Annotated in this window: 313 protein-coding genes, 8 tRNA genes, 3 rRNA genes, 1 other RNA gene, 4 pseudogenes, 5 riboswitches and 1 other annotated feature (2 of these 335 cut by a window edge); of the genes and pseudogenes, 218 read left to right on the top strand and 111 right to left on the bottom strand. The window is 36.5% G+C overall.

The genetic code is table 11. The annotated features are described in order from the left end of the window. The 5 genes from recR to tadA form a co-directional block, all read right to left on the bottom strand. Positions 1-167 carry the 5' portion of a recombination mediator RecR gene (gene recR, locus NSS71_RS19630; protein ID WP_016205308.1) on the bottom strand. It extends 430 nt beyond the left edge of the window, so the window shows 167 of its 597 coding nt (coding positions 1-167); its start codon is at positions 165-167; the stop codon falls past the left edge of the window. An 11-nt stretch (positions 168-178) separates the two neighbouring features. Continuing rightward, positions 179-499, bottom strand: coding sequence for a YbaB/EbfC family nucleoid-associated protein (locus NSS71_RS19625; protein ID WP_047944843.1), 321 nt, complete (start codon positions 497-499; stop codon positions 179-181). Positions 500-577: 78 nt separating this feature from the next. Continuing rightward, complete coding sequence (gene dnaX, locus NSS71_RS19620; protein WP_047944844.1) at positions 578-2,284, bottom strand: DNA polymerase III subunit gamma/tau; 1,707 nt, start codon at positions 2,282-2,284, stop codon at positions 578-580. Positions 2,285-2,492: 208 nt separating this feature from the next. Beyond that, an RNA gene (gene ffs, locus NSS71_RS19615) (signal recognition particle sRNA large type) lies at positions 2,493-2,757 on the bottom strand. A gap of 85 nt (positions 2,758-2,842) precedes the next feature. Next, positions 2,843-3,355 carry a tRNA adenosine(34) deaminase TadA gene (tadA, locus tag NSS71_RS19610; RefSeq protein ID WP_047944845.1) on the bottom strand — a complete coding sequence of 171 codons (513 nt, stop codon included), beginning with the start codon at positions 3,353-3,355 and terminating at the stop codon, positions 2,843-2,845. Positions 3,356-3,526: 171 nt separating this feature from the next. Between tadA and NSS71_RS19605 the strand changes: the two genes are divergently transcribed. Both NSS71_RS19605 and NSS71_RS19600 read left to right on the top strand, forming a co-directional pair. After that, a complete protein-coding gene (locus NSS71_RS19605; protein WP_047944847.1) occupies positions 3,527-4,090 on the top strand; it encodes an isochorismatase family cysteine hydrolase in 564 nt (187 codons plus the stop codon). Between the two features lie 34 nt (positions 4,091-4,124). Next, complete coding sequence (locus NSS71_RS19600) at positions 4,125-5,411, top strand: glycoside hydrolase family 18 protein (protein WP_341151952.1); 1,287 nt, start codon at positions 4,125-4,127, stop codon at positions 5,409-5,411. A gap of 127 nt (positions 5,412-5,538) precedes the next feature. Here NSS71_RS19600 and NSS71_RS19595 read toward each other — a convergent pair whose 3' ends face one another. From NSS71_RS19595 to NSS71_RS19575, 5 genes are read right to left on the bottom strand one after another with little or no spacing between them, the layout of a single operon-like run. Next, a complete protein-coding gene (locus NSS71_RS19595) occupies positions 5,539-6,546 on the bottom strand; it encodes a ThiF family adenylyltransferase (protein ID WP_047944851.1) in 1,008 nt (335 codons plus the stop codon). After that, complete coding sequence (locus tag NSS71_RS19590) at positions 6,543-7,310, bottom strand: thiazole synthase (RefSeq protein WP_095323158.1); 768 nt, start codon at positions 7,308-7,310, stop codon at positions 6,543-6,545. Before NSS71_RS19590 ends, NSS71_RS19595 begins: the two co-directional genes overlap by 4 nt. Positions 7,311-7,312: 2 nt before the next feature. Further along, positions 7,313-7,516: a sulfur carrier protein ThiS gene (gene thiS, locus NSS71_RS19585; RefSeq protein ID WP_047944857.1), complete on the bottom strand. Its 204-nt coding sequence runs from the start codon at positions 7,514-7,516 to the stop codon at positions 7,313-7,315. Between the two features lie 15 nt (positions 7,517-7,531). Beyond that, a complete protein-coding gene (gene thiO / locus NSS71_RS19580) occupies positions 7,532-8,638 on the bottom strand; it encodes a glycine oxidase ThiO (RefSeq protein WP_061801292.1) in 1,107 nt (368 codons plus the stop codon). Continuing rightward, a complete protein-coding gene (locus tag NSS71_RS19575; protein WP_341116890.1) occupies positions 8,619-9,233 on the bottom strand; it encodes a thiamine phosphate synthase in 615 nt (204 codons plus the stop codon). Before NSS71_RS19575 ends, thiO begins: the two co-directional genes overlap by 20 nt. A 133-nt stretch (positions 9,234-9,366) precedes the next feature. Next, a riboswitch (TPP riboswitch) is annotated at positions 9,367-9,476 on the bottom strand. 293 nt (positions 9,477-9,769) lie between these two features. On the opposite strand from NSS71_RS19575, the gene NSS71_RS19570 reads away from it, so the two are divergent. Beyond that, positions 9,770-10,429, top strand: coding sequence for a deoxynucleoside kinase (locus NSS71_RS19570; protein ID WP_341151951.1), 660 nt, complete (start codon positions 9,770-9,772; stop codon positions 10,427-10,429). Beyond that, positions 10,407-11,078: a deoxynucleoside kinase gene (locus tag NSS71_RS19565; RefSeq protein WP_061801295.1), complete on the top strand. Its 672-nt coding sequence runs from the start codon at positions 10,407-10,409 to the stop codon at positions 11,076-11,078. The genes NSS71_RS19570 and NSS71_RS19565 overlap by 23 nt, the downstream gene beginning before the upstream one ends. 216 nt (positions 11,079-11,294) lie before the next feature. Here the strand turns inward: NSS71_RS19565 and NSS71_RS19560 are convergent. The 6 genes from NSS71_RS19560 to guaB form a co-directional block, all read right to left on the bottom strand. Further along, positions 11,295-11,387: transfer RNA gene (locus NSS71_RS19560), tRNA-Ser, on the bottom strand. 153 nt (positions 11,388-11,540) lie between these two features. Beyond that, positions 11,541-12,821 (bottom strand): serine--tRNA ligase, encoded by a 1,281-nt coding sequence (serS, locus tag NSS71_RS19555; protein WP_061801296.1) that lies wholly within the window; start codon positions 12,819-12,821, stop codon positions 11,541-11,543. A 94-nt stretch (positions 12,822-12,915) separates the two neighbouring features. After that, positions 12,916-13,141: a binding site (T-box leader), on the bottom strand. 51 nt (positions 13,142-13,192) lie between these two features. Beyond that, positions 13,193-13,798: a pyridoxal 5'-phosphate synthase glutaminase subunit PdxT gene (pdxT, locus tag NSS71_RS19550; RefSeq protein ID WP_341151950.1), complete on the bottom strand. Its 606-nt coding sequence runs from the start codon at positions 13,796-13,798 to the stop codon at positions 13,193-13,195. A gap of 1 nt (position 13,799) precedes the next feature. After that, positions 13,800-14,681 carry a pyridoxal 5'-phosphate synthase lyase subunit PdxS gene (pdxS, locus tag NSS71_RS19545; protein ID WP_047944867.1) on the bottom strand — a complete coding sequence of 294 codons (882 nt, stop codon included), beginning with the start codon at positions 14,679-14,681 and terminating at the stop codon, positions 13,800-13,802. Between the two features lie 170 nt (positions 14,682-14,851). Further along, positions 14,852-16,183, bottom strand: coding sequence for a D-alanyl-D-alanine carboxypeptidase family protein (locus NSS71_RS19540; protein ID WP_047944869.1), 1,332 nt, complete (start codon positions 16,181-16,183; stop codon positions 14,852-14,854). A 174-nt stretch (positions 16,184-16,357) separates the two neighbouring features. Beyond that, positions 16,358-17,824 (bottom strand): IMP dehydrogenase, encoded by a 1,467-nt coding sequence (gene guaB / locus NSS71_RS19535; RefSeq protein ID WP_047944872.1) that lies wholly within the window; start codon positions 17,822-17,824, stop codon positions 16,358-16,360. Positions 17,825-17,937: 113 nt separating this feature from the next. Between guaB and NSS71_RS19530 the strand changes: the two genes are divergently transcribed. Next, complete coding sequence (locus tag NSS71_RS19530) at positions 17,938-18,900, top strand: YaaC family protein (protein WP_251689701.1); 963 nt, start codon at positions 17,938-17,940, stop codon at positions 18,898-18,900. 98 nt (positions 18,901-18,998) lie between these two features. Here the strand turns inward: NSS71_RS19530 and rrf are convergent. From rrf to dnaA, 13 genes are all read right to left on the bottom strand, one after another. Then, positions 18,999-19,115, bottom strand: a 5S ribosomal RNA gene (gene rrf, locus NSS71_RS19525). 129 nt (positions 19,116-19,244) lie between these two features. Next, a 23S ribosomal RNA gene (locus NSS71_RS19520) occupies positions 19,245-22,180 on the bottom strand. 261 nt (positions 22,181-22,441) lie between these two features. Beyond that, positions 22,442-22,517 (bottom strand) — tRNA-Ala (locus NSS71_RS19515). A 28-nt stretch (positions 22,518-22,545) separates the two neighbouring features. Further along, positions 22,546-22,622, bottom strand: a tRNA-Ile gene (locus NSS71_RS19510). 123 nt (positions 22,623-22,745) lie between these two features. After that, positions 22,746-24,293: ribosomal RNA gene (locus NSS71_RS19505) — 16S ribosomal RNA — on the bottom strand. Together the 16S, 23S and 5S rRNA genes with 2 tRNA genes alongside form the textbook arrangement of a ribosomal RNA operon. Before the next feature lie 331 nt (positions 24,294-24,624). Beyond that, the gene (locus NSS71_RS19500) at positions 24,625-25,704 is read right to left on the bottom strand and encodes an HD-GYP domain-containing protein (protein ID WP_341151949.1); all 1,080 of its coding nucleotides are present in this window, start codon (positions 25,702-25,704) and stop codon (positions 24,625-24,627) included. A 177-nt stretch (positions 25,705-25,881) separates the two neighbouring features. Further along, positions 25,882-28,386 (bottom strand): DNA gyrase subunit A, encoded by a 2,505-nt coding sequence (gene gyrA, locus NSS71_RS19495; protein ID WP_061797270.1) that lies wholly within the window; start codon positions 28,384-28,386, stop codon positions 25,882-25,884. A 165-nt stretch (positions 28,387-28,551) separates the two neighbouring features. Beyond that, positions 28,552-30,483 carry a DNA topoisomerase (ATP-hydrolyzing) subunit B gene (gene gyrB / locus NSS71_RS19490; protein WP_047944611.1) on the bottom strand — a complete coding sequence of 644 codons (1,932 nt, stop codon included), beginning with the start codon at positions 30,481-30,483 and terminating at the stop codon, positions 28,552-28,554. 60 nt (positions 30,484-30,543) lie between these two features. After that, the gene (gene remB, locus NSS71_RS19485) at positions 30,544-30,789 is read right to left on the bottom strand and encodes an extracellular matrix regulator RemB (RefSeq protein ID WP_047944610.1); all 246 of its coding nucleotides are present in this window, start codon (positions 30,787-30,789) and stop codon (positions 30,544-30,546) included. A 15-nt stretch (positions 30,790-30,804) separates the two neighbouring features. Beyond that, on the bottom strand, positions 30,805-31,923 hold the full coding sequence (gene recF / locus NSS71_RS19480; RefSeq protein ID WP_341151948.1) for a DNA replication/repair protein RecF: 1,119 nt from the start codon (positions 31,921-31,923) through the stop codon (positions 30,805-30,807). 14 nt (positions 31,924-31,937) lie between these two features. Then, positions 31,938-32,150, bottom strand: coding sequence for a S4 domain-containing protein YaaA (yaaA, locus tag NSS71_RS19475; RefSeq protein ID WP_047944608.1), 213 nt, complete (start codon positions 32,148-32,150; stop codon positions 31,938-31,940). A 217-nt stretch (positions 32,151-32,367) separates the two neighbouring features. Continuing rightward, positions 32,368-33,501, bottom strand: a complete 1,134-nt coding sequence (gene dnaN / locus NSS71_RS19470) for a DNA polymerase III subunit beta (RefSeq protein WP_047944607.1) — start codon at positions 33,499-33,501, stop codon at positions 32,368-32,370. A gap of 199 nt (positions 33,502-33,700) precedes the next feature. Continuing rightward, positions 33,701-35,041 (bottom strand): chromosomal replication initiator protein DnaA, encoded by a 1,341-nt coding sequence (gene dnaA, locus NSS71_RS19465; RefSeq protein WP_047944606.1) that lies wholly within the window; start codon positions 35,039-35,041, stop codon positions 33,701-33,703. Positions 35,042-36,061: 1,020 nt separating this feature from the next. Between dnaA and rpmH the strand changes: the two genes are divergently transcribed. From rpmH to NSS71_RS19415, 10 genes are all read left to right on the top strand, one after another. Beyond that, entirely contained in the window at positions 36,062-36,196 is a 135-nt protein-coding gene (rpmH, locus tag NSS71_RS19460; protein ID WP_016201470.1) for a 50S ribosomal protein L34, read from the top strand. A gap of 178 nt (positions 36,197-36,374) precedes the next feature. Continuing rightward, positions 36,375-36,722 (top strand): ribonuclease P protein component, encoded by a 348-nt coding sequence (gene rnpA, locus NSS71_RS19455; RefSeq protein WP_095321871.1) that lies wholly within the window; start codon positions 36,375-36,377, stop codon positions 36,720-36,722. Between the two features lie 139 nt (positions 36,723-36,861). After that, positions 36,862-37,596, top strand: a complete 735-nt coding sequence (spoIIIJ, locus tag NSS71_RS19450; protein ID WP_369988879.1) for a YidC family membrane integrase SpoIIIJ — start codon at positions 36,862-36,864, stop codon at positions 37,594-37,596. After that, positions 37,593-38,222, top strand: a complete 630-nt coding sequence (jag, locus tag NSS71_RS19445; protein WP_047944603.1) for an RNA-binding cell elongation regulator Jag/EloR — start codon at positions 37,593-37,595, stop codon at positions 38,220-38,222. Before spoIIIJ ends, jag begins: the two co-directional genes overlap by 4 nt. Before the next feature lie 431 nt (positions 38,223-38,653). Next, entirely contained in the window at positions 38,654-40,039 is a 1,386-nt protein-coding gene (gene mnmE, locus NSS71_RS19440) for a tRNA uridine-5-carboxymethylaminomethyl(34) synthesis GTPase MnmE (protein ID WP_047944601.1), read from the top strand. A 73-nt stretch (positions 40,040-40,112) separates the two neighbouring features. Further along, positions 40,113-41,993, top strand: a complete 1,881-nt coding sequence (gene mnmG / locus NSS71_RS19435; protein WP_095258366.1) for a tRNA uridine-5-carboxymethylaminomethyl(34) synthesis enzyme MnmG — start codon at positions 40,113-40,115, stop codon at positions 41,991-41,993. A gap of 24 nt (positions 41,994-42,017) precedes the next feature. Further along, positions 42,018-42,737, top strand: coding sequence for a 16S rRNA (guanine(527)-N(7))-methyltransferase RsmG (rsmG, locus tag NSS71_RS19430; RefSeq protein ID WP_095258365.1), 720 nt, complete (start codon positions 42,018-42,020; stop codon positions 42,735-42,737). A gap of 371 nt (positions 42,738-43,108) precedes the next feature. Beyond that, positions 43,109-43,999: a nucleoid occlusion protein gene (gene noc / locus NSS71_RS19425; protein WP_061797261.1), complete on the top strand. Its 891-nt coding sequence runs from the start codon at positions 43,109-43,111 to the stop codon at positions 43,997-43,999. A 562-nt stretch (positions 44,000-44,561) separates the two neighbouring features. After that, a complete protein-coding gene (locus NSS71_RS19420) occupies positions 44,562-45,323 on the top strand; it encodes a ParA family protein (protein WP_047944597.1) in 762 nt (253 codons plus the stop codon). After that, a complete protein-coding gene (locus tag NSS71_RS19415; protein WP_061797255.1) occupies positions 45,316-46,173 on the top strand; it encodes a ParB/RepB/Spo0J family partition protein in 858 nt (285 codons plus the stop codon). The genes NSS71_RS19420 and NSS71_RS19415 overlap by 8 nt, the downstream gene beginning before the upstream one ends. Positions 46,174-46,261: 88 nt before the next feature. Here NSS71_RS19415 and yyaC read toward each other — a convergent pair whose 3' ends face one another. Further along, positions 46,262-46,879 carry a spore protease YyaC gene (gene yyaC, locus NSS71_RS19410; protein ID WP_047944595.1) on the bottom strand — a complete coding sequence of 206 codons (618 nt, stop codon included), beginning with the start codon at positions 46,877-46,879 and terminating at the stop codon, positions 46,262-46,264. A gap of 462 nt (positions 46,880-47,341) precedes the next feature. Here yyaC and NSS71_RS19405 point away from each other — a divergent pair, with 462 nt between their 5' ends. The 23 genes from NSS71_RS19405 to rlmH all read left to right on the top strand — a co-directional run bounded on the left by NSS71_RS19405 (position 47,342) and on the right by rlmH (position 67,736). Then, positions 47,342-48,193 carry a mechanosensitive ion channel family protein gene (locus NSS71_RS19405; protein WP_047944594.1) on the top strand — a complete coding sequence of 284 codons (852 nt, stop codon included), beginning with the start codon at positions 47,342-47,344 and terminating at the stop codon, positions 48,191-48,193. Positions 48,194-48,213: 20 nt separating this feature from the next. Then, the gene (locus NSS71_RS19400; protein ID WP_047944593.1) at positions 48,214-48,414 is read left to right on the top strand and encodes a DUF951 domain-containing protein; all 201 of its coding nucleotides are present in this window, start codon (positions 48,214-48,216) and stop codon (positions 48,412-48,414) included. A 183-nt stretch (positions 48,415-48,597) separates the two neighbouring features. Then, entirely contained in the window at positions 48,598-49,698 is a 1,101-nt protein-coding gene (ychF, locus tag NSS71_RS19395) for a redox-regulated ATPase YchF (RefSeq protein WP_061797253.1), read from the top strand. A 166-nt stretch (positions 49,699-49,864) separates the two neighbouring features. Further along, the gene (locus NSS71_RS19390; RefSeq protein WP_341151947.1) at positions 49,865-51,016 is read left to right on the top strand and encodes a glycosyltransferase family 4 protein; all 1,152 of its coding nucleotides are present in this window, start codon (positions 49,865-49,867) and stop codon (positions 51,014-51,016) included. Between the two features lie 165 nt (positions 51,017-51,181). After that, positions 51,182-51,472 (top strand): 30S ribosomal protein S6, encoded by a 291-nt coding sequence (rpsF, locus tag NSS71_RS19385; protein ID WP_047944590.1) that lies wholly within the window; start codon positions 51,182-51,184, stop codon positions 51,470-51,472. A gap of 56 nt (positions 51,473-51,528) precedes the next feature. Further along, positions 51,529-52,047 carry a single-stranded DNA-binding protein gene (gene ssb / locus NSS71_RS19380; RefSeq protein WP_047944589.1) on the top strand — a complete coding sequence of 173 codons (519 nt, stop codon included), beginning with the start codon at positions 51,529-51,531 and terminating at the stop codon, positions 52,045-52,047. Between the two features lie 41 nt (positions 52,048-52,088). Continuing rightward, on the top strand, positions 52,089-52,325 hold the full coding sequence (rpsR, locus tag NSS71_RS19375; RefSeq protein ID WP_047944615.1) for a 30S ribosomal protein S18: 237 nt from the start codon (positions 52,089-52,091) through the stop codon (positions 52,323-52,325). 371 nt (positions 52,326-52,696) lie between these two features. Beyond that, the gene (locus NSS71_RS19370; RefSeq protein WP_047944588.1) at positions 52,697-54,670 is read left to right on the top strand and encodes a DHH family phosphoesterase; all 1,974 of its coding nucleotides are present in this window, start codon (positions 52,697-52,699) and stop codon (positions 54,668-54,670) included. Then, positions 54,667-55,116 (top strand): 50S ribosomal protein L9, encoded by a 450-nt coding sequence (gene rplI / locus NSS71_RS19365; RefSeq protein WP_047944587.1) that lies wholly within the window; start codon positions 54,667-54,669, stop codon positions 55,114-55,116. The genes NSS71_RS19370 and rplI overlap by 4 nt, the downstream gene beginning before the upstream one ends. 249 nt (positions 55,117-55,365) lie before the next feature. Next, complete coding sequence (gene dnaB, locus NSS71_RS19360) at positions 55,366-56,730, top strand: replicative DNA helicase (protein ID WP_047944586.1); 1,365 nt, start codon at positions 55,366-55,368, stop codon at positions 56,728-56,730. A 255-nt stretch (positions 56,731-56,985) separates the two neighbouring features. Next, positions 56,986-58,278 (top strand): adenylosuccinate synthase, encoded by a 1,293-nt coding sequence (locus tag NSS71_RS19355; RefSeq protein ID WP_047944584.1) that lies wholly within the window; start codon positions 56,986-56,988, stop codon positions 58,276-58,278. 276 nt (positions 58,279-58,554) lie between these two features. Next, positions 58,555-58,630, top strand: a tRNA-Lys gene (locus tag NSS71_RS19350). An 18-nt stretch (positions 58,631-58,648) separates the two neighbouring features. Then, positions 58,649-58,720 (top strand) — tRNA-Glu (locus tag NSS71_RS19345). A gap of 34 nt (positions 58,721-58,754) precedes the next feature. Beyond that, a tRNA-Asp gene (locus NSS71_RS19340) sits at positions 58,755-58,831 on the top strand. A 112-nt stretch (positions 58,832-58,943) separates the two neighbouring features. Next, positions 58,944-59,016 (top strand) — tRNA-Phe (locus NSS71_RS19335). An 850-nt stretch (positions 59,017-59,866) separates the two neighbouring features. Next, entirely contained in the window at positions 59,867-60,577 is a 711-nt protein-coding gene (gene yycF / locus NSS71_RS19330; protein WP_047941026.1) for a response regulator YycF, read from the top strand. A gap of 8 nt (positions 60,578-60,585) precedes the next feature. Then, the gene (gene walK / locus NSS71_RS19325; protein WP_047941025.1) at positions 60,586-62,415 is read left to right on the top strand and encodes a cell wall metabolism sensor histidine kinase WalK; all 1,830 of its coding nucleotides are present in this window, start codon (positions 60,586-60,588) and stop codon (positions 62,413-62,415) included. Beyond that, entirely contained in the window at positions 62,412-63,725 is a 1,314-nt protein-coding gene (locus tag NSS71_RS19320) for a YycH family regulatory protein (protein ID WP_341151946.1), read from the top strand. Before walK ends, NSS71_RS19320 begins: the two co-directional genes overlap by 4 nt. Next, positions 63,712-64,512, top strand: a complete 801-nt coding sequence (locus NSS71_RS19315) for a two-component system regulatory protein YycI (RefSeq protein WP_061797248.1) — start codon at positions 63,712-63,714, stop codon at positions 64,510-64,512. The genes NSS71_RS19320 and NSS71_RS19315 overlap by 14 nt, the downstream gene beginning before the upstream one ends. Before the next feature lie 6 nt (positions 64,513-64,518). Further along, positions 64,519-65,307: an MBL fold metallo-hydrolase gene (locus NSS71_RS19310; protein WP_047941022.1), complete on the top strand. Its 789-nt coding sequence runs from the start codon at positions 64,519-64,521 to the stop codon at positions 65,305-65,307. A 188-nt stretch (positions 65,308-65,495) separates the two neighbouring features. Beyond that, positions 65,496-66,707, top strand: coding sequence for a S1C family serine protease (locus tag NSS71_RS19305; protein WP_251687766.1), 1,212 nt, complete (start codon positions 65,496-65,498; stop codon positions 66,705-66,707). 307 nt (positions 66,708-67,014) lie between these two features. Further along, positions 67,015-67,176 carry a CxxH/CxxC protein gene (locus tag NSS71_RS19300; RefSeq protein ID WP_016201499.1) on the top strand — a complete coding sequence of 54 codons (162 nt, stop codon included), beginning with the start codon at positions 67,015-67,017 and terminating at the stop codon, positions 67,174-67,176. A gap of 80 nt (positions 67,177-67,256) precedes the next feature. Beyond that, positions 67,257-67,736, top strand: coding sequence for a 23S rRNA (pseudouridine(1915)-N(3))-methyltransferase RlmH (gene rlmH / locus NSS71_RS19295; protein ID WP_095321884.1), 480 nt, complete (start codon positions 67,257-67,259; stop codon positions 67,734-67,736). Between the two features lie 603 nt (positions 67,737-68,339). Here rlmH and NSS71_RS19290 read toward each other — a convergent pair. The 5 genes and pseudogenes from NSS71_RS19290 to NSS71_RS19270 all read right to left on the bottom strand — a co-directional run. Then, positions 68,340-68,855: pseudogene (locus NSS71_RS19290) on the bottom strand (recombinase family protein); the annotation flags it as partial. Between the two features lie 63 nt (positions 68,856-68,918). After that, positions 68,919-69,392 (bottom strand): recombinase family protein, encoded by a 474-nt coding sequence (locus NSS71_RS19285; RefSeq protein WP_341151945.1) that lies wholly within the window; start codon positions 69,390-69,392, stop codon positions 68,919-68,921. Between the two features lie 66 nt (positions 69,393-69,458). After that, positions 69,459-69,740 (bottom strand): hypothetical protein, encoded by a 282-nt coding sequence (locus NSS71_RS19280; RefSeq protein WP_341151944.1) that lies wholly within the window; start codon positions 69,738-69,740, stop codon positions 69,459-69,461. Positions 69,741-69,748: 8 nt separating this feature from the next. Continuing rightward, positions 69,749-70,930, bottom strand: a complete 1,182-nt coding sequence (locus tag NSS71_RS19275) for a recombinase family protein (RefSeq protein WP_341151943.1) — start codon at positions 70,928-70,930, stop codon at positions 69,749-69,751. Then, positions 70,931-71,104 (bottom strand): hypothetical protein, encoded by a 174-nt coding sequence (locus NSS71_RS19270; protein ID WP_341151942.1) that lies wholly within the window; start codon positions 71,102-71,104, stop codon positions 70,931-70,933. 547 nt (positions 71,105-71,651) lie between these two features. Here NSS71_RS19270 and NSS71_RS19265 point away from each other — a divergent pair. From NSS71_RS19265 to NSS71_RS19220, 10 genes are all read left to right on the top strand, one after another. Further along, complete coding sequence (locus NSS71_RS19265) at positions 71,652-72,641, top strand: phage/plasmid replication domain-containing protein (protein ID WP_341151941.1); 990 nt, start codon at positions 71,652-71,654, stop codon at positions 72,639-72,641. 283 nt (positions 72,642-72,924) lie between these two features. Next, on the top strand, positions 72,925-74,319 hold the full coding sequence (locus NSS71_RS19260; protein ID WP_341151940.1) for a DUF2971 domain-containing protein: 1,395 nt from the start codon (positions 72,925-72,927) through the stop codon (positions 74,317-74,319). A 201-nt stretch (positions 74,320-74,520) separates the two neighbouring features. Further along, on the top strand, positions 74,521-74,820 hold the full coding sequence (locus NSS71_RS19255) for a helix-turn-helix domain-containing protein (RefSeq protein ID WP_341151939.1): 300 nt from the start codon (positions 74,521-74,523) through the stop codon (positions 74,818-74,820). Between the two features lie 518 nt (positions 74,821-75,338). Then, complete coding sequence (locus NSS71_RS19250; RefSeq protein ID WP_341151938.1) at positions 75,339-76,469, top strand: hypothetical protein; 1,131 nt, start codon at positions 75,339-75,341, stop codon at positions 76,467-76,469. A 134-nt stretch (positions 76,470-76,603) separates the two neighbouring features. Continuing rightward, entirely contained in the window at positions 76,604-77,200 is a 597-nt protein-coding gene (locus tag NSS71_RS19245; protein WP_341151937.1) for a restriction endonuclease subunit S, read from the top strand. Continuing rightward, positions 77,197-78,726 (top strand): type I restriction-modification system subunit M, encoded by a 1,530-nt coding sequence (locus NSS71_RS19240; RefSeq protein WP_341151936.1) that lies wholly within the window; start codon positions 77,197-77,199, stop codon positions 78,724-78,726. The genes NSS71_RS19245 and NSS71_RS19240 overlap by 4 nt, the downstream gene beginning before the upstream one ends. Positions 78,727-78,805: 79 nt before the next feature. Further along, positions 78,806-79,810 (top strand): virulence RhuM family protein, encoded by a 1,005-nt coding sequence (locus NSS71_RS19235; RefSeq protein WP_341151935.1) that lies wholly within the window; start codon positions 78,806-78,808, stop codon positions 79,808-79,810. 22 nt (positions 79,811-79,832) lie between these two features. After that, complete coding sequence (locus NSS71_RS19230) at positions 79,833-80,996, top strand: restriction endonuclease subunit S (RefSeq protein ID WP_341151934.1); 1,164 nt, start codon at positions 79,833-79,835, stop codon at positions 80,994-80,996. Between the two features lie 46 nt (positions 80,997-81,042). Further along, positions 81,043-84,150 (top strand): type I restriction endonuclease subunit R, encoded by a 3,108-nt coding sequence (locus NSS71_RS19225; RefSeq protein WP_341151933.1) that lies wholly within the window; start codon positions 81,043-81,045, stop codon positions 84,148-84,150. A gap of 14 nt (positions 84,151-84,164) precedes the next feature. Further along, entirely contained in the window at positions 84,165-84,890 is a 726-nt protein-coding gene (locus NSS71_RS19220; protein WP_341151932.1) for a YgjP family zinc-dependent metalloprotease, read from the top strand. A gap of 139 nt (positions 84,891-85,029) precedes the next feature. On the opposite strand, the gene NSS71_RS19215 is transcribed toward NSS71_RS19220, so the two are convergent. Next, positions 85,030-85,524: a hypothetical protein gene (locus tag NSS71_RS19215; protein WP_341151931.1), complete on the bottom strand. Its 495-nt coding sequence runs from the start codon at positions 85,522-85,524 to the stop codon at positions 85,030-85,032. Between the two features lie 95 nt (positions 85,525-85,619). Between NSS71_RS19215 and NSS71_RS19210 the strand changes: the two genes are divergently transcribed. From NSS71_RS19210 to NSS71_RS19195, 3 genes and pseudogenes are all read left to right on the top strand, one after another. Beyond that, complete coding sequence (locus NSS71_RS19210; RefSeq protein WP_341151930.1) at positions 85,620-86,204, top strand: SLATT domain-containing protein; 585 nt, start codon at positions 85,620-85,622, stop codon at positions 86,202-86,204. A 9-nt stretch (positions 86,205-86,213) separates the two neighbouring features. Beyond that, positions 86,214-87,565 (top strand): annotated as a pseudogene (locus tag NSS71_RS19205) (nucleotide-binding domain-containing protein). Between the two features lie 104 nt (positions 87,566-87,669). Beyond that, entirely contained in the window at positions 87,670-88,656 is a 987-nt protein-coding gene (locus NSS71_RS19195; protein ID WP_341151927.1) for an integrase, read from the top strand. A 171-nt stretch (positions 88,657-88,827) separates the two neighbouring features. Here NSS71_RS19195 and NSS71_RS19190 read toward each other — a convergent pair whose 3' ends face one another. Together NSS71_RS19190 and NSS71_RS19185 are read right to left on the bottom strand one after the other, a co-directional pair. Continuing rightward, positions 88,828-89,292 carry a phage tail protein gene (locus tag NSS71_RS19190; protein ID WP_095321897.1) on the bottom strand — a complete coding sequence of 155 codons (465 nt, stop codon included), beginning with the start codon at positions 89,290-89,292 and terminating at the stop codon, positions 88,828-88,830. A 21-nt stretch (positions 89,293-89,313) separates the two neighbouring features. Next, positions 89,314-89,793 (bottom strand): GyrI-like domain-containing protein, encoded by a 480-nt coding sequence (locus NSS71_RS19185; RefSeq protein ID WP_095321899.1) that lies wholly within the window; start codon positions 89,791-89,793, stop codon positions 89,314-89,316. A 109-nt stretch (positions 89,794-89,902) separates the two neighbouring features. Here NSS71_RS19185 and NSS71_RS19180 point away from each other — a divergent pair, with 109 nt between their 5' ends. After that, positions 89,903-90,865, top strand: coding sequence for a helix-turn-helix transcriptional regulator (locus tag NSS71_RS19180; RefSeq protein WP_341151926.1), 963 nt, complete (start codon positions 89,903-89,905; stop codon positions 90,863-90,865). 126 nt (positions 90,866-90,991) lie between these two features. Here NSS71_RS19180 and NSS71_RS19175 read toward each other — a convergent pair whose 3' ends face one another. The 4 genes from NSS71_RS19175 to NSS71_RS19160 form a co-directional block, all read right to left on the bottom strand. Next, a complete protein-coding gene (locus NSS71_RS19175; RefSeq protein WP_341151925.1) occupies positions 90,992-92,194 on the bottom strand; it encodes an AGE family epimerase/isomerase in 1,203 nt (400 codons plus the stop codon). 123 nt (positions 92,195-92,317) lie between these two features. Beyond that, entirely contained in the window at positions 92,318-93,196 is an 879-nt protein-coding gene (locus tag NSS71_RS19170) for an SDR family oxidoreductase (RefSeq protein WP_445668939.1), read from the bottom strand. A 397-nt stretch (positions 93,197-93,593) separates the two neighbouring features. Beyond that, positions 93,594-94,697 (bottom strand): hypothetical protein, encoded by a 1,104-nt coding sequence (locus NSS71_RS19165; RefSeq protein WP_095258343.1) that lies wholly within the window; start codon positions 94,695-94,697, stop codon positions 93,594-93,596. Between the two features lie 274 nt (positions 94,698-94,971). Next, positions 94,972-95,400: a VOC family protein gene (locus NSS71_RS19160; RefSeq protein ID WP_095258331.1), complete on the bottom strand. Its 429-nt coding sequence runs from the start codon at positions 95,398-95,400 to the stop codon at positions 94,972-94,974. Positions 95,401-95,493: 93 nt separating this feature from the next. On the opposite strand from NSS71_RS19160, the gene NSS71_RS19155 reads away from it, so the two are divergent. The 3 genes from NSS71_RS19155 (at position 95,494) to NSS71_RS19145 (ending at position 97,793) form a co-directional block, all read left to right on the top strand. Further along, the gene (locus NSS71_RS19155) at positions 95,494-96,141 is read left to right on the top strand and encodes an RNA polymerase sigma factor (protein WP_095258330.1); all 648 of its coding nucleotides are present in this window, start codon (positions 95,494-95,496) and stop codon (positions 96,139-96,141) included. A 105-nt stretch (positions 96,142-96,246) separates the two neighbouring features. Continuing rightward, the gene (locus NSS71_RS19150) at positions 96,247-96,726 is read left to right on the top strand and encodes a hypothetical protein (protein ID WP_341151924.1); all 480 of its coding nucleotides are present in this window, start codon (positions 96,247-96,249) and stop codon (positions 96,724-96,726) included. 110 nt (positions 96,727-96,836) lie between these two features. Beyond that, a complete protein-coding gene (locus NSS71_RS19145; RefSeq protein ID WP_341133341.1) occupies positions 96,837-97,793 on the top strand; it encodes a TRM11 family SAM-dependent methyltransferase in 957 nt (318 codons plus the stop codon). 257 nt (positions 97,794-98,050) lie between these two features. Here the strand turns inward: NSS71_RS19145 and NSS71_RS19140 are convergent, their stop codons facing one another. Continuing rightward, the gene (locus NSS71_RS19140; protein ID WP_373694329.1) at positions 98,051-99,013 is read right to left on the bottom strand and encodes a DMT family transporter; all 963 of its coding nucleotides are present in this window, start codon (positions 99,011-99,013) and stop codon (positions 98,051-98,053) included. A gap of 96 nt (positions 99,014-99,109) precedes the next feature. On the opposite strand from NSS71_RS19140, the gene pdxR reads away from it, so the two are divergent. Further along, a complete protein-coding gene (gene pdxR, locus NSS71_RS19135; protein ID WP_061797167.1) occupies positions 99,110-100,543 on the top strand; it encodes a MocR-like pyridoxine biosynthesis transcription factor PdxR in 1,434 nt (477 codons plus the stop codon). Positions 100,544-101,063: 520 nt separating this feature from the next. Here the strand turns inward: pdxR and NSS71_RS19130 are convergent. Continuing rightward, a complete protein-coding gene (locus NSS71_RS19130; RefSeq protein WP_061797162.1) occupies positions 101,064-101,789 on the bottom strand; it encodes a hypothetical protein in 726 nt (241 codons plus the stop codon). Between the two features lie 599 nt (positions 101,790-102,388). On the opposite strand from NSS71_RS19130, the gene NSS71_RS19125 reads away from it, so the two are divergent. From NSS71_RS19125 to NSS71_RS19095, 7 genes are all read left to right on the top strand, one after another. Continuing rightward, positions 102,389-103,171 (top strand): transporter substrate-binding domain-containing protein, encoded by a 783-nt coding sequence (locus tag NSS71_RS19125; protein ID WP_047940993.1) that lies wholly within the window; start codon positions 102,389-102,391, stop codon positions 103,169-103,171. A 31-nt stretch (positions 103,172-103,202) separates the two neighbouring features. Next, the gene (locus NSS71_RS19120) at positions 103,203-103,868 is read left to right on the top strand and encodes an amino acid ABC transporter permease (RefSeq protein ID WP_047940992.1); all 666 of its coding nucleotides are present in this window, start codon (positions 103,203-103,205) and stop codon (positions 103,866-103,868) included. Between the two features lie 26 nt (positions 103,869-103,894). Then, positions 103,895-104,623, top strand: a complete 729-nt coding sequence (locus NSS71_RS19115) for an amino acid ABC transporter ATP-binding protein (protein WP_061797312.1) — start codon at positions 103,895-103,897, stop codon at positions 104,621-104,623. 253 nt (positions 104,624-104,876) lie between these two features. Beyond that, positions 104,877-105,659: an isocitrate lyase/PEP mutase family protein gene (locus tag NSS71_RS19110; protein ID WP_341151923.1), complete on the top strand. Its 783-nt coding sequence runs from the start codon at positions 104,877-104,879 to the stop codon at positions 105,657-105,659. A gap of 16 nt (positions 105,660-105,675) precedes the next feature. After that, a complete protein-coding gene (locus NSS71_RS19105) occupies positions 105,676-106,248 on the top strand; it encodes a bifunctional transcriptional activator/DNA repair enzyme AdaA (protein ID WP_047941053.1) in 573 nt (190 codons plus the stop codon). Beyond that, the gene (locus NSS71_RS19100) at positions 106,235-107,152 is read left to right on the top strand and encodes a DNA-3-methyladenine glycosylase family protein (RefSeq protein WP_251687790.1); all 918 of its coding nucleotides are present in this window, start codon (positions 106,235-106,237) and stop codon (positions 107,150-107,152) included. The genes NSS71_RS19105 and NSS71_RS19100 overlap by 14 nt, the downstream gene beginning before the upstream one ends. Next, complete coding sequence (locus NSS71_RS19095; RefSeq protein WP_095320374.1) at positions 107,136-107,618, top strand: methylated-DNA--[protein]-cysteine S-methyltransferase; 483 nt, start codon at positions 107,136-107,138, stop codon at positions 107,616-107,618. Before NSS71_RS19100 ends, NSS71_RS19095 begins: the two co-directional genes overlap by 17 nt. A 337-nt stretch (positions 107,619-107,955) precedes the next feature. Here NSS71_RS19095 and NSS71_RS19090 read toward each other — a convergent pair whose 3' ends face one another. Next, the gene (locus NSS71_RS19090; RefSeq protein WP_061797150.1) at positions 107,956-108,330 is read right to left on the bottom strand and encodes a MerR family transcriptional regulator; all 375 of its coding nucleotides are present in this window, start codon (positions 108,328-108,330) and stop codon (positions 107,956-107,958) included. Positions 108,331-108,487: 157 nt separating this feature from the next. On the opposite strand from NSS71_RS19090, the gene NSS71_RS19085 reads away from it, so the two are divergent. From NSS71_RS19085 to NSS71_RS19035, 11 genes are all read left to right on the top strand, one after another. Further along, entirely contained in the window at positions 108,488-109,234 is a 747-nt protein-coding gene (locus NSS71_RS19085; protein WP_251687792.1) for an SDR family oxidoreductase, read from the top strand. Positions 109,235-109,789: 555 nt separating this feature from the next. Further along, positions 109,790-111,532 (top strand): sensor histidine kinase, encoded by a 1,743-nt coding sequence (locus tag NSS71_RS19080; RefSeq protein WP_251687794.1) that lies wholly within the window; start codon positions 109,790-109,792, stop codon positions 111,530-111,532. A 77-nt stretch (positions 111,533-111,609) separates the two neighbouring features. Beyond that, on the top strand, positions 111,610-112,281 hold the full coding sequence (locus NSS71_RS19075) for a response regulator transcription factor (RefSeq protein WP_047940984.1): 672 nt from the start codon (positions 111,610-111,612) through the stop codon (positions 112,279-112,281). Positions 112,282-112,298: 17 nt separating this feature from the next. After that, positions 112,299-112,445, top strand: a complete 147-nt coding sequence (locus NSS71_RS19070) for a teichoic acid D-Ala incorporation-associated protein DltX (RefSeq protein WP_082138248.1) — start codon at positions 112,299-112,301, stop codon at positions 112,443-112,445. A 17-nt stretch (positions 112,446-112,462) separates the two neighbouring features. Continuing rightward, positions 112,463-113,965, top strand: a complete 1,503-nt coding sequence (gene dltA, locus NSS71_RS19065) for a D-alanine--poly(phosphoribitol) ligase subunit DltA (protein ID WP_172885209.1) — start codon at positions 112,463-112,465, stop codon at positions 113,963-113,965. Then, the gene (gene dltB / locus NSS71_RS19060) at positions 113,962-115,119 is read left to right on the top strand and encodes a D-alanyl-lipoteichoic acid biosynthesis protein DltB (RefSeq protein ID WP_047940982.1); all 1,158 of its coding nucleotides are present in this window, start codon (positions 113,962-113,964) and stop codon (positions 115,117-115,119) included. The genes dltA and dltB overlap by 4 nt, the downstream gene beginning before the upstream one ends. 15 nt (positions 115,120-115,134) lie before the next feature. Beyond that, positions 115,135-115,371 (top strand): D-alanine--poly(phosphoribitol) ligase subunit DltC, encoded by a 237-nt coding sequence (dltC, locus tag NSS71_RS19055; RefSeq protein WP_047940981.1) that lies wholly within the window; start codon positions 115,135-115,137, stop codon positions 115,369-115,371. After that, positions 115,371-116,531 (top strand): D-alanyl-lipoteichoic acid biosynthesis protein DltD, encoded by a 1,161-nt coding sequence (gene dltD / locus NSS71_RS19050; protein WP_061797140.1) that lies wholly within the window; start codon positions 115,371-115,373, stop codon positions 116,529-116,531. Before dltC ends, dltD begins: the two co-directional genes overlap by 1 nt. A gap of 201 nt (positions 116,532-116,732) precedes the next feature. Further along, complete coding sequence (locus tag NSS71_RS19045; RefSeq protein WP_061797138.1) at positions 116,733-118,181, top strand: DEAD/DEAH box helicase; 1,449 nt, start codon at positions 116,733-116,735, stop codon at positions 118,179-118,181. Positions 118,182-118,603: 422 nt separating this feature from the next. Next, positions 118,604-120,109 (top strand): sodium-dependent transporter, encoded by a 1,506-nt coding sequence (locus NSS71_RS19040; RefSeq protein WP_061797137.1) that lies wholly within the window; start codon positions 118,604-118,606, stop codon positions 120,107-120,109. Between the two features lies 1 nt (position 120,110). Beyond that, positions 120,111-120,218 carry a methionine/alanine import family NSS transporter small subunit gene (locus NSS71_RS19035; protein WP_123258587.1) on the top strand — a complete coding sequence of 36 codons (108 nt, stop codon included), beginning with the start codon at positions 120,111-120,113 and terminating at the stop codon, positions 120,216-120,218. A gap of 81 nt (positions 120,219-120,299) precedes the next feature. Here the strand turns inward: NSS71_RS19035 and NSS71_RS19030 are convergent, their stop codons facing one another. After that, complete coding sequence (locus tag NSS71_RS19030) at positions 120,300-121,472, bottom strand: MFS transporter (protein WP_061797135.1); 1,173 nt, start codon at positions 121,470-121,472, stop codon at positions 120,300-120,302. Positions 121,473-121,555: 83 nt separating this feature from the next. On the opposite strand from NSS71_RS19030, the gene yeiL reads away from it, so the two are divergent. The 16 genes from yeiL to NSS71_RS18950 all read left to right on the top strand — a co-directional run bounded on the left by yeiL (position 121,556) and on the right by NSS71_RS18950 (position 135,675). Continuing rightward, complete coding sequence (gene yeiL / locus NSS71_RS19025) at positions 121,556-122,227, top strand: transcriptional regulator YeiL (RefSeq protein WP_047940976.1); 672 nt, start codon at positions 121,556-121,558, stop codon at positions 122,225-122,227. A 126-nt stretch (positions 122,228-122,353) separates the two neighbouring features. Next, a riboswitch (Lysine riboswitch) is annotated at positions 122,354-122,535 on the top strand. 108 nt (positions 122,536-122,643) lie between these two features. After that, on the top strand, positions 122,644-123,480 hold the full coding sequence (locus NSS71_RS19020; protein WP_047940975.1) for a transporter substrate-binding domain-containing protein: 837 nt from the start codon (positions 122,644-122,646) through the stop codon (positions 123,478-123,480). A gap of 64 nt (positions 123,481-123,544) precedes the next feature. Beyond that, the gene (locus NSS71_RS19015) at positions 123,545-124,291 is read left to right on the top strand and encodes an amino acid ABC transporter permease (protein ID WP_047940974.1); all 747 of its coding nucleotides are present in this window, start codon (positions 123,545-123,547) and stop codon (positions 124,289-124,291) included. A gap of 18 nt (positions 124,292-124,309) precedes the next feature. Beyond that, positions 124,310-125,062 (top strand): amino acid ABC transporter ATP-binding protein, encoded by a 753-nt coding sequence (locus tag NSS71_RS19010; RefSeq protein ID WP_047940973.1) that lies wholly within the window; start codon positions 124,310-124,312, stop codon positions 125,060-125,062. Positions 125,063-125,524: 462 nt separating this feature from the next. Next, a complete protein-coding gene (locus NSS71_RS19005) occupies positions 125,525-126,796 on the top strand; it encodes a globin-coupled sensor protein (RefSeq protein ID WP_053215592.1) in 1,272 nt (423 codons plus the stop codon). Positions 126,797-127,037: 241 nt separating this feature from the next. Further along, positions 127,038-127,535 (top strand): LURP-one-related/scramblase family protein, encoded by a 498-nt coding sequence (locus NSS71_RS19000; protein WP_047940972.1) that lies wholly within the window; start codon positions 127,038-127,040, stop codon positions 127,533-127,535. 84 nt (positions 127,536-127,619) lie between these two features. Beyond that, positions 127,620-127,961 carry a zinc ribbon domain-containing protein YjdM gene (locus NSS71_RS18995; RefSeq protein WP_061797133.1) on the top strand — a complete coding sequence of 114 codons (342 nt, stop codon included), beginning with the start codon at positions 127,620-127,622 and terminating at the stop codon, positions 127,959-127,961. 270 nt (positions 127,962-128,231) lie between these two features. Beyond that, positions 128,232-129,242 carry an ATP-binding cassette domain-containing protein gene (locus NSS71_RS18990; RefSeq protein ID WP_095321926.1) on the top strand — a complete coding sequence of 337 codons (1,011 nt, stop codon included), beginning with the start codon at positions 128,232-128,234 and terminating at the stop codon, positions 129,240-129,242. Then, complete coding sequence (locus NSS71_RS18985; protein ID WP_095321928.1) at positions 129,239-130,054, top strand: ABC transporter permease; 816 nt, start codon at positions 129,239-129,241, stop codon at positions 130,052-130,054. Before NSS71_RS18990 ends, NSS71_RS18985 begins: the two co-directional genes overlap by 4 nt. A 100-nt stretch (positions 130,055-130,154) precedes the next feature. Further along, positions 130,155-130,832: a response regulator transcription factor gene (locus tag NSS71_RS18980; protein WP_047940969.1), complete on the top strand. Its 678-nt coding sequence runs from the start codon at positions 130,155-130,157 to the stop codon at positions 130,830-130,832. Further along, positions 130,832-131,929 (top strand): sensor histidine kinase, encoded by a 1,098-nt coding sequence (locus NSS71_RS18975; protein ID WP_095321930.1) that lies wholly within the window; start codon positions 130,832-130,834, stop codon positions 131,927-131,929. Before NSS71_RS18980 ends, NSS71_RS18975 begins: the two co-directional genes overlap by 1 nt. Before the next feature lie 51 nt (positions 131,930-131,980). After that, complete coding sequence (locus NSS71_RS18970; protein ID WP_047940968.1) at positions 131,981-132,283, top strand: DUF3219 family protein; 303 nt, start codon at positions 131,981-131,983, stop codon at positions 132,281-132,283. Between the two features lie 92 nt (positions 132,284-132,375). Continuing rightward, positions 132,376-133,371 carry an LLM class flavin-dependent oxidoreductase gene (locus NSS71_RS18965; RefSeq protein WP_047940967.1) on the top strand — a complete coding sequence of 332 codons (996 nt, stop codon included), beginning with the start codon at positions 132,376-132,378 and terminating at the stop codon, positions 133,369-133,371. A 37-nt stretch (positions 133,372-133,408) separates the two neighbouring features. Then, positions 133,409-134,389 carry an LLM class flavin-dependent oxidoreductase gene (locus tag NSS71_RS18960; RefSeq protein WP_341151922.1) on the top strand — a complete coding sequence of 327 codons (981 nt, stop codon included), beginning with the start codon at positions 133,409-133,411 and terminating at the stop codon, positions 134,387-134,389. 226 nt (positions 134,390-134,615) lie between these two features. Then, the gene (locus NSS71_RS18955) at positions 134,616-134,891 is read left to right on the top strand and encodes a CD3324 family protein (RefSeq protein ID WP_061797124.1); all 276 of its coding nucleotides are present in this window, start codon (positions 134,616-134,618) and stop codon (positions 134,889-134,891) included. 127 nt (positions 134,892-135,018) lie between these two features. Further along, on the top strand, positions 135,019-135,675 hold the full coding sequence (locus tag NSS71_RS18950) for a FusB/FusC family EF-G-binding protein (RefSeq protein ID WP_095320389.1): 657 nt from the start codon (positions 135,019-135,021) through the stop codon (positions 135,673-135,675). A 17-nt stretch (positions 135,676-135,692) separates the two neighbouring features. On the opposite strand, the gene NSS71_RS18945 is transcribed toward NSS71_RS18950, so the two are convergent. Continuing rightward, positions 135,693-137,147 (bottom strand): aminotransferase-like domain-containing protein, encoded by a 1,455-nt coding sequence (locus tag NSS71_RS18945; protein ID WP_095258309.1) that lies wholly within the window; start codon positions 137,145-137,147, stop codon positions 135,693-135,695. Between the two features lie 125 nt (positions 137,148-137,272). On the opposite strand from NSS71_RS18945, the gene NSS71_RS18940 reads away from it, so the two are divergent. The 11 genes from NSS71_RS18940 (at position 137,273) to NSS71_RS18890 (ending at position 149,781) form a co-directional block, all read left to right on the top strand. Then, positions 137,273-137,890: a LysE/ArgO family amino acid transporter gene (locus NSS71_RS18940; RefSeq protein ID WP_061797121.1), complete on the top strand. Its 618-nt coding sequence runs from the start codon at positions 137,273-137,275 to the stop codon at positions 137,888-137,890. A gap of 95 nt (positions 137,891-137,985) precedes the next feature. Continuing rightward, positions 137,986-138,735, top strand: coding sequence for an ATP-binding cassette domain-containing protein (locus tag NSS71_RS18935; RefSeq protein ID WP_144580534.1), 750 nt, complete (start codon positions 137,986-137,988; stop codon positions 138,733-138,735). Further along, positions 138,728-139,390, top strand: a complete 663-nt coding sequence (locus NSS71_RS18930; protein WP_047940960.1) for a methionine ABC transporter permease — start codon at positions 138,728-138,730, stop codon at positions 139,388-139,390. Before NSS71_RS18935 ends, NSS71_RS18930 begins: the two co-directional genes overlap by 8 nt. A 16-nt stretch (positions 139,391-139,406) precedes the next feature. Continuing rightward, positions 139,407-140,234, top strand: coding sequence for a MetQ/NlpA family ABC transporter substrate-binding protein (locus tag NSS71_RS18925; protein ID WP_061797119.1), 828 nt, complete (start codon positions 139,407-139,409; stop codon positions 140,232-140,234). A 237-nt stretch (positions 140,235-140,471) separates the two neighbouring features. Next, complete coding sequence (locus NSS71_RS18920) at positions 140,472-142,034, top strand: malate:quinone oxidoreductase (protein ID WP_341151921.1); 1,563 nt, start codon at positions 140,472-140,474, stop codon at positions 142,032-142,034. Between the two features lie 371 nt (positions 142,035-142,405). Continuing rightward, a complete protein-coding gene (gene xynB / locus NSS71_RS18915; protein ID WP_341151920.1) occupies positions 142,406-144,010 on the top strand; it encodes a xylan 1,4-beta-xylosidase in 1,605 nt (534 codons plus the stop codon). Positions 144,011-144,233: 223 nt separating this feature from the next. Then, positions 144,234-144,548, top strand: coding sequence for a PTS sugar transporter subunit IIB (locus NSS71_RS18910; RefSeq protein ID WP_061797114.1), 315 nt, complete (start codon positions 144,234-144,236; stop codon positions 144,546-144,548). Between the two features lie 55 nt (positions 144,549-144,603). Beyond that, complete coding sequence (gene celB, locus NSS71_RS18905) at positions 144,604-145,881, top strand: PTS cellobiose transporter subunit IIC (protein WP_047940956.1); 1,278 nt, start codon at positions 144,604-144,606, stop codon at positions 145,879-145,881. A gap of 104 nt (positions 145,882-145,985) precedes the next feature. Further along, positions 145,986-146,300, top strand: a complete 315-nt coding sequence (locus tag NSS71_RS18900; RefSeq protein WP_047940955.1) for a PTS lactose/cellobiose transporter subunit IIA — start codon at positions 145,986-145,988, stop codon at positions 146,298-146,300. Positions 146,301-146,318: 18 nt separating this feature from the next. Next, positions 146,319-147,710 carry a glycoside hydrolase family 1 protein gene (locus tag NSS71_RS18895; protein WP_095258307.1) on the top strand — a complete coding sequence of 464 codons (1,392 nt, stop codon included), beginning with the start codon at positions 146,319-146,321 and terminating at the stop codon, positions 147,708-147,710. Between the two features lie 136 nt (positions 147,711-147,846). After that, positions 147,847-149,781 carry a BglG family transcription antiterminator gene (locus NSS71_RS18890; protein WP_095258306.1) on the top strand — a complete coding sequence of 645 codons (1,935 nt, stop codon included), beginning with the start codon at positions 147,847-147,849 and terminating at the stop codon, positions 149,779-149,781. A gap of 64 nt (positions 149,782-149,845) precedes the next feature. On the opposite strand, the gene NSS71_RS18885 is transcribed toward NSS71_RS18890, so the two are convergent. Beyond that, positions 149,846-151,507 carry a peptide ABC transporter substrate-binding protein gene (locus NSS71_RS18885; protein WP_047940952.1) on the bottom strand — a complete coding sequence of 554 codons (1,662 nt, stop codon included), beginning with the start codon at positions 151,505-151,507 and terminating at the stop codon, positions 149,846-149,848. A gap of 372 nt (positions 151,508-151,879) precedes the next feature. Here NSS71_RS18885 and NSS71_RS18880 point away from each other — a divergent pair, with 372 nt between their 5' ends. Together NSS71_RS18880 and NSS71_RS18875 are read left to right on the top strand one after the other, a co-directional pair. Continuing rightward, positions 151,880-152,329 (top strand): GNAT family N-acetyltransferase, encoded by a 450-nt coding sequence (locus tag NSS71_RS18880; protein WP_047940951.1) that lies wholly within the window; start codon positions 151,880-151,882, stop codon positions 152,327-152,329. Positions 152,330-152,529: 200 nt separating this feature from the next. Then, positions 152,530-152,706 carry a hypothetical protein gene (locus tag NSS71_RS18875; RefSeq protein ID WP_176474012.1) on the top strand — a complete coding sequence of 59 codons (177 nt, stop codon included), beginning with the start codon at positions 152,530-152,532 and terminating at the stop codon, positions 152,704-152,706. Positions 152,707-152,751: 45 nt separating this feature from the next. Here the strand turns inward: NSS71_RS18875 and ahpF are convergent, their stop codons facing one another. Continuing rightward, positions 152,752-154,281: an alkyl hydroperoxide reductase subunit F gene (ahpF, locus tag NSS71_RS18870; RefSeq protein ID WP_047940950.1), complete on the bottom strand. Its 1,530-nt coding sequence runs from the start codon at positions 154,279-154,281 to the stop codon at positions 152,752-152,754. A gap of 14 nt (positions 154,282-154,295) precedes the next feature. Next, positions 154,296-154,859, bottom strand: coding sequence for an alkyl hydroperoxide reductase subunit C (gene ahpC, locus NSS71_RS18865; protein ID WP_047940949.1), 564 nt, complete (start codon positions 154,857-154,859; stop codon positions 154,296-154,298). 613 nt (positions 154,860-155,472) lie between these two features. Here ahpC and NSS71_RS18860 point away from each other — a divergent pair. Then, positions 155,473-156,747, top strand: a complete 1,275-nt coding sequence (locus tag NSS71_RS18860) for a phospholipase D-like domain-containing protein (protein WP_341151919.1) — start codon at positions 155,473-155,475, stop codon at positions 156,745-156,747. A 61-nt stretch (positions 156,748-156,808) separates the two neighbouring features. On the opposite strand, the gene NSS71_RS18855 is transcribed toward NSS71_RS18860, so the two are convergent. From NSS71_RS18855 to NSS71_RS18835, 5 genes are all read right to left on the bottom strand, one after another. Further along, positions 156,809-157,621 carry an ABC transporter permease gene (locus tag NSS71_RS18855; protein WP_095321943.1) on the bottom strand — a complete coding sequence of 271 codons (813 nt, stop codon included), beginning with the start codon at positions 157,619-157,621 and terminating at the stop codon, positions 156,809-156,811. Then, on the bottom strand, positions 157,618-158,595 hold the full coding sequence (locus tag NSS71_RS18850) for an ABC transporter ATP-binding protein (protein ID WP_047940946.1): 978 nt from the start codon (positions 158,593-158,595) through the stop codon (positions 157,618-157,620). Before NSS71_RS18850 ends, NSS71_RS18855 begins: the two co-directional genes overlap by 4 nt. A gap of 12 nt (positions 158,596-158,607) precedes the next feature. After that, on the bottom strand, positions 158,608-159,417 hold the full coding sequence (locus NSS71_RS18845) for an ABC transporter permease (protein ID WP_095321944.1): 810 nt from the start codon (positions 159,415-159,417) through the stop codon (positions 158,608-158,610). Positions 159,418-159,447: 30 nt separating this feature from the next. After that, positions 159,448-160,443 (bottom strand): ArsR/SmtB family transcription factor, encoded by a 996-nt coding sequence (locus NSS71_RS18840; RefSeq protein WP_095321946.1) that lies wholly within the window; start codon positions 160,441-160,443, stop codon positions 159,448-159,450. Between the two features lie 335 nt (positions 160,444-160,778). Further along, the gene (locus NSS71_RS18835) at positions 160,779-161,087 is read right to left on the bottom strand and encodes a hypothetical protein (protein WP_095321948.1); all 309 of its coding nucleotides are present in this window, start codon (positions 161,085-161,087) and stop codon (positions 160,779-160,781) included. A gap of 660 nt (positions 161,088-161,747) precedes the next feature. On the opposite strand from NSS71_RS18835, the gene NSS71_RS18830 reads away from it, so the two are divergent. After that, positions 161,748-161,818, top strand: a tRNA-Cys gene (locus tag NSS71_RS18830). Between the two features lie 352 nt (positions 161,819-162,170). Here the strand turns inward: NSS71_RS18830 and NSS71_RS18825 are convergent. Beyond that, positions 162,171-162,998, bottom strand: a complete 828-nt coding sequence (locus NSS71_RS18825; RefSeq protein ID WP_095321951.1) for an ADP-ribosylglycohydrolase family protein — start codon at positions 162,996-162,998, stop codon at positions 162,171-162,173. A gap of 266 nt (positions 162,999-163,264) precedes the next feature. Between NSS71_RS18825 and NSS71_RS18820 the strand changes: the two genes are divergently transcribed. Next, positions 163,265-163,723 (top strand): VOC family protein, encoded by a 459-nt coding sequence (locus tag NSS71_RS18820; protein ID WP_095321953.1) that lies wholly within the window; start codon positions 163,265-163,267, stop codon positions 163,721-163,723. A gap of 574 nt (positions 163,724-164,297) precedes the next feature. Here NSS71_RS18820 and NSS71_RS18815 read toward each other — a convergent pair. The 3 genes from NSS71_RS18815 to NSS71_RS18805 form a co-directional block, all read right to left on the bottom strand. Continuing rightward, entirely contained in the window at positions 164,298-164,513 is a 216-nt protein-coding gene (locus tag NSS71_RS18815; protein ID WP_095321955.1) for a hypothetical protein, read from the bottom strand. A 128-nt stretch (positions 164,514-164,641) separates the two neighbouring features. Continuing rightward, positions 164,642-164,977 (bottom strand): type II toxin-antitoxin system PemK/MazF family toxin, encoded by a 336-nt coding sequence (locus NSS71_RS18810; protein ID WP_061797077.1) that lies wholly within the window; start codon positions 164,975-164,977, stop codon positions 164,642-164,644. Further along, positions 164,974-165,213: an AbrB/MazE/SpoVT family DNA-binding domain-containing protein gene (locus tag NSS71_RS18805; RefSeq protein ID WP_061797075.1), complete on the bottom strand. Its 240-nt coding sequence runs from the start codon at positions 165,211-165,213 to the stop codon at positions 164,974-164,976. Before NSS71_RS18805 ends, NSS71_RS18810 begins: the two co-directional genes overlap by 4 nt. A gap of 572 nt (positions 165,214-165,785) precedes the next feature. Between NSS71_RS18805 and NSS71_RS18800 the strand changes: the two genes are divergently transcribed. From NSS71_RS18800 to NSS71_RS18760, 9 genes are all read left to right on the top strand, one after another. Continuing rightward, positions 165,786-166,253 (top strand): hypothetical protein, encoded by a 468-nt coding sequence (locus NSS71_RS18800; protein ID WP_235844443.1) that lies wholly within the window; start codon positions 165,786-165,788, stop codon positions 166,251-166,253. A 96-nt stretch (positions 166,254-166,349) separates the two neighbouring features. Next, on the top strand, positions 166,350-167,384 hold the full coding sequence (locus NSS71_RS18795; RefSeq protein ID WP_061797073.1) for a polysaccharide pyruvyl transferase family protein: 1,035 nt from the start codon (positions 166,350-166,352) through the stop codon (positions 167,382-167,384). Between the two features lie 242 nt (positions 167,385-167,626). Next, positions 167,627-168,874: a sugar ABC transporter substrate-binding protein gene (locus tag NSS71_RS18790; protein ID WP_061797071.1), complete on the top strand. Its 1,248-nt coding sequence runs from the start codon at positions 167,627-167,629 to the stop codon at positions 168,872-168,874. A gap of 214 nt (positions 168,875-169,088) precedes the next feature. Continuing rightward, the gene (locus NSS71_RS18785) at positions 169,089-169,919 is read left to right on the top strand and encodes a carbohydrate ABC transporter permease (protein WP_369988880.1); all 831 of its coding nucleotides are present in this window, start codon (positions 169,089-169,091) and stop codon (positions 169,917-169,919) included. Positions 169,920-169,931: 12 nt separating this feature from the next. Further along, positions 169,932-170,762: a carbohydrate ABC transporter permease gene (locus NSS71_RS18780; protein WP_061797067.1), complete on the top strand. Its 831-nt coding sequence runs from the start codon at positions 169,932-169,934 to the stop codon at positions 170,760-170,762. An 11-nt stretch (positions 170,763-170,773) separates the two neighbouring features. Continuing rightward, entirely contained in the window at positions 170,774-172,933 is a 2,160-nt protein-coding gene (gene bglX, locus NSS71_RS18775; RefSeq protein ID WP_251687816.1) for a beta-glucosidase BglX, read from the top strand. 10 nt (positions 172,934-172,943) lie between these two features. Beyond that, positions 172,944-176,258: a GH36-type glycosyl hydrolase domain-containing protein gene (locus NSS71_RS18770; protein WP_341151918.1), complete on the top strand. Its 3,315-nt coding sequence runs from the start codon at positions 172,944-172,946 to the stop codon at positions 176,256-176,258. An 18-nt stretch (positions 176,259-176,276) separates the two neighbouring features. After that, on the top strand, positions 176,277-177,248 hold the full coding sequence (locus NSS71_RS18765) for a LacI family DNA-binding transcriptional regulator (RefSeq protein WP_047940934.1): 972 nt from the start codon (positions 176,277-176,279) through the stop codon (positions 177,246-177,248). Positions 177,249-177,258: 10 nt separating this feature from the next. Next, on the top strand, positions 177,259-178,017 hold the full coding sequence (locus NSS71_RS18760; RefSeq protein ID WP_095321959.1) for an alpha/beta hydrolase: 759 nt from the start codon (positions 177,259-177,261) through the stop codon (positions 178,015-178,017). A 71-nt stretch (positions 178,018-178,088) separates the two neighbouring features. Here the strand turns inward: NSS71_RS18760 and NSS71_RS18755 are convergent, their stop codons facing one another. Further along, the gene (locus NSS71_RS18755) at positions 178,089-178,727 is read right to left on the bottom strand and encodes a copper homeostasis protein CutC (RefSeq protein ID WP_047940932.1); all 639 of its coding nucleotides are present in this window, start codon (positions 178,725-178,727) and stop codon (positions 178,089-178,091) included. Between the two features lie 303 nt (positions 178,728-179,030). Between NSS71_RS18755 and NSS71_RS18750 the strand changes: the two genes are divergently transcribed. Then, positions 179,031-180,308 (top strand): histidine--tRNA ligase, encoded by a 1,278-nt coding sequence (locus NSS71_RS18750; protein WP_095321960.1) that lies wholly within the window; start codon positions 179,031-179,033, stop codon positions 180,306-180,308. 311 nt (positions 180,309-180,619) lie between these two features. Further along, positions 180,620-181,177 (top strand): tyrosine-type recombinase/integrase, encoded by a 558-nt coding sequence (locus tag NSS71_RS18745; RefSeq protein ID WP_095321962.1) that lies wholly within the window; start codon positions 180,620-180,622, stop codon positions 181,175-181,177. Positions 181,178-181,214: 37 nt separating this feature from the next. On the opposite strand, the gene NSS71_RS18740 is transcribed toward NSS71_RS18745, so the two are convergent. Further along, a complete protein-coding gene (locus tag NSS71_RS18740; RefSeq protein WP_047940928.1) occupies positions 181,215-181,907 on the bottom strand; it encodes a universal stress protein in 693 nt (230 codons plus the stop codon). A 231-nt stretch (positions 181,908-182,138) separates the two neighbouring features. On the opposite strand from NSS71_RS18740, the gene NSS71_RS18735 reads away from it, so the two are divergent. From NSS71_RS18735 to queF, 8 genes are all read left to right on the top strand, one after another. Beyond that, on the top strand, positions 182,139-184,556 hold the full coding sequence (locus NSS71_RS18735) for a Na+/H+ antiporter subunit A (protein ID WP_341151917.1): 2,418 nt from the start codon (positions 182,139-182,141) through the stop codon (positions 184,554-184,556). Then, the gene (locus NSS71_RS18730; RefSeq protein ID WP_047940926.1) at positions 184,540-184,965 is read left to right on the top strand and encodes a Na(+)/H(+) antiporter subunit B; all 426 of its coding nucleotides are present in this window, start codon (positions 184,540-184,542) and stop codon (positions 184,963-184,965) included. The genes NSS71_RS18735 and NSS71_RS18730 overlap by 17 nt, the downstream gene beginning before the upstream one ends. Further along, positions 184,965-185,303, top strand: coding sequence for a Na(+)/H(+) antiporter subunit C (locus tag NSS71_RS18725; protein WP_047940925.1), 339 nt, complete (start codon positions 184,965-184,967; stop codon positions 185,301-185,303). Before NSS71_RS18730 ends, NSS71_RS18725 begins: the two co-directional genes overlap by 1 nt. Next, positions 185,296-186,777, top strand: a complete 1,482-nt coding sequence (locus NSS71_RS18720; RefSeq protein ID WP_047940924.1) for a Na+/H+ antiporter subunit D — start codon at positions 185,296-185,298, stop codon at positions 186,775-186,777. The genes NSS71_RS18725 and NSS71_RS18720 overlap by 8 nt, the downstream gene beginning before the upstream one ends. A gap of 40 nt (positions 186,778-186,817) precedes the next feature. Beyond that, positions 186,818-187,300 carry a Na+/H+ antiporter subunit E gene (locus tag NSS71_RS18715; RefSeq protein ID WP_047940923.1) on the top strand — a complete coding sequence of 161 codons (483 nt, stop codon included), beginning with the start codon at positions 186,818-186,820 and terminating at the stop codon, positions 187,298-187,300. Continuing rightward, on the top strand, positions 187,293-187,577 hold the full coding sequence (locus NSS71_RS18710; protein ID WP_047940922.1) for a Na(+)/H(+) antiporter subunit F1: 285 nt from the start codon (positions 187,293-187,295) through the stop codon (positions 187,575-187,577). The genes NSS71_RS18715 and NSS71_RS18710 overlap by 8 nt, the downstream gene beginning before the upstream one ends. Continuing rightward, on the top strand, positions 187,555-187,935 hold the full coding sequence (gene mnhG, locus NSS71_RS18705; RefSeq protein WP_047940921.1) for a monovalent cation/H(+) antiporter subunit G: 381 nt from the start codon (positions 187,555-187,557) through the stop codon (positions 187,933-187,935). The genes NSS71_RS18710 and mnhG overlap by 23 nt, the downstream gene beginning before the upstream one ends. A gap of 89 nt (positions 187,936-188,024) precedes the next feature. Continuing rightward, positions 188,025-188,071: riboswitch (PreQ1 riboswitch) on the top strand. A 125-nt stretch (positions 188,072-188,196) separates the two neighbouring features. Beyond that, complete coding sequence (gene queF / locus NSS71_RS18700; RefSeq protein WP_047940920.1) at positions 188,197-188,697, top strand: preQ(1) synthase; 501 nt, start codon at positions 188,197-188,199, stop codon at positions 188,695-188,697. A gap of 65 nt (positions 188,698-188,762) precedes the next feature. Here queF and NSS71_RS18695 read toward each other — a convergent pair whose 3' ends face one another. Beyond that, complete coding sequence (locus NSS71_RS18695; RefSeq protein WP_095258297.1) at positions 188,763-189,680, bottom strand: aldo/keto reductase; 918 nt, start codon at positions 189,678-189,680, stop codon at positions 188,763-188,765. 329 nt (positions 189,681-190,009) lie between these two features. On the opposite strand from NSS71_RS18695, the gene amyS reads away from it, so the two are divergent. Further along, positions 190,010-191,554 carry an alpha-amylase gene (gene amyS / locus NSS71_RS18690; RefSeq protein WP_047940918.1) on the top strand — a complete coding sequence of 515 codons (1,545 nt, stop codon included), beginning with the start codon at positions 190,010-190,012 and terminating at the stop codon, positions 191,552-191,554. A 58-nt stretch (positions 191,555-191,612) separates the two neighbouring features. Here the strand turns inward: amyS and acsA are convergent, their stop codons facing one another. Together acsA and NSS71_RS18680 are read right to left on the bottom strand one after the other, a co-directional pair. Then, complete coding sequence (acsA, locus tag NSS71_RS18685) at positions 191,613-193,331, bottom strand: acetate--CoA ligase (protein ID WP_251687824.1); 1,719 nt, start codon at positions 193,329-193,331, stop codon at positions 191,613-191,615. A gap of 156 nt (positions 193,332-193,487) precedes the next feature. Continuing rightward, positions 193,488-193,850: a DUF3899 domain-containing protein gene (locus tag NSS71_RS18680; protein ID WP_095321964.1), complete on the bottom strand. Its 363-nt coding sequence runs from the start codon at positions 193,848-193,850 to the stop codon at positions 193,488-193,490. Positions 193,851-194,348: 498 nt separating this feature from the next. On the opposite strand from NSS71_RS18680, the gene NSS71_RS18675 reads away from it, so the two are divergent. The 8 genes from NSS71_RS18675 (at position 194,349) to NSS71_RS18640 (ending at position 207,047) form a co-directional block, all read left to right on the top strand. Further along, positions 194,349-196,019, top strand: coding sequence for a peptide ABC transporter substrate-binding protein (locus NSS71_RS18675; RefSeq protein WP_341151916.1), 1,671 nt, complete (start codon positions 194,349-194,351; stop codon positions 196,017-196,019). 154 nt (positions 196,020-196,173) lie between these two features. Further along, the gene (gene opp3b, locus NSS71_RS18670) at positions 196,174-197,103 is read left to right on the top strand and encodes an oligopeptide ABC transporter permease (protein WP_047940914.1); all 930 of its coding nucleotides are present in this window, start codon (positions 196,174-196,176) and stop codon (positions 197,101-197,103) included. 1 nt (position 197,104) lies between these two features. Next, positions 197,105-198,259, top strand: a complete 1,155-nt coding sequence (gene opp3C / locus NSS71_RS18665; RefSeq protein WP_047940913.1) for an oligopeptide ABC transporter permease — start codon at positions 197,105-197,107, stop codon at positions 198,257-198,259. A gap of 18 nt (positions 198,260-198,277) precedes the next feature. After that, positions 198,278-199,333: an ABC transporter ATP-binding protein gene (locus tag NSS71_RS18660; protein WP_095320404.1), complete on the top strand. Its 1,056-nt coding sequence runs from the start codon at positions 198,278-198,280 to the stop codon at positions 199,331-199,333. After that, a complete protein-coding gene (locus NSS71_RS18655; protein WP_061797050.1) occupies positions 199,330-200,271 on the top strand; it encodes an ABC transporter ATP-binding protein in 942 nt (313 codons plus the stop codon). The genes NSS71_RS18660 and NSS71_RS18655 overlap by 4 nt, the downstream gene beginning before the upstream one ends. Positions 200,272-200,612: 341 nt before the next feature. After that, on the top strand, positions 200,613-203,099 hold the full coding sequence (locus tag NSS71_RS18650; RefSeq protein WP_341151915.1) for a DEAD/DEAH box helicase: 2,487 nt from the start codon (positions 200,613-200,615) through the stop codon (positions 203,097-203,099). A 294-nt stretch (positions 203,100-203,393) separates the two neighbouring features. Further along, positions 203,394-206,177 (top strand): ATP-binding protein, encoded by a 2,784-nt coding sequence (locus tag NSS71_RS18645; RefSeq protein ID WP_341151914.1) that lies wholly within the window; start codon positions 203,394-203,396, stop codon positions 206,175-206,177. Between the two features lie 12 nt (positions 206,178-206,189). Continuing rightward, complete coding sequence (locus tag NSS71_RS18640) at positions 206,190-207,047, top strand: CheR family methyltransferase (RefSeq protein ID WP_047940909.1); 858 nt, start codon at positions 206,190-206,192, stop codon at positions 207,045-207,047. Between the two features lie 102 nt (positions 207,048-207,149). On the opposite strand, the gene NSS71_RS18635 is transcribed toward NSS71_RS18640, so the two are convergent. The 5 genes from NSS71_RS18635 to NSS71_RS18615 all read right to left on the bottom strand — a co-directional run bounded on the left by NSS71_RS18635 (position 207,150) and on the right by NSS71_RS18615 (position 212,018). Beyond that, positions 207,150-208,295 carry a fused response regulator/phosphatase gene (locus NSS71_RS18635; protein WP_047940908.1) on the bottom strand — a complete coding sequence of 382 codons (1,146 nt, stop codon included), beginning with the start codon at positions 208,293-208,295 and terminating at the stop codon, positions 207,150-207,152. A gap of 211 nt (positions 208,296-208,506) precedes the next feature. Next, positions 208,507-209,349 (bottom strand): hypothetical protein, encoded by an 843-nt coding sequence (locus NSS71_RS18630; RefSeq protein WP_095321967.1) that lies wholly within the window; start codon positions 209,347-209,349, stop codon positions 208,507-208,509. A gap of 317 nt (positions 209,350-209,666) precedes the next feature. Beyond that, positions 209,667-210,650 (bottom strand): GMP reductase, encoded by a 984-nt coding sequence (gene guaC, locus NSS71_RS18625; protein WP_095258290.1) that lies wholly within the window; start codon positions 210,648-210,650, stop codon positions 209,667-209,669. Between the two features lie 270 nt (positions 210,651-210,920). Then, positions 210,921-211,571 (bottom strand): SIMPL domain-containing protein, encoded by a 651-nt coding sequence (locus NSS71_RS18620; RefSeq protein ID WP_095321968.1) that lies wholly within the window; start codon positions 211,569-211,571, stop codon positions 210,921-210,923. Between the two features lie 288 nt (positions 211,572-211,859). Next, complete coding sequence (locus NSS71_RS18615; RefSeq protein ID WP_156485388.1) at positions 211,860-212,018, bottom strand: hypothetical protein; 159 nt, start codon at positions 212,016-212,018, stop codon at positions 211,860-211,862. A gap of 80 nt (positions 212,019-212,098) precedes the next feature. Here NSS71_RS18615 and NSS71_RS18610 point away from each other — a divergent pair, with 80 nt between their 5' ends. Then, positions 212,099-212,530, top strand: a complete 432-nt coding sequence (locus tag NSS71_RS18610; protein WP_095258288.1) for an NAD(P)H-dependent oxidoreductase — start codon at positions 212,099-212,101, stop codon at positions 212,528-212,530. Here the strand turns inward: NSS71_RS18610 and NSS71_RS18605 are convergent. From NSS71_RS18605 to NSS71_RS18590, 4 genes are all read right to left on the bottom strand, one after another. After that, the gene (locus NSS71_RS18605; RefSeq protein ID WP_141231653.1) at positions 212,414-214,420 is read right to left on the bottom strand and encodes a catalase; all 2,007 of its coding nucleotides are present in this window, start codon (positions 214,418-214,420) and stop codon (positions 212,414-212,416) included. The genes NSS71_RS18610 and NSS71_RS18605 overlap by 117 nt on opposite strands. A 129-nt stretch (positions 214,421-214,549) precedes the next feature. Then, positions 214,550-215,989 (bottom strand): NAD(P)-binding domain-containing protein, encoded by a 1,440-nt coding sequence (locus NSS71_RS18600; RefSeq protein WP_095321969.1) that lies wholly within the window; start codon positions 215,987-215,989, stop codon positions 214,550-214,552. 226 nt (positions 215,990-216,215) lie between these two features. Beyond that, positions 216,216-216,668 (bottom strand): hypothetical protein, encoded by a 453-nt coding sequence (locus NSS71_RS18595; protein WP_047940902.1) that lies wholly within the window; start codon positions 216,666-216,668, stop codon positions 216,216-216,218. Further along, on the bottom strand, positions 216,665-217,423 hold the full coding sequence (locus tag NSS71_RS18590; protein ID WP_047940901.1) for a hypothetical protein: 759 nt from the start codon (positions 217,421-217,423) through the stop codon (positions 216,665-216,667). Before NSS71_RS18590 ends, NSS71_RS18595 begins: the two co-directional genes overlap by 4 nt. A 459-nt stretch (positions 217,424-217,882) precedes the next feature. On the opposite strand from NSS71_RS18590, the gene NSS71_RS18585 reads away from it, so the two are divergent. Together NSS71_RS18585 and NSS71_RS18580 are read left to right on the top strand one after the other, a co-directional pair. Beyond that, positions 217,883-218,326: a hypothetical protein gene (locus NSS71_RS18585; protein WP_095258286.1), complete on the top strand. Its 444-nt coding sequence runs from the start codon at positions 217,883-217,885 to the stop codon at positions 218,324-218,326. Then, entirely contained in the window at positions 218,314-218,601 is a 288-nt protein-coding gene (locus NSS71_RS18580) for a YxcD family protein (protein ID WP_047940899.1), read from the top strand. The genes NSS71_RS18585 and NSS71_RS18580 overlap by 13 nt, the downstream gene beginning before the upstream one ends. A 62-nt stretch (positions 218,602-218,663) precedes the next feature. Here NSS71_RS18580 and NSS71_RS18575 read toward each other — a convergent pair whose 3' ends face one another. Continuing rightward, complete coding sequence (locus NSS71_RS18575; RefSeq protein ID WP_341151913.1) at positions 218,664-219,701, bottom strand: PTS transporter subunit IIC; 1,038 nt, start codon at positions 219,699-219,701, stop codon at positions 218,664-218,666. A gap of 280 nt (positions 219,702-219,981) precedes the next feature. Continuing rightward, complete coding sequence (locus NSS71_RS18570; protein ID WP_047940897.1) at positions 219,982-221,442, bottom strand: sugar porter family MFS transporter; 1,461 nt, start codon at positions 221,440-221,442, stop codon at positions 219,982-219,984. 573 nt (positions 221,443-222,015) lie between these two features. Between NSS71_RS18570 and NSS71_RS18565 the strand changes: the two genes are divergently transcribed. Continuing rightward, positions 222,016-222,207, top strand: coding sequence for a hypothetical protein (locus NSS71_RS18565; RefSeq protein WP_341151912.1), 192 nt, complete (start codon positions 222,016-222,018; stop codon positions 222,205-222,207). Here NSS71_RS18565 and NSS71_RS18560 read toward each other — a convergent pair. The 8 genes and pseudogenes from NSS71_RS18560 to NSS71_RS18525 form a co-directional block, all read right to left on the bottom strand. Continuing rightward, the gene (locus NSS71_RS18560) at positions 222,204-223,973 is read right to left on the bottom strand and encodes an ABC transporter ATP-binding protein (protein ID WP_341151911.1); all 1,770 of its coding nucleotides are present in this window, start codon (positions 223,971-223,973) and stop codon (positions 222,204-222,206) included. The genes NSS71_RS18565 and NSS71_RS18560 overlap by 4 nt on opposite strands. 23 nt (positions 223,974-223,996) lie before the next feature. Further along, a complete protein-coding gene (locus NSS71_RS18555; RefSeq protein ID WP_061797031.1) occupies positions 223,997-224,836 on the bottom strand; it encodes a sugar phosphate isomerase/epimerase family protein in 840 nt (279 codons plus the stop codon). 16 nt (positions 224,837-224,852) lie between these two features. Then, the gene (locus tag NSS71_RS18550) at positions 224,853-225,536 is read right to left on the bottom strand and encodes a rhamnogalacturonan acetylesterase (protein WP_341151910.1); all 684 of its coding nucleotides are present in this window, start codon (positions 225,534-225,536) and stop codon (positions 224,853-224,855) included. Positions 225,537-225,573: 37 nt separating this feature from the next. Continuing rightward, a complete protein-coding gene (locus tag NSS71_RS18545) occupies positions 225,574-226,311 on the bottom strand; it encodes an alpha/beta hydrolase (RefSeq protein WP_172866661.1) in 738 nt (245 codons plus the stop codon). After that, positions 226,292-227,707: a glucuronate isomerase gene (gene uxaC / locus NSS71_RS18540; RefSeq protein WP_341151909.1), complete on the bottom strand. Its 1,416-nt coding sequence runs from the start codon at positions 227,705-227,707 to the stop codon at positions 226,292-226,294. Before uxaC ends, NSS71_RS18545 begins: the two co-directional genes overlap by 20 nt. Positions 227,708-227,901: 194 nt before the next feature. Continuing rightward, a pseudogene (locus tag NSS71_RS18535) lies at positions 227,902-229,380 on the bottom strand (UxaA family hydrolase); the annotation flags it as partial. Between the two features lie 36 nt (positions 229,381-229,416). Continuing rightward, positions 229,417-230,835: pseudogene (locus NSS71_RS18530) on the bottom strand (tagaturonate reductase); the annotation flags it as partial. 20 nt (positions 230,836-230,855) lie between these two features. Further along, positions 230,856-231,863 carry a LacI family DNA-binding transcriptional regulator gene (locus NSS71_RS18525; RefSeq protein ID WP_047940891.1) on the bottom strand — a complete coding sequence of 336 codons (1,008 nt, stop codon included), beginning with the start codon at positions 231,861-231,863 and terminating at the stop codon, positions 230,856-230,858. A gap of 265 nt (positions 231,864-232,128) precedes the next feature. Here NSS71_RS18525 and NSS71_RS18520 point away from each other — a divergent pair, with 265 nt between their 5' ends. Further along, a complete protein-coding gene (locus NSS71_RS18520; protein WP_047940890.1) occupies positions 232,129-234,342 on the top strand; it encodes a helix-turn-helix transcriptional regulator in 2,214 nt (737 codons plus the stop codon). Between the two features lie 234 nt (positions 234,343-234,576). On the opposite strand, the gene NSS71_RS18515 is transcribed toward NSS71_RS18520, so the two are convergent. Beyond that, positions 234,577-235,464 (bottom strand): carbohydrate ABC transporter permease, encoded by an 888-nt coding sequence (locus tag NSS71_RS18515; protein WP_047940889.1) that lies wholly within the window; start codon positions 235,462-235,464, stop codon positions 234,577-234,579. Between the two features lie 570 nt (positions 235,465-236,034). Here NSS71_RS18515 and NSS71_RS18510 point away from each other — a divergent pair. From NSS71_RS18510 to NSS71_RS18470, 9 genes are all read left to right on the top strand, one after another. Further along, positions 236,035-236,964 carry an ABC transporter permease gene (locus tag NSS71_RS18510; protein WP_213084020.1) on the top strand — a complete coding sequence of 310 codons (930 nt, stop codon included), beginning with the start codon at positions 236,035-236,037 and terminating at the stop codon, positions 236,962-236,964. Positions 236,965-236,988: 24 nt separating this feature from the next. Next, positions 236,989-237,636: a YesL family protein gene (locus NSS71_RS18505; RefSeq protein ID WP_341151908.1), complete on the top strand. Its 648-nt coding sequence runs from the start codon at positions 236,989-236,991 to the stop codon at positions 237,634-237,636. Positions 237,637-237,771: 135 nt separating this feature from the next. Then, positions 237,772-239,268, top strand: coding sequence for an extracellular solute-binding protein (locus NSS71_RS18500; RefSeq protein ID WP_341151907.1), 1,497 nt, complete (start codon positions 237,772-237,774; stop codon positions 239,266-239,268). Between the two features lie 141 nt (positions 239,269-239,409). Beyond that, positions 239,410-240,531 (top strand): glycoside hydrolase family 88/105 protein, encoded by a 1,122-nt coding sequence (locus NSS71_RS18495; RefSeq protein ID WP_172885254.1) that lies wholly within the window; start codon positions 239,410-239,412, stop codon positions 240,529-240,531. Positions 240,532-240,543: 12 nt separating this feature from the next. Then, positions 240,544-241,875, top strand: coding sequence for a glycoside hydrolase family 28 protein (locus NSS71_RS18490; RefSeq protein ID WP_341151906.1), 1,332 nt, complete (start codon positions 240,544-240,546; stop codon positions 241,873-241,875). Continuing rightward, positions 241,876-242,772: a dienelactone hydrolase family protein gene (locus NSS71_RS18485; protein ID WP_445668938.1), complete on the top strand. Its 897-nt coding sequence runs from the start codon at positions 241,876-241,878 to the stop codon at positions 242,770-242,772. Beyond that, entirely contained in the window at positions 242,685-243,629 is a 945-nt protein-coding gene (locus NSS71_RS18480; protein WP_341151905.1) for a pectinesterase family protein, read from the top strand. Before NSS71_RS18485 ends, NSS71_RS18480 begins: the two co-directional genes overlap by 88 nt. Before the next feature lie 45 nt (positions 243,630-243,674). Beyond that, positions 243,675-244,118 carry a DUF4064 domain-containing protein gene (locus NSS71_RS18475; RefSeq protein ID WP_047940882.1) on the top strand — a complete coding sequence of 148 codons (444 nt, stop codon included), beginning with the start codon at positions 243,675-243,677 and terminating at the stop codon, positions 244,116-244,118. After that, the gene (locus NSS71_RS18470; RefSeq protein WP_341151904.1) at positions 244,099-245,667 is read left to right on the top strand and encodes a glycoside hydrolase family 43 protein; all 1,569 of its coding nucleotides are present in this window, start codon (positions 244,099-244,101) and stop codon (positions 245,665-245,667) included. Before NSS71_RS18475 ends, NSS71_RS18470 begins: the two co-directional genes overlap by 20 nt. Positions 245,668-245,864: 197 nt before the next feature. Here the strand turns inward: NSS71_RS18470 and NSS71_RS18465 are convergent, their stop codons facing one another. The 3 genes from NSS71_RS18465 to NSS71_RS18455 are packed head-to-tail and all read right to left on the bottom strand — an operon-like array spanning position 245,865 to position 248,809. Then, positions 245,865-246,737: a glycine betaine ABC transporter substrate-binding protein gene (locus tag NSS71_RS18465; protein ID WP_095258276.1), complete on the bottom strand. Its 873-nt coding sequence runs from the start codon at positions 246,735-246,737 to the stop codon at positions 245,865-245,867. A 48-nt stretch (positions 246,738-246,785) separates the two neighbouring features. After that, on the bottom strand, positions 246,786-247,616 hold the full coding sequence (locus tag NSS71_RS18460) for an ABC transporter permease (RefSeq protein WP_341151903.1): 831 nt from the start codon (positions 247,614-247,616) through the stop codon (positions 246,786-246,788). Further along, positions 247,613-248,809: a quaternary amine ABC transporter ATP-binding protein gene (locus tag NSS71_RS18455; RefSeq protein WP_061796978.1), complete on the bottom strand. Its 1,197-nt coding sequence runs from the start codon at positions 248,807-248,809 to the stop codon at positions 247,613-247,615. The genes NSS71_RS18460 and NSS71_RS18455 overlap by 4 nt, the downstream gene beginning before the upstream one ends. A gap of 615 nt (positions 248,810-249,424) precedes the next feature. Here NSS71_RS18455 and NSS71_RS18450 point away from each other — a divergent pair. Further along, positions 249,425-250,507 carry an NAD(P)/FAD-dependent oxidoreductase gene (locus NSS71_RS18450; protein ID WP_061796976.1) on the top strand — a complete coding sequence of 361 codons (1,083 nt, stop codon included), beginning with the start codon at positions 249,425-249,427 and terminating at the stop codon, positions 250,505-250,507. 197 nt (positions 250,508-250,704) lie between these two features. Here the strand turns inward: NSS71_RS18450 and NSS71_RS18445 are convergent, their stop codons facing one another. Beyond that, positions 250,705-251,502 carry a hypothetical protein gene (locus NSS71_RS18445; RefSeq protein WP_341151902.1) on the bottom strand — a complete coding sequence of 266 codons (798 nt, stop codon included), beginning with the start codon at positions 251,500-251,502 and terminating at the stop codon, positions 250,705-250,707. Positions 251,503-251,986: 484 nt separating this feature from the next. On the opposite strand from NSS71_RS18445, the gene NSS71_RS18440 reads away from it, so the two are divergent. The 6 genes from NSS71_RS18440 to NSS71_RS18415 all read left to right on the top strand — a co-directional run bounded on the left by NSS71_RS18440 (position 251,987) and on the right by NSS71_RS18415 (position 257,152). Then, positions 251,987-253,159, top strand: a complete 1,173-nt coding sequence (locus NSS71_RS18440) for an ABC transporter substrate-binding protein (protein ID WP_047940875.1) — start codon at positions 251,987-251,989, stop codon at positions 253,157-253,159. A gap of 179 nt (positions 253,160-253,338) precedes the next feature. Then, positions 253,339-254,214, top strand: a complete 876-nt coding sequence (locus NSS71_RS18435) for a branched-chain amino acid ABC transporter permease (protein ID WP_047940874.1) — start codon at positions 253,339-253,341, stop codon at positions 254,212-254,214. Positions 254,215-254,226: 12 nt separating this feature from the next. Next, the gene (locus tag NSS71_RS18430) at positions 254,227-255,162 is read left to right on the top strand and encodes a branched-chain amino acid ABC transporter permease (RefSeq protein WP_047940873.1); all 936 of its coding nucleotides are present in this window, start codon (positions 254,227-254,229) and stop codon (positions 255,160-255,162) included. Beyond that, positions 255,155-255,937: an ABC transporter ATP-binding protein gene (locus NSS71_RS18425; RefSeq protein WP_047940872.1), complete on the top strand. Its 783-nt coding sequence runs from the start codon at positions 255,155-255,157 to the stop codon at positions 255,935-255,937. The genes NSS71_RS18430 and NSS71_RS18425 overlap by 8 nt, the downstream gene beginning before the upstream one ends. Next, on the top strand, positions 255,937-256,644 hold the full coding sequence (locus NSS71_RS18420; protein ID WP_061796971.1) for an ABC transporter ATP-binding protein: 708 nt from the start codon (positions 255,937-255,939) through the stop codon (positions 256,642-256,644). The genes NSS71_RS18425 and NSS71_RS18420 overlap by 1 nt, the downstream gene beginning before the upstream one ends. Positions 256,645-256,825: 181 nt before the next feature. Further along, positions 256,826-257,152, top strand: a complete 327-nt coding sequence (locus NSS71_RS18415) for an MGMT family protein (protein WP_047940870.1) — start codon at positions 256,826-256,828, stop codon at positions 257,150-257,152. 97 nt (positions 257,153-257,249) lie between these two features. Here NSS71_RS18415 and NSS71_RS18410 read toward each other — a convergent pair whose 3' ends face one another. Then, positions 257,250-258,200: an L-lactate dehydrogenase gene (locus NSS71_RS18410; protein WP_061797281.1), complete on the bottom strand. Its 951-nt coding sequence runs from the start codon at positions 258,198-258,200 to the stop codon at positions 257,250-257,252. 363 nt (positions 258,201-258,563) lie between these two features. Next, positions 258,564-258,663: riboswitch (TPP riboswitch) on the top strand. Positions 258,664-258,793: 130 nt separating this feature from the next. On the opposite strand from NSS71_RS18410, the gene tenA reads away from it, so the two are divergent. The 11 genes from tenA (at position 258,794) to pgmB (ending at position 272,056) form a co-directional block, all read left to right on the top strand. Next, a complete protein-coding gene (gene tenA / locus NSS71_RS18405; RefSeq protein ID WP_047941041.1) occupies positions 258,794-259,480 on the top strand; it encodes a thiaminase II in 687 nt (228 codons plus the stop codon). Beyond that, positions 259,477-260,073, top strand: coding sequence for an ECF transporter S component (locus tag NSS71_RS18400; RefSeq protein ID WP_047940868.1), 597 nt, complete (start codon positions 259,477-259,479; stop codon positions 260,071-260,073). Before tenA ends, NSS71_RS18400 begins: the two co-directional genes overlap by 4 nt. Beyond that, positions 260,051-261,664, top strand: coding sequence for an ABC transporter ATP-binding protein (locus tag NSS71_RS18395; protein WP_336044699.1), 1,614 nt, complete (start codon positions 260,051-260,053; stop codon positions 261,662-261,664). The genes NSS71_RS18400 and NSS71_RS18395 overlap by 23 nt, the downstream gene beginning before the upstream one ends. Then, positions 261,630-262,364 carry an energy-coupling factor transporter transmembrane component T family protein gene (locus tag NSS71_RS18390; protein ID WP_095258348.1) on the top strand — a complete coding sequence of 245 codons (735 nt, stop codon included), beginning with the start codon at positions 261,630-261,632 and terminating at the stop codon, positions 262,362-262,364. Before NSS71_RS18395 ends, NSS71_RS18390 begins: the two co-directional genes overlap by 35 nt. A 282-nt stretch (positions 262,365-262,646) precedes the next feature. Next, positions 262,647-264,080 (top strand): PTS system trehalose-specific EIIBC component, encoded by a 1,434-nt coding sequence (gene treP, locus NSS71_RS18385; RefSeq protein WP_095320417.1) that lies wholly within the window; start codon positions 262,647-262,649, stop codon positions 264,078-264,080. A gap of 313 nt (positions 264,081-264,393) precedes the next feature. Continuing rightward, the gene (locus NSS71_RS18380) at positions 264,394-265,653 is read left to right on the top strand and encodes an extracellular solute-binding protein (RefSeq protein WP_061796964.1); all 1,260 of its coding nucleotides are present in this window, start codon (positions 264,394-264,396) and stop codon (positions 265,651-265,653) included. A 231-nt stretch (positions 265,654-265,884) separates the two neighbouring features. After that, positions 265,885-267,186, top strand: coding sequence for a carbohydrate ABC transporter permease (locus tag NSS71_RS18375; protein WP_341151901.1), 1,302 nt, complete (start codon positions 265,885-265,887; stop codon positions 267,184-267,186). 1 nt (position 267,187) lies between these two features. Continuing rightward, positions 267,188-268,024, top strand: coding sequence for a sugar ABC transporter permease (locus NSS71_RS18370; protein WP_061796960.1), 837 nt, complete (start codon positions 267,188-267,190; stop codon positions 268,022-268,024). Between the two features lie 108 nt (positions 268,025-268,132). Beyond that, positions 268,133-269,005: a DUF1189 family protein gene (locus NSS71_RS18365; RefSeq protein ID WP_251687837.1), complete on the top strand. Its 873-nt coding sequence runs from the start codon at positions 268,133-268,135 to the stop codon at positions 269,003-269,005. 12 nt (positions 269,006-269,017) lie between these two features. Beyond that, on the top strand, positions 269,018-271,294 hold the full coding sequence (locus NSS71_RS18360; protein WP_341151900.1) for a glycoside hydrolase family 65 protein: 2,277 nt from the start codon (positions 269,018-269,020) through the stop codon (positions 271,292-271,294). Positions 271,295-271,396: 102 nt separating this feature from the next. Further along, positions 271,397-272,056 (top strand): beta-phosphoglucomutase, encoded by a 660-nt coding sequence (gene pgmB / locus NSS71_RS18355; protein ID WP_047940860.1) that lies wholly within the window; start codon positions 271,397-271,399, stop codon positions 272,054-272,056. A gap of 278 nt (positions 272,057-272,334) precedes the next feature. Here pgmB and NSS71_RS18350 read toward each other — a convergent pair whose 3' ends face one another. Continuing rightward, on the bottom strand, positions 272,335-274,104 hold the full coding sequence (locus NSS71_RS18350; RefSeq protein WP_341151899.1) for a glycoside hydrolase family 13 protein: 1,770 nt from the start codon (positions 274,102-274,104) through the stop codon (positions 272,335-272,337). 276 nt (positions 274,105-274,380) lie between these two features. On the opposite strand from NSS71_RS18350, the gene NSS71_RS18345 reads away from it, so the two are divergent. Next, entirely contained in the window at positions 274,381-275,337 is a 957-nt protein-coding gene (locus NSS71_RS18345) for a LacI family DNA-binding transcriptional regulator (RefSeq protein ID WP_047940858.1), read from the top strand. A gap of 191 nt (positions 275,338-275,528) precedes the next feature. On the opposite strand, the gene hxlB is transcribed toward NSS71_RS18345, so the two are convergent. The 7 genes from hxlB to NSS71_RS18310 all read right to left on the bottom strand — a co-directional run bounded on the left by hxlB (position 275,529) and on the right by NSS71_RS18310 (position 282,568). Next, a complete protein-coding gene (hxlB, locus tag NSS71_RS18340; protein ID WP_341151898.1) occupies positions 275,529-276,077 on the bottom strand; it encodes a 6-phospho-3-hexuloisomerase in 549 nt (182 codons plus the stop codon). Further along, positions 276,070-276,687, bottom strand: a complete 618-nt coding sequence (hxlA, locus tag NSS71_RS18335) for a 3-hexulose-6-phosphate synthase (RefSeq protein ID WP_047940856.1) — start codon at positions 276,685-276,687, stop codon at positions 276,070-276,072. Before hxlA ends, hxlB begins: the two co-directional genes overlap by 8 nt. 137 nt (positions 276,688-276,824) lie before the next feature. Next, positions 276,825-277,829, bottom strand: coding sequence for a LacI family DNA-binding transcriptional regulator (locus tag NSS71_RS18330; RefSeq protein ID WP_047940855.1), 1,005 nt, complete (start codon positions 277,827-277,829; stop codon positions 276,825-276,827). 91 nt (positions 277,830-277,920) lie between these two features. Beyond that, a complete protein-coding gene (locus tag NSS71_RS18325; RefSeq protein WP_047940854.1) occupies positions 277,921-279,201 on the bottom strand; it encodes an MFS transporter in 1,281 nt (426 codons plus the stop codon). Further along, positions 279,198-280,163 carry a sugar kinase gene (locus NSS71_RS18320; protein WP_047940853.1) on the bottom strand — a complete coding sequence of 322 codons (966 nt, stop codon included), beginning with the start codon at positions 280,161-280,163 and terminating at the stop codon, positions 279,198-279,200. Before NSS71_RS18320 ends, NSS71_RS18325 begins: the two co-directional genes overlap by 4 nt. Next, a complete protein-coding gene (locus NSS71_RS18315) occupies positions 280,150-280,935 on the bottom strand; it encodes a hypothetical protein (protein WP_053215589.1) in 786 nt (261 codons plus the stop codon). The genes NSS71_RS18320 and NSS71_RS18315 overlap by 14 nt, the downstream gene beginning before the upstream one ends. A gap of 265 nt (positions 280,936-281,200) precedes the next feature. Then, positions 281,201-282,568 carry an MATE family efflux transporter gene (locus tag NSS71_RS18310; protein ID WP_047940852.1) on the bottom strand — a complete coding sequence of 456 codons (1,368 nt, stop codon included), beginning with the start codon at positions 282,566-282,568 and terminating at the stop codon, positions 281,201-281,203. A 322-nt stretch (positions 282,569-282,890) separates the two neighbouring features. On the opposite strand from NSS71_RS18310, the gene NSS71_RS18305 reads away from it, so the two are divergent. The 20 genes from NSS71_RS18305 (at position 282,891) to NSS71_RS18210 (ending at position 303,551) form a co-directional block, all read left to right on the top strand. Further along, the gene (locus NSS71_RS18305; RefSeq protein WP_047940851.1) at positions 282,891-284,090 is read left to right on the top strand and encodes an MFS transporter; all 1,200 of its coding nucleotides are present in this window, start codon (positions 282,891-282,893) and stop codon (positions 284,088-284,090) included. Between the two features lie 481 nt (positions 284,091-284,571). Further along, on the top strand, positions 284,572-285,591 hold the full coding sequence (locus tag NSS71_RS18300; RefSeq protein WP_047940850.1) for a PTS transporter subunit IIC: 1,020 nt from the start codon (positions 284,572-284,574) through the stop codon (positions 285,589-285,591). Between the two features lie 76 nt (positions 285,592-285,667). After that, a complete protein-coding gene (locus NSS71_RS18295) occupies positions 285,668-287,191 on the top strand; it encodes a PucR family transcriptional regulator (RefSeq protein ID WP_061796949.1) in 1,524 nt (507 codons plus the stop codon). Positions 287,192-287,321: 130 nt separating this feature from the next. Continuing rightward, the gene (locus NSS71_RS18290) at positions 287,322-287,951 is read left to right on the top strand and encodes an aspartate/glutamate racemase family protein (RefSeq protein ID WP_047940848.1); all 630 of its coding nucleotides are present in this window, start codon (positions 287,322-287,324) and stop codon (positions 287,949-287,951) included. Between the two features lie 231 nt (positions 287,952-288,182). Beyond that, positions 288,183-289,808 (top strand): OPT/YSL family transporter, encoded by a 1,626-nt coding sequence (locus NSS71_RS18285; RefSeq protein ID WP_047940847.1) that lies wholly within the window; start codon positions 288,183-288,185, stop codon positions 289,806-289,808. Between the two features lie 11 nt (positions 289,809-289,819). After that, on the top strand, positions 289,820-290,875 hold the full coding sequence (locus NSS71_RS18280; RefSeq protein ID WP_341151897.1) for a DUF917 domain-containing protein: 1,056 nt from the start codon (positions 289,820-289,822) through the stop codon (positions 290,873-290,875). An 18-nt stretch (positions 290,876-290,893) separates the two neighbouring features. After that, complete coding sequence (locus tag NSS71_RS18275; RefSeq protein WP_047940845.1) at positions 290,894-291,844, top strand: DUF1177 domain-containing protein; 951 nt, start codon at positions 290,894-290,896, stop codon at positions 291,842-291,844. A gap of 85 nt (positions 291,845-291,929) precedes the next feature. Continuing rightward, positions 291,930-292,598, top strand: a complete 669-nt coding sequence (locus NSS71_RS18270; RefSeq protein ID WP_047940844.1) for an AroM family protein — start codon at positions 291,930-291,932, stop codon at positions 292,596-292,598. A gap of 13 nt (positions 292,599-292,611) precedes the next feature. Beyond that, entirely contained in the window at positions 292,612-293,559 is a 948-nt protein-coding gene (locus NSS71_RS18265) for an aminopeptidase (RefSeq protein WP_047940843.1), read from the top strand. Between the two features lie 16 nt (positions 293,560-293,575). Continuing rightward, the gene (locus NSS71_RS18260; protein ID WP_053215588.1) at positions 293,576-294,436 is read left to right on the top strand and encodes an NADPH-dependent oxidoreductase; all 861 of its coding nucleotides are present in this window, start codon (positions 293,576-293,578) and stop codon (positions 294,434-294,436) included. 14 nt (positions 294,437-294,450) lie between these two features. After that, complete coding sequence (locus tag NSS71_RS18255) at positions 294,451-294,984, top strand: nitroreductase family protein (protein WP_047940842.1); 534 nt, start codon at positions 294,451-294,453, stop codon at positions 294,982-294,984. Continuing rightward, a complete protein-coding gene (locus NSS71_RS18250) occupies positions 294,965-295,270 on the top strand; it encodes a DUF6092 family protein (protein WP_144544840.1) in 306 nt (101 codons plus the stop codon). The genes NSS71_RS18255 and NSS71_RS18250 overlap by 20 nt, the downstream gene beginning before the upstream one ends. A gap of 422 nt (positions 295,271-295,692) precedes the next feature. Then, the gene (locus tag NSS71_RS18245) at positions 295,693-297,051 is read left to right on the top strand and encodes an FAD-dependent oxidoreductase (RefSeq protein ID WP_047940840.1); all 1,359 of its coding nucleotides are present in this window, start codon (positions 295,693-295,695) and stop codon (positions 297,049-297,051) included. A gap of 105 nt (positions 297,052-297,156) precedes the next feature. After that, positions 297,157-297,765 (top strand): DNA-3-methyladenine glycosylase, encoded by a 609-nt coding sequence (locus tag NSS71_RS18240; RefSeq protein WP_061797278.1) that lies wholly within the window; start codon positions 297,157-297,159, stop codon positions 297,763-297,765. 99 nt (positions 297,766-297,864) lie between these two features. Then, positions 297,865-299,778, top strand: coding sequence for a BglG family transcription antiterminator (locus tag NSS71_RS18235; protein WP_341151896.1), 1,914 nt, complete (start codon positions 297,865-297,867; stop codon positions 299,776-299,778). Between the two features lie 171 nt (positions 299,779-299,949). Continuing rightward, positions 299,950-301,257 carry a PTS sugar transporter subunit IIC gene (locus tag NSS71_RS18230; RefSeq protein ID WP_061796941.1) on the top strand — a complete coding sequence of 436 codons (1,308 nt, stop codon included), beginning with the start codon at positions 299,950-299,952 and terminating at the stop codon, positions 301,255-301,257. A gap of 30 nt (positions 301,258-301,287) precedes the next feature. Further along, positions 301,288-301,413 carry a hypothetical protein gene (locus tag NSS71_RS18225; RefSeq protein ID WP_268874795.1) on the top strand — a complete coding sequence of 42 codons (126 nt, stop codon included), beginning with the start codon at positions 301,288-301,290 and terminating at the stop codon, positions 301,411-301,413. A gap of 12 nt (positions 301,414-301,425) precedes the next feature. After that, complete coding sequence (locus NSS71_RS18220; protein ID WP_047940838.1) at positions 301,426-302,862, top strand: glycoside hydrolase family 1 protein; 1,437 nt, start codon at positions 301,426-301,428, stop codon at positions 302,860-302,862. 15 nt (positions 302,863-302,877) lie between these two features. Then, a complete protein-coding gene (locus tag NSS71_RS18215; protein ID WP_047940837.1) occupies positions 302,878-303,198 on the top strand; it encodes a PTS sugar transporter subunit IIB in 321 nt (106 codons plus the stop codon). 17 nt (positions 303,199-303,215) lie between these two features. Then, positions 303,216-303,551 carry a PTS lactose/cellobiose transporter subunit IIA gene (locus NSS71_RS18210; RefSeq protein WP_235844446.1) on the top strand — a complete coding sequence of 112 codons (336 nt, stop codon included), beginning with the start codon at positions 303,216-303,218 and terminating at the stop codon, positions 303,549-303,551. Between the two features lie 256 nt (positions 303,552-303,807). Here NSS71_RS18210 and NSS71_RS18205 read toward each other — a convergent pair whose 3' ends face one another. Next, a complete protein-coding gene (locus NSS71_RS18205) occupies positions 303,808-304,779 on the bottom strand; it encodes a bile acid:sodium symporter family protein (protein WP_095258261.1) in 972 nt (323 codons plus the stop codon). Between the two features lie 375 nt (positions 304,780-305,154). On the opposite strand from NSS71_RS18205, the gene NSS71_RS18200 reads away from it, so the two are divergent. From NSS71_RS18200 to thiW, 4 genes are all read left to right on the top strand, one after another. Then, positions 305,155-305,922, top strand: coding sequence for an ABC transporter ATP-binding protein (locus tag NSS71_RS18200; RefSeq protein WP_047940835.1), 768 nt, complete (start codon positions 305,155-305,157; stop codon positions 305,920-305,922). A gap of 18 nt (positions 305,923-305,940) precedes the next feature. Continuing rightward, on the top strand, positions 305,941-306,759 hold the full coding sequence (locus NSS71_RS18195) for an ABC transporter permease (protein ID WP_341151895.1): 819 nt from the start codon (positions 305,941-305,943) through the stop codon (positions 306,757-306,759). Positions 306,760-306,921: 162 nt separating this feature from the next. Continuing rightward, positions 306,922-307,944 (top strand): ABC transporter substrate-binding protein, encoded by a 1,023-nt coding sequence (locus NSS71_RS18190; protein WP_095258256.1) that lies wholly within the window; start codon positions 306,922-306,924, stop codon positions 307,942-307,944. A gap of 54 nt (positions 307,945-307,998) precedes the next feature. After that, a riboswitch (TPP riboswitch) is annotated at positions 307,999-308,108 on the top strand. A gap of 159 nt (positions 308,109-308,267) precedes the next feature. After that, positions 308,268-308,765, top strand: coding sequence for an energy coupling factor transporter S component ThiW (thiW, locus tag NSS71_RS18185; RefSeq protein WP_047940833.1), 498 nt, complete (start codon positions 308,268-308,270; stop codon positions 308,763-308,765). 302 nt (positions 308,766-309,067) lie between these two features. On the opposite strand, the gene NSS71_RS18180 is transcribed toward thiW, so the two are convergent. Then, positions 309,068-309,784: a GntR family transcriptional regulator gene (locus tag NSS71_RS18180; protein WP_341151972.1), complete on the bottom strand. Its 717-nt coding sequence runs from the start codon at positions 309,782-309,784 to the stop codon at positions 309,068-309,070. A 252-nt stretch (positions 309,785-310,036) separates the two neighbouring features. Here NSS71_RS18180 and NSS71_RS18175 point away from each other — a divergent pair, with 252 nt between their 5' ends. From NSS71_RS18175 to NSS71_RS18135, 9 genes are all read left to right on the top strand, one after another. Then, a complete protein-coding gene (locus NSS71_RS18175) occupies positions 310,037-310,345 on the top strand; it encodes a PTS sugar transporter subunit IIB (RefSeq protein WP_047940831.1) in 309 nt (102 codons plus the stop codon). A gap of 4 nt (positions 310,346-310,349) precedes the next feature. Beyond that, positions 310,350-311,708, top strand: coding sequence for a PTS sugar transporter subunit IIC (locus NSS71_RS18170; protein WP_047940830.1), 1,359 nt, complete (start codon positions 310,350-310,352; stop codon positions 311,706-311,708). A gap of 19 nt (positions 311,709-311,727) precedes the next feature. Further along, the gene (locus NSS71_RS18165; RefSeq protein WP_341133401.1) at positions 311,728-312,072 is read left to right on the top strand and encodes a PTS lactose/cellobiose transporter subunit IIA; all 345 of its coding nucleotides are present in this window, start codon (positions 311,728-311,730) and stop codon (positions 312,070-312,072) included. Next, complete coding sequence (locus tag NSS71_RS18160; protein ID WP_047940828.1) at positions 312,069-313,406, top strand: 6-phospho-beta-glucosidase; 1,338 nt, start codon at positions 312,069-312,071, stop codon at positions 313,404-313,406. The genes NSS71_RS18165 and NSS71_RS18160 overlap by 4 nt, the downstream gene beginning before the upstream one ends. Before the next feature lie 53 nt (positions 313,407-313,459). Further along, a complete protein-coding gene (gene chbG / locus NSS71_RS18155) occupies positions 313,460-314,155 on the top strand; it encodes a chitin disaccharide deacetylase (protein WP_047940827.1) in 696 nt (231 codons plus the stop codon). A gap of 253 nt (positions 314,156-314,408) precedes the next feature. After that, positions 314,409-315,650: a PucR family transcriptional regulator gene (locus NSS71_RS18150; protein ID WP_047940826.1), complete on the top strand. Its 1,242-nt coding sequence runs from the start codon at positions 314,409-314,411 to the stop codon at positions 315,648-315,650. 162 nt (positions 315,651-315,812) lie between these two features. Then, positions 315,813-316,949 (top strand): alanine dehydrogenase, encoded by a 1,137-nt coding sequence (gene ald / locus NSS71_RS18145; protein WP_047940825.1) that lies wholly within the window; start codon positions 315,813-315,815, stop codon positions 316,947-316,949. 283 nt (positions 316,950-317,232) lie between these two features. After that, positions 317,233-318,174, top strand: a complete 942-nt coding sequence (locus NSS71_RS18140) for an ABC transporter ATP-binding protein (RefSeq protein WP_047941032.1) — start codon at positions 317,233-317,235, stop codon at positions 318,172-318,174. Next, positions 318,171-319,157, top strand: coding sequence for a DUF2705 family protein (locus NSS71_RS18135; protein ID WP_144544754.1), 987 nt, complete (start codon positions 318,171-318,173; stop codon positions 319,155-319,157). The genes NSS71_RS18140 and NSS71_RS18135 overlap by 4 nt, the downstream gene beginning before the upstream one ends. 274 nt (positions 319,158-319,431) lie before the next feature. On the opposite strand, the gene NSS71_RS18130 is transcribed toward NSS71_RS18135, so the two are convergent. Continuing rightward, complete coding sequence (locus NSS71_RS18130; protein ID WP_162837571.1) at positions 319,432-319,569, bottom strand: hypothetical protein; 138 nt, start codon at positions 319,567-319,569, stop codon at positions 319,432-319,434. Between the two features lie 252 nt (positions 319,570-319,821). On the opposite strand from NSS71_RS18130, the gene NSS71_RS18125 reads away from it, so the two are divergent. From NSS71_RS18125 to NSS71_RS18105, 5 genes are all read left to right on the top strand, one after another. After that, positions 319,822-320,148: a MerR family transcriptional regulator gene (locus NSS71_RS18125; protein WP_047940823.1), complete on the top strand. Its 327-nt coding sequence runs from the start codon at positions 319,822-319,824 to the stop codon at positions 320,146-320,148. Positions 320,149-320,435: 287 nt separating this feature from the next. Continuing rightward, on the top strand, positions 320,436-321,200 hold the full coding sequence (locus tag NSS71_RS18120) for a threonine/serine exporter family protein (RefSeq protein WP_047940822.1): 765 nt from the start codon (positions 320,436-320,438) through the stop codon (positions 321,198-321,200). Positions 321,201-321,215: 15 nt separating this feature from the next. Next, entirely contained in the window at positions 321,216-321,674 is a 459-nt protein-coding gene (locus NSS71_RS18115) for a threonine/serine exporter family protein (RefSeq protein ID WP_047940821.1), read from the top strand. Positions 321,675-321,932: 258 nt separating this feature from the next. After that, positions 321,933-323,264 carry a 6-phospho-beta-glucosidase gene (locus NSS71_RS18110; RefSeq protein ID WP_047940820.1) on the top strand — a complete coding sequence of 444 codons (1,332 nt, stop codon included), beginning with the start codon at positions 321,933-321,935 and terminating at the stop codon, positions 323,262-323,264. A 150-nt stretch (positions 323,265-323,414) separates the two neighbouring features. Further along, positions 323,415-324,317 (top strand): NAD(P)/FAD-dependent oxidoreductase, encoded by a 903-nt coding sequence (locus NSS71_RS18105; protein WP_144544756.1) that lies wholly within the window; start codon positions 323,415-323,417, stop codon positions 324,315-324,317. A 55-nt stretch (positions 324,318-324,372) separates the two neighbouring features. Here NSS71_RS18105 and NSS71_RS18100 read toward each other — a convergent pair whose 3' ends face one another. Beyond that, positions 324,373-325,095, bottom strand: a complete 723-nt coding sequence (locus tag NSS71_RS18100; protein WP_061796924.1) for a class I SAM-dependent methyltransferase — start codon at positions 325,093-325,095, stop codon at positions 324,373-324,375. Between the two features lie 155 nt (positions 325,096-325,250). Here NSS71_RS18100 and ybaK point away from each other — a divergent pair, with 155 nt between their 5' ends. After that, entirely contained in the window at positions 325,251-325,727 is a 477-nt protein-coding gene (gene ybaK, locus NSS71_RS18095) for a Cys-tRNA(Pro) deacylase (RefSeq protein ID WP_047940817.1), read from the top strand. A 147-nt stretch (positions 325,728-325,874) separates the two neighbouring features. On the opposite strand, the gene cydC is transcribed toward ybaK, so the two are convergent. Genes cydC through NSS71_RS18075 form a run of 4 tightly spaced genes read right to left on the bottom strand, consistent with a single transcriptional unit; the run spans position 325,875 to position 331,726 of the window. Then, positions 325,875-327,596 (bottom strand): thiol reductant ABC exporter subunit CydC, encoded by a 1,722-nt coding sequence (gene cydC / locus NSS71_RS18090; protein ID WP_341151894.1) that lies wholly within the window; start codon positions 327,594-327,596, stop codon positions 325,875-325,877. A 17-nt stretch (positions 327,597-327,613) separates the two neighbouring features. Beyond that, entirely contained in the window at positions 327,614-329,314 is a 1,701-nt protein-coding gene (cydD, locus tag NSS71_RS18085) for a thiol reductant ABC exporter subunit CydD (protein ID WP_341151893.1), read from the bottom strand. Continuing rightward, complete coding sequence (gene cydB / locus NSS71_RS18080; RefSeq protein ID WP_095322000.1) at positions 329,314-330,330, bottom strand: cytochrome d ubiquinol oxidase subunit II; 1,017 nt, start codon at positions 330,328-330,330, stop codon at positions 329,314-329,316. Before cydB ends, cydD begins: the two co-directional genes overlap by 1 nt. Next, on the bottom strand, positions 330,323-331,726 hold the full coding sequence (locus NSS71_RS18075; protein WP_047940813.1) for a cytochrome ubiquinol oxidase subunit I: 1,404 nt from the start codon (positions 331,724-331,726) through the stop codon (positions 330,323-330,325). Before NSS71_RS18075 ends, cydB begins: the two co-directional genes overlap by 8 nt. Before the next feature lie 636 nt (positions 331,727-332,362). Here NSS71_RS18075 and NSS71_RS18070 point away from each other — a divergent pair. The 3 genes from NSS71_RS18070 (at position 332,363) to NSS71_RS18060 (ending at position 335,083) form a co-directional block, all read left to right on the top strand. Next, on the top strand, positions 332,363-333,217 hold the full coding sequence (locus NSS71_RS18070; RefSeq protein WP_095258245.1) for a Cof-type HAD-IIB family hydrolase: 855 nt from the start codon (positions 332,363-332,365) through the stop codon (positions 333,215-333,217). A gap of 216 nt (positions 333,218-333,433) precedes the next feature. Beyond that, positions 333,434-333,883: an SRPBCC family protein gene (locus NSS71_RS18065; RefSeq protein WP_047940808.1), complete on the top strand. Its 450-nt coding sequence runs from the start codon at positions 333,434-333,436 to the stop codon at positions 333,881-333,883. Between the two features lie 249 nt (positions 333,884-334,132). After that, positions 334,133-335,083, top strand: coding sequence for an alpha/beta hydrolase (locus tag NSS71_RS18060; RefSeq protein WP_061796911.1), 951 nt, complete (start codon positions 334,133-334,135; stop codon positions 335,081-335,083). A gap of 302 nt (positions 335,084-335,385) precedes the next feature. Here the strand turns inward: NSS71_RS18060 and bshB2 are convergent, their stop codons facing one another. From bshB2 to pdxK, 3 genes are all read right to left on the bottom strand, one after another. Beyond that, on the bottom strand, positions 335,386-336,051 hold the full coding sequence (bshB2, locus tag NSS71_RS18055; protein ID WP_047940805.1) for a bacillithiol biosynthesis deacetylase BshB2: 666 nt from the start codon (positions 336,049-336,051) through the stop codon (positions 335,386-335,388). Positions 336,052-336,099: 48 nt separating this feature from the next. Beyond that, positions 336,100-336,447, bottom strand: a complete 348-nt coding sequence (locus NSS71_RS18050) for a YojF family protein (RefSeq protein WP_047940804.1) — start codon at positions 336,445-336,447, stop codon at positions 336,100-336,102. Between the two features lie 107 nt (positions 336,448-336,554). Beyond that, complete coding sequence (gene pdxK, locus NSS71_RS18045; protein WP_047940803.1) at positions 336,555-337,376, bottom strand: pyridoxine/pyridoxal/pyridoxamine kinase; 822 nt, start codon at positions 337,374-337,376, stop codon at positions 336,555-336,557. A gap of 289 nt (positions 337,377-337,665) precedes the next feature. Here pdxK and NSS71_RS18040 point away from each other — a divergent pair, with 289 nt between their 5' ends. The 3 genes from NSS71_RS18040 to NSS71_RS18030 are packed head-to-tail and all read left to right on the top strand — an operon-like array spanning position 337,666 to position 339,397. Continuing rightward, entirely contained in the window at positions 337,666-338,127 is a 462-nt protein-coding gene (locus NSS71_RS18040; protein ID WP_047940802.1) for a molybdenum cofactor biosynthesis protein MoaE, read from the top strand. Continuing rightward, positions 338,124-338,357 (top strand): molybdopterin converting factor subunit 1, encoded by a 234-nt coding sequence (gene moaD / locus NSS71_RS18035; RefSeq protein WP_047940801.1) that lies wholly within the window; start codon positions 338,124-338,126, stop codon positions 338,355-338,357. The genes NSS71_RS18040 and moaD overlap by 4 nt, the downstream gene beginning before the upstream one ends. Positions 338,358-338,374: 17 nt before the next feature. Beyond that, the gene (locus NSS71_RS18030; RefSeq protein ID WP_341151892.1) at positions 338,375-339,397 is read left to right on the top strand and encodes a MoeB/ThiF family adenylyltransferase; all 1,023 of its coding nucleotides are present in this window, start codon (positions 338,375-338,377) and stop codon (positions 339,395-339,397) included. Between the two features lie 34 nt (positions 339,398-339,431). On the opposite strand, the gene NSS71_RS18025 is transcribed toward NSS71_RS18030, so the two are convergent. Further along, on the bottom strand, positions 339,432-339,755 hold the full coding sequence (locus tag NSS71_RS18025; protein ID WP_047940799.1) for a general stress protein: 324 nt from the start codon (positions 339,753-339,755) through the stop codon (positions 339,432-339,434). A 196-nt stretch (positions 339,756-339,951) separates the two neighbouring features. Between NSS71_RS18025 and NSS71_RS18020 the strand changes: the two genes are divergently transcribed. From NSS71_RS18020 to NSS71_RS18000, 5 genes are all read left to right on the top strand, one after another. Then, positions 339,952-340,701: a DUF4230 domain-containing protein gene (locus NSS71_RS18020; protein ID WP_061796906.1), complete on the top strand. Its 750-nt coding sequence runs from the start codon at positions 339,952-339,954 to the stop codon at positions 340,699-340,701. A 13-nt stretch (positions 340,702-340,714) separates the two neighbouring features. Further along, positions 340,715-341,383 carry a uracil-DNA glycosylase gene (locus NSS71_RS18015; protein WP_047940797.1) on the top strand — a complete coding sequence of 223 codons (669 nt, stop codon included), beginning with the start codon at positions 340,715-340,717 and terminating at the stop codon, positions 341,381-341,383. Between the two features lie 107 nt (positions 341,384-341,490). Next, positions 341,491-341,670, top strand: a complete 180-nt coding sequence (locus tag NSS71_RS18010) for a hypothetical protein (protein WP_031540148.1) — start codon at positions 341,491-341,493, stop codon at positions 341,668-341,670. Next, positions 341,667-341,957, top strand: a complete 291-nt coding sequence (locus NSS71_RS18005; RefSeq protein WP_047940796.1) for a YwdI family protein — start codon at positions 341,667-341,669, stop codon at positions 341,955-341,957. The genes NSS71_RS18010 and NSS71_RS18005 overlap by 4 nt, the downstream gene beginning before the upstream one ends. Positions 341,958-342,064: 107 nt before the next feature. After that, positions 342,065-342,436, top strand: coding sequence for a DUF423 domain-containing protein (locus tag NSS71_RS18000; RefSeq protein WP_047940795.1), 372 nt, complete (start codon positions 342,065-342,067; stop codon positions 342,434-342,436). A 151-nt stretch (positions 342,437-342,587) separates the two neighbouring features. Here the strand turns inward: NSS71_RS18000 and gerQ are convergent, their stop codons facing one another. Next, positions 342,588-343,049: a spore coat protein GerQ gene (gene gerQ, locus NSS71_RS17995; protein ID WP_082138241.1), complete on the bottom strand. Its 462-nt coding sequence runs from the start codon at positions 343,047-343,049 to the stop codon at positions 342,588-342,590. A gap of 269 nt (positions 343,050-343,318) precedes the next feature. Then, positions 343,319-344,071, bottom strand: coding sequence for a hydrogen peroxide-dependent heme synthase (gene hemQ, locus NSS71_RS17990; protein ID WP_047940794.1), 753 nt, complete (start codon positions 344,069-344,071; stop codon positions 343,319-343,321). A 348-nt stretch (positions 344,072-344,419) separates the two neighbouring features. On the opposite strand from hemQ, the gene pta reads away from it, so the two are divergent. Then, positions 344,420-344,653, top strand: partial view of a phosphate acetyltransferase gene (pta, locus tag NSS71_RS17985; protein WP_047940793.1) — the start only. Its footprint extends 744 nt past the window's final position; 234 of the gene's 978 nt are visible here — the first part of the coding sequence; the start codon lies at positions 344,420-344,422; the stop codon falls past the right edge of the window.

Here is a 344,653-nt window from a genome sequence, read left to right as displayed (position 1 = left end):
TAAGTTAAGTTCCTTTTCGCATTAACTAGTGCTTTCGCAAAATCCAGCACGGTATCTTCCTTCATATTTAATACAAAAAAAGCCAGTCTAGAGGCCGTTTTAGGCCCAATGCCTGGCAATTTCATAAAGCTGTCAATTAGCTTTGATATAGGTTCAGGATAATGCATAATCTCCCCCCTTAAAACATTCCAGGAAGGTTTAATCCTTTTGTAAACTGACCCATTGTAGAATTTGTTAATTCATCCGCTTTTTTCAAAGCATCATTTGTTGCTGCTAAAACTAAATCTTGCAACATTTCTACATCTTCTGGATCCACAACCTCTTCCTTAATAATCACATCAATAATTTCTTTATGACCAGATACAACAACAGTTACCATTCCGCCGCCTGCTGTTCCTTCAATCTTTTCTTCACCAAGCTGTTCTTGCGCCTCTGCCATTTTCTTTTGCATCTTTTGCATTTGTTTCATCATATTTTGCATATTTCCCATTCCACGCATATATACTACCTCCAATTTATAGTTTCCATTGGTTTTTACATAATAGATTACTTACATATATAACCAATAGGTTCAAAATTAATCCTTCACTTCTAATAATTCTTCACCAAATAATTTTATTGCTTCTGATACAACGGAGTTATCTTGTCGCTCTTCACCGTCTCCTTCTTCAGAAGAATCTAAGTGCTGGGAGCTATTGAGAAATTCTTCTCTAATGTTGAGCCATTGATCTTCAGGGACTCCTAATAAATTATACCTTTTTCCAAGGAGTTGATACAAAGAATTAGTGATTGTCTCTATAAATTTAACATTATCTAATGCCATTTGACAGTGGATTTCATATTTAAATTTAATAATGATGGAATCCGTTGATGCAGCAACTGGTTCTGCTTCATTCAGCAATGCAGCTTGCGATCTCATTTGGTTTTGCACAAGAGTATTCAGCATAGCTCCCCAATTACTCTTTATACTTTGCAATTCTTGCTTTGTTGCATTTTTTAGTGTTTCTGTTATTTTCCCTAAAGGTGCTTGAAATCCTTTTCTATTTGTTCTTGTTTTTTTCTGTGTAGGCTGTGCTTCAGTGACTACTGTAACACCTTTTTGCTTAATATTCGCCAACTCTTCTTCTAAAGAAGTTATCTTACTCAGCAAAGATTGGATTTCTGGGATGTTTACATTGGATTGTCCAGATATGTTTGGTGCTTCCAACTGACATAATTTCACAATGGCTACTTCTAAAAATATTCTCGGATGGTTTGTCCAGCGCATATCTTGCTGTGTTTTATTCAACAAATTTATGAGCTCATAAATTTGTTCATGTGAATGTGTTTCTGCAAGATCTTTAAAATCATCATCCAATAAAACTCTTTCTAAGGATTCCTCTAAATTAGGGGCCGTTTTATAAAGCAGCATATCGCGATAGAAAAAGATGAAATCTTCGATAAATCGATTAGAGTCCTTCCCGGCAAGCAGTAATTCATCTAAGGATTGGAGCCCTCTTACCGTATCTCCATCTAAAATAGCTCTCGACAATGTATTTAAAAAGTTTTGTGAAACAGCACCCGTGACTGTCAAAGCATCTTCAACCGTAACTACTTCATTACTATAAGAAATCGCTTGATCTAGTAAACTTAAAGCATCACGCATTCCACCATCTGCTGCTCTTGCAATCATTTGTAATGCTTTTTCCTCACAAGAGATCGCTGATTCATCCATAATCAATCTCATTCGATTGACAATCGCTTGCGATGTAATTCGTCTAAAATCAAACCGCTGACATCTTGAAATAATGGTTAAAGGAATTTTGTGAGGCTCAGTAGTGGCTAAAATAAAGATTACATGTTTAGGGGGTTCCTCCAATGTTTTTAAAAGCGCATTAAACGCTCCAATTGACAGCATATGAACTTCATCAATAATATATACTTTGTAAGGTACAGAGCTAGGAGCAAATTTCACCTTATCTCTTATATCCCTTATTTCTTCTACTCCATTATTGGAAGCAGCATCTATTTCAATTACATCAGGGATAGTACCATCTGTAATTCCTCTACATGCATCACATTCATTACAAGGTTCACTAATGGGTGCTCTCTCACAGTTAACAGCTTTCGCTAATATTTTTGCCGCACTTGTTTTCCCTGTCCCTCTCGGCCCAGAAAACAAGTAAGCATGAGAGATTTTTTGCTGAAGAAGGGCATTTTGTAATGTCTTTGTTACGTGTTCCTGCCCTACTACATCTATAAACTGTTGAGGACGCCAAACCCGATATAAAGCTTGATAGTTCATAGTACCCTCCATTTTTTATTTTCCTTTTTATTATAGCTTATCCGTTTATATTTTTACATCCATAATAGCATACATAAAGACATGAAAATAGTTATTCTCTTTTTCTAAGAGAACAACTATTTTCAAACAAAAGGAATGCAGCCACTCCCTTTAACTTACAAAAAAACTCATCCACATAGGATGAGTTTTGTATGTATAAATATAACTGCCGTGCACCTTTCATCGACTGGCACCCATAAGCGTTACTTAAGTAGTTAGCTCAGTCCAGGTAACCCTGCGGCACATGGGGGTGTCCACTTAATGCTGCTTCCTTCCGGACCTGACATGGTTCATGGATTCCCATTGCGCAGGACCCGGACGTCAACACCACTTACTTAAGGCAGACCCTACAGGATACCAGCCTCAGAAAGGAATTCAGCCTCGCTAGAGCGGATTGCGAGTACAGGGCACCGCTACCTCCCCGCTTAGCACGACAAAATTGATACCGAAGTATTAGGTGTCCTAAGACACACTCTTAGTATACTGATAATGGACGGAAAAATCAACATAAAGCATTTGTTAATTATTGTAAGCATCCGAATTACTTGTCTTCCGTTCTTTTTTCTTCTTTCTTCGGTTTCTAATCTCCCGAAAAAAAGATGTTAATAACTGTCCACACTCTTCTGCTAATACACCTGTAATTACTTCACTCTGATGGTTAAATCGGTTATCTTGAAGCAAATTCATAAAAGTACCCGCGCATCCTCCCTTTGGATCAGCTGCACCATAAACCACCCTTGGAATTCGTGACAGCAGGATAGCCCCAGAACACATAGCACATGGCTCTAACGTAACATAAAGCGTAACTTCCTCTAGTCTCCATGTTCCCAATGCTGTGCATGCCTTCTCAATAGCAAGCAATTCAGCATGAGCAATGGCAGATTGGTCTGTTTCTCTTAAATTATGTGCTCTAGCAATTACTTCTCCTTTATAAGCAACAACTGCACCAATCGGCACTTCTCCTATTTCTGCAGCCTTCCTTGCTTCCTCTATAGCTATTTTCATAAATAATTGATCTTGATTTACTTCCATAATTACAGCCCACCTATATAAAAACACAAAATTTGTAATGAAAATTCTTCTTTTACTTAAACTAAAAAAATCAATCCTCTTTTCCAACTAACCTATGCTGGAATTTAGTTTATCTTCCATCGCACTAGCTAATTTTTTATTCTACCATCTTACATAGAAAAGGAGAACCATATGAAATCATCTGACACAGCTCTCTTGATTATTGATATGATAAATGACTTTCACTTTGAGCATGGAAATATTTTAGCAGAAAAAGCATTAATAATTGCAGAACATATTCAATTGCTTAAAAAACAATGCAAAAAAGAAAAAATACCGATTATTTATATCAACGACCATTATAATCTATGGCAAGCTGAATTGAATAAAGTAATTGATTATTGTAGTAATGAAAAAAGTGAACCTATTATTGATAAAATCAGACCTGATGATACCGACTATTTTTTAATCAAACCAAGACATTCTGCTTTTTATGGCACGGCTTTATATACACTACTTCACCAATTGCAGGTCAAAAACCTTATTCTTACTGGAATTGCCGGAAATATTTGCGTTTTATTTACTGCTAATGATGCCTATATGCGAGAGTACCCGCTTCTTATTCCAGATAATTGCATTGCTTCTGTTGATAATGAGGATAATCAATATGCTATTCGCATGATGAAGAATGTCATGAATGCGAAAATATTTACATTCAATGAAAATACAATCATTTCTGCTCTTTCTTCCTCATAAACTATAATAATGTATCCTGTCAGGAGGGAAGAATATGCAAATTCACGTTGTCCGTAATAATCAAACATTAACAGGCATTGCAGCTGCATACGGTACTACGGTTAATGATATAGTAGAAGCGAATGATGTACCAAATCCAGACCGATTAGTAATAGGGCAAGCACTCGTTATCCCTATTATCGGCAGCTTTTATTGGGTTCAATCAGGAGATACACTTTGGTCTATTGCTCAACGGTTTCGGCTGAATTATGAACAATTAGCTTCTATCAACTCTATTGCTGTTAACCAACCTTTACAAGTTGGTTTACGTTTATACATCCCCGAGAGGCCGAAAAGACCGGTCGAGTCTAATGCATATGTAGAACCACGTGGTACATATGTCGCACCTAATCTTGAGGCAAGTGCACGAGAAGCAGCTCCTTTTTTAACCTACCTTGCACCATTCAGTTTTCAAGCGTTACGAGATGGCAGTTTAAAAGAACCGCTTCTTAATAATTTCCCTGAAATTGCCCAGAGAAATAATAATGTACTTATGATGGTAATTACGAATCAAGAAAATGATCAATTCAGTGATGAACTCGGACGAATCCTATTAAATGAGGAATCCATTCAAAATAACTTTCTCCATAATATTGTGACTACCGCTAAGAAATATGGATTTCAAGATATCCATTTTGATTTTGAATATTTACGCCCGGAAGATCGGGAAGCCTATAATCGTTTTCTCCGTAGAGCGAAAAATCGTTTTTCCCAAGAGGGTTGGTTAATATCTACTGCTTTAGCTCCAAAAACTAGCGCTGCTCAAAAAGGAAAATGGTATGAAGCACATGATTACAGAGCACACGGAGAAATTGTCGATTTTGTCGTTATCATGACTTATGAATGGGGGTATAGCGGGGGACCCGCTATGGCTGTTTCTCCTATTGGACCCGTTAGAGATGTTTTAGAATATGCCATCACGGAGATGCCTCCCTCTAAAATTACGATGGGGCAAAATTTATATGGTTATGATTGGACCCTTCCCTTTGTCGAAGGAACAGTAGCAAAAGCACTTAGCCCTCAAGCCGCCATTCAACTTGCAGCAGATTATAATGCGGAGATACTATATGATCAAAAAGCACAGGCTCCCTATTTTAAATACACAGACAGTGAAGGCAGACTGCATGAAGTATGGTTTGAGGATGCTCGTTCTATTCAAGCAAAATTTAATTTAATCAAAGAGTTGAATTTAAGAGGCATTAGTTATTGGAAATTAGGTTTAGCCTTTCCCCAAAACTGGCTTTTACTGGCCGATAATTTTCACATAACCAAAAGAACATAGTCAACTTGTTTTCACTTAAAAGAACATGCATGATTCGGCTAAACTCCTGTACACCAAGCAAGACCAATTGGAGTATATTGATTAAAAAAGGAAAGATCTATTTGATAAGATCTTTTCTTTTTTAACTCTATCCAATCAATCGCGAATAAATGGATTTTGCTACACTTATTTCTGATGTTCCATGAATGATCGCACGTCCATCTTTAAAAAGAATTACCCGATAATCATTGTATTGAAAAGACACTAAGTAAGGATTGGTAATTAAGTTTTGGACAAGCGCCTTCCATTGCTTTGAAAGCACATAGAGATCCAACCCCTTTGGCATAGCTGGGCGAATATGAACAGCATCTCTCCCACATAACACCGCTGCCTTTGTTTGATTTTGAAAAGACAAATACGGAAAATCTGCTCTTGTTCCGCATGTAGGACACTCTAATTTTTTTAGCTTTTCAACATTCATTTCCGCATATTCCATTTTCCAAATATCAAAAGAGCGCAATACTGGGAACAGCTTTTCACCGGAAAGAATCTGTATGGCTTGCGATACTTGCATAGCAGCAACCCATTGAACAATAGGACTGATAACCCCTGCGGTATCACAGGTTATTTCCTGGGAAGGGAGCTGTTCAATTAAACAATGAAGACATGGCGCATCCTCCCCAACAACTGGATAGGAAAGCCCATAGCTCCCTACACATGCCCCAAAAAGAAATGGTATTTTCAGCTTAATTGCAGCATCATTTATGACTAATCTTGTTTCAAAATTATCGGTACCATCTATTAGAATAGAAGCACCATCTATAAATTTTTCGATTGTATGACAGTTTATATCCTCCACCACTGCCTCTATAACCGTATGACTGCTAATATCCTTTAATCTCCTCTTTGCTGCAACTGCTTTAGGGAGTTTATCGGCTGCATCCTCTTCCGTATAGAGCTGTTGTCTTTGCAAATTGCTTTCTTCTACGTAATCACGATCGATAATAGTCAGCCTTCCTATTCCTGCTCTTACCAGCATTTCGGAACTAGCTGATCCTAAGGCTCCTGCCCCTAAAATAACGGCATGACTAGCTTCAATATTTCTTTGTCCTTCTTTACCAATAAATAATTCCTGCTTTAAAAAACGACTAGTCAAGATGGAATCATCCCCGTAATCGGACTACTTGCAACACCATAATTCTTCTCTGTGATTCTCCCTGCTTCATATCCCAATCTCCCAGCTTCTATAGCTAATTTCATCGCCTGAGCCATTGTAACTGGATCATATGCATTCGAAACCGCTGTATTTAAAAGTACCCCATCTGCGCCAAGCTCCATTGCATATGCTGCGTCCTTTGGCGAGCCAATTCCCGCATCCACTATAACAGGTACATTACTTTGCTCTATAATAAATTGTAAATTTAGCGGATTGATAATTCCCTTTCCAGACCCAATTGGGGAAGCACCCGGCATAATAGCATGTACACCTAACTGTGCTAACCGTTTAGCCAGCACAACATCATCAGAGGTATAAGGTAACACAATGAATCCCTCTTCTAATAATTGTTCAGATGCTCTCAAAGTTTCTATTGGATCTGGCAGCAGCGACTTATCACAACCGATTACTTCTACTTTAATCATGTCACATAGTCCAGATGCCTTCGCAAGTTTAGCAATTCTTACCGCTTCTTCTGCAGTCTTCGCTCCCGCCGTATTCGGAAGGAGAGTATAACGCTTTAAATCTAGCTGTTCCAAGAAGTTAGGCTGTGATTTTTCAAATATATTCATCCTTCGTACCGCAAAGGTTAGAATCTCACTTTCTGATACTTCTACCGCTTTTTTTTGAATTTCAAATGATGGGTATTTTCCTGTTCCAAGTAATAAACGAGACTGAAAAGTACGATTTGCTATTTTTAACATTTTTATCCTCCTCCAACAAAGTGAATTAATTCTACTCTATCGCTTTCTTTTAATACATGTGTTTGGTACTGTTCTTTTCGCAAAATATCTCGATTTATTTCTACTATGACAATACGATTATTTAATTCAAAAAAGTGTAGGAGATCCTCTACTGTAACAACCTCTTTAGGCAGCTGTTGTTCCTTACCATTCAATTGTATATTCAATTACTACCCTCCCCATTAAACTAAAATAGGACGCTCAACTTTAAAGGCATCTAGCCATTCACTTTTTACAGGCATACCCAACATTAAATCTCTAATCATCTTTCCTGTTATAGGAGCTAAAAGAATCCCATTTCTTTGGTGGCCAGTTGCAAAATACAAGCCTTTCATCTCTGGATGCTCTCCTATAAATGGATAACCATCATATGTTTGTGGTCTTAGACCAGCCCACGCTCTCTTCCACTTCATATTTCCAACTTCTGGTATCATCTCCTTTGCTTTTTGTATAACTTCTTCTATCCCATCTACTGAAGGTTCCTCGCTCCATTCATTCCATTTTTTCGTTGCTCCAATAATAAACTCCTTATTGTTTCTTGGTACAATGTAATATTGATTATGAAATACAGAATACTGCAAGGGAAATCCTTCATTTTCTACAGATACACATTCTCCCTTAACCGGGATAACTTGGTGTGATAATCCTAATTTCTGGAAGAAGTAATTGCTCCATACTCCGCTTGCAATGACTACATTTTCTGCAAAAAAATCACCTTGCAACGTTTTTATTACGTAGTCTATCCCCTTCTTTTTGACTCCTAATACGCGGGTATATTCATAAACCTCTGCTCCGAATAGCTGCGCTCCTTTACTTAAACCGTTACATGCTATCAATGGAGTGATATGTACATCCTCTTTCAAAAATGCTGCTCCAATGATGTTGCCAGAAAGCTGGGGAACCATTTTCTTTGCTAGTTCAGCATCCAGCCATTCCACAGATGATAGAGCCAAAATAGTTTCTAGTTCCCTTTTTTCTTCCTCTGAATAAGCAAGCTTTAATAAACCGCCATTTCTTTTCTCAAAATCAATAGCAGTAAGCTCCCTTATCTCTTCATAAAGCTCCTTATATAGAAGCTGACTACTTCTTGCAAATGGATAAAGCTGCTTAAACTCTTTATATTCAGAGTGAGCACCAAGCATCCCAGCTGCTGCACTTGTTGATTTTCCGCCTATTGTATTTGCTTCTAATACAGCTACCTTCCTGTTTTCTTTTGCTAAATAGTAAGCAATAGAACTACCAATAATTCCCCCACCAACAATAACAACATCAAATTTTTTGGTTTCCACACTCTTCACATCTTTCCCTTATTCGTTGTACTGCCCTTAATGGCTGAGACGCTGAAAATATAGCAGACATAATCGCTACTCCATCTACGCCTAAACTTGCTAATTGACCTACTCGTTCTTCATTTATTCCGCCTATAGCATAGAGAGGAATAGTTAGATCTCTCTTTATGCCAGTGATCGATGACAATGCGATAGGTATCTTTCCTTTTTTACTATCAGTTGGATAGCAATGGCCATATATCACATAATCAGCCCGAACATTTTCTGCTATAATTGCTTCCTGTTGACTATGAACAGATACACCAATAGATAATGTTGGATAAATATTTTTTACTGGTTGAATAGGTAATCCATTGCCTGGTAAATGCACATGTGTTAAAGAGAGCAATGCTGCAACATCTAGGCGGTCATTTATGATTATTTTCCGGGCTGGTATCCCTTCCTTAAGCAGCCTCTCACCAAGTAAATAAATTTCTTTTGGGCTTTTTGCTTTCTCTCTAATTTGCACATAGTCCACATATGGGTGGATTTCTAATAAAATGGAGGAGAGTCTTTCAAAAGAATGTTTATTATCTGTTACAGCCATTATCTTCATTTCATCACCCCCAACTATCAATTTCAGCGTTTTAATATTAAAATTTTTAAAAAAACAACAAAAAACCACTTTCCCCATAATAGAAAAGTGGTTAATAATTACACCTAATGAAAAAAGACCATTAGGCACACATATTTAAAGGTATCCACTTTCCTACGCAGGTACGAACCTGTTCAGGTTTTAAGGGTTTAAAAGTAACTACTTTATTCTCAGCCCTTATCAAGGGATCCCCTAGTGTGATTCAATTATAAACTTTACCCATATAATACCATAGACTGATAATTTCGCAATAAAAATTCTCAATTTTTTATTTTTTAATCATTCATTTAAAAAGTACTCCTAGAATCTAAAAATATTTTTTCAGGAAAAAACAAGCATATGTCCACATTCCCTTCCATGTGTTAAAATGACTCTTGTACTATTTTTATTACCTACTAAAAGAAGCAATCCTTATAAAAGCTGTTGTCCATTGATAGCCATTAATAGGCAGCCTAAAAAAGTTCGCTTCTTAAAATAAAAGAACTGGAGGGACAAGTGTGAATAGTATCCCTTTTATTACAGTAGAAGGACCTATCGGAGTGGGGAAAACTTCTTTAGCTAAATTGCTCTCAGAGTATTTTAAATACGAACTTCTTAAGGAGATTGTAGAGGAAAATCCCTTTCTCGGAAAATTTTATGAAAACATTGATGAATGGAGTTTTCAAACAGAAATGTTTTTCTTATGTAATCGATTTAAGCAATTAAACGATACAAGAGACCATTACTTAAATAAAAACATACCTGTAGTTGCAGATTATCATATATTAAAAAATCTCATTTTCGCAAAAAGATCCCTGCAGGATAGTGATCTAGACAAGTATGTTCGGATATACGACATATTAACAGAAGACCTGCCGATGCCGAATATTATTATTTATTTACATGCAAGTTTAGATACGCTTATGGCAAGAATCAAAAAAAGAGATAGAGACATCGAAAAAAATATTAGTCCTCTTTATCTAGAACAACTAGCTTCTGATTACGATGTTGTCATGAATGACTTCAAAAAGAATAACCCACAGATCCCAGTATTAGATTTCAATGGTGATACATTGGACTTTGTTCAAAACAAACAAGACTTAATAAAAATTATAAACGCAATAAAAGAAACTTTAAATATAGGAGCCTTTAATCATGAATCTACGAACAAAATATAATATTCCGAGTAATTCTGTTATTACAATTGCTGGAACAGTTGGCGTAGGAAAATCTACATTAACAAATGCACTAGCAGATGCCTTGCAATTTAGGACTTCCTTTGAGAAAGTTGACACAAATCCATATCTTGATAAATTTTATCACGACTTTAGTCGCTGGAGTTTTCATCTGCAAGTATATTTTTTAGCAGAACGATTTAAAGAACAAAAGAGAATCTTTGAATATGGCGGCGGATTTATTCAAGATCGTTCCATTTATGAGGATACTGGTATATTCGCAAGAATGCATTATGAAAAAGGAACCATGTCGGAAGTAGATTACGAAACATATACAAGTCTTTTTGAAGCGATGGTTATGACTCCATACTTCCCACATCCGGACCTTTTAATATACCTAGAAGGCTCTCTCGAAGACATTTTACAGCGTATTGATCGAAGAGGCCGAGAAATGGAAAAGCAAACGCCAATTGATTATTGGAAAGAGATGCATGGAAGATATGAGAAATGGATTGATTCTTTCTCCGCATGTCCAGTACTTCGTCTAAATATTAACGAATATGATGCAATTGCTGGCAGCCAATCTATCGAACCTATAATAGAAAAAATAGGTACTATTCTTCAACATAAAAACTATAGCAAAAAAGCGTAAAAGGACTTTCCATGTTTTCCCTTTTACAGCCAGGCGTTCATCAAAAAGTCTGGCTGTAAAGAAAACAAAGGAAAATCCTTTTTTATTTATTCAATCTATGGATGCTACTAGTAATAATTTTTATAAAAAAGCCTTATAAAACATAAAAAACCTGCTACCGTAGTAGCAGGTCACATATATCTCCAAATATTATGCGCAATGTAAAATATAAAATCATGGAGGAGGAAAGGGGATTCGAACCCCTGCGCGGTTTGACCCGCCTGTCGGTTTTCAAGACCGATCCCTTCAGCCGGACTTGGGTATTCCTCCATCAGACAAGTAATAATATATCATCTATTAATTCATAAGTCAACTATATTTTTTATTTTTATTTTTCTAATCAAAAAGTTAGGAAAAATAGCTGACCTCCAAAGGATATACAATCCTTCTAAAGAGGTCAACCCTTTTTAACTGTTTAACCTATTATTCGGGTGCAATTACTTCTCTATTTCTCATATAAGGTCGTAGTACTTCAGGAATTATCACACTACCGTCTGCTTGCTGATAATTCTCTAAAATCGCAGCAACTGTTCTTCCGATAGCAAGGCCAGATCCATTCAATGTATGCACATGCTCCGGTTTTCCTTTTGGCTCTCTACGGAATCGAATATTAGCTCTTCTTGCTTGGAATGCTTCAAAGTTACTGCAAGAAGAAATTTCACGGTACATATTGTAGCTTGGAATCCATACTTCAACATCATATTTCTTTGCCGCTGTAAACCCTAAATCACCTGTACACATGCTCAATACACGATATGGTAAACCTAAAAGCTGTAATACCTTTTCTGCATTTTTGGTTAAGGACTCTAACTCTTCATAAGAATCCTCTGGCTTAACAAACTTAACTAGCTCTACTTTATTAAATTGATGCTGTCTAATTAATCCTCTAGTATCTCTTCCAGCAGATCCTGCTTCTGAACGGAAGTTTGCACTAAATGCAGCATACTTGATTGGTAGCTGATCCCCATCCAGAATTTCATCTCTATGCAAGTTCGTTACTGGTACTTCAGATGTTGGAATTAAGAAATAATCTTCTTTTTCTATTAAGAAAGCATCTTCCTCAAACTTAGGTAATTGGCCAGTTCCTGTTAAGCTAGCTCGATTTACTAAGAATGGTGGGATAATTTCTTTATAGCCATGTTCCTCTGTATGCAAATCAAGCATGAAATTAAATAACGCTCTTTCTAGTTTTGCCCCTAATCCTTTATAAAATACAAAGCGGCTTCCTGTCACCTTCGCTGCTCGTTCAAAATCAAGTAAATCTAAATCTGTTGCAACATCCCAGTGAGGTTTTGGTTCAAAATCAAATTTTCTAATTTCGCCCCATTTTCTAATTTCAACATTATCCTCTTCCGTATCTCCTACTGGAACACTTTCATGAGGGAGATTTGGAATACCGAGCATAATTGTTTGTAATCTTTCTTCTACATCACGGAGCTCATTATCATATTCTTTAATTTTTTCGCCAACTTCTCTCATTTCCACAATAAGAGCTTCTGCATCTTTTTTCTCTCTCTTTAATACAGCAACTTGCTGAGAAACCTCGTTTCGTTTACTTTTTAACTGCTCTGTTTCAACGATTAATTCCCTTCTTCTGACATCTAATGCTTCAAAATTATCAAGCTCTGATAAATCTTCTCCTCGATGCTGTAACTGACTTTTTACAAAATCAAAATTAGCACGAACAAATTTGATATCTAACATTATTATTCCTCCTATGTTTTATTTCTACATGCAATCTACTGTTACAACGCCCTGTGATCTTAATCTTTTTTGCAAATAAAAAACTCCCATCCCCAAAAGGGACGAGAGTTACCCGCGTTGCCACCCTAGTTAAAAGCATAAAACTGCTTTTCACCTTAAAGATCATAACGGTTTTCAGCCGAAAACAATTACTTGCAGCATGTGCGTTCCTTGTTTTTACTCTAGGATGGATTCGCAGGCTTTATTCACCGATTCACACCAACCATCGGCTCTCTTTAAAGAATAAGTAACCTGTTACTATTTCCTATCATAGTAGATTCCATATATTAGTTGCATTTATCTTACTATAATTATTTCCGAAATTCAACAGCTTATGCAAATAAGTGTTGCTTCGCTTCCATCGCCATCTTAATAAAATAGCCAGTTAAGCGATGATCCTCCGTTAACTCAGGATGGAAAGAACATCCTAAGAACTGACCTTCCCGCGCCGCTACAATATGATTATTGTATTTAGCTAAAACCTCGACATTTTCACCAACACTAACAATATGCGGTGCTCGGATAAATATAGCAGTAAAATCCTCCGCGACTCCTGCAATATCTAGGTTGACCTCAAAGCTCTCTCGTTGTCTCCCAAAGGAATTACGCTCCACTTGTACATCCATTACACCAATATGTGGTTTAGCATAGCCTTTAATGGAGTTTGCCAATAAAATTAACCCTGCACATGTCCCAAACATTGGTTTCCCTGACTGGGCAAATGCCTGCAGCGCCTCCATAAATTCATATTTATCAATCAAGCGTCGCATAGTTGTACTTTCTCCACCAGGGATAATAAGACCATCAATGTCATCCAATTGTTCTACTTTCTTTACGACAACTGCCTCTGCATTATTCGCTTCAATTGCATTAACATGTTCTCTAACAGCTCCTTGTAAACCAAGGACCCCTATTTTTATGTTTGCTGTTGCGCTCATCTTACCAACCACGCTCTTGCATACGAGCTTCTGGAGCTAAACTAGAAATTTCAATCCCTTTCATTGCTGTTCCAAGGTTTTTAGAAATTTCCGCAATCAGCTCATAATCTTGATAATGAGTAGTGGCTTCTACTATTGCTCTAGCAAATTTTGCAGGATTATCTGATTTAAAAATACCAGAACCAACAAATACACCATCGGCACCTAATTGCATCATTAAAGCTGCGTCAGCAGGCGTTGCAACACCGCCAGCAGCGAAATTAACAACTGGCAGGCGGCCTAGACTTTTAATTTCTAAAAGAAGCTCATATGGCGCTCCTAATATCTTCGCTTCTGTCATTAATTCATCTTCATTCATATAAACAACTTTACGGACTTGTGCATTTACTTTTCTAATGTGACGGACTGCTTCCACAATATTTCCTGTTCCTGGTTCCCCTTTTGTACGAAGCATAGAAGCACCCTCGCCGATACGTCTTGCTGCTTCTCCAAGGTCACGACAACCACATACAAATGGAACAGTATATTCATTTTTATTTAAATGAAACTCTTCATCTGCCGGAGTTAGAACTTCACTCTCATCAATATAATCCACACCCATAGCTTCAAGCACTCTTGCTTCGACAATATGACCAATACGCGCCTTTGCCATTACAGGGATAGTTACAGCATTCATTACTTCCTCTACTATTGTAGGATCAGCCATTCTAGCAACTCCGCCAGCTGCACGAATATCTGAAGGAACACGTTCAAGAGCCATAACTGCTACTGCTCCTGCTTCCTCTGCAATCTTGGCCTGTTCTGCGTTGATAACATCCATGATTACTCCGCCTTTTTGCATTTCAGCCATACCACGTTTTACTCTATCAGTCCCAGTTTTCATTGTTTGCCCCCTGTAAAGTATCTTTTTCTAGTCTGAATTATTGTAATCTTTCAAATAAAATTATTATTCCTAATGAAAATAAACAATAAAAAAGAGCTTCTGTCAATACAAGAAGCTCTTTTTCTTTCAATTTCCAAAATTATTGTTCTTAGCTATTAAATGGTTTTTAATTAAAACCAACCTTTTACTGTATCAGAAACGCTCCCCCATACATTGGCGAAGAATGAACCAATTCCGCGCATTGCCAGAACAAACCAATTTGCCTTTTCAACTGTTTCGTTTGCTACTAAATCCACTTGTGCCTTCTCTTTTCCATCATTTGTTAAGAATGGCACATCTTTTCCGTCCTTCGTTTGCACTGTTACATAACCAACCTTATCTCCTTTTTTAATTGGAGCTGTTAGTTCACCATCTTTATTTAATTTCTTCTTATCTAGTACAACCTTGGCAACATAGTTTTCTTTCTCATTGTTTTTGATTACTAAGTTAACGGCATCTTTTGTTCCAATGCTTACTTTATCTTCTTTTCCTTTTATAACATCAATTGTTTTATTTTTTGCGTCTACGTAACTTGCTGGAAGTACCTCTTCAGTAGAAAAATTATTAAAAGCATAGTCTAAAACTTTTCTAGCTTCTGCAAAACGAGAATCCTTTGTTTCACTTTTCATAATAACGACAATGTATCGTTGATCACCTTTTTTTGCAGTAGCGGTAACATTAAATTTAGCATAATCAGTAGAACCTGTTTTTAACCCATCTACACCCTCATATCCATAAATTAGAGAAGGAATTAGCCAATTAAAGTTTTTATATTCTCTTCCATCTCTAAACTTTAAGCTCGGCATACCAGATGTTTCTAGTATTTCTGGAAAATCATTGATTAAACGATATGCTAACTTAGCAACAGCCTTAGCAGACATTTTATTTTCATCTTTTTCAGATCCAGCTGGGATATTCCCTAATAAATCACTGTTATTCAAACCAGAAGAGTTAACAAATTTGAAATCCTTTAACCCTAATTCCTCGGCTTTTTTATTCATTACACTAATATAATTTTTCTCTGTACCAGCAATTAATTCTGCCAATGCAACAGTAGCTGCATTTCCTGAGTGGATTGCCATTGCTTCATACAATTCTTTAACTGTATACTCTTCTCCTTCAGTTAACCCTACATTTGATAACTCTGGAGCTCCAGATAATCTGTGAATATAATTATTTATTTTTACCTTTTGATCCCAAGAAATTTTCCCGTTCTTTATCGATTCCAGAACAATATATTCTGTCATCATTTTTGACATGGAGGCAACACCAAGGAGTTCATCTGAATTTTTTTCATATAATATTTCCCCAGTCTTAGCATCTACCAGTATAGCTGCTCCTGTATCTAATCCTAGTTCGTCCTTTTCAGCAGCATTTGCTTGATAGGGTAGAACCGTTGATAGTGTACTTAGGAAAAGTACAGCAATGATGAATGACACCGTCCACTTTTTTACTTGTTTCAATATTAAAACCTCCAAAACTATTTTATCTATTAATCTATCTTTATTTTTAAGTTAATTATTTCCCTTGTACAGTTTAACATAAAAAAAATAAAAAAAATAGACAGTGACATCTTCACTGTCTAAAGTAAATTAAGGAAACTTTCCATAAACTAATATAACTCTAGCCTTCTTTGTTTAAGAAAGAGAATAGTTTGGTGCTTCTTTTGTAATTTGAACATCATGTGGATGACTTTCTCTTAAACCAGCACCTGTCATTTTTACAAATTGTGCATTTTCTCTTAATTCATACAAATCTTTTGTTCCACAATATCCCATACCTGAACGGATACCGCCTACTAATTGGTAAATAGTATCGGAAAGTGGTCCTTTATAAGGAAGTCTGCCCTCAATACCTTCTGGAACAAACTTTTTATTATCTTCTTGGAAATAACGGTCCTTCGATCCCTTTTCCATTGCAGCAACAGAGCCCATTCCTCTATATACTTTAAATCTTCTTCCTTGGAAAATCTCTGTTTCTCCAGGGCTTTCAGAAACACCTGCAAGTAAACTACCTAACATCACCGCATGTCCACCTGCAGCCAAAGCTTTTACAATATCACCAGAGTATTTAATTCCTCCATCTGCAATAATTGATTTACCATGCTTTCTTGCCTCGGTAGCACAGTCATAAACTGCTGTAATTTGAGGTACACCTACACCAGCAACTACACGTGTTGTACAAATGGAACCAGGTCCAATACCTACTTTAACAATGTCTGCCCCGGCTTCAATTAAAGCTTTTGTTCCTTCTGCCGTAGCTACATTACCAGCAATAATAGTTAAATCAGGGTACGCATTTCTAATATCTCTGACACCCTCTAGCACACCTTGTGAGTGGCCATGAGCAGTATCAATGACAACTACATCGACATTAGATTTAACAAGCAGCTCAACTCGTTTTAATGCATCGTTTGTTACCCCAACTGCAGCACCAACTAATAATCTTCCTTGAGAATCTTTTGCTGAATGTGGAAATTCAATTACTTTTTCTATATCTTTAATGGTGATTAATCCCTTTAATACACCCTCTTCATCAATTAAAGGCAATTTTTCAATCTTATATCGTTGTAAGATTTTTTCTGCTTCCTCTAATGTAGTTCCTACAGGAGCCGTTACTAAATTTTCTTTGGTCATAACATCCGAAATTTTAATGGAAAAGTCTTCAATAAAGCGAAGGTCACGGTTAGTAAGAATACCTACTAACTTTTGCTCTTCGTTGTTATTAACAATTGGCACACCAGAGATTCTATATTTACCCATTAGATGCTCTGCATCAAATACTTGGTGTTCAGGAGTTAAAAAGAAAGGATCTGTGATTACACCACTTTCTGAGCGTTTTACTTTGTCTACTTGTTCAGCCTGTTGCTCGATAGACATATTTTTATGAATAATACCTAATCCACCTTGTCTAGCAATAGCAATAGCCATTTCTGCTTCTGTTACAGTATCCATTCCTGCACTAATTAGCGGAATGTTTAAATTTAAATTTTTTGCTAATTGTACTTTTAAGCTTACATCACGAGGCAAAACTTCAGATTTAGCTGGAATTAAAAGAACATCATCAAACGTTAATCCTTCTTTAGCAAATTTACTTTCCCACATTTTAACGCCTCCATATTGTTAAAAATATTATTAGTAGGTTATCAATTGGACAAAATACTGTCAAGGTCAGTTTAATATGTTTAATTTTTCAAAAAATTTAAGGAGGTTTACAAATGTCCAAATTCTACAAAGGCTGGAGCTCTTATAGTTGTTTTTTTTCAGCAGAATACACCCAAAATTTTCTAAAAAAATGTTATCGCAATTTACATATTTCTGATATAGACTCTAAAAGTTATCAGAATTGTTATCCCTTTATGTACTTTTTAGAACACGGCAAATTGTATTATCACCAAGCTATAAATGCTCCAATGAGTATTCAGCCCATTCTCTTATTTTATGGTCTTGTTCATTTAATAAAAGCATGTTTGCTTACGATCGATCCTAATTATCCAAACTCCACCTCTGTTCTTGCCCACGGAGTTTCAACAAGAAAACTAAAAAAACAACAGTATTTATTTTTCCAGGATGAAGTAAAGATTCAAAAAAATGGACTTTTCACTTATATGGCTGAAAAAATGTTTGCCTGCAAAAATTTAGAAGGGGAAAAAGTAAAAATGGGGCATCTTTTAAGTCATATCCCTGAATTATCTAACTTATTTCAAGCATTAGAAGGAAGACCAACCTTTTTTAAAGTACATGATCAAACAGGTAATAAAATTATTATTTCGAATCAAATATTAGATTTATACTATATGAACATAAATCACTTTAAAAATTATTTAGAAAGGAATCATAGTATACAATTAGAGGGAATAGAAGAGAATAAGAACGAGTTGACCATTCGCCTGTTAGAACCGCTCAGCCAAGGTAGTTTTATTAAATGGGATAGTAAAGAAGAATCTTATGCCGTTTCTGCTGATAAAGAAAAAACTTGTTTTTCCAATGAATTATTAAGCCATTATTTAATCCTATATAACTTAAGTATGATTGCACGGTATGAAATTGAATGGTGGAGTGAACTATTAAAGACGATGCCAAATAGAGACTATCCCTTTATTGAGTCTTTTATACAAGTTTCCACAGAAAAAGGTCCTGAATTAATTTATCAATTTTTAGAGAATCTAGCCATAAGCTAAGACTTACCAATTTCTGTCCAAGACATATTTGCCCACTAAAAGGCAATTTTTATTTAAAAAAAACAAGCATCTAACGAATAGATGCTTGTTTCCTTATTGCCTGGCGACGTCCTACTCTCACAGGGGGAGAACCCCCAACTACCATCGGCGCTGAGAAGCTTAACTTCCGTGTTCGGTATGGGAACGGGTGTGACCTTCTCGCTATCGCCACCAGACTTATTTATTTCGAGAATTATTCTCTCAAAACTAAATCATTTAGAAGTATTCCAAGTTGCCAAGTAATCATTTTGTCCAGCTCCAACGCCTATCAAACTTCCGATAAACAGGCGTTTCCGCTTTTCATTTTAGTTAAGTCCTCGATCTATTAGTATCAGTCAGCTCCACATGTCGCCACGCTTCCACCTCTGACCTATCAACCTGATCATCTTTCAGGGATCTTACTAGCTTGCGCTATGGGAAATCTCATCTTGAGGGGGGCTTCATGCTTAGATGCTTTCAGCACTTATCCCTTCCGCACATAGCTACCCAGCGATGCCTTTGGCAAGACAACTGGTACACCAGCGGTGCGTCCATCCCGGTCCTCTCGTACTAAGGACAGCTCCTCTCAAATTTCCTACGCCCACGACGGATAGGGACCGAACTGTCTCACGACGTTCTGAACCCAGCTCGCGTACCGCTTTAATGGGCGAACAGCCCAACCCTTGGGACCGACTACAGCCCCAGGATGCGATGAGCCGACATCGAGGTGCCAAACCTCCCCGTCGATGTGGACTCTTGGGGGAGATAAGCCTGTTATCCCCGGGGTAGCTTTTATCCGTTGAGCGATGGCCCTTCCATGCGGAACCACCGGATCACTAAGCCCGACTTTCGTCCCTGCTCGACTTGTAGGTCTCGCAGTCAAGCTCCCTTGTGCCTTTACACTCTACGAATGATTTCCAACCATTCTGAGGGAACCTTTGGGCGCCTCCGTTACTTTTTAGGAGGCGACCGCCCCAGTCAAACTGCCCACCTGACACTGTCTCCCACCCCGATCAGGGGTGCGGGTTAGAATGTCAATACAGCCAGGGTAGTATCCCACCAATGCCTCCACCGAAGCTGGCGCTCCGGCTTCCAAGGCTCCTACCTATCCTGTACAAGCTGTACCAAAATTCAATATCAGGCTGCAGTAAAGCTCCACGGGGTCTTTCCGTCCTGTCGCGGGTAACCTGCATCTTCACAGGTACTATAATTTCACCGAGTCTCTCGTTGAGACAGTGCCCAGATCGTTACACCTTTCGTGCGGGTCGGAACTTACCCGACAAGGAATTTCGCTACCTTAGGACCGTTATAGTTACGGCCGCCGTTTACTGGGGCTTCAATTCAGAGCTTCGCACTAACGTGCTAACCCCTCCTCTTAACCTTCCAGCACCGGGCAGGTGTCAGCCCCTATACTTCGCCTTGCGGCTTCGCAGAGACCTGTGTTTTTGCTAAACAGTCGCCTGGGCCTATTCACTGCGGCTCTCGCAGGCTTGCACCCGCAAGAGCACCCCTTCTCCCGAAGTTACGGGGTCATTTTGCCGAGTTCCTTAACGAGAGTTCTCTCGCTCACCTTAGGATTCTCTCCTCGCCTACCTGTGTCGGTTTGCGGTACGGGCACCCTAAATCTCGCTAGAGGCTTTTCTTGGCAGTGTGGAATCAGGAACTTCGGTACTATATTTCCCTCGCCGTCACAGCTCCGCTTATGTGGTAATGGGATTTGCCTCATTACCAGCCTAACTGCTTGGACGTGCTAATCCAACAGCACGCTTACCCTATCCTCCTGCGTCCCCCCATTGCTCAAACGATTTAAAGGTGGTACAGGAATATCAACCTGTTGTCCATCGCCTACGCTTTTCAGCCTCGGCTTAGGTCCCGACTAACCCTGAGCGGACGAGCCTTCCTCAGGAAACCTTAGGCATTCGGTGGATGAGATTCTCACTCATCTTTCGCTACTCATACCGGCATTCTCACTTCTAAGCGCTCCACCAGTCCTTACGGTCTAGCTTCAACGCCCTTAGAACGCTCTCCTACCACTGACATCATAGATGTCAATCCACAGCTTCGGTGATACGTTTAGCCCCGGTACATTTTCGGCGCAGAGTCACTCGACCAGTGAGCTATTACGCACTCTTTAAATGGTGGCTGCTTCTAAGCCAACATCCTGGTTGTCTAAGCAACTCCACATCCTTTTCCACTTAACGTATACTTTGGGACCTTAGCTGGTGGTCTGGGCTGTTTCCCTCTTGACCACGGATCTTATCACTCGTAGTCTGACTCCCAAGAATAAGTATTTGGCATTCGGAGTTTGTCTGAATTCGGTAACCCGATGGGGGCCCCTAGTCCAAACAGTGCTCTACCTCCAATACTCTAAATCTTGAGGCTAGCCCTAAAGCTATTTCGGAGAGAACCAGCTATCTCCAAGTTCGATTGGAATTTCTCCGCTACCCACACCTCATCCCCGCACTTTTCAACGTGCGTGGGTTCGGGCCTCCATCCAGTGTTACCTGGACTTCACCCTGGACATGGGTAGATCACCTGGTTTCGGGTCTACAACCACATACTATTTCGCCCTATTCAGACTCGCTTTCGCTGCGGCTCCGTCTCTTCAACTTAACCTCGCATGTAATCGTAACTCGCCGGTTCATTCTACAAAAGGCACGCTATCACCCATAAAAGGGCTCTAACTACTTGTAGGCACACGGTTTCAGGATCTATTTCACTCCCCTTCCGGGGTGCTTTTCACCTTTCCCTCACGGTACTGGTTCACTATCGGTCACTAGGGAGTATTTAGCCTTGGGAGATGGTCCTCCCTGCTTCCGACGGGATTTCTCGTGTCCCGCCGTACTCAGGATACACTCAAGAGGGAACGAAGTTTCGACTACAGGGTTTTTACCTTCTACGACTGACCTTTCCAGATCGATTCGTCTACCCCGTTCCTTTGTAACTCCATATAGAGTGTCCTACAACCCCAAGAGGCAAGCCTCTTGGTTTGGGCTAATCCCGTTTCGCTCGCCGCTACTCAGGGAATCGCGTTTGCTTTCTCTTCCTCCGGGTACTTAGATGTTTCAGTTCCCCGGGTCTGCCTTCAGTACCCTATGTATTCAGGTAAAGATTCTATCCCATTACGGATAGAGGGTTTCCCCATTCGGAAATCTCTGGATCAAAGCTTACTTACAGCTCCCCAAAGCATATCGGTGTTAATCCCGTCCTTCATCGGCTCCTAGTGCCAAGGCATCCACCGTGCGCCCTTTCTAACTTAACTTAGTTTCGACCAAAGATAAGCGGCGTATCTCTTCGTCAGCTTCTTCACTCTGCTCCTCACGTACTGTCGTACGCTCCGGTGCTCGTTCGGTCGCTTCCTTGATCTACTTGCTTCTCTTTGCTCTCCAATCTTTGAAGGAGTATTCGTTTAATACGACTACTTTCAAAGAATTAATTCTCTAAAATAGAGAATCTAAGATGGCGATTACTCGGTTTATCTTGGTTACTTCTATTAAATGATTTAGTTTTCAAAGAACAATTTTGGTGGAGCTTAGCGGGATCGAACCGCTGACCTCCTGCGTGCAAGGCAGGCGCTCTCCCAGCTGAGCTAAAGCCCCAAAAATGGTATATGTTTTTTCAAAAAAATGGTGGGCCTAAATGGACTCGAACCATCGACCTCACGCTTATCAGGCGTGCGCTCTAACCAGCTGAGCTATAGGCCCATTTTATGCTCGATAAAGTAAAAAGGTTCATTCTTTATCTATTTTTTAAGGAATTGCTCCCTCAAAACTGAACAATCAAATCGTCAACAATCTTTGATGGAATGTAAATTCCATTTTCCTTAGAAAGGAGGTGATCCAGCCGCACCTTCCGATACGGCTACCTTGTTACGACTTCACCCCAATCATCTATCCCACCTTAGGCGGCTGGCTCCAAAAGGTTACCCCACCGACTTCGGGTGTTACAAACTCTCGTGGTGTGACGGGCGGTGTGTACAAGGCCCGGGAACGTATTCACCGCGGCATGCTGATCCGCGATTACTAGCGATTCCAGCTTCATGTAGGCGAGTTGCAGCCTACAATCCGAACTGAGAATGGTTTTATGGGATTTGCTCGACCTCGCGGTTTTGCTGCCCTTTGTACCATCCATTGTAGCACGTGTGTAGCCCAGGTCATAAGGGGCATGATGATTTGACGTCATCCCCACCTTCCTCCGGTTTGTCACCGGCAGTCACCTTAGAGTGCCCAACTGAATGCTGGCAACTAAGATCAAGGGTTGCGCTCGTTGCGGGACTTAACCCAACATCTCACGACACGAGCTGACGACAACCATGCACCACCTGTCACTCTGTCCCCCGAAGGGGAACGTCCTATCTCTAGGAGTGTCAGAGGATGTCAAGACCTGGTAAGGTTCTTCGCGTTGCTTCGAATTAAACCACATGCTCCACCGCTTGTGCGGGCCCCCGTCAATTCCTTTGAGTTTCAGCCTTGCGGCCGTACTCCCCAGGCGGAGTGCTTAATGCGTTTGCTGCAGCACTAAAGGGCGGAAACCCTCTAACACTTAGCACTCATCGTTTACGGCGTGGACTACCAGGGTATCTAATCCTGTTTGCTCCCCACGCTTTCGCGCCTCAGCGTCAGTTACAGACCAAAGAGTCGCCTTCGCCACTGGTGTTCCTCCACATCTCTACGCATTTCACCGCTACACGTGGAATTCCACTCTTCTCTTCTGCACTCAAGTCCCCCAGTTTCCAATGACCCTCCACGGTTGAGCCGTGGGCTTTCACATCAGACTTAAAGGACCGCCTGCGCGCGCTTTACGCCCAATAATTCCGGACAACGCTTGCCACCTACGTATTACCGCGGCTGCTGGCACGTAGTTAGCCGTGGCTTTCTGGTTAGGTACCGTCAAGGTACAAGCAGTTACTCTTGTACTTGTTCTTCCCTAACAACAGAGTTTTACGATCCGAAAACCTTCATCACTCACGCGGCGTTGCTCCGTCAGACTTTCGTCCATTGCGGAAGATTCCCTACTGCTGCCTCCCGTAGGAGTCTGGGCCGTGTCTCAGTCCCAGTGTGGCCGATCACCCTCTCAGGTCGGCTACGCATCGTCGCCTTGGTGAGCCGTTACCTCACCAACTAGCTAATGCGCCGCGGGCCCATCTGTAAGTGACAGCGTAAACCGTCTTTCAGCTTTTCCTCATGAGAGGAAAAGGATTATCCGGTATTAGCTCCGGTTTCCCGAAGTTATCCCAGTCTTACAGGCAGGTTGCCCACGTGTTACTCACCCGTCCGCCGCTAACTTTAAAAGCAAGCTTTTAAAGTCCGCTCGACTTGCATGTATTAGGCACGCCGCCAGCGTTCGTCCTGAGCCAGGATCAAACTCTCCAATAAAGAGTTGATTAGCTCATTGCTAAACTCTAGCTTTTTGTTGCTTTTTTTGTTTTACAACATTCGTTATAAAACGATTATTGTTGACGTTTGTTTGTTCAGTTTTCAAAGAGCAATCTCATAAGAGACAACTTTTAAATGATAACATATCTCTAGTAATTTAGTCAATATATTTTTTAAAATCATTTAATGTTCTCTCGCTGACTTGTATTATTATAGCAACGTTTATATTTATATGCAATAGTTTTTTAAAATTTATTTTATAAAAAAAGAATATTTTTATTACAATTGTTTTTTTGTTCTATCCTATTTATTTTCGAGAAGTTACTTTCTATCATTCCTCTAAAATTTCCTCAATAAACAAATGTCTATTTTTTTCTAAATCAAGAATCCTTTCACTTTCCATTATTTTTACCAACGGTCTAGTGGAAGCATTCCCTTCCTTAAATAAAACCTCAGCTTTTTCGCCATTGGATAATCTAATTTTACTCCCAATTGTATATTGAGTAATAGCATTGCTTAATGCTTGTAATATTGTTAAATCAAATTTACCAAAGTGATCCTGCCGCATTTGTTCAATTACTCGAAAAGGAGATTGTTTCTTCCTATACAATCGTTCTGATGTCATAGCATGAAAAGTATCGGCTACTGCAATTATTTTAGCAAATGCATGTATCTTTGTATCTATATTTCCCATTGGATATCCACTTCCATCTATTCTTTCATGATGTTGGTAAATGGCAAGACGTGTCTCTTTCTTCAATAAACTATGCTCAGGAATCATTTCAAAACTATATCTTGTATGTTTTTTAATTTCATCAAACTCTTCCTCTGTTAAAGGCTCGGTTTTGTATAATAACCGTTGATCGATCTTAGCCATTCCTGCGTCACTTAAACAACCTGCTAATGCTACTTGAATCGTATCTCTGTAGCTATAATTCATTTTCCAAGCAATAAATGCGCTAATAATTGCAACTGCAATAGAATGCTGATGTATATATTCCTTTTTATTCGATAAGTGATAAAGAGAGAATATTTCTTTTGGCACACGTTCTGACTCTTCTAACAATGGTAAAATTATATTTCTGATATTGGCTATGTTTACAGGGAATCCTGACTGCCAAGAAATAAATTCTTTTTTGTATAATTGGACTGTATGTAAAAAAAGAGCTATAAAGCCACTTTCCACATCTTTTCTCTCCACTTTATGAAAAGATGAATACGACTGAATAATTTGTGTACCATCTAATTGTGTATTTTCAATTGCTACTTCCTCTACTAAAAAAGCTTTTAATATCTTGATATGCTCCTCGGCTAAAACCGTTTTTGCGGTAATTATTGGTCTATTTGTTCGTATAAAAATGTCTTCTGCTAAAATACTGCCTGGCTTTAACTCTCTAACTTTAACAATCATGGAAACCACCCTTTAAAAAACGGACTTTTTTACTATTTTAATGTATTTTTTTTGAAATGTAACCCATTAATTTCATCCAATACTCCTAAAATCAGCTATATATTTAAAATATATGAATTAATCTCCATAAAAAAGAGATGCCTCTAGGTTTTCCCTTTAAGACATCTCTACACAATATTATTCGTTTGAATCCGCGTCATTCTCTGAAGATGCTTGTTGACCTTCTTCAGTCATTTCTACTTCTTCATCCTCTTTTTCTACCTTCGCAACAGTTGCAACAAATTCATTGTCACTTTCATTTAATTTAATCAGTCGGACACCTTGAGTGCTTCTACCCATTGTAGAGATATCACTTACTGCCATTCTGATTAAAACCCCGCCTGTTGTGATAATCATTACATCTTCTTCCCCGGTAACGACTTTCATCGATACAAGATTTCCATTTTTATCGGTGATGTTGCATGTCTTAATACCTTTTCCGCCTCTACCTTGAACTCTATATTCATCTATCGGTGTTCTTTTTCCGTAACCTTTTTTAGTTACAATCAGTATTTCCGAATTTTCTTCAAGAACTTCCATACCTACTACTTCATCCTCAGATGATAGAGTGATACCTTTTACGCCCGTTGCCGTTCTACCCATAGAACGTACATCTGTTTCTGGGAAACGAATAAGCAATCCGTTTTTCGTACCAATAATAATTTCCTTTGAACCATCTGTTAAACGTACAGAGATCAACTCATCACCTTCTCTTAAGTTAACAGCAATTAGTCCATTATTTCTTATATTGGCAAAAGATGATAACGGAGAGCGTTTAGATATTCCTTCTTTTGTAGTGAAGAATAAATACCAATCATCTACAAATTCTGAGACAGGAATAATTGCATTGACCCACTCATCCTTTTCCACACCTAAAAGGTTAATAATTGGAATACCTTTAGCAGTTCGGCTGAATTCTGGTATCTCATACCCTTTTAATCTGTATACTTTCCCTTTATTCGTAAAGAATAGAATAGTATCATGAGTAGATGTAGAGCTTAACTGTTCAACGAAGTCATCTTCATTCGTACCCATGCCCTGAATTCCTCTGCCTCCACGTCTTTGCGCTCTGTAAGTAGATGCTGGTAGTCTCTTAATATAACCATTATGAGTTAAGGTTATAATGATATTTTCTTCTGGAATCAAATCTTCATCTTCAATGTTTTCAATTCCACCAGCAATAATTTCCGTACGACGTGTATCGTTAAATCGCTCTTTTACCTCTAAAAGCTCTTCGCGAATAATTTCTAAGATTTTTTCTTCATCCGCTAGAATAGCTTTTAATTCAGCAATTAGCTTAACTAATTCTTGATACTCATCTTCAATTTTTTCTCTTTCTAATCCAGTTAATCTTTGTAGACGCATGTCTAGAATAGCTTGAGCTTGTTTTTCCGAAAGATTAAAGTTCGTCATTAATCCTTCACGCGCTATATCTGTGGTTCGTGAACTTCGAATTAAGCTAATTACTTCATCTAAGTGATCTAAAGCAATACGCAGTCCTTCTAGTATATGAGCTCTAGCTTCAGCTTTTCTTAATTCAAATTCTGTTCTTCTGCGAATAATGACTTTTTGATGATCTAGATAATGAGCTAAACATTGTTTTAAGTTAAGTACCTTTGGCTGCCCATCAACCAATGCAAGAAGATTGATACCAAAGCTCGTCTGCATAGCCGTATGCTTATATAGATTATTTAATAAAACATTGGCATTTGCGTCTTTTCGCACTTCAATTACAATGCGCATTCCATTACGATCCGATTCATCTCGCAAATCAGTAATTCCATCAATTTTTTTATCGCGAACTAATTCAGCAATACGCTCTACTAGTCTTGCTTTATTGACTTGATAAGGAATTTCTTTGACAATAATAACTTCCTTACCACTAGGCTTCACTTCAATTTCCACTCGTGCTCTTAATATAATGGAACCTCTGCCAGTCTCATAGGCCTTTCTAATTCCGCTTCTACCTACGATCATTCCGTAAGTTGGAAAATCTGGTCCTGGGATAATTTCCATTAATTCAGGAATGGTAATATCAGCATTCTTACTTACAGCAAGGACTCCGTCTATTACTTCTCCTAATTGATGTGGAGGGATATTTGTAGCCATTCCGACCGCTATCCCACTTGTACCATTTACTAGTAAGTTAGGGAATCGAGAAGGTAATACTACTGGTTCCTTTTCTTCTCCGTCAAAGTTTGGCTTGTAATCAATTGTATCTTTATTAATATCACGTAATAGCTCCATTGCTATTTTTGACATTCTTGCTTCCGTATAACGCATCGCTGCAGCAGAGTCACCATCTACAGATCCAAAGTTACCATGCCCATCAACAAGCATATAGCGATAGTTAAAATCCTGAGCCATACGTACCATTGTTTCATAAACAGCACTATCACCATGTGGATGATACTTCCCGATAACTTCCCCAACAATACGGGCTGATTTCTTAAACGGCTTGTCAGAATGCATTCCAAGATCATGCATCGCATATAAAATACGTCGGTGTACTGGTTTTAATCCATCTCGTACATCTGGAAGAGCACGAGAAACAATAACGCTCATCGCGTAATCTAAAAAGGAATCACGCATTTCTTTACTTATATTTCTATCTTTAATTTGAGAATTTGGCATATCAGCCATTTAAAGGAACCTCCTTAAGAAACAATTAGACCAGCTTCTTCATGATAAAAAGTGTTTTAGAACAAGTATATCTAATCGAATTCCTTATGATTAATAGGAATAACTAACTTCTAAAGAAATACACAAGGTGCCAATCTAATCAGCACCAAATTTCTTTTCCTATCTTTAAACATCTAGGTTTTTAACGTAGGTCGCATTTTCTTCAATAAAGTTTCTGCGTGGCTCTACTTTATCACCCATTAGCATTTCAAATGTTTCATCTGCCTCAATGGCGTCATCTAAACTTACTTGTAAAAGTACGCGGTGTTCAGGATCCATCGTTGTATCCCATAACTGCTCTGCATTCATTTCTCCTAATCCTTTATAACGTTGTATATTCGGTTTAGGGTTGGCTGGTAATGTAGCTAGAACTTCTTGTAATTGTTTATCACTATATGCATATTCTAGCTTTTTCCCTTGTTTTATGCTGTATAGTGGCGGTTGTGCGATATAGATATAACCAGCTTCTACAATCTTTCTCATATAACGGTAGAAGAAGGTTAATAATAATGTTCGAATATGAGCACCATCAACATCGGCATCTGTCATAATAACAATTTTATGATATCTCGCTTTGGATATATCATAATCATCCCCAATTCCTGTTCCTATTGCAGTAATCATGGAACGAACCTCGTTGTTAGATAAAATCCGATCTAGTCTAGCTTTTTCAACATTAAGTATTTTACCTCTTAGCGGCAGAATTGCTTGGAAATGACGATCTCGACCTGATTTTGCAGAACCACCAGCAGAGTCTCCCTCTACTATGAATAGTTCACTAATTTTCGGGTCTCTTGAAGAACAATCCGCCAATTTTCCTGGTAAGCTTGAAACTTCGAGAGCACTTTTACGACGAGTTAATTCTCTTGCTTTTTTTGCAGCAATTCTTGCTCTTAAAGCCATTTGACCTTTGTCTACAATTTTACGAGCTACCGTAGGATTTTCTAAAAGGAATTTCTCAAGATGTTCAGAAAAAACAGTATCTGTAATGGTACGAACTTCTGAATTTCCTAGTTTGGTTTTTGTTTGTCCTTCAAACTGTGGATCTGGATGTTTAACAGAGACGATTGCAACAAGACCTTCTCTTACGTCTTCACCTGAAAGATTCGTATCTGATTCCTTTAATAAACTATTCTTTCTTGCATAATCATTAATTACACGGGTGAGGGCTGTCTTAAATCCGGATTCATGTGTTCCACCTTCATGTGTATTAATATTATTAGCAAATGAATGAATATTACCGGTATATCCGTCATTATACTGGAAAGAGATTTCAACTGTTATCCCGTCTTTTTCTCCTTCAATATAAATTGGTTCTTCAAAAAGGACCTCTTTATTACGGTTTAAATGTTCTACGTATGATTTAATACCACCTTCATAATGGTATTCTTTTCTTTTTTCCATGCCTTCACGTTTATCTTCAATTGTAATACGAATATCACGATTTAAGAAAGCAAGTTCTCTAACACGATTAGCTAATGTTTCATAATCATACTCTAATGTTTCCTTGAAAATTTCACCATCTGGCTTAAAGTGTGTAGTGGTTCCAGTAGTATCTGTTTCACCGATAATTTCTAAATCAGCAGCAGGAACCCCTTTTTGGTATTTTTGATAATAGATATTTCCATCCCGATGTACAAAAACCTCTAATTCTGTCGAAAGTGCGTTTACTACCGAAGCACCTACACCATGAAGTCCACCAGACACCTTATAACCGCCGCCGCCGAACTTTCCTCCGGCATGGAGAACTGTCATGATTACTTCTACAGCAGGTCTTCCCATTTTTTCCTGAATACCAACGGGAATACCACGACCATTATCTTTAACCGTAATACTATTATCTTGTTCGATAATAATATTTATCTCATTACAGAAACCAGCTAATGCTTCATCAATACTGTTATCGACAATTTCCCACACTAAGTGATGCAGACCTCGGCCACTTGTTGATCCGATATACATTCCTGGTCTTTTTCTTACAGCCTCTAGACCTTCTAAAACCTGTATCTGACTCTCATCATAAGATTGTTGTTCAACTGGATTTTGTTCCGTTGACATATCGATCACCTAACTTTCTATTGACATCAAAAAATTTTTTCATTTAATTTTGCATCATCATTAGTACTCTTGAATAGTTAACTGGACTATTCTTTTTTTTAACGTATTAGAAGCAATCGGCGAAAAATAGATAGTATCCTTCGTAATCACAATAGATTTATAAGTGGAACTTTTCCCATTGGTCATTGCTTTTTGCCGTTCTAGAAATTCCTTTGAGATAGGAGATGACTCAACTGTCTGTTTATCTAAAATAGTTAAAATTTCTGAAGTTCGCACAAGAATATTTTCTCCAATATGAACGTACACTTTTTCACCTCAAAGCTATTGAATCTTTTTAATCGTTCCGGATTCAACCTGAAAAGTAGCAGCTTCTTTTAATGTTTGATGGTCAATTCCATCAACATTGGTTGTTGTAACAAATGTTTGCACTTTCCCTTGAATGGTATTTAATAAATGAGATTGCCGGTAGTCATCTAATTCAGAAAGAACATCATCTAGCAGGAGTATCGGATACTCACGAATCTCAGAATAAATTAATTCAATTTCTGCCATCTTTATTGATAATGCAGTCGTTCTTTGCTGTCCTTGTGAACCAAAGGTTTGTACATCTCTACTGTTCACATAAAACATCATATCATCGCGATGAGGTCCGAATAATGTCATCCCTCGATCAATCTCTCGTTTTTTTAAATGCTGGAATTTTTCTTCGTATATACTCTTCATTTTCGACAAATCCTGGTCTTCTGATACATCAACGGAAGGTTTATAGCGAATTTCTAGCGTTTCCAACCCACGAGATATTCCTTTATGAATCGGAACGGCCCATTTTTCCAGCAGATGCAGAAATTCAAAACGCTTTGCGACAATTTTAACTGCCATATCTATAAATTGTTCAGTTAAAATTTCAAGCATTGTATGGTCTGTTTGTTTATTTGTTTGTAATTGTTTTAGGTAGGTATTTCGCTGGTGTAAAATTTTTTGATACTGGCTCATATCATGCAAATATACTGGTGATATTTGCCCTATTTCCATATCAATAAATCTTCTTCTAATTTGCGGGCTGCCTTTTACTAGATTTAAATCTTCAGGTGCGAACATAACTACGTTCATATTACCGATATATTGACTTAGTTTACGCTGCTCTATATGATTAAACTTGGCCTTTTTCCCTTTTTTAGCCACAACTAACTGCATGGGAATTTTCCCATGTGTCTTAACTAATCTACCTTCTATTTTAGCATATTCTTTGTCCCAACGAATAAGTTCTTTATCATTAGAAGTTCGGTGAGATTTAGCCATAGCTAGAACATAGATAGATTCCATCACATTGGTTTTTCCTTGTGCGTTTTCTCCTAAAATTACATTTACTTTATTTTCGAAAGAAATACCCAGTTCCTCATAATTCCGGTAATTTCTCAAAAGCAACTCATCAATATACATTTGGTTTCACCCTTTTATAAAACAGTGTACTTGCCAAATGAAGGAATATTTATTTCGTCACCACTTCTTAATTTTCTTCCTCTGCGCTGATCCTGTTCCCCATTCACAAATACCTCGTATTCTCCTAGGAACCATTTTGCCATTCCACCTGATTGTATTAACTCTGCTACTTTTAGAAATTGACCTAATGTAATATAATCCGTGTCAATTTTAATTTGATTATTCATCTTTTCACTCTCTCAACTTTAATCGTATCTTTCTATTCTACTAAATAATTTATTGATACACAAAGAAAAGTGTAATATTTCTATAAATAAGTCAGAAATAGTCGAAATGAGCTGACTAAAACACACTCATAGCTCACTCATTAATCATTTTGTATATTTATGCAATGTCTCTATAAAAAGAAAATTGGGTGTTCACTAAATAGAACACCCAAAAATTTTAATAGGTTCTAACCGGTAATATAAGCTGCAATGTAGAATCATCATTTGTTGGATGAATAACAAATGGTCGCATCGCTCCAGTAAAGCTGATTTTCACTTCTGATCCTTCAAGAACTTTCAACGCATCCATCATAAATTTAGCACTGAAAGAAATTTTTAATTCTTCCCCACTAACCGATTCGCTTACTAATTCCTCCATTACTTTTCCAATTTCCGGAGTAAAAGAAGAAATTTCTATCACATTATCACTCATAGTTGAAAATTTAACAACATTATTTCGACCTTCACGTGCGAGTAAGGAAGCACGATCAATGGATTGCAAAAATTCTTTAGAATTTACAACAATATCCGTCTTGCTCTCAGTAGGTATTAAGCGATTGGTGTCAGGATAATTCCCTTCTAACAAACGCGAGAAGAATAGAATATGTTTCGTTTTAAATAGAATCTGGTTTTCCGTAACAAAAATTTCAACAGGTTCATCATGATCATCTAGAATTCTATTCAATTCATTTAAGCTTTTTCCTGGAATAACAATATTAAATGATTGTTCTTCCTCTGTTTCTATTTTTGCTTTTCTTAAAGCTAGTCGATGACTATCTGTTGCAATACAGATTAAATCATTGTTTTCTATTTTCCAGTTTACACCTGTCAACACTGGACGTGTTTCTGAGGTGGACACCGCAAAAACAGTTTGTTTAATAATATTTTTTAGTAAATCTGTAGGAACTTTAATAGAATTTTGTTCCGAAATTTGTGGTAAATGCGGGTATTCTTCAGAATCTAGCCCATTTAAATTGAATTCTGATTTACCAGAACGAATGGTTGTTTGTAAATTATCAACCACAATTTCAACTTGGCTGGTAGGGAGTTTTTTTACAATTTCACTAAAAAACTTAGCTTGTAAAACAATAGAACCAGGTTGCTGGATATCAACTATTTCTTGATCTCCTTCTTCTTTAGGAATAAAAGATTCAATGGAAATATCAGAATCACTTCCAGTTAATGTTACTCCTTCTTCACTCGCAACAATTTTTATTCCAGTTAGAATTGGAATTGTTGTTCTACTAGTAATTGCTTTCATTACATCTTGAACACTTTGAACAAGATGGTCTTTTTGGATGATGAATTTCATTAATTAATCCTCCGATTTAAATAAATTTTGAATGTAAGTTCTAAATGCTTATTTTAATAATATATTTTTTAAAAAAATAGTAGTACAAGTAGTAGGCCCTGTTAGTATGTGGATAACTTTATTTAAGCAAGGAAACACAGTCTATCAACATGTGGATAGACTGTGTTTAAAGTAAGGATAGTTATACACATTATTCTATCTAAACTTTTAAGAGTTCATTTATTTCTTTTAATTGTTTTTGAAGTAGAGAGTCCGTTAAAAGCAATTTTGATATTTTTTCATGGGCATGAATAACAGTTGTATGATCACGGCCGCCGAACTCTTCTCCGATTTTTGGTAAAGAGAAATCCGTTAATTCTCTCGATAAGTACATAGCAATTTGTCTTGGGAATGCAATGGATTTAGTTCGTTTTTTGGCTTTGAAATCTTCTAACTTGATATGAAAATGCTCTCCTACTACCTTTTGAATATCATGAATGGTTATTACACGCGGTTTAGAGCTTGGAACTATATCTTTTAATGCTTCAGCTGCTAAATCAGCATTTATATCTTTATTAATTAAAGAAGAATAAGCAACAACACGAATAAGTGCACCTTCTAGCTCACGAATATTAGAATCAATTTGATTTGCAATATAAAGCATTACTTCATTTGGGATGTCTAATCCATCTGCTTTCGCTTTTTTCCTTAAGATAGCAATCCGTGTTTCTAAGTCTGGCGGCGTAATATCTGTAATAAGTCCCCATTCAAAACGAGAACGCAGGCGATCCTCTAGTGTTGGAATTTCCTTTGGAGGACGGTCACTAGAGATAATAATTTGTTTGCTTTCTTCATGTAACGTGTTAAATGTATGGAAAAATTCTTCTTGTGTTGATTCTTTTCCAGCAAGAAATTGAATATCATCTATTAAAAGAACGTCAACATTTCGATATTTATCACGGAATTCAGCACCTTTATTATCACGGATACTATTAATAAATTCGTTTGTGAATTTCTCAGAAGATAAATAAACTACTTTAGCAGATGGATTATGATCAAGAACATAGTGACCAATTGCATGCATTAAGTGAGTTTTTCCAAGCCCAACTCCTCCATAAATAAATAGAGGGTTATATGCTTTTGCAGGTGCTTCGGCAACAGCAAGGGAAGCTGCATGAGCAAAGCGATTTCCAGATCCAATTACAAAAGTGTCGAACGTATATTTGGAATTTAAAATAGTTTGTTCCGTAACTTCTTCATCTTTTTTCTTTTGTTTGGTAGAAATTTGCTGATCAAATTCCTCTTCTTTTTGATTTTGAGGAATAATAAATTTTACAAGAAGTTCCTCTCCTGTAATTTCATAAAGTATTTCAGCAATCAGTTGAGAGTACCGTTCTTCTAACCAATCTCGGGCAAATTCATTAGGTGCTGTTACAACTAGAAGATCTCCTTGCAGGGAATTAGCCTTTGTAGGCTTAAGCCATGTATCAAAACTAGGTTTACTAATCTTTGTTTCGATTGTGCTTAAGGCATTATTCCAGAGATCCGTTATATTCTTCAAGTATCCTCGCCTCCTTTTCTCAGAGTTAATCTTGTTAGCGCTGTTCATCCCAGCAGATGATCTATCTTAAAACGTATAGAAAAAGATGATTTTCAATAGGAATGGTTAAAATTACTCAATTTGTCGTTCCTTAAAAAATATTAAAAACAAAAAAAGAGCTTTAAAGCCTTAAGATAAAATCGCTAAAAATACTTTTGCTAAAAAAGATAAGATCGATTGATGCGATAAGCAGCAATCGTAAAACAAGTGTAAATTTTTTTTGCAAAAGTCGATATTTTTTTCTTTGCTTCCTGTATTAAGTCGTCAAATTCCTGCAAAAGGAATTATCTAATCGTGACTTTGGACAAAAATCTTGCAGCAATATGGATATAAATAGACAAGATAACAGGAAAGTTGTCCTTTTCTAATGTGGAAAAATATATTATAAGGAAGATTAGTGGTATTTCGACAGTATCCACCATCTGTGGAAAACTCTGTTCAGTCACAAAGAATAAGATGTCCACAACTTATCCACAGATTGTGGATAATAGAGTTATGCACAGATTTTATTCAGATGTGAAAACAAAACTATAATAACAAAAATTTATAAGAACTGCAATGCTTTTTAATATCTTATCCACAAGTCAATTAGGTTGTTAGTAATAAATGTCCACAAGCTATTAGTTTGTTGAAAAGTTGTAAATAACTATTGTGGAAAAAATATTACCGTCGAAATTTATCCACAAACGTCGAAAGGATAGTTAAAAATGCTCAAAATTAGATAAAAGAGATTTTTGTTGAAATATCCAAATTGGTAAAAATTATTCGTTAAGAAATAGAAATGTTGGGAAGGATTATGAAGAAGAATAGAAAAATATGTGGTATACTATTGCAATGGCCTAAAAAAGATAGGAACATCACTAAATAAAGTGATCCATAAAATTAGATAAATAAAATGAATAGTTGACAATTAATTGCCTATGTTTATATAATTGTAAGGACTGTCTATAACAGCTATTCCTCAGGGAGGTGTCATATACAATGAAAAGAACTTATCAACCAAATAAACGTAAAAGAAGTAAAGTTCACGGATTCCGTAGCCGCATGAGCAGCTCAAATGGACGTAATGTCTTAGCGCGCCGTCGACGCAAAGGAAGAAAAGTATTATCAGCTTAGGCCACTGAAAAGTCAGTGGTCTTTTTTCAATTAAAAGGAGAAGGGAATGATCTTGCATAAAAGGACAGACCCTTCCTTTTTTTACAATAGATTGGTTTACTTCACGTTAAGATGCCTATCTAATTCTTTCTTTTATTGGGAAATTAGGTAAGTTGGAGGATTGAAGGAGTTATAAACGTTGAAAAAAGAATTTAGAATCAAGAAAAATAAAGAATTTCAGTCTGTTTTTAAAAAAGGGCAATCTTTTGCCAATCGACAGTTTGTTATTTATAAATTGAAAAAAGAAGAACAAGTGCATTTTCGTATTGGCTTATCTGTTAGTAAAAAAATTGGCAATGCCGTAAAAAGAAACCAGATAAAACGCTATGTAAGACAAGCATTTCTTGAATTAGATGACATGTTGGAAAACAAGTATGATTATGTCATAATTGTAAGAAAGCCTGTTTCTGATATGTCTTTTGAAGAAGTAAAAAAGAGTCTTATCCATATTTTGAAAATAGCAAAAGTTCTTTCAAAAAAGAATTAATGGGAAAATCCTATTAAAGCGTTTCCTACCGTTCGTTTATCGGTTACAATACTTATTAAGTAATATTCGAAAATCATGTTACAGGAGGATTTGCAGCTTGAATAAGAAATTTTTATTGATAGTTGGTCTACTTTTTTTAATGACCATTCTAACAGGGTGTACAGAGTTTAATCAACCAATAACTTCTGAAAGTGAAGGGATTTGGAATGAATACATTGTATATCCATTATCTCAATTGATTATTAAAACAGCAGCATTCGCTGGTGGTAGTTATGGTATCTCTATTATTATCGTAACTATTTTAGTTCGACTGGTTATTTTACCGCTTATGATTAAACAAACAAGAAACAGTAAGGCAATGCAGGCAATCCAGCCGCAGATGAAAGAGCTGCAGCAAAAATATAGCTCGAAAGACCAAAAGACACAACAAAAGCTTCAAGAAGAAACAATGAAGTTATTCCAAGAGAATAAAGTAAATCCATTAGCGGGATGCTTCCCTCTAATCGTACAAATGCCTATATTGATTGGATTTTATCATGCTATTTCTCGTACAAGAGAAATTGCTTCCCATGATTTCTTATGGTTCAGTTTAGGACAGCCTGATCCAATCTATTTATTACCGATAATAGCTGGTGTAACAACATTTATTCAAACAAAACTATCAATGGCAGGAGCACCGCCAAATCCTCAAATGCAAATGATGGTTTGGATTATGCCAGTGATGATTTTAGTATTTGCTATTAATTTCCCAGCAGCATTATCTCTTTACTGGGTAGTAGGGAATATCTTTACAATTGTTCAAACGTATTTTATCAAAGGTCCTGAAATTAAAACTGCTGGACAAACTAGCAAAGCAGGAGGAGCGAAGAAGTGAAAGAAGTTACTGCCGTAGGACAAACAGTCGACGCAGCAGTGGAGTCAGCTTTAGCTCAGCTTAAGACAACAAAGAATCAAGTTGAAATCATTGTTGTTGAGGAAGGAAAAAAGGGATTTCTTGGTTTTGGTTCTAGAACAGCAAAGGTAATCGTAAGGAAAAAAGTTAATCCAGTGGAAACGGTAGAGGAATTTCTCAAAGATGTTTGCGAAAAAATGGGCGTTCCTGTTAAGATTCAAATAAAACAAAATGGCAGAAATATATTGTATGAATTATCTGGTGAAAAAATTGCTCTATTAATCGGAAAAAGAGGGCAGACCCTTAATTCTATTCAATATCTAGCACAATTGGTCATTAATAGAGAATCGAAAGAATACTTAAAAGTATTATTAGATGCAGAAGGCTACCGTGAACGAAGAAAACAGGCATTAATTCAGTTAGCGGAGAGAATTGCCTATAAAGCGGTTAAAATAGGCAAAGAGATTCCGCTTGAACCGATGCCTGCTGATGAAAGAAAAACGATCCATACTGCTTTGGTATCTTTCAAAGGAATAAAAACTTATTCTTCGGGGGAAGATGCGAAAAGGCATATAATTATTGCGCCGATTAAGGTGAAAAACAGATAGAAAAAAGAGAATGTCTCTCCAGGAAGAGACATTCTCTTTTTTTTTGTCTTTAAAAGAGGTTAGTAGTTATTTCTAATTATGAATGATTCGTCTTTACAATTTAGTCATTTGATTTGGAGTCAGATTCATGCAAAAGCAGTTTATCGAGTAAAAATGAAAAAAGAACATGGGCAAATAAAATTGAATCTAAGCACCTATAAAAATAATAAGAAGAAATACATAGCTTTTGTAATTTTATTTTTCGTTTTATTGTTATTCACATGTGGATAAGATAAAATGGTAAGTAATGATAAAAGTGAATGTGGATAAGTGGGCGGATTTTTTTTCTTTTTTTACATTTGTGGATATGTTAATCTAATCTATTGTAATCATGTCAAAGGTGAATACAATCATTTAAATAGATATTATTTTTTTGAATTGAGGTGAAAAAGATGGAATTAGATACAATTGCTGCGATATCGACGCCAATGGGTGAGGGAGCGATCGCAATCGTTCGATTAAGTGGACCGGATTCAATAAAAATCGCAGACAAGCTCTTTAAGAGTATAGGAAATAAAAAGTTAAGTGAGGTAGCAACTCATACGATACATTATGGACATATTATGGATCCAGCAACAAATGAGGTTGTGGAAGAAGTAATGGTATCGTTGATGAGAGGACCGAAAACTTTTACAAAAGAGGATGTTGTCGAAATTAATTGTCATGGTGGACTAGCTTCGGTAAATCGTTTATTGCAGTTGACTACTTCTCATGGTGCAAGAATTGCCGAACCGGGTGAATTTACAAAAAGAGCCTTTTTGAATGGAAGAATTGATCTTTCTCAGGCAGAAGCGGTAATGGACTTAATAAGAGCTAAAACAGATCGAGCGATGAATGTGGCACTTGGACAAATGGAAGGAAGATTATCGAAATTAATCAAGCATTTGCGCCAAGAAATTTTAGAGACATTAGCTCAAGTAGAGGTTAATATAGATTATCCCGAGTATGATGATGTGGAAGAGATGACACAGCAAGTGATGTTGGAGAAATCAAAGTATATTAAGACGGAGATAGAAAAACTTCTGCAAACGTCACAACAAGGAAAAATTCTGCGGGAAGGTCTAGCAACCGTTATTGTAGGAAGACCAAATGTAGGGAAATCCTCTTTATTAAATAGCTTAGTGCAAGAAAATAAAGCAATCGTCACAGATATCCCTGGTACAACAAGAGATGTCATTGAAGAATATGTAAATGTGCGCGGAGTCCCTCTTCGTTTGCTGGATACTGCCGGTATTCGAGAAACAGAAGATATTGTAGAGCGAATAGGGGTAGAGAAATCCCGGAAAGTACTACGAGAAGCCGATTTAATTTTGCTTGTCTTAAATTATGCGGATGATTTAACAGAAGAAGATAAGAATATTTTTAAAGCAACAGAAGGTATGGATTTTATTGTAATAGTTAATAAAACAGATTTACCACAAAAGATTGATTTAGAAAAAGTAAAAGAACTTGCCGGTAATCGAAAAGTCATTACAACTTCTTTAGTAGAAGAAAATGGTGTAGATCAATTAGAAGAGGCAATATCTAGCCTATTCTTTGAAGGTGCTATTGAAGCAAGTGATATGACCTATGTTTCTAACTCCAGACATATTTCCTTATTGAATCAAGCATTAAATGCTATTAGTGATGCAATAGTAGGCGCAGAAACTGGAACACCAATCGATATTGTACAAATTGACTTGACAAGAACGTGGGAAATACTTGGTGAGATTATTGGTGAAAGTGTTCATGAAAGCTTAATTAATCAGTTATTTTCTCAATTTTGTTTGGGGAAATAAACGAATAAATATAAATAGTACAGAGCCTCGAAAACAAGCTAAAAGAAAGACTTAGAAAGAAGGAGGCATCATGATGCAGTACGAAGCTGGAAATTATGATGTAATTGTTATTGGTGCAGGCCATGCAGGTTGTGAAGCAGGACTTGCAGCAGCAAGACTGGGCGCCAAAACATTAATGTTAACAATTAATTTAGATATGGTTGCTTTTATGCCATGTAATCCATCTGTGGGAGGACCGGCTAAGGGGATTGTTGTTAGAGAAATTGATGCACTTGGCGGCGAAATGGGTAAAAATATTGATAAAACCTATATTCAGATGAGAATGTTGAATACAGGAAAAGGACCTGCAGTCCGTGCACTAAGAGCTCAGGCAGATAAATATATGTATCAACATGAAATGAAGAAGACATTAGAAAATGAACCAAATCTGACATTAATTCAAGGGATGGTAGAAGAATTAATAGTGGAGGATCAAGTTGCAAAAGGTGTCATTACGAAAACGGGTGCTACGTATCGTGCAAAAACGATTGTCGTAACTACTGGAACATATCTTCGCGGCGAAATTATTTTAGGGGAGCTTAAATATTCAAGCGGTCCGAATAACCAGCAGCCTTCCATTCGATTATCGGAGCATTTACAGGAGCTCGGTTTTGATTTAGTACGTTTTAAAACAGGAACACCTCCTCGTGTAAACAGTCATACTATTGACTATTCTAAAACAGAAATACAGCCAGGGGATGATGTTCCAAGAGCATTTTCTTATGAAACAACGAAATTTATTACAGAACAGCTTCCTTGCTGGTTAACATATACAAATGAAACAACACATCAAATTATTGATGCAAACTTACATCGTTCTCCAATGTATTCAGGGATGATTAAAGGAACTGGACCACGTTATTGTCCATCAATTGAAGATAAGGTGGTGCGATTTAACGATAAACCAAGACATCAAATTTTCTTAGAGCCAGAGGGGAAAAATACTCAAGAAGTTTATGTGCAAGGATTATCCACAAGCTTGCCTGAAGATGTTCAACAGGAAATTCTAAGAACGATACCGGGATTAGAAAATGTACAAATGATGCGTGCTGGATATGCAATTGAGTATGATGCTATTGTGCCAACACAGCTATGGCCAACATTGGAAACAAAGAAAATTAAAAATCTTTATACTGCTGGTCAAATCAATGGAACTTCAGGATACGAAGAGGCAGCAGGCCAAGGATTAATGGCTGGTATAAATGCAGGCTTAAATGCTTTAGAAAAAGAAGAAGTTATTTTAAGTCGTTCTGATGCGTATATTGGCGTTTTAATTGATGATTTAGTTACAAAAGGCACAAATGAACCCTACCGTCTTTTAACTTCTCGAGCAGAATATCGTTTATTACTTCGCCATGATAATGCAGATCTGCGTTTGACGGATATTGGCCATAGAATTGGTCTTATTTCTGAAGAGCGTTACGCGAAATTCTCGGAGAAAAAGCAATTAATTGAAAAAGAAAAGCAACGTTTAAGCGAAGTCATGCTAAAGCCAAATGAACAAGTTCAAAATGTTATTAAAGAACAAGGCGGCAGTGAATTAAAAGATGGCATAAGAGCAGGAGATCTATTAAAGCGACCTGAAATGAATTATAGTCATATTGAAGGACTGGCACCTAGTGATATAGAATTAACGGAAGATATAAAAGAGCAAGTAGAAATTCAAATAAAGTATGAAGGCTATATTGAGAAATCCTTACAGCAAGTAGAAAGACTAAAGAAAATGGAGAATAAAAAAATTCCTGAGAACATTGATTATGATGCTATCTCTAGTCTTGCAACAGAAGCAGTACAGAAACTAAAAAAAGTTCGACCATTGTCCATTGCACAGGCATCAAGAATATCTGGGGTAAATCCAGCAGATATATCCATTTTATTAGTTTATTTAGAACAAGGGAAAATTGCTCGAGTTTAATCTCTGGATAGAAAGGGTTCATGCATGAATACGGAAGAATTTATTCAAATGCTCTCCGATAAAGGAATCACTTTATCGGAAAAGCAAATAAATCAGTTTGAGCTCTACTATGAAACATTAGTAGAGTGGAATGAAAAAATGAATTTAACAGCTATTACGGAAAAATCAGATGTTTATTTGAAGCATTTTTATGATTCCATTACTGCTGGATTTTACTATGAAGGGTTTCATCGTCCTGCACAGCTATGTGATGTGGGAGCTGGGGCTGGCTTTCCAAGTATTCCTTTAAAAATTGTCTTTCCTGATTTAAAGGTAACAATTGTTGACTCTTTGAAGAAAAGAATTCACTTTCTTGAGCATCTAGCGTCCGTCTTAGAGTTAGAAGAGGTTAACTTTATTCATGATCGAGCAGAAACCTTTGGCCAAAATAAGGAGTATCGTGAAACATTTGATATTGTTACGGCCAGAGCTGTAGCAAGACTTTCCGTCTTAAGTGAGCTTTGTCTGCCACTAGTAAAGCTTGGAGGTACTTTCGTTGCTATGAAAGCAGCAAGTGCCAAAGAAGAACTGGCAGCTGGAAAAAAGGCTGTAAACCTATTAGGAGGAAAGGTGAATGAAACACATGCCTTTTTCTTGCCAATGGAAGAAAGCGAAAGAAATATCATCACCATCGCAAAGGAAAAGCCAACACCTAAAAAGTATCCTAGAAAACCAGGAACTCCTAATAAGGAACCAATCGAGTAGGGTAAGCTTAAGCAATTTAACAGGATGAGATGTTAGCTGTCTTAAAGCTAATTCGCGTCTTTCGAAGATACTCTTTTTCCACCCCTCTATAGAGTTAAGTTCGTCAAATGAAAAGGGGTGGAATCCTACTATGAAGACGATAAAAAAAGGCGATTAATTTTAAGCTATTACGAAAGAAAAAAGAGAATGATATAATCATTCATAGGATTAGGACTATATCAATTATCATATCTACTATATAATATACCTATAATTGTCATATTCTATTAAATTTCGAGAAGTTTCTTTCTATAAGTTAGATGACTTTGCAGGGATTAATGTTTCATATAGAGAATAATTAATAGGGAGTTTTGTAAAGGTGGTGCAGGGTGATGAAGCCTTCTTTCTCACGATTTTTTGGACTAGGCGAAAAGGGAGATCCAATAGAAGATGCTAGTCAATTAGGTGCAGATGCTGCTCAAGAGGAGATCGAGAATATGGGAAACAGTGAAGAAGTTAGAAAAATCCCAATTCATCAGATTGTTCCTAACCGTTTTCAACCAAGAACGGTATTTGATGATGAAAAAATTGAAGAATTAGCTCGTACAATCCATACCCATGGTATTATTCAACCAATTGTAATTAGAGAGTATGAGCAAGATAAATTTGAAATCATTGCTGGAGAACGAAGATGGAGAGCAATGAAAAAGCTTGGTTGGGAAGAAGCGCCAGCTATCATAAAAAACTTGAGTGATACAGAAACTGCGTCTGTTGCACTTATTGAAAATCTTCAAAGAGAAGAGCTTTCTCCAATTGAAGAAGCAATTGCATATGGAAAATTATTAGAGCTGCACAATCTTACCCAGGAGGCCCTTGCGCAAAGATTAGGGAAAGGGCAATCGACTGTTGCGAATAAATTAAGACTTCTTAAATTACCAGAAGAAATTCAAGAAGCATTATTGAATAAAGAGATTTCTGAGCGTCATGCTCGTTCGATGATTCCTTTAAAAGAACGCGAAAAACAAATCCAGCTTTTACAAGAAATCATTGAAAGGGGCTTAAACGTAAAGCAAACAGAAGAGCGTGTAGTGAGAATGCTCGAACAGACGAAGCAGAAGCCAAAGCCAAAAAGAAAGGCTTTTAGTAAAGATATGCGGATAGCTGTAAATACAATCCGACAATCATTAAATATGGTTTCTGATAGTGGTATTAATCTGAATGCTGAAGAAGAAGAATTTGAAGATTTTTACCAATTTACGATTAAAATACCGAAAAAGAAATAATAGATTTTTATATAGCATAATTATTTATACTTCCTTGTAATTTTTAAGCTCTGTTAAATTCCGCTTGTATTAAGAATTCCTTTTCGTCATTATATTGATTTAACAGAGCATACTTTTTTGTGAGAATAATAGCTAATTATGCTGATTCTCACTTTTTTATAGGATGATTTTTTCCTCAAAGGACACCACAAATAAAAATTAAAACCTCCATTGCTTATTTACGATGATTATTTTTTAGACCCAATCAAATAGGAAATTCTCCAAAAATGCTTGTATTAATAAGGTTTTCTCACTTGTTTTATTGTAGGAGTTTCTTTTCACTTACCATCATTAATCGAGATTAAAAGAAAAAATAACGATATTTAGAAGTTTTCATGATAAAATAATATACGTGATTACAATAGGTAGGAAATGAGCCATGTTGTAGTCTATTCTGTTTTTTACTAATAAATTGTTTTATAGTTTTAAAGAGCTATAAACAGTTCAATCATTTTATATTAAGTAGCCATCTTGCGTCGATTTATATTTCGTAGCTAGTATGGAATTAAAGGTAGGTGACATCATGGGTAAAATTATTACTGTTGCTAACCAAAAAGGTGGAGTTGGAAAAACAACTACATCAGTCAATCTTGGCTCTTGTTTAGCATATATCGGGAAAAGTGTACTATTAGTAGATATTGATCCACAAGGAAATGCCACTAGTGGTGTAGGTATTGAAAAAGCTGATGTTGATCATTGTATCTATGATGTGTTAGTCGATGATCTAGAAGCAAGTATGGTGATTAAGCAGACAAATGTAGAGAATTTGGATGTTATTCCAGCTACTATTCAGTTAGCTGGGGCGGAAATAGAACTTGTTTCTACTATTTCGAGAGAAGTTAGATTAAAAAGGGCATTAGATGAAGTCAAACATAACTATGACTACGTATTAATAGATTGTCCTCCTTCTTTAGGGTTATTAACGATTAATGCATTAACAGCTTCAGATGCGGTATTAATTCCAGTTCAATGTGAATATTATGCTTTAGAAGGATTAAGTCAATTACTAAATACAGTTCGACTTGTTCAAAAACATTTAAATCATGATTTGGCCATAGAGGGTGTGCTGCTAACGATGTTAGATGCTAGAACAAATCTAGGTTTACAAGTTATTGAAGAGGTTAAAAAGTATTTCCAAGACAAAGTCTATAAAACAATTATTCCAAGAAATATTCGATTATCAGAAGCACCGAGTCATGGGGAACCAATTATCATTTACGATCCAAAATCACGTGGTGCAGAAGTATATTTGGACCTTGCGAAGGAAGTGGTTACTAGTGGCTAAAGGACTTGGAAAAGGATTAGATGCCTTTTTTCCTAAAATAGATGTGGAGAAGGAAGAAAATGTTCAAGAAATAAGTCTAAATGAATTACGTCCGAATCCTTATCAGCCTAGAAAATTCTTTGATGAGGAAGCGATTGAAGAATTGAAGCTTTCTATACTAGAACACGGAATTCTTCAACCGATAATCGTTAGAAAGAGTATTAAAGGCTATGAAATAGTTGTTGGTGAACGTAGATATCGAGCAGCTAAAGAAGCTAAGTTAGAGACAGTTCCAGCAGTTGTCCGTCAATTAACAGAGCAACAAATGATGGAATTAGCAGTACTAGAGAATCTTCAAAGAGAAGATTTATCTCCTATTGAAGAAGGACATGCCTATCAGACTTTAATGAAGAAGTTAAAGCTGACTCAAGAGGAACTTGCAAAGCGTTTAGGGAAAAGCAGACCCCATATTGCCAACCACGTTCGCTTATTGACTCTTCCGAAGGCTGTGCAAAATTATATTTCTGACGGTAAAATATCCATGGGACATGGAAGAACTTTATTAGGTTTGAAAAATAAAGATAAGCTTCCAGCAATAGTTGATAAAATTATTAAAGACGGATTAAACGTGCGTCAGCTGGAACAATTAATTCAGCAACTAAATGAGAATGTTTCACGTGAAACAAAAAAAGAAAAAGCGCCTGTGAAAAATGTCTTTTTAAAAGAGCAAGAATCGTTTCTGCGTGAAAGATTTGGTACTACTGTTCATATTAAACAGAAGAAAAATAAAGGGAAAATTGAAATTGAATTTTTCTCTGAAGATGACTTAGCGCGTATTCTTCAATTATTTGAATTAGAAAATGAAAAGTAAAAAAGCCACCTAAGAAAGGGGAGTTTACCTTGTATGTGAACTAAACCTTTTTTAGGGGGCTTTTATATTAGCAATAAAATAGTAGGGATTAAACAGGTTCTTCCTTCGCTTGATATTCCTGAGCTTCTCTAGTATGCATATAGCGAAGGCTAGTATGATAAATGCCTTTGGAAATGATTTTGGCCATATTTAATACTAAGCTTAATCTAGTATTCTGAAGAACCAAGAATTCCATAAAACCACTAATATTTACTATCCCTGTAATATGAATATTTCCTACAGGAGGAAGCTCTTTATTAACACCACTGCCCGGTTTTACTGGCCCATCACCAATTTGGACGATACCTACACTTTTCATTCTGCCAAGGCAAGCATCAATACCTATAATGTAAGGGTTTTGATGTTTTTTATGCACTTCTCTTAATTTTTCCTCTAAATTAAGAGCGTGAATTGGATCATCTAGTGTTCCGTAAACATGAAAAGGAGAAATATTCTTTTCGCTTAACAAGGTACCAATAAGCGGACCTAATGAATCTCCAGTAGAACGATCAGTTCCAATACAAATAAAGACAATTGGCTGATTGATTGAAACGGATGGCAAATGTTTAGCTAATGAATCTGCTATCTTAAAGGCTGCTAATTGTTCATCATGAGCTATTCTAATGGGAAGTTCATTTTTTTCGAAAAGGCTGGAATATAAGGTCATTGAATCTACTCCTTTTATTTAGGATTCGATAAAATCTATAGAAGAAAGCAATTATTAAGTTGAGTTGATTGATGTTTGGCCAACCATCAAGAATGAAAATCTATCGAACCATTAGTTGTTTTTAAGCATAATTATTGTAGTATTCAGTATATGGAAAAGAGGCATATTCTATACATATCCATCAAAATAAAGGAAAAAAGAGTGAGACAAATAGGAGAAACTTTCATGATAATAAGGGCAAAAGTCCTTTGTTTTAGGAAATATCGTACTACAAAGCAAATAGAAAAACTGTTAAAATAAACTTACCCAATATGATGGCTTTTAAAGAGTAAAATAGAAAAATAGTTAGCATTATTTTTTATTTGATTTAACTTTATAGAAAGTGCTTTATTTATTACCTTGCATGAATAGGGGATAAAAGGAAAATAATCTAGTAGAAGTTTATATTTAGAGGTGTTCTAAATGGATAAGAATATAAAAGAAGGTATAGATAGTCTTATGAATGAGAATTTGTGGAGGGATGTCGGCGTTGGAGCACTAAAACTCGTCCTTATTTTCCTAATAAGCGGAATTATCATCAGGATAGGGAAGGCTGCAGTACGGAATATATTTAAAGTAAGAACACATTCTGCCTTACGAGTATCTGAAAGAAGGGAAGCAACATTAATTAAGCTATTAGAAAACACGATTACTTATGTTGTTTATTTCATAGCTATCATGATGGCATTATCTGTCTTTCATATTGATGTTAAAGCATTATTAGCAGGTGCGGGAATTGTCGGCTTAGCCATTGGTTTTGGAGCACAAAGCCTTGTAAAAGATATTATTACTGGATTTTTTATTATTTTTGAAGACCAGTTTTCTGTTGGAGATCAAGTACGTATAGGAACTTACGAGGGCGTAGTCGAGGAAATTGGATTACGTACAACAAAAATAAAAGGATTTACTGGAGAGGTAAACATTATCCCGAATGGAAGCATTGTGGATGTAACGAATTTCTCCATCAATAATAGTAAAGCGATAGTAGATGTAAGTATTGCTTATCAAGGTGATATTAATCGAGCAGAAAAAGTAATACTGGAACTAATCGAAAAATTACCAGAGCAATATGAAGATATTGTTGGCGTTCCTGAATTATTAGGGGTACAAAATATTCAAGCAGCAGAAGTAACCATTCGTGTTGTAGCGGAAACACTGCCAACGAAGCATCATGCTATCGCAAGGATATTAAGGAAAGAAATAAAAAATGTTTTAGATGAAAATGGAATTGAAAGTCCTGTCCCCAAATTAGTCATGTATTCGCAACCACAGTAATTTATTTTTTAGGAGGTATTATGGAACAGAAAGAATTTGGTCTAAATGATGTCGTTGAGATGAAAAAAGCCCACCCTTGCGGTACAAACCGCTGGAAAATAATACGATTAGGAATGGATATTCGTATTAAATGTGAGGGATGTGGGCATAGTGTTCTTATTCCGCGAAGAGAATTTGCAAGGAAAATGAAAAAGGTTTTAGTAAAGCATGAGCAAGAATAGATAGATTATTTTTCTTAGAAAAGACTGCAAATAATATTTGTAGTCTTTTTATTGATGGGAAAGGGAACACTACTTGTCTTTTTCTCTCGTTAAAACTATAATTGTTAGAGGTTTATAATAATAATGAAATTACTTTCTAGTTTGTACGATAGAGGTAGAAAGTTTATATAAGGGAGTGGCATAATGGCGTTAACTGCTGGAATAGTTGGTTTACCCAATGTTGGTAAGTCTACATTATTTAATGCAATTACACAAGCAGGTGCAGAATCAGCAAACTATCCGTTCTGTACAATTGATCCAAACGTTGGAATTGTAGAAGTACCTGATCATCGTTTAACAAAATTAACAGAATTAGTACAACCGAAAAAAACAGTACCTACTACGTTTGAATTTACAGATATTGCCGGAATTGTAAAAGGGGCAAGTAAAGGAGAAGGGCTTGGTAATAAATTCTTATCTCATATTCGTGAAGTAGATGCAATTTGCCAAGTAGTACGTTGTTTTGCGGATGATAATATTACCCATGTCTCAGGAAAAGTAGATCCTATTTCTGATATAGAAACAATCAATTTAGAGTTAATTCTTGCTGATTTAGAATCGGTAGAAAAAAGAATTGCCCGAGTTGGGAAAATGGCGAAACAAAAAGATAAAGAAGCAGTTGCTGAATTAGAAGTATTAGAACTATTAAAAGCTGCTTTTGAAGAGGAAAAACCAGCAAGAACAGTAGAGTTTACAGAAGAACAAGCAAAAATTGCTAAAGGGCTACATCTTTTAACCATTAAGCCAGTATTATATGTTGCGAATGTAGGCGAAGATGAAATTGCTGATGCAGCAAATAATGAATATGTAAAGAGGGTAAAAGAATTTGCTGCAAATGAAAATGCAGAAGTTATTATTATTTGTGCAAAAATTGAAGAAGAAATTGCAGAGCTTGAAGGGGAAGAAAAAGACATGTTCCTACAAGAGCTTGGCATTGAAGAGTCGGGTTTAGATCAGCTAATTCGTGCGGCATATCATCTTCTTGGGTTAGCAACTTACTTTACTGCTGGTGTACAAGAAGTACGTGCTTGGACATTTGTACAAGGGATGAAAGCACCACAATGTGCTGGAATTATTCATTCTGATTTTGAAAGAGGCTTTATTCGTGCTGAAACCGTTTCTTATGAGGATTTATTAGCGAGCGGCAATATGGTTGCAGCGAAGGAAGCTGGTAAAGTTCGCTTGGAAGGTAAGGAATATGTAGTAAGAGATGGAGATATTATCCACTTCCGTTTCAACGTTTAATACAATAAATATGAAAATCACTCCTGCTAAGGAAACGGCGGGAGTGATTTTTTATATGTAAGAAGATAACTGTACAATCTTTTTACAATTCCTTAAAACTCTCCAAGTATTGGATTGCTAAAATAAAAATAACCTAAAATAGTTTGCTGAAAAGGGAGTGAGGCTTTTGAAAATTGCCATTTTTTCAGACACTTATTTTCCTCAAGTAAATGGTGTTGCTCAGACTTTAAAAAGACTTACTGATCATTTTGACAACAAACAAATAGCTTATCAAGTTTATTCTCCTGAAAATAAAACTTCTACTACATACCCTAATATAAACCAATTTCCAAGTCTTCCATTTTTTCTTTATCCTGAATGCCGAACTGTTATTACGAATCCAAAGAAAATAGAGAATAGCTTAAAAAAATTCCAACCAGACCTTATTCATCTAGCAACACCATATATGATGGGGTTATACGGGTTATTTGCTGCTAAGAAATTAAATATTCCAGTGGTATCTTCCTATCACACCAACTTTGATCAATATCTTAAATACTACCATGCCTCCTTGCTAGAACCATTTTTATGGAAATATTTAAAATGGTTTCATCAATCTACCGAAAGAATATTTGTCCCCAGTAAAGAAACACAAAGAAAGTTAGAATCTTTACATTTTGATGGCTTAAAAGTTTGGGGAAGAGGGATTGATTCTAAGCTTTTTGCGCCTGATCATGATGCTAAAGAACAACTAAGAAAGAAATACCAAATGAAAGAAAAATATATTTTATTGTATGTAGGTAGATTAGCTCCAGAGAAAGATTTAGATACATTAAATAAAATTATTCATTGTCCTTCCGATATCAAAGATTCGGTCCATTGGCTCATTGTTGGAGATGGGCCAAACAAAGAAGCCTGGAGGGAAAAAGAGAGAGTACAAAAAAATATAACAATAACTGGTTATATAAAGGGGGAAGAATTGGCAAGGATATATGCAGGAGCAGATCTTTTTGTTTTCCCTTCCTTTACAGAAACTTTTGGGAATGTTGTATTAGAAGCCATGTCTAGCGGTATTCCTGCTGTCGTTGCAAATGCAGGAGGGGTAAAGGAGTTTGTAATAAATAATGTGAATGGAAAAATATGTGAACAGCAAAATGCTGAGAGCTTTGTTCATGCAATAAGTGAGCTATTGGAAGATGAAACGATGCGATTGAGAATGGGTGTAGAAGCTAGAAATTATGCTCTAACACAATCATGGGATACTATTTTTGATGGGTTAATAAGCGATTACTATGCAGTCATACAATCCAGTCGTAATCTTAATCAAAAGTACGCTTAAAAGAGCTAGTTCTTTTTATATTTATTTAATAAAAATTAAAAGGTTATCGACTCATTTTCCTGCATTGCTATTTATTATGAAGTATGCTATACTTTTACATTGTGAGTAATGTATAGTTGCTCCTTGCCCATTGTGGGCCGTCTAGACCAAAAGGAGGTGAAAGTGATGAAAAAGTACGAAATTATGTACATCATCCGTCCAAATATTGAAGATGAGGCTAAGAAAGCTCTTGTTGAGCGTTTTAACTCTATTCTTACAGATAATGGAGCGGAATTAGCAGAATCTAAAGAGTGGGGTAAACGTCGCCTTGCATATGAAATCAATGATTTCCGCGATGGTTACTATCAATTAGTAAAAGTTAACGCTGCACCAGTAGCGGTTGAAGAATTCTCTCGTTTAGCTAAGATCAACGAAGATATCATTCGCCACATCGTAGTTAAAGATGAAGCAAAATAATAATAGATAAGTGATGTTTCACGTGAAACATTTAAAATGGAAGGGAGTTGAAACTGATGATGAATCGGGTAGTTCTTGTTGGCCGTCTAACGAAGGATCCTGACTTGCGTTATACACCGAGTGGAGTTGCTGTGGCTTCTTTCACACTTGCGGTTAACCGTACTTTTACGAACCAGCAAGGGGAAAGAGAAGCAGACTTCATTAACTGTGTTATTTGGAGAAAACCAGCAGAAAACGTTGCTAACTTCTTGAAAAAAGGGAGTTTAGCAGGTGTTGATGGTCGTATTCAAACTCGTAGCTATGATGGACAAGACGGAAAACGCGTGTATGTAACAGAAGTATTAGCAGAAAGTGTTCAGTTCTTAGAACCTAGAAACAGCTCTGGTAATAATAGAAGTGACAACATGAATTATGGAGCCCCAAGAGAACAAGATAATCCTTTTGGAGGATCAAATAATTATCAGAATCAGCGACCTCAAACAAATAGAAACAATCAAGATTATACAAAAGTGGATGAAGATCCATTTGCAAATAGCGGTCAAATCGATATTTCAGATGATGATCTACCGTTCTAAAAAGTAATTTTGATAATAAAAAGGAGGTTAATCTCATGGCAATGGGTGGACGCAGAGGTGGCCGTGCAAAGCGTCGTAAAGTATGTTACTTTACAGCTAACGGTATCACTCACATCGATTATAAAGATGTAGATTTACTTAAAAAATTCATCTCAGAACGTGGTAAAATTTTACCTCGTCGTGTAACTGGTACAAGCGCTAAATATCAACGTAAATTAACGATTGCTATTAAACGTGCCCGTACTATGGCTTTACTACCATACGTAAGTGGAGAATAATTAGCCTATAAAAAACCCTATTAGACATTTGTTTAATAGGGTTTTTATATTATCTATATGAAAACACTTGCATTGCTAGTTTCTTTTTGTCCTCCATACTCACGTTAGTAACTACATTGAAGAAGTAGATAAATGATAGTAAAATATTAGATAAAAGATGGGAACCCTTTCTTCTGGTAGAATACCCTTTTTCTAACGCCATAATAAGAAATCGATAACGTCGAAAATCTTATTCAGCCATCATGGAGTAAACGGACAGAGATAGACCTTTTTATATTTTAATTTAGTATTATGGGGTATAATAGTATCAGGTTTAATGAATACATAGTAAGGATTATGTGAAAATCTCACGAGCTTTAGGAGGAGAAAAATTGCCTACTTTTTTAGAGAAAGGATCCATACGGTATCCATTAATAAGTTTAATCGGTATTACCACTATCATGCTTGGAATCCTCTCTTTTTATAACTGGTTCTTTTCCTTAATTGGGTTATTTCTTTTTGTTATTCCTTTTTATTTTATTTTGCGAATAGATGATCGTCAGAGAAAGGAAACAGAAGAATATATAACCACTCTTTCCTACCGTGTTAAAAAAGTAGGAGAAGAGGCATTAATGGAAATGCCAATAGGAATCATGCTTATAAATGATGATTATTATATCGAATGGACAAATCCCTTTTTAGCATCTTGTTTTACAGAGGATACACTTGTTGGAAGGTCTTTATATGATGTTTCTCCATCCGTTATCCCATTAATTAAACAAGAGGTAGAAACGGAAATCATTACTCTACATGAAAGAAAGTTCCGAGTCATTCATAAAGTGGAAGAACGACTATTATACTTTTTCGATGTGACAGAACAAACCGAAATTGAAAAGCTGTATGAAGACGAACGTACGGCAATTGCCATTATCTTTCTAGACAATTATGATGACTTAACGCAAGGTATGGATGATCAGACAAGAAGTAGCATTAATAATACAGTCACAGCTATTTTAAATAAATGGGCTACAGATAATGGAGTCTTATTAAAAAGAATTTCCTCTGATCGTTTCATCGCTATTTTTAATGAACATATTCTACAAAGTTTGGAAAAGGGCAAGTTTACAATATTAGATGATGTTCGAGAATTAACTACGAAACAAAATGTACCCTTAACACTTAGTATTGGAGTTGGATCTGGTGTATCTTCCTTGCCTGAGCTGGGAAATATTGCACAATCCAGTCTTGATTTAGCCTTAGGAAGAGGGGGAGATCAAGTTGCGATAAAGCAGCCAAATGGTAAAGTGAAGTTTTTTGGAGGTAAAACAAATCCTGTAGAAAAACGAACTAGGGTTAGAGCACGAGTAATTTCTCATGCTTTGAAGGAATTGGTTCTAGAGAGTGATAAAGTCATTATTATGGGGCATAAGAATCCAGATATGGATGCAATTGGTGCAGCGATAGGGATACATAAAATAGCCCAGATGAACCAAAAGGAAGCATATATAGTCATCAATTTTCAAGAGATAGATACAGCTGTTCGAAGATTGATGGAAGAAATAAAAAAACAAGAGACCTTGTTTACGAAATTTATCACCCCTGATCAAGCATTAGAAATTGCTACAGGCGATACACTACTAGTAGTAGTTGATACCCATAAGCCTTCTTTCGTGATTGAAGAGCATTTATTGAATAAAATAGAAGATGTAGTAGTGATTGACCATCATCGTCGTGGAGAGGAATTTATAGAGAATCCGATTCTTGTCTATATGGAACCATATGCTTCCTCTACAGCCGAACTAGTAACAGAATTACTAGAATATCAGCCGAAAACTGTTAAAATTGAAATGTTAGAAGCAACAGCCCTTTTAGCAGGAATCATTGTGGATACAAAAAGCTTCACTCTTAGAACAGGGGCAAGAACGTTTGATGCTGCTTCCTATTTAAGGGGACAGGGAGCAGACACTGTACTGGTTCAAAAATTCCTAAAAGAGGATATTGAAAACTATGTGAAAAGAGCAAAAATTATTGAAAGTGTTCAATTTTATAAAGAGGGAATTGCAATAGCTATAGCGAAGGAAGAAGAAGCAGTAGATGTTGTTTTAATTGCTCAAACAGCTGATACTCTATTAACAATGGATGGAATTATTGCCTCTTTTGTAATAGCACCTAGAGGGGAAACGATGATTGGAATTAGCGCACGCTCCTTAGGAGACATCAATGTCCAAATTATTATGGAAAGTCTTCATGGTGGTGGACATTTAACCAATGCTGCTACACAGCTATCTAATATGCCGATGGAAGAGGTAGAGGCAAGGCTTAAGTTAGCGATTGATGACTATTTTGAAGGGAGAAGAAAAGAATGAAAGTTATTTTTCTAAAAGATGTAAAAGGAAAAGGGAAAAAAGGGGAAGTTAAAAACGTAGCAGATGGCTATGCACATAACTTTCTTTTAAAACAAGGTTTGGCTGTAGAGGCGAATGCTTCAGCTGTTAGTACACTAAATGCACAGAAGAAAAAAGAAGAGAAAGAAGCTATTGAAGAGCTTAATAGAGCAAAAGAATTAAAAGAAAAGCTAGAAAAAGTAACAGTGGAGCTGCATGCAAAATCAGGTGAAGGCGGTAGATTATTTGGATCAATTACAAGTAAGCAAATTGCTGATGAACTAAATAAAAAGCATCAAATTAAAATTGATAAACGAAAAATTGAATTAAATGATGCTATTCGTTCACTAGGTGTGACAAAGGTTGCAGTGAAGCTTCATCACGAAGTGTCTGCAACATTAAATGTACATGTAAAAGAATTAAGCTAATATTGGAAGTTCCATTTGCCGCTAAACATGTTAAAATAGAATAAGCTTAAGAAAATGTGATACAGGTTGAGCTGGTCACATTTTTTGTTTGACTGTTTTTAATAGAAAATATTTAAAAAAATGAAAAGGGCACAGTGGATACAAAAATATCTTTCAGCAAATGAAAGAATCTTTTTGTATAGATTGTTGCTTTTTTTAACCTAGGCTATGTTTATTATCATATCCTCTCATTTAAGGAGGTTTTATAGATTGAGTGAAATGTTAAATGATCGAATGCCCCCTCAAAATATTGAGGCTGAGCAGGCTGTACTAGGGGCCATATTTCTTGAGCCACAAAGCTTAACACTAGCTTCTGAAATATTAATACCAGAAGACTTTTATCGTGGCGCACATCAAAGAATATATTCAACGATGCTTAAATTAAATGATGAAGGAAAAGCAGTCGATTTAATAACAGTGACGTCTGAATTGGCAGCTACTAATAACTTAGAAGATACAGGTGGAGTTAGTTATTTGAGCGAGCTGGCAGCTTCTGTGCCAACCGCTGCCAATATAGAATATTATGCGAAGATTGTAGAAGAGAAGTCATTGCTGCGCCGATTAATTCGAACAGCAACAAATATTGCCCAAGACGGATATTCCCGCGAGGATGAAGTAGAAGCCCTTCTAAGTGAAGCGGAAAAGAATATTTTAGAAGTAGCACAGCGGAAAAATGCCGGTGCGTTTCATAATATCAAAGATGTTCTCGTGCGAACATACGATAACATTGAAGAGATGCATAATCGTAAAGGCGATATAACAGGTATAGCAACAGGGTTTGCTGAGCTTGATAAAATGACGGCTGGATTCCAGCGCAATGATCTAATTATCGTTGGAGCGAGACCATCCGTTGGTAAAACTGCCTTTGCCTTAAATATTGCTCAGAATGTTGCCGTAAAAACAGGAGAAAATGTAGCAATCTTCAGTTTGGAGATGGGAGCAGAGCAGCTCGTTATGCGTATGCTTTGTGCAGAAGGTAATATAGATGCACAGCGTCTTCGTACAGGGTCATTAACGGACGAGGACTGGGGAAAGCTGACAATGGCAATGGGGAGTCTGTCCAATGCTGGTATTTTCATTGATGATACTCCAGGGGTAAAGATTACCGATATAAGAGCTAAATGTCGCCGCTTAAAGCAGGAGCATGGCTTAGGAATGATATTAATTGATTACCTTCAGCTTATTTTAGGAAGTGGACGAGCAGGCGAAAATAGACAGCAAGAGGTATCGGAAATTTCCCGTTCCTTAAAACAGCTTGCACGTGAGCTTCAAGTGCCAGTAATCGCCTTGTCCCAGCTATCACGCGGGGTAGAGCAAAGACAAGATAAGCGTCCGATGATGTCTGATATCAGGGAATCAGGAAGTATTGAGCAGGATGCCGATATTGTAGCGTTCTTGTACCGTGATGATTACTATGACAAGGAATCAGAAAGCAAGAATATTATAGAGATCATTATTGCGAAACAGCGTAATGGACCAACAGGAACGGTACAATTAGCTTTTGTAAAAGAATATAATAAATTCGTCAATTTAGAACGGCGCTTTGAAGATGGGGCAATGCCGACAGGCGCTTAGGAAAAAAAGATTAGTAGACTGCGAGCTACTAATCTTTTTTTGTGCCTTTTCAGATGGACAGAAGTCTTAATTGGAGTAAATATACTTCAACTTTTATCGTTTTTTATTAATCTCTTTTTTACGAACATAATCTTAAAATATTAAAAAGATTGTTCGTGTTTTATTGACTTTTATCTTGGGGAATTGATAAAATAGGAATGTTGATTAAGGATATAATAAAAAAAGATATAGAAACCTGTGGAGGTGCTCTAGGATATGTCATCAGTAGTGGTGGTAGGAACGCAATGGGGAGACGAAGGAAAAGGTAAAATTACCGATTTCCTATCTGAAAATGCAGAAGTGATTGCACGTTATCAAGGTGGTAACAATGCAGGTCATACAATTAAGTTTAATGGAGAAACATATAAATTACACTTAATTCCATCTGGGATATTTTATAAAGAAAAAATTAGTGTTGTTGGAAACGGAATGGTCGTTGATCCAAAAGCGATCATTGAAGAATTAAAGTATTTACATGACCGTAATATCAATACAGATAATTTAAGAATTAGTAATCGTGCACATGTTATTCTTCCCTATCATCTAAAATTAGATGAGGTTGAGGAAGAAAGCAAAGGTGCTAATAAAATTGGAACAACGAAAAAAGGAATTGGACCAGCTTATATGGATAAAGCAGCGCGTACTGGTATCCGTATTGCTGACTTATTAGATAAAGAAGTATTTGAAGAAAAGCTTGCAAGAAATTTAATTGAAAAAAACCGTTTATTAGAGCGTATTTATGAAACGGAAGGCTTTAAATTAGAAGATATTTTAGATGAGTATTATGAGTATGGACAGCAAATTAAGAAATATGTTTGTGACACTTCTGTTGTATTGAATGATGCATTAGATGAAGGCCGCAGAGTATTGTTTGAAGGTGCTCAAGGGGTAATGCTAGATATCGATCAAGGTACGTATCCGTTTGTTACATCTTCTAATCCAGTGGCTGGAGGGGTAACAATTGGTTCAGGTGTTGGTCCAACGAAAATTAAACATGTAGTTGGTGTATCCAAAGCTTATACATCAAGAGTAGGGGATGGACCTTTCCCAACAGAATTAAATGATGAAATTGGACATCATATTAGAGAAGTTGGCCGTGAATATGGAACAACAACTGGTAGACCACGCCGTGTCGGCTGGTTTGATAGTGTTGTTGTGCGTCATGCACGTCGAGTTAGCGGTATTACTGATCTTTCTCTGAATTCCATTGATGTTTTAACAGGAATTGAAACAGTAAAAATTTGTGTTGCTTATAAATACAAAGGGGAAGTAATGGAAGAGTTCCCAGCAAGCCTTAAAGTACTAGCTGATTGTGAGCCAGTATATGAAGAATTACCAGGCTGGTCAGAGGACATTACTGGATGTAAAACATTAAGTGAGCTTCCTGAAAATGCCCGTCATTATTTAGAAAGAGTTTCACAGTTAACGGGGATCCCATTGTCCATGTTCTCAGTTGGCCCAGATCGTACACAAACAAATGTGATACACAGCCCTTGGAGACAAATCTAAGCATGGTAAGAGGTCGTTCTAAACGTGTTAGAACGACCTTTTCTTTTCTAAATAGATAATAGAAGCAGGCTGGCTTGATTCGTTTACAGAAATGGCATGAGGGTATGATAAGTATACAGTATTCTTTATGTTGGGTATTTAATTTTAGTAACCTTGCGGATGGAAAAATAGTTGCGTAGGAGTTAAAAAATATTTTTGAAAAAACTTTTAAAAAAAGTATTGCTTTTTATTTTAATAATATGCTAATATAAAAAGCGTCGCAAATGACAAAAATACGAGCCATTAGCTCAGTCGGTAGAGCATCTGACTTTTAATCAGAGGGTCGGAGGTTCGAATCCTCCATGGCTCACCATTTCTTGTAATAAATCATGGCCCATTGGTCAAGCGGTTAAGACACCGCCCTTTCACGGCGGTAACACGGGTTCGAATCCCGTATGGGTCATAATATCTTTTTAAAGGTATTAATAGTAAAAAATGGTCCGGTAGTTCAGTTGGTTAGAATGCCTGCCTGTCACGCAGGAGGTCGCGGGTTCGAGTCCCGTCCGGACCGCCATTTTTTCTTCCTATGCATTTGCATATTTAATATATATTTTTTATCTAATACATATTGAAGACAAGTAAAAATTTCGACCTGTGCTGCTAGTAAGCATCTGTCACAATAGTTTGGCTCAGTAGCTCAGTCGGTAGAGCAAAGGACTGAAAATCCTTGTGTCGGCGGTTCGATTCCGTCCTGAGCCACCTTGATTTACCATCACAACGACTGTTCGTTGTTTTTTTTATGCCTAATTATTTCCCCGTAAATAAATGTGAAAGAATCCGCTACTATTACAACCCCCACAGAACATATAAATTTAACAACAATTTTATTACAATATAATAGCAAACCATTTTTCCTTATAAAAGTATGATAAAGTTAATGTATATGTCTTCTTTGTTAGGAACTTTATAAAATAATGAAGTGAATGGAGTAGAAACAGAAGAGAATTATTTAATTTAGAAAAAAGTAAGTAGAGGATGTTATAGACAAAAAAAGGACAAGGGATCCATTCTATCAAAAAGGATATCCTTGCCAAAATTAAGGGAAAATGAAACTCATATATATAGACGATTATCTCGTCTAAAAGGTTTCAATAATTTATCCATCTACCTATGTATTTTTTATTGTAAAATAATGCTCTAACTAATTTTCTGCAGAAAGAAGGCATATAACAGCCTAGTATGTATTGATGATGGATGTATGCTTTTAGTTCCCGTGCATAAGAATAAAAGACTAATAAAGAAAAATAGCAATTCTCTCTTTAAATAGAGAGATTTTTTATTCGGGGATGGAAGGAATGTTCAGTGGGCTAATGAAAAGCTTCACTGTCTTTTTTATTTGGGGCTATTTAGTGGATAGCAGTTATTTGGAGAATTTTATCATCCTGCTACCTATTTTTTGTTTCTCTTGGTAAAGGGAGATGAAAGCGGGATAAACTAATAATAGAAAAAAAGTGATTATATAAATTTAAAATGGTAAAGTAGACATTAGAAGTAAACAATAAAAGAATGAAATAACAATAGATAAACTTGATATAAGGAGAATAGCAGAATGAACAAAAAGATTCTAGTTGTAGATGATGAAAAACCAATTGCGGATATTTTGCAATTTAATTTAAAGAAAGAAGGATTTGAAGTTTATTGTGCTTATGATGGCAACGAGGCGTTAGAGAAGGTAGAAGAGCTTCAGCCGGATTTAGTATTATTAGATATTATGCTGCCACAAAGAGATGGAATGGAAGTATGTCGTGAGGTTAGAAAGAAATATGAGATGCCGATTATTATGTTAACGGCTAAGGACTCTGAGATAGATAAGGTGTTAGGACTGGAATTAGGGGCAGATGATTATGTAACAAAGCCTTTCAGTACGAGAGAGCTGATTGCACGTGTTAAAGCAAATCTTCGTAGACACCAGCAAGTTTCTTCTGCTGCAGAAGAGGAGAAAGAAACAAATGAAATTGAAGTTGGTTCCCTTATTATTCACCCAGATGCTTATATCGTATCGAAAAGGGGAGAAATGATTGAGCTGACTCATCGTGAATTTGAATTGCTTTACTATTTAGCAAAACATATCGGACAAGTTATGACGAGAGAGCACTTGCTTCAAACTGTATGGGGTTACGACTACTATGGAGATGTAAGAACAGTAGACGTAACAGTAAGAAGGTTAAGAGAAAAAATTGAAGATAATCCTAGTCATCCAACTTGGATTGTGACAAGAAGAGGCGTTGGATACTACTTGAGAAATCCTGAGCAGGAGTAAATCTATTAATGAAAAAAGTGAGTTTTTTTCGTTCTATTCATTTGAAGCTTGTGGTAGTAATTGTTTTGCTTATTCTAATTTCTATTCAGATTATTGGAGTCTATTTTGTAAAGACTTTACAGACAACCTTATTGGATAGTTTTAAAGTATCGATTCAAGAGAAAGTAAATATCTTATCGATTTATTTAGAAGAGCAGCTTGTAAAGGAAAGAGTCGTCGAAAATGGGGATTCAAAGTTAGAAGATGATATTAGAAGAATTTTGAGTGATAATAATTCTTCTGATATTAAGGAAATTAGAGTAGTTAATAGTAATGGAATTATAGTCGGAACTTCGGATCCGGAAAATCAAAATTTAGTTGGCCAGAGAATGGTCGACTATTCGGTAAGACGAATTTTATCTAATTCTTCCCAGCCAGATAATCCGATCAAGCAGAAAAATGGCGAGAAAATCTATGAGCTGATTACTCCTATAAAGACGAATGGAGATGAAATAGTCGGAGCCATTTATTTGGTAGGGAAAATCGAGAATGTGTATAAACAAATTGATAAGATTAATCAAATCTTCCAAAAAGGAACCATTATTACATTGGTTGTTACCGCTATTTTGGGAGTTCTGTTAGCAAGAACAATCACCAAGCCAATCTCTGATATGCAAAAGCATGCCTTTGCCTTATCAAAGGGGAATTTCTCTCGAAAGGTAAAAGTGTATGGATTTGATGAAATCGGCCAGCTGGCGATTACTTTTAATAATTTGACCAAGAAGCTTCAAGAGTCACAGGCTACAACAGAAAGTGAAAGAAGAAAACTATCTTCAGTATTAGCCTATATGACAGACGGAGTAATTGCGACAGATAGAAAAGGACGGATTATTCTTATTAATGAGCCAGCTGCAAAAATGCTGGATGTTTCACGTGAAACAGTCCTTTCTGAACCAATTGTTAATCTTCTTGATCTTAATGGAAAGTATACATTTGAGGAACTTCTCGAGGAAAGAGAATCGGTTATTTTGGATTATAGTACACATTATGAACCATATGTGTTACGGGCGAATTTTTCAGTTATCCAAAAAGAAACAGGGTTTGTGAATGGTTTAATTACGGTTCTTCACGATATTACCGAACAAGAAAAGATTGATATGGAAAGAAAAGAGTTTGTGGCGAATGTTTCCCATGAATTGCGTACGCCGCTAACGACAATGCGCAGTTATGTAGAGGCTCTATATGATGGGGCTTGGAAAGATGAAGAATTAGCTCCGAAATTCCTTAATGTCACACAAACGGAAACAGAACGGATGATACGCCTTGTAAATGATTTATTACAGCTTTCTAAATTAGATAGTCGTGATTATCAGTTAAATAAAGAACTTGTTGATTTCATCGTATTTTATAATCGCATTATTGATCGTTTTGAATTGACGAAAGAGCAAAATGTTATTTTTATAAGAAAATTGCCTAAGAAAGCAGCATTTGTGGAAATTGATGAAGATAAATTGACACAGGTTCTTGATAATATAATTTCTAATGCCTTGAAATACTCTCCTGAAGGTGGGAAAATTACTTTTTCTATAAAGGAGCAAGAACAGCAAATTATCGTAAGTGTATCGGATAATGGCGTAGGTATTCCAAAAGAAAATATTGATAAAATATTTGATCGTTTCTACCGTGTTGATAAGGCGAGAACACGTAAGCTTGGCGGAACAGGACTAGGCCTTGCTATTGCGAAAGAAATGGTAGAAGCACATGGGGGAAGAATTTGGGCATCCAGTAAAGAAGGAAAAGGAACAAAAATATCTTTCACCCTACCGTATATTCAATCTGAAGAGGATGATTGGGGATGAAATATGAGAACGTAAAAAGTGGCATTTTAATCTTGCTGGTAGCATTAAGTGTGTTATTATATTATCTCCTTTGGACAGACCAAGGTGGAGAGTTTGATGCAATGGATACTAGTGGTTCTACTATGGAGCAAGAGGCATTAGGGGCTAAAAAGGAAGTCAGTGAAGTAATAAAACCTGATGAAATTTACCAACACATCGATGGGCAGCATTATGGTACAATTTCCAAGGAGGAAGTAGACCATATTCTAAATAGATTGAAAGAATTTGATTATGGGAATTTCCGTAATATATCTTCCACCATTCCTAGTATAGCCACTTTTTTAGAAGAGCAGAATAATAGTCTAGAAATAAGGTTTCCAGGGCAAGTTCCTTTTCGTATTTATAAAGAAATTTTAAGAATTGATCAAGATAATTCCTTTGATTTTGATACGATCTTGTTTTCTTATAAGGATGGAAGTGTTTATTTTCTGTCTAAAGAAACAGAGAAAGTATATGAAGCATCGATAAATACAACCTATATAGAGCAGCTTAATAAATTGAAAGAAAATGTTTATGCGGAAAAGTCAGTGTACTCCACTTATTTTTCTTATAAACCTAATGATCAATATTTAATTTACTTGCCTAATGGAAAGCAGGAAGTAAATAAATATAAATACTTTACAAGACAAATTGAATCTATCCGCTTGAGCAGAGCATTATTTGAAGAGCCAAGTATTGCTCAAAAAGAAATTCTGACAAATTGGGAAGAGTATACGGATGATTCAGGTTTATTACGAATATATAAAGATACCCATATAGTTAGTTTCTTTAAACCTGCAGGCATTTCGAATGAAATGACTCAGAACCATATAATAAATAATAGTATCGAATTGATTAATGAACGTGGCGGCTGGATTAATAACTATCTTTATGTCGGACGAGATGATGATAGAAAGGTTACCTTTCGTTTATACAATACAAATGGGATGCCTGTGTTCAATCTAAATACGGAGTTGTCCGATATTCGATTATACTGGGAAGATAATAAGGCAAAGCGTCTGTTAACGAGTAATTTAATTATTATTAATACAACCACTCCGTTTGATTTTTCGAAAGAGACAATCTCATCAGGAGAGGATGTTCTAAATTATCTTAAAAGCAATAAAAAACTGAAGATGGAAAAACTCCAGAAGATCGTACTGGGATACGATATGCAGGTCGATTCGCAAAGTATCGTTTCTTTACAGCCAACTTGGTTTTACCAATATGATCATAAATGGTATTCCCTATATTCGGAAGGAACAGGGGGCAGCTTAGATGGACTGGAGTAAGATAAAGACGATATTTATCATTGCCTTTTTACTATTAGATGTTTATTTAATTTATGAATATGTAAAAATTAAGGAATACCAGCGGGCCGATGATTTACCAACAGAACCACCAACACACACATTGTCACGGCTAGGAATTGATTACGATAAAGAGAAACTGCCAGTGAATAATGTGAAGGATCAATATTTATCTGCCAAATCGAAGAAATTTACCGATGATGAGATCAAGAAGTTGGAAAAGGGATTATTAAGCGGTCAAGAAATTACGGTAAGAGATAGCATATATCTTCAAGCAGTCCTAGAGAAACCAATCAGTATAGATAAAGAGTTCGATCCCGATGATTTGACTGATTTTCTGCTTAATTCCGTACTTAACGGTGCAGAGTATCGCTTTTGGGAAAAGAAGGGGAACACGATAAAGTACTATCAGCAGCATGCAGGAAAAACATTGTATCGCAATCCTAAAGCGGAGCTTACCTTTAATGTCAATGAAGAAAATAAAATTGTTTCTTATAATCAGACGTATTTAGAAAACATTAAAGAAATGGATAAAGAAGAGGTCATTATGCAGCCGCCTGATGCTATTCTTAACTTATTTAAAAATAATTTCATTGAAAGTGGTTCATATGTAAGTCATATAGAACTAGGGTATTATACACAGCTTGATACTTCGGCACAGCTGCTTGCACCAACTTGGAAAGTAACAGTGAACGAAGAAGATTTTTATGTGAACGCCCTAGATGGACAAGTTATTCAGCCAGAAACAGAGGAAATGAAAGTGGAGTGAGAGAAAATGCGGTTTAGTGTTCTCGCAAGTGGCAGTACAGGAAATGCCATTTTTGTTGAATCAGGAGAACATTCCTTTTTAGTGGATGCCGGATTAAGCGGAAAGCAAATGGAAGGCTTATTTCAAGGCATTGAACGAAAAATGAGTGATCTAACAGGCATATTAGTAACACATGAGCATAGCGACCATATTAAAGGGGTAGGTATTGTTGCAAGAAAGTATAAACTGCCGATCTATGCGAATGAAAAAACATGGAAAGCAATGGATCCACTCATTGGGGAAATTCCAGTCGAGCAGAAATTTCATTTTGATATGGAAACCGTAAAGACATTCGGCAATGTATCCATTGAATCCTTTGGCGTATCTCATGATGCGGCAGAGCCAATGTTTTATGTATTTCATGAAGGGGAGAAAAAGCTCGTTCTTATCACAGATACTGGGTACGTAAGTGATCGAATGAAAGGAATTATTTCCAATGCAGATTCGTATGTATTTGAAAGCAATCATGATGTGCAGATGCTGCGGATGGGAAAATATCCATGGAATATTAAAAGACGTATCTTAAGTGATGTGGGACATGTCTGTAACGAGGATGCTGCGATAGCCATGAGTGAAGTGATTGGAGATCGTACAAAGCATATATACCTTGCGCACTTAAGCTTAGATAATAATATGAAGGATCTAGCAAGGATGTCAGTTGGACAGACATTAGAAAGCCGTGGCGTTGGTTTGGGGGAACAGGTTCATTTATTTGATACCGATCCAAGGATACCGACAAAGCTAATGGCTATATAGCAGGATCGAAAAAAGCGGATAGTTAGATATTCGCTTTTTTTACTAGAGAAATAAAAGTATGGCAGGAAGGCTTTTGGGCATGATAGAGAGAAAACTTCTTGAAGTATTTCGTTTGTTTTTTTAAAAAACAGGAAAAATAATAAGGATATAGGTTAAGGATGATTTTTAGATTATGTCTTTAGAAAGGAATGAAGCTTGTGGAGTATGATTACGGTAATCGGGGAGATGGGCCAAAGAGAGGCTCAAGAAGAGGCTATTTCTTCTCTGGATTTATAGGTGCGGTGATAGGAGCATTACTAGTATTATTATTAAGCCCCCGCTTGACGGACTTAGCGATTTTTCAGAATGGAAATGAAAATGAGCAAATCGTAACTAATTCTGATGGGATAAAAACACAGAATATTTCATTGAACGTGGAAACGGATATTACAAAGGCAGTGGATAAAGCAGCGGACTCAGTTGTCGGAATTACCAATCTGCAGTCCTCTAATTTCTGGGCAGATGAAACAACAGCCCAAGAAGCGGGCACAGGTTCTGGAGTTATATATAAGAAAAGTGGGGGCAAAGCATTTATTGTCACAAATAATCATGTAGTCCAAGGAGCAACGGAACTTGAGGTCACGTTATCAGATGGAAAAAAAATTAACGCTAAGCTAATAGGTGCTGATATTTGGACCGATTTAGCAGTAGTCGAAGTAGCTGCAAAAGAGATAACAAAAGTAGCAGAGTTCGGCAATTCTGATAGCTTAAAGGCAGGTGAACCAGTCATTGCAATTGGGAATCCTCTTGGATTAACGTTTTCTGGTTCTGTCACGCAAGGAATCATATCTGGCTTACAGCGGACCATCCCTGTCGATATAAATGAAGATGGGACACCTGATTGGCAATCAGAAGTTATTCAAACAGATGCAGCGATTAATCCAGGAAATAGTGGTGGTGCACTGGTTAATATCGAAGGACAGCTTATTGGTATTAATAGCATGAAGATTGCTGAATCTGCGGTAGAGGGAATTGGACTTGCGATTCCGATTAACTCAGCGATTCCAATTATTGAGGATTTAGAACAACATGGAGAAGTGCAGCGGCCTTATATGGGGGTAGAACTACAATCTGTTAGTGATATTCCAGGCTATTATCAGCAGGAAGCTTTGAAATTACCGAATGATGTTACAACAGGTGTTGCGATAAAAGATGTATCACCAAATTCTCCAGCACAAAAAGCAGGATTAAAAGAGCTAGATGTTATCGTAGAACTAGATGGGGAAGAAATAATCGATTTAATTGCATTAAGAAAGCATTTATATACGGAGAAGAAAATCGGCGATAAAATGGAAGTGAAATATTATCGAAACGGTAAGCTAGAAACAACAGAGCTTACGTTATCAGAGGAAGAAATGTAGTTAAGGAAGTAGAGCGAAGCCTTATTTAGGTATCGCTCTACTTTTTTTATGTGTATGTATTTTTTGAATGGAGATACTATTGCTGAATAGATGTAATGGAGCGAAAATAGTTTCTGTAAAAAATAATAAAATGCTTGTGGATAAGGTTTTATCGAAAAAGGCTGAGGAATTTCATTAGAGTAGTTGCAGTTTTTAGGTAGAATGATAAGATGGAATGTGGATAACTAATAATAAGGTCAAGAAGAAATATTATCCACAATTATTTATAGAAAAATGAAAACAGCAAGAGGTAAAAGGAGAAGAAGATATGATTTATAGTTGTGCTGAACACGTTGATATAGCAATAGATTCCGTTGTAAATGAGTATGAAACCTTTCCGATTTTAGAACAAATTTCAGAAGAAGAAAAGTTATCAACAACCTGTGAATATTGTAAAAATAATGCCATATATATGGTGGCGAACAAGTGATTCCATACTATATGTGGATTAAAAATGTGGATATGTGGATAAGTATTGTGGATATCTTGTTTGTAAAGTGAGGAAAGCATGTGAATATCTCAATTATTACAGTAGGAAAGTTAAAAGAAAAATATTTAAAGCTTGGAATCGAAGAATATACAAAAAGACTTTCAAGCTATTCTAAAATAGAAATTATAGAAGTGCCAGACGAAAAGGCACCCGAAATCTTAAGCGATGCCGAGATGCTGCAAGTGAAGAAAAAAGAAGGAGAAAGAATCCTTGCCAAAGTTCCAGCTGATGCACACGTTATTGCACTTGCGATAGATGGCAAGCAAAAGTCATCCGAGGAGTTAGCCGACACACTCGATAAGTTAGGTACATATGGGAAGAGCAAAGTGACATTTATTATTGGCGGATCGTTGGGATTAAGCGATGAAGTGTTAAGACGAGCAGATGACAAGTTGTCGTTTAGCAAGATGACATTTCCCCATCAACTGATGAGGTTGATTTTGGTGGAGCAGGTTTATCGGGCTTTTCGGATTATGAGGGGAGAACCGTACCATAAATAGAGGCAAAAAATGATGTAAATAAGGTGGTATTTTGTTGTCGGAAGCGGGTATTGGCTGTGGAAAACCATTTGCATTATCCGTTTCTCGATACAACATGTGGATAAGTGTAAAGGACTTAGAAATATTGACCTCTGAAAAGTCAAAGTCGAGTTCAACTTGATCGACCATTCGTGATTGCCCAATTGGGTGTTTTACTGTAATTTTGTTAAGCAAGAGTTGAAGTAAATGTTTTTGTCTTTCTCTTGATGATTGTTTATAGACTAAAAGGAATTTGTCTAAAAGCTTTTGGATAAGCTCTGGTTGGATTACTTTTGCATCGTTCGAGCTTAATTGCCCAGTGATTTCATTGTGCCTTTGTTCTAACTCTGCTTTTTCTTTAGAGACATGCTGTAATCGTTCTTGCAAGATTGCTATTGGTAAGGTCTTTCGCTCAAATGCTTCCAAGTAACGATTCTGTAGCTCTTGTATTTCAGAAAGGCGATTTTCTACTTGTTTCAATTCATTACTGAGTTGGTTTAAAGATTCTATCGAAGTAGAATTTATAGATTGAAGTGTAGAGAATAACTGTTTTTGGTTGGAAAGGATCTTCTCAATCTTATTAATTACTTCGCATTCTGCTTCATAAGCTTTTATTGAATTTGCTCTACATGCTGATGAACCTTTGTTATGAAAGTTAGAGCAAACATAATAACGATATTTCTTCTTTGTTCCATCCTTTCGTTTATGTGTTGTAATTGCAGGAACCATACCTTGACTACAATCAGGGCAACGTAAAAGACTGCTAAGTAAAAAAGGTTCATTGGATTGCCTTTGTTTAAATGATTTGCTTTTCCGCCTTGCTTGAACCATACTCCATAATTCATCGGAAATAATGGCTTCATGCTGTCCTTCGACAATAATGGGATTAGGGTTTTTACCTCTCCTGCGTTTTGTATCCCAATTTTCTACCTTTAGCCAACTGATTTTACCGTTGTAAGTAATATTATCTAAGATTTGAGCAATACCATTGATGGAGAAAAGGCGATTTCGTTTAGTACGATATCCTGCTTTGTTTAGGTGGTTTGCTATTGCCTTTAAACCTTTACCATTTGCGTATAACTGATAGATTAATTGCACTATCTTTGCCTCTTTTTGATTAATTACAAGTTCTTTTTCAATATTGTCATAACCGAATACAACGCCTCAGTTCCATGAACCTTCTAATGCTCGCTGTTTCATTCCCAATTTAACATTCTCTGCTAATGTGTTACGCTCCATTTCCGCAATGGAAGCCATTAGCTGAACAACTAAACGACCAATTGGACTGCCTGTATCAAAGTTTTCAGAGTAAGAGATGAATTTTACTCCATAATCTTCGAATTTGTCTAATAAAGTGAGAGTATCTAACATATTTCGTGATAGGCGTGAGATCTTCCAAACAAGAACAGCTTGAAATTTATCCTTTTCAACATCTGAAATAAGTTTTTGCATAGCAGGGCGACCGCTAATGTTCTTTCCGCTTATTCCCTCATCTACATATTCCTCTGCAATCTCCCAACCATACAATTGAGTGTATTGACGTAATGTTTGTAGTTGGGCTGATATACTATATCCCTCTGTTGCTTGTTCTTCAGTGCTGACACGACAATAAATAGCAACTCGTTTTATTTCATGCATAAAAATCCTCCCTTCCTTGTAATTTTAATATGAAACACAAAAAAGAGAAGGGATGTTCCCCTTCTCTTAGTTCAATTGATTCAAATATTTTAAATCAAATTTATAGATGATTTCTTTTATAGTTCTATCCTTAGTAGTCTTCCCTGGATTTCCATGAATTTCTTCAATGAGAGAACGAAGCAATTCCTTTTTGTCATCATCTTCAATCATATCGAAAAAGGCTTTTAAATCGTGTAGTGAAGTTGAAATAATATCAGCTAAAAAGGTTTTATTTCTGAGTTTAATGAGGTGCTGTAAATTTTCAATTCGACTTAAAATCGTTTTCTCTTCCTCTTGTAAATCTACCATTTCCTCTTTCAAATCGCTTCTGAAATAATATCTTTCAACTTCCAATTTATAAGTTCTTTTCTCTTTGTTTTTAATTCATCTAACTCGACTTCATACGTCTTTAATTTCATTTCCAATGGCTCTATTTCACTCATGGCGTATGCGTGTAGCATACTGGTTATAGGTTCTATAATGTTGTATTTTTGTAACGCTATAAACACTTGGTTGAATACATGCTCTTCAGCATAATCCTTTTTTACAAGGTTTGAGGAACACGCCTTCCTACCGCTGTTTTTGTTTCTTGAACATTGATAGTATTTGTATTTTGGACTGCTATTTCCTTGTACCATGGCTGAGCCACATTCTGGGCATTTTAGTAAACCCGATAGGGGGAAGCTTCCAGGATGAACTTTCTCTTGTATAAAACTGCTTACTTTCAATATTTCTTGTGTTTTCTTCCATAACTTTAGGTCAACAATGGGGGCATGCTTTCCATCTCTCAGTTCACCACGCCATTTCATTTTTCCAATATAGACGGGATTGCTTAGTATCGTTTTTACGGAAGTAATTGACCAAAAATTATTTTTCTTTGTAGTGACACCCAAAGTGTTTAAGTTAGAAGCGATCTTTTTATAACCCCACTGGTCAATTGCATACTTTTCAAAAATATAATTTACGACCTTTGCTTCTTCAGGGACAATTTTAAGCTTCTTATTCTTCGATGCATATCCATAAATAATGCCTCCATTAAATTCTCCTTCAGAGGCTCTTTTCTCCATACCAGAGTTTGTTCGGAATATGATCATATCTCTTTCTAATTCAGCAACTAATGACATGATTTGATAAAGTATTTTTGCTCTTGGATCTCTTGTATCAATATTGTCAGCTATACAAATAAGATGTTTTTCGGCTTGCGTTAGTCGCTTATAAATATATAAGGATTCTAAATTGTCCCTCGATATACGGTCTGAATCATAAACGACAACGTAATCTATTCCATTTTGTTTATCAAGAACAAATGAGTATAACTCTTTAAACTCAGGTCGATTTTTAAATGATTCAGCCGATTTTGCTCCTTCATCGAAGATGCGAACGAGGGATAAATCATTATTTTTGCAATATTTTTCAATTTCCTCTTTTTGTTTTGCAATAGTATTGTCTAATTGTTTATCGGTACTTACTCGAACATAACCAACAGCACGATAAATCAATCACGCTCCTAATCTGTTTTCCTTAAATTTGTCGTATATAGTAGATTCATATTTGACAATCAGATCGGACAGTAAGTTAAGAAACTTTCGAGCATTATATTTTTCCAGCTCAGGTCCAATCAATAATTGTTCTTCAATTTCTTCATTAAGATTTAAAGTAGGGGATTCTTTCATTGGGGGATCTTCCTTTCGTAGTGGATTTTTGAGGTTATTTAAGGTTAATGACATGAGGAATGAGTCAATAACCTATGTAAAAAAACGAGGGAATATGTTCCGAAAAGAAGCCAGAATGCATCTAAAACAACAAAAAAGACTGCTTTACTTAGATATACAAAAAAACGCAATAAGTAGTTAAGCAAGAGGGCAAAATCCCCCTTGAAACAAATATACCTATTGGATTGTTCATGTATCTAAGTAAAACAGTCTATAATCTATCAAAATATGTTATATAAAAATTTCTATAAACTATAATAAAAAATATTTTGCCTTATGTCAATAGTTAATTGAATGTTGCAACATTTTTTAGAACCAATACCTCGAACCACCTCGAACACAAAACCTATTTATATCAACTTGACTTTTCCTTTATATTGTCAATAGCCCATCTAATTTTGGGGGCAATGAAGGATAAATATAGTGGGGCTGGGAGCAAAAATATAACAATAAACCCTTGATGTATAAAGATTTCCAGCCTCCCAAGGTCAATCTGGAGGTGGTATAAATGATCCATACAATCAAGCTGTATTTCCCCATTGAATACTATGAAGTTATGGACTTGCAAAAAAGGTTTAATATTATTTACACTCAACTGAATGACTACTTTGCTAATTACTACGATGGTAAGTTTAAAGGGGGTACGCTTCAGATTTCAAATAAAGGCAATGGACAGTGGAAGTTATATATGTTCATAGATGCAATTCTCCTTCTTGGTAAGTCTGACATTATGGAGGATAACTATATTTCGTTAGAACAAGAGATAATGAATATTCTTTGGATTCTCTTTAAACATTTTTTGCATTTCAAACATCATATTCTGCAAAGAATTGATTACCGATACGATGTGGTTGTAGAGGAAAAACTCCACAGAGATATACTGCTCCACTTGTATCAGAAGCTTACTAAATCACATAGGTATCAAAAAAAGTATATAGGTAAGCTTGATGCAGAAGGTGTTTTTCAAAAATATGAAACGACTGTTTACCATTCGTCAAAATCGGTACAAGCTGTAGTTTATTCAAAAGAAGAAGAACGATTATTTAAAAAAGAAGAGATACAAGAGTATGAAAAAAACGTACTAAGGTTTGAAGTACGAATTCTACAAGATCATATTAATTATATGGCTCGACAGGACAAAGGGAATTATCGACCGAAGAAATTAAAGGAATATATGAAAGAAGATGTTTATCGAAATTATTTCCGCAAATATATGTCCCCCATTTACCATCCTGGAGAATTTTATAAGATAGAGGAAGCAAGAAAACGTATACGTAACTCCTCCCTCTCTGATTCCAATAAAAATAAACTGATTGAATTTTTAAAACAAGTTTCTTCTCACAGTATAGATACCCCATTAAAATCCATGACAAAAGCCACATTTCGAAACCGTCTGGAAATGTTGAGTCAACTTGGCATCAATCCAATCCCCATTCCAAAAAACTACCCAAAAGCACCAAATACTCTAAGCAATCCCCTCGATAAATTTTTATGGTAAATAAGTTAAGATATTAAAATTTGAATAGAAATACAGTTGATATATGGTTAATAATGGTTATAATAATGATAAGCACGATATTGTGAGTATCGTGTACCATAACTGAACTTGAAGTTCGGTTCGGCAATAAGTAGATCCATGTTAGAACCACTCCGCTTACCAGGCTTCGGGTGGTTCTTTTTATTTAAAAATCAAAACATTTAATTTCAATACAATGGAAGAAATAATAGTTAAAACAATAATAATTGATTAACTTTAAGAAGTGAATGAAAGGCTGATGGTGATGTATAGGTTTAGAACTGTGTCAAACTTAATCGGAGAATTTCAAGAGTTACAAAAACAGCAAATATACTTTGCACACCCTGAACAACTAAATGATCCAATGGAAGGAATGCGTCGATATTTCTGGCAGGGAGACGAAATTGTATGGAGAAATTTGTTAAAACATTATCTTTTATGCTTGGAGCATGTAGTTACAATTGCAAGATTAACTGAAGAAAATGAACAGATAACAAAAGACGACATTCCAATATATAAAAGTTTAGAAAATTTGCCAACAGATTTATATAGGGATCGTATTCAAGAAATCTACGAAGTATTCTTTTCCAATCGTTTTGTTCAATCCTATCTAAGTTTTATCATCAATAATCCATACAAAATTTACTCGGAAGAGCTGTATGTTCACTTAAAATTCTTATTAAGACACGCATTAAATGCTGTTTTTGAAGTAGATGCTAAACATGGATTAATACCAACATCAGAAGATATTAATGATTTAAAAAGTGAAAATGATCAGGCAGATGCTTTCTTTACGATTTGGGGAAAAATGAGTGAGTTACCTGACGGTCAAGAAATGTATGAACATTTAATGAAAGCAGTGCATGAAGTAATGAAAGAGATGGATTTTCAACATATCATTAAATTAAATAGTTCAATTAAAATGCAAAATATATATGTTGAATTTCCACAAATGTATATAGAAGCGATAAAAGCCTTAACTTATCCAGAAGCGTACATAGCTTGCTTTATGGATAATTGTACAAATACTTCTATTTGGGGAACTTATGGGGATAATCATAGGGGAGTTTGTTTAAAGTACAAAATAAAAGACGAAGAAAAACCTACACTAAAATTAAAAACAATTACAGGATTTTCATCATCAGGGAATACATATGGAACAGTAGAATTTCAATTAAAAAAAATGGTTTATTCTAATGAATTTGATGAATTAGACTTCTTTAGAAATATTGGAAGACTACCAGTCGGTCATTTAGAAAGACAATGGTATACAAATGAAAAAGGGGAGCGAAGTATTTGTAGTGAACATTTGTTTTCAAATAAAGAAGAATGGAGGAATAGACACTGGGAGTCCTTCGAAACAGCTTATTTGAAGAAGTTACCTGCTTGGTCACATGAGAGGGAATATCGTATAATCTTGAGTAGTGTTCTTGAAATGTTCAGTGAATCAAAAGATAGACTGCTTGAATACAATTTCGAAGACTTAGAAGCTATTATATTTGGAATTAACACACCAAAAGAAGATAGAATAAAGATTATAGAAATAGTAACTGAGAAGTGTAAAAAAGAAGGTAGAAAACAGTTTGACTTTTACGAAATGGCATATTCAAATATAAAACAGGAAATGGATACGAGAAAAATTCTATCTATAAAATTATGACTTTATCAGGTGGAAAAATATGCGTTAAAAAGAAGTTGGGCGAATTATATTCACTCTACTTCTTTTTAATTTGAGTGTACAAATTCTTAATCTACTACCTAAAATGAAGTTATCAAACCCTTTTCCCAATCTATAATGATAAAGATCTTCTGATCATAAATAAGGATTTCCTGATGGAAAAAGTCAAAGGAGTAGATAGAAATGGGAAAAGGTAGAAAACAATTAAATGATGATTTTGCAAAGTTGCTGAAAAAGCTTCGGTTATCAAAAGGTTATTCATTGCAACAATTAGCAGAACGAAGTAACGTTACGCCTTCCTATTTAAACAGACTTGAGCGTGGTGAACGAAAGACACCTACATTCTCGGTACTTCAACACATTGCAGAAGGACTCGACGTAGACGTAAACGTTCTGGTTGGATTGGATGCAAAGGATACAAATGAACCACTTTCATTGGAAGAAATGTTCTTTACCAATGAAATAGAGTTTGGTGGCAACTAGTTAACTGCAGATCAAAAAGAAGTGTTATTAGACATTTTACAAGAGGCATTAGAGGTAGAATCAACATCAGTTGAACAATTGTTAGATGCCCTGAAGAGAATTGGTGAATTGATTGTTGAATTGAAAGAATTGTGATTCATCAAAAACGGAGCCAATAATGGTTTCCGTTGTACATATGATATATGTATAAGGTATATATAGATTTAATATCGTGGTTATATTCGGTTAGGACAATAACAACAAGAATTATTGTAAAATATATATAAAGTTTATAGATAACATATGCTATTGATACATACTTGATATATTACTACCAAACCTGTTTGACAATTACGAACATTCTCTTTTATAATCTGATAAAAATGAAAGGGTTGGATGGGAAATGAGACGATTACTTATCACCTTCGAAAAGTATATACGAAAAAATTCAGCACTTACCAGAGAAGAAATGGTAGGTGCTTTTTCTTTGTAAAAAATAAATGACAAAAAAATTCGTTGATAATAGAAGGAGTGTAGAAATGAGTAAAAAAGGAAGCAATAAGGAAGCTATTTTCGCCATTTACTTAAAAGACCAATACAAAGGCCGGAAGGAATTATTAGATTTTGAACTATCGAATATCGTGTTAGAACAAAGGCATGCAAATAACAATATTGACTTATCAGCAGTAAGCATTATACGGAAATTGGGCATTTACATGGAGATTCAATTGACTAAAGCCAATAAAAAATATCTGGGTCGAATAAAATCCATGATGATTAGATACCCTGAATCCGTAATTATTTGGGTAGCCCGTTCTTTCGACATATCGTTATTAGAAGATTTAGATGATTGGATGTTAAAACACAATAAGCAGTACATCGACTTTTACGCACTGACTATTTCTGAAGAAGCAATGAAAAAACTGCATAGTTTAAATCAACTGTACAAACTGGATGTTTATAACAAGATGGATGTTCTAAATGACATAAGTAATCTTTTGCATGTGGAATATAAACTGAAAAATTTGCATCCAACCCATTGCGGAGGTGTGGCGATAGAACCTCCAACTTACGATTTCTCCCGACCAGATGATATAAAAAAGGCGCTATTAGAGGTATTGAAAAAGAGAATGCCTTACTTTTTAAACTTTCATTATCGGAAAAAAGCGAACCTCTATGATCATGTGCTTACGATTGGATCTGGTCGAAGTAACATCTCTTATCGCTGTTCAGCAAAAAATGCAAAATCATTGGCATTTGTAGAATTGTATTTCGATTCATCGAGAGAAAAGGAATATGATGAATTTAAGAAGGTGGAGCAAACCATTCGACAAAAAGTACATCCGCATATTTGTTTTGAAAATCGAAGAATCGGTGTTTATTTTCAACCATTGCAAACATATGAAGAAACATTTGAACAAATCGCTGAGATATTTGAGCGATTCATTCAATTCTTTAGTCCATACTTCTATGGCAGAAATGATATAAAGGTTATACGTGAACAGGAAGAAAATAGTACAGAAACCATTCAATCTGCAATTTTAACAAGATTGGATTATTCGTCAAACAGGCTCATTGAAGATTTCATGAAAGAAGAAACTTTCGAAACCGAGGAAAGTTACAGAATACGGCAAGAAGAAGTTGCAGATTACTTTATATATCGTTATTAGAAGAAGAGAACTTTGTGTAAATTACACAAGGTTCTTTTTTTTGATTATTTGTTGATTTAATTTCCATATTGTTATATAGTTTATTTAACATATTTTTAAATATTGTATTTAACAAAAGTGGATGGAGGTGTAACATGTTACTTGGTGATATAGCTGAAATTAAAACAGGAATGGTGTTAACGAGAAAAAAGGCTGAGCTTTCAACAGATGTGAAAGCTACTTATCGACTAATTACATTAAAAAACGTTACTGACAACGGAATATTGAATGATGAGCCGTTTGAAGTGTTTCAAAGTAATGACATGCTAAATCCTTCCCATTTTACAGAAAACGGTGACGTTTTAATAAGATTAAGTTATCCGCATACCGCCATTTATATTAACGAAGCAATGACGGGCTTATTGGTTCCATCATACTTTGCCATTATTACCGTTAATCCAATTAAGTTTTTACCAGAGTATGTAGCCTGGTACTTGAATACTGGTGAGGTTAAAAAGGAGTTAGAACGTTCGCAAGCGGGTTCTCGTATTCCAAGTACAAATAAAACAGCATTAAGTACAATTCCAATAGAAGAAATTCCTCTATCTAAACAACAGGTAATCATTAATCTCTATCATCTACATCAACGGGAAAAAACATTGTATTTACAACTGATTGAGGAAAAGGAAAAGTTGTTCATGGCATTAACAAAGAAAATGATAAAAGGTGAACTAAAGGAGGAATTATCATGAGCGAAAAAGTAACAAAAGACCAAATTAACAGTGTTTTATGGCAAGCGGCCGATACATTTAGAGGAAAAGTCGATTCCAGTACATACAAGGATTATATTCTTACGATGCTGTTTATTAAGTACTTAAGTGATGCTTATAAAGAGCATTTGGAAGAGTATACGAAACGTTATGATGGTGATGAACAACGTATTCAACGTGCGTTATCAAGAGAGCGTTTTGTTTTAGATGAACAGTCTACTTTTGATTACTTGTACAGCAAACGTAATGATGCAGAAATCGGTGAAATTATTAACAAAGCATTAGAACGACTGGAAAACGAAAATACAGGGAAGCTTCGTGGTGTTTTCCGTAACATTGACTTTAACAGTGAAGCCATTCTTGGTAAGGCGAAAGAACGAAATGCGATGCTTCGATCTTTATTAGAAGATTTTAATAAGCTGACGTTAAAACCGTCTGTTGTAGGAAGTGAAGATGTCATTGGTGACGCTTATCAGTATATGATTGAACGTTTCGCTTCTGATGCGGGGAAAAAGGGCGGAGAATTTTACACGCCGTCAATGGCTTCTGAATTGTTAGCACGACTTGTAAAACCACAAGAAAATGACCGTATTTACGATCCAACTTGTGGATCGGGATCACTTCTTATTCGTGTAGCTAATCAAGTACCTAACAAAAAGGTAGCAATTTATGGTCAAGAGCGTAACGGAGCAACTCATTCTTTAGCATTAATGAATATGTATTTGCATGGTATTGATGATGCGAAAATTGAATGGGGAGATACTTTAGCAAATCCACTGCATTTAGAAGAAGGAAAGCTAATGAAGTTCCAAGCGATTGTAGCAAACCCACCATTCTCTCTCGACAAGTGGGCGATGGGCTTTGCAGGTGAAGGAACAAATGACAGCAAGTTTAAAATGGAAGCGAGTTTAGATCCATATCGACGTTTTGAGTGGGGCGTTCCACCATCATCAAAAGGTGATTATGCCTTCGTTCAGCATATGCTCTATTCTTTAGCGGAAAACGGTCGTATGGCAACAATCCTTCCGCATGGTGTTCTTTTCCGAGGAGCAAGTGAAGGCAAAATTCGTCAGCAAATAATAGAAATGAATTTGCTGGATGCGGTGATTGGTTTACCAGAAGGGCTGTTCTATGGAACAGGAATTCCTGCGTGTATTCTTGTGTTTAAGAAGAATCGTACTCGTAAAGATGTTCTTTTCATTGATGCATCTGGAGAAGGGAACTACGAAAAAGGGAAAAATCAAAATCAGTTAAGAGAACAAGACATCGCCAAAATAGTAGACACATATGAAAAACGAGAAACGATTGATAAATACTCATATGTTGCCACTGTAGATGAAATAAAAGAAAACGACTATAACTTAAACATTCCTCGCTACGTAGACACATTTGAAGAAGAAGAGCCTGTTGATATGGATGCTGTGAAAGAGAATATAGCAAACATTAAACAAGAACTACAAGAAGTGGAAGCAGAGATGGAAAAGTATTTAAAGGAGTTAGGGCTTTAATCATAAGGACACGACCATTTTTCCTAAGCGAGAAGAATGGTTGAAAGTCTTTTGAAATAGAAGGAATAGGGGTGGAGAGATGGAAACTAATACAGGCTTTCTAATGTATCAAACTGAAAATGGTGATACAAAAATCCAGGTACGTTTAGAAGGAGAGACAGTCTGGATGACACAAAAGACAATGGCGGAGCTGTTTCAAAAGGGTGTTCCAACTATTAATGAACATATAAAGAATATTTATGCTGAAGGCGAATTAAAAGAGGAAGCAACTATTCGGAAAAACCGAATAGTTCAAGTTGAGGGTTCTCGGGAAGTAGAACGAGAAGTAACTTTTTACAACCTTGAGGTTATTATTGCGGTAGGCTATCGTGTACGTTCGCATCGTGGAACACAATTTCGTCAATGGGCAACAGAGCGATTGAATGAATATATGGTAAAAGGATTTACGATGGATGATGAACGACTAAAAGAAATGCGTAACATTGGTGCAGATTATTTTGATGAATTACTTGAACGTATACGTGATATTCGTGCTTCTGAAAGACGATTTTATCACAAAATTACAGATATTTATGCAACATCCATTGATTACAATCCAAGTACACCAATTGCAAGAGAGTTCTTTGCAACCGTTCAGAATAAGCTACACTTTGCCATTCATGGGCATACAGCTTCCGAATTAATTATGAAGCGAGCAGACGCTTCCAAACCCAATATGGGGTTAACAAGCTGGAAAGGCGACAAAGTACGTAAACAAGATGCCGTTGTTGCAAAAAACTATTTAACACAAGAAGAATTAAGTGATTTAAACCGTATCGTGACAATGTACTTAGACTACGCAGAAACTCAAGCAAAAAGGAAAAAGCCAATGTACATGAAGGACTGGGCAGAAAAGTTAGATGCATTTTTAGAGTTCAATGAGCATGAAATTTTAACTAACGCTGGGAGAATTAGAGCAAAAGTAGCAGAGCAATTTGCAAATGAACAATATGAAGTCTTCCATCAACAGCGATTAGCTGAACCAAAAAGAGATGATTTTGATGAATTTTTGGAGCAAAGGAAGCAGTTGGACAGTGAAAAATAGAAAGGACAATAGGTGAAAATTAATGAAAGCATTAAAGCAACACAAATGGAATGATGGTAACCTTAGTGACATTGCTAACATTACTATGGGACAGTCTCCTCCAGGAAGTTCATATAATGATACCAAGGATGGAATTGGTTTAATCAATGGTCCAACAGAATTTACGAATAAATACCCAGTTGTAAAACAATGGACAACAAAACCTACAAAACTTTGTAAAACTGGAGATATATTATTGTGTGTAAGAGGAAGTTCAACAGGTCGGATGAATATAGCTGATGGTGAATATTGCATTGGTCGAGGAGTAGCTTCTGTTAGAGCTAAAAAAGAAAAAGCCGAAACAAGTTTTATTTATTACACATTGAACTATAAAGTAAATCAGTTGTTACAAAAGACTGCGGGTTCTACTTTCCCAAATTTAAGTAGTAATGAACTAAAGGAAATGATTGTGGGAATTCCACCATTTATAGAACAACAAAAAATCGCCTCCATCCTTTCCACTTGGGACAAGGCAATTGAGCTAAAAGAAAAGCTAATCGAGCAGAAAAAAGAACAGAAAAAAGGGTTAATGCAGAAGTTATTGATGGGTGAAGTGAGATTGCCTGGGTTTAGTGCCAAATGGGAAAAGAAAAAAATCGGGGAACTATTAGAAGAAAGCAAGGTAATTGCAAAAAATCCGCAATTAGATAAAAGGATTACTGTGCGATTAAATTTGAAAGGTGTTTGTAAAAGAGAAACATCTACTGTAGAAATAGAGGGAGCAACTACACAATATATCAGAAAAGAAGGCCAATTTATTTATGGGAAACAGAATCTACATAAAGGGGCATTTGGATTGATTCCAAAAGAGTTAAATGGATTCCAATCTTCATCTGATATACCCTGTTTTGATTTTAAAGAAGGTGTAGATGGTCTCTGGTTCTATTATTATTTTTCAAGAGAAAGCTTCTATACGAACTTAGAAAATATCTCAAGTGGAACAGGTTCTAAACGCATCCAACCTAAGGAATTATACAAGTTAACAATTAAACTCCCATCACTTGAGGAACAACAAAAACAATCAAAAATTTTAGAATGTAGTGATAAAGAAATTTATTTGTTAGAGAAAGAATTAGAGACATACAGAAAACAAAAACAAGGCCTCATGCAACTTCTTCTAACAGGGAAAGTCCGAGTAAAGGTGTAATTTCCTTTGCTCCTTATCCGTTATTCTTACCGATGGAGGTGGAAAAATGTCTATTCCGCTAAGTTATGATGAACGTTACATTAGTCAACAACCTGCTATCGAGGTATTGCAAGGCTTAGGTTATGAGTACATAGAGGCTGAACGAGCTGAGGCAATGCGTGACAATCTCTATAGTGTTTTGCTGAAAACGGTATTGGAAACGAAACTGAAAGAGTTAAACTCCTATCAGTATAAAGGTGTCACGTATAAGTTCAGTGATACAAATATTGAACAAGCGATACGTGATTTGGATGAGCCACTAACAAACGGGCTTGTGAAAGCAAATGAAAGTATTTATGAAACATTGATGTTGGGCAGAACTTACACTGAATTTCTGCCCGATGGTTCGAAGAAGTCGTTCACCATTCAATTTATTGATTGGGAAAATGTTGAGAACAATGTCTTTCATATCGTAGAGGAGTTTTCTGTCGAGCGTGTAGACGGCAGAAGTACGGTTCGCCCAGATATTGTGTTATTTGTAAATGGTATACCCTTTGCAGTTATTGAATGTAAAAAGGCTTCGATTTCAATGGAACAAGGAATCAGTCAAATGATTCGTAATCAGAAAAATAACTACGTTCCTCAACTGTTTAAGTATGTGCAGATGGTCATGGCAACGAATAAAAATGAAACGAAGTATGCAACCTGTGGAACACCGAAGAAATTTTGGTCAGTGTGGAAAGAAGAACATGAAGCATGGTTAGATTATTGGTTAGATCAAACCGTTGCAAAGCGATTGCCAACGATGCAAGACAAAAACATAATTTCCTTGTTTCACCCAGAACGTCTTCTTGAATTGACTTGTTTCTTTACACTGTTTGATAAAGATATAAAAAAGGTGACTCGATATCAGCAATATTTTGCGATTAAAGAGATATTGAAAACAATCCAAGGGCGGGATGAAAACGGTAATCGACAGAGCGGGGTCATCTGGCACACGCAAGGTAGTGGTAAATCGCTCACAATGGTGATGCTTGCCCGTTATATTTTATCAGAGTTAAATGACTACCATCCACAAATTGTTGTTGTTACAGATCGTGTGGAACTGGATAAACAAATTCACAAAACGTTTAATCATACAAGGTTAAAAGCAAGTAGAGCAACATCTGGCAGTCATTTAGTTTCGCTTATTAATGACGGAAATGCTGATATCGTCACGACATTAGTCCATAAGTTCGATACGGCTTCTACGAAACAAAAGCCAATTGAATCAAGGGACATCTTTGTGCTTGTCGATGAGTCGCACCGCACCCAGTATGGGGAATTGCATATTAAAATGAAAAAGGTATTCCCAAATGCATGTTATCTCGGTTTTACAGGAACGCCTTTAATGAAAAAAGAGAAAAGTACGATGATTAAGTTCGGCAAGCTCATCCATAAGTACACGATTGCCGATGGAGTAAAAGATCGGGCGATTGTCCCTTTGCTGTATGAAGGGAAAATGGTCGATCAAACAGTTAACAAAACAGCGATAGATAACCGATTGTCGATGATTACCCGTCATCTGAATGATAAGCAGAAAGACGAAGTAATGAAAAAATGGAGTCATTTCGAAAGAATTGCTTCATCTGATCAACGCATTAGTATGATTGCTTTTGATATTAACGAGCATTTTTATCGAAATTATAAGACGCAAGGTTCCCAGTTTAAAGCGATGCTTGCCACAAATAGTAAGATGGAAGCCATTCGATATTTAGAAGCGTTTGAAGAACTTGGAGATTTAAACTGTGCTGTTGTCATCTCTCCACCCGATCAACGAGAAGGTCATGAATCAATTGATGAAGAATCAAATGATAAAATCCAACGGTTCTGGCAACGAATGATGAATCGTTATTCGACAGCAGAAGACTATGAAGATGCTATAAAAGATGAGTTTATTCATGGCGATGATATTGATTTACTTATAGTAGTCGATAAACTACTAACAGGTTTTGATGCCCCTCGTGCGTCGATTTTATATATTGATAAACCAATGAAGGAACATACCCTATTGCAAGCTATTGCCAGGGTGAATCGTTTATACGAAGGAAAAGATTATGGCTTAATTATTGATTATCGTGGGCTGTTATCTAAGTTAGATGAAGCCTTGGAGATGTATTCAGGAGCAGGCTTAGAAAATTTCGATCCAACAGATTTACAAGGTGCAATCCACGATGTTATTAGTGTAATTGGTTCACTTAGACAGCACCATTCTGACTTAATACAACTCTTCTCTTCTATTAAAAACAAACAAGATGTCGAAGAGTATGAGGTGTTGTTAGAAGACGAAGAAAAACGAGAAGTCTTTTATAACATATTGAGTCAATTTGGTCGTAACCTTGGCATTGCATTGGAATCCGAACGAATCTATAATGCACTACAACCAGAAGAACTTGCCACATACAAAAAGGACTTAAAATTTTTCCAAGAGCTACGGAAAAGTGTAAAATTACGTTATTCCGATACGATTGACCATAAAGAGTATGAGGCAAAAATGCAAAAGCTTATGGATCAATACATCTCTGCTGAGCAAGTCATTCGTATTACGAATCCAGTCGATATTCTAAACGAAAAAGCATTTGAAGAGGAATTGGAGCGTTTAGAATCTAAACGTGCAAAAGCGGATGCAATTAGAACACGTTTAACGAAGAGCGTTCATGCGAAGTGGGATGAAAACCCTTCTTACTATAAGAAATTTTCCGAACGAATCCAAGAAGCAATTCAGGAATATAAGGATAAACGCATTTCAGAAGCGGAATATCTGAACAAGATGAAAGAAATTATGAAAGATTACCGAAATGGTGAGTCAAGAGAAGACTATCCGAGTGTTATTAAAGAAAACCCACACGCTCAAGCTTTTTACGGTGTTACGAAGGATATCTTAACTGAAACAAAGGAAACTCCTGCAAGTTATGGGGAGAATCTTCTGGGAGAGTTAGCCTTGAAGATGGATGAAATTATTAATCAGCACCAAAAGGTTGATTGGCACAACAATCTTCAAATCCATAATCGCATCGCACAAGACTTGGATGATCTTTTATATGATTTCTCTAAAGAACATGGTGTTGAGCTGGATTATGATACGATTGATAAATTAATTGAACAAATAAAAACGGTAGCGATTCGACGTTACTAAGGGTTGTGAACAGCATGGAAAGACATCAAATCCACTATGGTAACAAATGTATTGATTTTATGCTTGAACGTAAAAATGTTAAGAATGTGAATTTAAACATTAAGCCTGATATGACTATTCAAGTATCAGCAAATGATCAAGTACCGATTGATTTTATTTATGAATTTGTGAAAAGCAAAGGTGCTTGGATTGTAAAGAATGTGAAAACCTTCGAAGACGTATTGCCTCATAAACAGAGTGAGCGAGAGTATGTAAACGGGGAGTCTTTTCGCTATTTGGGGAAGCAATACCGCTTGCGTGTCGAAAAAACAGAAGACGAAGAAATGGTTAAGTATTTTCGAGGGTTTATTTACTTATATGTGCAAAACCCACAAAGCTATCAGCGGAAAGAGAAGTTGATGGATGGATGGTATCGGGGAAAAGCTCAGAAAATATTTCAGGAATCACTCGATAAAATGAGCTTGTTAATGCAGAAATATGGCGTAGAAAAACCTTCTTTAGATTTACGCTTGATGAAGGCACGATGGGGTTCAGCGTTAATTGAAAAGAACACCATACTTCTTAATACTGAATTAATTAAAGCTCCAAAACATTGTATTGACTATGTTGTTCTCCATGAACTCATTCACTTTAAATACAATGACCATAGCGATAGCTTCTATAACATGTTGTATACTCTCATGCCTGATTGGGAAAAACGAAAAACTATACTTGATGAAGAGATTGTTCAAGAACTTTAACAACATGAACTAACAACCAGATAAGAAGGAAAGACAGTTTCTAATTGGATTAGAGCTGTCTTTTTTAATGAAAAGGATGTAATTATGGCAGTCCTTTATCAAGTGCTAATAATGGAACTGCCTTGTCTTTTTTACATTATTATTTGTTGGAGTATTTGTCTGTGAAATCAAGAAGAAGTTGGGCAATAATATCTTGGATTTTCAAGTGGGGGAAGTCGTTTTCACAAGTAGAAACAAAGTTTTGATAGAGGTCGTCTGGCATACGGAAGTTTTTACTGGAGATTTTTGAAGTAGATCGGAATATACGCTTGTCAATAATGAAGTCGTCATTGTGTTTATATCTTTCTATTATGCTTTTCAAAAGGGGAAAATTCGTTTTAATATAATCCATTTCGGAATCACTTTGGTTAGATATAGTAGATATCTGTCCTTCATCACGAACAAATTTATAATACTGATTTTCCCGTTTAATATAAACATAATCGTCTTCTTGCATCAGTTTCGTAAAGGTAGAATAGTTCATTTCAAGTGTATCCGCTACTTTTTGCAAATCAAAACCTTCTCTTTTTAACAACTCGTTTACGATGGCTACACGATTTTTGCTATCTGTTGTTTGGAATTTGTCCTTGTTCATCTATACACCTCCTTTGCAATTGTTTTTATATTATAGATGTATGAGTTATTTTAATTTCGTAATTATATAAAGAAATTTTGAAAGGGGGCTTGCAGTTGGAAAAAAATTTGTTTTTACGACAACTTGCAGAGAATGGATATAACGTCATATATGGAGCTAAAAAGCATTTTTCGACCTATGATACAGTTGTAAAAATGCCAGGGAGAATAGCCTTTATTACACTTGCTATTGGTATTTGGCAAATATATAAACCAAGTTTCCCGTATAATACAGAAATTTCCTTACTTTTAATAATCGCAAGCATCATTGCTTTAACCATTAGTCAATACAACAGTGAAAAAGATAGATATAGAGAAGTTGGAAATAGGTTAATACAGATTCATAATGAACTTCGAGAAATCTATTATCAGGCTAAAAGTTCAGAACAAGAGAGCTTTAGCAATGAATCGAACGAAGCAATACGACTGAATGAGTTAATGGGAGAGTTCTACCAAATAAGCATCTCAAAACAGATATTCCTGAGTGACTGGGTTGCTCATTATAAGCTTTTTTTTCAAAGTCAGTATGAATGGATAGATGAGCAAAAAAAATTCACTTGGAAGGACAAAATTCCTATTTCCTTCAGAATAGCAGTAATTGGTTTCATTGCGTTAATCATACTATTAATCATTGTTTTATAGGGGGATTATATGTTAGGAGAAAAGTTTGAGGAATTTGTCGATGGATTACAAATAGAATCAATAGAAGAAGAAACGAAAAGGGTAAAGGAAATTACCAAAAGGTTAAATAAATCATTTCGAGACTTAGATAATGAGGAGATAGAAAACAGTCATATAGTAGGTTCTTTAGGAAGGGATACAGCAATAAAAACATTTAGCGATGTTGACATGCTTTATGTACTACCAAAGGAACTAAAAAAACAATACGACGAATACGAGGGAAATGGTCAATCGAAACTATTGCAGAAGGTTAAACAGGAAATTAAGAAACGTTACCCAAAAACAATAGTTAGAGGCGATGGACAAGTTGTTGTCGTAAGTTTTGAAAGTATAAACAAAACAGTTGAAGTATGTCCATGCTTTGAGAGAACGGATGGGGCATATGATTTTCCCGATTCAAATAATGGGGGGTCTTGGAAGAAAACAGACCCCATGCCAGAAATTGATGAGAGTATAAAAGTTATAGACGAGACGAACTCGAATTATAAATATGTTTGTAATTTAGTTAGAGCTTGGAAGAATAAAAAGGGGTTTAAATTTGGTGGGTTATTAATAGATACATTAGTTTATAATTTCTTCGATGAAAATGATAACTATAAAGATTCGACTTTTGATGATTACCTTTCTTTGTTAAAGGATCTCTTCTATTATTTGAAAACTCGAAATAAGGATCAAAAGTATTGGTTCGCTTTGGGTAGTAATCAAAAGGTTTATAACAAAGGAGGAGCGTTCGTTAATCAAGCCAAAAAGCATATGAAAAAATCAATGATAAGACAGAAGACAGCGAAGATTTATATGATACATTACAGGACATTTTTGGAAAAGTGTTTCCTGTACCTGAAGAAATTCAAGAGAGTAGTGTGATTGAAAAGAGTGCATTATTTGGTAGAAATGTTCGACAAACAGAAGAATTTATTGAACATAAGTTTGATGTTGACATTCGTTATCATCTAAAAATTGACTGTATAGTAAAACAAGATGGATTTAGAAATAAGTTTCTAAGAAACATATTACGTGATAAGTTACCGTTAAAGGCAAATAAGAGCTTAGAATTTTTCATAACTGAAAATGAATTTGAAACATTGTCTAAAGATGATGAAGATAATCTTTATTATGAAGTGTATTGGAAAGTTCTTAATCGTGGAGAGGAAGCAATTAGAAGAGACTGTATAAGAGGACAAATTGTAAGAGACAAGGGTACACACAAGAAATTTGAGTCTACTAACTTTAAAGGCGAACATTACGTAGAATGCTATATTGTTTATAAAAATGTTTGCGTTGCTAAGGATAGGATAAAGGTTCCTATATCGACAATTAATTGATGATTGAGGAATGTGCAATTAATTGTATTTGTGCATTCCTTTAAAAAATGAAATAAAAGATAAACGATAGAAAAGTAACTTTTATGGAAAATAGGGGGTCGCTGATGACTTTAATAGAGAGTTGGAGCAAGGAATATCTCGAAATGGATGCAAGCTATGAAAATCATATTAATAAATTTGTGCATTTTATTAAACAGATAAATAAAGCTGATAAGCCAACAAAAATCAATATTAATGATGTAGAAGATTGTATAGGTTATTACAATGAATTGGGACAAATTAATACGGTAAGTTCTATGGAAAATCATTTAGAAAGCATTAAATCATTTTATAAATTTCTTGTTAGTAAAGCATGGACAACCGATATATTTGTTGAATTGTATGATTATCAGGGCTATAAGAAATATTTAACAGATAAGTTTAACTTAGAGGAAACAAAAGAAAGAGAATTTTTTGATCAGGATGTTATAAAAAAAATTATCAGTTGTTTAGATGATTATTTTGCTTCAAGAATTTTAGCAGACTTATCAGGTCAAAAAAGAAAACGATATATGAGCTATGTTTCATTAATGCTATTCATTAAACTTACCTTAATTGCACCTGCTAAAAGAGCTATTATATGTAATATAAAAAAAGCGGATTTTTCAACAGATTATAGAACACTTACTATAAATGATGTGCAAATAAATATACCAAATGGTTTAAGAAAAGAGATCATCATAAATATTAAATTGACGGAAAAGCTTAAGGATAAAAAAATGGATAATTCTGACCGACTATTTTATTTCTTGAATGAAAGTTCATTCCGACCAGAGGATTTGAATTCATGGTTTTATAATTTATTAAGGGAATTTAATATTATTGATATATCAGAAGATAAATCTACTTATCCTGTTGAAACTATTAGAAACTCTGTAATTGTGGAATTAATTTTAAAAGGATTCGATTTGGCCCTTATCTCTAAAGTGAGTGGAGTTTCTATTTCAACCTTAGAAAATAGATATTACAAGGTTAAATCTTATGAATCTGAGGAGTTAAATAAATTAATAAATGAAGGAATAGCTGGGATTCCATATTATAGCTATATATAAATAATAGAGGCTAACAATATTTTAGTCAAAATGAAAACAGCCTTGGGATAGACCTTCCCAAAGCTTTTTTTTGCCTCTTAAATCACCACGGAGAACCGTACCACAAGTAAATAAGCTAAGCAAAAATAAAAACAGCACCCTCTATTTTTAAGGGGTGCTGCTTTACCAACGTTAATATTCGCCTTTAATAACAAAAAACGAGCCTCGGATTGTTCCAGCTAACTTAGATTTCTGCCTAGCAAACTTAAATTTCCCTTCTAATTCCTTTGGTACTTCCATCCCATCTGAAAGCTTAAAACCAACGGCGCGCTTTTTCGGGTCATCTACTGTATACAGAACGTTAATTGCAAGACCATCCTCATAAAAGACGTAGGTCCATTTGATATTTTCTACTTGAAAGGTTGAAGTTTCTAAAGGCTTAGCTGCAAATTCAATACCACGTTCTTCTTTTAAAATTCGGTTTACATAATCTAGGGTCTCACAGGACTCATTAGCTGGTACAACCGTAAATTCATGCTTATATTTGTTCATAAAGTAACGAGCCTCGTTAGCTCGTAAGCCAGCAAGTGCTTCTGCTATAGGTGAAGATTCTAAACCAATCGTAGACACATTTTTAAAATCAACGATATAGGCCATTTCTATCCCTCCATATCCTTCTTATTTCCTTACAACAGGAATCCACATCTCACCAAGTAATAAGCCGTTTCGCTGTCCCATTTCTACCACTGTATTTGGTCCACCAACATAGGCGAAATTCTTAGCTTCAGGCAAGATTTGACCAAATGCAATGCCAGTAAGCATATTCTGCAATTCATCAGTGCTCTTACTTTCCCCTTTAACTACTAAGTATTCTCCTTTAGGAAATTGAATCATTCTGTCCGCTTCTGGTAATGATTGCTCTGTCATGACCCCGACATAATGCATCATCTTGTTGTTTACTGCTTCGTTTACGATAAAAATATAGTCATTTGTGGCAATGGCTTTTAAGGTGTCAAGCTTTCCTTCTTGTTTGACTGCTTGCCAAAAGTCCGCTTTTTCCTTTGTTATGCCCGCATAGTCTGTGTAATCACTCTTAAGTTCAGTTCCAATCCCTAAAACGATAAAGCTGTCTTTTTCTTCTAGCATATAATCTGCCATATTCAACACTTCCTCTTTAAAAAATTAATCAAATGATTTTTCTTTTCACTTGATAGATATATAATAAACTTAAACCATGTCAAAAAATGATACTGTTTAGGGGGACGGGATGAAAAAGGTTGAACGAATTAATACCATTATGCGGTATATTAACAACCGCGCCAACTTTACAATTTCTGAAATCATGAGAGAATTTAACATCTCTCGTTCGACAGCAATTAGAGACATCAGAGAAATTGAAGCTATGGGGATGCCACTTGTCGCAGAAGTCGGAAGGGACGGGGGATATTTTGTTATGAACAACTCTGTCCTGCCAACTGTTCGTTTTACCGATAATGAGATTAAAGCTCTTTTTATTGCCTTTATGGCCACGAGAAACCAACAACTACCATATTTAAAGAGTCGCCAGTCTTTAGCTGAAAAATTACTAGGACTCATCTCGGAAACCCAGCAAGATGACCTTGTTCTTTTAAATCGCATCTTGCTATTTGAAGGGACCAACCCGAATAATCCTGATCTGCTTGATTTGTCAGATCTTCCTCATCCCATGTTAGAAAAATTAATCCAATTACTTATTATGGATAGATATTTACTAATTAGTATTAGAGAGGAGAAAGTCATAAAGTCCTATCCTGTTTACCTCTTGAACCTTTATCGTGAAAAAAGCCTGTGGCTGATTGAAGGCTTTGATTTAAAGGAAGAGAAGAAACGGATTTTGCCTGTCGACAATCTCACAGATGTAGAACCATGCACTACCAATAATAGATTAAGTAGGAAAAAGATTTTAGAAAAACTAAGTAAGCAGGAGGAAGTAATCAATCTTGTCCTTGAACTTGGTCCAAAGGCAATTGCACAGTATAAGAAATACCATCCGTTAAGAATGTCCATTTCTTATACGAATCCTTACCAAACTACAGCCATTCTAAAGACCTTTATTAATGTTAATCATTCCGAAGAATTAACGGAAATAACAAGTTGGCTATTATTCCTAGGTGAGGATATCAAGGTCAGGGAAATGCCTGTAGAAATCTTGGAAGGTTTACAAAAGAGACTACTCCTATACTGTCCATAATCAATGCTTGTTAGACCCCATTTATATACATTACGTTGAACTGTATTATAAAAAGCATCTTTTAGCCAAACCCACTAAAAGATGCTTTTTAATATCATAATCCAGGCCATTCTTTAGACATCTGGCTTATGGCAGAGCTAGTATGGATTGATAGCAGGCTGAGACGGGGTGGTAATCTGTTTTGGGAGGTGAGGTTTTTACATTGCTATATTTTTCATTCTCCCGGTTAAGCAGTGTATACCAACCACCATGTTCATGATCCATGAAATACTGGGCGGAATAAGTGAATAACTGATTATAATAATCCCAGTATTTTTGATTCTTTGTTTTTGCAGCTAGTAAGGCTGCGGCAGCGATTGCTTCTGACATAACCCAGTAATTTTTATCCGTATCAATGACTTCTAAGCTTGGCGATAGGGCAAAATAAATACCTCCATATTTTACATCCCAACCTTGTTCCCATCCTTTTGCGAACAATTTCTCTGCAGTCTCCTGCATCCAAGGTTCTGATTGATGTCTGTCAAGCCACATTAAGAGTTTACTCCATTCAAATTGATGACCAGGGATAAATCCATATGGGCGGAATTCATCTTTTGTGTTGTTTTTATTGAATTGATAATCAGGCAGCCAGTCCGGTGTATAGTTTTCCCAAATCATTCCACTTGCACGGTCTGCTAATTCTTGGGTAACGCCCTCTGCTAGCTGGTAGGCCTTCTTTAAGTATTTTTCTTCATTTGTTGCTTCATATGCAGTCAGCATGGCTTCACACATATGCATGTTTGGGTTTTGCCCTCTATAAGAGGAAAGAGTGGTCCACGCAGCATCCCATTGGTCTTTGTAATATCCATGTTCCGGATCCCAAAAGTGATTTTCCACCACATTAAAGACGTTTTCCATCACTTCTCTGGCTTCTTTTATGCCAGCTTGGTAGGCGATAGAGGATGCTAATAATGTAAAGGCATGACCATAGGCCATTTTAGCAGCATCTTTTACATCCGTTCCATTCATTTCAGAGTAGTATCCATTATACTGTTTATCTAAATGATGTTCATGCAAAAATTGGATCCCATGTCGTGCGGCTTCTAAACACCAGTCTGGTCCATCTAAAATCGCACCAATACTAAAAATATAAATATACCGGCTAGTCGCTACTAAATGTTTAGTATCTGTGTCATAAATAGTACCATCATCTAAAAACCCATTAATATATCCGCCCTTTTCCTCATCGATACAGGCCGGATAATAAAAATGAAGTGTCTTAAATATATGTTTCTTCAATTCTTCCTTATCCTGATAATGGTCAGACTGGATATAACTTGAACCTTCCATATTGGCAACCCTCCTCCATTAGGTGATACCTTAAATAGATGGCAGCAATCAAGACAGTATTTCCTTTTCATGAAGAAAATACTGCTTGATTTTTTTAGCTGTCCGAATGACTTATTTATCTAATCAAGAAGACATATATTGTCCACCATTCACATGGATGAATTGGCCGGTCATATAGGCAGAACCTTCAGAAGCAAGCAGGATGTATGGTTCTACAAGATCTGCTGGTTGACCAGGACGACCAAGAGGGGTAGAAACGCCAAATGATTCTTGCAGGTCGGTTGTCATGGTTGCTGGAATAAGTGGTGTCCAAATCGGTCCAGGTGCTACACCGTTAACTCGAATTCCTTTTGAGGAGAGTTCTTGCGCAATGGAACGAGTAAAGGATACAATAGCCCCTTTAGTAGATGTGTAATCAATCAACGCTTTATTGCCAACATATGCATTAATAGAAGCGGTATAGATTAAGCTATCACCAACTGATAAATGGGGAATGGCAGCTTTAGTTAAATACACCATTGAAAAAAAGTTTACGTCAAATGTACGTTTCAATTGTTCAGCAGAGATTTCTAGCACACTGTTTTTTACTTCCTGACGTGCTGCGTTATTAACAAGGATATTCAGTTTTCCATGCTGCTGAATAACATCTTCAACTAGTTGATTACAAAATGCTTCATCCGCCACATCTCCAGCATGCAGCGTACATTTTACGCCTTCTTGCTCAATACGCTTTTTCGTATTTTCCGCATCCTCTTGTTCATTTAAGTAGGCGATAGCAATATCCGCGCCTTCCTTTGCATATCCAATCGCTACTGCCTTACCAATTCCGCTGTCTCCTCCAGTAATCAAGGCCACTTTTCCTTTCAATTTTCCAGAACCAACATGGGTTTCTAGCTCATAAATCGGGATAGGGTCCATTTCCTTTTCAATCCCCGGCTGCTCGGATTGTTTTTGAGGAGTGACTCCATTTGATAATATGGTTTGTTCGTCTAATTTACTCAATTGTAACGCCTCCTAAATTATTTATGTGTTATTTAACATTCCACCCTGTCTTGAGACTAAACTCCTTTTTGACATGCAACCGCTTAGTGGATTTTTTTACCTTTTTACCTAGGCGGAGTGTATAGCACCATCTGTCATATCAGGAATACTAGAGAATAAGTGGAATAGTTGATATATACCTTTTATAATTCGAGTGGCTCATATATTAATCGAATAATAGAGTGATGAAGTTTATCATAAATAGTGGCAGATCAAGGGATGAAATGAGAGAAAAGTAGGTTTCCAATTCTATGAGCTCTTGCGCGACTTTGTAGCAGATTATATGAATGAAGAAGAAGAGGGGGATCATAATAAAAAGGGAGTAATGAAACTCCCTTTTTTCACAAACATTAACTCTTTATTGATAATTAATGATCGCAGGGCTTGGATCCAGCTTTAAGACCTCTTCGGGACTTAGCACAGGTTTATCTTTGTTATAAAAGATTTTAAATCCACCGTATTGCACTGCTTCATTGCGCACGAATTTGCGATAGAGTGCCATTTTAGTATTAGAATCGCCCCAACCGTCATAATTTAAGGCTACTTCTACATTCTCGGTTGGCTTGATGGCTTCTTTGTTCGTTAATGCTTCGTCCATAAATTGATGGACAAGGACAATTTTATCGGGCAAATTATTTTCTTTTACCATTTCCGTTAAGTACTGCACTGCTTCTTGTACTTCAGCTCCGTCTACTTGACCAAGATTAACACCTGGAGTTTGTCCTTCTTTTACATGAAATTCCGTATCAATCGCTAGGTGGACATGAGGGAGCTTTAGCCATTTCTCAAGCAATTTCACCTGATTTAGAACGGAATCTGTTCCAAGTTGAACATCTAGCATAAGCAGGGCATCGTTTTCTTCCGCGAGAGTGGAATATTCATCAATTTGCTCTGGTGAAGTTGGATGGTAGTACTTCCCATCCGTCCCTGGATCACGCTGTGCTACGGTAGAAATGAGTTCAATCATTGGTACAGCAGGGCGTGAAGGGTCTGCATCTGAATATGCTTGGGTTTGCTCTTTTAATTTTGCCATTAATTCATCTGGTTCCATTTCTCCCAATATTCCCATTTTGGTAGAGTTTGGATGTCCGTAATACGCTATAAGTCTATGATTCTTTAAGGGACCATCGGTTTGGTCATCAGCACCCTTTACCAAAGTTTCTCCAAGTGGAACCATTCTAGTGCGATCTTCCCCACGGGCTTCTGCACTCGGCATCTTCTCTATTTCCTCTTCAGCTACCTTTTTGTCTAGAGGAGAAGCACCTTCTGTTGGTTCCATTGGTTTGTAGGCTGGCGGAGGATTCTCTTCTTTTATTGCTTTCTTCTCACCAGAAGACTTTTCTTCCTGTGTCTGTTCTTCATCATGTTGTTCACTTTCTTTAATAGTAGGAGTGTTTTTCGAACAAGAGATGAGGAAAACAACAAGGAGTACTCCTGAGAATAGCAAGGCTAGTCTTTTCATGTTGTCACGTCCTTATGTATATTCTTCTATCTATTATTCTAGATGTATTCCCTATATGCAACAAAGTTAACAGGGAATAACTTATTTTTCATAGAATAGGAGCATTTGGTTAATAGATTTACACTGTATTTTCAATGGTTGAACAGTTTGCGCATCCGTTAACCTAAAGGGTACCTTTTTCACAAAAACTTCCCGTTCATATAAATTTATCCTGCTGTAAAAGAAAAAAGAATTACCATTGAAGTAGAATGGATAATTCTTTTTTTATAAATAGTTATTTATTTGTTTTATCTCTTTCTTGCATTTTCCTTACATTATCTGAGTGGAAGGGAGAATTACTCACTTCATTAACGACACTAAATGGGTTACCATCCAAGTCAAAGAAATCAAAGAATTTCATTCCGCCAAAATCATCGATTTCTGTAGTAACGATGCCATTGTTTCTAAATTGTTGATGAGCAGCTTCAATATCATCAACGACAAAATTAAAATAGGAGTTCTTCTGCTCCCCTTTAATAATAAATTCAGTAGGCTGGGGGGATTCTACTTTTACTAAGGCTAATTGTGTTGTCCCAGCTGGTAAATAAAAGCCGGCACCATCCTCCCAACTATCGATTATCTTCACACCAAGAAACTTTACATACCAATCGGTAGATTTCTTCATATCTGTAACGGGAATAAATATACTACCTACTTTAAACATAATTTTCCTCCTTGAAATGAAATTCTTCCTTATAACGAATATAATAGTGGAAAAGTTACACTTATATATAAATTTATATAAAGAGGGGGAAACATGGTTTTTGAAGATATAGAGGTTGTGATTAAAAAACTTTATAAATATTGCTTAAGGTTGTCAGGGTCACCTTGGACAGCCGAGGATCTAGTACAAGAAACAATCCTAAAGGTTTATAAAATAAAAAAAGCAGAGCCGAAAAGGGAGTTTACATTTTCTTACTTATGTACGGTGGCAAAAAATCAGTTTATCGATGAGACAAGGAAATATAAAGAGAGTATTTTATTTAATGAGGATCTTTTCGGAGAGGCCTGCGATTTTATAGATTACGATGGTTTAATAGAAATTTTACTTACTACCTTACCTTTAAAACAGGCTATGCTGGTTACCTTGAAGGATGTATTTAGCTACACTTCAAAAGAAATGGCATCCATGTTAAGAATAAGTAATGAGTCGATTAAAACAGCACTTCATCGGGCTAGAAAGAAACTAAAATTACAAAATAATAATAAAGATATGGAAATTCCTTTTTCTAATCAAGAAATGATTATCGCACTTACTAAAGCAATACGGGAAGTAAAACCGATGCAAATATTTTATCTTTATCGACTATTAGAATCACAAAATTTTAAGGTCAGAAGAAGTTCTATCCATTCTCTATTCTATGTTATAGACCCGGATGGAAATATTTTAGAAATTACATCCTAGTAAGTTGAACTATATTCATACTAACAAAACGTGGTATATTAGTTTTACCCACAATTAGAACGGAGACTAATTATAATAATATTAATAAAAATCCTGGAGGCAAATATGCTATCATTTGAAGAAAAACTAAATATTATCGAGTCGTTCCCTCAATTAGAACGAAAGAATGTTTCTTTAAAACGCGTCAATTTTCATTATGCAGAAAGTGTAAGTGATAAAAAGAACGTCGTGTATCACTTACATCCCAATGGAAACGGATTTGTATATGCAGACAAGCTGAATGAGTATGAGACAGACGAAAAAGGGATGGTCAATATTAGAGATTTTTTAAAAGAAGAATTAATAGAAGTTATTGAAAAATCCATTCAATCATTAGGACCAAATATACAAGAAGAAGAGACGGTGGAGGAAGAAATCGTGGAAGAAGAAACATGGATTGATACGGAAAATAATACGCTCCTCCTTTTTCAAGAAGAAGGGTTTTGGAATATATATGCCGGAGTCAATCTAGAAAATAGTTTTTCCAGTTACGAGGAAGCTTGTGAATACTTAAGGGAAGAAGGCTTTAATAAATCTTCCATTTAAATATGTAGGAAAACAATCAGCCATACTCCATATGTAAGAGTATGGCGTTTTACTATTTTCATGAAAAATGGAACAGCTCAAGGGCTTATCCAAAAAGGAGGAGAAAGGACTTGAGTCAAAATAGGTTGATCCCCAATACCTTCTTATATACCTTTAATTATGCGGAGGAAGAAGAACATTTATGTAAATTAGAAGTTCGTTCTCTATTTCATGCTGACTTACATGCCTTTGTATTAGAGAGCAGAATAGATAGAGACCCAAGCAGGAGTCCTTTTATAAAAGAGAAAATAGCGGTTCTATTTACAGGTGATACGTTAGAAGAGCTAAAACAAAGGGTAGAGGCAATGCCTTCTTTGCCTAGTACTTATAAGGTAATCGGCATCAATTATCGGGACATAGATCCCCTTGATAAAATGGATTTTGATGAAAGGAAAGGGATTGCTAGACAAATTGGATGCTTGATTCCAGGTGCAGCGAGTCTTCATGATCCAGAGATAGTATTCGCTATTACCAAGTTAAAAGGAAAATGGTATTTCGGATACTATTCGGAAAATCAGGGTATGTGGCTTATTCACCAACAAAAGCCTCATAACTACTCAACTGCGCTAACTACCCGAGTGGCTAGAGCGCTAGTGAATATTGCAGTTCCAGAATTAAGAGGAGTGAAGGTGATTGATCCATGCTGTGGCATCGGGACAGTATTGGTAGAGGCTTTATCGATGGGAGTTAATATAACAGGCAGTGATTATAATCCTTTAGTCCTGAAGGGAATTCGGAACAATCTCGACCATTTTGGACTTTCTGGTCCTGTATTTTTAAGGGATATCAGAGACATAACAGAAATGTATGATGTGGCAATTATCGACATGCCATATAATCTTTGCTCCGTTGTTTCCGATGAGGAAAAATTTGCAATGCTGCAAAGCGCCCGTCGCTTTGCTAAAAAAATGGTTATCGTAACGACTGAAGATATAGATGGAATACTGGGTGAAGCAGGTTTTGAAATAGTAGATCGGTGTGAAGTCCCAAAGGGAAAGTTTATACGGCAAATAATCGTTTGCCGCTAAGGCATAGGGATGGAATAGATGAGGATTAACTAATACCAGATGAACTAATATATGATAACAAACAAAACGATTGGATTTATTACCAATCGTTTTATTTGCAAAGTTGTCTTCTTCAACGAAGCCCCCATTACTTTAAGTATATTTCTTAACAGGCTAATTCCTTTTTAATTCAATTATTATGGAAATCTTCCTATTTCTAAAGAGATATATCAATATCAGATTATTTTTATTATCCAAATTCACTTAACTTCCTTTACTTATTTTTGAAATCCCTTTCTTCTCAAATTAAATCTAATTTGTAATTTTTCTAAATTAAGATGAATAAACGATACCCCTGCTAATATTAGTAGTCCCCCTAATAGAGATACCTGTGTTGGTTTTTCACCAAGCCAATACCACCCAATCACAAAAGAAAGTGCTGGAGTTAAATAAAGCGAACTAGTTGCTACAGAGGACCCAACACGTAAAGTTAAGTAAGCTAATATTATATACGGAATAATGGTAGGGAAAATCCCTAAATATATGACGCTTAAAGTGGACGCTAATGAAGAGTTTGTAATTTCTCCTACTAAACCTGGGAGAAGAAAAAGCATACAAATAGTCCCAGCAATAATGGTATAAACAGTAAATTCGAAAAAACCATACTTCTTAATATAATGCGTTTGAAAAACAAAATAAAAACTTTCTGATATTGATGCTATAAGAATAAATAAAATTCCACTGCCAGTTCCAAACCCCCATGTTCCTAAGGAAATCAAAGCTACTCCAAAAAAGCTAATAATAGATCCAATCCATTTTGATATTCCGAATTTTTCCTGGAGAAACCAACCAGCTAAAAAAGCGCAAATAATCGGTGTAGTTGAGACCAGTAAACTGGCAATTCCTGAACTAACTGTCTTTTCTCCTATGTTTAATGCCAAATGGTATACAGTAAAGCCTAAAAATCCAAACAAAAATATAATGGGAATATCTTTAAATTCAGGCAATTTCATTTTGAAAATAATAGCAATTCCTATGAGTAATATAGAACCCACTAACATTCTAAATAGGGCAAGGTGTTCAGGTGTATAAGATTGTAATCCGACCCGAATCCCTGTAAAAGCTGATGCCCAAACAAAAATTATAAGGCAATTTGCCACTACTATCCTAATATTCAATTTATACGGCATATGTTCACATCCTCGATAAAATTTCCAACCAATTCTATTTTTCTTTTCCATAGTATTTAAGATTTGTTAAAATGTCTGCAACCAGTTAAAAAAGAAAAAAACCAACCACTTAAGGGATTAGGAAATTTTATAAGGAGGTAAACGGAATTGGTATTGAAAATTAAAACTCCAAAATATCAACAAATAATCGATTTTATTAAAGAGAAAATATCTAATGGAGAGTGGCCGATCGGAAGTAAAATACCTAGCCAAAGGGTATTAGCAAAAAGATTTGAGGTTAATAGAAGTACAATTATTACTGCTTTGGAAGAGTTAATGGCTGATGGATTAATTGAGGCTAAAATTGGATTAGGCACATACGTAGCGAATAACACATGGACTTTATTGGCTACAAACCCACCACCTGATTGGGATGAACACGTTAAATCTGGATTACTTAGACCAAGTCAATCAACTGTACAGGAAATAAATCTGGCCGAATCTAATGCTGATCTTATCCAACTTAGCAAAGGGGAGTTATCTAAAGATTTATTTCCCTTAGATACAATGAAATCTGTGTTAAGAAGAGTATCTGACCAATTAGAGGCTTTTGGGTATGAAGAACCAAAAGGGTTTCTTCCTTTAAGAGAAGCTTTGAGTGATTATCTTAAAACTATCGGTATTCAGGCTTCCCCTTCTTCCATTTTAATTGTGTCTGGTGCATTACAGGCTCTGCAATTAATTTCAGTGGGGCTACTCCATAGAGGTTCAAGTGTTTTACTGGAACAACCTTCCTATCTTTATTCCCTTCGTGTTTTTCAATCTGCTGGGATGAAGCTTACAGGACTACCAATTGATGAAGATGGACTTATACCTAACTCTATTTCCATCACAAATAAACAACGCAACAGAGCCATTTTGTATTCAATTCCTTGTTTTCATAACCCTACAGGTATCTTAATGCCTGACAAACGACGCCAAGAGCTCCTTAGCATTTGTAAAAAGGAACAGCTTCCTATGATTGAAGACGATATTTATCGAGAATTATGGCTTGATGAAATCCCACCTTCTCCTATTAAGGCAAATGATAAACATGGTCATGTATTGTATTTAGGCAGTCTATCTAAATCGTTAAGCCCTGGTTTAAGGATTGGATGGATTGTTGGGCCAGAACCAGTCATTGAACGATTATCCGATATTAAAATGCAGACAGATTATGGTTCCAGCTCCATATCTCAAAGAGTAGCAGCTGAATGGTTTAAAAGTGGGTTATATGAACAGCACCTTGGCTTGGTACGAGAAGAGTTAAAAAAAAGACGGACAGTCATGTTAGAAACATTAGAATATTATTTAAGCGATATAGCTTCTTGGTATACACCAAAGGGTGGATTCTTTATTTGGTTAAAAATAACTTCAAAAATTTCCATGAAAGAACTTTATGTAAAAGCCTTAGACAGAGGCATATTACTGAACCCTGGAAGTATATATGGTCAAAATTCTAACCGTTATCTTCGCCTTTCTTATAGCTATGCCTCCATCGCTGACTTGAAAAAGGGAATTTACCAGTTAAGCAAAATTTTAAGGGAACTTGTAGATAGTTAGATTGTAAATATTATGCTGTGAAAAAAATGGCTTCTCATTCTAATGGTTACTTTACCTTGGTTATCTATTCCGCTTATAGGCAAATAAACAATTAAGAAATATGTACTTACTGCTCTAACAATGAGTGTATATCTTGTTCTAGAAGGGAAATTTGCAGTAAAGAAAAAATGGTGATGGTTCCCTATAATATAAAACATATTGTCTTGGCCGAACTATCATTAATTAGTGAACCATTCTTTACTGGTTCTATTTGGATTCTCAAATCACATATGGAAATATATACAAGCATATTAGGTTTAGGTAATATTATTTCTCATTACAATTTCTAAGCGTTAATAGAAATAAGTTTATCAGTAATAATTTAGGAATGTCGTTTTATAGATATTCCTATTTTTTTCCTATTAGTAAAAATGTATCCCTTTATTTAACAGACGGATCTTTTTGTTTAAGTAGTATTATTTACAAGCTTTCTTGTTTCTTACTTATGCTTTGGCTATTTAAATACTTCAAAACTTTCTAGCTAAACAAGCAATAACAAGACAGAATAGCTCACCAAACCAAGGAAAAAAGCAACGAAACTGCTCTCTCTTTCTTCTGGTAACTCTTCCTTCAGTACATTTAAAATTATCCCCCCTGCCAAGAATGCTGTGAGCATGGAAATATAAATTTCTTTTAATTCGGTAAATAAGCCAACCAGCCATCCAAATAATATTGCTAATGTTAGTAACCATCTACCAAAATGGTCATATATTTCTTTGTGATCTTTTCTTAAACTGTGATCATTGGTAACAAAATGAACCGCCATTGCTAAGAAGTAGAATAACATTCCCCAGTTGCTTCTATATGTTTCTCTAATCAAAAGATAACCAATTAGCGCGTTATATACAAAAAAAGATGTTATATGAATCCAAAATACACCGGTTTTCGATTTTTTCGTCCCACTTTCTTTTTTTGAGTTTTTAACCATTTTTTCTAGTCCATAGAAAATAGTTAATCCCAGCAGAGCTATCAGATAGGCGTGATTTTCAAATAGGTGAAAAATTCCTTTATCTCCTAATTGCTCTAATACTCTTTGATGTTTGCTTAACTCGGGCATTAGATGGATAAATACATAAGAAACTGCTATACCACCAGCAATTGAGAGAAATCTACTTCTAGGTGAATCTTTGATAAACTTCATTGTTTTAGAAAAGAAGTGAATAAAAATAAATCCAATTACAAAAACAAGACTTAGACTAATCGTCATTTTAATCCCACCAAATTTTTAGGTTATGTACAGTAAATAACCTAAATCTACATAACAAAACCATACTCAGAGATTTTGAACCAGTTATTCTGCTAATTTTAATATAGTAAAACATTGGAATATTGGTAGTAGGCATGGACATCTTTCTCAGAAATATCACATCAATTCCTATTTAACAGCAAACACAAAAAATCCCTTTTGAATAGGAATTGAACAAAATGGATTTTCTTCTGGATTTTGTCTTTTATGTGAACACATTTATTTAAGTGTAAAAATATATTTCTTGTAGCAGGCATCAGAATTAAAACTATTGAAATTTCCTGAATGAAATAAAAATGACATACCAAATAACAAGCAAAATAACACCCCGATTGCACGATGACAATATCTATTGTTAAGAAGCGGTTAGGGTGTTATTTGCTATATTGCAAGCTAGCAAATTATAGTGTTTCTCCACAAAAACAGAACTACCTACTATTGAATCTACCTGATTTTTTTTGTTTTATCAGAAGGATAAAGGGTATATATTTCCATAAGTAATATATCAAGTTAGAAGTAATGGTAAAAAGTAAATGAAAGAAAAAGGATGGATAGCCAACATGTTGTTGAATAAAAAGATACTACTGTTCTTCAGTTTAATCGGGCTCTGCCTTTTATCTGCTTGTGCCGAAAAGGAGAAGCTTGCAGATGGATCTGAACTGATTAATAAAAATCAATTTGTTTTTGCTGCTTCTGGTGAGTTTAAGCCATTTAGTTATATAAATAACGATCTCACCATGTCAGGGTTCGATATTGAAGTTGGCGAAGCACTTGCAAAAGAAATGGGGCTTAAACCAGTTCAGAAGCGAATTAAATTCAAAGGGATTGTAGAAGGGGTGAAAACAGGACGTGCAGATGCAGCCGTTGCCAGTCACACCATTAATCCGCAGCGGAGCAAACATGTTGCCTTCAGTACCCCTTACTACTACTCGGGCCCGCAAATTTTCACCAGACCAGATAGTTCAATTAAGACGGTCAAAGATTTAAAAGGAAAGGAAGTAGCCGTTGCAAAAGGTTCTACATATGCCGATACTGCCTCCAAGTATACGGACAAAATAAAAACATATGACAGTGATATTACGGCTTTACAAGCGTTAAGCAGCGGTCGCCATGATGCAGTAATCACAGATTTTGTAACAGGGAAAAGTGCTGCACAGGAAGGGTTTGAGATTAAAGCCCAGCAGTTAATTGATCGCAGTGAACAAGCGATAGTTCTTCCTCAAGATAATCCAAAACTATTGAAGCGAGTAAACCAAGCCTTGGAAAAACTCCGAGAGGACGGGACACTTACTCGAATTAGTATGAAATATTTTGGAGAGGACATTACCACTAAACCAGAATAAATTTATACCAGAATAGAAAGGAAGTAATACTTTGCCAAGTTTTTCACATTTTTTTAACATACTAGCGGAAACAAAAGGTGTATTCCTAAAAGCTATGCTTTTGACATTAGAGCTGACAGCTGTTTCGATCGTACTCGGAATCGTCATTGGGCTTATCTTTGCCTTATTAAAAATTTCTAAAATCAAAGTGCTGGAGCTTATTTCCGATGCATATGTCTATTTGGTTCGCGGGACACCGCTGATTGTTCAAATATTTATTCTCTATTTCGGAATAAGTGGAATTTTCCTTCTTCCTGATTTTTGGGCTGCTTCCCTTGCGTTAGCATTCCATAATGGAGCTTATATTTCTGAGATTCTTCGTGGAGCAATTCAGGCAGTTGACAAAGGTCAGTTAGAAGCAGGACGTTCTTTGGGAATGACAAAGGCACTGACATTAAGGAGAATTATTCTTCCACAGGCATTTAGACGCGCGCTGCCACCTTTAGGTAATCAATTTATCATTAGTTTAAAAGATTCTTCGCTAGCTGCATTCATCTCCATGAATGAGCTGTTCAATGTAGCAACAACACTAGGATCCAATAATTTTGACGAAATGACCTATTTACTCATTGTAGCTGTCTACTATTTAGTACTAGTAGCACTGTTGACATTTGTAGTAAACCGAATTGAATTAAAATTAGCAGTAAGCGACAGATAGGGGCGAAGAAATTGAACAAGAAAGAAATGATTAGAATAAACCAATTGAATAAATCATTTGGAGACTTACATGTATTGAAAAATATTGATTTGACTGTTTATGAAAGTGATGTCGTTTGTTTAATAGGATCAAGTGGTTCAGGAAAAAGTACCCTCCTTCGCTGTTTGAATTTTTTAGAAAAAAAGGATAACGGCAGCATTATCATTGAAGGGAATGAGGTCAATCCAAGCACCGATAACTTGAACAAAATTAGGGAAAAGGTAGGAATGGTATTTCAAAATTTCAACTTATTTCCACATAAAACCGTACTGGAAAATATTATTGAAGCACCTATCATGGTAAAGGGTGTAGACAAAGATAAAGCTATCTCCAAAGCAAAACAGTTACTGCAAAAAGTAGATTTAGAGGATAAGGCAGATGTTTATCCTAGTAAACTATCAGGTGGGCAAAAGCAGCGGGTAGCCATTGCCAGAGCACTTGCAATGGAACCAGATATTATGCTCTTTGATGAGCCGACATCAGCACTGGATCCCGAGCTAGTGGGAGAGGTATTAACAACGATGAAAGACTTAGCAGAAGAAGGAATGACCATGGTGGTTGTAACCCACGAAATGGGATTTGCTAAAGAAGTAGCAGATAGTATTGTGTATATGCATGATGGAAAAATTATTGAACACGGTACAGCTGAGCAATTTTTTAACAATCCAAAAGAAGAAAGAACACAAGAATTTTTAAAAGCTACGATGCTTAAATAACAAAGAAGTCCTGTCTATACTTTAGGCAGGACTTCTTTGTTATTGTATTTGTAAATTGGATAAATTTCGTAAAATACGCTTGTAAATCTAAAGAAGACAGCCACTCATGATTCATTTTAATAGAGCTAAGAAGAGCATAATATTCCTTCACTTTTCTTTTCCAAAGACAGACCATAAAAGCAAGAATGAGGACGAAATGGTGGTAGATTACTTGTTAAAATAGGTCCAATAAAAGATTTGGAGGACAATAAAAATGAATATGATGAAGGAATTCAAGGAACTACACTTTTCAGATGATTTATTATTTCTTGGAAATGCCTGGGATATTCTTTCAGCTTTAACACTAGAAAAGGCTGGATTTAAAGCAATTGGTACAACTAGTTGGGGAATTGCTAACTCATTAGGATATTCAGATGGAGAATTAATTGATTTTGATCGACACTTAGCTATAATCCAAACGATTACAGAGAATGTAAAAATCCCTGTTTCCGCTGATATTGAAGCTGGATACAGTGAGGATCCTGATAAGATTATTAATAATGTATTAAGGACAGCTGAGATTGGAGTTGCTGGTATCAATATAGAGGATTCATTGAAAAAATCAAATGAATTGAGAGAAATAACGCAACATTGTAAACTAATGGAAAAAATGAGGGCAGCCTTAGATAGAAGTGGTTATAAAGACTTTTATATCAATGCCAGAACGGATACTTACTTAAAGGGGAAAAATCCCTTGCTGGAAACAATGGAACGAGCTCATGCATATGTGGAGAGTGGTGCCAGCGGGATTTTTGTTCCTGGGTTAAGAGAGGAAAAGGAAATTAAAGAAATTACAAAGAATGTTAGCGCTCCACTAAATCTATTATCTTTACCTGGGCTGACGAATTGTAATATGCTTAAAGAATTAGGAGTAAGACGATTTAGTTTTGGAAATGCCCTATCTGATAGTGTAATTGCTTATTTAGAAAAAAAGGCTGGCAAATTATTAGAGCTTAAGGATACGTCCTCTTTGTATGAAAAAGAAGCACTAGGATGAAAGGATAGTGGTTTATATGTCGACTAATCTCAATCTTTCATTTGAAGAGATGTGGGAGAAGATCATCAGTTGTGATCGTAAGTATGATGGGATATTTTTTACCGCAGTAAAAACAACAAAAATATATTGCCGTCCTTCCTGCAGATCAAGGAAGCCTAAAAAGAAAAATGTTGAATTTTACCATGATAGGAATGAAGTTGAAAAAGCTGGGTACCGTCCTTGCAAAAGGTGCCAGCCAGAAGTTGAGCATTCTCCTCATATTGAACTTGTCAGAAATATCATTACCTTCCTAGTCAATCATTATAAACAAAATTTGATATTAAAGGATATAGCAGCCCATGTCGGTTTGAGTCCCTTTTATTTGGAACGATTGTTTAAAAAGGAAACTGCTGAAACTCCACGTGCTTATTTAGAAAAAATACGCATTGATAAAGCGGCCCACCTTCTCAAAAGCACTGCTATGACAAACCTAGAAATTTGTTATGAGGTGGGTTTTCAGAGTTCCTCTAATTTTTACAAAGTATTTAGAAGCATAAAAAACTGTTCTCCTAGTGAATATCGCAAGGGATACCAACATGAATTGGATTGATTATGAATCTTATATAGAGATTTATCCTCCAAAGGAATTTAATTTTGAAGAGTGTTTAGTTTTTTTAGGCAGATCCGATCAGGAAGTGCTTCATCGGATGGAAGAGGGATTTTTATACAAATTGATAAAAGTGAATGAATCGTTGATTTTATGTAAAGTTGGATCAATCAATCATGCCATAAAGGTCGAATTTCCATTGAATCCTGAATCCAATGACATCCACAAAAAAGTGGCGGAGTATATTTGGGAATGGTTTGATTTGGATCAGGATTTGGAGAGCTTTTACCAAGTCGCAGATAAAGATAAGGTGTTAAGGACACTTACCCATAAATATCATGGTTTAAGAATTATGTGCATTCCCGATTTATTTGAGGCGATCGTGTGGGCAATTATGGGTCAGCAAATTAATTTAACATTTGCTTATACTTTAAAGAAACGTTTTGTTGAAAAATATGGAGAAAGCCTGACATTCCAAGAGAAAACCTTTTGGTTATTCCCCTCATTTGAAAAAATTGCGTCCATCCATGTCGATGATTTAAGGGAACTTCAATTTACTACAAGGAAGGCTGAATACATCATTGGCATTGCTAAAGATATGCAAAGCGGCAAATTAACAAAAGAATTATTACTTATGAAACAAGATGATCATCAAGTAAAAAAATCTCTTCTGTTGATAAGAGGGATAGGAGCATGGACGGCAGAGTATGTCATGATGAAATGCCTCCACTACACCTCCTCCTTCCCAGTTTCAGATGTCGGCCTTCATAATGCATTAAAGAATGTACTAGAGCTTAAGAGTAAACCGACTATAGAAAAAACAGAAGAATTAGCAGAAGGTTGGAAAGGCTGGCAGGCATATGCAACTTTTTATCTTTGGAGGTCATTATATGACAAAAATACATAAATTAGATTATGAATCGCCGATTGGAAAGATAGAAATAATTGGTACCCATGAAGCAATTATTTCTATTTTATTTTCTGAAGAAAATGATAAGAGCGTGAATTCATTACAACCAGAAACTCCTTTCGTTTTAGTAGAATGCTATAACCAGCTCGACGAATATTTTAAAGGCAAGCGTCATGAATTTTCCATCCCATACCAATTGGAAGGAACAGATTTTCAAAGCGCGGTATGGAACGCTTTAATAAAAATACCGTATGCTGAAACGGGGTCCTATAAGGATATAGCCATTTCTATCGGGAATGAAAGAGCGATTAGAGCTGTAGGAAGTGCAAATGGAAAAAACAAGTTAAGCATTGTCATTCCTTGTCACAGAGTAATCGGTTCAAATGGGACATTAACTGGCTATGCAGGAGGTCTATGGAGGAAAGAATGGCTTCTTCAACATGAGAGAACGTATCACAAGTAATTAAAATGTTTAATAATAATCCACACCAATCATGATAAAGATTGGTGTGGATTTTGTATTTTTATCATAGAAGAGAGTAATAATAGTTCCTTTTATTACTCAATAAGGTAATGGTTTCAGCTATCTTTTTTACTCCTAATCTTATTTGATGATCTTGTGCTTGTGATATACATAAACGGATGAGATTGTCTTTCTTGTAGTTGGACAAGAACATTCTATCAGTATCATCAATTAATATGTATGGAACCTACTTTCTATATAAGTTGCCCTACGTTGTTTACAGATTGTTAATTAATATAATTTCAAAGAACGGCATATATTTTTTGCCGATTATCTTTTAAGGCATTCTTTTTACTTCTTCTAGTTGAACATCATATAAAGCAATTTTATAATTTATCTTTTCTAAATGTTCTACGGTTTTATTAATATGCTCTTTTACACTTTTTTTGTGTTGAAGCATCATCTCTTTTCTTTCTCTTAATGTTTCATCACCATGATTATATAATTCAGCGTAACTTCTTATTTTTTTCAGTGGCATCCCAGTTTCTTTTAAACTTATGATAAAATCTACCCACTCAACAATTTCATCTGTATAAATTCTATGCCCATTCTTATCTCGTGGTGCTCTTGGTATAATCTTTTCTTTTTCATAATATCTCAATGTAGATTCAGTTAAATTCCTTGTTTTTGCAATTTCATCTATATACTTCATTTTTCCTCCTTTAATTAAAGTTACTTTAATTATGATTTTTATTTAAAATCTTTTGATGGGTTCTAAATATTGATATGAAAGCACTTTTGTTTTAGCTTGCGTTAAACCAAAGTTTAATTGATATACTTAATTTACATCAAACAAGGAGGAATTACAAATGAACAATGTAGAAAATAAAACCGTTATTATTACTGGAGCTTCTAGTGGAATAGGGAAAGCTACAGCTATAAAGTTGGCAAATAATGGAGCGAACGTTGTATTAGCTGCACGTCGTAAAGACTTATTAGAAGAAATTACTACTACTATTAACGAAAACGGTGGCACGGCTGTTTACAAAGTTACTGATGTTACTAATGCTCATCAAATGGAAGAACTTGCATCATTTGCTTCAGAAAAATTCGGAAAAATTGATGTCCTTATTAATAATGCAGGGGTAATGCCTCTATCTGAACTTAAAAATAGAAAAATTCACGAATGGGATTTAATGGTAGATGTAAATATTAAAGGTGTCCTTTATGGTATTTATGCTGTTTTACCTTATATGCGTGAACAAAACAATGGTCATATAATTAATCTATCAAGTATTGCTGGCCATATTGTTTTTCCTGGTAGTGCTGTTTACTGTGCTACAAAATCAGCTGTGAGATCAATAAGTGAAGGATTACGTTTAGAAGAATCTTCAGATAGCAATATTAGATCTACAATTATTTCACCAGGATCTATCCTTACTGAATTATCAAAACATATTACAGATCAAGAACAAAAAAATGCGATAAACCAAATTGAAGAGTCTGTGGGTATTGAGCCAGAAAATATTGCTGAAGCAATTTATTATGCAATTAATCAGCCAGAAGAAGTAGGAGTAAATGAAATATTAGTACGTCCAACAAGGCAACAACTTTGATAGTAAAAGAAAAAAGTAACATTTTATATGGATAGTTAACATATTCATTCCTATAGACAGCAATCATGAAAACAAAGACGGAATTTGTCCATATTTGGGCAAATTCCGTCTTTTACGTTTGGTAAATAACTAGAAGAAGCTTTTACGTATGTTTCCAATTAGCTTATCTCCATCGTTAAAAAGTTTCTAAAATCCCACTATCTCTACCTTACAACCAATCTAGTACTACGCTAGTTTATAGTTCTATAGGTCATTAATGGTCCCCTTTTAGCTTTCCTCCCTAGTCTCTATTGAATAATTACTGTACAAAAAAAGGTGATTTCTGCTGGACAAATAAACTATGTCACTAAAATACAGCATATCGCCATTACTTAATCCAGATTCGTTTAAACTATGATTTCTTCTTTTTAAATAAGAGAGATAGATAAAAAGGGGTTCCCTAACTTGAAAAAAATGGTTACTATATGGAGGATTACATGTGGACACACAAAAAACATATCCATAGCTTAAGTTTAAGTTAGGAATAAACTGCCGTATGAAACAAAGGAGTATAACATGAGAAAACGCAGTATTACTGTCAAGTTATTCGCTGTAACGTCTATATTCTTTTTGGTGTTTTACGCCATGATTATGATATTTCAGTTAGTATTCTTTGACCGTTTTTATCAACATCATAAAACGAAAGAAGCAGCAAGGCACATCCATCAGTTAGCAGAGGGATATGAGCAAAATTCTTGGAGTGAAGCAGAACTGACAAAACAGACCTTGTCCTACATAAAGAAGACAAAAAGTCCGTTGACGATTGTGGACACAGAAGGTTATCAGTTGGTACAAGATCCTTTTAATATCATGTTGGATACAGAGGATGGCGAAATTGTGGAAGTATCGCTTTCGTTACTCATCACAGATTACGGAAAACAAGTACAAGCATTAAATATTGCAAAGGGAGATAAAGTGATTGTGCAAGGGGAAGTAGATGCTCTAGTTCCTTCAGTCATTTATCCATCTATTATTACGAAGGATAGCTCTAGTGTCGGAGAAAGTCAGGCTGAGAATGAAGTGACCATCAAAGGGAAGGTAAAAAGTATTTCGCTGCCTAAGGGGAAAGTGGCAAGTAGAGGGTTAGGAATTCTCTATGATGCACTATTGGAATGGTTTCCTCTTCAAGAGAAGCAGATAAAGCAGCTTTCCGAAGGAGAAAGCCTGCAGCTAGACTGGGTGGAGTCATGGAGTGGAAAACATTATTTAGTATTAATGGAGCCAATTAAGAAAGACGGAGAAATGCAAATTATGTTCTCTGTCACATCTCTTCAGGAAATCAGAGATACCAATGAATCACTCCGAATATTTTATGTATATATCGGGATTGCTGGCTTTATTCTCATTCTTTTATTGTCGTTATTCTTCTCTCGTCTTGTTAGTAGACCATTAATTAAGCTAAATGAAATGGCAAAAAAAATGGTGCATCTAGACTTCACATCGCTGAAGCCGATTAAGCAGAAGGATGAGCTGGGGAGTTTGGCGAACAACATGCTAGTTATGGCGCAAAACTTGGATATTGCATTAAATGGTTTGAAAGAAGCCAACGGAAAGCTGAAGGAAGATATGGAAAAACGACTGCAAATGGAGAAGGAGCAACGTGAATTTTTCGAACATGCTTCCCATGAACTGAAGACCCCTCTTAGTATTGTTAAAAGCTTTGCAGAGGGACTGCAAGATGGAATCAGTCCTGATAAACAAGATCACTATATAGAAGTAATTATTGAGGAATCAGAAAAGATGGAAGTGCTGATTAAGAATATGCTGGATTTGGCTAAGTTGGAGAATGGTGCAATCAAACTACGGAAAACATCTTTCTTGCTTAGTGAAATGATTGAGGATTTGGCAAATAAACTATTTTGCATAGCCAAAGAGAAAAATGTGGTAATTGAAATCATGCCGAAGAATGAACAGCATATTTTGGCAGATTATGAGTGGATGGAACGGGTAATGAAAAATCTTCTTATTAATGCAATCCGCCACAGCGAACCTGACTCTGTCATTAGGATTCGTATCGAATTAGATCAGGAAAATGGCAACAGTGTGTTCCAAATCGAAAATACAGGTGCACAGATACCAGAAGAACAGCTGGATAAAATCTGGAAACGTTTCTATCGGGCTGAATCTTCTCGCAGCCGAATGACGGGTGGGACAGGATTAGGATTGGCCATTGTTCAGCAAATACTTAGCCTGCATGGCTTTCATTATGGAGCAGAAAACATACCAGGCGGTGTGCGTTTCTATATTTACTTTTGTTAATGGTAATAATTTCTTATTAGGACACATGAAAGACATATAACCTTGTTAATATCTTTAAATTGGAAGGAAGATTCACGATGGGGAAGAAAGTATTGCTTGTCGAGGATGAAGTGAGAATTCGAGAAGTCGTAGCTGATTATTTTAAAAAGGACGGCTGGGAAGTATATGAAACGGATAATGGCAGCAGTGCAATAGATTGGTTTGATGCTATATATCCTGATTTAGTTATTCTTGATATTATGATGCCGCAAATGGATGGGTTTGCTGTCACCAAGCAGGTTCGCATGAACTCTGGCGTACCCATTATTCTGCTGACAGCGAAATCCAGTGATGATGATAAAATCCATGGCTTTGAACTTGGAGCTGATGATTATGTTACCAAGCCGTTCAGTCCAAAAGTGTTAGTAGCACGCGCTAATTCTTTAATGAAACGGGCAAAAGAGCATTATCTGCCGACCGGTCATATGATAAGCTTCGGTGAGGCAATTGTTAATACAAAGTCTCATCAGCTTCAGCTTGCAGGCCAACAAGTCGAATTGACGCCAAAGGAATATGAATTATTAGTTTTCTTGCTTCAGCATAAAAATAATGTCCTTTCACGTGAAACAATTTTGAATCATGTATGGGGATTCGACTTCGATGGTGATAGTCGAGTTGTGGATACACATATTAAAAAGCTTAGGGCTAAATTAAGCTTTGAATCCCATCATATCCGGACTGTTATTGGAACAGGCTATAAGTTTGAATAAAAGAAAGGAGAGAGAAGATGAATAAGCTTAAACAGTTGTATAGGCATACTGGCGTCCGGTTTGCTTTACAGACTTGTTTTTATTTTGCCATCCTCATTACCTTATTCTTGATGTATGGCTTCCATACGGCCAATACAGGCAACTATATTTATAATGATTTCTAAATGGAGAAGATAATAAAATGAAACTTTTAACTCGTATTGCGCAGCATGCGGTAAGAAAATCAGAACAGATAGCATATCGTACAGAAGGCCAGATGCTGACTTATGGAATGCTCTGGGATAAATCAAGAAGGCTGGCAAGCTTATTACATGCTATTAAGCTTGAGAGGCAGACGCCAATTGTAGTGTATGGACATATGGGAATAGATATGCCGGTATCGTTTCTCGCTTGTGTTCAGGCCGGCCATCCTTATATACCGGTAGATACGTCGATTCCAATCGAACGGGTACGTCTTATTGTCGAAAAATCCGGTGCTGGAGTGGTAATTAATACGACAACTAGCAAGCTGGATTTTGATGGTGTTATAGTTTTACAAATGCTAGAAATGAATTTGGAACAAATAGAGCATATTGGAGAAGAGTACTGGGTCCAAAGTGATGAGGTTTTTTATATCATTTATACGTCCGGCAGTACTGGAAATCCTAAGGGAGTTCAAATAACTGCAGCGAATCTACAATCCTTTACCGATTGGATGACAGGGGACTTTCCGTTAGGGGAAGGAAAGGTATTCTTGAACCAGGCACCCTTTTCATTCGATTTGTCTGTAATGGACTTTTATCCAGCCTTACAGAGTGGGGGTACCATTCATACGCTGGAGAAAGAAGTAAGCAATAAACCGAAGCTTTTGTTTGAGAACTTAAGTCATTCGTCTATACAAATATGGACCTCGACACCATCCTTTGTGCAAATGTGTTTTCCTAATCCTGATTTTGATCAAAAGATGCTTCCAGAGCTTGAACTATTCCTTTTCTGTGGGGAAGTATTGCCACTTGCTGTAGCCAAGGAGCTGAAGGAGCGTTTCCCAAGAGCGAGAATTTTTAATACCTATGGACCTACAGAAGCAACAGTAGCGGTGACGTCTATTGAAATCACGGAAGAATTGCTTACGAAAGAGAAGGCTCTGCCAGTAGGCTATCCAAAATCGGATATGAGGGTTTTCGTTTTAGATGAATTGGATAATCCGCTCCCAGAAGGAGAAAAAGGTGAACTTATTCTTGCGGGGCCAAGTGTATCAAAAGGATATCTCGGTGAGCCGCAACTGACAGAAAAGGCATTTGGCATGATAAACGGAATGAATGTATATCGTACTGGAGACGCAGGCTTCATTCAAGACGGTGTGGTGTACTGCCAAGGAAGAATGGATTATCAAATCAAGCTGCATGGCTATCGGATGGAACTGGAAGAAATTGAGTTCCACCTGAATCAGTCTGAATATATTAAGAATGCCATTATTATTCCTTATGCACCAAATGAAGAAATTGAATACTTGATTGCGGCAGTTGTTCCAGAGGATCATGATTTTGATAAGGAATTCAAACTGACAGCTGCTATCCGTAAGGATCTTGCTTTGCGCTTGCCAGCATATATGATTCCTCGTAAATTTACGTATCATTCTTCTATTCCCATGACGATAAATGGAAAAGCAGACCGTAAGAAGATGAAGGAAGAGGTACTCGCATGACCCCGTATAGCTCTTTCCTTTTCTTCATAATTCTAGGTATCTTGCTGCTGCCGACGATAATCCTCGGTATAAAGGGCAAGAACCTGCGTTTTTACAATGTATTTGTTTCTATTGTTGTATTGGCCATTATCTTTTCTGGTGGGAATGCAGGCTTTTTCTCGTTAGTAGTTTTCACTATCCTTCAAGTGATATTGGTAAAAGGCTATATTCATTATCGCCAGGAAAAGAATAGTAGTCTCGTATTTTATGTAATAAGCTTTCTATCCATTCTGCCTTTAATTTTATCTAAAGTCTTGCCTATTTTGGCAGTGGATAATTGGGCGAGTTTTCTAGGTATCTCTTATCTGACATTCCGAGCTGTCCAAATTATTATTGAAACAAGAGATGGATTGATTAAAAATCAGCTTTCGATTTATCAGCTTGTTAATTTTATGTTATTTTATCCGACCATTTCATCGGGGCCGATTGACCGTTTCCGTCGATTTGAGAAGGATGAGAATAAGCGTTGGACACCAGAGGAATACAGAGATCTGCTTTATAAAGGGATTAACAAAATCTTCCTTGGTTTTTTGTATAAATTTATAATCGGCTATTGCATTAATGCGTATTTCATCATGAATTTAACTTATATTGCAGATGGTAAGCTTTCTTATCACCTGCTATACATGTACAGCTATAGCCTATACCTATTCTTTGACTTTGCCGGCTATACGGCATTTGCAGTCGGAGTCAGTTATATAATGGGTATCCGGTCACCGGAGAACTTTAATAAGCCATTTATGAGCCGTAATATAAAGGATTTCTGGAATCGATGGCATATGTCTTTGTCATTTTGGTTCCGTGATTATGTGTTTATGCGCTTTGTTTTCTTAATAAAGAAGAAAAAATGGATAAAGAACAATATGCTCGTTTCAAATTTAGGGTATATTCTCCTGTTCCTTTTGATGGGTGTATGGCATGGATTAGAGATTCAATACATCATTTATGGAGCATATCATGCCCTGATGATGAGCGGTTTTAATTTCTTCGAGACTTGGAATAAAAAACATAAACGCTGGCCAACAGGAAAAGCGATGACAGTGGTTTCTATCATTATTACTTTCCATGTCGTTTGTTTCGGTTTTTATCTGTTTTCCGGCAAACCATTTCAATAAAAAGGGGATCTATCTATGAATTTTAAAGAAAAAGTACTACAAGTTATTGCAGAAGTTTGTCAAGATGATGTGGTGAAAGAAGAGCATGATTTGGATTTATTCGATTCAGGATTGATCGATTCATTTGGGACTGTAGAATTACTTGTTAAATTTGAGGAACAACTTGATATCAATGTACCAATTACAGAGTTCGACCGAGATACATGGAATACACCAAATGCTATCGTTGAACGTCTGAATGAGCTGAAATAATGAAGAAGAAATATTTATTTGGACCAATCATTCTTGCATTGGTCCTGTTTGCCGGGGTTGTATTTATACCCACATCATGGCTGGCTAAGCTAGTTCCTGCTGATCGGTTAGAGGAATCTGCAATCAGTTTAGAGCCAAGTATGTTCCAAGGAACATACTTACAAAATGAGATGCTCAAAAGTTCGACCTATGTTCCGATTTATGGCTCTTCGGAGTTGTCACGCTGGGATCCATTTCATCCATCAAATTATTTCGAAATGAATTCCGCCCCATTCACACCTTATTTAATAGGAAAAGGCGGAATGACATCTATTATTCATGATTTAAACTTTGCAACACATGCTGCTCAATTGAAGAACAAGCAAATGGTCATCATAGTATCGCCGCAATGGTTTGTAAAGCATGGGACAGACGAACAGCATTTTGCACCAAATTATTCTGCCCTGCAAGCGTACCAGCTTCCGTTTAATAAGGATGTGGATGAGCAGGTGAAACGAAAATTGATGGAGCGGCTGATGTCATATAATGCGGTCAAGAATGATACGGTACTCTATCAACTTTATGATGCTTATCTAAATGACAAGAAGACAATGTTTAAAATGTTATCCGTTCCTGCAAAGGGGTATATATCCATCCTTAAGAAAAAGGATTTATATTTTACACTTTTGAAAGATAAACCAACCAATCGACATCAGTCAGCTGAAGTGAAGGATAAGACTTGGGAAGAATTACGTGCACAAGCTGATGCCTATGGCAAAAAACGGACACAGCATTCTAAATTTTACATTGATGATAAAGTATATAAGCATAAGAATGATTATATGAAGAGTATGAAAGGAAAGAACAAAGGCCATTCCTATGCTGAATCGCTGGAGTACGATGATTTTCAGCTGATGCTTGATATTCTAAAAAAGGCAGAAGCTGAACCGCTTTTTGTTATCATTCCAGTTAATGGTGCTTATTATGATTACACAGGCTTTCCTAAAAAAGGGCGGCAAGGTTATTACAATCGTATAAAGAAACAGATAAGCGATAACGGCTTTAACTATGCTGATTACTCCGGCCATGAGCACGATCCCTATTTTATGAGGGATACGATTCATATTGGCTGGAAGGGCTGGGTTTATGTAAGTGAGGATATGCAAAGATTCCTTGAATAGCATTAGGACGATTCACGTATGAAGTGGATCGTCTTCTTCTATTTCGACAAAGTGTATTTTGAAATTAAGATGAATGAATGACAATATAGTTCATTTAAGGCCGTCATTTTAAATATTCAAGGAGAATCAAGTGAAAAATAGCGTATAATAGGAGCTTACGGAAATAATAAAAGAATAATCCAAAATAAAAGAGGCTTTGTTATGAGTGGAAAAGGTTTTCATGCATTTAATTTAAGTAATCAAATAGTAAAAGCTCTAGATAGTTTAGAATATAAAAATCCAACAGAGGTTCAAAATAAAGTTATCCCCCTTGTGTTAGAAAAGATTGATCTTGTTGTAAAATCCCAAACTGGAAGTGGTAAGACAGCTTCCTATGGAATTCCTATTTGTGAATTAGTGGAATGGGAAGAGAATAAACCACAAGCGTTAATATTAACACCAACAAGAGAACTTGCTGTTCAAGTCAAAGATGACTTTATTGATATAGGAAGACTGAAGAGGATTAAAGCAACAGCTGTATATGGAAAACAGCCGTTTGCCATCCAAAAAACAGAATTAAAGCAAAAAACACATGTAGTAGTTGGTACTCCAGGTCGCGTATTAGATCATATCGAGAGAGGAACATTGACCTTAGAAAAATTGAACTATCTTGTGATCGATGAAGCGGACGAGATGCTAAACATGGGATTTATTGAACAGGTAGAGGCAATAATCAAGGCTTTACCAAAAAAAAGAGTAACTATGCTGTTTTCAGCAACGTTGCCGGAGGAAGTTAAAGAGCTATCCCAGCGCTATATGAAGACACCTATTGACATTGAAATCAAGGCAAATGGACTGACTACCGATAAAATTGACCATACGCTTATAAGAGTAGAGGAAAAAGAAAAATTCTCTCTTCTTCAAGCTATAACGATTGTAGAGAATCCTGATAGTTGTATTATCTTTTGTCGGACAAAAGATAGGGTGGACATGCTGAGTGATCAATTAACGGACTTAGGATATAACTGTGATCAAATTCATGGCGGGATGGTACAGGAAGATAGACTGGATGTTATGAATGATTTTAAAAGGGGAGAATTCCGCTACTTAATTGCGACAGATGTAGCAGCAAGAGGAATTGATATTGATAATATAACCCATGTGATCAACTATGATATTCCTTTAGAAAAGGAAAGCTATGTTCATCGTACTGGAAGAACTGGACGAGCAGGTAAACAAGGAAGAGCCATTACCTTCATGACACCATTTGAAGAGAAGTTTTTACAGGAGATAGAAGAATATATCGGCTTTAAAATTCCTACAAGGGCTGTTCCTGCAGAGGAGGAAGTTGCCGATAAGCGATCTGACTTTGAGGCAAAAAAGAAGGTTGAGCCGGCGATTAAAAAGGCAAAAAATGAGAAATTAAATAAACATATTATGAAATTATACTTTAATGGCGGTAAAAAAAAGAAGCTTCGAGCAGTGGACTTTGTTGGAACAATTGCAAAAATTGAAGGGGTATCAGCAGAGGATATTGGGATTATTACGATTATGGATACTTTTTCGTATGTAGAGATTTTGAATGATAAAGGACGTGTCGTGCTCGAAAAGATGAAGAATACACCAATTAAGGGTAAATCCTTGAAGGTATATGAAGCAAAGAAGGACTGACAAAGGCTTTAGAACAGTTCGCAGTCAAGATTAATTTTTTTAAAATGGAGCAGACTGAATACGCATAGACTCTTAGGGGAGCTGCGAGATAGTTCGACCCCCCTACCAAGCTCGTCCCATGAAAGCAAAGTGTATTCAGTCTGCGGATGATTACTACTAACTTCTTTCTTAAAATGAATGAAAAACGCGAACAATTGTCCTAATCAAATTTACACAGATTACTAAAGTATTTATACTACTTTTTCTTTTAAAAAGAGGGAAAATATCACACTATAAAAGCCTGGGAAAAATCACCACCTAAATTTCGACAAAAACTTCAAAAAGTAGTTTGACATTCATCTTAATAACCCCTATATTAATAGAATGCAAAAAACTAAACTATCTGAATCTTTTTAAAAAATAGTTTAATTGGAGGTCATCTTATGGAACAACGTCAGCAATGGGGGTCACGCTATGGCTTTATCATGGCGGCTGTAGGCTCTGCAATTGGTTTAGGTAATATTTGGAGGTTTCCAGCGGTTGCTTATGAAAATGGGGGAGGAGCATTTTTCTTACCGTATTTATTTGCGATTATAACAGCAGGTATCCCAATATTAATATTAGAATTCACAATTGGACAAAAATTTCGTGGTTCCGCACCACTTTCTCTATTTCGTTTAAATAAAAAGGCAGAATGGCTGGGGTGGTGGCAGTTGTTAATTGCCTTTGTCATCTGTACGTATTATTCTGTCATTGTCGCATGGGCAATTAAGTTTACTATTTATTCATTTGGGACCCAATGGGGTTCAAATCCGGAAAGTTTCTTTTTCAATGATGTTTTAAAGAGAGCAGATACAGCTGGAACGATTGGCGGTTTAGTTCCTGGTATTGTCATTCCAGTACTTTTTGTATGGGTTGTAGCGTTATTTGTATTGTATCGTGGAGTTTCTAAAGGAATCGAAAAATTAAATAGGATATTCCTTCCTGTTCTTATTGTGATGTTTTTGGTAATCGTTATTCGTGCCTTAACATTAGATGGAGCTGTCCAAGGCTTGAATGCTTTCTTTAAGCCAAACTGGGATATGATTTTGGACGGAAAAGTTTGGATTGCCGCATATGGGCAAATTTTCTTTTCTTTATCGATTGGTTTTGCCATCATGATTACTTATTCTAGCTATCTACCAAAAAAATCAGATATCAATAATAATGCGTTTATTACAGCATTTGCAAATTCTGGATTCGAATTATTAGCGGGGATCGGTGTTTTTGCTGCTCTTGGATTTATGGCTAACCAACAAGGTGTGGAGGTCCAAGATGTAGTCAGCAGTGGAATTGGACTAGCATTTGTGGTTTTCCCAAGCATCATCAATGAATTTCCTAGTATGAACGGATTATTTGGGGTATTATTTTTCCTTTCTCTTGTTTTTGCCGGTTTGACATCCATGATTTCAATCGTGGAAACCTTTATAGCAGGTGTGCAAGAGAAATTTAATGTATCAAGAACAAAAGCAGTATTAACAAGCGGAATTGCTGCAACAGTTATCTCCCTGCTTTTCGCAACAAACGGTGGTTTATATTTACTGGATGTAGTGGACTACTTTATTAATAATTTTGGAATTGTTACGGCAGGATTTGTAGAAGTAATCTTAATTGCATGGTTCTTTAGAGGATTAAACGGATTACAGTCACATACGAATGCTATTTCTGACTTGCGTATTGGTGCATGGTGGAAATTTTGTTTAAGTGTTATAACACCTATTGTTCTAGGCTATATGATGTTTGATAATATTCGCCAAAACTTAAGAGAAAATTATGGAGGATATCCAACAGAACTGATTCTGTCTGCCGGTGTGCTTGTTGTTGTGCTGAGCATTATTATTGGAGTTCTTCTATCTAGAAAAAAATGGAATGCGAATATAGCTCTAGAAAGAAATAAGGAGGTTGCTTGATATGTCAGCTAGTGCAATCACTATGATGATAGTGGGTATGATCATCCTCTGGGGTGGTTTAGCAGCCAGCATCTTTAACGTTGTAAGAGTATCTAAAAAGGCAAAATAATGACTAAAAGGATTGGTCCATCATAGTGGCCAATCCTTTTTAAATAAAGCAATAGTAAAGCTGTTTGGTAAGAAGGGTATATCAATTAGAAATCCAAGCTTGTTTTCGCTGCTCTAGCCTTTGATAAATCAGTGCAACGATCATTGCTGGCAGACTGCAAGCGAGCATACCAAGAAAGGCATATCTTGGTTCTATTTCGTATAAAAAGCCTCCAAGCATGGTGAATACGGCAGTGCTCCAGCTCAGAGCGAGAGCTGAGTATATGCCTTGTGCTTTTGGGATTTGTGCCTGTGGAATATTGTTGATCAAATATTTCATAAAGGCGTAATGTCCCATCGCAAATGAAAAGGCGTGTAAAGCTTGCGTTAGGCAGAAAACAATGACATTAGGAAACGCAAAAATGATTATCCATCGCAGAGAAGAACCAGCTGCTGCTATTGCCAATAACGTACCGACAGAGAATCTACTAAAGTGTTTATCTGCTATGGAAAAAAAGATGATTTCTGCAATGACGGCTATGTTAATGATTACTCCAATGAGATAAATAGGTGCATGTATATCCTGAAGAAAAATATAGCCATAATTATAGTAAGCAGCATGGGCTGCTTGAAGCAAAATGACAATAATAAGTACTAAAATAAAATGTTTGATGCGAAATAGTTGCAGCAAACTTATTTTTTCTGCTGGCTTAACTTGTGGTTTTTTCGCTAAAATTGCAGGTGCATTCATAAAACTAAGACCTACAAAGCTAATAATCCCTAGTAAGAGAGCCCAAAAAATGATCTCATCCCCGAACTTACCTGTAAAAATAGTTAATATGACTCCTACTGAAACAAACCCAATAGATCCCCATTGGCGGCTTCTCCCATAGTGTTTTAATTGTTTATTCTGCACAAGGACACTCGCGGCACTATCTAAAGCTGGCATTAGAGTTGGATAAAATAGATGTAAAATAACCGTTACGATTAATAGACCGGAATAAGAGTTTGTTAGCATATAACCACTAATAGAGACAAGTGTGCCGGCGCCCATTATATTTAATAACGTTTTACTACTAAATTTCTCCGACAAATAAGGAAAGGCAAATAATGTTGACAGCCCTCTAGCGATTAAGCCAAGACTCATAATGAAGCTGGCTTGTGAGACGGAGATTCCCTTTGTATAAATTAACCAGCCAGACCAATAAGGCAGGAATATTCCCCAAGTCATAAAAAAACTAAAAAAACGTGTACTCATCCATCGTTGTGTATTCATTCTTATCCTCCTCATTCATTTGCATGGTATCATAGAAGTAAAGATAAATAATAGGAGATATCTCTTATTTATGGAGGCAGAAGATGCAAATTTACAAAGGAGATAAAAAGCAGCAATTTTTAACAAGGAATTCAATTGCTGATCTATTTTCTTTCCAAGTAGAAGAGTATATAGAAATTCATGAATACCAGCGGGATGAATGGATTATAAAAGAAGGAATGAGACCGGATTATTTATTTTTTGTAATGGAAGGAAAAGCGAAAATATATGTAACACATCAAAATGGAAAGGTATCTTTAATAAATTTCATTAATGCAAATGATTATATTGGCGAAATGGAATTACTGCATGATGTGTATTATACAAAGGGCATACAAGCATCAACTAAAGTTATTTGTTTTGCTCTTCCGTTTTATTATTATCGAACAAAATTGTTGGAGGATGCTAAGTTTTTGCGTGAGCTTACAAGGTTTTTAAGTGAAAAGGCAACAGTAATGGCAGCTAAGTATTCGCAAACCCTTGCTTTTCCCCTTGAAAATAGACTTGCAGACTTTATCTTGCAAACGGCAGACAATGGAATTTATAAGGAGAAACATGTGATTGTTTGTGATTATTTAGGGGTATCCTATCGCCATTTGTTATACATGCTTACAAAATTTTGTGAAAAACAATATTTGCAAAAGAACGGAAGAAATTATCAAATAAAGGATTATCAGTTTTTAAAGAAACTTGCAGAAGCTTTAAAGAATAAATAATCTATAGGAAAGATTTTCTTAAAGAGACAAAGTAATATGGGAAAAACTAGAATTGAAAAACGGGTTGACTAAACTCGACTAAATACGGTACTATTAAAATTAATTGAATAAGACCTCACTTTTTTACAGTGAGGTAGAGGCGCGATATTTAACAGTCTTTAGTGGAGTTTGAGAAGCTATGATGCTAAGGAGAAGGAAATGTCGCCGAAGTTTGTAATATTTCTCCGTATTACATGCTGGGTCTGTAGTTAAGAGCTGCAGGACTGTCTCAATAAACGCCTAGTTTATTGAGTTGTGCTATCTCATTTGGGATAAAGAGAGGACTTTAGGGCTATTACATATACTACGACCTGAGTTGATCTCAGGTCGTTTTTTTTGTTTTAGTAGATTGAAAGAAAAATAGGAGGAGAGACAACATGAGAAACAAATTATTAATGATGATGGTTTTAATGGTCTCAGCCATGCTTTTATTGGCAGGCTGTGGAACAAGCGATAAGCAAGCTTCTGGATCATCAGATGACAATACATTTAGAGTAGGACTGGAAGCGGGATATGCTCCTTTTAACTGGACACAAAACGATGATTCCAATGGGGCTGTTAAAATCAAAGGATCATCAGAATATGCTAGTGGATATGATGTAGAAATTGCTAAAAAAGTGGCTGAAGGTCTCGGAAAAGAATTAGTCATTGTGAAAACAGAATGGGACGGGCTAGTACCAGCGTTAGTTTCAGGGAAAATAGATGCTATTATTGCAGGGATGTCACCAACTGCAGACCGTAAAGAAACTGTTGACTTTTCAGATAGCTATTATAAATCAAATTTAGTAATGGTAGTAAAAAAAGGCAGCAAGTATGAAAAGGCTTCTTCTATTCAGGATTTTAAAGGTGCTAAAGTTACAGCACAGCTAAATACCTTTCACTATTCTGTCATTGACCAAATTGAAGGGGTAGAAAAAAAGACAGCTATGGATAACTTCCCAGCCATGAGGGTTGCTTTAGAGTCTGGTGTTATTGATGGCTACGTATCAGAACGTCCTGAAGCAGTTAGTGCGTCAACTGCAAATGATAAATTTGTAATGGTTGAATTTAAGGAAGGATTTAAAACATCAGAAGAAGACACATCCATTGCTGTAGGGCTGCAAAAGGATAGTGATTTAACAGAGAAGATTAATAAAATCTTAGCAGATATCCCAGAGAAAGAACGTACAAGCTTGATGGATAATGCAATCAAAAATCAACCAGCAGCAGAATAAAAAAGAACAAAACCGGCTGTATATCTTAATACAGGCGGTTTTATACAGTAAGTGAGGAGAAAAAATGAGTCTTGAGTGGATCATTAAAATAATTTCAGAAAACTGGCCGATGTTTCTTCGTGGTGCTGGGTTAACACTTATCATTGCCTTGATAGGGACCATTATTGGAGCTGCTATTGGATTGATTGCGGGGGTTATCCGCACTATTCCAACACCGGAACGCGGCATAAAAAAGTTTATTTTAAAAGTAATTAATATCATCCTGTCTATCTATATTGAATTCTTCCGTGGAACACCAATGATTGTTCAAGCAATGGTTATTTATTATGGTTCTGCGCTAGCATTTGGTATAGACATGAATGTTTTTGCTGCAGCAATCATTGTAGTCTCCATTAATACAGGTGCCTATATGGCAGAAATCGTTCGAGGGGGGATTATTTCTGTTGATAAAGGGCAGTTTGAAGCAGCGCATGCGATTGGAATGAATCATGTGCAGACAATGTGGAACATTGTATTGCCACAGGTCATCCGTAATATTTTACCTGCAACTGGTAACCAATTTGTTATTAATATTAAGGATACCTCTGTATTAAACGTTATTTCTGTTACTGAATTATATTTTGTGACAAAATCAATTTCTGGAAATAATTTTAAGTATTTTGAATCATTCTTCGTAGCGTGTCTAATTTATTTTGTAATGACCTTTATTGTTACGAGAATATTGTTATATATGGAGAGAAAGTTAGAAGGGTCCGATAGCTACACTGTTATCGGAACAGATGCACAACCATTAAGGGGTAAATTAAAATAAGGAAGAAGGTGAATAAGGTTGGACAAAATTATTGATATCAAGCATTTGAATAAATCCTATGGGAAACATGAGGTATTAAGAGATATTGATTTTTCCGTTAATAAAGGTGAAGTGGTTTCGATCATTGGTTCCTCTGGTTCTGGTAAATCAACGCTTCTTCGGTGTATAAATCTATTAGAAAAGCCAAGTGGCGGGGAGATATTCTATCATGGCGAAAATATATTAGATGAAAAACATGATGTTGCGGTCTACCGAAAAAATTTAGGGATGGTATTTCAGCAATTTAACTTATTTAACAATCATAATGTACTGAACAATTGTATAGTAGGCCAAATAAAAGTTTTAAAACGCTCTAAAGAAGAGGCCGAAAAAGTAGCAATGCATTACTTAAATGTTGTGGGAATGGACAAGTATATTAATGCGAAGCCAAAACAATTATCAGGCGGTCAAAAGCAGCGTGTGGCAATCGCAAGAGCCTTATCCATGAATCCTGATGTGATGCTATTTGACGAACCTACATCAGCTCTTGATCCAGAAATGGTAGGAGAAGTACTGAAGGTCATGAAGGAGCTTGCACATTCTGGCTTAACGATGATAGTGGTAACACATGAAATGGAATTTGCAAAAGAAGTATCAAACAGAGTTATCTTCATGGACAAGGGCGTTATTGCGGAAGAAGGAAGTCCGGAACAAATCTTCCACCATCCTGTACAAGAACGTACGCAAGAATTCTTAAAGCGCACCATTGTACAGCCACAAGTCAGCCTATAGTACTTTCATGGAAAGACTTGTTATAGTGGTTCTCTTTTGTAAATTGTAAATCATCTGTTAAAAGAATCGAAAGAAAGCAGTATAATTTTCTAATTTCTTCTATGATGAGAAATAGTTTCCGGTGATTTAGAGAGAAAAATGGTGAAGCATGGCATCAGTAGTGACAAGGTTGATTAGATAACATAACTAGATAAAGAGAAGTCAATGGGCTTCTCTTTTTTTATGGCCATTTATAAATGGAATTATAGTTTCAATGTTATTTTTGTATAATAATTTAATGGTGTTTTTCATATTGGATGAGTCAATTTTATTTTTAAATAAATAGTTAATTATAAATAAGGTTTATAAAAAAATGGAATCTTTAATTATATCAATATACATCAATAAGTCCATTTACCTATATATATAATGGTATAATAGTTATAAATATACATTTTCTAACAAACAAGGAGAGACCTCATTATGCTCTTATTAGGAAAGAAAAAGGAAGAATTATATTTTTCCTCTTTAGGAACCATACAAGTTGATTTTAATTTGCCCAAAGAATTACAAACCCAAATTGAAATGATTGGATTAACAGAGCTAGATGTGAAGCGATTATTTGTTTTGCAGCCAATTATAGAAAGAGAAGCACAGCAACTAGTAGATTCATTTTATGAAACTATTGGGAAGGAACCTTCCTTAATTACAATTATTAATACCTATAGCAATGTTGAAAAACTTGGAAAAACATTATACCACCATATTAAAGAAATATTTTCTGGGAAGGTAAATGAATCTTACGTCATGCAGAGAAAAAGAATTGCCCATGTCCATGTCAAAATCGGATTAGGAACGAAGTGGTATGTTAATGCCTTTCAACAGCTGCTGAATACAATTATAGAAGTTTTCTACAAAGAAATAAAAAATAAAGCGGAATTATTTGAAGCTGTTAGTTCTCTCCAAAAAATCTTTAGTTTAGAACAACAATTGGTATTAGAATCCTATGAATTGAGGGAAGAGTCTCTTCGTAAAGTAAAAGAAGCAGAAAAAGAAAAAATACAGGAAACAATGAAAGAAACCGCTCATGAGTTATCAGCAATTTCGGAAGAAACAAGTGCCTCTTTAAAAGAGCTCATCAGCCAATTTGAAAAAATTCAAATACTCACTAAAGATGGAGGGCAAGCCATTCAAAAGGTAGAAGAATTATCTGAAGACGGAAAAGGGAGAATGAGCCAAGAAAAAGAGTCCGCCAGTTTAATAAGAAATCAGATTCTTGTTCTGCAAGATGAAATCAGGAAAATGAGTATGGTTAGCCAAAGGATTGATAGTATAGTAGACGTAGTAACTTCTATTGCTAATCAAATCAATCTTCTGGCATTAAATGCATCGATTGAATCCGCTCGTGCAGGAGAACAAGGCAAAGGATTTGCAGTTGTAGCAGGGGAAATTAGAAAATTATCGAGTTTAACTAAACAATCTACAGAAGAAATTGGTTCTTTAGTGAAGGATATTTCTCAACAAGTGAAACAAGTGCATATTTCAGTTACCGATTTTAATGAGGATATCGTAAAAAACCAAAAAATCACGGAAGAAACAATCGAGTTTTTTAATCAAATTGTCCATGCGGTTCAGCAATCAAAAGAAAAAACAGAAATAATATTTACCGAGATAAAAAACAGTGATTTAATTGTCAATCAACTTTATCAAGCAACAAATGAAATAACTCATTCAGCTGAAATGTTAGCTAACTAAACAAATAAATGAATTGAATTAGAGAATTATATCAAGAAATTAAAATAAATCATAGGAAAAGATAAACAAGAATTTAACTAGAAGATAACTGGTTGTATGTCGCTGCTTTTATGAGTGAATAAGAAAGGTATTATGTCATAAAGTGTTGAATATAAGGATAACATCTCTTTTATACGAAAGTAGATTTAGCCGATGGCTTTTCGTAGAGAAAAGGATACTATTTTAATTATGGAGGCACTGAATGAAACAACTCTATATGAAGCAAAAGATTTTTAGCCTTAATGAAAAATTTACAGTCAAGGATCAACAGGAAAAAGATGTTTATTATGTGGAAGGAAGCTTTTTTAAAATCCCTAAAACCTTTTCCATAAAGGATGCAAACAATAATGAAATTGCCCTAATTACCAAAAAGGTCTTTAGCTTTTTACCGAAGTTTTATATAGAAATCAATGGGGAAAATGTTTTAACGATTAACAAAGAGTTTTCTTTCTTTAAATCCCGCTATACCATTGATGCTGCTGGCATTGAAGTAAGTGGGAATTGGTGGGATATGGATTTTCGCGTTTTTCAGAATGGGGAAGAAGTCGGCAGGGTAAGCAAAGAGTGGTTTACCTGGGGTGATAGCTATAAAGTGCAAATACTGAAGGAAGAAATGGAAGCGATACTGATTGCTTTGGTTGTTGCAATTGATTGTGTAAAAGCAGACCAAGCTGCTACATCTTCTGCCTCTGTAGATTAATGAAAAGGGAAGCATAGGGGTGCTTCCTTCTTTTTGTTATAATAATATTTTTAAAGACAAATTAACCAGTGGAGGAATAAAATAATGAACACCTTGCCTAATTGTCCAAAATGCGAATCTGAATATACATATGAAGATGGAACTTTTTTAGTTTGTCCGGAATGTGCACATGAGTGGACATTCAATAGTAATATGGAGGCAAATGATGATAGCAAAGTTATCAAAGATGCAAATGGAAATGTTTTGAATGATGGAGATACCGTTACGGTTATCAAGGATCTTAAAGTAAAAGGGAGTTCATCAGTTTTAAAGCAAGGAACAAAGGTAAAAAGTATTCGCTTAGTAGACGGCGATCATGATATTGATTGTAAAATTGCGGGATTTGGAGCAATGAAATTAAAATCGGAATTTGTGAAGAAAGTATAGACTTTTAAGGCCAAGGCAGTCAAAAGACGGTTCTACTAGAGGGCAATTAATATTATTGTCCCCGGTAGAACCGTCTTTTTGCGCTTATTTCAAAAAAGATAAATTTAATATTGCCACTAAAAATAGATAGGATTATTGATAATAGAGATCTATTTTCATTCACAAAAAGACTTCTGTCATTGCTTCGACCTATCTCTTTATTCCAGTTCATATTTAGTTCATATTTATAATTTATTATCACTTCATAAGATGAAAGAGGGAGGATTTACTTTGAATCAAGTGACTAATAATAAAAAGATTATAGATAGTAGAGAACTGGCTGTGGAAGCGGAAGGGCTGGTAAAGGTATTTGGCGATAACCGTGCTGTAGATGGAGTGGATTTACAGGTTCGCACAGGTTCTATTTATGGGGTGCTGGGTCCTAATGGAGCAGGGAAAACAACTACGATTAGAATGCTCGCAACTTTGTTGAAGGCAGATGCAGGTTCTGCAAAGATTTTCGGCTACGATATAGGAAAGGAGCCACAGCAAGTTCGCCAATTAATTGGTGTAACAGGTCAATATGCCTCTGTTGATGAATCCCTAAGCGCGACAGAGAATTTAATCATTTTTTCTCGGTTATTAGGTTTAGGGCGTATCGAATCAAAACGTAAAGCAATGGAATTATTAGAAGAGTTTGGCTTAACAGAAGCAGCAAAACGTCCATTGAAAAATTTTTCAGGAGGAATGCGGAGACGACTGGATTTAGCTGCGAGCCTTATTGCACAGCCGCCACTTATTTTTTTAGACGAACCAACTACTGGACTCGATCCACGAACGCGTAATCAAATGTGGGAGACAATCAGGAAATTAGTAAAAGGGGGATCAACAGTCCTGCTGACAACACAGTACTTGCAAGAGGCAGATGAACTTGCAGATCGAGTTGCGGTCATCGATCATGGAAAAGTGGTCGCAGAAGGTACAGTGAATGAGTTGAAGGGATCTATTGGGACTTCCTCCTTACACTTAAGTATCCAAAACGAACAAAATATGCAGGAAGCTCGCCTGATTGTGGAACGTGTGCTTAACGTTCAATCAGCTGTATCAGCAGAAGGCGGAAAAATTACAGCGCCAATGGCTGATCCAGATAAAGTAACCGATTTGCTTATGACATTAAAGACAGCGGGCATTCCATTGGCTGAATTAAGTGTGCAAAAGCCAACATTAGATGAAGTATTTCTAGCTATTACTGGTTCTAATGCAAATGTAGATAAATCTAGTAAAGGGGAGGGATTAGTATGAGCACTACTACATTAAAACCAACCAGAGAACAAAAAATTTACAGAAACTCCACTTTTCGTCAAGCAGTGCGAAATTCATTAACAATGGCCTATAGAGGTTTGCTTAAGATAAAGCGTACACCTGAACAATTATCAGATGTTACCTTACAGCCGATTCTTTTTACTCTTATGTTTACGTATATTTTTGGCGGAGCTATTTCTGGCAATGTGCAAAACTATTTACCGGTTATTATTCCGGGAATTCTCGTTCAAACTGTTATTACAACATCAGTGGTAACAGGTGTCCAGCTCAGGGAGGACATGGATAAAGGCGTGTTTGACCGCTTTAAGTCTTTGCCGATTGCCAGAATTGCTCCTTTAGCAGGAGCATTGCTTGCTGATACTATTCGCTATACCATTGCCACAACTCTTACGTTTACGATGGGATATATTATGGGTTATCGACCAGATGGTGGTATAGGCTTTGTAATCTTGGCAGGAATTCTTGTTATTGTTTGTTCTTGGGCAATCAGTTGGATCTTTGCTTTCTTGGGTGTTATTTCACGAACTGCTTCGAGTGTACAAGGAATTTCTATGATTGTCTTGTTTCCATTAACATTTCTGTCCAATGCCTTTGTTCCAGCAGACACAATGCCTAATTTCCTTCAGTGGTTTGTAAAAATTAATCCTATCTCTCACTTAGTTACAGCAGTTAGGGATCTAACAAACGCAGGAACAATTGGCTTAGATTTCACAATCTCTCTTATTGGAGCAGCCGTAATAGTAGCTATTTTTGCACCGATTACCGTACGTGCTTATATGAGACGCGCATAAGTTTTTGAAGGATTAAATGGTAGAATAAAGAGAATAATCTATGAAGTAGAACGGCTATGAAATTAGCGGTTCTCCTTATTTTTTTTAAAGGAATGATAATATGGCAAAAATACTAGTCGTAGATGATGATCCACATATTAGAGAATTAATCCGTGTCATTTTAATAAAGGAAGGCTTCTCTATTATGGAGGCAGAAGATGGAGAAGCCGCGATGTCTATACTCGAGCAAGCAAAAATAGATTTAATTATTCTTGATATTATGATGCCGAATATGGATGGCTGGACACTTTGCCGTGAAGTGCGAACCTATTACCCAGAGACAATGCCAATCTTGATGTTGACAGCAAAAGGAGAAACAACACAAAAAGTGAGAGGGTTTGAACTAGGAGCGGACGATTACTTAGTAAAGCCCTTTGCTCCTGCTGAGTTAGTTGCTAGGGTGAAGGTACTTCTCAAGCGCTACCAAATTAATGTTTCCAATCAGATTGAGATAGGAAATGTCGTGATTAATCGAGACACCTATAAAATTTCTATTGGAGTTGCTGAAATTACATTACCTTTAAAGGAATTTGAATTATTATTTAAGCTTGCAACCCATCAAAAGAAAACTTTTTCGCGAGAACAATTAATTGAAGATATATGGGGCTATGATTATGAGGGGGATGAGCGCACCGTTGATGTTCATATAAAACGTCTAAGGCAGCGATTTGCCCAAGAGGACTGTCCCTTTAAAATAACGACAGTTCGCGGTCTTGGTTATCGATTGGAGGTTAAATAGTGAAGTTCTCACAATGGATGAAAAGAATAGCAGGCATTTTTGCAATTATTATTTTTCTAATGGTATGCTGGTCCTTCTCCTATTGGTTAACAGCATGGTTTTATGAAGCAATCCAAGTATCTCCAAGCGAATTCATCAGACAATTAATTAATTCAATTGCCGGATTCTTTCTCTTTGGATGCATAATAGCAGTTATCTCAAAAATTCCGTGGATTAGATCCAAACAGGATAAACACTTATACCCAATCATTCAAGCAATCAAAATGATAGCAGAAGGAAATTTTAATATTGACCTTTCCTATTATAAAAATCAGTTTAGAGAAGGTGACAATGATCATCCTTATTATCAAATAGTAACAAATATTAGTCATATGGCAGAAAAATTAGGAGAAATGGAGGAAATGCGTCAGGAATTTATCTCCAATGTGTCTCATGAAATTCAGTCTCCCTTAACCTCTATTAGTGGGTTTGCTCATGCTTTGAAAAATGATGATTTGAGTCCAAAAGAACGCAATCACTATTTGGACATCATTGAAATGGAAAGCATCCGCTTGTCCAAATTAAGTGAAAACCTATTAAAACTTACCTCTTTAGAATCAGAGCATTTACCTTTGGAGCAAAAAGAGTACCGATTAGATCGACAGCTTCGTCGAATTATTCTTGCCAATGAACCACAATGGACAGAAAAAGAAATAGATATGGATATCTCCCTTGCGCACATAACAATTATGGCAGATGAAGAAATGCTTGATCAAGTGTGGATTAACTTACTTCATAATAGTATAAAATTCACGCCAAAAGGAGGTACTATAACAGTCGAGGCATTTAAATCGGAGAATAAGGTTATTACTGTTAAAATAAGAGATACAGGAATTGGCATGGAACAGGATTCGCTCATGCATATATTTGAACGCTTTTATAAAGCAGATAAATCAAGAAATCGAAATATAGGAGGAAACGGCCTCGGTCTTTCTATTGTCAAAAAAATCATAGACTTGCATAAAGGCGAAATCCAAGTCAAAAGCCAAATAGGAAAAGGAACAGAGATAACAGTAAAAATAGGAAAGCAGAGGGACGGCTCTACGGAGATCAATTAGCCCGACCTCAGTAGAAACTCGTCCTTCATTTTTAAACAAGGAGCGATTAGAATGGTCAATAAGGTTTTCTTAAATGATTTTGCATTAACGGTTTCAAATTTTAAAGAGGAAAAGGTGAAAAGTAAAAAATCAGAGAAGCTGTTAACGGTAGTAAGCTTTGAGTTTAAAGTAAGAGGTGGGGAAGAATACCACGTAGTTACGAAGTTTTTATATGAGAATATATTCGATGTCAGCATTCCTGATAAGTCATTGGAATTTAGAGGGGAAATTAATCAGTATTCCACCTCCTATACCAATTTCTCTGATGAAGACAGTACTAGTGATTTCTCTTTAAAATTAATGGAAGTGGAATAAATTTAGAAGGGGTTTGGCAAAACAGATCACCGTTAAGTGGATAGAGCGATCTGTTTTTTTTGCTTCTATAAACGGAAAGGGCGGTTATCTATATGAAATTAAGTATTTTAGATCAAGCACCTGTATTATCTGGGAAGAGTGCGCAGGAGGCACTTAAAGAATCGATGAAGCTTGCTCAATCTGGTGAAAAATTGGGATACACAAGATATTGGATTGCAGAACACCATGATTTCCCTGGTCTTGCTAGTTCTGCCCCAGAAGTGATGCTTGGGTATATCGGAGCCAATACAGAAAAGATAAGAATTGGGGCAGGAGCCATACTATTGCCACACTATAAACCATATAAAGTAGCAGAAACATTTAATATGCTTGCAACGTTATTTCCCAATCGGATTGATCTAGGAATAGGACGGGCACCTGGTGGATCGGCCGAAGCCTCGATAGCTCTTTCTGGGAACTTTTTAGAAAATGTCCGAAATATGCCTAACTCAATTAAAGATCTTCTCCATTTTTTATATAATAATTATCCAACAGATCAGATGTTTTCAAAAATAACAGCACATCCTCTTCCAGATATACCTCCTGTTCCATGGATCCTTGGAACCAGTGAAAAAAGTGCTATTCAAGCAGCAAGTTATGGGACTGCCTATGCATTTGGCCATTTTATGAGTGACAAAGATGGAATCGAGATTGTCAATACATACAGGAATGCATTTCGACAGAGCAGCGGTCTCCAAAAACCACAAGCTATCATAACTGTATCGGTTATCTGCGCTGAAACCTCCGAACTAGCAGAAGAGCTTGCTTTAAGCTGGTTCCTATCAAAAATCCAAACGGATAAAGGTGAAAAAAATAACCGCATTCCTACTATGGAAGAAGCAAGAAATTATTCGTTTACAAGCGATGAGAAAGAAAGAATACAAGAAATGCGCAAAAAGATGATGATTGGAAACCCAAAAGAAGTGAAACAACAATTGGCTGAGCTGCAAGCTGTCTACAGTGCTGATGAAATCATGATTGTAACCATTACTAATAGCTATGAGAGTCGAAGAAAGTCATATGAGCTAATTGCCAAGGAAGTTTGGTGAAAAAGTTTTTTAGATGAAAAGGAAAGGAGGTATTTAAGTGAAGTTAAGTGTACTTGATCAATCTGTAATAAGTAAGAATGGGAATGCAAGCATGACTCTCGCAAATACCATTAAATTGGCAAAACGAACAGAGGAGCTTGGCTACACTCGTTTTTGGGTTGCGGAGCATCATAACTCAAATGGCATCGCTGGTACCTCCCCAGAGATACTTATTTCCAGTATTGCCGCTCAGACAAACAGAATTCGTGTGGGATCAGGAGGTGTTTTACTGCCCCAATATAGTCCTTTTAAAATTGCAGAAGACTTTAAAGTGTTAGAAGCACTTTATCCGAATCGAATGGATTTAGGAATGGGTCGTTCTCCAGGGGGGTCTACCCTAACCCGCTTGGCCCTTACGGATGGGGTTAGAAAAAGCTTAAATGAATTTCCTCGCCAAGTAACAGCACTTCAAGAATTTCTCATAGGTTCTTCGCCTAATCACGAGGTTCAAGCTTATCCTTCTGTTGAAACGCAGCCGGAAATGTGGATGCTCGGTGTCTCACAGCGAGGAGCTAGATTAGCTGCTGAAAAGGGAACTGCTTTTACTTATGGCCACTTTATAAACCCCATTAGCGGAAGTATTGCCATGCAGCATTATAGAGAGAACTTCCAGCCGTCTAGTTTTCTTGCAAATCCGCAGGCAAATGTATGTGTATTTGTTGTTTGTGCACCTTCCCAAGAAGAAGCCGAAGAAATGGCATTAAGTCAAGATCTATGGCTGTTAGCAATCGAAAAAGGGCAAGATACTTTCCTTCTTTCAAAGGAAGAGGCGGAAAGTATAAGGCTTTCGGAAGAAGACAAAGCAATCATAAGAAAAAATCGCAAACGGGCCATCATTGGAACCCCGGGAAAAGTAAAAGAAGGACTGCTCCAATTAAGTAAAGTCTACCAAACCGATGAAATGATGATTATTACGAACATTTATGATTTTGAAGAAAAAATGCAATCCTATACACTGCTGGCAGAAGCAGTTCTTTGAAATTTTCATGTAAACACTTGATAAAATTAGCTATAATAATGAAAAAAGGGGGTGCTTACAGTTGGAGAATCATATACGATTGTCTGATACTACTTCCACTCATGCAAAGCCTATTATTGGAAAGGCGATACTTTGCATGGGGCGAAACAACTAATTTTATCGCTGACTAATATTTTGGCTTTGCACCTTATTTTAGACAAAAATAAAAATAAGGGAGCGGGCAAATTTGAAGTATACAAACGCAATGAATGTTTTACCTGAAAAGCTTATTTTGGAAATTCAAAAATATGTCCAGGGCGAGACTCTATATATTCCAAAACAAGAAAATGCTCATAAGAAGTGGGGAACTTCAAGTGGGGGAAGATTAATGCTGGATCGCAGAAATAATGCGATAAAAGCAGCTTTTGCAAATGGAAGCACCGTTCAAGCATTGGCGAAGGAATATCATCTCTCCACAGAAACAATTAAAAAAATCGTCTATTCACATAAAAATAAAGAATAGCACTGGTGAGTTTTCATCAGTGTTTTTTTATGTAAAAATCGTTTCTTAGTCATCTTTTCCATTTTAGAAATAGAGTGTCTCTACTAATATAGGAAGAGAGGATAATCCATTAATAGGAGAGAATGATATGACAGAAGCATTTATAAAAAATGAACAATTAAATTTTATCAAAAAGCAAATTTCCAACATTAAAGATAGTATGAATAAAAGTTTACCTAAAACAGTGTTAGCTGCAGTAATGGAGTTAGCTGAGGCAAAAATTTTCGAGCTTTTTCCCCAAGCAACAAGTGATCAGCAAGAGTTATTGGATATTTCCAAATGGAAAACAAAGGATGAATATGAACAATATATAGAGCGACTTGCTAAGTATGTATTGCCGTTTCCAAAAATTACAGAACAGCAGCTAAAAAAATTATTCCCAAAGCAAAAGAAATTAAGATTACCTGATTTCGCAACAATAGACCTTCATCAATTAACCTATTTAAGCTGGACAGATGGAAAGTCTAATAGAAAATTTGTCATTTATGAATTAGATGGGAAATTAGTAGGGGTGGAAGGGAAGATGACGCCGACTAATAAAAAAAATATTTGTTCCTTCTGCAATAGCTTTGGAGAGGTTGCCTATTTTTCAACGATTACCAAAGACAAGAAACCTAAAAATGCAGATTATTACAAGGCTATCGGAAACCTGATTTGTACAGATAGCAGCGAATGCAATAAGAACATGGACAATACCGCTTATTTGCAAGAATTTTTACTGACCGCAGAGGGTCGATTTTACTGAGAACGTCCTCGGTGGAATCATCCCTCTGCTACCCTGTTGATAAGCTGTGCTAAGGTTATTAATCCTTTTTCTAATTCTTCTAATGAGGCATAGGAGTAGGATATTCGCAGATGCCGGTCATCTGCTTTATCGTATACGATGCCTGGATTGATAAGAATTCCTTCTTTAAGAGAAATCTCAAATAGCTTGCGTGAAGAAATCATTGGTTTTAATTTCAGCCAGATGTAGAATCCGCCATTAGGTACTGTCCATTCAGCAATATCTGAGAAATTTTTCTTTAATAGATTATTTGTAAAATCTCTTCGCAGTCTTAGCTCTGCTCTTACTTCTGTTAAGAAATCCTCGTACCATCCGTTTTGCAGCCATCTTTCTACAGCAAATTGAGATAAACTGCTAGAACCATAGTCTGTCTGCATCTTAATATCGGCTAAATGCCCGATAACTGGTTCAGGTCCTACAATCCAACCAATTCGGAGCCCTGGGCTTAATGTTTTGGACATACTTCCGATATAGAGAACGTTTCCTTGTGTATCAAGTGCTTTTAAGGGCTTGGGCGGAGGAGTGTCTAACCATAAATCTCCGTATACATCATCCTCAATGATAGGTATTGCTTCTGTTTGACTAATTGCTATTAACTCCTTTCGTCTCCTTTCAGACATGACAATGCCAGTTGGATTATGAAAGTTAGGAATTGTATACAGCAGCCCGGCTTGATGCTGTCTTTTTAGCCGTCCAATGGTATGACAGGTAATTCCTTCTTCATCGAGCGGCAGGCCTAATAAGTGCATTCCTGCTGATTGGAAGACATGGATGGAACTTAAATAGGATGGTGTTTCATGAAAGATGGCTGCTCCTCGCTTTAAGAGACCAATTGATAGTAATTGAAGTGCTTGGAGCCCGCCTGAAACAATTAAGATCGATTCAGAGGTAGCGACTATTCCCTTCTTTTTTAAATAAGAACTAACCGCTTGTCGCAAAGCTAAACTTCCTTTAGGCTCGGTATATCCAAGTGAAAAGCTTAGATTGTCCTTAAGGTGAAAGATTTCTTCCATCCGTGCTTTAGGTAATAGCTTTGGAGAAAGCTCGCCAGTACCAAGTCTAATAATATTCGGATTTGCTTCGGCTTTATTAATTTTTTGGATAATAGAGATGTTCGGTCGATGAATGCTCGATTTAACATAACTAGTCCAATCAGGAGGTGGAGTGGAGGCAAGTAAACTCCATGTATTATTTATTACCTTTGTTCCACTTCCTACTTTTGTTTCAATTAACCCATCAGCAGCTAATTCTTCAAGTGCTGTAACAATGGTGCTCCGGTTGACTTCGAATTGTTTTGCCAAACTTCTTTGGGAAGGGAGTTTCATACCAATCGTCCATTCTCCATGAATTATTTTCTTTTTCAGATAGGTAGTAATTTGTTGGTGTAAGGAAACGGTTGAATCCTTTTGTGGCTTCCATTCCATTTCTGCCATTAATTGTATACTCCCTTTGCTTTTTCTTTTATTTTAACAAAATGGTTGGGTTTGTAACCATCCAATTGGATGGAGACAGATAGCCTATTCTTCGTTATGCTCAATAAAAGCAAGGGGGAATAAGGATGGAACCAATATTACATGGAATTTTATTAGCATTTGGGTTAATACTACCATTAGGCGTTCAAAATATATTTATATTTAATCAAGGAGCAACGCATAAAAAATTTAGTTATGTGTTACCGGCCATAATTACGGCTAGTATTTGTGATAGTTTACTTATTTATTTAGCAGTTGCAGGTGTTTCAGTAGTAGTTTTTACCTTTGAATGGGTGAAAACAGTGCTTTTTACTGTTGGCTTCTTTTTCTTAGCGTATATGGGATGGTCTATGTGGAAAACAGCAGCCATGGTGGGGAGCAAGCAAGAACAGCTACTCTTTTCTCCACGCCGCCAAATAGCATTTGCTGCTTCTGTTTCTCTATTAAATCCACATGCTATTCTCGACACAATCGGCGTGATTGGCACAAGCTCCTTAGCCTATACTGGAGAGGAGAAAATCTTGTTTACTGCTGCTTGTATAAGTGTATCTTGGATTTGGTTTTGTTTATTGGCAATAGCAGGGAGAAAGATTGGACAAATCACCGGGCGCGGAAAGCTGATTAAACGCATTAACCAAGTATCAGCAGTTATTATTTGGGCGATGGCACTTTATTTAGGTCTAAATCTAATAATCTTAAAATGACATCCCGCTTTGGGCATTCAGAATGACATCTCCTTTATATTTCGCTATAATGAGAGGGCTGTAAGTGCCCTTCAAATGAAAAAGGGGGTTATGTAATGATTCAATTGCGTAATGTTAGTAAACGTTTTGCGGATGATGAAGTCATTAAGTCTATTTCTTTAGCGATACATAAAGGAGAAATTTTCGGAATTATTGGAGCGAGTGGTGCTGGTAAATCCACGTTGCTGCGGTTAATGAATTTATTAGAAGTTCCGGAAGCGGGAGAAGTGCTAGTGGACGGCCGAGAGCTGACCAGTATTAACTATAAAGAACTTCGACAAGCCCGTCAATCAATTGGGATGATATTTCAACATTTCAATCTTGCTGCAAATAAGACCGTTTATGATAATGTGCTAGTGTCTTTAGAATTGGCTAACTATTCAAGAAAGGACAGACGAAATCGAGTAATAGAGTGTCTCCGATTTGTTGGATTGGATAGCTTTATGGATAAATATCCTGCACAATTAAGCGGAGGTCAGAAGCAGCGTGTAGCGATAGCACGCGCAATTGCGAATAATCCGCAAGTATTATTATGTGATGAACCAACCTCTTCCCTTGATCCAAAAACGACAGGGGAAATCTTGCATGTTCTAGAGGACGTTAATAAGCGTCTAGGTGTAACGGTTGTAATCGTCAGTCATGAGATGGAGGTAATCAAAAGCATCTGTAACCGTGTGACAGTTTTGGAAGATGGAGAAATTTATGATACCGTTGCAATCCAGCCAAAAGGAATTCAACAAATAAATAACACCTCCAAAAGGTTAGTAGAACAGCTGAAAAAGGATGGTGAAGTAGACCATGCCTGAGATATTAATTCAATATAGATTGGAAATTTGGCAATCTATTGGGGAGACTTTTATAATGGTAGGCATGTCTATCCTAGCAGCGATTATCATCGGACTGCCAGTCGGAACATTGCTTTTCTTAAGTAGAAAAGGAAAGATGCTCGAAAATCGAATAATTTTTTCTACACTGAACTTAATAGTAAATATTATTCGTTCTTTTCCATTTTTATTATTAGTAGTTTTTCTTATTCCATTTACGAGAATCATCATTGGAACGGCTATGGGTACAGCAGCTGCAACGGTCCCATTATCGATTATTGCCATCGCTCATTATGCTCGTTTAGTGGAGCAATCATTACTAGAAGTGCCAAAAGGCGTAATAGAAGCAGCCATTTCGATGGGAGCATCTGTCAGGGAAGTTATCTTCAAATTTCTTTACGTAGAAGCTCGTTCTGGACTTGTGCTAGGACTAACAACTTCGATTATCAGCTTTATTTCTTATTCAACCATTATGGGAGTTGTTGGCGGCGGCGGTATTGGAGATTTTGCGATTCGTTATGGATATCAACAATTTAAAACAGATTTAATGATTTATATGATTATTATTATGGTCATATTAGTACAGGCTATTCAGTTTACTGGTACAGCAATAGCAAAAGTAATTGATAAAAGATAAATGAGGAGATAAGAAAATGAAAAAAATATTATTTTTAATGATAATAGGCCTATTTCTGTTAGCAGCTTGCGGAAAAGAAAAGGCAGAAACAGATAAAAAGCAAACGAATACCAAGGAAAAAGAAGAAGTAACGCTAAAAGTAGCGTCTTTAATACCACCAATGACGGAAATCCTTGAGTTAGTAAAACCAACATTAGCAGAGGAAGGTATTAACCTTGATGTTAAAGTATTAAGTGATAATGTACAGCCGAATACGGCACTTGCGGCAGGGGAAGTGGATGCAAACTTCTTCCAGCATGTCCCCTACATGGAAGAGTTTAACCGAAGTAATAACGCTGAATTAGTGCCAGTAAAAGCTATTTATTTTGCAAATTATGGTGTTTATTCAAAACAATATGATTCTATGGATGATGTGCCAGAAGGTGCTGTAATCGCAATTGCTAATGATGTATCCAATGTAGACCGTTCTTTGGCATTATTGGCTCAACATGATGTCATTAAGCTAAAAGAGAAAACGGGTCCTTATTACACCAAAGCGGATATTATCGAAAATCCGAAAAACTATAAGTTCGAAGAAGTTGATTTATTAATGCTTGCAAGAATGTATGATGATGCCGATCTAGTCGTGATGACACCAGCTTATGCTTCCCCACTTGGCTTAACACCAAAAAGTGATGCCTTGTTAGTAGAAGGGGTAGAAAATGATTTTGCGATTACATTAGTTGCTCGTAAAGATAATGCAGATTGGGAACCTATTCAAAAGCTAGCGGAAGCAATGACTAGTCCAGAGGTTCGTAAATTTTTAGAGAAAAAATATGACGAAACAGCCATTCCTGCATTTTAAATAAGAGGTTGTCTAAAGACAGTCATATTTCACTGATAAATAGCATATCAATGCCTTATCCTAACTATTTATAAGGATAGGGCTTTCTTTTTGGGGAAATTCTGGCTTTAAAAAAATGAATAATTAGCGTATAATTATAGGTAACTATTTAAAATTTTTTGAAAATAAGTTGGGCTGTAACAAGGTGATGCTTGATCCAGAAAAGATGATAGCTTAAATAATTCCTTGGTTACTTTAATGCATCAAAAAGGGAACGCTTACATTCTTTCTGAAAATAAAAGTATAAGGAAGGTTAAAATGAGCAGACGAGAGACGAAAACAGACGTTATTTTAATTGGTGCCGGGATTATGAGTGCAACTCTAGGAACGCTTTTAAAAGAATTAGACCCAGATTTGAAAATTACAGTGTTTGAAAAATTGGCTAGTGCAGGTGAAGAAAGCTCGAATGAATGGAATAATGCGGGAACAGGTCATGCGGCACTATGCGAATTGAACTACACAGTAGAAAAACCAGATGGCTCTGTAGACATAAGTAAAGCGGTAGAAATTAACGAACAGTTTCAAGTTTCCTTGCAATTTTGGTCTCATCTTGTAAATAATCAAGTATTACATAATCCACAAGATTTTATTAGACCATTGCCACATATGAGTTTAGTGCTAGGGGGAAAAAATGTAGCATTTTTACAGAAACGTTTTGAGGCAATGGTAAGTAATCCGCTATTTAAAGGAATGGAATTTTCAAAGGATCCTGAAAAACTAAAAGAATGGATACCTCTCATTATGCAAGATCGCGAATTAAAAGAGCCGATAGCCGCGACAAAGATTGATTCTGGAACAGATGTGAATTTTGGTGCCTTAACACGCTTGCTGTTTGCTGATTTATTGAAAAAGGGGGTAGAAATTAACTACAAGCACAGTGTAAATGATTTAAAACGAACGAAAGATGGTTTATGGGAAGCAAAGGTACAAAATTTAAATAGTGGCACAATGGAAACACATGCTGCTAAATTCGTCTTTATTGGCGGCGGCGGCGGCGGTTTACATTTACTGCAGAAATCTGGTATTCCTGAAGGTAAACATATGGGTGGGTTCCCAGTCAGTGGTATATTTTTAGTCTGCAAAAATCAAGAAATAATCGAAAAACATCATGCAAAGGTGTATGGTAAAGCAAAGGTCGGAGCACCACCCATGTCCGTTCCCCATTTAGATACACGATTCATCGATAATCAGAAATCATTGCTTTTTGGCCCTTTTGCTGGTTTTTCACCTAAGTTTTTGAAGACAGGCTCCATGTTTGATTTAATTACATCTGTTAAGCCAGATAATTTGTTAACGATGCTGGCAGCTGGTGCAAAAAATATGTCCTTAACAAGTTATTTAATCCAGCAGCTTATGCTTTCAAAAGAAAAGCGAATAGAAGAATTACGTGAATTTATCCCGAATGCCAAAGCGGAGGATTGGGATCTTGTGGTAGCTGGGCAACGTGTCCAAGTAATAAAGGATACAGAAGCTGGCGGAAAAGGGACACTTCAATTTGGAACAGAGGTTGTAAGTGCGGCAGATGGCTCGATAGCAGCATTGCTTGGTGCCTCACCTGGTGCCTCTACTGCTGTTCACGTTATGCTGAAAGTAATCCAGAAATGTTTTACAGAAAAAATGCCAGAATGGCAGCCGAAATTAAAGGAAATGATCCCGTCGTATGGATTATCCCTAAAAGAAAACCCCCAGCTATTGCATGACGTTCATACATTAACAGCAGAAACATTGCGATTGTCTGAAAAAAGCCCTATTCATCATTAATCGAAATTAGATTGTTAATCTATTCAACTTATGAGAGAAAAAATTTTTTTCGAACAAGTAATACAAAATCAGATACATTTATTTAAAAAAACTTTCATCATGGGATGGAAGTTTTTCTTTTGGAGAAACCGATAGAAGCTTCGCTATTCCTATGTTTTTTCTATATGTATAGAAAAATGATTTAAATTTTGCGAAATGATTGACAAGCGCTTTCAAAAAATGGTTAACTTTGTTTATACAACAAACAAACTAACTTTCGGATTACAAATTATTAGCTGGGTAAGTTTGAAAGTTGGAGGGAATTTTGAAAAATTGCAAATTAGAAAAATACTAGTCTATTTAAATCATTATTCATAAGGAGGATTTTTTAAATGAAAATTATCAACCCTGTACTGAAAGGATTTAATCCAGACCCAAGCATTTGCAGAGTCGGTGAAGACTACTATATCGCAGTATCTACCTTTGAGTGGTTTCCAGGAGTACAAATACATCATTCAAAGGATTTGGTGAATTGGGAATTAGTTGCACACCCATTACAAAGAGTTTCTCAACTAGATATGAAAGGAAATCCTAACTCTGGTGGTGTTTGGGCTCCTTGCCTAAGCTATAGCGACGGGAAGTTTTGGCTTATTTATACTGATGTAAAAGTAGTGGATGGCGCTTGGAAAGATTGTCACAATTATTTGGTTACTTCCGAAACGGTAGATGGGGATTGGGGAGAGCCGATTAAATTAAATAGCTCTGGTTTCGATGCTTCCTTGTTTCATGACGCGGATGGCAAGAAATATTTATTAAATATGCTGTGGGATCAGCGTATTGGCCGTCATCCTTTCGGCGGAATTGTTATGCAGGAATACTCTACAAAGCAGAAAAGGCTAATTAATAAGCCGCAAATAATTTTTAAAGGCACGGATATTAAATTAACAGAAGCGCCGCATCTTTATCATATTGGTGAATACTATTATTTATTAACAGCAGAAGGCGGAACGAAATATGAGCATGCTGCAACAATTGCACGCTCCAAAAATATAGAAGGACCTTATGAGGTTCATCCGGATAACCCACTTTTAACTTCCTGGCATGATCCTAGAAATCCATTGCAAAAATGTGGGCATGCTTCTATTGTTCACACCCATACGGATGAATGGTATTTAGCTCATTTAACTGGCCGTCCTATTCATCCAGATGATGATTCTATAATCCAACAAAGGGGATATTGTCCTTTAGGAAGGGAAACAGCGATTCAGAAGCTGGAATGGAGAGATGGCTGGCCATATGTAGTTGGCGGAAAAGAAGGGAGCTTGGAAGTAGAAGCTCCAAAGATTCCAGAAACAAAATTTCCTTCAACTTATCCAGTTGTCGATGAATTTGAGGAAGATAAGCTCAATATCAATTTCCAAACATTGCGCATTCCTTTTACAGAGAAATTAGGTTCTTTATCAGAAAGACCTCATCATTTACGCTTATTTGGCCAAGAATCATTAACATCAACCTTTACACAATCTTTTGTTGCTAGACGTTGGCAAAGCCTTCAATTTGAAGCGGAAACAGCCGTAGCTTTTACGCCAGAGAATATACAGCAGGCTGCAGGTTTAGTAAATTACTATAACACTGAAAACTGGACAGCATGGCAAGTGACATATGATGAAAATCTTGGACGCATCCTTGATTTAACGGTTAATGACAACTTTTCTTTCTCTCAACCATTGAAGGAGAAAATAATTGTTCCAACCGAAATAGAATATATTTACTTAAGAGTCACAGTCGAAAATGAATACTACTACTACTCTTACTCATTTGATAAAGTAGAGTGGAATACACTAGATATAGTATTTGAATCAAAAAAACTATCTGATGACTATATTCGCGGTGGCGGTTTCTTTACTGGAGCATTTGTAGGAATGCAATGTCAAGATACAAGTGGTCAAAATATACCAGCAGACTTTAAATATTTCCGCTATCAAGAAAATGAATAATGGTAAAACCCAGGAAATTAGCTCCTGGGTTTTTATTTTTTTCCTTTTCTAGCACATAATATTCTCTTATATATGCGGAAGTAAAATGAAAGTGCTAACATTTCATTTCCCCCTTTAGACGGAAAAACAATATGTTAAGTTGTAAGAGTTTTCATTGTAAGATAAAAGCGTAGTAATCATCATAAATAATTTCCTTAAAATAAATTACTCGGAGGTCATTAAATTGAAAAGAATATTATTAGCTTGTTCTTCAGGAATGTCTACTAGTCTATTAGTTTCTAAAATGAAAGACGCTGCAAAGGAAAAAGGCATTGAAGCAGAAATTTGGGCTGTTGCTCAAGATAAAGCACAGACAGATATGGAACGTGCAGATGTCCTTTTAATTGGTCCGCAAATGCGCTTTTTAAAAAAGAAACTAGCTACTCAAGCAGAATCAGTTGGAATTCCATTAGATGTTATTGATCCAGTTGCTTATGGACGAATTGATGGATTGGCTGTTTTAAACAAAGCGTTAGAATTAATCGAGAATAACAAGTAATCGTTTATTTCCAAATGAAAGCATTTACTAAAAGAAGGAAGAGAGGAAAAACCTTATGAATAAATTTATGGAGGTTTTGGAAAATATTCTATTGCCAATTGCTGAGAAATTGAACAACAATCGTTATTTAGCAGCATTACGTGATGGATTTATGGTTGCCTTGCCGCTAATCATTTTTGGATCAATTTTTGTTGTAATTGCAAACTTTCCTTTCCTAGATAAGATGATAAGCGAAGATGCTTATGCAGCTTATCAAAATGCATTAGGTCCAGCATCCGCAGCAACGCTAAGTATTATGGGACTCTTTGTCATAATGGGAATTGGATATAAGCTGACACAGCATTATGGTCTTGAAGCAATTTATGGAGCTGTTGTAGGGGTTGCATCATTCCTTATTTTAAACCCACAAGAATTAGGGGAAGTAACTGGGGTTATCCCAACAGTTATTCTTGGCGCACAAGGTATGTTCTTGGGGATTTTCACAGCATTTATTTCCGCAGAGCTATATCGCTTCTTTGTGAAGAAAAATTGGACGATTAAAATGCCGCCAGGTGTACCGGACTCTGTATCTAGATCCTTTAGTGCATTGATTCCCATTACACTAACATTAACATTCTTTTTAATCATTCGTATTCTTTTCAGCTTTACACCATTTGAAACAGTACAAAACTTTATTTATACAATTATTCAAGAGCCATTAACTGCTCTAGGTAGTAGTCTTCCAGCAACAATCGTAGTGGTATTATTAATTCAATTATTCTGGTTCTTCGGTTTACACGGACAAATTATTATGAACTCTGTCCTTGACCCAATCTGGTATGCATTGAATGACCAAAACTTTACTGCTTTCCAAGCAGGAACAGAGCTTCCAAACGTTATCACAAAACAATTTATGGATACGTTCCTAGTAGGTATGGGTGGTACTGGGATGACATTGGGGGTTGTTATTCTTATCTTCTTAATCGGTAAGAGCAGACAAACAAAAGAACTTGGAAAACTAGGTGGACCAGCTGGAATTTTCAACGTAAATGAACCAATTATCTTTGGTTTACCAATCATTATGAACCCATTAGTTCTTATTCCGTGGTTATTAGCGCCAGTAGTAGTAACAATCATTACGTATCTGACAATGTCAGCAGGTATCGTTCCGAAACCAGCAGGTATCATTGTTCCGTGGACAACACCGATTGGTATTAGTGGATTCTTAGCAACTGGTAATGATTGGAGAGGGGCAGCACTGCAAATCTTTAACTTACTTGTTGTGATGGTGATTTGGTGGCCATTCCTAAAAGTTCTAGACAAAAATTATTATGAAACAGAGAAAAAAGGATAAGCAGTCAGCAAGATAGAAATAAGTTTTACATTAAGAGGAAGGGGATTTACCTTAGTTAACCTTAAGTGTAAACCCCCTTTAGTTTTAGAAATGGAGTGACAGGGATGGAAACAGATAACAAAATGACAGAAATAGCTTTTCAAATAATTCTTTTTGCTGGAAATGGACGTTCATGTGCAATGGAAGCAATACAAGAAGCAAAAGAAGGAAACTTTGAAGAAGCGGATCGATTACTAGAAGAATCAAGTTCCGAACTTGGTAAAGCGCATGGTTTTCAAACGAGATTACTCCAAGAGGAAGCGAGCGGAAATGGTGCGGGCGTGAATGTGATTTTAGTTCATTCTCAAGATCATTTGATGACAGCTATTACTGTTCGTGATTTAGCTACTGAAATAATTGAGATTTATCGTAATAAATAATTTTGGAGGTTTCTTAAAATGACTGTTCAATACAAATTTCCTAAAGGTTTTTGGTGGGGAAGTGCCACATCTGCAACACAGATAGAGGGAGCAGCGAATGAAGCAGGAAAAGGAAAAAACATTTGGGACCATTGGTATGAGGCAGAACCAAATCGCTTTTTTAACAATGTAGGGCCAGAAACTACTTCTAATTTCTACTATCAATATAAAGAGGATATTCAATTGATGAAGGAAATTGGGCATAATTCTTTCCGCTTATCTATTTCTTGGTCTAGATTAATTCCAAACGGACGGGGAGAAGTGAACCCAGAAGCTGTAACTTTTTACAATAATGTAATTAATGAGCTACTAGCTAATGGAATCGAACCATTCGTTACCCTGTATCATTTTGATATGCCGCTAGAGATGCAGAAAATCGGTGGCTGGGAAAATCGTGAAGTTGTAGATGCTTACCAAGCCTATGCTTTGCAATCCTTCCAGCTATTCGGTGATCGTGTGAAAAAATGGTTTACGTTCAATGAACCGATTGTTCCGGTAGAAGGTGGATATTTATATGATTTTCATTATCCGAATATCGTAGATTTTAAGAAGGCTGCACAAGTAGCCTATCATACAGTTTTAGCACATGCGAAAGCTGTTCAAGCTTTTCGAGGATGGAATCAAGACAAAGATACAAAAATAGGGATTGTTTTAAATTTAACACCATCCTACCCAAGAAGCCAGAATCCATATGATTTAAAAGCTGCGAATATTTGTGATTTATTCTTTAATAGAAGTTTCTTAGATCCTGCTGTTCTTGGTGAATATCCAGAGGAATTAGTAGAAATATTACGTGAACATGGACAACTACCGAATAGTGAGCAAGGAGATTTAGAACTAATTAAAGAAAATACAGTTGATATTCTCGGTGTCAACTATTATCAGCCCCGCCGAGTAAAGGCAAAAGAGCATTTACCAAATCCTTATAGCCCTTTTATGCCAGAATGGTTCTTTGATCCCTATGAGATGCCAGGCAGAAAAATGAACCCTTATCGCGGCTGGGAAATTTACGAAAAAGGTATTTACGATATCATGGTGAATTTAAAGGAAAACTATGGGAATGTGGAATCCTTTATTTCCGAAAATGGCATGGGAGTACAAGATGAAGAGCGTTTCTTGAAAGATGGTCAAATTCAAGATGATTATCGTATTGAATTTATTGAAGGACATTTACAATGGCTGCATAAGTCTATTGAAGAAGGCTGTAATGTTAAAGGATATCATCTATGGACATTCATGGATAACTGGTCATGGTCCAATGCTTATAAAAATCGCTACGGTTTCATTTCAGTAGATCTAAAAACACAGACAAGAACACCAAAGAAAAGTGCTTACTGGTTTAAAAATGTAGCAGCCAATAATGGATTTTAGGAACAACCGTGAATGTTTCTGATATAATCTTTCTAGATATCAAGATAGGTTCTGATCAAGAGTTAAGATCAGAACCTTTTTGAGTAAAAATGTATATGGATAAAATAGTAAAAAATGAATGGAAGGAGACTTTATTTTGTTAAGCTCCCGAATGAAACAAGTATTAAGTGAATTATTGGCAGCGGATACACCAGTAACAGGTGAATATTTAGCTACTGTTAATCATGTGACAGCGCGAACAACAAGAGAAGATATTAAAAACCTAGATGCTATATTAAATAATCATGGTGCAAAAATAATTTCCGTTATCTCAAAAGGTTACACGTTGGAGATTTGGGATAAAGCTGTATTTCAACAGTATTTACATTCTATATTTGTAGAAAACTCACTTTCTCATACTGGTATCCCTAAAACACCAGAAGACAGAGTAACTTATATTATTATCCGGTTTTTATTAAATGATCAATACCTTAAATTAGATGATCTCGCAGATGAACTGTTTGTCAGTAAGTCTACTATTCAACAAGACATTAAGCATGTGAAAGAAAGCCTCCAAAAGTATGACATTATATTAGAAGCACGACCGAATTATGGACTTAAAGCAATTGGGGATGAAATTAAAGTTCGCTTTTGTTTATCAGAGTATGTACTTGACCGTAAAAAACAAACAATCAGTACAATAGATAGTCCTCATCCTTCTATTTTTAATGAAGAGAAAATGGATAATATCCAAGAAATTATTTTAAGACAAATAAAAAAGTATCAAATTACTTTATCGGATATCGCTATTAATAATTTATTGATTCATATTGTAATCGCCCAAAAGCGGATTGTTAGTGGTCATTATGTAGCAATATTTCATGCCGATTTGGATGAAATTGAACAACAAAGGGAATATCATGTAGCAAATGAAATAGTGAAGGAAGTAGAAGATCTATATCAAATTAAGTTTCCACAGGCGGAGATTGCCTATATTGCCATGCATTTACTTGGAACAAAGTTAGTTACCCAGAAAAAGGGTCATATTGATCATGTAATTGAGGATGATATTCTTCAGCTGGTTCATTTTGTTTTGTCCAAAATAGAAGAAAAATTAGACTTAGGCATTGAAAAGGATGAAGAACTTATCTTTGGAATGAGTATGCATTTAAAGCCTGCAGTTAACCGCATTAAATATGGAATGAATATAAGGAACCCCATGTTGCAAGAAATTAAAAATAACTATCCACTTGCCTATGAGGCAGGGATTATTGCGGGACTGGCCATTAAAGAATACACAGGAATCGAAATGGATGAAAATGAAGTTGGTTATTTAGCGCTTCATATTGGTGCAGCAATGGAAAGAACTAAATTACGTTCAGGTCCAAAACGCTGTTTAGTTGTATGTGCTTCTGGGCTTGGAACCGCCCAGTTAATTTATTATCGTCTTAAATCTTATTTTGGCAGTAATTTAGATGTGGTTGGGACGACAGAATATTATATGCTCGATCAATATAATTTAAATGAAGTTGATTTTATCGTTAGTTCTATTCCGTTTAAGGAGAGCTTTGACATTCCAGTCATTGAGGTAAATGCAATATTGAAGGAAAGTGATTTAAAGGCAATTGAAAAATTTATTCTAAACCAAAGTAATCATCAGCCAATCGAATCCTTTTTTCGCCAAGATCTTATTTTTTTAAAGAAAACATTCCATTCCCAAGAAGAGGTTTTAACCTTTTTACATACACAGTTAATGAAGAAAGGTTTAGTGGGAAAACCATTTTTAGACGCGGTATATGAAAGAGAAAAGGTAGCGCCAACCGCTTATGGGAACTTGGTTGCTATCCCGCATCCGATTACGCCCCAAACAGAAAAAACATTTGTATGTGTATGCACCTTAGAAAAACCTATCGATTGGAATAATAACTCGGTTCAGATTATCTTTTTGCTATGTGTAAAAAAGAACAGTCAAGAGGATTTGCAGGAAATGTATGATGTCCTCGGTAAATTTATTGAGGACCACACAAGTGTTCATAAAATATTAAAGGCAAGTATGTATGAGGAATTTATCCGCATAATGAAGGAAGCATGATGGTTAGAAAGTAAAGAGCGGGGGTTTACCGATATAGGTATACTCCCGCTTTTTAAGTTAATTCTTATTCTCCTACATCTGCCCACTTATATTCATAAGTTGCTCCGAATGGATTTACAAATACATTCTTTACTTTTGGTGAAATCAATTGTGCTCTTGATGCTTGGTAAACAGGTGCAATTGGAGCATCTTCAAATAATAGCTTTTCAGCTTTTAAGAAGTTATCATAACGAGCAACGTTATCAGTTGCAAGTTTAGTTGCTGTATCGCCAACTAATTGATCATATTCTTTATTAGAATAGCCTGTTTTATTGTTTCCTCCATCTGTAATCCACAAATTCATGTATGTGAATGGATCAAGGAAGTCAGGGCCCCATCTAGAAAGTTGCAGCTCATAATCCATGCTAGAATCTAGATCAAGTCGTTGCTCTTTTGGAACTTGTTTAATTTTAACATTCAAGCCTTCTAAGTTTGTAGATAACTGGTTAGCCACATATTCAACTAAAGTTTTTGTTGTTGCATCATCATCTGCTAAAAACTCTAGCGAAACATTATCTGTACCTAATTCTTTTAAGCCTTTTGCCCAGTAATCTTTTGCTGCTTTTAAATCATAAGTAACAAGATCTCCACTAACTTTGCGGAAGTCCTCACCAGTTTCTGGCATTGGAGTAAAGTCAGCTGGGACAAGTCCATTTGCTACGATAGAACCGTTATTTAAGATTTCATTAACTAAAGCATCTTTGTCAAATGCACGGCTAAGAGCTAAACGAATATTTTTGTTTGCTAAAGCTTCTGATTTTGTTTGGTTAAATTTAAGGAAATACACAAATGTGTCTGCTGAAACATTATAATTCTCATCAGTTGAATACTGGTCAACTAAATCAGATGTAAGATCCATGCGATCGACTGTTCCTTTTTCATATAAACCAAGAGCTGTTTGTGGGTCTTTTACTACTTCAAATGTCAATTTATCCATTTTAACGGTGCTTGCATCCCAATAACTATCATTTTTTGCAAGAACCCATGAAGTACCTGTACTATCCCACTCAGTAATGCTATATGGCCCGTTTGCTAATAAGTTCTCTGAACTTGTTGCAAATTTATCTCCTTTTTCTTCCACAAACTTTTGGTTTAATGGCAAGAATGTACCAAAAGTAGTTAATGTCTCAAAATAAGGTGTTGGGTTTTCTAATTCTACAACAAGTGTATAATCACCGTCCGCCTTCACACCTAATTGATCAACAGCTAGTTCCCCAGAACTGATAGCAGCAGCATTTTTAATGACACCGTTCATCATATAAGGACCATATTCCGATTTAGTGTCCGGATTAACAGCGCGTTGCCATGCATACACAAAGTCGTTTGCTGTAACTGGGTCACCATTTGACCATTTAGCATCTTCTCTTAATGTAAACGTCCAAGTTAATCCATCATCACTAACTTTGTGATCAGTTGCAATACCTGGTGATGGCTGTGTATCTTTATCTAAACGGTAAAGCCCTTCCATTGTAGCACCAAGATAAACAAATGAAGATTCATCTGTAGCTAAAGCTGGGTCCATTGACGGAATTGCCTCTGGATTTATAAAGTTAAGGACTTTTTCGTCTGATTTACCGTCCTTATCCTTTGAGTCGGTAGAAACGTCGGTATTATCGCCAGAGCATGCAGCTAATACACTTAGCACAAATGCAAACGTGAGAAGTAATAACCAATTTTTTCGTTTCATGAAGTATTCCCCCTGTTTATGTTGTTTAATTCTGAATATTATCTATCTAGTGAACATTCAAAACTATAAAAATTATTATACCTACTAGTAGATGTGGTTGTAAAGTTATTGTTGAATAATTATTGAAAGATTTAGTATATTTAGACCTATTTTGTCTGAAGGATTTTATTTTATAAGAAAAAGAGATTCAGAATTATGGAACGATAAGGTTAGAAAATAATGAATATTCCTTTCTAAAGATATGTGTTGGGGGATTAAGGAACGATTTGTTGTTCTTCTTGCTGTCTTAATCCGTTACGTGATAGAGTTTGAAGGAGTACTGCCTGCTTTTGGGTAGATTATATATAAGGAAGTTGGAAGGAGAGGAATTGAATGGAATATCGCAAAGCGACTAGGGAAGATATTAATCTGCTAATGGAGCTAAGAAAATTCCAGTTAGTAGATGAGGGAATTACTGCAGATAAAGATATTGATAACGAGCTAGAAGATTTTTTTCAAAGGAAATTAGCAGAAGGTTCCCTTATTCAATGGCTTGTAATGGAGGAGAATGAAATAATTGCAACAGGAGCTATCGTAATATATGAATTCCCACCTACTTATACGAACAAGAGCGGAAAAAAGGCCTACGTAACTAATATGTATACAAAGAATGCTTATCGCGGAAAAGGAATAGCTACCACTCTACTAACAAAATTAGTTGAGGAAGCTAAAAGCTTAGGTATTAAGAAAATATGGTTGGGTGCTTCGAAGCTTGGCAGACCTGTTTATAAGAAGTTCGGCTTTAAGGAAACGGATGAGTGGATGGAGTTGGAGCTAGAATAATAATGCAGGAGTGGTTAGGGTCATCCTTTTTGTGGACAGACCCTCTTTTTTATTTGGTAAAAGTGATGGGGAGTTTATTTGGTCGATGAGGTATAGTGGAATGGCAGCAGATGGGGTAGATATAAGCTCATAATTATGGTATATCAGCCGAAGCAGAGGTGAATTCAGCTAAAGCAGAGGAGGAATCAGCCAAAGCGTAGGTGAAATCAGCTAAAGCAGAAGGGAAATCAGCCAAAGCGGAGGTGAAATCAGCCAAACTGGAGGGAGAATCAGCCAAAGCAGAAGGGAAATCAGCTAAAGCAGAGGTAAAATCAGCTAAAGCCCAAAATACTAGCCAATCTCTCTCACTTCACCCACCAACGCCTACCTCAACATAACTAAAAAAGAGCCTCCGCAAAAGGGAAGCTCTTTCTCAAAATCTATTAATTACGAATCAGATAATCAAATGCACCTAACGAAGCAGTTGCACCAGAACCCATGGAAATAATGATTTGCTTATAAGCGCTGTCTGTACAATCTCCAGCTGCAAATACACCTGGCAGGCTTGTAGCGCCATGCTTATCAACAAGAATTTCACCCATTCTGTTACGCTCCACTGTGCCTTCTAACCAATCTGTATTAGGAACTAGACCAATTTGGACGAACACTCCTGCAAGCTCGATATGTTTTTCTTCACCGGTTTCGCGTTCAACATAAGTAATACCGTTAACTTTATCAGTACCGGTTATTTCTTTTGTTTGAACATTTTTAAGAACTGTAACATTTGGTAGGCTGTTTAAACGTTCTTGTAAAACAGAGTCTGCTTTTAATTCCGACATATATTCAAGAACTGTTACGTGTTTCACAATTCCTGCCAAGTCGATAGCAGCTTCAATTCCTGAGTTACCGCCACCGATTACAGCGACGTCTTTTCCAGTAAATAATGGTCCATCACAGTGTGGACAATATGCTACACCTTTGTTCTTAAACTCTGCTTCTCCCGGTACGCCAACATTGCGCCAGCGAGCACCAGTTGATAGAATAACAGATTTACTTTTCAGAACGGCGCCATTTTCCAATTCGATTTCTATTAAGTCTTTTTTCTCTAAACGCTTAGCACGTTGAAGGTTCATAACGTCAATGTTATATTCTTTTACATGCTCTTCCAGACTTGCTGCAAGCTTTGGACCTTCTGTTTGTTTCACACTAATGAAGTTTTCAATAGCTAACGTATCCATGATTTGGCCACCGAAGCGTTCTGCAACGATACCAGTGCGGATTCCTTTACGTGCAGCGTAGATTGCAGCACTTGCACCAGCTGGACCACCGCCAACTACTAATACATCAAATGGTTCTTTATCAGCAAATTCAGAAGCATCAGCTGTGCTGCCCATTTTTGCTAAAATTTCTTCTAATGACATACGACCGCTGCCAAAAGATTCCCCGTTAAGGAAAACGGTAGGAACTGCCATGATATCTTTGCTTTCTACTTCTTCTTTAAAAGCTGCCCCATCAATCATTGTATGTGTGATACCAGGGTTTAAAAGACTCATCACATTCAACGCTTGTACTACATCCGGACAGTTATGGCAAGTTAAGCTAATGTAAGATTCAAAGTGGAATTCACCTTTGATTGCTTTAATTTGATCGATTACTTTTTGATCGACTTTAGGAGCTCTACCACTTACTTGAAGTAAAGCTAATACTAAAGAAGTGAATTCATGTCCTAGAGGGATACCAGCAAAAGTAATTCCAGTATCTTCGCCAACACGATTTACACTAAAACTTGGTGTTCTTTCTAATTCAGCAGTTTCTACTTTGATATGAGCTGACATAGTAGCTAGTTCATCAACTAGGGCTAGCATGTCACGGGATACTTCATCCGATCCCGTGCTAACCTTAAGAACAACATCGCCTTCCATCATTTGCAGATATTGGTTCAGCTGCCCTTTAATTTCATTATCTAGTAACATATGGAGCCACTCCCTTAAATTTTGCCAACAAGGTCTAGGCTTGGCTTAAGTGTAGTGCTGCCTTCTTGCCATTTAGCTGGGCAAACTTCACCTGGATTGTTGCGAACATATTGTGCAGCTTTAATTTTGTTTACTAGTGTGCTTGCGTCACGGCCGATACCGTCTGCATTGATTTCAACCGCCTGGATTTTACCATCTGGATCGATAATGAAAGTTCCGCGATCTGCCAGACCAGCTTCCTCGTTAAGAATGTCAAAATCACGAGAAATTCTTTGTGTTGGGTCACCGATCATTATGTACTCGATTTTGCCGATTGCCTCTGAATGATCGTGCCATGCTTTGTGAGTGAAATGAGTGTCTGTTGAAACAGAGTAAACTTCTACTCCAAGATCCTTCAATGTTGCATATTCGTTTTGTAAGTCTTCTAATTCAGTTGGACATACGAAAGTAAAATCAGCTGGGTAGAAGCAGAAAATACTCCATTTACCTTTTAAGTTTTCTTCTGTTACTTCAATAAATTCACCGTTATGAAATGCCTGAGCTGTAAATGGTGAAACTTCTTTTCCAATAATTGACATAATAAAATTCCTCCTAATATGAATAATTTATTACTAGTTTGGACAAATAATCCAAACTTATGCAAATAATAATTATTACAATTCAACATTTATTATTATATAAACTTAATTATTTTGTCAAGGATAATCTAAAACTTATTAATACTTATTTTAATTTTTATTAATAATAACTCTTGCGTGAATTTGTGAAAAGCAGACAACATAAGTACTGTATTTGCAGTGTTTTTGTTATCGATCTATTAATTTTCATTTATTAAAGATTATTCTCAATTAAGGGGGGCTCGTTCGCCTATCAATAATATAATCAAGCCTTCTATCAAGCCTTCTATAAAAATAGGAATACCGTTTTCAAAAAATTAAGAAATAAAACTATGTAAAAGAAGAAGAGGCCTTTTTCATAATTAAAGATTTATTGGAGAAACTACTTTGTATCTAACTTAATTGGGTGGGAAACATTATGATACATAAAAGCATAAATATTATTTTGGTTTTGGTTGGATGCTATCTTTTATACCTTATTGTATTCTGTGTTATCGTGCCTTACTTTTACAAGCCTAAGGAAAACTCTTCTTGGAATCCAGCTGTGAACCTCTCGCAGAACGAAGAGAATGTAGTGTCATCTGATAAAGTAGTATTACTTCAAGACAGGGAAGATTCTGGTTTAGCAAGATTGCAGTTAATAAAGAATGCAAAGAAATCTATTGATTTATCTACTTATGCCATTCAAAAAGGTACATATTCTGATTTGTTTTTTGCTTCTCTATTTGAAGCAGCAGATCGTGGGGTAAAAGTACGTATTTTACTGGATGGAATGGTCAATCAATTTAATAAGGATTTACGTTTGTATAGCTATGCTATTTATCAGCATCCGAATATGGAATTAAAGTATTATGAACCCCTACATTTAGGAAAGCCTTGGACTTGGAATAATCGATTTCATGATAAGCTATTTATTATAGATGAAGAACTTGCGTTAGTTGGCGGTAGAAATATAGGAGATAAATATTTTAGTGCACAAGGATCTAAAGGAGCTTCCAATGATCGCGATGTACTTGTGTTTACTGAAAAATTAGAAACAAGTGTGTTAAAGCAGATGAATGTTTATTATCAATATGTTTGGGAACACCCTTTTACAAAAAGTTCCGTAAAGAAACTTTCACAAAGGAAGGAAAAGTTAGGGGAGCGAAAGCGAAAAAGAGCCATCTACTTATTAAAACATGCTAAAGAGGTTTACCCATTGGCGATAGATAAAATGATTAACTGGAAAAAAGATGCATATCCAACGAAAAAAGTTCATTTTCTTTTTAATCCACATCAGCGCTTTAATAAAGATCCTCTTATTTGGAAAGAAATTGTATCACTAAGTGAACAAGCAAAATCCATTTATTTAGAAAGCCCTTATATTGTGCCAACGCAGAAAATGCTGGCATATGTAGATAAAAAGAAAATAGCGGTTGATCATTGGAAGGTCCTAACAAATTCCGTTGCCTCTTCACCGAACTTAGTTGCATTTTCTGGATATTGGGCAAGCAGGAAGGACATTGTTCATTTCGTTGATGAGTTATATGAGTACCAGCCGAAAACGGAATCGCTTCATGGAAAGACGTATATCTTTGATGGGAAAATTAGTTTAATTGGCTCCTATAATCTAGATGCAAGAAGTACTTTTTTAAATACCGAAACAATGGTATTGATTGATAGTGAAGAATTCGCTCACTTTCTTCAAGAGGAATTAAATAAAACGGTAAATGATCAAAGTCTTCAAGTTTTAGAAGATGGGGCTTATAAATCAGATGATAAAGTGAAGGAAACAGAAGCAGGTTTTTGGAAGAAACTGACGGTAAGGGCATTGTCCTTTTTCGTAAAGCTGGTGGACTTTTTAGTGTAGGCTATTTTCTAGAAAATAGCCTCTGTGTTTCACGTGAAACGCAGAGGCATGATTATTATCCTTAATAAAGGACCATATTTCCTGTATTCTTAGCATGGGTTTCTGCCTTTTTTAAAAGCAAGACAGAGGCAGCGGCAAGGATAAGAATAATGGAAAATAAAAGCGAATATTGTCCGACCATTTGCGTAAAACCTTTTCCATTCAGCACAAGATCTCGAAAGATATCTAGTACATAAGTTAGTGGAAAAAGGTAGGCAATTGCTTTCCCCCAGATTGGAAAGGCAAGGATTGGAATACGTACACCAGAGAAGAATTGCATTGGTTCCTCAAAAATGGTAAAAAGGATTCCAGCATCTCGCGAAAAGAGAAAGACAATATTTAAAAATCCCCCCCAAACAATGGCAGATACACTAAGAAGAAATAAGGCAAGTGGGACATTTGCCCAATAAATTTCAGCCGCCTTTCCTGTAACAATAAGCACCAATAGAATGAAGGTAGTGAATAGCCATACGGCTTCAAGCAAATTTCCAGCTGCGCGTGCAAACATGATAGTTAAACGATTTGCAGGTGTAAGAAAGATGAGCTCAAGTGTACCAGCCTGACGCTCGTAGCTCATATTCCAAGCGGATTGAACGAGACTCCAGAAGAAAATATATCCTAAGTACCCAGTTAGTAAAAACATAGTGATTTGGTCAACATCCATATAGGCCGATAGCGGACTAGATTTCGTTAGGTTAAAAGGTTTAAAGGAATAATAAGACGTAATAAACAATAAAGCTGGCCATAAGAGTAAGGAAAAATAGATAAACTTGTTATGAAAATTATGTTTATGACTTTTAGCCATTTCTGCTTGTAAAATAGAAAACAACTTCATGCAGATTTCTCCTTTGCTAAGGTTAGAATCGCATCTTCTAATCTTGGCCGCTTAAGCTCCAGCTTTAGGATTGGAACAGATTCATTCATACAAATATTAATAAGGAAAGAAGTGGGATCATATGGTGCATCGACAAGAATCACTGTGCTCTCTGTCAGCCAATTAAACTGAATGCTGCAATCGACTAATGCTTGTTTGAGTTTATTTTGCACATTTGCTGATAGGGAACTTGTTTCCATCCTCAAATGATAGCTTTTTACAACAGATGAAATAATTTTTTCTGGTGTGCCATCTAAAATAATCGATCCCTTTTCAATAATATAGATGCGATCACAAAGCTCCTCCACTTCTTCGAGGTAATGACTTGTTAATAAGATTCCTTTGTCTTCCTGCTTTGCTAAGTTTTTCACTAATCCTCTCAATTGTTTGGCTACTGGTGCATCCAGGCCAAGCGTTGGTTCATCAAGAAATAAATATTTAGGATCATTAATAAGTCCTCTCGCAATTTGGAGCCTTTGCTTCATCCCTTTAGAATATAGTTCTACTGGAATATCTTTTGCCTCTTTTAATCCAACTTGATCGAGAAGATAGGCGATGCGTTTTTCCAGCTCTAGACCTGATAGTTGATAGAGCTTTCCGAAATATCGAAGGTTTTCGGATCCAGTCAGCCGCCAATATAGCATTCTTTCTCCGCCAGCAATCATATTAATGTGCTTTTTTACTTTCATTGCCTCTTTTACAGCATCAAAACCATCAATCGTTATTTGTCCCTCTGTTGGATTTAGTAAGGTACTGAGCATTTTAATGGTTGTAGTTTTTCCAGCCCCATTTAAACCGAGCAAGCCAACGATTTCTCCTTCTTTAATAGAGATGTTCAAATCTTTAACAGCACAAACAACTTGCTTTTCTGAACGGAAAAAATTCTTTCTTTTTTTCACTGTGTAATACTTACTAATTCCTTTTGCTTCGATCATTTTTCTCACTCCTTATCCAAAATGCTTTTCTAGTACGTATTTCTCCATTTTTTTCATCAAATATGAGCCCATTGGTAAATAAATTAATCCAAGCGCCGCCATTTTTAGTAATGGAGCCAAAAGCTCATGAAGTGGGGTCCCCTCTATCCAGACCATTCGTAAAGCATCAATCCCATAGGTGAGTGGCATGACTTGGCTGACCCACCTTACTCCCTCTGGTAAAAAGTCGCTGGGAAAAGTGATGCTGCAAACAAGTCCCATAAGGACAAATAAAGTGTTCTGCGTGATATATGTATCTCGAAAGTAGAGCATAAACGATCCTAATACTAATGCCATCGAAAAGGTGGAAAGAATCAAAATGGTAAGAACAATTATGACATGAAGCCAGTTTATTCCTTGTAAATGCAAGCCGAATAGAGAGCCAGCTGCAATAATCACAAGGAATTCCAACATAATTCTAATCAACCCTTGCGCTACATAGCCGAGAAAATATCCCTTTCTAGTCGATGGTGTTAGAAGAAGGGATTCTAGGGTCCCTTCTCGCAGTTCTGTGATAAGTGTCCGACTTGTAATCATTAAAAGAGACACTGAAAAGGAATAAAGTAATCCACCTAAAATGCAGTAGGAAAGATAGTCATCTGTCCCCGCATAAGCAGAGAAACTGGATGATAATTCTCCTTTAAAAACAAAAAAATAGGTAAGATAGGCAAAGACAATAATATAAATGGCGCTTAATATATGACCTAGAAAAAAAGACCAAGGAAAAGCTCTTTTCATCACGAGATAATTTCGCCAAAAAGTAGCAGAAATGCTCAACCACATTTATGTATCCTCCTTTTGACCAAGGGAAGGCTAATCAAAAAACTGATTTAAGTCGACCTTCAGTTGGTCTAATTTTTGCAAATTTGTTTCATAAAACACAAAGTGTCCATGTCTTTCCCCTTTTATTAAGCACGCCTTTTCTAAGATTTTTAGATGCTTAGAAATTGTGGCCTTTGCAAGCCCGGTAGATTCAGATAATTGCAGTGTACAAAAGGGATGCCGGGACATTTGTCTTAATAATTGTAATCTCGTTTTGTCCCCTAATGCAGAGAGAGTAGAAAGCAAGTCTATTGGGACTATATCTTGACTAGCTCCCAGCTGATTAGGAAAGGAGACATGCAAATAAACAATGATGGCAGGAACCTCTAAGCCAACTAAGAGATGTGGAGCGATAAAGCTGGATGGGTATATCGTCAATGTTTCTATCTCTTCATAAGCAAAAATCCAGGTGTCTGCTTTATAAAACCGTATCGATTTTTGATCAAGTTTGAAGCGTGGATGGATAGCGTTGATCGCTTCATAGGGATTTGCTGCTATTGCCTTTTTTAATTCATGAACAGATTTAACTAACCACGGCTCCATTCGGTATAATTCGCGCGCAAAATAATTTTGCTGGTAATCATAGAGCAAATCGCAAAGGAGATTCCGATAATAATTAGGTTTTTTTAAAACCTTTTGTTGATTTGTATTTGCGTCTGTAAAATTGCTTTTACCTATCAGGAAAGCAAGAAATTGCTGTTCTGGCAGTAAACGTAATCGTTCAATGGCTTCCTCAACATGCTTCTCTTCCAATAAAAGATAATCATTCAAATCGAGAAAATTAAGCCATTCATTACTAATTTCCCCAAAAAATCGAATCATTTTCCAATGCTTTTTTGATATTTCTTCTTTTGTTTTTTCTGCCCAGTCTAGCCTCGTCAGGTGATGAGCTGGATTGTGTAAAACATGTAAACTTGTTAACAATTCACGAAAGGGGGAGTAAATGACACGTACATGTTTTTTAATCCAAATGTTTACTTTGTCCATGGATCTCTTCCTTTTATTTTGATTCGCTATTTAGCGAATCAAATTGATAATTTTGCAAAATTATTCAGTATTTTATAGAGAGAGGTAGGATTTGTCAATGGGGAATTTTTTTTTATTTTGAAAGGTGGCATTTAGGAAGGGATGAAAAGCACATAGCAGATTAGGGTTATGTGCTTTATGTTTTATATACTGTACGTATTTTCGAATCCCCCAATTATGTCTTTAATGGCAGGAAGGGTTCGGTTTTAACTATTCGTGATAAACCGCTTTCTCGAATTTTTAAAAATATTTGATGATTTTCATCCCAAAACACCTTAACTGTATTAATGTTCTCTTCACGTCCCCCTATCCACTACTTTGGAGTAATAACTGTCACACCACCGATTCCCTTTTTTCTGCAATAGAATAATTGATTTTATTGTTAAATCTCCTTTACCATCATTAAGATAAAACTTCGTATCTACTTCATTTTGAGAATACGGTTCAACATTAAGCAATGAATCTTTTCCAACATACTCCAATGTCTCTTTTACAATTTTTTGTTGGTCAGCATCTAACCAATTAAGGCCAGAATTTGAACTTTCATTAAATGTAATACGATCGAATTCTTCATTCCTTCTCTCATCTTTCCATCTCCTCTTCATAATTTACTTACTCTTTATAAAGAGAATGAAAACTGAAATTATAAACCACCTAAAAATAAAAAAAGGATTTAAGGTGTCTTAAATCCCATACTCAACAATATTATAAAAGCTGCTACTAATAAAGATATTACATTAAAGATTAATAATAATATTCTACTATTGCCTTTAGACAATAATGCAAAAATCAAACCTAATATTCCATAAAAAAGTGTCATTATTAAGCTAATAGAAGGATCGATGTTTAAAGTAACAATGCGATAAACAACTGAATTGTCAAAGAAAAAAACTAGTGAAAGATAAGGTGCTATACATAAAATCATAAATATACTAGATAAAATAATATACAACTTATTGTACTTAAACATAAAGGCCCCCGTCTCCATTACATATAATTTATTTCCATTATATGTTACATTTACACATAACACCAATAACTTAAAAAAACCCCCTATAGAAGGCGCGCTGCAAGAACCATTGTTCTCAAGGGACGCTTTGGAATCGAACCAAAGACTCTAGTTTGTGCTCAACACTGCCTTTCCTTTTGGCTACATCCCTAGTTATATAAGTGAAGGATGAACTAAAATAATAAACAACTTTAAAAATATTTTTTCCTGTTTATTTTTCGCATAGCTTTTTCACTTTATATAATATAAAGAACACGGCGGTATAGCCAAGTGGTAAGGCAAAGGTCTGCAAAACCTTTATCATCGGTTCAAATCCGATTGCCGCCTTTTTGAGGTGATAGTGGATACTAGAAGAAGATATTAAGAAATTCAATAAGGTTAAACTAGATTTGTTACGAATGTCCAATTGTATAGAAACGTGTAAAACAAATAAAGAAAAAGATTCGTATCAGAATATCTGTATTGAATATTCGAAACAGCTACAGACATTAAAAGAAACGATTGAAGAAACATATGGTATTCATTTGTGTTGTTGTCCAACATCCAAAAAATAGTCACAAAAATAATTTTTTATTATATTTTTTAAAATTATATCTCAAATCAGAGACATTTTTGTTTGACTTCTTTGCTGCCAAAAAAGAAGGTATTTATCTTTTTATAAGGGACTGTAAAGCAAAGGTTATTCTAGTTTTTGCTTTAACAGTATGGCCGTGATAAGTTCTTTGTTATGTAATGTGTCAATCCATTCCTTCGGTATAGCGTCATAACCATAAATAATACCCGCTAGTCCACCAGCAATTGCTGCGATAGTGTCTGTATCGCCTCCGAGATTGATTGCTTTTAGCACAGTTTCTTTGTATGAATGTGATTGTAAGACACACCACAGAGCTGCTTCAAGGGTATCGACAACATAACCTGTCGATTTGATTTCGGATTCTGCAAGTTCATGCAATGAATTTAAGCGTGTGAATGGTTCCTCATGTGTTTGATTATTTAGAATATCTTTTAGGTTTTCATTTTTTATTAACCTTCTTACAATGTCCACATAAATAAGACATGCTTTCTTGGATATGTCATGTGCGTGTGTTATAGATGATACCTCTTTGACATTTTTATCATCACAATCAATAAATGCAAGAGGCAGAATACGCATAAGCGAACCATTACCGTTTGATCTAACATCACTTTTACCAATACCGTCCATTAGTGCTTGCTGTGTAGTTAATCCTATATCAAAAGTTTCATTTCTTGCTGTATACTTCGCATGATGCATCCAATCGAGAAAACGATTTCTCATATCTTTGATGTTTATACCATTTTCATGATTAATGGAATCTAATGTAGCAAGCAACATGGATGTATCGTCTGACCATGTGCCAACAGGTTGATTCCATACTCCGCCATTTGTCATAGTCTCACATGCGTATGTTCCCCTTATTTTAAATTCATGGGGGACACCTAGTGCATCACCAGTAATAAATCCATAAACAGCACTTTTTAATAGCATATAAATCAACTCCTTCTTGTCGTTGTCTTTATTGTATCATTTTAAGTGTTTAGGCTTTTTAATTTCGTTTCTATATTTTTATAAAAAAGTATGATTAATTAAAACAAAGTGAGAAATATTTAAAAATAAGGTTGATAGCTTATAATAAAGTTTGATTAGTATTCTATGTTTACAGTTCTTTTTCTTTAACATTAGGACAGTGTTTTTTGAAGGTGGATTAATGCTTTTTTATTAGCTTATTAAACAAAAAGGGGGGAGATTTACATATGATTAAAGGGATTTATGAAGCACATTTACCAGTGAGTAGTATATCTAAATCAACTGAGTTTTATAGCAATTTAGGATTAGAGTTAGCCTATCAGGGAGAAGCAGTAACATTTTTTTGGATTGAAAAAGGAAAGAGTTGGCTTGGTTTATGGGAAACAGATAAGGTAGAGACCCCTTATCACCCTTCACTAAGACACATTGCATTCCATGTAGAATTAGATGATTTACTAAATGCTAAAGAATGGTTGGAAGAAAGAGGTGTAAGTGTTCGGAAGGCCTTTGGTTTTGAACCAGAACAACAACCAATTGTTCTGCCGAATAACCCACAATCCCACGCTGCTCTATATTTTAAAGACCCAGATGGAAATTCTTTAGAGTTTATTACCCCACTGAAAATAGATGAGGAAATTGACTTCAAAATGATGGAGTTTAGAGATTGGAATAAAAATTATAAATAAGTGTTTTTAAAATAACGTTTTTTAATTGTACGTATATGGAGAGAGAAAAGGATTTTTTATGTGTTTGTAAGGAAATGTGCAAGCTTTTCAGAAAGGTATTTATGCTCTCGAATGCGGTCTTTTATCCAGAAAGGTGCGAGCATTTCCGGAAGGTATTTCACGCTTTTTGCACACTGAAAATGATTGTTTAGACAGAAAGGTGCAAGCGTTTCTGGCTGGTATTTCAAACCGGTGTGCATACAATGGAATGGATGTGTGCGTACACAGATAGCGGAAACCTTTCCGGTATCTGTTCGGCGTGTAGCCGACCTACGCGCACGTTTTCCATTCCTTTGTACCGCAGCGGGAACAATGATCACGATAGGGGGTTCGCTTTCCGTGGGGCTCGAGCTGAGCCGCGGTCTGCTTTCGGCCTGCAGGGTCTCAGACTGTCTCGCAGATCCCACAGGAGTCTCACCCCCTCCACTCCAAGCAACGCATGAAAATGCAATTCTACTTCTCCAATATCTTTTTGTCGACAAACTGAGAACCTCTTTAGGTAGAGTTTCTGTCAGTTGTTTATCCATGCTTCTTTTTATTTCCTATCCTTTAATACTTCCGCAACAAGAGTCGGATTTCGATCCGCTTCGGAAATGGCATTATACACATAAGCTTCCTCTCCTAATATTGTTTGTATGTCTTCTTTTGGTAAATTTTCCGTATTGCGATCTACAATGACAACTTGAACATTTTCCGAATCTGTTATTACTTGTTGAACAACTCCGCCTTCTAAGAAAACAACAACATTCATTCTGATTAGCCTCCTTTTGGATTAACATCGAAGGATTTGCTGGTTGTGAGCATAGCGAACGACTTGTTTCTACAAAAAGAAAACCCGTACCGAGATTTCGATACGGGTTAAGAAAACAAGAGAGTTCATTACGGTAAAAAAGTATGGATGAGATCCATACATGATTCCAATACTTCTTCTGGAGCTTCGTCTCGCTTATTGAAATTTCTTGCTCGCCAGTTTACGCTCCTTAATTGGTCTGTTAATATATACCCTGTAATATTTAGTCCAGGAGGCAAGGCTACTTCAAACGGCCAATCTCCGCTTCGCGTGCGAATCGGACAGACGATAGCAAGACCTGTTGCGTAATTAAAAGATTCGGGACTTAAAATAATACAAGGGCGATGACCGGCTTGCTCCACCCCTGATTGCGGATTGAAGTCTAAAAAGCCGATATCCCCCTTTTTAGGAACAGCGTTATTCAAATGTATTCCTTCCCTTCTGGTTTGCCAAAGTCATAATCTAAATGTGGATTGGGTCTCCCTTTTATTTTGGCTAGTAGATCATCTAATGTAGGTTTCGTTTTAGCGGGGCGGATCATGATTCCGTCATCACATAATTGAAGTTCTATTTCGGAACCGTTATCTACCCCAATGTTTTTAGCAAGATGAGTAGGAATGCGGACGGCTAAACTATTTCCCCATTTTTGAAGGGTTGTCATATGTTTTCCTCCTTTTTTGTCATGTGAACTTTTATTCTGGTTTCCTTCTTTGTCGTTGTAAACCATTCTATCATCTCGTTTCTACATTGTATATACATATACATATCCAAATCAGTAGAAAAGAATACGATATTTTGCAGAAATGAGTAAAAAGTCCACATTCCCTTCGTCATTTTCTTGTTTCACATAGATTATCGGTCAGGAGCGTAGCGACTGGCTGGCTTGATTTTGCTCCGTCTATCAAAAAGAAAACCCCTACCATAAAATAATATAGGTTTCTATATTTGCATAGCATACAGATCATTCAAACAATCAGAGCAGGTTCCAGCAGTACAATGACTACACCCCATCGCAGTCATTCGAGCAGCTGTTCGAGAAAGGGGTATTTATCCAGAGACTCTCCCTTCGAAATCAACTATCTGCCAAAAAAATTATATATAAATATTACCAATATCTATCAAATCTCTAATACGGGATTGGTTCCAATGCGGAAGAGGTATCTTACATATAGCCAAATTTTAAAAGATAACTAGTAACTTAAACTGCCCATCTTAAAAGGGGAGAGAAGGGGGATGAAGATGTTTACTCTAAGTGATCTCGACAAATTTGCATGGGCCTTTTTCGTCGTTTTGCCTATTGTTAATTTAGTTCATGCTGCCGGGCATCAACTCTTTGTATGGATATTTGGGTTGAAGGGCGATTTAACGATTGGCAGGGGAAAAAGACTGTTTTCTATAGGGTGTATGCATATTCATGTACTTTATTTTGTAGATGCTGCCTGCCACTATAAAGGGATAGAGAAGAAAAAAAGATGGCAGCAGACATTGATTCATGGGGGAGGTGTATTATTTAACTTATTGTCGATTCTAGTCGTTAATTCTTTAATCATTCAGGATGTTCTACCAAAAAGCTCATTTTTCTATCAGTTTGTTTATTTTTCCTTTTATTTTATTTTTTTTGCCGTGCTTCCTTTTAATTATGGAGAAGATTCTCCGAACGATGGCAAATCAATTCTATTGATATGGAAGCAAAAAAAGTAAAGGAGAAAGTTAATGTTTTCGGAATATTTATAGCTTGTTTTGGGTACATGACAATTAACCCTAGGTTCTATCGAAGTGAGAAGGAGGAATAAAGTTATGTTAAATCAAGCAAGGAAAGAAGAATGGAATATTGTAAAAGGAATTGCTCCTAATGTAGATAAGGAAGCATTATTTAATAATAAGAGAAAAGTATTCCTATTTGGATCGCCAAGTTATACGAATATTGGGGATCAAGCTATTGCCTATGCTGAGGAGAAGTTTATTAAAAATTGTTTTCCTTACTATGAATATATTGAAATTATGGACTATGCAACAGAAGAAGGAATAGAGCTAGTCAAAAAGATTATAAGCGAAGATGATATTGTTTGTTTTACAGGTGGAGGAAATCTCGGAAGTTTATACGTAGATATTGAGGAAGATCGTAGAAAAGTAGTTTCATCCTTTAAAGACTACAAAACAATTGTTTTTCCACAATCCGCCTTTTTTGAGGATACAGAGGAAGGTAGAGAAGAGAAGCGGAAAAGCCAAGAGGCATACAATCAAAATCCTAATCTAACTTTAGTGGCAAGAGAGAATCAAACTTTAGATATTTTAAAAGAAACCTTCCAGGCAAATGTTATTTACACTCCAGATATGGTATTATCTCTGTCTATTGAGCCAAGGGAGCTGGAACGTGATGGTGTTCTATTTGTTCTAAGAGCAGATAAGGAGAAGGTGACAGAAGAAAGCTTTGTTTCCGACTTAATGGAGTTATTTGGAAAAACGGAGTCTGTGGAGCGGACAGATACGGTTTTATCAGAGGTTGATGTGATTGATTATGCGGACCGTGAAAAGTACTTCTTAAAAACGCTTGATAAAATTGGTTCCAAAAAGTTAATCATTACAGATCGGTTGCATGCTATGATCTTTTCTATTATCACTAAGACACCTTGTCTAGTGTTCGGAAATAGCTATGGAAAAGCAAAACATTCTTATAATGATTGGCTGCATGAGTTATCCTTTATTGAATATACTGATAACAAAGATCTAAATGACATACCAGCAATGGTAGAAAGACTGCAAAATGCAGAGCCGAATAAGATTGATGTAATGGAAGATTTCCAAGTACTAAAAGACTTTTTTAAAGGATAAGTTCCAATGAACGTGGGGAGATCTAACGGAGGTAAAAGAGGAAAGAATGTCAATATAAAACATTGATATTACTTAAATCTTTGCACTTTGTTGGGTCTTTTTTATTGTGTTTTGTGAAACGTTTCTACTAATAATATTAAATGCATTAATTAGAAAACGCTTGCAAGTTAATTTTTCGTGATATATACTAACTTATATCGAAACGTTTCTATAAAATTCATCTGAAAATGGAGGAAACAAGAATGAATTTCAAAAAGAAATTTGCATTGCTAGGAACCACAGCATTACTTGCAGTAGGATTAATGGCGGGATGTTCTGAGAGTAAAAATGATGCTAGTGACTCAGAAGTACTAACCGTTTGGGGAATGGGAGATGAAGTGAAGCAGCTCCCTAAAATGGCGGAGGAATTTACGAAAGAAACAGGCATTGAAGTAAAAATTCAAGCAATCCCCTGGGCTAGTGCTCATGATAAATTACTGACAGCCGTAGCTTCGAAGGAAGGACCTGATGTCCTTCAAATGGGCACTACTTGGATGCCGGAGTTTCAAGAAGCTGGTGCATTGGCGGATATGGGGCCATTTATTGATAAAAATGATCATTTAAAGCCAGAAAACTTTTTCGAAGGGTCAGTAGAAACAACCAAGTTTGATGATAAGTATTACGGGATTCCATGGGCGGCAGAAACGAGAGTTTTATTCTATCGTACGGATATTTTAGAATCCGTTGGATATAAAGAGGCGCCTAAAACATGGGCAGAGCTTGAAGACGCCGCGAAGAAATTATCAGAACGAGGAGACAATATGTATGGTTTAAATGTCGATTCGAAAGAACAAACACTTGGTTTCATGTTTGCTCGACAAAATGGTTCTGAATTACTGTCAGATAAGGAAGAAGCGCGATTTAACCAAGCGCCGTTTGTAGAAGCAGTGACGTTTTTAAATGATATGATCCAAAAAGGTTATGCGCCTAAACAGGACTTAGGAATGGATGTTTCGCAAACGTTCTCAGGAGATGCTATTGTACCAATGTTTATTAGTGGTCCGTGGATGGTGAAAACAGTCAATGATACAGTGCCGGATATCGAAGGCAAATGGGCAACTGCCGTTCTTCCTGCTGGAAAAGATAATAATGATTCTAGTCTTGGTGGATCGAATTTAACCATATTTGAACATTCGAAGAAAAAAGATCAAGCGGCACAATTTATTGATTTTATGGTCAGCAAGGAAAACCAATTAAAGTGGTTAGAATTAACAAATGCCATGCCAACAGTAAAAGAAGCGTGGAAGGATGAAAAGCTAGCCGGAGATCCATTATATGAAGTATTTGGAGCACAAATGGAAAATTCTCATCCCATGCCATTGATTCCAGAATTTGAAGAAATCGCTCAAAACTATTTGAAGCATTTTGAGAAAATTTATTTAGGTGGAGCAGATGTACAGACAGAGATGGATGCATTTAATGCAGAATCAGAAAAGGTTTTAAGTAAATAAATGAGCAGAAAGGAGTATCTAAAACATTAGAGGAAGCTATCTGAATAAACCGTTCGATTAGAAAAATATCTTTCTAATCTGAATGTGTTAAAAGGAATCTTTCTCTAAAGAGATGCTCCTTTCTATTTAAAGTAAAGGAAGTGCTTTAAAATTGAGAAACTTTACTAGTAAAAGAGCCCCATATTTATTCATTTCTCCTGCATTGCTCTTACTAATGTTGTTTTCCTTAATTCCTATAGTTGTAGCTTTTTTTATTAGTTTTACAGATATCAGCTTAGTTGGATTAGCGGATTGGTCACAGATCAATTTTGTGGGATTAAGTAATTACAAGGAAATCTTAACAGATCCTGTTTTCCTCAAGTCTATTGGAAATACCTTGTTTTATGTAGTGATTGGTGTGCCTTTAGTTATCGCCTGTTCCTTAGGAATCGCGGTTATGATTAACTTCGGGGAAAATAAAATATTTCAATTTTTTCGGTTGATTTTTTATACGCCGTCGATAACAAATGTGGTCGCCGTAGCAGTGGTTTGGAGTTATCTTTATAACCCGAGCTTTGGATTTTTAAACTATTTACTGTCTCTTATCAATGTTTCTCCAGTACCGTGGCTGCAAGATCCGACAATGGCGAAAGTGTCATTAATTATTCTTGCTTTATGGCGAGCAATTGGTACGAATATGATTATTTTTTTAGCGGCTCTTCAAGGTATACCGAAAGAATATTATGAGGCTGCCTCATTAGATGGCGCTAATCGACGTCAACAATTATTTCAAATTACGATACCAATGCTTAAGTTTGCAACTTTCTTTGTAACGATTACGACGATGATTGGCTGGCTCCAGTTTTTCGAAGAACCGTTTATTATGACCAATGGCGGGCCTTTAGATAGTACTACTTCCGTTGCGTTATTTATTTACCGGAACGGGTTCCAATTTAGTAAGTTTGGTTATGCAGCGGCAGGGTCATTTATTTTATTTATTGCGATTATTATCGTTACCTTGATTCAATTCCGCATTCAGCGTAAGAGTGATGAAGAATCATTATAGGAGGAAATAGCTATGCATACATCTCAAAAGCAAATGAGAACTTCAAAGTGGATTGTTGGAATTATTCTTACTGTTGGCGGATTTTTTATGGTCTTACCATTTATTTGGATGCTGCTTTCTTCCCTGAAAACGGATGCAGAAATTATGCAGTTTCCTCCAACTATTTGGCCGCAGGAGATTACTTTTGCTAATTTTAAAGAATTGTTTTTAGCGTTTAACTTTGCCGTGTATTTAAAAAATACATTAATTATCGTCCTATGCTCATTTGGCGGACTAATTTTGAACGCGATGGCAGGATACGGCTTTGCAAAATATAACTTCAAGGGAAAGAATATTCTCTTTTATTTAGTGCTTGCGACAATGATGATACCTGGGCAAGTCACAATGATTCCAGTCTATTTGATTTTAAACGCAATGGGTTTAACAAATACAATGGCAGGGATTGTTCTTCCGGGTCTAGTGGGGGCTTTCGCCATTTTCCTATTCCGTCAGTTTATGTCTACTATATCGAACGAATTATTAGAAGCTGCTCGATTAGATGGTGCGAGTGAATGGAAAATATTTTGGAAAATAATTATGCCTGTTTCACGCCCGGTTATAGCTGTGCAGGGAATATTGACCTTTATCGGTGCGTGGAATTCCTTCTTATGGCCGCTAATTATGGCGAATGATGAAAAGTATTATACATTATCTGTTGGTCTACAGCTTTTAAAAGGACAATATGCAAGCAATTATGCTCTGCAGATGGCTGGTTCTACCTTTATGATTATTCCAATCATTATTGTATTCATGATATTCCAAAAATACATCCTGCAAGGATTCAATGTATCAGGATTGAAGTAAGGAGCATGTAAATGAGACAAGAAGATTTAGTTAAATTAGTGGATGAAATGACAGTAGAGGAAAAGGTAGATCAGCTTCTACAGCTTTCTGCCGATTTTTATACAAAAAAAAGTGAAGAAATGACAGGACCTTTAACTGATTTAGGGTTAACAGAAGAAAATATCAAACAAGCTGGCTCTACATTAGGTTTATCGGGAGCTGAAGAAGCTATTCGTATCCAAAAGGAATATATGAAAAAGCATCGCTTAGGAATTCCAACCTTAATGATGGCTGACATTATCCATGGATTTCGAACGATTTTCCCCATTCCTTTAGGTTTAGGGAGTTCCTGGAGTTTAGAAGCTGCGGAAAAAATGGCGCGAATTTCTGCATTAGAAGCTAGTGTATCTGGTTTACATGTAACCTTTTCACCGATGGTTGACTTAGTGCGCGACCCTAGATGGGGGAGAGTGATGGAATCAACAGGAGAAGATGCTCATTTAAATAGTGAATTTGCGAAAGCGTTAGTGCACGGCTATCAAGGAGAAGACTTGAAAAGCGATACAGAACGACTAGCGGCCTGTGTAAAGCATTTTGCTGCATATGGTGCTCCAGTAGGAGGAAGAGACTATAATACGGTCGATATGTCTGAACGGCAACTAAGGGAAAGCTATTTACCGAGTTACAAAGCTGCTATTGATGCAGGTGCTAAATTAGTAATGACCTCCTTTAATACAGTGGACGGGATTCCCGCAACTGGGAATGAGTGGCTTTTTAGAAAAATATTAAGGGAACAGTTTGGTTTTGATGGGGTAGTAATATCTGATTGGGGAGCAGTGAAGGAATTGATTGCTCATGGCGTAGCTGGAAATGAAAAAAAGGCTGCGGAGCTTGCCATAAAGGCAGGAGTAGATATTGAGATGATGACCACTTGTTATGCTCACTATTTAAAGGAGTTAGTAGAGGAAGAAGTAGTAGACGAAAAACTTTTAAATGAAGCAGTGCTAAGAATTTTAGAATTGAAAAATGATTTAGGGTTATTTGAAAATCCTCATCGCGGAGCAGATGCGGATCGGGAAAAAGAAGTAATACTGTCACAATCTCATCGAAATGCATCCAGAGAAATAGCAGCAAAATCAATTGTATTGCTAGAAAACAATGGAGTCCTGCCGTTATCTGCCGATCAAAAAGTAGCAGTTGTCGGACCGGGAGCAGATTCACAGGATATTTTAGGAGCTTGGTCATGGCAAGGGAAAATGGATGAAGCTGTGTCGTTACTTGAAGGGATGCAAACGAAATCTGCTAATATTCTCTCAGCAGAAGTACCTTGTGATTACTTTGAACTATCAGAAGACATGATTTCAAGTGCACTAAAAGCAGCGAGTCATGCAGAAGTCGTTGTATTAGCTTTAGGGGAACAAGAATGGATGAGTGGAGAGGCGGCCAGCCGAAGTAATATTTCCTTGCCGAAAGAACAGATAAAGCTTTTTAAGCAATTAAAGGATACAGGTAAACCGATAATCGTTACGCTGTATAATGGCCGACCGTTAGATATTAGTGAGCTAGATGGAGCAGCTGCCATTTTAGAAGCGTGGTTCCCTGGTACAGAAGGTGGAAATGCACTAAGTGACATTTTATATGGAGATGTAAACCCAAGTGGACGTTTAAGCATGAGTTTCCCAGAAAATGTGGGGCAAGTGCCAGTTTACTACAATGGAGATAATACAGGTCGTCCTTATGAAGAGAATCCGGACGAAAAATATGTTTCTAAATACTTGGATGTTTCAAATTATGCACGTTATCCATTTGGCTATGGATTAAGCTACAGCGAAGTTGTTTATAACAATTTGCAAGTAGATAAAGAGACCATATCGGAGAATGAAGCCGTGACAGTTACGGTGGAAGTGGAGAATAGAGGCAACTATCCTGTCACAGAAACGGTCCAGCTTTATATTCGTGATCTAGTCGGAGAAGTGGTGCGTCCTGTTAAGGAATTAAAGGACTTTAAGCAAGTTTATTTAGAAAACGGAGAAAAGCAAGTGGTAACATTTATTATTTCGGAGAAGCAGCTTCGATATACCCACAGAAATATGCAATTCATCAGTGATGATGGCGATTTTGAAGTAATGGTTGGTCCAAATAGCATAGAACTTCAATCAAAATGTTTTAAATTAAAAAAGATAAGAGGATAGGGATGAAGATATGAATACTCAAATAGTTACATTGAATGGGAATAATACGACATTTTCATTTCTTCCTAGCGGGGATATATATGAGATTTGTCATAAGGATATAATGGTTAACCAACTCATAGGGAATTTATTAGATGGCAGTGCTAACCAGATCTATTTGCGTGTGTTTAAAAATGGGACAATTCTTTCAACACCATTACTAGGTATTCAATCGGATAGCAAGCTGGCAGTAGGTGAGCGTGTATTAATTTGGAATGGCACCTTTCAAGGAGTATCCTATGAAGTTAAATTTATATTAACTTTACAGGATGTATGGTTCTGGGAAGTTTCTTTACAAGGGAATCAAACAGTAGACTTATTATATGGACAGGATATTGGCATTGCGGCAAAAGGAGCCGTTCAATCAAATGAAGCGTATGTGTCTCAATATATCGATCATTACATCGATTCACAGCACGGATATACAATTTGCTCCAGACAAAATCAGCCGCAAGAGGGTAAATTTCCGTATCTACAACAAGGATGTTTGCAAAAAACAATTGGATTTAGTACAGATGGATACCAATTCTTTGGAAAGTCCTACAAAGAAACAAATATTCCTGAGGCATTACAGAGAGAAAGCCTTCCAACAGAGGTTTATCAGTATGAAATGGCTTATGCGGCCCTGCAAACAGAGAAACGAAATGTACAAGAGAAGCAATCGTTCGTTTTTTATGGTTCTATCTTGGAAAACCATCCAGCAGCCGTAGAGAAACCTTGTTTTACTACGGAACAAATAGAAAAAATTTGGGTAGAAGCAAGCAAGTTGGAACAGGTTACAAAACCAGTAAATAAAATGACATGTATCGTTAATCAAGTTATCAAAACAGAAAGGTTGACTCCTGAGGAAATAGATGAGTTATTTGGTATTCAACTAGAAAAAGAGATAGTAGATCAAAAACTTTTGTCCTTTTTTACCGATAATCAACGTCATGTTGTATTAAAGGAAAAGGAAGTTCAAATGGAAAGGCCGCATGGTCATATCCTTTTAAGCGGAACTGACTTAGTAGTAGATAAACCGGTAATGGCTACAACGGTCTATATGTATGGAATTTTTAATTCCCAAATTGTTTTAGGGAACACTTCCATGAATAAAATGATGAGCAATAATAGAAATTCACTTAATATAATGAAGAAATCTGGTCAACGGATTTATATAAAAATAAATAATCAGTGGCAGTTATTAGCTATGCCATCTGCATTTGAAATGGGCTTTAATGTTGCTAAATGGTATTACAAGCTTGCGGACGACTTGATTACAGTGACAAATTATACCTCTGTTGAAGAGCATGAGATTAAGCTGAGCATCGAGAGTAAAAAAGGGAAAAAATATGATTTCGTCATTAGTAATCATATTTTAATGAATGATGGAGAGGATTCTGTACCGTTTAAATGGGAACAATCAAATCAAGTCATCACATTTAATGGCACACCAAGTTCAACTGTCGATCAAGGCTATCCAGAGCTAACTTATCATATCCATGTTGAACAACCCTTTACGTTGAAGGATGAAACGGTTTTTGTTTCTCTTAAGAAAGGATCTGACTTCCCGCTAGTCATGTTAGAATTGCTGCAAGAACATACCGTAAACCTTACTATTCAGGGGAATTTGCACAGAGGAAATTATCAGCATCATCAAAAGAGCGAAAGTATAGAGACGGAAAGCTATGAACGTTATCTGGATGGATTATTAAATGGTTTTCAGATGAAGCATGAGAATCCGCTCATCCAAGAAGAAGTAGAGAGAATGAATCTGCTTAGTAGATGGTATTCTCATAATATGCTAGTCCATTATCTGTCTCCGCATGGGTTAGAGCAATATGGCGGGGCTGCATGGGGAACAAGGGACGTTTCACAGGGGCCGGTGGAATATTTCTTTGCTGTTAATCGCCCTGAAATTGTCCGTGAGATTTTGAAAAAAGTATATGCAAACCAATTCGAAAATGATGGGAATTGGCCGCAGTGGTTTATGTTTGATCGCTTTGAAAAGATTAAAGCAGATGAAAGTCATGGCGATGTTATTGTATGGCCGTTAAAGGTAGTTGGAGATTATTTAACATTTACAGGCGATACGAGCATATTAGCGGAGTCTATTCCATTTACAGATCGGGATACATTTGCGAAAACAGAAGAGTCTTATCCGTTAATGGAGCATGTTAAGAAGCAAATCCACTATATAGAGGAAAATTTTCTGCCGAATACGTTTTTATCCTGTTATGGAGATGGAGATTGGGATGATACATTACAGCCATATGATAGCAGGTTAAAGAAAAATATGGCTAGCAGCTGGACAGTAGCGCTTACCTACCAGACAATCCGTAATTTAGCGAGAGCGTTAGAGAGCTATGATAGTCTGTATGCAGCATACCTTTTTGATTTGGCTAAAAATATTAAAGTGGACTTTAACCGTTTTATATTAAGTACAGATACCATTCCAGGATTTGTCTATATGGAGGATTCGGATCATGTGGAATTAATGATACATCCAGATGATAAAAAAACAAATATTCAATACCGATTATTACCCATGACAAGAAGTATGATTGCGGAATTAATCACACCGGAGATGGCCGAACATCATTATCGAATTATAAAAGAAAATTTATATTTTCCGGATGGAGTGCGGTTAATGAATCGGCCTGCATCTTATAAAGGCGGCGTAAGCACTAACTTTAAACGTGCGGAACAGGCTGCTAACTTTGGAAGGGAAATTGGTTTGCAATATGTACACGCCCATATTCGTTTTACGGAAGCAATGGCGAAGTTAGGGAAAGCAGAAGAAACATGGAAAGGATTAAATACGATTAATCCAATTGGTCTTAAAGATCGTGTAGAAAATGCAGCTATTCGGCAGAGTAATGTTTATTTCAGCAGTTCTGATGGCGATTTCAAAACGAGGTATGAAGCACAAGAGAATTTTGGTAAACTTAAAAATAGCGGTATTCCTGTAAAAGGCGGCTGGCGTATATACTCCAGCGGGCCAGGAATTTATATTAATCAGTTAATAAGCAATGTGTTAGGGATTCGCCAAACAGCTGCAGAGGTTATTATTGATCCAGTTCTGCCAGAAAGCTTAAATGGTTTAACTGTAACATTTCAATTATTAGATAAGCCTGTAGAGATTAAGTATATACTCAGGTCTAAAGATAGGAAGGCGATCTTTAATGGAAATGTTCTAGAGAACAGACTAGAAGATAATCTTTATCGGCAGGGTGGAATATGCTTAAATAAGGAAGCAATGAAGAAAGTATTACAACAAGAAAATATATTAGAAGTATACTGCTAATAGGAAGGGGTGAAGGCAATGGTAGGGATTAAAGATATAGCTAAGGCAGCTGGTGTTTCTATTTCTACCGTATCCTATGCACTAAATGGCAGTCCAAAGGTAACGGAAGCCACTCGTGCAAGAATAACTGCTATTGCAAATGAGCTCAATTATATTCCTAATATGGCAGCGAGAACATTGAAAAAGCAGGAAACAAAAATTATAGCTGTCTATCTTGCAGATTATGGCGGGAGTTTCTATGGAGAGCTATTAGAAGGAATTAAACGGGGTCTTGCCTATTACAACTACGATATGATTGTTTGCAGTGGGCAGAAGTCCCATCTGTTTCTTCCGGAAAGAATGGTAGATGGGGGTATTATTCTAGATTGGACCTTTAGCACGGATGAAATTATTCAATTTGCTAATCGAGGCCACTCTTTAGTTGTGCTGGATCGAGAAATTAGTTGTCCAAATGTTAGAAAAGTGTTATTGGATAATAAAGGCGGAGCAACGCTTGCGGTGGAAAAAATAATTTCAAGTAATCTGGGAAAAGTTTATTTGGTAACAGGTCCAGAAAAAGCGTTTGATAGCCGGCAGAGGCTGGAGGCAAGTGAACGCGAATTAGCACGCTATGGCGTAGAATATGAGGTTATTCCCTCTGCATTTACGGAGGAATCGGGTTATGCAGCAGCAGAAATCATTCATTCGAAGATGACATGCTCACCGATTACTATTTTTTCTTTTAATGATGAAATGGCTGTAGGGATTTATAAATATTTTAAAGATAAAGATAGAAAGATAGGCACAGATATTTCTCTTATTGGATTTGATAATATAGAAATTGGCTCTTTTCTTAATCCGTCATTAGCGACAATTTCTTATTCCAAACATCGTTGGGGAATGGTTGCCGCGGAAAAAGTGGTTCAGTTGATAAATAATGAAGAAGTCGAGGATGAATGGATAATTACCAGTTTTGTAGAAGGAAAATCATTTATTTCTAATAAAAAGTAGGGGTGGAAAAATGGCTGTCTCTAAAGTGAATTTTCGTTCTGAAGTTTTAGGAAAAGCAACTTCTATGAATATTTATCTACCTGATAAAGGGAATAGCCCCCTTATTCCTGTTATCTATCTGTTACATGGCTGGTCTGATGATGACGAAGCTTGGTTAACTGCTACATCACTAGAAAGATATGCGTCAGAGTATGAATTTGCGATTGTGATGCCTCAAGTGGATTTAAGTTACTATGCAGATATGGTAAATGGAAATCGCTATTGGACGTTTTTATCGGAAGAATTACCTGCATTAGTGAGAAAGTGGTTTCGTATTTCCGATCAGAAAGAGGCTAGCTTTGTTGCTGGACTATCCATGGGCGGCTATGGAGCAACGAAATTGGCTCTCACTTTTCCCAATCGCTTCAACAGCTTTGCCTCTTTATCAGGAGCAATGGATGCCGTGGAATTGTGGAAGAGGGATAAAGATAGAGACAAAGCATTTGCAGATATTTTTGGATCTATTCAGCAGCTGGCTGGCAGTGAAAATGACTTATTCTATCTTTTGGAGAAGCTAAAAGAAGATAACCAGGTGAAGATGCTGCAAATATGTGGTACAGAAGACTTCCTTTATCAGGATAACTTAAAGTTTAGAGAGAAAGCGCAAAAGAAAATAAGAGATTTTCATTATATTGAAATGCCGGGAGATCATAACTGGGCATTTTGGGATAAAACAATTCAGATTGTATTAAAATGGTTTGATGAGAACTATAAAGAAGCGAATAATTAAAAGAAGGGACTGTCCATTTAGGGATAGTCCCTTTGCTGTTTTCATGAAAGAAGGATGCCTCTTTAGGAAAATTATAAATTCCCCAAAATTCTTGTCCCATGCGCTTCTTTCATTCCTAACTCCGAAGAAAGCAACGGCAGGTTAGCAGATGTTATTCCGCCGCCAGGAATAATAATAATTTTTTCAGCAGCATATTCTATATAACTTTTTAGTGCAGGCAGATTGTTCTCTATTCTGGTTGATAGAGGGCCGCCATGCGTTAAAATACGGTGCACGCCATGGGATGCGAGCCAATCGATTGCTTGCCATTTTAGCTGAGGAGCAATTTCATCAAAGGCCATATGAAAGGTAATCTCCATCCCAGCGGCAGCGTCTATGCATTTCTCCAGCGCTTCTTCATCAATCCAGTTAGCTTTATTCAAGCAGCCGATTACAGCTCCATTTATACCAAGCTCTTTAAAAAGGTGGATATCTTGGCGCATAATATCTATCTCATGCTCGTTATAAATAAAGTTTCCGCCTCTTGGGCGAATGATAGCCATCACCTTTGTATTGGTGTTTCTGCAATAGGAAATCGTTTTTGCCGCAACGCCATAGCTTACTGTTGTTCCTCCAACAGAAAGGTTATCGCATAACTCAATTCGATCTGCCCCTTTTTGGATGGCGCTTGGAACAAGGGTAAAGTTTTCTACACAGACTTCTTTTATCATTATTGTCACCTACCAATCTAATTAAGATAGTATCATATATGGACATAAAGGAACGGTATAATAAGTGGCTATTGTTTTCTCTTTCCTAATATGTTAAAGTATTTGGAAAATAAGAGGTGATGGAAATGGTTAAACGCACACTTAGTATCTTTCTTTCACAATTACATCATCATAAACAGTAGTCTTGCTATTTCGATTTAAAAATCGTACATAGGAAGGCTATTTCTCATGAAACCGCATTTGATTAAGTTTTACTACTTAAATCAAGGGCGGTTTTTTATTTTTAAACAGGAGGCTAAAAAAATGAAGAAGATGAATTATCAAAATGTAAAGGGAACACTCGATTATTTGCCAGAAGAGGAAGGAATTAGAAGAACGATCCGCAGAACGATGGAAGATGTATTCATTCAGTATGGCTGCAAGCCGATAGAGACACCAATCCTAAATTATCAAAGCTTGCTTGCTTCTAAATATGCTGGCGGGGCAGAAATATTAGAAGAAATGTATACACTTTCCGATCGGGGGAAAAGAGAGCTGGCGCTGCGCTATGATTTAACGATCCCTTTTGCGAAGGTTGTTGCAATGAATCCAACATTAAAAATGCCTTTTAAACGCTACGAGATTGGCAAAGTTTTTCGAGATGGACCAATAAAGACCGGCCGTTACCGGGAGTTCACACAATGCGATGTGGATATTGTAGGTGTTCAATCGCAAGTGGCCGAAGCAGAGCTCATGATGATGGCATTAGATGTTTTCAGAAGATTAAAGATGGACGTGACGATTCAATATAATAATCGTAAATTATTAGTTGGATTTCTCCGTCAGTTAAATATTACAGGTCAAATGGTAAACCGTGTGATTTTGATTTTAGATAAAATCGAGAAAATTAGTAAAGAAAAAATAAAAGAAGAACTAAGGGAGGCGGGATTAGACCAAGTGGCGATAGATGCTATAGAATCTTTTTTACAAAAGGACTTGGACGGTATTGTAGAGGAGTATCGACAGTTGGCAGAAAAAGAGGAGATTATCAAACAGGGGTTAGAAGAATGGAATGAATTACAAGCATATTTAAAGCAGCTAGAAATTGAGTCATGTTGTTTGTTTAACCCATTTCTTGCGCGAGGGCTTGAAATTTATACAGGAACGATATATGAAATTTTTTTAACAGATAAAAGCGTAAAGTCAAGCATCGGGAGTGGCGGAAGATATGATAACGCGATAGGAGGCCTAATTGGTTCCCAAGAAACTTATGCAACAGTGGGCATTTCTTTTGGGCTGGATGTCATTTTTGCCGCTCTTTCATTAGAGAATAGCTATTTAGAAGCGGAAAGGCTAGACTACTACATTATTCCAATTGGTCGCCCGATGGAAGCTATATCAGCAGCAAAAGCGCTTCGAGACCACGGTTTTAAAGTGGAATTAGAACTAGGAAAGAAAAAACTGGCAAAAGCTTTAGATAAAGCAAATAAAGAAGGTGTCAAAAAGGTCATTATAATAGGAGAAAACGAGGTAGATGGAAATACGTATAAAGTGAGAGATATGGAAACGGGAGAGGAATGGCTAGAAGCTTTTCAATATTAAGTAGGATGGGGCAGTAGATGGGAGACATTTACTGCCTTTTTATGTTTGTCAGGATTAGAAGCGGTGTCAAAACCCATTTCAAGAAAAAAAGGTAAAAGAAAAAACACATCCATATTCCTTTTCATATAAGTTAAAAAAATTACCTTTCCGGTAGCATAGAAAAGCAAATTCTCTAGAAACTTCATAACAGATTATTTCCACACAAGAGAAGCATACTACAAAAGAAATAATATTTAATAGTAGATATTCGTTGTAATGTTACTTAAATGATGATAACATAAAGTTATGTAACATTATTGGGAGGCAAACCGATGGAATATGTCGATCCTATAAAAGAAATTGAGAATATTAATGCGATTAAAGAAGTATTAAGAAAACAATCTCAAAGAGACTTGCTCCTTTTTGTATTAGGTATTAATACAGGAATAAGAGTTAGTGATTTACTCGCATTAAAAGTTCGGGATGTAAGAGATGCGTCGGGAATTAAGGAGTTTTTGTATCTTCGTGATTCAGATGAAGTGAAGGCATACTATTTAAATAGTAAAGTGCATACTGAATTGGAGAAATATTTGCAAGAACATGAATTTGAAGAAGATGAATTTCTTTTTAAGTCTCAGAAGAATAATCAACCGATTACTCGTCAACAGGCCTATCGGATTATAAACAAAGCGGCAAAATTAGTTGGAATTTCTGGGAAGATTGGAATGCATACCTTGAGAAAAACATTCGGCTACCATGCCTATCGAAAGGGGATTGCTATTTCTTTATTGATGCATGTATACAATCACACTTCCCGTTCGGAAACATTAAAATATATAGGCATTGAAAAGCACGAAAAGAGATTAGTTAAAGTGGACGTTAATCTTTAATAAAAAACTCCACCAAGTTTGGTGGAGTATAAATGGCCTATAGATAATCATCATCGTTACTAGCGTTCGTATCGATGTCAACATTCGTTAATTCGTTAACGATGTCCTCATGTACTTGCACTTGCAATGTTTCTTGATCTTTCATAAATTTGAATACACCATTATTGAAATCCGTACCATGTTCTTTAAAGAAAATCCCTTCATACATTACCTGCTTTGTATGATTAAAAATTAGACGGTATCCATTTTGTTCTTTTACTAAATATGCACGTACACCTTTTTCATATTGACCTTCAGGGTTTTTCAAAAAACGAGCGACCGAAATGATATGAAGATCAACGAATGGGATTTCACGTAATAACGAATTAATAATCGAACCTTTTGCAATCTGCTCCCAACGACTTTGCGCTGTTTGACCGAGAACAATTTGGGTGATGTTTTTTTCTCTAGCTACTTCTGCGATTACCTTAGAGATTGGTCTTGATTCCTTGTCTTTAATGATAAACGCATCCGCACTATGACGTTCAGCTAACTCTTTCCATCTAGAAATATAGTTTGACTTTTCTGCATCCAGCTCATCAAACGGTTTGGAATCCACCGTTAGAATATAGAGTGGACAATCAAGCATATTAGCTAATTTACAGCCTCGTTGTATAAGACGTTCACCGTTAGGACCGTAATAAACGCAGACGAGAATACTTTCATCCATGCGTTCTTTTCCATTTATCATGATTTTTTTCACCTCAGGTATAGATGTGAATGATTTACACCATTAATAATAAACTATGTATGACTATAACGTATGCTACTTTATGAGTCAATGGATTTCTTAAATTATCCAAATGAACAAATATATTTATATTCTTTTACTAATAGTAAGGTTAGACATCGTTTCCATTATAAATACCTTTTTGACTTAAGTTCATCAAAATAGAACCAATTTAAAGGAGGGAAATTAAAAATGACTTGGTTACATTTTATGATATTGTTTCCATTTATGTTTGCCTTAATTGTGCCTTTTATTTATAAAAGGCTGACGCCGCGAATTCATACTGGCTGGTTTGTACTATTTGTGCCATTTCTTATTTTTATCTACCTGTTGACGTACATTCCAAAAGTGGCAAAAGGAGAGGTGTTTACTTCTGCGGTTAAATGGATACCAGCCTACGGTATTAACTTTATAACCTATTTAGATGGGCTTAGCTTAGTTTTTGGATTGCTGATTGCTGGGATAGGAAGTTTAGTCATTTTATATTCTATTTTCTATTTATCAAAGCATCGCGAGGCGTTGCATAACTTCTATGTATATTTATTGTTATTTATGGGAGCGATGCTTGGGCTAGTATTGTCTGATAATTATTATGTTTTGTATGTTTTTTGGGAAATTACGAGTGTGTCGTCCTTTCTGTTAATTGCTTATTGGTATGAAAGGGACCGTTCTAGATATGGCGCACAGAAGGCAATGTTGATTACTGTTTTTGGCGGACTTGCGATGCTGGCGGGTTTGATTATGCTTTCTATTATGGCAGATACAACCAGCATAAGAGAAACGCTGCTTCAACTTGATTTAATTCAAGGCCATGCTTTATTTATACCAGCAATGATTCTCATTTTGCTAGGGGCATTTACGAAGTCTGCCCAATTTCCGTTTAGTATTTGGCTTCCTGATGCCATGGAAGCACCGACTCCAATCAGTGCTTATTTACATTCGGCAACGATGGTTAAAGCAGGAATTTATTTAGTTGCTCGTCTAACTCCTATTTTTGGCGGGACGATGGAATGGTTCTGGATTGTTGTAGGAATAGGCATTTTTACTTTACTATATGGCTCCTTTAATGCCGTGAAGCAGACAGATTTAAAAGCATTATTAGCGTATTCAACCATTAGTCAATTAGGATTGATTATGAGTCTGCTTGGCTTGGGTTCTGCTGCAATGTATAAAGAGTTAGCTGTAGAAGAAGCAGGGCTGTATGCAACAGCGATTTTTGCAGCGATTTTTCACTTAGTAAATCATTCCACCTTTAAGGGCTCTTTATTTATGGTCGTAGGAATAATTGACCATGAAACCGGTACTCGGGATTTGCGGAGACTTGGCGGGCTAATTCACTTAATGCCAGTTTCCTTTACCCTTACTGTAATTGGCGGTTTTTCGATGGCTGGTCTTCCACCATTTAATGGTTTCCTAAGTAAAGAAATGTTCTTTACCGCTGTTGTGCAAGCATCGGAAATGGAAATATTTAAACTTCAGCATATTGGAATTTTTATTCCTATTATAGCTTGGATTGCTAGTGTATTAACGTTTGTTTATTGCATGGTATTAATTTTTAAAACATTTAGAGGGAAAAATAAAGCACCAAAACTAGATAAGGTGGTGCATGAGGCACCGATTGGATTGTTACTCTCGCCTATCATCCTAGGTGCGCTTGTTATTCTTTTCTTCTTTATTCCAAATGTTGTCTCGAAGTTTTTGCTAAAGCCAGCATTTGCAGCCGTGCTGCCAACACTTGCGCATACGGTGGAGTCGAAAAAAATTAGTGCTTTCCATGGATTTAATACAGAGCTTTGGATGACGATTGGTGTGGTGGGATTAGGCACGATACTATATTTACTTTTACGAAAATGGTATAAGATTTATCGTTTATATCCACAAGCCTTTACATTAAGTAATTTATATAATCTAGGTTTGGAATATCTGGAGAAATTCTCCAAGTCCATTACTGATTTTTATATGACTGGCTTTTTACGTGATTATTTAGTCTATATATTTGGCTTTATCATTTTAATCATTGGGGGATCCTTGTTCCTATTTAATGGTTTTACATTTGATATGTCACATGATTCACCAATTACTATCTTTGATATGGGAATAGTAATTGCAATGATAGTAAGTTCTGTCACGGTGCTGTTCTCCAAATCGAGAATTACATCTATTGTAGCGGTTGGAGCGCTAGGATTTCTTGTTTCATTTTTCTTTGTTCTTTTTAGAGCTCCAGATTTAGCACTTACGCAATTAGTAGTAGAAACGGTAACTACTGTATTATTCTTGCTGTGCTTCTATCATCTGCCGCAATTAAAGAAAGAAATTAGCAGGGTACCTTTTAAAGTGGTTAATGCCATTATTTCGATTGGCATAGGGCTAGTCGTTACACTGATTGCTCTATCTGCAAATGGAACCCATCTATTTGCTTCTATTTCAAGCTATTATGAAAACTCATATAAACTGGCCGGCGCAAAAAATATCGTTAACGCCATTTTGGTAGATTTCCGTGGTATTGACACGATGTTAGAGATTCTTGTGCTTACAGTGGCAGGTTTGGGCGTTTATACGTTAATAAAGGTAAGACTAGTGGGAGGAGATAAGAATGAAGGAACCAAATGATATTATCATCCGAAGTGTTGCAAAGGTTGCTGTCGTCATTATCCTCACCTTTGCGATCAATCTTTTTGTCTCTGGACACCATTTTCCAGGTGGCGGATTTATTGGCGGTCTTACCTTTGCGGCAGCGATTATACTGCTTTTTCTTACCTTTGATATTGAATCCGTACGAAAGAACCTTCCTGTTGACTTTAAAGTATTAGCGGGAGTTGGCGTGTTAATCGCTGTTTTGACAGGGGTAGGGGGAATGATATTTGGGGAAGCATTTTTAACCCAAGCCTTTGGATACTTTGATCTGCCGATTTTCGGAAAAACAGAGTTGGCGACTGCAGTCCTTTTCGATGTGGGTGTGGCTCTTGCCGTTATCGGGACCGCCATAACAATTATTATGACAATAGGGGATGATCGATAATGGAGACGTTAATGTCTATTCTTGTAGGTGTCTTATTCTCTATCGGAATCTACCTTATTTTAACAAAGACATTATTACGAATTATTTTAGGGACATCTATTCTTGGTCACGGTGTAAACTTGCTTATTATTACAATGGGTGGATTGAATAAGGGAGGGCCACCTCTCTTAGGTATAACCGATCATACTTTTGCAGATTCTCTGCCTCAGGCATTGCTGCTTACGGCCATTGTCATAAACTTTGCAACAACAGCTTTATTTTTAGTACTAAGCTACAGAGCATATAAAGTACTAGGCACCGATGATACAGATTTATTAAGGGGTAATGAGGATGAATAATATTGTCATTTTGCCGATCATCCTTCCTATCGTATTTGCGATGATCATGGTTATTTTTCGAGATAAAGTTATCCTTCATCGGATATTAAGCTTAGTAGCAGTTTTTTCTGTTTTTATTGTGGCGTGTGTTTTAATTGATCAAATTAAAACAGACGGGATTCAGTCCATTCAATTAGGAGGATGGGAGGCGCCGTTTGGTGTAAGTATGGTTGCCGATATGTTTGCAGCAATTCTTGTTCTCGTTACGAGTGTTATTGGGTTTTGCTGTTTGCTGTACGCATTTCATTCGATTGGGGAACAATTGGAGAAGTATTATTTTTATCCGTTATTCTTGGTTTTGATAACAGGTGTAAACGGTTCTTTCCTTACAGGAGATATATTTAACCTATTTGTTTGTTTTGAAGTAATGCTTGTTGCTTCATATGTCCTGATTTCATTAGGAGGAACAAGGGTTCAGCTAAGAGAATCGATTAAATATATACTGATAAATATTATTTCATCCTTTCTGTTTCTCGTTGCAATTGCTTATTTATACGCCATTACTGGAACGCTAAATTTTGCTCATTTATCTGTCCGTATTGCAGAGGTTGGTCAAGGCGGGCTTATGACGACGGTAGCAATTTTATTCCTAATTGTATTTAGCTTAAAAGCTGGATTGTTTTTATTCTTCTGGCTACCAGGCTCTTATAGTGCACCACCAACAGCTATTTCTGCTATCTTTGCTGCGCTGTTAACCAAGGTAGGAATGTATGCGATTATTCGAGTGTTTACCTTGATTTTTTATCATGAAGTTCACATTACCCATTTATTAATTGGAATTCTCGCAGCTATTACAATGACCCTTGGAGCAATTGGAGCTGTAGCCTATAGAGATATCTATAAAGTGATGACCTATAATGTGGTTATTGGTGTTGGGTTTATTTTAGCGGGTGTTGCTACGTACTCAACAGTGGGGATGACTGGTTCCATCTACTATTTCATTCATGATATGGTGATTAAGGCACTTATCTTTCTACTGGGAGGCACAATTATTCATCTGACTGGAACAAGTAAATTAGATGAGATGAGTGGATTGATTCGTTTGCACCCGCAATTAGGCTGGATGTTCTTTGTTGCAGCTTTATCCTTATCAGGAATTCCTCCACTAAGTGGATTTTTAGGAAAAATATTTATTACAGAGGGTACCTTTACTGCAGGATATTACTGGTTAGGTGCATTTGGACTGATCAGCAGCTTATTTGTCCTTTATTCTATTATGAAAGTATTTATGGCTGTGTTTTGGGGCTATACCGATTTAACACTAGAACAAGAAAAAGGGACCACGAAGGGATTAATGCTGCCAATAGCTTTCCTTACTTTCTTAACCATTGCATTAGGGATAGGGACAGAAGGGATTCATGAATATGTAGATTTGGCAGTTGAAGGCTTGATGGACCCCAATTATTATGTCAAAGCTGTTTTAAGCAATAATTAAGGGAATTTAAGTAGTAAATAGACAGAAAGGGGTGGTATCCATGCCTATGCAGATATTGATCAACTTATTAATCGGTATCATCTGGATGTTTTTACAGGACACATGGAATGTCTTAACATTTTTCACTGGTTACTTGTTCGGTATACTAGTTTTATTTATCTTGCGTCGCTATTTGCCAACTAAATTTTATTTAGAAACATTTTTTGCGGTCGTAAAGTTATTTTTTGTTTTTATTGAGCAGCTGTTTACCTCAAGTGTTGTTGTGATTAGGCAGATAACAAGGCCAAGATTAAATATTTCCCCAGGAATATTTTCGTTAGAAACGGAATTAGAGGGGGAATTGGAAGTCTCCTTACTAGCTCTATTAATGAATTTAACTCCTGGTTCTGTTGTAGTAGAGGTTACTTCCGATAATAAAAAGTTCTTTATTCATGCAATGGATATCCCTGCACAAAAGGAATCCATCTTTCGTTCAAAGGAAAAATTCGAAATGGCCATAAAGAGGGTGACTCGCTATGATTGATCAATTATTGGTTGGATCGTTAATTTTACTGATTATATCTATTCTTGCAACAATATATCGTCTTATCAAAGGACCGTCAGCACCTGATAGAATACAGGCATTAGATAGTTTAGGAATCAATCTAATTGCAGGAGTAGCGATTTTTTCCGTTCTGCTTCGGAATACAGGTTTTTTTGAGGTGATTTTATTAATTGGAATTTTGTCGTTTATTGGAACGATTGCTTTTGCCCGATATATGGAAAGAGGTGTAGTCATTGAGCGAAAACAATCTGATTGAACTCATATCTGTTCTGCTTATATTCTGTGGCGCTATTTTTTGTTTTCTGAGTTCCCTTGGATTAATAAGACTGCCAGATGTATACACAAGATCTCATGCTGCATCCAAAGGTTCTACTATGGGGGTACTCTTTACCCTTGTTGGCACATTTGTCTTTTTTATTATAGAAGGTGTTTTTAGCATTCGCCTGTTCTTGGGAATTTTCTTTGTTTTTTTAACTTCTCCTGTTGCATCCCATGTCATTGTTCGTTCCGCTTATCGCTCAAAAGTTAAGCTTGCGGATATAACGGTACAAGATGATCTGAATGCTGAAATGGATAAAGAAGGGATAGAAACAGTGGAAGTAATTCATAAATAAAGGGAAAAAAAGATATAGAAGGCCAGCGATTTTTAATTGACGAATTTTTGTGGATTCTATATAGTAAGAAAAGATATACCCGTACTGAAACGGGAGAGGTTCATAGCAAATACCCTCTATAAAAAACTATGGATACATGCAATTCACGCCATGTCCATAAAGGACATGGCTTTTTTGTTTGATTCAGCTAGTTTTTCTGCGTAAGGTAAATGCCTCTCTTTTAAGCAGTGTTGGGAAACACCAAATAAGGAGGACACTTTCATGTCAGGAAGAAAGAACGAAGAAGGATTAACAGATTTAACTTTGTTAGGAAATCAAAATACTCAATATAAAAGTGATTATGCACCAGAGGTATTAGAATCAGTGGATAATCTTCATTCGGATAGAGATTATTTTGTGAAATTTAATTGTCCTGAATTTACAAGTCTTTGCCCAATAACAGGACAGCCTGACTTTGCGACAATGTATATTTCTTATATACCAAATAAGAAAATAGTGGAAAGCAAATCTTTAAAGTTGTATTTATTTAGTTTTCGCAATCATGGAGATTTTCACGAAGATTGTGTCAATATTATTATGAATGATTTAATAAAACTGTTAGATCCAAGATATATTGAAGTATGGGGAAAATTCACTCCAAGAGGCGGAATTTCCATCGACCCATGGTGTAATTATGGAAAACCGGGCACTAAATTTGAAGAGATGGCAGCACATCGATTAATGAACCATGATATGTACCCAGAAAAGGTAGACAATCGATAAGAAAAAACCAGTCAGCGACTCGTTATGTAGAGTAGTTGACTGGTTTTTCTTTTGGATTAATAAGATTATGGCAAAATATTTCCAGCGGCACGATAAATGCTGTACCATTCTTCTCTTGTTAAATAAACGTCACTTGCTTTTATGCAATCAATTAATCGATCTGCATTCATTGTGCCGATTACTGGCTGCATATTGGCAGGGTGACGCAATAACCAGGCAATCGCAATGGTTGTGTTACTTACTTGATATTTGTCTGCAATTTCATCAATTTGTTGATTTAATTCAGGGAATTTATCGTTGCCAAGAAAAACGCCTTCAAAGAAACCAAATTGGAATGGGGACCAAGGCTGAATCGTTATATCATGTAAGCGACAGAAGTCTAATATGCTGCCATCACGGTTAATGGCTGAGTCGTTTTCCATATTGACATTAATCCCATTAGAAATCATATTCGCATTTGTAATACTTAATTGCAATTGGTTAGCCACAATTGGTTGTTTCACATATTTTTGCAATAATTGAATTTGCATTGGATTTTGGTTGGAAACACCAAAATGGCGAACTTTTCCTGATTGCTCCAAAATGTCAAATGCTTCTGCAACTTCTTCTGGTTCCACTAAAGCGTCTGGGCGATGGAGTAGAAGAGTGTCTAAATATTCGGTGTTCAATCTTTGTAAAATACCGTCTACTGATTGCAAAATATGTTCTTTGGAGAAATCGAACATTCCTGTTCTGATCCCGCATTTAGATTGTAGGATAATATTTTCGCGAACAGTTGGTGACATATGTATAGCGTCAGCAAATATTTCCTCACAGTCACCTTTTCCATAAATATCTGCGTGATCAAAGAAGTTAGCACCATGTTCTAAAGCAGTTTGGACAAATCGTTCTGCTTCCTTTTTTTCTAATGAATTTATACGCATACAGCCAACTGCCACTACTGGCACTTCTAAATTACTGCTACCTAGCTTCATAGTTCTCATGATTTCTACTCCTCCTAAACTATATGGAAAGCGCTTTTATTGTTTCCTCATTCATTTTGACATATGAACGGCTTAAACGGCAAATATTATGTACTTTTTATCCCGCTCTTAATCCTCCTCATACTGAAGGGAAATGAAGGAAACAAAGTTAGAATAACTGCCCTGTAAAGATCAAATAAGCGAACTAACCATCAGCAGTATTATGAGGAAAACCAACTGATGAAAGTTTCTTTATAAAAGAAATGAAAGATGTCCTATTTACTATCCCATACAAGTAAACATATAATTATTATAAAAAAGAAAACGCTTACAAGAAAGGTGGGAATAGAATGAAAGGTTTTATAAGGAAAGCGTTTATTATTGTAATACTTATTTTTTTGTTGTTTCCCTTTGGAAGTGAAAAATTTGTATCAGCGGCTTCTACAAATGGGACGATGATGCAATACTTTGAATGGTATTTACCGAATGATGGAAATCATTGGACAAGACTTCAAAATGATGCTGCAAATCTTTCTAGTAAAGGGGTAACGGCAGTTTGGATCCCTCCAGCATATAAAGGAACAAGTCAAAATGATGTTGGATATGGTGCTTATGATTTATATGATTTAGGGGAGTTTAACCAAAAAGGAACGGTCAGGACTAAATATGGTACAAAAGCCCAATTGAAATCGGCAATCGCTGAATTACATAAACAAAACATACATGTATATGGCGATGTAGTAATGAATCATAAAGGAGGAGCTGACTTTACAGAGACTGTAACTGCAGTTGAAGTAGATCCAAATAATCGAAACCGGGAAACATCCGGCGATTATCAAATTTCTGCATGGACAGGCTTTACTTTTCCTGGGAGAGGCAATACGTATTCTCCATTTAAATGGAATTGGTATCACTTCGATGGGACTGATTGGGATGAGAGTAGGAAAATAAATAGAATATATAAATTTCGGGGAACTGGTAAGGCTTGGGATTGGGAAGTCTCAAGTGAGAATGGTAATTATGATTATTTAATGTATGCAGACATTGACTATGAACATCCTGATGTAATCAATGAAATGAAAAAATGGGGAACCTGGTATGCAAAAGAATTAAATTTAGACGGTTTTCGATTAGATGCGGTTAAACATATAAAACATGATTACCTGCGGGACTGGGTAACACATGTAAGAAACCAGACTGGTAAAGAGATGTTTACTGTAGCGGAATATTGGCAGAATGATATTGGGCAGCTAAATAACTATTTAGCAAAGACAAATTATAATCAGTCTGTTTTTGATGCACCTCTCCATTATCATTTTCATTATGCATCTAATAGCAATGGAAATTATGATATGAGGAATATTCTAAAAGGAACTGTAATGGAAAGCAATCCTAGGCTGGCAGTTACTTTAGTGGAAAACCATGATTCCCAGCCAGGACAATCTTTGGAGTCTGTTGTAAGTACATGGTTTAAGCCCTTAGCCTATGCTTTCATTCTAACAAGAGCTGAAGGATATCCATCTGTTTTTTATGGAGATTACTATGGAACGAAAGGGAATAGTAATTATGAGATTCCTTCTTTAAAAACGCAGTTGGATCCGATTCTAACTGCTCGCAAAAACTATGCATATGGTTTGCAACGTGACTATATTGATCATTGGGATATTATCGGATGGACTAGAGAGGGAGAGGCTGCAAGGGATAAATCAGGACTGGCGACGTTAATAACAGATGGTCCTGGAGGATATAAATGGATGGAAGTAGGAAAACAAAATGCTGGAGAAGTCTGGTACGATATTACAGGGAATAGAAAGGAAACAGTCACTATTAATAATGATGGCTGGGGCCAATTCTATGTAAATGGCGGTTCTGTTTCTATTTATGTACAAAAATAATAATAAAGAGAAGAGTTAGCCAATCTTACTGGAGCAACTCTTCTCTTTTTTCGTTCTCTTAATCCTCCATCGTAGAAAGATCGCCTGTTGGAAGACCAAGCTCCCAAGCTTTCAGTACTCGTCTCATAATCTTCCCACTCCGAGTTTTTGGCAGCTTTTCACAGAATTCGATTTCTCTTGGAGCAGCATGAGCAGCCAAGCCGGTTTTTACAAATAATCTTATCTGCTCTTTTAATTCATCCGTTTGCTCATAGCCATCAACCAATGCAATAAAGGCTTTGATAATTTCCCCTCGAATTGGATCCGGTTTACCGATGACGCCAGCTTCTGCCACTGCTGGAAATTCGATTAATTTACTTTCCACTTCAAATGGTCCAACTCTTTCTCCAGCAGTCATAATAACATCATCAACTCGGCCTTGGAACCAGAAATATCCCTCTTCATCCATATAAGCAGAGTCTCCTGAAACATACCATTCATCATGTTGGAAATAGCTATTAAATTTTTCTTGGTTGTTCCATATTGTATGCATCATCGAAGGCCAGCCTTTTTTTATGGCTAAATTCCCCATTTGGTTTGGCGGCAGAATGTTGCCATTGTCATCTAAAATTACTGCTTCAATTCCCGGTAATGGTTTCCCCATTGAACCTAATTTAATATCCATACATGGTAAATTGCATATTAGTTGAGCACCAGTTTCCGTCATCCACCAAGTGTCATGGATACGATGTCCAAACACATCGTATCCCCATCGAATTACCTCGGGATTCAGTGGTTCGCCAACACTTAATATATGACGTAACGAAGAGAGTGTATATTTTTCTGTTACCTCCTCTCCAGCCGCCATTAGCATTCTAAAGGAGGTAGGAGCACTATACCAAACAGTCACTCCAAAAGTTTCGATCGTTTTATACCATACATCAGGACTAAAGCGACCTCCTGCCACAACATTTGTTGAGCCTGTAAGCCATGGCCCAAAGATTCCGTAGGAGGTACCTGTAACCCAGCCAGGATCAGCTGTGCACCAATATACATCCTCCTCTTGTAAATCCAATACCCATTTTGCCGTCTGATAATGTTGGATCATAGCATTGTGAACATGAAGCACACCTTTAGGCTTTCCTGTTGACCCAGAGGTATAGTGAAGGATTAAACCATCCTTGCGATCGACCCATTCTATGTCTAATTCTGTAGATGCTGTTTGAAAGTAATGAAGGAAATCCTTTGTTTTATCGTCTTCTTGGATATTTTCACCGACAATAAAAATAGTTTCGAGAGCAGGTAATTCTGTATGTGGAATTCTATTTACTAGTTCAGGTGTGGTTATAATTACTTTTGCTTCACTATCAAAGAGACGGTCTTTCACCGCATCTTCCATAAAGGCTTCGAACAATGGGCCGACAATGGCACCTAGTTTGATTGCTCCAAGTAAAGCAAAATATAACTCTGGGGAACGAGGCATAAAAATAAACACTCGATCTCCCTTGTTTACATTTCCTACATCCTTTAATACATTTCCAGCTTTATTGGAGAATTTCTTTAAGTCTTTAAATGTGTATGTTTCTTTTCTTGATGGATGAAAATAATGGAGGGCTACTTTATTGGCGCGGTAGTTTTCAGCGTGACGATCAATAGCTTCATAGGCCAAATTAATTTTTCCAGTCTGATGCCATGAAAAATCCTTTTCTGCTTGAACCCATTTGAAATGTTGGTACAGCTCCTCATAGTTTTCAAGGTTATGTCTGCCTTTTACAGGTGGAAACGCTTCCAATTTCATTAATACATCCCCCTCATTTCAATATTTTTACAACACCATTATAATGGGTAAACACTATATATACAATTTTAATGTTGTAATTAAATAAATATTCCTACGTTTTAGAAAAATAGGGAGAATGTACGGGATAAAAGATTACTATAAAACTCCATCTTATTAGATATAGTAAATTATCAATAAAATTAGTAAATAAACAAATAAAGATATAACTTGGAACTTAAGAACAGAGTAAAACCTTTTATTAAATTTTTGAGAAGGAAGAGGCTTCTCCTTCCATTCTTCTAAATAATCATTACTTTTTAGAATAACATGATGGAACCGTCTGAAACTGAATGTTACTCCGTCGAAAAAACCGCCCTTAGCAATATACATAAATAGAAAAATAACAATATAAAAGAAAGTTAAATAAAAGACGGCATTAATATAATGAACAAAAGAATATGACGATGAAGAGATAAAAAAAAGAATGAATGTAAGAAAGAGATTTATAAGAAATATAGACCATTTTTTATTTTGCATGAAGTTTCACCTTTTTTAATTAAGTTTTTAATCACGAATAAAAGTATTTTACCTTAACTCTAATTGAAAGTACATTTTTAGAAAAAGGGATAGAAATTCAATATTTCAGAAAACCAGTATTTTCATTTACCTTTTACACTAAAAGTTGTAATAAACCACTGTTATGTGAAACAGCACTCGCTAAAAAATTCTAGTATAATAAAATAATCTGCTAATATATGGAGAAAAAGTATATTGGCATATGGATATATTTTACAATAGTGGGGCCTTTTGAAGTATTTTTCCCCTCTTTTTTGATAATAATTTTTAGAATTTTATCAAAAAAGTAAGCGTTGTCTTTATTGTTTTAATGCAGTATAGTACTGTTTTAGTATAACAATATTTGAAATTATCTCTATATTTAGTCTTTACAACTCTACTAGAATAATAGTATACTCTCTTTAGCTTCTTTTTTAGATGTAATTTACAGAATAATATAACAATGGGGGGTCTTTTTTAATGAAGCGCAAATTTACTTGGCTGCTTTCACTGACGTTAGTGTTAAGTGTATTTTTAGCGGCATGTTCTGGTGGCGACGACAAAGGGTCTAAAGGTTCAGATAAGTCAGCAGAAAATAAAGATGTAGAACAAGTATTAAACTTAATTAACGGAGATGCAATTCCATCCATGGATCCATCAATGGCTACGGATGAATACGGTTTCCAATTCTTAGGAGCTACTATGGAAGGTCTTTATCGTTTAGGTAAAGATGCTAAGGTAGAACCAGGTATTGCAGAATCTCACAAAGTATCTAAAGATGGTTTAACTTGGACATTCAAGTTACGTGAAGATGCTAAATGGTCAAACGGAGATCCTGTAACTGCTAACGATTTCGTTTATGCTTGGCAGCGTGCAGTAAATCCTGACACTGGTTCTGAGTACGGTCCATATATGATGGGTGGCGTAATCAAAAACGCTACAGAAATCAATAAAGGCGAAAAGAAAGTAGAAGAACTAGGAGTTAAAGCAGAAGACGACCATACTTTAGTTGTTGAACTTGCTAACCCAACTGCGTATTTTGAATCATTAACAACATTCGGTACATTCTTACCATTAAATCAAAAATTTGTGGAAGAAAAAGGCGATAAATTCGCGACTAGCTCTGACACTCTTTTATCAAACGGTCCATTTGTTTTAGAAAACTGGGAAAGTACTGCGCAAAAGTGGAATCTTGCTAAAAACGACACATACTGGGATGCAGATACAGTTAAGTTAGAGAAAATCAACTATGTAGTAGTAAAAGACGCTCAAACAATGGTTGACCTATATGAAAAAGGCGAAGTTGACCGTGCTTCATTATCATCAGACTTAGTTGACCAATACTCTTCTCATGAAGACTATACAGTTAAAGCTGATAACTCAGTGTTCTATCTAAAAATTAACCAAACAAGAAACAAAGCGCTTGCTAATAAAAACATCCGTGCAGCGATCAGCCGTGCGTTTGATAAAGAGTCATTAGTTAACACTATCCTAAACAATGGTTCTTTAGTTTCTAACGGTTTAATTCCAGCTGATTTCACTCCAATGCCAGATGGCAGCGGTGATTTCCGTAAAGTTAGTGGAGATTTAGTAACATATGATACTGCTGCTGCGAAAGAATTCTGGGAAAAAGGCCTAAAAGAATTAGGTACTAAATCTGTAGAAATTGAATTCTTAGGTGGGGATACAGACGTATCGAAAACAATGAATGAATACTTAGCTAATCAGTTACAAACAAACCTACCAGGTTTAAAAGTAACATTGAAACAAGTACCATTTGAACAACGTTTAGACTTAGATACTAACCAAGATTATGATCTTCAATTAGCTGGTTGGGGTCCTGACTACCTTGATCCATATACTTTCTTAAGCTTATGGGTTACGGATGGCGGAAATAACAAAATGGGTTACTCAAATCCTGAGTACGACAAGTTGTTAGAAGAAACGACAACAACTCTTGCTACAGACAATGAAGCTCGTTACCAAAACTTCTTAAAAGCTGAAAAAATTCTATTTGATGATGCAGCAATCGCTCCTGTATATCAACGTGCTGGCGCATTCCTATCATCACCAAAAATTCAAGGCTTAATTGATAATCCATTTGGACCAACTTATGAATACAAATGGGTATCAATGGGATCTGCAGAATAATTTTGCTTTTATGAAAAATTCGATGCTATGAAATAAGAGGGAGTGTATGCTTTTATAGCATATACTCTCTTGTATTTTTGAGTAGGAAAATTCTGATTATAGCAAAAATAAATTATTATGCTATAATAAACAAAGAAAATTAGGAGGTGCACAGATGGCTCGATATCTTCTTCGACGTTTATGGTATATGTTCATCACGTTATTCATTATCGCGACAGTCTCCTTCTTCCTGATGAAATTCCTTCCGGGAAGTCCGCTGCAGGCAGAAGATAAGTTAAGTGAAGAACAAAAAACAATCATTTTGGAAAAGTATGGACTGAACGATCCTATTCCAGTTCAGTATGTTCGTTATTTAGGAAACCTTGTGCAAGGGGATTTAGGGGTTTCGTTTAAATTTGATAATACCCCTGTTACAAAAATTTTATCATCAAAAATCGGTCCTTCCGCGCTTCTAGGTGGACAGGCATTAGTGTTAGGAACAGTGCTTGGGATTCTTCTAGGCTTGATAGCTTCGATTTATAGGAATGGTCCAATCGATTACACCTCAACAGTTATTGCCGTACTGGGAACATCGGTTCCTTCGTTCGTATTTGCCGGACTATTACAATATTTCTTTGCAGTAAGATGGGATATACTGCCTGTTGCGCTTTGGGGCGGCTTTGAATATACGATTCTACCAACCATTGCACTTGCAATCTCTCCATTAGCGGTTGCGGCGAGGTTTACAAGAACAGAAATGATTGAGGTATTGCATTCAAATTATATAACGACAGCTCGTGCAAAAGGTGTTACAGAAGCAGGAATTATCTTCAAACATGGATTGCGCAATGCACTGATTCCGCTAGTTACCGTTATAGGTCCAATGGCCGTTGGTTTAATGACAGGATCATTGGTTATAGAGAAAATTTTTGCTATTCCTGGAATTGGGGAGCAATTTGTTACATCTGTTACTGTAAATGATTATCCAACAATTATGGGAACAACCTTAATGTTTGCTTTTGGCTTTGTTATTATAATTTTAATCATTGACCTCCTATATGGATTAATTGATCCGAGAATTAGAATTGCAGGAGGAAAAAAATAAAATGGATAAAAAGAATCTTAATCAAATAGATAAAAATTTATTTAGACCTCTTAAGCAAGAAGAGAATACAAGTGAGAAAATTTCTGCGCCAAGCAGAACATTTGCTCAGGATGCAAGAAGAACGTTATTAAAAAATAAGCCGGCAATTGTCAGTATATTTATAATACTATTAATAATCGTAATGAGTATTATTGGACCACATATGAATGACTACGGAAACGATGGACAGAACCTTTCCCGTGCGAAGCTTCCTCCTAGAATACCAGTTTTAGAGAATGTTTCTTGGTTAGGCTTAGATGGTACATTATCTGGTAGATATGAAGGTACGAATGTAGAGGATGCAACTGCAAAAGCAATGGCTCGATATAAAAGTACAGATGAGTTTGTTGATATCAAAGTTTTAGAGGAAGGCGACGGTACAAGAAATTCTGCTGCCGTAAGAGCAACCTACCATATTTATGAAGCGAAAGATATGGATGATACGTATTTCTGGTTTGGTACGGATACACTGGGCCGTGACCAATGGACAAGACTTTGGGAAGGTACTCGTGTATCGTTAATCATTGCGTTTGTCGCTGCTATACTTGATTTATTAATCGGTGTAACGTATGGCGGGGTATCTGGATTCTATGGCGGGAGAGTCGATAACGTCTTGCAGCGTATCGCCGAAATATTAGTAGGGATACCAAACTTAGTAATTATTCTATTAATGATGCTGATTCTCCAGCCAGGAATTGTCTCTATTGTTATTGCCTTAGCGATTACAGGATGGATTGGAATGTCTAGGATTGTTCGTGGTGAGGTACTTAAACTTACCAACCAAGAATTTGTACTGGCAGCAAGAACATTAGGAACGACCAATGGTACAATTATTAGAAAACATTTAGTTCCGAATATTACGGGGATAATTATTGTTAATACCATGTTCTCGATTCCTGGAGCTATCTTCTTCGAAGCATTCCTAAGCTTTATCGGACTTGGTATTGTTCCGCCTAATGCTTCATTAGGGGCATTAATTGAACTAGGATTTGCTAATTTACGATTGTACCCATATCTATTAGTTTTCCCAGCGACTGTATTGTCAGTATTAATGATTGCATTCAATATATTAGGTGATGGATTACGTGATGCATTCGATCCTAAAATGCATAAATAAGAGAGTAGGTGTTTATAAATGAGTAAATTATTAGAAGTCAAAGATTTAAGAGTATCATTTAACACCTACAACGGTGAAGTACAAGCTGTTCGCGGTGTGAGCTTTGAGTTAAATAAAGGGGAAACATTAGCAATTGTAGGAGAGTCCGGTTCTGGTAAATCCGTTACGTCCAATGCTTTAATGAGACTTCTTCCCGAACCGCAAAGTGTCATCAAAAGTGGAGAAATATTATTTGAAGGCGAAGATCTTGTTAAAAAGTCAAAAAAAGAAATGCAAAAAATTCGCGGAAAAGATATTTCCATGGTGTTTCAAGACCCGATGTCTTCTTTAAACCCAACAATGAAAATTGGTAACCAAATCATGGAAGGCTTAATAAAGCATCAAAATATGAATAAGTCTGATGCAAAAAAGCGTGCTTTAGAATTACTTGAATTAGTTGGTATTCCACAGCCGGAAATTCGCATTAATCAGTTTCCGCATCAATTCTCAGGTGGAATGCGTCAACGTGTGGTTGTAGCGATTGCTCTTGCGTGTAACCCAAAGATTTTAATTGCCGATGAACCCACAACAGCACTTGATGTTACGATTCAGGCACAAATCCTAGAATTGATGAAAGATATTCAAAAGAAAACAGATAGTGCGATTATTTTTATTACACATGACCTTGGTGTTGTGGCGAATGTGGCAGACCGTGTTGCTGTTATGTATGCTGGAAAAATTGTTGAAATTGGCACAGTAGATGATATTTTCTATAATCCAAAGCATCCATATACTTGGGGATTGATTGGATCGATGCCAACCCTAGATAGTACGGATGAAGAGCTTTTCGCTATCCCTGGAAGCCCGCCAAATATGTTAAAGCCTCCAGCAGGAGATGCATTTGCGCCTAGAAATCAATTTGCGCTAGAAATCGATACAGTAATGGAGCCGCCAATGTTTAAAGTTTCTGATACGCATTATGCTGCAACCTGGTTATTGCATGAAGATGCACCAAAGGTTGAGCCGCCAGAAGCTGTTAAACAAAGAATGCTTGGTTTCTCCAAAACAGGTCGCAAGGACGGTGAAAAACGTTGACTAGAGAAAAATTACTAGAAGTAAAAAACTTGCAAAAACACTTTTCCGCAGGTAGAGATAGAGTCATTAAAGCCGTTGACGGTGTATCCTTTGATATTTTTAAAGGAGAAACTTTTGGTCTGGTTGGAGAATCTGGTTGTGGAAAATCAACAACAGGTAGAACAATCATCCGTCTTTACGATGCAACAGGTGGAGAAGTGAAATTTGAAGGCGAAGATGTGCACGGAAAAAAATCAAAGGCAGAGCTTCGCAAATTTAATCAAAAAATGCAAATGATTTTCCAAGATCCACATTCTTCTCTAAATCCACGCATGACTGTACTTGATATTATTGCAGAAGGAATTGATAATCATAATCTTGCAAAAACACCAGAAGAGCGTCGTCAAAGAGTCGAAGAACTCCTTGAAGTAGTTGGGTTGAATAAAGAGCATGCCACACGCTTCCCGCACGAATTCAGCGGCGGTCAAAGGCAGAGAATTGGGATTGCTCGCGCCCTAGCTGTTGAGCCAGATTTCATTATCTGTGATGAGCCTATTTCTGCACTAGACGTTTCTATTCAAGCACAGGTAGTAAATCTTCTGAAAAAGCTTCAAAAAGAGCGTGGATTGACTTATTTATTTATTGCCCATGATCTTTCCATGGTAAAATATATTAGTGATCGTATTGGTGTTATGTATATGGGGAATATGGTAGAGCTTGCAGAAGCAGATGAATTGTATGAAAACCCAATTCATCCATACACAAAATCATTATTATCCGCAATTCCACTTCCAGATCCACGTTATGAACGTGAGCGCAAGAGAATTGCATATGATCCATCTGTACATGATACTAGTGAACCGGCTGAGTTAAGAGAAGTAACTCCAGGTCACTTTGTACGCTGCACAGAGAAAGAACTAGAGAAGTATAAAAAAGAATTAAGCCTTAAGAAAAACTAATTTAACAAAATTTACTCTATTAAAGAAGACCCTTCCAAATAATCCTTGCCAACGTGCAAGGATTTTTTTATTTCCCGAGAAATCATCCTTTACTTATTTTTCCCTATTTTTAAGGAAATAATCTTTCAAAACACAAAAATCGTATGCAAATAAACGATAAAAAGCGACATTGAATAAAATAAATCAATATAACAACTTTTTAGTTTAGTATCCATGTTATGATCGTTAATAAAGTCCACATGAAAAATGGGAGAAAGTCTAAAAAATTTTAAAAAAACTACATGTCTAAGATAAAATAAAGGAAAATAAGAATGGTATAACATTTCCTATAGGAGTTCATCATGATAAATCCAATATTAAAACCGCAATACGATAAAGCGATTCAACAAACAAAAAACCATATATTGAATGATGTTAATAAGTATTTAGAGAAACAAGATCGTCTGCCTGCTTTTGAACAATATATGGATGACCGAAAAGTATTTATAGAGCAAATTTGGCTAAATACTTGGCTTAATACCGCAACTAGTCATGTCAAGTATGCTGAGAAGAAGCAATATCTCACGAATAAGGGATTAGACATTAATGATCTTAATAAAAAGGTTATTAACCGATTATTTAGAAGTGAAATTCGCGAGGTTGAAGTATTCCCTTATGAAGAATGGATAAGAACAAACCTAGGGGATAATAAAGAAGAATGGGAAAAAAGGTATAAAGAAAGACGAAAAAGCTATTTGCAAGACGTAGAAGAACAGAAAGATCTAGAAGAGAAACGTAAATATAAAATGAAATTCTCTTATTATATTGAGCAATTAATGGAAAAGCATTATGAGGAATTGTTTCTCTATATTCGCTATTTAACAGGAAGCAATATCGCGCTAGAGATAGAACGGAATGGCATTGTTTTATCTTCGATGGAATTAACCTTTGAAGAATATTTATCAAATGAAATGAATATGCCCTATAACCAATTTTACTTTTTGGAAGACCGGACAGAAGCATATGAAAATTTAATTTTTCAGCATTTAATTGATTTTTTGCCGACATGGATTAAAGATAAATTGCCTACTCGAATAAAAGAAGAATATGAAGACATATTTGACCATTCCTTAAGCAATTCCTTTTTACTAGAAATAAGCACGCCTTTACTGGAAGAAATAACAGAAGAGTTTCTTGAGGATTTGTTTTCTGAGTATGTAATCGATTTGGAAAAATTATTAGATATTCCTTTTGATGTAGAAATTCATAAAGAGATTATGGAAAAAGACCGTCAAAGGAAGGAACAGAAGGAAGCAGAAGATCGAGAGGAGCAAAGACGACGTAAAGAAGAAGAAGCAAGAATGATTGAGGATATATTTGGAAGAGAATATTATCCTCCAACCAATATAGATGTTAAATATATCCTTCATACTGGAGAAACGAATACTGGTAAAACGTTTCAAGCAATTAACCGAATGATGGAAGCTACAAGCGGTTTATATTTAGCTCCATTGAGATTATTAGCATTAGAAATATATGAGAAGCTAAATCAGCAAGGAGTTCCATGTTCGCTAAAAACAGGGGAAGAAGAGAAGCTTGTTCTAGAGGCTCAACATCAATCGAGTACAGTAGAAATGTTTCACGAAAAGGATTTTTACGAAGTTGTTGTCATTGATGAGGCACAAATGATTGCGGACAGAGAACGGGGATTCTCATGGTATCGCGCTATCACCAAGGCAAATGCAAAAGAGGTCCATATTATTGCTAGTCTGCATGCCAAAAACATGATTTTGCAGTTATTAGGTGATATAGATGTAGAGGTTCATGAATATCGACGGGAGACACCGTTACAGGTAGAAAATGAGTTGTTTCAATTAAGTCATACAAGAAAAGGAGACGCATTAGTGTGTTTCTCAAGAAGAAGTGTCTTAGAAACAGCCTCTGAATTACAAAGAAAAGGGTGGCAAGTCAGTATAATTTATGGAAGTATGCCACCAGAAGCAAGAAAAAAACAAATGGAGCGTTTTATTAATGGAGAAACGAAAGTTATTGTTTCAACAGATGCAATTGGGATGGGGCTTAATTTACCAATAAGGAGAATTGTCTTCTTAGAGAATGACAAATTTGATGGGATAAGAAGAAGGATGTTAACCTCACAGGAAGTGAAGCAGATTGCAGGTAGAGCAGGAAGAAAGGGAATATATGATATTGGGCGGGTTGCTTTCACCAGTGACCGTAAAAGAATGATGTATTTATTAGAAAAAAGAGATGAAGACTTGTATGGATTCACAATAGCACCAACAAGTGCTGTTTTAGAAAGGTTTCAAAAGTATTCCAATAATCTAGGGCTGTTCTTTTATTTATGGGGACATTTTAGAAGTCCAGAAGGAACAAAAAAGGCCTCACTGACCGAGGAAATGCAGCTATATGAAATGATTATGGATACAATGGTCGAAGCGAGAATGTCCCTGCATGATTTATTTAGTTTTCTGAAACTACCATTCGCCACAAGTGAAGCCTCATTACGAGCGCAATGGAAAGTAAATATGGAGGCAATTGTGGAAAACAGGGATTTACCAGAACCGAAAATTAAACAAGATAGTCTGGAGGAACTGGAACTCGCTTACAAAGCGATTGGTCTTCACTTATTATTTCTATATAGGTTAGAAAGAAGGACAGAAGCTTATTATTGGGAAAAGGTAAGACTGGAATTGAGTGACCAAATAAACGATCAGTTAAAGACAGGGATTAAAGGGAAGAAACGGACGAAGCAATGCAAGAAATGTGGGAAAGAACTAGCAGCTAAATTTAAGTTTGATGTTTGTAATGATTGTTTTTATCAGACGTAAATTAATACACATAAAGGCTTTGAATGTTAGAGAAGGGTGAGAAGCGGTAAATATAGTCATTCTCACCCTTTGTTTTCCACGTTGTAAGCAATGGAAAAGTAAAGTGTTACTCAAGCACCGTTTTGTTTACTAAATCATTAGTAGGTAATATAAAGCATAGGCTTGTAAAGTTGAAGCGATAAAAAAAGTAATATAAACTAGATGAATAAGAAGAAAATAGAACAAATTCCCTTTTCATTTTTATTGTAAATACTATACTATTAAAATAGAAAATAAGTTAAGGAAGGTAATCAAATGGATTCGAAGTTTAAGTTTGGCATTCGCTCCAAAATTATCCTTGGTTACATTGTTATCATTCTTTGCTTACTTGTGTCAGTAATTTTACTAAATAATCAAATACGCTCCCTTCAACAGGAACGTAATTCGATTATCAATTACGATTCTCGCATACATGAACTTACATCTTCCATTGAGAAAAGTGTATTAGATATGGAGACAGGTCAGCGTGGCTACATAATCACAGGTAACCAAAGTTACTTAATTCCGTATAATGATGGGAAGGAAAATTGGAAAGAGCAATTTGAGGAATTGTATCAATTATTGAGTAATAAACCTGTACAGCAGCAGAATTTACTCGAAATAAAGGAAAACATTTTGAATTGGATTAATACGGCTGGTGAGCCAACCATTCAATACAAAGCACAAAATAATACAGAAGAACTTGATGAATTTTTCAAAGAGGATAATGGACGGGATTACATAAACGAGATTACAGAAAAGTTTACGAATCTTAGAGATACAGAGAAGACTGCGTCGGCCAAGCGGGCAACAAAGCTGGACCAACAAAATAATGCTTTAACAGTAGGACTATTCGGCGTATTAGTCTTGATTTCTCTTGTTGCTATTAGTCTGGCTGGCCAAACCTCTAAATCGATTGTTAGAACAATTAAGGAAGTAACAGAATCTATTAAAACAATCGCTGCCTCAAAAGGAAATGTCAGTACTCGTATTCATGTCCGGACAAACGATGAAATAAGAGAGTTGGCAGAAGTGACAAATAGCCTTCTTGATACCGTTGAGCAAAGAGAATGGTTACAATCAAACGTTGCTGATATTGTGATGAAAATACAAGGGATTCCTTCTATTGAATCATTGGCTAGTGTGTTTATAACAGAAATAGCACAAAAAACAAATGCAAGCTTTGGAGCCTTTTATGTGAAAGATACTCAACAAAAAAAGGAAACCTATGTAAAAACGGCAACATTTGCTGAATCTGGAGATACGATTGCTCGAGATACTTTTCAATTAGGAGAAGGTCTGATTGGTCAAAGTGCCAAAGAACAGCGCGTCTTGCATTATCAAGAAATTCCAAGTGATTATCGCTTAATTGCAACAGGGCTAGGGGATGTTTCTCCACGCAGTATTATCATTGTACCCGTTCTGTTTGAAGGAGAGGCGATTGCTGTACTTGAGCTTGCTACAATGACAGAATTTACAGCCCTTCAACAAAATCTCATTACCGGGGTAGTGGAGACATTTGGACTAACGATTAATAGTATTATGGGTAGAATGGAAATCGTCCGCTTGTTAAATGAATCTAGAGCAATGACGGAAGAGTTACAAGTTCAATCAGAAGAGCTGCAAACACAATCAGAGGAATTACAGTCACAATCAGAAGAACTGCAAATGCAAAAAGAAGAACTGATGGCTACTAATGAACAGCTCGAAGATCGAACAAGAGAAGCAGAAGCGAAGACAAGGGATTTAGAAAAAGCAAAAGAGGAATTAGAAGAGAAAACAGAGTTAGTTATTCAAAATTCTAATTATAAATCAGAGTTTTTAGCTAATATGTCTCATGAATTAAGAACTCCGCTAAATAGCATTCTAATTCTTTCAGAAATGTTAGCGGAGAATGAGTCGAATCACCTATCGGAAGAAGAAATGGAGTTTGCAAATGTTATTCATTCTTCTGGTAAAGATCTTCTTTCGCTTATAAATGATATTCTTGATCTTTCCAAAGTAGAGGCAGGCAAGCTTGATGTTCATTTTGCAGAAGTAAGCATCCATGATATTACTTCACAATTGGAGCGAAGCTTCGCACCTATCGCTAACCAGAAGGAAGTAGAATTTTTAGTAAATAAACAGGAAGGTCTCCAAGATATCGTATTTACAGATGAAAAGAGATTCCAACAAATTATTAAAAATCTATTATCCAATGCCTTTAAATTTACGGAAAGCGGAACAGTTTCCTTAAATATTAAGAAGAGAAACCAGATTAGCCGCAGTATGAGAGAATTAAGCAATGATTGGCTAGATATTTCTGTAACAGACACCGGTATTGGCATACCGAAAGATAAGCATAAATTAATCTTTGAAACATTCCAGCAGGCAGATGGAGCAACTGTACGTAAATATGGAGGTACTGGCTTAGGCCTTTCCATTTGTAGAGAGTTTGCTAGATTGCTAGGTGGCTGGATTTCCTTGAAGAGTGAGGAAGGCAAGGGAAGTACTTTTACCCTCATTATTCCAAGTCTTCCAAATGGAATAGCAGACACTCAGCTCAATATTAGTGAGATGAATGTAGCTGCTACAATGGAAGTGAAAAAGCAAGAAGCTCGACAAGAAATAGCTAAAGAAGAACAAAAGCAGGAAGAAGAAAGAAAAACAAAAATCGTGAGTTCTAAGGATGAGAATGAGGATGTGTTTAAAGGAAAAAAGGTATTGATTGTAGACGATGATAATCGTAATATCTTTGCTCTTAAAACGACTCTTGAAAAAAGAGGGATGGATGTCCTTGTTGCCTATAACGGAAAGGAATGTTTGGACATTCTGGATAGAACTACAGATTTAGATGTGATACTAATGGATATTATGATGCCGAATATGAATGGTTATGAAACCATGACAATTATCCGCCAAACGCTGAATCTGACAGAGATACCTATTATCGCATTAACGGCAAAGGCGATGAAGAATGACCGTGAAAAATGTTTAGAGGCGGGAGCATCTGATTATATCAGTAAGCCGCTAGATTTGGATCAATTATACTCCGTCTTAAGAGTATGGTTAGCAAAGTAAGGAGGAACGGAGATGGATTATCCATTCCTGAATAATGATCAAGAGGTAGAGAACCAAGATCATGCAGACATCGAAGTAGATCTGCTGCTCGAAGGGATTTTTCGATTATCAGGTTTTGATTTTCGTCAATATAACCGATCTTCTATTACACGCAGAATTTACTATAGAATGAAGATGGATAATATTCCTACGATTACGAGGCTGCTGGAAAGAGTGATTCATGAAGAGGCATTCCTTGAACAACTTCTTAATGATTTTTCAATCAATGTAACAGAAATGTTTAGGAATCCAAGCTTTTTTCGTTCTTTTAGAGCACAAATCATCCCGCATTTACGAAATCTTGAAGAAATTCGGATATGGCATGCTGGTTGTGCTACTGGCGAAGAAGTCTTTTCTATGGCTATTTTATTAGAAGAAGAGGGATTGAAGGATAAGACGGTTATTTATGCAACAGACATGAATGAAACTGTGCTGGAAAAGGCAAGCAAAGGTGCATTTCCTCTCCACAAAATGCAAGCATATACGAAAAATTATATGCTTGCTGGTGGGAAGAATGCTTTCTCGGAATATTATAAAACCGATCATCAATATGCTTACTTTCATTCTGATTTGTTGAAAAATATTATTTTTGCGCAGCATAATCTAGTAACAGATCAATCCTTTAATGAATTTCATGTTATTATTTGTAGAAATGTACTCATTTACTTTAACCCAATGCTTCAAAATCAAGTGCATCATCTATTTTATGAGAGTTTAAGTAAAGATGGGTTTCTAGGTTTAGGGGATAAAGAGACATTAAGTTTTGTTGAAGTAATGCCAAAATATAGAGAACTTGATGATGGCGAAAGACTTTATCAAAAGATTTATTAAGGCTCTTCGAACGGTGCTGCCTCTTTGTTATAAAGAAAAAGGATTTCTCCTATGAAGAGAAACCCTTTTTCTTTTATTATGTAAATAATCAACAATATTATGTCAGTTATTTGCTTTTGCTTGGATCATTAAGACACACATATCATCTGGTTGATTAGACTGCTGTTCTTTTGTAAGTAAATAATCCATTACAGAACTAGTGTGTTCCCATCTTTTGGAGGAAATAGATCGGATTTGTTTTTCTGCCTCGAATTCACAAGGGCCCATCGCTTCTAATACCCCATCCGTATAAAGAATAATTTGGACATCTTTTTCAAAGGAGATCTCCTTTGTATTAATTTCCATTTCGTCAAAAAATCCTACAGCACAAGTACTTTGTTCTAATGCCACAACATCATTTTCATCAACTAGCATATAACCATAAGGATGCCCAGCATTAACATACTTTACTGTTTTCTCCTTTGTGTCGATTACTAGATAAATAGCTGTAAAGTAAAAAGGCAGCCCCTCTTTTTCATTTTTTAGTAAAGTCATATAACGATTTAATTCTTTTATAACAAGGTCAGGCTGTACTAATTGTTTAACGGATTCTCTTAGGACAGAGGAGATAAACATGCATACTAAAGAGGCAGAAATACCGTGCCCCATCATATCTAAAAGGATAATGGCATATTTATCTTCATCTATTTTATGCCAATAATACATATCACCTGCAAGATTAAAAGAAGGCAGGTAAGAAACTTCGATATGCATATGTTCGTCTTGTAAAGGTGAACTTAATAAGCTTCTTTGTACATGTGTGGCTAAGTCTAATTCATACTGAATCTTTTTTTCATGTTGGGTATGCCAATCCAGTTCTGCTTTTAATCGCAATGCAACGCGTATTCTTGCGAGGAGTTCTATTTTATTTAGAGGTTTTGTAATATAATCAACGCCGCCAATATCCAACGCTTCTGCTAGTTTATTTTTATCTTCTAATGCTGTGACAAAGATAATCTGAATATCTTTGAGGTTTTCCACTTTTTTAATGCGTTTACAAGCTTCAATGCCATCAATCTCTGGCATCATAATATCAAGTAATATTAAGTCCACACTATTCCCTGTGGAATTAGGAGCATCAAGTTGTAGATAATGAAATAATTCATTAGCTGAGGTTAGCGAGACACAATCATCGTATCCAGCATTTTTAAGTATTTTTTCCATTACAAATAGATTGACAGTATTGTCATCTACTAAAAGAATAGTCATAATTCTTATAACTCCTTGTCTATTATGATGATAAGAAAACTTATGTATATCTTATTTAATTAACAACCCTCAATTATGTATAATTATAATTATACCGTTATTTATTAGATAATAATAATTATACGTCCTATATAAAGAGAAGAATTAATGGATAAACAAAAAAACATCGAAGCATATGTATTTTTTTGCCTCGATGTTTTTATTGTTTATCTTAATTTCCTCTTAAAGTTAAATATCTTTTTGCTCGCTTTGGATACACTCCTGCTGTAAGAAGCAGAGACCACGATGAATGGCCTTCTAAGCGGCCGATGGAACCATGAAGAATCAGCCCAAGAAATTGCTCCTCAATCGGAAAATTATTTACCTGAAATTGTTTCTTTGTATGAAGATTGGAAAAATAAACGGTGTTTCTATCAATAGTGCTTATTTGAAAGAAATTATCCTCCACCTCTGTGCATTCCTCTAAGAGCTGCCTAACTCTTGATAAATCTTTTTGATAATCCCAATCTGATGCAAAAAATTGTGGATACATTTGTAGATATAATCTATTTAACAAATCTTCACATAACTGTAGTTCATGGAATGTCTGTCCATAAGAAGCTGACATTTTTGTCCACGTCGTTTTTTCTCTGTGATCCAGCCATATGGAAAACTTTTTAAATTCAGATATAAAGTGCTGCATACTATTACGTTCCTGGGAAATTTTTAAAGCATTAGGCAGGTGAATAAGGAGGAGTAACTCGATAAAAGATTTCTTGCATTTATGCCAAGATGCCGGCATGTTATCTTCTAGATAGTCAGTGAGATAACTGGAGAATGTTCGCAGAAATTCATTGCGGAAATAATCAGCAGGATTTTCCTTTTTATATGCTATTAAATCATCTCCATAATATTCATATAGTCCTCGATAACGCATATTAAATTGAGAGCTGATTTCTATTTTCTTTAGTATTTCACTTCTGCTTTGGGTGCCGGTAAGAGGAATCAGTTTAATTCTTGTTTCTGGGGATTTTTCTCGTTCACGGTGGTTTGTGTGGAAGGAAAAGTTCTTCATAAAAATACAATCAACCTTTCTTTTTCTATTTTATTTTTGGGGATCCAAGAGGATTAATCTAGAAGTTAGTTATATTATAACTGGGATTTTAACCTATGTCACTCTCCTAATTGGCTGTTTTTGTAAAATCAAAGAGATTGGCACAAAATAAAGTATAGAATGGAGAAAGACGAACATTCTTTAAGCTAGTAAGGAAAAAGTAGAGTGGTCATTCGCTCCCTTCCATTTCGTGTTTAATCAAAAAACCCCACCCCTTATACGAAAATTTATGCTAGCATCTCCGTATAAGGGGTGGGGTTACTAATGTGCTATTTTATTTAATACACTTTATCTCCATTAAAAATAGAGTTTTTCACGATAACATAATCTACATTGCGAATGGCATCTAATTTGTTTCCACCAGCATAAGAGATAGAGGATTGAAGATCTTGTTCCATTTCTGTTAACGTATCTTGTAAGTGACCTTTATGCTCTACATACATTTTTTTGCCTTCCACGTTTTTCTTTTCGCCCTTTTGAAACTCAGAAGCAGAACCGAAATACTCTTTATAAAGCTTTCCATCTTTTTCAATGGTTTCTCCTGGAGATTCTTCATGTCCAGCAAAAAGAGAGCCGATCATAACCATTGTTGCCCCAAAGCGAACGGATTTTGCAATATCCCCATGTGTGCGGATACCGCCGTCTGCAATAATAGGTTTGCTTGCGGCTTTTGCACACCAACGCAATGCAGCTAACTGCCAGCCGCCTGTTCCAAAACCTGTTTTAATTTTGGTGATACAAACTTTACCAGGTCCGATACCTACTTTCGTTGCATCTGCACCAGCATGTTCAAGCTCTCTTACTGCCTCAGGAGTTCCCACGTTACCAGCAATAACAAAGCTATTAGGCAAGTGCTTTTTGATGTGTTTAATCATGGCAATGACTGCGTTAGAATGACCATGAGCAATATCGATTGTAATAAATTCAGGAACCAAGTTTTCATCTGCTAATTGTAATATAAAGTCATACTCTTCCGTTTTTACCCCAACGCTGATAGAAGCAATTAACTCACGGGATTGCATATCACGGATAAAAGCTTTGCGCGTTTCTGGCTGGAAACGGTGCATAATATAGAAATAGCCATTTTCAGCTAAGTATACAGCGATTTTTTCGTCAATGATAGTTTGCATATTGGCAGGAACCACGGGAAGTTTAAAAGTGTGACCGCCTAGTGTAACGGTTGTATCACATTCTGAACGACTATCCACAATACATTTAGCGGGAATTAATTGTATATCTTCGTAATCAAACACGTTATCCATTAAATACACTCCTAAATACGAATATTAGGGTCGAATTATTTAATAAATGTTCGACCATTAGGTACTTTACATTATTTTGATCAGGATGTCAAAGATTTTTCATGGAATGGGAAAATTTTATTAAAACGTTATCATTTTGAAGAGGATTATTACATAAAGGAGTGGGACGCAAAAATGCCTTTTATTAGAAAATAGAAGGCATTTTAAAGTGATGGGATCTGATTTTTCAACGGGAATTCAGCATAGCTAATTTTGGAGGAATAAAAGGGCTTAGTAAGAAAATTTGACTTCCACCTTCGCATCAATTGTCAGCTGTCCGGGTTCAAGATTAGTAGACACTCCTCCAATCTCCGCAAACGACATCTTTGCTAAAGGCATAGGAATACTAGAATCAGATGGGATTTCTATAACCTTTACTGGGATAGGATCGATGGTTATACGCAGAGTTTCAGCAATGGCCCTTGCCTTTGACAAAGCATCTTTAATGGCCCCTTGAAGCGCTCGTTCGTAATGTTTGGAACGACTGCTGACATCAAAGTGAATACTCATGACTTGATTAGCGCCATTTTGTACAGCTGTATCAATAACCTTACCTGCAAGCTGAATGGTTTCGACAAGAATAGATAGCAGATGGGTTACTTTATAACTTTTGAATACTTGTTTATTTTCCACAAAGTCATATTGCGGAAAAATAGTATAGTCTATTGTTTGGATATTGGAGGAGGGGATGCCTAAACCCAAAATGGCTGTAATGACTTGTTGATGTAGACGGGCATTTTCATGTTGGGCAGTTGTTACACTTTTCGATTCTGTATTAATACCAAGCGTTATTTTACAAATATTTGGTTCCAGCGACAATGTGCTATTTCCATATACCGTTAAACTTCTTTTAGGTGGTAGAAAGGAGGAGGGCTGGTACATGATTATTCACCTCTGTATATTTATTAAAAAACATCTTGCCTTGTAAAAATGCCATCGCAGTATTTATTTCCTCTAATTCTTCAGCAGAAAGGTGGCCTATTCGTTTCTTTAATTTATTTCCATTTTAAGAAAAACGTGATTCATTACCCTTTTTCCCTCATCTGAAAGTGACATAAATTATTTTCTGCGATTTTTTCATCTGTAAATTTCTTAATTAGATTTTTCTCCGTTAATTTTTTCAATTCTCGGCTTGTATTCAGTAGTGATATTTGCAGACAGTCGCTGATTTCACTTTGGATAACGGCTGATTAATGGAAACATATTAAGAATACTATTCTGAATGGGAGTTAAATCATTTGGTCTTAAATCATTGGTTAACGCATGCTTTAGTTGATAAACAGAAGCAGTAAATGTTATAAACTGTTGAAAAAATGGCTCTTCGTTCAAAATGAATCACCTCAAAGGTAAAATAGCACAGAAGTTATCAAATAACAATTATCAATTGATAACCATATGGGAGGGTTTTTATGAACGTATTGATTATCTTTACACATCCAAGCAAGGAGAGCTTAAATGGTGCCCTATTGAAAAATGTGTTAGAAGGATGCAGGGAAAACGGCTTTATAAAAGATATACAGCTTTTAGATTTATATGAAGAAAATTTTAATCCTATCTTATATTTTGATGAAAAGAATAAAAGACGCCATATGCATAAGAATCTCATGAAAAAAACCGTATTTCAATTTGCAGGAATGAAGAAAGAAGGGACGGTTTGCTACATGGAGAGCGCAGGGAACAAAAGAATGCTTATGCCTTCAAGACATAAGCATTCTTTTATTATATTATACTGTTCTATTCCAGAATCGAGCTTCCGCTATACCTGTAATAAAATCATTAATCGTATTTTTAGCAAGATCGAATATCCCTGGTTCATTTATTGTTATGCGGCTTTTTTCTAATGCTGCATAATCATTAATGGAAATACCTAAAGGTTTATAATGATTAAAAGTCATTTCGATAAATTCAATAGCTTTCGTTTCCAGCTTCGTACTGGTGCTAATAAGTAGTGCAGCATCAAATAGGCTTGCATCAGCAGTATCGTATGTGTCCGTTACTTTTAATTCTCCGTCTATCGTACGCAGATGTTTATCCACGATGCTGAAATTCACTTTATTCGCTGCTAAAGCCTGAACCCATTGAAGTAATTGGGCGCTGTCCGGCTCTCCATTTAAAAGAATCGCTACACAACGAGTGTCAGGTTTCTTTATGGTATTTGCCATGCTTAAGGCTGGAGATTTTTTCACTGACTTTACTTCTAGGTTTTCTTGAGGTAATACTGCTCCAATGTTTTTTGCTACTTCTTCCGCAATACTGCGGTCAATTCGATTAAGGAGAGCGACTGCATGGTTTTTCACCGCTTCTGATTTACACTTTCCAAGTTCAAAGCTAAAAGCATCTTTTATATGTTGTTGTTCAAATGGTGCTAAGCTATTATAAAAAAGTTTAGCTTGTGAATAGAAATCAAGGAAACTATCACTGCGACCTCTAACCTTTCTACCATCTACCTTTTCTTGGTAATGCTCATAACCGCCTTGCTCAACAGGTACTGGTTCCGGCTGATTATTATTCAATGCATTCTTATGATAGCTTGTTTGTCCATGGTGAATGGTCATTTGATGCATACCATCCCGTTGGTTATTGTGAAAAGGACAAACTGGTTGGTTAATCGGAATTTGGTGGAAATTGGGTCCGCCAAGTCTAGATAATTGCGTATCTGTATAAGAGAATAGACGTCCCTGTAATAATGGATCATTAGAAAAATCGATTCCAGGAACAACATGCCCAGGATGGAAAGCAACTTGTTCAGTTTCCGCAAAGAAATTATCGACATTACGATTTAAGGTTAACTTTCCTACAATTTTAACAGGAACCTCCTCTTCCGGCCATATTTTTGTAGGATCTAATATATCGAAATCAAAGGCAAATTCGTCTTCTTCAGGAATAAGTTGCAGACCGAGCTCCCATTCAGGATAGTCGCCCTTCTCAATCGCCTCGTATAAGTCCTGACGGTGGAAATCGGGGTTTTTTCCAGCAGCCTTTTGTGCTTCATCCCAAACCTGTGAATGAATTCCAAGCTTTGGCTTCCAATGAAACTTAACAAAATGGGCTTGCCCCTCTTTATTTATAAGGCGGAAGGTATGGACTCCGAAACCTTCCATCATGCGGAGGCTGCGCGGGATAGCACGATCGCTCATTGCCCACATTACCATATGGGCTGATTCATGATTTTGACCAATGAAGTCCCAAAATGTGTCATGTGCACTTGCTCCTTGTGGAATTTCATTATGTGGCTCAGGTTTTACAGCGTGCACAAAATCAGGAAATTTAATGGCATCTTGAATGAAGAAGACGGGAATGTTATTGCCAACTAAATCATAATTACCTTCATCTGTATAAAATTTAACAGCAAATCCTCGTACATCGCGAACAGTATCACTAGAACCTCTAGATCCTTGGACAGTAGAAAAACGAACGAATACAGGTGTTGTTTTATTTGGATCGTTTAAGAAGTCAGCTTTCGTATAGGCTTCAAGGGATTCATATAATTGAAATACGCCATGTGCACCAACTCCTCGGGCATGAACAATGCGCTCAGGAATTCTTTCATGGTCAAAATGAGTCATTTTTTCCCGAAAGTGAAAGTCCTCCATTAAAGTAGGTCCTCTTAATCCTGCTTTTAAGGAGAATTCATCTTCTGCCATTTTTAAGCCTTGATTGGTCGTTAATCCCGCGTTTTGCTCATTATAAATGGTGTATTTTTTTAATTGGTCCATTTTTTTATTTACCATTTCAATACCCCCTAAATGATAGTATGTATCAGTTATAATCCGTTATTTTTAATTAATACCCAGCATCCTGTATTTAAAACACGACAAAATAAACAAGCTAAGACTGCATAAAAGAGTCTTAGCTTGTTATTAAATAACTTTGGAGGGATCCTTTTGATTCACAGGCCATTCTCCAGTGAATTCTTCTGTATCGTATTCAAAAAAGTCTTTTAAATTCATGTCTTTATCATCCAGAAATAGTTCATCCGTAACAGCTGTTACAATACGGGGAATGCCATATCTCATGCCAGATAATGCTGAAGCAGATAAACCACAGCTAATGAGGGCAGCATAATTAAACGAGTATATACCGTGAAGTAATGCTTCTCCTTCTGCGTCACGGCTAATGAAAGAAAAGCCATGACTTAAATAAGGATGTGCATCAAGCATAGGAGATGCTATTTCTTCCGGGGCTTTATAACGATCTTTCCAACGGGCAATATGCTTTTCGATTAAACGTAGTTCTGGACGCAATCGTGGATCTGTTAATAAACCTGTGCTAATGATTAAGTAATCAAATAAAAAGGTTCCCTTTGGTGTAGTTACTTCTGCTTGTTCTCCTTTTTTGGCTACTTTCAGCCAAGGAGAACCGAGATGCAAATGAAAACCGGGCCAGGAAGACGCTCGATTAAAAGTATCATTTGTTGGTGGCTGGTTATGCTGGAAAAAATGGGCAATACTAGCGTATTTATCATCATCTGCTAAGGCGGGAAAATGTTCAATCATACCGGATACTTCCATCTGCCTAATCGGATTAATGCGCTGCATTTTATGACGGCGGACATATACATGGGCTTCGGCTACCCCTTGTGATAAAGCGAAGTTAGCATTATCAAATGCAGATGCACCCCCACCTAAAATGGCAACCCTTTTTCCTCTGAAGGAAGGGAAGTCGATGGATGCAGAAGTATGAGTATATAAAGAAGAAGGGAGATTATCGGATATCATGGCTGGGACATGCCATTCTCCTCCCCCTTGGATGCCGGTTGCTAGAATTACCTTTCGAGCGAGTAAGGAGGATGAAACGGTTCTCTTTCTTTTAATATGGAGTCGGTGTATCCCTTTTTCTATGGGTTCAATTAAAGTCAATTTCACTTCGTTTTGAACAGGTAATTGCAGAATGTCACGATACCATCTAAGGTAATTCATCCATTCTCCACGAGGGATTTTGTCGACTTTTTCCCATCCTTCTCTACCAAATTGTGCCTCCCACCAGGAACGAAAGGTTAGTGAAGGGATACCAAGGTCGATGGAAGTTAAATGTTTAGGAGTGCGTAAGGTGACCATACGAGCATAGGTTTCCCATGGTCCTTCAAGTCCTTCTTTATTTTCATCGATAACAAGAATATTTGATACTCTTTCGCGTAAAAGACCAAATGCAATCCCTAATCCTGATTGACCTCCACCAACGATGACCACATCGAAAACATGTCCTTCCGCATGAATTTTTGGACGAACCCAGTTTTGTCCTCCGTAATTAAGATAAGCTAGATCTGTTTGTACTCGATTATTTAAGTCCTCTAAGCTCATATTGAATGCCATCCCCCTTTCACATTTGATGTAAGAACTCCTTACATCGATATACCATGCCAATATATTAACATGTTCTTTTGCATATTGTATGGATAAAATATCTAAATTTTATAAATTAATTTAGTCAATTCGTTTAAAAAAGATATTCATCAAAAAAACGAATAGTCACAAAAGCCATAATACTTACTAATTAGATTTTGGCTTTTGTTATTATTCGTTTCTTTTACAATCTTTTTCTCATTCCAACGCTTAGTGCTTTATGTTTCCATAAAATCTCCTTAATTAATGGGGCAACTTCTTTTGTGCTTTGAATAAGCACAATGATTTCAGGCAAGCCTTGAGACAGTTTGTCTTTTTTCTTCCGATGAAAAAGATAGTACAGGCAATAACCACAAAAAAAACCGATAATAGCAGCGAGAAGACCGCTAAAGATAGGTCCTAGAATTAATTTAAAACCAATACTGGCACCTATCACAGCCATACCAGTAGCAAAGGCAACGCCAATTTCAAAAGATGAAACATGAATATCGGCAGAAGCCTTTTTTTTCCTGCTGATAGGAGGAATCTCATTCATATATAGGACCATCATTTCTTCTGGCGGAACACCTAGTGCTTCCATTTCAAAAAGTGCACGTTCAATTTCAATAGATGGCTGGAATGTTCCGACAATAATCATCCCTTTACACCTCTTATGCTAAATTTGGAACCGACATATCTGTCTGTTAAACGTTTTTGCTGTGATTCTTTTGCAAGAATATTATGTTGTATACATGTTATATAGGAATGATAAACGGCTCCACCTAAGATGGAAGGCATAAAAAGTAACCAATGTGGGTGTAATATAGCAGTAGAAGAAGCAAAATCGCCAGTAATGGTCAGGATTATAGCTTTATGTGCATGTGATAATAAAATATATACCCACCACCAAAATATTGCATAAAAACCTAAAAATATCCGGTGATTGTACAGTTGGCCCAATCCAGGAAAGAAAAGTGAGTAGAAGACCCCTAAAAGAGGGCTCTTATTTTGCAAATATTGTATTTCAAATGGGAATATCTCCAAGCTGGCTAAATCAGGTGTGGATAATTCAATATACTTATTTAATTGTACGGCAGAGCGGTAACTATCGCCTATTGTTATTAAATAGATCACAATATATCCAATCATCCAATCTAAATGAATAACGGATCTTGCTAATTCTATTTCTCCACAAAAAGAATAAACCATCGCTTCATTAATATTGGCACCAGTATTAATAATTACTTCTAAAACAGTCAGCAATGTTGCACGGGCATACTGATTAAGAAGATAATGACCAAATCCAGGGAAAACAGCAGACCACCAAGCAACAGTACTTGGTTTTTGATACATTAAATAGGTGATACCTGCTGTGCTATATTTTGCTTTTGGAAAGGTTAGTGTTGCGCTCATTTACATACCTACTTACTAATTTTGGAATTATATATATAGGGTGTGAAAATAAGTTAATCCTATACATTGATTTACAAAAAATAGGAGGTGTAATTTTTAGTAGTTAGCGGAATCTCAGGAAACATAGGTGAAGAGGCTTACACCATATAAGTTGACTAGACAAGTTGTTTATATTAAAATGTATATATACTTAAAAATTGCATACTCCAAAGGGGAGTAGCTTACAGTTACGTCGTCAATACGCGATTAAATCGCCGGCTTAACTGGCAACGAGATGTTGTTTGCGAGACCTTTGCCGTTCTTGGTAAAGGGATAAATAGATAGAAATTAGAAGCCTTTACCAAATTAATGGAAAGGCTTTTTATTTTTCTTGCAAATACTAAGGAAGCAAGGAGAATGATAAAGTCTATAAATTAGTATGTCAATTTCAAAACAAATTTTTAGGAGGAATAGAAAAATATGAAGAAAATTTTGTCAGCAATTCTCACGTTAGGTTTAGTTTTATCACCAGTAAGTATAGTATTTCAAGACTCTGTAACAACGGTAGAAGCAAAGTCTTATAAATCTGGGAAACGAAGCTTCAATAACAACAATAATAGTAATACAAATTCTTTTTTCCAAAAGAAAAATAATACAAACGATACGTCAAAATCTAATCAATCAACGACAGCGAAAAAATCTGGTGGCTTCTTCTCAGGTGGAGGTCTAATGAGAGGGTTAATGGTTGGAGGACTTGCCGGCCTGTTGTTTGGCAGCCTTTTTGCTAATATGGGAGCATTTGGGTCTATATTAGGGCTTTTCATTAATATCCTTGCGATTGTATTAGTATTCAATTTAATTAAAAGAATATTTACTTTCTATCGAAACAAAAAAAGAGAGGAAGCAAATAATTGGAGAAATTAATCATTCCAGAACAGGATATTATCAATGCAATCTGCGTCTATGTAGCACGAAAAAAACAAGTGCGACCAGAGGAAGTAGAAGTAGAGCTAATGTATGATGATGATTATGGCTTTTCAGCAGAAGCATATGTACATGATCGAAAACAAGTCCTTATCACTCAAAATATGATTGAAGCACTCAGATTGTGGTTAGATGAATATTTAAATATGGACCCATATATGGGGTTGAAATTAGTGTTAGATGATGAAGAGGGCATTATCGCAATCGCAAAGTAGAGAAAAATAGTAGAGGATATCAGGCTTTATAGACTGGTATCCTCTATTTTTCTGACTAAAATTTAATCAAAGTTCAACTTATAATCGTCTGATTTAATCATTTTTAATTTTTTTGAAAAAATATACAGTAGGAATACATTTAAAAGAAATGGAATAATTAAAAAGGTAGAAACCATAATCGTAATGTTTTTACTAGTCCAACCACCATCGGCTAAGCGCATAAAATTCATGGGCCCGACTAATCCCGATAATCCAAAACCAGCACTATAAGGAGTTCCCTGTATATTTAAATAGCCAGCCAATCCACCCAACACAGCAGCTGTAATAATCATTGGAATAACAATCTTCGGTTTCATAAAGAAATTACCCATTTGTATTTTAGGGGATCCCAAAACATGTGCTAATGCAGTACCTAAAGAGTTTGCTTTATAGCTTGCAATAGCCAATCCAATACCTGCTGCCACAATGCCAAGGTTTGCTGCTCCAGATCCAACTCCTGACAGAGATATAACGGTTGCTACACCTACTGTTGAGATAGGAGAAAGAATAATTAAACAGAACAAGACAGCGATAATGATACCCATGAGAATTGGCTGTAAGTTTGTAACATTTTCGATTGCGATGCCAATTAATCCAGTAGTAGATTTCATATATGGTAATAATAAGTACCCAGCCATTCCGGGGATTAATATACATAATGTTGGTAATAGAAGAATAGAATAGGCCTTCAAGCGGTCACCGATAAAACGGACAAATAATACCGCAAGCGCTGCGGTTATACCTGTGTTCAAAACAACCCCTATACCATTTAACGTAAATAACCCTTCCGTTGTTTTTTGAACAACACCACTACCAACCATTGCAGCAATACCAATACTAGCCGTCTGTATAGAGGATAGCTTAAAGGATATTCCTACCATTACACCAATTAGCACGGGCAATAAACTCATAATAATTGCAGTAATATCTAATACGTGCTGAAGCGGAGGAAAGAAAGGAATAAAGAGCTTTAAGATTTCACCAAGCAATGCATTTGGGATTAACGAGACAACAATTCCGATACTCATACCATTTAATAATTTACTGAAAAACTCTTTCACCTTAAACTCCCCATTCTCCTTGAATTTGGAGTTTATTATATGTAATAACTAGATAATCGTCAATGATTATTTTTAATGCTTCAACGCGAAAAAGTATAAAAGTAATAAAATGATTAATGTTTTTAAATCCACTATATAAAATGCAATGAAATGAACTGATTTTTTATACAAATGTAAAATAAATGGTTTGAAAAAATGCAAAATGTAAAAATAAGAAAGAGCTCCTCCTTTTCTAAGGGGAACTCTTTATGAACTGATTATATATTTCAATTTGTTTTTATTAAGAATGGAATTGTTTTTCTCCAATATTGGTTTTCTGAACACCTCGGGAATCCTTATCAAAGTTTCGGAAATACTGTTCGAGCTGTTCCAATGTTTTTCCTTTTGTTTCTGGTAAGAATTTGCTAACAAATGTTATGGCAAATACTCCAAGTACGGCGAAAAGGAAGAAGGAATTAGATAAGCCAATCTTATCGAGAAGAATTGGGAAAATTAAACCAATAAGAAAGTTTGTTATCCATAAGCAAAATACAGAAACACCCATCCCTAACCCTCGAAGTTTTAAAGGGAATATTTCTGCTAACATAAGCCAGGTTACTGGTGAGATAGCCCCTTGTTGAAATGCTAAGAAAGTAACCGTCATACTAAGTACAGCAAAGGGTAGAATAGTTGTTCCGTTTAAAGTGAAGGAGAAAATCCCAATTAGTAGTAAAGTTGTTGTAGTACCGATTAGTCCGATAATTAACATTGGTTTTCTTCCTACACGTCCCAGCAGCCAAATTCCCAGGAAGGTAGCTAATACAGAAATTACTCCATTGGCGATATTGGCAATGAGAGCGACCTCGGTAGAGAATCCAGTGCTTTCTAGTATTTGTGTTCCATAAAACATGATGGTATTTACCCCTGTGATTTGTTGAACGATGGCAATCCCAATACCAAGAAAGACAATTCTTCTAATCCAAGGTACAGCCAAATCTTTAAAGCTAACTTGTTCCACATGTGCTTCTGTTTCCACTGCTTTTTTAATTTGCTGTAGCTCTGCTTTTGCTCGTTTTTCTTTTCTAATATGCAATAATACACGAAAAGCATCTTTGAACCTGCCCTTTGATGCATACCATCTAGGGCTTTCAGGTACAACAAGCATTCCTATCCATAAGACAATAGCAGGTAAGGTTGCAATGACAAGCATGTATCTCCAAGCGTTTCCTGCACCATCCATTGTATTTCCAATAATAGCATTTGTAATATAGGCAAGTAATTGACCGCTTACGATCATTAATTCATTTTGGGTTACCATTTGACCACGTCGTTCAGCAGGAGACATTTCTGCCAAGAAGGTAGGGACAGCTACTGATGCTCCTCCAACAGCGATACCGAGTAAGAAGCGGAAAGTAACCATGATGGGGAAATTCGGTGCGAAAGTACATCCTAATGTTGTAATAAGAAAAACTGCAGCTAAATATAAAATGACTTTTCTTCGTCCATAGCTATCTGCAAGTTTCCCACTGAACATTGCTCCGAATGCCGCTCCAAATAAGAGCGAGCTAGTAACAAGACCTTCAGTAACTGCATTGAGGTTTAGCTGATCTGGACGAGCCATATAGGGTAAGGCCCCATTTATTACACCAGTATCAAATCCAAAAAGAAGACCACCAAATGTAGAGATAATGGCAATGATTTTTAAATTATTTTTTTTATTCGTGTTGGTGTTCCTACTGTCAGGGTTTAATTGGTCACTCATAATATTTACTTTCTCCTCCTCTTATAATAATGCTTTTTTCTAGTGTCCATTATTATCGTTATATTTGAAATGTAAATCGAAGTTCATCTCCTTTGCTAACCTGTCGTTCTATCCCTTTTAAATAAGATTCTTAGACTGCGAAAGGCAATTACTTTACTTGAATAATAAGTGGGATATATTTCATTATTATCTTTTTTAATCGTATATTGTTTTTGCTATGTAAGGGATAGACGTACGAATACATTACCCCGATAAAAATTTTTGAAAACATCTTTATATACAAGGGAAATTTTTTTCACTAGAATTATTATCTTGCAATTTTATTTAGAGCCTATGCTCAAATAAAAGAATAATAATAATGTGTGAAGACCGCTCTTTTTAGGGAAGGCATTTATTTTAAGCCTTTTTTATAAGAAAGAAGTAAAAATGGAGTGGATTTTCATCAGAAGAATAATAGATAGGAATAGATGAGTTAGAAATTAGTGAAAGGGGAGGTGATATCTTAACAAATTAGAAGGGAAATCAGCCAAAGCGGGGAGAGAATCAGCCAAAGCGGGGAGGAAATCAGCCAAAGTGGGGAGGGAATCAGCCAAAGTGGGGAGAATCAGCCAAAGTGGGGAGGGAATCAGCCAAAGCGGGGAGGGAATCAGCCAAAGTAGGGTGAGAATCAGCCAAAGTGGGGAGGGAATCAGCCAAAGCGGGGAGAGAATCAGCCAAAGCAAGCAGGATCCCCTTTTAGATAGAGGATCATCTGCTTTCTACTAGCTTTGTAGTTGTTTTAATCGGAAGAACTTACCTTTTTTATCCATTAACTCGTCATATGTACCAAATTCACTGCAGCTACCATTTTCAATCACAGCAATTTTATCGGCCTTTTTTATGGTGGATAATCGATGGGCTACGATGAAGGTGGTTCTATTTTTGCATAAAATAGATAATGCTTCTTGAATTTTTGTTTCGGAATGGCTATCAAGGGCAGAGGTAGCTTCATCTAGAATAATTACCTTTGGATTCCGGATAAGTGCCCTGGCAATGGAGACCCTTTGTCTTTGCCCACCAGACAGTTTATCTCCGTGTTCCCCTATTTTTGTATCTAAACCATCGGGCAATTTCTGAATGACTTCCCAAAGATTTGCAGCTTTAAGAACTTCCTTTAGGCGTTCTTCTGAGACGCTAGGCATTCCGTAAGTAACATTTTCTCTAATCGTTCCAGAGAAGAGAATAGTTGATTGAGGTACAACTGCCAAATGATTTCGATATGAGCGCAAATCAAGAAAGGCCATATCGTGCCCATCTAATAGGATCTTTCCTTTTGTCGGTTGGATATAGCCAATTAATAAATGAAGAATGGTGGACTTTCCAGAGCCAGATTCTCCCACAAAGGCAATTGTTTCTCCTTGTTTTATTTCTAAGTTTAAACTATGGAGAATGTCCCTCTTTTCATTTGTATAGCGGTATGCGACGTTTTGGATAACAAAATGCCCTTTTACTTCCTTTAGTCTTTTTTTATTTTCATGTTTCTCCACTTCACCTGCTGTAAGAACTTCGCCAATAGATTCAACAGATTCCATTCCTTTTGCAATAGTTGGAATTAAAGTAATCATACTAGAAACAGAGTTAACTACTGTTGTAAAGTATGTTTGATACATGACGACTTCACCAGGAGTAATGGTTCCTTTTAATGCCAGAATACCGGTAAATACTAAACAAATAATTTGAAAGAGTTGAAAGCTAGCCCAACTTACAGCTCCAAATAAGGATTGAATCATATCTAAATGAAATCCTTTTGACAAAATTTGCTGGAAACGATTATTTAAACGAGAGACTTCTTGCTTCTCTAAAGCATGTGCTCGAGCAATGGGAACTAATTCAATCATTTCAATGACTCGTGCTGATGTTTCTTCCATTTCTCTTCGGAATTCTGAATTCGAGTGCCTAATTTTTTTTCGAAAGGCTACAATGATAATGGCAGAAATAGGAACAGTTAGAATAAAAAATAAAAAAACAGTTGGACTATTATATAAAGTTATTCCTAGTGCAACAATTAAATTCACAAGTATGTTTAAGCTCGAGACGAATACTTGGGAAGAAAGAGTTTGAACAGCTTCTACATCTCGCATGATTTTTGATTGGAGACGTCCAGACTGCATTTCTTTATGAAAGGGAATGGATAATTCCTGCAATTTTTTGATAAGAGAAGCGCGTAGTCCAGATTCCACGCTGCGAATAGCTATACTATTATATTTCGTATGATAATAATTAGTGAGGATATTTTGTAATACCAGAATCACCATAATGATGGCATTTATATAAATGGTACGAATGCCGCCACCATCTTTTATGGTAGCGGCATTTATTACATTGGCTATTGCAATCGGCATTACCCATGCTGGAATATGTTTAATCGTATAAAAAACAGCAGATAGCAATAGTTTTATATAATGTCCTTTGTAGAGATGGATTAGTACTTTGAAAGAGTTCTTTTGGTGGGTGTCATAGCTTTGCTGAACAATTTCCTCTAATGTATCCAAGGTATTCACTCCTTAAAAACGCCTTATAAACGGTGATACATCTCTCTTATATGGGTGATGGCTGGCCCAATTGCGTTTCCTTGTGTTTCTTCTAAAGTAGCATGAAGAAAAGGTCTATCGTATTTTAGATAAGTGAGAATTGGTTCAAAGTTTAGCATTCCCTTACCAACAGGGACGATCTCTATTTTTCCTTTATTCACTGTAAAGTCTTTAAGATGAATCATAGCAATATGATCATGTAACAAGTCTAATGCTTCATTTAGAATAAATTCTCTTTCTGAGACATTATGGACGTTTATTAGATTCGCAATATCTAGAATGATTTTTAAATGAGGAGACTGTACCTCGTCTATGAGACGTTTTGCTAATGGAGCAGAATAGAGAGGGTGGTTAAGCCCAGCTTCGATTCCCACCGTTATTCCAAAGTATTCAGCATATTCTACTAGTTCCAGCACAGAGCTCCTAGCGATTTGATAAGCTTCTTCTGTGAAATTTTCAGGAGTAAAACCTTCGCTTACACTGCCAGTTTCTGTACCAACGAGGCTGGCACGAAAATCTCGAGCAAGCTGTATATGGGTTTTAAAATCATTTAATGCCTTATGGCGCACAGCAAGATTTCGACTCGAAATATTAACATAGCAGCCTAATGTGCTAATTTTTATCCCGTTATTAGCAAAGTAATCGCCAAAAAAACTGGCTATTCCTGGTGATAGACTTTGAAAGGAGGGGACATAATCTGGAAAAGACTTTTTTATCGCAAATTGAATATTGGTAAATTGATAGTCTCTTAACTGCTTACATAATTCCTCGAGGCTTAGTTGGCCTAAATCATGAGCACGAATACCAAGATTAAGTGTTAACATTGGATTCCCTCCTGAATTAATTTTTAAAAAACTTTTTTAAAGGTAGATCACTTCCTTTTATTGCATTACATATCAGCTTGGCAATTATATCGGCTCCCTGGTCATTGAAATGAGTATCATCTTTTACTCCATTTGGATAATTGCTGGATTCATGGGCCTCAAGGTGGAGAAAAAGGTTCCTGGATAAGTCTGGGCCAAGGGATTGAAACAAGTCTATTGATTTTTTATGAATATCTAGAAGTGTTACATTGTAAGTCTTGGCGAGTTCCCTCATAGCTTGTGGGTATTCACCAAGAGACATATGATCAATAAGCTGATTTCTAAAATGCCTTCGAGAAACGGAAGTAAGTAATACTGGGTGTGCGTTATGCTTATTGGCGGTATGAATAAATGTATGCAAGTTTGTTTGATAGTCTCCGTATGGATCTGTTCCGCGAGCTTGGTCATCTTTTTGGTCGTTATGTCCAAATTGAATAAAGAGATAATCTCCAGGACGAATTGCCTGTTCAATGGCAGTTAGTCGTCCTTCGTTTATAAAAGATTTGGTACTTCTTCCATTTACAGCTCTATTATCAATAATAATTTGGTCTGTAAAAAAGGAGGAAAGTTTTTCTCCCCAACCCGTTTCTGGACGCTTATCTGGTGTTTTTTCTGCGGCGGTAGAATCACCTGCTAGAAATATAGTTATCTTGTCTGACATAATTCCCCCTCCAATATTCACTTTAATGAAATGATTATCATGACAAAGTAGTTTTTAACCAAGCTTCTGCTAAACTCAACCAGCGATGGACATAGGGAGATTCCTCTGCTAATGCCAGCCCATGTTTCCCAGAAGGAAAAATATGATATTCAAAAGGAATGTTAAATTTGGCTAAACTTTCGGCTAACATGATGGTATTTTGAATAGGGACTGATTGATCATCAGCAGTGTGCCACATAAAGGTGGGCGGCATATGTTCGTCGACCAAATGTTCAATCGAATAAGCCTCAACTAAATGGTTGGGCGGATTTTTCCCCAAAAAATGCTCTCGGCTTCCAGAATGCCCATAAGGTTCCGTGAAGGTAACAACTGGATAGCATAATACTAGCGCATTAGCACGATTGTTTATTTTGGTACAAGCAAGACTTGCTAGATGTCCACCAGCAGAAAAGCCAAGCACACCTATTTTATTTTCTAATAAATTCCAATCCTTGGCATTGTTTCGTAGTTGACTAAATACTTCTTCTAGTTCCTTTATAATGCTTGTATGATTGATTGTTCCAACAGGATAATAGAGAATTCCAGCATGATAACCAATCGAATGAAGCCATTTTACAATTGGCTGTGCCTCTTTTTCAGATAAATGGTGGTACCCTCCACCTGGACAAACGAGAATGAAGGGTCTTTTTTTATTATCTAAAAGGGAAAGGTGTAATGTCATATGCTGATTTTCTTCTGAACTGTGGTTATAGTTATCATTGATGATTTTCAACATAAGAATGCTCAAATCCGAAATATTGTTTAGCATTATGGTAGCTAATGTCCTTAACTAAGCTTCCAAGCAAGTCCTCGTCCTCTGGGGCTTCACCTCGTTCGACAATTTCTCCGATAAATTCACAGAGCACTCGGCGGAAATATTCATGTCTTGTGTACGATAGAAAGCTTCGTGAGTCTGTTAACATCCCGACAAAGGTGGAAAGGAGACCAGTGTCACTAAGAACGGTTAATTGATGGCGCATCCCAGCTCTCGTATCGTTATACCACCATCCTGAACCTAGCTGAAGCTTTCCAGGTGTGTGTTTTTGATAAGATCCCATTAAAGTAGCTAAAACAAAGAAGTCATTTGGGTTCAGGGAATAAAGAATTGTTTTCGGTAATTTCCCCTCTTTTTCTGCACGGTCTAACAGACGCTGCAAGGGTATGGTAAGAGGGAGATCGTTCACACCATCATATCCAGTATCAGGACCTAATTGGTTAAACATTGCTGAATTCGTATTGCGATATGCATGGATATGAAGCTGCATTGTCCAATTATGCTCATGATAAAAACCGATTAAGCGAGTTAAGGTTTCTGTACGATATGCACTGATTTCATATGGGGATAATGCTTCATTTTTAAGTCTTTTTTGAAAAATCAATTCCAGTGTTTTCTCATCTGCTTCTTCATAGGCCAATATATCCAGTGCATGATCCGATAATTTTCCGCCCATTTGATGGAAATAATCAACACGTGCTTTAAGTGCCTCTATTAATCCTTGATAGGAATTAATCGTAACATGTGATTGTATACTTAGCCTTTCTACCCATTCGATAAATCCATCTTGGTCAATATTTAATGCTTTATCGGGACGGAAAGAGGGAAGTACTTGAAAATGTCGTTCTGTGTTCTTTAAGCGTTCATGGTAATGCAAATCATCAGTCGGGTCATCGGTCGTACAAACTACTTTAACATTTGAATTGATGATAATATTGCGACGCTTAAAGTCAGCGGTAGCCAATTTCTCATTGGCTAAATCCCAAATAAGAGGGGCATTCTCCTCATTCAGTAATAAATCAATGCCAAAGAAACGTTTTAGCTCTAAATGGGTCCATGTATATAAGGGATTACCAATTGTTTTAGGTACTGTGCGTGCCCAAGCTAAAAATTTGTCATAATCAGAGGCATCGCCAGTAATGTGAGTCTCCGGGATACCGTTTGCGCGCATTAATCGCCATTTATAGTGATCACCTGCTAACCAGGCTTCTGTAAGGTTTTTAAAGTTTTTATTCTCATAAATTTCTTTCGGATCTAAGTGACAATGATAGTCGATGATAGGCATCTGCTTTGCATGGTCGTGAAATAGTTTTTGAGCGATATCATTTTTTAATAGAAATTGGTCATTTAGAAACATTAGAATCCCTCTTTCGTTATTTTTTTATAATTCGTGTTTAATAGTGCTTTTATTGTCTCAGTGCCCAAAAGCTCAACGATAGATTGCAAAAGGAAACAGAGAGAGCGTCAGCATTACTGCTTTCAATGAATGCACCACAGGTTAACACTATGTTTCTATAAATCTTCTCCATCATAGCCTCATTGACCTATCTTTTATAAAGTAACTCCTGTTTTAAATATAGCGATTTCGCGAACACCATTTGCTTCGTTACGTGTTTTTTCTCCACTTGCGACCGCTATTACTTTTTCAATAAATTCCTCTAATACTTCATTCATTGGTCGTTCTAGTAAAGGACCGGCATTAAAGTCCATCCAATGCCTTTTATGTTCATAAATGGTAGAATTGGTTGCTACTTTTACGGTTGGAACAAAACTGCCAAAAGGCGTTCCTCGGCCTGTTGTAAATAAAACTAAATGACAATCAGCAGCGGCAAGCGCAGAAGAAGCTACTAGATCATTGCCTGGTGCTTGCAATAGGCTTAGCCCTTTTTTGGAGATTTTCTCTCCATACTGCAGTACATCTACAACCGGTGCTGTTCCAGCCTTTTGTGTACAGCCTAATGATTTATCTTCTAGAGTGGTAATCCCTCCAGCCTTATTTCCTGGGGAAGGATTTTCATAAACAGGCTCCCCATAAGAATGAAAGTAGTGTTTAAAATCATTGATTAAATGGACGATATCTTCGAAAACCTTTTCATTTTCTGCTCTAGCCATAAGCATTTGTTCTGCACCAAACATTTCAGGGACTTCTGTTAGGATAGTGCTGCCCCCTTGGGAAATTAAGAAGTCCGAAAAAGCTCCTAATAGCGGATTAGCCGTAATTCCAGAGAAACCGTCGGAACCGCCACATTTTAGGCCAACATTTAGCTCGGCAATTGGAATAGGTTCTCTCTGATCATTTTTAGCAGCTTCATATATCTCTTCTAATAGTTCTAAGCCTGCTTCTATTTCGTTGCCTACCTCTTGTGCAACTAAGAATTTAACTCTTTTTCCATCATAATCTCCTAGTAACTCTCTAAATTCAGCAATAACGTTATTTTCACAGCCTAATCCAAAAACAAGTACTCCGCCAGCATTCGGGTGGCTCACAGCGTCTATTAATATACTGCGAGTATTTTCATGGTCTTCTCCTAATTGGGAGCAGCCGTAGGGATGCTTTAAAATGGTAATATTATCGAATGTACCTAAGTCAGGATGGAGAGCTTCAAATTCTTTCAGCATATATTCTGCCGTTCCGTTTACACAGCCAACGGTCGGTACAATATATAAGTCATTGCGAATTCCTACTTTTCCATTTGCCCGTCTGTATCCTTGGAAGGTAAGATCCTTTTTAGGGTATTTTACTTGGTGGATATCTTGCTCATACGTATATTCAAGTTCTCCATCTAAATTTGTTTTTACATTATGCGTATGAAGCCAATCCCCCCGCGTAATCTCCGTCAGCGTATGTCCGATAGGATAGCCATATTTGATCACATTGCTAGATTTTTGAATATCAGTTAAGGCTATTTTATGGCCTTGGGGAATATCAGCTTTAGCTGTGATCGAGATGCCATCAAGATAGACTGTTTCCGCTGCGTTAATTGGTCTTAGGGCAACCGCGACATTGTCTCGCTCATTTAGTTTTAATAGAGAAGGAGGCCGCTTTTCGTTATTTAGCTTTTGTAAAACAGCTCGGGCACCGTCTTTTCTAAGCATATGGATATATGCAGTTACTTCTTCCGCAAGGTTAGGAATAGTGGTTAAGTCTGTATCCCATAAATTTTTGTCATTCAAAATAGTAAAAGCGATAGTTTCGGGATTTTCCCAAGCGTTTGAAAAGGCCTCAAGGACTTCATCGCTATCCTTTGGTTTATATTGTGTTCCCCTGTAGGTTAGGAATAAAGCAGCAAGAGAAGCAGTCATGTATGGAGGCAATTGCTGCTGTTTTTCTTGGTATTTAATTAGCAGCGGTAATAAGCGTGCTTTATATTTAGAAACACTGTTTAAAGCAATGGATGATAATTCATGGCGGATAAAGGGATTTTTAAAGCGTTCGATTATAGATTTTGCATATGCCTTTAAGTCATCTAAAGGGAGAGGTAATAATGGCATAATTTCTTGCTGCATTAATTGATTAATAAAGACCGCAAAATCTGCATCATTCATCACATCTTCCACAGTTTCAAGACCAGCAAGTAATCCAAGTGGGACCATCGCTGTATGTGGGCCATTTAATAAGTGAACCTTTCGTTCTCGATATGGTGTCATATCATCGGTTACCAGTACATTCAATCCCGCCTTTTCGAGAGGAAATGATTCTTTTAATTCTTGTGGACCTTCAATGACCCATAATAAATAAGGCTCTGCTTTAACCATTAAGTTATCAATATAGCCATGTTCCTCATTAAGCAGATTTGCTGTATCACGTGGATAACCTGGAACAATGCGATCTACTAAGCTGCAGCAGAATATATTTTCAGCATGAATCCAGCTAATAAATTCCTCTTCTAAATTCCATAGACTTGCATATTGTAAGACAATTTCTTTAAGTTGATCACCGTTACGATCGATTAACTCACAAGGAATAATCGTAAATCCTGGTTTTTTTAATTGAAAGCGCTTGAATAGTAGGGCAGTAAGTTTTCCAGGAAAACTAGTTGAAGGTTGATCGATAGAACAATCCCTTTCATCAAATTGTATTCCAGCTTCTGTAGTATTAGAAATAATAAAGGCCAATTCTTCTTGTTCTGCCAATTGTAAATAAGTTTCCCATTCTTCATAAGGATTAATTAATCGATTAGCAGTTGTAATAATTTCACTCGTCTGAACCATTTGACCTTGATAGAACCCCTCAAGCACGACAGTATAAAGGTAATCTTGTTCTTCTAAGGTTGGATTCGAAACATGCTTGGTCGGCTTCACTAACACAGCACTACCGTTGAATAAATGCTGGTTATTCATTTGTTGTAGTTGCCAATTAAGAAATCCTCTCATGAAATTTCCTGATCCAAATTGAATGACCTTTTCTGGAAAAAAAGACAAATTAGGTTTTAATTGCTTTGAAAGCTTTTCCACTATAGTTCCTCCTTTTGCACACGTTAACATTTTATGATAAAGCAAAACAGTTATGACTGTTTTGTTGGAAAACTAAGCGATTCTCTTTTAACTAAGAATGTGTCTACTAAGATTTGTGTCTTTTCTAATGTTCCGTTATTCATTAACGCAATGAGCATTTGCATGCCAATTTCGCTGATTTTATCAATAGGCTTATGAATAGTGGTTAGAGCTGGAGTAGAGTATTGCGCAAAAGCTATATCATCAAATCCAATGATTGAGATATCATTTGGCACTTTCCTCTCTTTCGAAAAACAAGCTTTTAATGCACCGATTGCCATATCATCGTTTGCGCAAAATACAAGACTAGGCGGAGTCGGCAGATCTAGCAATTGCTTCATTTTTTCAAAGCCGCTTTCCATACTATAATCCCCATTGACCATAAATTCAGGCTGTACAGGAAGCCGATGTTTCGATAAGCTATTGACAAATCCTTGTTTCCTTTCAGCTGAGGAACGGAAAGAGCTTTTTCCATTAATGTACGCTAAATTCTTATGACCAAGGCTAATCGCCTCATCGATAGCCTGTTCTACACCTTGTTGATCGTTTGCCGAAACATTTGGAATAGAAGGATCATCTAGTCTGCGATTTAGTACAACCAAAGGTATGCCGGTTTGTTGTATATAGTAAATAAATGCATTGTCTGTGTCACTTTGGCTTAGTACGATAATCCCGTCAAATCGTTTGGAAATGATTTTGTCAAAATGGACTAATGTATCAATACCGTTTACTGCAATACTGTAGTTTTCATCTAGCACAGAATTAACACCTTTTATTACATCTACAAGAAAACTTGAACTTGTTCCATGGCTGATACTAGAGAAAAAAACGCCAATTGTGTAAGATTTCTGGTTTACGAGACTTTTAGCATTAAAGTTTGGTACATAATGTAATTCTGCTGCAATTTTTTTAATTTTGTCTTTGGTTGCAGGTTTAATAAGGGGACTATCATTCAGCGCTCTTGACACAGTGGTGTGCGAAACGCCTGCAAGCTTTGCGATATCCTTAATGGTAACCATAGTTCCTCCTGATAATAATGTTAACGTTCACATTTTATAATTCTTCAGGCAGTTTGTCAATCGGTCATTTGCTGCACACGTGAAAAAATCCACTCGCAAAAGATAGACTAGATATGCTATTATATGTATATTCTAATCCAAATTATAGAAAATAATCATTTCATAATAGATAAGAAAATGATTATTTTTCGTATTAAAAATTGTTGAATAATTTGATAACGCTTACAATAAAAGTGTGTTAAGAGGAAATAAGGAGTGTGAGGATTTGAAGAAATTAAGGTTGTTTTACAAATTATTTTTCCCCTTTTTTCTATTAGGGATTAGTATTGTAGTTGGCTTTAGTGTTTTTATCTATAACTCTACCTATCACTCCGTCGAAGAGGAATTTCTGAAGGACAAACAAAATTATACAAAACAAATTCTTAATAATGTAGAGCAAAAGGTGCGAACGATTGAATATGGATATACGGCATATAGTTCTACTGCAAACTTTGAGACGATTTTTAAGAAGCCGTTATCAGGAAAAGACTTTGATACATATCGTGATATAAAAAAAGAAATCAGTTATATAGAAATGATGGGAATAGAAGGAAGTAAGCATAATTTAATCAGCCTGGCAGAAAATTGGGGAATAATTGACGGCTCTTTAAAGAAATTATCGGAAGAGGAAATTGCTGGGTATAAGGAAAAGTATGTGGAAAAGGCGAAGCAAAGCTTATTTTGGAGACCAACAAGTACTGGAATTGAGATGATTATGACTTTACCTGTTTATCAACGTGATAAATTTGCTTTAGGAATATCTAATATTCCAAGAAGCAGCATTGATGAGATTGTTGATAATGAACAAGATAGTTTAGTAGAAATATATAATAGTAAAAATGAATTACTATATTCAAGTAGACAAAAGGAAAGGCTGTTGTCTCACGAGAATTATGAGAAAATGATAAACGAGGGAGAGAATATCAAAATAGTAGACACAGAGGGTAAAAAGTTTGTGTATGCTCAGTCAGACTATAATCGCTGGATTTATGTTGTACAGATTAACCCAAAAGAAATCTCTAATATGATTAATAATACAAGGATTGGTTTACTCATTGTCTCGACCTTATTGATTATTTTGGTCGGTATCATTTCCTATATGTTAGCAAATTCTTTTTCAAGACCTATCCGCAAATTACAGGAGAAATTAGCAATAGATCATCTAAGTGGGCAGAAGAATGAACTCTCCCTTGTTGCTGATTCTGTTGACAAGATTATTGGTCAGAATGAAACATTAATGGCTAGCTTAACCATGCAAAAACCACAGCTTGAGACGCTGTTTGTCTTAAGCTTATTTAGAAATAGAATAACAACAAATGAAGCTAAGCACAGGTTAAAACAATTTGGCTATTTCTTTAATGATACGCATCATTTTTACACAGGATTAATACAAATTGACAATATGGATAGCCAAAAAATTGTTGAGAAAGATTTATACTTATTGGCTTTAAATAATATTGTCGAAGAAATAGTCCCTGCTAAGGAAAGATTGATACCTATTGTATTAAATGATGAGATGCAAGCAACCATATTTATAACCGATGTAAATGATCATGATTCCAGTCGAAGAATTATGAAGTATTATGAGGAAATACAATCTGCGGCAAAGGAATATTTAAATATCACTATCAGTATAGGGATAAGTCCTGTTTATCAAACATTAATTAGTAGTAAAAAGGCAGTTGATTTAGCAAAAGAAGCGCTGCATTATCGTGTAAATGTAGGACCAGAGTCTATCATTTTTTATGATGATATTGCTCCTCTCTTGAATGATGCTTCTATTTCTAAATATCCTGTAGAATTGCAAAATGAACTTTTAAATACGATTCGCTCAGGAAATGAGGAGGAAGTGCAGGAGACAGTAGATACCTTAATTAACGAAATCTTCCGGATGAATAAAAATCCGGTCAGCTTAGAAGTAACACTTATTCGGTTAATAAATGAAATTATTCAACTTGGGCAGCTGTTAGGTGCAGAGGCGAAGATTTTTGATAGTATAAAGCCGCTTTATTATGAAGCAATTAATGCCTATTATCCTGCTCGAATAAAACAAATGCTAATTGAACATCTTATTACGCCAATTATTATCAGCACACAGGATAAAACGGATAAGGAGTTTCGATCTTTATCTGATAAAATTGTTCAAATCATTCAGACAGAGTATGACCAGGAAATTTCTTTAGACGTTATTGCTGACCGTCTTCATTATAATCCGAATTACTTAAGCAGCGTTTTCAAGAAAGAATATGGAGAAAACTTTGTTGACTATCTAATGGGATTCCGACTGCAAAAGGCTAAATCCCTGCTAGAAGAAACAAATATGCCAATTAAGGAGATTGCCGAAAAACTCCAATATCGAAATTCTCAAAACTTCATCCGTTTTTTTAAAAAGAAAGTAGGCATGACCCCAGGGGATTATCGGAAACAATATAATCATTAATTAAAAAGCGTGCAAGAAAGAGCTTATTCTTGCACGCTTTTTATGAACCGCAATTAAGATCGTCTTGAGCACATCCTGAATTCCTGTGAGAATAAGAGATAACATCATAACCGGTAAGGACAAGCCAGATGAGAAAGGGTTCTCTTTTAAATGTATGAGGATATAAGTTACTAGAATATCATTTTGTTGACTGGTAAACAAATTGCTGTCAATAAAAGCATCTTTTCTGTAACGTCATCCCTTTACAGAGCCTACCAACGCTCCTTTGACAAAATATTTTTGAACAAATGGGTATGCAATAAGCATTGGTACTGTTGCTATAACAATAACGGCCATCTTAATCGTTTGCGCAGGTGGAATAACGTCAACTGACGAACCTTCTGCTTGCATGCCGCTTGAAACAATAACAATCTGTCGCAATAAAACTTGAATTGGCCATTTCGTAGAATCATTAATATAAAGAATAGCTGTCATATAAGTATTCCAATAGGTAACGGCATAAAACAAAGAAATGGTCGCAATAGATGGTAGTGCCAATGGCAGCATAATCTTCCAAAAGACTCCTAAATCTGTGCAGCCATCCATTTTAGCTGATTCTTCTAAACTATCCGGTAGTGCTTGAAAGAAGTTTCTCATAATAATTAAATTAAACGCATTAATTGCTACAGGCAGTATCAAAGACCAATAAGAATCAATTAATCCAAAGGCTTTAACTACTAAGAAGGTTGGGATCATGCCACCGCTAAATAACATAGAGAATACAACAAGAAAGTTAAGAAATCCTCTTCCATTAAGATATTTACGTGATAAGCCATAGGCCATCAAAGATGTTAGGACCATACTTACTAAAGTACCGACGCCAGTAACGCCAACGGATACCGCTAAAGACTTAAAGAGTGTTGGCGTAGAAAGAATATAACGGTATGCATCTAATGAGAAAGTTTCAGGAATCAGAATAAATCGTTTAGCTACAACTTCTTGTGTAGAAGCAAAGGAACTAGCTATAACATTTACAAAAGGCAGAAAACAAATTAAGGCGATAATAATTAAAATGGTTCCATTAATAATGGAAAAAACCCGTCCTCCTTTTGTTATTTTCTTATTTTTATACACTTTTTCCATATAGATCCTCCTTCTTATTTTGTCTAACTACAACTTATAACTAATGATGATGTTTTATTGCTCGGATTAAGACTGTAAACGGAGCCACAAGCAGTTAAGGAAAGGTCCGTTTCATAAAGTTGTTTCCTTTTTCCACAGCTGGGAATACACTTTGCTATCCGTATGGCAAATATCTGCAGATCCTTTTAGAAGCCTTCATAAAGTCAACACTCTTTGTAGAAAACAGCCTAAGAAATAGATCTACTCTCTTACTATAAAGTTACTTTATCAAGAGAAGATAATTACGTATATAATCACTATTTCAGGAAAAGAAAACGCTTACCAATTTCGTTTTTTTCGATTGAAAAGGCAGATAATCATTTGGACAAAATGGTAATCATTACATTGGGTGGGGAAGAGGAAACTATCGATAGAATAAGGTTTTGTAAGCGTTATCAAATAATGATTATATACGTAATTATGCTTTTTCCATATGCTTAAGGTATGAATTAAACATCACACCATAAAGTAAGGGGGTAAATAATGGAAAGCGTCATTAAGCCTAATGATCAGACATTACCTGAGTTAACTATGAAGCAGCGAAAGAAGATTAGAAGACAAAAAACTTGGGCTAATATGAGAAAGAACAAACTTCTATATTTAATGATTTTCCCTGGCTTTCTCTATTTTATTATTTTCAAATATTTACCGATGGGCGGATTGATCATTGCTTTTCAAGATTATCAACCGTTTTTAGGGATTTTGGGCAGCCCATGGGTAGGGATGAAGCATTTTATTCGCTTATTTACAGAACCAACCTTTTTTATGCTTTTAAGTAATACACTTATTTTATTTGCTTTAAATATTTTCATTTTCTTTCCCATGCCGATCATCTTAGCGCTTATGCTAAATGAAGTCAAAAACAAATATTTTAAATCTGGTATCCAAACGTTAATTTATATCCCCCATTTTATGTCATGGGTAATTATTGTTTCCATTACATATGTCTTTTTAAATGTTGATGGTGGATTGATTAATGAAATGTTAGCAGCAATGGGCTTTAATAAAGTCAGTTTTTTAACTTCGCCTGATTGGACGCGAACCGTTTATATTGCACAAGTAATTTGGAAAGAATTAGGCTGGTCTACTATCATATATATCGCCGCTATTACAGCTGTAGATACTCAATTATATGAAGCAGCGGAAATGGATGGAGCAGGACGACTGCGCAAAACATGGCATGTAACATTACCGGCCATTCGACCAGTAATTATTACTTTATTAATCTTAAAAATTGGCAGCACGTTAGATTTAGGATTTGAACACATGTATCTCTTATTGAATTCATTAAATAGAAGTGTCGCAGAGATTTTTGACACCTATATTTATACAGCTGGTTTGAAGAATGGACAATTAAGCTTTAGTACGGCTGTTGGTTTATTTAAGGGATTAGTAGGATTAGTTTTAGTTATGCTTTCAAATAAGCTTGCCAAGAAGTTTGGTGAGGATGGGGTTTATTAAAGTTAGGAGAAAGTGAGGAATTGGATGTTAAAATCAGTGGAAAAAATAAATCACATTTTTACAACAATATTAAACTTAGTTTATGTGAATTTCCTCTGGTGGCTCTTTACTTTATTAGGATTGGGGATATTTGGGGCAGGACCAGCAACCTATGCACTAGTTAGTATCATGAGACAGTGGATGAGGGGAAATACCAGTCTCCCTATCTTTTCTTCTTATTGGAAGTATTACAAAGAGTCCTTCAAGGAATCCATAGTTACTAGCTGGATTTATTTACTACTCGGCTATGTGTTAGTAATCGATTTACTCCATGTTACAAACTGGTATCTCAAAGTATGCTTGATGATCATATTCTCGTTATATTTCCTTTCTGCCGTTTATATTTATCCATTAATGGCTCATTATAACTGGAAAGGAATATTCTTTCGCATAAAGATGTCCTTTATCTTTGGTTTTTCTTGCTTTCAATATTCTCTATTATTGTTTGTTGTGATTGGCGCTACCTATTGGACAGCAATCACATTTTTTCCTGGGATTCTCACTTTCTTCGGTATTAGTTTCTTATTTTATATGATTACTTGGACAGCAAATCAAGTGTTTACTAGAATGGAATTACAAAATACAGAAGAAGTAGAAGATACAACCGTCTATCCTACGCTTAACGGACAGTAAGACTTAATTTTTAGCTTATCCAATTCGGGGAAGATAGGTGGGAAAGCATCGATATAGATCCGAATGGTTCCACTAATCAGTGCAAACATTCATTGATGGAACTTTCGCTTTATCAAATTGTAAAGGAGCGTTTAAATGAAAAAACTATCAAAGTTAGCCAGTATTAGTTTAGCAGGTATGTTGTTATTAGCGGGTTGTAGTGGAGGAAAAGAACAATCATCTGGGACGTATGATGAAAATAGTAAGGCTGAAATTACGTGGCTGAATATTCTACATACGGCATCTCCTCCAACAGATACTATTTTAGATAAAATCGAAGAGAAAACGAATGCTGAAATTAAATTTTCGTGGATACCGGACGCTTCAAAGGAAGAAAGAATTAATACAGCTTTAGCATCTGATTCATTAGCAGATATTGTTACTTTAACCATTCTAGATAATTCCTCTGTCCGCAATGCATTGAAGTCTGGAATGTTTTGGAATGTAGAAGATTATTTAGATGAATTCCCTAATCTGAAGGAAATTTCACAAGATGTACGGGTTTCTGCTTCCATAGAAGGAAAGCTTTATGGCATTCCCTTCCAGAAGGATTTAGCTCGTAATGGTGTCGTTTTACGTAAAGACTGGCTTGATAATTTAGGCCTGAAAGTCCCGAAGACTGTTGATGAATTAATGGAAGTTTCGAAAGCGTTTACAGAAGGTGATCCTGATGGTAATGGGAAAAATGATACGACTGGATTTGTAGATAGGAACGATTTAATATATGGAGCCTTTAAAACATTAAGTTCTTATTTCGGTACACCTAATGTATGGGAAATGGATGAAAATGGAGACTTCATCCCGGAATTTGAAACGGATGGTTATGTAAAAACAATGGATTATATGAAGGAGCTGTATAGCAATGGCTGGATAAATAAAGACTTTGCCGTTACCGCAAAAACAGACCAGCAGCAAAGCTTTGCACAGGGAAAAGCAGGAATTTATATTGGCGCACTTTTCGATGCTAAAAACCTACAAACGATGGCTGCAGGCATCCAAGATAACATGGAATTAGCATTAGTGAACGATATGGTATCGGAATCTAATCCTGAACGTGCCATTTGGGCTGCGAATAATGGAATTGGCGGATTATTGGCATTTCCGCGTTCCGAAGTAAAGGATGAAGCAGAATTAAAGAGGATTCTCAAGTTTGTAAATGATTTACTAGATCCAGAAATTTACACATTAATGACATATGGTTTGGAAGATGTCCATTATAAACTAACAGATGATGGTGCATATGAAATTACCAATCAGGATTTATGGACACAGGAAGTGCAGCCATTTGCGGCTTCTAGACCAAAAGAGTCAGGCTATGATTTAAAAGATCCCAACCCTATTAAAGCATTAGCAGATGAGATGATTGCAGACAATGCGAATTATGCCGTGTTAAATCCTGCTTATTCTTTAGAATCTGCAACCAATACATCACAAGGATCGGAATTACAAAAGATTATTACTGATGCCACATACCAGTATATTTTAGGCGAAATAGATCTGGATGGTTTCAAACAAGCTGTAAAGACATGGGGAGATTCTGGCGGAAACACGATTAAAGAGGAATATAAAGCAGCATACGAACAAACGAAATAATTTTGAATAAAGGTGAGGGGAAAGCAGATTTCGGCTAGACACTCACCTTAAAAAATTTAAAAACAAGATTTTTATAAGGCAAGCAACAATCTTCATGAAGAGGCTTTATAAAGAATCTAAATAGGATGGGAGAATATAAGAATGGCAGAAATGAGTTGGTCAGAGAGAACAGCACAATCCATTATGGAAAGACTTCCACGATTATATGAAGATAGAGGTTATAACGGAAAATGGTCTTATGATTATGGAGTTGTTTTAAAAGGGTTTGAAAACCTTTGGAAACGAACAGGCAAGGAGAAATATTTGCATTTTATAAAAGAAAATCTCGATTATTTTGTTCAACCGGATGGAACGATTAAAGGATATGAAGTATCAGAATTTAATATTGACCATATTAACAATGGAAAATTACTATTTCAACTTTTTAAACAAACGGGAGAGGAAAAGTATCGGCAAGCAGCCGATTTATTGAAATCCCAATTAGAGCTGCATCCAAGAACATCAGAAGGTGTTTTTTGGCATAAGCAAATTTATCCGTATCAGATTTGGCTGGATGGCTTATATATGGGGGCGCCATTCTATGCGCAATATCAAATGGAATATCGAGATGGAGAAGGTCTTGACGATATACTTCACCAATTCAAAATCAGTTATCAACACTTATTAGATGAAAAGACAGGGCTTCTTTATCATGCATGGGATGAGAAGAAAGTCCAGCCATGGGCTAATAAAGAGACAGGACTATCAGAGAATTTTTGGGGAAGAGCCATGGGATGGTATGTCATGGCATTAGTAGATACATTAGAAATTATTCCAAAGGATACACCTGATCGCCCTTTTTTAGAAAAAATTCTTAAGAATACATTGGCAGCATTACTAAACTATCAGGATAAGGAAAAGGGTGTTTGGTATCAGGTAGTCGATAAGCAAGGGGAAAAGGGAAATTATTTGGAGGCGTCTGCAAGCAGTATGTACGTATGTTCTATTGCAAAAGGGATACGCCTTGGAGTTTTAGAAAAACAAGAATGGCTGCATCCATTAAAGAAAGGCTATCAAGGATTATTAGATGAATTTGTTTTGCTGACAAAAGAGGGATGGGTCAATTTAAATAAAAATTGTCAGGTAGCAGGACTTGGCGGAGCTGACAAACGAGACGGAACTTATACCTATTATATTAGTGAACCAATTATTTGCAATGACCAAAAAGGCTTAGGGGCCTTTTTACAGGCATTAGTGGAAGTGGAGGAAGTTATTAACGAATAAGGAGATTATAAAATGAGCGATTATATTATCACTGATTTCGGTGCAGAGAATGATGGGAGTATATGTACAGAGTCGATTCAGAAGGCGATAGATAAGGCATATGAAAATGGAGGAGGCAGAATTGTTATCCCGCCAGGTGAGTTTCTGACAGGTGCGCTTTTTTTAAAGGATCATATTGAACTTCATTTAGCCGCAGGAGCAGTATTGAAATTCTCTGATCAGCAAGCGGACTATTTCGTTGTTACGTCTAGATGGGAAGGTGTCGCTAGAGAAGTATATGCTTCATGCTTATACGCAGAAAATAGCCGGCATATTGCGATCACTGGCTTTGGAACCATTGACGGAAATGGAGAGAAATGGTGGCATCTTTTTCGAAATGAGCGAGAGAAGCTGCTTTATCCGCGGCCAAAATTGATTAGCCTAGATGGTTGTGAAAACGTATCGATTAAAGATGTGACCTTAATAAATTCTCCAAGTTGGACGGTTAACCCCATATGCAGTAACAACATTACGATCGATAATATAAAAATCCATAATCCGCAAGATTCACCAAATACAGATGGCATTGATCCAGAATCCTGCATGAATGTTAGAATCAGTAATTGTCATATTGATGTAGGGGACGATTGCATTGCGATTAAGGCAGGAACAGAGGATACGGCAGAGCGAGTAGCTTGTGAAAATATAACGATTACAAATTGTACCATGGTTCATGGACATGGAGGAGTAGTGCTTGGCAGTGAGATGAGCGGTAATATTCGAAATGTCACCATTAGTAACTGTGTCTTTCAAGATACAGATCGTGGCATTCGGCTGAAGTCTAGACGAGGGCGTGGAGGAGTCGTTGAAGATATTCGTGTAAGTAATATCGTAATGGAAGGTGTAATTTGTCCGTTCATTTTAAATTTATATTATTTCTGTGGTCCTAAAGGAAAGGACAAATACGTATGGGATAAAAATCCTTACCCAGTAACTAATGAGACTCCGATGTTTAGGCGCATTCATTTTGCCAATATAACGGCTAGGAATGTTCATGCTGCAGCCGGATTCATATACGGTTTAGCCGAGCAATATATATCAGAACTAACTTTTAACCAAGTGGATATTTCTTTGGCGGTAGATGCGATTCCTGGAAAACCAGCAATGATGGCAGGCATAAAAGATATGAATAACCGGGGCTTTTATGTCGGTTTTGCAAAGGATATTTTATTTAACCGGGTAACGGTTGAAAACCATGAAGGTCCAGCTTTTTATCTCGAAAATTGTGAGGATATCGAGTTAATAAACTGTAAGTCTAAAAATACAAAGAAGGAAGAAGCGCTCTTGAAGGAAGTGAAGGCGTAAGTGGAAAAACAGCGAAAAAGGCTAATAGAGTTATTAGGGGATTATGCACATGCAAAGGATAGGAAGGTGCAGCTAATAAGGAGGGAAGAGAAAGATAACTATGTATTAGAAAGCCTCATGCTGCAATTAAATGAGGAGGAATCCGTACCTGCTTATGTTGCCAAGCCTCTAAACAAGGAAGGTCCGCTGCCTATCGTCCTCTTTAATCATTCACATGGGGGGAATTTCGAACAGGGAAAAGAAGAGCTGTTAATAAGTAACAGTTACTTACAATCCCCATCTTTTGTCGAGGCTATAACAAATTTGGGATATGCTGTAGGATCCATTGATATGTGGGGATTTAGTGAGCGGAAAGGTAAATTAGAGAGCGAGTTAGTCAAAGAAATGTTATTAGATGGAAGAACGCTATGGGGGATGCGGATCTTTGATAATATTGCTTTTCTAGATTATCTTGTGGAAAGGACGGACATCGACCAAAACAGAGTAGCGACGATTGGAATGTCAATGGGAGGCCTTATGAGCTGGTGGATGGCAGCACTAGATGATCGCATAAAAGTAACCGTAGATATAGCTGCACAGGTACATATAGAAACATTAAGGCAGAAACGGGGCCTAGATCATCATGGTTTTTATTATTATGTGCCAGGCTTTTTAAAGCAGTTTTCTACTTTAGCTGTGCAATCGTTAATTGCCCCAAGACCGCGCTTGAGTCTTGTTGGAAAAGATGACCGCATGTGTCCGCTGGAAGGCGTAATGCTGCTAGATGAGGAATTAGGAAAAATATATGGAAAATATGATGCGAGGAATCAGTGGAACAGCCAAATTGTAACTGGCGGTCATCAAGAGACAAAGGAAATGAGAAAGCAATGGGAAAACTTTTTGCAGAAGCATTTATGAAAAATGAACTTCAATTTGTCATTGGGAAAGGCAATGATTGTGATTTTATGAGTATTCAGGAAGCCATTATGCATTGTTCCAATATCGAGAGACCTGTTACATTCATCATCCTAGGTGGAGATTACTATGAAAATATCCTTCTTTATCAATCAAATCGCAAGTTGTTTGGAATAGGAACGGTCCGGATTATTGGAAATAAGTATGCACGGCAATTGGATGAGTTTGGTTGTGAAATTGGTACTTTTCAAACAGCGACTCTTTTTATCAATGGAGAGAATATCTGGATAGAAAATATCGAAATCATAAATAATTCGGGGCCGGGAGAAATAGTGGGGCAAGCAGTTGCTTTATATAGTGAAGGAAACAAAGTTAGCTTTAAAAATTGTTCCATAAAAGGGTACCAAGATACCGTTTGTCTCGGTCCATTGCCAGATGTACAAAAGGATGGAACTCCTTTTTCAACACCAGAGATAAAAAATAACTTTCAGAACAATATAACGACCTTTATCCATTGTTCTATTGAGGGAACCGTTGATTATATATTTGGTGGAGGAGAAGCAAAGTTTGAAGAATGTGAATTGAAATCTCTTAAACGGCCTAACAACCTGCCAGGATATATTACGGCAGCAAGTACTGCGATCGGGAAAAATGGCTTCCTATTTTCTCGTTGCTATTTAACAGCAGATAAGGATGTATCTAATGTCTTTTTAGGGCGGCCGTGGAGACCATACGCCAATGTAACTTTTTCTCAATGTAGAATAGGGGCTCATATTCACTCGGATAAATGGGACGATTGGGGAAAGAAAGAGAATCGAGAAACAGTAACATTTCGGGAAATAGAAAATTACTATGCTTAGTTGAGCCTCTAATCAGTTAGAGACTAGGAGAAGGGAACGAGGGAAATGAAACGGAAATGGGAAGTAATAATTGGGATGGCAGGAATGGTGTTAAGTGTTCTATTTCTAGGAGGATTTTCGCTAACAATGACCTCCATGGATACAGAAACATATAAAGAAACAGTCTTTCCTATTCTGCAGGAAGGCGTTTCTTCCGGTGAGATGCAGGATAGTTTAGAAGCCATGAATGTCTTAGCTATATGGTTCGGTATTACACTAATACTCGTCCTAGCATTTGTTATAGTTGCGACTGCTTTCATCTGGAGAAATCGACATCCGAGATGGGCTGGAGTCCTCTATCTCGTTGCTGGATTTTCAACATTGATAGGTACCCAATTTATTGCTTTTCCCATCGCCTTTCTCTTTTTTCTAGCAGGAGCGTTATGTTTGTTGCGAAAAGGAGTTAATGTGAGTAAGAAAGGAGAAGGCTATGTATCGAACCACTATTAAAAATCCTATTTTACGTGGTTTTAATCCAGATCCCAATATTTTAAGGGTAGATAATACTTACTATATTGCTGTTTCCTCTTTTGAATGGCTGCCAGGAGTACGAATCTATCAGTCTAATGATTTAGTAAATTGGGAACATGAGACAGATATTATTACGAATCAAGTTGATTTAAGAGGAAATCCACAAAATGGCAGCATATGGGCTCCGCAAATTAGTTATTCAGAGGGGCTGTTCTACCTTATTTATACAGATGTTAAAAGTACAAAAAGACCATTTAAGGATTGTCATAACTATTTGATTACCGCGCCAAGTATAAATGGTCCATGGTCAAGTCCTGTATATCTAAACAGCAGCGGATTTGACCCATCCTTATTTCATGACAAAGATGGACGCAAATGGCTGTTAAACGAAATATGGGATTATCGTATGATAACAGGAAATAAATCAGCAGGTATTGTCATGCAGGAATATGATGCTAAGAATCAAACGCTGATTGGACCTGTTTATAAACTATTTGATGGGACAGAATTAGCTAAAACGGAAGCTCCTCATCTCTATTACTATGGAGACTATTACTACTTAATAACGGCAGAAGGAGGGACTGGGAAAGGGCATTCAGTAACTGTCTGCCGCTCAAAGGTAATAACAGGACCCTATGAATTAGATCCAGAATATCCTATGCTTACAGCAAGTGATAAACCTGAGTCATCGCTCCAATGTTCAGGACATGGAAGTATCGTGCAGACGTCCCTTGGAAATTGGTATATGGTTTATTTATGTACTAGACCATTACAAAATAAAGCCGCGATACTAGGAAGAGAAACAGCGATAGAAGAGGTTTATTGGACAGAGGACGGCTGGCTTCGCCTTTCATCTGGTACAAATGGACCCAGCTTGTTGACTGAAATTGTTACGCGCGAACAAGTAATTTTTCAAAACAATACTGATTTCGAGGATGACTTTACAGGCTCTTTAAAAAAAGAGTGGAATACTTTACGTATTTTAGCAGATGACTCTTGGTGTGATTTAACAAGTAGATCTAATTATTTACGTATGTTTGCAGGGGAATCCATTCAGTCCTTGTTCGAGCATCATATTCTTGCCATTCGTCAAAAAGACTTTCACTTTCAGGCCGAAACAAGCGTAGAATTTCACCCTATTACCTTTAATCAAATGGCTGGTCTCATGCTTTATTTAAATGATAGCAATTATCTATATGCTTACGTGACATTTGATGAAGAAAGAGGCCGAGTTCTTCGCTTTATGCGTTGCGAAAATGGACAATTTCAACTAGATCCGGCCATCATAACGATTACTGCAGGAAAAGTGCAGCTAAAGGTTATTGGAAACGGAGCGAGAGGAAACTTTTACTTTCGTTCAGATGAAGAACATTCTTGGCGAGAAGTAACCAGCAGCCAAGACCTCCTATTTTTGGCAGGGGGATTTACCGGAAATTTCATTGGGATAGCAGTCCACGATATGGATAAAAAAGCAAGTACATACGCTGATTTCGCATACTTCCGTTATGAGGGATTAGATAGTAATTGATTGAATCTACTTCTGTCATTTCCCATAGGAATGTAATAACGAAGCGGATCGGTGCTAGCGCTGTGGATAGCAATTACCATCAATCCTCTTTCCAAAAAAAAGCCCTGGACAATTATATGAAGATCGCATAAGAATCTCCATATAATTGTCCAGGGCTTATATTGGTTGGAATACTTGTGTCCCAACCGCTTCTTCATTTATTTCCCTAACATAGCTTTCACCTTATCTTGATTATTATCGATCCATTCCTGTGCAACTTCTTCCTCATCAGCGCCATCTTCGATTTTAACAATCATTTCTTCAATATCTTCAACAGGCATGCTCCAGTTGCTTAGGAATTCATGAACCTCAGGGGATTTTTCCTTTAGACCATTATTTACAACTACGTGAACTTCTGATGTCTTAAAGAAACCTTTTGGATCTTCCAATACTTTTAAATCATAATCAACAAACATTGGATGTGGACGCCATCCTAAGAAAAGGACAGGATCGCCACTTTTGATAAACTTAGAGGCTTGTGCCAGCATGCCACCTTCACTAGAAGCAACATATTCTAAATCTAATCCATATTCTTCAATCATTTCCTTAGAAGTGACGGTCATTCCGGCACCTTCTTCAATACCGTACACTTTTCCGCCAAAGAGATCTTCTTTTCCTTTTAAATCTTCGATACTGTCAATGCCCTCTATGTTAGAGGGAATGACCCAGCCAAGCTCCCCTTCTTTATAGCTGACTGCTAAGTCTTCTAATTGATTTTTGTATCGATTCATATAATTTGCATGCATATCAGGCAGCCAAGCATCCATAAATACATCTAAGTCACCGCGGGAAAGTCCTGTATAAACGCCGCCTGCATCTGCATTTTTCTCCTTAACCGTATAGCCCATATCTTCTAATAATAGTTTAGCAACTTTTGTTGGCGGGATGGTACTAGTCCAAGGAGTAACACCGAAAGTAACAGTTTTAGAATCTCCTGACTCGCTACCTCCTGTATTTTGGTTTTGGGAGGAACAGCCAATTAAAAGAGTGAATAGTAATAACATCAAAAAGCTAAGTTTTAATTTTTTCATAAATTCGTATACTTCCTTTCTCCTGTTAATTTGGTAGATTGTTTGTTTTTATGCTTTTTTTCCTAATCCCTGCGTTATTCGATCCAGGATGATGGCGAGAACAACAATCCCAAGTCCACCGGTAAGACCTAATCCAACATTTACACTAGAGATACCGGATAAAACAGTGCTTCCTAGTCCAGGAGAACCAATCATAGATGCAATAACAGCCATGGATAATGCCAACATAATAGTTTGGTTAATTCCAGCCATAATGGTTGGAATAGCATTAGGTAACTGAACTTTTACGAGCAGCTGCCAAGAAGTAGAACCAAAAGCTTTAGCAGCTTCTACGATATCAGCGGGAACTTGTTTAATGGCCAAGCTTGTCATACGGACTGCTGGTGGAGTAGCGAAAACGAAGGTAGAGATAACAGCTGGAACTTCTCCTAAACCAAAGAGTAGAATAGCAGGGATTAAATACACAAAACTAGGTAGTGTTTGCATGAAATCAAGTAATGGTCGGATAATATGATCCAATGTTCGATTTTTAGCAGTGAATATTCCTAAGGGAACCCCAACAACAATGGAGAAAAAGGTTGCTACAATAACAATAGATAGAGTTTGCATAGCACCTGTCCATAGACCTACCGAACTTAAGTAAAGAGCACCAATAATGGTAAAAAGAGCTATTCCTTTTCCCGCAAGGCGCCAAGCTAAAAGTGCTAAAAGGATTGCTATTACTTCAGCAGGGATAAAGGTGAATAAATTGGTGACAGCATTTATAAGTATGCTTAACACTCCGCTGAAGGAGTTGAAAAAGTCACCTAAAACCGGCAGCAGCCAATTGTCTACAAATTGATTTGTCCATTTTTCTAATGGAAAGAAGAAGTAGTTCATATGATAGCCTCCTTTTGTTCTTTTCCGAGAATTAGTCCAGACAATATAGAGACTCGAACGATGATTCCTAACAATCTATTATTTTCTGTAACGGCAATAGGGAATTTTGATTCTGCCGCAACTCCAATTAAATCATTTAATGGGGTATCGTATGTAGTAGAATGGAAGTCGTGTTCTAATACGTCTTCAACCCACTTATTTTCCTTATAGGCATTAATGGCAGCATCAATAGTAAGAATGCCTTTTAGCTGTTTATCCTTATCTACTACGAAGATACTGGATAGACCGGCTTCTTCCATTTTTCTTACGGCCATCCTTGGACCATCTTTCCAAGTGGTAATAAGATCGGGCTGTTTCATAATTTGACCAGCAACTAACACTTTCGAACGATCAACATCTTCTACAAATGTCGATACATAGTCATTCGCTGGATTTTCCAAAATTTCTTCAGCTGTCCCTAACTGTACAATCGAGCCATTTTTCATGATGGCAATACGATCACCGAGCTTAAGAGCCTCATCTAAGTCGTGAGTGATAAAAATAATTGTTTTTCCTAGCTTGTTTTGTAAACGGATAAGTTCATCTTGCATTTCTTTGCGAATAAGTGGATCTAAGGCACTGAATGCTTCATCCATTAGAAGAATATCGCTATCATTTGCTAATGCTCTAGCAAGACCTACCCGTTGCTGCATCCCGCCGCTAAGTTGATGAGGGAAACTTGCCTCATAGCCTTTTAGGCCAACATCATGAATGGCTTTAATAGCCTTTTTTGAACGATCACTCTTCGGATGTCCTTGGATTTCTAAACCATATTCAACATTTTCTTGCACAGTTCGATTTGGAAATAACGCAAAATTCTGAAAAACCATGCTGAGCTTTTTACGTCGTATATCAATAAGTTCCTTTTTATTCATGGTAGTAATGTTTTTCCCGTCAATTAGCACTTCACCTGAAGTTGGCTCAATCAGTCGGTTAATAAGACGTATAAGAGTAGATTTTCCACTGCCGGATAATCCCATTATGACAAAGAATTCTCCTTGTTTTACTTGGAAAGAGGCATTATCAACACCAATTGTCATTCCAGTTTCTTTCAGTATTTTTGTTTTATCTTCGCCAGCCTGTAGTCTTTTCAGCCCTTCTTTTGGGTTTCCCCCAAATATTTTTGTAAGATTTTTAATTTCAATTTTAGGCATTAATCACTTCTCCTTCTTTTTTATTTAGGAGAATTTCCGAATATGGATAAATAAATAGGAAATAAAAAATAAAACTGATTATTTTTAGAGGAATAGTGGGAATTAAACCAGTATTATGGCAATACATTTAGTGGAACTTTGGGTAAAAATTAGTTTGATATAGTATTACTTGCTTGTTGTTACTCCCAGTATGGCAATGGGACTTATCCATATCCTTCTCCTGTAGAGTCCTTCTTATTATATAAAACAAATAATAGGCAGTGCAAACGTGAAAATATAGCATATCCTGTTTATATCGTTCGTAAAGTTTTTTCTGATTAAATTAAATATACTGAATACTTATAAATACTACCTTATTCACTAAATAACTCTAGATTCTGACTTTTAGTTTATAAAAAGCAAGTACGATCTAAAACTGGCAGTTAGTTCTATATTCTAAGTAAAGAGATTGTTTTATTTCACAAAATGTTGTTTAAAAGTTACTAGATAGGATTGAAAAAATTCCAAAAACAAGGTAGTATGTAAATGAGAATGATAATCAATTTAACTAATAAACTGAATGAGTTAATCATATATAGATAGTATAAAACTTTCAATATAGGAGTGAGCGGGTTAATGGATCATACAGAACTATTCGATGTGACGATAATTGGCGGCGGGCCAGCAGGTCTATATTCTGCTTTTTATAGTGGGCTTAGAGAAATGAAGACAAAAGTTATTGAATTTTTACCACAGTTAGGCGGAAAGCTGCATTTATATCCAGAGAAAATGATCTGGGATGTTGGCGGCATCACTCCAATGCCAGGGGAAAGGTTGAGAGAACAGCTTGTCCAACAGGGACTGACCTTTAACCCAGAAGTAGTGACAAATACGAAGATTCATTCTATCTCCAAAAATGAGGAAGGAATTTTCTTGCTGGAAACAGACTCAGGAGAAGTTCATTATTCCAAAACAGTCATTGTGGCGGTAGGAAGCGGAATCGTCACTCCGCAAAAATTAAAAATTGAAGGTGCCGAAAGATTCGAAGTGGCAAACCTAAACTATACGGTAAAATCCTTAATGCATTTTAGAGATAAAGTAGTTGTTCTTTCTGGAGGCGGAAACTCTGCCGTGGATTGGGCTCTTGAACTAGAGCCGATAGCTAAGAAGGTGTATTTAACATGTAGAAAAGATACACTTGCTGGTCATGAGGCAAAAGCGAGAGAATTGCTAGAAAGCAATGTAGAGTGTTTGTTCCATACCTCTATTACTAAACTGATTGCGAATGAAAATCATGATCGTATTGATTCTGTTGAATTAACGAATACACAATCAGAAGAGGTAAAGACTTTAAAAGTAGATGAAGTAGTTATCAATCATGGCTATGAAATGGATTCGTCGCTTTTAAAAAATAGTAAATTAAAAATTGACATGCTTGAAGATTTCTACATAGCAGGTAATGCTAATAGTGAGACATCTGTGCCAGGAATATTTGCTGCTGGAGATATTCTAAAGCATGAAGGTAAAGTCCATTTAATTGCCGGTGCTTTTCAAGACGCAGCAAATGCAGTCAATAAAGCTAAATTATATATTCAGCCAGAGGCAAGTAATAGCGCAATGGTCTCTTCACATAATGAACTATTTGAAGAGAAGAATAAAGAATTAATAAAAAATATGATTCAATGCGATGATTGTTCAGTAATGAAAATACGAGCTTGATTTCAATTGATCGCTACTTGGTCCACATTTTTATTGCATAGACAAAAGATCTATTGGAGAAGACGGATTTCCGCTTATCCAATAGATCTTTTTTGTTAGATGGGAAAAGTAGCGAGCTTTGGCTGATTTCTCAATTTTGGCTGAAAAGCATCAAGCTTTGACTGGAACCCAGTGATTTTCACTAAAAGTAATACGAATTATTCTGTTGAGACAGTCATCATTAAAGCATTTATTGGTACTTCTCCCGTTTCTATAGTATAAACAATATTTCCTTCTTCCCATCTCGCCATATACTCTACTTTATCAGCATTTTCCGGATAATTTACTTCTATTCTTCCATTTTCCTGTGGGACGGGCAGAGCATTTTCCTCCAAAAAGTCCACCATTTTTCTTGCGATATCAGTAGTGTCTAACTTATCAGCAGAAATTGATTTAATTTGTAACACCCATCGTCCCTCTTTCCAAAGTAAATACGAACTTCCCGCTGCTCCTTCCTTCATTCCAGTAATTTGATGTCCCAAATCTACCTTCATTTCATCTGGTATTGAATCTAATGAAACCTCGGGAAAAAGCTTCTCTTGTTTGTTTTTATCATGGGATGTTTCTGCTTTAAAAGTAGCAAGCAAATTATCATTTGTATCTAAAGATTTATCATTGATGGAGACAGGTTCTTGCGTTCGATAGAATGATATAGAATATTGGTCTGTTTCATTTTTATTAATTTTAGCTCCCATATATTCAGAATCAGTAATCGGAAATTTCATCGGTAATTTATTATCTTGCATCTTGAGCATAGAGCGAATTTCTTTCATCTGTTCATTGTTTGATGGGGATTTCTCCATATTTTGTTCCTTTTCCGTATTAGCTTTAGCTTGTCCAGCTGCGTCTGCTTTCTCCGCTGTCGACAGATTTGATTGACTTTCGGCTGATCCATTGGAGCAGCCGCTTGCAATAAGTGAAAAGATAAAGAGTGAAGAAAATAGAAATTTTTTCATACATCGTACTCCTTTCTATGCCTTATTAATACTGTATATTCCCTAAAATAAGAAAAAAATGAGTTATATTAAAAAATTTAAAAAATTTATGAATAAATTTTCAGGGTGGAAAGTCGCATTTGTGTAAGAAAAAGTAACTTATATTCATGGTGAATATTGATGAATTGTTAAGTGTACATGGAAACCAAATTATTATGGTAAAAAAACTAACAAAAAGAAGATGATTTATTTTATTCCTAATAGAATTGTTAGAAAAAATTTGAAATTTATTTCTTTAAATGTTATAAAATATAACATTATGGTGAAGTTTGTCGGGTATTGATTATTTTTGTCTAGTTCGTTATGATTAATTTCGCAATATAAAAATGATTCGAATAGTCTGACTAGTCAAATTATGATTCGGTAAGCACTTATATTTAATATGTAGTGTCATTTTCTTCCTATTGTCAGAATAATCAAACAAAGTAAAAAGAGGAGAATTAGTATGAAGAAAAAATTAAGTCTTTTAATAACAGCTTCTACATTGGCTGCTGGAATATTGGCTGGGTGTAGTGCTGGTGGTAAAAATGCATCAAAAGAGGATGAATTTAAGGTTGGAGTAAATCTGGAGCTTTCTGGAGCTGTTGCATCATATGGACAATCATTAGAAAGCGGTATTGATTTAGCTATTAAAGAGATTAATGCAGATGGTGGAATAGATGGCAAGAAAATAGTTCCTGTTAAGGTAGATAATAAATCTGATTTAACGGAGGCAACTAATGGTGCATTGAAGCTAATCGACCAAGATAAGGTTTCAGCAATTATAGGTGCGGCTACGAGTGGTGATACAGTAGCACAAGTGCAAATAGCCAATGATAAGCAAACAGTCTTATTAACTCCATCGGGTACAGCACCAAACGTTACGGTTAATGAGGATGGAAAGCTAAATGAGTATGCATTCCGTACATCCTTTATTGATCCTTTCCAAGGAAATGTGGCTGCAAATTTTGCTATTAATGATTTGAAAATCAAAAATGCTGCCATTTATGCTGATAGTGCAAGTGATTATGCAAAAGGATTAGCTGCAGCATTTAAAGAGACATTTACAGCTGCTGGTGGAAAAATAGTATCAGAAGAATCTTATGTTGCAAAAGATACAGATTTTAGCGCGACATTAACGAGAATTAAAGGGAAGAATCCAGAGTTTGTGTTTATTCCTGGCTATTATGAAGAAGTTGGCTTAATTATTAAGCAAGCGCGCGAAATGGGTATAACAGCTCCTTTTATGGGTGCTGATGGCTGGGATTCTCCAAAATTAATTGATTTAGCAGGAGCAAAGAACTTAAATAATACGTTTATTACAAACCACTATTCTTCGGAAGATCCAGATGAGAAAATTCAAAAGTTTGTTTCAGCATTTAAGGACGAATACGGAAAAAGCCCAGATGCATTTAATGCTTTAGGTTATGATTCTGTTTATCTATTAAAAGATGCTGCTGAAAGAGCAGGAAGTACTGATTCGGATAAGATTAAAGAAGAATTGGCAAAAACAAAAGATTTATCGTTGATCACTGGGATAGTGACAATCGATGAAAATCATAACCCAATCAAATCAGCAACAGTTTTAGAATATCAAGATGGAAAACAAGTATTTAAAACAAAGGTTGATCCAAAATAAGACTTGGTGGATGGGGAGGGAGAGCCTCCCTATTTTCCATGGAAAGAAAATTAGAGATAAAAGAATGATAGAGATAGAGAGTATGAACAAAAACGTTTTTTATAAGAATTAATTAGCAGTAGGCTATGTGAAAAGTTATTGCATTGACGCATGCTTAGCAAAAGGGAGTGAATAAATAGATGGAATGGATACAACAGCTAGTTAACGGCATTTCCTTGGGAAGTATATATGCTCTTATCGCCTTAGGATATACGATGGTATATGGAATCATTAAACTTATTAACTTTGCTCATGGCGATGTATTTATGGTTGGAGCATTTATTGGCTTTTATGCTATTACTGGTTGGGGACTTAGTTTTTTTCCAGCTTTGATTGTTTCCATGATTGCTTGTGCTATCTTTGGGATTATCATTGAAAGAATTGCATATAAACGGTTGAGAAATGCGACAAGAATCGCTGCCCTAATTACAGCAATCGGGGTTTCTTTATTAATCGAGTATGTTTTTATTTATTTTAGAGGTGCGGGCTTAGAAACCTATCCAAGCGTTTTGCCAACAAAGACATTTGATGTGTTTGGTGCACAAATTACAAGTAAGTCCCTAATTATTTTAGGAACGTCGGTTGGATTAATGTTGATTTTGCAATTTATCGTTCATAAAACGAAGACAGGAAAAGCAATGCGGGCGGTTTCTCATGATATAGACGCTGCAAGATTAATGGGGATTAATGTAGACCGGACTATTTCCGCTACTTTTGCCATTGGTTCTGCTTTAGCGGGAGCAGCAGGCGTTATTTTCGGCGCTTATTACACAAAAATTGAACCACTAATGGGAGTTATTCCAGGATTAAAGGCATTCGTTGCAGCTGTTTTAGGGGGAATAGGAATTATTCCAGGAGCGATGATTGGCGGACTTATCTTAGGGGTAGTTGAGACGGTTGTTAGTGCTTTAGGTTTTTCTTTATGGAGAGATGCTGCGGCTTTTATTATTTTAATTTTGATTCTTATCTTTAAACCATCAGGTATTCTTGGTAAGAATACAAAAGAGAAAGTGTAGGTGACTGGAAGGATGAAAAAATCAAAAGCTTTTTGGATATTCCTTATACTGTCCGCACTTATTTACGGCGTAATTCAGTTCCTGATGACTGGCGGCTGGATTGACACTTTATACAGCAATATGATTATTTTAATGGCTATCAATATTATGCTGGCAGTTAGCTTGCATCTTGTCATAGGAATTACCGGACAATTTTCAATTGGTCATGCTGGCTTTTTGGCGGTAGGGGCATACGTATCAGCAATTGCAACGATGAAGTTTCAAATGCCTTTTCCAATTGCTATTTTAGCTGGTGGAATTGTTGCCGCACTAGCTGGACTGTTAGTTGGAATTCCAACCTTGCGATTAAGAGGCGATTATTTAGCCATTGCCACATTAGGATTTGCAGAAATTATTCGGATTTTCTTCTTAAATATCGATTATGTCGGTGGGGCAGCGGGAATGCAGATTACTCATTTGACTACTTGGACAAGTACGTTTATTTGTTTATTTATTACTATTCTAGTCATTGTTAATTTTACTAATTCAAGACATGGCCGTGCAGCCATTGCAATTAGGGAAAATGAAATTGCGGCAGATGCAATGGGAATTAACACAACTTATTATAAGGTTGCCGCTTTTGCACTAGGGTCTTTATTCGCTGGGGTAGCCGGTGCGCTTCAAGCTCATAACTTTTATATTATTAACCCAACTAACTTTGGATTTTTAAAGTCCTTTGATATTTTGATTTACGTGGTCCTTGGAGGATTAGGGAGTTTATCAGGATCTGTTATTGCAGCAAGCTTCTTGACCATTATTTCTACTTATCTTCAAGATTATCCAGAAACGAGAATGATTATATATAGCCTTGTTTTAGTAATCGTCATGCTCTATCGTCCAAAAGGATTAATGGGAACAAAGGAAATTACAGATTTGTTTAAACGCAAAGGAGGTAATTCCAATGACTAAGCAGGAACCTTTATTGCAAATGAAAAATGTAGGTATTTCTTTTGGAGGCTTAAAAGCAGTGTCCGCGATTGATGTAGAGCTCAATCAAGGAGAGTTAATTGGACTAATAGGTCCGAATGGAGCGGGGAAAACGACTACCTTCAACATGTTAACTGGTGTATATGCGCCAACAGAAGGAGAAATTCTTTTTGACGGAAAAAGTTTAAAGGGGTTGCAGCCTTTTCAGGTAACACGTAGAGGGATTAGTAGAACCTTTCAAAATATACGTTTATTTGAAGAACTATCTGTTTTAGATAATGTAAAGGTAGCTTACCATTCTTTGGCTAAGCACTCTATGCTAAGCAGTATTTTGCGGTTCCCTTCCCACTTTAAAGGGGAGAAGGAGATGGAGGAAAAATCAATAGAGTTTCTTAAGATTTTTCAACTCGACCGTTATATGAAGGAAAAAGCGAAAAATCTCCCGTACGGTCAGCAGCGCCGTTTAGAGATAGCAAGAGCTTTAGCGGCGGGTCCTAAATTGTTGCTATTGGATGAACCTGCTGCAGGGATGAATCCTCAGGAAACACATGAACTGATGGAATTGATTGCCTTTATTCGCAAAAAGTTTCAGCTGACCATTTTACTTATAGAGCATGATATGCCTCTTGTTATGGGGATTTGTGAGCGGATTTATGTTTTGGATCATGGGCAATTAATTGCAGAGGGAACACCTGAAGTGATTAGAAATCATCCAAAAGTAATCGAAGCTTATTTAGGAGAGGAGGTTGCTGAATAATGCTTCATATAAAGGATCTAAATGTATACTATGGAAATATTCAGGCATTAAAAGGAGTAACGCTTGATATTAAGGAAGGAGAAATAGTAACGCTTATTGGTGCGAATGGTGCGGGGAAAAGTACATTATTAAAGACATTATCCGGTCTTATCAAGCCCAAAAAGGGTTCTATAGAATATTTAGGCAAGTCTATTGCAGGAAAGCCTGCACAATCGATTGTAAAGGCAGGTATGTCACATGTTCCAGAGGGAAGACGTGTTTTTTCTAATATGACTGTGGAGGAAAATCTTGAACTAGGTGCCTTTTTACGAAAAGATAAACAGGAAATTCAGAAGAATTTACAAAAGGTTTATGAGATTTTTCCGCGGTTATTTGAAAGAAAAAAACAATTAGCTGGTACTTTATCTGGTGGAGAACAACAAATGCTGGCAATGGGAAGAGCTATAATGGCAAAACCGAAATTGCTTCTTTTAGATGAACCCTCCATGGGATTAGCACCGATTATTGTTCGTACCATCTTTCAGGTTATTCAAGAAATTAATGAAGAAGGAACGACGGTTTTATTAGTGGAGCAAAATGCTCATATGGCATTATCGATTGCACATAGAGGATATGTCATTGAAACAGGAAAAGTGGTTTTATCAGGATCTGCACAAGAATTACAGGAAAGTGATGAATTAAAGCAGGCTTATTTGGGTGGGCATTAATAGTAGATTTGGAAGAACTGGTTATTCACTGGAATAACAGTTCTTTTTTTATTTCTTGAAGAATCTCCCGGTTGAATCAACATTTCATCTATTTCTCTCTTGCTCTATCATAAATGACAGATACGCTTTTTAAGTGGAAAAGAATTTTGTTAGAATAGTAGTAAATATAGGAGGATAGATGATGAACCCTTTTACAAAAAAAGCAGTGGAGATTATTACAGATATTCCAGAAGGAAAAGTAATGACCTATGGACAAATAGCTGCTGTGGCTGGAAGCCCTCGGGCAGCAAGACAAGTTGTTAGAGTTCTTCATACCTTATCAGAAAAATACCAACTTCCTTGGCATAGAGTGCTTAATAGTAAAGGCTGTATTGGATTAAGCGGTGAACATGGCCAGCTTCAAAGAAGATTGCTAGAAGCAGAGGGAATTGTATTTCAGCAAAACGGATCGCTTAATTTAAGAGAATATGGATATGAACCGCTGAATTTTATCGATGAACAGATTTAATAGTTGTAGACTAATAGAAGATATTGCTAAACTAGCTGAATTTATAAAATGCAGCAAAAAGCCTATTACGACAGCAGCAATAGGCTTTTATCACTTATTAATTTAGAGCTGATCTCATTGTTTGTTGTAAAACTTCGACAGAATGATTAAATTGTTCTGTTTCTTTTTCATTTAATTCTAGCTCCAGTACTTCACGGATTCCTTGGCGGTTAATAATGGCAGGTACACCAATATAGATGTCTTTATGACCATATTCCCCATCTAGGTATGCAGATACTGGTAAAATAGAGTTCTCATTGCCAAGAATAGCTTTTGTAATGCGGACAAGTGACATGCCGATTCCATAATAAGTGGCACCTTTTCGTTCAATAATATGATAAGCTGCATCGCGAACGTTAATGAAAAGCTCATCTAAGTCTTTTTGAGAGTATTTATCATTTTTAGCAAGCTTTGTTTCAATGCTTTCTAATCCAATCGTTGTACTGCTCCATACAGGCAGTTCCGTATCTCCATGCTCACCGATAATAGCAGCATGGATGTTTCGTGTATCAACGTCGAAATACTCACCTAGCATATAGCGGAAACGGGCAGAATCTAATGTGGTTCCAGAACCGATTACGCGTTCCTTCGGAAGACCAGACTCTTTCCAAACCACGTAAGTCAGAATATCAACAGGGTTTGTCGCAATTAAATAAATTCCATCAAAACCGCTAGCAGTAATTTCTTTCACAATACTTTTAAAAATAGCTGTATTTTTGGCAACTAAGTCTAAACGAGTTTCTCCTGGTTTTTGAGGTAGACCGGCAGTAATGACAATTAAATCAGCTTCTCCACAGTCTGAATAGTCGCCAGCCCAGACTTTCGTTGGTGCTGGGGCAAATGGGATACCATGATTTAAATCCATTGCTTCCCCTTCAGCTCTTTCTTTGTTGACATCAATCAAAACGAGTTCTTCTGTAATGCCTTGATTAATTAATGAATAAGCATAGCTGCATCCTACAGCACCTGTACCAATTAAAACGACGCGGTTAATATTTTGCTGTTTCATTTTTTTTGCAACTCCCTTTTTCTAAATAGATTAATAGTTTTAAAGCTATTTATTGCTAAATGGAGAACAAATTCGTTAATCATTTACTGTGTTGTTACTTTTCTCCATAATATCTTAGAGTTCTTTCTTTTGTAAAATGTTATTACTGTTTATATAGTGATTATACACTTAAACTTTGTGAAAAACATCACATAAATATGTCTATTTTGTGAAAGTTTCTAAAAAATCATCGATTACATTTCGCTTATATTATAAAATTTTCCCTTTTGAAACGAAGGATAAACAGAATAATCAAAAAGTATCGGTGAATAATGATTGACAAAAATTATATTTATTCGGTAATGTAGTAAGTAACTGAATAGGAAAATCCACTAGGGGAGCCTTTTTGGCTGAGACAAGATTATTTGGACCCTTTGAACCTGATCTAGTTCATACTAGCGTAGGAAAGTGGAGTCGGCCCATTGAATATTAGTGTTTTATTTATTCATTATAAAGCCACTCCATTTTTGGAGTGGCTTTTTTGTATAGCAAAGTTACTCCATATTTTCCTTTTCAGCAAAAATTATCAGGAACAAAAGAAGGAGGAAATGGAAATGAGTTTTTCACAAAAATTACGTGCACAGGCTGAACCAATCTTTCAGGCGATTATGGAACATCCATTTGTGCAAGGAATTGGTAAAGGGGATTTAAAGAAAGAGCAGCTTATACATTATGTGAAACAAGACTTTGAATATTTAAATGCTTTTATGAAAATTTATGGATTGGCGATTTCAAAAAGCACGAACAGAAAAGACATGGAGCTATTTAATAACCAAATTTCCTTTGTGCTTCATAGTGAGATACATCCTCATAATAATTTTTGCGAGGTAGCAGGTGTTAAATACGAAGACCTACAAGGATTCCCAGTAGCTCCCTCTGCTCACCATTATATTCGCCATATGCTAACAGTTGCACATCAAGGTGGAATTGCTGATATTATCGCGGTGCTTTTACCTTGCCCATGGACGTATGTAGAAATCGGGAAAAAACTTTTAGAAGAGGTAAACCCAGATAGTAGCCATCCTTTTTATGACTGGATCCATTTTTATGGGGATGGCCCTATGACAGTTACTACTCCGCTTTGTCAGCGATTAGATGAACTTGCTGAAACACTTAATGAAGAACAGAAGGAAAAGTTAATGGAATACTTTTTATTAAGCTGTCAGCTAGAATATAAGTTTTGGGATATGGCATACCATGTGGAGGAGTGGCCAGTAAAGACGTTTGAGGTGTCTATATGAACTGGAAAGTTAAAGAGGTTGTCTTACTAGTAGTGATTGCCGTGGCATGCGGTGTTCTCTATATGGGCTGGTCCACTTTATGGCTCCCTATCTCAGCGCTTGTCGGCCCTGTTGGTGCTAACTTTATGTTTGGCATATGGGTGATAGCCAGCCCGATAGTTGCTTTTATTCTGCAGAAGCCAGGAGCTGCTTTAATAGCAGAGGTAGTAGCAGCTTCGGTCGAGCTCTTGATTGGCAGTCACTTTGGTTTATCAGCCCTTTTGATCGGCGTATTCCAAGGAGTCGGGGCAGAAATAGCATTTGCGATATTCCGTTATAAAAAATATCATGTTTCTGTCTTAATGTTATCTGGAGGGTTGGCTGCTTGTGGAAGCATGCTTTATAGCCTTCTAGCAAATGGTTTTTCCTATTATACGACGACAACACTTATATTAACCTTTGTTATTCAAGTAATAAGTGGTCTTATTTTGGGTGGACTATTAGCAAAGGCAATTGTAGAGGGGCTGGGAAAAACAGGAGTCTTAAAGGGCTATGCGATTTCTAAAGTGAATCGAAAAAAGGAGAGTAATGATGAGTTCATTGTTAGGATGTAACCATCTGTCTGTGCGCTTCTTGGAGGATAAGGAACCTGTCCTCCAAGAAGTGACACTACATATTAATCAAGGAGAAAAAGTATTAATCCTAGGTCCAAGCGGCAGTGGAAAATCTACTATTCTATCTGTTTTAGCGGGCATTATTCCAGAACATATTGAAGCATATGTATCGGGAGAAGTGATTAGGAGAAAAAGCACAGGGGTTCTTTTCCAAAATCCTGATACCCAGTTTTGCATGCAGCATGTTGATGAAGAAATTGCCTTTAGTCTCGAAAATAGAAAGGTACCCAGGGAAGAAATGGATGCTATTATTTTTGAACTTCTTGAAAAGGTAGGACTAACAATAGAGCCACATACTCCTATTGCAAATCTTTCAGGGGGAATGAAACAGCGTCTAGCACTGGCCTGCCTTTTAGCATTGGAGCCAGAGGTGCTTTTTTTAGATGAACCAACAGCACAGCTAGATCCGGCAGGTAGAAAAGAAGTCTTTGAAGTAATGAAAGATACTGCAGCTGGAACTGGGCAAACACTGATAATGGTAGAGCATGTGTTAGATGGCTGTATCGAATGGATGGATCGTGTCATTCTTTTCAATAAAAAAGGGCAAATAATTGCTGACGGCACCCCAGCTATGGTAGTTAAACAATATAAAGCGGAGATGCAAGAGGCAGGTATATGGCTTCCACAAGTTTTTCCACATAAGTGGGAGGATATAATCCAAAATGAAAATCATTCGAGAAGACTAGAATTAATTAAGGCATATGAAAGAAAAAGGACAGCGGCTCTGGAAATAAAACCCGACCCTATTCTGGAAGTGAACAATTTAACAGCAGCTTACCTTAAAGAGAACATTTTAGAAAACATTGAGTTAACCGTAAATAAAGGAGAATGGATTGCTGTTATTGGCAATAATGGTGCGGGAAAAAGCACCTTTTTAAAGCTGCTTGCTCATCTTAAAAAGAGCCAAAAAGGAGACATCCGCTTTCATGGGAAGGATTTGAAAAAGTGGAAAGACAGAGAGCTGTATCAGCACTTAGGGTTTGTATTCCAGAACCCTGAGCTGCAATTTATTACTCAAACGGTTTTTGATGAAATATCATTCTCCGGTCTTCAATATCAATGGGATAAAGCGGCTATTCATAAAAGAACGACAGAGCTTTTGCAGGAATTTGGATTAGAGCCTTATCAAAATCAACATCCTTTCACCCTTAGCTTTGGGCAGAAAAGAAGATTAAGTGTAGCTACGATGCTGTTATTAGATCAAGATATTCTTCTATTAGATGAACCTACCTTTGGGCAAGATGCAAAATCGTCGCATGATTTATTACAGGTTCTTGAAAAAAGAAAGAAAGAGGGAACTTCCATTATTATGGTTACACATGATATGGATATAGTGGATCAATTTGCAGACAAAGTCGTTGTCTTACAACAAAAGAAGCTGGCTTTTGCTGGTCAGCCGTATCTACTTTTTTCGAATCAAGAGCTTTGTAAAAGGCTAGCTATTATCCCTCCTATTCATTATCAATTAATCGCTGATTTAAAGGAGGGTGAAGACAATCAAAAGCAACGAGTCTTATCTATCACATCTTAATCCAGCGATGAAATTAATGACCCATATTATATTAATGGTTATTTTAATGACGATTCAAAGCGTATTTTCGACTGCAGCAATTTGGCTGTATGTGTTAATACTTGGTTTAACATTGGGAGGATGGAAGGGGAAATTTCTTGTTAAAGTGCTTCTCCCATATTCTATTTTTTTTATGCTTACGTTTTGGATGTTAGCGGCGTTTGGAAAAGGAGAAACAGTCGTCTGGAAGTGGGCTTGGTTTCAAGTAACCGAAGAAAGTATCAATAGTGGTTTGCTTATTGCCATGCGGATGCTAGCATTTGTGACAATCGGATTGCTTTTTACAACCACCACGAATTTATACGAATTAATGATGAGTCTTATCCATCAATGGAAATTATCTCCGAAATGGGCATATGGAATGATGGCTGGTTTTCGCTGCATACCGATGTTCCAATCAGATCTTGCCCAATTAAAGGAAGCACATAGGATCCGGGGTTATAAACATAGCGGAACCTGGAAGGCGTTCTTTCGCTATGCAGTTCCCTTGTTAACGCAGGCAATTCGCCGTTCCGAGCAAATGGCGATGGCAATGGAAGTAAGAGGATTTACTGGAGAAAGAGATAGGACATATTTTCAAAAAACTTCTATTATATTATTTGATTATTTATATTTTAGTATGATGCTGGTTATTGCTATTTGTATTGCTGTATTTATATAGGTCTTGGCAGTTCAGGTCTCACATTTATTCATATCTTCGGGAATGTACACCAATAGAAATGAATAAATTGTAGGGATCTGTTTTTTTTAAATAGGAAAACCTGGACAAATAACTTCTTTCTCCCTAATCTCAAATATTTATTTTAATTGTATTGACACTACCTGTATATACAACTATAATGAAAACGTAATCAACACTTGTATATACATGTATTGATTATGCAATAGGAATTATAATCGATTTAATAAATACAGGATAGTATAGTCAAAAGGGGGAAGAACGATGGGGAAGTATACAGAACAGGCAAAAGAACTTCTTGAGCATGTTGGTGGAAGCGGAAACATTTCTGTAGTGACACACTGTGCGACAAGAATGCGCTTTGTTTTAAATGATCCATCTATGGCTGATATTGACAGCATTGAAAAAATCAAGCTTGTAAAAGGAACTTTTACTCAAGCAGGACAATTCCAAGTTATCATTGGTAATGAAGTTTCATCTTTTTACAATGAGTTTATCGCTATTGCGGGAGTAAGTGATACTTCTAAGGATGAAGCGAAAAAGGCAGCGAAACAAAACATGAATTTTCTGCAAAGAATGATTGCCCATTTAGCAGATATCTTTACTCCGCTCATTCCAGCTATTGTTGTTGGAGGATTAATTCTAGGTTTTCGTAATGTTATTGGCGAAATTAAATTAGTGGAGGACGGAACCAAAACTTTAGTAGAAGTATCACAGTTCTGGGCTGGAACAAATAGCTTTTTATGGTTAATAGGAGAAGCGATATTCCACTTCTTGCCTGTCGGAATTACATGGGCAGTTGCAAGAAAGATGGGTGCAACCCCCATTCTTGGAATTGTATTAGGAATTACACTCGTGTCGCCGCAATTATTAAATGCTTATGCAGTAGCTGGAGCAGAAGAAATTCCATTTTGGGATTTTGGGTTTGCAAAAGTAGACATGATTGGGTATCAAGCTCAAGTAATTCCCGCTATTTTAGCAGGTCTATTGCTTTCATTTCTAGAGCTGCGTTTGCGTAAAATCATTCCAAATGCGATTTCGATGATTTTTGTGCCATTCTTTGCATTAGTACCAACTGTATTAATTGCCCATACCGTATTAGGCCCAATTGGATGGACGATTGGTTCTGCCATTTCTGATGTTGTCTATTCTGGACTAACTTCTTCGGTAGGATGGTTATTTGCGGCCATATTTGGCTTTGCTTATGCACCACTTGTTATTACTGGATTACACCATATGACAAATGCTATCGATTTACAATTAATGAGTGTATTTGATGGAACAAATCTATGGCCGATGATTGCTTTATCCAACATTGCCCAAGGATCAGCAGTATTAGCAATGATTTATTTAAATCGTAAAGACGAACAAGAAAAACAAGTATCCGTTCCAGCGGCAATCTCCTGTTACTTAGGCGTTACAGAGCCAGCCATGTTTGGTATTAATTTAAAATATGGCTTCCCATTCTTAGCGGCCATGATTGGTTCGATGGTGGCAGCAGTTATCTCAGTTGGATCAGGAGTTATGGCTCATTCTATTGGGGTAGGAGGATTGCCAGGATTTTTATCTATCAAAGCAGAACATATGCCTACATTTTTAATTGCAATGGTGCTCGCAATTGTTATACCGTTTATTCTGACAATTGTTTTCTCTAAGCTTAATATGGGGAAAGTTTCTTTGAAAAGAGTAAGAGGATAAAATTTTAATAAGTAAGAGTCGAAATAGTATCCCTTAGGAGGGATAACTTCGACTCTTTTTTAGTTTGCGTTCCATTATTTGTACATGGAGAGGTTCTCAAAGCTAATAAAAAAGGATCGGACAAAGGTAATCAAATTCTATTGGTCCATAAAATTATACATACTTTTACGGACATTACCCAATAATAGCGTAATTTATTCATTGTTATGTTTTTATGTTACATTCTGTTATCGGTAACACAGAGAAAGCGATTGCATTAAAACGGTTTCAAATCTACAATAAGAATGTGAGATAAATAAGGAGGGAAAATTTCATGAAGAGTTATAAAAAACTATTAATGTCAGGAGTAGCGTTACTTACTGCATTCTCTTTAACCGCTTGTGGCGGCAATGATACGAAAGAAAGTTCAAAAGGCGGATCTTCTGACGGAAAACAAACATTAACTGTGTCAGTAGATGGAGATGGATATAAAAAATATATTGATAGTATCAAAGGCGATTTTGAATCTAAAAATAATGCTGAAGTAAAAGTTGTCGTAATGGCGATGACAGATCAAGCTGACGCATTAGCGCTAGATGGTCCTGCTGGAACTGGTCCAGATGTATTTATCGCACCATATGACCGTGTTGGTTCAATGGGAAGCCAAGGGCATTTAGCTGAAGTAACAGCACAGCCTGAAGGAATTACAGAAACGGAAGAAAAACTAGTAACGTTTGATGGCAAACAATATGGAACACCATTTGTTATCGAAACTTTAGTAGGGTTCTATAATAAAGATTTAATTAAAGAAATGCCTAAAGATTTCTCAGAGGTAGAAGCATTAACAAAAGATAGCAAGTATGCATTTGAAGCTGAGTCTGGCAAAAACACAGCTTTCTTAGCGAAGTGGACGGACTTCTATTTTAGTTATGGATTAGTTGCTGGATATGGTGGATATGCATTTGGAAAAGAAGGAACAGATCCAACTGACATTGGTTTAAACAACCAAGGTACAATCGATGCCATTAAATATGCAAAGACTTGGTATGATCAATGGCCTAAAGGTATGCAGGACGTAACCGGTTCTGGTGACTTTATCACAGAAATGTTTACTACTGGTAAAACAGCTGTAATTATTGATGGTCCATGGATGGCAGCAACTTTTAAAGATAATGGCGTTAATTATGGAGTTGGTGCAATCCCTACATTACCAAACGGTGAAAAATTTGCTGCATTTGGTGGAGGAAAGGCTTGGGTAGCTTCTTCTTATGCGAAAGATCCGGAATTAGCTGCAAAATGGTTAGAGTATGTGGGGAATGCTGATAATTCAACAAAATTCTTTGAAGCTACAAACGAAGTTCCTGCAAACACAATTGCACGTAAAGCGGTACCAGCAGATAATGAATTAGCTCAAGCAGTTATTGCAAACTTTGAAAACGCTTCTCCGATGCCTAATATTCAACAAATGGCTGAAGTATGGGATGGCGGACAATATCTAATGTTTGATGCAGTTTCTGGTGCGAAAACACCTGAACAATCTGCAGAAGATACAGTGAAAAATATTAAAGAATCGATTGATCAAAAATATAAATAAGGTAGCTTAAAGGAAGGGAGATATTCCACTCCCTTTTAGTCGAAATTTCTAATTGTCATAGCTGATAATTAGAAATTTCGTCTTTCCATAACGCAATCGTTTGCATTGAAAACACTTACAAAACAAGTTGGTTTATCAAAAAAAGTTGGGCGAGTGATGATTTTTTTTGGTAAATCAATAAATTACCATTATGCAACAATATGCAATTTTATAGAAAGGGGATAGCCCACAATGAGTCAAAATGAAAGAAATCATAAAAAGAAAGCATCCCTGTTATCCATTATTCCTGGGTTAGGTCAGTTTTATAATAAACAAGCATTTAAAGGAATAGTATTTTTTGCTCTCTTCTTCGTTTTTGCAATAGAGATGGCATTAACTGGATTTCAGGCTTTAGAAGGCTTAATAACATTAGGAAGTATACCTCGTGATGATCACTCGTTATTCCTAATGATTAAAGGAACATTACAGTTAATTTTAACTGTTATCTTTCTCTTCTTCTATATATTAAATATTTTTGATGCTCGTAAGATAGGAGCATTAAGAGATAGAGGAGAAAAAATCAATACGAAGACGGTAGATATATTGAAAAATCTTTGGGAGCAAGGATTCCCTTATATCTTTACATTCCCGTCTTATATTTTAATGGCTTTTATCATTATTTTTCCGGTATTAGTGACATTATTTATCGCTTTTACAAACTATGATTTTCAACATATACCGCCATTTAAGCTGATTGATTGGATTGGTTTTGAGAACTTTACCAACATCTTTTTCTTAAGTTCTTATCGTGCAACATTTATGAAAATCCTTGTTTGGACATTAATTTGGACATTTGGGGCAACTACGTTACAAATCGTTCTTGGTGTCGTTGCTGCTGTTGTGCTGCATCAGAAGCATGTAAAAGGGAAAGCATTTTTCCGAATTCTTTTCTTATTGCCATGGGCTGTACCGGCATTTATTTCTATCATGGGATTCTCTAATATGTTTAATGACAGTATCGGTGCTATTAACGCACAAGTAATCCCATTGATTAATCATCTTCCGTTCATTGACATACCGGCAATTTCTTGGAAGACAGATGCGGCTTGGACAAAAACAGCACTTATTATGATCCAAGGCTGGCTTGGATTCCCATATATTTTTGTAATGGTAACAGGAGTATTGCAATCTATTTCAGATGATTTATATGAAGCAGCCAACCTTGATGGAGCAACTGCTTTGCAGCAATTCCGCAATATCACACTACCGATGATCCTTTTTGCAACAGCGCCAGTTATGATCACACAGTATACATTTAACTTTAACAACTTCTCTATCATCTACTTGTTTAATGAAGGTGGTCCAGGAAGTATTGGATGGAATGCAGGATCGACAGATATCCTCATTTCGTGGATTTATAAATTAACAACAGGGCAAGCACCGCAATATGCAGTTGCAGCAGCGGTAACATTGATTATTTCCGCAATTGTAATTGCAGTATCACTCATAACATTTAAGAAAACAAATGCTTTTGGCAATGAGGAGATGATGTAGGATGAGCATGAAAGCATCGCGACTTATCAATAGAATATTAACGTACGGTTTTCTTGGAATCCTATCAATAGTAATCATTTACCCATTATTAGTAACGGCATCAAGTGCCTTTCAAGCTACTAATATGGCGGCATTTACTTTGAAATTGAATGCAAACTGGGGACTTGATAATTTCCAAAGACTTTTTAGCGAAACGAATTATTTAAGCTGGTATAAAAATACGATTATTATTGCGGTTGCAGTAATGGTTGTGCAAGTAACATTGGTAACTCTTTCTGGATATGTATTCAGCCGCTATCGCTTTGTTGGAAGAAAATATAGCTTAATTTTCTTCCTCGTTATTCAAATGGTTCCGACAATGGCAGCATTAACGGCTTATTACGTACTAGCGACAGTACTTGGAGCAATTGATTCTTATTGGCTGCTATCATTAATCTATATCGGTGGTGGTATTCCGATGAACGTATGGTTAATGAAAGGGTATTTTGATACCATTCCGCGTGAATTTGACGAAAGTGCAAGAATTGATGGAGCAGGTCATTTAAGAATCTTTGTACAAATTAATTTACCACTGGTGCGCCCAATGCTTGCTGTTCAAGCTTTATGGGCATTTATGACACCATTTAATGATTTCTTATTATCTAAGTTTTTATTACGCTCCAACGAATTATTAACATTGGCGGTTGGGTTACAAACATTAATTTCCAACCCGCGTGAACAAAAGGTAGCGCTATTTGCGGCAGGGGCGGTTCTCGCAGCATTACCAATTGTTGTCTTATTCTTCTTCCTGCAAAAGAACTTTGTATCTGGTTTAACTAGCGGTGGATCAAAAGGCTAATCAATGACCAAGAGAAGAAATGATAGAGACGTCTGCTATTAGTGGGGCGGGCGTCTTTAGGATAGAAAGAAAACAACGAAGAATTTTAAGTAAGAGAGTGGGATTACAATGAAGAAGTCGGAACCATTTTTGATGCAATATTTTAAGTCTATTATTACACCGACAAATGTATTTAAGGGTAAGAATCTATTAACATGGCCGAAAATGATTTTCCTTTTTATTTTCTTAATTGCCTGCATGATGATGCCAACCTCTATTCAAATGGCAAAACTAACAAACTTCCCATTTGAGTTTTTGTTTCCAAAAACAGCTGAATTAATCACAGCTGACTTTGCCGATTCATTGTCTTCTAAACAAGTTAAGAACGGCAAGTTAGTGGGAATAGACAGTCAATATACAGAAGAGACAGGCGGAAATGTGATTGCGATTGATAAAGATAATAAATATCAGCTGACTGGAGAAGACCAGACAATTGGTATAAAAGGATATGCAAACGCCATTGTTTTTAAAGAGGACTATGCTGTAGTTGCCGAAGAAAATGGGTTTGGGTTTCAATTGTACTACCCAATGAATGAGGAGAAATATCCTTTCAAAATAGAAAACAAGGAAGATGTCCTGCAATATATCGGAACATTATGGTATGTGCAGAACAAAGCCTTCCTTCTGCCAATCCTGTTACTATTACTGGCTGGTGTTTATACAGCGATGAATGTAGTGCAATTTCTATTTATGTCATTCGTATTATGGCTGACAAAGAAATCCAATATTACCGATATAAGAACCTTTAAAGAGGCAGCAACCATCGTCCTTAATGCAGCAGGACTGCCAACCATATTAGCTGTAATCTATGGATTTATTCAATTTGATGTTGCAACCTTCATCATGATACAAGGACTTGGAACGGTATTAATGATTGCATTTGCATTTTTTAGAACAGGTTTTAAAGAAAAAAGATTAAAGGTAGACTCAGATAAAGCATAGGGAGAGAAGATTATGACAAATAAGCGTCTTTTCGAAATAAACAGCTGGAAGCTAATATCAAATAAGTTGGAAAAAAAAGAAAAGCGACTGCAGGAAAGCCTAACCTCCATTGGAAATGGTTATATGGGGATGCGGGGAAACTTTGAAGAAGGCTACTCTGGGGATTTTCATCAAGGTACGTATATTGCAGGCGTATGGTTTCCTGATAAAACAAGAGTTGGCTGGTGGAAAAATGGCTATCCTCAATATTTTGGTAAAGTGATCAATGCGCTGAACTTCATTGGTGTAGATATTTATGTAGACGGCACCAAAGTAGATTTGTATAAGGAAAACATTACTGATTTTCACCTAGAGCTAGATATGAAGGAAGGCATTTTAAGAAGAAGCTTCATCCTCCACAAAGGAGAAAGTCAAATCCAGTTTAAGTTTGAGCGCTTTTTAAGTATTGTTGCAAAAGAAGTTTGTGCAATAGATATAAAGGTAACAGCGCTAACAGGAGCGCATAAGATTGAATTAGTTCCATATTTAGATGGTGATGTGACTAATGAAGATTCCAACTATGAAGAGAAATTCTGGGAAGAGACTGGCAGAAAAGTAGAAGCTAATGCTGCCAATCTAATAATGAAAACGGTTGATAATCCTTTTGGAACACCAAGATTTGCAGTATCTGCTTCGATGTCAAATACCATAAATCACTTAGAAGTGACTTCTTACAATGAAAAGCCGATGTTTGTTGCCAATGCATATAACAATAAGCTTAAACAAGGGGATACACTCCACCTCCAGAAGTATGTAGCGGTTTCGACCTCTCGTGATTGGGAAGAAGAAAGATTAGGGGCTGTTTCTGATCTGTTAGCAAAACAAGCGAGAGAAAAAGGATATGATTCCTTAAAAGAAGAACATATTGCTGCCTGGGCAGCCCGCTGGGAAAAGGCGGATGTTCAAATTGATGGGGATGAAGAAGCGCAGCAAGGAATCCGATTCAATATTTTTCAATTATTCTCTACGTACTATGGGGACGATGCGCGTCTCAATGTAGGGCCAAAAGGTTTTACAGGAGAAAAATATGGGGGAGCAACCTACTGGGATACAGAAGCATATATCGTACCAATGTATTTGGCTGTAGCAGAGCCTAAAGTAACTGAGCAGCTATTACGTTATCGCCGCCAACAGCTGCCAGGTGCGGAGCATAATGCCAAACAGCAGGGACTGAAAGGTGCATTATACCCAATGGTAACTTTCACTGGGGTAGAGTGCCATAATGAATGGGAGATTACCTTTGAAGAAATTCATCGTAACGGTGCCATTGCCCATGCTATTTTTAATTACACAACGTACACAGGTGACGAAACCTATGCATTAAATGAAGGATTAGATGTATTAGTCGGAATCAGCCGCTTTTGGGCAGATCGCGTACATTATTCGAAAAAAAATGATCAATACATGATACATGGAGTAACAGGACCAAATGAATATGAGAATAACGTAAATAACAATTGGTATACGAATAAGATTGCGACGTGGACATTAAGATATACTTTAGAATTACTTGATAAAACAACTTCAAAAAGAAAAACAGATTTAAATATTGGCAAAAGTGAATTAGCAAAATGGCAAGAAATCATTGACAAGATGTATTTCCCAGTAGATGAAGAATTGGGAATCTTTGTTCAGCACGATACATTCCTTGATAAGGATTTACAGACTGTAGATACCCTCTTAAAAGAAGAGAGACCACTTAATCAAAATTGGTCTTGGGATAAAATTTTGCGTTCTTGTTTTATTAAGCAGGCCGATGTTTTACAAGGGATGTACTTCTTAAATCATGAATTTAGCTTAGAAGAGAAAAAGCGCAACTTTGATTTTTATGAGCCAATGACTGTACATGAATCAAGTCTTTCCCCTTGTGTTCATTCTATTTTAGCAGCAGAAATCGGGCTGGAGGAAAAGGCATATGAGATGTATCAGCGCACGGCAAGATTAGATCTTGATAATTATAATAACGATACAGAAGATGGATTGCATATAACTAGTATGTCAGGAAGCTGGCTGGCTATTGTCCACGGTTTTGCTGGAATGCGCACAGCAACAGGAATTCTTTCCTTTGCACCGTTTGTTCCTAAAGGATGGAATAGCTACACCTTTACAATCAATTATCGAAATCGATTAATTCGAGTCACGACGACTTCAGAGGAAGTGAAATTAGAGCTTCTGTCTGGGAATGCGTTAAAGATTCAGTTATATGGAAAAGATACTTTATTAGAAAAAGAGTTTGTTGGAAAGAAGTAGCTAGTTAGCAGAAGGGAGCCGTTGATTGATTGTTATTCTATTGCTAGAGAAAGGCGCTAGAATAAAGGAAGCGCGGCTCCTTTTTCATAGGAGGACGTGAATATGTTAAAAGGAATTATCTTTGATTTAGACGGAGTTATTACAGACACTGCAGAATATCATTATTTAGCGTGGAAGAAAACAGCTGAGGCCATTGCTGTTCCTTTTGATCGTGAGTTTAATGAAGAATTAAAAGGTGTTAGCCGCATGGACTCTTTATATAAAATACTAGATCATGGGGGAATTCGCGGGCAATTTTCCGACGCGCAAGTGGAAGAGCTGGCACATGATAAAAATACCTATTATCAAGAGCTAATTAAAGAAATTACCCCGAATGATTTATTGCCTGGGATAAAAGACTTCTTGGTAGAATGCAAAGAAGCTGGTTTACAACTTGGCCTTGCTTCTGCAAGCAAAAATGGTCCAGTGATATTAGATCGTTTAGAAGTAACAAACTTTTTTGATACCATCGTTGATCCCGGAAAATTAAAAAAAGGGAAGCCTGATCCAGAAATCTTTGTAAAAGCAGCAGAGCAGCTGCAGTTACAAGTGCGTGAATGTGTGGGAGTGGAAGACGCGGAAGCTGGCATTCAAGCAATAAAGGGAGCAAATATGTTTGCAGTTGGTGTTGGCACCCCTGACCGCATGAAATTAGCAGATTGGCAAGTCGGAAGTACAGCAGAAATAACCCTTGAACGCTTAAAGGAAAAGTTAGGGGAATAATAGGGTGGCAAGAGAATGGAGTGTGTGGTGCGCTCTGTTCTTTTTTATTTGGCTGGGGAAAGTGCTGTTTTGGGGAGAGGGAGTAAAAGTAGCATTCTAAGAGAGATGAAAGCCAGAAAAAGAGGGGTAGCCGAAAAAAATGGCGTTCATGTGAGCGATAAAAGCCAGAAAAAATGATATTCAACGCATATAAGCCCCAGCCAAGTTAATAACAATAACAAAAAGCGTATTCCCTTGCATAGCACAGGAGGAATGCGCTTTTTAAAAGAAGGCTGGTGTTAGCTTTTTACCTTGAATTGTAAAATTGAAAATGCACCTGGAGACAATGTTAATTCTTTTTCTAGATTCCAAATAATCTCTTTATCATGATAGAGATCTTGAACATTTTTATTATCGATATTTTCAACAGGAATCGTGAAAGTTTGTTCTTGATCTGTGTTATTAATAGAGAAAATAATATGTTCCTCTTTGTATGTTTTTTGGTACATTGTAATATTATTATTATTTGAATCTACGAAAATAAATGATCCTTTGTTACCAAATGCCGGATGGTTTTTACGAAGTGAAATCAATTTTTGAATATGGGCAAATAAGTCAAGATCTTGCTTTTCTTTTTCCCACACCATACACTTTCTGCAGCCTGGATCCTGTGTACCATCCATTCCTATTTCATCGCCGTAGTAGATACAAGGTGTTCCTGTGAAAGATAAAAGGAATAAATAAAGTAGTTTCACTCTATCCTTTCGATTATTTGCAAGTGTCAAAATACGAGGCGTATCATGACTATCTAATAGATTAAAAGATACTTCATTAACACTACTTGGATACATATGAAGGACATTGGTAATCGTATGTTTGAACTCTGTCGAAGTAATCGAATCCTTCGCAAAGAAATTTACAGCACCTGTTGTGAACGGATAATTCATGACAGCATCAAACTGGTCTCCCTGCAGCCAAGGCATAGAGTCATGCCATATTTCTCCAAGAATATACACATCGGGCTTCAATGCTTTCACTTCTGTGCGGAAATCTCTCCAAAATGGATGATCTACTTCATTGGCAACGTCCAGTCTCCAGCCATCGATGCCAAATTCTCTTACCCAATATCGGCCAACTTCTAATAAATATTCTTTTACTTCTGGATGGCTTGTGTTTAGCTTTGGCATAAACGGGGTAAAGGCAAAAGTATCATAGTTTGGAATTGGTGCTGTTTGAATCGGGAATTCACGAATATGGAACCAATCTTTATAGATAGATTCCTCCCCCTTCTCCATGACATCTTGCCATTGAGGGAAGAAATAACCACTGTGATTAAAAACAGCATCTAACATAACTCGAATCCCATGATCATGAAGAACATCTACCATTTTTTGAAACGTCTGTTTATCGCCAAACTGGGGATCGATTTCCATATAGTCAATTGTATCGTATTTATGATTAGAGTAAGCTTTAAATATTGGAGTGAAATAAACACCATTAACGCCTAAATCGACTAAATAGTCTACATGATCGATAACACCTTGAAAATCGCCGCCAAAAAAGTTGGTAGGGGTTGGCTCTGTACTTCCCCATTCGAGTGTATCAGCAGGATTAAGCATAGGATCCCCGTTAGCAAAGCGTTCTGGGAAAATTTGATACCAAACCGTATCTCTTACCCAGTCGGGAGCATAAAAAGAATCCTCTTTATGCACAAAAGGAATACAAAAATAATAGGCAGTATCATCTGTTGGAATTGCTTGGTAAAATCCTTTTTCTGTATAGATGAGTGTCTCGCCTTTAGAAGATAACTCAAATCCATAGCGTAAACGTCGATACTCAGGCTTTATTTCAATAAACCAATAATCATAAAGTTCTGTGCTGCCACTTTTTTTCATGGTAGCTTTTTCGTATTGCCAAGCTTGATTCACAAAAATGTAAGGGTCTCCAAAAATAAGCTGAACAGACTCCATTTCTGCTTTTTTCGTCTGCAGACGGATGTGGACCATATCTTCTTTATAAATATAAGAAAAATTATTGCCAGGCCGATGGTAAATCGCTTCTTTTAACATAAAATCTCCCTTTCTACGCAATCGTTTGCATTATTAAATAGTTGAGTATCTAGCAAAAAACAATTATAATATAAAAAGATAAAAGGAAAACGTTTGCACCCCTCTATTATCAACCCATTTTCGTTATTTATCAAGCATATTTATAAAAAAGTTTAGTTTAAATATAATAGTGAATAATTATTTGTTGTAGAATAAATGAAGTAGTATAATAAATCGCTTTCAATAATTAGTAATCTAATGGATAGAGAAATTTAAATTTATACTGGGGGAGTTCCATTGGCAACACTTTCAGATGTGGCAAAAAAAGCAAATGTCTCAAAGATGACTGTTTCAAGAGTGTTAAATCATCCCGAGCAGGTAACAGATGAATTAAAACAGCTTGTATATAAAGCAATGGAAGAATTAAATTATGTTCCTAATTATGCGGCAAGAGCATTGGTTAATAATCGAACACAAGTGATTAAATTACTGATTTTAGAAGAAATGGATACGGTTGAACCTTATTATATGAATTTATTAACGGGAATGAGCAGGGAGCTGGATAAGAACCATTATTCCTTACAGCTAGTAACAAGGACATCGCTTAATATAGGAAAGTGTGATGGCATCATTGTTACGGGTATGCGTGAATCTGACTATGCTTTTATTGAAAAATTAACAATTCCGGTTGTATTATTTGGAGAGAATTTGCATGGATTTGATTTTGTCGATGTGGATAACAAAAAAGGGACATACGTTACGACTAAACATATTTTAGACCTAGGATATAAGCAGCTAATTTTTATCGGAATTGATGAGAAAGAGCCTTTTGGGCAGCTTCGTGAGGCAGGGTACGTAGATGCAATTTCTGAGAATGCTATAGAAGGAAAAATTATAAGAGTAGCAAATAGTTCAAGAGCAGCAGAGGCAAAGGTTTCTGAATTCCTATCAAAGAATGATGGTAAATTTGGATTTGTTTGCGCTTCTGACCGCATTGCAACAGGGGTGATTCGAGCAATCCAGAAGGCAGGGAAAAGTGTGCCAGAAGACTACGCAGTAACTGGGTTTGATGGCGTCTTTCTAGATAGAATCTCATCACCGAAAATTACCACAATTAAGCAGCCCTTAATGGAAATGGGAGAGGCTTGTGCACGCATGCTCCTAAAAAAAATTAATGAACGAAACAAAAATCAAGGGAAACATATTTTTGAGCCGAAGCTCATTGTTCGTGAATCGACCATTCTAGAAGAGTAGAGTGATTTAACCATTTTTAGCAATTGTCAATTCGTGTTTTGGCGAGGGCAAACAATAGCAGTGATAATAAGAGGATTGTTCTTTTATGATAAAAAACAGCCGATATGCTCTTCAAAAGAGGCACAATAAAAAATACCCGCTAAGGAGCACGTACACACAGTCACTCGCTTCTACGGGTATTTATCAAGCCATTATTCCATATTGCTGTGTCTCTTAAAGGCTTCCTCAAATCCAATCTCGTTTAGCTCAGCAAAATTTAGACAAATGGTATCAAAGACAATATGGGCACACTGATCAAATAATGAGCCTAAGGGCTGGATAGACTTCATCTCATTTGCCTGCCGATATTTCGTGCTTGCCGGAATGCAGATTGTATGGGTTGCTTCTTCCACAAGTGGAGAGCTAGGATCAGTAGTTAAGACTAACACAGTGCACCCTAGCTTATGAGCCGTTTCAGCCGTCCAAATAACAGACTTTGTTTTCCCAGAACCAGAAATAGCGACTAATATATCTTCAGAAGAAAGAGCAGGAGTAATGGTCTCTCCCACTACATAAACGGTTGCTCCTAAATGCATTAATCTCATGGCAAAGGATTTGGCCATGAGCCCAGATCGTCCTTCTCCCACGACAAAAATTCTTCTTTTTTCTCTAATTAATGCGGCTGTATCAATTAATAAGTTCTCATTGACTTGTGACAAAACGACTTGAATTTCCTGTTGAATAGCTGTAAGCCTACTCATTGGATAATACCTCCTGATTAAATTGTCTTGCTACCTTTGCTGGATCGGCAGCCTTCGTAATAGCGGAGCCAATAATGGCTATATCGATGCCGCTTTTTTGAAGCTGTGGGATAGAATCGATAGTAATTCCGCCTGCCGCTGCAATTGGGGTTAGGCAGAAAGTGCCGGTTTCCCATTCGCTTTTCCCATTTAATTCTTGCTCATCCTTACTTATATGGTAGCAAAAAATAGCATCCTTAATCGTGGCAAGTGATATCATTTGTTCTCTGGACGTGTTTAATAAATCAATCATTACTTTTTTTTGCTTCTTTTTCGCTACTTCCATACATGTCTCAATGGTTACTTTTGGGGCTGTTCCCATAACTGTGATAATATCTGCCCCGGCAGCAAAGCTAATCTCTGCTTCATATTTCGCATTATCCATTGTTTTCGTGTCAGCAAGGATTTTTTTATGAGGAAATGCTTTTCTCATTTGGCGGACGCTGTCTATTCCAAATTCCTTGATTAGAGAGGTCCCAACTTCAATCCAGTCAATATCAGCTTCTACTAACTGGGCTATACGAATTGCTTCAGAAATAGTTAATCGGTCCAAAGCTAATTGAATAATCATTGTCAACCGTCCTTTCTTTCAATACTAAACCGGTTTATTTAAACGGTAAAAATTTTTAATAGATTAATGGAACAGTATAGAAGCGTCATTCTGCTCATCTCAATAAGTTTAGAAGGAACGCTTCTCAGATAGATCTTTTATATTTTCTTTATTGAGGATTGTCTAACAATTAATTCACAAGGATAAATAATTTTTTCTACTTTAAAATATTCCTTGTTAACTTGTTTTAATAATATTTCCGTAGCCTTTTTTCCCATTTCAAATGCAGGCTGTGCAATCATAGTCATTGGAGGATTAGAAAGATGTGCAAAAGGAAAATTATCAAAAACAATTAGGGATACATCTTCAGGAATACGTAGTTTCTTTTCCTGTAAAAATGCTAAAGTCTCTAAGAACACTAAATCATTACCTGCTAGAATAGCAGTAGGTGGGTTCTTTTTTTGAAATAGGTGATGTAATTCATTCTTCACATTTTCTATTTCTGAGCTAATAATATTGTCTTCGCAAATGTCTATAGAGTTTTCTAGCAAAGCTTTCTTATAGCCTTCAATTCGTTCTTTTCTTGTCGAAATAGTTAATGGCTGTGTCAAAATAGCTATATTCCTGTGCCCATTTTCCAAAAATAATTTAATTGCGTGATAGCTTGATTCTACATTTGTGGATAGAATAAAAGGAGCATCTATTTCCGGAATATCTCGATCCATAAAGACAACGGGATAATCTTCCTCTATCATTTTGGCATAAATATCGGTGTTTTGCCCTGTTGGAAAAATAATCAGACCATCTACCTGTTTGGCACGCAATGTTTCTATATATGTTCGTTCCTTTTTGGGATTGTTATCAGCGTTGCAGATGATTGCCTGATAATCATGTTCGAAACAGTAATCTTCAATAGAACGGCAGATTTCTGTCGAAAATCGATGGACAATATCAGCAACAATAATTCCAATCATAGAAGTTTTCTTTTGTTTTAGGCTCCGTGCAATATAATTGGGATGATACCCTAGTTGTTCAATGGCACTTTTGATTTTTTTCCTTGTGTCTTCTCCCATATATTCATAACGCTTGTTGATATATTGTGAAACGGTGCTTTTAGAGACACCTGCATATTTCGCTACATCCGCCATGGTTACTTTCGCCATTTGTTTTCCTCTCTCGCTACTTTAATAGATTCTTTTTTAGTATAAAACAATCTACCGTTACAAGAAAGCGAAAGAGGAAAACGCTTAAAAATTAGTCATGCAATGGTTGCTGTGCTAATTTTTCTATTACCTTCTTTTCCTTTTTTGTAGCAATAATTGTTAAAATAGCTGACAATAATAAGGATATTGCCATGAAATTATAAGAAGCTCCAAAACCACCAGTTAAATCATTTAAATAGCCAACGATATAGGCTCCAGCGAAAGAACCTAATGCTCCCATACTATTGATTAATGCCATTGCCCCGCCAGAGACGTTTCTAGGAAGGATTTCTGGAATAATCGCAAAGAAAGGGCCATAAGGTGCATACATTGCTCCTCCAGCAATAGAAAGGAGAATAAAGGATAACCAGAAATTACTTGTGCCAATTAAATAGGAGCCATAGAAGCAAATTGCTCCAATTAAGAGAAATGGATAGACAAAAAGTTTGCGATTTTGATATTTATCTGAGAAATAAGAAACCGCTAACATTAACACACATGCTAGTACATAAGGAATTGATGCAAGCCAGCCCGTTGTTACAATACTTGCATTTGGGGCTGAATTAATAATAGTAGGAAGCCACATCACAAAACCATATACGCCAATACTCCAAAGTGCATATTGAAGACTAAGCAGGATAACAGTCTTTGACTTAAATGCTTCACGATAGTCCTTAACTGGTTTAAGTTCTTTTTGTTCTTCTAACAAAGCTTGATGAATGGCAGCCTTTTCGTCGCTGTTAAGCCATTTTGCATCTTTCGGATGATCATTGACTAGTTTCCACCATAAAAATGCCCAGATAACGGCAGGTAAACCTTCTAATATAAACATCCATCTCCAACCGAGAGATTCAAGAATATAACCAGATACAATACTCATCCATAAAACGGTTGCCGGATTTCCTAGAATGAGGAAGGTATTTGCGCGAGAACGCTCTGCCTTTGTAAACCAATGACTTAGAAATACTAGCATCGCAGGCATAACAGCACTTTCTACTACCCCTAAGCTAAAGCGTATAACGAATAATATGTTCACATTGGAAATGAGGCCAGTGGCTGTTGCTAAAAAACCCCAAAGGATTAATGACCAAAATATTAGTTTTTTTGCGCTCTTATTCTCTGCGTAATGAGCTCCTGGAATTTGAAAGAAGAAATATCCTAAAAAGAATAACGCGCCAAGCAGAGAAGAGGTAGCCGCAGTAATATTTAAATCCTCTGCCAAGCCGCCAGCAGCTCCAAAACTATAATTTGCTCTGTCTAAATAAGCTAAGCTATAAGTAATAAAAACAATCGGGATAAGACGAATCCATCTTTTTTTAGAAAGGGTATTCATATACGTACACTCCTTTGAGATTGATTGTTTATAAAATGCCTAAGTTCTTGTTTATCCGGATAGCCAGTATTGTCACCAAGCGATTGTACAGCTAATGCACCAATTGCATTTCCTCGCTGCACGGATTCCTCTACAGTAAGACCTTCTAAGAACCCACTTATTACTCCAACAGCAAAGCCGTCCCCTGCACCAACTGTATCAATCACCTTTGCTACAGGATAGCCATAGATGGTTCCTTCTTCTGTAGGGGATTTATAATAGGCACCTCGCGCGCCAAGTTTGATGATAACTAATTCCACGCCAGCGTCTAAATAATAGGAACCAATATCAGCAGGTGTTTGATAGCCCGTTAGTTTGATGCCTTCCTCTAATCCTGGTAATACATAGTTCGCTTGTTTTGCGAAGAAATTGATGGTATCTACCATTTCCTTTTCTGAATTCCAAAGATTTGGCCTTAAATTTGGATCAAAAGAAACCTTTTTACGCTCCCTTTTAAAAAACGATAAAGCATGCTGAGCAAAATCTCTAGTTTCCAAGGAAAGTGCTAATGGAATCCCAGTCATATGCAGATGCTTTGCTTTCTGAAAATAATCTTCATCAAAGTCCGCGATAGCTAGATGGCTTGCAGCAGAGCCTTTTCGGAAATATTGGACTTCTGGATCACCTTTGGTTACCCGTGACTTTAATTGAAATCCAGTTGGGAAATATGCATCTGTCATGATTTGTTCTATATGAACTCGATTCTTTTGGAGGTTTTCCGTTATAAATTTTCCAAAGGCATCAGCACCAACTTTACTTACAAAGCTAGCTTTATATCCTAATTTAGCTAAGCCGATTGCTACATTTGTTTCCGCACCTGCCAGTTCCATTGTAAAATGCTGTACCTCATGTAGTGGGCCGCAAGAGTCGGCTATAAACATTGCCATGGCCTCGCCAAATGTAATGACATCAATTGAGTGCATGTGATTTTTCCCTCCCTTGATTTGCATGGACAATCTCTATAAATTTATTAATCTCCAAGCTTGATCTCTCCAAGGAAAACTCCAATGCTCTCGGAATGGCAGCCGGAATCAAATAATCCATTTTTCGCCAAAATGCATTTGGATCAAGTGGTAAGGGATCGGTAAAAAAATGCTTGCCTTGTTTAAATACATGTTTTAAATGAAAATAAAAAATATATGGTTGGAAAATTTGAAATGCTGTCAATGCATCTTCCTCCTGAATTATCCAGTTGCCTATATCAAATGTCATTTTGATTGGCATCTCCAAATTAGAAGCGTTTTCAAAAAAGGATGCTAACGGCTGGATTTTTCCCCCTTCCATTGTTTGATCATTTTCCACTAATAAGGAAAGAGAAGGGTAGTTCTGGATGATGTTCCATAAGGAGTGCAGCTCTGATTTGTTCTCCAAATAATGTCCCAGGGGGAGCTTAACCCATTTTGCTGAGAGAATCCTGCTCTCCTCCAAGATAGTATGAAGTGCTTGCTCGTTTACAGCACCCGCATTGTTCCAAACTGGAATGGGAGCAGAGTAAACGGTAAATAAGTTAGAATGCTGGAGAATAGGCTGTATAAGCTGTAAGGTTGTTAGCAATTCCTCTTCATGTAATAATTCTCTCCTAATTTCAATTCCGGAGGCTTTTGATTTTGCAATGATTGAAATGGCTTGAAGTAAATCTTTCGTTGCAATTTTTTCGTCAAAAAAGGAGTTCAAAGGGATATATATAGCAGACATTTATATCTCACCTTTCATAAAACGATTTAGTAAACCGGTTTAGTGATATTATAAATGGAATGAAAGCGCTTTTCAATAATTAATTCAATAATTAGGGAAAAAGTAGGAGAAGGGGATAATATGAACATTATTGGGGAGGGTATTCGCGAAAAGAGGGGAAGTATTCGCGAAAACACTTGAGAAATTCGCGAAAAAGAAGAGAAAATTCGCGAAAAATACAATTTATCAGCCAAACCCAAAAAAAGGTCTATGTAAAAACACTCTTTTACATAGACCTTTCCGAAATCGAACGATTAACTTTCACTCGTTCCCAAGGTTTTGACTTCCAGCGTCTGAAGGCAAATATTCCTCTAAACCATTCATCTATCCCTTGAGCCAACCAGATACCAAGAAGTCCCAATCCTAATGTAATTCCTAGAGCATAGCTCAGCGTAACGGCAATTCCCCACATGGAGATAATACCAATAATGACAGGGAAGCGAACATCACCGGAGGATTTTAAGGAACTCATTAAGACAATATTCATCGCTCTTCCTGGTTCTGTAAAGACCACTGCCCAGAGAATAGGTAGCCCGATAGCAATAATTTCATAGTTATCTGTAAATAGCTCTAATATTGGCTGGCCGATTAATGCCATTACAAGGGCTGCCGCTAATGAAACGATCATGGCAAGTCTAAGTGTTTTAATGCCTCGTTTCAATGCACGGTCAAACTGCTTCCCGCCAATATAACGTGCAACCAGAAGCTGAGTACCTTCAGCAATTGCTAAAGTAAATAAATAGCAGATCATGGAAATATTACTAATATATACTCTGGCTGCTAAGGAGGCATCTCCTAGAGAAGCAACCATTGCAGTAATCATAAGCTGTGAAAATTGATACGATAAATTTTCTCCCGCAGAAGGAATGCCGATATAGAGCATATCTCGAATATCTTGTTTATTGACTTTGATGAAATCCTTAACGGAAAAGGTTAAAGCAATTCTTTTATAAACAAGATAAAGCAAAACAAGCACAGCAAATGTACGAGCTATAACGATAGTCCATGAAACACCAATGACACCTGTGATAGGTAAACCAAAAACACCAAGAATACTAATGGCATAACCGGATACGCTAATTACATTCATCAAAACACTAACAATCATGGATTCTTTTGTAAAGCCATGACTTCTTAATATGGCACTAAGTGCAAGTGAGAGAGATTCTAAGAAGAGGGACGCACCACATATACGAACAAATATTAATCCATATTCTAATACTTCACCGCGAATATCGAAAAGTTGTAATAAATGTTCACCGAAGATAACAACGAGGGCTGCAATAATTATGCCGAACCAGAAGTTTAAACCAACCGCAGAGCGTGCAAACCTTCTAGCAAGATTAAGCTCATTAGCCCCAAGTTTTTGCCCGATTAGTATCATGGCAGCAATAGACGTTACATTAAAGACTAGAATAAAAATCCCAAGAAGCTGATTGGCAACTCCTACACCTGCAGCTGCGCTGTCAGAATAATGGCTTAGCATTAAGGTAGCAGTTACTCCCATACCCATGTGTAAAGCAAGTTCAATAAACAGTGGCCAAGATATATTAAAAAGAGACTGATTTTGTATTTTATTTGTTGAAACACTCAACAGGTAAAACTCCCCTTTACATTTTAAAAATAGAAAACATAACAATCATTTTATGCTTATTTGGAAGAAAGTAAAGGGAATGAGAGCATTTTTTTTTAGAAATTTTTCAAAAATCTTGAATATAGTAGTAATTAGCGCTTTTTTTGGAATTATTTATAGGAATAACCCATTATTTACCGTAACATATGCTAAGTATTTTGCCTTTTAACTAAAAAATTATTTGAAATGTAATGAATAGTGTCATGACAAGTGTTATTATAATAGTTAGTTTTTATAATTATACCTATCAGTGGGAACCTAAGGGAAAAATGGGAGGATTACAATGAAAAAGGAAATATCTCAAAGAAAGATTCTTGGTATCGCAGGATTAGGATGGATGTTTGATGCGATGGATGTTGGAATGCTTTCATTTATTATTACTGCTCTCCAAGCAGATTGGGGTTTATCGGGAAAAGAAATGGGCTGGATTGGCAGTATGAATTCGATTGGAATGGCTGTCGGAGCACTTGTTTTTGGATTAATGGCAGATAGAATCGGAAGAAAACATGTATTTATGATTACATTATTACTCTTTTCTATTGGCAGCGGGCTCTCTGCCTTTACTACATCCTTAACTATCTTTCTAATCCTACGTTTTTTCATTGGAATGGGACTTGGTGGGGAACTGCCGGTAGCATCCACACTTGTTTCAGAAAGTGTTCCAAAGGAAAAACGAGGCAGAGTCGTTGTGTTACTTGAAAGCTTTTGGGCATTTGGCTGGTTACTCGCTGCAGTAATCTCCTATTTTGTTATTCCAAAATATGGGTGGCAGGCCGCACTTATAATAAGCGTTCTCCCAGCATTTTACGCTATATATTTACGTTTGCATCTACCTGATTCACCAAAATTTTTAAAAGTAGAAAAAGAGAAAAAGCTAACGATTAGGGAAAGCTTGCAAGCTGTATGGTCGAAGGAAAATCGGAAGCAAACAGCAACCTTATGGATTTTATGGTTCTGTGTAGTCTTTTCTTATTATGGAATGTTTTTATGGCTTCCGAGTGTCATGGTATCTCAAGGCTTTAGTATGATAAAAAGCTTTGAATATGTATTAATTATGACACTAGCACAATTACCGGGATATGCTTTGGCAGCCTATTTAATTGAAAAAGCAGGAAGAAAGTTTGTACTCGTTCTATTTTTAATTGGGACAGCAGGTAGTGCCTTTATGTTTGGGTTAGCGGGAAGCACAGCGATGCTGCTTACTGCAGGGATTCTTTTATCCTTCTTTAACTTAGGTGCATGGGGAGCTCTTTATGCTTATACACCAGAACAATACTCGACCAAGGTCCGAGGAACTGGAGCAGGAATGGCTGCTGCGATTGGAAGAGTTGGCGGAATCTTAGGACCGTTATTAGTTCCCTACCTAACAGCACAAAAGGTTTCGATTCCCGCTATTTTTACTATTTTTTGTATTGCTGTATTAATCGGAGCAGCAGTAGTTCTGTTTTTTGGAAAAGAGACTAAGAATACCGAAATTATTTAGAGTGGCTCGCCACTCTTTTTTTTGTTAAATATTCTAACAAAAGTTCAATTGTGAAAAAAATTTTACATATAACCTTCATATTGATTTTATTTTTCTTGAATAATAATCACTTTTTATATAAAGGGAAGAGGAAGATTACATTCTGATTTCTATGATAGCGTTTTAATAAAGACTGAAATAAAAAAATTATTTACATATTCAGAATATTGGTGATATTATAGCTACACACTAATTAAACGGTTTAGGAGGAGCATGACATGAAGATCAAAACAAATACAGCACTGAATATTATACTCATATTATGCTCTTAGGATTAAATAATCCCTCTTTATTAAAACGGGAATTGTTTAGTCCAGTTTTTGTTATTTAAAAACAAGGCGCTAAACAGTTTGTAAAACTTGAAGGTGCCTATCCATTATTGGACAGGCTTTTTTGTTTTTATCTAGTTAATAATTATTTTCAAATAGAGGAGTAGAGAATGATGAAGAACAAAGAATATTTTATGGAACGAATGTATAAAGCCTCAGCAGGAATGTCAAATGCAGTCCTTGTAACATTAGGAATGGGATTGTTGTTAGAATCGATCGGAAAAGCATTTGGCTGGGATGTTTTAATTCAAATTGGCGGAGTAGCAAAGGTATTGTTAGCACCGGCATTTGGAGCGGGAATTGCCTATCAGTTAGGTGGAAACACATTAGTTATTTTTAGTGCGATGGTCTGTAGTACAATTGGGGGAAATGCGCTGCATGCAACAGATGCTGGAATGGTGCTTGTTTCCGGACAGCCAATCAGTGCAGTATTAGCAGCAGTAGTGGCAACATATGTTGGGAAGTGGATTAACGGAAAAACAATTTTAGATATGGTGGCCATTCCAGCTGCAGCAATTTTAGTTGGAGGAATTGCTGGAGTAGGTTTAGCGGCAGTGACAACTCCAATGCTAGAATGGATTAGTGCCCAAATCACTTCATCGGTTCAAGGCTCACCTTTAGTAGCGCCAATGGTTATCTCGTTAGTATGGAGCATCCTGCTGATGACTCCAGCATCATCAGCAGCTTTAGCAATTGCATTGCAAATGGATCCAGTGTCAAGTGCGGCAGCGTTAATCGGGTGTACGGTACAATTTGTTGGATTTACAGCGATGTCTCTACGTCAAAATGATTTAGGAGGATTTCTTGCACAATCTATCATTACACCAAAAGTACAGTTCCCTAATTTGGTCAAAAACCCATTGTTAATTATTCCACCTTTTGTAGCAGCCGTCATTTGTGCCCCGATTGCAACATTAGGATTCGGATTCACGGCAACGTATGAATTGGCTGGATTAGGATTGAATTCTTTAATTGCGCCAATCAGCATTATGGCCACACAAGGCTTGCATGGATTCTTAATTTATGTGGCAGTAGGTATGGTCCTTCCAATTGTGATTACACTTCCGCTTTATTTCGTGATTCTTCGCGCAGGCTGGGCAAAAGCTGGAGATTTAGCTATGAAAGTACAGTAAAAATTATGAATCGAGGCTTCCGAAAATTAGGAAGCCTCTTTTGATGAAAAGGATAAAAGTAGTGGAGGTGGTAAGAATGAATCAATCGGGTATTACAGTTAATGATTTATTACGACTCCCTGTTTTAAAGGATGCAAAAGTGATAAGTGGGAGGGAAGGGTTAAATAGAAATGTTCAAAATATCGATATTATGGAAGTTCCTGATATCGACGGCTGGTTAAGGGGGGGAGAGTTGCTGCTAACAACAGCTTATTCCATAAGGCATGATCTTTCCTTACTGACAAAGCTTGTGGAGAAATTAGCGCAGGCAAATGCTGCTGCATTAGCGATAAAACCGGAAAGGTATTTACATGAAATGCCAAAAGAGATGATGGAGGTAAGTAATAAATATAATCTTCCCATTATTCAGCTTCCAGTCGGTGTGCCATACATTGATATTACAAATGCTGTCATGGAACAAATTGTAAATAAACATGCTGCTTTACTTAGAAGGTCTGAAGAAATTTATAAGAAGTTAACGACATTGGTTCTTGAAAACAGTGGGATACAAACGGTTGCTGATAATGTATCACAAATGATAGAAGCACCTATTATTCTTTTAGATAAAGCTGGCAAAAAAATTGTTTGCTCCCCAATGGAAGGAAGGATGAACGAATATACGCATATAAAGCAGTGGGATATTACAGTAGATAAGGAGCGAGTTGGCAAATTTTTAATTGAAAAAGAGCATTTGGATGAAATGGATAAAATTTGCGTAGAACAGGCACGACTAGTTTTTTCTTTAGAATTAATGAGAAGAAAAACAGCAATGGATACAGAGAATCATTTAAGAGGAAACTTTATTGAAGAACTGCTTGCAGGCATATTTCTCCCTCAAGAAGAAGTGGTGAATAAAGGAAGACAACTTGGATTGGATCCTGAAATAATGTGGGAAATAATCGTGATGGAAAGTGCAAATCTTATGGAGGAAGGTTCACCATTGTTACATGAATTAAGCAGCGTTATAGAATCTGTTAATCTATCCCATGCTAATAAGGTTTACACACAGAAACAAGGAAATCGGCTTGTTATCCTCTCAGCCGCTCCCTATCAACCTATTATGACAACGGAAACAAATCAACTATGGATGGAGAAATTAGTCCCCCTTATTAAGAAATATACCGATTTTCAAGTAGGATTTGGCGGAAGAGCTTTATTATGGGAGATACATTTAAGTTATTTAGAAGCTAGAAATTCACTTTTAATTGGATCAAGTCTTAATAAAGGGAAAAAAATGTACTTTTATGAAGATATTGAGCTATTTAAGTTGTTACTAGACAGTTCCGACTATGTCAATATGGATCCAGTTATTGAAAGGAAAATAGGTAAGTTAATACAATATGATAAAGAAAATGACAGTGATCTTGTCAAAACGCTCTTTTATTACTTGACTTCTAATGGAAGTCTAAAGGAAACAGCAAATCAATTATATATTCATCGTAACTCAGTAAAATATCGCATTGATAGAATAAAAGAAATAGCAGATATTAAATTAGATACTTTCCAAGAGAAGGTTTTATACTATTGTTGTATATTCTTTCATAACTTTAAGGGTTCCTAAAACAGAGGGGTCTATTGTACTCGGAGCACAATAGCCCCCTCTGTTTTTTGTTTTTTTAGGACATTGTGACAAAAAGACAGAAAAGTTAAAATATAAATATTCAGAAAATTTAAATTTGAGGAGTGGGGATATGATTGGTGTCATTCGTGTTTTTACAACGGAGAATAAAGCAGTCTTGGACCATCATGGCAAAATAATTACAGAATTATATGGATTGCCAACCGTAAATCACTGTATACCAGATCAAGCGTTAGGTATTTATGATAATGCTTCAGAAAAAGAAGCAATCCCAAAAATCGTAGAGTTAGGAAAAAAGATGGAAAGGGAAGGAGCAAGGATACTTGTTATTAGCTGTGCAGCAGACCCTGGGATTGAAGAACTAAGAAAAGCAGTATCTATACCAGTAATAGGAGCGGGAAGTGCTGCTGCATTAACAGCTTTTTCTTTAGGAAAACCTGTAGGGATATTAGGGATAACCCAGGATGTTCCAGAAGTTATGAAGAAGATTTTAGGGGAGCTGTTGGTAGGCTTCAAAGTTCCAGAAGGTGTAGAAAATACGACCGATTTACTGAAAGAGGAAGGGAAGGAAAAGGGGCTGAAGGCTGCTAAAGATCTGTTAGATCAAGGAGCCAAGGTAATTGTGTTTGCTTGCACAGGTTTTTCAACAATTGGACTGGCAGACCAATTGCGTAATGAATTGAGAGTTCCCGTTATTGATGCAGTCGAAGCAGAAGGACAGTTTGCAGCACAGTTATACTGACGTTGTCATATGGACAACCAATTAGTTGATAAAAATTTTTCTTTTCATCGTATGACAATCGTTTTGATTTTCTTTTTTACTAAATAAGAGTAACGAAATAATTGGACTTATTTTTAATATTCTTTATTCACTGGCTTACAATATCAACAACATCGAATGTACCACTTATTTTAGTATGACTCCACTCTTTAATATCAAAATGCTATTTAAAAATAATTTGGAGGCTAGTCTATGAAACAAGTAGAACCAGTAAAAAAACACCCTCGTTTATTTGAACCTGTTTCCCTTATATTTACCATTATTACTGCAGTATTTGGTGCTATTATCGGGATGCAAATTATCGTCTCTTTAGGAGTAACACCCAATACATCTATTATAGGAGCGCTTCTAGCAATGTTGATTGCTAGAATTCCTATTACTATCTTCAAGAAATATAAGTCTATACATAGACAGAATTTAGTACAGACTTCTATATCAGCTGCAACTTTTGGGGCTGCAAATAGTTTGTTAATCCCAATCGGTATTCCCTTTCTAATTGGGGAACCAGATTTAATTATTCCGATGCTCATCGGAGCAGCATTGGCCATGTTTGCAGATGCTGCCATTTTATATAAACTATTTGATTCGAAGCTGTTTCCTGCATCAGGTACATGGGCACCAGGAGTAGCAACAGCACAAGCTATCGTTGCTGGTGATAAGGGAGGAAAACGGGCAGGGCTTCTTGGAATTGGAACACTTATTGGTGTTATCGGCTCGATTTTGCATATTCCGATGTCTGCCTTTGGGGTTGCTTTTATCGGTAACATATGGGCTTTAACTATGTTTGGAATTGGCTTACTATTCCGACAATATTCTATTCCTGTTTTTGGTGTAGATGTAAACGCCCTTTACATCCCACATGGCATTATGATTGGTGCAGGAATTGTGGCGTTAGTCCAAGTTACGCTATTAATCTTTGGAAAAGATAAAAGAAAGCAAAAGGGAAAAAATCAAGAGGTAGCTGCAGCTATGGAAAATGATGTAGACGACTCGAATTATACAACACCTATTTCAGTAGCAAGAAAGACTTTAGGAATTGGCTTTATTGTTTATATTGCGATTGCTTTAATTATTGCTTTAACAGGTGGACTTATTACAGATATGTCATTTGGTATGTTGATTGGATTTCTTATTTTTGCTGCATTTGCCGCATTTGTTCATGAGTTAATCGTTGGTATTGCTGCCATGCATTCAGGGTGGTTTCCAGCCTTTGCGGTTGCCTTTATTACCCTCCTTATCGGTATGATGATTGGTTTTCCGCCTTTAGCACTTGCTTTACTTGCAGGATTCAGTGCCGCGACAGGACCGGCTTTTGCAGATATGGGCTATGACTTTAAAACAGGTCATATTCTACGGGGAAAAGGCGCTGACAAAGAATATGAAATAGATGGAAGAAAACAACAATATATGACGTCATTAGTTGCCTTTGGAGTCGCATTGCTAACAGTGCTAGTCACTTATAAAGGATATTTTGCCAATAATCTTGTTCCACCAATAGATGCTGTCTATGTTTCTACGATTCAGGCAGGCACTTCTATGGAAGTCGCTCGGCAATTATTAATATGGGCTATTCCAGGGGCTATCCTACAAATACTTGGTGGTTCAAGTAGACAGCTAGGAGTAATGTTTGCAACAGGTTTGTTAATTTTAACTCCATATGCAGGCGTTGCAGTATTGGTAGGAATTGCGATTCGTTTAATGTGGGTGAAGAAAAAAGGAAAAGAAGCAGAGACGCCAATGAGTATTTTAGCTGCAGGGTTTATTGCTGGGGATGCACTGTATAGTTTCTTTAACTCTGTATTTAAATTAGGGAAATGAGGAGATGAAACGTGACAATAAAGTTAGATGAACAGATTGTAGAATTTGCTGTATATGGTGGTGCCATACTAGGAGGCGGCGGAGGAGGAAAAATAGAAGATGGACTTCAGATAGGACGCCTTGCTTTAGAGGTTGGTCAGCCTGTCTTAAAAACAGCAGAGGAAATGGCGGATGAAGACTTACTTGTAACGGTTTCGCTAGTTGGTGCTCCAGCAGCTAAAGGGCAGTATGTAAAGCCGGTTCATTATGTCAAAGCAATGGAGCTATTGGCAAGTAAGCTAGATAGACCAATTCAAGGAATTATTACCAATGAAAATGGAGCTGGTACTACAGTAAATGGCTGGTTTCAATCTGCTATGACAGGGTTACCAGTAGTAGATCTGCCTTGTAATGGAAGAGCTCATCCAACTGGCACAATGGGATCATTAAATTTAACAGAGATGCCTACTTATATTTCTCATCAAGCAGCCGTTGGCGGGAAAGGAGATAAGTATATAGAAATGCTTATCACTGGTTCTCTTGATATAACAGCAAAAGCAGTTCGCCAATTGTCTATTGATGCTGGCGGGTTAGTAGCAGTGGCAAGAAATCCTATCACAGTGGGATACGCAAAGCAAAACGGAGCGAAGGGAGCCATTTCGCAAGCAATTACAGTAGGCAAAGCCTTGCTGTCTAATAAAGGGGAATCTGCTATCGAAGCAGTTGTGTCTGAATTAGGCGGATCTATAGTCACAGAAGGAACAGTAACGGCATGTACTTTAGAAACAATAGGAGGTTTCGATGTAGGAAAAGTAACTATTGAAGACTGCTATGATATGACCTTTTGGAACGAGTATATGACAATTGAAAAAAATGGAGTGCGTTTTGGAACCTTTCCAGACCTTATTATGACATTGGATACAAAAACAGCTAGACCTATTGTAACCGCGGAAATGGCAAAAGGTCAGCAAGTAGCTGTTATAACCGTTCCCAAGGAAAAATTACGCTTAAGTAGTACGATGAGTAACCAAAAGTTAATCCAACCAATTGAAAAAATAATAAACAAAAAAATTCTAACTTATATTTAAAAAGGAGAGATTGATAGAATGGTTTTAAAACAAACTTTAGTAGCATTAGAAACGTTAGATAATGCATTTGTAACAGGAGAAATTGTTGCTGATTTATTTAAAGAATATCCAAATGTACAAACAGATGTTGTAAAAGTAACAGGGGAAAAAGGAAGCACAGATTTTATTAAGATTACCATACCGGGAGCAAAAGGGAAATCTTCTGGTGGAACTGTTCCGACATTAGGTATTATTGGAAGATTAGGGGGCATTGGTGCACGACCAAGCAGAATTGGGTTAGTATCTGATGCTGATGGTGCCGTAGCGGCAATTGCTTCTGCTTTGAAACTAGCAGATATGCAGGTAAAGGGAGATGTACTTGCTGGAGATGTGATTGTTTCAACACATATTTGCCCAGATGCACCAACAAGACCACATGAACCTGTTGACTTTATGGATTCTCCAGTCGATATTTTAACAATGAATAAACATGAAGTAATTCCAGAAATGGACAGTATTATTTCAATTGATACTACAAAAGGAAATAGAGTGATCAATCATAAAGGAATTGCTCTTTCTCCAACAGTAAAAGAAGGCTACATTCTTCGAGTTAGTGAGGACTTACTAAGAATTATGGAAATGACGACAGGGAAATTTCCAGTCACCTTCCCTGTCACTTCACAAGATATAACACCATATGGAAATGATTTATACCATATCAATTCCATTTTGCAGCCATCTGTTGCGACAGACGCACCAGTTATTGGCTTGGCAATAACAGCTCAATCAATCGTCCCAGGGTGTGGCACGGGGGCTAGTCACGAAACAGATATTGCGGATGCCGTTCGTTTTTCTATAGAGGTTGCAAAGGAAATAGCTAATGGAACTTGCGAATTTTATGATAAAGATGAATTTAATAGAATGACAACCTTATATGGTTCCATGAAAGTCCTGCAAACAATGGGGAAAGCTGTTTCTCCTCAGTCTTAACCAAGTAAGAAAAGAGAGGGGGGCATTGCTTCCTCTCTTTTCTTATAGTAGAGGAGAGAATGACTTATTAAAAGGAGTTGTTTATATGAAAAAGCTTGGAATGATTACAATTGGTCAAGCTCCAAGAACGGATGTTGCCCCAATTGTAGAGAAGTGTGTAAACAAAGCGGAACTTATCCAAGTTGGAGTATTAGATGGGATGTCGAAAGATTATATTGAGACAAATCTATATCCTGAAGAAGGCGATTATGTTTTAACCTCCAGACTAGTAACAAATGAGTCGGTAGTTATGTCTCGCGAAAAAATAAAGCCAATTTTACAGGAGAAAATCTATTATTTAGAGAATATGGGAATAAACCAAATATTGCTGTTGTGCACTGGTGTTTTTCCAGGGCTGCAAACAAGGAAAGCTTATTTAATTGAACCTGATCATATCATTCCCCCCACCATTCACGCATTAGTAGGAAATAGAAGACTGGGTGTAATTGTTCCACTTAAGGAACAAATAAAGACGTCTCTTCCTAAATATGCCCCCTTAGGGTTAAAACCTATTTTTAGTGTGGCATCACCATATAATATGAGTATAGAAACTTTTAAGAATGCAGCTAAAGAATTAAAGAAGGAAGCAGATATAATTTTGTTGGATTGTATGGGATATACAGAGAATGCCAGAGAGATGGTAGCAGAAATAGCTAATAAACCAGTCATTCTCTCCAATGCAATCATGGCAAAATTAGTATCAGAAATGATATAGGGAGAGGATAAAAATGAACGAAAAAATGATAGAAACAAGCAAAAATGTTCTTGCTAACTGTTTAGGCATAAAAGAAGGAGAGTTATTTCTCGTTGTCACAGATGAAGCAAAGAAGGAAATAGCTGAATCCATATATGAAGCTGGTAAAGCGTTACACGCTGAAACGATGCTTATTGTTATGCAGGACAGAGAAAAGTCGGGACAAGAGCCACCAGCAACTGTTGCAGCGGCCATGAAAGCAGCAGATGTGGCTGTTTGTGTAACGGCACATTCCTTAACCCATACACAAGCTAGAAAAGAAGCAGTAGAGACAGGAACAAGGCTTGCGACCATGCCAGGAATAACAAAGGATATGTTCTTAGAAGGAGCCATTTCTGCGGATTATGAACAAGTGAGAATTCTTACGGAAGAAATAACGGAGCAGCTTACAAAGGGAAAGCAGGTCAAAATTGAAAAAGACGGTTATTGTTTAGCATTTGATATGACAGAAAGGCAGGGCATCCCAAGTACGGGAATGTACTTACACCCCGGGGAATCGGGTAATCTGCCGTCTGGAGAAGCATATATTGCACCAGTAGAAGGAACTGCAGCTGGTACCATTGTAGTGGATGGCTCTGTGGCTGGAATAGGAAAGCTAAGTACTCCGCTTAAGCTTAAGATAGAAGAAGGTCGCTTAGTGGAGGCAGAAGGAGAAGAAGGAGAGCAATTATTAAAGATATTAGGCAATGGGGAAGGCAGAATGCTCGCAGAATTTGGGATAGGAACAAATGATAAGGCAAGGATCACAGGTGTGGTATTAGAGGATGAAAAAGTATACGGGACCATTCATATAGCTTTTGGTAGCAATGACACGTTTGGTGGAACAGTTTCAGCAGGCGTTCATATAGATGGAGTTGTCACCCAACCTACCGTTTATATAGATGATGCATTATTGATGGAGAAAGGCGTACTGATAAAATAGCAAGGTGGTGACTTGAGTGAGGGAATATTCGAAACGGGAAACGAGAATTGAGTTAGAAGGCTTATCAAAAGAGGAGCATTTACTTAATGAAACGATTGAGGTACTTACTGCTCATGAGTCAGTAAGGGCTTTTCAATCAAAAGATATTCCGGCAAACATTCTTCAAACGATTATAACTGCAGCTAGAAGTGCACCAACCTCTTCAAACTTGCAGGCGTATAGCATTATTGTAATAAAGGATGAAAAAAGGAAATCACGGTTAGCTACCCTTTCTGGCGAACAGTCATTTATCCATGAGGCACCTGTGTTTCTAGTCTTCTGTGCAGATATTTACCGTTTGAAATACGTGACAGAATCACAAGGATATTCTTTTCTAGCCAATACGCTAGAAATGTTTCTTCTTTCCTCAATGGACGCCACCCTTGCTCTGCAAAATGCAGTAGTGGCTGCGGAAGCGTTAGGATTAGGTTGTGTACCTGTTGGTTCTATTCGAAACCATCCCGATGCGGTTGCAGAGGAGCTCGGCCTACCCGCAGGCGTATTTGCTGTTTCGGGATTATCGATAGGCATTGAAAAAGAAGGCACAAGACGAGGCGTAAAGCCGAGATTACCAGAAAAAGTAATGGTTCATCAGGAAAAATATTCAATAGAAAATCTTGACGAGTCATTAGAACAATACGATCATACGATGATTTCTCGTAAAACCTACGATGGCCGTAGAGTCTCCTTAGCTGGAGAACCAGAAAAGCAGGGGAAGGACTACGGATGGAAAGAACATACTGCTAGAAGATGCACAAGGCCAGAAACAATCGCTGCCTCAGCAAGCTTAAGAGAAAATTTGAAGAACGTATTAGAAAGTAGAGGCTTTTCTTTTTAAGGGAGGAATGGATATTGGATGTATTGGAGGCAATAAAAACAAGAAGAAGTTCACGCTCATTTGCAGAACGAGGCGGATTACCTATAGAAGTAGTCGATTCAATTGAACAAAGTATTTTACATAGTCCGTCAGGGAGCAATGCTCAAGAATCTCACTTCCTCATAGTCCAGAACAAAGAGCAGATAAAAAGAATAAAAAGATTTTCCCCAGGTCTATCAGGAGATCCGGCGGCTGTTATTGTGTTGTGCTCCAACCCTGCAGAAGCTCTCCATAAAGGCGGGAAAGATTCGGAAGAAGTATTGCGTTTTGTTAATTTAGGAATAGTCGCTGCCTATATTCTTTTATCTACCCATTCATTAGGTATCGGAAATTGCCCAGTTAGATCCTTTCATAAAAAAGCCATCAAGGAATTGTTGGCGCTTCCACATGAGATGGAGCCAGAGCTTCTCATCAGTTTAGGCTATTCAAAAGAATCTCCAAGAAAGAAAAAAAACAGGGCAAAAGAGGAGGTAATTTCTTTTGACAGATATGGAAACATACAAAAATGAGAAGCTAGTAGAACTTGTTAGAGATTATAGCGGCTATATTCTTACAAGTGCAAAAGGGCTGTATCGAGAGCCTGCTCATTATGGACCACTAAGAATGGTTGGCGCATTGGAACGTACCTTAGTCTTGTTAACAGAACTTGGAATAGAGGATAAGGAAATGGAAGAAGTATTATCCTTCATACGAAAAGAGGGGTGGCGTGCTTTATCAGATCCTTTGGGATATGAGAAAGCATTAGACAAATCGATTGATCAGCTAGTTGAGCTTACCGTGCAAAGTAAGGAGTAGAAGTACTTAAAAAGTGTTTTTGGAGTTTGCAGATAATAGAGACTAGGAAAACGTTATTCAATCGAAGACAAACCCAGCCAATGATACTAAAAATATTATTGGCTGGGTTTTAATTCATTTAAAAAGAAAGATTGTTGTAATTACAGAGAGCCTGAATACAATGTTTTACTTTCGATGAAGCGGTCGCTTCCTTTTCCCCCATTATAGTTTGTTTATTTCCAGCTACTTTTTTAACTCTAATATTGGAATATATTTCTATGTTTTATTTTGTGAATTCAATCACAAAATACTTGCATTAAGAAATATTCGATGTATAATAAAGATGTGAACAGAATGTGAATTCTATCACAATATATGTGATTTTTTTCACTAATTAAGTGAAGGATTTCACATTCAATCTATTACAAAAGGAGTTTTTATACATGAAAGTAGTTGTAATTGGATGTACACATGCTGGGACAGCGGCAGTAAAAACATTAGCAAATGTAAATAAAAATATAGATATAACTGTTTATGAAAAAAATAATAATGTTTCCTTTTTATCTTGTGGAATTGCTTTATATGTTGGCGGTGTTGCCAAAGATGCGAGTCAGTTATTTTATTCTTCACCAGAAGAGTTAAAAGCGCTTGGCGCAACGATGCATATGGAGCATGAAGTCCTAGAAATTGATACAGAAAACAAGCAAGTACGTGTGAAAGACTTACAAACAGGAGAAGAAAAGATTGATCCATATGATAAGTTAGTAATGACTACTGGCTCATGGCCAATAATTCCACCAATTGATGGAATTAATCTGGATAATATTTTGCTTTCTAAAAACTATAATCAAGCAAATGAAATAATTGAGCGCTCTAAGAATGTAAGAAATGTTACCGTAATTGGGGCGGGATATATTGGTGTTGAGTTAGTGGAAGCATTTGCGTTAAATGGAAAAAACGTGACGTTAATTGATAGTGAGGACAGAATTCTAAATAAATATTTAGATAAAGAGTTTACAGATGTGGTTGAGGCAGAATTTGCGGAGCGTAACATTCACTTAGCTTTACAACAAACAGTAACAAAATTTGCAGGTGATGAACGAGGAAAAGTAACAAAGGTTTATACCACAAAAGGAGAATATGAAACAGATTTAGTTATCTTATGTGTGGGCTTTAGACCAAACACAAATCTGTTAAAAGGTAAAGTAGACCTGCTTCCTAATGGTGCTATTAAAATTAATGAATATATGCAGTCAAGTAATCCAGATATTTATGCAGCAGGTGACAGCTGTGCTGTTAATTATAATCCAACTGGAGAAAAAATGTATATCCCCCTTGCAACAAATGCTGTTCGAATGGGAACACTTGTCGGCTATAATATTGCTGGACGACCATTGAAATATATGGGAACACAAGGAACTTCTGGATTGCATATTTTTGGCTTAAATATGGCATCTACCGGATTAACAGAAGTTACGGCTAAATTAAATAATATCCCTTATGAAGTAACAGAAGTAATCGATAATGATCGTCCAGAATTTATGCCGACATTTCATGAAATTCGTTTAAAAGTACTTTTCCATCAAGAGACAAGAGAAATTTTGGGGGCACAATTAATTTCAAAAGCAGATGTGACACAAATGATGAATACATTATCTGTATGTATTCAAACTAAAATGACGATTGATGAATTAGGATTTATCGATTTCTTCTTTCAACCGCATTTTAACAAACCGTGGAATACATTAAATCAAGCTGGATTAGCAGCTATAGCGAAACAAAAAGAACTTGTTAAGCAATAAGCACTAGGTGAAAAGAATCATCTCTTTTTATAAAGGGATGATTCTTTCTTTTTTGGGGGAAAGAAACGTATACTAGAAGAAATATAATAGGAGAGAGAGACGATGATTGATTATATAAACCAGTCAACAGAAGAAATAGCACAAGTACTTTTAGGAAAAAAACTTATTCATAAAACGCCGGCATATACGTATAGTGGTTATATTGTAGAGACGGAAGCCTATGTTGGGATAGAAGATATGGCTTGTCATAGCTATGCAGGAAGACGCACGCCTCGATTGGAATCGATGTATAAGTCAGGTGGAACAATCTATATTTATACGATGCATACCCACCATATGTTAAATATTGTTACAAAAGAAGAGGGAAATCCCCAGGCTGTTCTTATCCGAGCGATTGAACCTTTTGAAGGAATAGAAGGGATGGAAAAGAATCGACAAGCAAATGGAGTAAATGTATGTAATGGACCTGGGAAGCTTACAAAAGCAATGGAAATCACCAAAGCTTTAAATGGTATCTTAATAAATGAAGAATCTTTACGGATTGTAGATGGGAAAGTACCATCCCAAATAATTGAGTCTCCGAGAATTGGGATTCCAAATAAAGAGGAATGGACGCTAAAACCATTACGATATTATGTAAAAGGGCACCCCTGCGTATCAGGAATGAAAAAAGGCGAGATGCTTTCTGCTGCAGATTATTGGCATTATGGATAATGGATAATTTGTTTAGAAACCGCTTTCTAATAAAAGGCTGATAAGATATGATGGATATAACTATCATAGAAGGGAATTGGTTAAAAGGAGTGAGTGAAATTGTTACCAATAAGACAACAAAAGATACTGCATCAGCTTATGCAGTCAAAGTCTCCGCTTTCCAGTGATTACTTAGCAAATGCCCTGGATGTAACCACGCGAACAATTAGAAGTGATATGAAGGCATTGATTGATACATTAAAAGATAATGGAGCAGAAATAGTACTGACAAGAGGGAAGGGATATGAATTAGTTATTGGAAATTATCATTATTTTAAACCATTTTTAACAAAAATAATGAATGAAAATAACGTAAGTACACCCCTTCCAACGGAACCTGAGGAAAGAGTCGACTATATTCTAAAACGTCTATTATTGGCGGAAGAATACTTAAAAATCGAACAATTTGCTGAGGAGCTTTTTGTAAGTGAATCCTCTATTAAAAATGATCTGAAAGAAGTAAGAAGATTATTAAAAGACTTTAATTTAAATCTAGATAAGAAGCCAAACTATGGTTTGAAAATCAAGGGGCAAGAAGCTAAACTGCGTTATTGTCTTGCGGCATATGTGTTTGACCAGGATCAAACAGATTGGATACTTCCGAATAAAAAACTAGAAGAAATAAGAAACATTATTATCGAACAAGCAGAAAAGGTATCTATTTTTCTATCAGATATTGGCGTAAATAATTTAGCAACGCATATTGCGATTGCCTGTATTCGCATACAAAATGATAATTATGTTTCCATGCCTTTAAAAGAAATGGAGCCTCTTAAAGAAAAAAGAGAATTTACGATTGCCAAAAAGATTGTCTTTTTTCTAGAAAAAACGTTACAGGTTACTTTTCCTGAATCAGAAATAGCCTACATAACTATTCATTTATTAGGTGCGAAAATGGTAGTTTACCAGTCTGATAGCAGAGAGAATATGTTAGAAATGATAGAGGAAGACATTTTAGCATTAACAAAAGCGATGCTCCACGAAGTGGAGCAAGAATTGGATCTAGAAATAGCCTATGATGAAGAATTAATTTACGGGTTATGTCTGCACTTAAAGCCTGCTATCAATAGATATAAATACGATTTAACCATAAAGAATCCCCTTCTTGCTGAAATCAAGAAAAATTATCAAATGTCCTTTGATGCTGCTGTTATTATGGGGAAATACTTAAGTAGACATAAGGGATTGGACATTAATGAAGATGAAATAGGTTATTTAGCATTACATATTGGCGCAGCGCTTGAGCGAAAGAAAGCAAAAAACAATGTGAAAAGATGCTTGATTGTCTGTGCTACTGGGGTGGCAAGTGCTCAATTACTGTATCACAAGCTTCAGTCCACCTTTGGCAATAAACTTGAAATTGTAGGAACTGCTAATATGTTTACCATCGATAACTATGATCTAAGTACATTAGACTTCATTGTTAGTACCATTCCTATTAAAAGGGAATTAACCATACCTGTTATTGATGTACATACTATTTTAAGAGAGGAAGACATTAGTAAATTAGAGCATATGGTTGTAGATAGAGTTGAAACTACCTTGCAATATTTTTATCCTGACCTTGGATTTTTTCAACAAGAGTATCAAACGAAAGAGGAAGTATTAGCATTTTTAGCAAGAGAAATTATACAGAAGGGGATTGCGCCAGATCATTTCTTTGAGTTAATCATGGAACGAGAAGAGATTGCTCCAACAAGTTATGGAAACGCCATAGCCATTCCTCATCCTCTAAAACCAATCACCGACAGTACTTTTTTATCTATTTGCACATTAAAAAAACCAATTCAATGGGGCGAAAATAAAGTGCAGCTTATTTTCTTATTAAGTGTACAAAAAAAGTACAAGAAAGATATTCAAAAGCTATATCAGCTGCTAGTCAAAATATCAGGAAATGCCTATATGGTGAATCAGCTATTAAAGGTAAAGTCCTTTGACGAATTCAAAGAATGTATTTTAGCTATTGGACAATAGGAATTTATAGAAGGGAAGGAACTCCGGACTAGAGTTCCTTTTTTTTGAGTCAGCCATTTCCAGTTTAAGGTGGAAAATAAGTGTATGTAAATGTAAGCGCTTATCCAATAGAATGGAAAACAAGAAATGAAACATATCATTTCCATTTAAATTAGGAATGGAGGTTAATCAATGAGTTTTAAAGACAAAGCTACCGAGACCCTTGGAAATGTTGCTTACAAAATAACAAATCAGAAATATATTATGGCCATAAAAAAAGCTTTTGTGACGTTAATGCCTGTCATTATAACAGGGGCGTTTGCCGTTTTAATCGCGAATATGGTGATGGGAACAGAGAGTGGTTTAGCCCATTTTAAAGCATTTGCCTTTTTGGCTGATTACCAGCCAATTATGAAGGCGATCCAATATGCTACCTTGAACTTCCTTACAATTGGGGCCGTTTTTCTTATTGGGATAGAGCTCGGACGGATCAATGGCCATCAGTCGTTATTCCCTGGAATATTAGCATTAATGTCCTATGTTTCTGTTGTTCCAACAACGCTAGAACTGCTTGTTAATGAGAAGAGCCAATTAGTGGTTGATGTTTTAGCAAGGCAGTTTTCTGATCCAAAAAGTTTATTCCTCGGAATGATTATCGCCATTGTATCGGTTGAAATTTATTGCAAGTTATCGAAAGTAGATAAGCTGCAAATTAAGATGCCTGATAGTGTTCCGTCAAATGTTGCGACTTCGTTTTCAGCACTAATTCCTTCTATTTTAACTGTAACGATTGTTGCTACTTTTGGATTTCTTTTTTTCAAAGTTACAGGGATTTATTTATATGAAGCAGTATATAACATTGTACAAAGACCGTTAGAAAGTGTCATGCAAGGACTGCCAGGAATTCTGATTCTTATGTTTGTGGCCCAATTTTTCTGGGTGATTGGTATTCATGGAAATCAAATGGTAAAACCGATAAGAGAACCACTGTTGCTGGCATCTATTACTGTTAATATGACGGCATTCCAAGAGGGAAAGGAAATTCCTAATATTATCACGATGCCGTTTTGGGATGTGTATATGAATATTGGTGGTTCAGGGGTAACCATTGGTTTATTAATAGCAATTTTTATAGTATCTAAACGAGAAGAAATGAGAAGTATTGCAAAACTATCCGCAGGACCTGGTGTGTTCAATATAAATGAGCCAGTTATATTTGGATTACCAGTTATGTTAAATCCAGTTATGGCTATTCCCTTTATTATTACCCCGCTGATTACAGGGACAATCGGTTATATTGCTACAGTAACTGGATTTGCTGCTAAGGCTGTCGTCATGGTTCCTTGGACGACCCCGCCCATTATTAATGCATACCTATCCACGGCCGGAAGTATTGGAGCGGTTATTACCCAGATTATTTGTATTATCGTATCTGTTCTAATTTATTTGCCATTTGTATTGATTGCTAATAAGGCTCCTGCTGTTCCAGAAGACGAGTAATTTAATACGGGAAGGGAGGAAGAGATAAATTTGACAATCGGATTGTATAGGATAGACGCTGTGATTCCTCATTTCTCCTATCCGGCCAATACTTGTGAGATGGTCTATGATGGATTATTAGGAATCATGAATTTAATAGTTATTTGTGAAGAGTAAGGAGGAGAAATAATGGAACAAATGAAAGTTAGTATTCCAGATCATTTTATTTTAGGAGCAGCATCATCTGCGTGGCAAACAGAAGGATGGGCTGGAAAGAAGGACTCTCAAGACTCCTATATGGATATCTGGTATAAAAATAATAAAAATGTTTGGCACAATGGCTACGGACCAGGAATCGCTACAGATTTTTACCATCGATATAAAGAAGATATCAGCATAATGCAGGAAATAGGGTTAACGCATTACCGGACATCGATCAATTGGTCTCGTTTCTTGGTGGATTATGAAAACGCAGTGGTAGATGAGGATTATGCTGGATATGTCGATAATGTTATTAATGAGCTGATAGATAAAGGTGTAGAACCAATGATTTGCTTAGAGCATTATGAATTACCGGCTGCTCTTTTTGAGAAATATGGCGGATGGAACGACAGACATGTTGTGGACTTATTCGTCAAATATGCAGAAAAAGTATTCGAGCGTTACGGGCGTAAAGTGAAGCACTGGTTTACTTTTAATGAACCAATTGTTGTGCAGACCCGTGTATATTTAGATGCAATACGTTATCCATTTGAGCAGAATACCCAAAAGTGGATGCAGTGGAATTATCATAAAGCACTTGCCACTGCTAAGGTTGTTGCCTTGTTTAAAGAAAAGCAGCTGCATGGACAAGGGGCTAAAATTGGGGTTATTTTAAATCCAGAGGTAACATATGCGAGATCTTCGGCTCCGCATGACCAAGATGCCGCCCGTATTTATGATTTATTCTTTAACCGAGTATTTCTAGATCCATCGATTAAAGGAGAATATCCAGCAGAATTAATGGATCTTTTACACAAACACAATATTTTATTTGAACATACAGAAGAAGACTTAACGGTAATAAGAAATAATACCGTTGATTATGTGGGGATTAACTTATATTATCCTCATCGCGTAAAGGCTAGAACAACGGCATGGAACGAAAATACCCCTTTTCATCCAGCTTATTATTATGAAATGTTCGATATGCCAGGCAAAAAAATGAATCCATTCCGAGGCTGGGAAATCTATCCGCAGATTATGTTTGATATGGCAACTCGCTTGAAAGAGGATTATGGCAATATTGAGTGGTTTGTGGCCGAGAATGGAATGGGTGTGGAAAATGAGTTTAAGTATAAAGACGAAAGTGAAGTAATCCAAGATGATTATCGCATTGAGTTTATTAGTGAACATCTTAAATGGTTATTAAAAGCAGTCGAACAGGGAGCAAACTGTAAAGGATATATGCTCTGGGCATTTACGGACAATGTTTCGCCCATGAATGCTTTTAAAAATAGATATGGACTAGTTGAAATTAATTTAGAAGAAAATCGAAACCGAAAATTGAAAAAGTCAGCTTTTTGGTATAAGGAAATCATTAAAGCTCGAGAAATCACCGTAAAAAATGATGATTTTATTAAATAACAGGAGGAATGAAGGATGAAAAGAATAATATTAGCTTGTGCAGCAGGTATGTCTACTTCCATTGTAGTATCAAAAATGAAGGCAGCTATTAAGGCAAGAGGCGAAGAAATTGATGTTTATGCCATTCCAGAAGGAGCAATTGCTGATGAATTAGCAACCTCAAGCGAAGGGGTAATGGCCATTCTTCTAGGACCGCAAGTACGATTTATGAAACAGGCGGCAGAAAGTGCTGCGAAACCATATGGAATTCCAGTGGATGTCATTGATACAAGATTGTACGGTACAGCTAATGGAGAGAAAATACTAGACCATGCATTATCATTAGCTAAAAATTAACCAAGAGAATAGAGGTGGTGAAATTGAATACTTTAGAGGAAATGCAGACAGCAGCTTTTCAGATTATTTCATTTGCTGGGGAAGCAAGAAGTTGTTATGTAGAAGCTATTCAGATTGCAAGAAATGGAAAAATGGACGAAGCGAAGCAAAAAATAGAAGAAGGTGTTCAATTTTACAATCAAATTCATCAAGTCCATGCTTCTCTTATCCAAAGAGAAGCTGCTGGAGAACAACTGCCATTCTCCCTTATTCTCATGCATGCAGAAGATCAAATGCTCACAACCGAAACATTAAAGATTATGGCAAGTGAGATGATAGAAATGTGTGCCATGATTATAGAGAAAAAATCATAAAAATCAACACGAAGCAGACAACATAGATTTTTATAGGGTTAGCGAGCAGAAGAAGTCAAAACCTCAAAGGCTATGTTGCGGCGACCGAAAGTCAGCCGCTTGGAAAGTGAAATGTATTTTAGTCTGCGGGTAATACCCACAAACTATTAAAAACCCAAACGATTGATAAGGAAAATATTAGTAGTATTTTCTTATCAGTCGTTTGGGATTATCCTCTGTTAGAATACTTAGAACCACCTCTTGATTTTCAAATGAATTAAGAAATTTTCCCTTCCTTTATTTTCCCTACTACAGGCTTTTCATAGACTAATTTAATAAAGTATCCATATAAAGCTGCTAGAATTTGTTGGAATAGCATACCAATCACAACGGGAACTGCTACTGCTGGAGGGAAAAAGCTCACAGCGAGAACTGCTCCTGCACTAATATTTCTCATCCCGCCAGAATAGATCATTGCTATTGTTTCTTCTTTGCTTCGTTTTGTAACTACCCCTAATATCCAGGCAAAAAAGTATCCGGATAATGCTATTACAAAAACAGTAAGTGCTACTTGGAGAAACTTTTTATCAATATTTCGTAAGTAAGGGGCTACTACAGAACTATTAATACTAACAACTAGTGCTAACCCAATTTTAGAAAAAGGGGATAGTGTATGATTCCACTTTTTCGCCTTTTCCACTGAAAACTGATTAACCATCATGCCGAAAATAGATGGCAGAACAATCATTCCAAGCAGCCCCTTCATCATCCCCCAAACCTCAAGCTGTACCGTTTCTCCTACAAAAAGGCTCATGCTTAATGGAACAAGGAACGGAGACAGCAAGGTATCGAGCAAGATAATCGCAAGAGTAAGTGCAATGTTTCCTTTATAGAGGCTAACCCAGATAACACTTGTGATTCCAGTTGGAATAACCACAGCTAACGTAAGCCCTGTAATCGTGTAAGGGTCATTTTGGAAAAATAAGTGACCAATCCCAAATGCCCACAAAGGAGTAAGAATATGTAGAATAGCCAGTGTCAAAAGCAAAGAAAGCGGATGGGTGATTGTATATTTCACTGATTTTAAGTTAGATGTCAAACTCCCTATAAAAGTCATCACTGCAAAAATCCATGGAACTAAGAAAGAGACATGATGAAGGATATCTGATAGCAATACCCCAATTAGGACACTAATCGGGGTTAAAAGGGGCATCCACTTCCCAAGAAAAGCATTCATTTTTTCTAACATATACAGGACTCCAGTTCTTGTAAAAATATAAGTTCATTTTAACATAGAAATGCTGGTGGATAAGCTGTAGTCGTGAAAATTTTCAGAATATTGATTTCGGAATAGTCTCCTGTAAAGCCATCATTTATTCGATTGAACTTTTTTCTATAATAATTACCCATTCGCCTAATTTTACATATAGTATAGCAAGAGCAAATTTAGAAGCATGGCATATTCATTGGCAATAGGGAGTTTTAAAGGCTGTTGATCACTTTTTTCTCCATTACAAGAGACCATGTGAAGGGAACGATAAATCAGCTGATTATAACAGGAACGAGAAATTGGTCTATAAAAAATCTATTAAAAATATGAATATTTTAGAACGGAGGGCTGTAATTGTATAAATTAGAGGTTAAGGACAGTAGTAAGGTTTTTCGAAAAAATGGCAAGGAGTTTTTCGCATTAAAGGATACAAATTTGCAGATTCCAGAAGGGAAATTTGTCAGTATTATCGGCCCAAGTGGATGTGGAAAATCAACACTATTTAATATAATTGCAGGATTAATAACACCATCAACAGGTCATGTCTTGTTAGACGGAAGGGACATTGTTGGAAAGAGTGGGCATGTTGGCTATATGCTTCAAAAAGACTTGCTTCTTCCGTGGAGAAATATTCTTCATAATGTGATTTTAGGATTGGAGGTAAAGGGTGTTCCTAAAAAAGAGGCGATCCAAAGAGCATTACCTTTATTAGAGAGATATGGATTGGAAGGGTTTGAAAAGCATTTTCCGGAAGAACTTTCTGGAGGAATGAGGCAGCGTGCGGCTTTGTTGCGAACATTGCTTTATGACCAAGATGTTATTTTACTGGATGAACCTTTTGGCGCCTTAGATGCACAAACACGCTTATTTATGCAGGAATGGCTTTTGCAAATATGGGGAGATTTTAAGAAAACTATTTTGTTTATCACCCATGATATAGATGAAGCCATTTTTTTATCAGATGATATATATATTTTGACGCCAAGACCAGGCACCATTAAGGAGAAGGTATCAATCCAATTACCAAGACCAAGAAATGAACAAACACTACTAGACTCTAAATTTATTCAATTAAAAGAATATGTACTACAAGCACTAAAATCAACAGAAGAAACAAAATAGGGAGGGAGGAATGGAGAGATGGAATCAAAGGATAAAACGAAGGTTCTTTATATAGAGGATGATGAGGTCATTGCCCGAAGAAAAAGGAAATTTACTCGCATTGGGCAATGGAGCTTTGGAAGTATATTTCTCCTTGCGTGGGAGCTGCTTTCCAAGTGGAAACTAATTGATTCGTATTATTGGAGCAGTCCATCAACAATATGGAAGACGGGTTATATAGCTTGGACAGAAGGATCTTTATGGAGTGATTTATTATATACCTCTGGTGCGACTATCTTTGGTTTTGGACTAGGAACCTTCTTTGGCGCCCTATTAGGACTTTCCTTTTGGTGGTCTTACTATTATGCACGTATTTCAGAACCTTATTTAATTGCCTTTAATGCAGTACCGAAGCTAGCTCTTGCACCAGTTCTTGTTATTTTATTTGGAATAGGGTTTAGCTCCAAGGTAGTTCTTGCCTTTATGATGACTATTATTACAACAGCTCTTGCTGCTTACAGTGGAGTGAAGGCAGTAGATAAAGATTTAGAAAAATTAATGTATTCCCTTGGTGCAAAGAAATGGCATGTTTTCACTAAAGTTGTCATACCAACGACAATGCCGTGGATTGTAAGCAGTTTGAAAATTAACATAGCATTAGCATTGGCTGGTACAATTGTCGGGGAATTTATCAGCTCTAGACAAGGGATTGGCCGAATGATCCTATATGCTGGGCAGATTATGAATATCAATCTTGTCTGGGTGGGCGTAGCTGTGCTGTCTATTCTTTCGATTGTGATGTACTTTGCTACAGTATGGATAGAAAAGCTTCTTTTGCGAGGAAGAAATGCGGAATAAAATATTTTCCCCTTTGAAAAGAACATAAAGAGAAAAATGTTCCATATATATGAAATAGAATATGTATTTCCATTATCCGCAATATACTTCTGGTTCATCTTCATTTTCTTATCTACTACTAAATTTCCCATTCTATTCATATATGAAAAAGGGGGCTTTGCCTTGAAAAAGTGGAGGCTTTTTCTGCTTATGTGTCTTAGTTTCGTCTTAATCCTTGCAGGATGTTCTTCAAAAGAAGAAAAGGGAACGAAGGATGGATTGAGGAAGATTGTTATTTCAGAGCCAGTACATTTGATCGGCTATCTTCCACTGTATGTTGCCATAGAAGAAGGTTATTTTAAAGAAGAGGGATTGGAAGTAGAAGTCATTACAGCAACAGGAGGTGCCCATGTTACATCCGTTGTTAGTGGTGATGCCTGGGGTGTTATGGGCGGACCAGATTCTGTGCAAATGGCCAATTTAGGAAGCTCTGATCCGATTCAGTCAGTAGTAAACGTCGTTAACCGCGCTAATGTTTATTTGATGGGAAACTCAGAGGAAACGATTGATGGTACAAACGATGAAGAGCTGGCAGCTTACTTAAAAGGAAAAGTTATTGCAGCTGGGCGCTATGGTGGTAGTCCCAATCTTTTAACTAGATGGCTGTTAATGGAGCTAGGTTTAGATCCGGAAAAAGATGTGAAGTTAGAAGAACCAGCTGATGCCAGTGCAGTAGTTTCCCTTGTAGAATCCGGAAATGCCGATATTGCTAATGGTGGAGAACCGCAAATCACAGAAGGAATGAAAAAGGGAGCATGGAAAGAGCCATTCTACAGTTTTGCCAGTTTGGGAGACTATCCTTATTCTGTTGTCAGTGTAAAAAAATCCACAATTGAGAAAGAGCCGGAAGTTGTGGAAAGCTTTGTAAAAGCTGTTTTAAAAGGACTTAAGAAGGTGGATGAAGACCCAGACCTATCCATGAAAGTGTTAAAAGCAGAATTTCCATCTACATCAGATGAGATTTTACAAGCATCTTTGGATCGTGCTTATGCTGATGAATTATGGAGCAAGGACGGTTACATCTCAGAGGAAGCTGTTGCAAAACCAATGGATGTTGTCGAGAAAACGGGTGTCTATACGGAAGGCTATAAATACGAAGAATTAATCGATATGCAGTTTGTGGATAAATTGTCCAAGAAACAATAAGAATAATTCTTTGCGTCCTAAATGAAATAAGTTAAAATGAAGGTATAAGCATATATGGACTACTAGGGGTGCCAGTTGGTGGCTGAGAGAAAAACAAATTCGTTTTTTAACCCTAACGACCTGATCTGGATCATACCAGCGTAGGGAAGTAGCGGATTCACTCTATTTCTTTTGACTTTAGCAGTCAGGTCTATTTAGATCTGGCTTTTTTAGTTTGTGAAAAGCCGTCGTTTAATAGCCCTGTAAGCCTTTTGGGTCTAGTCAATAGAAGGTTTGCTTAGTCTCCATGCTTAAAACTATTTTGAGTGGAGGAAATAATTACGATGAAAAGAATTAAATTATTGGTGATTATGGCCATGTTTACGGCAATTGGGACATATGGCTCAACCTTAGTATGGTTTCCGGCAGGTATTGCCAAGGCATATCCTGTTCAGCATGCTTTAAATGTAATAGCGGGAGCAATACTTGGACCGGTTCCAGCAGTTATCATTGCTTTTGCTACTTCCTTGTTAAGAAACCTATTAGGAACGGGATCCTTATTAGCATTTCCGGGAAGTATGATAGGTGCACTTTTGGCAGGCTATCTATTTCATAAAACAGCTAAGCCAATCTTTGCAGCTTTAGGTGAATTTATTGGAACAGGCGTCATCGCCTCCTTAGTGGCAGTACCATATGCATCGTTTTTCTTAGGGACAAAAACGGGTGCTCTATTTTATTTGCCATCCTTTGCTGTTAGCAGTTTTGCAGGATCCATCATTGGTGTCATCTTAGTAAGTCGTTTAGTAAAAATAAAATCAATTCAAATGTTAACTCAAAATTAGCAGCATAATAGATGAAGGACCGGTTAGAACATACTTATGGGATAACCGGTCTTTTTGTGGATAAATATATTGATTTTGTGGATAGTATGTGGATAACGTAGGTAATTTTTATTGTATTTGTGGAAAACTAAGTAGGAATCAGGTGATATTTAGTAGAAGAAAAGATGTTCTGTGGATTTATTGTGGAAAACTAAGCGAGGGAGAAGGCTGGGAAAGGGAAGTTAGAATGAAGAGAATAGAGGAAAAACAGTTGGAACAAAAAAGGATATTTGTTATTACAAATATCCTTTTGATTGCCTTCTTCAATAATTCCGCTCAATAACAAAGTGTGCTCTGTCTCCTCGGAAAATAGTTTTGGAATATTCAATGGCAGTTTCATCTTCTGCATAAGCAAAGGTTTCAAGTAGAAAGCAAGGGGATCCTGCAGGAATTTCCAATTTCTTAGAAATAGTGTCATCTGCTAAAACTAATTCTAAGTGCTCTATTGTTTTGCGGATTTTTATATTATACTTCGTTTCCAGTATTTTGTATAAAGACTTTTCGCAAGCAGCGCTATCTAATCCTGGTGCCTTGTGCCAAGGCAGATAAGAGATTTCATATTGTAGTGGAGCATCATTTACATAGCGCATGCGTTCTAAGCAGTTAACGGGATCCCCTATATTTTGATTGAATTGCTTGGCTAGAAAATCGGTCGCTTCAATAACCTTCAGCTGAAGCACCTTGATAGACGGGGCTTTCCCTTGCAAAGTAATTTGTTCAGAGAATTGCTCTACTGTACTAGTTAAAGATTGTTTGATTTTATTTTCGGCTACAAAGGTACCTTTCCCTTGTACTCGATAAACATAGCCCTCAACTGTTAGTTGTTGAAGGGCTGTGCGAATCGTTGTTCTGCTGACACCGAATGTGTTACAAAATTCAGCTTCGGTTGGTAATTTAGTATTTGGTTGATATTCGCCGCTTTTAATCATGTCGATAATGGACTCTTTTACAATCGAGTGTAGCGCAGCATCTTTGTTCATTTCTTCCACAATCGTTTCCCTCCATATTGTCCCTAAATATAGAATATCTTTTCTATTCCTAATAAGCAAATAAATAACAAATTTGTAATAACAAATAAATTTGTATTGAAATATGTCGTATTTGTTATTACAATATAAATATAAGATGTTACTACTTTCCTAAGAAGGGTGGCTGATAAAAAGACGTACGAAAGGAAACATTTTTTAGAATAAAATATCGGAATAATCTATCAATTAAAAGGGGATGGAATAGTGAATATTTTACTATGTTGTTCAGCCGGAATGTCTACAAGTTTATTAGTTTCAAAGATGGAGCAAAGTGCCAGAAACCAAGGGATAGACTGCAAGATTTGGGCAATAGCAGCCTCAGAAGTGAACAACGAGATAGAGAAAGCTGATGTTATTTTGTTAGGTCCTCAAGTACGATTTCTATTACCACAAGTAAAAAAGGCCGGCGACCAAAGAGGAATTCCAGTTGCAACAATTAATCCACAGGACTATGGATTATGTAATGGTGAAAAAGTGTTAGAACATGCCACAGCTTTAATAAAGGGGGAATAAAGAGATGATGGGATTTATTGAAAAATATATTATGCCTTTTGCATTAAAGCTTGGTAATCAAAGACATTTGCTTGCTATCAGGGATACGTTAATTGGAATGATTGCTATTACCATTGTAGGTTCATTTGCTGTACTTTTTAATAATCTCGGTCAAATTATTCCCCCTTATGGAAAAATGATGGAAGCAATATTCGGAGCTAACTGGTCGACTTTGGGCGGGGACATATGGTTTGGAACATTTGCTTTTCTTTCTGTATTTGCAGTCTTTGGGATTTCCTATAAATTAGCTAGATCCTATGGGGATGAAGGGTTTGAAGCAATGCTTATTTCTGCTGCATGTTTCTTTTTACTTTTGCCCCAAACAGCAAGTGTCACGTTACCAATAGATGAAGCCGCTACTGAAACAGTTGCAGGTGGAGTCTGGGGGCTAGTATCTGTCAATTACTTCAATGCCACTGCCCTTTTTACTGCTATTATCGTAGCGATAATCGCTACAGAAATTTTCTTGCGCTTATCGAAAATCAAGGCTTTAATCATTAAAATGCCAGATGGAGTACCGCCGGCTGTTTCTAAATCCTTTGCTAAATTAGTACCAGGTATGGGAACTATTTTTCTAGTTGGCGTGTTTGGCGTTATCTTCAGAATGATAACAGATGGAAAAGTTCTAAATGATTGGTTAAATACGGTTATTGTCTCTCCATTAACAAATGCAGTTGATTCCCTTCCATTTGCAGTATTAATTGTTTTATTAGTGCATTTATTCTGGATGGTTGGACTTCATGGTCCAAACATATTAGGTGGGATTACGACACCATTATTTGAAAAAACAGGAGCAGAAAACATTGATTTAGCTCAATCAGGAATTCAAGCATTAGGAGAATATCATATTTTAGCTGGATCCTTCCTAGATGCATTTGTTTACTTGGGCGGATCAGGTGCTACTTTAGGATTAATTATTGCGATGATAATTGCAGGGAGAAAACGGTATAAACAAATGATTGGTCTTGGCGGGGCGCCTGGGGTATTCCAAATTAATGAACCAATCCTTTTTGGTTTGCCAATCGTCTTAAACCCTATTTGGTTTATTCCATTTGTAATTGGGCCAGTTATTACAACTGTCATTTCTTATCTTGCTGTGCAGTATGGCATCGTTCCACCGGTAACGGCTAAGATTCCATGGGTTACACCACCGATAATTGGCGGGTACTTAGCGACGGGGGGAAGCTTTTGGGGAGCTGGTTTGGCAGCATTAAATTTACTGATATCAACAGTTGTTTATTTACCATTTGTTTATGCACAAGTAAAAATTGATTCCAAAAATAAAACAGAGCTTACGAAAGATTCGGATTCAGTTAGTCTCTAAAGGAAAGAAGGGTGCAAACATGAATAAGGAAGAATTATACCAACTCTCCTTTCAGCTGATATTACATAGTGGAAATGCGAGAAGCTTTGCGATGGAAGCAATTCAAGACGCGAAAAAAAAGGATTTTGCTGAAGCCAAAAAGAAGATAACAGAGTCGGAAACAGAACTATCGGAGGCTCATAAAATCCAGACCAAATTACTCCATCTTGAAGCCGGCGGAGATCAATTTATGATTCCGATTATTCTTATTCATGCACAGGATCACTTAATGAATGCAATGACATTGAAGGATCTTGCGGTTGAAATAATTGATTTACGGCAGGAGTGTATGCAACAGACAACGAGAAAGGGGTCGGTAGAATGAGTCGCGGTTTAAAAATTGTAACTATTGGAGGTGGCTCAAGCTATACACCGGAACTAATAGAAGGCTTTATTAAATATCATAACGAGTTACCAGTTAAAGAAATTTGGCTGGTAGATATTGAGGAAGGAAAGGAAAAGTTAGAAATTGTTGGGGAGCTTGCGCGTAGAATGGTAAAGAAAGCGGGAGTTTCTATTGATATTCTTCTTACGCTGGATCGAAAAAAGGCTCTGGAGGGAGCGGATTTTGTGACAACACAATTACGAGTCGGTCAGCTCGCTGCAAGAGCACTTGATGAAAAAATTCCTTTGAAGTATGGAGTCATCGGACAGGAAACAAATGGACCTGGGGGGTTATTTAAAGCTTTTCGAACTATTCCGGTTATTTTAGAAATAGCGAAAGAAATGGAGGAGCTTTGTCCGAATGCCTGGCTCATAAATTTTACAAATCCAGCTGGAATGGTAACAGAAGCAGTTCTTCGCCACAGTCGTATCACAAAAGTTGCTGGCTTGTGTAATGTGCCAATCGGGATGGAACGGGGGGTTGCTGATTTACTAGCAGTTGATCCTGCCAGAGTAAGAATTGATTTTGCAGGGTTAAATCATATGGTTTACGGCCTAGACGTTTATATAGATGGTAAAAGTGTAAAGGAACAGGTCATTAAGTTAATCACAGATCCGGAAAAGGCTATTACGATGCAAAATATTCACGCGATGGGCTGGGAACCCTCGTTTTTAAGAGGATTGAATTTATTTCCTTGCCCTTATCACAACTATTATTATAAAACAGGAGATGTGCTCGCCCAGGAATTAAAGGAAGCAGAAAAGGGGAAAACGCGAGCAGAGGTTGTACAGAAGTTAGAAGAGGGGTTGTTTGAATTATATAAAGACCCAGAATTAGCGATTAAACCCCCTCAGTTAGAAAAGCGCGGAGGAGCTTACTATAGTGACGCTGCTGTACGTTTAATTTGCTCTATTTATACAGATAAATGTGATATTCAAGCGGTGAATACTGCTAATCATGGTGCCATTACAGGAATTCCATATGAATCAGCGGTAGAAGTAAGCTGTATAATTACCAAGGATGGTCCCAAGCCAATAGCAGTTGGAGAACTTCCAGTAGCAGTTCAAGGATTAGTAACCCAAATCAAGTCCTTTGAAAGGGTAGCGATAGAAGCAGCTATTTCCGGTAACTATGATAAAGCATTGCTTGCTATGACCATTAATCCCCTTGTCCCAAGCGATCGAATTGCTAAACTGATCCTAGATGAGATGCTTGAAGCACATAAGGAATATTTACCACAGTTTTTCACGGAAAAGGAAAGTATTCGTATGTAAAAGCGGAGTTATGCTGAATGAAACACATGACTAGCTTTAAAGGAGACGAATCCATGACAAAAATAATCATTAATGCAGATGATTTTGGTTTTAGCCGAGGAGTCAATTATGGAATTGTTGATTCCCATCTTAAGGGAATTGTTACTTCCACAACCATGATGATGAATGCAAAAGCGACAAAGCATGCCATCACCTTAGCAAAGGATACACCTTCTTTAAAGGTTGGCGTCCATCTTGTATTAACATGGGGAAGGCCACTTTTACATGATGTTCCAACACTTGTAGATGAAGCAGGTAATTTTAAAAAGCAGACATTGGTATATGGTGATCCAGAATCTATAAGCTTAGATGATTTAGAAAGAGAATGGACAGCACAAATTGAAAAATACCTTGCTGCCAATCTTACTCCTTCTCATTTAGATAGTCATCATCATGTGCACGGAATAAAAGAATTCTATCCAGTGATAAAAAGGTTATCAGATAAGTATGAGATACCTGTGAGAAATGCAGGTTCTCATTTTACGGATATTCAAATATTAACCGATATTTTTTTTGATGATTTCTATGGTGATGGAATTACAGAGAATTATTTTGAAAAATTAGGAGAGCGTGTGGAACTTGGAAAAAGCATTGAAGTAATGACACATCCCGCTTATATAGATGAGACATTAATGCAAGAATCATCTTATAATATGCAAAGGATAAAAGAAACAAAGATATTAATGGAAACAAGCCTAATAAACGGCTAATTTAATCCTGCATGACAGACCTTTCAAAGGAGTAAATTCTTTTGAGAGGTTTTTTGTTGGGGGAAAGATAAAAGGGAAACAACCTCTAATGCTTTTTACTAGAGAGAACAAGCAAATGAGAAGTGACACTGTTTTGGCCGAAAGAATATAATCTTCTAAAGATTCTTATTGTTGAAAGCGTTATAAACGAGATAAAATAAAGATATAACAAGATTGAACGATTTTAGTAAGCGTTTTGGAGAGGAGTAGATGGATGACAGCTGAGCCGCGAAACCCGTTTAGAAGGGATATGTATGATTCCCTTGAAAGTTTTGTAGATCATGTTAGTGAATTATTAGGATGTCCGATTACGTTGGAGGATCCTCATCATCGTGTGCTAGTATACAGCAGTCATGACGAAGAAACGGATATGGTCAGAATCTCTACCATAATTAGCCGCAGGGTTCCGGAGAGAGTAATCAATCGTTTATGGAAGGATGGAGTGATTCCGCAGCTTCTTCAAAGTAAAAAGCCAATTCGAATTAAAGAGAAAAAGGAAATCGGCCTTGGAAATCGGGTGGCAGTTTCCATTTGGAGAGGGGAGGAGGTAATCGGATATATTTGGGCCATTGAAATGGGTACCCCTCTAACAGAGGAAAAGATGGGGTTTTTAGAGAACGCGGCGTCAGTAGCGCGTCATTTATTGTCACGCTTTGCTAGAAGCAAAACTCCTACTTTACAGGACAATCAAGAATTTTTTTGGAGAATGTTAACTGGGTATGTGAAAGAGACAGATATAGACGAAAAATTAAAGGAAATGGGAATGCCTGCAGCAGCTTGCTTTACGGTGATGATTTTTCCGTTTTCTAAAATGATTACAAAGGAAATAGAAAAGCATATCCTCTATCTATTGAAGGTATCCCAAGATGTAAAAATTTCTTTCTCCACTATTGAAGATAACGAATTAATTATTTTGGCAACTCCCCTTGAGGATAACGGGGATTCTATTGCTTGTTATAAAAAATTTATTAGTAGTTTTCAACAAAACCTAGAAGAAAGATTTTCTATTAAAGAAGTAAGGGGGTCCTTTGGAGGAATTTACAAACAGTATCGAGATATACCAAAGAGTTTCAGAGAAGCGAGGACTGTTTTAGAGGTACGTGAGAAATTCCCTCAGGAAGCAGGGGCATTCGTTCACTACCAAGAGTTAGGTATCTATCAGTTTTTAGATATCCTCTTAGAAAAACGAAGACAAGATGGATCGGAAAACGTTGCCATTCGAAATCTAAAAAAATATGATTCAACCCATCATACAGAATTATTAGCAACCTTAGAAGCTTATTTAGATGAAAGTGAAAATATTCAAAAGACAGCTGCACGTTTGCACATCCATCCTAATACGCTTACTTATCGTTTAAAGCGGATGGTAGAAATCATGGAAGTGGATTTGTCGGTGCCTAGTCAAAAATTTATGATCTACTTAGATTTAAAATTAATGCATTGGCAGAAAGAATAGAAATAGGATTAGAAACCTTTCCTCTTTTCCCTTTGTGTTTTTTCACAAATGAGCGATTTTTGTTTCATTAATTTTAACAAAGATAATTTTCTGAATTCGTCCTATTATAATATTAAGACAACTAACAATTAGTGTTAGTTTTTATAACAAGGGGGAATTCTCATGATTATTGGTATCCCAAAGGAAATTAAAAACAATGAAAATAGGGTCGCAATTACTCCTTCCGGTGTGTCTTATTTAAAGAATGGGGGCCACGAAATTTTAGTAGAACAAAATGCAGGAATCGGCAGTGGCTTTACAGATGAAGAATATGCGGCGGCAGGTGCGCAGATAATTGACTCAGCTGCTCAAGTATGGAATACAGCAGAAATGATTATAAAAGTAAAAGAACCGCTCGCTTCAGAATACCAATATTTCCGCAAAGGACTTATTTTATTTACGTACTTACATTTAGCGGCAGAACAGGAACTAGCAAAGGCGTTAACGGAGAATGGCGTGACTGGAATCGCTTATGAAACAATTGAAGTAAATGGTAAATTACCATTATTGACACCAATGAGTGAGGTTGCAGGAAGAATGGCTGTTCAAATTGGTGCTCAGTTCTTAGAAAAGCCTCATGGAGGAAAGGGAATCTTATTAGCAGGTGTCCCTGGTGTCAAAAAAGGGAATGTAACCATCATTGGCGGTGGAGTTGTGGGAATGAATGCAGCGAAAATCGCCATTGGCTTAGGGGCGAATGTAACGTTGTTAGACTTAAATCCAGAAAGATTAAGAGAGTTAGATAATCAATTTGGTGCAAGCCTAAGTACTGTTATTTCTAACCCAGCAAACATTGAAGAAGCTGTAGTGAATGCAGATTTGGTGATTGGTGCTGTATTAATTCCAGGTGCAAAGGCACCGAAGCTAGTAACAGAAGCGATGGTGAAGAAGATGGCTCCAGGTTCTGTTATTGTGGATGTGGCAATTGATCAAGGTGGGATTTTTGAAACAGTAGATCATATCACTACCCATGATAATCCTACCTATGTGAAGCATGGAGTTGTGCATTATGCTGTAGCAAATATGCCTGGTGCTGTTCCGAGAACATCTACGATTGCCTTAACAAATGTAACAATGCCATATGCACTTCAAATTGCTAATCTAGGCGCAGTAACAGCAATTGAAACGAATTACGCTATTAAACAAGGTGTAAATACTTTTGCTGGACAAATCACCTCTGCTCCAGTAGCGAAAGATCTTGGTTATGAGTATAAATCAGTTCAAGAACTTATTAACAATTTATCAACAACCACTGTTTAATAATTCTATAAGAATAGCCACAACCGTTCCCTCTGAATAAATCAAAGGCGAGCGGTTTTTTTATTTGTTTTTCCTAAGAGTTATAGCAAATTTGGCCTGCTCTCATTAGAAAAAACATGTAATCAGCCAGTCTGTTGTCATATTGGAGAAAAAAATTTCCAAAAAAGTTTATTTAATTGAAACTTTTTTGGAAAAAAATCGTATTAGTATACGGAAAGTGAAGGAATACATCTTGTGGGTAGAGGGAACTACTTTAGAGCAATTATATAGAAGGGAGAAAAAAATGAGCTTAAATGCATTAGAAGTCACAAATCTCACTAAGAGAATTAAAGGCAGGAACATTGTTGATAATGTTAGTTTTTCTGTGGAAAAAGGGGAGATATTTGGGTTATTAGGTCCAAACGGAGCGGGGAAAACAACGATTATCCGCATGATTGTTAATCTAATAAATAGAACGAATGGAAAAGTGGTCATAGATAGCTATAACGTGGATGAGAATTTTTCAGAAGCGATGAGCAGCTTAGGTGCGATCGTAGAAAATCCTGAGTTCTATAAATATATGAGTGGATATAAGAATTTAAAGCATTATGCAAGAATGGCTAAAGAGCCAATTTCGGAAGAACGCTTTAATGAAGTAATTAAACTAGTAGGATTAGAAAATGCCATTCATCAAAAAGTGAAGACCTATTCACTTGGTATGAGACAGCGCCTTGGGGTTGCGCAGGCGTTATTACATAAACCAGCTCTTCTTATTCTAGATGAACCTACAAATGGTTTAGACCCCCAAGGGATTCGCGAATTTCGTGATTATTTGCATTTATTGGCGAGCGAAGGGATTTCTGTTTTAGTATCTTCTCACCTTTTATCGGAAATGCAATTAATGTGTCATCGATTTGCGATTATTGAAAAGGGAAAATTAATTCATATCTCCAATATGGATGAAACGGTTTCGGAAGAAGAAGTAAGTGTAAGGGAAGTAACGTTTGAATTAGACTCGCCGGAAAAAGCGGTTGAACTCCTTCGTAATAGTGAATATGAAGTCGAAGAAAGCTCCGTAAAAGGCAGCGAGTTGATGGCGAAGCTGCCTAAAGATTCAATTCCTCTTGTTAATAAGCTGTTTGTCGAGAACAATGTTGCCGTATACGGCATTTATGTTGTAAAAGCTACATTAGAGGATCGCTTCTTAGAAATAACCAATCAGAAGAGAGAGGAGGAAACAAAATGATTGGATTAGTACAAAATGAACTTATAAAGATTTGGGAAAAGAAAAACAGCTGGATATTTCCGATCATTCTCTTATTTGCCCTTATTGGCGGAAGTTTCTTGGAAACGAAGATAACTCCCCAATATAAAGGAGATGACTGGCGAGCGAAAGTGCAAGCGGAAATAACCGAGCTGGAACAGAAGCTGCCTACAGCTAAGACAGAGGATAGTCTAATAGAAAGTGGAAAAGATTTTGATTGGGATGATACGAAAGAATCGATTGAAATGAAAATCCAAGATTATCAAAATAATTTAAAGCAGGATGTCAGTCCATATTCAACTACTTGGTCCAATATGAATGGAATGGTTATTGGCATGAAGTCTCTAGTAACTTTATTTGTGGTAATTATATGCGCGGGCAGCGTTTCCTCGGAATTCTCTGATGGAACCATTAAGCAATTGCTGATTCGACCGTATAAACGTTGGGCAATCCTTTTATCTAAATATATTGCTTTATTGATATATACTGCCATTTTAGTTGCATTTTTAATGATTGTTGGCTATTTAGTAAGTATTGTTTTCTTTGGAGTAGGAAATTTTGAAGATAAAGTGCTTGTTTTTGGGACAGTTGACCAGATTGTAGCAAGTGGTGGACCGTTCTTTTTGAAAAGCATCCTATATTATTTACCGGGATTATTGTTTGTATTAACTTTATCCTTTATGCTATCGACATTATTTAAAAATCAGGCAATTGCAGTGGGTGTTGGGGTATTTATATTGTTTGTATCCTCAACAATTGGCCAAATTATTCAATCATTAGCTGAAAAGTATGCATGGCTAAAATTGTTAGTGTTCCCACATTTAGACCAAACGATTTTCTTGTTTGAAGATAAAATAATCGAAACAGTAACCATGCCGATGTCTTTAGGTATCTTATTTGTTTACTATGCAATAATCATGATCATCACTTTTTGGTTTTTCAAAAAGAAGGATGTTAGTATTTAATGAATCATCACCATCTGTTAGTTCCCCATTTTAATGGGTTACTAACAGATGGTTTTTTTTTATATTATAAAAAATAGACAATCACTTGCGATTGTAGGTAAATTCTTATAAAATGATGTTAGGTTTATTAACAATTAGGTGACATGATTTGTTTCTTTGAAAATAAATGAATGATAGAATCGCTGTTTATAAACATAAAGGGGAATCCATCAATCAATTTTGATTGGGAATTCCTCTATATAACAACATGAATTGTAAAGGTTATACAGTTTGTTTAGCTATTCTGAACAATTCGAAGAAGTTCATGGGCGTGTTCACCCGCAACTTCTGCTAAGTGTTCCCAAATCTCGTCTCTCAAAAGATCAAGTTCCACAATCTTTTTAGCTAAATCGACTGCTTCTTTGGTTATCATCTAAGAAGGCTCCTCTCCATTTACAAAAAATAATACCGATTACCTATTCCTTGGCTGAAAATTAAAAAATATCGTTTATACATTTAGCATTTTAACGGAAAATATAGAAAAAATCATTGAAAATGTAAGGAAATCTTACCTATTTTTTTAATTTTGTGTTAGGAAATATAACAAAAGGTATTTTTCTTTATCTGAAAAGTATTATAATTAAGATAAATGAGAATACTACTTTACTTCATGAGGTGAGATGTAATGGATCATGAACCATCCTATAAGAAAAGAAAGGTCATTACTATTGGTGTTGTAAGTGAACTAACTGGATTAACGGAAAGACAAATTCGATATTATGAACAGCGAAAATTAATTTTTCCGGAGAGACCAGAAAGAGGAAATAGAAAATATTCATTCTCTGATGTAGAAAGACTAATTGAGATTGCTAATAAACGAGAAGAAGGCGTTCGAACACATGAAATTAGACAAGAGATTATGAAAAAAAACAAGGAAGAAGAAGAGCGGAAAGTCAAAAAGCAAATGCTCCGTGGTCAAATCAATGCGAGATTTGGCATCCAGAACGATTAATAAAAAACACTATATGTTATTTTTTTAGTCCATTTGATGTCATAATGGACTTTTTATTTTGGAAAAAATTTTTTTCACTCTTCTGTTTTGTTAATAAAAATTCCTCCATTTTATTTTCCCTTCAATTATTGATAAAATAGCCATATTTCATATAAACTGTAATTTGTTGCTTATGATAAAAATAGCTTTTTAAAATGATCAATAAAGAATGCTAAAAGTACTGATGAGATAAAGCGTCTAATGGAGGATCTTAAGAGTACCTATACTGTTTTAGTTGGAGAGATAGTATGACATATATATCAGTGGAAAAAACATATGACATTATGGAGATCTGCATATTAGCAGGAAGTATTATGCTCCAAAATGGAGCGGAGACCCATCGAGTAGAAGATACAATGACAAGAATAGCAACTGCATATGGCGTGACCGATTCTGACTGCTTTGTAACCCCAACAGGCATTATTTTATCGTTAGAAGGGGTAGAACCGACAAAGACGAAATTAAATCGGATTATTGAGCGGACGACTAATTTAGAAAAGGTAGCTCGAGTAAATGATATTTCACGTAAAATAAGCACAGGAACAGTGAGTATGAAGGAAGCGTACCATTTATTGAAAGATGTGGAAGATGAAAAATGTACGTATTCGGATTCCTTTCAAGTCATCGCAGCTGCCATTGCAAGTGGCTGTTTTTTAATTATGTTTGATGGAGTTTGGGGCGATTTTATCCCTGCATTGCTAGCTGGTGGTTTAGGCTTTTTGTGTTCCTTGTATTTTCATAAGGCTTTGCAAATAAAGTTTTTTGCTGAGCTCTCGGCAGCATTTGTTATTGGACTAGTAGCTTTTTTCTCTGTTTCCATTGGTTTTGGTCAAGAGGTAGATAAGATTATTATCGGCTCTGTAATGCCGCTTGTACCAGGTTTGCTTATTACGAACGCGGTGCGGGATCTAATAGCAGGTCATTTAGTATCTGGTATTTCAAAAGGGGCAGAGGCCTTTTTAACAGCTACAGCAATTGGTTCAGGGATTGCCGTTGCATTTTTTGTTTTTTAAGGAGAGGAATAAGTAATGAATGAATTTTTAGCACAGGCAATAACTAGCTTTGTTGCAACGTTTGGCTTTGGAATTATTTTTCATATTCCTCGGAAATTATTAATTCAATGCGGATTTGTAGGAACAATTGGATGGATGGCATATTGGACAATTGTTCATTTTCATCAAAATGAAGTAATTGCGGCCTTGTCAGGCTCCTTTCTTGTCGCCGTCATAAGTCAAGTGTTCGCCCGAATATATAAATCACCAGTTATTATATTTAGTGTCGCAGGAATCATTCCTTTAGTTCCGGGGGGAACTGCTTATAATGCGATGCGTAATTTTGTCGAGAATAATTATTATGTAGCGGTAAGCTTAGCAGCAAAGGTCTGCTTAATTTCAGGATCTATTGCAATGGGTTTAATGTTTTCGGAAGTAATTAATCAATTAATATTTCGGGCAAACGCTCGGAAAAAGTCACTTGATAAAGGGTAAAGCCCCTTTATCAAGTTTTTTTTAAGCAATAAAGCAAAGTAATTCTATTGTTCTTTTCTAAAAGGGAGGCAGAATCCTTGTGAAACAACACGTTTCTCTTTTGGAACACGTTCCATTATGTGTGAAAAAGTCCTAATTCCCAGCATCCTATTTACTCGGGTCTAGTTAGACGTTAAGGTTGTAAGTGAAGAGACATTCATTTAATCGGTAATTTTGTAAGGGATTGCAGAAATAAGTAGAAAAGGAAGGCGATCTATTATGGGAAAAGGGATTAAAATTGTTACTATCGGCGGTGGGTCAAGCTACACACCTGAATTAGTGGAAGGGTTTATTAAGAGATATGATTCATTACCTGTGCGGGAACTATGGTTAGTAGATATTCCTGAAGGAGAAGAAAAGCTTAATATTGTTGGAAATCTAGCGAAGAGAATGGTGAAGAAAGCAGGTTTACCAATTGAAATTCACTTAACTCTAGACCGAAGAGAAGCGCTTAAGGATGCAGATTTTGTTACAACTCAATTTCGAGTTGGCCTACTAGCTGCACGTGCTAAAGATGAAAGAATCCCTCTAAAGTATAATGTGATTGGGCAAGAAACGAATGGTCCAGGAGGGCTGTTTAAAGGATTAAGAACCATTCCTATCATTTTAGATATTGTAAAGGATATGGAAGAGCTGTGTCCAAACGCTTGGCTCATTAACTTTACAAACCCAGCTGGAATGGTAACAGAAGCTGTTCTTCGTCATAGTAATTGGAAGAAGATTGTCGGGCTATGTAATGTACCGATTTCTATTCAAATGGGTATCGCTAAGCTGTTAGAAGTAGAATCTAGTCGTGTGCATGTTGACTTTGCTGGCTTGAACCATATGGTATTTGGGTTAAATGTATATTTAGATGGGAAGAACATTACGCCAGACTTTTTAGAGAAAATGTCGAAGCATAAAAGTGATACGATGAGGAATATTGCTGCTATTGACTGGGAGCCAGACTTTATTAAAGCATTAGGAGTTATTCCTTGTGGATATCACCGTTATTATTATAAGCAAGCAGAAATGCTGCAAAATGAGTTGGAGGAAGCAGCAGAACAAGGTACACGTGCTGAAGTCGTTCAGCAATTAGAAAAAGAGCTGTTTGAACTTTATAAGGATGAAAACTTAGATAAAAAACCGCCGCAGCTAGAAAAAAGAGGTGGTGCTTATTATAGTGATGCAGCTTGCAGCTTAATTGATTCTATGTACAATGACAGAAGAGATATTCAGCCTGTCAATACAATAAATAATGGAGCTATTGCAAGCATTCCAAATGAATCAGCTGTAGAAATTAGCAGTATTATCACAAAAGACGGACCAAAACCGATTGCGATCGGTGATCTGCCTGTTGCAGTTCGCGGACTTGTTCAACAAATTAAGTCCTTTGAAAGAGTGGCGGCAGAAGCGGCAGTTACAGGAAGTTATCATACCGCATTATTAGCTATGACGATTAATCCGTTGTTGCCGTCAGACAAAGTGGCAAAACAAATTTTGGATGAAATGCTAGAAGCACATAAAGAGCACTTACCGCAATTTTTCAAAGAAGAAGTAGTATCTTCATAAGATAAGATTAAATGGCTATGTATTCGGGAATCCCGTAATACATAGCCATTTTTTTATTCCGCTATAGCGGATAGTATTTTGGAAGAATAAGAATTGTCTCCTCGTAAAAACTAAAGAAACTGGCTTGACTAAAAGAAAGAAGGGAAAAAGATGACCAAAATTCTTGATTGCATTATTATAGGCGGTGGCATAGCGGGATTGCAGGCAGCGATTCAATTAGGAAGATATAATCATGATGTGCTGATTATTGATGCAGAGGATGGTCGATCTACGATATGTAAAAGCTACCATAATATTTTAGGATATCCTAATGGAATCAGCGGCTCAGAATTGCGGAGTTTAGGAAGGAAACAGGCAGAAAGCCTTGGGGTAGAGTTTCTTAAGAGTACCGTTACTTCTTTAAAAAAGGAAGAGGGGCATTTTACGGCAGCAACTGAAAAGGGTCTGTTTCAATCTCGGAAAATTCTCCTTGCAACAGGTGTTATGGATAATGTTCCCCCATTTGCCGAATTGTACCCTTGTCTGGGAATCAGCGTCTACTTATGCCCGGATTGTGATGGATATGAAGTAAAGGATAAAAAAACAATAGTGATTGGAAATGGAAATGTTGGGGCAAATATGGCCCTTACTTTGTTGTATTGGACAAGCGATATTACGTATATTAATCATGGTGGAGAGACTACTTGCGAAAAGCTGGCTAGACAATTAAGTGATAGTGGAATTTCCATTTATACAGAGAGAATAGATCGAGTATTAGCAGATGATTCCCAAATCAAAGGGTATGTATTGGAAAATGGAAAGATGCTCGAGACAAAGCATAGTTTTATTGCATTTGGCGGGAATAAAGTAAAGTCAGATTTAGCAGTGCCTTTAGGAGTCGAGATAATGGAGAATAATCATATTATCGTGAATGCGCGTACGAAAATGACTAATATAGATGGCGTCTGGGCAGCAGGTGATGTTGTGGCTCATTCGGAACAGGTTACAATCGCAATGGGAGAAGGATCGCAAGCAGCTATATGGATTCATAAAGCTTTACTAAAGGACAGCTGAAAATAATAAAAAGAGGTTTCTCAAATGGAGGCTAATCCACCGAGAGCCTCTTTTTTTACAAACTAGCTCTATATACTCGGTAGCCGATTATATCCCCGTAAGTATAAAGAATATAGGAATGGTCCATCAATTTACCTTCTAATTGGACATTCGTTGGTACCGTTCTATCAATTGCTTCATCTTCCTTTTCCATTCCCGTCATCATATGGGAAAAAACAGAGTGTCCAAGTTTTATTTCTACTTTGGGAAAACCCGCTTCCTTCATTAAATCTATCCATTCTTTTTCTGTATAGACCTTTTCAATGCCATAAACTTCACACATATTCTGATGTTCTATTGCATGGAGACTTCTTTCCGCAGTCATTTCTAATAACAGTAGGATGCCGCCTGGCTTGAGCACTCTTTTAATTTCGGCAAGGGAATTTCTGCAATTAGTGAAAATTAGTACAGATTCTATTAAAATGATGTCAAAGCTGTTGGAAGGAAAGGGCATCTTTTCTAGGCTTCCTTGCACTAATTGAATCGACAGATTTTCTTTTTTAAATCGTTCTTTTGCTCTTTGCACCATTGTAGGATGATAGTCAATACTTGTGACAGCACAGGGGTAGTTTTTTTTTATATAAGCTGAAGTTTGGCCAGTGCCGCAGCCGCCATCAAGTAATGTTGTATGGGTCGTAATTTTTTCTTGTTCCAATAAGAACTTTGTTAATGTTAAGCCACCTGGATGTGCACCGCTCACCCCGAAATAGGCAAGGGCATCTTGATAGGTCGGTTTCATTTTATTCCTCCCAGCAAGTCGATTTCTACTTTCCATACTATATGAAGAATATGGGGCTTTGGTTCTGAAATAATTAATATTCATTTTGGGTAACGATATGATATGGTTTAATTAGAGAAAAATTACCAGTGTTAGGAAAGGAAGTGTATATAGCTATGGCTATTACCAAAACAAATGCAATGCGCATTTTGGATGCCGAAAAGATTTCCTACAGTGTACATACCTATGAAAATAAAGATGGGAAAATGGACGGTATATCCGTTGCGGGTAAGATTGGTAAAGAAATCGAAATGGTGTATAAAACACTTGTGGTGAAAGATACGGGGAATGGAATTTATGTATTTGTTATCCCTGTTGAAGCAGAGCTTGATTTAAAAAAAGCAGCAAAAGTAGTCAATGCAAAAAAGCTAGAAATGATTGCCGTAAAGGATATTCAAAAAACAACTGGTTATATTCGGGGTGGGTGTTCACCAATCGGCATGAAGAAAAAGTATGAGACAATCTTGGATGAGAGTGTGAACAAGCAATCCACGATTATTGTTAGTGGAGGGAAGATTGGTGTTCAAATTGAATTGGCAGTTAACAATTTAATCCAAGTTACAGAAGCAAGAGTAGAAGATGTAATTCATTAAATTTTTAAGAGCAGGGCAGGCCGTTCAACATGTCTTAGTAAAGAGGTATCCTCAAAGGCTCTTTTGCGAAAAGGTAACAGAGGAAGAACCGAAACAAATAAAACATTAAGGCGGCCTTCTTTAATGAAGACTCGCCTATTATCGGATTCATTCTGGATGATCTAATGCATATAATTGCTGGTAGCGGCTGCTTGTAGCTAGCAGTTCTTGATGACTTCCTCTCAGAACGATCTCTCCTTGATCCATAAAGATAATTTCATCCATCTCTTCTACACCTACAAGATGATGGGTAATCCAGATCATTGTTTTTCCTTCCAATGTTGTAAAGATTGTTTTAAGTAATGCTTTTTCTGTTTTTGGGTCAAGACTGGCATTTGGTTCATCCATAATAACAATAGGAGTCTTTTGGAGCAATATTCTGGCTAGTGCTACTCTTTGTCTCTCTCCGCCAGAAAAACGTTGGCCTGTTTCCTCCATAAAAGTATCCAACCCATTTGGCAAGGATGAAACTAACTCCTCTAATTGAGCCGATTTAATCGCTTTTATTAGTTCTTTATCCGATGCTTCTTCTACCCCTAGTAAAATATTATTTCGTAACGTTGTTGCAAAGAGGTGAGGTGTTTGATTGAGCACAGATATAATCGAAGAAGTGTCTGCATGAAACGAAGCCGATGTCTCTCCATTATAGGTGACTCTTCCTGTTGTTGGCTGGATTACTCCTTGAATCAATTTCAGTAAGGTTGATTTACCAGCACCGCTACGACCGATGATGGCAATTTTTTTCCCTTGTGGAATATCTAAACTAACATTAGATAGGGATGAGGTTTGTTCTTTCTCATACTGATAAGTAATTTGATCAACTTGAATATCGACTATATCGGTGTCTATGATTGGACGAACTCTTTCGTTTTTCTGTTCAGGAACATTCAGTTTGCTAAGTCTATCCAACGAGTCTTGGTAGGCTGGCAGCTTTTCAAATGCATCAGAAACGACTAGAAAAGCGTCCAGGATTGGCAAGGCAACTAGAATAATAGCAGCAATTAATGTAACAGGAATAGCGCCATCGATATATTGCTTACTAGACCAGAAAACGAGAGAAAGGATAATCAATGCCGCAACTGCTTGGGAAGCAAAGTTGCGCCAACGAGTAAATTGAACAAGCTTATAGTTGAGTTGCGCAACAATCGCTTCCTCTTTTTCGTATTCCTCTATAAAGCCTTTCGACCGACCGCTGATAACCCAGTCGCTAATGCCTAAAATACTATCCGTTAATTTTTGATATAGCCCGTTTCTTCTTTGTTTAAATTCTCTTTGGTTTTTGCGCATGAGCACTAAAGAAAGAATAGGAAAGACGAATAATAATAGACCTAAATAAATTGCCATGAGAATGGCGAAAGGAATATCCAATATTCCAATAGCACATACCACTAATATATATAAAACAGAGGTTGCAAAGGTTGGGAAAATGGTCCGTAAATATATATTTTGCAGTTTTTCAATGTCATCAGAAAGAATCCCTAGCATATCGCCAACTTTAAATCTGCTTTTTAAAAACAAAGCTTGTGGTTCTAAAATTTGATATAGCTTCATCCGCATTTTCGATAAAATGCGCAGAACTGTATGATGACCAGCTAATTTTTCCAAATAGCTAAATACAGCCCGGCTGATACCAAAGGTTCTTACGCCAACAATTGGTACATAAACCATTAATATATTTTCGACTGGAATGGCTGATTTAGAAATAAGATAGCCAGAAGTAAAGGTAAGCATCGCAGCTGTAAGTAAAGCTAGGACACTCAAGAAAAGAATTAAGACAATTCGGCCACTATTTGCTTTCAGAAATGGAGAAATCCATTTGTTTTCATTCATTTTTAGAGTCATCCTCCTTACTGTTGTAATAGCTTATAATAAAAGCCCTTTGCTGCGACTAGCTCTTCATGTGTGCCTGATTCTACAATAGTGCCTTGATCCATGACGATAATTGAATCCATCTCTTTCATCCAATGAAGACGATGGGTTGCAAGGAATACTAGTTTCTCATTAAATAAAGGTAGCATCGTTTCTTTTAATTCGAACTCTGTTTCAATATCTAAATGAGAGGTTGGCTCATCTAACAGCATGATTTTTCGATTGGTTAAAAATGCTCGTGCTAAAGCAATTCTTTGTTCCTGCCCGCCACTTAAGTTTCTTCCTCCATCTCCTAATAATTCATCTAGACCATTAGGAAAAGTAGTAAAAATGTCGTATAGACCAGTCGCTTTTAATGCTTGGATAATTTCCTCGTCGGCAGCATCTGGCTGGTAAAAGGAGATATTTTCTCGTAATGTCATGCTAAAGATATAAGGAGATTGCGGAATATACGTAGTCAGCTGTCTCCATTCCTCTGTCATAAGGCTAGGTAAAGACACACTATTTACAGAAATGCTCCCCGCACAATGTTGAGAAAAACCGCTTAGGAGGTCAATAAGCGTAGACTTCCCCGCGCCACTTTCACCGACAATGCCAATTTTTTTATAGCCATCAATCATAAAGGAAAGGTCCTTTAAGGTTGCTTTTTCCTCGGGATGATGCTGAAAGGTAACATGGTCAAACGTTAAGGAAGGCTTTGTACCTAAAGAAATAGACTGTCCAGTCATTTTGGCAGATTTTTGGGTTTGGATAATCGTTTGGATTGCATCCCCAGCTTCTTTTCCGTCTAATGTTGCGTGATAATCAGCTCCGACCATTCGAACAGGCAGGAAAAATTCTGGTGCCAAAATAAGAATCATCAAGGCAGGTAATAAAACTAAATCACCATTTATTAAGCGTAATCCTAAGTTTACTGCCACCACTGCAACGGAAAGAGAGGTAAAGAAGTCTAAAGAAAAGGAGGATAAGAAGGCTAATCGCAATGTTTTCATCGTTGCCCCGCGATATTGTTCACTTACCTTTTCGATATTTCCGCTATGCTGTTTGCTTCTACCTAGAAACTTCAGTGTGTCTAGTCCTCTTAAAGAATCCAAAAAGTGATTAGATAAGATTTTGTAGGTGGCAAGCTGTCGATTCATTTGGCTGCTAGCTGCCATGCCCACAAGTATTAGAAATCCGATTAAAATCGGCATTGTAACTGTTAAGATTACACCTGATAGCCAATCATTCCAAAATACATATAGAATAATCATGCCTGGAACTATTCCTGTAGCCAGCATTCTTGGTAGAAAAAGCTCTAAATATGTTCTATATTGACTAATCCCTTCAAGGACAAGTGCAGCAATGTTTCCGCTTCCTTGTTTCTTGGTGTACTTAGGACCTAATTCAAATAGTTTTTGCATTAACTGAAGACGAAGCTCTTTACTCGTTTTTTCAGCAAATGCTGCAGCGATATTTTGTTGGATAGTGTGTAAAAAATGCCTCCCTAAAAAAGCTAATAAGAACAATATGATCTTTACATATTGCTCTTGATAGTTTTCTCCGTTATATAAAGAGGCTATTATTTCTGCAAGCCATTTGGCCTGCAGAATAATAGCAGCTCCTTCCACAATGGTTAATATTCCTATAGTTGCGAGAATCGGCTTGATCCTAGTAAGTTTTAAAAGATTTTTATCCATTAGTATTCTAAATGAGACTTCTCAGTAATACGTTTCCGGAACACAATATAGCTCCAAATCTGATAGCCAAGAACAAATGGCAGAAGCGTTAGGGCTACAATTGTCATCACTTTTAAAGAATAGTGACCGGAAGCTGCATTTTGAATGGTTAAACTATATGCATCACTTATTGAGCTAACCATTACTCTAGGGAATAAGCCGATGAAAATGGAAGCAAAAGATAAGGCGATAACGGCACCAGTCATCCCGAAAGCCCATCCATCCATTTTTCGAGAGATAAAGAATCCCCCAACAACAAAGGCAATAACCCCTAATGAGAAGATAAAGGAAAGGATTAAGCCACGTTCTTGGAAAATATCTGTTTTAATATAAGTTAATGCGGAAAATAACGATAATAAGATACCTAATAAAGGCAAAAGCTTTTGTGCTAAATTTCTTGCTCTTTCTCGTAAGTCTCCAACGGTACGTAAGGTAGTAAATACTAGTCCATGCACAAGGCAAAGGACTAATACTGTAAGCCCGCCGGTTAATGTATAATAGTTTACAACATCAAAGAAGCCAGCCTTTAATTCCATATTTTTATCAATTGGCAGTCCTTGCATAAAACAAGCAAAAACAACGCCAAATAATAAAGGAGGAAGGAAGCTTCCTAAGAAAATACACAGATCCCATGCCTTTTTCCATGCAGGGTGGCTATCTTTTGCACGGAATTCAAATCCTGTTGCCCGAACGATTAACGCTAATAAAACAACTACAAGCGGTGTATAAAATCCGCTGAACATTGTAGCATACCAATGAGGGAAAGCGGCGAACATGGCGCCCCCTGCAGTAATTAACCACACTTCATTTGCATCCCAGTAAGGACCAATAGAATTAATGAGTATTCGTTTTTCCATATCATTTCTTGCTAAAAGCTTTGTTGACATTCCAACTCCAAAATCAAAACCTTCTAAAAAGAAGAATCCAATAAACAAAACAGCGACTAAGATAAACCAAAGAACATTTAACTCAAGCATGGAAACCCTCCTTCGCAAACGGGTCATTCGTTACTTTTGTATCTTCTTTTTCCATCAAATATGGCCCTTTTTTAATAACTTTTACATATAAGTAAACCATGATAGCACCTAATATCGCGTAGATGGTACAAAATGCAATAATAGAGAATAATACTTGCCCAGCTGAAACACTTGGGGAAATACTATCTTCTGTTGTCATTAATCCAAAAACAGTCCATGGCTGTCTGCCAATCTCTGTCATAATCCATCCAGAGGTATTAGCGATAAATGGTAAGGAAATTCCTGCAATCATGAAACGGTAGAACCATTTATTAGGTTTAGCAACTAATTTCTTCTTCCAAGCCAGAAATACGCCATATATTCCAAGGAGAATCATTGCTACTCCTGCTGCAACCATGATGCGGAAACTCCAGAAAGTTGTTTTAACTGGAGGGATATAATTGCCATCTCCATATTTCTGCACATACTCTGCTTGCAGATCATTCATGCCTTTTACGCTGCCATCTAATGTGTTGTAAGATAGGATGCTTAGTAGATAAGGAATTTTTACTTCTCCGCTATTTTGTTTGTTTTCTACATCAATATTGGCAAACACGGTCCATGGTGCTGGATCTTCACTTTCATCCCATAATCCTTCACTAGCAGCCATTTTCATTGGCTGTGTTTCTACTAAAAATTGTGCTTGGGCATGACCGGCAACAAGCGTTAGAAACGTAGCGCTTAATGCAACGGTAATCCCGATTTGAAAGGATTTTTTAAAGAAATCAACATCTTTTTTGCCTAACAATTTAATAGCACTAATTCCACATACTAAAAATGCGCCAGTAGCTAGTGCTCCAAACACAGTATGAGGAAACTCAACAAGAACTTGGCCGTTTGTAATAAGTGCAAAGAAATCATTCATTTCAGCGCGGCCATTATTAATTTCAAATCCCACTGGGCGCTGCATAAAGCTGTTTGCTGCTAAAATCCAGAAGGCAGAAATCGTTGTTCCAAATGCAGTCAACCAAATACATGCTAAATGTACTTTTTTTGATAAACGGTCCCAGCCGAATATCCAAAGTCCAATAAAGGTGCTTTCCATAAAGAAAGCGAGCAATGCCTCAATTGCAAGTGGTGCTCCGAATACATCACCAACAAAGCGAGAATAGTTAGACCAGTTCATACCAAACTGGAATTCTTGAAGAATTCCTGTAACAATACCAATAACAAAATTGATTAAAAATAATTTGCCCCAAAACTTTGCCATTTTTTTGTATTCTTCATTCCCTGTTTTCACATAAAAAGATTCCATGATTGCGATAATAAATACTAAACCAATAGAAATGGGAACAAATAAAAAGTGGAATATGGTCGTTGAAGCAAATTGCAAACGCGATAGAAAAATCATATCCATGAGTTTCTCCTCCTTTTTGTATTTTGAACAGATTTGTGAATCTTCCAGTTCGATAAAGCGATAAAAATCATTGCATAAGATGAAATTCAATTAGATTTAATTGAGGCAGTAGGATAAAAAAACTTGTTAAAAGTGCTTTTCCGTGATGTTCATCCTATGTAATTTAATGTTGGAAAAAGTCGATAAACATTGATATAAAAGGTTTTTAACAAAGTTGATTTTTCCGATCGTCTCCTTTTGGTAAATGATAGGTATATCATAATGAAATTTCGTCAGTTTGCGGTAAAGTTCACTCATTGTTTGAAAAATGTTCACATATCCGTTCACAGAAAAGACAAAATAGAAGATGGTTTAGAAAGAAGGCAGAGAAGGGAAAGAGGACAGCGAAGATAGTTCATTATGGGTTGGTGAAGGTATTAGATAGAAGAGTCGCAAGTAAAAGTCAAAATCCGCAAGTAAGGGCATTCCTATTTCTAACCGGTGTGCCTGCTTATAAAGCAAACAGATAAAATAATTTACAAAAAGACAAGCATCTCTTAAAGTTCTCTTCCTTTTGCTGCTTGTTCTTTCATGTTATGATGATAAAGGAATTAGAAAATTATTGATGAAGCTGAATAAATTATTGAGGGTGTTTAGATGATTAAATGCATAGCAATTGATATGGATGGGACGTTATTAACATCCACACAAGAAATCACGAAAGAAAATCGAGAAGCAATTAAAGAAGCACAAGATAAAGGAGTAGAGGTAGTAATCGCTACTGGACGTGCTTATGAAGAAGCAGGAGACCTTTTAAAAGAGGCAGGGGTTATTACACCGATGATTTGTGCAAATGGAGCAGAAATTAGGACGAATGAGCATATCATCGTCGATACAAATCCATTAAGTAAAGATCTAGCCAGACAAATGGCTGAAATTTTACATAAATATCAAGTATATTATGAAGTCTATACTAATAGAGGAACGTATACACTTGATAAAACAGTAGCACGATCACTGATTATGGATATTTTTACTGTAAGTGGCCATGTGAAGGATATGGAAGAGATTAAAAAAGCGGCCGAGGAAAGACTGAAGGAAATTCATCAATTAGATAGTTATGAAGAATTATTTCAAGATGATGACCAGGTTATTTATAAATTATTAGCATTCCATTTTGATCCGATCGTTTTAGGTAATGTTAGAGAGGAGTTGACTAAACTGGAAGGAGCAGCAATTAGTGCTTCCGGTAAGGAGAACTTAGAAATTACTTCTATTCATGCTCAAAAAGGGATTGCGCTTGAGAAATTTGTGAAGGATCGCAACATTTCTCTTTCTGACACGATGGCAATTGGAGATAATTATAATGATGTTTCCATGTTTCAAATGGCTGGCAGAGCAGTTGCGATGGGGAATGCGGTGGAAGATATTCAACGTCAATGCCACTTTGTGACAGGAACAAATGAAGAAAGTGGAGTGGCTCAAGCAATTAGAAAAGCATTAGAGGAATAAGATGGTCAAAAAAGGTAGATGAACGCGAATAAGTTCATCTACCTTTTTTATTATTATTCCCGAGGTTTTAATCCATAAAGAATAAGTTTAATTTCTTCCACTTAATAACTAGGAAAAGGATAAAACAACCTTTAGAAATCAATTATTCAATTTGCTATTTATTCGCTATAATAGAAATGAAAAACCTAAAAAGATAGATTCTATTGAGGTGGAAAAATGGCAGATTTTAATGCGAGTGTTATTATTTGTGAGCCCATTGAAGAAGTTTTTGCTTATTTTGCGGACATGGCAAATGCTTCAGAATATATGAATAAAGTGGTATCAACAGAAAAGTTGACAAATGAGCCGATTGGAGTTGGCACAAAATATAAAGAGATAAGAAATGTTCGTGGAAATACAGTATCTGCAGAAATAGAATATCTCACTTTTGATAAAAATATAGGATTTTTGCGTAGAAGTAGTTCAAATGGATTAATAGTTGATTATGCTTATCGCTTTTCGGAGATTCCTGAAGGCACCCAAGTAGAGTTTGAAGGCACTGTACATGTTAAGGGACTAAAAATGCTGCTTATGCGAAAGTTTCTTGTCAAAATGGTGAAATCTGAAGATAATGATCATGTGCAGAATGCGAAAGAAGTATTAGAAGAAAGAGTAGAAAATTTATAAAATATATCTTTTTGATGAAATGCTGAGGAAAAAGACTTTCCTCAGCATTTTTAATAAAAAATAAATTGACTTTGAATGGGAAAGTTGGTATTGTAAAATTAAATTGTGTGCAACTAAATTTACGAGCAGCAGATAAAACTAACTACTTGTACTCCTTATGTAAAGGAACAGAAAACATAGGAGTAAAAAATTTTAATTCAATAAGTTGTGCGCAATTAAATTTTAAGAAATCAAAAGGGGTAATTTGCTATGAATAACAAAAATCACATTGTATTAGAAGAAGCGGCTAAAAAATTTACAGAAGACACAGCGAATCCACCATATTTATTTGATTTGGAGCCAGCAGAAGGTAGAGTAGCAGTAGATGAAGTACAATCTAGTGAGATAGATAAATTACCAGTGGAGGAAAATGAATTTTTTATTAAAGGTGGACCGGCCAATCAAGTATCAATTAAAATTGTTCGTCCAGAGAACAGCTCTACAACTAAATTGCCAGTGATTTTATATACACATGGTGCAGGATGGGTATTCGGTAATGCACATACACATGATCGCTTAATTCGTGAATTAGCAGTAGGTTCCAACGCTGCCGTTGTATTCACCAATTATAGCCTTTCTCCAGAAGCAAGATATCCGGTTGCGATTGAAGAAATATATACGGTGCTAGAATGGATTGCAGCAAAAGGAGAAGAGTATGCCTTTGATATTAATAAAATTTCTGTAGCAGGTGACAGTGTGGGCGGAAATATGTCCGCAGCGATCACATTAATGGCGAAAGAACGCAAAGGCCCTGCTATTCAAAAACAGCTACTATTTTACCCTGTTACAGACGCATCCTTTGAAACAGATTCTTATAACCAATTTGCAGAAGGGTACTTTTTAAGAAGAGATGGCATGAAATGGTTCTGGGATCAATATACTATTGATCCAAAAGAAAGAGCAGAAATTACAGCATCTCCTTTAAGAGCAACAAAAGATCAATTAGTTGGGCTGCCAGAAGCTTTAATCATTACGGCTGAGGCAGATGTGCTAAGAGATGAAGGAGAAGCTTATGCGAATAAACTTCGTGAAGCGGGAGTAAAGGTAACCTCTGCTCGTTTTGGTGGAATCATACATGATTTTGTTATGCTAAATGCATTGGCGCATACTGAGGCAGCAAAAGGAGCGCTTTTACTTGCAAATGCTTGGCTAAAAGCTTAATTTAGGCGGTTATTCTTTAAATAAAAACATACAGGGACAAAACAAAATAGATAATGGGAATAGATGAACAATTTCTAATATAGCGATTTAATAACGATTGCTTTCACCACTTTGGGTATTTATGTAAATAAAAGCCCGAGAGGCGAAAGCAATTTGTTCTATTACTCTACAGACAAACAAGGTACTGGGGAAAAAGAAGAGGGCTATGGCATCTCTATTTCTCGCAGAAACAGGTGTTTACCACAAACTTTTTTATAATCGCAAGACGTATGTCTCAATCTTTTTCCCTGTTTTCTCCAAAATTAAAATTTATATGTCCAGTATTTTTCCGTATACAATCGAGCTAGAACTTCTGGGTCCTGATTCTTTATTCCTTCTTGCAGGACTGCTACATATTGTTGTGTTTGAGAAAGGTGGGCTGCGATTGTTTTGATTTTCTGTTCTGCAAAATTTTCCACATCAATTTCAATATCTGGCTGTCCAAGGTCTTCCTCTGTGTTCTTGGAAAATGCTACACAGTAAAGTTTTGGTCGTTTAGAAGCTTCTCTCTTTTCGATGGCCTTTACAACAGCAGCTCCTGTAGCATCGTGGTCCGGATGCACAGAATAACCTGGATAAAAAGTAATCACTAAAGAAGGATTTAATTCATCTAGTAATGCTGTAAACTCATCGACTAATACTTCTTCTTTTAGGAATTCGATTGTTTTATCACGATAGCCGAGCATACGGAGATCTTCTAGGCCCATTGCTCTAGCTGCTTCCTTTAATTCATTTCTGCGAATTTCTGGTAAGGATTCTCTTGTTGCAAATGGTGGATTTCCTAAGTTTCTTCCCATTTGTCCAAGGGTTAAGCAAGCGTAAGTAACTGGAACCCCTTCGTGTAAAAATTTTGAAATGGTTCCAGATACACCAAATGCCTCATCATCGGGATGAGGAAAAATAACTAATACTTGTTTTTCTGTTTCCATCTGAGTTCCTCCTTTCATGTAATGAAAAAAGCATGTTCCATTAATTGTTTATTCAAATGGTGTTTCGCTTATTTCTAAGGCTACTGCTAATTTTCCGGTAAAGTCTAAGCCTGCCAATAACAATCTATTTTTATCGTCAATTTCATAGTGGGTGATACCTTCAGCATAAATCCAGCCTATTGCTGTTTTTAAGCCAATTCGATAGGGGCCGTTTCCCGTAATTTTGCCATATTCATAGGCTAGCTGGGCATTGCGGATATAGGCGCCTGAATTGAAGAAGGTTTCATCATTATGGTTGGCATAAGCGCCATTTGTTGTTTCTAAGTGAATATAGATTTTCTTTCCACTAAAACGATCGATTTCGTTTTGCACTTTTTCCATTTGTACAAATTCCACAGAATATCCCTCCTTGCTAATAGTTTATTTAAATAATAAAAAATGGTAAGGGCATACTCTCCTTTTATAATGGCATGGTAAAAGGAGAATATATTGAACTGCTGTTTTTATTTCGCACTAAGCTTTTCTTTTTCGTTACGATATGCTCCATGCATAGTTGGTCCTACATACTCGTTTAATTTAAATCCATTGCTGATAGCTGCTGTAATAAAATCTTTTGCTGTTTGAACAGCTTCTTCTACGGTAGCACCTTTAGCTAGTTCAGCTGTAATAGCAGCAGAGTTTGTGCAGCCTGCCCCATGAGTATACGTTGTATCTATTAGTTCGCTCTCAAAGATAGTAAATTCTTTTCCATCGTATAGAAGATCAATTGCTTTTTCATGTCCTAACTTACTGCCGCCTTTGATGAGAACATATTTAGGTCCAAGTTCGTGAATTTTTGCGGCCGCTTCTTTTAAATCTTCTACTGTTTTAATTGGTTTATCAGTTTGGGCAAGCTGCCAAGCTTCAAAAAGGTTTGGTGTTACCACAGTTGCTCTTGGAACAAGCAATTCACGTAGGGCATCAGCTGTTTCTGGATGAAGAACTTCATCTTCGCCCTTACAAATCATGACAGGATCAATCACAACATTTTTGATATTATTTTCATCAATTAGCTTTGCCGCTGCTTCAATGATTTCGACAGATCCAAGCATTCCTGTTTTCATAGCATCAATTCCCACAGATAACACGGTTTCTAATTGCGCGTTAACTGTATTAATATCCTGGGGAAATACGTTATGGTGCCAATGATTTTTAGGGTCCATTGTTACAATCGTTGTTAAAGCAGTCATACCATAAACACCTAATTCTTGGAATGTCTTTAAATCTGCTTGAATACCTGCACCGCCGCTTGTGTCAGAGCCTGCTAAAGTTAATACTTTCTTCATTTGTTATGCCTCCTATGTAATGGCTATTATTTCAGCGAAAAGTAATTTTGTTTGATTGAATAATTGTAGACCATTTTAATTAATCATACAACTTTTCCGCACCCTTTGCTTAGTCTGCTTTACAAGATGATTTTGCATACCAACGATAAAAAATATGGAAAAGAGCGAAGAGTAGTAAGAGAATTCTGTCTTTGTTTATGGTAACCTTTAAATATAATCTTTACGTTTGAAAGAAAAATGAAAAATCGATATGGAAAAAAGATGAGAGTAGATCGAGAAAGGAATTTATATGAAATTTGAAATAACGGACCGTCCAATTAATTTGCAAGAAGTTATTGATAAGGTTGTAAGAAGAAACGCGGGTGCGATTACTACTTTTATTGGTACGGTAAGAGAAATGACTGCCGGAAAAAAAACATTGTTTTTAACATATGAGGCATATGTGCCAATGGCTGCGAAAAAACTTGCGCAAATAGGGGAAGAGGTAAAGGAGAAGTGGGGAGACATTGATATTGCGATTACCCATCGAATCGGCAAGCTGGAAATCAGTGATGTAGCAGTAGTGATAGCAGTTTCGACTCCACATCGAAAGGATGCCTATACGGCAAATCAATATGCGATAGAAAGAATAAAAGAAATCGTGCCAATTTGGAAGAGGGAACATTGGGAATCTGGTGAAGAGTGGATTGGGAACCAGAAAGGTACGAAAAGGTATGAAGATGGCAGACCAAGTGAGGAGGAATTAAATTGATCCAATTACTATTCTTTGCTGGAGTAAAAGAAACGATAGGAAAAGAGGCAATGGAATTGGAATGGCAAGGGCAGACGATTGCACAGGTTAAGGAATATTTATTAAGTGCCTTCCCTTCGCTGTCTCTTCAAGGAGTAATGGTTGCGGTAAACGAGGAATTTGCAATGGATGAAGATACAGTGGAAGAAAACGATACAATTGCCTTTATTCCACCTGTTAGCGGGGGATGAGGAAGGAGTAGGTACAAATGGATCAAAGCAGATATTCACGCCAAGTTTTGTTTTCCCCCATTGGAGCAGAAGGGCAGAGAATAATTGGCAGGAAGCATGTGTTAATTATTGGTGCAGGTGCATTAGGGTCTTCTGTTGCAGAGATGTTATGCAGAAGCGGTATCGGAAGCTTAACCATTATAGATAGAGATTATGTCGAAAAAAGCAACCTTCAGCGGCAGCAGCTATATACAGAAAAGGATGCTGACGAGAAAATACCAAAAGCATTTGCGGCCGAAAATAGACTAAAGGAAATTAATCGAGGCTGCACAGTGAAAGGGATAATTGGTGAGGCAACCGCAGCGTTATTAGAACAGTTCGTTGAGAATATCGACTTAATAATAGATGCTGCGGATAATATGGAAATAAGAATGATAGTAAATGATATGGCTGTTAAGCATGGAATTCCCTGGATTTACGGGGCCTGTGTCGGGAGTTCCGGGATGAGCTACACGATAATACCAGGTGAGACACCCTGTCTTCATTGCTTATTGAAAACGATGCCCATGACTGGTTTAACTTGTGATACAGTAGGAATTATTGCACCAGCTGTACAAGTGGTCGTTTCTCATCAAGTAACAGAGGCGTTGAAGCTTTTAAGGGGAGATAAAGCTGCTTTGCGCGGATCCTTTTTAACGTTTGATTTATGGAATAATGAATATCACAATGTGAAAGTGAGCCGTGCAAAGAGAAGTGATTGTCCTACATGTGGAGAAAAACGGTCATATCCTTTTCTTGAAAGGGAGAATCAGACAAAGGTAGCTGTTTTATGTGGAAGAGAAACGGTTCAAATTCGTCCATCTAGTCCAAAAAATATTCCTTTTCAACGATTAACAGAAAGCTTGCAAAAGAAAGGATATAAAGTGCGACAAAATCCGTTTCTCCTATCTGTTCAGCTAGAAAGAAACAGAGTAGTCTTTTTTAAAGATGGAAGAGCATTAATCCATGAAACAAATGATGTTGTCTATGCAAAGAAGCTATATGACCAATTATTAGGATAAAAAAATCCCGCATAAAAGAAGGCGGGATTTCTCTTTATTCTTGTGACCCAACAATTACTAATTTACCTGTATCTAATACTTCCTCGTATTTAGCTGCTTCTGCATCTGTTAAGCCTACTGATTGTAATTTAGAACGCAATTCGTCGCCTCTTTTTCGGAAAACGTTGCTGATAGAATCAAGTAAACCTTGCTCCTTCATTGATACATTTCCAGTTTCCGTTGCATTTGTTAAATCCTCAGAACGGTCTTTATCGTGAGCAAAAATGTAAATATTCTCTTTTTTGTAGCCTTGGTTTTCTAATGCATTAATAATATTGGTTGCTTGTACACCGTTTTCTACTACTTCTACTTTATACATAATGATAGCCTCCTATAATAGTGGAATTTATCTATGTTTTTTATATAGCCTCTTAAAATGGTAATCAAACAATTTTTTCGTTGGTAATTTTTTCATCGCCTGCCATTTGGGAAATACTATATAGACAAATATCCCCACAATCGACAAATTTCCCTATATAATAGAAGGAGACAATAATAGGATCAGGAGGAGTTAAATGGTAAGTAAAAAAGAAAAAGAACGAATCAGCCGGGAGTTAGATGCGGGGAAAAGGGAACAGGCAAGTACAGCATTGGAGTTAAATAGCAGAAGGGGAATTCGCTTTCCTTCTTTTGGTTTATATAGACTAATGAATCGGTTAAATAAAAAAATCATGCTTTTTTTTAGTGTGTTAATCGTGATTTTGATAGTCGGAATCGTAGGGTTATGGAAAGTTGCCTTTCCGCAAGAGTCCGTTCTAAAAACAACGGCTTATTTAGAACAGATGAAAGATTTATCCACTTTAGCCACCTCTCAAGCTTTTATAAAAACAATTCTAGAAAAAGAGGATAATGAAATTTTTGGTAAGGAAATTGAGACGGATTTTCCTGGCACAAAAAGAAAAATATTGTTAGTTGTACCAGGGACACTAACAGCTGGAGTAGACTTATCGATAGTTACGGACGAACAATTACAAGTAGATGAGGATGAGAAAAGCATCCATATTGAGTTACCAAAGGCAGATTTTCTTCAGGATCCTTCCATTGATTTTGAAAAAGTAGAAACATATTCTGTTTCAGGCATTTTTAGAGGAGATGTAAAGTGGGAAGAAGCTTATAGTTTAATGGATGAAGCGAAGGAAACGATGAAGAAAGAGGCTGTAAATCAGGGGATTTTAGTGAAAGCAGAGGAAAATGCTCAAAAAACATTGAAGGAATTCTATGGAAGATTAGGCTATACACTTGAAGTAAGCTTTGCCGAAGAATAAAGGAGGAGATAGTATGGCTGCATCATGGGAGCAATTATTGGAACAGGAGCGTCAGAAGGAGTATTTTAGCCAATTGGAAGCCTTCTTAGAAACAGAATACAGAGAATCTACTATTTATCCTAAAAGAGAAGATATTTTTAATAGTTTAACATATACTCCTTATGATAGAGTAAAGGTTGTTATTTTGGGACAGGACCCTTATCATGGTCCGAATCAAGCTCATGGCTTAAGCTTTTCCGTTATGCCAGGAGTAAAAGTTCCACCATCCTTAAAAAACATTTATAAAGAGCTTCATGCTGATCTTGGCTGTCCTATTCCGAACCATGGCTATTTAAAAAACTGGGCAGACCAAGGGGTGCTTCTATTAAATACAGTTTTAACAGTGAGAGCTGGACAAGCGAATTCTCATCGTGGGAAAGGATGGGAAGTATTTACAGACAAAGTAATAAAGATGTTGAATGACAGAGAAGAACCAGTTATTTTTGTGCTATGGGGAAATCCAGCCCAAAAAAAACTTGCTTTTATTGATCAAGACAAGCATGGCACCATTTTATCGACACATCCAAGTCCACTTTCCGCTCACCGCGGCTTTCTAGGAAGCAGACCATTTTCTACTATAAATAGGATGCTTGAAAATAATGGGCAGTCCCCGATCAATTGGTGTATAGATGATTTTTTGTGAAAAGAAGAATATAATAAAGGAAATACGTATGAGGGGTCATTTCTATTAGATAATAGAAGTATCTACTCATTATGTATTTCCTTCTAAGGGATTAGAAAGGGTAGGGAATGGAAAAGAATAAGGTTAATTGTTATAAATGCAAATTCTACTATGTTACATGGGATAGTCAGTTTCCTAAAGGGTGTAAGGCATTCCAATTTAAAGGCAGAACGATGCCATCTGTTGAAGTAAAAAGAGCTTCTGGACAAGAATGCCTGCGATTCCAGGCAAAAGGAGGGATGAAGTGAATATATCAATCCAGCAATTATTAGCTAAAATAGAGGATCAGCTGACAGAAGCAAAAACAAGCAATTCTGACGCGAGAATAAGAGAAAGAGTTTATGCAATTAAATCCTTATGTGAATTGGTTTTAGAACAGGAAAGAAAAGAAGGCGTTACTTATCAGCAGCCTGTTCAGCAACCATCCTTCCAAGCTGTTCAAGCACCAATAAGCATTCCACAACAACCCATACAGACACAAACAAATAAAATTAAAATGGACGAAGGAAATGGTGATTCCTTATTTGATTTTTAAGTACATTTGTTTTACGCACATGAATAGCAACTAAGGAAAAGGATTAAGGAATATCAAAACTTTTTACATAGATTAGTTAGCAAAAAGCCTTAAAAAAGGAGATAAAAATGAAAGTTTTCATTATTATTGGAGCAATTAATGCATTGCTATCCGTTGCTTTAGGAGCATTTGGCGCACATGGCTTAGAAGGGAAAATTACAAATAAATACCTTGAAATATGGAAAACAGGTGTTACCTATCAAATGTTTCATAGTACTGGTTTAATTCTAATCGGTTTACTCTTAGGTAAGTTTCCAGAAAGCAGTTTGTTAAACTGGGCAGGCTGGCTGATGCTAATTGGGATTATCCTATTCGCAGGAAGCCTATACATATTGGCTGTTACCCAAATAAAAGTATTAGGAGCTATTACACCACTTGGCGGAGTAGCGTTTATAGCAGCATGGCTCTTAGTGATTATTGCTGCGTGGAAATGGATGTAATAAGAGTATATTAAAAAAGGATAGGGTGAGCAGATTATAAAATGTTCAACCTATTCTTTTTTGTTTTCATAAAAAGAGAAACATTATCAATCTTAATAAAGAACAAAAAAAGTACACCACTAAATGAGTGATGCACGGGAAGGCTTTTTGGTTATCTAGGCGGGGATGTTGCTAACCCTGGCATGCCAGCGGCAAAAGGATATTCATACTCTATTTCTTCATCAAATGTAACATAATCGATATAGAGCATTAGAATTAAATAGCGAGTTCCAGATTGTGGGTCACTTAAGATAACATGATCTCGCCCTGCTGCTTCAATAATTCCCTTAAAGATTTTGGCGTTCCATTCTCTGTTGTTTTCGAATGTTGCATAGACAGTAGCAATTTTCCCTTTGTTAAGGCGTAAAATATTCTCGATATAAGATGCTTCTATTGGCAATTGTCCTGGTAATGTAGTAGGTGTTGCAGGTGGCGTAGGTGCAGGTGTAGGCATTCCTTGTTGTATTGGTACTTGTTGTTGAAACCCTTGCTGATTTCCATAGGTAGGAATTTGCCCAGGAAAACTCCTATATCCTTGTGGATAACCATAGTTCCCATAATTTGACTGACTCATTTTCATCCCTCCATTATCTTCTATCCAATCTTCACTACATACTTCCACCATTCGAAGTTGACCACAATTTTAGAAATAAGAAGTAGACGGTGAATGTTGTTTCATTCATAGGTCATCGCTCACTATTTCATCCTATGAGAAAAAGGAATAAGTTATGACAAGGAGAGTTGAATTTATATTTAAATTAATGAGAAAAATTAATAAAAAAATGGAGAAGTTCCCAATCATCTATCATCTAGATTCATTAGAAAATTTTCTCCATCTTTATGTTAGTTTACATGTAAATATTCGGTGATTGCTTCTTGTTTTAGAAGGGTTCCTACAAAGAAAGAACCAAATTCGCCATAACGAGCGCTTACTTCATCAAAACGCATTTCATATACTAACTTTTTGAATTGAAGAACATCATCAGAGAATAAGGTTACTCCCCATTCATAGTCATCGAAACCAACAGATCCTGTTATAATTTGTTTTACTTTCCCTGCATATTGGCGGCCAATCATGCCATGGCTGTGCATTAGGCTTCTACGATCTTCCATAGGAAGCATATACCAGTTATCTTCTCCTTGACGACGTTTATCCATCGGATAGAAGCACACATAGCTGGATTCCGGCAGGATCGGGTATAGTCTAGATTTTACATATGGATTTTCATAAGGATCTTTATCGGAATCGGAAGGCAGGTAATTACTTAATTCTACAACAGAAACATAGGAATGAGCTGGGATCGTAAACTCAGCTAATTTAGTTTTATTAAACTCTGTTTCTAATTTCTGTAATTCTTCCATAGTTGGACGGAGAATCATCATCATGAAGTCTGCTTTTTGCCCAACAATTGTATATAACGCATGGCTGCCGCTATTATTTTCTTGAACAGTATTCCATTTTTCCAATAGACCTAGGAATTCAGTGATGGCTTCTTGTCTTTCCTCGCTAGGTAACATTTTCCATGTAGTCCAATCTACTGTTCGGAAATCATGAAGGCAATACCAGCCATCTAATGTTTTTGCTGCTTCACTCATTTATATGTTCACTCCTTATTAATAACGTTAATACGATTTTAACTATATCATAGTTTCTCCAGATTTTAGTGGAATAACCCTTAGGATAATTGTGAACTTATTGTGACTTCCGGAAAATGGAAGTTTCAGTTTGGGCAAAAGAGTATAAGGAAGATAAATATAGGGAAATATCAGATTGTATAAATAGAACTATAACTAATGTTTTTTGTCTTCATCTTCTTTTGATTGGTAGATGAGTGAATCTTGCTTTATATGGGATGAAAATAGAAGAAAGTAAGGAAAATTTCTTGAAATTTTATGATGGTAGAGTATCCTATTAAGTGTACATAAAAAGGAGGAAGAAAATTAATGAGTGATTTATTTACAGGTTTAAAGGAAAAAGTAACGGGCCAAAACGTAAAAATCGTTTTCCCAGAAGCTTTAGATGAGCGAATTTTAAAAGCTGCTGGTCGTTTAGCGGAAGATAAAGTGTTAATTCCTGTTTTAATTGGTGACATAGAAGAAATTCAAGCAAAAGCAGACAATCTTGGTGTTTCATTAGAAAATGCAGAAATTTATGATCCAAAGAAGTATGCTCAATTT

This window comes from Niallia sp. FSL W8-0951, assembly GCF_038006525.1.
Taxonomy (GTDB): domain Bacteria; phylum Bacillota; class Bacilli; order Bacillales; family Cytobacillaceae; genus Niallia; species Niallia circulans.
Note: the sequence above shows the minus strand (reverse complement) of the source record. Positions and strands in the feature narration are given on the sequence as shown.

Coding starts and splice junctions, on each gene's coding strand:
- amyS (WP_047940918.1), top strand. CDS start 190,010: ATGAAAGGTTTTATAAGGAAAGCGTTTATTATTGTAATACTTATTTTT.
- guaC (WP_095258290.1), bottom strand. CDS start 210,650: ATGGATAACGTGTTTGATTACGAAGATATACAATTAATTCCCGCTAAA.
- NSS71_RS18025 (WP_047940799.1), bottom strand. CDS start 339,755: ATGTATAAAGTAGAAGTAGTAGAAAACGGTGTACAAGCAACCAATATT.
- NSS71_RS18325 (WP_047940854.1), bottom strand. CDS start 279,201: ATGAATACCCTTTCTAAAAAAAGATGGATTCGTCTTATCCCGATTGTT.
- NSS71_RS18880 (WP_047940951.1), top strand. CDS start 151,880: ATGGAATATCGCAAAGCGACTAGGGAAGATATTAATCTGCTAATGGAG.
- NSS71_RS19565 (WP_061801295.1), top strand. CDS start 10,407: ATGAATCTACGAACAAAATATAATATTCCGAGTAATTCTGTTATTACA.
- spoIIIJ (WP_369988879.1), top strand. CDS start 36,862: ATGACCATTCTAACAGGGTGTACAGAGTTTAATCAACCAATAACTTCT.
- NSS71_RS18060 (WP_061796911.1), top strand. CDS start 334,133: ATGAATAACAAAAATCACATTGTATTAGAAGAAGCGGCTAAAAAATTT.
- NSS71_RS18740 (WP_047940928.1), bottom strand. CDS start 181,907: ATGATAAATGGAAAAGAACGCATGGATGAAAGTATTCTCGTCTGCGTT.
- NSS71_RS18600 (WP_095321969.1), bottom strand. CDS start 215,989: ATGAGCTTAGAGGACTTAAATAATCGAGTACAAACAGATCTAGCTTAT.
- NSS71_RS18930 (WP_047940960.1), top strand. CDS start 138,728: ATGCCTGAGATATTAATTCAATATAGATTGGAAATTTGGCAATCTATT.
- yycF (WP_047941026.1), top strand. CDS start 59,867: ATGAACAAAAAGATTCTAGTTGTAGATGATGAAAAACCAATTGCGGAT.
- treP (WP_095320417.1), top strand. CDS start 262,647: ATGGGGAAGTATACAGAACAGGCAAAAGAACTTCTTGAGCATGTTGGT.
- NSS71_RS18360 (WP_341151900.1), top strand. CDS start 269,018: ATGACAAATAAGCGTCTTTTCGAAATAAACAGCTGGAAGCTAATATCA.
- NSS71_RS18995 (WP_061797133.1), top strand. CDS start 127,620: ATGAACACCTTGCCTAATTGTCCAAAATGCGAATCTGAATATACATAT.
- NSS71_RS18835 (WP_095321948.1), bottom strand. CDS start 161,087: ATGAAGAGGAGATGGAAAGATGAGAGAAGGAATGAAGAATTCGATCGT.
- NSS71_RS19320 (WP_341151946.1), top strand. CDS start 62,412: ATGAAATATGAGAACGTAAAAAGTGGCATTTTAATCTTGCTGGTAGCA.
- NSS71_RS19260 (WP_341151940.1), top strand. CDS start 72,925: ATGTATAGGTTTAGAACTGTGTCAAACTTAATCGGAGAATTTCAAGAG.
- NSS71_RS18805 (WP_061797075.1), bottom strand. CDS start 165,213: ATGACAACCCTTCAAAAATGGGGAAATAGTTTAGCCGTCCGCATTCCT.
- NSS71_RS18720 (WP_047940924.1), top strand. CDS start 185,296: ATGAATAATATTGTCATTTTGCCGATCATCCTTCCTATCGTATTTGCG.
- NSS71_RS18940 (WP_061797121.1), top strand. CDS start 137,273: ATGGAACCAATATTACATGGAATTTTATTAGCATTTGGGTTAATACTA.
- NSS71_RS19245 (WP_341151937.1), top strand. CDS start 76,604: ATGTTACTTGGTGATATAGCTGAAATTAAAACAGGAATGGTGTTAACG.
- yyaC (WP_047944595.1), bottom strand. CDS start 46,879: ATGACCTTATATTCCAGCCTTTTCGAAAAAAATGAACTTCCCATTAGA.
- NSS71_RS19175 (WP_341151925.1), bottom strand. CDS start 92,194: ATGGAAGGTTCAAGTTATATCCAGTCTGACCATTATCAGGATAAGGAA.
- NSS71_RS18800 (WP_235844443.1), top strand. CDS start 165,786: ATGAAGATGTTTACTCTAAGTGATCTCGACAAATTTGCATGGGCCTTT.
- NSS71_RS19220 (WP_341151932.1), top strand. CDS start 84,165: ATGGAAAGACATCAAATCCACTATGGTAACAAATGTATTGATTTTATG.
- NSS71_RS18220 (WP_047940838.1), top strand. CDS start 301,426: ATGGAACAAATGAAAGTTAGTATTCCAGATCATTTTATTTTAGGAGCA.
- NSS71_RS18010 (WP_031540148.1), top strand. CDS start 341,491: ATGGAAAAGAATAAGGTTAATTGTTATAAATGCAAATTCTACTATGTT.
- dltB (WP_047940982.1), top strand. CDS start 113,962: ATGACCCCGTATAGCTCTTTCCTTTTCTTCATAATTCTAGGTATCTTG.
- uxaC (WP_341151909.1), bottom strand. CDS start 227,707: ATGTTTCTAAATGACCAATTTCTATTAAAAAATGATATCGCTCAAAAA.
- NSS71_RS19400 (WP_047944593.1), top strand. CDS start 48,214: ATGGAACAGAAAGAATTTGGTCTAAATGATGTCGTTGAGATGAAAAAA.
- NSS71_RS19500 (WP_341151949.1), bottom strand. CDS start 25,704: ATGATTGTTAAAGTTAGAGAGTTAAAGCCAGGCAGTATTTTAGCAGAA.
- NSS71_RS18490 (WP_341151906.1), top strand. CDS start 240,544: ATGAGCGATTATATTATCACTGATTTCGGTGCAGAGAATGATGGGAGT.
- chbG (WP_047940827.1), top strand. CDS start 313,460: ATGACAAAAATAATCATTAATGCAGATGATTTTGGTTTTAGCCGAGGA.
- hemQ (WP_047940794.1), bottom strand. CDS start 344,071: ATGAGTGAAGCAGCAAAAACATTAGATGGCTGGTATTGCCTTCATGAT.
- NSS71_RS19590 (WP_095323158.1), bottom strand. CDS start 7,310: ATGTTAAAAATAGCAAATCGTACTTTTCAGTCTCGTTTATTACTTGGA.
- NSS71_RS18270 (WP_047940844.1), top strand. CDS start 291,930: ATGAAAAAGCTTGGAATGATTACAATTGGTCAAGCTCCAAGAACGGAT.
- NSS71_RS18515 (WP_047940889.1), bottom strand. CDS start 235,464: ATGGAAAAAGTGTATAAAAATAAGAAAATAACAAAAGGAGGACGGGTT.
- NSS71_RS18000 (WP_047940795.1), top strand. CDS start 342,065: ATGAAAGTTTTCATTATTATTGGAGCAATTAATGCATTGCTATCCGTT.
- opp3C (WP_047940913.1), top strand. CDS start 197,105: ATGGATAAAAAGAATCTTAATCAAATAGATAAAAATTTATTTAGACCT.
- NSS71_RS19625 (WP_047944843.1), bottom strand. CDS start 499: ATGCGTGGAATGGGAAATATGCAAAATATGATGAAACAAATGCAAAAG.
- guaB (WP_047944872.1), bottom strand. CDS start 17,824: ATGTGGGAAAGTAAATTTGCTAAAGAAGGATTAACGTTTGATGATGTT.
- NSS71_RS18180 (WP_341151972.1), bottom strand. CDS start 309,784: ATGAACAAAGATGCTGCGCTACACTCGATTGTAAAAGAGTCCATTATC.
- NSS71_RS18300 (WP_047940850.1), top strand. CDS start 284,572: ATGAAGAACAAAGAATATTTTATGGAACGAATGTATAAAGCCTCAGCA.
- NSS71_RS18895 (WP_095258307.1), top strand. CDS start 146,319: ATGACTGTTCAATACAAATTTCCTAAAGGTTTTTGGTGGGGAAGTGCC.
- NSS71_RS18400 (WP_047940868.1), top strand. CDS start 259,477: ATGAACTGGAAAGTTAAAGAGGTTGTCTTACTAGTAGTGATTGCCGTG.
- NSS71_RS18745 (WP_095321962.1), top strand. CDS start 180,620: ATGGAATATGTCGATCCTATAAAAGAAATTGAGAATATTAATGCGATT.
- NSS71_RS19355 (WP_047944584.1), top strand. CDS start 56,986: ATGTCATCAGTAGTGGTGGTAGGAACGCAATGGGGAGACGAAGGAAAA.
- NSS71_RS18820 (WP_095321953.1), top strand. CDS start 163,265: ATGATTAAAGGGATTTATGAAGCACATTTACCAGTGAGTAGTATATCT.
- NSS71_RS18985 (WP_095321928.1), top strand. CDS start 129,239: ATGAGCACTACTACATTAAAACCAACCAGAGAACAAAAAATTTACAGA.
- tenA (WP_047941041.1), top strand. CDS start 258,794: ATGAGTTTTTCACAAAAATTACGTGCACAGGCTGAACCAATCTTTCAG.
- NSS71_RS18030 (WP_341151892.1), top strand. CDS start 338,375: ATGGATCAAAGCAGATATTCACGCCAAGTTTTGTTTTCCCCCATTGGA.
- NSS71_RS18935 (WP_144580534.1), top strand. CDS start 137,986: ATGATTCAATTGCGTAATGTTAGTAAACGTTTTGCGGATGATGAAGTC.
- NSS71_RS19150 (WP_341151924.1), top strand. CDS start 96,247: ATGCTATCATTTGAAGAAAAACTAAATATTATCGAGTCGTTCCCTCAA.
- NSS71_RS18780 (WP_061797067.1), top strand. CDS start 169,932: ATGCATACATCTCAAAAGCAAATGAGAACTTCAAAGTGGATTGTTGGA.
- NSS71_RS18555 (WP_061797031.1), bottom strand. CDS start 224,836: ATGTTAACACTTAATCTTGGTATTCGTGCTCATGATTTAGGCCAACTA.
- NSS71_RS18165 (WP_341133401.1), top strand. CDS start 311,728: ATGAATAAGGAAGAATTATACCAACTCTCCTTTCAGCTGATATTACAT.
- NSS71_RS18380 (WP_061796964.1), top strand. CDS start 264,394: ATGAAGAGTTATAAAAAACTATTAATGTCAGGAGTAGCGTTACTTACT.
- NSS71_RS18430 (WP_047940873.1), top strand. CDS start 254,227: ATGAAAAAATCAAAAGCTTTTTGGATATTCCTTATACTGTCCGCACTT.
- NSS71_RS19310 (WP_047941022.1), top strand. CDS start 64,519: ATGCGGTTTAGTGTTCTCGCAAGTGGCAGTACAGGAAATGCCATTTTT.
- NSS71_RS18125 (WP_047940823.1), top strand. CDS start 319,822: ATGGATCATGAACCATCCTATAAGAAAAGAAAGGTCATTACTATTGGT.
- NSS71_RS19030 (WP_061797135.1), bottom strand. CDS start 121,472: ATGAATACACAACGATGGATGAGTACACGTTTTTTTAGTTTTTTTATG.
- NSS71_RS18675 (WP_341151916.1), top strand. CDS start 194,349: ATGAAGCGCAAATTTACTTGGCTGCTTTCACTGACGTTAGTGTTAAGT.
- NSS71_RS18840 (WP_095321946.1), bottom strand. CDS start 160,443: ATGGACAAAGTAAACATTTGGATTAAAAAACATGTACGTGTCATTTAC.
- NSS71_RS18510 (WP_213084020.1), top strand. CDS start 236,035: ATGAAGCAGCGAAAGAAGATTAGAAGACAAAAAACTTGGGCTAATATG.
- NSS71_RS18505 (WP_341151908.1), top strand. CDS start 236,989: ATGTTAAAATCAGTGGAAAAAATAAATCACATTTTTACAACAATATTA.
- dnaX (WP_047944844.1), bottom strand. CDS start 2,284: ATGAACTATCAAGCTTTATATCGGGTTTGGCGTCCTCAACAGTTTATA.
- NSS71_RS18475 (WP_047940882.1), top strand. CDS start 243,675: ATGAAACGGAAATGGGAAGTAATAATTGGGATGGCAGGAATGGTGTTA.
- rpmH (WP_016201470.1), top strand. CDS start 36,062: ATGAAAAGAACTTATCAACCAAATAAACGTAAAAGAAGTAAAGTTCAC.
- NSS71_RS19005 (WP_053215592.1), top strand. CDS start 125,525: ATGCTCTTATTAGGAAAGAAAAAGGAAGAATTATATTTTTCCTCTTTA.
- NSS71_RS18410 (WP_061797281.1), bottom strand. CDS start 258,200: ATGAAACAGCAAAATATTAACCGCGTCGTTTTAATTGGTACAGGTGCT.
- NSS71_RS18150 (WP_047940826.1), top strand. CDS start 314,409: ATGACAGCTGAGCCGCGAAACCCGTTTAGAAGGGATATGTATGATTCC.
- NSS71_RS18545 (WP_172866661.1), bottom strand. CDS start 226,311: ATGTTGAAAATCATCAATGATAACTATAACCACAGTTCAGAAGAAAAT.
- gyrB (WP_047944611.1), bottom strand. CDS start 30,483: ATGTCAACGGAACAAAATCCAGTTGAACAACAATCTTATGATGAGAGT.
- NSS71_RS19095 (WP_095320374.1), top strand. CDS start 107,136: ATGACAAAAATACATAAATTAGATTATGAATCGCCGATTGGAAAGATA.
- NSS71_RS18595 (WP_047940902.1), bottom strand. CDS start 216,668: ATGATTATTGTCGGAACATTCCAGCCATCTATTGAAATTGAACGTGCA.
- NSS71_RS18795 (WP_061797073.1), top strand. CDS start 166,350: ATGTTAAATCAAGCAAGGAAAGAAGAATGGAATATTGTAAAAGGAATT.
- NSS71_RS18765 (WP_047940934.1), top strand. CDS start 176,277: ATGGTAGGGATTAAAGATATAGCTAAGGCAGCTGGTGTTTCTATTTCT.
- opp3b (WP_047940914.1), top strand. CDS start 196,174: ATGGCTCGATATCTTCTTCGACGTTTATGGTATATGTTCATCACGTTA.
- NSS71_RS18305 (WP_047940851.1), top strand. CDS start 282,891: ATGAAAAAGGAAATATCTCAAAGAAAGATTCTTGGTATCGCAGGATTA.
- xynB (WP_341151920.1), top strand. CDS start 142,406: ATGAAAATTATCAACCCTGTACTGAAAGGATTTAATCCAGACCCAAGC.
- ychF (WP_061797253.1), top strand. CDS start 48,598: ATGGCGTTAACTGCTGGAATAGTTGGTTTACCCAATGTTGGTAAGTCT.
- yaaA (WP_047944608.1), bottom strand. CDS start 32,150: ATGAATAATCAAATTAAAATTGACACGGATTATATTACATTAGGTCAA.
- recF (WP_341151948.1), bottom strand. CDS start 31,923: ATGTATATTGATGAGTTGCTTTTGAGAAATTACCGGAATTATGAGGAA.
- serS (WP_061801296.1), bottom strand. CDS start 12,821: ATGTTAGATATCAAATTTGTTCGTGCTAATTTTGATTTTGTAAAAAGT.
- NSS71_RS18965 (WP_047940967.1), top strand. CDS start 132,376: ATGAAATTAAGTATTTTAGATCAAGCACCTGTATTATCTGGGAAGAGT.
- NSS71_RS18365 (WP_251687837.1), top strand. CDS start 268,133: ATGAAGAAGTCGGAACCATTTTTGATGCAATATTTTAAGTCTATTATT.
- NSS71_RS18925 (WP_061797119.1), top strand. CDS start 139,407: ATGAAAAAAATATTATTTTTAATGATAATAGGCCTATTTCTGTTAGCA.
- NSS71_RS18435 (WP_047940874.1), top strand. CDS start 253,339: ATGGAATGGATACAACAGCTAGTTAACGGCATTTCCTTGGGAAGTATA.
- NSS71_RS18645 (WP_341151914.1), top strand. CDS start 203,394: ATGGATTCGAAGTTTAAGTTTGGCATTCGCTCCAAAATTATCCTTGGT.
- bshB2 (WP_047940805.1), bottom strand. CDS start 336,051: ATGGAAACAGAAAAACAAGTATTAGTTATTTTTCCTCATCCCGATGAT.
- NSS71_RS18455 (WP_061796978.1), bottom strand. CDS start 248,809: ATGCCTAAAATTGAAATTAAAAATCTTACAAAAATATTTGGGGGAAAC.
- NSS71_RS18970 (WP_047940968.1), top strand. CDS start 131,981: ATGGTCAATAAGGTTTTCTTAAATGATTTTGCATTAACGGTTTCAAAT.
- NSS71_RS19250 (WP_341151938.1), top strand. CDS start 75,339: ATGAGTAAAAAAGGAAGCAATAAGGAAGCTATTTTCGCCATTTACTTA.
- NSS71_RS19420 (WP_047944597.1), top strand. CDS start 44,562: ATGGGTAAAATTATTACTGTTGCTAACCAAAAAGGTGGAGTTGGAAAA.
- NSS71_RS18760 (WP_095321959.1), top strand. CDS start 177,259: ATGGCTGTCTCTAAAGTGAATTTTCGTTCTGAAGTTTTAGGAAAAGCA.
- NSS71_RS18635 (WP_047940908.1), bottom strand. CDS start 208,295: ATGACTATTCTTTTAGTAGATGACAATACTGTCAATCTATTTGTAATG.
- NSS71_RS18640 (WP_047940909.1), top strand. CDS start 206,190: ATGGATTATCCATTCCTGAATAATGATCAAGAGGTAGAGAACCAAGAT.
- NSS71_RS19235 (WP_341151935.1), top strand. CDS start 78,806: ATGGAAACTAATACAGGCTTTCTAATGTATCAAACTGAAAATGGTGAT.
- NSS71_RS19285 (WP_341151945.1), bottom strand. CDS start 69,392: ATGCATGAAATAAAACGAGTTGCTATTTATTGTCGTGTCAGCACTGAA.
- cydB (WP_095322000.1), bottom strand. CDS start 330,330: ATGCTTGAGTTAAATGTTCTTTGGTTTATCTTAGTCGCTGTTTTGTTT.
- NSS71_RS18415 (WP_047940870.1), top strand. CDS start 256,826: ATGAACCCTTTTACAAAAAAAGCAGTGGAGATTATTACAGATATTCCA.
- NSS71_RS18315 (WP_053215589.1), bottom strand. CDS start 280,935: ATGTCTGCTATATATATCCCTTTGAACTCCTTTTTTGACGAAAAAATT.
- NSS71_RS18285 (WP_047940847.1), top strand. CDS start 288,183: ATGAAACAAGTAGAACCAGTAAAAAAACACCCTCGTTTATTTGAACCT.
- NSS71_RS18065 (WP_047940808.1), top strand. CDS start 333,434: ATGGCAGATTTTAATGCGAGTGTTATTATTTGTGAGCCCATTGAAGAA.
- NSS71_RS18605 (WP_141231653.1), bottom strand. CDS start 214,420: ATGGTAAATAAAAAAATGGACCAATTAAAAAAATACACCATTTATAAT.
- rsmG (WP_095258365.1), top strand. CDS start 42,018: ATGAATACGGAAGAATTTATTCAAATGCTCTCCGATAAAGGAATCACT.
- NSS71_RS18205 (WP_095258261.1), bottom strand. CDS start 304,779: ATGTTAGAAAAAATGAATGCTTTTCTTGGGAAGTGGATGCCCCTTTTA.
- NSS71_RS19090 (WP_061797150.1), bottom strand. CDS start 108,330: ATGAAGTATATAGATGAAATTGCAAAAACAAGGAATTTAACTGAATCT.
- NSS71_RS19155 (WP_095258330.1), top strand. CDS start 95,494: ATGGTTTTTGAAGATATAGAGGTTGTGATTAAAAAACTTTATAAATAT.
- NSS71_RS18570 (WP_047940897.1), bottom strand. CDS start 221,442: ATGAGTGACCAATTAAACCCTGACAGTAGGAACACCAACACGAATAAA.
- NSS71_RS18730 (WP_047940926.1), top strand. CDS start 184,540: ATGAAGGAACCAAATGATATTATCATCCGAAGTGTTGCAAAGGTTGCT.
- tadA (WP_047944845.1), bottom strand. CDS start 3,355: ATGGAAGTAAATCAAGATCAATTATTTATGAAAATAGCTATAGAGGAA.
- NSS71_RS18215 (WP_047940837.1), top strand. CDS start 302,878: ATGAAAAGAATAATATTAGCTTGTGCAGCAGGTATGTCTACTTCCATT.
- dltC (WP_047940981.1), top strand. CDS start 115,135: ATGAATTTTAAAGAAAAAGTACTACAAGTTATTGCAGAAGTTTGTCAA.
- NSS71_RS18680 (WP_095321964.1), bottom strand. CDS start 193,850: ATGCAAAATAAAAAATGGTCTATATTTCTTATAAATCTCTTTCTTACA.
- NSS71_RS18785 (WP_369988880.1), top strand. CDS start 169,089: ATGTTGTTTTCCTTAATTCCTATAGTTGTAGCTTTTTTTATTAGTTTT.
- mnmE (WP_047944601.1), top strand. CDS start 38,654: ATGGAATTAGATACAATTGCTGCGATATCGACGCCAATGGGTGAGGGA.
- NSS71_RS19270 (WP_341151942.1), bottom strand. CDS start 71,104: ATGAAAGAATCCCCTACTTTAAATCTTAATGAAGAAATTGAAGAACAA.
- NSS71_RS18735 (WP_341151917.1), top strand. CDS start 182,139: ATGACTTGGTTACATTTTATGATATTGTTTCCATTTATGTTTGCCTTA.
- NSS71_RS18130 (WP_162837571.1), bottom strand. CDS start 319,569: ATGATAACCAAAGAAGCAGTCGATTTAGCTAAAAAGATTGTGGAACTT.
- NSS71_RS19280 (WP_341151944.1), bottom strand. CDS start 69,740: ATGGTAGATTTACAAGAGGAAGAGAAAACGATTTTAAGTCGAATTGAA.
- NSS71_RS18945 (WP_095258309.1), bottom strand. CDS start 137,147: ATGGCAGAAATGGAATGGAAGCCACAAAAGGATTCAACCGTTTCCTTA.
- NSS71_RS18790 (WP_061797071.1), top strand. CDS start 167,627: ATGAATTTCAAAAAGAAATTTGCATTGCTAGGAACCACAGCATTACTT.
- rpsF (WP_047944590.1), top strand. CDS start 51,182: ATGAAAAAGTACGAAATTATGTACATCATCCGTCCAAATATTGAAGAT.
- pgmB (WP_047940860.1), top strand. CDS start 271,397: ATGTTAAAAGGAATTATCTTTGATTTAGACGGAGTTATTACAGACACT.
- mnmG (WP_095258366.1), top strand. CDS start 40,113: ATGCAGTACGAAGCTGGAAATTATGATGTAATTGTTATTGGTGCAGGC.
- NSS71_RS18885 (WP_047940952.1), bottom strand. CDS start 151,507: ATGAAACGAAAAAATTGGTTATTACTTCTCACGTTTGCATTTGTGCTA.
- NSS71_RS19100 (WP_251687790.1), top strand. CDS start 106,235: ATGAATTGGATTGATTATGAATCTTATATAGAGATTTATCCTCCAAAG.
- NSS71_RS18440 (WP_047940875.1), top strand. CDS start 251,987: ATGAAGAAAAAATTAAGTCTTTTAATAACAGCTTCTACATTGGCTGCT.
- NSS71_RS18750 (WP_095321960.1), top strand. CDS start 179,031: ATGAAGAAGATGAATTATCAAAATGTAAAGGGAACACTCGATTATTTG.
- NSS71_RS19140 (WP_373694329.1), bottom strand. CDS start 99,013: ATGGAAAAGAAAAATAGAATTGGTTGGAAATTTTATCGAGGATGTGAA.
- pdxK (WP_047940803.1), bottom strand. CDS start 337,376: ATGAAGAAAGTATTAACTTTAGCAGGCTCTGACACAAGCGGCGGTGCA.
- NSS71_RS19180 (WP_341151926.1), top strand. CDS start 89,903: ATGAAAAAGGTTGAACGAATTAATACCATTATGCGGTATATTAACAAC.
- NSS71_RS18320 (WP_047940853.1), bottom strand. CDS start 280,163: ATGCACTCAATTGATGTCATTACATTTGGCGAGGCCATGGCAATGTTT.
- NSS71_RS18420 (WP_061796971.1), top strand. CDS start 255,937: ATGCTTCATATAAAGGATCTAAATGTATACTATGGAAATATTCAGGCA.
- NSS71_RS19160 (WP_095258331.1), bottom strand. CDS start 95,400: ATGTTTAAAGTAGGTAGTATATTTATTCCCGTTACAGATATGAAGAAA.
- acsA (WP_251687824.1), bottom strand. CDS start 193,331: ATGAAATTGGAAGCGTTTCCACCTGTAAAAGGCAGACATAACCTTGAA.
- NSS71_RS18755 (WP_047940932.1), bottom strand. CDS start 178,727: ATGATAAAAGAAGTCTGTGTAGAAAACTTTACCCTTGTTCCAAGCGCC.
- NSS71_RS19115 (WP_061797312.1), top strand. CDS start 103,895: ATGATTAGAATAAACCAATTGAATAAATCATTTGGAGACTTACATGTA.
- queF (WP_047940920.1), top strand. CDS start 188,197: ATGTCAGGAAGAAAGAACGAAGAAGGATTAACAGATTTAACTTTGTTA.
- NSS71_RS18075 (WP_047940813.1), bottom strand. CDS start 331,726: ATGGATATGATTTTTCTATCGCGTTTGCAATTTGCTTCAACGACCATA.
- celB (WP_047940956.1), top strand. CDS start 144,604: ATGAATAAATTTATGGAGGTTTTGGAAAATATTCTATTGCCAATTGCT.
- NSS71_RS18350 (WP_341151899.1), bottom strand. CDS start 274,104: ATGTTAAAAGAAGCGATTTACCATCGGCCTGGCAATAATTTTTCTTAT.
- NSS71_RS18525 (WP_047940891.1), bottom strand. CDS start 231,863: ATGGTTACCATTAAGGATATCGCAAAGCTTGCAGGCGTTTCGCACACC.
- ybaK (WP_047940817.1), top strand. CDS start 325,251: ATGGCTATTACCAAAACAAATGCAATGCGCATTTTGGATGCCGAAAAG.
- yeiL (WP_047940976.1), top strand. CDS start 121,556: ATGCAAATTTACAAAGGAGATAAAAAGCAGCAATTTTTAACAAGGAAT.
- NSS71_RS18470 (WP_341151904.1), top strand. CDS start 244,099: ATGTATCGAACCACTATTAAAAATCCTATTTTACGTGGTTTTAATCCA.
- NSS71_RS18140 (WP_047941032.1), top strand. CDS start 317,233: ATGAGCTTAAATGCATTAGAAGTCACAAATCTCACTAAGAGAATTAAA.
- NSS71_RS18950 (WP_095320389.1), top strand. CDS start 135,019: ATGACAGAAGCATTTATAAAAAATGAACAATTAAATTTTATCAAAAAG.
- NSS71_RS19305 (WP_251687766.1), top strand. CDS start 65,496: ATGAAGCTTGTGGAGTATGATTACGGTAATCGGGGAGATGGGCCAAAG.
- NSS71_RS18845 (WP_095321944.1), bottom strand. CDS start 159,417: ATGTGGTTGAGCATTTCTGCTACTTTTTGGCGAAATTATCTCGTGATG.
- gerQ (WP_082138241.1), bottom strand. CDS start 343,049: ATGAGTCAGTCAAATTATGGGAACTATGGTTATCCACAAGGATATAGG.
- NSS71_RS18170 (WP_047940830.1), top strand. CDS start 310,350: ATGATGGGATTTATTGAAAAATATATTATGCCTTTTGCATTAAAGCTT.
- NSS71_RS18825 (WP_095321951.1), bottom strand. CDS start 162,998: ATGCTATTAAAAAGTGCTGTTTATGGATTTATTACTGGTGATGCACTA.
- NSS71_RS18920 (WP_341151921.1), top strand. CDS start 140,472: ATGCATCAAAAAGGGAACGCTTACATTCTTTCTGAAAATAAAAGTATA.
- pdxT (WP_341151950.1), bottom strand. CDS start 13,798: ATGAGCGCAACAGCAAACATAAAAATAGGGGTCCTTGGTTTACAAGGA.
- ssb (WP_047944589.1), top strand. CDS start 51,529: ATGATGAATCGGGTAGTTCTTGTTGGCCGTCTAACGAAGGATCCTGAC.
- NSS71_RS18710 (WP_047940922.1), top strand. CDS start 187,293: ATGATTGATCAATTATTGGTTGGATCGTTAATTTTACTGATTATATCT.
- NSS71_RS18330 (WP_047940855.1), bottom strand. CDS start 277,829: ATGGCGAAAGTAACCATGGCGGATGTAGCGAAATATGCAGGTGTCTCT.
- NSS71_RS18135 (WP_144544754.1), top strand. CDS start 318,171: ATGATTGGATTAGTACAAAATGAACTTATAAAGATTTGGGAAAAGAAA.
- NSS71_RS18610 (WP_095258288.1), top strand. CDS start 212,099: ATGAACGTATTGATTATCTTTACACATCCAAGCAAGGAGAGCTTAAAT.
- thiW (WP_047940833.1), top strand. CDS start 308,268: ATGAAAAGAATTAAATTATTGGTGATTATGGCCATGTTTACGGCAATT.
- NSS71_RS19405 (WP_047944594.1), top strand. CDS start 47,342: ATGGATAAGAATATAAAAGAAGGTATAGATAGTCTTATGAATGAGAAT.
- NSS71_RS18500 (WP_341151907.1), top strand. CDS start 237,772: ATGAAAAAACTATCAAAGTTAGCCAGTATTAGTTTAGCAGGTATGTTG.
- NSS71_RS19240 (WP_341151936.1), top strand. CDS start 77,197: ATGAGCGAAAAAGTAACAAAAGACCAAATTAACAGTGTTTTATGGCAA.
- NSS71_RS18195 (WP_341151895.1), top strand. CDS start 305,941: ATGGAATCAAAGGATAAAACGAAGGTTCTTTATATAGAGGATGATGAG.
- NSS71_RS19045 (WP_061797138.1), top strand. CDS start 116,733: ATGAGTGGAAAAGGTTTTCATGCATTTAATTTAAGTAATCAAATAGTA.
- NSS71_RS18850 (WP_047940946.1), bottom strand. CDS start 158,595: ATGATCGAAGCAAAAGGAATTAGTAAGTATTACACAGTGAAAAAAAGA.
- NSS71_RS18650 (WP_341151915.1), top strand. CDS start 200,613: ATGATAAATCCAATATTAAAACCGCAATACGATAAAGCGATTCAACAA.
- NSS71_RS19070 (WP_082138248.1), top strand. CDS start 112,299: ATGAATAAGCTTAAACAGTTGTATAGGCATACTGGCGTCCGGTTTGCT.
- NSS71_RS18290 (WP_047940848.1), top strand. CDS start 287,322: ATGATTGGTGTCATTCGTGTTTTTACAACGGAGAATAAAGCAGTCTTG.
- cydC (WP_341151894.1), bottom strand. CDS start 327,596: ATGAATGAAAACAAATGGATTTCTCCATTTCTGAAAGCAAATAGTGGC.
- walK (WP_047941025.1), top strand. CDS start 60,586: ATGAAAAAAGTGAGTTTTTTTCGTTCTATTCATTTGAAGCTTGTGGTA.
- NSS71_RS18495 (WP_172885254.1), top strand. CDS start 239,410: ATGGCAGAAATGAGTTGGTCAGAGAGAACAGCACAATCCATTATGGAA.
- NSS71_RS19185 (WP_095321899.1), bottom strand. CDS start 89,793: ATGGCAGATTATATGCTAGAAGAAAAAGACAGCTTTATCGTTTTAGGG.
- pdxS (WP_047944867.1), bottom strand. CDS start 14,681: ATGAAAACTGGGACTGATAGAGTAAAACGTGGTATGGCTGAAATGCAA.
- NSS71_RS18460 (WP_341151903.1), bottom strand. CDS start 247,616: ATGAACTACTTCTTCTTTCCATTAGAAAAATGGACAAATCAATTTGTA.
- NSS71_RS19265 (WP_341151941.1), top strand. CDS start 71,652: ATGATCCATACAATCAAGCTGTATTTCCCCATTGAATACTATGAAGTT.
- NSS71_RS19015 (WP_047940974.1), top strand. CDS start 123,545: ATGAGTCTTGAGTGGATCATTAAAATAATTTCAGAAAACTGGCCGATG.
- NSS71_RS18715 (WP_047940923.1), top strand. CDS start 186,818: ATGCCTATGCAGATATTGATCAACTTATTAATCGGTATCATCTGGATG.
- NSS71_RS18450 (WP_061796976.1), top strand. CDS start 249,425: ATGGATCATACAGAACTATTCGATGTGACGATAATTGGCGGCGGGCCA.
- NSS71_RS18660 (WP_095320404.1), top strand. CDS start 198,278: ATGAGTAAATTATTAGAAGTCAAAGATTTAAGAGTATCATTTAACACC.
- hxlB (WP_341151898.1), bottom strand. CDS start 276,077: ATGAGTAGGCTTACAGCTATTCAACAGGAAATTCAAGTCGTTTTGTCA.
- NSS71_RS18900 (WP_047940955.1), top strand. CDS start 145,986: ATGGAAACAGATAACAAAATGACAGAAATAGCTTTTCAAATAATTCTT.
- NSS71_RS18110 (WP_047940820.1), top strand. CDS start 321,933: ATGGGAAAAGGGATTAAAATTGTTACTATCGGCGGTGGGTCAAGCTAC.
- NSS71_RS19230 (WP_341151934.1), top strand. CDS start 79,833: ATGAAAGCATTAAAGCAACACAAATGGAATGATGGTAACCTTAGTGAC.
- ald (WP_047940825.1), top strand. CDS start 315,813: ATGATTATTGGTATCCCAAAGGAAATTAAAAACAATGAAAATAGGGTC.
- NSS71_RS18105 (WP_144544756.1), top strand. CDS start 323,415: ATGACCAAAATTCTTGATTGCATTATTATAGGCGGTGGCATAGCGGGA.
- NSS71_RS19020 (WP_047940975.1), top strand. CDS start 122,644: ATGAGAAACAAATTATTAATGATGATGGTTTTAATGGTCTCAGCCATG.
- NSS71_RS19035 (WP_123258587.1), top strand. CDS start 120,111: ATGTCAGCTAGTGCAATCACTATGATGATAGTGGGTATGATCATCCTC.
- NSS71_RS18040 (WP_047940802.1), top strand. CDS start 337,666: ATGAAATTTGAAATAACGGACCGTCCAATTAATTTGCAAGAAGTTATT.
- NSS71_RS18550 (WP_341151910.1), bottom strand. CDS start 225,536: ATGTCAGACAAGATAACTATATTTCTAGCAGGTGATTCTACCGCCGCA.
- dnaN (WP_047944607.1), bottom strand. CDS start 33,501: ATGAAATTCATCATCCAAAAAGACCATCTTGTTCAAAGTGTTCAAGAT.
- NSS71_RS18115 (WP_047940821.1), top strand. CDS start 321,216: ATGAATGAATTTTTAGCACAGGCAATAACTAGCTTTGTTGCAACGTTT.
- dltA (WP_172885209.1), top strand. CDS start 112,463: ATGAAACTTTTAACTCGTATTGCGCAGCATGCGGTAAGAAAATCAGAA.
- NSS71_RS18725 (WP_047940925.1), top strand. CDS start 184,965: ATGGAGACGTTAATGTCTATTCTTGTAGGTGTCTTATTCTCTATCGGA.
- NSS71_RS18770 (WP_341151918.1), top strand. CDS start 172,944: ATGAATACTCAAATAGTTACATTGAATGGGAATAATACGACATTTTCA.
- NSS71_RS18295 (WP_061796949.1), top strand. CDS start 285,668: ATGAATCAATCGGGTATTACAGTTAATGATTTATTACGACTCCCTGTT.
- NSS71_RS18070 (WP_095258245.1), top strand. CDS start 332,363: ATGATTAAATGCATAGCAATTGATATGGATGGGACGTTATTAACATCC.
- NSS71_RS19575 (WP_341116890.1), bottom strand. CDS start 9,233: ATGAAGATAATGGCTGTAACAGATAATAAACATTCTTTTGAAAGACTC.
- NSS71_RS18695 (WP_095258297.1), bottom strand. CDS start 189,680: ATGAGAACTATGAAGCTAGGTAGCAGTAATTTAGAAGTGCCAGTAGTG.
- NSS71_RS18980 (WP_047940969.1), top strand. CDS start 130,155: ATGGCAAAAATACTAGTCGTAGATGATGATCCACATATTAGAGAATTA.
- NSS71_RS19600 (WP_341151952.1), top strand. CDS start 4,125: ATGCAAATTCACGTTGTCCGTAATAATCAAACATTAACAGGCATTGCA.
- gyrA (WP_061797270.1), bottom strand. CDS start 28,386: ATGGCTGATATGCCAAATTCTCAAATTAAAGATAGAAATATAAGTAAA.
- NSS71_RS18630 (WP_095321967.1), bottom strand. CDS start 209,349: ATGAAGAACTTTTCCTTCCACACAAACCACCGTGAACGAGAAAAATCC.
- NSS71_RS18375 (WP_341151901.1), top strand. CDS start 265,885: ATGAGTCAAAATGAAAGAAATCATAAAAAGAAAGCATCCCTGTTATCC.
- ahpC (WP_047940949.1), bottom strand. CDS start 154,859: ATGTCAATTATTGGAAAAGAAGTTTCACCATTTACAGCTCAGGCATTT.
- NSS71_RS19040 (WP_061797137.1), top strand. CDS start 118,604: ATGGAACAACGTCAGCAATGGGGGTCACGCTATGGCTTTATCATGGCG.
- NSS71_RS18370 (WP_061796960.1), top strand. CDS start 267,188: ATGAGCATGAAAGCATCGCGACTTATCAATAGAATATTAACGTACGGT.
- NSS71_RS18275 (WP_047940845.1), top strand. CDS start 290,894: ATGGTTTTAAAACAAACTTTAGTAGCATTAGAAACGTTAGATAATGCA.
- bglX (WP_251687816.1), top strand. CDS start 170,774: ATGAGACAAGAAGATTTAGTTAAATTAGTGGATGAAATGACAGTAGAG.
- NSS71_RS18230 (WP_061796941.1), top strand. CDS start 299,950: ATGAGTTTTAAAGACAAAGCTACCGAGACCCTTGGAAATGTTGCTTAC.
- NSS71_RS19000 (WP_047940972.1), top strand. CDS start 127,038: ATGAAACAACTCTATATGAAGCAAAAGATTTTTAGCCTTAATGAAAAA.
- NSS71_RS19075 (WP_047940984.1), top strand. CDS start 111,610: ATGGGGAAGAAAGTATTGCTTGTCGAGGATGAAGTGAGAATTCGAGAA.
- ahpF (WP_047940950.1), bottom strand. CDS start 154,281: ATGTTACTAGATAATGAAATTAAAGGGCAGCTGAACCAATATCTGCAA.
- NSS71_RS19225 (WP_341151933.1), top strand. CDS start 81,043: ATGTCTATTCCGCTAAGTTATGATGAACGTTACATTAGTCAACAACCT.
- NSS71_RS18445 (WP_341151902.1), bottom strand. CDS start 251,502: ATGAAAAAATTTCTATTTTCTTCACTCTTTATCTTTTCACTTATTGCA.
- NSS71_RS19255 (WP_341151939.1), top strand. CDS start 74,521: ATGGGAAAAGGTAGAAAACAATTAAATGATGATTTTGCAAAGTTGCTG.
- NSS71_RS18100 (WP_061796924.1), bottom strand. CDS start 325,095: ATGAAACCGACCTATCAAGATGCCCTTGCCTATTTCGGGGTGAGCGGT.
- hxlA (WP_047940856.1), bottom strand. CDS start 276,687: ATGATTATTCAATTAGCTTTGGACCGATTAACTATTTCTGAAGCAATT.
- NSS71_RS19085 (WP_251687792.1), top strand. CDS start 108,488: ATGAACAATGTAGAAAATAAAACCGTTATTATTACTGGAGCTTCTAGT.
- NSS71_RS19125 (WP_047940993.1), top strand. CDS start 102,389: ATGTTGTTGAATAAAAAGATACTACTGTTCTTCAGTTTAATCGGGCTC.
- NSS71_RS19530 (WP_251689701.1), top strand. CDS start 17,938: ATGTCCAAATTCTACAAAGGCTGGAGCTCTTATAGTTGTTTTTTTTCA.
- NSS71_RS18015 (WP_047940797.1), top strand. CDS start 340,715: ATGGCTGCATCATGGGAGCAATTATTGGAACAGGAGCGTCAGAAGGAG.
- NSS71_RS18465 (WP_095258276.1), bottom strand. CDS start 246,737: ATGAAAAAATTAAAACTTAGCTTTTTGATGTTATTACTATTCACTCTT.
- NSS71_RS19195 (WP_341151927.1), top strand. CDS start 87,670: ATGACTTTAATAGAGAGTTGGAGCAAGGAATATCTCGAAATGGATGCA.
- NSS71_RS18245 (WP_047940840.1), top strand. CDS start 295,693: ATGAAAGTAGTTGTAATTGGATGTACACATGCTGGGACAGCGGCAGTA.
- NSS71_RS19130 (WP_061797162.1), bottom strand. CDS start 101,789: ATGACGATTAGTCTAAGTCTTGTTTTTGTAATTGGATTTATTTTTATT.
- NSS71_RS18585 (WP_095258286.1), top strand. CDS start 217,883: ATGAAGAAAATTTTGTCAGCAATTCTCACGTTAGGTTTAGTTTTATCA.
- NSS71_RS19300 (WP_016201499.1), top strand. CDS start 67,015: ATGATTTATAGTTGTGCTGAACACGTTGATATAGCAATAGATTCCGTT.
- NSS71_RS18160 (WP_047940828.1), top strand. CDS start 312,069: ATGAGTCGCGGTTTAAAAATTGTAACTATTGGAGGTGGCTCAAGCTAT.
- NSS71_RS18395 (WP_336044699.1), top strand. CDS start 260,051: ATGAGTTCATTGTTAGGATGTAACCATCTGTCTGTGCGCTTCTTGGAG.
- NSS71_RS19165 (WP_095258343.1), bottom strand. CDS start 94,697: ATGAAAAGACTAGCCTTGCTATTCTCAGGAGTACTCCTTGTTGTTTTC.
- NSS71_RS19080 (WP_251687794.1), top strand. CDS start 109,790: ATGAGAAAACGCAGTATTACTGTCAAGTTATTCGCTGTAACGTCTATA.
- NSS71_RS19190 (WP_095321897.1), bottom strand. CDS start 89,292: ATGGCCTATATCGTTGATTTTAAAAATGTGTCTACGATTGGTTTAGAA.
- cydD (WP_341151893.1), bottom strand. CDS start 329,314: ATGGATAAAAATCTTTTAAAACTTACTAGGATCAAGCCGATTCTCGCA.
- NSS71_RS18265 (WP_047940843.1), top strand. CDS start 292,612: ATGAACGAAAAAATGATAGAAACAAGCAAAAATGTTCTTGCTAACTGT.
- NSS71_RS19110 (WP_341151923.1), top strand. CDS start 104,877: ATGAATATGATGAAGGAATTCAAGGAACTACACTTTTCAGATGATTTA.
- NSS71_RS19105 (WP_047941053.1), top strand. CDS start 105,676: ATGTCGACTAATCTCAATCTTTCATTTGAAGAGATGTGGGAGAAGATC.
- rplI (WP_047944587.1), top strand. CDS start 54,667: ATGAAAGTTATTTTTCTAAAAGATGTAAAAGGAAAAGGGAAAAAAGGG.
- NSS71_RS19605 (WP_047944847.1), top strand. CDS start 3,527: ATGAAATCATCTGACACAGCTCTCTTGATTATTGATATGATAAATGAC.
- NSS71_RS18815 (WP_095321955.1), bottom strand. CDS start 164,513: ATGAATGTTGTTGTTTTCTTAGAAGGCGGAGTTGTTCAACAAGTAATA.
- NSS71_RS18250 (WP_144544840.1), top strand. CDS start 294,965: ATGGAAACATACAAAAATGAGAAGCTAGTAGAACTTGTTAGAGATTAT.
- NSS71_RS18855 (WP_095321943.1), bottom strand. CDS start 157,621: ATGAAGTTGTTTTCTATTTTACAAGCAGAAATGGCTAAAAGTCATAAA.
- NSS71_RS18020 (WP_061796906.1), top strand. CDS start 339,952: ATGGTAAGTAAAAAAGAAAAAGAACGAATCAGCCGGGAGTTAGATGCG.
- NSS71_RS19215 (WP_341151931.1), bottom strand. CDS start 85,524: ATGAACAAGGACAAATTCCAAACAACAGATAGCAAAAATCGTGTAGCC.
- NSS71_RS18425 (WP_047940872.1), top strand. CDS start 255,155: ATGACTAAGCAGGAACCTTTATTGCAAATGAAAAATGTAGGTATTTCT.
- dltD (WP_061797140.1), top strand. CDS start 115,371: ATGAAGAAGAAATATTTATTTGGACCAATCATTCTTGCATTGGTCCTG.
- noc (WP_061797261.1), top strand. CDS start 43,109: ATGAAGCCTTCTTTCTCACGATTTTTTGGACTAGGCGAAAAGGGAGAT.
- rpsR (WP_047944615.1), top strand. CDS start 52,089: ATGGGTGGACGCAGAGGTGGCCGTGCAAAGCGTCGTAAAGTATGTTAC.
- NSS71_RS18590 (WP_047940901.1), bottom strand. CDS start 217,423: ATGAGCGCAACACTAACCTTTCCAAAAGCAAAATATAGCACAGCAGGT.
- NSS71_RS19315 (WP_061797248.1), top strand. CDS start 63,712: ATGGACTGGAGTAAGATAAAGACGATATTTATCATTGCCTTTTTACTA.
- NSS71_RS18620 (WP_095321968.1), bottom strand. CDS start 211,571: ATGTACCAGCCCTCCTCCTTTCTACCACCTAAAAGAAGTTTAACGGTA.
- NSS71_RS18120 (WP_047940822.1), top strand. CDS start 320,436: ATGACATATATATCAGTGGAAAAAACATATGACATTATGGAGATCTGC.